320 protein-coding genes, 4 tRNA genes, 3 rRNA genes, 2 pseudogenes, 1 CRISPR repeat array, 6 riboswitches and 1 other annotated feature (2 of these 337 only partly in view) are annotated in these 447,244 nt (G+C 52.3%); of the genes and pseudogenes, 135 read left to right on the forward strand and 194 right to left on the reverse strand.

All coding sequences use genetic code 11. From position 1 onward, the window contains the following. From dnaB to ACFWUL_RS09770, 17 genes are all read right to left on the reverse strand, one after another. On the reverse strand, window positions 1-270 hold the 5' end (the start) of the coding sequence (gene dnaB / locus ACFWUL_RS09690; protein ID WP_297023759.1) for a replicative DNA helicase. The gene continues 1,173 nt to the left of window position 1, outside the view; 270 of the gene's 1,443 nt are visible here — the first part of the coding sequence; it begins with the start codon at window positions 268-270; its stop codon lies off the left edge, out of view. A gap of 281 nt (window positions 271-551) precedes the next feature. Beyond that, window positions 552-3,173, reverse strand: coding sequence for an AAA family ATPase (locus ACFWUL_RS09695; protein WP_416177129.1), 2,622 nt, complete (start codon window positions 3,171-3,173; stop codon window positions 552-554). Then, complete coding sequence (locus ACFWUL_RS09700) at window positions 3,170-4,342, reverse strand: exonuclease SbcCD subunit D (protein WP_416177130.1); 1,173 nt, start codon at window positions 4,340-4,342, stop codon at window positions 3,170-3,172. Before ACFWUL_RS09700 ends, ACFWUL_RS09695 begins: the two co-directional genes overlap by 4 nt. 2,668 nt (window positions 4,343-7,010) lie before the next feature. Beyond that, window positions 7,011-7,847 (reverse strand): deoxyribonuclease IV, encoded by an 837-nt coding sequence (locus tag ACFWUL_RS09705; RefSeq protein ID WP_416177131.1) that lies wholly within the window; start codon window positions 7,845-7,847, stop codon window positions 7,011-7,013. A gap of 985 nt (window positions 7,848-8,832) precedes the next feature. Further along, a complete protein-coding gene (locus tag ACFWUL_RS09710; protein WP_297041640.1) occupies window positions 8,833-9,000 on the reverse strand; it encodes a hypothetical protein in 168 nt (55 codons plus the stop codon). A 465-nt stretch (window positions 9,001-9,465) separates the two neighbouring features. Continuing rightward, window positions 9,466-10,722, reverse strand: a complete 1,257-nt coding sequence (locus tag ACFWUL_RS09715) for a Glu/Leu/Phe/Val family dehydrogenase (protein ID WP_297022896.1) — start codon at window positions 10,720-10,722, stop codon at window positions 9,466-9,468. A 902-nt stretch (window positions 10,723-11,624) separates the two neighbouring features. Next, on the reverse strand, window positions 11,625-12,980 hold the full coding sequence (locus tag ACFWUL_RS09720; RefSeq protein ID WP_297022899.1) for a sodium-dependent transporter: 1,356 nt from the start codon (window positions 12,978-12,980) through the stop codon (window positions 11,625-11,627). A gap of 335 nt (window positions 12,981-13,315) precedes the next feature. Beyond that, window positions 13,316-14,740: an MFS transporter gene (locus tag ACFWUL_RS09725; RefSeq protein WP_416177132.1), complete on the reverse strand. Its 1,425-nt coding sequence runs from the start codon at window positions 14,738-14,740 to the stop codon at window positions 13,316-13,318. Window positions 14,741-14,954: 214 nt separating this feature from the next. Next, window positions 14,955-15,413 (reverse strand): MarR family winged helix-turn-helix transcriptional regulator, encoded by a 459-nt coding sequence (locus tag ACFWUL_RS09730; RefSeq protein WP_416177133.1) that lies wholly within the window; start codon window positions 15,411-15,413, stop codon window positions 14,955-14,957. Between the two features lie 187 nt (window positions 15,414-15,600). Continuing rightward, window positions 15,601-16,194, reverse strand: coding sequence for a DJ-1/PfpI family protein (locus ACFWUL_RS09735; RefSeq protein WP_416177134.1), 594 nt, complete (start codon window positions 16,192-16,194; stop codon window positions 15,601-15,603). A 19-nt stretch (window positions 16,195-16,213) separates the two neighbouring features. Beyond that, on the reverse strand, window positions 16,214-16,981 hold the full coding sequence (locus ACFWUL_RS09740) for a DpnI domain-containing protein (protein WP_297022911.1): 768 nt from the start codon (window positions 16,979-16,981) through the stop codon (window positions 16,214-16,216). 45 nt (window positions 16,982-17,026) lie between these two features. Continuing rightward, window positions 17,027-17,221, reverse strand: coding sequence for a DpnD/PcfM family protein (locus tag ACFWUL_RS09745; RefSeq protein ID WP_416177135.1), 195 nt, complete (start codon window positions 17,219-17,221; stop codon window positions 17,027-17,029). A 50-nt stretch (window positions 17,222-17,271) separates the two neighbouring features. Then, a complete protein-coding gene (locus ACFWUL_RS09750) occupies window positions 17,272-17,886 on the reverse strand; it encodes a hypothetical protein (RefSeq protein ID WP_297041462.1) in 615 nt (204 codons plus the stop codon). Between the two features lie 463 nt (window positions 17,887-18,349). Beyond that, window positions 18,350-19,486: an ADP-ribosylglycohydrolase family protein gene (locus tag ACFWUL_RS09755; RefSeq protein ID WP_416177136.1), complete on the reverse strand. Its 1,137-nt coding sequence runs from the start codon at window positions 19,484-19,486 to the stop codon at window positions 18,350-18,352. 214 nt (window positions 19,487-19,700) lie between these two features. Next, window positions 19,701-19,967, reverse strand: a complete 267-nt coding sequence (locus ACFWUL_RS09760; RefSeq protein WP_416177137.1) for a DUF1294 domain-containing protein — start codon at window positions 19,965-19,967, stop codon at window positions 19,701-19,703. A gap of 1 nt (window position 19,968) precedes the next feature. Further along, window positions 19,969-20,289 (reverse strand): hypothetical protein, encoded by a 321-nt coding sequence (locus ACFWUL_RS09765; protein WP_297022921.1) that lies wholly within the window; start codon window positions 20,287-20,289, stop codon window positions 19,969-19,971. Between the two features lie 371 nt (window positions 20,290-20,660). Next, window positions 20,661-21,344, reverse strand: a complete 684-nt coding sequence (locus tag ACFWUL_RS09770; RefSeq protein ID WP_416177138.1) for a hypothetical protein — start codon at window positions 21,342-21,344, stop codon at window positions 20,661-20,663. A 2,059-nt stretch (window positions 21,345-23,403) separates the two neighbouring features. On the opposite strand from ACFWUL_RS09770, the gene nrdD reads away from it, so the two are divergent. Together nrdD and nrdG are read left to right on the forward strand one after the other, a co-directional pair. Next, complete coding sequence (gene nrdD / locus ACFWUL_RS09775; RefSeq protein WP_297022927.1) at window positions 23,404-25,614, forward strand: anaerobic ribonucleoside-triphosphate reductase; 2,211 nt, start codon at window positions 23,404-23,406, stop codon at window positions 25,612-25,614. A 341-nt stretch (window positions 25,615-25,955) separates the two neighbouring features. Next, the gene (gene nrdG / locus ACFWUL_RS09780; protein ID WP_416177139.1) at window positions 25,956-26,510 is read left to right on the forward strand and encodes an anaerobic ribonucleoside-triphosphate reductase activating protein; all 555 of its coding nucleotides are present in this window, start codon (window positions 25,956-25,958) and stop codon (window positions 26,508-26,510) included. Window positions 26,511-26,753: 243 nt separating this feature from the next. On the opposite strand, the gene ACFWUL_RS09785 is transcribed toward nrdG, so the two are convergent. The 18 genes from ACFWUL_RS09785 to ACFWUL_RS09870 form a co-directional block, all read right to left on the reverse strand. Continuing rightward, window positions 26,754-28,514 (reverse strand): carbon starvation protein A, encoded by a 1,761-nt coding sequence (locus tag ACFWUL_RS09785; RefSeq protein WP_297022933.1) that lies wholly within the window; start codon window positions 28,512-28,514, stop codon window positions 26,754-26,756. Window positions 28,515-28,621: 107 nt separating this feature from the next. Continuing rightward, window positions 28,622-29,209, reverse strand: coding sequence for a hypothetical protein (locus ACFWUL_RS09790; protein ID WP_416177140.1), 588 nt, complete (start codon window positions 29,207-29,209; stop codon window positions 28,622-28,624). 1,616 nt (window positions 29,210-30,825) lie between these two features. Continuing rightward, window positions 30,826-31,149: a thioredoxin gene (gene trxA / locus ACFWUL_RS09795; RefSeq protein ID WP_416177141.1), complete on the reverse strand. Its 324-nt coding sequence runs from the start codon at window positions 31,147-31,149 to the stop codon at window positions 30,826-30,828. Between the two features lie 331 nt (window positions 31,150-31,480). Further along, window positions 31,481-31,999, reverse strand: coding sequence for a nitroreductase family protein (locus ACFWUL_RS09800; protein ID WP_416177142.1), 519 nt, complete (start codon window positions 31,997-31,999; stop codon window positions 31,481-31,483). Between the two features lie 180 nt (window positions 32,000-32,179). Next, a tRNA-Ala gene (locus ACFWUL_RS09805) sits at window positions 32,180-32,255 on the reverse strand. 354 nt (window positions 32,256-32,609) lie between these two features. Next, the gene (locus ACFWUL_RS09810; RefSeq protein WP_416177143.1) at window positions 32,610-33,299 is read right to left on the reverse strand and encodes a hypothetical protein; all 690 of its coding nucleotides are present in this window, start codon (window positions 33,297-33,299) and stop codon (window positions 32,610-32,612) included. A 93-nt stretch (window positions 33,300-33,392) separates the two neighbouring features. Continuing rightward, a complete protein-coding gene (locus ACFWUL_RS09815; protein WP_416177144.1) occupies window positions 33,393-33,812 on the reverse strand; it encodes a F0F1 ATP synthase subunit epsilon in 420 nt (139 codons plus the stop codon). A gap of 3 nt (window positions 33,813-33,815) precedes the next feature. After that, window positions 33,816-35,249 carry a F0F1 ATP synthase subunit beta gene (gene atpD / locus ACFWUL_RS09820; RefSeq protein ID WP_296098117.1) on the reverse strand — a complete coding sequence of 478 codons (1,434 nt, stop codon included), beginning with the start codon at window positions 35,247-35,249 and terminating at the stop codon, window positions 33,816-33,818. Window positions 35,250-35,284: 35 nt separating this feature from the next. Next, complete coding sequence (gene atpG / locus ACFWUL_RS09825) at window positions 35,285-36,163, reverse strand: ATP synthase F1 subunit gamma (protein WP_416177145.1); 879 nt, start codon at window positions 36,161-36,163, stop codon at window positions 35,285-35,287. A 5-nt stretch (window positions 36,164-36,168) separates the two neighbouring features. After that, complete coding sequence (gene atpA, locus ACFWUL_RS09830) at window positions 36,169-37,713, reverse strand: F0F1 ATP synthase subunit alpha (protein ID WP_416177146.1); 1,545 nt, start codon at window positions 37,711-37,713, stop codon at window positions 36,169-36,171. A gap of 19 nt (window positions 37,714-37,732) precedes the next feature. Beyond that, window positions 37,733-38,272, reverse strand: a complete 540-nt coding sequence (locus ACFWUL_RS09835) for a F0F1 ATP synthase subunit delta (protein ID WP_416177147.1) — start codon at window positions 38,270-38,272, stop codon at window positions 37,733-37,735. Window positions 38,273-38,274: 2 nt separating this feature from the next. Further along, on the reverse strand, window positions 38,275-38,769 hold the full coding sequence (atpF, locus tag ACFWUL_RS09840; RefSeq protein ID WP_416177148.1) for a F0F1 ATP synthase subunit B: 495 nt from the start codon (window positions 38,767-38,769) through the stop codon (window positions 38,275-38,277). A 36-nt stretch (window positions 38,770-38,805) separates the two neighbouring features. Beyond that, on the reverse strand, window positions 38,806-39,057 hold the full coding sequence (gene atpE, locus ACFWUL_RS09845; protein ID WP_416177149.1) for a F0F1 ATP synthase subunit C: 252 nt from the start codon (window positions 39,055-39,057) through the stop codon (window positions 38,806-38,808). Between the two features lie 125 nt (window positions 39,058-39,182). Continuing rightward, a complete protein-coding gene (gene atpB, locus ACFWUL_RS09850) occupies window positions 39,183-39,845 on the reverse strand; it encodes a F0F1 ATP synthase subunit A (protein ID WP_297021947.1) in 663 nt (220 codons plus the stop codon). A 42-nt stretch (window positions 39,846-39,887) separates the two neighbouring features. Next, window positions 39,888-40,268 carry a hypothetical protein gene (locus ACFWUL_RS09855; RefSeq protein ID WP_416177150.1) on the reverse strand — a complete coding sequence of 127 codons (381 nt, stop codon included), beginning with the start codon at window positions 40,266-40,268 and terminating at the stop codon, window positions 39,888-39,890. 1 nt (window position 40,269) lies between these two features. Beyond that, window positions 40,270-40,509: an AtpZ/AtpI family protein gene (locus ACFWUL_RS09860; protein WP_297021953.1), complete on the reverse strand. Its 240-nt coding sequence runs from the start codon at window positions 40,507-40,509 to the stop codon at window positions 40,270-40,272. Between the two features lie 87 nt (window positions 40,510-40,596). Next, complete coding sequence (gene wecB, locus ACFWUL_RS09865) at window positions 40,597-41,739, reverse strand: non-hydrolyzing UDP-N-acetylglucosamine 2-epimerase (RefSeq protein WP_416177151.1); 1,143 nt, start codon at window positions 41,737-41,739, stop codon at window positions 40,597-40,599. A 262-nt stretch (window positions 41,740-42,001) separates the two neighbouring features. Next, on the reverse strand, window positions 42,002-43,075 hold the full coding sequence (locus tag ACFWUL_RS09870; RefSeq protein WP_416177152.1) for a glycosyltransferase family 4 protein: 1,074 nt from the start codon (window positions 43,073-43,075) through the stop codon (window positions 42,002-42,004). Window positions 43,076-43,566: 491 nt separating this feature from the next. Between ACFWUL_RS09870 and ACFWUL_RS09875 the strand changes: the two genes are divergently transcribed. Then, complete coding sequence (locus ACFWUL_RS09875) at window positions 43,567-44,292, forward strand: gamma-glutamyl-gamma-aminobutyrate hydrolase family protein (RefSeq protein WP_416177153.1); 726 nt, start codon at window positions 43,567-43,569, stop codon at window positions 44,290-44,292. 1,081 nt (window positions 44,293-45,373) lie between these two features. On the opposite strand, the gene ACFWUL_RS09880 is transcribed toward ACFWUL_RS09875, so the two are convergent. The 14 genes from ACFWUL_RS09880 to ACFWUL_RS09945 all read right to left on the reverse strand — a co-directional run bounded on the left by ACFWUL_RS09880 (window position 45,374) and on the right by ACFWUL_RS09945 (window position 67,063). Beyond that, window positions 45,374-45,844: a MarR family winged helix-turn-helix transcriptional regulator gene (locus ACFWUL_RS09880; RefSeq protein ID WP_297021679.1), complete on the reverse strand. Its 471-nt coding sequence runs from the start codon at window positions 45,842-45,844 to the stop codon at window positions 45,374-45,376. A 273-nt stretch (window positions 45,845-46,117) separates the two neighbouring features. After that, window positions 46,118-46,627, reverse strand: coding sequence for a hypothetical protein (locus ACFWUL_RS09885; protein WP_416177154.1), 510 nt, complete (start codon window positions 46,625-46,627; stop codon window positions 46,118-46,120). A 173-nt stretch (window positions 46,628-46,800) separates the two neighbouring features. Continuing rightward, window positions 46,801-47,289, reverse strand: a complete 489-nt coding sequence (locus ACFWUL_RS09890; protein WP_416177155.1) for a GNAT family N-acetyltransferase — start codon at window positions 47,287-47,289, stop codon at window positions 46,801-46,803. Window positions 47,290-48,092: 803 nt separating this feature from the next. Continuing rightward, window positions 48,093-49,541: a serine hydrolase gene (locus tag ACFWUL_RS09895; protein WP_416177156.1), complete on the reverse strand. Its 1,449-nt coding sequence runs from the start codon at window positions 49,539-49,541 to the stop codon at window positions 48,093-48,095. 408 nt (window positions 49,542-49,949) lie between these two features. Beyond that, window positions 49,950-50,768: an ABC transporter ATP-binding protein gene (locus ACFWUL_RS09900; protein WP_416177157.1), complete on the reverse strand. Its 819-nt coding sequence runs from the start codon at window positions 50,766-50,768 to the stop codon at window positions 49,950-49,952. A 1-nt stretch (window position 50,769) separates the two neighbouring features. Beyond that, on the reverse strand, window positions 50,770-51,747 hold the full coding sequence (locus ACFWUL_RS09905) for an ABC transporter ATP-binding protein (RefSeq protein WP_416177158.1): 978 nt from the start codon (window positions 51,745-51,747) through the stop codon (window positions 50,770-50,772). A 4-nt stretch (window positions 51,748-51,751) separates the two neighbouring features. Beyond that, entirely contained in the window at window positions 51,752-52,630 is an 879-nt protein-coding gene (locus tag ACFWUL_RS09910; protein ID WP_416177159.1) for an ABC transporter permease, read from the reverse strand. Next, window positions 52,627-53,649: an ABC transporter permease gene (locus ACFWUL_RS09915; RefSeq protein WP_416177160.1), complete on the reverse strand. Its 1,023-nt coding sequence runs from the start codon at window positions 53,647-53,649 to the stop codon at window positions 52,627-52,629. The genes ACFWUL_RS09910 and ACFWUL_RS09915 overlap by 4 nt, the downstream gene beginning before the upstream one ends. A 440-nt stretch (window positions 53,650-54,089) precedes the next feature. Further along, window positions 54,090-55,679, reverse strand: a complete 1,590-nt coding sequence (locus ACFWUL_RS09920; RefSeq protein WP_416177161.1) for an ABC transporter substrate-binding protein — start codon at window positions 55,677-55,679, stop codon at window positions 54,090-54,092. A gap of 512 nt (window positions 55,680-56,191) precedes the next feature. After that, window positions 56,192-57,130 (reverse strand): dipeptidase, encoded by a 939-nt coding sequence (locus ACFWUL_RS09925; RefSeq protein WP_416177162.1) that lies wholly within the window; start codon window positions 57,128-57,130, stop codon window positions 56,192-56,194. Window positions 57,131-57,643: 513 nt separating this feature from the next. Then, window positions 57,644-60,481, reverse strand: coding sequence for an isoleucine--tRNA ligase (gene ileS / locus ACFWUL_RS09930; RefSeq protein WP_416177163.1), 2,838 nt, complete (start codon window positions 60,479-60,481; stop codon window positions 57,644-57,646). Between the two features lie 1,016 nt (window positions 60,482-61,497). Continuing rightward, complete coding sequence (locus ACFWUL_RS09935) at window positions 61,498-62,889, reverse strand: PTS ascorbate transporter subunit IIC (RefSeq protein ID WP_416177164.1); 1,392 nt, start codon at window positions 62,887-62,889, stop codon at window positions 61,498-61,500. Window positions 62,890-64,049: 1,160 nt separating this feature from the next. Beyond that, window positions 64,050-66,740 (reverse strand): YadA-like family protein, encoded by a 2,691-nt coding sequence (locus ACFWUL_RS09940; RefSeq protein ID WP_416177165.1) that lies wholly within the window; start codon window positions 66,738-66,740, stop codon window positions 64,050-64,052. 5 nt (window positions 66,741-66,745) lie between these two features. Beyond that, window positions 66,746-67,063, reverse strand: coding sequence for an ESPR domain-containing protein (locus ACFWUL_RS09945; protein ID WP_416177166.1), 318 nt, complete (start codon window positions 67,061-67,063; stop codon window positions 66,746-66,748). Between the two features lie 1,372 nt (window positions 67,064-68,435). Between ACFWUL_RS09945 and ACFWUL_RS09950 the strand changes: the two genes are divergently transcribed. The 4 genes from ACFWUL_RS09950 to ACFWUL_RS09965 all read left to right on the forward strand — a co-directional run bounded on the left by ACFWUL_RS09950 (window position 68,436) and on the right by ACFWUL_RS09965 (window position 72,877). Then, complete coding sequence (locus ACFWUL_RS09950; RefSeq protein ID WP_302684845.1) at window positions 68,436-69,773, forward strand: MATE family efflux transporter; 1,338 nt, start codon at window positions 68,436-68,438, stop codon at window positions 69,771-69,773. Window positions 69,774-70,238: 465 nt separating this feature from the next. Further along, entirely contained in the window at window positions 70,239-71,423 is a 1,185-nt protein-coding gene (locus ACFWUL_RS09955) for an MFS transporter (protein WP_416177167.1), read from the forward strand. Window positions 71,424-71,843: 420 nt separating this feature from the next. After that, a complete protein-coding gene (locus ACFWUL_RS09960) occupies window positions 71,844-72,227 on the forward strand; it encodes an endonuclease domain-containing protein (protein ID WP_008859636.1) in 384 nt (127 codons plus the stop codon). Window positions 72,228-72,493: 266 nt separating this feature from the next. Next, entirely contained in the window at window positions 72,494-72,877 is a 384-nt protein-coding gene (locus tag ACFWUL_RS09965; RefSeq protein WP_416177168.1) for an endonuclease domain-containing protein, read from the forward strand. Window positions 72,878-73,827: 950 nt separating this feature from the next. Here ACFWUL_RS09965 and ACFWUL_RS09970 read toward each other — a convergent pair. The 9 genes from ACFWUL_RS09970 to ACFWUL_RS10010 all read right to left on the reverse strand — a co-directional run bounded on the left by ACFWUL_RS09970 (window position 73,828) and on the right by ACFWUL_RS10010 (window position 84,244). Next, on the reverse strand, window positions 73,828-75,168 hold the full coding sequence (locus ACFWUL_RS09970; protein ID WP_416177169.1) for an anaerobic C4-dicarboxylate transporter: 1,341 nt from the start codon (window positions 75,166-75,168) through the stop codon (window positions 73,828-73,830). A gap of 1,308 nt (window positions 75,169-76,476) precedes the next feature. Further along, window positions 76,477-77,043 carry an IS630 family transposase gene (locus tag ACFWUL_RS09975; RefSeq protein ID WP_416178110.1) on the reverse strand — a complete coding sequence of 189 codons (567 nt, stop codon included), beginning with the start codon at window positions 77,041-77,043 and terminating at the stop codon, window positions 76,477-76,479. Next, window positions 77,031-77,540 (reverse strand): helix-turn-helix domain-containing protein, encoded by a 510-nt coding sequence (locus ACFWUL_RS09980; protein WP_416177170.1) that lies wholly within the window; start codon window positions 77,538-77,540, stop codon window positions 77,031-77,033. Before ACFWUL_RS09980 ends, ACFWUL_RS09975 begins: the two co-directional genes overlap by 13 nt. Before the next feature lie 93 nt (window positions 77,541-77,633). Further along, window positions 77,634-78,329, reverse strand: a complete 696-nt coding sequence (locus tag ACFWUL_RS09985) for an alpha/beta hydrolase (protein ID WP_416177171.1) — start codon at window positions 78,327-78,329, stop codon at window positions 77,634-77,636. A 273-nt stretch (window positions 78,330-78,602) separates the two neighbouring features. Next, window positions 78,603-79,400 carry an enoyl-CoA hydratase/isomerase family protein gene (locus tag ACFWUL_RS09990; protein ID WP_416177172.1) on the reverse strand — a complete coding sequence of 266 codons (798 nt, stop codon included), beginning with the start codon at window positions 79,398-79,400 and terminating at the stop codon, window positions 78,603-78,605. A gap of 63 nt (window positions 79,401-79,463) precedes the next feature. Next, on the reverse strand, window positions 79,464-79,847 hold the full coding sequence (locus ACFWUL_RS09995) for a fluoride efflux transporter FluC (RefSeq protein ID WP_297002531.1): 384 nt from the start codon (window positions 79,845-79,847) through the stop codon (window positions 79,464-79,466). A 65-nt stretch (window positions 79,848-79,912) separates the two neighbouring features. Further along, a riboswitch (Fluoride riboswitch) is annotated at window positions 79,913-79,982 on the reverse strand. 997 nt (window positions 79,983-80,979) lie between these two features. Beyond that, a complete protein-coding gene (locus tag ACFWUL_RS10000) occupies window positions 80,980-82,257 on the reverse strand; it encodes a TRAP transporter large permease (protein WP_416177173.1) in 1,278 nt (425 codons plus the stop codon). After that, window positions 82,258-82,767 (reverse strand): TRAP transporter small permease subunit, encoded by a 510-nt coding sequence (locus ACFWUL_RS10005; RefSeq protein WP_297022487.1) that lies wholly within the window; start codon window positions 82,765-82,767, stop codon window positions 82,258-82,260. A 412-nt stretch (window positions 82,768-83,179) separates the two neighbouring features. Beyond that, entirely contained in the window at window positions 83,180-84,244 is a 1,065-nt protein-coding gene (locus ACFWUL_RS10010; RefSeq protein WP_297022484.1) for a DctP family TRAP transporter solute-binding subunit, read from the reverse strand. Between the two features lie 1,026 nt (window positions 84,245-85,270). On the opposite strand from ACFWUL_RS10010, the gene ACFWUL_RS10015 reads away from it, so the two are divergent. The 4 genes and pseudogenes from ACFWUL_RS10015 (at window position 85,271) to ACFWUL_RS10030 (ending at window position 92,477) form a co-directional block, all read left to right on the forward strand. Next, entirely contained in the window at window positions 85,271-86,992 is a 1,722-nt protein-coding gene (locus ACFWUL_RS10015) for an ABC transporter ATP-binding protein (RefSeq protein WP_416177174.1), read from the forward strand. A gap of 927 nt (window positions 86,993-87,919) precedes the next feature. Further along, window positions 87,920-89,572, forward strand: coding sequence for an ABC transporter ATP-binding protein (locus ACFWUL_RS10020; RefSeq protein WP_416177175.1), 1,653 nt, complete (start codon window positions 87,920-87,922; stop codon window positions 89,570-89,572). A gap of 502 nt (window positions 89,573-90,074) precedes the next feature. Beyond that, a pseudogene (gene dcuC / locus ACFWUL_RS10025) lies at window positions 90,075-91,442 on the forward strand (C4-dicarboxylate transporter DcuC). Window positions 91,443-91,454: 12 nt separating this feature from the next. After that, complete coding sequence (locus ACFWUL_RS10030; protein ID WP_416177176.1) at window positions 91,455-92,477, forward strand: nucleoside hydrolase; 1,023 nt, start codon at window positions 91,455-91,457, stop codon at window positions 92,475-92,477. Window positions 92,478-93,643: 1,166 nt separating this feature from the next. Here the strand turns inward: ACFWUL_RS10030 and ACFWUL_RS10035 are convergent. The 7 genes from ACFWUL_RS10035 to ACFWUL_RS10065 form a co-directional block, all read right to left on the reverse strand. Next, the gene (locus ACFWUL_RS10035; RefSeq protein WP_416177177.1) at window positions 93,644-95,722 is read right to left on the reverse strand and encodes a transglycosylase domain-containing protein; all 2,079 of its coding nucleotides are present in this window, start codon (window positions 95,720-95,722) and stop codon (window positions 93,644-93,646) included. Window positions 95,723-96,488: 766 nt separating this feature from the next. Further along, window positions 96,489-97,055 carry a GTP cyclohydrolase I FolE gene (gene folE / locus ACFWUL_RS10040; RefSeq protein WP_297023327.1) on the reverse strand — a complete coding sequence of 189 codons (567 nt, stop codon included), beginning with the start codon at window positions 97,053-97,055 and terminating at the stop codon, window positions 96,489-96,491. 2 nt (window positions 97,056-97,057) lie between these two features. Beyond that, window positions 97,058-97,741: a putative 7-carboxy-7-deazaguanine synthase QueE gene (queE, locus tag ACFWUL_RS10045; protein ID WP_416177178.1), complete on the reverse strand. Its 684-nt coding sequence runs from the start codon at window positions 97,739-97,741 to the stop codon at window positions 97,058-97,060. Beyond that, the gene (gene queD, locus ACFWUL_RS10050) at window positions 97,731-98,060 is read right to left on the reverse strand and encodes a 6-carboxytetrahydropterin synthase QueD (protein WP_297023332.1); all 330 of its coding nucleotides are present in this window, start codon (window positions 98,058-98,060) and stop codon (window positions 97,731-97,733) included. The genes queE and queD overlap by 11 nt, the downstream gene beginning before the upstream one ends. A gap of 463 nt (window positions 98,061-98,523) precedes the next feature. Next, on the reverse strand, window positions 98,524-99,222 hold the full coding sequence (locus tag ACFWUL_RS10055) for a 7-cyano-7-deazaguanine synthase (protein WP_416177179.1): 699 nt from the start codon (window positions 99,220-99,222) through the stop codon (window positions 98,524-98,526). An 892-nt stretch (window positions 99,223-100,114) separates the two neighbouring features. Beyond that, window positions 100,115-101,239 (reverse strand): glycerate kinase, encoded by a 1,125-nt coding sequence (locus ACFWUL_RS10060; protein WP_416177180.1) that lies wholly within the window; start codon window positions 101,237-101,239, stop codon window positions 100,115-100,117. Between the two features lie 383 nt (window positions 101,240-101,622). Continuing rightward, window positions 101,623-102,066, reverse strand: a complete 444-nt coding sequence (locus tag ACFWUL_RS10065) for an Lrp/AsnC family transcriptional regulator (RefSeq protein ID WP_416177181.1) — start codon at window positions 102,064-102,066, stop codon at window positions 101,623-101,625. Window positions 102,067-102,495: 429 nt separating this feature from the next. Between ACFWUL_RS10065 and ACFWUL_RS10070 the strand changes: the two genes are divergently transcribed. Further along, a complete protein-coding gene (locus tag ACFWUL_RS10070) occupies window positions 102,496-102,876 on the forward strand; it encodes a type II toxin-antitoxin system HicB family antitoxin (RefSeq protein ID WP_416177182.1) in 381 nt (126 codons plus the stop codon). Window positions 102,877-103,218: 342 nt separating this feature from the next. On the opposite strand, the gene mnmA is transcribed toward ACFWUL_RS10070, so the two are convergent. Both mnmA and ACFWUL_RS10080 read right to left on the reverse strand, forming a co-directional pair. Beyond that, on the reverse strand, window positions 103,219-104,277 hold the full coding sequence (gene mnmA / locus ACFWUL_RS10075; protein WP_416177183.1) for a tRNA 2-thiouridine(34) synthase MnmA: 1,059 nt from the start codon (window positions 104,275-104,277) through the stop codon (window positions 103,219-103,221). A 1,687-nt stretch (window positions 104,278-105,964) separates the two neighbouring features. After that, on the reverse strand, window positions 105,965-106,255 hold the full coding sequence (locus tag ACFWUL_RS10080; RefSeq protein WP_416177184.1) for a hypothetical protein: 291 nt from the start codon (window positions 106,253-106,255) through the stop codon (window positions 105,965-105,967). A 464-nt stretch (window positions 106,256-106,719) separates the two neighbouring features. On the opposite strand from ACFWUL_RS10080, the gene ACFWUL_RS10085 reads away from it, so the two are divergent. From ACFWUL_RS10085 to ACFWUL_RS10095, 3 genes are all read left to right on the forward strand, one after another. Then, on the forward strand, window positions 106,720-107,481 hold the full coding sequence (locus ACFWUL_RS10085; RefSeq protein WP_416177185.1) for a sulfite exporter TauE/SafE family protein: 762 nt from the start codon (window positions 106,720-106,722) through the stop codon (window positions 107,479-107,481). Between the two features lie 730 nt (window positions 107,482-108,211). Then, window positions 108,212-109,570, forward strand: a complete 1,359-nt coding sequence (locus ACFWUL_RS10090; RefSeq protein ID WP_416177186.1) for a Na+/H+ antiporter NhaC family protein — start codon at window positions 108,212-108,214, stop codon at window positions 109,568-109,570. 334 nt (window positions 109,571-109,904) lie between these two features. After that, window positions 109,905-110,480 carry a nitroreductase family protein gene (locus ACFWUL_RS10095; RefSeq protein WP_416177187.1) on the forward strand — a complete coding sequence of 192 codons (576 nt, stop codon included), beginning with the start codon at window positions 109,905-109,907 and terminating at the stop codon, window positions 110,478-110,480. 432 nt (window positions 110,481-110,912) lie between these two features. Here ACFWUL_RS10095 and ACFWUL_RS10100 read toward each other — a convergent pair whose 3' ends face one another. From ACFWUL_RS10100 to ACFWUL_RS10115, 4 genes are all read right to left on the reverse strand, one after another. After that, window positions 110,913-111,623, reverse strand: coding sequence for an SIMPL domain-containing protein (locus ACFWUL_RS10100; RefSeq protein WP_416177188.1), 711 nt, complete (start codon window positions 111,621-111,623; stop codon window positions 110,913-110,915). Between the two features lie 338 nt (window positions 111,624-111,961). Next, window positions 111,962-112,621, reverse strand: coding sequence for an RsiV family protein (locus ACFWUL_RS10105; protein WP_416177189.1), 660 nt, complete (start codon window positions 112,619-112,621; stop codon window positions 111,962-111,964). A gap of 173 nt (window positions 112,622-112,794) precedes the next feature. Next, on the reverse strand, window positions 112,795-113,475 hold the full coding sequence (locus tag ACFWUL_RS10110) for a hypothetical protein (protein ID WP_416177190.1): 681 nt from the start codon (window positions 113,473-113,475) through the stop codon (window positions 112,795-112,797). Between the two features lie 162 nt (window positions 113,476-113,637). After that, window positions 113,638-115,149, reverse strand: coding sequence for a dihydrolipoyl dehydrogenase family protein (locus ACFWUL_RS10115; RefSeq protein ID WP_416177191.1), 1,512 nt, complete (start codon window positions 115,147-115,149; stop codon window positions 113,638-113,640). A 778-nt stretch (window positions 115,150-115,927) separates the two neighbouring features. On the opposite strand from ACFWUL_RS10115, the gene ACFWUL_RS10120 reads away from it, so the two are divergent. The 4 genes from ACFWUL_RS10120 (at window position 115,928) to ACFWUL_RS10135 (ending at window position 121,274) form a co-directional block, all read left to right on the forward strand. Next, window positions 115,928-116,818 carry a DUF2156 domain-containing protein gene (locus ACFWUL_RS10120; protein WP_297019560.1) on the forward strand — a complete coding sequence of 297 codons (891 nt, stop codon included), beginning with the start codon at window positions 115,928-115,930 and terminating at the stop codon, window positions 116,816-116,818. A 2,296-nt stretch (window positions 116,819-119,114) separates the two neighbouring features. Next, on the forward strand, window positions 119,115-120,377 hold the full coding sequence (gene eis / locus ACFWUL_RS10125; protein ID WP_416177192.1) for an enhanced intracellular survival protein Eis: 1,263 nt from the start codon (window positions 119,115-119,117) through the stop codon (window positions 120,375-120,377). Beyond that, a complete protein-coding gene (locus ACFWUL_RS10130; RefSeq protein ID WP_416177193.1) occupies window positions 120,364-120,654 on the forward strand; it encodes a GIY-YIG nuclease family protein in 291 nt (96 codons plus the stop codon). The genes eis and ACFWUL_RS10130 overlap by 14 nt, the downstream gene beginning before the upstream one ends. Further along, complete coding sequence (locus tag ACFWUL_RS10135) at window positions 120,651-121,274, forward strand: DUF2232 domain-containing protein (RefSeq protein WP_296099105.1); 624 nt, start codon at window positions 120,651-120,653, stop codon at window positions 121,272-121,274. The genes ACFWUL_RS10130 and ACFWUL_RS10135 overlap by 4 nt, the downstream gene beginning before the upstream one ends. A gap of 994 nt (window positions 121,275-122,268) precedes the next feature. Here the strand turns inward: ACFWUL_RS10135 and ACFWUL_RS10140 are convergent. The 10 genes from ACFWUL_RS10140 to ACFWUL_RS10185 all read right to left on the reverse strand — a co-directional run bounded on the left by ACFWUL_RS10140 (window position 122,269) and on the right by ACFWUL_RS10185 (window position 132,877). Further along, window positions 122,269-123,426 carry an ABC transporter substrate-binding protein gene (locus ACFWUL_RS10140; RefSeq protein ID WP_297023165.1) on the reverse strand — a complete coding sequence of 386 codons (1,158 nt, stop codon included), beginning with the start codon at window positions 123,424-123,426 and terminating at the stop codon, window positions 122,269-122,271. A 220-nt stretch (window positions 123,427-123,646) separates the two neighbouring features. Next, window positions 123,647-123,847: a binding site (T-box leader), on the reverse strand. Between the two features lie 1,174 nt (window positions 123,848-125,021). Beyond that, window positions 125,022-126,194 (reverse strand): ABC transporter permease, encoded by a 1,173-nt coding sequence (locus tag ACFWUL_RS10145; protein WP_416177194.1) that lies wholly within the window; start codon window positions 126,192-126,194, stop codon window positions 125,022-125,024. Then, on the reverse strand, window positions 126,188-126,853 hold the full coding sequence (locus ACFWUL_RS10150) for an ABC transporter ATP-binding protein (RefSeq protein ID WP_416177195.1): 666 nt from the start codon (window positions 126,851-126,853) through the stop codon (window positions 126,188-126,190). The genes ACFWUL_RS10145 and ACFWUL_RS10150 overlap by 7 nt, the downstream gene beginning before the upstream one ends. A gap of 476 nt (window positions 126,854-127,329) precedes the next feature. Continuing rightward, window positions 127,330-127,764, reverse strand: a complete 435-nt coding sequence (locus tag ACFWUL_RS10155) for a hypothetical protein (protein WP_416177196.1) — start codon at window positions 127,762-127,764, stop codon at window positions 127,330-127,332. Window positions 127,765-127,980: 216 nt separating this feature from the next. Beyond that, the gene (locus ACFWUL_RS10160) at window positions 127,981-129,825 is read right to left on the reverse strand and encodes an alkaline phosphatase (RefSeq protein WP_416177197.1); all 1,845 of its coding nucleotides are present in this window, start codon (window positions 129,823-129,825) and stop codon (window positions 127,981-127,983) included. Window positions 129,826-130,937: 1,112 nt separating this feature from the next. Further along, on the reverse strand, window positions 130,938-131,105 hold the full coding sequence (locus ACFWUL_RS10165) for a hypothetical protein (RefSeq protein WP_297041640.1): 168 nt from the start codon (window positions 131,103-131,105) through the stop codon (window positions 130,938-130,940). Window positions 131,106-131,596: 491 nt separating this feature from the next. Beyond that, the gene (locus ACFWUL_RS10170; protein ID WP_416177198.1) at window positions 131,597-131,764 is read right to left on the reverse strand and encodes a hypothetical protein; all 168 of its coding nucleotides are present in this window, start codon (window positions 131,762-131,764) and stop codon (window positions 131,597-131,599) included. 462 nt (window positions 131,765-132,226) lie between these two features. Continuing rightward, entirely contained in the window at window positions 132,227-132,451 is a 225-nt protein-coding gene (locus ACFWUL_RS10175) for a DUF1659 domain-containing protein (protein WP_273187952.1), read from the reverse strand. 31 nt (window positions 132,452-132,482) lie between these two features. Then, window positions 132,483-132,644: a DUF2922 family protein gene (locus ACFWUL_RS10180; protein WP_416177199.1), complete on the reverse strand. Its 162-nt coding sequence runs from the start codon at window positions 132,642-132,644 to the stop codon at window positions 132,483-132,485. Beyond that, window positions 132,641-132,877: a hypothetical protein gene (locus tag ACFWUL_RS10185; RefSeq protein WP_416177200.1), complete on the reverse strand. Its 237-nt coding sequence runs from the start codon at window positions 132,875-132,877 to the stop codon at window positions 132,641-132,643. Before ACFWUL_RS10185 ends, ACFWUL_RS10180 begins: the two co-directional genes overlap by 4 nt. 107 nt (window positions 132,878-132,984) lie before the next feature. Here ACFWUL_RS10185 and ACFWUL_RS10190 point away from each other — a divergent pair, with 107 nt between their 5' ends. The 4 genes from ACFWUL_RS10190 (at window position 132,985) to ACFWUL_RS10205 (ending at window position 135,872) form a co-directional block, all read left to right on the forward strand. Continuing rightward, complete coding sequence (locus tag ACFWUL_RS10190) at window positions 132,985-133,866, forward strand: DMT family transporter (RefSeq protein WP_273314958.1); 882 nt, start codon at window positions 132,985-132,987, stop codon at window positions 133,864-133,866. A gap of 264 nt (window positions 133,867-134,130) precedes the next feature. After that, window positions 134,131-134,433, forward strand: a complete 303-nt coding sequence (locus ACFWUL_RS10195) for an ArsR/SmtB family transcription factor (protein ID WP_416177201.1) — start codon at window positions 134,131-134,133, stop codon at window positions 134,431-134,433. Beyond that, on the forward strand, window positions 134,420-135,475 hold the full coding sequence (gene arsB, locus ACFWUL_RS10200; RefSeq protein ID WP_416177202.1) for an ACR3 family arsenite efflux transporter: 1,056 nt from the start codon (window positions 134,420-134,422) through the stop codon (window positions 135,473-135,475). The genes ACFWUL_RS10195 and arsB overlap by 14 nt, the downstream gene beginning before the upstream one ends. Then, entirely contained in the window at window positions 135,465-135,872 is a 408-nt protein-coding gene (locus ACFWUL_RS10205) for an arsenate reductase ArsC (RefSeq protein WP_416177203.1), read from the forward strand. Before arsB ends, ACFWUL_RS10205 begins: the two co-directional genes overlap by 11 nt. Window positions 135,873-136,222: 350 nt before the next feature. Here ACFWUL_RS10205 and ACFWUL_RS10210 read toward each other — a convergent pair. After that, window positions 136,223-136,299 (reverse strand) — tRNA-Arg (locus ACFWUL_RS10210). 198 nt (window positions 136,300-136,497) lie between these two features. Here ACFWUL_RS10210 and ACFWUL_RS10215 point away from each other — a divergent pair. Then, window positions 136,498-137,727, forward strand: coding sequence for an IS30 family transposase (locus ACFWUL_RS10215; RefSeq protein WP_416177204.1), 1,230 nt, complete (start codon window positions 136,498-136,500; stop codon window positions 137,725-137,727). 543 nt (window positions 137,728-138,270) lie between these two features. On the opposite strand, the gene ACFWUL_RS10220 is transcribed toward ACFWUL_RS10215, so the two are convergent. After that, complete coding sequence (locus ACFWUL_RS10220; protein ID WP_416177205.1) at window positions 138,271-139,431, reverse strand: hypothetical protein; 1,161 nt, start codon at window positions 139,429-139,431, stop codon at window positions 138,271-138,273. Window positions 139,432-140,019: 588 nt separating this feature from the next. Between ACFWUL_RS10220 and ACFWUL_RS10225 the strand changes: the two genes are divergently transcribed. Next, window positions 140,020-141,093 carry a 3-dehydroquinate synthase family protein gene (locus ACFWUL_RS10225; protein ID WP_416177206.1) on the forward strand — a complete coding sequence of 358 codons (1,074 nt, stop codon included), beginning with the start codon at window positions 140,020-140,022 and terminating at the stop codon, window positions 141,091-141,093. 675 nt (window positions 141,094-141,768) lie between these two features. On the opposite strand, the gene gltB is transcribed toward ACFWUL_RS10225, so the two are convergent. Next, window positions 141,769-146,319 carry a glutamate synthase large subunit gene (gltB, locus tag ACFWUL_RS10230; protein WP_416177207.1) on the reverse strand — a complete coding sequence of 1,517 codons (4,551 nt, stop codon included), beginning with the start codon at window positions 146,317-146,319 and terminating at the stop codon, window positions 141,769-141,771. 2,216 nt (window positions 146,320-148,535) lie between these two features. Here gltB and ACFWUL_RS10235 point away from each other — a divergent pair. Further along, window positions 148,536-149,369 carry a hypothetical protein gene (locus ACFWUL_RS10235; protein ID WP_416177208.1) on the forward strand — a complete coding sequence of 278 codons (834 nt, stop codon included), beginning with the start codon at window positions 148,536-148,538 and terminating at the stop codon, window positions 149,367-149,369. An 11-nt stretch (window positions 149,370-149,380) separates the two neighbouring features. Continuing rightward, window positions 149,381-150,352 carry a hypothetical protein gene (locus ACFWUL_RS10240; protein WP_416177209.1) on the forward strand — a complete coding sequence of 324 codons (972 nt, stop codon included), beginning with the start codon at window positions 149,381-149,383 and terminating at the stop codon, window positions 150,350-150,352. Window positions 150,353-150,852: 500 nt separating this feature from the next. Here ACFWUL_RS10240 and ispE read toward each other — a convergent pair whose 3' ends face one another. Beyond that, entirely contained in the window at window positions 150,853-151,713 is an 861-nt protein-coding gene (gene ispE, locus ACFWUL_RS10245; protein WP_416177210.1) for a 4-(cytidine 5'-diphospho)-2-C-methyl-D-erythritol kinase, read from the reverse strand. A gap of 1,916 nt (window positions 151,714-153,629) precedes the next feature. Here ispE and ACFWUL_RS10250 point away from each other — a divergent pair. Then, entirely contained in the window at window positions 153,630-154,541 is a 912-nt protein-coding gene (locus ACFWUL_RS10250) for a radical SAM protein (RefSeq protein ID WP_416177211.1), read from the forward strand. Window positions 154,542-155,345: 804 nt separating this feature from the next. On the opposite strand, the gene ACFWUL_RS10255 is transcribed toward ACFWUL_RS10250, so the two are convergent. Continuing rightward, window positions 155,346-155,422: transfer RNA gene (locus ACFWUL_RS10255), tRNA-Arg, on the reverse strand. 4 nt (window positions 155,423-155,426) lie between these two features. Continuing rightward, window positions 155,427-155,502: transfer RNA gene (locus ACFWUL_RS10260), tRNA-Trp, on the reverse strand. A 1,172-nt stretch (window positions 155,503-156,674) separates the two neighbouring features. On the opposite strand from ACFWUL_RS10260, the gene lpxC reads away from it, so the two are divergent. The 5 genes from lpxC (at window position 156,675) to brnQ (ACFWUL_RS10285) (ending at window position 163,661) form a co-directional block, all read left to right on the forward strand. After that, window positions 156,675-157,514 carry a UDP-3-O-acyl-N-acetylglucosamine deacetylase gene (lpxC, locus tag ACFWUL_RS10265; RefSeq protein WP_416177212.1) on the forward strand — a complete coding sequence of 280 codons (840 nt, stop codon included), beginning with the start codon at window positions 156,675-156,677 and terminating at the stop codon, window positions 157,512-157,514. Window positions 157,515-157,570: 56 nt separating this feature from the next. Further along, window positions 157,571-158,059 (forward strand): 3-hydroxyacyl-ACP dehydratase FabZ, encoded by a 489-nt coding sequence (fabZ, locus tag ACFWUL_RS10270; protein WP_296097804.1) that lies wholly within the window; start codon window positions 157,571-157,573, stop codon window positions 158,057-158,059. A 205-nt stretch (window positions 158,060-158,264) separates the two neighbouring features. Then, window positions 158,265-159,077: an acyl-ACP--UDP-N-acetylglucosamine O-acyltransferase gene (lpxA, locus tag ACFWUL_RS10275; RefSeq protein WP_297023624.1), complete on the forward strand. Its 813-nt coding sequence runs from the start codon at window positions 158,265-158,267 to the stop codon at window positions 159,075-159,077. Window positions 159,078-160,449: 1,372 nt separating this feature from the next. Beyond that, window positions 160,450-161,943 (forward strand): ISLre2 family transposase, encoded by a 1,494-nt coding sequence (locus tag ACFWUL_RS10280; RefSeq protein WP_416176797.1) that lies wholly within the window; start codon window positions 160,450-160,452, stop codon window positions 161,941-161,943. Window positions 161,944-162,335: 392 nt separating this feature from the next. Further along, entirely contained in the window at window positions 162,336-163,661 is a 1,326-nt protein-coding gene (brnQ, locus tag ACFWUL_RS10285; RefSeq protein WP_416177213.1) for a branched-chain amino acid transport system II carrier protein, read from the forward strand. Between the two features lie 417 nt (window positions 163,662-164,078). Here brnQ (ACFWUL_RS10285) and ACFWUL_RS10290 read toward each other — a convergent pair whose 3' ends face one another. Together ACFWUL_RS10290 and ACFWUL_RS10295 are read right to left on the reverse strand one after the other, a co-directional pair. Beyond that, entirely contained in the window at window positions 164,079-165,011 is a 933-nt protein-coding gene (locus tag ACFWUL_RS10290) for an ROK family protein (RefSeq protein ID WP_416177214.1), read from the reverse strand. A 355-nt stretch (window positions 165,012-165,366) separates the two neighbouring features. Beyond that, complete coding sequence (locus ACFWUL_RS10295) at window positions 165,367-165,831, reverse strand: hypothetical protein (RefSeq protein ID WP_416177215.1); 465 nt, start codon at window positions 165,829-165,831, stop codon at window positions 165,367-165,369. Between the two features lie 678 nt (window positions 165,832-166,509). Here ACFWUL_RS10295 and ACFWUL_RS10300 point away from each other — a divergent pair. After that, the gene (locus ACFWUL_RS10300; RefSeq protein ID WP_416177216.1) at window positions 166,510-166,716 is read left to right on the forward strand and encodes a hypothetical protein; all 207 of its coding nucleotides are present in this window, start codon (window positions 166,510-166,512) and stop codon (window positions 166,714-166,716) included. A 1,288-nt stretch (window positions 166,717-168,004) separates the two neighbouring features. Here the strand turns inward: ACFWUL_RS10300 and ACFWUL_RS10305 are convergent. The 10 genes from ACFWUL_RS10305 to cas5 all read right to left on the reverse strand — a co-directional run bounded on the left by ACFWUL_RS10305 (window position 168,005) and on the right by cas5 (window position 185,964). Continuing rightward, complete coding sequence (locus tag ACFWUL_RS10305; RefSeq protein WP_416177217.1) at window positions 168,005-168,265, reverse strand: type II toxin-antitoxin system prevent-host-death family antitoxin; 261 nt, start codon at window positions 168,263-168,265, stop codon at window positions 168,005-168,007. A gap of 625 nt (window positions 168,266-168,890) precedes the next feature. After that, on the reverse strand, window positions 168,891-169,955 hold the full coding sequence (gene mcrC / locus ACFWUL_RS10310) for a 5-methylcytosine-specific restriction endonuclease system specificity protein McrC (RefSeq protein ID WP_416177218.1): 1,065 nt from the start codon (window positions 169,953-169,955) through the stop codon (window positions 168,891-168,893). Further along, a complete protein-coding gene (locus tag ACFWUL_RS10315) occupies window positions 169,952-171,580 on the reverse strand; it encodes an AAA family ATPase (RefSeq protein ID WP_416177219.1) in 1,629 nt (542 codons plus the stop codon). Before ACFWUL_RS10315 ends, mcrC begins: the two co-directional genes overlap by 4 nt. Window positions 171,581-172,536: 956 nt before the next feature. After that, a CRISPR array of direct repeats spans window positions 172,537-177,922; the repeat unit is 32 nt; unit sequence ATTTCAATCCACGCTCCCGCGAAGGGAGCGAC. Between the two features lie 123 nt (window positions 177,923-178,045). After that, window positions 178,046-178,369, reverse strand: coding sequence for a CRISPR-associated endonuclease Cas2 (cas2, locus tag ACFWUL_RS10320; protein ID WP_416177220.1), 324 nt, complete (start codon window positions 178,367-178,369; stop codon window positions 178,046-178,048). Then, the gene (gene cas1c / locus ACFWUL_RS10325) at window positions 178,341-179,372 is read right to left on the reverse strand and encodes a type I-C CRISPR-associated endonuclease Cas1c (protein ID WP_416177221.1); all 1,032 of its coding nucleotides are present in this window, start codon (window positions 179,370-179,372) and stop codon (window positions 178,341-178,343) included. Before cas1c ends, cas2 begins: the two co-directional genes overlap by 29 nt. Next, entirely contained in the window at window positions 179,369-180,037 is a 669-nt protein-coding gene (gene cas4, locus ACFWUL_RS10330; RefSeq protein WP_416177222.1) for a CRISPR-associated protein Cas4, read from the reverse strand. Before cas4 ends, cas1c begins: the two co-directional genes overlap by 4 nt. A 24-nt stretch (window positions 180,038-180,061) precedes the next feature. Further along, window positions 180,062-182,287, reverse strand: coding sequence for a CRISPR-associated helicase/endonuclease Cas3 (locus ACFWUL_RS10335; protein WP_416177223.1), 2,226 nt, complete (start codon window positions 182,285-182,287; stop codon window positions 180,062-180,064). Between the two features lie 2 nt (window positions 182,288-182,289). Next, window positions 182,290-183,171: a type I CRISPR-associated protein Cas7 gene (locus ACFWUL_RS10340; RefSeq protein WP_416177224.1), complete on the reverse strand. Its 882-nt coding sequence runs from the start codon at window positions 183,169-183,171 to the stop codon at window positions 182,290-182,292. Further along, window positions 183,161-185,251 carry a hypothetical protein gene (locus ACFWUL_RS10345; protein ID WP_416177225.1) on the reverse strand — a complete coding sequence of 697 codons (2,091 nt, stop codon included), beginning with the start codon at window positions 185,249-185,251 and terminating at the stop codon, window positions 183,161-183,163. The genes ACFWUL_RS10340 and ACFWUL_RS10345 overlap by 11 nt, the downstream gene beginning before the upstream one ends. Continuing rightward, window positions 185,248-185,964, reverse strand: a complete 717-nt coding sequence (gene cas5, locus ACFWUL_RS10350) for a CRISPR-associated protein Cas5 (protein ID WP_416177226.1) — start codon at window positions 185,962-185,964, stop codon at window positions 185,248-185,250. Before cas5 ends, ACFWUL_RS10345 begins: the two co-directional genes overlap by 4 nt. Before the next feature lie 2,736 nt (window positions 185,965-188,700). Here cas5 and ACFWUL_RS10355 point away from each other — a divergent pair. After that, window positions 188,701-189,918, forward strand: a complete 1,218-nt coding sequence (locus ACFWUL_RS10355) for an ATP-binding protein (RefSeq protein WP_416177227.1) — start codon at window positions 188,701-188,703, stop codon at window positions 189,916-189,918. A 376-nt stretch (window positions 189,919-190,294) separates the two neighbouring features. Here the strand turns inward: ACFWUL_RS10355 and ACFWUL_RS10360 are convergent, their stop codons facing one another. The 7 genes from ACFWUL_RS10360 to ACFWUL_RS10390 form a co-directional block, all read right to left on the reverse strand. Next, window positions 190,295-190,462 (reverse strand): hypothetical protein, encoded by a 168-nt coding sequence (locus ACFWUL_RS10360; protein ID WP_273317580.1) that lies wholly within the window; start codon window positions 190,460-190,462, stop codon window positions 190,295-190,297. Between the two features lie 1,254 nt (window positions 190,463-191,716). Then, window positions 191,717-194,701, reverse strand: a complete 2,985-nt coding sequence (locus ACFWUL_RS10365; RefSeq protein ID WP_416177228.1) for a type III restriction-modification system endonuclease — start codon at window positions 194,699-194,701, stop codon at window positions 191,717-191,719. A 10-nt stretch (window positions 194,702-194,711) separates the two neighbouring features. Then, on the reverse strand, window positions 194,712-195,866 hold the full coding sequence (locus ACFWUL_RS10370) for a DNA methyltransferase (RefSeq protein ID WP_416177230.1): 1,155 nt from the start codon (window positions 195,864-195,866) through the stop codon (window positions 194,712-194,714). 172 nt (window positions 195,867-196,038) lie between these two features. Beyond that, window positions 196,039-196,815: an ATP-binding protein gene (locus tag ACFWUL_RS10375; RefSeq protein WP_322350056.1), complete on the reverse strand. Its 777-nt coding sequence runs from the start codon at window positions 196,813-196,815 to the stop codon at window positions 196,039-196,041. Then, complete coding sequence (istA, locus tag ACFWUL_RS10380) at window positions 196,805-198,376, reverse strand: IS21 family transposase (RefSeq protein WP_416176889.1); 1,572 nt, start codon at window positions 198,374-198,376, stop codon at window positions 196,805-196,807. The genes ACFWUL_RS10375 and istA (ACFWUL_RS10380) overlap by 11 nt, the downstream gene beginning before the upstream one ends. Before the next feature lie 168 nt (window positions 198,377-198,544). Continuing rightward, entirely contained in the window at window positions 198,545-199,318 is a 774-nt protein-coding gene (locus ACFWUL_RS10385; RefSeq protein ID WP_416177231.1) for a site-specific DNA-methyltransferase, read from the reverse strand. A 160-nt stretch (window positions 199,319-199,478) separates the two neighbouring features. Continuing rightward, window positions 199,479-201,275 carry a GmrSD restriction endonuclease domain-containing protein gene (locus tag ACFWUL_RS10390; RefSeq protein WP_416177232.1) on the reverse strand — a complete coding sequence of 599 codons (1,797 nt, stop codon included), beginning with the start codon at window positions 201,273-201,275 and terminating at the stop codon, window positions 199,479-199,481. 242 nt (window positions 201,276-201,517) lie between these two features. Between ACFWUL_RS10390 and ACFWUL_RS10395 the strand changes: the two genes are divergently transcribed. Both ACFWUL_RS10395 and ACFWUL_RS10400 read left to right on the forward strand, forming a co-directional pair. After that, window positions 201,518-202,402, forward strand: coding sequence for a hypothetical protein (locus tag ACFWUL_RS10395; RefSeq protein ID WP_416177233.1), 885 nt, complete (start codon window positions 201,518-201,520; stop codon window positions 202,400-202,402). Window positions 202,403-204,494: 2,092 nt separating this feature from the next. Next, the gene (locus ACFWUL_RS10400) at window positions 204,495-205,712 is read left to right on the forward strand and encodes an ATP-binding protein (RefSeq protein ID WP_416177234.1); all 1,218 of its coding nucleotides are present in this window, start codon (window positions 204,495-204,497) and stop codon (window positions 205,710-205,712) included. Window positions 205,713-207,349: 1,637 nt separating this feature from the next. Here the strand turns inward: ACFWUL_RS10400 and ACFWUL_RS10405 are convergent. The 17 genes from ACFWUL_RS10405 to ACFWUL_RS10485 form a co-directional block, all read right to left on the reverse strand. Then, window positions 207,350-207,778, reverse strand: coding sequence for a Dps family protein (locus ACFWUL_RS10405; RefSeq protein ID WP_297041608.1), 429 nt, complete (start codon window positions 207,776-207,778; stop codon window positions 207,350-207,352). Window positions 207,779-208,138: 360 nt separating this feature from the next. After that, window positions 208,139-209,563 carry an ATP-binding protein gene (locus ACFWUL_RS10410; protein ID WP_416177235.1) on the reverse strand — a complete coding sequence of 475 codons (1,425 nt, stop codon included), beginning with the start codon at window positions 209,561-209,563 and terminating at the stop codon, window positions 208,139-208,141. Window positions 209,564-209,603: 40 nt separating this feature from the next. Beyond that, the gene (locus tag ACFWUL_RS10415; protein ID WP_273185728.1) at window positions 209,604-210,359 is read right to left on the reverse strand and encodes an ATP-binding protein; all 756 of its coding nucleotides are present in this window, start codon (window positions 210,357-210,359) and stop codon (window positions 209,604-209,606) included. Next, entirely contained in the window at window positions 210,356-211,933 is a 1,578-nt protein-coding gene (istA, locus tag ACFWUL_RS10420) for an IS21 family transposase (RefSeq protein WP_416177236.1), read from the reverse strand. The genes ACFWUL_RS10415 and istA (ACFWUL_RS10420) overlap by 4 nt, the downstream gene beginning before the upstream one ends. Window positions 211,934-212,585: 652 nt before the next feature. Next, entirely contained in the window at window positions 212,586-213,269 is a 684-nt protein-coding gene (locus tag ACFWUL_RS10425; protein WP_416177237.1) for an MmcQ/YjbR family DNA-binding protein, read from the reverse strand. Window positions 213,270-213,595: 326 nt separating this feature from the next. Further along, a complete protein-coding gene (locus ACFWUL_RS10430; RefSeq protein WP_416177238.1) occupies window positions 213,596-214,798 on the reverse strand; it encodes an ATP-binding protein in 1,203 nt (400 codons plus the stop codon). Between the two features lie 720 nt (window positions 214,799-215,518). After that, entirely contained in the window at window positions 215,519-215,824 is a 306-nt protein-coding gene (locus ACFWUL_RS10435) for a hypothetical protein (protein ID WP_297021176.1), read from the reverse strand. A gap of 301 nt (window positions 215,825-216,125) precedes the next feature. Next, window positions 216,126-217,124, reverse strand: coding sequence for an ATP-dependent 6-phosphofructokinase (locus ACFWUL_RS10440; protein WP_416177239.1), 999 nt, complete (start codon window positions 217,122-217,124; stop codon window positions 216,126-216,128). Between the two features lie 162 nt (window positions 217,125-217,286). Continuing rightward, window positions 217,287-217,850 carry a shikimate kinase gene (locus ACFWUL_RS10445; RefSeq protein WP_416177240.1) on the reverse strand — a complete coding sequence of 188 codons (564 nt, stop codon included), beginning with the start codon at window positions 217,848-217,850 and terminating at the stop codon, window positions 217,287-217,289. Beyond that, complete coding sequence (locus ACFWUL_RS10450) at window positions 217,777-218,334, reverse strand: hypothetical protein (RefSeq protein ID WP_416177241.1); 558 nt, start codon at window positions 218,332-218,334, stop codon at window positions 217,777-217,779. Before ACFWUL_RS10450 ends, ACFWUL_RS10445 begins: the two co-directional genes overlap by 74 nt. Further along, window positions 218,309-219,718: a hypothetical protein gene (locus tag ACFWUL_RS10455; RefSeq protein WP_416177242.1), complete on the reverse strand. Its 1,410-nt coding sequence runs from the start codon at window positions 219,716-219,718 to the stop codon at window positions 218,309-218,311. The genes ACFWUL_RS10450 and ACFWUL_RS10455 overlap by 26 nt, the downstream gene beginning before the upstream one ends. After that, a complete protein-coding gene (locus tag ACFWUL_RS10460; protein WP_416177243.1) occupies window positions 219,705-220,118 on the reverse strand; it encodes a hypothetical protein in 414 nt (137 codons plus the stop codon). Before ACFWUL_RS10460 ends, ACFWUL_RS10455 begins: the two co-directional genes overlap by 14 nt. Beyond that, window positions 220,099-220,647 carry a hypothetical protein gene (locus ACFWUL_RS10465; RefSeq protein WP_416177244.1) on the reverse strand — a complete coding sequence of 183 codons (549 nt, stop codon included), beginning with the start codon at window positions 220,645-220,647 and terminating at the stop codon, window positions 220,099-220,101. The genes ACFWUL_RS10460 and ACFWUL_RS10465 overlap by 20 nt, the downstream gene beginning before the upstream one ends. After that, on the reverse strand, window positions 220,644-221,018 hold the full coding sequence (locus ACFWUL_RS10470; protein WP_416177245.1) for a type II secretion system protein: 375 nt from the start codon (window positions 221,016-221,018) through the stop codon (window positions 220,644-220,646). The genes ACFWUL_RS10465 and ACFWUL_RS10470 overlap by 4 nt, the downstream gene beginning before the upstream one ends. Window positions 221,019-222,211: 1,193 nt before the next feature. Continuing rightward, window positions 222,212-222,688 carry a pilus assembly FimT family protein gene (locus tag ACFWUL_RS10475; protein WP_416177246.1) on the reverse strand — a complete coding sequence of 159 codons (477 nt, stop codon included), beginning with the start codon at window positions 222,686-222,688 and terminating at the stop codon, window positions 222,212-222,214. Continuing rightward, window positions 222,630-223,214 (reverse strand): prepilin peptidase, encoded by a 585-nt coding sequence (locus ACFWUL_RS10480; protein ID WP_416177247.1) that lies wholly within the window; start codon window positions 223,212-223,214, stop codon window positions 222,630-222,632. The genes ACFWUL_RS10475 and ACFWUL_RS10480 overlap by 59 nt, the downstream gene beginning before the upstream one ends. A 71-nt stretch (window positions 223,215-223,285) precedes the next feature. Further along, on the reverse strand, window positions 223,286-223,669 hold the full coding sequence (locus ACFWUL_RS10485; RefSeq protein ID WP_297021149.1) for a type II secretion system protein: 384 nt from the start codon (window positions 223,667-223,669) through the stop codon (window positions 223,286-223,288). A 478-nt stretch (window positions 223,670-224,147) separates the two neighbouring features. Between ACFWUL_RS10485 and larA (ACFWUL_RS10490) the strand changes: the two genes are divergently transcribed. The 3 genes from larA (ACFWUL_RS10490) (at window position 224,148) to ACFWUL_RS10500 (ending at window position 229,135) form a co-directional block, all read left to right on the forward strand. Further along, entirely contained in the window at window positions 224,148-225,449 is a 1,302-nt protein-coding gene (gene larA / locus ACFWUL_RS10490) for a nickel-dependent lactate racemase (protein WP_416177248.1), read from the forward strand. 351 nt (window positions 225,450-225,800) lie between these two features. Further along, window positions 225,801-227,594, forward strand: a complete 1,794-nt coding sequence (locus tag ACFWUL_RS10495; protein WP_297021143.1) for a phosphoethanolamine transferase — start codon at window positions 225,801-225,803, stop codon at window positions 227,592-227,594. 590 nt (window positions 227,595-228,184) lie between these two features. Then, window positions 228,185-229,135 carry a magnesium transporter CorA family protein gene (locus tag ACFWUL_RS10500; RefSeq protein WP_416177249.1) on the forward strand — a complete coding sequence of 317 codons (951 nt, stop codon included), beginning with the start codon at window positions 228,185-228,187 and terminating at the stop codon, window positions 229,133-229,135. A gap of 232 nt (window positions 229,136-229,367) precedes the next feature. Here ACFWUL_RS10500 and ACFWUL_RS10505 read toward each other — a convergent pair whose 3' ends face one another. The 6 genes from ACFWUL_RS10505 to ACFWUL_RS10530 all read right to left on the reverse strand — a co-directional run bounded on the left by ACFWUL_RS10505 (window position 229,368) and on the right by ACFWUL_RS10530 (window position 237,917). Continuing rightward, a complete protein-coding gene (locus ACFWUL_RS10505) occupies window positions 229,368-230,708 on the reverse strand; it encodes an IS110 family transposase (RefSeq protein WP_416177053.1) in 1,341 nt (446 codons plus the stop codon). A gap of 767 nt (window positions 230,709-231,475) precedes the next feature. Then, window positions 231,476-231,592 (reverse strand): 5S ribosomal RNA (gene rrf, locus ACFWUL_RS10510). Window positions 231,593-231,669: 77 nt separating this feature from the next. Further along, window positions 231,670-234,596, reverse strand: a 23S ribosomal RNA gene (locus ACFWUL_RS10515). Window positions 234,597-234,609: 13 nt separating this feature from the next. Next, window positions 234,610-234,777, reverse strand: coding sequence for a hypothetical protein (locus tag ACFWUL_RS10520; protein ID WP_416177250.1), 168 nt, complete (start codon window positions 234,775-234,777; stop codon window positions 234,610-234,612). A gap of 74 nt (window positions 234,778-234,851) precedes the next feature. Continuing rightward, a 16S ribosomal RNA gene (locus tag ACFWUL_RS10525) occupies window positions 234,852-236,420 on the reverse strand. The 16S, 23S and 5S rRNA genes sit together here, the layout of an rRNA operon. A gap of 864 nt (window positions 236,421-237,284) precedes the next feature. Next, entirely contained in the window at window positions 237,285-237,917 is a 633-nt protein-coding gene (locus ACFWUL_RS10530; RefSeq protein WP_416177251.1) for an NAD(P)-dependent oxidoreductase, read from the reverse strand. A gap of 324 nt (window positions 237,918-238,241) precedes the next feature. Between ACFWUL_RS10530 and ACFWUL_RS10535 the strand changes: the two genes are divergently transcribed. Beyond that, the gene (locus tag ACFWUL_RS10535) at window positions 238,242-238,682 is read left to right on the forward strand and encodes a hypothetical protein (RefSeq protein WP_297021665.1); all 441 of its coding nucleotides are present in this window, start codon (window positions 238,242-238,244) and stop codon (window positions 238,680-238,682) included. A 252-nt stretch (window positions 238,683-238,934) separates the two neighbouring features. Here the strand turns inward: ACFWUL_RS10535 and ACFWUL_RS10540 are convergent, their stop codons facing one another. Further along, window positions 238,935-240,374 carry a class I adenylate-forming enzyme family protein gene (locus ACFWUL_RS10540; protein ID WP_416177252.1) on the reverse strand — a complete coding sequence of 480 codons (1,440 nt, stop codon included), beginning with the start codon at window positions 240,372-240,374 and terminating at the stop codon, window positions 238,935-238,937. 639 nt (window positions 240,375-241,013) lie between these two features. Here ACFWUL_RS10540 and ACFWUL_RS10545 point away from each other — a divergent pair. The 6 genes from ACFWUL_RS10545 to ACFWUL_RS10570 all read left to right on the forward strand — a co-directional run bounded on the left by ACFWUL_RS10545 (window position 241,014) and on the right by ACFWUL_RS10570 (window position 246,198). Continuing rightward, window positions 241,014-241,787 (forward strand): 6-carboxyhexanoate--CoA ligase, encoded by a 774-nt coding sequence (locus ACFWUL_RS10545; protein WP_416177253.1) that lies wholly within the window; start codon window positions 241,014-241,016, stop codon window positions 241,785-241,787. Beyond that, window positions 241,777-242,940, forward strand: coding sequence for an aminotransferase class I/II-fold pyridoxal phosphate-dependent enzyme (locus ACFWUL_RS10550; RefSeq protein ID WP_416177254.1), 1,164 nt, complete (start codon window positions 241,777-241,779; stop codon window positions 242,938-242,940). Before ACFWUL_RS10545 ends, ACFWUL_RS10550 begins: the two co-directional genes overlap by 11 nt. A 561-nt stretch (window positions 242,941-243,501) precedes the next feature. Continuing rightward, on the forward strand, window positions 243,502-243,999 hold the full coding sequence (locus tag ACFWUL_RS10555) for a hypothetical protein (protein WP_297021674.1): 498 nt from the start codon (window positions 243,502-243,504) through the stop codon (window positions 243,997-243,999). Window positions 244,000-244,165: 166 nt separating this feature from the next. Next, complete coding sequence (locus ACFWUL_RS10560) at window positions 244,166-244,609, forward strand: MerR family transcriptional regulator (RefSeq protein WP_416177255.1); 444 nt, start codon at window positions 244,166-244,168, stop codon at window positions 244,607-244,609. Window positions 244,610-244,753: 144 nt separating this feature from the next. Then, on the forward strand, window positions 244,754-245,542 hold the full coding sequence (locus ACFWUL_RS10565; RefSeq protein ID WP_416177256.1) for a RibD family protein: 789 nt from the start codon (window positions 244,754-244,756) through the stop codon (window positions 245,540-245,542). 521 nt (window positions 245,543-246,063) lie between these two features. Further along, complete coding sequence (locus ACFWUL_RS10570; protein WP_416177257.1) at window positions 246,064-246,198, forward strand: hypothetical protein; 135 nt, start codon at window positions 246,064-246,066, stop codon at window positions 246,196-246,198. A 278-nt stretch (window positions 246,199-246,476) separates the two neighbouring features. Here the strand turns inward: ACFWUL_RS10570 and ACFWUL_RS10575 are convergent, their stop codons facing one another. After that, window positions 246,477-247,721 carry an aminopeptidase gene (locus ACFWUL_RS10575; protein ID WP_416177258.1) on the reverse strand — a complete coding sequence of 415 codons (1,245 nt, stop codon included), beginning with the start codon at window positions 247,719-247,721 and terminating at the stop codon, window positions 246,477-246,479. Between the two features lie 360 nt (window positions 247,722-248,081). Here ACFWUL_RS10575 and ACFWUL_RS10580 point away from each other — a divergent pair, with 360 nt between their 5' ends. Together ACFWUL_RS10580 and ACFWUL_RS10585 are read left to right on the forward strand one after the other, a co-directional pair. After that, entirely contained in the window at window positions 248,082-248,717 is a 636-nt protein-coding gene (locus ACFWUL_RS10580) for an NAD(P)H-binding protein (RefSeq protein WP_416177259.1), read from the forward strand. Between the two features lie 347 nt (window positions 248,718-249,064). Further along, a complete protein-coding gene (locus tag ACFWUL_RS10585; RefSeq protein ID WP_416177260.1) occupies window positions 249,065-249,952 on the forward strand; it encodes a 3-hydroxyacyl-CoA dehydrogenase family protein in 888 nt (295 codons plus the stop codon). Window positions 249,953-250,215: 263 nt separating this feature from the next. Here ACFWUL_RS10585 and ACFWUL_RS10590 read toward each other — a convergent pair whose 3' ends face one another. The 12 genes from ACFWUL_RS10590 to ACFWUL_RS10645 all read right to left on the reverse strand — a co-directional run bounded on the left by ACFWUL_RS10590 (window position 250,216) and on the right by ACFWUL_RS10645 (window position 263,590). Beyond that, window positions 250,216-250,737: a hypothetical protein gene (locus ACFWUL_RS10590; protein ID WP_416177261.1), complete on the reverse strand. Its 522-nt coding sequence runs from the start codon at window positions 250,735-250,737 to the stop codon at window positions 250,216-250,218. A gap of 433 nt (window positions 250,738-251,170) precedes the next feature. Beyond that, complete coding sequence (locus ACFWUL_RS10595) at window positions 251,171-252,271, reverse strand: MBL fold metallo-hydrolase (RefSeq protein ID WP_416177262.1); 1,101 nt, start codon at window positions 252,269-252,271, stop codon at window positions 251,171-251,173. Between the two features lie 766 nt (window positions 252,272-253,037). After that, the gene (purB, locus tag ACFWUL_RS10600) at window positions 253,038-254,330 is read right to left on the reverse strand and encodes an adenylosuccinate lyase (protein WP_416177263.1); all 1,293 of its coding nucleotides are present in this window, start codon (window positions 254,328-254,330) and stop codon (window positions 253,038-253,040) included. Window positions 254,331-254,333: 3 nt separating this feature from the next. Continuing rightward, a complete protein-coding gene (locus tag ACFWUL_RS10605) occupies window positions 254,334-255,731 on the reverse strand; it encodes an NAD(P)/FAD-dependent oxidoreductase (protein ID WP_416177264.1) in 1,398 nt (465 codons plus the stop codon). A gap of 552 nt (window positions 255,732-256,283) precedes the next feature. Further along, window positions 256,284-256,766, reverse strand: coding sequence for a peptide-methionine (S)-S-oxide reductase (locus tag ACFWUL_RS10610; RefSeq protein ID WP_416177265.1), 483 nt, complete (start codon window positions 256,764-256,766; stop codon window positions 256,284-256,286). Window positions 256,767-257,105: 339 nt separating this feature from the next. Beyond that, window positions 257,106-257,405: a hypothetical protein gene (locus ACFWUL_RS10615; RefSeq protein WP_416177266.1), complete on the reverse strand. Its 300-nt coding sequence runs from the start codon at window positions 257,403-257,405 to the stop codon at window positions 257,106-257,108. Window positions 257,406-257,528: 123 nt separating this feature from the next. After that, window positions 257,529-258,653 carry a 5-methyltetrahydropteroyltriglutamate--homocysteine S-methyltransferase gene (locus tag ACFWUL_RS10620; protein WP_416177267.1) on the reverse strand — a complete coding sequence of 375 codons (1,125 nt, stop codon included), beginning with the start codon at window positions 258,651-258,653 and terminating at the stop codon, window positions 257,529-257,531. A gap of 354 nt (window positions 258,654-259,007) precedes the next feature. Beyond that, window positions 259,008-259,943, reverse strand: a complete 936-nt coding sequence (locus ACFWUL_RS10625; protein WP_416177268.1) for a LysR family transcriptional regulator — start codon at window positions 259,941-259,943, stop codon at window positions 259,008-259,010. A 232-nt stretch (window positions 259,944-260,175) separates the two neighbouring features. After that, window positions 260,176-260,826, reverse strand: a complete 651-nt coding sequence (locus tag ACFWUL_RS10630) for a metal-dependent transcriptional regulator (protein ID WP_416177269.1) — start codon at window positions 260,824-260,826, stop codon at window positions 260,176-260,178. Window positions 260,827-261,113: 287 nt separating this feature from the next. Then, window positions 261,114-261,893 carry a ribonuclease H family protein gene (locus ACFWUL_RS10635; protein ID WP_416177270.1) on the reverse strand — a complete coding sequence of 260 codons (780 nt, stop codon included), beginning with the start codon at window positions 261,891-261,893 and terminating at the stop codon, window positions 261,114-261,116. A gap of 617 nt (window positions 261,894-262,510) precedes the next feature. After that, window positions 262,511-263,056, reverse strand: coding sequence for an exonuclease domain-containing protein (locus tag ACFWUL_RS10640; protein WP_416177271.1), 546 nt, complete (start codon window positions 263,054-263,056; stop codon window positions 262,511-262,513). A 288-nt stretch (window positions 263,057-263,344) separates the two neighbouring features. Continuing rightward, a complete protein-coding gene (locus tag ACFWUL_RS10645) occupies window positions 263,345-263,590 on the reverse strand; it encodes a hypothetical protein (RefSeq protein ID WP_416177272.1) in 246 nt (81 codons plus the stop codon). Window positions 263,591-264,054: 464 nt separating this feature from the next. On the opposite strand from ACFWUL_RS10645, the gene dnaA reads away from it, so the two are divergent. The 4 genes from dnaA to recF all read left to right on the forward strand — a co-directional run bounded on the left by dnaA (window position 264,055) and on the right by recF (window position 268,309). Next, the gene (dnaA, locus tag ACFWUL_RS10650) at window positions 264,055-265,641 is read left to right on the forward strand and encodes a chromosomal replication initiator protein DnaA (protein WP_297023380.1); all 1,587 of its coding nucleotides are present in this window, start codon (window positions 264,055-264,057) and stop codon (window positions 265,639-265,641) included. Window positions 265,642-265,888: 247 nt separating this feature from the next. Continuing rightward, window positions 265,889-267,004, forward strand: coding sequence for a DNA polymerase III subunit beta (gene dnaN, locus ACFWUL_RS10655; protein ID WP_416177273.1), 1,116 nt, complete (start codon window positions 265,889-265,891; stop codon window positions 267,002-267,004). Continuing rightward, window positions 267,004-267,216 carry an RNA-binding S4 domain-containing protein gene (locus tag ACFWUL_RS10660; protein WP_416177274.1) on the forward strand — a complete coding sequence of 71 codons (213 nt, stop codon included), beginning with the start codon at window positions 267,004-267,006 and terminating at the stop codon, window positions 267,214-267,216. Before dnaN ends, ACFWUL_RS10660 begins: the two co-directional genes overlap by 1 nt. 1 nt (window position 267,217) lies before the next feature. After that, on the forward strand, window positions 267,218-268,309 hold the full coding sequence (recF, locus tag ACFWUL_RS10665) for a DNA replication/repair protein RecF (RefSeq protein ID WP_416177275.1): 1,092 nt from the start codon (window positions 267,218-267,220) through the stop codon (window positions 268,307-268,309). Window positions 268,310-269,150: 841 nt separating this feature from the next. Here recF and ACFWUL_RS10670 read toward each other — a convergent pair. Then, the gene (locus ACFWUL_RS10670; RefSeq protein WP_297023369.1) at window positions 269,151-270,053 is read right to left on the reverse strand and encodes a DciA family protein; all 903 of its coding nucleotides are present in this window, start codon (window positions 270,051-270,053) and stop codon (window positions 269,151-269,153) included. 277 nt (window positions 270,054-270,330) lie between these two features. Between ACFWUL_RS10670 and ACFWUL_RS10675 the strand changes: the two genes are divergently transcribed. Next, a complete protein-coding gene (locus tag ACFWUL_RS10675) occupies window positions 270,331-271,824 on the forward strand; it encodes an ISLre2 family transposase (RefSeq protein WP_416177276.1) in 1,494 nt (497 codons plus the stop codon). Between the two features lie 159 nt (window positions 271,825-271,983). Beyond that, window positions 271,984-272,913 carry a PPK2 family polyphosphate kinase gene (locus ACFWUL_RS10680; protein WP_416177277.1) on the forward strand — a complete coding sequence of 310 codons (930 nt, stop codon included), beginning with the start codon at window positions 271,984-271,986 and terminating at the stop codon, window positions 272,911-272,913. 321 nt (window positions 272,914-273,234) lie between these two features. On the opposite strand, the gene ACFWUL_RS10685 is transcribed toward ACFWUL_RS10680, so the two are convergent. Beyond that, on the reverse strand, window positions 273,235-274,854 hold the full coding sequence (locus ACFWUL_RS10685) for a transposase (RefSeq protein ID WP_416177278.1): 1,620 nt from the start codon (window positions 274,852-274,854) through the stop codon (window positions 273,235-273,237). A 304-nt stretch (window positions 274,855-275,158) separates the two neighbouring features. On the opposite strand from ACFWUL_RS10685, the gene ACFWUL_RS10690 reads away from it, so the two are divergent. From ACFWUL_RS10690 to ACFWUL_RS10735, 10 genes are all read left to right on the forward strand, one after another. After that, the gene (locus ACFWUL_RS10690) at window positions 275,159-276,130 is read left to right on the forward strand and encodes a polyphosphate kinase 2 family protein (RefSeq protein ID WP_416177279.1); all 972 of its coding nucleotides are present in this window, start codon (window positions 275,159-275,161) and stop codon (window positions 276,128-276,130) included. A gap of 359 nt (window positions 276,131-276,489) precedes the next feature. Then, on the forward strand, window positions 276,490-277,557 hold the full coding sequence (locus ACFWUL_RS10695; protein WP_297019889.1) for an OmpA family protein: 1,068 nt from the start codon (window positions 276,490-276,492) through the stop codon (window positions 277,555-277,557). 427 nt (window positions 277,558-277,984) lie between these two features. Next, the gene (locus tag ACFWUL_RS10700; protein WP_416177280.1) at window positions 277,985-279,385 is read left to right on the forward strand and encodes a sodium:solute symporter family protein; all 1,401 of its coding nucleotides are present in this window, start codon (window positions 277,985-277,987) and stop codon (window positions 279,383-279,385) included. Window positions 279,386-279,760: 375 nt separating this feature from the next. Next, complete coding sequence (locus tag ACFWUL_RS10705) at window positions 279,761-280,525, forward strand: HAD family hydrolase (RefSeq protein ID WP_416177281.1); 765 nt, start codon at window positions 279,761-279,763, stop codon at window positions 280,523-280,525. Window positions 280,526-280,894: 369 nt separating this feature from the next. Beyond that, a complete protein-coding gene (locus tag ACFWUL_RS10710; RefSeq protein WP_297020935.1) occupies window positions 280,895-281,257 on the forward strand; it encodes an ArsR/SmtB family transcription factor in 363 nt (120 codons plus the stop codon). A gap of 466 nt (window positions 281,258-281,723) precedes the next feature. Continuing rightward, the gene (locus ACFWUL_RS10715) at window positions 281,724-282,038 is read left to right on the forward strand and encodes a glycyl-tRNA synthetase (protein WP_297017727.1); all 315 of its coding nucleotides are present in this window, start codon (window positions 281,724-281,726) and stop codon (window positions 282,036-282,038) included. 351 nt (window positions 282,039-282,389) lie between these two features. Further along, a complete protein-coding gene (locus ACFWUL_RS10720; protein ID WP_297020942.1) occupies window positions 282,390-283,148 on the forward strand; it encodes a ParA family protein in 759 nt (252 codons plus the stop codon). Then, complete coding sequence (locus ACFWUL_RS10725; protein ID WP_416177282.1) at window positions 283,141-283,995, forward strand: ParB/RepB/Spo0J family partition protein; 855 nt, start codon at window positions 283,141-283,143, stop codon at window positions 283,993-283,995. Before ACFWUL_RS10720 ends, ACFWUL_RS10725 begins: the two co-directional genes overlap by 8 nt. A gap of 25 nt (window positions 283,996-284,020) precedes the next feature. Then, a complete protein-coding gene (locus ACFWUL_RS10730; RefSeq protein ID WP_297020947.1) occupies window positions 284,021-284,593 on the forward strand; it encodes a DUF4446 family protein in 573 nt (190 codons plus the stop codon). Between the two features lie 111 nt (window positions 284,594-284,704). After that, window positions 284,705-285,655, forward strand: a complete 951-nt coding sequence (locus ACFWUL_RS10735; protein WP_297020949.1) for a M23 family metallopeptidase — start codon at window positions 284,705-284,707, stop codon at window positions 285,653-285,655. A gap of 275 nt (window positions 285,656-285,930) precedes the next feature. On the opposite strand, the gene ACFWUL_RS10740 is transcribed toward ACFWUL_RS10735, so the two are convergent. After that, complete coding sequence (locus ACFWUL_RS10740) at window positions 285,931-286,827, reverse strand: LysR family transcriptional regulator (protein WP_416177283.1); 897 nt, start codon at window positions 286,825-286,827, stop codon at window positions 285,931-285,933. Between the two features lie 95 nt (window positions 286,828-286,922). On the opposite strand from ACFWUL_RS10740, the gene ACFWUL_RS10745 reads away from it, so the two are divergent. Beyond that, window positions 286,923-287,828, forward strand: a complete 906-nt coding sequence (locus tag ACFWUL_RS10745; RefSeq protein WP_416177284.1) for a DMT family transporter — start codon at window positions 286,923-286,925, stop codon at window positions 287,826-287,828. A gap of 641 nt (window positions 287,829-288,469) precedes the next feature. Here ACFWUL_RS10745 and ACFWUL_RS10750 read toward each other — a convergent pair. Beyond that, on the reverse strand, window positions 288,470-289,492 hold the full coding sequence (locus tag ACFWUL_RS10750; protein WP_416176805.1) for an IS3 family transposase: 1,023 nt from the start codon (window positions 289,490-289,492) through the stop codon (window positions 288,470-288,472). A gap of 11 nt (window positions 289,493-289,503) precedes the next feature. Further along, entirely contained in the window at window positions 289,504-289,908 is a 405-nt protein-coding gene (locus tag ACFWUL_RS10755) for an HTH domain-containing protein (RefSeq protein WP_416176806.1), read from the reverse strand. Window positions 289,909-290,271: 363 nt separating this feature from the next. Here ACFWUL_RS10755 and ACFWUL_RS10760 point away from each other — a divergent pair, with 363 nt between their 5' ends. Both ACFWUL_RS10760 and ACFWUL_RS10765 read left to right on the forward strand, forming a co-directional pair. After that, complete coding sequence (locus ACFWUL_RS10760) at window positions 290,272-291,615, forward strand: SEL1-like repeat protein (RefSeq protein WP_297020957.1); 1,344 nt, start codon at window positions 290,272-290,274, stop codon at window positions 291,613-291,615. A gap of 279 nt (window positions 291,616-291,894) precedes the next feature. Further along, on the forward strand, window positions 291,895-292,986 hold the full coding sequence (locus tag ACFWUL_RS10765) for a tetratricopeptide repeat protein (RefSeq protein WP_416177285.1): 1,092 nt from the start codon (window positions 291,895-291,897) through the stop codon (window positions 292,984-292,986). A gap of 420 nt (window positions 292,987-293,406) precedes the next feature. Here the strand turns inward: ACFWUL_RS10765 and ACFWUL_RS10770 are convergent, their stop codons facing one another. Continuing rightward, window positions 293,407-294,345 carry a LysR family transcriptional regulator gene (locus tag ACFWUL_RS10770; protein ID WP_416177286.1) on the reverse strand — a complete coding sequence of 313 codons (939 nt, stop codon included), beginning with the start codon at window positions 294,343-294,345 and terminating at the stop codon, window positions 293,407-293,409. A 337-nt stretch (window positions 294,346-294,682) separates the two neighbouring features. Between ACFWUL_RS10770 and ACFWUL_RS10775 the strand changes: the two genes are divergently transcribed. From ACFWUL_RS10775 to ACFWUL_RS10800, 6 genes are all read left to right on the forward strand, one after another. After that, entirely contained in the window at window positions 294,683-295,825 is a 1,143-nt protein-coding gene (locus ACFWUL_RS10775) for a tetratricopeptide repeat protein (protein WP_416177287.1), read from the forward strand. A 55-nt stretch (window positions 295,826-295,880) separates the two neighbouring features. Beyond that, the gene (locus ACFWUL_RS10780) at window positions 295,881-297,221 is read left to right on the forward strand and encodes an SGNH/GDSL hydrolase family protein (protein ID WP_416177288.1); all 1,341 of its coding nucleotides are present in this window, start codon (window positions 295,881-295,883) and stop codon (window positions 297,219-297,221) included. Between the two features lie 586 nt (window positions 297,222-297,807). Further along, the gene (locus tag ACFWUL_RS10785) at window positions 297,808-299,022 is read left to right on the forward strand and encodes an SGNH/GDSL hydrolase family protein (RefSeq protein WP_416177289.1); all 1,215 of its coding nucleotides are present in this window, start codon (window positions 297,808-297,810) and stop codon (window positions 299,020-299,022) included. 1,342 nt (window positions 299,023-300,364) lie between these two features. After that, window positions 300,365-301,060, forward strand: coding sequence for a ZIP family metal transporter (locus ACFWUL_RS10790; RefSeq protein ID WP_416177290.1), 696 nt, complete (start codon window positions 300,365-300,367; stop codon window positions 301,058-301,060). 481 nt (window positions 301,061-301,541) lie between these two features. Next, a riboswitch (glycine riboswitch) is annotated at window positions 301,542-301,634 on the forward strand. A 110-nt stretch (window positions 301,635-301,744) separates the two neighbouring features. Then, window positions 301,745-303,169, forward strand: coding sequence for an alanine/glycine:cation symporter family protein (locus ACFWUL_RS10795; RefSeq protein ID WP_416177291.1), 1,425 nt, complete (start codon window positions 301,745-301,747; stop codon window positions 303,167-303,169). A gap of 432 nt (window positions 303,170-303,601) precedes the next feature. Beyond that, window positions 303,602-303,703, forward strand: a riboswitch (glycine riboswitch). A gap of 138 nt (window positions 303,704-303,841) precedes the next feature. Then, window positions 303,842-305,293: an alanine/glycine:cation symporter family protein gene (locus ACFWUL_RS10800; protein WP_416177292.1), complete on the forward strand. Its 1,452-nt coding sequence runs from the start codon at window positions 303,842-303,844 to the stop codon at window positions 305,291-305,293. A gap of 688 nt (window positions 305,294-305,981) precedes the next feature. On the opposite strand, the gene ACFWUL_RS10805 is transcribed toward ACFWUL_RS10800, so the two are convergent. The 4 genes from ACFWUL_RS10805 to ACFWUL_RS10820 form a co-directional block, all read right to left on the reverse strand. Further along, window positions 305,982-307,343, reverse strand: a complete 1,362-nt coding sequence (locus ACFWUL_RS10805) for a threonine/serine ThrE exporter family protein (RefSeq protein WP_416177293.1) — start codon at window positions 307,341-307,343, stop codon at window positions 305,982-305,984. 294 nt (window positions 307,344-307,637) lie between these two features. Continuing rightward, a complete protein-coding gene (locus tag ACFWUL_RS10810; protein WP_416177294.1) occupies window positions 307,638-308,513 on the reverse strand; it encodes a hypothetical protein in 876 nt (291 codons plus the stop codon). 477 nt (window positions 308,514-308,990) lie between these two features. After that, window positions 308,991-309,704 carry a hypothetical protein gene (locus tag ACFWUL_RS10815; protein ID WP_416177295.1) on the reverse strand — a complete coding sequence of 238 codons (714 nt, stop codon included), beginning with the start codon at window positions 309,702-309,704 and terminating at the stop codon, window positions 308,991-308,993. 116 nt (window positions 309,705-309,820) lie between these two features. Next, complete coding sequence (locus ACFWUL_RS10820; RefSeq protein WP_416176758.1) at window positions 309,821-311,041, reverse strand: ISAzo13 family transposase; 1,221 nt, start codon at window positions 311,039-311,041, stop codon at window positions 309,821-309,823. Window positions 311,042-312,369: 1,328 nt separating this feature from the next. Further along, window positions 312,370-312,473, forward strand: a riboswitch (glycine riboswitch). A gap of 115 nt (window positions 312,474-312,588) precedes the next feature. Between ACFWUL_RS10820 and ACFWUL_RS10825 the strand changes: the two genes are divergently transcribed. The 9 genes from ACFWUL_RS10825 (at window position 312,589) to ACFWUL_RS10865 (ending at window position 326,929) form a co-directional block, all read left to right on the forward strand. Continuing rightward, window positions 312,589-314,040, forward strand: a complete 1,452-nt coding sequence (locus ACFWUL_RS10825; protein ID WP_416177296.1) for an alanine/glycine:cation symporter family protein — start codon at window positions 312,589-312,591, stop codon at window positions 314,038-314,040. A gap of 984 nt (window positions 314,041-315,024) precedes the next feature. Continuing rightward, a complete protein-coding gene (locus tag ACFWUL_RS10830; RefSeq protein WP_416177297.1) occupies window positions 315,025-316,221 on the forward strand; it encodes a dicarboxylate/amino acid:cation symporter in 1,197 nt (398 codons plus the stop codon). A 176-nt stretch (window positions 316,222-316,397) separates the two neighbouring features. Then, window positions 316,398-316,502, forward strand: a riboswitch (glycine riboswitch). A gap of 397 nt (window positions 316,503-316,899) precedes the next feature. Further along, window positions 316,900-318,291, forward strand: a complete 1,392-nt coding sequence (locus tag ACFWUL_RS10835) for an alanine/glycine:cation symporter family protein (protein ID WP_416177298.1) — start codon at window positions 316,900-316,902, stop codon at window positions 318,289-318,291. A 468-nt stretch (window positions 318,292-318,759) separates the two neighbouring features. Further along, entirely contained in the window at window positions 318,760-319,212 is a 453-nt protein-coding gene (locus ACFWUL_RS10840) for a DUF1934 domain-containing protein (RefSeq protein WP_416177299.1), read from the forward strand. Next, window positions 319,191-320,858, forward strand: a complete 1,668-nt coding sequence (argS, locus tag ACFWUL_RS10845) for an arginine--tRNA ligase (protein ID WP_297023535.1) — start codon at window positions 319,191-319,193, stop codon at window positions 320,856-320,858. The genes ACFWUL_RS10840 and argS overlap by 22 nt, the downstream gene beginning before the upstream one ends. A 304-nt stretch (window positions 320,859-321,162) precedes the next feature. Then, complete coding sequence (locus tag ACFWUL_RS10850; protein WP_297016716.1) at window positions 321,163-322,779, forward strand: CTP synthase; 1,617 nt, start codon at window positions 321,163-321,165, stop codon at window positions 322,777-322,779. Between the two features lie 1,027 nt (window positions 322,780-323,806). After that, window positions 323,807-325,081, forward strand: a complete 1,275-nt coding sequence (locus ACFWUL_RS10855; protein ID WP_416177300.1) for a hypothetical protein — start codon at window positions 323,807-323,809, stop codon at window positions 325,079-325,081. Window positions 325,082-325,348: 267 nt separating this feature from the next. Beyond that, window positions 325,349-326,287, forward strand: coding sequence for a metallophosphoesterase family protein (locus ACFWUL_RS10860; protein ID WP_416177301.1), 939 nt, complete (start codon window positions 325,349-325,351; stop codon window positions 326,285-326,287). Between the two features lie 288 nt (window positions 326,288-326,575). Beyond that, window positions 326,576-326,929: a hypothetical protein gene (locus tag ACFWUL_RS10865; RefSeq protein ID WP_416177302.1), complete on the forward strand. Its 354-nt coding sequence runs from the start codon at window positions 326,576-326,578 to the stop codon at window positions 326,927-326,929. A gap of 580 nt (window positions 326,930-327,509) precedes the next feature. On the opposite strand, the gene ACFWUL_RS10870 is transcribed toward ACFWUL_RS10865, so the two are convergent. From ACFWUL_RS10870 to ACFWUL_RS10895, 6 genes are all read right to left on the reverse strand, one after another. Beyond that, entirely contained in the window at window positions 327,510-327,839 is a 330-nt protein-coding gene (locus ACFWUL_RS10870; RefSeq protein WP_416177303.1) for a hypothetical protein, read from the reverse strand. Window positions 327,840-327,964: 125 nt separating this feature from the next. Then, window positions 327,965-329,041 (reverse strand): S66 peptidase family protein, encoded by a 1,077-nt coding sequence (locus ACFWUL_RS10875; protein ID WP_416177305.1) that lies wholly within the window; start codon window positions 329,039-329,041, stop codon window positions 327,965-327,967. A 375-nt stretch (window positions 329,042-329,416) separates the two neighbouring features. Beyond that, complete coding sequence (locus ACFWUL_RS10880) at window positions 329,417-330,073, reverse strand: HAD family hydrolase (RefSeq protein ID WP_416177306.1); 657 nt, start codon at window positions 330,071-330,073, stop codon at window positions 329,417-329,419. A gap of 491 nt (window positions 330,074-330,564) precedes the next feature. After that, window positions 330,565-331,761, reverse strand: a complete 1,197-nt coding sequence (locus ACFWUL_RS10885) for a type II secretion system F family protein (RefSeq protein WP_416177307.1) — start codon at window positions 331,759-331,761, stop codon at window positions 330,565-330,567. A gap of 663 nt (window positions 331,762-332,424) precedes the next feature. Beyond that, entirely contained in the window at window positions 332,425-333,426 is a 1,002-nt protein-coding gene (locus ACFWUL_RS10890; protein ID WP_297020104.1) for a type IV pilus twitching motility protein PilT, read from the reverse strand. A gap of 4 nt (window positions 333,427-333,430) precedes the next feature. Beyond that, window positions 333,431-334,606: a GspE/PulE family protein gene (locus tag ACFWUL_RS10895; RefSeq protein ID WP_416177308.1), complete on the reverse strand. Its 1,176-nt coding sequence runs from the start codon at window positions 334,604-334,606 to the stop codon at window positions 333,431-333,433. Window positions 334,607-335,055: 449 nt separating this feature from the next. On the opposite strand from ACFWUL_RS10895, the gene ACFWUL_RS10900 reads away from it, so the two are divergent. Beyond that, on the forward strand, window positions 335,056-336,345 hold the full coding sequence (locus tag ACFWUL_RS10900) for an ATP-binding protein (RefSeq protein ID WP_297020110.1): 1,290 nt from the start codon (window positions 335,056-335,058) through the stop codon (window positions 336,343-336,345). Between the two features lie 443 nt (window positions 336,346-336,788). On the opposite strand, the gene ACFWUL_RS10905 is transcribed toward ACFWUL_RS10900, so the two are convergent. The 4 genes from ACFWUL_RS10905 to ACFWUL_RS10920 form a co-directional block, all read right to left on the reverse strand. Beyond that, entirely contained in the window at window positions 336,789-337,166 is a 378-nt protein-coding gene (locus tag ACFWUL_RS10905) for a type II toxin-antitoxin system death-on-curing family toxin (RefSeq protein ID WP_416177309.1), read from the reverse strand. Beyond that, window positions 337,163-337,411, reverse strand: coding sequence for a type II toxin-antitoxin system Phd/YefM family antitoxin (locus ACFWUL_RS10910; RefSeq protein WP_297041456.1), 249 nt, complete (start codon window positions 337,409-337,411; stop codon window positions 337,163-337,165). Before ACFWUL_RS10910 ends, ACFWUL_RS10905 begins: the two co-directional genes overlap by 4 nt. A 1,000-nt stretch (window positions 337,412-338,411) precedes the next feature. Continuing rightward, window positions 338,412-339,605, reverse strand: a complete 1,194-nt coding sequence (locus ACFWUL_RS10915) for a glycosyltransferase (RefSeq protein WP_416177310.1) — start codon at window positions 339,603-339,605, stop codon at window positions 338,412-338,414. Window positions 339,606-339,999: 394 nt separating this feature from the next. Continuing rightward, the gene (locus tag ACFWUL_RS10920; protein ID WP_416177311.1) at window positions 340,000-341,076 is read right to left on the reverse strand and encodes a glycosyltransferase family 9 protein; all 1,077 of its coding nucleotides are present in this window, start codon (window positions 341,074-341,076) and stop codon (window positions 340,000-340,002) included. A gap of 116 nt (window positions 341,077-341,192) precedes the next feature. Here ACFWUL_RS10920 and ACFWUL_RS10925 point away from each other — a divergent pair, with 116 nt between their 5' ends. The 4 genes and pseudogenes from ACFWUL_RS10925 to ACFWUL_RS10940 all read left to right on the forward strand — a co-directional run bounded on the left by ACFWUL_RS10925 (window position 341,193) and on the right by ACFWUL_RS10940 (window position 345,287). Continuing rightward, window positions 341,193-342,176, forward strand: coding sequence for a glycosyltransferase family 8 protein (locus ACFWUL_RS10925; protein ID WP_416177312.1), 984 nt, complete (start codon window positions 341,193-341,195; stop codon window positions 342,174-342,176). Window positions 342,177-342,326: 150 nt separating this feature from the next. Beyond that, complete coding sequence (locus ACFWUL_RS10930; RefSeq protein WP_416177313.1) at window positions 342,327-342,884, forward strand: transposase; 558 nt, start codon at window positions 342,327-342,329, stop codon at window positions 342,882-342,884. 866 nt (window positions 342,885-343,750) lie between these two features. After that, window positions 343,751-344,122 (forward strand): annotated as a pseudogene (locus ACFWUL_RS10935) (four helix bundle protein). Between the two features lie 82 nt (window positions 344,123-344,204). Further along, window positions 344,205-345,287, forward strand: coding sequence for an NAD-dependent epimerase/dehydratase family protein (locus ACFWUL_RS10940; RefSeq protein ID WP_416177314.1), 1,083 nt, complete (start codon window positions 344,205-344,207; stop codon window positions 345,285-345,287). Window positions 345,288-346,715: 1,428 nt separating this feature from the next. Here ACFWUL_RS10940 and ACFWUL_RS10945 read toward each other — a convergent pair. Beyond that, window positions 346,716-348,293: an IS1182 family transposase gene (locus tag ACFWUL_RS10945; protein WP_297020808.1), complete on the reverse strand. Its 1,578-nt coding sequence runs from the start codon at window positions 348,291-348,293 to the stop codon at window positions 346,716-346,718. 529 nt (window positions 348,294-348,822) lie between these two features. Here ACFWUL_RS10945 and ACFWUL_RS10950 point away from each other — a divergent pair. From ACFWUL_RS10950 to ACFWUL_RS10960, 3 genes are all read left to right on the forward strand, one after another. Further along, window positions 348,823-349,563, forward strand: a complete 741-nt coding sequence (locus tag ACFWUL_RS10950; protein WP_416177315.1) for a hypothetical protein — start codon at window positions 348,823-348,825, stop codon at window positions 349,561-349,563. Then, entirely contained in the window at window positions 349,560-350,345 is a 786-nt protein-coding gene (locus ACFWUL_RS10955) for a hypothetical protein (RefSeq protein ID WP_416177316.1), read from the forward strand. The genes ACFWUL_RS10950 and ACFWUL_RS10955 overlap by 4 nt, the downstream gene beginning before the upstream one ends. Window positions 350,346-352,547: 2,202 nt before the next feature. Beyond that, entirely contained in the window at window positions 352,548-353,900 is a 1,353-nt protein-coding gene (locus ACFWUL_RS10960) for an ATP-binding protein (RefSeq protein ID WP_416177317.1), read from the forward strand. 1,123 nt (window positions 353,901-355,023) lie between these two features. Here the strand turns inward: ACFWUL_RS10960 and ACFWUL_RS10965 are convergent. Next, window positions 355,024-356,844 (reverse strand): hypothetical protein, encoded by a 1,821-nt coding sequence (locus tag ACFWUL_RS10965; RefSeq protein ID WP_416177318.1) that lies wholly within the window; start codon window positions 356,842-356,844, stop codon window positions 355,024-355,026. Window positions 356,845-357,220: 376 nt separating this feature from the next. On the opposite strand from ACFWUL_RS10965, the gene ACFWUL_RS10970 reads away from it, so the two are divergent. From ACFWUL_RS10970 to ACFWUL_RS10995, 6 genes are all read left to right on the forward strand, one after another. Beyond that, window positions 357,221-359,020: a sulfatase-like hydrolase/transferase gene (locus tag ACFWUL_RS10970; protein ID WP_416177319.1), complete on the forward strand. Its 1,800-nt coding sequence runs from the start codon at window positions 357,221-357,223 to the stop codon at window positions 359,018-359,020. 28 nt (window positions 359,021-359,048) lie between these two features. Continuing rightward, the gene (locus tag ACFWUL_RS10975; RefSeq protein WP_416177321.1) at window positions 359,049-360,248 is read left to right on the forward strand and encodes an O-antigen ligase family protein; all 1,200 of its coding nucleotides are present in this window, start codon (window positions 359,049-359,051) and stop codon (window positions 360,246-360,248) included. 29 nt (window positions 360,249-360,277) lie between these two features. Next, window positions 360,278-362,014, forward strand: coding sequence for a phosphoethanolamine transferase (locus ACFWUL_RS10980; RefSeq protein WP_416177322.1), 1,737 nt, complete (start codon window positions 360,278-360,280; stop codon window positions 362,012-362,014). 10 nt (window positions 362,015-362,024) lie between these two features. Continuing rightward, the gene (locus ACFWUL_RS10985) at window positions 362,025-362,987 is read left to right on the forward strand and encodes a glycosyltransferase family 2 protein (protein WP_416177323.1); all 963 of its coding nucleotides are present in this window, start codon (window positions 362,025-362,027) and stop codon (window positions 362,985-362,987) included. Window positions 362,988-363,060: 73 nt separating this feature from the next. Beyond that, window positions 363,061-363,231 carry a hypothetical protein gene (locus ACFWUL_RS10990; protein ID WP_416177324.1) on the forward strand — a complete coding sequence of 57 codons (171 nt, stop codon included), beginning with the start codon at window positions 363,061-363,063 and terminating at the stop codon, window positions 363,229-363,231. 600 nt (window positions 363,232-363,831) lie between these two features. Beyond that, complete coding sequence (locus ACFWUL_RS10995) at window positions 363,832-364,236, forward strand: glycosyltransferase (RefSeq protein ID WP_416177325.1); 405 nt, start codon at window positions 363,832-363,834, stop codon at window positions 364,234-364,236. A 137-nt stretch (window positions 364,237-364,373) separates the two neighbouring features. Here ACFWUL_RS10995 and ACFWUL_RS11000 read toward each other — a convergent pair whose 3' ends face one another. The 6 genes from ACFWUL_RS11000 to ACFWUL_RS11025 form a co-directional block, all read right to left on the reverse strand. Next, the gene (locus ACFWUL_RS11000; protein ID WP_273185728.1) at window positions 364,374-365,129 is read right to left on the reverse strand and encodes an ATP-binding protein; all 756 of its coding nucleotides are present in this window, start codon (window positions 365,127-365,129) and stop codon (window positions 364,374-364,376) included. A 173-nt stretch (window positions 365,130-365,302) separates the two neighbouring features. Then, window positions 365,303-366,079: an ATP-binding protein gene (locus tag ACFWUL_RS11005; protein ID WP_322350056.1), complete on the reverse strand. Its 777-nt coding sequence runs from the start codon at window positions 366,077-366,079 to the stop codon at window positions 365,303-365,305. After that, complete coding sequence (gene istA, locus ACFWUL_RS11010; RefSeq protein WP_416176889.1) at window positions 366,069-367,640, reverse strand: IS21 family transposase; 1,572 nt, start codon at window positions 367,638-367,640, stop codon at window positions 366,069-366,071. Before istA (ACFWUL_RS11010) ends, ACFWUL_RS11005 begins: the two co-directional genes overlap by 11 nt. A 164-nt stretch (window positions 367,641-367,804) precedes the next feature. After that, window positions 367,805-369,358, reverse strand: a complete 1,554-nt coding sequence (istA, locus tag ACFWUL_RS11015) for an IS21 family transposase (protein ID WP_416177326.1) — start codon at window positions 369,356-369,358, stop codon at window positions 367,805-367,807. A gap of 267 nt (window positions 369,359-369,625) precedes the next feature. Further along, a complete protein-coding gene (pssA, locus tag ACFWUL_RS11020) occupies window positions 369,626-370,306 on the reverse strand; it encodes a CDP-diacylglycerol--serine O-phosphatidyltransferase (protein ID WP_296955496.1) in 681 nt (226 codons plus the stop codon). After that, entirely contained in the window at window positions 370,307-370,954 is a 648-nt protein-coding gene (locus tag ACFWUL_RS11025) for a phosphatidylserine decarboxylase (protein WP_416177327.1), read from the reverse strand. A gap of 172 nt (window positions 370,955-371,126) precedes the next feature. Here ACFWUL_RS11025 and ACFWUL_RS11030 point away from each other — a divergent pair, with 172 nt between their 5' ends. Then, entirely contained in the window at window positions 371,127-372,359 is a 1,233-nt protein-coding gene (locus tag ACFWUL_RS11030; protein WP_416177328.1) for a nucleotide sugar dehydrogenase, read from the forward strand. 1,800 nt (window positions 372,360-374,159) lie between these two features. On the opposite strand, the gene amrS is transcribed toward ACFWUL_RS11030, so the two are convergent. Together amrS and amrA are read right to left on the reverse strand one after the other, a co-directional pair. Continuing rightward, a complete protein-coding gene (amrS, locus tag ACFWUL_RS11035) occupies window positions 374,160-375,050 on the reverse strand; it encodes an AmmeMemoRadiSam system radical SAM enzyme (RefSeq protein WP_416177329.1) in 891 nt (296 codons plus the stop codon). 789 nt (window positions 375,051-375,839) lie between these two features. Continuing rightward, window positions 375,840-377,189, reverse strand: a complete 1,350-nt coding sequence (gene amrA / locus ACFWUL_RS11040; protein WP_416177330.1) for an AmmeMemoRadiSam system protein A — start codon at window positions 377,187-377,189, stop codon at window positions 375,840-375,842. 1,361 nt (window positions 377,190-378,550) lie between these two features. Here amrA and thiW point away from each other — a divergent pair. From thiW to ACFWUL_RS11065, 5 genes are all read left to right on the forward strand, one after another. Continuing rightward, a complete protein-coding gene (gene thiW / locus ACFWUL_RS11045) occupies window positions 378,551-379,063 on the forward strand; it encodes an energy coupling factor transporter S component ThiW (RefSeq protein ID WP_416177331.1) in 513 nt (170 codons plus the stop codon). A gap of 297 nt (window positions 379,064-379,360) precedes the next feature. Next, window positions 379,361-381,223: an S-layer homology domain-containing protein gene (locus ACFWUL_RS11050; RefSeq protein WP_416177332.1), complete on the forward strand. Its 1,863-nt coding sequence runs from the start codon at window positions 379,361-379,363 to the stop codon at window positions 381,221-381,223. A gap of 869 nt (window positions 381,224-382,092) precedes the next feature. Next, window positions 382,093-382,806 carry an AzlC family ABC transporter permease gene (locus ACFWUL_RS11055; RefSeq protein ID WP_416177333.1) on the forward strand — a complete coding sequence of 238 codons (714 nt, stop codon included), beginning with the start codon at window positions 382,093-382,095 and terminating at the stop codon, window positions 382,804-382,806. Continuing rightward, window positions 382,803-383,144: a branched-chain amino acid transporter permease gene (locus ACFWUL_RS11060; protein WP_416177334.1), complete on the forward strand. Its 342-nt coding sequence runs from the start codon at window positions 382,803-382,805 to the stop codon at window positions 383,142-383,144. The genes ACFWUL_RS11055 and ACFWUL_RS11060 overlap by 4 nt, the downstream gene beginning before the upstream one ends. Before the next feature lie 730 nt (window positions 383,145-383,874). Further along, entirely contained in the window at window positions 383,875-385,167 is a 1,293-nt protein-coding gene (locus ACFWUL_RS11065) for an ATP-binding protein (RefSeq protein ID WP_416177335.1), read from the forward strand. A 555-nt stretch (window positions 385,168-385,722) separates the two neighbouring features. On the opposite strand, the gene brnQ (ACFWUL_RS11070) is transcribed toward ACFWUL_RS11065, so the two are convergent. From brnQ (ACFWUL_RS11070) to ACFWUL_RS11080, 3 genes are all read right to left on the reverse strand, one after another. Then, the gene (gene brnQ / locus ACFWUL_RS11070) at window positions 385,723-387,054 is read right to left on the reverse strand and encodes a branched-chain amino acid transport system II carrier protein (protein WP_416177336.1); all 1,332 of its coding nucleotides are present in this window, start codon (window positions 387,052-387,054) and stop codon (window positions 385,723-385,725) included. A gap of 233 nt (window positions 387,055-387,287) precedes the next feature. Further along, complete coding sequence (gene larA, locus ACFWUL_RS11075; protein WP_297020562.1) at window positions 387,288-388,595, reverse strand: nickel-dependent lactate racemase; 1,308 nt, start codon at window positions 388,593-388,595, stop codon at window positions 387,288-387,290. Between the two features lie 170 nt (window positions 388,596-388,765). Then, window positions 388,766-389,314: a helix-turn-helix domain-containing protein gene (locus tag ACFWUL_RS11080; protein ID WP_416177337.1), complete on the reverse strand. Its 549-nt coding sequence runs from the start codon at window positions 389,312-389,314 to the stop codon at window positions 388,766-388,768. Window positions 389,315-389,585: 271 nt separating this feature from the next. Here ACFWUL_RS11080 and ACFWUL_RS11085 point away from each other — a divergent pair, with 271 nt between their 5' ends. The 4 genes from ACFWUL_RS11085 to ACFWUL_RS11100 all read left to right on the forward strand — a co-directional run bounded on the left by ACFWUL_RS11085 (window position 389,586) and on the right by ACFWUL_RS11100 (window position 392,107). Continuing rightward, window positions 389,586-390,077, forward strand: coding sequence for a phage holin family protein (locus ACFWUL_RS11085; protein ID WP_297020558.1), 492 nt, complete (start codon window positions 389,586-389,588; stop codon window positions 390,075-390,077). After that, the gene (locus tag ACFWUL_RS11090; protein ID WP_416177338.1) at window positions 390,074-390,664 is read left to right on the forward strand and encodes a GH25 family lysozyme; all 591 of its coding nucleotides are present in this window, start codon (window positions 390,074-390,076) and stop codon (window positions 390,662-390,664) included. Before ACFWUL_RS11085 ends, ACFWUL_RS11090 begins: the two co-directional genes overlap by 4 nt. Window positions 390,665-391,630: 966 nt before the next feature. Beyond that, the gene (locus ACFWUL_RS11095) at window positions 391,631-391,837 is read left to right on the forward strand and encodes a DUF2922 domain-containing protein (protein WP_297020549.1); all 207 of its coding nucleotides are present in this window, start codon (window positions 391,631-391,633) and stop codon (window positions 391,835-391,837) included. A 36-nt stretch (window positions 391,838-391,873) separates the two neighbouring features. Beyond that, a complete protein-coding gene (locus ACFWUL_RS11100) occupies window positions 391,874-392,107 on the forward strand; it encodes a DUF1659 domain-containing protein (RefSeq protein ID WP_297020546.1) in 234 nt (77 codons plus the stop codon). 258 nt (window positions 392,108-392,365) lie between these two features. Here ACFWUL_RS11100 and ACFWUL_RS11105 read toward each other — a convergent pair whose 3' ends face one another. After that, a complete protein-coding gene (locus ACFWUL_RS11105) occupies window positions 392,366-393,088 on the reverse strand; it encodes a cupin domain-containing protein (protein WP_416177339.1) in 723 nt (240 codons plus the stop codon). Window positions 393,089-393,534: 446 nt separating this feature from the next. Between ACFWUL_RS11105 and ACFWUL_RS11110 the strand changes: the two genes are divergently transcribed. The 3 genes from ACFWUL_RS11110 (at window position 393,535) to ACFWUL_RS11120 (ending at window position 397,323) form a co-directional block, all read left to right on the forward strand. Continuing rightward, window positions 393,535-394,545: a YitT family protein gene (locus ACFWUL_RS11110; RefSeq protein ID WP_297020536.1), complete on the forward strand. Its 1,011-nt coding sequence runs from the start codon at window positions 393,535-393,537 to the stop codon at window positions 394,543-394,545. 933 nt (window positions 394,546-395,478) lie between these two features. After that, window positions 395,479-396,375: an isocitrate lyase/PEP mutase family protein gene (locus ACFWUL_RS11115; protein WP_297020534.1), complete on the forward strand. Its 897-nt coding sequence runs from the start codon at window positions 395,479-395,481 to the stop codon at window positions 396,373-396,375. 267 nt (window positions 396,376-396,642) lie between these two features. After that, window positions 396,643-397,323, forward strand: coding sequence for a DivIVA domain-containing protein (locus ACFWUL_RS11120; RefSeq protein ID WP_416177340.1), 681 nt, complete (start codon window positions 396,643-396,645; stop codon window positions 397,321-397,323). A gap of 828 nt (window positions 397,324-398,151) precedes the next feature. Here the strand turns inward: ACFWUL_RS11120 and aroD are convergent. Together aroD and ACFWUL_RS11130 are read right to left on the reverse strand one after the other, a co-directional pair. Next, window positions 398,152-398,913, reverse strand: coding sequence for a type I 3-dehydroquinate dehydratase (gene aroD / locus ACFWUL_RS11125; RefSeq protein WP_416177341.1), 762 nt, complete (start codon window positions 398,911-398,913; stop codon window positions 398,152-398,154). 12 nt (window positions 398,914-398,925) lie between these two features. Further along, on the reverse strand, window positions 398,926-400,038 hold the full coding sequence (locus tag ACFWUL_RS11130; protein ID WP_416177342.1) for a M24 family metallopeptidase: 1,113 nt from the start codon (window positions 400,036-400,038) through the stop codon (window positions 398,926-398,928). 394 nt (window positions 400,039-400,432) lie between these two features. On the opposite strand from ACFWUL_RS11130, the gene ACFWUL_RS11135 reads away from it, so the two are divergent. Beyond that, complete coding sequence (locus ACFWUL_RS11135; RefSeq protein ID WP_416177343.1) at window positions 400,433-401,872, forward strand: class I adenylate-forming enzyme family protein; 1,440 nt, start codon at window positions 400,433-400,435, stop codon at window positions 401,870-401,872. A 175-nt stretch (window positions 401,873-402,047) separates the two neighbouring features. On the opposite strand, the gene ACFWUL_RS11140 is transcribed toward ACFWUL_RS11135, so the two are convergent. Together ACFWUL_RS11140 and ACFWUL_RS11145 are read right to left on the reverse strand one after the other, a co-directional pair. After that, complete coding sequence (locus tag ACFWUL_RS11140; RefSeq protein WP_416177344.1) at window positions 402,048-402,707, reverse strand: Maf family protein; 660 nt, start codon at window positions 402,705-402,707, stop codon at window positions 402,048-402,050. A gap of 825 nt (window positions 402,708-403,532) precedes the next feature. Beyond that, window positions 403,533-404,714, reverse strand: a complete 1,182-nt coding sequence (locus ACFWUL_RS11145; RefSeq protein ID WP_416177345.1) for an iron-containing alcohol dehydrogenase — start codon at window positions 404,712-404,714, stop codon at window positions 403,533-403,535. 184 nt (window positions 404,715-404,898) lie between these two features. On the opposite strand from ACFWUL_RS11145, the gene ACFWUL_RS11150 reads away from it, so the two are divergent. The 8 genes from ACFWUL_RS11150 (at window position 404,899) to deoC (ending at window position 414,467) form a co-directional block, all read left to right on the forward strand. Further along, window positions 404,899-405,945: an ABC transporter substrate-binding protein gene (locus tag ACFWUL_RS11150; RefSeq protein WP_416177346.1), complete on the forward strand. Its 1,047-nt coding sequence runs from the start codon at window positions 404,899-404,901 to the stop codon at window positions 405,943-405,945. A gap of 368 nt (window positions 405,946-406,313) precedes the next feature. Continuing rightward, window positions 406,314-407,102, forward strand: a complete 789-nt coding sequence (locus ACFWUL_RS11155) for an ABC transporter ATP-binding protein (RefSeq protein ID WP_416177347.1) — start codon at window positions 406,314-406,316, stop codon at window positions 407,100-407,102. After that, complete coding sequence (locus ACFWUL_RS11160; RefSeq protein ID WP_416177348.1) at window positions 407,095-407,889, forward strand: ABC transporter permease; 795 nt, start codon at window positions 407,095-407,097, stop codon at window positions 407,887-407,889. Before ACFWUL_RS11155 ends, ACFWUL_RS11160 begins: the two co-directional genes overlap by 8 nt. Window positions 407,890-408,131: 242 nt before the next feature. Then, a complete protein-coding gene (locus ACFWUL_RS11165) occupies window positions 408,132-409,190 on the forward strand; it encodes an extracellular solute-binding protein (protein ID WP_416177349.1) in 1,059 nt (352 codons plus the stop codon). Window positions 409,191-409,433: 243 nt separating this feature from the next. Further along, window positions 409,434-410,507 (forward strand): IS630 family transposase, encoded by a 1,074-nt coding sequence (locus ACFWUL_RS11170; RefSeq protein ID WP_416176725.1) that lies wholly within the window; start codon window positions 409,434-409,436, stop codon window positions 410,505-410,507. Window positions 410,508-410,737: 230 nt separating this feature from the next. Next, complete coding sequence (locus tag ACFWUL_RS11175) at window positions 410,738-411,841, forward strand: ABC transporter ATP-binding protein (RefSeq protein WP_416177350.1); 1,104 nt, start codon at window positions 410,738-410,740, stop codon at window positions 411,839-411,841. Then, complete coding sequence (locus ACFWUL_RS11180; RefSeq protein ID WP_416177351.1) at window positions 411,834-413,486, forward strand: ABC transporter permease; 1,653 nt, start codon at window positions 411,834-411,836, stop codon at window positions 413,484-413,486. The genes ACFWUL_RS11175 and ACFWUL_RS11180 overlap by 8 nt, the downstream gene beginning before the upstream one ends. A gap of 336 nt (window positions 413,487-413,822) precedes the next feature. Continuing rightward, window positions 413,823-414,467, forward strand: a complete 645-nt coding sequence (deoC, locus tag ACFWUL_RS11185; protein ID WP_416177352.1) for a deoxyribose-phosphate aldolase — start codon at window positions 413,823-413,825, stop codon at window positions 414,465-414,467. 156 nt (window positions 414,468-414,623) lie between these two features. On the opposite strand, the gene ACFWUL_RS11190 is transcribed toward deoC, so the two are convergent. After that, window positions 414,624-415,601 (reverse strand): ABC transporter substrate-binding protein, encoded by a 978-nt coding sequence (locus ACFWUL_RS11190; RefSeq protein ID WP_416177353.1) that lies wholly within the window; start codon window positions 415,599-415,601, stop codon window positions 414,624-414,626. Between the two features lie 118 nt (window positions 415,602-415,719). Beyond that, window positions 415,720-415,908: riboswitch (cobalamin riboswitch) on the forward strand. Window positions 415,909-415,999: 91 nt separating this feature from the next. Between ACFWUL_RS11190 and ACFWUL_RS11195 the strand changes: the two genes are divergently transcribed. Beyond that, entirely contained in the window at window positions 416,000-417,931 is a 1,932-nt protein-coding gene (locus tag ACFWUL_RS11195; protein ID WP_416177354.1) for a TonB-dependent receptor plug domain-containing protein, read from the forward strand. Between the two features lie 382 nt (window positions 417,932-418,313). Next, window positions 418,314-419,582: a uracil permease gene (gene uraA / locus ACFWUL_RS11200; RefSeq protein WP_297022760.1), complete on the forward strand. Its 1,269-nt coding sequence runs from the start codon at window positions 418,314-418,316 to the stop codon at window positions 419,580-419,582. A gap of 486 nt (window positions 419,583-420,068) precedes the next feature. Here uraA and ACFWUL_RS11205 read toward each other — a convergent pair whose 3' ends face one another. After that, the gene (locus ACFWUL_RS11205; RefSeq protein ID WP_416177355.1) at window positions 420,069-420,425 is read right to left on the reverse strand and encodes a TM2 domain-containing protein; all 357 of its coding nucleotides are present in this window, start codon (window positions 420,423-420,425) and stop codon (window positions 420,069-420,071) included. Window positions 420,426-420,540: 115 nt separating this feature from the next. Next, window positions 420,541-420,726, reverse strand: a complete 186-nt coding sequence (locus tag ACFWUL_RS11210; RefSeq protein ID WP_296098192.1) for a hypothetical protein — start codon at window positions 420,724-420,726, stop codon at window positions 420,541-420,543. Between the two features lie 462 nt (window positions 420,727-421,188). Between ACFWUL_RS11210 and ACFWUL_RS11215 the strand changes: the two genes are divergently transcribed. The 3 genes from ACFWUL_RS11215 (at window position 421,189) to ACFWUL_RS11225 (ending at window position 424,808) form a co-directional block, all read left to right on the forward strand. Then, window positions 421,189-421,617 (forward strand): Dps family protein, encoded by a 429-nt coding sequence (locus ACFWUL_RS11215; protein WP_297041608.1) that lies wholly within the window; start codon window positions 421,189-421,191, stop codon window positions 421,615-421,617. 1,214 nt (window positions 421,618-422,831) lie between these two features. Then, window positions 422,832-423,986 carry an ABC transporter substrate-binding protein gene (locus tag ACFWUL_RS11220; protein ID WP_374042409.1) on the forward strand — a complete coding sequence of 385 codons (1,155 nt, stop codon included), beginning with the start codon at window positions 422,832-422,834 and terminating at the stop codon, window positions 423,984-423,986. Window positions 423,987-424,100: 114 nt separating this feature from the next. After that, complete coding sequence (locus tag ACFWUL_RS11225) at window positions 424,101-424,808, forward strand: Bax inhibitor-1/YccA family protein (RefSeq protein WP_297019156.1); 708 nt, start codon at window positions 424,101-424,103, stop codon at window positions 424,806-424,808. 355 nt (window positions 424,809-425,163) lie between these two features. On the opposite strand, the gene ACFWUL_RS11230 is transcribed toward ACFWUL_RS11225, so the two are convergent. The 3 genes from ACFWUL_RS11230 to ACFWUL_RS11240 form a co-directional block, all read right to left on the reverse strand. Next, complete coding sequence (locus tag ACFWUL_RS11230) at window positions 425,164-426,510, reverse strand: TrkH family potassium uptake protein (protein ID WP_416177356.1); 1,347 nt, start codon at window positions 426,508-426,510, stop codon at window positions 425,164-425,166. Window positions 426,511-426,617: 107 nt separating this feature from the next. Then, a complete protein-coding gene (locus tag ACFWUL_RS11235; RefSeq protein WP_416177357.1) occupies window positions 426,618-427,355 on the reverse strand; it encodes an NAD-binding protein in 738 nt (245 codons plus the stop codon). Beyond that, on the reverse strand, window positions 427,356-427,964 hold the full coding sequence (locus ACFWUL_RS11240) for an NAD-binding protein (RefSeq protein WP_416177358.1): 609 nt from the start codon (window positions 427,962-427,964) through the stop codon (window positions 427,356-427,358). It abuts the gene before it with no gap. 648 nt (window positions 427,965-428,612) lie between these two features. Between ACFWUL_RS11240 and ACFWUL_RS11245 the strand changes: the two genes are divergently transcribed. Next, a complete protein-coding gene (locus tag ACFWUL_RS11245) occupies window positions 428,613-428,780 on the forward strand; it encodes a hypothetical protein (RefSeq protein WP_297041640.1) in 168 nt (55 codons plus the stop codon). 491 nt (window positions 428,781-429,271) lie between these two features. After that, window positions 429,272-429,439: a hypothetical protein gene (locus tag ACFWUL_RS11250; protein ID WP_297041640.1), complete on the forward strand. Its 168-nt coding sequence runs from the start codon at window positions 429,272-429,274 to the stop codon at window positions 429,437-429,439. 82 nt (window positions 429,440-429,521) lie between these two features. Here ACFWUL_RS11250 and ACFWUL_RS11255 read toward each other — a convergent pair whose 3' ends face one another. The 3 genes from ACFWUL_RS11255 to ACFWUL_RS11265 form a co-directional block, all read right to left on the reverse strand. After that, window positions 429,522-430,091: a flavin reductase family protein gene (locus ACFWUL_RS11255; RefSeq protein WP_416177359.1), complete on the reverse strand. Its 570-nt coding sequence runs from the start codon at window positions 430,089-430,091 to the stop codon at window positions 429,522-429,524. Window positions 430,092-430,547: 456 nt separating this feature from the next. Further along, on the reverse strand, window positions 430,548-431,267 hold the full coding sequence (locus ACFWUL_RS11260) for an NAD(P)H-dependent oxidoreductase (protein ID WP_416177360.1): 720 nt from the start codon (window positions 431,265-431,267) through the stop codon (window positions 430,548-430,550). A gap of 588 nt (window positions 431,268-431,855) precedes the next feature. Next, entirely contained in the window at window positions 431,856-432,794 is a 939-nt protein-coding gene (locus ACFWUL_RS11265; RefSeq protein WP_297019272.1) for an AEC family transporter, read from the reverse strand. 332 nt (window positions 432,795-433,126) lie between these two features. Between ACFWUL_RS11265 and ACFWUL_RS11270 the strand changes: the two genes are divergently transcribed. The 6 genes from ACFWUL_RS11270 to ACFWUL_RS11295 all read left to right on the forward strand — a co-directional run bounded on the left by ACFWUL_RS11270 (window position 433,127) and on the right by ACFWUL_RS11295 (window position 439,971). Continuing rightward, the gene (locus ACFWUL_RS11270; protein WP_416177361.1) at window positions 433,127-433,996 is read left to right on the forward strand and encodes a LysR family transcriptional regulator; all 870 of its coding nucleotides are present in this window, start codon (window positions 433,127-433,129) and stop codon (window positions 433,994-433,996) included. A gap of 442 nt (window positions 433,997-434,438) precedes the next feature. Next, a complete protein-coding gene (locus ACFWUL_RS11275; RefSeq protein ID WP_416177362.1) occupies window positions 434,439-436,145 on the forward strand; it encodes an ABC transporter ATP-binding protein/permease in 1,707 nt (568 codons plus the stop codon). A gap of 203 nt (window positions 436,146-436,348) precedes the next feature. Beyond that, window positions 436,349-436,588: a hypothetical protein gene (locus ACFWUL_RS11280; RefSeq protein ID WP_416177363.1), complete on the forward strand. Its 240-nt coding sequence runs from the start codon at window positions 436,349-436,351 to the stop codon at window positions 436,586-436,588. 528 nt (window positions 436,589-437,116) lie between these two features. Next, window positions 437,117-437,767 carry a nitroreductase family protein gene (locus ACFWUL_RS11285; protein ID WP_416177364.1) on the forward strand — a complete coding sequence of 217 codons (651 nt, stop codon included), beginning with the start codon at window positions 437,117-437,119 and terminating at the stop codon, window positions 437,765-437,767. Window positions 437,768-438,756: 989 nt separating this feature from the next. Further along, window positions 438,757-439,347, forward strand: coding sequence for a nitroreductase family protein (locus ACFWUL_RS11290; protein WP_416177365.1), 591 nt, complete (start codon window positions 438,757-438,759; stop codon window positions 439,345-439,347). A 456-nt stretch (window positions 439,348-439,803) separates the two neighbouring features. After that, window positions 439,804-439,971, forward strand: a complete 168-nt coding sequence (locus ACFWUL_RS11295; protein ID WP_416177047.1) for a hypothetical protein — start codon at window positions 439,804-439,806, stop codon at window positions 439,969-439,971. A 166-nt stretch (window positions 439,972-440,137) separates the two neighbouring features. Here ACFWUL_RS11295 and ACFWUL_RS11300 read toward each other — a convergent pair whose 3' ends face one another. From ACFWUL_RS11300 to ACFWUL_RS11315, 4 genes are all read right to left on the reverse strand, one after another. After that, window positions 440,138-440,617 (reverse strand): MlaD family protein, encoded by a 480-nt coding sequence (locus tag ACFWUL_RS11300; protein WP_297020452.1) that lies wholly within the window; start codon window positions 440,615-440,617, stop codon window positions 440,138-440,140. Window positions 440,618-440,668: 51 nt separating this feature from the next. Next, window positions 440,669-441,328, reverse strand: a complete 660-nt coding sequence (locus ACFWUL_RS11305; RefSeq protein WP_297020453.1) for a hypothetical protein — start codon at window positions 441,326-441,328, stop codon at window positions 440,669-440,671. A 215-nt stretch (window positions 441,329-441,543) separates the two neighbouring features. Next, window positions 441,544-441,987: a universal stress protein gene (locus ACFWUL_RS11310; RefSeq protein WP_416177366.1), complete on the reverse strand. Its 444-nt coding sequence runs from the start codon at window positions 441,985-441,987 to the stop codon at window positions 441,544-441,546. Between the two features lie 78 nt (window positions 441,988-442,065). Further along, window positions 442,066-442,494 carry a universal stress protein gene (locus ACFWUL_RS11315; RefSeq protein ID WP_297020469.1) on the reverse strand — a complete coding sequence of 143 codons (429 nt, stop codon included), beginning with the start codon at window positions 442,492-442,494 and terminating at the stop codon, window positions 442,066-442,068. Window positions 442,495-442,760: 266 nt separating this feature from the next. Here ACFWUL_RS11315 and ACFWUL_RS11320 point away from each other — a divergent pair, with 266 nt between their 5' ends. From ACFWUL_RS11320 to ACFWUL_RS11330, 3 genes are all read left to right on the forward strand, one after another. After that, a complete protein-coding gene (locus ACFWUL_RS11320; protein ID WP_416177367.1) occupies window positions 442,761-444,254 on the forward strand; it encodes an ISLre2 family transposase in 1,494 nt (497 codons plus the stop codon). 338 nt (window positions 444,255-444,592) lie between these two features. Beyond that, window positions 444,593-446,725: an McrB family protein gene (locus tag ACFWUL_RS11325; protein ID WP_416177368.1), complete on the forward strand. Its 2,133-nt coding sequence runs from the start codon at window positions 444,593-444,595 to the stop codon at window positions 446,723-446,725. After that, window positions 446,709-447,244 carry the start of a nuclease domain-containing protein gene (locus ACFWUL_RS11330; protein WP_416177370.1) on the forward strand. It continues 1,216 nt past the right edge of the window, so 536 of the gene's 1,752 nt are visible here — the first part of the coding sequence; the start codon lies at window positions 446,709-446,711; the stop codon falls past the right edge of the window. Before ACFWUL_RS11325 ends, ACFWUL_RS11330 begins: the two co-directional genes overlap by 17 nt.

Below are 447,244 nucleotides of genomic sequence, written 5' to 3' on the forward strand. Positions count from 1 at the left end.
CGTCAGGATGTCCGCCGGTTCTCCCCGGTGGGACAGGTTCAGGATGGCCTGGAAAATGATGGCATTCGCTTCCCGGTAGAAATCAGCCGCCGTCAGGATATCCTCCGCCGTCAGGATGGCGTCCTTGTCCAGCAGCATGGCTCCCAGTACCGATTTCTCCGCTTCAATATTCTGCGGAGGCACCCGGGATACGATCATGGTGTCGGTATCAGATTTTTTCTTCCAATCCTTCTTTGGCTGGAAGTTTTTGTCTTGAAATGAATCAGCCAAATGAATGCCTCCTTTGTATGTATTATCTCTTCTATTCTACCATATGGATAGAGGGAGAGACGGAATATTTCGGCCAACGGTTCAGCATGCTGATGGATAGAGTCACAAGCGGCGGGGCTGCTAGCTGCTAGCTGTTAGCTGTTAGGAAAGCTGATTTGCCTGCGGCGCATCCTATTCGTTGTTTCCATCAGTCTTCCATGCCGTAGGCTGACCAGATTTCCTAGGAGCTAACAGCTAAAAGCTAGAAGCCCTGCCCCCAGTGACTCTATCCGTAAGCACCCTCAATCCGCAATTTCAAATGCCGCGGTGCTGCCGTTCTTCGACGACGTCACCTTCAGCCGGGCGTCGATGCGCTCTTCCAGTTCCGGCACGTGGGAAATGATACCCACCAGGCGGCCCGTGTCCTGGAGGTCGATGAGAGTATTCATGGCGCTGTTCAGGGCCTCCGGGTCCAGGGTGCCGAAGCCTTCATCGATGAACATGGTATCCAGCCGTACGCCTCCCTGCTTTGCCTGTACCACGTCCGCCAGGCCCAAAGCCAGGGAGAGGGACGCCAGGAATGTCTCCCCGCCGGAAAGGGTATTGGCAGGCCGGGACCGGCCAGTGAAGCTGTCGGACACCTCCAGCGTCAGGCCCCCCTTCCCTTCCGTCGTATCTCCTGCCATGCGGCGGAGGGTGTAGCGGTGGTGGCTCATTTCATAGAGCCGTTCATTGGCCATTTTCGCCACCTCATCCAGAAGGGCCCCCAGCACGTACCGCTCCAGGGAAATCCGTGATTTCTCCCCTTTGGTGAGATTATAGAGCCCCGAAACCAGGGACAGATCCTTTTCCGTCTTTTCATGGCGGAGGGAAATTTCCTTCACCCTTGCCGCTGCGTCTTCCAGCTGCTTTTTGCGGTTTTCCCCATCTGCCAGCTGGGTGAGGAGGTTCTGGATATCCAACCGGCGGCGCCGTTCTTCTTCTCCCAGGGCTGCCATATCGGGCCTGTCTTTACCTGCCAGAAATGCCTTCTCTTCAGACAGCACCTTTTCCGTGCCCTGCCGCTTTTCTTCATAAGCGCCGATGGCAGAGGCCACTTTCTCCTCATCCCCTGCCCTTTCGTACCATTTCCGGCAGTCCGCCAGGTCCTGGAATCCCTCAGCCAGTGCCTTTTCTTCCAGGTCCTTTCTCCCTTTATTGTAATCCTTTACAAGCCTTTCTCTCTGCTCGTCGGCCGCCTTGTACCGGGCATCCCAGGCCCCATGGAGGGAGGCTGCCTTTTCCCGCTGCTCCCGGACCTGGGCCTGTTCCTTTTCCCAGTCCTCGATGGATCCATGGAGTTTCCTGATTTCCTTCTGGAGCACCAGGGGATCCCGGAATTCCGCCGGCACATCTTCCAGTGTCTGCAGCTTCATCTGTGCATTTCCCAGGGCCGTTACTGCGGACACATAGGCGGTGACCTGGTAATCCCGGGCCATGCGGTTCTTCTCTTCATAGTCCGCCGATGCCCTGTCCGCCTGCTTCTGGATGCGCTTCACCTCCGCCTCCGTAGGAAGCTTCTTGTCTGAAATAGCGGGCTTTGGATGGTGCACCGCCCCGCACACCGGACAGGGCTCTCCCTCCTTCAGCTGGCTGGCCAGGATAGCGGCCTGGCCGAAAATGTAGTCCCGCCGGATGGCTTCCGCCTTTTCCACTGCCCCGTCTCTGATAGCCTTTGCCTTTTCCGCCTCCGCCGTGAGCCTTTCGACTTCCTTCGAAGCTTCCTCAGCACCGGCAGAGAGCCGGTCTACTTCCCGCTTTGCGGCGCCATAGGATTTCGCCTTCGGCAGCCACTGCATCATGACCGCAATTTGCTGCTGCCGCCTGTCCATTTCTTCCTTCTGGCCATCCAGTGCTTTTCCCTGGGCCGTCAGGGAGTCCAGCTCTTTGGCCAGGCCGTCTCTTTCTTTTTCTGCCTTATCTCTCCAGGCACTGACTTTTTTCCCGTCAGCCGTGATTTTCTCCAGGTTTTCAAAGTACGCCGCCAGGGCCTTGGCGCTTCGGATGCGCTTCAGGTCTTCCTTTGCCTTTTCCACCTCTTCCTTTTGGGCAGAAAGCTTCTCCATTTGGGCCTCTGCTTTTGCCAGCATCCCGAAATGGTTTGCCGTCACCGCCGCGTCCTGGTAGACGTTCCGAAACGTCCGATACTCCTCGTCCAGCCGTTTCTTTTCCTTTCCCCTTTCCTCCAGAAAACGGGCGGTGTCCTCTATATTCTTTGCGAGTTCCTTTTCATCGGCCGCATGGACCATGGAAAAAGTGGTGTCCAGTTCCGTCTTTTCTGCGGCATTGGTCTTTGCCAGTTCATTCATGGACACACGCAGTTCATTCTGGAAATCGGAGAACCGCTGGGTCTTGAAGAGCTGCTTCAGGATGGCCTCCCGGTCCTCCGCCTTCGCCACCAGGAGCTTCCGGAAATCCCCCTGGGGCAGCAGGATGACCTGGCAGAACTGCTGGGCATTGAGGCCGATGAGCTTTCCCGCCGCCTCTTCGATGCCGGTACGGAGGGTCCTCACTTCTTTCCCATCCTCCAGTTCCGACAGGGAGGCCTGCATGGCGGCCTTCGTCTGGCCCTTGCCCCGCTTTTTATCGATCAACTGCTCCGGGCTCCTGGTGGCCCGATAGGTTTTCCCGCCGATCATGAAATCAAAAATGACTTCCGTCTTCTGGGAGGTGGAAGCGTAGTCACTCCGCATGTGGCTGCCGGTCCGGTCACCGCTTGTCTTTCCGTAGAGGGCATAGCACATGGCGTCCAGGATGGTGGTCTTCCCGGCTCCCGTGGGGCCGCAGATGAGGAAAAGGTGGCGTCCTTCCAGTTTCTCGAAATCAATCACCGTCTCCCCCGCATAGGGACCGAAGGCCCGCATGGTCAGCTTCAAAGGCTTCATTGTGCATTCTCCTTCCTGTACACCCTGTCCCACACTGCCAGAGACAGCTTCTCCTCTTCCTCCGTCAGGTCCCGGTCCCGGAAATGGTGGACAAAGTCCCTGAGGATTTCTTCGTCGCTCATCTTTTCCAGATGGACCCGGCGGTCCCCGCTGTCTTCCTTATAGCCCATGTCCTGCTCTACCCCCAGGGCATTGGGAAACTTCGTCCGAAGCTTTGGCATGGCATCGATGACCGGCTTCTCGTCGGACAGCACAATCTGCAGGTAATCTTCCGAAGGCTCTACGCCCTCTCCCATGAGGTCATCAAAGAGGCCTTCCAGGATCCGCACATCATGGAGGGGCTTGAGTTCATGGAATACCGTATGCACCTTCCCTTCCCCATCCATGTCCCCCACAATGACTCCCTTCTTCTGGTTCACTTCATCGAAGGAATACCGCATGAGGCTGCCGCTGTACTGAATCTTTTCGGAGTCCGCCTTCGTTTTCTGGGGCCTGTGGAGATGGCCCAGGGCCGTATAGTCATAGGACGCAAAAATGTCATCACTGATGCGGTCGTAGCCGCCGATGGAAAGGGGCCGCTCCGATTCCGAAGGGCTGCCGCCCGCTGCGAAAGCATGGGCCAGAGCGATTTTCCGCATACCCTTCCCTCCATCCGGCAGGAGGGAAATCACATGGTCCACCAGCACCTTTTCTGCTGCTTCAAAGGAATGGACCTCCTCGGCCCCCGGGATGTCCAGCGCATTCATCATGACCCGCACCCGGGCCGGTTCTGCATAGGGCAGCGGCAGGAAAGCCACCTGACCATACTTGTCTTCCAGGACCACCGGCTTCACCAGGGTAAGGGGCCCGAAGATATAGAGCCCCTGCCGCGAAAGGAGCCGGCTTGCCACCGCCAGCCGTTCCGCACTGTCGTGGTTGCCGCTGATAATGATAAAGGGAATCTTCCTCTTCCCCACGATTTCCTCGGTCATCCGGTCAAAGAGCTCCACCGCCTCCTCCGGCGGATAGGACCGGTCGTACACGTCGCCGGAAAGAAGAATCACATCCGGCTTCTCCTCATCCACCAGGGGAAGGAACCGGTTCTCCAGAAGCCAGGCCTGGTCCTCCGTCATACTATGCTCCTTCAGGAGCTTCCCCAGATGCCAGTCTGCGGTATGAATAAATTTCATAATAGTCTCCTCGTAAAAAATAAAAGATTCCTGCTTTTCCATTATTATAGCAGGAATCTTTTATGGGGATACGGATGAATGGATGCGCATTGAGTGCGCATGAAAACGGGTAGAGCTTTGAGCCATGAGTCGGTCAGGCTACGGCGCTTTTGTGACTGAGCGGCGTGCGAACGTGCGGGAGCTTTTAGCTGCTAGCAGCTAGCTTTTAGAAAAGATGGTCCGCCTGCGGCGCTTCCATTGCTTTCCATCAGGTAACCTCACCCTGGCGGGTGGAAAGCGAACTGGGTTCGCAGGGAGCCACAGGCGACGGAGAGCCCAGTGAGGCGCTTACCACCGCTCGAGATGACGATGTAACGGCACAGTCACTCTCTCCGTAACGTTCTTCCTCTGATTATCTCTACCCATTCCCCGTCATTTCGACTGGTGGTACACATGACTGACGACTCTGTCACTTTAAGTTTCTAAAGCTTATAAGAGTGGAGAAATCTTTCTTGCATTTGGGAATACAGTGCTTTTGCACCAGTTTCACGTTGTAAGACGGTCAGAGCCATTTTTCTGAGAGATCTCTCGACTCATCGTAGCTGTAGCGATTCTTGTCTGTTGCGTCATTACGGTGCATACCACCGCTCGAGATGACGAGTGAGTGTAGAGTCAGTGGAGAAAGTGGTGAAGCGGTAATCAATCTTCATAATGCGGCGCTATATGAATTGTGCGCCGCCACTTCCCCCTCAGTCACCTCAGCCACTTAAGTCACTTCAGCCCCCCCGCCGCAAGCTTCTTCCCCTCTCCCATCTATCGTCTATCCTCTATCGTCTCCGCAGCAAAGCTGCTGAACTGTAAAATATCCTTTATTCCACCACAAAAACTCCTGATTCATCCCAATGCCGATGCACGGTGGGGCCTGTACCATCTTCTTCCATGATTCGGCCAGGGGTAACCGCAAAGCGGGATGTCTGTGTCGTCAGGGAAGAGCGAGGTGGTCAAACGGCTGCTCATGATGTCTGACAGGTCTTTCCTCAGGAGTTTCTGTGTGATTGTGTTGTTGTGCAGGGACTAACGGCAGAGCTGCTTCCGGTCTAGATCTAGGTCTAGGTCTAGGTCTAGGCCTTTAGCCGCTTTGCGGCCGATTCCTTTTCAGCGCGCTGGAGGGGCAGAATCATATGAAGACGTCCTTTCTCCCTTTTCCGGTCCCATGGGCTGAGTACCCCCGGCAGGGGAGAAATTCCATCCGGCCTTTCCGCCTCTCACCTGTATAGTCCAAAAGGAAGTAAAATTGTCTCATCTGATCTGGGGACAATAATAGCATGCACTGCTTCGAGTCTTTAGCCTTGAACAGTGAGCTGATCAGGTCCTGCGGGCCTTTTCCATCAGCTAACCTCAGCCCCGTGGGCAGCGTCAATTGATAAAAGGAAGGCGCTTTAATGTGCAGTAGAAGCGCCAACTTACAATTGACTCGGAGGTTCTCTGCAGAACCTCCGCCTTCCAAGGAAGGAGCCTACTGCTGTGTCATTTCCACATTATTTGTGTAGAGACATTAGGATTCCAGTTGCGGCTTTGCCGCGAATCTTCAGCCTCCTTCCTTGGGAAGGCGAGAGTCCTGCAGAGGACTCTCGAGCCGGGCTTATTTGCGAGTATAGCCTGCACATTAAGCGAGCACCTTAGAGCCCGGCCGTCGGTGGCGCCGTAGGCGACGGAGGTTAGCTATTGGAAGCGCCGCAGGCTTTCCCTCTCCCATCTATCGTCTATCTTCTATCGTCTCCGCAGCAAAGCTGCCGACTCACTCGATCTCGACCTCGATCTCGATCTGTCCTCTAGCCTCAAGCATCGAAATGGCGCAAAGCAAAAAACACCAACAAGACCCGGTGTCCGTAAGATGCAGGAATTTGTCCAGTGAATCAGGCGCCGGCGTAAGGTCAGAAACCGAAGTTTCTCCAAATTCCGGACTAGTCGTCAAAATGGCAAAAGCATGAGCTATCAGAAAGTCCTTGGGTCTTATGTGGTTGTATGAGTAGTGCAAACATTGTGACATATCCGGATCGTGTCAAGGTAGCTAGTGGCTAGATCTAGTAGCTAGTCGATTCGCCGCTTTCGCGGCTATTCACCTGAATCTAGACCTAGACCTGGATCTTCATTCCCGTTCGGCCGAATGGGCGAGGGACGATTCAGGCGGTACCGATGTCCGTTGGATTCCCGGGGTTCTTTCCACAGCGCGCATTCAGGAAAACTGGGAATCCACTTTTCAACCCGCGGGCCTTTTTCATCCCTCTACTATATACATACCGCGAACTTCGATTTTGTGAACATGGAAAGTGAAATTTTTTCAAAAAATGGAAAAGTAAGTGTCCCCATGCCGGTGATAGACCGAGATTAAGACCGAGGCCGAGGGTTCAGCCTGCAGCGATTGTGTGACTAAGCTTGCGTGCGAATGGGCGGGGGCTTCCAGCTGCTAGCGGCTAGCTGTCAGGAAAACTGAGCGGCCTGCGGCGCTCAACCATTCAGATTACACTCCATCATGCCGTAGGCGGACCAGCTTTCCCAGGAGCTAGCGGCTAGAAGCTAGAAGCCCCCGTCTGTTCAGACGCATACCCATCCATACAGTACCCAGCCCGCAGGGCCTATCCAGCTCAATGCTCAAGGCTGAAGGCCCCACCTGTTCACAGGCAGCCCTTTATTCCTTTCTCAACCCTTTCAGCAAACTGATTTCTTCCTTATACCCCGGCAGCTCATTGGGCGTTTCCAGGTAGAAGGGGAGATCCTTCAGAAGGGGATGGTTGATGATGCGGCCGATGGCTTCAAGGCCCAGGGTGCCCTTTCCGATTTTTTCGTGCCGGTCCTTGTGGCTGCCTAATGGGTTCTTATCATCGTTCAGGTGGATGGCGTGGAGCCTGGAGAGGCCGATGGTCTCATCGAAGTGGTGGAGCACACCATCCAGGTCGTTCACAATGTCGTAGCCCCCGTCATAAACGTGGCAGGTGTCGAGGCACACCCCCATCCGGTCTTTCCGCTCCACCTTTTCGATAATGGCTGCCAGCTCCTCGAAGGTCCGGCCCACTTCGGTGCCCTTACCCGCCATGGTTTCCAGAAGTACGTATTTCGGCAGTTCTTCCTGGTCCATGGCGTAGTTCAGCATGTCCGAAATAAGGACCACCGCCTGGTCCACGCCCTGTTTCAGATGGGCGCCGGGGTGGAAATTGTACATGCAGTGGGGCAGGTGGGCCGTCTTTGCCAGGTCCTCCCGAATGGCGGTCCTTGCAAATTCCCGGACATTGTCCTTCGTGGAAGCGCCGTTCATGGTATAAGCTCCGTGGCAGAGAATGGGGCCGAAGTGATGGTCCTCCATCCACTGCCGGAGTCCTTCCACGTCCTCTTCTACGAGAGGTTTCGCCTGTCCGCCCCGGGGATTCCGGGGGAAGAACTGGAATGTATTGCCCCCAAGTTCCGTAGCCGTCTTCCCCATGGCCAGGAATCCTTTGGAAACTGATAAATGACATCCGATGATGAACATGATGATCTCCTTATAGTTGAAATGAGAATGTACACCAAGCCGGTGAATGGGGCTAAGGGTTGTGGGTGAACATCGCTACGCTCGTCCACCGGGTTGTGGGCGCTGCGCGCCGGGGGCATAAGGTGGATCAGCGGCTTCGCCGCCATAGGGCGATGAGCCGCCGAAGGCGGCGTTATATAAGGTTCCCTTCCTTTTAAGCGAAGCGCCCCACCCGGTTGGCAAGCGCCAGCGATGCCAACCCACCACCCGCTTCCTCGAGCGCAGCGATGTGGAAGCCACAGCCCCATGAAATTAGAATGTACGCCTAACCGGTGAATGGGGCTAAGGGTTGTGGGTGTACATCGCTACGCTCGTTCACCGGGTTGTGGGCGCTGCGCGCCGGGGGCATAAGGTGGATCAGCGGCTTCGCCGCCATAGGGCGATGAGCCGCCGAAGGCGGCGTTATATAAGGTTCCCTTCCTTTTAAGCGAAGCGCCCCACCCGGTTGGCAAGCGCCAGCGATGCCAACCCACCACCTGCTTCCTCAAGCGCAGGCGATGTGGAAGCCACAGCCCCATGAAATTAGAATGTACGCCCAACCGGTGAATGGGGCTAAGGGTTGTGGGCGAACATCGCTACGCTCGTTCACCGGGTTGTGGGCGCTGCGCGCCGGGGGCATAAGGTGGATCAGCGGCTTCGCCGCCATAGGGCGATGAGCCGCCGAAGGCGGCGTTATATAAGGTTCCCTTCCTTTTAAGCGAAGCGCCCCACCCGGTTGGCAAGCGCCAGCGATGCCAACCCACCACCTGCTTCCCCGAGCGCAGCGATGTGGAAGCCACAACCCTTATGAACCATCCACACGTTTGGGACGCCAGCCAATCTTCTAGACAACTTACTGCACACGAGCCGCCATGACTTATTCCAATTATACCATCGAGTAGGAGGCGGGCTTCGGCCCGCCGACCTCTCACACCACCGTACGTACCGTTCGGTATACGGCGGTTCTTTAGTTTTCGCATTCCTGCTTATGCAAGTCTGCGATGATGTTGTTGTTTTCAGCAATCCTCACATGGATGGGCACTCCGGCATATCCTTGCTGTTCTGCAGCTGCTTTCTGCCAGTAGTCTTCTTTCTGAAGTTGTCTGCCTTTAAGCCCATGGTTGGTTACTTTCATTGACTAACATCTCCTAAAGTTCGGCCCTTCCCAGATGCCTATGAGCCATCTGGTACTATGGCCTCTGCTGACTTCTCACGGCAAATCTTATTTCAACCACAGCACAGCCCAGTAAATACAGCCTTATTCTGCTGTGTCCGTGAGACCTCCCCAGGTAAGAACGCACTCTTTCTCTCCATATATCCGCCACATGTACTCTGCAGGATTCCGTACAGCTATGGGACTTCAGTTTGTCATGCAACCTTATCCATCCTGCCGTAGCCTTATGTGGTTCTTGTACATCGGACCGGAGATTTGCCTGCACCTTCCTTCAGATTCCACCTCACGATGGACACCCTTGGTGTTCGGCTATGACCTTCCCGCTGTCGGGCGGTCTAGGGACTTTCACCCTTAAGAGTGCGCCCATGCTGGGCGCACATGGACGAAAAAAGCACCGGAAACCGGTGCTTTTTTCGTTCTGTTCAATTATCCCAGGAACCCTCTGGTCTTCTGGGCTTCCACCACCCGGGACAGGGCCAACATGTAGGCCGCCAGCCGGTAGGTGACATGGTATTTCTCTTTCAGTGCATACACATCTTCATAGGCTTCCCGCATCTTCTTCTGGAGGCGGGTATTGTATTCTTCCTCCGTCCAATAGTAGCCGGTACGGTTCTGTACCCATTCAAAGTAGGAGCCCACCACGCCGCCTACGTTACTCATGACGTCCGGCAGCACTTCGATGCCCTTCTTTTCAAAGTAAGCATCTGCCTCTTCTGTGGTGGGGCCATTGGCACCTTCCAGGATGAGGGGCGCCTGTACCTTTTCCATGGTGCCTGCGTTCAGCTGGTTTTCCATGGCTGCCACGAAAATGACATCCGCCTTCTGGGCGAAGAGGTCTTCGTCCGGAATCATTTCCGCCCCCTCTTCGGTATATCCCTTCAGGGACCGGCCGTGGCTGTTGGCGTAGGTGTACATCTTCTCGATATCCAGACCCGATTCCTTGTGCCAGGTGCCGTTGATATCGCCGATGGTGGTAATCTTCACGCCCTTCCGGTGCATGAGGAGGGAACCTACGGAACCTACGTTACCGAAGCCCTGCACAATCATGGTGAGGTCCTTCATGTCCTTATGGTTCTTTTCGCACCAGGTTTCCAGTGTGAAGAGGAGTCCCCGGCCGGTGGCTTCATTCCGTCCCAGGGAGCCGCCTACGGACAGGGGCTTTCCTGTCACCACGCCGGGCTGCCAGGTACCGGAAAGAGCCGCATATTCATCGGCAATCCACGCCATGATCTGTCCATTGGTATTCACATCCGGTGCCGGTACATCCTTATCCGGCCCGATGATGGGGTAAATCTTCCGTACATAGCCCCGGGTCAGCCGTTCCAGTTCCCTCTGGGAAAGCTTGTGGGGATCCACCCGGATGCCGCCCTTGGCGCCGCCATAGGGAATATTGCCGATGGCGTTCTTAATGGTCATCCAGGCTGCCAGCGCCTTCACTTCGTTCTCATCGGACTGGGGATGGAAACGGATGCCACCCTTTGCTGCGCCCCGGGCAGTGGAATGCTGCACCCGGTAACCGGAAAAGACTTCTACATGGCCGTCATCCATCCGAACCGGGATGCTGACAGTGAGCTCCCGTTCCGGATACCTTACAAATTCATAGTCCTCCTTCTTGTAACCCAGCTTTTCTGCTGCTTTGTCCAGTACGTGAAGCATGTTTTCATAAGGATTGTAGTTTGCCATTTTCTGCCTCCTGAATAGAAATAGTATGCATGGCCTCCGGGCTGTCCCCAAAGACCCACTACTGCTACTATAACACCTCCAGCGCTCTTTGAATACTTGTAATCATGCATGCATAACCATTCAGCATAGGTTTTCGATTTTCTATGCGTTTGAAAGAAGGGAAGAAGGGAAAAAGTGAGGAGTGAGGAGTGAGGAGTGAGGAGTGAGGAGTGGTTGTGGCGGCGCGCAATGTTCAGAAGCGCCGCCTTATGAAGTCTGACCGCGGCTGCGCCGCTGATCCTGTCTGATATCTGACTGTCTGACGTCTGATGTCTTCTCTCCCCTCAGCATGCAGCCGCAGAATGGATTGATGGGATTCTGCACCCGGATGTAAGGACTCAAACTCTCTTCACTCCATTCTCAATTCTGCCTTTGCCCCCTGCTTCGCAGTCCCGCCTCTCCGAGGCGGATCCATCCCCCGCCCTTTGGGCCGCCCCCGTTTGGCCTGAAAGGAAGGCGCTTTGATGGGCAGGCTAAGCGCCTTTTGTATTCAGGCCAAACTTGGAAGTCCTATGTGGGCATCCTGCCGAGGATGCCCAAGCCGGGCTCATTTGCGAGCATAGCCTGCACATTAAGCGAGCACCTTAGAGCCCGGCCGAAGCACTTCCATCTCTAAGGGGGCACGGGCTTGCCAACTTCCTCAATATGTATGATAACCTATCGCATGCCGCTTTTCGCGGCGAAGCCGCTGGATCTCAATTCTCTTCACTCAATTCTCAATTCTTTCCCAATCATGCAGGCCCTTGGAGAAGGCCCCACCAAAGGCGCAGGATGGATGCGGCGCAGCCGCGGGGCCTCAATTCTCTTGCCTCAAATCTCAATTCTAAAAAAACGCTGTGTAAAACGCAGCGTTTTTTCACCAGTCACATCAATCCCCGGACCAGAATGACCAGGATCAGGAGGGGGAGCACATATTTGAAATAGGGCTTCACCCACCGGGGCATTTTCATGCCCACCCCTGTATTCACTTCTTTCAGGTAGTTTTCAAATCCCCAACCGTACTTCCAGGTGCAGAAGAGGGCAAACACGATGGAGCCGAAGGGGAGAATCAGGGAGCTCACGATGAAATCTTCGCTGTCCAGGATGCCCCTTGCCCCGATGATATGCACGTCCTGCCACAGGTTGAATCCCAGCACGCAGGGAAGGCTGCCCAGGAATACGAGGGGCAGGAAAATGGCCACCGTTTTTCTCCGGCTCCAGCCGAAGTCGTCCATGGCGTTGCCGATGATGCCTTCAAAGACGGCGGTGACCGTGGAGAAGGAGGCGAATGTCATGAAAATGAAGAACAGGGTGCCCCAGAGACGGCCCATGGGCATATTGATGAAAATGTTGGGCAGTGCCACGAAGATGAGGGAGGGTCCTTCTTCCGGTGCCACACCGTAGGCGAAGCAGGCAGGGAAAATGATGAGGCCCGCCATGATGGCCACGAAGGTATCGAGAGCCGTAATCCGCACGGCTTCTCCCGTCAGGGCATGGTCTTTCCCCATGTAGCTGGCAAAGATTTCCATGGACCCCTGGCCCACGGAAAGGGTGAAGAAGGCCTGGTTCATGGCTGCCGTGGCCACATTGCCGAGACCCGCATCGACGGCCCGATTCCAGTCAGGAAGGAGGAAGAATTTCAGTCCCTCCCCGCCGCCGGGCAAAAGGACGCTGTTCACTGCCAGGATGACGATGAGCCCCAGAAGCCCCAGCATCATGACCTTTGTCACCTTTTCCAGGCTCTTTGCCACGCCGCCGGCGCAGACGATGAAGCCCACCAGCACGTTGAGCCCCATGAAGAGGGTCAGTTCCCAGGGATCCGATACCATGCCGGTAAAGACCTTTCCCACCTCCGACGGTGCCATGCCATCAAAGGAGCCGGTAATAAAGCGCCAGCAGTAATCCACCATCCACCCAGAAATAGAGGTGTAGTAAATCATGAGTACATAGGGTCCCAGAAGGCAGAGCCACCCGTGGAGGTGCCAATAGGTTCCCTTCGGCTCCAGGGACTTCAGTCCCTCCAGTACCCCCTTATGGCTCGCCCGGCCCACGGCCAGTTCCATGGTGACCACAGGGATTCCCATGAGCACCAGGAACAGGAGATAAAACAGCACAAAAACAGCGCCCCCGTATTCACCGGTGATGTAAGGAAATTTCCATACATTGCCGATACCGATGGCGCATCCTGCACTGACCAGGATAAATCCCAGCCGGGATTTGAAACTGTCCCTTGCTTCCATTCTTCTTTCCTCCCATTTTTCGATTGCTTCTTTTCTTCCTTCATGAACTGCAGGACATGAAAAAATCTCTTATCCGGAAGCCGCCGGGATAAAAGATTCATAATCACTGAAGTTCAAAGCTCTGTCTATTATACACGTTTTGGAAGATGAATGAAAGAGGGGCCCCTGCTGGCGGATAGAGTCAACGGTGTGAGGTCTTCATGATTTGCCTCCGGTAAAAAGGCAGCCTGCCATTGCGTGAAAATGGGAGATTCTACGATCTGGCCGCTGACAGCCCAGTCATGGGCAGCCGGAAACTTCCTGCCGATGGCCCGATTTCCCTGCAGCTCCTGCACTTACTTCGCCTTTTGTCCTACCAGATATTCCTTTCTTTTTCGAAAAGAAAGGAACATGGACAGGAACTGCAGGACACCCATGGCCAGAACCATGAGAAATGCCAGGGCCGTACCGGAGGCCGTAGCCCCGGCGAAATCCCAGGGCCTTGCCATCTGTTCCATGGCCACGATTACTGCCGCTGCCGCCGTGCCGATGGCGCCGGACAGCTGCTGCACCGTATTGCAAACCGCATTGCCATCAGCCTTCATTCCCTTTGGAAGCACCGACAGGCTGTAGGTCAGGATATTGCCCACCGACAGTCCCTGGCCTGCGGCAAAGAAGACGTAGCACACCGTCAGCACCGCTGTGGAAGCCATTGCCAGGGTACTATTAAAGGAAATAAGGGAAATAATGACAAAGATACTGCCCAGAAGTATGGGCCGCTTAGCGCCAAACCGGTCATAAATTCGTCCGGAGAGAGGCGCAAAAGCGGCGCCCAGAATGCAGCCGGGCAGAAGAATGCATCCTGCGGTGAAAGCATTTTCCCCAGTCACGATCTGGGAGAAATTCGGAATCAGGAATCCCAGGGCCAGACAGATGAACTGGAGCAGTGCCAGCCCCAGTGCCCCCAGGACGAAGGGTTTATTATGAAAAACAGCCAGATTCAAAAGAGGCCTTCTGCCATTCTCCATCCGCTGCTTCTCCTGCCGGGAGAAGAGGACCAGGGCCAGAAGGAATCCGGCGAAAAGAACGGCTCCCATGGCTGTGATTTTCCCATGGCCCAGCTCCGTGCAGCCCAGGAGAAGGCAGGTAAAGCTCACCGCCAGGTACAGGAGGCCCATGAAATCAAAACTTTCCTTACGGATTTCCGAGGACTGCCGCACCGACAGGCCGCCGACGATAAAGGAAATCACCAGGAGCGGAAGTACCGCCCAGAAAATCATGCGCCAGCCGAAGAGGCTCACGATATACCCGCCGATGGATGGCCCCACCGCCGGTGCCAGGGCACAGACCAGCATACCGCTGCCCACCATGACACCGAGGCAGTCCAGAGGTGCCTGGTCCATGATGATATTAAACATCAATGGCAGTGCAATGCCAGTGCCGGCACCCTGGAGAAGGCGCCCCAGAAGAAGTATGGAAAAGTCAGGCGACCAGGCCCCCAGCAGGGTGCCGATAATAAATATGCCCGCCGCTGCAAGGAACAGCCGCTTCATGGGGAACCGTTCCTTCAGATATCCGGAAGTCGGAATCACCACCGCCAGCACCAGAAGGTATCCCGTGGTAATCCACTGGACCAGGGACGTGGAAATAGAAAACTCCTTCATGAGGGAAGGAAAGGTCACGTTCATGGCGGTCTCAATGACCACGCCGGTAAAGGAAAGAATCCCCGCCGCCACGATAGAAAGTAAAAGTCCGGCATCCAGCCGCCTTTCAAACTGCATGTATTAATTACCTCCTTAAGGTAAATATTTAATGGACACTGGGGCTCATTTCAGCTATCAGCTATCGGTTTTCCGCTATCAGCATACAGCTATCACAGCTATCAGCTCCGTACAGAGCCCCGGTCAGCGAATAGCGGATAGCTGTAGTCTGTCAGCTGTAAGCTGTAAGCTGTAAGCTGTAAGCTGTAAACCACCAGCCCCAGGCCGCAGGCTATCACTTCAGTGGTCCGAAATCCTCCCGGCCCTGCTGCAGTATGGCTTTCACTTTGGCAATGGTCCTTACCGTCGCTTTCACATCCTCATCAGGGATGGACTGCATCTCTTCTGTCAGCCAGTTATGGAAATGATCGACATAGAGGGTATAGTACCTCCGCCCTTTGGCTGTGAGTTTCAGTGTGTATACCCGTCTATCATTATTGCTCTGCTTTTTAATCAGGACTTTCATTTCACAAAGCTCATTCACCAGTTTCGTGATAGAGGGCATGGTCCCTTTCATGGCAGCCGCCACGTCGCTGATCCGAACTCCCTCTTTTCCCTCACACCGGTCGTGGACTACCTGGATAATCCTGATGTGCCTCGGCTTCAAGCGAGGCGGAAGCGTAGGCTGCAGCTCACAGATCCGGCGGGCCTCATGGCAGGAATCCAGAAACTCCCTTGTAAGTTCAATATCCATATTTCTCTCCAGTTCAATTTACCTAAGATAACTAAGCTTTTATCCAAGAGCATTATAACACACTTTTTAACTAAAGGTAAGTATTGAATTCCCCTGTTTCCCATATAAAAATCCTGCAGGCCAATACAAAAGACCTGCAATGGCTTCATTGCAGGTCCTGTCAAAGTCCCCCAATTTCCCTTCTGTCCTATTTTTTACGGAAACACCATCCCTCTTCCGAATTGTCATTCCACCGGTATTCCATGGCCTCCGCAATGGACAGTGCCTTCTCCCGCCCCAGCCGGTCTGCGGCAAATCCCAGGGCCATGTCTATCCCCGCCGCCACGCCGCCGGAAGTATAGTACTTCCCATCTTTCGTCCACCGGGCATCCCGGTCCCAGAGCACTTTCGGCCCCATGGAAGAGGCCCAGGCAAAGGCAATTTTATTACTGGTGGCCTTCCTGCCGTCCAGCAGTCCCGCTGCCGCCGCCAGGGCGGAGCCTGTACATACGGTGAGTACATAGTCTGCCCTGCCGGCGGCCCTCCTGATTTCATCCAAAAGGGCCGGTTCCTTCACCGCATTCCGGCTCCCGAATCCTCCGGGAATAAGAAGGATGTGAAGTTCTTCCATTTCTGAAAGAGGTTCCGTCATCACAGTAAGCCCTGCCGTATTGGACACCGGGCCGCCGGAAAGGGAGGTATAATGAACCTCCCCATCCGGAAGCCGCCCCAACACCTCCAGGGGTCCAATGAAATCGAGGGCCGTGAAATCGGGATACAAAAGGATTGCGATTTTTCCCATAGAATCATCTTCCTATCAATTACCGTTTTCTGTATACCCCGGAAGAAATAAACTCCAAAAATCCCCGGTCCCGAAGGAGCTGCAGCTGCTGCCGGATTTTGGCACGGATTGTATGATTTTGGGGATGGAGAATCTGCAGTTTTCTCTCAAACCGATACATATCCTGCAGGGTAAATGTCTCTTTTTCCATGCTCTCTATACACCGGAAAACATCGAGCAGCCAGCCCCGGGAAGACAGGCTCATACCCGCCAGGAAATCGGTTTTCCTGTACCGCTCGCAGACTTCCTTCTTATCCGCAATCTGAAGGCCATGGATAATCTCGATTTTCCCATAGGACGGCACTTCATCCAGAAGAATACTGCATCCCGTCCAGCCCGCCCTTTTGGCACCAGGTCCTAGGGGCTTTCTCTTTTCTATAAGAGAATCCACGAAAAAGTGCTTCGGTACAATCAGGAAGCCAAGGACCCGCTCTGCTGCCAGGTCATAGGACATGAAAAGGAAGTCAGGGTTATCGGACTCATGGATTCGGCGGATCATGGTATCATAAGCGCCGTCGGCAATCTTCTTGCCCAGAGGTCCCTGCTTGGCCTTGGACTCAAAAATTTCCCCGCAATGGGGACAGGCAAAATCAGCCACCGGCCGGTTGGCACTCAGGTGGGTAAGATGGCTTGCGCCACAGCGGGGACAATACATATTTTCCGCCACCCACCCCTCTGTCACTACCCGGGCGATCTGGGAGCGGCTGGTATAGGAAGCAGCAAGGGAAAGGTCGAGATGAGTATCCATAGGAAATCCTCCTTTTCTCTCATTATAAAAGGAGGATCCCTCCTGTCAATCCGATTCTGGGGGCTCCCGATTTGCCGCCGGAGAAACCAGAAATCGGACCTCTTCCAGATTACCCGGATCCAGCACAAATTCACCACTCCTATACAATGTTCTCGCCGTTGTTTCTGCCTCCTCAATACTCCCTGCATTCACCGTAAATTCTTCGGATACCGTTTCTTCAATAATGACTGTATATTGCATAGTCCTCCCCCATAACCGGATCATCCATGTTTCTGTATTTCATCAGGACTTTAACCGAAAAGATAATCCAAAGCGTCCCAGGGCGAAGGGAACTCCTCCACCCAGCAGTCCCCATGGCTGTTGTCCATGGCTCCCCAGGTTCCATTCTCTTTATTTCTGTACAGCAGCCGGGTCTTCACCGGCTCCTGCCCGGTTGGGCATTTCCAGATGCGTTTTTCCTCCCATGCAAGCCAGGCCTCCAGAAACTGATGGGCCCTCCTTCGGCTGACCACATGAATGAGACTATCCTCCTTTGGATACGGTCCTTGTTCTCCATAGATTGCATCGAGTCCATGAACCGTATCGTATAGAAGATGGGTCATTCTCCATGCTGCCCGCTTAAGATCTTCCCTGGCCTGGTCCATGTCTTCCAAAAGGGCCCGTACATCCGTGATAATCTCTGTTTCCCGTACTTTCCTTATTACATAGTCATTAAAATTATAATTTTCAATCCATTGTACCAGATTTTGTGCCATTTTCTTCATGAAAATCCCCATTCCCCTGTTCTTCGCAGAGACCTCCAGGGTAATGGGAATCAGATTTCCACCATCTGTCATATAATGGATAGAAATGCCGATGTCCCCTTCTCCAATCTCCTGAAAAGATACAGCTCCCCGTCCGTCCATGGCCCACTCAATCAACTGCCTGACCATTTCCCTGTTTATAGTGCCCGCCTCCCTGCCATTGACTTCACTACCTCCATATAAAAGGTGATCCGATCATAGATCGATTAAATGCAAATAGCAAGGGGGGTAGGAAAAATACCATGTATAGCCATCAAGCATACAAAATGGATTTTTTAACAGTTTATGTCATAAATACAAGGCCACTGACCGCTGTCAGGAAAGTCAATCAACAGCACTCTTACTGTTACCCATGCCGTAGGCTGACCAGCTTTCCTAGCTGCTAGCAGCTAGAAGCTAGAGGCCCCCATCCGTTCAGACGTCCACCCAGCCACAAAACCGCCGCAGGCTGATCCGCTCAAGGCTCAAGGCTAAAAGCTCAAGGCCCCATCCGTTCGCATGCGCTTAGCCATACAGCGCCAAACCAATCAAAAACCCCGAAGAGATTACTCTCTCGGGGTTCTTCTTATTTCACAACTTTCTGGGGATGGTACTTATTGTACACATAGAACAGCTTATCCGCCATGAAGGAAACCACTTCATTTCCTTCCAGTATATCCGCCCAGTATTCCGGCAGGAAGCCCGTACCGAAACGAACACCTTCCATGGCGCCGGTGACTACGGCGGTGGTACTGCTCTTTCCGCTGTGGTTGGCAGATACGATGAGGGCATCCAAAGGATCATCCACGGCCAGTGTGCAGTACACCGCAATGGCCAGGGCCTCTTCCGCATTGCAGCCGCTGCCCAGGGAGGAAATGCTGTCAATATGGTCCCAGGTCCCTGTCTTTCCGGCGGGATGGTTATTGGCCTGTTCTTCCGCCGCTCCCAGCAGGGAGAGGATGGGATCGGTCTTATGCATTTTTCCCAACAGGGTCTCCGCCCGCTCCAGTGCCTTCGGCAGGGTAAGACCAAAGGCGAGGCAGGCAATGATGGCTGCCAGGCCGCCGGCGGCGTAGTAAGCCACCGGGTTCGAATGGGAAAGGGCTGCCGTCTTCACCGCTTCATCGAAGGCTGCCTTGCTGTCCCCTGCAAAGAGGAGACCAATAGGGATCGCCCTTGCCAGGGCGGCGCTTCCCTTGCTGTCATTGACTTTGACCTTTGTGGATCCCCGGCTGTCTTTGGAAAAGGCGCCCAAAAGTCCCTCTTCCGGATTTCTCCGGGCATGCATGAATTTTTCCCGTAAAAGGCAGAATTCCCTCTCGTGGGGCTGCCGTCTCATCCAGGTCCTCTGTCCCCGCCGGGGCTCTTCCCCGGTCTGGCTGTAGTACCAGCGCATGTAGCCCCGATAAATGCCATCCACCAGATCCAGTTTCTTTGCATCCGCCCACAGGATCCCATCGATCGTAGCCAGTATCATCTGTGTGTCATCAGAAATGGGTGCTTTCCTTCCATTTTTGGAATCCCGTACCAGCGTCCTGAGTCCAAAAGGTCCAAATCTGTGCTGAATACGACCTACGGAGAAACTCTGCAGCGGATACCCCAATGCATCCCCGCAGGCACTGCCGTACAGGGCGCCACGAAATTTTTCTATGTCCGCCATGCTCTCCTCCTTTTCTTCAGTACCAGGTCCTTCCTGCTTGCCGGCGGGTGATGTCCTTCCCATTTGTCCCTCTCCCGCTGGAAAAGAAAAGTTTCTGCAAATCCAAATACTTCACAGAAACTTTTACTCACTCAGTCAGGATGACCTACTCCTGAATCTTATCCTTTTGTCATTATTATAGCATATTTCTATAGTTTTATTAAACAATCAAGTGGAAAAAGTATGCAAGGTAACCATTGTCGTATATGCATTATGGAGAGCCCCATCAGCAACGATTTCACCCTGCCAGGATGGCGAAAAGGGACGCCGCAATTTCCAGAGTCCCTATGGCCGGCACACCGTAGACAAATTTCTTGTGCCGCGTCTTGTGGTGGAAATAATGCATACCCAGGAAGGCCCCCAGGAAACCGCCGGAAAGTGCGGAAAGGAGCAGGGTCTTCTCGGAAATCCGCCACCGTCCATGGATGGCCTTCCACTTGTCCAGCCCGAAAAGGCAAAAGGCCAAAAGATTCACAGCCAGGAAATAAAGGAAACAGTCCCCCATACTACTCTCCGCAGGTCATAAGGTAGTCGGACACCGCTTTATCCAGGTCGTCCAGGAAATTCTTATCCGGCGGCATGCTGGCAATCATGGAGAGAGTGTCATTGTTCGTCCGGTATACCAGGCTTTTCACAATGCTGCACCAGACTCCATGGATCTGCAGGAGCACTTCCCTGTTTCCCGGCGATGTCTCCGCAAGGCGCCGGATGCTTTCGCAGAGATTCCGGAAGGCAAAGGCATTGAACTCTTCCCGGTCCTCCAGGTACCAGGTAAAGCTGCCATTTGCTTTTTTGTAATTGTCATACAATACCAGTTTCGATTCCATAGGAAAACCTCCTGAATGATAGTGAAATAGTGGAACAGTGGGTTAGTGGGACAGGGAGACAGTATGAAAAAGCTCTAATTCCAAAAGTTAGGAGTGAGAAGTGAGAAGTGAGGAGTGAGGAGTGAGGAGTGAGGAGTGAGGAGTGAGGAGTGAGGAGTGGTGGTGTGCCGCATCAAATTATATGGCGGCACGAGATTTTATAAAACATCAAAACTCTGCCCAAGTATTGAGATTGGGATGATAAGATAAACGATTTCCAAAACCTTGGACAGGAATATAATACAGCGGCGCTATATGAATTGTGCGCCGCACCTTCACTCCTGACTCCTAACTCCTCACTAACTGCCAATTCATATTTTACCGATTTGAAACTACTTTCCCTCCCCCAAAGAGAACCATTTCACGGTTTCTTTCTTTTTATTTTCTCCGCAGAAATAAGCGGTGCCTTTCATTTTTCTGAAAGTCTTATCGCCGGTATCCACGATGTCCCCATTTGCTACGGGAGGATAGAGTCCATCCACCGGGACCAGTTTCTTTACGATGGTCTGCCCCGTTCCATCATCTGCGGCAAAGTAGATCGGGAGAAGTCCCTTCGGCCCCTTCTTTCCCCTTTCCGGCAGGAAAAAGGTGCCCGGGAATCCCATGATTTCCTGGCCCACCGTCCATCCTTCCTCCGAAGGACTGAGAACCAGGAGCATGGGACTCCCCTCTTTATCGGTATAAGGGCTTGAAAGGAGAACCAGGGCCTCTTCCTTTCCATCCCCATCGAGGTCCGTGAGGCAGGCGGTGTAAGTCATATCACTCCTGTCCATGGTGGAATCGGAGAAGTAAGAAACGAGGGCCTCCCGGATATCCGGATGCTCTTCCTGCAGGGAACACTGCCGCTTCACCTTCTTCGGCAGCCACCCCTCCCCCGCCGTTGGAGCGGCAAGGGCCAAAGTCTCCACCACTTTCCCGTCTTTTTCCACAGACACCGTGGAAATGTCCTCTGCCCCTATGGAAAGGGGCACAAGCAGCAGCAGTCCTGCCGCCAGGATTTTACATATATGGGTCATTCATTCCCTCCGAAAAGATAGTTCTTTTCTTTATTATACCCCATGGAGGAGGGATAGGGAGCAGGGGAACGGCCAAAGGCAGGGGGACAGCAAAGACTTCAGAAGCCAGACAGTCCGATGGCAGACATGACCGGCAGCTTTTCGAGTTGTAACACCTTCACTGGCATTCACCGGAAAGATTTCGTGGCTCCTCGAAGCTGTAGCGATTTTTATCAGTAGAACCATATGGCATGTCCACACCCCTCGAAATGACGGGGCCAGTAATCAAAAAAAGCGGCGCTATCCAATTTGTGCGCCGCCACAACCACCTCGGCCAAAGGCCGTTCCCCTTGAGCCACCTTGCCCGAAGGGCATTACCCCTCAGCCACCTTTCCATTCCCATCAATCCATCCTGCGGCTTTGCCGCGCCCCTTCTCTAAGGGGCTGCATGCTGCCGGTTATCTCACCTGTTAAGAAAACCGGTAAGCAATTTCCCCCTTGCTGCAGCTCTCTTCAAGAGCCTGCATGCTGGGGATAGTGGAGACTTCAGGCGCCAGGCAAGCAGACTTCAGACAGAATCAGCGGCGGAGCTGCAGTCAAGTCTCATAAGGCGACGCTATATGAATTGCGCGCCGCCACAACCACCCTGGCCGAAGGCCACAGCCTTGCCGACAGGCAGAGCCTTGTCCACAGGACAGAGCCCCGGCCCTTCTCCAGAGGCCAGCATGCTTACGGGTATCCTCACCTATTGAGAATACCGGTAAGCGAGTGCCCCCTTAGAGAAGGGGGCAGCCCAAAGGGCAGGGGATGGATCCGCCTCGCAGAGGCGGGACCTGCGAAGCAGGAGGCAAAAGCAGAATTGAGTAAAGAGAGGTGAGGCTCCGCGGCGTTGCCGCATCCATCCTGCGGCTTTGACGCGGGCCGTTTGGCCTAATAGGAAGGCGCTTTTATGGGCAGGCTAAGCGCCTTTTGTATTTCAGGCCAAACTTGGAAGTCCTATGCAGGACTTCCATCTCTAAGGGGCTGCATGCTAGCGGGTATAGAAAAATAGCGGCGCTATATAATTTCTGCGCCGCCCCCTTCCCCTCAGCCACTTTAGTCACCTCAGCCACCTTTCCATTCCTATCAATCCATCCTGCGGCTTTGCCGCGACCCTTCTCTAAGGGCCTGCATGCTTGGGGATAGTGGAGACTTCAGACGTCAGACAAGCAGACAAAACTGGCAGCCTTTCGAGTGGTAACACCGTCACAGGCATTTATCCGGGAGATTTCTCGACTCTCTCTCACATACGATTCTTACATGTACCTTCATTCCGGCGCTTACCACCGCTCGAAATGACGTTAGGGGGAAGTATTATCACCGGATGGAATACGGCATTTCTGAAAAATGATGGATCCCGTAATCAAAAGCCGGCGCTATATTATTTCTGCGCCGCATCCTCCCCCTCAGCCACTTTAGTCACCTCAGCCACCTTAGTCACCTTTCCATTCCCATCAATCCATCCTGCGGCTTTGCCGCGCCCCTTCTCTAAGGGGCTGCTTGCTGAGGATAGTGGAAACTTCAGAAGCCAGACAATAAGACATCAGACAGAATCAGCGGCAGAGCCGCAGTCAGGCCTCCTAAAGCGGCGCTATTCAATTTGTGCGCCGCCACCACCACTCCTCACTCCTCCCTCCTCACTTTCCAGCCACCTCAGTCACCTCAGCTACTTTTCCCTTTCAGCCATTTTCCTCCCATCCACTATCCCCATGAAAAAGCAATTACAATTTCCTTATAGATACATATAGAAAAATTTCATAGTGGGTAGTCCAAACAGGTTGAAAATAATCTTTTCTTCATTTTTCAGCCAATATCAGTCTTTTTCGAGATAGTTCAATAGCAAACATAAGGTTAGTGGCCTATGGTGACAGTTTCTGTCTATTCCCTTTTCTCTCCAATTGGTGTATGATAATCACCGGCACAAGATATTGTGTAGTTGCTACTGGCAAACACACAATATTTTGTATAGTTCGCATAATATCGAAAAATCAACGCCAATTGCGCAGAAATCATAGAAGTGCCTTACAGGGGAGTGTTTAGTATGGAAAACAGGGACCAGATGAGTGAAATTCACGTCAAAACGAATGTAATCAAGAGAAACGGCCAGGAAGTGTCTTTTGATATTACCAAGATCATCAACGCCATCGGCAAGGCGAATAAGGAAGTGGAATCCATCCACCAGATGAATGAATTCCAGATTCGCGCTGTGGCAGATATGATTGCCAAGAAAATTGCTTCTTTCCCCCATGCAGTAAACGTGGAAGATATCCAGGACATGGTGGAAAAGGGCATCATGGAAATGCGGGGTTACGAAGTAGCCCAGAAATATGTGCGCTACCGGTATAAGAGAGAAATCTCCCGCAAGAGCAACACCACCGATGACGGCATCCTGTCCCTCATCGACCTTTCCAATGAAGAAGTGAAGCAGGAAAATTCCAATAAGAACCCGGTCATCAATTCCACCCAGCGTGACTACATGGCCGGCGAAGTATCCAAGGACCTCACAAAGCGTCTCCTGCTGCCGGAAGATATCGTGAAAGCCCATGAAGAGGGGATCATCCATTTCCACGATGCCGATTACTTTGCCCAGAGGGAACACAACTGCGACCTCATCAACCTGGAAGACATGCTGCAGAACGGCACCGTCATCAGCCAGACCCTGATTGAGAAGCCCCATTCCTTCTTCACCGCCTGCAACGTAACCACCCAGATTGTGGCACAGGTAGCATCGAACCAGTATGGCGGCCAGTCCTTTACCCTGGCCCACCTGGCTCCCTTCGTGGACGTGAGCCGCAAGAAGATTACAAAGGAAGTCATGGAAGAACGGAAAGAAACCGGCGAATCCATGGATCCCGCTATCATTGAAAAAATCGTGGAACGTCGGCTGAAGGAAGAAATCAAATCCGGCATCCAGACCATCCAGTACCAGCTCATCACCCTCATGACCTGCAACGGACAGGCTCCATTTGTCACCATGTTTATGTACCTGGACGAAGTACCGGACGGACAGACCCGGAAGGACCTGGCCATGATTATCGAAGAAGTGCTCCGCCAGCGCATGCAGGGCGTGAAGAATGAAAAGGGCGTATGGATTACCCCTGCCTTCCCGAAGCTCATTTACGTGCTGGATGAAGACAATATCCACGATGATTCCCCCTACTACTACCTCACGAAGCTGGCTGCGGAATGCACAGCCAAGAGAATGGTGCCGGACTACATTTCCGCCAAGATCATGAAGCAGATGAAGAACGGCGATGTGTATCCCTGCATGGGCTGCCGCTCCTTCCTCACCCCGGACACCGAAGGTCTGGGACCCAAGGGCCAGCATAAGTACTACGGCCGGTTCAACCAGGGCGTGGTCACCATTAACCTGGTAGACGTTGCCTGCTCCTCCGGTGGCGACATGGATAAGTTCTGGAAAATCCTGGAAGACCGCCTCGAACTTTGCCACCGGGCTCTTCGCTGCCGCCATGAACGGCTGCTGGGCACCGTATCCGATGTGGCACCGATTCTCTGGCAGTACGGCGCACTGGCCCGCCTGAAGAAGGGTGAAACCATCGATAAGCTCCTCTTCAACAACTACAGCACCATTTCCCTGGGCTATGCCGGACTCTATGAAATGTGTGTCCGCATGCTGGGTGTATCCCACACCACAGAAGAGGGCCGCAAGTTTGCCATGAAGGTCATGCAGAAGCTGAACGATAAATGCGCGGAATGGAGAAAGAAAGAAAATATTTCCTACTCCGTCTATGGCACCCCCATGGAATCCACCACCTACAAGTTTGCTAAGTGCCTGCAGAAGCGGTTCGGCATTATCCCCGGTGTGACAGACAAGAACTACATCACCAACAGCTACCACGTCCATGTGGCAGAAAAGATTGATGCCTTCCACAAGCTGAAATTCGAATCGGAATTCCAGAAACTTTCCCCCGGCGGCGCTATTTCCTACATCGAAGTGCCGAACATGCAGACCAATATCCCCGCTGTCCTCACGGTGATGAAGTACATCTATGAAAACATCATGTATGCAGAATTGAACACGAAGAGCGACTACTGCATGGTCTGCGGCTACGACGGCGAAATCAAGATCGTGGAAGATGAAAACGGCAAGCTCGTCTGGGAATGCCCGAACTGCGGCAACCGGGACCAGCACAAGATGAGCGTAGCCAGAAGAACCTGCGGCTACATCGGCACCCAGTTCTGGAACCAGGGCCGCACCCAGGAAATCAAGGACAGAGTACTGCACCTGTAAGACCAGAAAGCTTTCATCCCAAATTCCTGATACTTACTCCGGCCATCAGTTAGGAGTGAGAAGTTAGGAGTTAGGAGTTAGGAGTGAAGGTGCGGCGCACAATTCATAAAGCGCCGCAAATTATAAATACATAACCAGCCCCCACTGGCAACTGCTGATGGGGGCTCCCTATTGGCACCGGAGCAGGTCCGCTTTGCGGCAATGGAATTCTTCATGCGGCGCATCTTTTTATCCGCGCCGCATCCAACACTCCTCACTCCTCACTCCTCACTCCTCACTTTTATCTCTGACCTTACTTTAGAGCCAATGTCCCCTTCCCTATAACTACAAAAGGAGTTTCCATGAAATACGCTAACTTTAAACAATACGACATCGCCAACGGACCGGGTATCCGGTTCTCCCTCTTCGTTTCCGGCTGCACCCACCACTGCAAGGGCTGCTTCAACCCGGAAACCTGGGATTTCAACTATGGCAAGCCCTTCACGAAGGACGTGGAAGATTTCATCCTGAAGGAAGTGGGCCATGAATTCTACGAAGGCATGACCCTCCTGGGCGGGGAACCGATGGAACCTGTGAACCAGAAGGGACTTCTCCCCCTGGTAAAGCGGTTCAAGGAAATGTATCCCCAGAAGACCCTCTGGTGCTTTACAGGCTACCTCTACGACCGGGACCTTCTGGGCCACTTCGCCAAGGTCATGCCGGAAACCATGGAGCTCCTGAAGCGCATCGACGTCCTGGTGGACGGGGAATTCATGCTGGACAAGAAGGATGTGACCCTTCTGTTCAAAGGTTCTTCCAACCAGCGCACCATCGACGTGCCCAAAAGCCTGAAGGCAGGAAAAATCATTACCTGGGATCCCGGAGATACCAGCATGTCCCCAAATTCGAAGATTTGAGCATAAAAAAGCACCCCGCAGGGGTGCTTTTTTAGCATGCTAACGTTGAGAGTCACTGGAGCGGGGGCTTCTAGCTCCCAGCTGCTAGCTTTCAGGAAAGCTCTACAGCCTACGTCATGAATTCTGTCCGGTTCTACCCGATTGGAAAGCGCCGCAGGCGAACCAGCTTTCCTGGTTGCTAGAAGCTAATAGCTAGAAGCTCCACCCCATTGACTCTGCCCGTCAGCGCTCAATCCCAACAACTCAGTCTTCTAAGTCATCCAGGACGGGGATTTCTTCTTCCTTTTCCACACGGGCCATCTTCCGCTGGCGGAAAATGGTGCGGCAGCCTTCCGCTGCCAGCTCCAGGGCCAGGCAGATGAGGAGGATGCCGATACCCGCCTGGGCATAGGGGCCCCAGTCAGTGGCGCCATTCATGATCATGAGCACCTGGTTCCGTACGATAATGGCCAGGGAACTGATGGTAACCACCATCATGAAGGCCATGGGGAACAGGAACATTTTGTTATTCTTCCCCGCATTGCCCAGCCAGGTCGCCACGGCCAGGAGGCCGATGCCCGCCAGCAGCTGGTTTGCCGCGCCGAAGAGGCCCCAGATCTTCATGAAACCTCCCATGCCCAGCATGATGCCGAAGAATACGGTAATAATGGTGGCGAAATAGGGATTCACCATGATTTTCTTAAAGGTGCCGTCAATATCCTTCGGGGTCTGTCCCGGTTCCAGCCAGAATTCCTGGAACATGAATCTGGCCAGCCTCGTTGCCGTATCGAGGGATGTGAGGCAGAAAGCTGAATAGGTCAGCACCAGCAGGGTGTACATGCTCGTTTCCAGGGAAGCCATGCCGGGGATGGCGCCGATCATGGCAGCAATGCCGCCGGCAAAGATATCGGTGGCTCCTTTGATATGTCCTGTCTCCCGGGCATAGGCAATGGCGCAGAGGGTAATAATGGCCAGCACGCATTCCAGCAGCATGCCGCCGTAGGCGATGGGCTTGGCATCGGACTCTTTATCCAGCTGCTTCGATGTGGTGCCGGAGGAAACGAGGGAATGGAAACCGGAAATGGCGCCGCAGGCTACGGTGGTAAAGAGGATGGGGAACAGGTACTGGACGCCGTTGCCGTTATCCACGGAGAATCCGGTGTACGCCGGGAACAGGTCCGGGTTAATATCCGGATGGGCCCCCACAATGCCCACCACCGCCACAATGAGCATGGCGTAGAGAAGGAACGAGGACAGGTAGTCCCGGGGCTGCAGGAGAATCCACACCGGCGTTACGGAGGCGATGGTGATATAGAGACCGATGAGCCACATCCAGGTGGTGGTGGAGAAATAAAAGGGATGGAAATTCATACCGATGGCCATGCAGATGACGATGGCCGCTACCCCAAGGATAGTGGACGCCGCCATGCCCGTATGCCGGCGGTAGACGGCAAAGCCGAAAACAATGGCTACCGCTATAAAGAGCATGGATACCATGGCCACAGAGGCCTGGGTGGCGCTCTTCGCTTCATTCACTACCCCATTTTCATAGACCGCACCGAAGGTGGAGGCCACGATGGCTGCAAAGGCCGCCACCACCAGAATCAGGGTGAGATAGGAAAAGATAATGAAAAGCTGTTTTGCCCGTTTGGACATGTTGGCAGAAATGATTTCACCGATGGACTGGCCATTGTGGCGGACCGAGGCAAAGAGGGCGCCGAAATCATGGACGCCGCCGAAGAAAATACCTCCCACCAGCACCCACAGGGTCACCGGCAGCCATCCGAACATGGCCGCCCCGATGGGCCCCGTAATCGGTCCTGCACCGGCGATGGACGAGAAATGGTGGCCCATGAGCACCGGCGCTTTAGCCGGTACATAGTCCACCCCATCTTCCATGGTGTGGGCCGGGGTGGGGATGTCTCCTTTTCCGACGCCCCATTGCTTCACCAGCCACCGGCCATAAAAAATGTAACCACATAACAGAATCACTAAGCAGATAGAAAGCAGTACCAGGGTATTCATACATGGTCCCCCCTTGAACAAATAGAGAGTGAGTAACTGAAATGGCTAATATGAAACAGGCATTGACTGCCAATCGTTATGCAGGTAAATATCCAGAGCGGTGGGGATCACGCTTCTTTCTCCAGGAGACTGGTCTTGGCAAAGACCTGGCGCAGCCCCTTTTCCATACATTTTCCGGCCCGGTTGAACCGGAATCGGCCGGTAGCAAGGTCCAGGGCTCCTGCATGGATTTCCATCCACCCGTGGAAGGAATAGAGGAAGGTCCTGTAAAAACGACAGGCCTCCAGTTCCTTTGCCGCCTCTTCGTCCATGGAATCGCAGATAAAGATGGGGGACACATAGGTATACATGTGGCCGGAACCGATATGGGCCATATCCATCCCCGCGTCCCGGGCATAGTCCCAAAGCTCCCGGAACAGGGGCACCGTCAGATGGGGCACCGTAAATACAAAGAGGAACTCCTCCTGCGCCGTACTCCAGAGGGTGGACGAATGAAAAAGGAAATACTTTTCCGCCCTTTCATAGTATTCACAAACCGCAGCGAGCCGGGCCTTCCCGGAAAAGAAGGGCCTCTCCATATGGACAGCCTCCCGGAATCCCGTTTCCTCCTCCTTTCCTCCATCAAATCGGGTAATCGTGTAATAACGGCGGTATCCGGCCAGGAGCCGTTCCACCGCCTCCTCCCTTTCTCCCATAGTGCCTCCTTTCATGTAAAAATGTAATCCGTAAAAAACATTATGTAATGGTGTTTGTTTAAATATACTCTATTTGTAGAATTTTCTCCAATAGAAGAAACTCATAGAGATTGCAAAGGATAATGAGATGCACTTATAGGAGATGCAATAGATCAGTGAGGAGTGAGGAGTGGTGGTGTGCGGCGCATCAAATGGTAGAGCGCCGCGAAATATAGATGCCTATTCCGCGGCAAAACCGCATCCATCCTGCGGCTTTGCCGCGCCCCTTCTCTAAGGGGCTGCATGACAGGAAAAGAGTTGAGAGTTGAGAATTGATGTTCAGCAGCGAAGCCTCAAAAAGCTGCATGCTATTGGTCATCTCACATGTTGAGAAAATTGGTAAGCAAGTTCCCCCTTGGAGATGGACATCCTGCATAGGATGTCCAAGTTTGGCCTGAATACAAAAGGCGCTTAGCCTGCCCATCAAAGCGCCTTCCTTTTAGGCCAAACGGCGGACGGCCAAAGGCCGGGGGATGGATCCGCCTCGCAGAGGCGGGACCTGCAATAGATAATTCAAACCAATTTCATGTCTGTCCATTCTCCCCCCTTGGTGCATGCAACCCTCTTCAAGAGCCTGCATGCTGGGGATGGTGGAAACTTCAGAAGCCAGACAATCAGACAGAATCAGCGGCTTCGCCGCAGTCAGTCTTCATAAGGCGGCGCTATTCAATTTGTGCGCCGCCTCCTCCCTCTCAGCCACTTTAGCCACCTCAGTCACCCCAGCCACTTTCCTCCCATCCATCCTGCGGCTTTGACGCAGCCTTTCGCGTGGTAACACCGTCACAGGCATTTACTAGAAAGATTTCTCGACTCCTCGAAGCTGTAGCGATTTTTAGCAGTAGAGCCATATAGCATGCCCACACCGCTCGAAATGACGGGGGCGGTAATCAAAAAAGGCGGTGCTATTCAATTTGTGCGCCGCCACAACCACCTCGGCCGAAGGCCGTTCCCCTTGAGTCACCTTGCCCGAAGAGCATTACCCCTCAGCCACTTTTCATACGAAAAAAACGATTTCAATTCTACGATTTGTGTCTCCGTCATCTGTGCGCCGCCGCCACCACTCCTAACTCCTCCCTCCTCACTCCTCACTTTTTCCCCTCAGTCACTTTTTCCCTTTCAGCCACTTCATTCCTTCCGGTCAATTTCTTCTTTTCTCCAGTACGATTTTAGTCATTCCTATTATCATTTAGTACTCTTCCAACGCAAAAAAACTCCTGCCAGTGGGGAAACTGACAGGAATTTATGGAGAGAGGGTAAATTATTATCAAGAAAATCCAATATCAAAAAGATAAGAAAGAGCACACCTCCTTTATCTACCACATCACCGATATTTCCTGTCTTCACGGGGAATTGAATCCAGGAAAACGATGAATGTTTTCAGTTGACCGCCGGTCAACTTATGTTCATATTATAGCACCTTTTTCCCAAAGTGCAAGTACTTTAAAATAAATTTATTTTGTTTATTTTTATTAAACGTTCAATGAAATATCGTTATATATTCCATGGTTTAGTTACCGAAGGTAAAATAAAAAGGGACCGCCCTTTAGCGGTCCCTTTGACTATGGATCTGCGAAAATTTACTGCATCATAGATTCCAGCTGGTTAATGAATTCTTCCTGGGGAATGGCGCCAATCATGCGGTTCACTTCCTGGCCATCCTTGAAGAGAATGATGGTAGGAATGGACATGATGTCGAACTGTCCTGCCAGTTCCTGCATTTCATCGACGTCTACTTTGCAGAAGTGTACCTTATCTCCCAGTACCTTTTCCGCATTTTCCATGACCGGAGCCATCATACGGCAGGGGCCGCACCAGGTGGCCCAGAAGTCGATGAGGCTGTAACCTTTATGGTTCGTAATTTCATTGGCAAACTGTTCATTGCTGTGGATTTCAGTAATCATAAATATCGCTCCTTATCTGTATCATCAGATTTAACTCTTTCGATGTATTTATTATATCATAAACCGTCTATCGCGCAAGGAGTAAATTGATGGACTTGAATATTTCAATTGAGAGGATAGATTTGAGATTTGAGAGTTGAGAGTTGAGGTCCCGCGGCTGTGCCGCAAAGGTCCAGCCTGCGGCGCTTCTAATGGCTCAGTTCCGCTGCGGGACCTCAATTCTCTTTCCTCAAATCTCAAATCTTTCCGTGAAGCCAGCAGCCCAACGCAGTTGCCTCCAACCGGCAGTACCTGAAAAGCAGCCGGACAAGTCCGACCGCTTTTTCTTTTCTTATTTCTTATGTTTCCCGTAAAGGTCGTAGGAAACGGCCTGTTCATCGTAGTGGTTCATGCGCACTGGCTGCCGTGCTGCATAGCCCACGGCGATGATGCAGAACGGATCCAGTTCATCCGGGATATCCAGGATATGGCAGAGATGGACTTTCCTGTCCTGGTAGGGGTACACCTGCATCCAAAGGGTGGACAGGCCCAGATGCTCCGCTTCGACGAGAATATTCTGGGCTGCTGCGGCGCAGTCGAAGGACCATTCCTCCGGGAAGGAGATGCCCTCTTTCTTGCCTACAATGACAATGGCTGCCGATGCCTTCCGGGCAGGGCCGGCGATGATGCTGTTATGGGAAATGGCCTTCACCAGGTCTTCCCGGGTAACGATGATGAAATCCCGGGATTTCTGGTTGCCCACAGCCCTTGCCTGCATGCCTGCTTTCACCAGTGTCAGCAGCTGGTCATCGGGAACCGGGGTAAGTTCCTTGAAATAGCGGCAGGTACCTCTTCTGAAAATTTCGTCCATGGTTCTTCCTCCTTCATAGGTTTGTAATGTTATTATAGGATATCTGTGTAATATGTTACGCTCCCCATTCAAAGAAGGGGGCTTCTCTATTTATATTTATTATATCATAGTGCCATGGGAGAACTTATAGGAACTACAAAAAAGGATACCCATGACCTGTCATGGATATCCTGCCACTTCTGGTGGAGCATAGGGGGATCGAACCCCTGACCTCAAGATTGCGAACCTTGCGCTCTCCCAGCTGAGCTAATGCCCCGTTACGTTTATATATTGTACCCCTTTGGGCAGGGAGTTGCAATAGTTTGAGAACTTGGGAATTGAGTCTAATTGAGAACTGTAGTTCCGCCCCTTCGGGGCGAATCCATCCCCTGCCCTTCTGGCCGCCCCCTTCTCTAAGGGAGCACTTGCTTAACGGTATCCTCAATAAGTGAGATTATCCATCAGCATGCAGGCCCTTGGAGAAGGGCCGCGCCAAAGGCGCAGGATGGATGCGGCTTTGCCGCGAGATAGGCATATATACTTAGCGGCGCTCTACAATCTGATGCGCCGCACCACCATTCCTCATTCCTAAGTCCTAATTCCTCATTTTATTGCGCCGCACATTCACTCCTCAATTCTCCAAGGTTTTCTTTGCGTTCTTGCAGAACCGGTCCACGATACGGTCGTAGACGGCAGTGGGATTGCTCTCGGAGCCCCGAACCCGGCTGTCTTCGCTGGTGGCTACCAGTTTTCCTGTCTTCACGTCGTACCATTCAAAGGTCACTGCCACGGAAGCACAGGGAACGTAGTAGGATGGTACGTATTCCGGGAAGGTTTCTGTGCGGTAGAATTCATGCCAGTGGCCATCCCTGTCTCTCCAGGCATCCCGTACCTCCACGTCCCGCCATTCCGTATGGGCGGGAACCAGGTAGGAATCCACCTGCCACAGGGTAAGTTTCGGATAGATATAGATGTCTGCTCCTTCCGCCTCTTTGGGCACAATGGACGATGGCTGGTCTTTGACTTCCGTAGAAACTGCTTCCGCTGCCAATGTTTTTATGGATTCCGGTGCCGGCTGGGCGGCGAGGACCCTGGGGCCCTTGATTTTTGATACCCTTTTATAGAAATCCTCTTTCAGCTTCATGTCCCGGGCTTCACTGGTAATCCCGGACTCCGATGTATCCATGGCATCGATGTAGATGGTCTTCACACCTTTGAAGTCATAGGTACTGTCTTCCCAAGAAGTATAGTCTGCAAGGACCGTGGGCAGTGAGAAGAACAGAAAGATGGCAGCTATGAAGGCTATGATTGTCTTTTTCATAAGGTCTCCTTTCTCTCTCCTTCCCCTATTGTACCATGGTCTATGGAATAAAAAAATCCGCACCCATAGGGTACGGATTTTTTATGGACCTTATCAAAGGCTGTTTGTCGCTTTCAGCCGGGTAATGGCACGGAGAAGGGCGAGTCTTGCCCGTTCCACGTCGAGGTCTTCTTCGTGGCGGGCCAGTCGTTCTTCAGCGCGCTTTTTAGCGGCCTGGGCACGGGCTACGTCAATGTTTTCCGCCAGTTCAGCCAGCGGGGCAATGACATTGACCTTGCTGTTTTTGGTTTCAAGGAATCCGCCAAAAACCGCAATCCGTTCCTCTTTGTCTGCCTTTTTCACGCGGACTACGCACATTTCAAGGGCAGCAGCCAGGGGAAGGTGCCGTTTCATGACAGCGAATTCGCCGTCTTCTGCACGGGCAACCACCATCTCTACGCCGTCATCTTTGTAGATGGCGCCGTCCGGACTGATGACTTCCACATGCATGGGATTCGTAAGGGTATCAGCCATGGCTTATTCCCCTTTCTTCATCTTTTCAGCCTTTTCGATTGCTTCATCAATGGTTCCCACCATGTAGAATGCACCTTCCGGAAGGTCATCATGCTCGCCTGCAAGGATCTCCTTGAAGCCGCGGATGGTTTCTTTCAGTGGTACATATCTTCCCGGGGAGCCTGTGAACTGTTCAGCTACGAAGAACGGCTGAGACAGGAATCTCTGAATCTTTCTGGCACGAGCAACGATCAGCTTATCATCGTCGGAAAGTTCTTCCATACCGAGAATGGCGATGATATCCTGCAGTTCTTTGTAACGCTGCAGAATAGCCTGTACGCCGCGGGCCACTTCATAGTGTTCCTTACCGAGGACGTTGGGGTCCAGGATACGGGAGGTGGAGTCCAGCGGATCTACGGCCGGATAAATACCGAGTTCTGCAATGGAACGGTTCAATACGGTGGTAGCATCCAGGTGGGTGAATACGCCTGCCGGAGCCGGGTCGGTGAGGTCATCGGCCGGTACGTAGACAGCCTGTACAGAGGTAATGGAGCCTTCCTTGGTGGAAGTGATTCGTTCCTGCAGTTCGCCGATATCGGTAGCCAGGGTTGGCTGGTAACCTACGGCGGATGGCATACGGCCGAGCAGTGCGGATACTTCGGAGCCTGCCTGTACGAAACGGAAAATGTTATCTACGAAGAGAAGCACGTCCTGGTGTTCTTTATCACGGAAGTATTCAGCCATGGTCAGACCGGTGAGGGCAACTCTCATACGAGCTCCCGGCGGTTCGTTCATCTGGCCGTATACCAGGGCAACCTTGTTGAGGACGCCGGAGTCTTTCATTTCGCCCCAAAGGTCGTTGCCTTCACGGGTTCTTTCGCCTACGCCGCAGAATACGGAGCAGCCGTTATGTTCAGATGCCACGTTGTGGATCAGTTCCTGAATAAGGACGGTCTTGCCTACGCCTGCACCGCCGAACAGACCGACCTTACCACCTTTTGCGTATGGGCAGATGAGGTCGACGACTTTGATGCCGGTTTCGAAAATTTCAGCTGCCGGGGACTGGTCTTTGAAGGCCGGTGCCTGGCGGTGAATCGGCCAGAAGTCATCGGATTTAACCGGTGTGGGGTCCTTATCTACGGTCTGGCCTAATACGTTGAAAATACGTCCAAGGACGCCGTCGCCTACCGGGGTAGCAATTGCACGGCCGGTGTCGACAGCTTTCATTCCACGTACCATGCCATCTGTGGAGCTCATGGCTACGGTGCGGACAACGCCGTCACCCAAGTGCTGCATGGTTTCACAGATAACATCTACAGGAACGCTGCCTTTTTCGTCTTTTACATGGATTGCATTATAGATGGCAGGAAGTTCTTTATCATCGTCAAAAGCGATATCGACAACGGCGCCGATGACCTGGACGACTTTACCTACCTGCATCTCCTGTTCATTTGCCATGAAGAAGCATTCCTCCTTGATTAGATTATGCGGGTTTATTCAAGCGCAGCTGCGCCGCCGACAATTTCGGAAATTTCGTTGGTAACCTGGGCCTGCCGTGCTTTGTTGTACGAAAGGTTGAGGTCTGCGATTCTTTCGGTTGCGTTGTCGGTTGCAGCGGACATGGCAGCCATACGGCTTCCCAGTTCGGAAGCAGCAGACTGGAGCATGGCGTTGTATACCTGCACCTGTACATATTCAGGAAGCAGTTTGGAGAGGACCTTGTTTGCGTCAGGGAGGAACATGTATTCATCGCTGGCAGAAGATTCTTCCGCTGCTCCTTCTGCCTCTGCGGCATCAGGAGTTTCAATCGGCAGAAGCCGGTCGCACCGTACCTGCTGGCGGAGGGCAGTGATAAATTTCGTGTAAATAAGATAAACTTCATCCACGTCTTCATCAACAAAGTGTTTCACCATTTCTTTGGCGATGTCGATGGAGTCCTGGGCCGATGGTTTATCAGAAAAGCCGAAATGGTAGGATGCCAGTTCATAGCCACGGAATTTCAGGAAATTTCTTCCCTGTTTCCCACACATATAAATGCTGTAGCTGGCCGGATCCTTACCGGAGATTTCCTGTATGGTCCGCTTCATAACGTTGGAGTTATAAGCGCCGGCAAGGCCTTTATCAGAGCTGATAATGAGATAGCCGACCTTCTTCACCGGTCTCGTTTCGAGAAGGGGACTGGTGAAGCCTGGGGTTACGGAAGAAGCCCGGCGCAGAAGTTCTCCGATTTTTTCAGCATAGGGACGGGAGCCGTTTGCCTTTTCCTCTGCTTTGCGCAGGCGGGCAGCGGCTACCATCTTCATTGCTTTTGTGATCTGCTGGATGTTGGTGACAGACTTAATGCGCCCTTTTATATCACGCGTACTTTCCAATCAGATCACCCCTCTTTCTTTTCCGGCTTTTCTTCAGATTCAGCTGCTTTGTAGCGGTCTTTGAATTCAGCGATGGCATCTTTCAGTCTGGCTTCGTTTTCGTCGGTCAGTTTCTTTGCCTTCTTGATGTCTTCGCCAACTTCCGGATGGCTGCTGTGCATGAAATCAATGAACTTGTGTTCAAAGTCCACGACCTGGCTGACTTCGATGTCGTCCAGGGCACCTTTAACAGCGATGTAGATAGCCAGTACCTGGTCTTCGACGGGGTACGGGGTGTACTGCGGCTGTTTCAGGATTTCCGTGGTTCTCTGGCCGCGGTCGATCTGTGCCTTTGTGGCAGGATCCAGGTCAGAACCGAACTGGGCGAATGCTGCCAGTTCGCGGTACTGGGCAAGGTCCAGACGGAGGGTGCCGGCAACCTGCTTCATGGCTTTAATCTGGGCTGCGCCGCCTACACGGGATACGGAGAGGCCGACGTTGATAGCCGGACGTACGCCGGAATAGAACAGGCCGGTTTCCAGATAAATCTGGCCATCGGTAATGGAAATAACGTTGGTAGGAATGTATGCACCTACATCGCCTGCCAGGGTTTCAATGATCGGCAGTGCGGTGATGGAGCCGCCGCCCAGGTCATCGGAGAGACGGGCTGCGCGTTCCAGCAGTCTGGAGTGCAGGTAGAATACATCGCCCGGATATGCTTCACGTCCCGGTGGACGACGGAGCAGCAGGGACATGGCACGGTATGCCACGGCGTGCTTGGAGAGGTCATCATAAATGATGAGGACATCTTTGCCCTGGTGCATGAAGTATTCTGCAATGGATACGCCGGAATAAGGAGCCAGGTACTGCATTGGGGAGCCTTCGGATGCGCCTGCATGGACGATGATGGAATAATCCATGGCACCGGCAGATTTCAGTCTGTCGTATACACGAACTACGTTGGAGTTCTTCTGGCCGATGGATACATAAATACAAATTACGTTCTGACCCTTCTGGTTCAGAATGGTATCGATACCGATAGCTGTTTTACCGGTACCACGGTCGCCGATGATCAGTTCGCGCTGGCCGCGTCCGATCGGAACCATGGAGTCGATAGATTTCAGACCTGTCTGCAGGGGGACATTAACCGGCTGTCTGTCGGCAATTCCCGGTGCCTTGATTTCAATGTCGCGGAATTCTTTGGTCTTGATATCGCCTTTACCATCAATTGGCTGGCCCAGTGCATTGACAACGCGTCCGATGACTGCGTCGCCTACCGGTACCTGCATCAGGCGGCCCGTTCTCTTGACAGTATCGCCTTCCTTAATGGTTTCGGAATGACCCAGGAGTACGGCACCTACGTTGCTTTCTTCCAGGTTCAGGGCCATGCCGTAAACGCCGTGCGGCAGTTCAAGCAGTTCGCCGGCCATGCAGTTCTGCAGGCCATAGATATGGGCAATGCCGTCGCCGACTTCAAGAACCGTACCAACTTCATCGACATTGAGGTCTACTTTGTAGTTTTCAATCTGTTTTTTAATGACAGATGTAATTTCATCTGAACTGATTTTCATTTCCTATAAGTCACCTCAATTATTGCATCATTTTCGCTTTCAGTGTATCCAGCTGCCGGGCAACGGAGCCATCGATGAGACGGTCCCCCACCTGGACGGTAAAGCCGCCAATGAGCGCTGTATCCACCTTCTGCTTCAGGATAATCTTCTTTCCGGTAATTTCGGAAATCTTATCCTTCAGCGCTTCAGCCTGGGATTTGCTGAGCGGAAGAGCAGATGTAACAACTGCTTCTTCTACACCCATGCCTTCATGAGCCATGGCCACGTAGTAGTCGACCATCATCGGGAAAACTTCGAAACGGTCTTTGTCCATAACTACATAGCAGAATTGCAGGACAACCGGCTGCACCTTGTCTGCAAATAATTTCTTTAACGTATCTTTCTTGACATCCCTGTGAAGCAGAGGATGATTCAGAAAATCCTTGAGGTTCTGATTCTTGCGGATGGCATCCGCGATCAGCACCAGGTCTTCTTCTGTCTGTTTCAGGCTGTTCTGTTCGGCAGCGATTTCATAGATAGCACGTCCGTACTTTTTTGCAAGGATTACGTTCTTATCCATGATTACTTACCTGCTTTGCGGGCACCCAGCTTGGCGATGCTTTCCGCAATGAGCCGGTCATTGGTTTCCGGCGTCATGTTTTTGCTGATGATCTTAGCTGCAATATCGCAGGAAAGGGCAGCAACCTGAGATTTCAAATCATCAAGAGCATCCTTGCGTTCTCTTTCAATCTGTTTGGCTGCGTTGTCTTTTTCCTTTTCAATCGCATCATGGGCTTCTTTAATCTGGGCATCTGCCTGGACCTTGGCTTCCTTCACTGCCTTGTCGACAATTTCCTGGGCCTTGGCCTGTGCGTCGCGGAGCTGCGCTTCATAGGATTCTTTCAGCTTTTCAGCGTCTGCCTTGGATGCGGCAGCAGAATCCAGGTCATTCTTAATGCGGTTCTTACGTTCATCGAGAACTTTCAGTACCGGCTTGTAGCAGAAGTGACCGAGAATTGCACACAGAATAACGAAGTTGATGATCTGAATCAGCAGTGTACCATTTAATTCTACCAATTCGATCCCTCCTTAAGGTAATATTATTGGCTAATATTATTTAAGGAATGGGTTAGCGAATACGAGAACCAGTGCGATAACGATAGCAATAATCGGGATAGATTCGATAAGGCCGATAGCAACGAGCATGTTGGTGAACAGCTTGCCTGCCATTTCCGGCTGACGGGTCATGCCTTCGAGAGCATGGGAAGCAGCTTTGGTATCGGAGAATGCTGCTGCAATGGAAGCAAGGCCAGCAATGAATGCTGCTGCGATAAGGGAATACTGTGCGACGATTGTCTGATCCATAATAATAATTCCTCCTGAGAATCAATTAAAATTTTGCCGGATGCGGACGGTGCCGATTTTGACCAGCCGTTTGGACGGGCGGTGCCGTGCCGTTTAATAAAGAGCGGCGCTCTGCTCCACCGGAATCAAAGACTTTCCTTCATGTACACGGAAGCAAGGGTGGTGAAAATGTATGCCTGGACCGCACCGACAAACAAGCTGAAGGCAATCCAGATCATAGGTACGAACCACGGGCAGAGGAAATACAGAATTTCCAGCAGGATTTCACCGGCCAGGATATTGCCGAATAGACGCATAGCCAGCGTAACCGGCCTTGCAATCTCTTCGATCAGGTTCATCAGAACGAATACCGGGAACGGTTCAAAGAAGTGCTTCAGCCAATGTCCTACACCCTTATTCTTGATGAAATAGAAGTGAAGGAGCAGGGAGCTGGCGATAGCCAGGCCCAGCGTGGTATTCACATCATTGGTTGGAGATGCTGTCAGGTGTTCTGTAGGCAGAAGGCCGATCTGGTTCGCAGTAAAGATGAACAGGAAAAATGTCAGAAGAATATTGACGATCTGACGGTATTTCGGTCCCAGGTTGCTGCTGAACTGGTTGCACAGACCTTCGATGAGCCATTCAATCATGTTCTGCCAGCCGCCGGGAATCAGTTTCCTGCCCCTGGTAGCAGCAAAGACACAGATGAAAACGATAAGGGCTGTAAGCCATGTAGTGAAAATCGTGTCCATGTTGACAGACATGCCGAAGAGCTGCTCTACAACGTGTGTACCTGTGTGCAGATGCATAATCTCACCCCCTCTCTCTTACAAGGATGTCAAGAAAAGATTCTATTCCTTAATTAAACCGACCATGCGCTCCACAAGGCTCGCAATGGGCAGTGTAAGTAAGCCACCTAAAAAGGCAAGTATATCCAGCGGGCTGAAAATAACCGCAAGGGCAGCGAGTATTTCCAGAATGAACCGCATGGTAGTGAAGATAAATAGATGCTGTCCGATAAATTCCGGCTCCCTTTCAGCTTTGACCCACTGGTTAAACTTGACCAGAAGAAATTTATAGAAAAGTATATGAAAAAGGCTCCCCAAAGCCCAGGCAAGGCCATAGGTCCATCCTTTCCACACGAAGAGGATCACTGTCCCCAGTACACAAAAAACCAGCAGATATTTTGTAATACGAACTGCATAATTTGGAAATGTAAGATCAAATTTCATGCTATTTCTTTCCCAAAATCTGTTTGATTACAGAATACATACCGGAAGCGGCACCAATGATGGAAAACGCAATGACACCAAGAGGAGAAGTACCAAAGAATTCATCGCACTTCACGCCCAGCCAGATGCCGATGCCTATGGAAACGAGGATGGTAAGACCTGCCCCTGATGCCACCGCGATACTATGCAGCGGATTAAAATCATCGGCCGGCGCTTTCTTCCTGTCCTTCCCCTTTTCCATGTCCCCTCTCCATCATTTGCATTTACAAAAATGGGCACGTTAAATACAAAATTGCATTTATACTGCTACAGTATACCATAACGATTGTCACTTGGCTATAAATTTAGACGGTTTTTTGTCACTAATTCCTTCAATCCACAAAAGGGCATCCACGATGCGTTCGGCGGACTTGCCATCGCCATAGGGGTTCACCGCTTCTGCCATGGACTTGTATTCTTTCTCATCGGTGAGGAGCTTGTACGCCGTTTCAAAGACTTTTTCCTCATCGGTACCTACAAGGCGGACCGTACCGGCGTCCACCGCTTCCGGCCGCTCCGTGGTATCCCGGAGCACCAGCACCGGCTTGCCGAGGCTCGGCGCTTCTTCCTGGATTCCGCCGGAATCGGTGAGGACGATGGCGCTTCGGGCCATGAGGTTCGTGAACGGTTCATATTCCATAGGTTCCACGAGGTGGATTCCCGGCACCCCTTCCAGTTCTTCCGAAACCGCTTCCCGGACGAGAGGATTCCGGTGCACCGGAAATACCACTTCCGTATCCGGCACCGCTTCCACCAGCCGGCGGAGAGCCCGGTACACGTGGTGCATGGGGTCCCCCAGGTTTTCACGGCGATGGGTGGTAACGAGGATAACCCGCTTATGTTCCTCAATGGATTCGATTTCCGGATCCTCAAAATGGTAGTCCTTCTTCACCGTATGGAGAAGGGCATCGATGACCGTATTGCCTACGACGAAAATGGAGCTGTCCTTCTTGTTTTCCCGAAGGAGGTTCTGCCGCGCCGTTTCCGTGGGGGCGAAGTTCACATTGGCCAGGACCCCTGTGAGCTGGCGGTTCGCTTCTTCCGGAAAGGGGGAAAGGAGATTTCCCGTCCGGAGTCCCGCTTCCACGTGGCCCACTTTGATCTGCTGGTAAAAAGCAGCCAGGGCTGCGGTAAAGGTGGTGGTGGTATCGCCATGGACCAGTACGTAGTCCGGCTTTTCCCGCTTCAGCACCTCTTCCAGGCCCCGGAGCACCCAGGCGGTGATATCGTAGAGGGTCTGTCCGCTCTTCATGATATCCAGGTCATAGTCCACGGGAAGCTTGAAAAGGTCCACCACCTGGTCCAGCATTTCCCGATGCTGGGCAGTGAGGCACACCTTTGTCTCGATTTCCTTGTGCTTCAGCAGTTCCTTCACCACCGGCGCCATCTTGATGGCCTCCGGCCGGGTACCAAAAATCGTCATTACTTTCATGATGTATTCCTCTCTTACTATATAGATATTGGGAATGAGTGGTTAAAAGATCAGTGAAAAGAGAAAAGTTAGGAGTTAGGAGTTAGGAGTGGCGGTGTGCCGCATCAAAATTATAGAGCGGCACAGATATATATATCCAGCGGCGAAGCCGCAATCATATAAATCCGCGGCGCTTTCATATTTTGATGCGCCGCACCTGCACTCCTCACTCCTCACTCCTCCCTCCTAACTTTCTCCGCATCCATGTCTCACACTTTTAGTCTCATTTCTTCTCTTTCCCATCCTTATCCTTCTGGTGTTCCATCTGGTAGGGGGAAGGAACGATTTCCTTCATGACTCCCAGCTTTCTTGCCCAAAGGATGAAAAGGATGAGCGCTGCCGCCACGATGATAATACCCACCAGAGTCCTCAGATGGATGACTACGAGGGCCACGCAGGAGAAAAAGGCGGTGAGTGCGTACATGATGAGCACCACCTGCTTCTGGGTCAGCCCCTTGGCCAGGAGCCGATGGTGGAGATGGTTCTTATCCGGCGAAAAAATAGGCACCCCGCTGGACTTCCTGCGGATAATGGCAAGGAACGTATCCGTAATGGGCACAGCCAGCGCCACCAGGGGCACAATGAGTACGGCCGCAGCGGCGGTCTTCATGGACCCCATCACCGATACGGAAGCGATGATATAGCCAAGGAACATGGACCCCGTATCGCCCATGAAAATCTTGGCAGGATTGAAATTATACTGGAGAAATGCCAGACAGGCACCGGTCATGGCCACCATGGCCGCTGCCGCTGTCCACTGGCCCATCTGGAAAGCCAAAAGGGCAATGGCGATGGAAGCAATGGTCGCAATGCCTGCCGCCAGGCCATCCAGGCCATCGATGAGGTTCACCGTATTAATGAAACCGATGATCCAGAAAATGGTGAGGGGCAGGGAAATGATTTCCGGAAGATAGACAATGCCCAGCCGGGGAATGTGAATCCAGTCAATGTTGATGTTGAAAATCACCACCGGAATGGCCGCTGCAATGATCTGGCCCAGGAGCTTCACCTTCGGTGGAAGGGAAACCACATCATCCGCAATCCCTACAATAATAAGGAACGTGGCTCCCGCCATGATGCCCACCATGTCATAGGTAAAACCGATGGTAGCAATGACAGATACCATGAACCCCGCATAAATGGCAAGTCCTCCCAGCCGGGGAATGAGTCCATGATGGACCTTCCGTGCATCCGGTTTATCCACGGCACCGATGCGGATGGCCAGGTTCTTCACCACCGGTGTCAGTACGAATGTAACCACCAGGGCAGTGAGAAACGTGAACGCGTAGGCGAACAACGTAACACCTCCTAAAAAAGACAACACTTTTAAGCTATTTTATCACATCAGGCAATGAGGGAAAAGTAGAGAGGTATGGTTGGCATGTATATGCAGTAGACCAATCTGCCCCAACTTCTGGGGCTATTCATCAGTTAGGAGTTAGGAGTTAGGAATTAGGAGTGGTAGTGCGGCGCATCAAAATATCAGAGCGCCGCAATTATATATACCTGCTCTTCGGCAAAGCCGCCGAACTACGGGGTACCCAGAGATCCGACATGATCCGCGGCTCTACTGCCATCGATAGCATCTATTGCTGAAGGCCGCGTCATATAAGGAAGGCCCCTCCTTTCATGCGAAGCGCCGCAGGCTGACCAGCTTTCCTAGTCGCTAACAGCTAGAAGCTAAAAGCCCCGCCTCAGGTGGCTCTATCCATCAGCACCGTATCCGCCATCACCCATTTTATGCTATGATGGAATTGATATGACACATCGCACAAGGAGGAAACCGATTTGAGTAAACCAATCGCTGCCGTTACCGCCGATACACTGCTGGCGGATATGAAACCCATCAACCAGAAAATGGCGGACTACGCCCCCCGTCCGCTTCTCAATGCCCTGGGCCGGGCCGGGATCCTGCCCATAGTCATCGCCTACGATGACTACGCAGACCCCGAAGAATTTGTGGACACCTTCGACGCCCTGGTCCTCCCCGGCGGACCGAACCCTTCTCCCCGGTTCTATGGGGAAGAACCGTTGTGGTGCATCGGACCTACCTATGAAAAGAGGGACATTTTTGAAATCGCCCTCATACAGACCTGCCTGAAACGGGGCAAGCCCATTCTCGGCATCTGCCGGGGCATGCAGATCCTGAACGCAGCCCTGGGTGGCACCCTGTGGCAGGACATGTCCGCCCAGAACCCGAAGGCCTTCATCCAGCACATGCAGAAAGCGCCGGGCAATATCGCCACCCACTATGTGGACATAGAAAAAGAGAGCCGCCTCCACAGTATCCTGGGAGATGGACTCTATGTGAATTCCCGGCACCGGGAGGGCATCAAGAAACTGGCCCCCTCCCTCACCGCCGCCGCCCATTCCCGGGACGGCGTTATCGAAGCGGTAGAAAGCAGGGACAATGACCTCGTCGCCGCCGTCCAGTGGCACCCGGAAAACATGGACCCCGCCCTCATGGACCCCCTGTTCCACGCCTTTGCAGACAGGATTATACGGTATAAATGAATGAGGAATTAGGAGTGAGGAGTGAGGAGTGAGGAGTGGTTGTGCGGCGCATCAAATGATATAGCGCCGTGGATTATATATGCCTATTTCGCGGCAAAGCCGCATCCATCCTGCGCCTTTGGCGCGCCCCTTCTCTAAGGGGCTGCATGACAGGGAAAGAGTTGAGGTCTAGCAGCTTCACCGCAGTCAGTCTTCATAAGGCGTCTCTCTATAATTAGTGCGCCGCCTCCATCCCCTCAGCCACTTCAGTCACCTCAGTCACCTCAGTCACCTCAGTCACTTTAGCCACCTTTCCATTCCCATCAATCCATCCTGCGCCTTTGGCGCGCCCCTTCTCCAAGGGGCTGCATGACAGGGAAAGAGTTGAGAGTTGAGGTCTAGCAGCTTCACCGCAGTCAGTCTTCATAAGGCGTCTCTCTATAATTAGTGCGCCGCCTCCATCCCCTCAGCCACTTCAGTCACCTCAGTCACTTTAGCCACCTTTCCATTCCCATCAATCCATCCTCCGCCTTTGGCGCGCCCCTTCTCTAAGGGGCTGCATGACAGGGAAAGAGTTGAGAGTTGTGGTCTAGCAGCTTCACCGCAGTCAGTCTTCATAAGGCGTCTCTCTATAATTAGTGCGCCGCCTCCATCCCCTCAGTCACCTCAGTCACCTCAGTCACTTTAGCCACCTTTCCATTCCCGTCAATCCATCCTGCGCCTTTGGCGCGCCCCTTCTCCAAGGGGCTGCATGCTTATGGGAATATAAAATTGGCGGCGCTTTCCAATTTGTGCGCCGCCACCTTCACTCCTCACTTCTCCCTCCTCACTCCTAACTAAAAGTAATACCGTCATAAGGGATCATGGACCGTTTATCCTTCATCCCACAAGAAAAAGCGGCCTTCCGGCCGCTTTTTCTGTGAGAGTGTAAAACAAAAGGAGATAAAGGAGTGTTTCCTGCCCATTGGCAGGAATCTGTTGTGAAGGCAGTGTCTGTGTCACTGTCTTCAACTGTATTATACCATAATTTTTATATTTTGAAAATATCTCTCAATTAGAAAGGAGTAAGAAAAAAACGCCATCTTCCGATGACATTTTTATTTTATGCCATGTCAATATTCTTCATGATGCGGCGGAGCACGCCTTTGAAGACCTGCATATCGTTTTCAGAAATTCCTTCATAGAACGATTCGTCCAGGTCCCGGGAAGCTTCCTGGCTGGCCTGTTCTACCTGTTTTGCCTTGTCCGTCAGGAAGAGACGGTATTTGCGGGCATCATCGGGTACCCGTTCCTTGCGGATCAGGCCTTTTTCGATCATAGATTTCACCATCACCGTGATGGTGGGGTTTGTGAGGTGCAGATGTTCTTCCAGTGTCTTCTGGGTGACCACGTCTTTCTTATGGGTGGACAGATAAGCAATGATCAGGGACTGCCGGGCAGTGAGGCCAAATTTCTTCATAATGCCGGACTGCTTGAGCAGCATTTTCTTGTGGGCCTGCCCCAGGTTGTAAGTCAGTCCCAGCTTGTCGCTTTCTTTCAAATCCTCCGGTTTTAAGTGGATTTGTCTCTTCATGATTCTCACCTTGCTATGCGCGAATAAAACTAAAAGATTCCATTCCTTTTCGAGGAGTAAGAGATTCCGGTCGATTGTTACAGGCAGGCCTCTCACCACCTGCCGGGAAGGAGCTTTTGCTTTCCGTTAACAAAAGGATGTTTCCCCCATTGACCCCTTGCGCTTTCATCTCTTAAACCTTACCAAGCTATAAAGCCTAAATATATATTTCTTTTATTATACTACAAGTATCAGGAGATTCGCAAAACAAACCTTGTAAAAATTTCAGGTTCTTCACTTTCTCACTGCCGCCCCAGGACGGCTCACGGCGCTGCTTCCTGCGGTACCGGAAACCTGGAAATCTTCCGGTTCCCCTTTGTCTTCCGTAATTTCCCACTTGTCATCCCCCGTGATTTCACCGCGGTAGTGATGCTCACCCATGGTGATAAGGAAATAAATATGGCCCATGCTTTCCCGGCGTACCACGGAGAAAGCATCGTTATCCACGTGGCAGCTGCCCTTCCAGACGACTCCCATATTCTGGCGGATGGTCAGCGTCATCACATGGTTCTCCGATTTCATTTCAAATTCCGTGAGTCGGCCGAAGCCATCATTGAAATAGAGGGACGACTGGGATTCATGGTTCATCCCGTCCGTGGAAAAAGCAGAGGAATAGACAGTGGTATAGTGGACGCTGCTGTTTTCCTCATTCGGTAAATCATCGGAAGTCCCACTCACAGCTCCGGCCGCTGCCGGCAGCAGGCAGAGCGTCAGGGCGATGGCTCCCATGAAGCGGCAATTCATAGATATAACCCCCTGTTTTATATATGAATCCATTGATACATATGTATTATAATTCAAATTCCTGCAGAAATAAAGGACAGGAAAAGCCCCTGCTGCCGGCCTCTCCTGCCCTGTCATGTCTTTCTGTTTACGCTTTTTCTATAGTATGGTATAAACAATTTCTATAGGGAAAATCAGAAAGTGAGCCGCATCTGGTACCATACCACATCGCCATGGGTGGATTCCGATACCCCCTCATTCACAAAGCCAAACTTCGCATAATAATGAACCAGCCGGTCCTTGCAGGTAAGGACAATGCCCTTCTTCCCCTCTTTCTTCGCCTGGGCCTTGAAGGCTTCGATGAGCCGGCCGGCGCATCCTTCCCGGCGGCAGGAGGGAATCGTATTCAGCCCGAAAATCATCTGCCATGCACCGTCTTCTTTATGGAGGGAGGCCTTCTCGTACATTTCATCGGTCAGGTCTTTCTCATCGGTGGTCATGCCGTCGATGAAGCCTACCAGCTTGCCATCTCTGTACAGAAGAAGGAAATGGTTCGGGTACACCGAGAGACGCTCCCGGATTTCTTCCGCCGTAGCCGCTTCTGCCTTGGGAAAGCACTCCGCCTCCACCGCTGCCAGTGCTTTGGCATCGTCTAAAGTGCCCTGTCTGATTGTATATTCCATAGTCTGCCTCCTGTTTGCTGTCATTTTGCTGTAACGTATACCACGTATTATAGCATAAGAGGTCGGCATACTGGCGGATAGAACCATTTGCATGGCCAGCGATAAAAGAGAAAGAGTTGAGAGTTGAGTGAAGAATTGAGGTCCAGCGGCTTCGCCGCAGAAGTTGACCCTCCCTTGCTTGCAAGGGAGGGGGGACCGCGTTAGCGGTGCGCAGCGAACTGCATTCGTAAGGAGCCGCAGGCGACTGAGAATGCAGTGAGTCGCTTTCCCTTTGGGTGGGTGGGTTGCCGCACAGCGGCTAGAATTGGACTCTATTCTTTTAAGCCAAACAGCGACGGCCAAAGGCAGGGGGATGGATCCGCCTCGAAGAGGCGGAATCTGCAAAGCAGAGGATTCGTACAACACCCGCCAATCCATCCTGCGCCTTCGGCGCGCCCCTTCTCCAAGGGGCTGCATGTTTGGGGATAGAGTCACATTGAGCGGTGAAGTGCCGGGACGGAGCTTCCGTTAATTACCATAAGACAGCGCTTTATAATTTGTGCGCTGCCACAGTCACTTCTCACTCCTGACTCCTGATTTTTCAGCCATTTTAGCCACTTCAGCCACTTCCCTTCAATCCATCCTGCGGCTTTGCCGCGGCCCTTCTCCAAGGGGCTGCATGCTTACGGAGTGTGGAGACATCAGACGTCGGACGGTCAGATATCAGACAAAATCAGCGGCAGAGCCGCAGTCAGGCCTCATAAGGCGGCGCTATTTGATTTGTGCGCTGCCACATTCACTCCTCACTTCTCACTCCTCACTCCTCACTTTTTCACTTTCCTGAAGTCAATGGACTCCACCTTCGGTTCCATGAGGAGGTGGAAGCCCGCTATATTTCCTGCATCGTCAGCGTAGAAGGTGAGGGGTATGGTGTAGAGGTCCGTATCTTCCTTCACCCCATCCACCTTGAACGTATCGTAGTAGAGGTGGGTCATGGGAAGACCCTTTACGGCCCGTTCGTCCAGGTAAAAGCTGCCATCCTTCCAGGTGACATGGAAACGGCCGTAGCCGGGGTTTTCATAGTTTCCTTCGTAGGCAGAAGGTTCATGGGACAGGAGGCCCTTCGCATGGCTCTCCGGGAGGCAGTGAAATTCCAGGTGGTGGTACATATCCTCCGGCGCATGGTCCCTGCCGGGCTCCGTGTACAGGCCATACCAGTCTTCCTCTTTCCTTCCCAGGAAGGCATCCAGGAGGAATCCCTGCACCGCAAAAATGAGTGGATTGTCCGGGGCATGAAGATTCTGCAGGTACACGGCGCCGGCAGACAGGGAGGGGATGTAGAACTGGAAAGCGCTGTACCCTTCGATTTTTCCTGTATGCTGCTGGACAATGGCACCATAGTACTCCATGATCCGCCATCCGAATCCATAGCCCAGGCTCCTTCCCCCTTTCACGTGAGGATAATCCATGAGCATCTGGGGGGTATGCATTTCCAGAAAATCCGTGGGGGAAAGGAGGTACTCATCCCCCACCCTTCCGCCATTCATGTGGAAGGTGAGCCATTTCACCATGTCCTCCGCACTGCTCATGACGGAGCCGCAGGGGCCGGCCTGGTCGATGTTCCAACGGGGAATCTCATGAAGCCCATGATCCCAGCGGAAGGGCATGGCGCAATTATCCTGTCTTGCGGCATCATCCATGAGGCAGAAGCTCCGGTCCATATGAAGGGGACGAAAGATTTCCTCTTCCACCAGGGTCTCCCACTTCTTTCCCGTCACCGCCTCCAGGATACCGCCGATGGCGGCGTACATGACATTGCTGTACTGGGCCTCTGTGCGGAAAGGACGGTTCGGCTTGAGGTACTCCAGCCGGGAAAGATACTGCACCCGGGAAATGGAATTATCCGGCCAGGCCCCATCGTGGCCGCCGACGCCGGTGCGGTGGCACATCATGTCCCGAAGGGTTACCTGGGACGCTGCCTTTTCATCCCACAGGGCAAAGCCCGGGATATATTCCGCCACCGGCCGGTCTATATCCAGCAATCCTTTCTCCGCCAGTTTCATGACCACAAAGGAGGTCATGGACTTGGAGCAGGAGCCGATACCGCTGATGGTATCTACGGTAAAAGGGTCCCCTTTACTATTCCGCACCCCAAAGGCCATGGTTTTTACCTGTCCCTTGTCCACGATGCCCATGGCCATGCCGGGGATGGAATAGTAGGCCATCATCTTCTCGATGAGATGGCGGAGATCTTCGTATTGGATAGATGTCATGTATGCCTCCCGGATTAGAATTGAGAATTGAGTGAAGAGAGTTGAGGCCTCGCGGCTTCGCCGCCAAAGCATCCCAACCCTCCCTCTTTAGAGGGAGGGGGGACCGCTTGCGGTGGGTGGGTGCCGATGGTATGGAGAGGATCCGGTTAGACCGACATCAGGGAACCCCCTCCGTCGCCTTCGGCGCCACCTCCCCCATAGATGGGGGAGGTCATCGAAAATAGCGGCTGCGCCGCAGGCTGGACATCTTTCCTGGTGGCCAGCCGCCAGCAAATAAAAGCCTCCGCTTGTTCGTATTCTGCTTAACCACACGTTACCCGGCCCACAGGGCCTATAGAGCTCAAAGCTAAAGGCTAAAAGCTCACAGCCCTCCCCCATTTGCACGCCACTTTGCCACACACGACTTTCCTACCCTAAGTCTGCAATCCGATGCGGCGGGATGAAGGGCTTCCCTATCATGGGGACTGCGGCGATGAGATCCTTTGTATAGGGATCCGCCGGATGGGTGAGGATGTCGTCGGATGTGCCGATTTCTACGATTTTTCCCTTTTCCATCACCGCCGTGCGGTCAGAAATGTAGCGCACCACCGCCAGGTTATGGGATATGAAAAGGTACGTGAGCTGCAGCTGGTCCCGAAGGTCCATAAGGAGGTTCAGCACCTGGGCCTGTACGGACACGTCCAGGGCCGATGTAGGTTCATCGAGAATCAGGACTTCCGGCCTCGTCATGAGGGCCCGGGCAATGGAAATGCGCTGCCGCTGGCCGCCGGAAAATTCGTGGGGATACCGGTCCATGGCGCTCTTCCGAAGGCCCACCAGTTCCAGCAGTTCTGCCGCCCGCTGGCGGCGGTGGGTTTCGGAAAACTCCCCCATCACCCGGGCGGGCTCCATGAGGATGTCCCCGATTTTCATGCGGGGAGACAGGGAGGAATAGGGATCCTGGAAGACGATCTGTATTTTCTTCCGGATTTCCCGGACCTCCTTTTCCTTTGCATGGGAAATATCCCGGCCGTAGAGAAGAATTTCCCCGCTCGTAGGTTCCGCCAGGTGGATGATGAGGCTGGCCAGGGTGGACTTCCCGCAGCCCGACTCCCCCACGATGCCCAGGGATTCCCCTTTGGAAAGGGTAAGACTCACGCCGTCCAGGGCACGGATTTCTTTTGCCTTCCCCCAGAAACTCCGGGTGTGGAAGACCTTTGTCACATTTCGAATTTCCAAGAGTTCCATGTTATCCCTCCTCCGGATGGCAGCAGTACACACAGTGATGATTCCCCTTTTCCAGACAGGGAGGCAGCCCTTCCCGGCAGTCCGCAGCGGCCCGGCTGCAGCGGGGAGCAAACCGGCATCCTCTCATTTTTTCTGACGGGTCCGGCACCATGCCGGGAATGGCGGAGAGCCTCTCATGGACACCCTCCCCCGTGAATTTCGGCAGGGCCCCGATGAGGGCCTTCGTGTAGGGATGGAGAGGGTGAGACAGTACATCCTTTGCCTCCCCGGACTCCACGATGTGGCCGGAATACATGACCGCAATGTGGTCGCAGATTTCCGAAATCACGCCGAGGTCATGGGAAATAAAGAGCACCGCCGTTCCCAGGTCCCGGCAGGCCTCTTTGATGAGGTACAGAATCTGAGCCTGCACCGTCACATCCAGGGCCGTGGTGGGTTCGTCGGCAATGAGGAGCTTCGGCTTGCAGGACAGGGCGATGGCGATCATCACCCGCTGCCGCATGCCGCCGGATAATTCATAGGGATAGGAATGGAGCACATCTTCCGCATTGCGGATATGCACTTCCTCCAGCAGGGACAATGCCTTTTTTGCGGCTGCCTCCTTCCCCAGTTTTTCGTGGGTCCGGATGACATCGATCATCTGGGTGCCGATGGTGAAAACCGGATTCAGGCAGGTCATGGGTTCCTGGAAAATCATGGATACGTCCCGGCCCCGTACTTCTTCCATACTCTTTTCACTGATTCCTAAAAGCTGGCGGCCCATGAGGCAGATGGAGCCTCCCAGTTCCGCCCTGCCGCCACCGGGAAGGAGCCGGGTCACTGCGAAGGCGGTCATGGATTTCCCACTCCCCGATTCGCCTACAAGGCCCAGGATTTTCCCCTCCTCCACCGTGAGATTCACATCGTGGAGGATGGGCACCAGTCCCTTTTTCGATGGCAGGGACAGGGAAAGATGTTCGATTTTCAATACGTCAGCCATGGTCTCACTCTCCACTTCTGGGGTCCAGAATATCCCGAAGGCCGTCACCCAAAAGGTTGAACCCCATAACGGTGACGAGGATGAAAATACCGGGGAATGCCGCATACCACCACTGGTCAATGGCATAGACCCGGGCGGTGGAAATCATGGCACCCCACTCCGGCATAGGAGGCTGGGCACCGAGGCCGATGAAGCTCATGGAGGAAGCGATGAGGATGGCATCACCGATACCGAGAGTCATCTGCACCATGAGGGGAGACAGGCAGTTCGGCAGGATGTGGTGCACCACGATCCAGAAGGGCGAGGCGCCGAATGTTTTCGCCGCCTTCACATAGGGCTCCTCCTTCAGGGACAGCACCTGCCCCCGCATGAGACGCACATAGAGAGGTATCCGGACGATGCACACCGCCAGCATGGTATTGAACAGGCCCACCCCCAGGGCCGCCGTAAGAGCCAGGGCCAGCACCATGGACGGGAAGGACAGCACCATGTCCGTCACCGCCATGATGGCCCGGTCCACCCGGCCGCCGCAGTATCCGGAGACGCTGCCGATGGCCACACCGATAACCGCCGCGATGATAACGATGGAAAGGCCCACGGCTATGGAAATCCGGGCGCCGTAAAGGATGCGGCTGAATATATCCCGCCCCATTTCATCGGTACCGAAGAGGTGGTGCAGCGACGGTGCTGCCAGCCGGCCGGACACGTTCATGAGATTCGGGTCCCAGGGACTGATGAGGGGCGCCAGGAGCCCCAGGAGGATAATGACCGCCACGATCACCATACCCGCCAGGGTGAGCTTGTTTTTGAGGAGAATATCCAGAGATTTCTTCAGGAACGTTTCCCGTTCCTCCCGGAGTCCTCCTTCCTTCACTTCCGTCATTTTCCATCACCTCCACTGATCTGGGGGTTCAGGATGTTGTAAATCACATCGACCACCATATTGATCACCACGTATCCCACGGACACCACCAAAGTGAACCCCATGATGGCGGGGAAATCAAGGTACGCAATGGAGTCCATCACATATTTCCCCATTCCCGGCCATCCGAATATGGTCTCCGTAATCACCGCGCCCCCAAGGAGCTCGCCGATGGTAAGACCCGTAATGGTGACCGTAGGTATAAGGGCATTCTTCAGGGCATAGCGGTAAATGATGCGGTGCTTCGGGATGCCGCAGGCCCGGGCCGTACGGATATAGTCCTGTTCCAGCACATCCACCATGCCGCTCCGCACCTGCCGGGCAATGATAGCCAGCTGGGCGTAGGCCAGGCACAGCGCCGGCAGCAGGAGATGGTGGATGGCGGAAATGACTACATCCATATTTCCTGCAATGAGACCGTCAATGACATAGAGCCCCGTCACCGGCGGCGGAGGAGTAATGAAGGGATCCAGCCTGCCGGAAGCCGGGAAAATGGGGATGACCTTGTAAAACAGGATGAGGCACACCACGCCGGACCAGAAGAGGGGGATAGATACACCCACCATGGAAATGACCCGGCAGATGTGGTCCACCCAGCTGTCCCGGTGCACCGCGGAAAGGACGCCAAGGAATATGCCAAAAGCCACGGCAATCACCATGGCCGCCAGGGTCAGCTCCAGGGTAGCCGGGAAATACCGGGCCAGCTCCCCGGACACCGGCATCTGGGTACGGATGGAGACCCCCATGTTCCCATGGAAAAGGCCCTCCATATAAATGGCATACTGTGTAAGGATAGGCTTATCCAGACCCAGGGACTGGCGGGCAGCCTCCAGGGTCTCCGGAGACGCATGGGGCCCCACCAGCATCCGGGCCGGGTCCCCGGGAATCACATGGGAAATGCAGAATGTCACAATGGAAACGCCGATAAAGACAAGGATGAGATGAAGGATTCTTTGGATTACAAAACGCCATGAAATCATAAAGCCCTCCCTGGGAACACACCCCTGAAAACAGATTGAGATCGAGGTCGAGGTCGAGATCGAGATTGAGGGAAACCGGGCAAAGGCTCCGGTTGTCCAGATACAGATCCAGGCCTTTAGCGACTCCGCCGCATGATTGCGCCAATCCATCCGGATGGCTCTGCAAGCATAACGCGTGCCCCCTTGGAGAAGGGGGCAGCCCGAAGGGCAGGGGATGGATTCGCCTCGTAGAGGCGAGACCTGCACAGCAGGGGATTTCAGGAAATGCAGATTTGGGAATGGAGTGAAGAGAAATGAGGTCCAGCGGCTTCGCCGCATATCCCATCAATCCATCCTGCGCCTTTGGCGCGCCCCTTCTCCAAGGGGCTGCCTGCCCAGGATTACCTGAGAGCCAGCAACTAACAGCCAGCAGCCCCGCCCGGTTGACTCCAACCGTCCCTTTACTCTTTCGTCAGATGTTCGAAGTCAAACATGCTGTCCAGCATGGGGTTGTAGGCGAAGCCTTTGATATTGGCTCTCATAGGAGTAAGCACCTTGGTCTGGAAGAGGAAGAGGTACGGCGCATCGTCGAAAGCGATCTTCTGGACCTTCTTGTAGATTTCCGTGCGGCCATCCTTGTCGGTCATCACTTCCGCCTGCCGGAGGAGGCTGTCCGCCTCGTCATTCTTATAGAAGGACCGGTTCCCCGGGAGTCCCCAGTAGGAAGAGTCCATCCAGTAGGACAGGAAGAACTGGGGATCACTGTAGTCCGGGCTCCAGGTGCCCAGGGCCATCTGGAAGTCCCCCTTGTCCGCCCGCTGCCGGAACGTAGCCCAGGCTACCTTTTCCAGGTTCACCTTGATGCCCAGCTGCTGCAGGTTATTCTGGATGATCAGGGCCTCTGCCTCATCGAAGGCGGCGTGGCCGGAATAGAGGAGGTTGATTTCCGTCACATTTTCTCCGGAGGCAGCCAGGAGTTCCTTCGCCTTATCCGGATTGTAGGTGTATCCAGGAAGGGACTCATCCTTGCCCCACATGCCTTTCGGCAGGGCATTCGTGAGCTGTTCACCCCGGCCTTTCACGGCGCCGTCGATGATGGCATTGTAGTCGATGGCATAGGACAGGGCCTGCCGGAATTTCTTATTGCTGGTGGGGAGCTTCTGGTTATTCAAGTAGACAATGGAGCAGAGGAGGGACGGGTCTTCATAGATGTGGATGGCCTTATTGTCTTTCAGCTGGTCAATCTGGTCCATGGGAATACCTTCGGCAATGTCGATATCCCCCTTCTCCAGCTGCAGCCGCTGGGCGGAGGGATCCTTGATACTGTTGAAAATGACATGCTTGATGGACGGCGCTTTGCCGGCATAATTTTTCTGCAGGTCCAGCTTAATGGACTGGGAGGGTGTGTAGGATGTGATTTCATAGGCGCCGGACCCCATGGTGTGGGTGGCCAGGTAGGAGGAACCCATATCGTTGTCCTTGGCCTGGTCCATGACCTTCGGATTCACGATGGAGGAGCCATTCACCGCCAGGGTGTAAAGGAATGGCGCAAAGGGCTTGGACAGCTTGAATACCACCGTCTTGTCATCAGGGGTCTCTATGGAATCCACCACCTTGAAATAGTCGGAAGGCCCTTTCTTCATCTGTTTTACCCGGTCAATAGAGAATTTCACCGCCTTCGCATCCACCGGGGACCCATCGGCAAACTTATGGCCATCTTCGAGAGTAAATGTCCAAGTCAAGCCATCGTCGCTGACGGTCCAGGACTTGGCCAGGGACGGTTCCACATCGGTGGAGGCCTTGCCGTTTTCTACTTTGTACTTCACCAGCCGTTCATAGGCGGGATAGGTGATCTGCCAGCCCTTGTTATCCATGGTGACTGCAGGGTCCAGGGTTTCCGGATCCACCGGCATCCCCACTACGATGGTATCCTTCGGCACAGAACCGCCGCCGGAAGCACTTCCGGATGAACTTCCGCCGCATCCCGCAAAACCGATGGCAGCCAGTCCAACCATGGAACCAAGAATCATAGCCTTCAGAAGTTTTTTCATAGTCTTTACCCCCTTACCAAAAGGAGCCGCACTCCATCTCGGAATGCGGCTCCATCGCCTTTAGAGACCACAAAGCCCTTCTCCTTCTTACCGGCGCCGGCCGATAAAAAGGGCTTCTTTGTCTCTTTATGAAATATGTATACAGTATACGGCGAAATGAAAAAAATGTAAATAGTGAATCGGAGCGGAGGATAGCAGGTGGCTGGAAATGGTGAGAAGTGAGGAGTGAGGAGTGAGGAGTGGTGGTGCGGCGCATCAATTCATATAGCGCCGCGAAGTATATATGCCTATTTAGCGGCTCCGCCGCATCCATCCTGCGGCTTTGCCGCGGCCCTTCTCCAAGGGCCTGCATGCTAATGGGTAGTGGAGACTTCAGACGTCAGACAGGGCCAGCAGCGAAGCTGCTATCAGGCGTTGTAAGGCGGCGCTATATAATTTGTGCGCCGCCACCTTCACTCCTCACTCCTCACTCCTAACTCCTAACTCCTAACTCCTAACTTCTCCCTCCTCACTTACCCCAATATATCCCCCAGGTACCGTTCCCCGTTCTGCCAGAAAATCTTTTCCACTTCTTCCTCGTGGAAGCCGCTCTTCAGAAGGGCATGGGCGAGGCGGTCCGTTTCGGAGGCGTCTTTCAGTTCCAGTTTCGGTTCGATACCGTCGAAGTCACTACCCAGGGCCAGGGTCTCTATGCCGGCGAGGTTCAGGATATGCCGGGCGTGGCGGACGATGTTTTCCAGCTTCGTCACTTCCGAGGTGCCGGTGAAGTGGTTCGCAAAATTCAGTCCTATGAGGCCCCCTTTCTCCCCGAAGAGGCGGATCAGGTGATCCGGCAGGTTCCGCTGGTGGGCCGTCACCGCCCGGGCATCGGAGTGGGACGCCATGGGCGGCCTCCGGCAGCGCAGGAGAATTTCTCTCGTTCCCTCATCATTCAGGTGGCTCGTGTCCACCACCATGTGGAGGGATTCCATGGCCTCTATGATTTCCCAGCCCCTATCAGTGATGCCTTTATCTTTTCCTTCCATGCCATTGGGCCAGCCGATTTCATTGGGATAATTCCAGGTGAGTGTCATAAGGCGGACTCCGTCTTTATAGACCTGCCGGAGTTTCTCTATAGAACCTCCCACCACTTCGCCCCCTTCGATGGAAAGGAGGGTGCCGATTTTCCCGTCTTCCTCGGCCTCCCGGATATCTCCCCGGCTGTGGATGGGCTGCAGCCGGTCTTTATGGAGGGCGGACTCCTTTTTCCATATGGCAAGGAGGGCTTCATACCGGCCCCACACATCGGTTGTCTTCTCCCGGTCCACCCAGAGGGCAAAGTCCTGGATGAAGCAGCCGCCCCTTTTGAGCTTTTTTAAATCAATATAGAGGGAATTTTCCAGAAGATTCCCCTTTTCCGGATGGTCATGGATTTCAGTAATCGTATCACAGTGGAAATCTATATACTTCATGGCAGCCCTCCTGAACGCAAAAAGAGGCATATACCCCAAAGGATACATACCTCTTCGTATTTTTATGAACGTACTACTATCATACCACAGAGAATGGGTTCTGTCAGTGAGAAAGTGGGATAGTGTGTTTGCATGCATACAGCCAGCGTCACCGGGGCGAAGCCTTGGGCCTTTAGCCTTGGGCATTGAGCGCATCAGTCTGCGGCAAAGCCGCAGTCTCTCAATGTTTCACTCAATTTTCAAATCTTTTTTACACCCTCTGCTTCGCAGATTCCGCCTCTTCGAGGCGGATCCATCCCCCGGCCTCTGGCCGTCCCCCTTCTCCAAGGGGGAACGCTTTATGTGGAGAGAGTCACCTGCGTTGAGCTGTTTGTTATTAGCGACGAATCTGCGAAGCTCCAACTCTTTCTTTTCCTGCCCAAGGCTCATGACTCCAGCCGTAAGCACGCAAAAGGGTCCGGGAAAATGGATTTCCATTTCCCCGGACCCTTTACTGCGATTCAGTCGCTCAAATTATTCTTCGTCCAGTACGTGGGCGCAGCGAGCGCAGACATGGGGATGGTTCGGATCGCTGCCTACGTCAGGGGTCCGTTTCCAGCAGCGTTCGCACTTTTCGAGATGGCATACAGCTACGCTGCACTTGACGGTGCCCTCTTCGTTGGAAGCGGCGCCTTCCGGTGCATCCTTTGTGCCTTCCATGATCTTTGCCTGGGACACAATGCAGAAGTCAGCCAGTTCCTTTTCCATGTCCTTCACCACGGAGAAGGCTTCGCCGTCAGCGTACACCGTGATTTCCGCATCCAGCGGATGGCCGATGGTCTTTGCCTGCCGTGCTTCTTCCAGGGCCTTCATGACTACCGTTCTCACAGCCAGCCGTTTCTGCCATTTTTCGTCCAGTGCCTTGTCCAGGTACTTTTCATTGGGTTTCGGCATATCGGCCATGTGGACGGACCATTCCCGTTCTTCCTTGTTCGGGAGGGCCTGCCATACTTCTTCTGCGGTGAAGCAGAGAACCGGTGCCACCAGGCGGACCAGGGTGGTGAGGATTTCATACATGGCGGTCTGGGCGCTTCTTCTGAGCTTGCCGTCTGCCTTTTCGGTGTAGAGGCGGTCCTTCAGGATGTCCAGGTAAATAGCGGAGAGGTCCACGGTGCAGAAGTTGTGGACTGCATGGTACATGACGTGGAATTCATAGTCATCGTAGGCTTTGAGCACCGTTTCTTTCACCTGTTCCATGCGGAGCAGGGCCCAGCGGTCCAGTTCTTCCATATCTTCATAGGCCACGGCGTCCTTCTTCGGGTCGAAGTCGTAGAGGTTGCCCAGGAGGTAACGGAAGGTATTGCGGATCTTGCGGTACACGTCGCTCATGGACTTGATGATCTTGTCGGAGAGGCGCACATCGCCCTGGTAGTCCACGGAGGAAATCCAGAGACGCATCACGTCGGCGCCGTACTTGTTGATGACATCCTGCGGAGCCACCACGTTGCCCACGGACTTACTCATCTTGCGGCCTTCGCCGTCCATGGTGAACCCATGGGTGAGGACAGCCTTGTAAGGCGCATAGCCATTCACTGCTACAGAGCAGAGGAGGGAGGAGTGGAACCAGCCGCGGTGCTGGTCAGAACCTTCCAGGTACAGGTCGCAGGGATACTTGACCCCTTCCCATTCCTTGTGGGGATAGCGGAGGACGCCGTTCCAGGTGGAACCGGAGTCAAACCATACGTCCATGATATCCTTTTCCTTGTGGAAATGGGTGCCGCCGCAGTGGGGGCATTTGAATCCTTCCGGCAGCAGTTCTTCAGCCGTATGGGCCCACCAGGCATCGGTGCCTTCTTTTTCTACGATGTCTTCCACCTTCTTCATGGTTTCCGGAGTGATGACCCACTTGCCGCAGTCATCGCAGTAGAAAGCAGGAATCGGCACGCCCCAGGAACGCTGGCGGGAAATGCACCAGTCCTGGCGGTCACGGATCATATTGTACAGGCGGTCATGGCCCCAGGAGGGGATGAACCGGGTGTCGTCCACAGCCTTCAGTGCCTTGTCCCGGAAATCATTGATGGAGGCGAACCACTGGTCCGTTGCTCTGTAGATGATGGGGTTCTTGCACCGCCAGCAGTGGGCGTACTGATGGTGAATGGATTTCTTGCCAAGCAGCATGCCTGCATGGGCAAGGGCGGAAATGACAGGTCCCTCTGCTTCCCAGATGGACTTTCCCACAAGGCCCAGTCCTGCTTCTTCGGTCATCCGGCCCTTTTCATCGACCGGGCAGATAATGGGCAGATCCAGCTTGCCCTTATTCCGGTAATCCTGGCAGATTTCAAAGTCGTCCACGCCGTGGCCAGGAGCAGTATGCACGCAGCCGGTGCCGGCATCCAGGGTGACATGGTTGCCCTCGAGGACATAAGACAGGCGGTCCAGCAGGGGATGGTGGAAGGTAGCCAGTTCCCATTCAGCACCGGTCATTTCACGGCCCACAAATTCGTAGTCCGTGACTTTGCATTCTTCCAGTGCCTTCGGTGCCAGTTCCTTGTTCATCAGGTAGTATTCATCGGCTGCCTTGTTATGAACCCATACATAGGTAAATTTCGGATTCACGCAGATAGCTTCGTTAGCCGGGATGGTCCAGGGGGTGGTGGTCCAAATGACGGCAAAGAGTTTTTCCTTCGGTACGCCTTCCGGAGCGAGGCCCTTCACATCCACCGCCGGGAACTTCACGTAAATGGAAGGAGACTTGCGGTCCTTGTATTCGATTTCTGCTTCCGCCAGGGCGGTCTCGCAGTTCGGGCACCAGTATACGGCTTTCTTACCCTTGTAGATGTAGCCCTTGTTGGCCATGGCGCCGAAAACTTCCAGCTCCTTTGCTTCCAGATGGGGATCAAAGGTTACATAGGGATGGTCGAAATCGCCGACCACGCCCATGCGGATGAAGTCAGCCTTCTGGATGGCGATCCATTTCTTTGCATAGGCCAGGCACTTCTTCCGGAGTTCCAGGGGTGTCATGTTCGCCCGGTCTTCGCCGGAATCCTTCAGTACCGCATATTCGATGGGCAGTCCGTGGGTATCCCAGCCGGGGATATAGTTGGCTTCATAGCCGGCCATATGCTTGTAGCGGACGATGATATCCTTCAGAGTCTTGTTCAGGGCATGGCCGATATGAATCTTGCCGTTAGCGTAAGGGGGCCCATCGTGGAGAACGAAGGTGGGAGCCCCATCCTTTCTTCTCTTTTCGATTCTCTGGTGATAAAGGTCGTGTTCCTTCCAGAAATCCACAAAGCCCGGTTCCTTCTTCGGCAGGTTGCCCCGCATGGGGAAGTCGGTCTCCGGCAGATGTAAAGTCTTGCTGTAATCCATTTCCATTCCTCCTAAGGAAATCATTGATTTCCAAAATAAAAATTCCCGCCCCGGTAAGGGGCGAGAATCCAATTCCCGTGGTACCACCCTCATGACCTTGCGGCCACTTGGTACAGATAACGGTGTCCCGTCAGGGCTTTTCTTCCCTGAAGCTCCGAAGTGATCCTCCCGCAGGCCGTACGCTTCCTTTCACCGGCTGGAAGCTCTCTGTGGAACGGCAGATGCAGGACGTCTCCATCAACGCCTGTCAGTATTTATTTATTTTACTTATATCCGAGAGCTAAGTCAAGAGGGAAATAGGCCTTGGTAAATGGCTTTCGGCTCAATCCGGTGCTAATGTTTGGGGTTAATAGTTAGGAATTAGGAGTGAGGAGTGAGGAATGGTAGTGCGGCGCATTAAATTTATAGAGCGCCGCTTTTGATATCTACTTCGCGGCACCGCCGCAGCCGGATTCCTGATGACTCTAACCCCTAAACGTGAAAATGGCTATGCACGAGGCTCCCTTTCTCAAAGGCATAGGTGCTTCGGCCGGGCTCTGAGGTGCTCGCTTAGTGTGCAGTAAATGCTCGCAGATGAGCCCGGCTTGGGCATCCTCTGCAGGATGCCCACATAGGACCTATGAGCCGGGCCCAAGTTGATCGGCCAGTCGACAAAAGGAATGCGTCTTATTGTGCAGTAAAGACGCCAATTTGCGACTGGCTTGCAGGTCCTATGCAGGACCTGCACACTTTTTCTGCACATAAAAGCGCCTTCCTTTCAGGGCTCGGCCGGAATGCTCCCGGTGGGAAGCGTCTCACGGGGTTCTCAGTCGCCTGCGGCTCCCTGCGAACCCCGTTCGCTTGCCACCCCACCGGGGTGAGGGATTCTGATGGGCGCCGCAGGGCCTGTCCAGCTTTCCTAACAGCCAGGAGCTGAAAGCCCCCGCCCATTCACACGAAATCCCAGCCACATAAGCGCCGCAGGCGAACCTCCCAGCTACCAGCTACTAGCTACTAGCCACCAGCTGCCAATCCCCTCAGTCCTCAGCTTCTTCCTTTTCCTCTTCCATCTCTTCCACCTGGTTAATGACCCGATTCTTCATGTGCATGAAATTCGGTGCCACCAGCACGGCCAGGACGAGGGCAATGACTGCATAAATGCCGTAGGTACCAAGGAAGCGGTACGCCATGGACAGCACCATGCCCACCACGTTGAAGTCGAAGTCGCCGAAGGTGGTATTCTTGAAGCCCAGCCCTTCAAAGACCGGTACCAGCAGAGAAGCGGCGAAGGTAATGAGGAGGCCATTTGTGAAAGCCCCTGCCGCAGCGCCCCTCCGTCCGCCGGTGGCATTGCCGAAGATACCGGCTGCGGCACCGCAGAAGAAGTGGGCCACCAGCCCCGGCACGATGAGCACGCCTCCCGCAAAGCCCAGGACCACCATGCCCAGGACGCCGCCGATGAAGGAGGACACGAAGCCCAGCACCACCGCCGTGGGGGCATAGTTGAAGAACGCCACGCAGTCCACCGCCGGCACGGCACTAGGGATGACCTTTTCCGATACCCCCTTGAAGGCGGGGATGAGGTCCCCCAGCATCATATTGATACCGGCGCTCACCACGGCTACCCCCACTGCAAATTCAAGGCCCGACATGATGGCGAAGATGACCGGGGACATGCCCTTGGAAATGGTGGATACGTAGTCAGACCCCGACGCAAAGGCAGCAAGCAGGAAGAACACCACCATGGTCATGGCAGTGGAAACGGTGGTATCCTTCAGGAACGCCCATTTCTCCGGAATTTCCATATCCTCGATGTTATCGTCCGCCCGGCCCACCTTGGACCCCACCCAGGCGGAAATGTAGTAGGCAAGACTGCCGAAATGGCCCAGGGCAATGTGGTCTCCGTGGGTGACGCGGTTCGTATATTTCTGACCGATGGCAGGGGAAATGGAAGACCAGGCCCCCAGAAGGAAACCGCCGCAGAGCACGAGCTCAATGCCCGAAAGGCCGATGGTCCCCAGCACCGCCGACAGGAGGCAGGCCATGAAGAAACTGTGGTGCACCGTGAGGAACACGTACTTGAACCGGGTGAACCGGGCAATGAGGAGATTCATCATGAGCCCCGCCACCAGGATAAACATGGTCTCCGTCCCCAGCAGCCGGGAAGCCGATGCCACGATGGCCTCGTTACTGGGCACCACGCCGGTGATGTGGAACCCCTCATGGATCATATCCCCCAGAGGTTCCAGGTTCGCCACGATAATATTGGCCCCCGCCATCATCATGATGTACCCCAGCACCGGCCGGAGTGTCCCGGTGAGCACCTTGTGGAAAGGCTTCCGGAGCGCCATGAGACCGATAAAAGAAAAAATACCAACAATCAGCGCCGGCTGCTTCACCACATCCAGCAGAATCGCAAGAACGTCCATACCCTGCCTCTTCTTCTCCTTATATAAAACAAAAAGCACAAATTGGATTTATCTTACGCTTTTAGAAAAGGAACGTCAAGGGAAAAGAGAGAGTTGAGATTTGAGAGTTGAGGTCCAGCGGCTGAGCCGCTGGGATTCGATGCTGATGATTTGAGTCATTACCACGGGGCTTTGAGCCTTGAGCACATCAGCCTGGGGCGCTTCCATCTCTACCCAACCACGGCTGGTACCGCGATAAGAATTACCATGATGGTCAGCAATGCAATGTAAGATAATCCGTAAAAATGCAGGCCCTTGGAGAAGGGCCGCGCCAAAGGCGCAGGATGGATTGACGGAATTTGTACGAATCCCCTGCTTCGCAGCTCCCGCCTCTTCGAGGCGGATCCATCCCCCGGCCTTTGGCCTGCCCCCTTCTCTAAGGGGGCACGTACTTACCGATTTCCTCAACATGTTTGATAACCAATAGCATGCAGCCTTTCGCGGCTTTGCCGCTGGACCTCAATTCTCTTCACTCAATTCTCAATTCTTTCCCAATCATGCAGACCCTTGGAGAAGGGCCGCGCCAAAGGCGCAGGATGGATTGATGGGTCTTGAGATGATGACAGACCGAAAGAGCCACATCGGTGAAGACAGTATACCTGATGTACGAGACCATCCCGCTCCCCGTCATTTCGAGCGGTGGTATCATGCCGCTTGAGGATACTGCCAAAGCCGCTACAGCTTCGATGAGTCGAGAAATCTTTCTTGGGCGCGGGAATACAGGGCTTTTCAACGCCTTCCATCTCAGCCGCTTCGCGGCAAATGCACCCCCTCAGCCTTCGGCAGCTCCCCCGATGGGGGAGCCAAGTTTTAACGGCGCAGTCTGGACCTTAATTTTCTTCACTCAAATCTCAATTCTTTCTTTTTACACCGGCACCCCTCCACCGCAAGCGGTCCCCCTCCCCTCTAAAGAGGGGAGGTTGGGTGCCTTCTGCGGCGAAGCCGCTGGACCTCAACTCTCAATGTTACTCTCAACTCTTTCCCTATCATGCAGCCTTAGAGAAGGGGTGCGGCAAAGGCGCAGGTGCATGCGGCGCAGCCGCCGCCCGGCCACCAATAGAAAACCCGCACTCCGGTTTCCCGAAGTGCGGGTTTTCTGCAGGTTTTAAGGAAAAATCTCCTTATTTCTTTTCTGCCAGTTTCTCGATCATTTCGCCCTGTTTCTTCAGCATTTCTTCCAGTTTCGCGATCTTCTTGTCCTGCTGGTCTACTGTGCTTTCGAGTCGGTCGATCTTGGTGGCCTGGCCGCTGATGGTTTCTGCCATCTGGGCTTTACTCATGTCGTTGTATGCGGATCCCCTGCCCAGCTTGATGGAAAAGCCTCCGTTTACCATGTTCCGGTTATCCCCCATGGTCCATCCAAGGTTGAACATGGATCTTGCATTGGGCCGATAGAAGAGGCCCACGGCCGCAGCGGTTTCGTTCCGGTAGTTGCCTACGCCCGCAGCGAAATCCCATTTGTCGCTGGGGTCGAAGTCCAGCGGATGGAGAGCTGCCAGGGCAGCGGCACCGGCACCGACCTTGTTGATCCGGCTTCCCAGTTCACCGACACGGCTATTGATATTCGTGATGGCCTGCGTGTTATTATCCACCTTAGACTCTACGCCCTTCAGCTGGCCATAGTTCACAGCGTCTGTAGTTTCTGTGCCTGCTGCCACATGGGTGATCTTCTTACCCGCTGCATCGATGCCGTCCTTCGTCATGGATGGACCATTCTGGATGCCGATGGAATCTGTCGCTGTGACAGATGACGCCTTGACGGTCTTGACATCAATATCCTCTTTCAGGTTAACGGAAATGGCCTGACCATCGGCTTTTGTCTGAATATTTTTCTGGTCGCCCTTGATAGAAAGAGTTTGTGACGGTTTCACTTCCACTGCAGTGCCTTCATCGTCAGCAAACTTCGTCGGATTGGTATCCGTTGTCACGACGAGCTGTTTTCCATTGCCCGAGGTATCCGTATTCCCCTTGTCTGTACTGCCGGAATCGTCGGAAGTACCGGCGGTCTTACCATCCACTTTTGTCGTATCCGTATCGGTCTTGCCGCCTGTGATATTGGCACTGATGGTATAGGTCCCATCTTTTCCTTCAATCTTGATGCCATCACCGGCAACGAGGCTGATCTTTGACCCCGCATTATCCATGGCTGCTTTCAGCTGGGCTACGTTGACTGCATCGGTGTCATTGTAGCCAGCCGCCACATTGGTAATCTGACGGGTGAACTTATTAGCTGCATCGCCTACGGAAACAGCTGCCCAACTGGATTTCCAAACGCTAGAATCTGTTGTGCTGGCTTTCTTTGTTTCGGGATCCCACCCGAAGACGCCCGCATCAATAGACGCCACAGAGCCACTGCCTACAGCCACGCCGCCGTTGACGCTGACGTCCGTATTATAGCCCAGCATGACCGCATTTTCGATGTTGGACGTATTGGCCTTGACCGGCACCTGTTCTTTGACGGTGTATTCAGTAACTTCATCAATGGAATCATCACCAGAATACTTTGCTTTTCTAGTCACTTCTTTTTCTTCTGTAGCCATGGAGCCAAGGATGACATTATGCTTGCCCCCTTCCAACTGATGATAATCGCCAATGACCACATTATCTTCTCCATTATTCAGGGTATTGCCAGTGCCGACAATGGCGGTCCGTTTCACGTTGGTACCGCTGTTGGCAAAACCGCTGATTGTATTATTAGCACTGATATCTTTTTCTTCGCCAGTCAAACTGTTGCCAGTGCCCAGAATCTGAGAACGAATAGCATAGTCTGCCGTATTGCCGTTACCAAAGATAGACACAGCGCCGCTGCTGTACTTCATATAATTCTGCATGGTGTTCTGTGCCATATCATAATAGGTGGACGCCGGAAAATCCGTAGCCCCATTGTCATAATAACCTGCTGCCATTTCAGCATACATGGCCCACTTCAGCCCCAGCGGTGTATCTTCACCACCAACAGAGGCAATAAGATTGTTTTGTGAATTTGATACGGTATTTCCCTGGCCCATGACCATAGTACCGGTAGCATTGGAGGTAGTATTCAAGTTACCGCTTATATTATTACCAAACCCATCTATTTTAGCGGTTTGTATGTCATCTTCGCCATACTCAAACAAGCTTTTGGCAGTATTATGTATCTTGTTTAAATTTCCATAACTGGAAGCAAATACACCATTAATGCTGCCAGGACCGTTTGATCCTTCTGCTACAGAATCATGACCTACCATAGTCTGGAAGAAATTATTGGCTTGTGAGTGATTACCAATGACCACGCTAGCTCCAGTAGGATTAGAAGTATGATAGCCCAGAATAATGCTGTTTTCACCTACCAGATACTTTTCGCCTGTATCGCCCTGGTTATTGACAACGGTTTCTTCTCTTTCTGCCGGAGAGAGTGAGCCAATAACAATAGATTCTCTGATCTGATCAATATTCTGGTTATCGCCAATGACAATGCCGGCAGCCGGTCCACCAGCAGATTCTGTAGAATAATCTGCCCGATTATGATTGCCGATAACGGTCAGAGAATCCCATTCATTGCGATATGTATCATCACCACGAATAAAATTGTCACGTCCGATGGTTAAATCAGAAGCATAACTTTCACGACCGTCGGGATGCGAATAGTCTGTGACAGTACCATCATCCCTGCCAATGATAGTATTATTGTCGCCAATAACATGCTGATTGCGGCTGCCCGAAATAGAGTTATTTGAGCCAACAACACGAACATTATTACTGGGGACCCTGCCATTAACGGTTTTTCCATCATCATTATAATAGATGTCGGTAACGGTATTCTTATCACCCACAATTTCTACATCTTTACTGTTCGTAACATTATTATCCTTGCCTGTGTAATATTGGCATTGAGATCCTTTGCCGTAGATTTGCTCTTATCTGTGCTCGTGACCGTATTATTTTCAGGAATAGTCAATGTGTCTGGACCAGCTGCCCACACATTACCGGCCACACCGCCGGTGGTGAGCATCACCGCCGCCAGAGCTCCCAGCACCGTCGTCTTCAGAGCGCCCTTCGTCCTGCCGCTGCCCTTCTGGTGTCCCTTTGCAATTTCAGACACCGCCATGTAGCAGTTTCTGACTTTACTCCATACCACCTTATAAATATGATTCATTGCAATTCCCCTTTACTATGAACGAACATATAAAACAGGAATGCGGCCCCTTCATACCTCCTTACCAGAAAAAGTATGCCATTGCCGCCGGATAAAGAGATGGCATACCTGTATATAAAATTAAATCAATAATTGAATTACTAAGGTATTTTTATTATACCCCTCGTTCTAAAATAGTGCCAATGCATTAATGTAAACGTTAAAGGAATCTGTATGAGAAAATGTCATAGCATGTGATTGTTACAGTCTTTTGGCAGTAACAGGAACCTCGCCGCCACTTCATAAGACGGCCTTCGCACTCCTGTAGAAAGCAGGAAAGAGTGACCGCCGGGGCAGGATATACTATTTCTATAGCACCGTACCTGTGATTTGATTACACGCATAGTTCCCTTTGGCAAATAAATATAATAGGGTACAGAAAAATCGAGAGTTGAATTGAGACCATCCCGCCCCCGTCATTTCGAGCGGTGGTATCATGCTGCATGAGGATACTGCCAAAATCACTACAGCTTCGAGGAGTCGAGAAATCTTTCTTGTGGTCGGGAATACAGATTTCCCCTCCTCAGCTGCTTCGCAGCTCCCGCCTCTGCGAGGCGGATCCATCCCCTGCCCTTCGGGCTACCGCCGTTTGGCCTAAAAGAATAGAGTCAAACTTTAGCCGCTGCGCGGCAACCCACCCACCCGAAGGGAAAGGGATCACTGCATTCTCAGTCGCCTGCGGCTCCTTACGAATGCAGTTCGCTGCGCACCGCTAACGCGGTCCCCCCTCCCTTGCAAGCAAGGGAGGGCTAACTTTTGCGGCGAAGCCGCTGGACCTCAATGTTTCACTCAAATCTCAATTCTATCCCAATCATGCAGGCCCTTGGAGAAGGGCCGCGCCAAAGGCGCAGGATGGATTGACGGGATAACACCAGAATCCTCTGCTGTGCGGCAACCCACCCACCCGAAGGGAAAGCGACTCACTGCATTCTCAGTCGCCTGCGGCTCCTTACAGCACGGCTATCAGCGACTCACAACAATTTGAGCGTTGCTTCGCTCCTCCAAATTGTGTTCGCTGCTGTGACTGCAGTTCGCTGCGCACCGCTAACGCGTTCCCCCAATCGCCTGCGCGATGAAAGTGTCTCACTGGATTTTCGCTCGCCTTCGGCTCCCTACAGCACGGCTATCAGCGACTCACGACAATTTGTGCGTCGCTGGCGCTCCTTCAAATTGTGTTCGCTGCTGTAACTCCAGTTCGCTTACTTTTCCCTTGCAAGCAAGGGAGGGTCAACTTCTGCGGCAAAGCCGCTGGACCTCAATTCTCTTCACTCAATTCTCAATTCTCTTCTTTCTGCTATAATGACAATATATTGACTGAAAGAAAGGAACTTCCATGGCCCTGTCCCATAACTTTACGTCCGGTCCCATTGCGGGGCCCCTTTTCCGGTTTGCCCTGCCTGTCATGGGGGCCCTGCTGCTGCAGTCCCTCTACGGGGCGGTGGATCTTTTCATCGTGGGCCATTTTGCCAGTTCCGCCGATGTGTCCGCCGTGTCCACGGGGTCCCAGATTCTCCAGACCTTTACCATGCTCACCGCCAGCTTCTCCATGGGCATCACCATCCTCCTGGGCCAGTACATAGGGGCGGGCCGGGGAAAGGAGGGAGGCACCATTGCGGGAAGCGGCATCTGCCTCTGCCTGCTGCTGGGCCTGTTCTTCACATTCTGCCTCACCGTCTTCGCCCCCACCTTTGCGGGATGGATGAATGCGCCTGCCGAGGCTTTTGAAAAGACGGTGTCCTATATCCGCATCTGCGGCGGCGGCATGGTGGTCATCATCTGCTACAACCTCATCGGCAGCCTGTTCCGGGGCATTGGGGACTCGAAGACCCCCCTCATGACCGTGGCCATCGCTTCGGTTTTCAATACCTTCGGCGATCTCCTGCTGGTGGCTTTCTTCCACCAGGGCGCCGCCGGGGCCGCCCTCGCCACCGTGGCTGCCCAAACCCTGTCGGTGGTGATTTCCTATGTCATTATTAAAAAGAGGGGCCTTCCCTTCCCCTTCTCCCTGTCCATGGTCCGCCTCCATGGGGCCACGGCCCTCCGTATCGTGAAACTGGGTCTCCCCATCGCCCTGCAGGACCTGCTGGTGGGGCTGTCATTCCTCCTCATCATGTCCATCGTAAACCGCATCGGCCTCACGGCGTCTGCCTCCATCGGGGTGTCGGAAAAAATCTGCGGCTTCATCATGCTCATTCCCGGCTCCTTCATGCAGTCCATGAGCGCCTTCGTCGCCCAGAACGTGGGAGCCCGGCGGTTCGACCGGGCGGAGAAAGCCCTTTTCTCCGGCATCGCCATGGGCCTGGCCGCGGGGGTATGCATGTTCACCATTTCCTTCTTCTACGGCACCCACCTCACCGCCCTCTTCACCTCCGACGAGGCGGTGGTACTGGGAGCGGCGGATTATCTCAAGGCCTACGCCATCGACTGCCTCCTCACGTCGGTTCTCTTCTCATCCATCGGTTTCTTCAATGGCCTCGGCATGACGAGGTTCGTCATGGTCCAGGGCATCGTGGGAGCCTTCTGCGTACGGGTACCGGTGTCCTACCTCATGAGCCTGGAAGTACCGCCCCGGCTCTTCCATATCGGTCTCGCCACGCCGGCATCTTCGGCAGTACAGATCCTGCTCTGTGTGATCGCTTTTCTGTATGTGAAGGAGAAAAACAAGAATTGAGATTTGAGTGAAGAGAATTGAGGTACCGCGGCTGCGCCGCAGGCTGACGTCTTATCTCCCGAGGTGCATTGGCAGCAAAACTGCTTCCTGTCTGATATCTGATTATCGGAGCCGTCTGACATCCCAGCCGCGGAGTGGCTGGATTTCAACTCTTTCGGAGAAAACGTTATAGTCATCTACCAGAAAGATCCCTCGACTCATCGAAGCTGTAGCGATTTTTAATTTTGCAATCATTCAGCCTGCAGCCACCCAAGGGGAAGCGTGTCACTGGATTCTCAGTCGCCTGACGGCTCCTTATGAATCCAGTTCCCTTGCCACCGCTCGAGATGACGGGGAATGGTCGGTGTCATCCCAGAAGGCGGCGAAGCCGCGGGACCTCAACTCTCTAATCTCAACTCTCAACTCTATTTCTTTCCCCAAAAGCAGTATAATAAGGTTACCTTACATCAGAAAGGAGGGGAGGCTATGAAAAATTGGAAGTCCATCGTGTACCTGGTCTGCGCCATCCAGGTGGGCGCCGGCATATCCATGGTGGGAGTCATGTCATTCCTCCCCCTTTTCCTGTCGGAGCTGGGACTGACGGACCCCGGGGAAGCGGCATTCTGGGCGGGCCTCATTACCGGGGTGACTCCCTTCATGATTGCCCTGTCCGCTCCTTTCTGGTCCATCCAGGCGGACCGGCGGGGGCCAAAAGTGGTGATGACTATCGTCCTCTCTGCGGTGACGCTGTCCTCCCTGGCCTCCGGCTTTTCCACCGCCCCCTGGCAGATTCTCATTTTCCGCACCCTCCAGGGCCTGGTGGGAGGCTTTGTCCCCATCGGTCTTTCTATCGTAGCCACGGTGACACCGGAGCATAAAACCTCCTGGGCCATGGGCTATTTCCAGGCCGCCATGGTGATGGGCATCATGTTTGGCCCTCTCCTGGGTGGGTCCATTGCCGATACCTTCGGCTATCGGACGCCTTTCTTCTTCTTTGCCTTTCTCGCTTTCCTCTGTCTCCTTTCGGTGCAGTTCTTCCTGCCTCCCATCCATCGGAAAGGGGCCAGTAAAGACCGGTCTTCCACCTTCAGCCAGATCCTGTACTTCATGAAGATTCCCCGGGTCCGGATCATGACGTTCATGCAGTTCCTCTGCAACTTCGGCATCACCGGCATCGGACCCATTCTTCCGTTGTATCTGAAGCAGATGGCCGGCACCAGCTCGGACCTAGTAGCCACTATCGTGGGATTCATCATCTTTATTTCCGGAGGCTGCAGCGCCTTCATGTCCCTGAACGTGGGCCGCCTCACAGAGCGGATCCGTCCCCACCGCCTCCTCATCGGCGCCACGATTTTTGTGGGATTTACTTTCTTCATGCAGTACCATATGCATGCCGTAGAAAGCCTCGGCTTCTGGCGGGCCATTACCGGCATGGGCATGGGACTCATTGCCCCCTGCACGAATACCATCATCGCCAAGTCCGTACCGCCGGAAAAGCGGTCCATCGTCTTCGGCGTGGTGTCCAGCATATTCCTCATGGGCAACGTGGCGGGTCCGGTGTGCTCCGGCGCCCTGGCCCGGTGGCTGGGCTACCCCTCGGTCTTCTGGTCCACAGCCATAGCCTTCTGGCTCGCCGCCTGCGTGATTGTGTGGAATTTCAGGAAGGAATGATCGAGGCCCTGTGGCCAGGCAGCGTGTAAACAGGCGAGGGCTCCTAGCTGCTAGCGGCTAGCTTTCAGGAAAGATGGTCCGCCTGCGGCGCAGATCCCGCCTCTTCGAGGCGGATCCATCCCCTGCCCTTCGGGCTGCCGCCGTTTGGCCTAAAAGGAAGGCGCTTTGATGGGCAGGCTAAGCGCCTTTTGTATTTCAGGCCAAACTTGGAGGTCCTATGCAGGACCTCCATCTCTAAGGGGGCACGGGTAGACGGTTTCTTTCACAAAAGTAAGAGTCTCCATGTTAGACAGTCCCCAGCATGCAGCCCCTTAGAGAAGGGGCGCGCCAAAGGCGCAGGATGGATGCGGCGCAGCCGCGGAATCTTGACTCTCAATTTTCCCAATAGCTTTTATTACAACTATAGAGGGAGGGTAAATCATGCGTATCTGTAAGAACACCGATTTAAAAAAGCGGGCCAGGGAATTGCGTAACCATATGACGCCCCAGGAAACGCTCCTGTGGAATGCCTGCCTCAAACGGCTTCCCGTACAGATTTACAGACAATACATCATAGAGAACTACATCGTCGATTTCTTCTGCCGAAAGGCGAAACTCGTCATCGAAGTCGACGGACTGCAGCACTACTCTATGGAAGGCATGAAGTATGATGAACGTCGCAGCAGCCGGATAGAGAAATATGGCATCCTTGTCCTTCGTTTTTCAAACCTGGATATCGACCATAACCTGAAGAATGTGGGGCAGTATATCGATAATATCATTCGGGAACGCATGGAGCGTCTGGATGATGAATCGGATGAATAATCAAGAAATTCCCCTTCTTCGCAGGTCCCGCCTCTTCGAGGCAGATCCATCCCCTGCCCTTCGGGCTGCCCCCTTCTCTAAGGGGGCGCGCTTTTAACAGTTGCCTCGATAGAAGGGTTAACGTTCCATGTGAGACAATCCGTACCCATGCAGGCCCTTGGAGAAGGGCCGCGGCAAAGCCGCAGGATGGATGCGGCGCAGCCGCGGAATCTCGACTCCCTATTTCCCCAATAGCTTTTATTACAACTATAGAGGTAGGACAAATCATGCGTATCTGTAAGAACACCAACTTAAAAGAGCGGGCCCGGGAATTACGCAATCATATGACGCCCCAGGAAACGCTCCTGTGGAATGCCTGCCTCAAACGGCTTCCCGTACAGATTTACAGACAATACATCATAGAGAACTACATCGTCGATTTCTTCTGCCGAAAGGCGAAACTCGTCATCGAAGTCGACGGACTGCAGCACTACTCTATGGAAGGCATGAAGTATGATGAACGTCGCAGCAGCCGGATAGAGAAATATGGCATCCTTGTTCTTCGTTTCTCAAACCTGGATATCGACCATAACCTGAAAAATGTAGGGCAGTACATCGAGAATATCATTTGGGAACGCATGGAGCACCTGGATGATGAATCGGATGAATAATCAAGAAATTCCCCTGCTTCGCAGGTACCGCCTCTTCGAGGCGGATCCATCCCCCGCCCTTTGGGCTGCCGCCGTTTGGCCTAAAAGGAAGGCGCTTTGATGGGCAGGCTAAGCGCCTTTTGTATTTCAGGCCAAACTTGGAGGTCCTATGCAGGACCTCCATCTCCAAGGGGGCACGTGCTTACCGGTATCCTCAATAGTTGGGGTGATCCACCAGAATGCAGGCCCTTGGAGAAGGGCCGCGGCAAAGGCGCAGGATGGATTGATGGGATTTGTACGAATCCCCTGCTTCGCAGGTCTCGCCTCTGCGAGGCGAATCCATCCCCCGCCCTTTGGGCTGCCCCCTTCTCTAAGGGGGCACGCTTTTAACGGTTGCCTCGATAGAAGGGCTAACGTTCCATGTGAGACAATCCGTACCCATGCAGGCCCTTGGAGAAGGGCCGCGGCAAAGCCGCAGGATGGATTGATGGGATTTGTATGAATCCCCTGCTTCGCAGGTCCTGCCTCTACGAGGCAGATCCATCCCCTGCCCTTTGGGCTGCCCCCTTCTCTAAGGGGGCGCGCTTTTAACGGTTGCCTCGATAGAAGGGTTAACGTTCCATGTGAGATAATCCGTACCCATGCAGGCCCTTGGAGAAGGGCCGCGGCAAAGGCGCAGAATGGATTGATGGGATTTGTACGAATCCCCTGCTTCGCAGGTACCGCCGCTACGCGGCAACCCACCCACCCGAAGGGAAAGCGACTCACTGCATTCTCAGTCGCCTGCGGCTCCTTACGAATGCAGTTCGCTGCGCACCGCTGACGCGGTCCCCCCTCCCTTGCGAGCAAGGGAGGGTTAACTTCTGCGGCGAAGCCGCCGGACCTCAACTCTCAACTCTCAACTCTTTCTTTTTCAATTCAAAAAAGCCGTGAAAAAGTTTTCTTACTTTTTCACGGCTTTTCCTATATGCTCAGTACAGGATATGGGCGATGACGAATCCTGCCACGCAGGCGGTGAAGACGCCGGTAAGACCGGGGAGCATGAAGGAGTGGTTCAGTACGAATTTCCCGATTCTCGTGGTACCGCTCCGGTCAAATCCGATGCACGCCAGGTCCGACGGATAGGTGGGCAGGAAGAAGTAGCCGTAGCAGGCGGGAATGAAGGACAGGACCATCACCGGGTCCATGCCCAGTTTCAGCGCCATCGGCATGACGATAGCCACGGCGGCGCCCTGGGAGTTCACCAGTTTCGACGTGAAGAAAAGGACCAGCGCATAGGCCCAGGGATAGTTGGTCACCACGGTGCCCAGGAAGCCCTTCAGCACATTCATCTGGCTGGCGAAGTAGGTATCCGCCATCCAGGCTACGCCGTATACGGAGACCAGAGCCACGATGCCGGCACGGAAGACCTGGCTGTTTCCCACTTCCTTCGCCTTCGTGTGGCAGGCAAAGAGGATGATGGAGGAAACGAAGAGCATTACCATCTGGATAACGGTGGTCATGGAAATAGCCTTCATCTTGCCCTTGGCGTCGGCGAAGTGGGGCAGGAGGTCCGGGAAGTTGCCGAGGATAGCAATGCATACGATACCCAGGAGGAAAATGATGGTGGCCCGGTAATAGGAGGCGGGCAGCTTTTTCCCCTGCAGGGATTCCTGTTCCCCGTATACGTAGTCCCGCTGTTCCGGGTCCTGGATCATTTTCTGGAAATTTTCATCATCCGCCAGGTCCTTGCCCCGGTGGTAGCTGATGAGGGCCGCGCAGAGGACGCCGATGAGGGTAGCCGGCACGGAAACCGCCAGGATCTGGAGCAGGGAATACTGGTATCCCGCTGCCGCCATGAATCCCACGATGGACACTACAGCCACCGATACGGGAGACGCGGAAATGCCCATCTGGGAAGCGATGGAAGAAACCGCCATGGGCCGTTCGGGACGGATATTTTCTTTGATGGAAATATCATAAATAATGGGGAACATGGTGTATACCACATGGCCCGTGCCGCAGAGCACCGTAAGGAACCAGGTAGTCACCGGTGCCAGTATGGTAATATGCTTCGGATTGTTCCGCAGGAACCGTTCCGCCGCCTTCAGCATCACCGTGAGACCACCGGAGGTCTGCAGGAAGCCGGCACAGGTCACCACGGCGAGAATGGTCAGCATGACGCCGATAGGCGGAGAACCGGGCTTGAAGTGAAAAATAAAAGTGTACACCATGAGGCCGATGCCGGAAATCACAGCCAGCCCGATGCCTCCGTGCTTGATGCCCATAAACAGGCAGGCAAGCAGCACAATAAACCCCAGAATCAATTCCATTCGAATCCCTCCAATATACTTTTATCCCCATCAGATGAGATTAAGTATACTATATTATGGAATTTTATCAAATATCTATTACGCATAGCAAACCTATTATCGTATGCTATATAATCATGCATGGAAAAAGAAGAACAGAGGAGCAAGAGGGAAGAGAATGGTCTGGCAGGGCCGCCGGGCCTCAATGTTTCACTCAATTCTTTCCCAATCATGCAGCCCCTTAGAGAAGGGGCGCACCAAAGGTGCAGGATGGATTGATGGGATTTGTACGAATCCTCCGCTTCGCAGGTACCGCTTCTTCGAGGCAGATTCATTCCCCCGCCTTTGGCCGCCGTTTGGCTTAAAAGAACAGCGTCAAACTTTAGCCGCTACGCGGCAACCCACCCACCCGAAGGGAAAGCGACTCACTGCATTCTCAGTCGCCTGCGGCTCCTTACGAATGCAGTTCGCTGCGCACCGCTAACGCGGTCCCCCCTCCCTTGCAAGCAAGGGAGGGTTATCTTCTGCGGCTCCGCCGCTGGACCTCAACTCTCAATGTTACTCTCAAATCTTTCCCTATCATGCAGCCCCTTAGAGAAGGGGCGCACCAAAGGTGCAGGATGGATTGATGGGATTTGTACGAATCCCCTGCTTCGCAGGTACCGCTTCTTCGAGGCAGATTCATTCCCCCGCCTTTGGCCGCCGTTTGGCTTAAAAGAACAGCGTCAAACTTTAGCCGCTACGCGGCAACCCACCCACCCGAAGGGAAAGCGACTCACTGCATTCTCAGTCGCCTGCGGCTCCTTACGAATGCAGTTCGCTGCGCACCGCTAACGCGGTCCCCCCTCCCTTGCAAGCAAGGGAGGGTTATCTTCTGCGGCTCCGCCGCTGGACCTCAACTCTCAATGTTACTCTCAAATCTTTCCCTATCATGCAGCCCCTTAGAGAAGGGGCGCACCAAAGGTGCAGGATGGATTGATGGGATTTGTACGAATCCTCCGCTTCGCAGGTACCGCTTCTTCGAGGCAGATTCATTCCCCCGCCTTTGGCCGCCGTTTGGCTTAAAAGAACAGCGTCAAACTTTAGCCGCTGCGCGGCAACCCACCCACCGCTGACGCGGTCCCCCCTCCCTTGCAAGCAAGGGAGGGTTAATTTTTGCGGCGAAGCTGCGGGGCCTCAACTCTCAAATCTCAATGTTACTCTTCTACGTCCCATGGAGCCACCGGCTTTGTCATATGCATAAAAAATAAGAGTGCCGCACCCATTGGATGCAGCACTCTTATACGCGGCGAAGCCGCTGTAGATCTATAGTGAACGACAAAAATAACTTTATTTAAAGCTGCACAGGGTTCGAAGCTGATTATTTGGCTTTTTCCAAGCCTCGAATGCTTTTTCAACTGTTTCCATAAGTTCCATTAAGGTTGCAAAGAAACGATTGTGTGTATATTCTCTGCGGGTTTTTCTCCAAACCTGTTCGATTGGATTCAGATCAGGTGAATAGGGAGGAAGCATCAAAATTGTAATTTTATCTGATATATCCGCATATTCTGGCCGCTTTTCTACAGCAATTAGTCGATAGGCCTTTTTGTGCCAAGGGGCATTGTCCATTACCAGAACATAATGCTTGCCTTCCGGCAACGGTTTTGCAGCCAAGAACTCACGAATAGAGGCTATTGTGGTCTCATAGTTGAATTTCTCCGGCTTTGTCGTAAATAACTCTCCGGTTTCTGGGATAACAAACCCACTATAAGGAGACTTGAAACGTGCCGGGAATGATTTCACCTTAGGTGCACTGCCTTTTTCATACCATCCACGTGTAATTGTAGTCTGAATTTGGAAATGCACTTCGTCCTGAAATGTCAGAATTGCGGTACTGTCTGCTTTTACTTCGTCGATTTTTTTTTAAAGGCAATTCGTTCATCCGTATCTTCGTATCCCTTGGATGGATATAGTTGGGGGCGGATAAGGGAAAAGCCCAGACTGTGAAATAGACGTTGGCATTGTCTAACGCTTAGCGTAGTGTTGTACTTACTACTGATATAGTCAGACAAGCTCGGCCCATCCCAGACATTGTAGCCGTATTGTTTTGGCTCGGAAGTAAGGGCCTGCTTGATTTCTTTTAGCTGCCCGTTGGTAAGCTTTGAGGGCCGGCCTTTGTGCCCTTTTAATTTAAGTGCGTCAAAGCCCTTTTCATCAGCAATTTTTACCCAGGATGAAATTGTCATCTTGCTTACACCAGCTAATTTACTGATTTGGGAAGCAGACAAACCGGATAGAACCATGTTTACGGAGAATACTCTGAAATGGAACCTGGCGTCATCAGTAGACGACATAATCTCCTTACCTTGTCTCAAAAGTTCTTCCGGATCAGTGTGATACTTTCGATTGTTCATATGTACTGTACCTCCAATTGAAGTATAGCACATAGATACATCAATTTAAAGTAAAGTAATTAATGTCGTTTACTATAGACCTAGACCTAGACCCTATACACTATGCGGACCCTTCCATACTTTCCCGGTCATGAGATACCGTACCGCTTCTTCCAGCCGTTCGGCGCCGTGGACGAAGTGGTTGCCCCGGTTGGCCTGGTAGAGGACTTCCTTACCTTCTTTTGCGATGATATCCCGCACCGCCAGGGTATCTTCTTCTACCTTCGCCATTCGGGGGTTGCGGACTCTTTTTTCTTTGTCCCCCAAGGACAGGTAGATTTTCTTTATGCCGGAAGAAAGGGGATGGGCTTTCAGGTAATCCACAAACCCATCGAACCAGAGGGAGCCGGAAATGGAGGCGATGGCCTCAAGGCTGTCCTTTTTCGTACCCATGTAGAGGGCAAAGAGGCCGGACATGGAAATGCCTGCCATCATGCGATGGAGGGGCCTGCCGGAAAAGGTGCTCTCCTTCAGAAATACTTCCTGCTCCAGGAAATCGGCAAACCGGTCTGCGCCGCCGGAAAAGTCTTCTTCTCCCTTGAATACCTTCGGCGCCGGCCAGGGAGAAAGGTCCCCGTTCCAGTCCATGCCGTCGATAGAGGCAAGGAGCACCGGGAATTCATCGGTGAGGAAGGACACCTTCTCTGTCACCGGTTCCGGCTGGGGAATATAAATGATGGACTCCGCCTCCTTCTTTCCATACACCCCGATGGAAAGGGGGCCGGCGGTAAAGGATGTGAGATGGTTCATGATAGACTCCTGAATGGGATAGAATTGAGATTTGAGATTTGAGAATTGAGGTCCAGCGGCTTCGCCGCGGTTTGGCATGCTTGTGGGCAGAGTCACTGGCACAGGGCTTCCAGCTTCTAGCGTCTAGCAGCCAGGAAAGCTGATTCGCCTATGGCGCCAGGCCTGCTGGTTCGATGGCTTCTCATGCCGTAGGCTGTCCAGTTTTTCCTAACAGCTAGAAGCTAGCAGCTAGCTGCCCCGTGCTGATGACTCTGCCCATCAGCATGCTCCCCATTACTTTCCCTTAAACTCAGCCTTCCTCTTTTCCAGGAATGCCGTGATGCCTTCTTTGAAGTCTTCGCTGCCGGAGCACTGGGCGAGGTACACTGCTTCGTCCTTCATATAGTCCTCAAATCCCTTGTAGAGGCTGGCGAACATGAGCTTTTTCATATTTCCATAGGCCAGGAGAGGCCCTTCCGTCAGTTTTTCCGCAAAGGCCATGACAGTGGGCATGAGGTCTTCCTTCGTGGTCACTTCTTTCACCAGGCCGATTTCGAGGGCTTCCTTGGCGGAGACCGGGCGGCCGGTGACGAACATGTCGAAGGCCCGGTGGCTTCCCACCATGCGGGGCAGGAAGTACACGCCGCCGGTGTCGGGGCAGAGGCCGATGCCTACGAAGGCCTGCAGGAATTTCGCATTGTCCGCGGCAAAGATGAAATCGCAGGCGAAGGCCAGGTTGGCCGCACCGCCGGCAGCAGCGCCTGATACGGCGCAGATAATAATTTTGCTCATTTTCTTCATGTACAGCACGATTTCCGACAGTTTCCCCGCCAGAGGCGCCATGGATTTCTTTGAAAAATCCGGTTCGTCGCAGTGATCCTTCATGTACCGGATATCACCGCCGGCAGAGAAAGCCCGCCCTGCGCCGGTAAGCACCAGCACCAGCACCTCCGGATTTCCTTCCGCTTCCTTCAAAGCCTCTTCCAGTTCTCCTGCCATTACCAGGTCCAGCGCATTCAGGGTAGGCGCATAATCCAGGGTAATAGTCTCAATCCCCCCTGCAAGGGATGTGTGAATTCTCTGATAAGCCATGACTGCCTCCTTTGAAAAAAATGAAAATATCTTCTTATATTATATCATTAAAAAAGGCGCCCCTTATAGAAATATCTTCTCCGCCAGAAAAGCCCCCAGTGCCACCAGAAGAATGCCGCAGGCCAGCTGGGCGAAAATGTAGCCCAGCCCCTCCATCCACCGCCCGGCGGCCCAGAACTGCAGGGTCTCATTCATGAAGGAAGAAAAGGTGGTGAGCCCGCCCAGAAATCCGGTGATGAGAAAAGCCGCCGCTCCGGGGAGCGGATACACCCGGGAAAGAAGGACGCCCAGCAGGCCTATCAGAAAGGAACCGGCACCGTTCACCGCCAGGGTGCCATAGGGAAAAGCCGTCCCCGCCCATCCCGCCAGTGCAAGGGTAGTCATGTACCGGCACAGGGCTCCCAGCGCCCCGCCGGCGGCCACCAGTAAAGGATACACATAATTCATGATGATACCTCCATAAAAAAATCTCCTGTCCCCTGATGAAATGGATCCATAAAAGAACCATATTCCAGGAGGCAGGAGTCATCATCTCAAAGAGCATTCGGCCTTCGCCCGGCGAACTCCATCGCCGTCTGCGGGTTTTATTGTACCACAGGAGAGAGGGGATGGAAAGGGGCGGAGGAGGAAGGTGGACGGGCCTCACGGCCCGAGGGTTGTGGTGGCGGCTGACGCCGCAGTTTTATAAAAAAGGGGCGCGGCTGACGCCGCGGATTGTGTAGAAGGGTTGCACCCCACAGGGGAAACGACTCACTATGATTTGTGCGTCGCTGGCGCTCCTTCAAATCATGTTCGCTGTGCATCGCTTCGCTCAAGGGGCAACAGCGCCTGCGGCGCTGAGGATTGGGGATTGCCGCAGAGCGGCAATGCTTATAAAATCAGCGTTACGGATTCACCTATCTGCATCATACGTCATGAAAAGCATTACGTCGATCAGCCACCTCCGGTGGCTTTCCCCCCTTTGGTGCCTTACGGCACCGCCTTCCCGCCCCGCTGGGAAGCGTGTCACTTGATTCTCAGTCGTCTACGACTCCCTGCGAATCAAGTTCCCTTGCCACCGCTGAGCGGTGGGACAATAAAGATCCGCAAGGCAGTCCTTTCATAAGCAGCTCACAGCATAACGGAGCTTTATAGTGCCCCCGCTTGCGGGGGAAAGGTGGTGGCGCCAGCCACCAAAGGGGGAATGTATTTCCACGCCCGCCAGGGCGGTTGGCCTGTTTTCCCTCGCCCGCAGGGCGGTTGTATGGTTTTCGCCGCCTAAGGCGGTATAAAAAATGGCGCCGAAGGCGCCGTACCTCGCCAGCGCAGCGATACTATATACCTCCCGAGGGCGGAAGCCCGGAGCCCGTCCGGGAGGCGTCAGCCGGTCCCGGACAGAACCCTTGGCGCCCAGGGCCGAAAGGCCCGGCGGCGCCATCAACCCTCACGCCCGTAAGGGCGTGTCAACCTTCGAGAATACTGGAAAGCACCGCCCCGATCCCGATCCCGACCGCGCCACAGGCGCCTGAACCCTCAAGCCTCCAATCTATCCATGCAATCAAAAAAACCGGCACCACTGTGTCGGTTTTTTTGATTGTCCTTATTTCAGAACGGAAGGCAGCCAGGTGGCGATGCCGGGGAAGACGCAGAGCAGCGCGATTTCAAGAACCATAATCACCGCAAAGGGAGCGGCGCCGGAGATGATGTCCTGGATGGAGCTGTCTTCGCTGATGCCTTTGATGACGAAGAGGTTCATGCCTACGGGAGGCGTGATGAGGGCCAGTTCCATATTAATGAGGAGCACTACGTTGAACCAGATGGGGTCAAAGCCCAGGGCTTTGATAACCGGGTAGAGCATAGGCAGGGTAATAAGGATGATGGAAACGGTTTCCAGCACGCAGCCCAGGATGAGGAGGACGATATTGATGCCGATGAGGACGATCCATTTATTGAAGTGGCCTTCGGTGACAAGGGCCATGAGGGCCTGGGGTACCTGGAGCACGGTGAGGATGTAGCCGAAGAGCATGGCGCCTACCATGATGGCAAAAATCATGCAGGATGTCTTGATGGTGGCGCGGAGGATGGCGGGCATGTCCTCAATGGTAATGCTGCGGTAAATGAAGAAGGTAATGATGAGGGCATACACCGTGCCTACAGCTGCCGCTTCGGTAGGGGTGAAGATGCCGGTGTAGATACCGCCGATGATGATGACCGGAAGGAGAAGGCCCCAGATATTTTCGCGGAGGGCTTTCATCTTTTCTGCATGGGTGGCTCTTGCTTCCCGGGGCTTATTCCAGGAGGCAAAGACGATATAGGCCACGAAGGCCAGGGTCAGGAGGGCCCCCGGTACTACGCCGGACATGAAGAGCTTGCCCACGGACTCATCGGTGATGGTGCCGTAAAGAATCATGGGGATGGATGGCGGAATGAGGATGCCCAGGGTGCCGCCGGCAGCTACGGAGCCCACCACCAGTTTCCGGTCGTAGCCCCGTTTCAGCATTTCCGGAATGGCCATGGCGCCGATGGTGACGGCGGTGGCCACGGAGGAGCCGGAAATGGCGGCGAAAATGGCGCAGGCAAAGATGGTGGCAATGCCCAGGCCCCCGGGGAGGTGGCCCATCCACTTGCTGCCTAAATCGAAGAGTCCGCTGCCCACCCGGCCGGTGAGCATGATCTGGCTCATGAGGATATAGAGGGGCACTGATGTCAGTACATAGGAGTCCAGTGTCTTGAACGCAATCACCGGTACCTGGGACAGGGTGGACATGTCCACGAACTGGATGATACCCAGGATGCCCGCCAGGGACAGGGTGAAGGCCACCGGCATGCCGATGATGAGGAGGACAATGATAAACAGTGCAAATCCGAGCAGTACCATTTATTTTTCCTCCTTTCCGTCAGCGAAGAAATCACCGAGGAGATGGTTGATGATTTCCAGGAAAAGCAGCACAAAGCCGATGACCATGAAGGTCTGGGGAATCCACAGGGGTACCCGGAGCAGGGACGGGGAGACCACTCCCATGGCCTTGCTCATGAGCATGTAATTGGTGGACTCCGTCATGCAGACGTACATGACGAAGAGGGAAAGGATGGATGTAATGATGTCCAGTCCCTTCTGCACTTTCCTCGGGAACCTTCCATAGAGAAAATCCACGCAGATATGGCCGTTTTTCCGCATGGTGTAAGCCATGCCGAAGAACCCGGCCAGCACGAGGCAGTAGGTGGAAATCTCCATCACCCACACCGTGGGATGGTGGAAAATACTGCGGGCAATGATTTCGTAGCAGATCATGAAGGCTGTCAATAAAATGGCAAGCCCCGCAATGGCAGCGGCGGCATTGGTAATGACGCCGAGAATCCGATCATATAAATGGTAAATAGAACGCACAGGACAGCCCTCCTTTGTATGTGACATTGGTTGAATTAATCAGGAATGCGGAATGAGAAATTAGGAGTGAGGAGTGAGGAGTGGTGGTGCGCCGCATCAGAATACAGAGCGGCGCAGCTTTTGAATTCCACCACAGATCAGCGGGCTTACGGATAGCGCCATCAGGAGCAGGGCAGCTAGCTGCTAGCTATTAGCTTTTAGGAAAGCTCGATGGCCTACGGCGTTAGAAACTGTCGGAAGCAATGTACAGGATGCGCCGCAGGCCGGCCAGCTTTCCTGGCAGCTAACAGCTAGAAGCTAGAAGCCCCCACCCGTTCGCACGTACGCCTAGCCATACAAGCGCCGCAGGCTGACCGCCTAGATGCTAACAGCTAGAAGCCCCCGCACAGATGACTCGACCACCAGCCCCCGCTCAGTCCTTCGCAGCGGCGCTGGCTTTCAGGCAGTCATCCACCAGTTTCTTGCCGAAGTCACCCTGTTCCTGTTCGAATTTCGCAACTACAGGAGCGGTGGCTTCCTGCCACAGATGGATTTCATCCTTCGGAATCACGTACACATCCATGCCTTTGGCTTCCAGTTCCTTCAGGCACCGTTCATCTTCTGCCTTTGTTTCCTTACGGATTTCATCCTGGATTTCCTTGGCCGTATCGGTGATGATCTTCTGCTGTTCCGGTGTCAGTTTCTTCCAGGAGTTGTCGTTCATGGCTACCAGGAATTCCACGTAGGAGTTGTTGGTGACCGTGAGATACTTGGCCACTTCGTAGATCTTACGGGACAGGATGGCGGTCTGGCCAGAGGACTGGCCGTCGATGGTGCCGTTCTTGATGGCCATGTACACTTCGGAGGAGCTCATGGTCGTCGGCGATGCGCCCAGGGCCTGGATAATGTCGGCGGAGGTTTCCGAGTAGGAGCGGATCTTCATGCCCTGGAAATCTTCCGGTTTCTCGATTTTCTTCACGTTGTTGCAGAACTGTACGTAGCCGTAGTCCGCCCAGATCAGCGGATGGACGCCCTTCTTTTCCATTTCCTGGTCCAGGGATTTGCCCAGGTCTCCGTCCAGTGCATTATCTACGGCGGAGTAGGAAGTGAGGACGAATGGCATGTCCAGTACCTTCAGTGCCGGTACCACCATGGACCACCGGGCGGTGGAGTTCATGCCGATATCCAGGCCGCCGCTCATGAGGGCGTCATTCATGTTCTGGTCGTTATAGAGCTGGCCGGCGGGGTACATCTTGATTTCGATCTGGCCCTTGGACCGTTCCTGCACTTCCTTGGCGAATTTTTCTACGCTCTTGGACAGATGGTGTTCCGCCGGGAGCTGGTAGGCCATCTTCAGTTCGACTTTCTGGCCATTACCGGAAGCGGCAGCGGGCTTCTTATCGCCGCCGGACATGCCGCAGCCTGTCATGATGCCCATGACCGCAAGGGCAGCTAAACCTGCTAAAACTACTTTGTGACTTCTTTTGAACATACCCATAATAAGTTCCCCCTTTGGAATAATCATTGTTTCCCTGAACCGCTTCATGCACCGAGGGGTACGTTCCTTCCATACTGCAAAAAACGCCCTGATTGATAAAAATCAACCAGGGCGTAACACCTACGCGGTACCACCTCGCACTATACTCTAAGGCCCCTAACGATGCCACTCGCCATATCCTACTCTGTTCAGATATGGAACTCCCGGACGACTCTGTGAGGACCTCCTGCTGCCTTTCACCATACGGCAGCTCTCTGCAAGGAAACCGATTCACTCGCTTCCGTTCTTCGTCTTTTCTGTGCTGTGAAGCTGTATTCAATATTTGAAGTTGGAAATAGTATACATGCCTTGGGGCCGTTTGTAAAGGGGAAAGAGAAAATTTTAGTATGATAGAGAAATTGCATGCTAACGGATAGCGTCACGAGCCTTGAGCTTTGAGCCTTGTGCCTTGAGCTGTACAGCCGCTTCGCGGCGCGTGTCCTATGGCTAAGTGTCGTGCGTCCCTGTGGGGGCTTCCAGCTTCTAGCGGCTAGCTTTTAGGAAAGCTCTACAGCCTACAGCATGAATAGCTGACGGCAATATCAGCCAGGAAACGCCGCAGGCGTTACCCCTCAGCCACTTGAATGCTTACAGCTGTCAGCTTACCGCTCACAGAGAATCAGCCGCTTCGCGGCATCCATCCTGCGGCTTTGCCGCGGCCCTTCTCTAAGGGCCTGCATGGGTACGGATTGTCCCACATGGAATGTTAGCCCTTCTATCGAGACAACCGTTAAAAGCGTGCCCCCTTGGAGAAGGGGGCGGCCCGAAGGGCAGGGGATGGATCCGCCTCAAAGAGGCGGAATCTGCAGCGCAGATGATTTGTCTAATGTCCTCCCCAATCCATACTGCGGCGAAGCCGCTGGACCTCAACTCTCAACTCTCAATTCTCAAATCTTTCCCTTTCCCACAATTTATCATTTCTTTACGACACGCCTACTGTATGCCGTTTTATAATGAAAGCAAATTCCCCCTTAAGGAAGTGAACCTATGAATCAAAAGAATGGCCCCGACCGGGTGGCCTACTATTTCCTGAAAGAAAAGAAAATCCTTGCCGTCACCACGGTGAGCGGCCTCCTGTACAACGTGGGCCTCGTGCTGGCGCCCTGGTTTGAAGGGCAGCTGGCCCAGTATATCGCCGATATTCTTGGCGGCAGCCGGATGGCAAAGGACCTCATCCTCCTATCTCTCGCCTACGTGCTTTCCATATTCTTCGTACAGGCCATGCGGTACGTGAAGCGGCTCTACGTGCGGCGCTTTGCCAACGAGACGAGCCTCCTCATGAAGCAGGTCATTTACCGCCACCTCATCCGGCTCCCCCGGAAAAAGCTTCTGGAGAAAGGCACCGGCAGCCTCATGACCCGGGTCATTTCCGACGTAGATGCCTGCGTAGAGGGCATGCGAAAATTCACCACGGAAATCTTCGACACCGGCGTGGTCATGGTGGCCTATGTGGCCATGCTGCTTTACTACGACTGGCGCCTTACGGTGCTGGTGCTCCTCTTCCCCCCTGCCGCCTACATCCTGGCAGGGAAGCTGAAGAAGGTCATCACCACCGCCGGCAGGCTGTCCAAGGAATCCGCCGGCCGCCTGTCCTCCGCCACGGTGGACCGCATCCGGAATGCCCTGACCTACCGCATCTTTGGGGAAGAAAAGGCCCAGAACCACCGGTACGAAGACCACCTGGTGGACTATGAAAAGAAAATGATCCGCTCCAACCTTTGGGAAAATACCATGGAGCCCTTGTACCAGGTCATCGCCATGACCGGTGCCATTTTCATTCTCTGGCTCGGCGGCAAAAATGTGATGGGCATCGGCTGGACAGACTGGAATATTGCTGCCTTTGCCACCTTCCTGTCCTGCTTCACCCACCTGGCCGTGAAATCCTCCCATGCCGCCCACCTGTTCAACGCGGTACAGAAGGCAGAAGTTTCCTGGGCCCGGATCCATGGGTACCTGTCAGACATTCCCGGAGAAGACCTGAAAGCCGCCACACCGGATATGCTATCTGTAAAGAACGTTTCCTTCACCTATCCCGGCGGTGAAAAGCCGGTCATCCGCGATTTCTCTCTCACCGCAAAGCCCGGAGAAATCATCGGGGTCACCGGGAAAATTGCCTCCGGGAAATCCACCCTGGGCCGCCTGTTCCTTGCCGAATCCCCCTTCGCCGGTTCCATCACCTGGGGCGGCAGGGAACTGGGAAAAGAAATGGACCCGGCAGGCCTTGTTTCCTACATGGGCCACGACCCGGAACTCCTTTCCGCCACCATCGAAGACAATATCCGCCTCGGCAGGCCGGGGAACCTGGAAGAAGCCCTCCACGGGGCGGACCTGGAAAAGGATATCGCCTCCTTCCCGGAGGGTATCCATACGGCCATCGGCGAAGGGGGCATCCGCCTCTCCGGAGGCCAGCAGGCCCGCATCGCCCTGGCCAAGGCCCTCTACCACCGCCGGCCCCTGGTGATCCTGGACGATCCCTTCGCCGCCGTGGACTACGCCACCGAAGACCATATCCTTGCCCGCATCCGCCCTCTCCTGAAAGATTCCATTGTCCTCCTCATCTCCCACCGCCTCCGCTTCTTCCCCTCCCTCTCCCAGGTCCTCTGGGTGGGACCGGAAGGAAAAGTGGACACCTCCACCCATGAGAAACTCATGGAGACCAATGGGGAGTATCGGAAGATGTATACATTACAGAATAGAGTTGAGAATTGAGTGAAGAGAATTGAGGTCCCGCGGCTTCGCCGCAGTCTGGCATGCTGTTGGATAGAGTCACCGGCATGGGGTTGCTAGCTTCTAGCTGTTAGCGTCCAGGAAAGCTGGTCCGCCTGCGGCGCTTCCCATCCGATATTTTCGCCAGCCATTCGCGCCGTAGGCTGTAAATCTTTCCTAGTGATGCGTCTCAATCACATTTGGGATAATGATTAACGCTGACTTGAGTGCATTATTACATTTTCTTTCCGTCATTAAATACATTTGACTCTATCCCTAACTCGTCATCTCGAGCGGTGGCAAGGGAACTGGATTCGCAGGGAGCCGCAGGCGACTGAGAATCCAGTGACACGCTTCCTCCGGTGGTAAGCACCGTAATGAAGTGAAACGTAAGAATAGAATGTGAGAAAGAGTCGAGAGATCTCTCAGAAAAATGCCTCTGACGGTCTTACAATGCCGACAACGGTTGCAAAGCCCTGTATTCCCGTACGCAAGAAAGATTTCTCGACTCATCGTAGCTGTAGCGATTTTTACCTGCACAATCACTTTGCATGCTACCACCGCTCGAAATGACGTTATTTGGGGGAGAGTTTCCACTTGCAAATCTATCACTAAGTTATCATACAATTAAGCAATCATTAGCACAAATGTGATTGAGACAAGACACTAGAAGCTAGGAGCTAGCAGCTAGAAGCCCTCATGCGTTTGACTCTGCCCAACAGCATGCCAAACCGCCGCGCAGCGGCTATACAGCTCAAGGCTCAAGGCTGAATGCTCAAGGCTCGTGACTCTATACGTAACCATGCCAAACCGAAAAAAATATAAAAATTTGCGGCGCTATATGAATTGTGCGCCGCACCACCATTCCTCATTCCTAATTTTCCACTAACTCACTAACTCACTATCCCACTATTTCCCAAAGGAGTCATCATGAAACCATCCGGTCATACCTTAAAAGGCATCATCCTCTCCGCCGCTGCCATGGAGCCCCGGCTCACGGCCTGCCTGCTGGCGGTGATCCTGGTGTCCCTGGTGCTGGGGGTCCTGCCGCCCCTCATTCTCCAGCGGGCCATCGACAGCCTCACTGCAGGGAGCGCCACCGCAAAGGGCCTGCTGCTCCTGGGGCTCCTGTACTTCGGCCTCACCGCCCTGTCGGGACTGGCAGATTCCGCCAAGGAATCCTACATCACCGTATTCGGCCAGAAAGTGACCCACCACATCCGCACGGTGATGGCGCAAAAACTTTCCCGCCTGCCCGCATCCTACTACACCACCCACGAAGGCGGCGCCGTGGCGTCCCTCTTCGTCAATGACGTGGATACCATTGAGGACCTCTTCGACTCCGGCATCATCAGCATGGCCGCCGATGCATTGAAAATCATTTCCATCCTCATCACCGTATTCTTCCTGAGCCCCGGGCTTTTCCTGCTCCTCCTCATGGCCCTGCCCCTCCTTTTCCTCCTCACCAGGGCATTCCAGAAGCGCATGCTGGCCGCCCAGGTGGAAAACCGGAAAGCCGTGGCAGGAACCAATGAAATCATTCCGGAAACCATGCACACCATCCGCACCATCCGCCTCACGGGAAGCGAAGAATTCATGGAACGCCGCTACGGCGCCTCCATCCGCCGGAGCTTTTCCGCCATGGAAAAGACAAATTTCTACGACTCCATCTATTCCCCCATCATCCTCACCACCAGTGCCTTCCTCATCGCCCTCATGTGCATTCTCTCCGTCAGCGGCACCGATTTCACCGCCCTCTTCGGCATGACCGCCGGCACCGCCGCCGCCCTCATCGCCTATGTGGACAAGGTTTTCTCCCCCCTCCAGAGCATGGGCATGGAAATCGAAAACATCCAGTCCGCCATGGCCGGGGCCCATCGGATCCGGGAATTTCTGGGGGAAAAAGAAATGGACATTCCTGAAGAGTCCCCGAAAGAGACAGCCTCCCTGCCCCTTTCCATTTCCCACATGACCTTTGCCTATGACGGGGACCATCCCCTGTTCCATGATTTCTCCCTCACCGCCAGGGCCGGAGAAAAAATCACCATCGCCGGCCGCACGGGCAGCGGCAAAACCACCCTTTTCAAGCTCATCTGCGGCCTCTACGAGCCAACGGAAGGCACCATCACCGTCTTCGGCCAGCGCCCTTCCACCATCCCGCCGGAGGACCGCCGGAAGACCTTCGGCATCGTGAGCCAGTCCTACCCCATGGTCCAGGGCACCGTACGGGACCAGATCACCCTCGGCGACTCCCGGATAACGGGAGAGGACATAGAGCGGGCTCTCCGCCTGGCCGGGCTCTATGACAGCTGCATGAACCTGCCGGAAAAGCTGGATACCCCCTGCACAGAGGGCCTCTTCTCCCAGGGCGAATTCCAGCTCCTCGCCATCGCCCGGGCCCTGGTCTTCAATCCGCCCCTCCTCCTCTTAGACGAAATGACTGCCAGTCTGGACTCTCTCACTGAAAAGAGGGTCATGGCAGCCCTGGACCGGGCCTCCTCGAAACGTACGGTCCTTTCCATCTCCCACCGCCTCTACGAACAGCAGGGCGGACGGATTGTGTGGATTGGGAAAGAGGAATAGAGTGGGGTAGTGAGATTGGGATAGAGTGAGACAGTGAGATAGTGGGTTAGTGGGTTAGTAGGTTAGTGGGTTAGCAGGTTAGCGGGGCAGGGTTGCGGCCTTCGGCCAGGGGTGGTACAGCGCACCAATTGTATTGCGCCGCTGTTTTGTATATAGCCGGTTGCGTGCTTGCGGATAGGGTCGTTTGCGGGGGAGCTGACGGGTGGCTGGGCGCCCTGTGAACGTGCAGGGGCTTTTAGCTTCTAGCGGCTAGCTTTCAGGAAAGCTGATTCGCCTGCGGCTAATGAGTAGCTAGTGGTTGATATCTGGTAGCTCGGGCACCAGCTGCTTCGCAGCAACCCACCCACCGCAAGGCGGTCCCCCCTCCCTTGCAAGCAAGGGAGGGTTAACTCTTTTCGGCGAAGCCGCGGGACCTCAACTCTCAACTCTCAAATCTTGCCGCGAAGCGGCATATCTCCCCATTGACGGCAATTGACCGTCTTTTTTTATGGAGGAGGTTCCCATGTTTGACTGGTTTCTCATCGGTCTCACCATTCTTTTCGCCGTGATGGTGGCCCGGCTTATACTGAAGAAGTATAATGCCATTTTCGTGTTCTTTGCTTCGGGCATCGTGATTCTCATGGCTGCCAGCCTTCTGACAGGTACCCCCATCCTGCCCAAGGGGTCCCTGGGCAATGTATTCCTTGATACCTTTGGCTTTCTCACGGCCACCTTCAAGAAGAACATCGCCGGCATCGGCACCCTGATCATGGTGGTCACCGGCTATGCCACCTACATGAAGCACATCGGTGCTTCCACGAAGCTGGCCTTCACCGCCAGCCATCTCCTCGGCGGTATCCGGAACAAGTACCTTCTCCTGTCCGCCTTCTACCTCGTAGGCATGTGCCTGAAACTGGTGCTCACGAGCCAGGCAAGCCTGGCGGTACTCATGCTGGCCACCGTATTTCCCGTATTCATTGCCCTGGGCATCCGGCCCATCACCGCTGCCTCGGTACTGGCCCTGCTCTGCCTGGACTACGGCCCCAATGATGGCAGCACCCTCTTCATGTCCACCGTGGCCTAGATGAACGTGGTGGAAATGTTCCTGGACTACCAGTCCAAGGCGGCCCTGGCCATCATTCTTGTCACTGCCGTCCTCATCCCTTTCTATTACCGGTACATGGATAGAAAAGACAGCCTCCACCCCGAAGAAGAGGGCGAAGTATCGGAGTCCCGGGAAATCGAAAATCCCGATGTGCCTTTCTTCTACATTTTCCTTCCCCTCATTCCCCTGGTCATCGTCTTTGCGGACTACTTCATTCCCGGCACGAAAATCGACGTGATTACCGCCAATTTCATGGGCTTTGCCTTCACCTTCCTCTGCGAATTCATCCGCCGGAAAGACCGGAGTGCCATTCCCTCCGACATGGTGGTCATCCTGAAGGGCATGGCAAACGTCTTCGTTTCTGTGGTGTCCATCATCATCTCCGCCTCCGTCTTCGCGGAGGGCATTAAAATCCTGGGCGGCATCACCATATTCACCAATATGATTTCCGACATGCAGGGAGCTGCGGTGATTATCATGATTCTTCTCACCGGCATTACCTACCTCTTCGCTATCATCATGGGCAGCGGCGCCGCCCCCTTCTTTGCCTTCGGGCCCCTGACGCCGGCAGTAGCCGCCAAGCTCTGTGTGCCTACCCTCACCCTGCTGCTCCCGATGGAACTGGCCACGTCCATCGGCCGGGCTTCGTCGCCGGTGTGCGGCGCCCTCATCGCCATTGCCGGCACCGCCGGTATCACCCCCATCCGTCTGGCGAAGCGGACAGCGCCCCTTCTCTTCATTATGCTGCTGGTCGACATGACCGCGTCCTATATTTTTACGATTTAAGGAGAAATGAAATTGGTAAAAAAAGTAATCCTCGACTGTGACCCCGGTTCCGATGACGCCATCGCCATCATGCTGGCCATGAAAGATCCTTCCATCGACCTTCTGGCCATTACCACGGTGAACGGAAACCGCATCGTTCCCAAGACCACGGAAAACGCCCTGCGGGTGGTACAGTTCATGAAATCCAAGGTCCCCGTGTACCGGGGCTGCGAAAACCCTATTTTTTGCAATGAAATCCCCGGAAGGAAGCCTGGCCTTCCCCGGGTCACCCTGAACGACTGCCACGGTGATTTCCTGCCCCTTCCGGAAGCCCGCATTACCGCCGAGAAGGAGCACGCCGTCTTCTTTCTGGTGAAGAAGCTCATGGAGTCGGACGGTGATATTTCCCTGGCCTCTGTAGGACCCCTTACTAACATTGCCATGGCCCCCCGCATCGAACCGGGGATTGCCGGGAAAATCAAAGAAATGGTCATCATGGGCGGCGGCCATACCGGCGCCAACGCCAGCGCCGCTGCGGAATTCAACTTCTACGCCGACCCGGAAGCCGCCAAAATCGTAATGGACTCACCCATTCCCAAGGTCATCCTTCCCCTGGATGCCACCTGGCGGGCCTGCATCACGGAAGAACAGAATAAGGAACTCAAGGCACTGGGTACACCGGAAGCCCTCTTCGCCTCCACCATGGTACAGAAGCGGATCGACAACCTCAAAGTAAACGATGTGTCGGACCATAACTACCAGCTCCGCCACACCCCGGGCACCGTGGCCTCCACCCTCCTCTACCGCTACGACAACGACCGGGCTCCCATCCACGACGCCCTGGCCATTGCCTACCTCATCGATCCCACGGTAATCACGGAACTGGCGGACGCCAACGTGGACATCGATACCTATGGCGGTCCCTGCGACGGCCGCATGGTGGCGGACTTCCACAACACGAAGAAATTCCGGGACCCCATCACTGCGAAGGTGGCCCTGAACGCGGATGCGGAAAAATTCGTGGATATGCTCTTCCGGAATCTGGGAAAGAAATAAAAAACAAAATAAAACCATGGGATTTCCTGTCATTGGAAATCCCATGGTTTTATTTTATGCTTGATTGGGCAATGGCCGTGGGAACGGGCGGAGGCTTGAGCCTTGAGCCTTGGGCCTTGAGCCGGTCAGGCCCTTTGGGCCGATGACGAATGGGCGAATGAGCGGCTGAATATATGGGGGCTTCCAGCTGTTAGCGGCTAGCTTTCAGGAAAGATGATCCGCCTGCGGCGCTTCCATTAATCCATCCTGCGGCTTTGCCGCGCCCCTTCTCCAAGGGGCTGCATGATTGGGATTATCTCCAATTTAGCTTATTACCTTTGCTGCGAAGCCGCTGGCCCGTCTGACTTCTGAATGTCTGACTGTCTGATGTCTCCGCCGCGAAGCGGCCAAGCCTCAATCCTCTTCACTCAATTCTCAATTCTTTCTTTTTACACCGTCATAGTCATTTACCGGAAAGATTTCTCGACTCATCGGAGCTGTAGCGATTTTTATGGATAGAGCTATTTGGCATGTCCACACCGCTCGAAATGACGTTATGGGGTAGTTTTCACTTGCAAATCTATTACTAAGTTATCATATAATTAAACTATCATTAGCATAAATGTGATTGAGACAAGACACTTGTGTCCAGGCAGCAAGTTGCTTCGCAACAAATGCACCCTGATTCAGATCGAGGCCCAGATGGCCAGCCTGCGGCGCCTCCGGTCATTTTCCATCAGCTAACCCCAGCCCGGTGGGCAGCCCCTTCCCAGGGAAGGAGCCTCGTGTAGAGTCATTTTCACGGCTTTGGGGATTAGAGCCATCAGGATTCCAACGGCGGCGAAGCCGCGGGATCTCAATTCTCTTTACTCAATTCTCAATCCTTTCCCAATCATGCAGGCCCTTGGAGAAGGGCCGCGCCAAAGGCGCAGGATGGATTGACGGGATTTGTACGAATCCCCTGCTTCGCAGAACCCGCCTCTTCGAGGCGGATCCATCCCCTGCCCTTTGGGCTGCCCCCTTCTCCAAGGGGGCACTCGCTTACCGGTGTTCTCAACAGGTGAGGATACCCGTCAGCATGCAGCTTTTTGCGGCTCTGCCGCTGGACCTCAATTCTCTTTCCTCAAATCTCAATTCTTCAAAAAAAGAGCAGCCCCATTTGGGGACTGCTCTTTTTCAGCTATGCATCAGTTCGTCTTCGTGCTGTCTGCTTCAGACGGCTTAGCCGTGTCCTTGCCGGTGATACGGTCCAGGAGTTTGTTTCCTGCGGCCTTATTGGCTGTGGCGGCTTTATCGTCCTTTTTCTTTGTGTCTTCCTGTTTCTTGGCTTTTGCCGCCTGGGCTGCCTGCGCGGCCTGGGCTCTGGCATTTTCTTCTCTTACCGCCTGGGGAATATCGAAGCTCTTTGTCTTATAGGCGGAGAGGGCCTGTTCCATGAAGTCCCTCCAGATAGCTGCCGGGATGGTGCCGCCGGTGTAGCCGGCATTGGTGGATGTATCGTCGCCGATCCAGACGGCGGTCACCAGTTCAGGGGTGTAGCCCACGAACCATGCGTCGTGTTCGTCATCGGTGGTACCGGTCTTGCCGGCTGCGGTGCGGCCGATGTAGGCGTTGCCGCCGGTGCCCCGGGAAATGACTTCTTCCAGGATGCTGGTGAGGCGGTATACCGCGTTTTCACTGACCACCTGCTTGCCTTCCTGCTTGCCGGAGTGATCTTCCAGGACGTTGCCGTTCCGGTCCACCACTTTCATGATGGCCGTCGGTTCGATAAGCTTGCCGCCGTTGGCGAAGACGCTGTAGGCCTTGGCCATGTCATACACGGAGACGCCATTGGTAAGACCGCCGATGGAGGCTGCCAGGTTATCATCGTTCTTCTTGCCCGTCTTTACGAGGGTGGAAATGCCGCAGGCTTCTGCGGTGTCCAGGATTTTCTTCATACCCACTTTATTGGCCAGGTCAATGGTGGGGATATTCATGGAGTGGACGAGGGCTTCTTCCAGTGTCACCTGTCCGCCGGAAGTGCCGCCGTAGTTCTTCGGGGTCCATCCGCCGCCGTAGGTTTTCTTTTCGTTGCTGATGGTGTCGTAGGGGCTGAATTTGTTTTCAAAGGCCGTAAGGTATACGAAGGGTTTGAAAGAGGAGCCCGGCTGGCGGACCATCTGGGTGGCGCGGTTGAAGTGGTCTTCTCCCCGGCCGCCGACCATGGCTTTGATATGGCCGGTGCCTACTTCGATGGTCATAAGGGCGCCCTGGGGCTGGGTCAGTCCCTTGGAGTCCTTCGTTCCCTTCGGCAGGTCCGCTTTCAGTGTCTTTTCTGCTTCCTTCTGCATATCCAGGTCCAGGGTAGTGTATACCTGGAGACCCTCTTTGTAGATGGCATCGGAATCATACTTGTCGCTGATGGTCTGGATTACGTAGCTGATGAAATAGGAGGCTGTGCTGTCGGTGCCCTTATTGGTCTGGGGCTTTGCCAGGTGGAGGTCCGCCTTCTTGGCTGCTTCCGCATCGGCCTGGGAAATATAGCCGTACTTAGCCATCTGGTCCAGTACGATGCCCTGGCGGTATTTTGCCGCTTCCAGGCTCCGGAAGGGGGAGTAGTAGTTCGGGCTGTTTGGGAGCCCTGCCAGCATGGCACACTGGGGCAGGGTGAGGTCTTTCACGTCTTTGCCGAAATATACCTTGGATGCTGTCTGGATGCCATAGCAGCCCTGGCCGAAATAAATCTGGTTCATGTACATTTCCAGGATCTGCTTCTTGGTGTACTTGTTTTCAATCTGCAGCGCCAGAACCACTTCCAGGAGTTTTCTCTTCAGTGTCTGTTCCTGGGTGAGGAAGGCGTTTCTCGCCAGCTGCTGGGTAATGGTGGACCCGCCCTGGCCGGTGGCGTTATGGGTGATCACATTGGACCATACGGCACGGAGGATACCCCGGGGGTCTATGCCGTGGTGTTCATAGAAACGGACATCTTCCGCTGCCACGAAGGCATTCTGCAGGTTCTGGGGAACCTGGGTAATGGGCACGGGGATACGGTTTTCTTCTGCGTGCACCGTGGTAATAAGCCGTCCCTTATCATCGTAGATGCGGGAGGAAGCATTCGGCTGGATGTTGGCCGTCACGTCCGGCAGGTGCCGGGATACGGACACGAAGAACCCCGCCGCTGCGCCGGCTCCGGCAATCATCACGATGACCAGCAGGAACACAAGGACCCTCTTGAAAAAGGAGGATTTCTTCTGCGGCCGTTCGCGACGGATATCAGAATTTTTCATATATAACACTCCTGTAGTAAAATCTGTCCTTTTTGACGGCCATTCTCCCACGGCCGCCGCAAATTGGGCATATAATCACATTTATTATACCACAAGAGGGAAAGGAAAGAGGGATAGTGAGGCAGATCGAGACCGAGGTCGAGATCGAAGGTTAGCAGGTTGGCATGCTTACGGTTAGAGATACAGCCTTTAGCTTTGAGCCTTGAGCCTTGAGCTGGACAGCCGCTGCGCGGCGGGATTGCCTGCTGATGGATAGAGGCATTCGCATGGAGCTTCTAGCCTCTAGCTCCTAGCTGTTAGGAAAGCTGATTTGCCTGCGGCGCTTCCTATCCGGTATTTCCGTCAGTCTTTCATGCCGTAGGCTGGGCCAGCTTTCCCAGCTGCCAGAAGCTAGCTGTTAGCAATCAGGAAAGCTGAACAGGCCCTACGGGCCAAATCCATCACCATCTCTCAGTCCGGTGGACAGCTCTCTTCTGGGAAGAGAGCCTCCTGCTGAGTCAATGGCACGTTATTTGTGCAGAGTCATTAGGATTCCAATGGCGGCGAAGCCGCGGAACCTCAACTCTCAATTCTTTTTTCGCCGTAGGCTATCCAGCTTTCCTGGCAGCTGGATGCTAGCAGCTGGAAGCCCCCCACACAAATGACTCTCCCCTCCAGTATGCTGCTCCGGAATCTGAAAAAGTGCCGTCCTCTCGGTACGGCACTTTCGGTTTCGGCGGCGAAGCCGCTGATTGCCTCGATCTCGATGTCGACCTCGATCTCAGCTTCACTTCCCCGCCAGTTCCATGAATTCTTTTCTCAGGGCGCTATCTTTCTTGAAGGCGCCGGAGGAAGCGATGGTTCTTGTCTTTGTACCGGGTTTCCTGATGCCCCGGGCGGTCATGCAGGAGTGTTCTCCTTCGATGTAGACGATGACATCGTCGGACTTCGTCACCAGTTTCATCACATCCCGGATGTCCGTGCCAATCCGTTCCTGGATCTGGAACCGTTTGGATACGGCATCGGCGATGCGGGCAATTTTCGACAGCCCGATGACCCGGCCATGGGGGATGTAGCCCACGGCGGCCTTCATGTTGTACATGAGGGCAATGTGGTGTTCACAGTGGGAAAAGATGGGGATATCCTTCACCACCACCATATCATTTTCCGGGGTGGCAAAGGTCTTTTCAAATTCCCGGGCAATGTCTTCATTGGACACGCCGGTATAGGCGAACTGTTCCGCCATCATGTCCGCAAACCGTTTCGGTGTCTCCCGGAGGCCTTCCCTGTCGGGATCATCGCCTACGGCTTCGATGATGAGCCGGGCCGCCTGTTCCAGTTTTTCCATATCCATAATTAAACGCCTCTCCTGTCAGGGTCCCAGATGATCTTATGCAGCTGCACCTGGACCCGTACTTCCTGCAGCCTGTTATTTCTTACAAAATACACCAGTTCCGATGGTTCAATGCGCCCCCACACGGGACTCACAAAGAACTGGGGATGGGTATTTCTTTGGAAATCTTTTTCCACGATTTCCTTCATTTCCTCCATGTCTTCCACGGAGCTCACCACGAATTTCAGCACATCCTCCGGGCCCAGGAGTTTGAAATTGTCCCGGTTCATGAAGGATTTCATGCCGCTTCCGGTGCATTTGAAATCCATGGTATAGAAGACTCCCTCCGGCCGCTGCCGCCACAGGGGGACGGCGCCGTTGGTTTCTATATTGATGTCATACCCTTCTTCCCCCAGACTTTCGCAGAGATGGTGCAGGGGATGGAGCATGGGCTCCCCGCCGGTCAGGGTAATCCGCTTCCATGGATATTGGCGGATTCTTTCCACCAGCTCCTCTTCCGTGAGCGCCTCCTCCGTATCCGCAAGGGACAGGGAATAGGCAGTGTCGCAGTAATTGCAGCGGAGGTTGCAGCCTGCCAGCCGGACAAAGGTGGCCATGAAGCCGGTCCTCTTCCCTTCCCCGTCGATGCTGTCAAAAATCTCGGTGATGTGGAAGAGTCCGTCATCGTAGGCGTACTTACTTCTCATAGGTTGCCACGTTTCCTTCCGTTTCCTGGACGGATACCCGGATGCAGCAGGGAATATGGTCGCAGATCCACTTGGCCATGTTCTCAGCGGTGGGATTCAGGTCTCCCAGCACGTCATTGATGAGGTGGTGGTCGAACTGATTCACGGTTTCCTTGATTTTGCTGAAATCCACCACCATGCCGTTCTTGTCCAGGGTCTCGCTCTGTACGGTGACGGTGATGATCCAGTTGTGCCCATGGAGGTTGGAGCACTTGCTTTCATAGTCCAGGTGCAGGAAATGGGCACCGGAAATTTCCATTCGTTTTGTTACGGTGTACATGGGATAGTCCTTTCATATATGTGAGTTAGTGAGTTAGTGAGTTAGTGGGTTGGTGAGTCAGGAGGGAGAAGTTAGGAGTTAGGAGTTAGGAGTTAGGAGTGAGGAGTGAGGAGTGAGGAGTGGATGTGCGGCGCATCAGAATAATAGGGCGCCGCAATTTTTGTATTTCGATTATGCCGCTCCACCGCGGAATCTGTCTGTCCTCTGATTGGCTGACTGTCTGAAGTCTCCACTATCCCCAGCATGCAGGCCCTTAGAGAAGGGCCGCGGCAAAGCCGCAGGATGGATGCGGCGAAGCCGCGGGCCGACCAGCTCAAGGCTCAAGGCTAAATGCTCAAGGCACGTCCGTTCGCACACACGCCCAGCCACACAAGCGCCGCAGGCAGATCAGCTTTCCCAGGAGCTAGCAGCTAGCAGCCCCGCCCCTGATGACTCTGTCCATCAGAATGCAAGCCGCCAGGCCTCAATTCTTTTCCAGCGCCGGATCCTTCACTCCGTTGGCGGCGAAGGCGGCGGCCCGGTCGATGCAGGTGCCGCAGGTGCCGCAGGGTTTGTCTCCCCCTTCGTAGCAGCTCCAGGTGAGCTCATAGGGGGTCTTCAGCTTGAGGCCCGTAGCCACCACGCCGGCTTTGTTCATTTTGGCAAAGGGGAATACGAGGTGCACCTTGCCGTAGGTACCGATGCGGATGGCATCGCCCATGGCCTTCAGGAATGGTTCACTGCAGTCGGCATAGGCATCGCCGGCGGCATCGTCGGCATGGGCGCCAATGTAAATGTCCACGTCCTCATCTTCGAAGAGGGATGCCGCCAGGGATGCAGCGGTGGACAGCATGAGGCCGTTCCGGAAAGGCACATAGGTGGACACCTTTCCTTCCCCGTTTTCTGCTATCTGCTGGGCATAGCTCTCATGGACGATTTCCTGTGTAGAGTTTGCCAGGAGAGAACAGTTGGAATACCGGAAAATCTGGGACAGGTCGAATTCATAGTGCTTCAGGTGGTAGTACTCCGCCACTTTCCGGGCCGCCAGGATTTCCTTCTTGTGTTTCTGGCCATAAAAAATAGAAGCAGTCACAACGTTTTCTGCTCCCAGTCGGTCCACAGCCAGGGATACGCAGGTGGTAGAATCCACGCCCCCGCTGGATAGTATAATCGCTTTTTTCATCGTTCCTCCTGTTTTTTAGAGTTGGTTAACAGATGACAACTGAGATATATTGCGTTTATCCATTATAGCACTGAAAGGGGGAAGGGGCAAATGGCGGATTTGTGTGATGATGTGACTTCCCATTCCGTTGTAAAAGACTCCGTCCATCAGTTAGGAGTGAGGAATTAGGAGTGAGGAGTGGCGGTGCGGCGCATCAGATTAGGTAGCGCCGCGAATTTTTTATTTTCCTATTTGCGGCTTGGCATGGTTACGATCAGAGTCGCGGGCCTTGAGTCTTTAGCCTTGTGCCTTGAGCCTTGTGCCTTGAGCCGGACAGGCCCTTTGGGCCAGATATCATGTGGCTGGGCGTGCGTCCAAAAGGGCGGGGCTTCTAGCTTCTAGCTGTTAGCTTTTAGGAAAGCTGACCAGCCTTCGGCATGAGAATCTATCGGAAATATCTGATGGAACGCCGCAGGCTGCTGAGCTTTCCTGGCCACTAGCAGCTAGTGTGTCATTTCAAGCATATTTGGGTTAATTCCACATAGTAATTTTTGAATAAATCCTATATTAGCCCTCACCAATATCGTCATTTCGAGCGGTGGCAGCATGCTAAGTGACGATGCAGCTAAGAATCGCTACAGCTACGATGAGTCGAGAAATCTTTCTTGCGTTTGAGGATACAGGATTTTGCAACCATTGTCGGCGTTGTAAGATCGTCAGCGGTATTTTTCTGCGAGATCTCTCGACTCTCTCTCACATTCTATTTTTATGTTTTGTGTCATTACGATGCTTCCACCGCTCGAGATGACGGTGTACCGGTAGCGCCGCCAATTGAAATGGTGACAGAGCCGCTGTTGGCCCAGCCACCAGATATCAGTCACTAGCCACTTTCCTGCCGCCAAGCCGCTGGGCCTCAACTCTCAAATCTTTCCTTTAAGAACCGCTCTGCCGCATTCCGGTACCAGGCTTTCGGCTCCTTCATGGATTTCTGGATATCCTCCCCTTCCGCTGCCGGAAGGACCGCCGCAGCCCCCAGGGAAAGGAGGCTCTCCCATCCTTCTCCCAAAGATCCGGAGAGGACGACACAGGGAACCCCCTTCTTTTTGCAGTGGGCCGCAATACGGCCCGTAATCTTTCCTTCTCCGCTCTGGCCATCGGTCCTCCCTTCCCCGGTGATGACCAGGTCCGCCGTTTCCAGACGCCGGTCGAAACGGGCAAGTTCCAGTACCTTTTCTGCCCCGGAAGCCATGGTGCCATGGAGGAAAAGGAGCAGCGCCGCTCCCAGGCCACCCGCCGCACCGCCGCCGGAAAGGCACTCCAGGTCCCTGCCAAATGTCCTCTCCAGTACCCCTCTGTAGTGGACCATGCCTGCTTCCAATGCCTCCACCATGGCCGGGTCTGCCCCTTTCTGGGGTCCAAAGACCCGGGCAGCGCCCCGGTTTCCGCAGAGGGGATTCGTCACGTCCCCCAGGATGGTGAGGTCCAAATTTTTCACGCCTTCATGGATACCGGACAGGTCTATGGTCTCTACCTTTCCCAGGGACGATCCCCGGCCCGGGAGTGGGTTTCCATCCCTATCCGGAAACCGGACGCCAAGGGCTTCCATGGCTCCCATGCCGCCATCGCAGGTAGCACTGCCGCCGATGCCCATGTAAATGTGCCGGTCTCCCCGGTCTAAAGCGCGGGCCATCATTTCGCCGGTACCGAAGGTGGAGGTAAGCCAGGGATTTCTCTTCTCCTCCGGCACCAGGAGAAGACCCGAAGCCTCCGCCATCTCCATCACCGCCCTGCCGCCGGGAAGGCGAAGGGACCTGGCCAGGACGGGATTTCCCAAAGGGCCAGTCACCCGGTCCACCACCGGTTCTCCACCCGCTGCCGCCGCCAGGGCATCCACGGTCCCTTCGCCCCCATCAGCCATGGGAACCACTTCTGTCTCCCACTGGGGATAGAGAGAAAGCACCGCTTCCTCCAGGATATGTCCTGCTTCCAGGGAGGAAAGGGTGCCTTTAAAAGAATCAGGGGCTAAGAGAATACGCATAGGATCACCTGGGTTGAAATAGGGGGATAGTGGGTTAGTGGGTTAGTGGGTTAGTGGGTTAGTGAATTAGTGGATTGGTGGATTGAAAGGATTAGTATGGTTACGGGTAGAGGCACGAGCCTTGAGCCTTCAGCATTGTGCCTTGAGCTGGACAGCCGCTTCGCGGCGGATTTGTATGCTGACGGGTAGAGCCATTTATGCGGGAGCTTCTAGCTTCTAGCTTCTAGCGGCCAGGAAAGCTGGTCCGCCTGCGGCGCTTTCCGCCAGATATCTCCGTCGGTCATTCGTGCCGTAGGCTGTAGAGGTTTCCTGGTAGCTGGCAGCTAGAAGCTAGCAGCCCCATGCTGGTGACTCTACCCGTAAGCACCGCCTCAAACCTTTCTTTATTCATCTACCGGATGGATACCATGAATTTCCCGGAGCACCGGATACATACGGCAGCTGCCGAAAGAGGCGAGCTCCTTTTGGAAAGAATCCCGGGATTCTTCGCTGTTGAAATGGGCATCGATGAAGACCGCCGCTTCCGTCTCGTAGCAGTGGAGGATATGGTACTCCGTGGTATGGACGAAGCGATAGAAATCGTCCTCTTTATCCTTTTCCAGATGCAGCAGGAAGACCCCATGTACCGTGTAGCCAAAGACCGGGCAGTTCACGTTTACCGTGTACCGTTCCACCACCCCCAGGTCCTGGAGCCGTTCAATCCGGTTCTTCGCCGCCTGTCCTGTGAGGAAAACCTTCTTTCCCAGTTCCGTCATGGAAATGCGGCTGTTCTTCTTCAGTTCATTAATGATCTTCTTGTTTGTTTCATCCAGGGTCTTCGTATTCATGGGGCTCCTCCTTTGGCATACGGTAGTTTTATTTATTATACCATTAAAGGAAGAGTTGAGATTTGAGAGTTGAGATTTAAGGTCCAGCAGCAAAGCTGCGGTTTATCATGCTGATGGATGGAGAGCTATTCGTGCGGGGGCTTTTAGCTTCTAGCTGCTGGCAGCCAGGAAAGCCGGTCCGCCTGCGGCGATTTCCAATTCACCTTTCCATCAGTCATTCATGCCGTAGGCTATAGAGCTTTCCTAAAAGCTGGCAGCTAGAAGCTAGCAGCCCCCGCACGAATGATGCTGCCCGGCAGCCGCATCCCAAAATGTCAAATTTCCTTCAATTTCCTGTAAATTTATCTTGGCAGGAGAGGGTAAAATGGTATAGAATAAAAATGACCAAGTTTTTATGAGAAATCAAGTGCAGTGGAAAGGGGGGAAACGATGAAATATTTCTATCCCGCCGTATTTTCGCATGACGCTGAAAAAGGAACCTTTTCCGCTGTATTCCCGGACATCCCCGGATGCCAGGCCTTTGGCCGCTCCATGGATGAAACCGCTACCAGGGCCCGCGCAGCCATGGCTGCTTCCCTTCGAGAAATGGAAGAAAAGGAAATCCCCTTTCCCATGGCCTCCGACGAGAGACTGCTCCAGCGCCGCTGCCGGAATGAAAAGGTCTGTGTCATCCTTGTAGACATGGACAGTTACCGCGCCTTCTGCGCCTATAAAGTAAAGCATGCCGATGCCAAATCCGCCGAATGGGCTGCTTCTGCCAGAAAAGGCAGGAAAGCAGGAATCCTGGCCAGGGTATTTGGGCTGAGATAAATAGATAAAAAAGAGAGCTATGCAAGATTGCATAGCTCTTTTTGTGTGGCTTATGTCCATCTGACGGCCCATCGGATGTATAGGGCCAAAGGTGGTAAATCAGGAATCAGGAATGGTGGTGCGGCGCACAAATCAAACAGCACCGCGGATTATATAATTTCTTCCTTGAGCCCAAGCAGCAGCCTTTGCCTTGGCGTCAGGCCATAGCCATGTCCGCAGGACACAGCCCCCGCCGAAGGCGGATCCGGTCTGACGTCTGACTGCCTGAGCGTCTGATATCTCATCGGCGGCAAAGCCGCGGGACCTCAAATCTCAACTCTTTCTCGCCGAATGCCGATTTCCTTACAGCGCCCTCAGGATGGTGCCTCCGCCGATAAGGCGGTCGTCATCGTAGAATACCACGGACTGGCCGGTGGTGATGGCCCGCTGGGGCTCGTCGAATTTCACTACCGCCCGGCCATTCTTTCCCAGGGTCACCGTGCAGTCGTGGACCCGGATACCGTAGCGGATCTTTGCCTGGCACCGGAATTCTTCTGCCGGTGCCACGTCGTCTGTGAAGTGAAGTTCGTCTGCCAGGAGCCGGGTGCGGAAGAGGTCCTCATTTTCTCCCACCACCACCTGGTTCTTGTCAGGCCGCAGGGCCGTCACGTAGAGAGGGGTCCCGGCCGCAATGCCCAAGCCCTTCCGCTGGCCGATGGTGTAGTAGGGAATGCCCCGGTGATGGCCCAGGACCCGTCCCTTCTTATCCACAATATCACCGGGCTTGAATGCCTCAGGCGCATGGTTCTGCAGGAATTCCACGTAGGATTTCTCGCTGGTCAGGAAGCAGATATCCTGGGATTCCGCCTTATTATAGGTAGGAAGCCCCTTTTCCCTGGAAATCCGGCGGGTATCTTTCTTGAAGGTCCGGCCCAGGGGAAAAATGATATGGGCCAGCTGGTCCTGGGTGAGGTGGTACATCATGTAGGACTGGTCCTTCCCCAGGTCGATGCCCTTGTGGACTTCGAATTTCTGGCGTTCCGGATTATAGACAATCCTTGCATAATGGCCGGTGGAGAAATAGGGAGCGTCGAAGGCCTTCCGCACTTCATCATAGAAGAGGCCGAATTTCACCTTGAAATCGCACATCATGCAGGGATTCGGGGTCATACCCTTCGTATAGGCGTCGATGAAATAGGAGAGCACGAATTTCTGGTACGCCTCCCGCACGTCGATGACCTTGAAGGGAATGCCGATGAACTCCGCCATGGCCCGGGCCCCTTCGATTTCCTCGTCCTGCCCGTCGAACTGGTACATGGTGGCTCCATAGACGTCGTAGCCCTGGTCCAGGAGCAGCCGCGCCGTAAGGGTGCTGTCCACGCCGCCGGACATGGCGACCACCACTTTTTTCTTTTCTGTCATACACTATCCTTTCTGCGGAAAATCCGCATAAACCATCATTCCGGGAAATCCGAAAAAGCCGAAATTCCCGACATCGGAGTGAAAGTCCGAAGGATGCTTATACATTATATCATTACGGCGCAATAGATAGAATGATTTTGATGTAAATCGCGCTGGTGGATAGCATCAATCGCAGAGGGGATGTCAGTGAGGAGGGCGGAGTGAGGAGTGAGGAGTGAGGAGTGAGGAGTGAGGAGTGAGGAGTGGCGGTGCGGCGCATCAAAATTATAGAGCGCCGCAGAGTATATATTTTCCCTTCTTGATCCGGTCAGACTCCTGCGGGGAAAAAGAAAGATTTGAGAATTGAGTGAAGAGAATTAAGGTCCCGCGGCTATGCCGCAGGAATACCGCCTGCGGCGCTATGTGGCTGAGTATGCGTAGAACGTATGGGAGCCTTTAGCCGGTCAGCGGCTTCGCCGCCAATGTACCCCTCATGGCTGGATTGCAAAAGGAAGGCGCCTCATGCGGGGGCAATTGCACGCTTTACGGTTAGAGACTTCAGGATTCCAACTGCCGCAAAGACGCGGGGTCCCAGCTTTCTTCACTCCATGTTACTCTGTCCCTGATCATGCAGGCCCTTGGAGAAGGGCCGCGGCAAAGCCGCAGGATGGATGCGGCACAGCCGCTGGACCTAAATTTTCTTCATTCAATTCTCGATTCTGCTTTTACCCCCTCTGCTTTGCAGATTCTGCCTCTTCGAGGCAGATCCATCCCCTGCCCTTCGGGCTGCCACCGGTTGGCCTAAAAGGAAGGCGCTTTAATGGGCAGGCTAAGCGCCTTTTGTATTCAGGCCAAACTTGGACATCCTATGCAGGATGTCCATCTCCAAGGAGGCACGGGTGGACGGTTACCCTCACAATGGTAAAAACTCCAGACGAGACTATCCCCCACCATGCAGGCCCTTGGAGAAGGGCCGCGGCAAAGCCGCAGGATGGATGCGGCAAAGCCGCTGGTCCGGTCCGACGTCTGCCGTCTGATTGTCTGACGTCTTACCTGCGATAAAGCCGCTGGATTCTATCTCTTTATGCGATGCGGTGCGTTTTCTCTGCTTCGCAGATTCTGCCTCTTCGAGGCAGATCCATCCCCTGCCCTTCGGGCTGCCACCGGTTGGCCTAAAAGGAAGGCGCTTTAATGGGCAGGCTAAGCGCCTTTTGTATTCAGGCCAAACTTGGACATCCTATGTGGGCATCCTGCATAGGATGCCCAAGCCGGGCTCATTTGCGAGCATAGTCTGCACATTAAGCGAGCACCTTAGAGCCCGGCCGAAGGCCCTCCATCTCCAAGGGGGCACGGGTGGACGGTTACCCTCACAATGGTAAAAACTCCAGACGAGACTATCCCCCACCATGCAGGCCCTTGGAGAAGGGCCGCGGCAAAGCCGCAGGATGGATCCGCCTCGCAGAGGCGGGTTCTGCGAAGCAGATGAGCCAGCCTGGGCCATGAGCTGGCCAGGCCCTGCGGGCGAATGAGATTGAGATTGAGATCGAGATCGAGGAGAACAGCCTGCGGCGCTTCCAGCAATTCCCATCATCTATCCTCACCCCACCAAGGTGAAAAATGGTGATGGAATCGGCCCGCAGAGCCTACGCAGCTCATGGCTCAAGGCCTCGCCGCTGATGACTCCACTCGCCAGCCCCCTATCCCATCCTCAGTCGTCGGACTGCTTTTTATCCCAAAGATACTGATTATACTTCTGCTGGTAAAACTCTGCTTCCTTCTTTTCCCGCCAGTGGTCCCGGTCGTCGCAGATGGCCAGCATTTCGTCGGCGATTTCTTCCGGCCGCTGCGGGTCGGCGTGGGACAGGTAACGGATCATGCGGCCCATGGCGTACTCCGTGCCCAATGTGGCCGCCACCAGGGCCCCCAGCTCTCCGGGAAATCCCTTTGCCTCCACCATGCGGATAATGGTGTCCCTGTACTCCTCCAGTTTCGTCTCCATAGGTTCTCCTTTCAGAAATATATATACATTAGTATATAATAGGGAAACTCCATTTGGATAGGAAAGATTGAGGCCGAGATTGAGATCGAGGAATTCAGCCTGCGGCGGTTTAGTATGCTGGCGGGTAGAGTCATCAGTGCGGGGGCTGCTAGCTGTTAGCTTTTAGCTTTTAGGAAAGCTGAACAGCCTGCGGCGCTTTCTATCGGATGATTCGACCAAATATCCATGCCGTAGGCTATGGAGTTTTCCTAACAGCTAGAAGCTAGTAGCTAGCAGCTCCGGACGAATGACTCTACCCGCCAGCATGCCCATCTGCGGCGAAGCCGCTAAAGACCTAAACCTGGACCTGGATCTAGACCCGCAGGGCCTTCGGCCCTATTCCCCTCGACCTCTATCTTCTTTACCAATCTTCTTCCCCGTGCTATGATGAAGAAATACTAAACCTTACATTTAGAGGAGTTTACATGGACGTCTTTCTTCAATACCTCATCATCTGCCCCCTGGTCATGATTGCGGGGTTCGTAGATGCCATTGCCGGCGGCGGCGGACTCATTTCCCTGCCGGCCTACCTCATCAGCGGCCTTCCGGTGCATAATGCCATCGCCACCAATAAGATGAGCTCCACCATGGGTACGGTTCTTGCCACTTTCAAGTTTGCCAGGAGCGGTTTCATTCCCTGGAAGCTCTCTGCCACCTGCGTGGTCTTCGCCTTTGCCGGTTCCTCCGTCGGTGCCCGGCTGGCGCTCCTTATGGATGCCCATATTTTCATGCTCTTCATGGTGGTGGTGCTCCCGCTCACCGCTATTTACGTGACGAAGGGGAAAGCCCTCATTTCCGAAAAGGCCCCCTTTACCTGGAAGAAGACAGCCATCCTGAGTGTACTCATGGCCCTCATCATCGGCGTATACGATGGGTTCTACGGTCCCGGCACCGGCACATTCCTGCTGCTCCTCCTCACCGGCGTGGCCCACCTGCCCCTGAAAGAGGCCAACGGCGTCACGAAGGTCATCAATTCCACCACCAACATCACCGCCCTCTGCGTATTCCTGCTGAACGGCAAGGTGCTCTTCCCCCTGGGCATCATCGCCGGCCTCTTTGGCATGGCCGGCAACTACCTGGGCGCCCAGTACTTCGCCAAGGGCGGTGCGAAAAACGTGAAGCCCGTCATCATCACAGTGCTCACGATTTTCTTCATCAAAGTGGTATATGAGCTGGTAATAAAATAAAAAATAGAATTGAGAATTGAGTGAAGAGAGTTGAGGTCAAGCGGCTTCGCCGCGGTTCAGCATATATGCAGATATAGGCACCAGCCTTGAGCAGTGAGCCTTGAGCCTTGAGCGGGACAGCCGCTGCGCGGCGGGTTTGCATGCTGATGGATAGAGTCAGATGCGTAAGAGCTTCTAGCTTCTAGCTGTTAGCAGTCAGGAAAACTGATCTGCCTGTGGCGCTTCCATCAGCTAATTCCGACAGATTCCCATACCGCAGGCGGACCAGCTTTTCTCGCTGCTAAAAGCTGGCAGCGAGCAGCCCCCGCACGTTTGCACGCCCACTCACCCATCCGTCACCCGGCCCACAGGGCCTGACCAGCTCAAGGCACAAGGCTGAAGGCTCAAGGCCCGCGGCGAAGCCTCTGTATTCCCGAAGCAGGAAAGATTCCTTCACTCATCGCAGCTGTAGCGATTCTTAACTACAGAGTCACCTGCCATGCTGACACCCGTGGGGAAGCGTGTCACTGGATTCTCAGTCGCCTGCGGCTCCCTGCAGCACGGCTATCAGCGACTCACGATGATTTGCGCGTCGCTACGCTCCTTCAAATCATGTTCGCTGCTGTGACTCCAGTTCCCTTGCCACCGGTTGAAATAACGCGGACCAATTATCAAAAATCAGCGGCGCCATATAATTTGTGCGCCGCACCACCACTCCTAACTCCTAACTCCAAACTTTCACGAGGTTTCCATGAACTACAAATCCCCAAACCGGGCAAATCCCTTTGCCCTTCTTCCCTTTATCATATTCATCGCCATTTACCTGGGCGCCGGCATTTACTTCCAGCTCCAGGGAACGGCCATGGCCTTTTACCAGTTTCCTTCGGTCACCGCCATGTTCATTGCCGTGATTTCCGCTTTCTGCCTCAGCCGGGATCCCATTATGTACAAGTTCGGCATCTTCGCCAGGGGCGCCGGCAATGACAATATCATGACCATGCTCATGATCTACATCCTGGCCGGCGCTTTCTCCGCCGTGGCCGCTGCCATGGGCGGAAGGGATGCCACGGTGAACCTGGGCATCAGCCTCATTCCGCCCCAGTTCCTCACGGCCGGCATTTTCCTCATATCCGCCTTCATGGGCACCGCCACGGGAACCTCCATGGGCACCGTAGCCGCCATCATCCCCATTGCCGCGGGCATTGCGGAAAAAAGCGGCATCCCTGCGCCCCTGCTCCTGGGCGCCTGCGTAGGCGGCGCCATGTTCGGCGATAACCTGTCCATGATTTCCGACACCACCATTGCCGCCACCAGGACCCAGGGCTGCGAACTGAAGGATAAATTCCGGGTGAACTTCCTCATCGCCCTTCCTGCCGCCCTCTGCACGGTGGCCCTGTTCATGGTCCTTGGAAATCCGGGTACCGCCGTTCCCGCTGCCGGGGACTATACATTCCTGAAGGTTCTTCCCTATATGGCGGTGCTCCTGCTGGCCCTGGCAGGGCTGAATGTATTCCTCGTCCTGGTGACAGGCATCTTCCTGGCCGGCATCATCGGCATCGGCGAAGGAACCCTCACCATCATCACCATGGCCCAGCAGATCTGGACCGGCTTCACCAGCATGAACGAAGCCTTCTTCCTCGCCCTCTTCTGCGGCGGCATTTCCGAAATGATTTCCTACTACGGCGGCATTGCCTGGCTCATCGAGAAGCTGCAGAAGAGCATCCGGAATACGAAATCCGCCCAGGTGGGCATTGCGGTCCTCGTATCCCTCGTAGACTGCGCCACCGCCAATAATACCGTGGCCATCATCGTGTCCGGGGACGTGGCAAAGAAAATCAGCACAAAGTACCGGGTGGACCCGAGGAAATCGGCGTCCCTCCTGGATATTTTTTCCTGCGTTTTCCAGGGGATCCTCCCCTACGGCGCCCAGCTTTTGACCGCCGCGGCCCTGGCCTCCCAGAGCGGCCTCACCATCAATACATTGGACATCGTACCCCACATGTGGTACTGCTTCTTCCTCGCCATCTTCGGCCTCATCTCCATCTTCATTCCCTATTCCGACCGGGTCATAAGGAAACACCCATGGAAATGGGAGGATAATCAGAAGTGAGAAGTGAGGAGTGAGGAGTGAGGAGTGAGGAGTGAGGAGTGGTTGTGGCGGCGCACAATTCATAGAGCGCCGCTATGCTTGATAACCGGTCCACGTCATTTCGACCAGTGACACGCTTCCCCTCGGGTGTCAGCATGGCAAGTGAATCTGTAGTTAAGAATTGCTACAGCTGCGATGAGCGGAGAAATCTTTCTTGCTTTGGGACACACAGGGACTTCGCACAACCTTCAGCCGCTTTGTGGCAGCTGCGCTCCTCAATCACCTGCGGCGAAGCCGCTGGACCTCAATTCTCGACTCTCAATTCTCAAATCTATTACTCAAGGAGGATTAAACTATGGATTTCAAAGAACTTTCCGTCAAATGCCGTACTTACCGCCGTTTCCAGCAGAAGCCCATTGCTCCTGAAATTCTGGAGGAGCTCATGGAGAACGTGCGCATCGTTTCCAGTGCCATGAACGGCCAGGTTCTCCGGTATGTGCTTGTAAAGGATCCGGAATTGGTAAAGGCCCTGCAGCCCGCCATCCACTGGGCCGCTGCCCTGCCGAAGGAACTGGGCACCCCGAAGGAAGGGGAGCAGCCGGTCTCCTTTATCCTGGTCTGCAAGGAAGCCCATGCCAACCCCTGGTCCGATATCGATGTGGGTATTGCGGTACGGAATATTGCCCTCAACGCCTGCTCCTACGGCATCGGCTCCGCCATCCTGGGAGCCGTAGAATGGAATAAGGTCACCTCTATCCTGGACGTACCGGAAGACTGGAAGCCAAGGCTCCTCGTGGCCCTGGGCTACCCGTCCTGCGAAAGCCACATCGTGGAAGTCCCCGCTAACGGCAGCATCAAGTACTACCTGGATGAAAACAAGAACTACTGCGTTCCCAAACGGGCACTGAAGGATATCTGCATTGTGAAATAGGGATAACAGAAAAAGAGCCTTAGAAAATGGAATCATTTTCTGGGGCTCTTTTCTGTTATCCCAGATTGAGATAGAGTTTGAGATCGAGGAATTTAGCCTGTGGCGCTTGTATGGCTAAGTCTGCGTGCGACCAAGCGGGGGCTTCTAGCTGCTAGCTTTTAGCTTTTAGCTTTTAGCTTTTAGGAAAGCTCCATAGCCTGCGGCGCCTCCCAACAACTAACCTCTGACTGCTTCTCAGCCACCACTGGGGTAAGGATTCTGGTAGGCCCGGCCCACAAGGCCTGAAAGCCCAAGGCTAAAGGCTCAATGTCCGCACCCGTTTGCACGCCCACCTGGCCCCCCAGCGCACCAAGCGAACCAGCTTTCCTAGCAGCTAGAAGCTAAAAGCTAACAGCCCCATGCCAGTGACTCTATCCGTGAGCACGCCTCCCATCAGTCGATCTCAAAGACCACAGTCACCCGGCCCTGCATCTTCGATTCACCGGGATCAATGGGCGTAGTGCTGTCCTCTACCCGGGCAGCCGCCAGCTTTACATTCATCATCCGATAGGGGACCACATTCACATTGTCATCACTGGCAGAAATGACATTCACCACACTCCGTCCCAGGGCGGACGCGATGATTTTTGCCTTCCGGTACGCATCTTCCGTCGCCTTCTTCAGGGCCTCATCTTTGTACACCTCCGGATAGGCCACGGAGAAATCCACGGAATCAATGCGATTGGCCCCGGCTTCCACAGCGGCGTCCATGACATTACCGGTCCTGGACAGCTGGTCCACCACCACCTTCATGGAATTGGTGCAGCGGTATTCCTTCACCTTTGCATTGCCCTTGCTGTCATAGGTCTGCTGGGGATAAATATTGTAATTCTGGGTCTCGATTTTTGAAGCGTCTGCCCCGGCCGCAATGACCGCATTTCGTACGGCGGTCATGGTATTTGCATTTTCCCGGGCCGCCGCTTTCACATTGGGAGAAGATGTCTCCACGGACACGTTGATGGTGGCCATATCGCTCTTCGCCGTGACCTCGCTGGTACCGGTAACCGTGATACTCCGCCGTGCCGGCTCTTCCGCCTGAACAGCTGCGCAGGAAACAGCGAGGAGTCCTGCTGTCATGAGAACAATCCATTTTTTATTCATCATAAAGCCTCCTAAAATTGACCATTGGTCATATTATATATGCTTCCTTCTTACCTGTCAAATGGCCCTGTATCTCTGGAGATTCATACCAATGGCGGCCTGTTGGTGATGGATTTGGGAGTCGAGTGAAACATGGAGATCCGGTATCTGTGCCATTTCTCCATCAATCCATCCTGCGCCTTTGGCGCGGCCCTTCTCCAAGGACCTGCATTTTTACTGATTATCTTACATTGAGATATTTACCGTCCGTGATATTTTCTGCTACATAGCGTTTGAAGCCCTCGATCCTGACGGCAGCCTCGATTTATCACCTTTTGCCGCCAGGAAACCGGACCTCAACTCTATATTTTCCCCATATCTATGGCAATGAAGCCGCTGGAATAGGGGGCGATTTCATACTGCTGGAAAACCAGGTACAGGTGGCCGTCCTTTCCGATATAGAACGTATCCGGCAGTTTCCGGATGGTATGGTATTTTTCAAAAATCGGAATCTGCCTCTCCCGGCACTGGATTTCAATCTGCCGGTTCACTTCTTCCACCGTGAGCGTGGGCATCTGTTTCTCCAAATCCCGTATGGTCACCCGATGGCCGAGGCGATCAAAGGTCATGGTATGGGCATAGCTGGTGGGATGGGCCGCCCGATCAGGGTAGGTGGACGTGACCAGGAGGAAACTGGTGTAGGGGCTGTCCTTTCCCGCCATCCCTTCCTGCCAGGAAATCCAGCCCTCCGTCTTCCAGGTGCTGTTTCTCTTTGCCAGGGATTCCTCAAAGGAACGGGCCTTCCCTTCGATGGCCCCATTAATCCGTGCCCGGGTGAGGAGATTGTCCCCATGGTACACCGGAAGCTTCACATGGAGCCTATCCCGGTCCAGGACCTCCGTAGTGAAGACGTTGTCCATCTCTCCCACAGAAAGAGAGGGCCCCAACACCCACTCCGCCGAAGCTCCTCCGACCGGTGCCAGGAGAATGGCAGCGGCAAGGGCTATGTATTTCAGTTTCATGATTACGCCTCCTTACGGAAAAGGATTGAATGAAGAGAATGGAAGCCTGGCGGCTGTCTAGCCCAAGGCTCAAGGCCAAAGGCCCCGTCCCAAATGACACCAACCACATGCCGTCCATCTGCCGCGAAGCGGCTGGACCTCAATTCTCAATGTTAATCTCAATTCTTTCCCTTTCACACTTTCCCAATAGCCACAGAAAATACGCCCTCATCAAAGGGTGTCAGGTCATCCTGCTGGTAAATGGCATAGACCACCCGGTTCTTTCCTACGTAGAAATTCGTGGGGAGCTCGGTGACTGTGTGGTTCTCCAGCAGGGTGATGCCCTTTTTCTTTGCCGTGGTCTCTATACAGTGGTTCACATCGTCCACCGTGAGATTCGGGAGAACCGCAGAGAGATCCATGAGATTTCCGGTGCCGTCAAAGTTGAGGCCCTTGGCGAATGTCACGCCGTGTTCCGCGCCGGCAGACAGTTTCTGCTCGATAAGGACGATGCTGGTGATGCCCTCATTGTTGCTGATGAAATTGCCCACCAGCCCCTCATGCCAGCTCATCCACCCATCGGTGGTGACTGTCTCGTTATCTTTTTTCAGTTCCTCCAGGAACCGGGTTTTCTCACGGGCAATGGCGGCATTCACGTTGCCCGCATAGGTATCATTATTCAGGTGGGCCACCAGGTACGGGCTCCGGAGCAGTGTATTTCCCAGATGGTAATCGTCGGTCCGGAAGGCGCCGGACTTCTCGGACACCTTCACCCCCAGTCCCGGCCACAGGGAGGCTTCGGAAACCGGCATACCTCCCAGCAAAAGGGCCCCTCCCAGGAGCAGCAGGAGTCCCCCTCTTTTCCAATTCATCATATGCTTCCTTTCTTATATGAAATCTGGGAAAAAGTAGAGAGTTCCGTTAAGATCCAGCGTCAAAGCCGCGACAGTCCCAACCGCCAGCTGCCGGACTCCCCATCCTGCCGCAAAGCGTCCGGAACTCAATTCTCTTTCCCCCAACTCTCAATTCATTCCCATTTACTTCTTCTCATAATAATATCTCGTCCACATGACCACTTCCGACAGGGAAGGGTGGGGCGTCATGGTTTCGCTGAAGGTATATACGGAACGGGGCGGAAGGGTCCTTGTCAGGGGCAGGGCCCGGAGTTTTTTCGCCGTTTCCGAGGCAATGTCTTCATGGATGGGACAGATGGTATGGGTGCCTGCCATGAGGGCATCCACGAAGGGCTGGATGAGGATAGACGCTTCAGGGCCCACGATATGAGCGCCCAGGATGTCCTTCGTTTTCCCGTCAATCACCAGCTTCACAAAGCCGTCATCCGGATCTCCCGGTTCATAGCCCAGGGCATACCCCTTGGCGGAGGTGGAATAATGGTTCACCGCCGTTTCCACGATATGCCCCTTTTTCTTTGCCTCTTCCTCCGTCATTCCCACATGGGCCGCTTCGGGATAGGTATAGGTCACAGCAGGGACGGCGCTGTAGTCCGCCCACCGCCACTGTTCCGGAGCGTTTCCAGAGAAGAGGTTATGCGCCAGGATTTCGGCCTCGTAGTTTGCCTTGTGCCGGAAAGGAGCCTTCCCGTTCACATCCCCCAGGGCCCAGATGCCTTCTGCCGTGGTTTCCAGGAATTCGTTGGTTTCGATATATCCCCGCCGGTCCAGCCGGACATCCGTATTTTCCAGATGCAGCAGTTCCGTCATGGGGCGAATTCCCGGAGCCACCAGGATTTCTTCGGCCTCCGCCGTCCCTTCTTCCCCGGTAGTCCTGTCCCGGAAGGAAAGGACCTTCTTCCCGTTCTTGACCGTGACTCCCAGGGTTTCTTTATTGAGTTCCACCGCTATGCCGAGCCTGCGGAATTCGGCCAGCAGGAAATCGGACACCACCGGTTCCTCCTTCGGCAGGATCCGCACATTATGCTGCACAATGGTCACCTTCGTACCGGCCGTACTGAAAACATGGGCAAACTCGCATCCAATGGGACCGCCGCCGATGATGAGGAGACTCTCATAGGGCTTCTTCGGGAAATCGGGACCGAAGAATTTTTCCGAATCCACGTACCCCGCCTCTTCGAGCCCCGGAATATCAGGGATATTCGTCCGCCCGCCGGTGGCGATGAAAATCTTTTCCCCCTTCATGGTGAGGGTTTCCCCTCCATCCAGGGACACCAAGAGAGTATGGTTATCCAGGAAAGACGCGGTTCCGCTGTAGGTGTCTACATTGGGAAACTGCTCATAGTATGTACGGATAGCCGGGCTTTCTTCGATTTTTTTCCACACCCGCTTCGACACCACATCCCAGTCCATCCGGACATGGTCCGCATAGACGCCGATGCGGCTTCCTTCCCGGGCCTCCCTGACCCGGTTCGCCGCCGTCACCATGACCTTGGTAGGAATGCAGCCCCTGTTCAGGCAGGTCCCGCCGAAACGGCTCCGCTCGATGACCGCCACGGACAGCCCCTTTGCCAGGGCGGCGTCGGTGACAATATTGCCGGCTCCCGTGCCGATAACAATGACATCGTAGTTTTTCATAGAAATCCTCCTTATTTCCTGTTTGGAAAAGTGCAGAAATTTCTTACCATATTTATAAGAGTCTATATCTATAGTATGATGGAAAAGGCCCCATTTGGCAAGGGTACCCTGGTGATGCATCTCAATCACATTTGGGATAATGATTAATGTTGACGAAAGAGGAAGCACTACTGTTGCATACCGATTTCAAATACTGCAGACTCTAAATCTAACTCGTCATCTCGAGCGGTGGTAAGCGCCGTAATGACATAATACGCAAAAATAGAATGTGAGATAGAGTCGAGAGATCTCCCAGATATATGCCTCTGACGGTCTTACAACGCTAAACACGGTTAGAAAAACTGTATTCCCAAAAGCAAGAAAGATTTTGGGGCTCATCGTAGCTATAGCGACTTTTACCTGTACAATTATTTTGCATGCTGCCACCCGAGGGGAAGCGTGTCACTGGATTCTCAGTCACCTGCGGCTCTCTGCGAATCCAGTTCCTTTGCCACCGCTCAAAATGGCGTTATGGGGGTAGTTCCCACTTGCGAATCTATTACTAAGTTATCATATAATTAAGTTATCATTAGCACAAATATGATTGAGTCAAGGCGCTAGTTTCTTTCGGCCTCAAGCTTTATCGTGAAAGAGGAAAACGGCGGCATGGCCTCCATGGGACCGTTGAAATGGCAGTAAAGTCTCTCTTTTTTGCTCATTTGCCCTGTTGTGGTACAATGGTATAATAAGTATTCAAAAAATTAAATGTTTCACAGGCATACCTGTACCATACAAGGAGATGGACATCATAGAATTCAAATCGTTTCGCATTGAAGACAAGCCCCTGATCGACGGCTTTTTCAAAGTTCACCATTATGAGCAGATTGACTGCACATTCAACACCCTCTTCCTCTGGCAGGAAGCCCACGACACGAAGTGGGCCGTGGAGGATAACATCCTTTTCATCCGGGCCGGCCAGGGAAAGGATATGTTCTTCCTTCCGCCCTTTGCAGAAAAGGAAGAAGACTTCGTCCACGGACTGGACCTGATTCACCGGGAACTGGACAAGGCGGGCATGGAATTCCGCCTGAAATCCGCCTCCCGGTGGGTGACAGAGCAGATCGAACGGCTCTGCCCCGGGAAATATGATTTCATTGAAGACCGGGACAATGAGGAATACGTGTACCGCACGGCGGACATGATTTCCCTGCCGGGGAAGAAACTCCGGATGAAGAAGAACCACCTGAATTCCTTCCTCCGCCAGTATTCGGACTACCAGTATGAACCCATTACGAAGGACAACATGGAAGACGCCAAGGCCGGCATCCATGAATGGTTTGAGCGGCATGGGGACATCGAAGAAGAAGAGGAAGCCATGAAGCTCTGCTTCGACAACTGGGATGCTCTGGGCGTAAAAGGCGCCATCATCCGCATCTACGGCAAAGTAGAAGCCTTCACGAACGGGGACCTGGTAAACGAAAAGATGGCCCACATTATCTTCGAAAAGGCAAACCCCAATATCCGGGGCCTCTACCAGGCCATTAACCGGGATTTCCTGCTCCACGAATTCGCGGACACCGAATTCGTGAACCGGGAAGAAGACCTGGGCGTCCCGGGCCTCCGGGAAGCCAAGATGGGCTACAACCCGGACCACCTGACAGAAAAATTTGATGTGGTGCTCAAGAAATAGATTTGAGAATTGAGTGAAGAGAATTGAGGTTCTGCGGCTCCGCCGCAGGATGGATTGATGGAAGCGCCGCCGGCAGGGCCTGTCTGACATCTGCAGTCTGACCGTCTGATGTCCCCGCCCCAAATGACACCATCCACACTCCGCCCGCAGGCCTGACTGACGCTAAACGATTGCCGTCATTTCGAGCGGTGGCAAGGGAACTGGATTCGCAAGGAGCCGTAGGCGACTGAGAATCCAGTGACACGCTTCCCCACGGGTGTGAGCATGCCATATGACTCTAAAGGCAAGAATCGCTACAGCTTCGATGAGTCGAGAAATCTTTCTCGCAGTCGGGAATACAGGTCTTTTCAACCCCTCTCCGCCCTTCGGGCACCTCCCCCCTGGCGCACTTCGTGCTTGGGGGGAGGCTTGGGCAGCGTCGTTTCCACGTTTTGGGGATAGAGTCATCAGGAATCCAACGGCGGCGAAGCCGCGATAGCCCCAGCCACCAGATACCAGCCACCAGCTACTGACCTGCCGCAGGCTGGCCAGCTTTCCTGACAGCTAACAGCTAGCAGCTAGAAGCCCCCGCACGGTCGTACGCGAACCCACCCATCCGCCTCCCGGCCCGTGGCTCCGCCGCAGGATGGATTGATGGAAGCGCCGCCGGCAGGGCCTGTCTGACATTTGCAGTCTGACCATCTGATGTCTCCGCCCCAAATGACACCATCCACACTCCGCCCGCAGGCCTGACTGACGCTAAACGATTGCCGTCATTTCGAGCGGTGGCAAGGGAACTGGATTCGCAAGGAGCCGTAGGCGACTGAGAATCCAGTGACACGCTTCCCCACGGGTGTGAGCATGCCATATGACTCTAAAGGCAAGAATCGCTACAGCTTCGATGAGTCGAGAAATCTTTCTCGCAGTCGGGAATACAGGTCTTTTCAACCCCTCTCCGCCCTTCGGGCACCTCCCCCCTGGCGCACTTCGTGCTTGGGGGGAGGCTTGGGCAGCGTCGTTTCCACGTTTTGGGGATAGAGTCATCAGGAATCCAACGGCGGCGAAGCCGCGATAGCCCCAGCCACCAGATACCAGCCACCAGCTACTGACCTGCCGCAGGCTGGCCAGCTTTCCTGACAGCTAACAGCTAGCAGCTAGAAGCCCCCGCACGGTCGTACGCGAACCCACCCATCCGCCTCCCGGCCCGTGGCTCCGCCGCAGGATGGATTGATGGAAGCGCCGCCGGCAGGGCCTGTCTGACATTTGCAGCCTGACCATCTGATGTCTCCGCCCCAAATGACACCATCCACACTCCGCCCGCAGGCCTGACTGACGCTAAACGATTGCCGTCATTTCGAGCGGTGTGAGCATGCCATATAACTCTAAAGGCAAGAATCGCTACAGCTTCGATGAGTCGAGAAATCTTTCTCGCAGTCGGGAATACAGGTCTTTTCAACCCCTCTCCGCCCTTCGGGCACCTCCCCCCTGGCGCACTTCGTGCTTGGGGGGAGGCTTGGGCAGCGTCATTTCCACGTTTTGGGGATAGAGTCATCAGGAATCCAACGGCGGCGAAGCCGCGATAGCCCCAGCCACCAGATACCAGCCACCGGCTACTGACCTGCCGCAGGCTGGCCAGCTTTCCTGACAGCTAACAGCTAGCAGCTAGAAGCCCCCGCACGGTCGTATGCAAGCCCATCCATCCGCCTCCCGGCCCGTGGCTCCGCCGCAGGATGGATTGATGGAAGCGCCGCCGGCAGGGCCTGTCTGACATCTGCAGCCTGACCATCTGATGTCTCCGCCCCAAATGACACCATCCACACTCCGCCCGCAGGCCTGACTGACGCTAAACGATTGCCGTCATTTCGAGCGGTGTGAGCATGCCATATGACTCTAAAGGCAAGAATCGCTACAGCTTCGATGAGTCGAGAAATCTTTCTCGCAGTCGGGAATACAGGTCTTTTCAACCCCTCTCCGCCCTTCGGGCACCTCCCCCCTGGCGCACTTCGTGCTTGGGGGGAGGCTTGGGCAGCGTCATTTCCACGTTTTGGGGATAGAGTCATCAGGAATCCAACGGCGGCGAAGCCGCGATAGCCCCAGCCACCAGATTCCAGCCACCAGCTACTGACCTGCCGCAGGCTGGCCAGCTTTCCTGACAGCTAACAGCTAGCAGCTAGAAGCCCCCGCACGGTCGTACGCGAGCCCATCCATTCTTCACCCGGCCCGAAGGGCCTGTCCCACTCAAGGCCCGCGGCTCCGCCGCTGGACCTCAACTCTCAACTCTCAATGTTACTCTTTCTTTCCCCACCAGGAGGACATTATGCAAATACGAAAAGCTTCCGAGAAGGATACGGAAGAAATCAAAGCCCTCTGGGCTTACTGCTTCGAAAAGCCATCGGACCCCTTCTTCCAATGGTATTTTACAGACCTCTACACCCCATCCACGGTGCTGGTGGGCGAAGAGAAGGGGCAGCTGGCCTGCTCCCTCCACCGCCGGCCCTATACGGTCCGGGTGCGGGGCCGGGATTTCCCTACGGACTACATTGTAGGAGTATCCACCCACCCCGCCGCCCGGGGCCGGGGCTTTGCCTCATCCCTTCTCCGGGGGGCTTTCCATATGGCTGCCAAAGAGGATAAACCCTTCGTGATTCTCATGCCCTCCGCAGCGTCCTACTACCTGCCCCTGGGCTTTGGTTTCTACGTGCACCAGTGGCAGCGGGAAGCATCGCCGGAGGAATTGGCGAAGATTGCAGAGCGCCCCGCAGCCGCCCGTACCCTGGATAATGACTCGGACTGGAAAGAGCTTGCCGCCATCTACGATGATTTCGCAAAGAAACGGAACGGCTATACCCTTCGGGATGAGGCCTCCTGGAAATCCCATATCAAGGGACAGCTGCTGGAAGGATACATCGCCCTGGTGTATGATGAAAAAGGCCCTTCCGGGTACCTGTTTTACACCATGGACGACAGGAAACTCATTGCCACGGAAATGGCCTATGCCCGGGAAACGGGACGCCGGGGACTCTACGCCTTTATGGCCGGCCACCGGGGCTCCGTGGACCGCTGCCTGTGGCAGGAACCGCTGGATGACCGGTCCTTCCGCTACTGGAATGACGGCGCCGAACATACCTATATCCGGAACCGGACCTTCCCCTACATGATGGCCCGGATCACCGACCCCGTCACCGCCTTCGACGGCCTCCCCTGCCCGGAAGAACTGGAAGGAGAAGAGCTGGCATTCCAGCTGGTGGATTCCTTCCTCCCCGATAACAACGGCATCTACGTGCTCCGGGCGGAAAACGGGAAAATCAGTGCCCTGAAAGAAGACGTCTTCTACAGCCTGAAGTGCCACATCGAAGACATTTCCGGCCTCACCCTGGGAGAGGGGATCCCGGAACCGGCCTTCTGCATTAACGCAGGAAGCCTTGCGGAACTCTTCATGGGCGCTGCCAGCCTGGAAGAGCTGGCGGACCTCTCCAAAATCCAATGGCTCCAGGCGGATGAAATGGAAAAAGAACGGGTCCTGTCCCTGGCAGGAACCATGCTCCCGGCAAAGAAGAACTGGATCAATGAGTGGTTCTGATAAAGGGAGAACCTATTTCACCTACATGGTTCGCTGCGCCGACGGTTCCCTCTACACCGGCTTCACGGTAGATGACCTGCAGAAACGGATCGACACCCACAACGCCGGCAAAGGTTCCCGGTACACCAGGAGCCGGCTCCCGGTGAAGCTGGCCTGGTACGCCGCCTTTACCACGGAACACGAAGCCCGGTCAATGGAATGGCACATGAAACAGAAAACGAAAAAAGAGAAGGAAGCCCTGGCCGCTTCCTTTGGAAAGGACAGAAAAGAACAGTGAATTCATCGGTACAGAAAACCAGGTACCTCACAGAAGCAGCGGCAGCTGCTGCCATTGCGGCGCTGCTGGTGCTCCTGAAACTCCTGGCTCCCTTCTTTGTATTTATTACCATGCTCACCTCGGCGGTGCCCATCGCCATGATCTGCAGCCTCCACGGCATGAAATGGGGACTGGGAACCAGCCTGGCGGAAATCTTCCTCGTCAACATCATCGGCGGCCCGGAAATCGGATTCACCACCGCCTTCTATGCGGCGGCACTGGGACTGGCCATGGGATACGGATTTCGGCACAACCTGTCCTTTGCAAAGACCCTCCACCTGACGGCATTGGCCTACATCGTGGAAATGTCCTATAAAATCGCCGTATCCATCTATATTCTCGGCATAGCCGACGCCCTCACCAGCGCCATCGACCGCTTCGTCTCCATGATCCAGTGGATCTGGAAACCCCTGTCCACGGTCTTCGGCTTCGACCCGGACCCGGGAAAGGCAGTCTTCACCACCTCCGGCATGGTCATGCTGGGCCTCGTCTTCATCCTGAACGCCTACTGCTACGCCTACCTGAACCAGGAAATCGGCCGGGAAATCCTGAAGCGCCTGAAAGCGGGGAGAAGGATATAGTGAGACAGTGGGACAGTGGGATAGTGAGTTAGTGAGTTAGTGGGTCTGCGGCTTCGCCGCAGACCTTTTATATTGGGACTGTAGACGAGATAGATTTGAGATTTGAGAGTTGCGAGTTGAGGTTCAGCGGCAGAGCCGCAAAAGGCTGCATACTAATGGATTTCTCACCTTTTGAGAATATCAATAGCATGCAGGCCCTTGGAGAAGGGGGGCAGGCCAAAGGCCAGGGGATGGATCCACCTCGCAGAGGCGGGTTCTGCGAAGCAGACGGAGGTCAGCTCATAGAGGCGCCGCAGGCTGAACCTGTCTGACATCTGCAGTCTGGCCGTCCGATGTCTCCGCTGATGACACCATCCACACCCCACCCGCTGGCCTGACTGACGCTAAGCGATTGCCGTCATTTCGAGCGGTGGCAAGGGAACTGGATTCGCAAGGAGCCGTAGGCGACTGAGAATCCAGTGACACGCTTCCCCACGGGTGTGAACATGCCATATGACTCTAAAGGCAAGAATCGCTACAGCTTCGATCAGTCGAGAAATCTTTCTCGTGGTCGGGAATACAGATCTTTTCAACCCCTCTCCTTCCCTTCGCAGCAAATGCACCCCCTTGTTGAGATCGAGATCGAGGTCGAGATTGAGGCCGAGGGAGCCAGCCTGCGGCGCTTCCATCACCATCTCTCAGCCCCGTGGGCAGCTCTCTTCGGAGAAGAGAGCCTCCTGCAGAGTCATTTCCACGTTTTGGGGATAGAGTCATCAGGACTCCAACAGCGGCGGAGCCGCGGGACCTCAACTCTCAACTCTCAAATCTCAAATCTTTCTTTTTACCGCAGGCTGACCATCTTTCCTGAAAGCCAGCAGCCAGCAGCTGGAAGCTCCATACGGTCGTACACCAGCCCATGTACCAACAAAAAAAGCAGCGGGACTGCACGATCCAACAGCCCCGCTGCTCTTCGGTTTTCACCGGAAATGGTTATTCTTTTATCAAAGTCTATCTATTAAGCGAAAGGAACCCACTTTCCATCTTTCACCTGGAGAACGTCCAGGTCCATCTTCGGATCCCTGTGGTCATCGAACTGGAACTTGCCGGTAGCCCCTTCGAAGTCCTTGATCTGGGCCAGGGCATCACGGAATTTCTTGCGGTCCGTGGTGCTGCCGGATTTTTCTACGGCTTCATGCATAACGTAAATGGCATCGTAAGCCTGGGCAGAGAACTGGTCCGGTTCGTGGCCATATTTTTCCTTGAATGCTTTCCGGAAGTTCTGTGCCTTTTCGGTCTTCCGTTCCGCGTTCCACGGAGTAGCTACGAGGGTGCCTTCTGCAGCGGCGCCGGCCTGTTCAATGTATGCCGGGCTGTTGAAGCCGTTGTTGCCGATGATGGGCTGGTTCATGCCCATTTCACGGGCCTTCTTTACGATGAGGGCCCCTTCCTGGTACAGGCCGGCGATGCAGATGACATCGGGGTTAGCAGCCTGGATCTTTGTGAGCTGTGCAGAGAAATCCGTATCCTTGTCGGCGAAGGTTTCGGTATCGATGATGTCGATACCCATCTTCTTGAACAGTTCTTCGTAGATACCATGTTCACCGACCATCTGGTCATTGTTGTTGGAGTACATGATAGCTACCTTCTGGAAGCCCAGCTTGTCATGGGCCTTCTTTACGGTAATCGGAATGGCCATCTTACCGGGGATAGCGTTCCGGAAGATATAGTCGCCGATGTCCGTGATGCCAGGAGCGGTGGTGCCGGTACCAAAGGCAACCATCTTGGACTGCTGGGCAATGGGGCCTGCGGCAAACATGGAGCCCGAAAGGGTCGGTCCTTCCACGGCGAGGACCTTATCCTGCTCGATGGCCTTCTTCATGGCGTTGATGGCTTCTGCCTTGTTGCCCTTGGTATCGTAGGTCTTGAGGTCGATCTTGATCTTGGTGTTCGGATTCTTATTGATTTCTTCTACCGCCAGTTCCGTGCCATCCTTCATGGCCTGGCCATAGGCAGCGGCCGGGCCGGTGTAAGCGCCGAGGAAACCGAATTTGACGGTCTGTGCACCGCTGGTGTCACCGCCTGCCTTCTTGCTGCCGCCGCATCCTGCGAATGCGCCGCAGATTGCTGCTGCTGCCATAATTGCTGCCATACCTTTTAACCATTTCTTCTGCATAGTGAAAACCCCTTTCGTAAAATGCTGTTCCTACCTTATTCCTTTTTGACCAACTTCTGATGACACAGGGATGAAGAAAACAAAAACGCCCCTGTCGGCAGTCTGATGCTGCCGACAGGGGCGGATGTTCCGCGGTACCACTCTGGTTTATCTCTCTCGCCGCCGTATATATAGAATGCCCCTGTAAAACAGAACGCCCCTACCTCCAGCCTGCGCCGGAGATAGGGGCGAATTGATTCGCGGTACCACCCTACATTATACTTGCGGTTCCATATTCGTAACGTGAATGGACGTTCCTGCTTACTATATTCGGCTGGAAAGCTCTCGAGTGACTAACAGTAAACCCTCGTCTGCCGGTTTTCATCACCCACCGGCTCTCTGCAAGATCAAAGGCAACCTTTTTCTCGTTCATCGCTTGTATGTATTTCGCTTTCAGAAGCTTGTAGACATAATACATCCTGCCTTTTCATCTGTCAAGACAGGAAATGAAGTTTTTCAGAAAATTTTCCCAAGTACAGTTAGAGCCCTATATGCAGGGGCTTTGAGCTTTGAGCCTTGAGCCTTGAGCTGGACAGGCCCTGCGGGGAAAAGAAAGAGTTGAGATTTGAGAGTTGAGATTTGAGGTCCAGCCTGCGGCGCTTCCATCAATCCCCGTCACCATCTCTCAGTCCCGTGGACAGCTCTCTTCTGGGAAGAGAGCCTCCTGCAGAGTCATTTTCACCTTATACGGTTACAGTCATCAGGATTCCAACAGCGGCGGAGCCGCGATAGTAAGCCTTCCCCTCGAGGGGAAGGTTTGGTTAGGGTGGTTGACTATGCACGTTAATATGCCAGGTGAGAATACAGGAAATTACATTCCCACCAATAGGACCCTTTCGGATGCCCCTCTCCGCCCTTCGGGCACCTCCCCCCTGGCGCACTTCGTGCTTGGGAGGGGAGGCTCGGGTAGAGTCATTTTCACGTTTTGGAGTTACAGTCATTAGGATTCCAACAGCGGCGAAGCCGCAAAAGAAAGCCTTCCCCTTGAGGGGAAGGTTTGGTTAGGGTGGTTGACTATATACGCCAGCATGCTTTGTGAGATAAACGGAATCTCACTTTACCTGTCGATTCACTCCAAGCGCCCCTCTCCGCCCTTCGGGCACCTCCCCCCTGGCGCACTTCGTGCTTGGGGGGAGGCTTGGGTAGAGTCATCTCCACGTTACAGGGTTAGAGTCTTTAGGATTCCAACGGCGGCGGAGCCGCTGGTCGTTATCATAATGCGGCGCCATATGAATTGTGCGCCGCCACCTTTGCGGCAGAGCCGCTGACCGATCCGCTCAAGGCCCCGCACCAAATGACGCCAACCATCTTCTATCATCTGCCGCAAAGCGGCTGGACCTCAACTCTCAAATCTCAATGTTACTCTTTCTTTTAGGCTCAAGGCCCGGCCCTTAGTGACTCCAACCGTCCCCTGCCCAGCACCGCAAGCGGACCAGCTTTCTTGACTGCCAGCAACTAGAAGCTAGAAGCCCCGTGCCGATGACTCTATCCATCAGTATGCAAATCAGCAGCTCCGCCGCGGGACCTCAATTCTCTTTCCTCAAATCTCAATTCTTCTACAGATACTGCGACACATCTTTCCTTCCCAGAAGCGCCGCCGGGATGAGGCCTGCCACCATGCCGCAGATGGTGATGACCGGGATAATGAGGAGTCCCCGCCAGTCCGGGGCGGTGACCATGGTAATGGCCGCCGTATTGGCGATGGCCCTCGCCGTGAGGAGGCTGCCGCCGTAGGCAGCGCACCAGCCTGCGAGGCTCCCCAGGAAGAGGAGCATCCCCTCCTCCAGGAGGAGCAGGGACCGGATCTTCCCCTTTCCTGCCCCCAGGGCCTCCAGGAGTGCCAGCTCCGGCAGCCGGGACAGGCCGCTCCAGTACATGACGAGAAGCGTAATGATGAGGGACATGGCCAGGAGGGAAATAACGAGGGCCTGCCAGAAGCCCCTGGTCTGGCCCACCATGGCGTAGAGGGAAATGATGGACTGGGATGGGAAGACCATCTGGACCTCCTTATTCTTCTGGTACGACGCCAGAAGTTCCATGGCTTCCTTGTAGCCCTTCGGCACCACGAGAAGTGCCGTCACTTCCCGTTTCGCCTCTTCCTTTTCCCCGTGGGCTTCCCACACGTCCTTCATGTCGATGAAAATGGCCGTATCATAGGGGCCGCCAACAGGGGAAAGGATACCTGCCACTTTGAAGGGGTGCTCATGGGCATGGCCCTTGGCGGAGGTGCCATGGACGGACTTGAAGGTATCCCCCACCTTGAGGCCCGTGAGCCGGGCGGTCTCACTGCCGATGACTGCTTCCCCGTCGTTTTGGAAAACCCGGCCTTCGCCCATGGCCAGCCAGGGGCCTTTATTTTTCTTTGGCCGGTAATCAAAGAGGGCTGCATCGGTACCGGCGATACGGAAGCCCCGGTAGTTATCGCCGAATCCCAGGGTGTACACGGCCTGGGTCTTGCCGCCGTCTTCCAGTTTCTTCATTTCTTCATAGGAAATATTGCCCACCGGCCGGTCCCGAAGGAACACCGTATTCAGCACCAGCTGGTACGCAGAGCCCCGGGCTCCTGCCAGGATAGGAAATGGTTCCACCGCCCGGTTAATGCCTGCATAGAGGCCGCCGGTGACCTGGAGAATGTACACCGGCACCGCCGCGGTCACCAGGATCAGGAGGAACAGGAGCAGCTGCCTCAAAGGCCGCCGGAAAAGGGACAGGAATGCCAGTTTCAGCATGGGAGGAATCCTCCTTTCTGCACATCGTAACGCTTCGGGAAACGGTCCATCACCCGTTTGTCGTGGGTGGCGCAGAGAAGGGTGGCTCCGGACTTCTGCTGGTAATCCAGGAGGATATCCATGAGCTTCCTGCCGTTTTCCTCATCCAGGGATGCCGTAGGTTCATCGGCCAGGAGGAGCGATGGACGGCGCACCACCGCCCGGAGGAAGGACACCCGCTGCTGCTGGCCGCCGGAAAGGTGGGCAGCCCGCCTGTTTCCCATGCCCGAAAGGCCGACGTCAGAAAGGAGGTCCTCGATTTCACTGTCCTCCACGGTGCGGCCCGCCAGCTTCGCGGAGAGCCGGATATTCTCCTTCACCGTGAGCCAGGAAAGAAGGAGGGGCTTCTGGAATACGTAGCCCACCTTCTCCGCCCGGAACCGGCACCGCTCTTCCATGGAAAGGCTCGTGAGCTGCACATCATCGATGACAATATCCCCATAGGAAGGGGTGAGCATGCCTGACAGGCAGTGAAGAAACGTGGTCTTCCCGGTGCCCGAGGGTCCGGTAATCACTGCCAGGCCTCCGTCGTCCAGGGAAACGTCCGGCACCGAAAGGGCCCGGAGTTTCTTCCCCTCCCCGTCAGGGAATTCACAGATCAGATTTTGTACCAGAATCATAGGAACTCCTTTGTTGAATAGTGGGTCAGCAGCTTCGCCGCAAAAGAAAGAGTAACATTGAGAATTGAGAGTTGAGGTTCAGCGGCAGAGCCGCGAAAGACTGCATGCTTATTGGTTATCTCATAATTGAAAAATAACCTTAAGCGAGTGCCCCCTTGGAGAAGGGGGCGGCCCGAAGGGCGGGGGATGGATTCGCCTCGCAGAGGCGAGACCTGCGTAGCAGGTGGTTTTCTCCAAATTCCCGACCATCCATCCTACGCCTTTGGCGCGGCCCTTCTCCAAGGGCCTGCATTTTTCGGGTCATCTTACACTGAGCTGCTTACCATTACGGTATCTCACGGTCCCGCCGCGAAGCGGCTGGAACTCAACTCTCAACTCTCTTTCCTCAAATCTCTCCCTTTCCCACAGAAAAAGGCCGTGAATGGTGGAACCATTTCACAGCCCTAATCAGTCAAACGATGGGCCGGCAGGAGAAATCAGCTGTCGATGGAATCTGCATGGATTCTCAGCTGGCTCACAAATCCGGTTTCTTCGTCGGTCTCACTGCCTATCTCCAGAGTGCCTGTAACGGTGATGGGGGTATCGTAAGGGAGTGCGGTAATGGGGTCGTCTACTTTGACAACGATGATGTTATCAGGCCAGTCTGCGTCACTGGAACAGAAGGGGCAGACAGACATAGGGACTTCAGTGAGCACGAAGAAATGTATGGTCGGCGTCAGTGGCGGGGCCATGTAGCCCGAGATGGTCACTGTGCCGCCTTCAAGACTCTGCACCTTGTCCGAGAAAGTGAGACCGTCGGAGGAGTAGGAGGAATAAATTTCGTCAAAAGATAACTCTTCCGCCTCTGCCGCCGGAGCCGCCACCATGAACAGGGATAGAATCATAAAGGAAATCAAAAGTAATCGTTTCATCAATCATATGTCCTTGGAAGTGTGGAAATTGGGGGAGTAACCTCCCCCATCTATGGGGGAGGTGCCCGAAGGGCGGAGGGGGCTCTCCGGATTGGCTCTATTGCCAATCCTGCCAATAGGATTGATTCATCCTGCCATCGACCCCCACCACCGCTGACGCGGTCCCCCTCCCCCATAGATGGGGGAGGTTAACTGCTCAGGGATTTTCCCTCTTTCTTACTTCTTATTCTTTGTTGCGTCGATGCCGAGGGCTCTCATCATGCCGAAGAAGACTTCCGTATTATCCATGGTGCCATGGAAGTATTCGGAGCCAGGGCCGCCGGCATTGAGGAGAATATCATCGGCGGAATGGCATTCCTGGGGATCGTCCTTCGGGGTGTTGGCCGGCATCAGTTCAGCCGGGTCGCCCGGATGGATACGAGCCGGGTTTGCCTTGGAGGAAGCATGGGATACCTGGTGGTATTCTACGTTGTCCCCGTTCTTTACCGCTTCTTCCTTCGTTTCCGTTACAGCCAGGGCCGGCGGAGTCGGGGTCTTCATGAAGTGGTAGTTTTCATAGTATTCCGGATGGTTAGCGTACTGGACAGCCAGGGTCACATCGGGATCCGGGTTATCCGGGAAGCCATCGTGGTCGGCATCCTTGAATGTGGGGAAAATGGAGTTTGCATAGACCCGAACGGCTTCGGTACCCTTCTTGCCATCCCGTTCATGGTAGGTGCCGCTGATGGAAATGCCGTGTGCATGGTCGGCGAGGACGATGATCAGGGTGTTGTCGCCGTGTTCCTTCGCCCACTGTTCAGCGTATTCGATGGACTTATCGAATTCGATGGTATCGTAGGCTGCCCGCTGCCAGTCCATGACATGGAGCTGTTTATCGATGGAAGCCCCTTCAATCATGGCGAAGAAGCCGTTCGGGTTCCTGGAGAGGATGTCCAGGGATTTCTTTGTCATGTTCATGAGGTTCGGCTGGTCGTCGAAGCCCTTCAGGACCTTCGGATTCTTCAGCATTTCCCGGTCGATGTATACGTTCATGGTGCCCGTATGGAAGAGGCCCAGCAGCGGCTTGTTGTCCGGAGCTGCCATCATTTCTTTGGAAGTGGAAGCGAAGGTGTATCCCAGGTCCTTGAAATCCTGGATAATATTGTCGTTATCCTTTCTCTTGGATCCGGGAACGGATTTCGGCAGGTAACGGGCAGAGCCGCCGCCCATGATGACGTCCGGGCGATGGTAAGCATCGAGGTAGCTCTTAGCCAGGAAATCCTGGTTGGCTCTCCGGCGGGTATGGCCGATCATGGCAGCCGGTGTAGCATCGGTGGATTCCGCCTGGGTGATGATACCGATGGACATGCCTCTAGTTCTCTTGAGGATTTCAGAAATATTTTCTACCTTCGGATCATCGAAGGGATCCTTTGTGGAATCTTCATAGACACCCATGGCATTGACCACGGACTTATGGCCTGTAGCATAGGCGGATGCGGAGTTCGCACTGTCGGTAACCAGGGAATCGTAGCCGGAAGTGGTGATCACTGCGTTGTGTTCCAGTTTTTCCATAGCCAGCAGGTCATTGTACTTGCCGTTGGTCATGCCCTTGGAAAGGATGCGGGCAATTTCACGGGCCTGGGGAGACATGCCGTCACCCACGAAGAGGATCACGTTCTTTGCCTTCTTCACAGCCGCTTCATGGACCACATTGTAGCCGGCGGTGGCTTTGGAAACACCAAGGCTGTCCTTTGCATTGACAGTCACTTCTACCTTGCCGGTCTTAGCAAAGTCCACATCATCGATGCGGTAAGAAGTCACACCGTTTCCGAGATCCTTTGTGACTGCTTTCTTACCGAAGAACTTCTCTGCCGGAACACCGTTCACCTGTACGTCCACGGACTGCAGGTTCTTGGCGTTGGATACTTCCACATCGAAATCAAAGCGAGCGCCTGCCCAGAACTTGGCGGTGTCTACCGGAAGAATCCGGATAGCCGATGCCTGAGAAGGAAATGCGCCCCCAAGAAGGGCACCTCCTGCCAGTACTGCGCAAACAGCTGCTTTCATCCATGCTTTTTTCATACCTCTGCTCCTTCCCTTGGAAAGCACCAACCTTTGACCGTGCTCTCCCGATGAATAGTATTCATCACTTCTTTTATTGTTGTTCTGAGTTCCATGATACGGAAAAAATGCAACGGTTTCGGCAGGAATTTGTATGGAGATAGAAAAAAGAAAATTAGAAATAAAATAAAAGTCCAACATTTTTGACGGAATGTGGACTTTTGTAAATAGATTGAAAAAAGCAGAATTGAGACTTGAGAGTTGAGATTTGAGGTCCAGCCTGCGGCGCTTCCATCAGAATCCCTCACCCCGGTGGGGAGCTCCCTTTGAAAAAGGGAGCCTACTGCTGAGTCATCTCCACGTTTTGGGGGCAGAGTCTTTAGGATTCCAACGGCGGCGAAGCCGCTGGTCGTCAACACGTAATGTTACTCTATCCTTAATCATGCAGGCCCTTGGAGAAGGGCCGCGCCAAAGGCACAGGATGAATCCGCCTCGCAGAGGCGGGTTCTGCGAAACAGAGGACCAGAGTGGTTAGAGTCGATTACAGGAATAACGATACCGGTAAAATGACTCTGCCGTAAAACGTCATTTCGAGCGGTGTATAGCGCCGTAGTGACTGTATCTGTAAGAATAGTATGTGAGAAAGAGTCGAGAAATCTTTCTGGTAAATGACTATGACGGTGTTACAAAAAGAGAGTTGAGGTCCAGCGGCTACGCCGCCAACAGAAAACAGTTTGTCACAGATGACTTTATCCGCATAAAGCGTCCCCCCTTAGAGAAGGGGTGCGGCCAAAGGCCGGGGGATGGATCCGCCTCGCAGAGGCGGGTTCTGCGAAGCAGACGAAGGTTAGCTGATAGACGCGCCGCCGGCTGGACTGTCTGACATCTGATTGCCTGACCGCCTGATGTCTCACTTGCGAAAATTCCACCACCATCTCTCAGCCCCGTGGGCAGCTCTCTTCTGAGAAGAGAGCCTGCTGCAGAGTCAATTTCACGTTTTTGGGATAGAGTCATCAGGATTCCAACGGCAGCACAGCCGCTGATAGATAGCCTCCTTCCATCGAGTAGGAGGCGGGCTTCGGCCCGCCGACCTCTCACACCACCGTACGTACCGTTCGGTATACGGCGGTTCTTTAGTTTTCGCATTCCTGCTTATGCAAGTCTGCGATGATGTTGTTGTTTTCAGCAATCCTCACATGGATGGGCACTCCGGCATATCCTTGCTGTTCCGCAGCTGCTTTCTGCCAGTAGTCTTCTTTCTGAAGTTGTCTGCCTTTAAGCCCATGGTTGGTTACTTTCATTGACTAACATCTCCTAAAGTTCGGCCCTTCCCAGATGCCTATGAGCCATCTGGTACTATGGCCTCTGCTGACTTCTCACGGCAAATCTTATTTCAACCACAGCACAGCCCAGTAAATACAGCCTTATTCTGCTGTGTCCGTGAGACCTCCCCAGGTAAGAACGCACTCTTTCTCTCCATATATCCGCCACATGTACTCTGCAGGATTCCGTACAGCTATGGGATTTCAGTTTGTCGAGCAACCTTATCCATCCTGCCGTAGCCTTATGTGGTTCTTGTACATCGGACCGGAGATTTGCCTGCACCTTCCTTCAGATTCCACCTCACGATGGACACCCTTGGTGTTCGGCTATGACCTTCCCGCTGTCGGGCGGTCTAGGGACTTTCACCCTTAAGAGTGCGCCCATGCTGGGCACACATCGAGTAGGAGGCGGGCTTCGGCCCGCCGACCTCTCACACCACCGTACGTACCGTTCGGTATACGGCGGTTCTTTAGTTTTCGCATTCCTGCTTATGCAAGTCTGCGATGATGTTGTTGTTTTCAGCAATCCTCACATGGATGGGCACTCCGGCATATCCCTGCTGTTCCGCAGCTGCTTTCTGCCAGTAGTCTTCTTTCTGAAGTTGTCTGCCTTTAAGCCCACGGTTGGTTACTTTCATTGACTAACATCTCCTAAAGTTCGGCCCTTCCCAGATGCCTATGAGCCATCTGGTACTATGGCCTCTGCTGACTTCTCACGGCAAATCTTATTTCAACCACAGCACAGCCCAGTAAATACAGCCTTATTCTGCTGTGTCCGTGAGACCTCCCCAGGTAAGAACGCACTCTTTCTCTCCATATATCCGCCACATGTACTCTACAGGATTCCGTACAGCTATGGGATTTCAGTTTGTCGAGCAACCTTATCCATCCTGCCGTAGCCTTATGTGGTTCTTGTACATCGGACCGGAGATTTGCCTGCACCTTCCTTCAGATTCCACCTCACGATGGACACCCTTGGTGTTCGGCTATGACCTTCCCGCTGTCGGGCGGTCTAGGGACTTTCACCCTTAAGAGTGCGCCCATGCTGGGCGCACACGCAAAAGGCCGCGGATTTCTCCGCGGCCTTTGCCGTTTATACCTCAGCCTTCCACGAGGTCACCGGTATCGATTCTCCGAATCCCTGCCAGAGGCATGGAGGAGAGACCTGCCAGGGCGGTCCCTGCATCCAGGAGCTCCTGGTCTGTAGCGCCCAGTTTGATCTGTCCCAGAGACATGGTCTTCACGGCGGTTTTGCCGTAGCTGTCAGTACCATTCTCGAAACGAATCTGAACCTTTACGTCGTATGCTTCCTTTTTCACTGCCATAGTATGACTTCCTTTCTACCTTTACAACAAGTCAGGCCAGCTCTTCTTCAGAGGTGGTGATTACAGTGGCTTTTTCCAGGTCCGTCACATCTGCCCCTGCGCTGGTGACGAGGACGGGAATCATTTTCGCTGCTGCCGCTTTGACTTCGTCCAGAGTCACATTATCCCTGGGATTGGCCAGGGTAATGGTCATGGTGGATTTACTGTTGGTTTTGAATACGAGTGCCAGATTTTTCTTGGGTATCCTTCCTTTCTAAATGAAATCTCCAGGAGAACCGTAGAAAGCCTGCCGCCCGGGCCGGCTCCGCTCTCTCCGTTTCTCTGTGTACATAGTCCGGTCGAGGAATGCCCAGTCTCAAGAAAGGGAAATAAAAAACTTTCCCCTGCTTTTCCATCTCCCCTGCGCCGCCAGGAAACATCTGTCATTCCCTCCGCCCCTCCTGCCGGACCTTTCAGGAAAGAGCGCCCTTCCTTGCGGCCCTTATTTCCATTTGTTATGATATGCTCGTAAAACAGGCTGAAAGGATGATTCGATGACTGCTGATAGGAAAAAAGGGCTCCTCTCTGCCTCTGCCGGCTCCGTCTTCTGGGGCAGCAGCGGCATTGCAGGCCAGTTTCTTCTAATTAATGAACATATAGCCCCTGCATGGCTTACCTTTTTCCGGCTCCTGACCGCCGGATTTCTTTTACTTCTTCTGACCCATTTCTTCAAAGGAAATATATCCGCCCTGTGGAAAGACCGGAAGGATCGCCGGGACCTCCTCATTTTCAGTGCCTTCGGCATGCTGGGCACCCAGTACGGCTACTTTGCCTCTATCCAATACAGCAATGCTCCTACCGCTACCATTCTGGAATACCTCATGCCTATCCTAATCATTTTCTGGTACTGCCTGTCAGAAAAGAGGCGGCCCCGGATGAGGGAGCTTTTCTGCGCCTTCTTCGCCATCGCCGGCACGGCCCTCATTGCCACGGGCGGTGACTTCAAAAGTCTGGCCATTTCTGAAAAAGCCCTTTTCTGGGGCCTTCTCTCAGCCCTGGCCTGTGCCCTCTATACGGTGGAACCGGTGCGTATCATTAAGAAATACGGAGCGCCCCTGGTGGTAGGCTGGGGGATGTTCACCGCCTCCTTCTTCCTCCTGCCGGTGACAGCCCTCACGCCTTTCACCGGCACCGTGGATACATCCGTACTCCTTGCCTTCGCTTATGTGGTCATTTTCGGCACGGTCTGCTCCTTTGTTCTCTACCTCAGCAGCGTGGCCTATATCCTCCCTACGGAAGCCAGCATTATTTCCGCCATCGAACCGCTGTCCTCCATTCTTTTTTCCTTTCTCATCTTCCGCCTCACCTTCGGTTTCTGGGAGCTCCTCGGCATGGCCCTCATCATCCTGGCCGTGGCAGCGGTGGCAAGGAAATAAGGGACCCATTCGCTGGAAAACCCCTGCCTGCCGTCATCCATGCGCTTTGCAGATTTGCGGGGAAACCGTATTTCCACAGGCAGTAAGGCTCAGACGCCTTTGGCGCCCGGATGCAAGCCGCCATGGGGCTCCGCCCCTGGATGGCCCCATAGCTCCAACCCTCCCTCTCCACCCCTTTCTGCTTCACATATTGACGCAGGTCAATCTATGTGCTATGCTCTTCAATATATTGATGTCGGTAAATACGAGGAGGTCCCTAAACCTATGCCAAAAGAACAAATCATCATGCTGAAGGCCATCACCGATGAAAGCCGCCTTCGCATTATCAAACTGCTTGAGCAGGGCGAACGATGCGCCTGCGTGCTTCTAGAAAATCTCCATTTCTCCCAGCCCACCCTGTCCCACCACATGAAGGTACTCTGTGAGGCCGGTCTGGTTAACAGCCGAAAAGAAGGCAGATGGGTGTATTACTCCCTGAACCAGGCCAATGGCCGGGAGCTCGCCCGTTTCATTCAGGATCTGTTTCAGGTAACAAACACAGGAGATGACCATCATGCATGCTGCTGATACAGGAAGAAATATGAGTTTCTTCCAGCGCTATCTCACCCTGTGGGTGCTGATGTGCATGGCACTGGGCGTGGCCCTGGGCCATTTCCTTCCCGCCCTGCCCCGCTTTCTGGGGCGTCTGCAGATAGATGGCATTTCTCTTCCCATGGCAGTGCTCATCTGGATCATGATTTACCCCATGATGATTAAAGTCGATTTCCAGAGTATCAAACAGGCTGGAAGAAATGAAAAGGGCCTTCTGGTGACCTGGGTAACGAACTGGCTCATTAAGCCCTTCACCATGTACGGCATTGCCGCCTTTTTCTTCTTCCACCTGTTTGGCGCCTTCATGGATCCGGAGCTGGCCAGACAGTACCTGGCCGGCGCCGTCCTTCTGGGCGCTGCCCCCTGCACGGCCATGGTCTTTGTGTGGAGCACTCTCACCCATGGAAATCCGGCGTACACAGTGGTTCAGGTGGCCACCAACGACCTGATCATCCTGGTGGCCTTCGTGCCGATTGTGAAATTCCTTCTGGGCGTTTCCCAGGTTTCCGTTCCCTATGACATTCTCTTTGTCAGCGTCTTCCTTTTTGTAGTCATTCCTCTATCCGGCGGCGTACTGACCCGCCGCCTGGTGGTGAAGGACCGCGGCGAAGCCTATCTGGATAAGGTTTTCGTCCACAAATTCGACCATGTAACCACGACAGGCCTTCTTCTCACATTGGTCATCATCTTCAGCTCCCAGGCGGACATGATCCTTTCCAATCCCCTGCACATCCTTCTCATCGCAGTACCCTTAACCATTCAGACCTTCCTTATCTTCTTCCTGGCCTATGGCGCTGCCCATATGCTGAAGCTTCCCTTCTCCATCGCTGCTCCTGCCGGCATGATTGGCGCCTCCAATTTCTTTGAACTTTCTGTAGCGGTGGCTGTAGCCCTCTTCGGTGCCTCCAGCCCCGCCGCCCTGGCCACCACCGTAGGCGTCCTCACGGAAGTGCCGGTCATGCTCACCCTGGTCAGAATCGCCAACCATACGAAAGGATGGTTTTCCCATGAATCATAAACCGGTGATTGCCTTCCTCTGCACCCACAACGCCTGCCGCAGCCAGATAGCAGAAGCCCTGGCCAGGAAATATGATTCCTCCTTTACCTTCTGCTCCGCCGGCACCACGCCGGAAAGCCGCATCGACCCCACTGCCCGGAGGCTCCTGAAAACCCTCTACCATATAGATATGGAAAAGATGCAGACTCCCAAGCCCCTGTCCGCCATTCCCCGTCCAGACGTCCTTATCTCCATGGGCTGCCTCACCGGCTGCCCCCATATGGGCCGTCCCTTCGACGAAGACTGGCATCTGGAAGACACTGCCGGCAAGGACGAAAAGGTTTACCTTGAAGTCATCCGGGAAATCGATGACCGCGTAAAAAAACTGATTCGCCAGCTTCATAGGGAATGCCCCTGACGCTATACATAAAGCACCTCTGTCAAAACGCAGAGGTGCTTTTTAAATGGAACTGCCACTTGAATACATATAACAATAGGATTGATAATGCCTATCCCAGGGATAGGCAGGACATGCCGGAATTTCTGAAGTGCGGCTCCACTTACTTGACTCAGCCGGCAAGAGATAGAACATAGAATGGATTCCCTCTTTAAAACAGGCAGGAAGCGGAAATGCAGTCACCGTAAATGAGCTGCGCTGTGTGATAATCGGCTGGAAAACAGCTGATACCAAAGAATGAAATTGAAATGAATTGGCACCATGTAATAAAAAAGCACCTTTGGAATTTTCCAAAGGTGCTGATTTTTTCGTGGTGCGCTTGGGGAGATTCGAACTCCCGACACACGGTTTAGGAAACCGCTGCTCTATCCAGCTGAGCTACAAACGCATTAATGTTATTTTACATAATATGGGGGAATTTGTAAAGGGAAGCATGGTTTTGTCCCCAATGCGTTCCAAAACGAGAAATTGACAAGCAATTTCGCAAAGTAAGTTCCAGCTCTGAAGGTCATTCTGGAATTTACTTTGAGAACTGACATTTGGTAGAATTTAACTTGAGAAATACTCGTGGAATATGAGGTTAACTATGAGCAACATTGTCAATTCTACAAGGAAGAACAAACATCTCACCTTTGATGACCGACTCACCATCGAAGCGATGCTCAAATCCCAATCTACTTTCTCCGAAATTGCACGTACTATTGGAAAGGATGCCAGCACAATATCTAAGGAAGTACGTAAACATCGGGAATTGGCTGCAAACAACTGGACTCGCCGCGATGACAGTGGCCGTGTCTTAAACGACGAATGTCCCAAACTCACCCATTCGCCTTATGTCTGCAATGGCTGTAAGCAAAAGCCATACTGTCATCTTAAACGTCTGGTCTATAGAGCCAAATCTGCCCAAAAAGATTATGAGGCCCTCAGGTCAGAATCCAGAACCGGTATTGCACTTAATAAAGCCAGTTTCTGGGATACTGACAGGAAGCTCCGGGAAGGGATAAAGAAAGGGCAGCATATTTACCACATTATGCAGACCGAGGAAATTCAGGCGTCGCAGGCTACTGTTTACCGCTATATCAAGAAAGGATACTGCTCTTTCAGCCCGATCGAACTTCCCCGTATGGTCAAATTCAGATCCCGCAAGCCCCGTCAGCTTGAATATGTGCCGTATGGAGCAAAGAAAGGCCGCGCATATGAAGATTTCCAGCAGCATATCGCTGCAAATCATATTACGCACTGGGTTGAGATGGACACTGTAATTGGACGTGTCGGAGGCAAGGTACTGCTTACAATGCTCTTTACCAACAGCAATTTCATGTTTGGCCGGCTGCTGCCCAACAAGACGGCCCAAGCTGTAACGGAGCAGTTTCAAACCCTCCGTCAGAAATTCACCGATGCCGGCATTCCCTTTGCCAGTTGTTTCTCTCTTATCCTTACAGATAACGGGGGAGAATTCGCCAATATAGATGGCATCGAGATGAATGCGGCCGGAACGAGGGAAACACGCCTCTTTTATTGCGATCCTATGCGCTCCAGCCAAAAGCCCCGCGTGGAGAAGAATCACACACTCCTCCGTGACATCCTGCCGAAAGGAGCCAACTTCGACAATCTGAAGCAGGAAAAAGTAGATATAATCTTTTCCCACATAAATTCAACCAAAAGGGCAGTCTTTAATGGCAAAACCGCCTACGAAATGTTTACCCACATCTATGGTACGGAGGCTGCCCACATTTTAGGAATCTGCAAAGTTCCTGCTGAAAACGTTGTGCAGACGACAAAGCTGCTCCAGATACTTGGAGTTGTAGCATTCTAATCCATTTCCGGACTGGCCAGCTGACCGCCTGTTCTCCAATGCTTGTCAAGACATGTCTTTCGTCTTGACAAGCATTGGAGAACAGGCGAAAATCAGCAGCCCCGGAATGGATATTGTCAACTGCTTGCTTTTACCAGCAACAAATTCAACAGCATCTTCTTGTTTTAGAGCCAGGAGTATTTCTCAAAGCAACTTCATGTCAACCGGAATTTACTTTGAAAAATAACAATTCAAAGTTTCTTTTAGCATGCGCTGAAACAGTCTTATTGCTCTAAAATTCACAATTAACAACGAAAATTAAGGCGATTTTTACAATTTCCCAAACTAACTTCCAGCAAATTTCTCGAACTTATCGCCAGTTTCAGGCGACCGGAAGTTACTTTGAGAATTTACGCGAGAAATTGACAGAGGACGGGGCAGATGAGTGGCTGGTGGCTGGTGGCTGGGCGTTCAGCCGCTCCGCGGCAAATGCAATCCGAAATGCACCCCCTCAGGCGCCTTCGGCGCCAGCTCCCCCGATGGGGGAGCCGAGGAATTATTCCCTCAGAAGAGGTCTTTCAGTTTCGAGAAGAGGCCCTTCTTTTCCTGTTTTACCGGCTTCGGGGACACCGGCTTTTCCGGTTCCGGCTTTGGTACGGTGTGGTGGGGATAGGCCCCTTCGCTGGGGCGGAAGGGGGGCGGAGCGGTGAAGGTGGGCATCCGGAGTACCGGGGGCGCCATGATTTTCGGCTTCACCACCGGCGTCCTGTGAATCGGTGCATGGGCTTCGCTCCTGCCGTAGGGTACATAGTGGTAGGCCTTGGAGGAAGGGTCCGGCACGTTCCGGTCTGCAATGTACCGGGTGCCGTTAAAGTCCTGTCCCCGGAGCCGCTCCAGGAGCATGGACGCCATCATCTGGACGGAGAAGTAGGAGAAGGGAAGCCTCGGCGCCAGTCTGGCAATGGAGGAGAGGAAGGAGGTCTTCACGTCGTCCATGGTCATTTTCAGTTCCTTCCGGATCTCGTCCATGAGGAGGATCATGCCCTTCTGGGTGGGGAAGAGGTTTTCGTAGGGCACCAGGTTATTTTTGTTGCCCATGCCCGACATGTCCATGAAGAAGACCAGGTACAGGTAGGACAGGGCGCTGCTGTTGTCCCGGGCCCGGAGGTAGAAGTTTGCCACGGTGTAGTAGGTATTCCGGAGCTTCGACCATTCGCCGGCCATGGTGTAAAGGTTGATTTTCTGCTGGAACGCACGGCTCAGGATGTCCCGGGCCGTAAAGGGCTCTCCCCGCTGGGACAGGGCATTCTGGGATTCCCCGATTTCCCCTTCCGTGAGGCCGTAGTTTTCCCGGACGTTCAGCACGTAGGCCATGTGGTGGCCGATTTCCGCTTTTCCTTCCTTCGTGAGGACGTAAATCTTCGGCACCCCATGGGCATAGTCTTTCTCGGGAATCTTAGAAATCACCCGGCCCGTGAGTTCCGCATGGGTGCCTTCGCCGGAAAGGTCATAGCGTTTCAGGAAATCGGAAAGCACCTTGTCCGGCAGCATGTTCACCGTCTCCTGGGGACGGCTCGCCCGGATCCAGCCATCCGCCAGGAGTTCGTCGATCCGGTCATTGGCGTCCTGGCCGTAGATATTCAGTTTATAGGGCGGCATGCGATGGTGCACCGGTTTGCCGTCGAAGTAGTCCAGGATCAGGATATCCCTCACCGATAACCCCATGGGCCGCCTCCTTTCATTTTCGTTTGACTGCTGATATTCCAGTATTAATTATATGCAGAACAGGGCCTTTTGAAAAGAGGGATTGTAACGAGATCGCGGTCGAGGTCGAGATCGAGGAGGATGGGTCGAAGGGTGGCTGGTAGCTGGTAGCTAGTGGCTGGCCTCAATCCTCTTTCCTCAACTCTCCATCCTGCTTTTGAATCCCGTCATAGTCATACACCAGAGAGATTTCTCGACTCATCGGAGCTTTAGTGATTCTTATATGGAGTGTCATCACGGCGCTAGCCACCGCTCGAAATGACGAGGGGGGGGTAGAGTCAGTTGGGATGGCGGCGGAGCCGCAGGACCTCAATTCTCTTCACTCAATTCTCAATTCTGCTTTTTTCCGGCGAAGCCGCTGGAACTCAACTCTCAAATCTCAAATCTTTCTTTTGCACTGCAGGCTGTCGAGCTTTCCTAGAGGCTAACAGCCAGCAGCTAGAAGCCCCTGCTCCAACTGAAACCAACCATAGCCTCACCCTTTCTCCCCTGTACACTATGGTTTATAATAAAGGTAGATTAAGATTATTTAGAAGAGGTGATTCGGATATGGATAAGATTCATATTAATCTTGGCAGCGATTCTTACGACATCCTCATCGATAACGGACTGGTAGGCCGGGCGGGGCCGGCCATCCGGGACCTGACGGGAGCTTCGAAGGCCGCCATCATCACGGAAGACGGTATCGACAGGCTCTATGGCACGGGGCTCGTGAAGTCCCTGGAGGACGCAGGCATTCGGACCCAGATGATCGTGGTACCGTCCAGTGAAAAATCCCGGAATCTCCATCTCATCAGTAAAGTCTACGGCGCCCTGGCGGACTTTGGCCTTGGCTCCAGCGATGTTCTCATCGCCCTCGGCGGCCGCGTGGTAGGCGATATCACCGGCTTCACCGCCGCCACCTGGCACAGGGGCATTTCCTACATCCAGTTCCCCACGTCCGTGCTGTCCCAGATCGGCAGTTCCATCGGCGGGAAAATCACTCTGGACCTGGACCAGGGAGCCGGCAAGAATGCCGTAGGCACCTTCTACCAGCCGAAGGGTGTTTTCGTGGACCCGGGCATGGCGAAGACCCTGCCCCGCCGGTATTTCCACAACGGCCTCGGGGAAGCGGTGAAACTGGGCTGCGTGGCGGACAAGAACCTCTTCGAACTTTTCGAAAAGGTGTCTTCGGACGCGGAAATCTACCGGGTGCTCCCGGAAATCATCCGCCGCTGCGTCACCATCAAGGCCCACTATGTGGAAATCGACCCCCTGTCCAAGGGAGAGCGGCGGATCCTTGACTTCGGCCACACCATCGGCGGCGCCATCGAACGGTGCTATCGGTACAATGATGCCCGCATCACCCATGGCGAAGCCACGGCCATCGGCATGTACCTCATCACCCGCAGATCCGAGCTGGAGGGCCTCACCAAGAGAGGCACCACCTCCCGCCTGGAGTACGTGCTGAAGTCCCTGTCCCTGCCCATCAGCACTTCCATCCCCGATGACATTCTCTTCGAATCCATGAAGCACGATAAAAAGATCAAGGGCGACGTGATCCAGATCACCCTGATCAAGGAAATCGGAGAAGGCTTCCTCTACACCATCCCCGTGAAAGAACTGGGAAAATTCATCAGGTAATAAGCGTTTGTATCGCGTAAAAGCCCCCGCAGGACTGCATCGGCAGTCCCGCGGGGGCTTTTTGTGTCTGAGAGTACGTGCGAACGGGCGGGGCTTTGAGCTTTCAGCCTTGAGCCTTGCGCTGAATAGGCCCTGCGGGCCAGGTGACGGATGGATAAGTGGGCGGCCGAACGTACAGGGGCTTTTAGCTTCTAGCTGCTAGCAGCCAGGAAAGCTGGTTCGCCTGCGGCGCATCCATCACCATCTCTCAGTCCGGTGGACAGCTCTCCTCTGGGAAGAGAGCCTCCTGCAGAGTCAATTGCACGTTTTGGGGATAGAGTCTTTAGGATTCCAACGGCGGCGGAGCCGCTGTACAGCTCAAGGCACAAGGCTAAAGGCTCAAGGCCCGGCCCCAGTAACTCCAGCCGCCTCCTGACCAGTGCCGCAGGCTGGCCAGCTTTCCTAACAGCTAGCCGCTAGAAGCTAAAAGCCCCCGTATGTTCACACGCACGCCCAGCCACACATTCACAGCGGAGCGACCGATCCGCTCAAGGCTCAAGGCCCGGCCCCAGTAACTCCAGCCGTTAACACCCCACCACCGCTAACGCGGTCCCCCTCCCCTCTAAAGAGGGGAGGTTTGGTGTGTTTTTGCGGCGAAGCCGCGGGGCCTCAACTCTCAACTTTCAAATCTCAACTCTATTTTTTAAACTTCTCCTCAAACGCCTCTTTCTCCGCCTCTTCCCGGGTTGTTCCTTTCTTCATGAGTTCGTGGATCCTTGCTTCCATGGCTTCGTAGTCCCTGGGGATGACTTTGGTGATCCTGGGGAGGAACCGGTTCCACTGGGCCAGGATTTCTTCTGCCCTTTCGCTTCTTGTGCAGATGTAGTGCTCTTCGATGAGCTGCTTCACCTCTTCCGTTTCCTTCGGATCTTCCAAAGGCAGGGCATGGACCATTTCCTTATTGAGGAGCCCTTCGTCCAGGTCCATCACGTAGGCAGTGCCGCCGGACATGCCGGCTGCCAGGTTTTTACCGGTCTTCCCAAGGATCACCACTTTGCCGCCGGTCATGTATTCCAGGCCGTGGTTGCCGACCCCTTCCACCACCACCGTGGCGCCGCTGTTCCGTACGCAGAACCGTTCTCCCGCCCTGCCGGATACGAAGGCTTTGCCTCCGGTGGCGCCGAAGAAGGCCACGTTGCCGATGATTACGTTATCCTCTGCCGCAAAGGAGGCTTCCTTCGGCGGGTAGATGATGATCTTGCCGCCGGAAAGGCCTTTCCCTGTGTAGTCGTTGGCGTCCCCTTCCAGGGTCAGGGTGAGGCCTTTGGGGATGAAGGCGCCGAAGCTCTGGCCGGCAGAGCCCACGAAGGAGAGGCGGATGGTATCTTCCGGCAGTCCCTCTTCCCCGTAACGTCTTGAAATCTCGCTGCCCACGACGGTGCCGGTGACGCGGTTCGTATTTTTGATGAAGAGCTTTGCCCGGACCGGTTTCTTTTCTTCCAGCGCCGGCTTGCACATGCGCACCAGCTTTGCCATGTCCAGGGTCTTTTCGATGTCATGGTCCTGGGGCACCAGGAAATGGTGGCCCACGGTGCTGTCGGTGTAGGGCCGGTAGAGGAGGGCGTCCAAGCTCAGGGTATCGGCCTTCGGATTGCCGGTGAGTCCCTTCTGCTTCAGCCGGTCGCTCCGTCCCACCATGTCTTCCAGGGTATGGAAGCCCAGGTGGGCCATGATTTCCCGGAGGTCCTCCGCCACGAACCGCATGAAGTTCACCACGTACTCCGGCTTCCCGGTGAACCGCTTCCGGAGTTTCTCGTCCTGGGTGCAGATGCCGAAGGGGCAGGTATTCTTATTGCACACCCGGAACATCTGGCAGCCGATGGCGATGAGGGGTCCCGTGCAGAAGCTGAACTGCTCCGCCCCAAGGAGGGCCGCGATTGCCACGTCCCGGCCGGTGAGGAGTTTCCCGTCCACCTCCAGGTGCACCCGGTCCCGGAGCCGGTTCATGAGGAGCACCTGCTGTACTTCGGAGAGCCCCACTTCCCAGGGGAGCCCGGCATGGCGCATGCTGGTCCGAGGCGATGCCCCGGTGCCACCGTCGTAGCCGCTGATTGTGATGCCGTTGGCCTTCGCCTTCACCACGCCGGCGGCAATGGTGCCGATGCCGCTGCCGGCGGTGAGTTTCACGTTGATTTCCGCCTTCCGGTTGGCGTTCTTCAGGTCAAAGACCAGTTCCGCCAGGTCTTCGATGGAGTACACGTCGTGATGGGGCGGCGGGGAAATGAGGGATACCCCCGGCGTGGACCGGCGGGTACGGGCAATGGCGGGATCCACCTTGCTTCCCGGCAGGTGGCCCCCTTCGCCGGGCTTCGCCCCCTGGGCGCACTTGATCTGGATTTCCTTTGCATGGACCAGGTAATTGCCGGTGACCCCGAAACGGGCGGTGGAGACCTGCTTGATTTCGTCGTTCACGCTGCTGCCGTCGGGGCGGGGTGCGAACCGCTCATCGTCTTCCCCGCCTTCTCCCGTGTTGCTGCGGCTGCCAAGGGAGTTCATGGCCTCGGCAATGCACTCGTGGGCTTCCTTGCTCAAGGCACCGTAGCTCATGGCGCCGGTGCGGAAGTGGTGGATAATGGAGTCCACACTTTCCACTTCCTCGATGGGGATACTGGGGCCGGCGGGGCTGGTGAAATCAAGGAGGTCCCGGAGCCGGATGAGGGGCTCATTCACCTTCTTCGCATACACCTTGTAGAGCTCGTAGCTCCCGGTGCGGCAGGCCTGCTGCAGGAGCCTGATGGCCTCGGCGGTGAGGATATGGGGCTCGTCCCCATTTCTCCGGTACTTGAACACGTCCCCGGAGAAGAGGCCCTTCTTCGGGCCGTAGGCCTCCTCATGGCGCCGGCGGTTCTCCTCTTCTATTTCCGGAAGTCCGATGCCGCCTACGGGGGAGGTGGTGTGGCCGAAATAAGTATCCGCCACTTCTTTGCCGATGCCGATGGCCTCAAAAATCTGGGCGCCATGGTAGCTCTTCACCGTGGAAATCCCCATTTTCGACATGACCGAGAGAATGCCGTTCACCGCGGCGGTGAGGTAGCTTTCCCGGGCTTCTTCGGCGTTCTTCTTGCCGAGCCGCCCCTTTTCTGCCAGGTCCGACACCGTATCCAGTGCCAGGTAGGGATTAATGGCGGTGACGCCGTAGCCGATGAGGGTGCAGAAATGGTGTACCTCCCGGGGTTCCCCGGATTCCAGGATAATGCCCACATCGGGCCGCACTTTTTCCCGGATCAGGAAATTGTGGAGCCCTGCGGAGGCGAGAAGTGCCGGGATCGCTTCATGGTCCCGGTCCACGCCCCTATCGGAGAGGATGAGGATGTTGTGTCCTTCCTTCACTGCCTTCAGGGCTTCATCAAAGAGATGGTCCAGGGCTTTCTCCATTTCTCCCTTTCCCTCGGCGGGATAGAGGAGGGACAGCACCACCGGACGGATGCGGGGATCTGCAAGATGCTTCACCGCCGCCATTTCTTCATTCGTCAGAAGGGGCCGGTCCATGGAGAGAGCGGCGGTACCCTTCTCGTCGGGGTCCATGATATTTGCCATGTTCCCCACGTACACCGTGGCGGAGGTAACGATTTTTTCCCGGATGGCATCGATGGGAGGGTTCGTGACCTGGGCGAAGTTCTGCTGGAAATAGTCATAGAGGAGACGGGGCCGCTCGGAGAGCACGGGGAGCGGCGAATCCATGCCCATGGCTCCCACCGGGTCCTTTCCCGTGTCCGCCATGGGAATCATGATATCCCGCATGTCTTCCTGGGTATAGCCGAAGGCCTTCTGCTCTTCCAGGAGCTTTTCCGGTGTCTTTTCTTCTCCCTTTTCCTTCGGCAGGTCCGAAAGGTCCACCATGTGCTCTTTGCACCACTGGCCGTAGGGATGGGCGGAGGCCATGGCGTGCTTGATTTCTTCGTCCGGCACAATGCGCTGCTGGGACGTGTCGATGAGGAAAATCTTTCCCGGTTCCAGGCGGCCCTTGGAGAGGATCTCCTTCTGGTCCACGGGGACTGCCCCCACTTCGGAGGACAGGATGACCCTGTCGTCCTTCATCACGTAGTACCGGGCGGGGCGGAGGCCATTCCGGTCCAGCATGCCGCCGATGTGGATGCCGTCGCAGAAGCAGATGGCCGCCGGACCGTCCCAGGGTTCCATCATGAAATTGTGGTACCGGTAGAAATCCTTTTTCTCCTGGCTCATGGAATCGTCCTTTTCCCAGGGTTCCGGAATCATGACCATCATGGCGTGGGCCAGGGAATGGCCTGCCATGTGGAGGTACTCAAGACAGTTGTCGAACATGGCGGAGTCGCTGCCGGCGTCATCCACCACCGGGAATACCTTCGACAGTTCCGGGTAATCCGAGGGCCGGGACTTGCTCTCCCGGGCGTTCAGCCAGTTGATATTGCCCCGGATGGTGTTGATTTCCCCGTTATGCACGATGTACCGGTTCGGATGGGCCCTGGCCCAGCTGGGGAAGGTATTCGTGCTGAACCGGGAATGGACGAGGGCCATGGCGGTCTTATAGTCCAGGTCCGACAGGTCCAGGTAGAAATGGCGCATCTGGTCGCTGGTGAGCATGCCCTTGTACACGATGGTCCGGGAGGACAGGCTGGCGATGTAGAAGTCCGTGCCCATGCCGGCGGAGAGGGGGATGATCTTCTTTTCCGCCAGCCGCCGGATGATGTAGAGCTTCCGCTCAAAATCCATGGGGTCCCTGATGGCGGGGTCCTTCCCGATGAAGACCTGCAGGAAATGGGGGCGGATCCGCTTCGCCTCTTCCCCGATGAGGCTTTCGTCGATGGGGACCTCCCGCCAGCCGAGGACCGTCTGCCCCTCTTCCTTCACGATTTCCTCGAAAATCCGCTTCTGCTCTTCCCGGAAATTCTCGTAGCGGTGGGCAAAGATCATGCCCACCCCATACTCCCCTTCCGGAGGCAGGTGAAATCCCAGGACTTCGCACTCCCGCTGGAAGAATTCGTGGGGAATCTGGGTGAGGATGCCGGCGCCGTCGCCGCTCTTCCGGTCCGCTCCCTCGCCGCCCCGGTGCTTCAGGTTCTCCAGGATTTTCAGGGCATCGTCCACAATGCCGTAGGACCGGCGCCCTTTGATATTCGCCACGAATCCGATGCCGCAGGCATCATGCTCATTTCTCGGGTCATAAAGACCCTGTGCTTCCGGTAAATCTCTCCATACTTTTCCCATACTCCAACGCCTCCCGAAAGAAAAAGCCGGACAGGCAGTCAAAAAAAGACTGTCTGTCCGGCATCGGACTTTCTGTAGTTGTGAGATTTATTATAGCACTGCAGTGAGGAAAAGGATAGATGGATTTTGGGAGGAATTGGGAAAGTGGAGGGATCGAGGTCGAGGCCGAGATCGAGGGGGATAGGGCCGAAGGCCCGGATGTTATGTGACGGAGCTCCCGTGCGAACGGATGGGGGATTCCAGTGGCTAACTTCTATCGGCCAGGAAAGCTCGTCAGCCGCTATGCGGCAACCCACCCACCGCAAGCGGTCCCCCCTCCCTTGCGAGCAAGGGAGGGCTAACTTTTGCGGCAAAGCCGCGGGACCTCAATTCTCAACTCTCAAATCTCAATTCTTTCTTTTTGCCTTATGCGAATCAGCAGCTGGTATCTAGTGGCTAGTGGCTGGGTGGACAGCCGCTTCGCGGCCAATGCACCCATTCAGTCGCCTGACGGCGCCACCTCACCCTACGGGAAAGCGACTCACGATGATTTGAGCGTCGCTTCGCCGCTACAGCTGTCACCGACTCACGACAATTCTCAACTCTCAAATCTCAACTCTTTCTTTTAAGCCTTTAGCGGGACAGGCCCTTTGGGCCGAGCGACGAGTGAATGGGCTCCCGTGTGGACGGGCGGGGGCTTCCAGCTTTTAGCTTCCAGCGGCCAGGAAAACCGGCCCGCCGCTTTGCGGCACCCCACCCACCGCAAGCGGTCCCCCCTCCCTTGCGAGCAAGGGAGGGTTAACGTTTGCGGCAAAGCCGCGGGACCTCAATTCTCTTCACTCAAATCTCAATTCTGCCTTTTAAGCCTTGAGCGGATCAGGCCCTTCGGGTCCGGTGATGGATGAGTAAGTAAGCGGCTGAATGTACGAGGCTTCCAGCTGCCAGCTGTTAGCCGTCAGGAAAGCTCGTCCGCCTGCGGCGTTTCCGTCACCATCTCTCAGTCCCGTGGACAGCTCTCTTCTGGGAAGAGAGCCTCCTGCAGCGTCATTTCCACGTTTTGGGGATAGAGTCATCAGGAATCCAACGGTGGCAAAGCCGCGGGACCTCAACTCTCAATGTTACTCTTAACTCTTTCTTTTAGCCGCAGGCTGAACCGGTCTGACGTCTGATTGTCTGACCGTCTGATGTCTCCGCCCCAAATGACACCATCCACACTCCACCAACAGGCCTGACTGACGCTAAACGATTGCCGTCATTTCGAGCGGTGTGAACATGCCATATGACTCTAAAGGCAAGAATCGCTACAGCTTCGATGAGTCGAGAAATCTTTCTCGTGGTCGGGAATACAAGTCTTTTCAACACCACTCCTCCCCTTCGCACCAAACGCACCCCCTTGTTGAGATCGAGGTCGAGACTGAGGCCGAGGGAGCCAGCCTGCGGCGCTCCCATCAGCTAACCCCGCCCCGTTGGGGTGGCAAGCGAACTGGGTTCGTAGGGAGCCGTCAGGCGACTGAGAACCCAGTGAACCCTTCCCACCGGGAGCCCCTTCCCGAGGAGGGGCCTCGTGCAGCGTCATTTCTACGTTTTGGGGATAGAGTCATCAGGAATCCAACGGCGGCAAAGCCGCGGGATGGATGCGGCGGAGCCGCTGATGGATAGTCCCCCTTTTTCAAAGGGGGATGTCACGGAGTGACAGAGGGATTCTGATGGGTCTGCGGCGGGACCGCTTGGTCTTTAACTCTCAACACTTTCTTTGAAAACCCCGTCATAGTCATTTACCAGGGAGATTTCTCGACTCCTCGAAGCTGTAGCGTTTTTTACATGGAGGACATCATCACGGCGCTTACCTCCCGAGGGGAAGCGTGTCACTGGATTCTCAGTCGCCTTCGGCTCCCTGCGAATCCAGTTCCCTTGCCACCGCTCGAAATGACGAGTTGAAGGAACGTGTTCATGAGTCGGCGAAGACATTGACGGGCAGCCTCCTTCCTTTTGTGGCCGAGTGCCGTGCGAACGGACGGGACTTCTAGCCGATAGCAGTTGGAAGTCCCCACACGGTTGGCCGCTCACGCACCCATCCGTCATCTGGCCCAAAGGGCCTGACCGCCCAGCCACTAGATACCAGCTACTAGCCACTTCGCTTCCGCTGGACCTCAACTCTCAAATCTCAACTCTTTTTTGATATAATGGGTAAAAGAACAGCATCCCAATCATACTTACCCAAAGAAAGGACGGATTCCATGAATAATACCGAAATTGACAGCATGCTGGACGCCCTATCGTTCCATCATGAAGAAGGTTTATATTTCCTGCAGCAGTCCCTGCTCGAATCAAAGGTAATCCAATCGGAAGATTTCGACAATTTCTGCGATGAATGTGAAGATTATACAGAAGGTATACTGACCGGCGGCTTTGTAGATGTGCCAGCCATGCTCAATGAGTGGAAGCCAGCCCTGGGAAAGCTGCCCCTTTTCCAGGCCATGGAAGCTTATGCCAAAAATGAGGATCCCCTGAAGCGGATTGCCAAGCTGGTTTCTATTTCCAAAAAAGCGGAATCGGCACTGAAGAAGAAAAAGCTCTCCCCAGGCAGCCCTGAAATCATTGATTTCCACAATCTCCTTCTCCTGATTGCCCTGGATGCGGCAAATGCGGGGCTCCTCCTCAAATCCCGGGATGCCGTATGGCGTATCCTGGCAGGAAACCCCAAAGATCTCCGAGCTTTGAACTGGGCTGCTCTCCTTGCCGCTCTCCTGGAAAATGAAGAGGATATGAAAAAACTTCTGGCTTTCGGATCCCAGAGTCCTTTACTTTCTCTCTTTGCCTCCCTCCTGTATTTTAAGAAAGGAAAAATGGACGAAGCCGCAGGCCAACTGGACTCCCTGAAGGATGACCCCGACTTTGCCAATATATTTGAGGATTTGGGAAAGGGACTGCCACCGGAGACATATGATGAAGTGTCTGACTTCCTATCGCCGGACGCCCTGTATAACACCTATTATCCCTATCTTGTCAATGAAAAGGAATTCTTCAAATGGGCTGCCAGGACAGTCCGGAAAGGAGCAAAGAAATCATGAGAATGCCGTCCATGCCTTTTCAGATAGTTCATCCCAATAAATACCTGCTCCCCGATGCCTTTGAACTTGCGCGGGACGCCTCTACCCGGCTCATGCAGGAAAAGGTCCAGAAGCAGCTGGATGCAGGGATTTCCATGGATGAAATCAATGCTTCCATCATGGGCAAAACCATGATGCCGGTCAATCCGGATGATATAACCCCGGAAACTGCAGAAAGTGCCCTGGATTTCCTTATCCTGTCTGCCAAGTCAGAAAAACAGAGGGAAAGACTGGACTACGCAAAGAAAGCCCTTGCCCTGGATCCGGAAAGCCTGGATGCCGCCCTCGCCGTCATCCTTCTGGGTACCCGGGACCTCATTTCCATGAAAAAAAAGCTGGAAACCCTCATGGAAAAGGGAAAAGCCCAGATGGAGCAGCAGGGGCTCATGGATGCCAAAGGGCAATTCTGGCAGCAGTTTGAGACCCGTCCCTTCATCCGTGTCCTCCGTGCCCACTTCACCGTACTCCAGCTTCTGGGACAGTATCGGAATGCCCTGGCCGCAGGTTGGGAAATCATCTCTTACAATAAAGGGGATAACCTCGGCGTCCGCTATGACATGATGGCCATGGCTGCCTGGCTTCTGGACCAGGATACAGCCCTTACTCTCATGGCCCGCTACCAGGAAGAAGATGCCATGATGCTCCTGCCCCTGGCACTTCTCTATTTCCGTTTGGGAAAAGGAAAGGACTCCCTTCGCATTCTCCATACGCTATACGCTTCCAATCCCAGCCTTTTCAATGTCCTGGATGACCTGTTAGATGGAGGTGCCATGGAGGAAGCCTGCCGCCAGGACCGGCTGCCCCTTAACGCCTATCATTACACCGCCTTCGAAGATTCGGAAGTCTTCTTTGCCGTACACGATAACCTTTTCCTCTACCTCGTCTCCGGCACCTTCTTCCAATGGGCTTTGGATAATGCTAAAAAAATCATCCGCGGGGCATAGAAAGCTGCGGATGGGTGGTTGGGCGTGCGTGTGAACGTATGGGGCATTGAGCCTTGAGCCTTGAGCTGGACAGCCGCTTTGCGGCGGGTGTCCTGTGGCTGAGCGCCGTGCGAACGGGCAGGGGCTTCTAGCTGTTAGCTGTTAGCTTTTAGGAAAGATGGTTCGCCTGCGGCGCTTCCATCACCATCTCTCAGCCCCGTGGGCAGCTCTCTTCGGAGAAGAGAGCCTACTGCAGTGTCACTTTCACGTTATTTGTGCAGAGGCTTTAGGATTCCAACTGCGGCGGAGCCGCTTTTAACAGTCTCCCTTTACAAAGGGAGATGTCTGCGACAGCAGACAGAGGGATTCTGATGGAGGCGCCGCAGGCTGAACCTGTCTGACGTCTGCAGTCTGACAGTCTGATATCTCCCTTGCGATGAAGCCGCGATAGTCCCAGCTACAAGCCACTAGCTACCCTCCTGCGGCAAAGCCGCGGGACCTCAACTCTCAAAACTCAATTCTCAACTCTTTCTTTTCCCCACTGTCTCCCCGGTTTCTACGAACCAGGAGGGGTGGGATTTTTTAAGTTCTCCTGCCAGCTTCTTTCCTTCCTCCCCATCCTTCGGGAAGAGGAAGAAGGCGGAGCCGGAGCCGGTCATGAGGGCTGGACGGTCCAGGGAATGGAGGATGGATGAGGTCTCCGCCAGCATCGCATTTTTCGGAAACAGGGCGTCTTCGAAATCATTGGACAGGGAAGCATAAAGTTCCTGCCGGTCCCTGTCTTCCAGGGCCTTCATGCAGTCTTCGGTCCGGTCCCTGGGCCGCAGGTTCCGGCCGTCCAGGAGGCGGTAGGCTTCTCCCGTGGACACGGAGGTCTCCGGACGGACGATGACGAGGGGCAGCCCCGGCCAGGGGGTAAGGGGTGTCAGCACTTCCCCGATGCCTTCGCACCGGCATGCGCCGCCCAGGACGCAGAAGGGGATGTCCGCTCCGAGGGACGCTCCCATGGCCGCCAAAGTTTCCAGGGAATCCCCGGTGCCATAGAGCCTTGCCAAGCCCCGGAGCACCGCCGCGGCGTCGGAGGAACCGCCGCCCATGCCGGCCTCCGCGGGAATATGCTTGGAGAGGGTCAGATGGACACCGCCGGAAATACCCTTTTCCCTGAAGAACAGCTCCGCCACCCGGACCATGAGGTTGTCCTTTCCCGCCGGTGCCGTCCCTTCCACGATGGATAGGGAAATATCCTCCCCCCTTTCCAGGGTAATGGAGTCGGAGAGGGAAATGGAGTGCATCACGGAATCAATGGTATGGTATCCGTCGCGTCTCTTCTCCCCCACGGAAAGGGTAAGATTGATTTTCGCCTGCGCTGTCTCTGTAATCATGGCCGCCATCCTTTCGTCTTTTGGGGATATTATAGCATGAGAGAGAGTTGAGAGTTGAGTGAAGAGAGTTGAGTTTTCGCGGCTTCGCCGCAAATTGGCATGCTGGTGGGTAGAGTCACTTGCATGGGAGCTTCTAGTGATGCGTCTCAATCACATTTGGGATAATGATTAACGCTGACTTGAGTGCATTATTACAGTTTCTTTCCGTCATTAAATACACTTGACTCTATCCATAACTCGTCATCTCGAGCGGTGGTAAGCACCGTAATGACGCAAAATGTAAAAATCGAATGTGAGAGAGAGTCGAGAGATCTCTCAGAAAATTGCCTCTGACGGTCTTACAACGCCGACAACGGTTGAAAGGCCCTGTATTCCCAAAAGCAAGAAAGATTTCTCGACTCATCGTAGCTGTAGCGATTCTAAGCTTCATTGTCTCTTAGCATGCTGCCACCCGTGGGGAAGCGTGTCACTGGATTCTCAGTCGCCTACGGCTTCTTGCGAATCCAGTTCCCTTGCCACCGCTCGAAATGACGGCTGAGGTCAGCTATTCTTATTATTTCTGCAAATTGCTATAGCGGCTAGCTATCAGGAAAACTGGATTGCCTGCGGCGCTTCCCACCGAATATTCCCCACCGGTTCCCCATGCCGTAGGCTGGTCAGCCTTCCTGGCTGCCAGCAGCTAGAAGCTAGAAGCTAGAAGCCCCCGCACGGTCGCACGCTCACTCCCCATACACCACAGGCCCGCAGGGCCCGTCCCGCTCAAGGCTTAAAAGAAAGAGTTGAAATTTAAGAGTTGAGAGTTGAGAGTTGAGTTCCAGCGGCTTCGCCGCATCCATCCTCCGCCTTTGGCGCGCCCCTTCTCCAAGGGGCTGCATGATTGGGAAAGAATTGAGATTTGAGATTTGAGAGTTGAGGTCCCGCCTGCGGCGTTTGCATCAGCTAACCTCCGTCGCCTTCGGCGCCACCGACGGCCGGGCTCTAAGGTGCTCGCTTAATGTGCAGGAACGGCTCGCATATGAGCCCGGCTCGAGAGTCCTATGCAGGACTCTCGCCTTCCAAGGAAGGAGGCTAACGACCTGCGGCTTCGCCGCTATTGGAATCCTAAAGACTCTACCACTGAAACGTGCAATTGACTCTGCACGAGGCCCCTTCCTCGGGAGAGGCCACTGAGAAAGTCAAAAGTGCTGAATAATTATGCCCTACCATACATTTCAGCTTCGCATAAAAGCTGATCAGGTGGCTCCGCCACCCAATGCACCCCCTTGCCCGCTTCGCGGGACTTCCCCCGGAGGGGGAAGCAAGTTTCTTGGCTCCCCCTCCGGGGGAGCTGTCGCCGCAGGCGACTGAGGGGGTGCATTTCCAAATGCATGTATTTGTATGGTTATACGACTATAAAGGGCTTTTTCAGTAGCCTCTCCTCGGGAAGGGGCTGCCCACCGGGCTGGGGTTAGCTGATGAGACCGGCCCACAGGGCCTGACCGCCTAGCTACTAGATCTAGCCACTAGCTACTGATGTGCCGCAGGCGAGTCAGCTTTCCTAACAGCTAGCCGCTAGCAGCTAGAAGCTCCCGCCCGTTTGCCCACACTCCTTGCCATACGACCGCCGCAGGCTGTCCAGCTCAAGGCTCAAGGCTGAAGGCTCAAGGCTAAAGCTCAAGGCCCCATCCGTTCACACGGAACTCAGCCACCCCAGCGCCGCAGGCGGATGAGCTTTCCTAGAAGCTAGCAGCTAAAAGCTAGAAGCCCCCGCACGAGTGGCCCCCATTCCCCCCAGCTCTACACATTAATATATTTAAATTTTTAATTGCATTTTCTATGTATTTATTATATAATAACCTTCGTAATTTAACTTTATCGCATAGATTTCAAACCACTGAAGGCGCAGGCCTTCTTTCCTTCTGAAAGGACTTGATTCAATGGCAGGTTTATTTTTTGATGATTACGATACCCCCGTTTTCCGTCCACCCAGTGAAGCGGACAGCTTCATCCTCCGGGTGACAAGGGGCTGCGCCCACAACAGCTGCACCTACTGCAACATGTACCGGGGCGTGAAATTTGAAAAACTCTCTGATGAACAGATCATGCGGCAGATCGCCATCGCCTACTCCGTAGACCGGGATGGCGTGCGGAAGGTCTTCCTGGCCGATGGGGATGCCCTTGTGCTTCCTACGGAACGGCTGCTGAAGATTCTCAATACCCTGAAGAAATATTTCCCGAACCTGGAAAAAGTTTCCTCCTACGCCGCACCGGGAGACATCCTTCGGAAGTCGGTGGATGAACTGAAGCAGCTCCGGGCAGCGGGCCTGCAGCTCCTGTACTACGGCATGGAAAGCGGCGACTCCCAGACCCTGAAGGACATCCGGAAGGGCGTAAACGGGGAACAGTCCATCGAAGTGGGCAAGCGTGTCCGGGCAGCGGGCATGGACCTGTCCATCATGATCATCCTCGGCATCGCCGGCGTACCGGGCAGCGAACGCCATGCCCTGGCCACCGCCCATGCCATCAATGAAATCAAACCGAACTACCTCTCCGCCCTGTCCCTCATGCTGTACCGGGGCAGTGAACTGAAGGACCAGTTCGAACGGGGCGAATTCACGCCGCTCCCGCCTTACGGCCTCATGGAAGAGCTGAAGGTCATCGTGGAACACCTGGACCTGCCGGAAACGGAGCACATGGTCTTCCGGAGCAACCACGTATCCAACTATATCCGCCTGGCAGCCACCCTCCCCCGGGATAAGGACCTGCTGCTGAAGGATATCGACCGCAGCATCGAATACCTGAAATCGAAGAAAAACTACGACGTCTATAACCACGACTGGTCGAAATAAAAAAAGCAGGCGAAAGCCTGCTTTTTTATTGGAATTGAGTGAAGAGAATTGAGGTCCCGCGGCTTCGCCGCCAATGCGCCCCTCTAACTCCCCTCTTTAGAGGGGAGGGGTACCGCACTAGCGGTGGAGGGGTGCCGATGGGCAGAGTCACCAGCACAGGGCTTCTAGTGTGTCGTCTCAATCACATTTGGGATAATGGTTAATGTTGGAGAAAGAAGAATCACTACTGTTGCATACCGATCTTAAATACTGCAGACTCTGAATCTAACTCGTCATCTCGAGCGGTGGTAAGCGCCGTAATGATGTAATATATAAAAATAGAATGTGAGATAGAGTCGAGAGATCTCCCAGATAGATGCCTCTGGCGGTCTTATAACGCTAAGCACGGTTAAAAAGCCCTGTATTCCCGAAAGCAAGAAAGATTTCTCGACTCATCGTAGCTGTAGCGATTTTTACCTGTACAATCATATTGCATGCTTCCACCGCTCGAAATGACGTTATGGGGGGAGTTCCCACTTGCGGATCTATTACTAAGTTATCATATAATTAAGTTATCATTAGCACCAATGTGATTGAGACAAGACACCAGCTGTTAGCAGCCAGGACGGCGCATCCGCCTGCGGCGCTTCCCATCCGATGTTTCTGTCATGCCGTAGGCTGTCCAGCTTTCCTAATAGCTAGCCGCCAACAGCTGGAAGCCCCCGCATGTTCACATGGCGTTCAGCCACAGGACACCCGCTCCCGGTAACTCAAACCATAAGCACAATAAAAAATCCGCTAAACTCATGTTTAGCGGATTTCCTTTGGTGACCCAAGAGGGATTCGAACCCCCGACACCTTGATTCGTAGTCAAGTGCTCTATCCAGCTGAGCTATTGGGCCAAATTGGCAGGGGCAGAGGGACTCAAACCCCCAACCTACGGTTTTGGAGACCGTTGCTCTATCAATTGCGCTATGCCCCTATCATCGCTGAATGATTCCTCATCGCTTGCGACTATATTATCATAACAGATAGTTCTTGAAATTGCAAGGGGGAAAATAAAAGATTTGAGAATTGAGTGAAGAGAGTTGAGGTCCAGCGGCTTCGCCGCCAAAGCACCCACAACCCTCCCTCTTTAGAGGGAGGGGGGACCGCTTGCGGTGGGTGGGTGCCGATGGGAAAGAATCCGGTTTGAGTGACTTCAGCGAGAGCCCCCTCCGTCGCCTTCGGCGCCACCTCCCCCATAGATGGGGGAGGTCATCAGAAACAGCGGCTGCGCCGCCCAGGCACCCAACCCTCCCTCTTTAGAGGGAAAAGTAAGCGAACTGGAGTTACAGCAGCGAACACAATTTGAAGGGAGCGCCAGCGACGCACAAATTGTCGTGAGTCGCTGATAGCCGTGCTGTAGGGAGCCGAAGGCGAGCGAAAATCCAGTGATTCCTTTCCCCTCGGGTGGGTGGGTGCCGATGGGAAAGGCCCCGGTTTGAGCGACTTCAGCGAGAGCCCCCTCCGTCGCCTTCGGCGCCACCCCCGACTTCGCTGGGAAAGCGTCTCACGGTGTTCTCAGTCGCCTTGCGGCTCCCTGCGAACACCGTTCGCTTGCTTTTCCCCCATAGATGGGGGAGGTCATCAGAAACAGCGGCTCCGCTGCAGATAGAATCCCAATGCCTCTATCCCTGAAACGCGCAATTGCCCCTGCAGGAGGCTCTCTTCCCGGAAGAGCGCTGCCCACAGGGCTGGGGTTAGCTGATGAAAACTGATGGGACCGGCCCGCAGGGCCTAACCACCTAGTCACTAGATCTAGCCACTAGCTACTGATTCGCCGAAGGCGAATCCGCCCGCAGGGCTGTTCCCGTCTATCTTCTATCGTCTACCATCTATCGTCTACCTAACCGCTAACAGCTAAAAGCCCCCCGTCCGTTCGCTCCCGCCCCCAGCCACAGGCTGAAGATCCAATACTCGCAGCGCTATCTGATTTGTGCGCCGCACCTCCACTCCTCACTCCTCACTCCTAACTCCTAACTGACAATCCATATATCCGCGCCTGCACGGAGCGTGCATTTCGTCCACTCCCCCATTCCCTTGTGTAATATGTAAAAAAACGGTATAATAAATTGATTATAAAAATAATTCATCAATGAAAGGTGTCTCATTGTGAAAAGAAGACAGCATACCATTAAAAAGCCCGTTTCCTACAAGGGAAACGGCCTCCACTCCGGCATGCCGGTCACCATGACCATGGCGCCTGCCCCTGCAGGCACCGGCATCCTCTTCCGCCGCACGGACCTTGACGGCCAGCCGGAAGTGCCGGCAGACAGCCGCTACATCACCAACACCCTGCGGGCCACTACCCTGGAAAAGGGACCGGCCAAGGTGTTCACAGTGGAGCATCTCCTGTCCGCCCTCTATGCCCTGAAGATCGATAACTGCATCATCGACATGGACTCTCCGGAGCCTCCGGTGGGCGACGGCAGCGCCAAGACCTTCGTGGACATGGTGGAAGAAGCAGGCATAGAGGAGCAGGAGGAAGAAATCCCGATCCTCACCCTGGACCGGAGCGTAGCGGTGTACGAGGGAGAAAAGTTCATCACCGCCCTCCCCTACGACGGCCTCCGCATTACCTTTACCTCCATCAATCCCCATCCCATGCTGGGCACCCAGATGCGGGACATTGTGATTGACCACGACTCCTACATCAAAGAAATCGCTTCCGCCCGGACCATCGGATTCACCTGGGAACTGGAAGCCATGAGAAAGATGGGCCTCGGCAAAGGGGGCACCCTGGAAAACGCGGTGATTTACTCGAAGGACGGATGCCTCTCGGTACCCCGTTTCCCGGACGAACTGGTACGCCACAAGATTCTGGACATTCTGGGAGATATTTCCCTGGTGGGACCGCTCCATGCCCACATCATCGCCGTACTGGGCAGCCACAAGCTGAATGCGGAACTTTCTGAAAAACTGCAGGCCCTGAAAAAGCAGGGCAATTGCTGATACTATAAAAAATTCACGCCGGTCCCTTTGGGCGCGGCTGTTAAGGAGGAACTGTTATGGAACTGAATGTTGAAGAAATTATGGAAATCCTGCCTCACCGCTATCCGATGCTGCTGGTAGACAAGATCATTGAAATGGTGCCCATGAAGTACGCCGTAGGCATTAAATGCGTCACCATGAACGAACCCTTCTTCCAGGGCCATTTCCCGGGACATCCTGTCATGCCGGGCGCCCTCATCTGTGAAGCCATGGCCCAGGTAGGCGGCGTAGCCCTCCAGTATCCGGAGGAGAACCGGGGCCTCATCCCCATGTTCACCGGCATGGACCACGTACGGTTCCGTTCCCCCGTCCTTCCGGGAGACCAGCTGGTAACGAAGGCTGTCATCCAGAAGATCATCGGCCGCATGGGCAAGGTACACTGCGAATGCCACGTGGGAGACGTACACAAGGCTGAGGCTGATTTCCTCTTCTACCTCATGGATCCCAACGATTCACCGGAAAAGAAGGAAAAGGCAAAGGAAAAAGAAGCGGCTGCGAAGAAATAATTTCCTTCCATCACAAATCCGGTCACTTAGAGAAGAAATAACGAGATAATAAATAAAAAATGAAGGATTCCCCTTATAAACAGCCGTAAATCACCGTTTCAAATGGAGAGAAAAACAGGGATTTATGTATAAAGAGAATCATAAAAGTCTAAAACCGGCCGACAGTCAAAAATCGGCTGCATCATACTAAAGGGGAATGGGACATATGGAATTAAAAGTTATCAAATCGGCAGAACCGAATATCCATCCAACCGCCATCATCGACCCGACCGCCATCATTCATAAGAATGTGGTCATCGGACCCTATGCGGTGATCGGCGAAAACTGTGAAATCGGCGAAGGCTCCGTCATCGGCGCCCACGCCATTATTGCAAAAAACGTACGCATGGGCAAGGAAAACCACATTTACCCCCATGCAGTCATCGGTGAAGATCCCCAGGATCTGAAATTCCACGATGAATACAGCACCGTGGTCATCGGCGACCATAACCTGATCCGCGAATACGTGACCATCCACCGGGCTACCGGCGAGAACTGCGAAACCCGGGTAGGCTCCTACAACATGCTGCAGGCCTACACCCACGTGGCCCACAACTGCAACTTCGGCGACCACATCGTCATGTCCAGCTTCTCCGGCGTGGCAGGCCATGTAACCGTAGAAGACCATGCAGTCATCGGCGGCATGAGCGGCATCCACCAGTTCGTAAAGATCGGTGCCTGCGCCATGGTAGGCGGCATGTCCAAGATCGTACAGGACGTATGCCCCTTCGTCATCGTAGACGGCAACCCCTCCCGGGTGGTGGGCCTGAACAGCGTGGGCCTGGCCCGGAACAACATCAGCCCCGAAGTGAAGAGCTACCTGAAAAAGGCATACCGCCTCATTTTCCGATCCGGCCTGAAGCTGAACGATGCTATCCTGGAAATGGAACAGGAACTCCCGTCCACTCCGGAAATCGAACATCTCCTCCGGTTCCTCCGGAACTGCGACCGCGGCCTCTGCCGTACAAGAGACAGATAATCAAATTCCCCTTTACTATGGACTCCCCGGTAAGGGGAGTTTTTTATTGCAAGAATTGAGATTTGAGTAAAGAGAATGGAGGTCCAGCCGCTTCGCGGCCAATGAGCCTTGAAGGGGGCAGTAAGTTTCCTGCGGCGAAGCCGCTAATGGATAGTCCCCCTTTTCCAAAGGGGGATGTCACGAAGTGACAGAGGGATTCTGATGGGTCTGCGGCGGAGCCGCGGGGCCTCAACTCTCAACTCTCAACTCTCAACTCTTTCCCAATCATGCAGGCCCTTAGAGAAGGGCGCGGCAAAGCCGCAGGATGGATGCGGCGAAGCCGCTAATGGGCAGTCCCCTTTTCCAAAGGCGAGGGTCCTGCATAGGACCCTCGAGCCGGGCCCAAGTTGGTGCCTTTACTGCACACTAAGGCACCTTCCTCTTGTGGCCCGGCCGGAATGATGTCACGGAGTGACAGAGGGATTCTGATGGGCCTGGGGCGGGACCGCTGGGCTTTCACTCCCAACGATTTCTTCGAAAACCCCGTCATAGTCATTTACCAGGGAGATTTCTCGACTCCTCGAAGCTGTAGCGATTCTTACATGGAGAGCGTCATCACGGCGCTTACCTCCGCTCGAAATGACGAGGGGGGTAGAGTCAGTTGGGATGGCGGCGGAGCCGCAGGGCCTCAATTCTCTTCACTCAATTCTCAATTCTGCTTTTGAATCCCGTCATAGTCATACACCAGAGAGATTTCTCGACTCGTCGAAGCTTTAGCGATTCTTATATGGAGTGTCATCACGGCGCTAGCCACCGCTCGAAATGACGAGGGGGGTAGAGTCAGTTGGAATGGCGGCGAAGCCGCGGGACCTCAATTCTCTTCACTCAATTCTCAATTCTGCTTTTGAATCCCGTCATAGTCATTTACCAGGGAGATTTCTCGACTCCTCGAAGCTGTAGCGATTCTTACATGGAGAGCCTCATCACGGCGCTTACCTCCGCTCGAAATGACGAGTTGAAGGGAAGTGTTCATGAATCAGCGAAGATATTGACGGGAAGCCTCCTCCCTTTTGTGGCCGAGTGCCGCGCGAACGGACGGGGCTTCCAGCCGCCAGCAGCTGGAAGCCTCCACACGGTTGACCGCTCACGCACCCATCCATCATCTGGCCCAAAGGGCCTGACCGCCCAGCCACTAGATACCAGCTACTAGCTACTATCCATTTCGCTTCCGCTGGACCTCAACTCTCAACTCTCAAATCTCAATTCTCTTTCTTAGTGTAAAATGTTTCTCGGTAGAGGATTTCTCCCCTGCTGGATAGAAAAGGGAAGAGTCCCCTTTGATGGAAATGTTATAATTTCCTTGCGACAAAATCAAAAGAAAGGACTCTTCCCAATGAGCATTTTATCAGAGAATATCGAACTTTTCAAACCTTTTATTCAGGAGGAAATTCTCAAGAGTATCAAGGATTCCAAGGATTCACTGGCCATGGAGCAGGTTCTCTGGCACCTCTTCACGGAACTCTTTGGCCTTCTTGTGGCGACGGCCTTCGAAATGATCGATGGCGAGCTGTACGATAGGGTCTACAAGCCTCAGGGGTGGCGGATTTCCCGGCGGGATTCCAGAACCATATACTGCCTGTTTGGTCCTGTCACCTACAAGCGGAGGCGGCTGGAGATGGCCGGAAAGCAGGGATTTTACCCGTTAGATAAGAAATTTGGATTTCTGCCTTCCCGTCACTATAGCATGGGAGTGATTCTGCGCATTGCGCAGGCTACCCAGGTTACCCAGTTCCGTAATGTGAGCCATATCGTGAAAATTCTGACCCAGACGGATATTTCACATCAGACAGTTTCAAATCTCAGCCGCGCTGCCGCCCAAATGGTCAGAAAATACGAAGCAGCAGATGCAGCTATGGAGCAGGCCGAGAAGAGAGTACCGGAGAACGGGCTGCTGGCTATTGAGGGCGATGGGATTGTAATGAAGCAGCAGGCGGACCCCGTCACCGATACCAAAGGCGGCCAGAACATAGAACTTCACCGAATCCAGGTCTATGAGGGCGTCGAGAAGAATGGGAAACGTTCGAGACTGACAGGGTACCACTGCTTCTCTGGAACGGATAGGAAAAGGCTGGTTGAACTCGTCAAGGTGTGGGTGCATGGCCGGTACAATCTGAGCGAGATTACAGTACTTTCCAACGGGGATGGCGGAGCAGGATATAATTTCGGTGACTTCGACGATATAGTCGAGGGATGCAAGACACATTACCATTTCCGGGACAGATACCATGTGAATGAGAAAGTGCGGACCCGCCTCAGCTTCTGCCCACGTGGATTCATCGATAAATTCGTGCTTGAACTGAATAAGAGCAGAAATGTCATCACAGATATGAAGCCATATCTGGATACGGCTGCCAGCTACGCAGAAACAGAAGAACAGGCCGAGCAGGTACGGAGACTGGCAGACTATCTGAGTCGCAACGCCGACTATATCCCGGGCATCCGGGAGCGCGGAATCCGAACCGATATCCACCTGGGGGCAGCTGAAAGCAACCACCGACGCTATAGCTACCGTCTGAAAAAGCAGGGGCGCAGCTGGTGCAGGATAGGTATGGATTCAATAGGCACGCTGATTACTGCTACCCAGAATGACACTTTGGAAAAAGCCCTGATTTACTGTGCTGCAGGCAAAGCCTACAAGAAGATGGACCGGCAGATGCATAAGGCGGTCGTAGCAGCCGTAAAAACGAACCGCAAAGCCGCCAGGGACGCTAAATGGCACAGGAACGCACGGAATTACCGTCCCGGGTGCCTGGAAGGCCGTATAGGCGTATATGGAGCGACTTCAACTCCGATGGGCCAGCTTGCTAAAGCGATACAGATTTATTGAGAAAGCAGAGGCTGGGAAACCTGATAACGTCGACTGTCAAATAAAGTACCGAGAAAACCTTGACACATACATTCTCTTTCTTTTCCCTTGACTTACTAAATTTATCATGCTAGAATACATTCAAGTCATACAAACTAACGAGGATCGGAATCAGGCTTTGGAGTCTTCCCAGAGAGGCAGTGGATGGTGCGAACTGCTGGAGCGAAGGAGCCACGTCAACCGGGAGTTCCTGTTCTGAGCCCTGGGCCAGGAGCAGGCGGCAGTACCGTTATCGCTGAATCAAGTATGTGGACAAGGTGGTACCTCACAGATTCTGTGCCCTGTCGGATTTTTCCGGCAGGGCTTTTCTTTTACCCCGCCGGCAGTCGTGTTCTGAAAAGGAGCTGTATGTTATGAAGAAATCAACCAATTCCCTCATCCCCATCGGGCTCATGCTTTTCGCCCTGTTCTTTGGGGCCGGAAACCTCATATTCCCTGTATTCATGGGACAGAATTCCGGCGTCAATACCATTCCTGCCACCATCGGCTTCATTTTGACCGGCGTAGGTCTCCCCATTTTGGGAGTAGCGGCCATCGGCTATTCCGGTGGGGACCTGCAGACACTGGCCACCCGGATCCATCCGAAGTACGCCATTTTCTTCACCGTGGCCCTGTACCTCACCATCGGACCGGCCTTCGCCATTCCCCGTACCGCCACCACGTCCTTTGAAATCGCTATTGCCCCCTTCTTCGGCAGTGCCATGAAGCAGATGGCCCTCTACGTATTCTGCTTTATTTTCTTCGCCATTTCCTGGTGGCTTTCCGTCACCCCCACAAAGCTGGTGGACCGCATCGGCAAGGTCATTACGCCGGTGCTCCTCCTCTTCCTGGCGCTCCTCTTCATCGTATCCACCATCCATCCCATGGGGCCCTGGCAGCCCGCTGCTGATGGCTACCGGGATACACTGAAAGCCCTTACCCAGGGATTCCTCGATGGCTACGGCACCATGGATGCCCTGGCGGCCTTCGTATTCGGTATCATCGTGGTCAATTCTGTCCGCCAGTACGGGGCAAAGACCAATGAGGAAGTGGCCCTGTCTACCCTGAAGAGCGGCCTCATCGCCGGTGCCTGCCTCGGCATCATTTACATTTTCCTCTGTTTCCTGGGGGCCTCTTCCGTCACGGAACTGGGGATGCAGGAAAACGGGGCCGGCGTCCTCGTAGGCACTGCCCGGTACTACTTCGGCTCCTACGGCCGCATGGTGATGGGAGTCATCGTGCTCCTGGCCTGCCTCACCACCAGCGTAGGCCTTATCACTGCCTGCGCCGAGTATTTCTCCCGCCTCATTCCGGCCCTGTCCTACTCCATGTGGGTGTCCGCCTTCTCCATTGCCTCCTTCTTCGTGGCCCTCTTCGGCCTCACCACCATCATCAAAGCAGCCATTCCGGTGCTCATGTTCCTCTATCCATTGACCATTTCCCTAGTACTCCTCACCTTCACCCACGCCCTTTTCGGCGGCTACCGCAGCGTGTACCGCATGGCCACCCTCTTCACCTTCCTGCCATCCCTCTATGACGGCATCCACACCGCCGGCCTCTCCATGGGCACCCTGGACGGCTTCATGGCCTCCCTGCCCCTGGCGGGCTACGGCCTGGGCTGGGTTTCCTTCTGCATCGCCGGCCTCATCATCGGCATCATCGCCTCCCGTTTCGCCCCGACCAAAGCGGTGCAGGAATAGTCGCGAAGCGGCTGAGATCGAGACCGCGGTCGAGATCGAGGGGGATAGGGCCGGAGGCCTTGGGGACCTAGATCTAGATCTAGGTCTAGGCCTTCAGCGGCTTTGCCGCTGGCCCTCAACTCTTTCTTTTTAGCCGCAGGCGAACCATCTTTCCCAGGCGCTAAATGCCAGCAGCTGGAAGCCCTCGCACGTTCAGCCACTCACTCATCCATCCGTCACCCGGCCCGCAGGGCCTGACCGCCTAGCCACCAGATACTAGCCACTAGCTACTGATGTGCCGCAGGCTGACCAGCTTTCCTAAAAGCTAACAGCTAATAGCTAGAAGCCCCCATCCGTTCGAATGGCACTCGACCACAGGACACCCGAATAAAAAAGCCACCGGCCCATGGCCGATGGCTTTTTTATCTCTCAATTCTCTCAATCCCCGTTCGCATTTTCCCAGGCCCGTTTGCCCAGTTCGATGGCTCCCGTGAGGCCGGCGTGGTCTCCCAGGGCCGGCGGTACGATGTATTCTTCCAGACGGCTGTCCACCATATCCGAGTGGATGTAGCCGGCCAGGTTCTTCTTCACTTCCGCCCGCACCATCTCGAAGAGACCTTCCTGGTGCATGACGCCGCCGCCGATGATAATCCGGTCCGGCGAATAGAGGAGTACCAGGTTCGATACCCCCTGGCCCAGGTAGTAGGCTTCCATTTCCCATACTTCCTTCCGGTTGTGGAGAGTCTCTCCCGGAGCGCCCCAGCGCTTCTGGATAGCCGGTCCGCAGGCATAGCCTTCCAGGCACCCGCCGGGGAGGAAGGAATCCTTATGGAAGGGGCAGCTTCCCTCGTAGGTGTCCTTTGGATGACGCTGGACGAGCATGTGCCCCGCTTCCGGATGGACGAGGCCATGGAGCAGCTTTCCATCGCAGTACAGGCCCACGCCGATACCGGTGCCTACGGTCATGTAGGACACCACCGGGCATCCCATGCCGGCGCCGTATACCGCTTCCCCCAGGGCCGCCCCGTTCACGTCGGTATCAAATTCGATGGGTACCGAAAGGGCCCTGGCAAAGGGACCTACGAAATCCACGTCCTGCCAGCCCTTCTTCGGGGTAGCTTTGATATACCCGTAGGTAGGGGAATCTTTCTTCAGGTCCAAAGGCCCGAAACTTGCAATGCCCAGGGATTCGATGGAATACTGTTTGAACCAGTTAATAATTTCCGGGAGCACCTGGGCCGCCGTGGTGGTGGGGAACCGCATTTCCGAAAGGATCCGGATTTTCCCATCCCTCACTTCACCTACGCCGCAAATAATTTTGGTACCGCCTGCTTCTATGCCGCCGATTAAAATTTTGACACGCCTCCTCAAACGAAAAATACACTCGTATCAGTGTATAATATACGCCATGTTTTTTCAATGGAAAAAGCAGAATTGAGATTTGAGTGAAGAGAATTGAGGGGTTCCGGCCCTCCGGGCCGGGTGATGGCTGGGTGAGCTTGCGTGTGAACGGGCGGGGGCTTCTAGCTCCTAGCGGCTAGCTTTCAGGAAAACTGATCCGCCTGCGGCACTTTCTGTCCGTTATTTCTACCTCTCGTCATGCCGTAGGCTGTCCAGCCTTCCTAGCTGCTAAAAGCCAGCAGCTAGCAGCCCCGTGCCAGTGACTCCATCCGTCAGCATGCAAATCCGCGGCGAAGCCTGGGCCTCAACTCTCAAATCTCAACTCTCAACTCTTTTTATTGAAGTGCACCCGGTCCATCACCTTTTCCGCTGCCTCCGGTGGCAGGTGGGTGGCGCCGTAGGCCCAGGTCTTATCTCCTACGGGGAACAGGTAGTAATCCACCATGCCCTCGGGGCCGGCGGCGCTGAAGAAAATATAGGAATCCTCATCCCTGTGGATTTCCGAAGGCACCTTGCTGGCGCTCTTCTTCTGGGCTATAGCCATGTCCTTCGTAATGAAGGCGAACCGCATCATGACCTTCTTCTTCTGGTACACCATGAGTACCCCATTCACATAGTCCATATTAAAATCATCGCCGCCGTCCAGGGTCACGTCGATTTTCTCCCCCGTATCCGGCGTAATGGCGATGGTCTTCTTCTCGCTGCCGCAGGCAGAGAGTCCCAGGACCATCACAAAGAGTGAAAGCAGGATCAGCCCCCGCTTCCACCATTTCTGTATATACGAAATCATGCTGTCACCTTCCTGTCCTGTCTCCATGTGGGTATTGTAGCATAAGGACAGCAGCTTCGCCGAAAAAAATAGAATTGAGAGTTGAGTGAAGAGAATTGAGGTCCAGCGGCAGAGCCGCGAATAGCTGCATGCAATTGGTTATCTTTATATTGAGAATATCGGTAAGCAAGTGCCCCCTTGGAGATGGACATCCTGCATAGGATGTCCAAGTTTGGCATACAAAAGGCGCTTAGCCTGCCCATCAAAGCGCCTTCCTTTTAGGCCAAACGGCGGCAGCCCAAAGGGCGGGGGATGGATCCGCCTCGGAGAGGCGGGACCTGCGAAGCAGGAGATAGGGGCGGTTGGCTATGCACATAAACATGCAGTGTGAGGCTATAGGAGAGAAAAGAGAGAGTTGAGAGTTGCGTTCCCGCGGCTCCGCCGAAGGTAAATATCTTGGCTCCCCCATTGGGGGAGCTGGCGCCGTCAGGCGCCTGAAGGGGTGCATTGGCCGCGAAGCGGCTGTCCACCCAGCCACCAGCCACTAGATACCAGCCACTGATTTGCGCAAGGCAAAAAGAAAGAGTTGAGAGTTGAGGCCCCGCGGCAAAGCCGCCGCTTTTCTCGATCTCGATCTTTCTCCCCCACTGCCATTTCCTGTCACTACCCGGAGTACAATGAAAGCAAGAGGTGATTCCCATGGCAAAAATCATTCCATTCAAAAGCATGGACCAGCTGATAGGAGAAAAAATCCTGGCCGCCGACAAAATCAGCCACGACTACCTGTTCAGCCTCACAGAAGCAGACCTCCGCCACCTCTCCATGATCGGAAGGGCCGCGTACGAGAGAGAACTGAAAGAGCGGGAGGAGGAGAGACGAGATCGAGAGCGAGATCGAGGAGAGTAGTGGGTTAGTGAGTTAGTGAGACAGGGGGACAGTGGGGCAGGGCTGACAGCTGTCAGCTTACAGCTTACCGATATCCTTCACCGGAGGGAGATATCAGACAGTCAGATGTCAGACAATCAGACGTCAGGCTGGATCCGCGGCTCCGCCGCAAAAGCAGAGTTGAGATTTGAGAGTTGAGAGTTGAGGTCCAGCGGCTTCGCCGCTAATGCACCCACAACCCTCCCTCTTTAGAGGGAGGGGGGGACCGCTTGCGGTGGGTGGGTGCCGATGGAAACTGACGGAAATGCCGCTGAGACGATAGAAAATAGACGATAGAAGATAGAAGCCCACAGGCCTGCGGTCGGAACTCCGGCCGCCAGGTCTGTGGGCATTTTCAGCTATCGCCTCCTTAGAGAATGCACTCTGCCCCCACTGCGGTGGGCCAGACCCCAAAAGGAAGGCGCCTTATCGCAGATTATTCTTCCTTCCATTTTATTTAGATTTTATGATATAATACACAAAGAAAGAGACAGCCGATACAATTCCGTGTGGTAGACGGAACGGCTCCCTCGCAAATTTATAGTTTGAAGAAAGCCTTCCGAAAGCCATTTTGGATGGCTTTTTTTATGTGGAAATGAAAGATTTGAGATTTGAGGTAAGAGAATTGAGGCCCCGTGGTTTTTCCGCAAAAGTTAACCCTCCCTTGCTCGCAAGGGAGGGGGAACCGCGTTAGCGGTGGGTGGGTTGCCGCGTAGCGGCCAAAATTTGACTCTAGCCCCGAAACGCACAATTGCCTCCGCACGAGGCCTCTTCCTCGGGGAAGCAAGCGAACTGGAGTTACAGCAGCGAACACAAGTTGCACCAGCGAACATGATTTGAAGGAGCGTTAGTGACGCACAAATCATCGTGAGTCGGTGACAGCCGTAGCGAAGGAGCGCCAGCGACGCACAAATTGTCGTGAGTCGGTGACAGCCGTAGCGAAGGAGCGCCAGCGACGCACAAATTGTCGTGAGTCGCTGATAGCCGTGCTGTAGTGAGCGTCAGCGAGCGAAAATCCAGTGAACCCTTTCCCAGCGAAGTCGGGCAGGAGCTGCCCACGGGGCTGAGGTTAGCTGATGGAAACTGACAGGCCCCGGCCCGCAGGGCCTGTATTCATCTATCTTCTATCATCTATCTTCTATCGTCTTCAGCCGGATCCCCAGCCACAGGGTCGCACAAAACTCACCCATCAGAAATCCTCAATTAAAAAAACAAGGCCCATCCAAAAGCATGGATTGCCTTGTTTTTTTACGCTCAAATTCCTGAAATTTCATTTGTCCTGATGGCGGCTCCGGAGCTTATCGAAGACCTCCTTATGATTCATCCGGCGATCATCGGTCCGAGCCGCCAGATCCGCTTCATCCAGTGCCCTTTCCGCGGGGTCTGTCAACCGGGAATAGGATTCTATACTCATCACCACCATAGCCCCATATCCATTCTTCGTCAGGTACACCGGCTGCCCACTCTGCACCTGCTTTTCTATTTCTGAAAACTTATACCGTAAATCCGAAACCGGCCGAATCTCGATCATAACCATCACCATCCCATCATAATATAGTCAATATTCTGATAAAATTATATACAAAAATGGTTTGTGAATCAATGGGAGGGTAAGATGGAAGAGAGATGGAGAGTTAGCGGGACAAGGCTGACAGCTTACGGCTCACAGATTTCTTTCACCGGTTGGATCGGTTGAATAAGTTGGGATGCTTGCATACGATTGGCTTGCTGTCCGGCCATGAGACATCAGACGGTCAGACGGCAGACATCAGACAGCACCAGCGGCTCCGCCGCTATTGGAGTCCTAAAGACTCTGTCCCTAAAACGCACAATTGCCTCCGCACGAGGCCCCTTCCTCGGGAAGGGGCTCCCCAACGGGGTGGGGTTAGCTGATGAAAACTGATGGGACCAGCGCGCAGGGCCTGACCGCCCAGCCACTAGCTACTAGCTACTTATAAAATCGAGAGTTGAGAGTTGCGGTCCAGCGGCTCCGCCGCCGTTGGAGTCCTAAAGACTCTGTCCCCAAAACGTGCAATTGCCTCCACCGGAGGCTCTCTTCTCAGAAGAGAGCTGCCCACCGGGCTGAGAGATGGTGACGGGGACTGATGGGATACCACCCAAAGAGTCAGTTTACCTGGCTGCCAGATACCAGCCACTCATCCGATTCCAAAATACTCTTCTGCGATGCCATTCAGGGTCCTTCGGATCTCGCTAAAGTCCCGGTTCAGGTCCAGTGATTTCACGGAGATCCGATTCCCGCTCATCCGGTACTCCGCGTCCGGCAGGACTTCCTCATCGGTCCTGGCATAGAGCAGCATACCGGCCACAGTCTTTTCTCCTTCATTGGCCGCCTCATTTTTCACATAGGCAAAGATCTGGTACATATTGTGAGAATGCTGGGATTGGTTATCATGGTGTTCCTGCAGTGTATGCTGATAAAACTTGGCATCCAGAATCAGGATCTTATCCCCCATGGACAGCGTGACATCCGTATTCATAGAGGGAAGAAGATCCCGGTTTCCATCATCCAGATCCCAGTTAATCGTCCGAGCCCCTGCAGTAAAGCCCGGATACTTCCTTTCATATTCTTGCTTGTAGTAATTCAGCAGGAACTTTTCATAAATCCGGCTCAGTTCGTCTTCAAAATCAAAAGTTGGCAAGTGCCGAGCCCCTTCCCCCGTAGTAAGGATGGACCCCTCCACCAGAAGGCGGCAGATGGCCATGAGCAGTTCATAGTTCCTGTTATTTCTGTGGAAATGAAATCCATCCCACCGCACCTGCCGAAGGTCTATCAGACTGATGGAGGCAAAGAAGGGAAGCTCCTTTTTCAGCCTGGCCCTGCGTTCTTTATCTACCCGTCTGTCCCTCACCAGCTCCGCCAGCACCGTTTTGAGGACCCGGTTCATAGGGCCATCTACCGTCAGCTCATCGTAGTCGCAGGTCACCAGCCGCCGGCAGCGCATCCGGTTCCCCATGGTCCCGGGCATGTAAATCCGCCCGCGAACAGCAGCCATATCCTCCCTTTTCTCTTCATACTCCCGATAAAGTCCCTGCTTCAGCTGGTAGGAAACCCCTTTCTCCAGTATCCCCGCAAAGAGTGAATATATGTTATCAAAGGGTTCTTTCTCCAGATCCAGGTACACCGAACGCCGAAGGTCCGGAAGTACATAGGACAGCATGTAGTAAATATTTTTAATCAGGATATTCCCATACCTTGTCATGAAACCACCTGTTTCAGTTTACCCTTCCATTCCTCCAACATGCTTTCGTTATCAAACCAGTACTCCGACAGAAGAGGGATGATTTCATATTCCACCACCGACTTCATCCAGGCATTGGTACAGTTTTCTTTTTCCCAACGGTCCACACAGAGATAGCTGTGACCAATTTCAAATCCCTCACCCAGTGTCTTATCTCCCTTAATTTTCTCATTTAATTCCTCAACGGATTTAACCAGTTTGTCAAAAGTTACATTGCCCATATCTTGCCGCCTCTTGTCAAAGCCACGAGAATCAAATCCCGGCTTCATGGTAAAGAAGCTGAAACGCCGGCGCAGGGCATAATCGATAAGCGCCAGACTCCGATCTGCCGTATTCATCATGCCAATGATATAGACATTTTCCGGCACTGAGAAATAGAGGGGACTCCCATCTTCATCAGCATAGGCCAGCCGCACTTTCTGCCCTCTATATCCGTTCTCTATGGTAGATAAAAGTTCTCCGAAAACCTTACCCAGTTTTCCCCGGTTGATTTCATCGATGAGGAAAAAGTACTTCTTGTCCGGATGATTCTCCGCCCTTTTACAGAACCGGTAAAACACCCCCGGCTGCAGGCGGAATCCATCTTTTGCCGGTTTGTACCCAATCACAAAGTCTTCGTAGGAATAGCTCTCATGGAACTGCACCTGCTCCACCTGGTCCTCCACCTTTTCTCCCAGCAGGGAATAGGCAAGCCGTTTCGCCGCAAAGGTCTTCCCCACCCCCGGCGGCCCCTGGAGGATGATATTTTTCTTCCGTTCCAGCAGGTTCACAAGGCTGTCGTAATCTTCCTCTTTCATAAATACTTCCTTCAGAAAGTCCTCTTTGCTGTAGGAAATGTGATCTCCTTCAGTTCCATCCCCTGATTCATCTGTAACAGGGGCCTTCTTTCCCGGTTTTAAGGAGGAGCGAATATAATAGAAAAAGTCAGAAGTCAGTGTTTTCAGGCCCCTGTCCGGATCACAGTCATCGGTGAGCTGCCCGTCCAGTAAGGTACGAATTTCTTTATCTTTCTGAAGCTCTCCGCAGATTTCATCAGAAAACGCATAGAAATTGTGTAAGTTATCCTCGTACTCTCCATCTTTAAAGGAATACTGACCCCCTAAAGCCTTAGCAGCTGCCTTAAGCACAGAAATTTTATAAATATAATATTTTTCCGGATACCGCAGCCAGAGATAAACGGAAATGGCATGCTCGTCCTGGTAATGGTTCTTTGCATGGTTAGGGTCCTTTTTCAGAAGTTCCTTGCATTGTTCCTTGAAAGCCTCGATACGTTCTACTACATCCCTGCTTTCATCAAAAAGGTCTCTGAACATTTCCCGCACCTTTTCCGGGTGGAGATTGGCAAAGCCACAAATCATCCCTCTAGCAAAATTATTCTGAGAAGCGAGAAGGTTATCCGTCTTTGCAAGGGATTCCTTCAGCATACCAGCAAAATCAGCAGCCTCTATATCCCAATGGTCCTGGAACCACTTCACCGCCTGCCACTTGTATTTTTCCCCGCTATTTTTCCCCTGGCCCTTGAACCATTCTGCAAAATTGTCTTTGTAGCTCTTGAGCTCCTGCTGAAATCTAATCTCATCAATCATAGTATCCCTGCCTTCTCCCACAACAATAGCCTAAAATATCAAAACGGCTGACTTCCTTAATTACTATTCTAAGCGTTTTCTTAGAAAACTGCCACAAACCCATGACTACGTCCAACGTTAAAAATAAAAAAATGCCCACAGGCCTGCGGCCGGAACTCAATAGCAGCAAGCCTGTGGGCATTTTCTTATCCTCTTTTCCACCAAAAGACACTTCCCTCATCCCGGTCAGCCGGGCCCCAAGAGGAGCCCTGAAATCTCCCAGGCCAATAACTATGACAGTCTTACACCACCAGCAGCGAAGCCATAGAAATGATAACCGTAACCTCTAAATATTTTGCTTCCCTTATCCCGTCATTTCGAGCGATGTACCGCGCCGTGATGACGCTGTATTCAAAAATCGCTACAGCTTTGAGGAGTCGAGAAATCTCCCAAATCAATGACTATGACGGTCTTACACCGCCTGCGGCAGAAAAGAAAGATTTGAGAGTTGAGAGTTGAGAGTTGAGGTCCAGCGGCTTCGCCGCGATGAGACATCAGACGGTCAGACAATCAGACGTCAGACTAAGTCCGCCCGCGGCGTACCCATCAGCTAACCTCCGTCTGCTTCGCAGCCACCGCCGGGCCCTAAAAGGAAAGCTCCTTATTGTGCAGTAAAGGCGCCAACTTGGGCCCGGCTCGAGGGTCCTCTGCAGGACCCTCGCCTTCCGAGAAAGGAGGCTACTTTCCCGCGGCTCCGCCGCTGTTGGGATCCTAATGACTCTGTCCCCAAAAACGTGCAATTGCCTCTGCAGGAGGCTCTCTTCCCAGAAGAGAGCTGCCCACCGGGCTGAGAGATGGTGATGGGGACTGATGGGATACGGCCTAAAGGGCCTGTTTACCTGGCTGCCAGATACCAGCCACTCATCCGATTCCAAAATACTCTTCTGCGATGCTATCCAGAGTCTTTCTGATTTTACCTTTTAATCCACGCTCCCGCACGGGGAGCGACCTGGGCCTCCGCTACCAGGTCCACATGGAGCTTATAATTTCAATCCACGCTCCCGCATGGGGAGCGACCAACGGCCAACAATTTCGGCAGGCCGGCAACAAATTTCAATCCACGCTCCCACATGGGGAGCGACACCTCTAATGGTGTTGGGAGCGGTGTTGTATGCATTTCAATCCACGCTCCCGCATGGGGAGCGACAGGGTTAACAGGTTCCAGGGGGCGAGCATGAAGAAATTTCAATCCACGCTCCCGCATGGGGAGCGACCGGGCTGGCTGACATCTTAATAGATGGTCATGTATTTCAATCCACGCTCCCGCATGGGGAGCGACCGTACAGGAATACATCGATCCTGGCAAAACAGGATTTCAATCCACGCTCCCGCGAAGGGAGCGACATTATTTGCGGTTAGGCAGCCGGCTACTTCAGGATTTCAATCCACGCTCCCGCGAAGGGAGCGACATAGTCCCGCTAAACGCCACCACGGTACCGCTTGATTTCAATCCACGCTCCCGCGAAGGGAGCGACTCCGATATTTCCCATAGCTTTGGCATGGAGAACTTATTTCAATCCACGCTCCCGCGAAGGGAGCGACCAATCTTCGGATAGGTGATTGACCGCTTTTTCAATTTCAATCCACGCTCCCGCGAAGGGAGCGACCACATTCTCCCGGATCCGTGCCTGGCTATTTATGATTTCAATCCACGCTCCCGCGAAGGGAGCGACGGTGGGTCCCCCGTCGCGGTAGGAAAGATTTGTATTTCAATCCACGCTCCCGCGAAGGGAGCGACCCAGGCATCAATCTCACTTGGAGATGTGCCAGTATTTCAATCCACGCTCCCGCGAAGGGAGCGACTTATTTGTCATTTGTGCATTGGCAACCGCCCCGCAATTTCAATCCACGCTCCCGCGAAGGGAGCGACCAGCGGTGTTAAATACTATGACGTATTGCCGCCTATTTCAATCCACGCTCCCGCGAAGGGAGCGACTTACGATTTCCTTTTCATAGCCATTGGACCGGTTCAATTTCAATCCACGCTCCCGCGAAGGGAGCGACGACGTGGCCATCTCCTACATATACGTCGCCATGAATTTCAATCCACGCTCCCGCGAAGGGAGCGACCCTGGCAGACCACGCGCCCAATGTTCCCATGGGATTTCAATCCACGCTCCCGCGAAGGGAGCGACAAAGGAATACAGGTAAATAAAAAGGGATTCGATATTTCAATCCACGCTCCCGCGAAGGGAGCGACGCCACCATCCCCCACGGGTGCAAAATTGTGGAATGCATTTCAATCCACGCTCCCGCGAAGGGAGCGACAACAGCCGGCAGAAAGAGAAGACCCATCCCACAGAATTTCAATCCACGCTCCCGCGAAGGGAGCGACGCGCTCGGTTATGAAATAAAGTGGATAAAGAAAAATTTCAATCCACGCTCCCGCGAAGGGAGCGACCAGCAGTAATGGTCATCTGCTTGGCATCAGCAATTTCAATCCACGCTCCCGCGAAGGGAGCGACATCAGTCATGGACCGGCCCATAACGGCCTTGACATTTCAATCCACGCTCCCGCGAAGGGAGCGACACACCGCCTCTCTTGCAAGCATCACGGATTTCATATTTCAATCCACGCTCCCGCGAAGGGAGCGACCCTGCAATGTTGTATGGATCTGCGGCAATCGTAACATTTCAATCCACGCTCCCGCGAAGGGAGCGACCAGTACAGGGACGTTCTGCGGGCTGCATCTACAATTTCAATCCACGCTCCCGCGAAGGGAGCGACGTAGGATCCAGTGCCCTCTCCGGCGCTTCCGTATATGATTTCAATCCACGCTCCCGCGAAGGGAGCGACAAACATAGACGCATACAGGCGGATATTTTATGAAATTTCAATCCACGCTCCCGCGAAGGGAGCGACCGGCAAGGAAAAAGAGTTTATGAACTTGCTCGAAATTTCAATCCACGCTCCCGCGAAGGGAGCGACATAAAATCATATCTATAGAATCATCGGCGATAGATGATTTCAATCCACGCTCCCGCGAAGGGAGCGACCCCTATCCGTGGCGGCCATCTGTGATTTGCTGTATATTTCAATCCACGCTCCCGCGAAGGGAGCGACAGATACGACAGCGCTTGAGACGGTTACCCTTACAATTTCAATCCACGCTCCCGCGAAGGGAGCGACATGTAAGTAGACGGCAGCGCCCGGAAATTGCATAGCGATTTCAATCCACGCTCCCGCGAAGGGAGCGACCATGACGGCCCTTTGCACCGGCATGCGGTACGATTTCAATCCACGCTCCCGCGAAGGGAGCGACATCGAGGATACCGTTGTGTGGGATTACTATACATTTCAATCCACGCTCCCGCGAAGGGAGCGACAAAGGGGGAAATGGCGGGGTGGCCTCCCTCTTCGAATTTCAATCCACGCTCCCGCGAAGGGAGCGACCGACATGAAGCGTGGTGAAGCCCGTGAAATTGATATTTCAATCCACGCTCCCGCGAAGGGAGCGACGCAACGACACCGCCGCGTGTTGGGGACGGATGAGCATTTCAATCCACGCTCCCGCGAAGGGAGCGACCCCTGTTTACCTTAACCACCTTGTCTGTAACAATATTTCAATCCACGCTCCCGCGAAGGGAGCGACTGAATATGGTTTTTAGGTATCTGAATGATAAGATTTCAATCCACGCTCCCGCGAAGGGAGCGACAAGGACGCCATGGTCGAAGAGTTTGACAGTGATATTTCAATCCACGCTCCCGCGAAGGGAGCGACCGCTGACCCGGCTGACTGCCTTCACTGGCAGCGTATTTCAATCCACGCTCCCGCGAAGGGAGCGACGATGATGCAGTAAATGGCACGGAAGACAAGCAAGAATTTCAATCCACGCTCCCGCGAAGGGAGCGACGTCCCGTGCTTCCTGCTTACTTTTGGCTTCCAACATTTCAATCCACGCTCCCGCGAAGGGAGCGACCGAACAATACCATTCTGCCATTGCCCGCCGGAATATTTCAATCCACGCTCCCGCGAAGGGAGCGACTCACCGTCTCCGCCGCCGTCCACACGGTCTTTGATTTCAATCCACGCTCCCGCGAAGGGAGCGACTTAAGCACAGCTGGAAGAAAAGCTATGATAGAAAAAATTTCAATCCACGCTCCCGCGAAGGGAGCGACTGATAGCATCCAGTGGAATGCGCCGCCATGAATAATTTCAATCCACGCTCCCGCGAAGGGAGCGACAAAAATGGTGGCGGTTATGGTGGTATTCCCCTTATATTTCAATCCACGCTCCCGCGAAGGGAGCGACCCCGGTAAGATACACTTTACCGGCGTGCGCCAGGATTTCAATCCACGCTCCCGCGAAGGGAGCGACGATGACCTGAAAGATTGGATTATCAGGACGAAGGAAATTTCAATCCACGCTCCCGCGAAGGGAGCGACTACTATAATGAGTATAGGACAATGTGTCTACATAATTTCAATCCACGCTCCCGCGAAGGGAGCGACCCAGTGGAATGCGCCGCCAATAGAATTCTTCAAGATTTCAATCCACGCTCCCGCGAAGGGAGCGACTAAACAGCGGAGGAGACTAAAATGAGGCATGAAAAATTTCAATCCACGCTCCCGCGAAGGGAGCGACACCTGTCAAGGACTTTTTTTTCAGTCCAGTTTGTATTTCAATCCACGCTCCCGCGAAGGGAGCGACACGCTACTGTATGGTCACATGATGCCCCTACTGGTATTTCAATCCACGCTCCCGCGAAGGGAGCGACCGGTTCTCACCGGCGGGATTATGATCACCGACGGATTTCAATCCACGCTCCCGCGAAGGGAGCGACGCCGGAGGCACATTGGACTGGCGGGCGGTAATATTTCAATCCACGCTCCCGCGAAGGGAGCGACACAAATGCACGATTGCTACGGCAAGGACACGATGATTTCAATCCACGCTCCCGCGAAGGGAGCGACACCACAGGAATTACCGAAGTCGGTTTCAATAGGCTATTTCAATCCACGCTCCCGCGAAGGGAGCGACCAAAGACCTCACTGAAACCTCTCAGCTCGAAGAAATTTCAATCCACGCTCCCGCGAAGGGAGCGACGTACAGCCCGTTAGAAAATGCCTTTTCCACAGTATTTCAATCCACGCTCCCGCGAAGGGAGCGACTCCAACGAAAGGGAGCAGATAAGGGCCATTGTTATTTCAATCCACGCTCCCGCGAAGGGAGCGACCCGTGGCCGCCGAGGTTGTCCGTCGGATGGGATGATTTCAATCCACGCTCCCGCGAAGGGAGCGACCGCCTAAAAAGTGCCTTTTAATGAGTTTTTGGGAATTTCAATCCACGCTCCCGCGAAGGGAGCGACACGCCCTGATCTGGGCGTCTTACCGGAATGTTGAATTTCAATCCACGCTCCCGCGAAGGGAGCGACCCACGGTCCGCCGGCAGGTGGGCTGGGCAGTTATTTCAATCCACGCTCCCGCGAAGGGAGCGACCTTCCCACGTCAACTACACGCCTTTCCAGTTTCTTATTTCAATCCACGCTCCCGCGAAGGGAGCGACAATCCGGATGGGAAAGCGATAAAGACGATGGTCTTATTTCAATCCACGCTCCCGCGAAGGGAGCGACAGTGGTGCTGGACGCTCTGAACGGCCTGGCTTATATTTCAATCCACGCTCCCGCGAAGGGAGCGACCCATTGCCGCACCGGCAGTACCACAGGCTCCGCAGGATTTCAATCCACGCTCCCGCGAAGGGAGCGACTAAACAAGAAAGGATGTAAGCTATCATGGCTAAAATTTCAATCCACGCTCCCGCGAAGGGAGCGACTGAAATCGTCCTCAGTCATTGGCTTTGATTGAATTTCAATCCACGCTCCCGCGAAGGGAGCGACCACCGTGGCGGGGACGAAAGCCACCTGCGAAGCATTTCAATCCACGCTCCCGCGAAGGGAGCGACCTCCTCCAGCTATGAGAGCCCCCAGGGGAAAAATTTCAATCCACGCTCCCGCGAAGGGAGCGACGCCATGGACGCCATGAACAACACATACCGGGAGGAAAATTTCAATCCACGCTCCCGCGAAGGGAGCGACGATGGAAGTCCGATTTGTCTTCCATGTTTGGAGATTTCAATCCACGCTCCCGCGAAGGGAGCGACTAAGGGGGACAAGGGAGATAAGGGGGATAGAGGAATTTCAATCCACGCTCCCGCGAAGGGAGCGACCGGCGAAAACATCCGAAGCCAATGCGAAGGCAAGTATTTCAATCCACGCTCCCGCGAAGGGAGCGACGAGGAAACGCACACACTCACCACGAGTGAATTGCCGGATTTCAATCCACGCTCCCGCGAAGGGAGCGACTGTGCGATGAAAATGATTCCATTTCACCGCATTTGGGAGGTGCTATTCCGCGAACCCCGTTTTACCAGCTGCTGCCATCGAACAGATTCACGAATTTCCTCCCTGGGCGCTTATGGTTCGCGCCTACAAAATCATAGTCCCACCGGGGTCATAGCCTTTCTTGGCCCCTATATGGACTATTTTACTTTGGTAATGATTACCAAGGTTGTAAAACCGCAGGCTGTCGCTTTTCTCATCGATCAGCTCCTTCAGCTGGCCTTTGAGAATCGTTGCCTGGGCTTCGTCTACGCTGCATTCAAAGACGGAGTTCTGGACCCGCTGGCCATGGGCCGTGCAGCATTTTGCCACCTTTCGAAGCCGCTTCCTGCCGGCAGCGGTGGTGGTGTTTACATCGTAGGTAATAAGCAGGAGCATAGCATCACTTCCAGATAAAGGGCGGATAGCCATCCAGGTCTCCCCGGATATACCGGGCAAGAAGGAGAGCCTGTACGTAAGGGATGAGACCCCAGGGGATTTTCTCCTGGAGGAAGGGATGGGTGATGATTTCCTTTTTCCGTTCCTGCCAGTGGGTCAGAAGAATCTTCCTACCCTCTCCATTCAGCCAGACAGCGCCATCCTCTTTCTTCTCGAAATTCTTTGCAGAAATAATCCGGTTATTCACCAGGGTCAGGACGAAACGATCCGCATAGATACTCCTGAATTCCTCCATCAAATCCAGTGCCAGGGACTGCCTGCCAGGCCTGTCCCGATGGAGGAAACCGGCATAAGAATCCAGTCCCGCCGCTTCCAGGGCAGAGGCGCAGTCATGGGCCAGTATGGTATAGGTGAAGGAAAGAAGCGCATTTACAGGATCAAGGGGTGGCCGCTTATTCCGTCCCTTGAAGTAAAAGTGCCGTTTGTCATTCAGTATCAGGAAATCCAGAAGGCTGAAATAGGACTGGGCAGCATTCCCCTCGATACCTCGAAGTTCATCGAGGCCGGAAGCATCCGCCGCACAGCGGGCTGCCTGGAGGAGATCCTGTATGTGACTCCGGAAAAGTTTTTCATCCAGTGACAGGGGATGGTCCCGGAGCGCCCGCATCAGAACGCTTCGGGCATTCAGGATCTTCCCGGCAATCATAGCTTTAGCAACGGGCAGGCTTTTGTCTTCCTCATCGGAAATACGGTACTGCTCTTTATGAAGAAAGATATTTCCTACCGTCAGGCCACTGGCCCGAGCCAGAAATCTTCCATGGGGCGTGAGGAAACAGAATCCAATGCGCCGTTTCACGCATTCCCCCAGAAGTGCCGGACTGGCGCCCTTATATCCGAAGTAAAAGATGTTTTCCAGATTAATCAGGGGAATCTGGGCCACCTTTTCCTTTCCCTGCCAGGCTTCGATATTTCCATTTTCGAGGGACAGGTACAGGTCCTCCGATGTGACAAAGAGGGTATTCAGAAGTTTTCTCACCGGTCATCCCCTCCTTTCAGCATGTTTTCCAGATAGTCCTTTGCGGAAATAGTCCGACATAGTTTAGGAAGGCATACTTCCCGAAGGGAGCAGGAACGGCATTTAGGAGATGTTTTCACCTTTGGTGTAACGCCCCGCCGGAAGTAATCATGCATTTCTGCGGTCACTTTTCGGATAGTTTCGCGAAGAGCGCCGGTCAGTTCCACCTTCCGGCGCCGGCGGATTTCATTGTAGAAAAGATAGCCATAGGGAATCTCACATGCCAGCATTTCTTCCAGACACATGGCCTCACAGCAGAGTTGGCAGATATCCGATTCATCCTGTTTATCTTTTCCCCGCTTATACTCCACGGGAACCACGTCCCAATATCCCCGGTGTCCATGGATCACAGCGCCGGATTCGGCTGACCGGAATTCCACCACGTCACACTGGCCTGTCATGCCCAGGGTGGCAGAAGAGACCCGAAGTCCCCGTGTTACAAGGATTCCTGGCCTTTTCTCTACGAAACTGTCTTTATGGGCATTCCGGTGCATCACTTCCCCTTCCGCCGTCAGCCTGTTATCTGCCCATTGCTGTTCCACATGAATGAGCGCCCACTGCCGGCGGCAGAAGATAAAGTGCTGTATACCGGAAATCATGAGGTATTCCTCTTCCGGGTAAGCCATATAATGCACCTCTTCCACAATATACTATAAAAATACCGGTGCGTCCTTTTTCTTTTCCCATAGTAAAACTCCCTGCATATAACCTAAGAATCCATTATATATTTCATCAGATGCAGGAAATCCAAGGTCCCAGAAATACAGTTCTTCTTTAATTAGAGGCAAATTGAATTTGTCATTGACTTTATGATAATGAATCTGGACTGAATTTCGTTGGATTTCTTTCCAGTCAGCTTTTCCATGGTTTATTTTATCTACTATTTGCGGATCTATCAGCACAGTTGCACTATTATTATCAATGACATGGTATTTTTCACATACCGTTTTGAAATCCCTGTTTTCTTCTTCTCTCATCAATTTAGTGGCAAGATACTCCCCCTTATCACCCTGAACTGATAATTCTTCACGCATAGCCTCATTACATAATGAAGGATCCGGAGTTATTCCCTTCTCCAGGAATGACCGCAAAACCATCGCACCATATTTCAAGCCCGGATTTTTTGTCAGCATTTCCCCATCCTTCATACAAAAAGTCCACATTTCTGAATCGTGATATTTACCATTTCTATTAACACGTCCAGATGCCTGTAACAGAGAAACCAAAGTCCCCAGTTCTCGGAACCCTGATCTGAATGAGAAATCCACTCCAGCCTCAACACAAGAAGTTGCTACCAAAACCCAGTTATCATCATTATGTAACAGCCGACTCTTTACTTTAGCAATTGTCTTTTCTCTGTCAGCAGGAGTTAAGGATGTAGAGATATGTTCGACTCTTTCCCGTCCATACTGTTGGCAAATTCTTTGAGCAACCACAGCAGCGCTTTGAACTGTGTTCATTATCACTAATCTAGGTCCCGGCTTACTCATTACTAGTTTAATTAACTCTTCAATACTTTTGGGAAGTAAATCAGACTTATATGTAACTCGATGCTGCTCATAACCAGAAAGCTTATCCCTTAACCCACTGTCAACGATTTCCGGCACATCGGTTTTATAATCCCCTGATATTTCATCTATATCCCAAAACCTGGTCTGAGAACCCGATGCAAGTACCCAGTAGCAGGACCATTCTTTTGATAAAACTGACATCCACTTCCATGCCAGCGGCCAAAGGTGAACAGGAAGAGCTGCATGCGATTCGTCCAAAAATACCGCACTTCCCGGCAGTTCGTGCAATCGTCTGAGTGCAGATGGTTTATTGGATGCTAACGTTTCGAAAAATGCAACTGCTGTTGTAACAACAATAGGAGCTCTCCATAACGCAGTCAGGTAGCGGAGGTCTTCATTCTCAAAATCCACATTATGGTGCAACTCAGCGACAACCGTACTGGGATCTTCACCTGGCAGTACCAGTGCCTTACGATAGGTCTCCACTGACTGAGTAATAATGTTAGTGAACGGAAGAACAACAAAAATACGACGTAAATGCCTTTTCTGTGCCTGTCTCAACAAGTGTGCCATTACAGCAGTTGTTTTCCCTGATCCTACGGGACTGTCGCAAGATGCAAACCCACCATTAATTTCAGACATTCGGCAGGAAGTGTACATACTCTGTCGCAATAAATTTCTTTTATCACCGTTACCTGTACCTAACGAAGAAACATACTGATCGAGTTTAAGAAGTCTTTTCTCCGGATTCAGTTCCGGATCCGCACTCCGATAACATCCCGGATTATAATTTTGCGCTGTATCTGTATGATCTCCATCAGCCAGGCAGGAGAGTATCATCCTCATAAGGACTTGAAAATTAATATTATTCAGGTGAGCTGTAAACTTAAAAAAAGCCGGCAAGTTGCAACATTGATTATGGATGTTTTCCAAATGGCGCAAATGATCGTCAGTAAATTGACGAACCTTCCCATTTTTATCTCTAAATGGATACCCTGAAGCCAACTCGTCCTGAAAATCAGGAAGGCCCGCATGATGTGAAAATATGGAGATAGCTGCAAGTAAGTCCCCATATTGCCTACATAGCTGCGTTCCCGCATCAAAATGTGAAAAAGGCAGTCTTTTATTGGCAACAGGGTGATGTAGAAATGCCTGAATAGCAGGATGCAGTTTTCCTAAATCATGAAAATTTGCAGCATTATGAACTGAAGCCAAAAGCTGATTCCTGGATTGTTCTGATAAATATGGAGCCATTTCAGCTCCATATTTATCAGCCAGTTTCAGCACATTAGCTGCATGAGTTTCATATAGTTGGGCAGGAATGAACGAATCATCGATTTTTCTTGCGCTATGTGCCAGATACATATTTACTTCACCAAATCTGTAATACTGTAAACCTTATTTTTCAGACTTTCCGGGAGTGAATCTCTGTCTTCATAGTCATCCCAAGATGTAGATGGTTCTTCTTTATTTCCCTTTCTTACCGGAGTAAGTGCCTCAAACAATTTATAGTCCGGGCAACTCCCGAGAATATTCTTATGTTCAATATACCAGGCATGACGAATACGAACGTCCGGACGAATGGCAGATCTGGTCAGGTCATATGCCTGTGGAATCAGAAGTTTCAACAATTCAATATCATCTTCAGTGCAGCCAGTCTTAGAAGCGTAGTTAGGGTTTACAAAGAAGGGCATGCAATACACCCCGTGTGCTACCACTCTAAATGCCAATGGGGCCATCCCACTATCTTTTCCCTCCTGGACAGGTGCCTTACGAGTATTACTTTCGCGAATAATATCAACCGGACTGATAGACAGACCTACACCAAACTGAACAACGCCCGTTTTAATAAAGCCTTTATCTGCGCCCTTTTCCAAGAAAGTATTCCCAAAGACACGAGCATCCCAATATTTTTGCACAAATGGGCTTTTTAAGAAGTCATCTTCATTAAACTTAGATTTATTCGTTCCCATTTCACTCTGTACAGCCTTCAAGTCTCTAGTTCTATTTTCCAAAATCTGATACTGTTCCATATGATCTGAAAATTTTTCCGGCAGTGCTTTGACAAAATCACTGGTACTATCTTCCAAAAGATCTCTCAATTTTCTCTTGAATGAAACTGGGGAAATTTCTCCTCTTCCATCGGGTCTCTGCCGCGGATCACTTTCTCTATCCGGATCCCCATTAGGATTCGAATTAACCACTTCAATTACTAAAAGCCCTGTAGCCCTTCTAATTTCATTTTCCATTCTGAGATACCTCCTCGTTCGAATCTACTTTCTTAGGATATGCTGCCATATAACCAATAAAAAGTTCAGCTTTATCATAGTCATTAAATGTAGTAGTCTCACTCAGCTTATCTGCCAACTGACCCGAAATTTGTTCATACATTTTCACATACCATCCAGCCAGCCCATGCTCAGAACTCATGTTATCTTTTTTATACCTAAAAGATTTGGCCCAGGTAATATATGGAAGCATTCTCACACTGAGTTGTGCCAACGCCTTTACAGGAGTCTCTGATGCCGACACATATAAGGAAGCTCCAGCAAGGCGTGGAGGTACATCCCCATTCCTCACAATTTTGCAGTAAAAAGCATGCAGGTCATCTGAGATTTTCAGCAATTGACCCAGTTGGTAAGGTAATCCTTTCATATAGTTCTCCTTTCTTTCGCCACATCGATATAACAACAACGCAATAGAACTAATAATACCAGATAAATCACTGAGCAATGAGTCAGGTGGCCGCTTGACAAGTACTGGTGCATGAAGCACATTTCCAGCATATGCAGTAAACGTAGATATATGATCCAAAACAGTATGCAGAAGATACCGGCTTTCTTCATTGTTATTCTTGTTCTCGAAGAAGAAGCTAACGCCTTCATATCTTTTCATGATAGTCATTTTAGACTTATCTGCATCTATATTCCCCTGATTTTTCCATACAGTATTGAGAATATCCGGAAGCTGCATTGGATATATTTCAGTTATATTTAGTTGAGAAAACCGTGGTAAATTCTGACATCCGGAAATCCAATCACTTATTGAATTTTCAACCTGTTTAAACGAATAACGATCTGAGACTAATACTTTGGTCCTGGCCTTATCAATCTTGCTAATTACAAATACATTAATAAAGCTAAGTTTTTCATCGACATGAAGTGTCCTCAATTGCTGAATCAGCATTTTAGCACGATTCAGAAACCGTTCTTCATTGATTTTTATCTCAGTAGTGAAAATACCTAATAAATCCAGTGGTATTTGTGGCATTTTTGAAGGATAGCAAAGCAGTACCTGTTTCGGCCCAATTTTCATCCATGTCCTATCCTTATTATCAGGTTTCCCAATCCACTCAGCCGCTTTTTTAATTCTTATTCTATTTTCTTCGGATAATGGATAGGATACGGCAGGACTATGATCAAAATTCCCATAACGATTCTGACAAGGCTGGCCTTTAAACATTGTATAAATAGACATATCAAAGCCTGGCATTTTTACCTGAGGCATTGGATCATCTGATGGCACATAACCCTCTTCAAAAGCATCGGTAGCCACAATCTCTTTTTTTACATCTTTTTTCTGTGCTCCAACTACAAGCAGTTTATTCAGTTCATGTGTAAATTTCGCGTTTGCAATGACCGGCAAATGTGCAGGATTTCCATTATACAAATCAAAAACAATAATATTTTTTCCCCTATCTCGATCTATATTTTCGTCTTTCTCTTTACTCCCCTCATGGAATAGTAGACTCAGAGATTCCGATACTAGAATATTTTCCTCCAAATTATGTAATGCGGAGTCCCTTAACTGATTATGCAATTTATAAAAGTCGTCCTCAGAATTAATTTCCCCTAATGCTTCTATTAATTCTTTTAAAAGGTTTTTAGCACTACTATCCTGATTTCCTATTATTTTTAACATATCTTCAGGTGTTGAATTAATGGATAACTTTAACTTCCGATATAGTTTTGCATCCCAATTGCAATGTGCCTTAGTACACCACCCTTGAATTTCCTCTATATTTAACACTTGAGGATTTTTCTTTATTTCCTCTATTTTCTTTTTGATAACTTCATCAGTAATCCGATACAGTGGACAGGTATTCACTGCAGGAAATGTTGCCTGGTTATTACCAAACTTTCGAATATTAGTGGCTTCTTCCGGTGTAAGTCCAAAAATTCTACATACCTTTGCATGGTCAACCATAACACAGTAACATGGATTTACCGCTGTAACCTTTGGTAAGTTCAAGTATTTCCTATGCCAAACTTCTTGATCTATATCCACATTTTCCAGTGTCGATGCCAGTTGATAAAGTTCATTAATCATTTGCGATTGTTCCTTTCCGGATAAACTAATACCCCTTTATGAATAATCACATTAGTATCGTATGTATATTCAACTGATGAACGATAACCATTAGGAAAAACTTCACGTAGCATGGATGGGATTAAAATATCCGGTATATCATCCTGTACTTGGGTCTCATTACGAAATGGTCCAAAATAGGAAGGTGTAAACTCTTTTAATCCAAGACAGGGTATAGAATAACATTGACCTCGTTTTAGCCGTCTCTCAAAGATTGCCTGATACGCATGCCCAGGAGATGTGGTTTTCTTATCCCATGCTAATGCCTTGTGCGGCAAACAACTTTTATTCCAATAAGGAATCACCTCTGCAAACAATCGATAGCACACATCTACCAAGATGGTCTGAGCCGACTGGTAATTGCCTCCTTTTCTTTTTATTTTTGGCTGTCTTAGAACGCCAGTGTAATTAAACATATATGAATGAAATACAATAGGCTTACAGATTTCTACCTTCCGTGGAATAATCTGAATATCCTCGCCCCATAGTACAGACTCAAATATAGCCTTAACCGCTGAATAGGTAGGTGCCGGATAACTAGACGGAGAATCCCCCGTATCTGGCCTAGTCCACATCGCAGAATTACCGGCTATTTCCATTTGAATCGGATAAGAATAATGAATCATATCAGTCACCGCCCATTCCTGAAACAAAGCATCTCTCCAAATATCCACTTTTAAAATACCTTACTTTTTATATTATACTATATCTATACTCTATCTATATTCTAGCAAACTAATATGACAGTATCTGTCTTTATAAAATTACTCATAAAAACTTTCAACTGCCTGGATAATTTTTATTACTTAAGTCTTCAATTGGTGGAATCGTAAAAACTCCGAGAAAATATCCCGGAGCTTTGCGTTTTATATATAAGTATTGAACCCCGTCATAGTCATTTTCCAGAAAGATTTCAGGGCTCATCGCAGCTGTAGTGATTCTTATGGGCAGAGATATTACGCATACTGCCAACCGAATGGAAGCGTGTCACGGGATTTTCGGTCGCTATCGCTCCCTACAAATCCCGTTCCCTTGCCACCGCTCGAAATAACGAATAGTAGATAGAGTCAGGAGCCACAGAATTTCGGTCAACGGATAGCTGTCAGCGTAAGCCCATCTGCCACAGGCTATCCCGCTCCCATCCCATCGTCTCCGCGGTAAACGCACCCTGATTCAGATCAAGATCGAGGGGAGATAGGCCCTCCGGGCTGTATCCATCACCATCTCTCAGCCCCGTGGGCAGCTCTCTTCTGGGAAGAGAGCCTGCTGAAGAGGCAATTTCGTGTTTTAGGGTCAGAGTCTTTAGGATTCCATCTGCGGCGTAGCCGCTGTAGACCTGGCTACTAGATCCAGCCACTAGCTACCTTGACTCTAGCCATATTAAATACCAAATGTAAAATACACACACCAACAGGGCCCGGTGTCCGTCAAGATGCAAGAATCTGTCCAGTGAATACGGCGCCGGCGTAAGGACAGAAACCGAAGTTTCTCCAAATTCCGGACTAGTCGTCAAAGTGGCAAAAGCATGAGCTATCCAAAAGTCCTGGGTCCTATGGTGTTGTGAATCATTTTCCGCTATCCGGATTGCGTAACATTGTGTGCGGATCGAGGCCGAGGTCGAGATCGAGGGGATTCGCGGCAAAGCCGCTATTGATCTCGGTCTCGATCTCGCTACTCGGTCTCATACTCCCTTTCGGCCGAATGGGCGAGGAACGGTTCAGGCGGTACCTATGTCCATTGGATTCCCGGGGTTCTTTCCACAGCGCGCACTCAGGAAAACGGGGAATCCATTTTTCATACCGCGGGCCTTTTTCATCCCTCTACTATATACATAACGGGAAACCGTTGGATGTGCAAAAATTTCCAAAAATTTTTTTGAAAATTTTTGACATCCATGGTTTAGAGGGGCTTACGTTGGCAGATTTTCCATTTTCCCATCAAAGCTTCCCACTGCCGGCTGGCGGAAAAGCAGGATAAGAGCCTGTCTAATCACCGGAACTTTTTTATCCCTCTACTATATACATTGTAAAAAGTGTGATTTTGTGAACATGGAGAGAGGAATTTTTTCAAAAAGTGTGTTGGAGTGATTGGCCAGATGCGGGTAATAGACCGAGATTGAGGTCGAGGTCGAGGAAATCCGCCTGCGGCGCTTGTATGGCTAAGCATCACGCATACGTGCAGGGGCTTCTAGCTGCTAGCGGCTAGCTGTCAGGATAGATGGTCAGCCTGCGGCAGGGAAGCTGGCTGGGTGGCGTATGAACGGATGGAGCCTTGAGCCTTCAGCCTTGAGCCTTGAGCTGGTCAGGCCCTGCGGGCCGGGTGACGGGTGAATGAGTGAGCGGCTGAACATACGGGGGCTTTTAGCTGCCAGCGGCTAGCTGTCAGGAAAGATGGTCGGCCTGCGGCGCTTCCATCAGAATCCCTCACCCCGTTGGGGAGCATTCCGGCCGAGCCCTGAAAGGAAGGCGCTTTAATGTGCAGAAAAAGCACCAACTTGGGCCCGGCTCAGAGGTCCTATGTGGGCATCCTGCAGAGGATGCCCAAGCCGGGCTCATCTGCGAGCATTTACTGCACACTAAGCGAGCACCTCAGAGCCCGGCCGAAGCACCTCTGCCCTTGGAAAAGGGAGCCTACTGTAGAGGCACTTTCACGTTATTTGTGTGGAGTCGTTAGGATTCCAACGGCGGCGAAGCCGCTGACGTCAGCGCCGCAGGCTGTAGAGCCTTCCTAGCCGCTAGAAGCTAGAAGCTAAAAGCCCCCGCATGTATGCACGCCATATAACCACAAAAGCGCCGCAGGCTGATTCTCTCCCATCTATCGTCTATCTTCTATCGTCTTATGGCTGGATAGCTTTGTAAAAAACTCTGTATTCCCGCTCGCAAGAAAGATTTCTCGACTCATCGAAGCTGTAGCGATTTTTAAGAATAGCGTCATTTGGCATGCTCACACCGCTCGAAATGACGAGATAAATTTAGATGTCAATTATGCAGTGAAACTGCTGATCGTTAGCCTCCTTCCTTGGGAAGGAGGTGGCGCCGTCAGGCGATGGAGGTTAGCTGATGGATGCGCCGCAGGCTGATTCGGTCTGATAGTCTGACTGTCTGATGTCTCTGCCGCGGAGCGGCTGGACCTCAACTCTCAACTCTTTCTTTTCCGCCGCAGAAAGCCTCGCCCATTTGCACAGTCAGCCAGACTCTCTATTCCCAAAACTTTTAAATATATAAAGTTTTGGGAATAGGATAAATATCTTATCTTTCCTTATAATATCGTATATTTTCATTTCTCAATGATATACTCTCTCCAATACTTTTAAAAATATATTGGCTCTATTCCCAAAACTTTTGAAAATAAAAAGTTTTGGGAATATAATAAAAGCAGGACGTTTATCAACCATGAAACAGGAGGTACCTATGATTATTCCACGGCCACGCTACGTAACCCGGCTTTTACATGTAAAAGATAAGAGTATCATCAAAATCATTACCGGCCTTCGACGCTGCGGCAAGTCCACCCTGCTCTTTGATCTCTACTATAAAGAGCTGCTCCGACTTGGGGTGGCGGCAGACCATATTATCGGGGTTTCTTTGGAGGGAATCAGGAACTGGCAGCTTCGCGATCCCATGGAGCTTTATCATTATATTGAGGCCCGAATTCACGATAATCGGAAGGTATACATCTTCCTTGATGAAATCCAGATGGTCCCCCATTTTGAAGATGTGGTGAATGGGTTGCAGCATGATTTTAACTGTGACATTTACATTACAGGTTCTAACTCGGAATTTCTTTCTTCCGATGTAAATACCCGTTTTCGTGGAAGAGGAATCGAAATCAAAGTACTTCCCCTGCTCTTTTCTGAATATTATGGGTATTATGGCGGCGATAAGCGGGAATGTTTCCGACAGTACATGATGTATGGTGGCATGCCTTACCTCCTGCAGGAAGAAAATCCTGTAGATAAGGCGGCCTATCTCACCATGATTGCTGACACGGCGTCCCTGAAAGACATGGAAGAAAGATACCATATCAGAAACACCGATGCATTCCGGGGCATCGTGAGGCTTTTGGCATCCTCTATCGGATCCTATGTTTCTCCAAATAAAATAGCAAGGACTCTATCCGGTGGTGAAAAAGAAAAAATTACTTCTAAAACTGTCAGCACCTATCTGGATTATCTATGTAATGCCTTCCTGTTTTACAGGGCTCGGCGATATGATATCAAGGGGAAGGAATACCTGAAAACTCTGCAGAAGTATTACATAGCTGATATTGGACTCCGGAATGCCATACTGGGATTCCGGCAGCTGGAGCCCACTCACAGTCTGGAAAATATGGTATATCTGGAATTGGTTGGGCGGAATTATCTGGTGGATATTGGGAAAAATGAAAATAAAGAAATTGATTTTCTCGTACGCAGTCCTGAGGACACCTACTACATACAGGTCTCCTATCATATAACTGATTCCCGTACCAGAGAACGGGAACTGTCTTCTTTCCATAAGCTGGATGACGGGTACAAGAAAATTATCATTACCATGGACGATGATCCCTACGAACAGATGGAAAGGGGATATAAAAAAATAAACGTACTCGATTTTCTCATGAATGAGCGGGCGTTGGAGGAAATATAAAATAGCACCGTTGTGCAGCCAACGGGCGTGCGAAGGGATGGGAGCTCTGGGCTTTCAGCCTTGAGCTGTTCAGGCCCTGCGGGCAGATTCGCCTGCGGCGAATCTGTAGCTAGTGACTAGATCTAGTGACTAGGTGGTCAGGCCCTGCGGGCCGGTCCCATCAGTTTTCATCAGCTAACCCCAGCCCGGTGGGCAGCCCTTTCCCCGGGGAAGGGACCTCGTGCATCGTCATCCTCGCGCTTCTTGTGCAGAGTCATCAGGGTTCCAACGGCGGCGCAGCCGCTAAGAGTTAGCCTCCTTCCATCGAGTAGGAGGCGGGCTTCGGCCCGCCGACCTCTCACACCACCGTACGTACCGTTCGGTATACGGCGGTTCTTTAGTTTTCGCATTCCTGCTTATGCAAGTCTGCGATGATGTTGTTGTGTTCAGCAATCCTCACATGGATGGGCACTCCGGCATATCCTTGCTGTTCCGCAGCTGCTTTCTGCCAGTAGTCTTCTTTCTGAAGTTGTCTGCCTTTAAGCCCATGGTTGGTTACTTTCATTGACTAACATCTCCTAAAGTTCGGCCCTTCCCAGATGCCTATGAGCCATCTGGTACTATGGCCTCTGCTGACTTCTCACGGCAAATCTTATTTCAACCACAGCACAGCCCAGTAAATACAGCCTTATTCTGCTGTGTCCGTGAGACCTCCCCAGGTAAGAACGCACTCTTTCTCTCCATATATCCGCCACATGTACTCTGCAGAATTCCGTACAGCTATGGGATATCAGTTTGTCAAGCAACCTTATCCATCCTGCCGTAGCCTTATGTGGTTCTTGTACATCGGACCGGAGATTTGCCTGCACCTTCCTTCAGATTCCACCTCACGATGGACACCCTTGGTGTTCGGCTATGACCTTCCCGCTGTCGGGTAGTCTTGGGACTTTCACCCTTGAGAATACGCCCATGCTGGGCGCACCAAAAAAAGCACACGTCGTTATAACGTATGCTTGTGTAAAACGCTTAACTGAATAGCATTGCCCCTCCGGGGGAAGTCCCACGAAGCGGGCAAGGGGGTGCATTGGGTGGAGGAGCCACCTGATCAGCTTTTATGCGAAGCTGAAATGTATGGTAGGGCATAATTATTCAGTACTTTTGAGTTTTTCAGCGGCCTCTCCTTGGGAAGGGGCCCCCGCCAGGGTGGGGTTAGCTGATGGAAACTGACAGGCCCCGGCCCACGGGGCCGGACCGCCGGCCACCCATCCAACCAGTCCCACCAACCCGCTAACTCACTATTAAGCTTTCATGAGAAATCCAACTTCCAGTTGTGAAATAGGGGGTCTCCCGCAATTTTAATATATGGAGGGGCAAATCAGGAGCCCTCTTAAGAGCAGGCCATTTTCATAAAAGTACGGCCCTTTTCCCAAATCCCGGGTAAGGAAAAGGACCAGAAAAGAAAACATCCTGTTTGCGCAAGGGCTTCTCCTTTCCCCACCCCCTCCCGTCCGGAAGGGAGCGGTAAGCAGGATCCTGCACAGCAAGACAAAGATTCATCCACACGAAAACACGGAATTTCGCCACACATCTCACGGAATGGCAGGCTTTGACGACCAATCCTAGAGCAGCCTTCGGCAGAGAGGGAAAGCCTCGCTTATCCCGCCAATCTTCCGATACGCTAATGCGCTGATGCCTGATTCATGGCGGCCTTCGATGCATGAGAAATTTCGGCTTACGGTTCCGTGTTTTTGTGGTGATTAAACTCAAAAAAACAGTCATATAGAAAAGCCCCTGCCGGTTTTCAGCAGGAGGCTTTCTGTTATCCATGGAGTAGGACATCATCAATAATGGCTTTCATTTTATCTGATTTCATCTGTCGATGGAAAAATACTTTGTATCCTTCCCGCGATAGATTCTCGAAGAAAATTTCAGCGCAGCGAATTTTTACCTTTTCATCATCTGTAAGGTCACTTTCTTTTTTATCCTTAGTTTCTACAATCAGATGAAGTTCCTTCTTTCCATCCTTCTTCTTTACGATATACATGAAATCAGGGCTGTAAGTACCGCCGGAAATAGTGGGAATAGCTATACTTCTCCGCGGGATTTTGCCGTATACCACGATTTCTTCGATGTCGCCGGATTTGATATTGGAAAGTTCCAGCGGCGAATCATAGGCCATGACATCGTAGAGATATTTCTCAGACGGAGTCCCCTCTTCCAGATAGGTTCCAATGCGGCCCTGGGCTATGGTTTCCAGTGGATTTCCAGCCGCATCGGTTAAAGCGGTCTGTTTCGACTGGCTTTGGGCGGAGACATAACGGAAATGTCCGGAAAGATGATTCATTTTCCACATATTCCAGGCATCACGGAATTTTTCGATGGTTGCTACATTGAAATAGGTCTTATCCACCTGCGGATGTTTCTTTACATATTTTTGGAAGGACCGGTGCAGTGTGGGTACGGGGAGATTAGTCAGTCTTGAAATATGGACGAGAAATTCTCCGTATGGGACTTCCCTGGACAGGGTATACTGCACGCCGGTTTCATTTGTAGTCTTGAGAGGTGTGCCTTCATCACCTGTAATCCGCCCGCCTACCAAAGTACGGTCACTGGTCAGGGTGACATGGGCAAAGATAGGATTATTCGAATCTTCGAGGATATCATACACCCTGTCTTCCAAACCCCGGTCGAGATCTTTGTCATAGAGAAGGAGGTAATTCTTATTCACCTTTTCCCAAAGGTCCTTGAGCTCCCCGTATACGTTCTTACGGATTTTTACCGGCGGATTCTTTACTTTATTGCGGTCTTTGATCTTATCCAGCTTCACACCCACATTGAATTCCGGATATTCCATAAAAAAGGCTTCCCGGTTATCTCCGACAATTTCATATTTACGGGTAATATACTTTTTCATAAGTAAATCGAGGAAGAGGTCATCCGGATCCATGTGTCTGGCTTCAGCAGCTGCCCGTACCATTTCGTCACTAATGACTGAGGTAAAAGATACATCGGCATTGATCTGGTCCACCAATTTCTGGGCAAAGTCTCTTTCCGTAAAGTCCACGATGTAATTCAGATAGAAGGTTTCATTAGAAATACGACTGCCGTATTCATCTACCGGCAGGCGCAGACCACGGCCCACTTCCTGGAGTTTACTGATTTCACTGCCACTGGAACGGAGCTTACAGATTGTGAAAACATTCGGATTGTCCCAGCCTTCTTTCAGTGTCCATTTGGAAAAGAGAAAACGAAGTGTATTCCATCTCCCATCTTCTGTCTTGAAGGAAATAAGCTGCTTTTTTTGATGGAGGATGACATCGACTTCCTGGGCAATAGCTTCATCACTGCTGCTGTTATCTATAGCGAAATAACCGGCATGGCAGGCGGAAAGATCGGCAAGGCTGGCATCCAAATAGTCTCTGTATTCCCTTTCATCCGGTCCCAGTTTGCTTTTCATGGAAAGCATAGCCTCTTTCAAAAGGCGCTCGAAAGATTCCAGCAGATAAGGCTTCTTTCCGTCTTTTCCAGCTCTGTAAGACGTCACATCATCAATAAAGAAAAGGGCCAGCGTCTTGATTTTGTTTTTTCGTCTGGTGAAATTATCCCGTTCTATCTCGAAATGACGCTGCAGAGCCAGCTTCATCATCTGGTCCTGGTAAGATGGCATCATAGCGGAAACTTCCATTTCTTCGCCAGTACTTTTTTCGACACCATTGGAAAATACCACGGTACTACGGCTGATGGCCGTAATGGTAATTCCTTCCAGGTCATCGCTGATGACGGAAAGAGCATCTCCTTTTTTCAAAGCAAAAAACTTTGATTCTTCTTTGTCTTTCGTATATTTGAAATGGACTGTTTCCTTATTTTCAATCGATGTGATCTTAAGCTTTTCTTCCCTCTTATTGATTGGTTCGAAATGTTCCTTTGCTACGCCTTTGATCAGGCCCATATTAAATGATTTGCAGGCATTCAGATCGTAGACAAGGTTTTCATAGTCTTTAAAAGTCTGCTTTTTCTTTCCCCGTCCTTCTGTCTTTTCCGGGAACGTGGCCCCGAAGCGGATAATGCACTGTGGTTTGATTTCATCCGTAATGATCTGATAGGATTTCTGGTCCCTGGCAAAGCGGTGGGCTTCATCAATGATAACAACAGGCTTCGTGGCTGCTATCCCATCAAATGGCCGGTAGAATCCCATGGCGCCATATCCATAATCGTCCCGGGCCAGCATCCCCTTGGCCGAATTAGAAAGAAGGTGCATATTCATGACAAGGGTATAAATTTTCTTCCTGTTCTGCGCCGATCCTTTGATAAAATCGGATACGACAGATGGGAAATAGGATTTCCCCTTCTTTTTCTTCTGCGCAGAAAGGATAAGGGCATCGAGATCCGTATCATAACCACAGTCTTCTTTGAAATGGCGGCGCGCATAAGGATCCTGCAGAAACTGGCTGGTTCCGGCTTTGATAGCCAGTGTCGGCACAATGATGATAAATTTATTAAACCCATAGAGCCGATGCAGCTCATACATAAGTTTCGTATATACATAGGTCTTGCCTGTACCGGTTTCCATCTTCACATCAATGGTCAGGCAGTCTCCGATGGGATGGTTCCGCCTGTCCTCCGGCCGGATATTGACGGCTTCGATATCATGGATATTCCGCACCAGTGTCGCATCGGTCAGGTCAACCACCGGATTCCTGTAAGAAGCAGAAGGCTTCTTGATATAGACATCTTTGAAAACATCGCATACCGCTTTTACCGCCTTCTCCTGGTGCGGCAGGCCCTGTTCGAGAATAAGATCCATAGCCGCCTCCTTAATACCGGATGTCCAGGGAGATGCGGAGATTATCTTCCGTATCCCTGAAATGGGTAAGATTATTCTTCAGGTTTTCCAGTTCCGTCCAGGTGAAATTGTATCCAAATACCACCACATGGGTCGGACGGAAATGAGAATCCGTCCCATACCGGTCCATCAGTGCCATGACCGCCTCCTCCGGCATCTGCGGTTCAATGAGGTACAGGTGCTTTCCGATGAAATAGCCTGTATATCCATGAAGATCCACTTTTTCCACTTCCGAAGCTTTGGCAAAATGGTAGCCGTCTCTTATGAGCCAGGTGGCAAGAATCGTATCCTTCCCAAATTTCTTATAGATATTGTTATCCGTGAAAAGGTCCGCATCGGACTCAATCGTGAAATTCTCGATGAGATCTACCACTTCCGGATCCGGTTCCTGCAGGGTGTAATGACGGAAACCGAGATCTGCTTTTGTATCGGGATTTGCTTCTTTGATTTTCTTGGCGGCGCGACGGATACGTTCCATGCCAATTTGGTCGAGAAATGGTGGCTTATTAATAGATTGTAAAAACTCTTTTGCTTGTTTCTGTGACTGAATACTATCATCTAATTGATCAGGTAATTGTACAAGTATATATTTATAATGTTTGTTTCTTTGAACGTTTGCATTCATCACAGCATGTCCTGTTGTTGCAGAGCCAGAAAAGAAGTCCAATACTATATCACCATCGGTAATATTAGGTGTTATAAATAAAATTCGATCAATGAGATCTACTGGTTTTACATAGTCGAAAACCTTTTTACCATCAAAAATTTCACGTACTTCACGAGTCGCCTTTTTATTACCATCCACATCAGTCCACAAAGGCGATGGACGTTTTGTTCTGCCCTCCAAATAATACTTAACGTACGGCCACCAAATTAAACCACCATCACGCTTTGTCTTTTTCCATAAAATCAGACCTTCATCAACCAGCCTATCATATGTTTTCTTTTCAACACGCCAACGACCTTCATACCCAGCAGCTGCAATTGGGAAAACATCATTACCATCTGGATCTTTGATTGCGTAAAACATATTAGGCCTGTCTTCCCTGCGATCATTGCTTCCGGTTTTTCGCAATTGATCATACGCATATTTTCCTTTATTATCTTCATTTTCAAAACGCTTCAAATCATGTTCATTTAAAGGTAATCCATTAATATTGAATATTACGCCGTTTGAGAGCCACCCAATACGCGGTTGAGAGCCACCTTGGTGGCCTTGGTAAAAAAAGCAAATACGCAGATGAGAGCCGTCCGCAGTCGGTGGACAGTGGACGGCTCTCCTGCATTATCTATATTTGTTAGTCAGCGGCAACTTTTACTTTTGAACCCTTCATTTCTTCTTCAGCAAGCCGTTGGCGCATGGAAACTTGCCCTTGAATCTCGAGTTTATAGGAGCCTGGGATAATCCGGTCAAGAATGGCATCTGCCACGGCTCCGCCACCAAGCTGCTGATGCCATCCGGAATAGGACAACTGGGAGCAGAAAATCGTAGATACCTTTCCAAGTCTGTATTCCAGAAGTTCCAGAAGGCTGTCGCTTCCGTTCGCTTTAACGGGAAATAGCAAGAAATCATCAAGAATAAGGAGCCGAACATTCTGAAGCTTCTTCAGATAGTCTTTCTGCTTATTCTTGGATTCTGCCAAAGAATAATCCATGAAGAAATCCGGCAGCCGAAGATACAGAACTTTGTATCCGGCACGGCAGGCATTGAGGCCCAATGCATTGGCGATGAACGTCTTTCCGCAACCGGTGGCACCGCAAAGGATTACATTACGCTGTTTGTCGATATAGGCATTGGTTTTCAGATAGTTGATGAGATTCCGATCCAGGTGACGGTCAGGAAGATACTGAATCCCGGAAAGATCAGCCTGGCTGTCGGAAAAATGGGCATTCTTGATGAGCCGCTTCAGCTTATTGTTGAGGCGTGCATCGGATTCTTTGTCGACAATGAGTGTAAGGCGCTCATCAAAAGTCATGTCAGCATATTGTTCGGGGTTCTCAATCTGATCCATATAGGCTTTGGCCATGACGGACAATTTCATTTCCTGCAATTTACGAATAGTGTCATTCTTCATGGTGATCACCTCCATAGTAAGCGGCACCTCTTACGAAAGCATGGGAATTGTCGTCAGCATTACTTTGCGGGGCCGTCTGGCATTCGGATTCTTCCGGTGTAAGTCCAATATCCAGTTTTTCATCTAAAATGCCTTTGACCAGCTTGTAGCGGGGAACCGGCATTTTCTCCAATGCAAGGCGGCAAGCCTTATCCAAACGGTCGGTTCCGTATTTTTCACTGAGCTTCAAAAGCCCAATGCATCCTTTGTAAGCCTGTTCTTCTACACGGTAGCTGCTTAAGAGTCTGTTTACCACTATTTCTGCAGATGGACCGCATTTCTTAGCCCAACGGCGGAAACGGTTTCCATCCCACTGGCTGTACAGCTGATGATTGGGAGGCATGTGCTCTGTAATCGTATCATACTGTCCCCAGCGACCGGTAAGACGTCTGTGGCTGGCAATCCGGGTCCCTTCATAGTAAATTTCTACTACTTTGCTGGTGAGCCGGACATCGACTCTTTTGTGAACATAGCGGAAAGATACGGAATAATTCTGGTGATCTACGGTTATATGGTAATTAAGCTGCACCGTGGCTTTCCGCCATTCTGCATACTCATAAGGGAAACGGGGCAGCGGCTGGAGAAAAGGAAGCTCTTCGGTAAGAAATACGGAATACCGGCTTCCATCCTTCTTTTGGAAAGGCGCTTTGTTGAATTTCTTAAGCAGCCCGTCCACAGCTGAATTAATCTCATACAGGCTGAAAAAATGATGGTTGCGTAGCTTTCCGATGATGTGAGTGGTGAGCTGACCAACACTTCCTTCAACGGCAGCTTTATCCTTTGGCGTTAACACACGGGCTGGCAGAATCGTCATGCCATAGTGATCTGCCAATTCCTGGTATGCCTTGTTGACCACAGGGTCTTCGTATTTCCTGTTAGAAACGATTCCGGTCTTAAGATTATCCGGTACAAGAAGCCGCGTGGAGCCACCGAAAAATGCCAATGCGTGGATATGTGCCTGAATCCATGATTCCTCTTTCATATCCGGAAATACTTCGGCATAGCAGTACATACTGAAAGGCAGTGTACATACAAACATATATGTCTTAGATATCGCTCCTGTAACAGGGTTGTACAAAGGAATTGTAGTACCGGCCCAATCCACCATCAGTCTCTCACCAGGTTTGTGGTGGATATGCATGGTCAGGCGGTTGGAACTCACGTAATCCCGGTACTTCTTACAGAACTGTGTATAGCGGAAATAAAGCTTTCCCGTTTCACGACAATCCATCACATACTCTTCCCAAAGCTGTTTGAGCGTAACACCGTCTTTCAAAAGTTCTTTATGCACAAAGGCATAATCCGGAGGTGTTTGGAGAGATGCAGCTACATCATCCGGGAATAACTTCTGGTGAAGCACATCGTCAGGCAGCTCCGGCAATTTGCCAGGATCCAACCCCTGTACCTGGTATGCCGTAACAACTTTGGAAACTGTATTGCGGGATACTTGGAGCGTTCTGGAAATGGAGCGCTGGCTTTCACCGTGGAGAAAGTGAACTAAAATCTCTTTTTCATTAGCCATTGAAACCACATCCTTTCGTAGAACAAGTGGGAATATCTCCACAAGTCCATTGTACAAGGACAATTGGTGGCTCTCTAGCGCGTATTCAAACAAAAAAGCAGGTGGCTCTCACCTGCGTATTGGGTGGCTCTGAGGAGCGTATTGGGTGGCTCACTTGGTGCGTATTATTCAAATATCAAGATCAGGGTTTTTGCCATAAACATATATGTAATCAAATGATGAACCCAAACCACCACTATCTTGTCCTGTTGTTTGACCAGTCGCGCGGCAAATGCATCCAAGACATCTTTCTTCGCCAAAAATTTCATCGCAAATTAACTTTAAATTTGCAGCCTCATTATCATCTACAGAAATAAATATTGCTCCATTCTCGGTAAGTAAATCACGAGCTAACTGCAGCCGCGGATACATGAATGTAAGCCATGCGGAATGGGATGCCGACTTTCTTTTCGTAAATTTCATAAGCCTTTCAGCATCTACGGCATCGATGGACAGTTTCTCCATCAGATCTTCTTCTGAGAAATTGAATTTATCGTTATATACGAAGCCATCAGAGCCGGTGTTATAGGGAGGATCGATATAGATGCACTTGATCTGGCCCTCATAGGATTTCAGGAGATGTTTCAGCGCATCGATATTATCGCCGCTGATATAGATATTGTCACTGTCCTTATTTTCCGGCAGTTTGTTGTTTTCTTCATCAGGGACAACGACCGTCGTGGTATCCAGGGACGCTAAAAGGCGGGCATAGTTTTTTCCAAGGAAATTCAGCTCATACCCTTCATTATCTATCGTTACTTTTCCAGTCAGGATCCGCTTCATTTCGTCAAAATCAAAGCTGCCGTCCCTATGAAAACAACCGGGGAATAAATCTTTCAGTTTCTTTAATCTTTCATCTTCCGGTTTTACCGTCTCATTGGATTCCAAAATATCCTTGATCATCTGGCTCCTCCTGCTTTTACATAGCCCTCGCAAATTTGTTCTATACGGTTATTATAACATGGACTCAGGGTTTCTCCTAACCATTTATACCCTTATGAATGTATCGCCCAAACACAATTCACCTAGGAAAAAAGCCTCATAGCGAGGCTTTCTTCCAAAGTTATAATGCTTCATAATACTTATGGATTTTCTGGGCCATGAGCTTCCGGCGTTCCAGTAAGAATTTCTCGTAGTTATTGATATCCATATTTTCGAATCCATCAGGAACACAGTTCTGCCGTAGGTTCTCTTTCAATACATCCTTATCAACAATACCGCCATAAACAGGCTTCTTTGTATGGCACTGGTTCATAACTTTTCTCATATATACGCACGGCGGATCATCGCTGATTTTGATATTGATTTCCTGCTGGATAAAAACGTAATTAGCAATCTGGTTATACATACCTCTGGTCAGATGATTCTTCGTCAGATACTTCTTCGGAAATAAGTGATGAATATCTCCCCTGTTTTCCAGCATGCTTTCCACTTCGATATGATCTGATAAAAAGCCTTTATCATGTTCTTTTGCCTGGGCAGCAAGGAACACGTTGAAATAGGGACTGCTCGCCACGGAAGTATCAAATCTTTGCGGCAAAGTAACCTCCCAAAATGCATCCGACAAATCACCTGCTTCTGTTACTCTCAGATACTCTTCCGGGTCATTATAGGAGAAAAAGCGCTTAATATCATAATCAAAGGCCGATTCTGGCGATCCTGAATAACGTCCTGTCAAAATGGATAATACAACCCAGCGACGGACTATTTTTTCTATCTTGTTTGCATCAATCTTACGTTCTTTCAAAGCCAGATAAAGAGCATAATCAAAGTTTAAAACGTTTTGGGAACGGACCATAGACGGTCTGACTAAGCCGGCAGATTCTACAATCATAAGAAATCTTTCATAGTTAGTCCTATTGACAGCATTTAAGACGGCTTCATGAAGTTTTTTAAACGATTCTTCTTCAATCTCTATTTTAAATTCTCTGGTCTCAAAATCACGTCCGGAAAGCAAACTTACCAGATCAGACAGTCTGCCTCTTTTGAATTTATAGGTAAATGCTACGCGCAAGATATCAGAATACTTTGCTTTATATATAGGGTTGATTTTTCCAGCGGCCCACTTAATGGCATCGAATTCCGGCTTAGAGCAAAAATCAGAATCACTATCCTGAATAGCTTTCAGATCTCCTGGTTCTTCTAATAAGTGACAGAAATAATCGATTGTTTTCCTGGTCACGTTTCCGCCATACACTTCATTGGATGAAATTTTTGACATAGCAAAATCAGCCTGGGACAGGACAACACCTTTTGAGTTGATCCGGATAAAAATTTCCGTGACACTGTCAATATCCAGACTTTCATTCAAGCTGATAACGCCAAGCCGGTTATCCAGGATTTTCCGCAATTTGGTAATAACCGAGCTAATTTGGGATCGCTGATCGTTAATCTGATTCTTTTCGCAGTAATCCATAACAAAATCGAAGGGTTTAAATGAGGCATCAAAGACTTTAGAAATATCATGGATCCATTTACTGCTTTTCTCGTTCGCCGAGTTTGAGACCTCGAAAACTTCTTCTATTGGGTTAAAAGCTATGACTATACGACTCCATTTATAATGACTATTTCGTACTTCCTGACCAACAATAGCCGCAGAAAGAGCTGTGATACGCTGCTGACCGTCAATCAGGATCTTCTTTCCATTTGCGGTACTACCATCCTTTAATTTTACTTTTGGATTCTGCCACAAAACGATATACCCAACCGGAAATCCTTTGTATAATGAATCCATCAAATCCCTTACTTTGGTAGAATCCCATACGAAAGGTCGCTGCATTTCAGGTATGGCCATCTCTCCGGTTTTTATATTTGTCAGTAAAGTTTCCACTGCATAATTGTTCACTTCATAGCAAGCCATCGGTACACCTCATCTCCGAAGAACAACTATCCGTTAAAATATGTCTTTAATAACAGTATATCATAGCGAATAAGCAACCGAGCACCACTTCATAAAAAGGGCAGACCATTAATACAGAATTCCTCTTCTGAACTTCTTCGATTCATTACATGCTCGTGCCTTTCAGCATGCTATACTAAAGAAAAATAAGGACGATCATATTTGCATTGGGATTCTATGTTTTTCGTGAGAGGTGAAAGGGTATGAGTCTAGGAGAGTATATTACACGGCGGGAAGAAGAAGATGGCATCAACGAATTGGATGCAAAGCGGCGGGATGAGAACCTGCGGCACTGCGTCAACTATGTATTTGAATACTTCAACAACTGTCTCGTCACTACGACGGAAGACCAGCTGACGCCTGTCCTGCAAAAGAAAGTGGATAAATACAAACTGACGCTGACCCGTTATTCGCCGGAGATTGAGGACTGGCTGGTCGCCCTGTTCATTGCCAACGGCAAGCAGCTCGATAAACCATTAAGAAATACCATTGACCGTCATCCCTATTTTATTCTCTACGATTCAGAAGCAGAACTGCGGGAACTTTCGTACGACGTCTATTCGGAATTGAAAAAGAGGTTTCCTTTCCTCGATGGCCAGGCGGAGATGCTCTTCCAGTTCATCAAAGACTACCACCGTGCCCAGAATGTCATAGAAGAAGATGACAAGGACATCTATATCAACGAAAAGGTGTCAAACTGGGTCCAAAATACCCACAAAAACTACGGAGTAAATGTCATCAGTTTCTGTGCTAACTGGCTGAGATATTATATGAACAATCCTCGTCTTTGGCCTTCCCAGTACAAAAGTATACACGATAAAGAGATGTATGAATGGGAGAAAAAGAATAACAGCAGTTTCAGGCCCTATGATCCCTTTCATTGGGACTATAAATACCGGAGTAACAGCAATCTTTTCAATATTCGACAGCTCTACTATGATATGCCAAAGAAGCCATTCACTAATAGAAAGAAAAAATATTTTGAGGCAATTATGCTGTATATTTATTTGAATATATGGGGCTTTGATGATGATACCAATCCCTATTGGCCTGAATATCTAAAAATGACCTTCCCTGAAGACTGCTAAAAAGTGTCGGACACTGGCAGGCTTATGTGTTATCGAATTATTCGTAAATAAAAGAAGCTCCGAAACAATATCTCGGAGCTTCTTTTTATTGGGGGCCCGGCCATTGATGGCACAGGTATCGAAGATTGTCTTATGGGAACTTCGTAAGCTGATCAGATCTACTCGCCAGGCCCTGCGGGCCATTTTCATCAGTTCTCATCAGAATCCCTCACCCCGGTGGAGAGCTCCCTTTGGGAAAGGGAGCGTCGTGCTGAGGCATCTTCACTTTATGGGGTCAGAGTCTTCAGGATTCCATCTGCGGCGCAGCCGCTGACATCAGCGCCGCCGGCTGATCCTGTCTGACGTCTGACTGTCTGACCATCTGAAGTCTCATTTGCGGCGGAGCCGCTGGCCGACTCGATCTCGGTCTCAGGGGCCTTCGGCCCCTGCCCACCACAAAAGCTCCTGAATCTTCCCTGCCGCTGCATGGTTGGGCTTGGAACACCGTCTTCCGGGGATGGGCCGGGAGGATCCCGTGAGGGGTTCCCATGCTTCCGGGGAGGTCCGGTGAGCTGCTGCCGCTCATGATTTCTGGCAGGTTTTCTTCAGGAGCTGTTGGTGATGAAAGAAGTGAAGAGTGAAGAGGTATGAGAGAAGAAAAAAAAGGCATGCATAAGAACCGGCTGTCCGACCAGTAGACGTCAGACGGTCAGACTGCAGACATCAGACAAGTCTGGCGGCTGCACCGCAGGCCCTCTCTTCCCTCTTCTCTCTTCACTCTTCACTATATTTGTTTCTCGACGCGTCGGAGTGACAGAATCATATGAAGAAGTCCTTCCTCCCTCTCCCGGTTCCATGGATGTGCGCTTCCGGTATGGGAGAAATTTCTTCCGGCCTTTCTGCCTCTCATCTATATAGTGGAGGAAAGGGGAAAACCGTTTCAGTAGGGTGGCTGGGCTCGCGTACAAACGGACGGGCCTTGAGCCTTGAGCGGATCAGGCCCTGCGGGCGGATTCGCCTGCGGCGAATCAGTAGCTAGTGGCTAGATCTAGCAGCTAGGCGGTTAGGCCCTGTGGGCCGGTCCTATCGGCTAACCTCAGCCCCGTGAGCAGCGTCGGGCTACTAAAAGGAAGGCGCCTTAGTGTGCAGTAAAGGTGTGCAGGTCCTGCATGGGACCTGCAAGCCAGCCGCAAGTTGGCGCTTTTACTGCACATCAAAGCGCTTTCCTTTTGGCGGCTGGCCGATCAACTTAAGCCCGACTCGGAGGTCCTCTGCAGGACCTCCGCCTTTCCCGGGAAGGGGCCTCGTGCATCGTCATCCTCGCGCTTTTTGTGCAGAGTCATCAGGATTCCAACGGCGGCGAAGCCGCTGACGTCAGCGCCGCAGGCTGTAGAGCCTTCCTAGCCGCTAGAAGCTAGAAGCTAAAAGCCCCCGCATGTATGCACGCCATATAACCACAAAAGCGCCGCAGGCTGATTCTCTCCCATCTATCGTCTATCTTCTATCGTCTTATGGCTGGATAGCTTTGTAAAAAACTCTGTATTCCCGCTCGCAAGAAAGATTTCTCGACTCATCGAAGCTGTAGCGATTTTTAAGAATAGCGTCATTTGGCATGCTCACACCGCTCGAAATGACGAGATAAATTTAGATGTCAATTATGCAGTGAAACTGCTGATCGTTAGCCTCCTTCCTTGGGAAGGAGGTGGCGCCGTCAGGCGACGGAGGTTAGCTGATGGATGCGCCGCAGGCTGATTCGGTCTGATAGTCTGATATCTCTGCCGCGGAGCGGCTGGACCTCAACTCTCAACTCTTTCTCTTTCGCCGCAGGCGGACCAGCTTTCCTGGCCGCCAGCAGCCAGAAGCTAAAAGTCCCGCCCATTTGCACAGTCAGCCATACGCTCTATTCCCAAAACTTTTAAAAATAGAAAGTTTTGGGAATAGTATGAATATCTTATTTTGCCTTATAATATCGTATATTCTCATTTCTCAATGATATACTCTCTCCAATACTTTTAAAAGTATATTGGCTCTATTCCCAAAACTTTTGAAAATAAAAAGTTTTGGGAATATAATAAAAGCAGGACGTTTATCAACCATGAAACAGGAGGTACCTATGATTATTCCACGGCCACGCTACGTAAACCGGCTTTTACATGTAAAAGATAAGAGTATCATCAAAATCATTACCGGCCTTCGACGCTGCGGCAAGTCCACCCTGCTCTTTGATCTCTACTATAAAGAGCTGCTCCGACTTGGGGTGGCGGCAGACCATATTATCGGGGTTTCTTTGGAGGGAATCAGGAACTGGCAGCTTCGCGATCCCATGGAGCTTTATCATTATATTGAGGCCCGAATTCACGATAATCGGAAGGTATACATCTTCCTTGATGAAATCCAGATGGTCCCCCATTTTGAGGACGTGGTGAATGGGTTGCAGCATGATTTTAACTGTGACATTTACATTACAGGTTCTAACTCGGAATTTCTTTCTTCCGATGTAAATACCCGTTTTCGTGGAAGAGGAATCGAAATCAAAGTACTTCCCCTGCTCTTTTCTGAATATTATGGGTATTATGGCGGCGATAAGCGGGAATGTTTCCGACAGTACATGATGTATGGTGGCATGCCTTACCTCCTGCAGGAAGAAAATCCTGTAGATAAGGCGGCCTATCTCACCATGATTGCTGACACGGTGTCCCTGAAAGACATGGAAGAAAGATACCATATCAGAAACACCGATGCATTCCGGGGCATCGTGAGGCTTTTGGCATCCTCTATCGGATCCTATGTTTCTCCAAATAAAATAGCAAGGACTCTATCCGGTGGTGAAAAAGAAAAAATTACTTCTAAAACTGTCAGCACCTATCTGGATTATCTATGTAATGCCTTCCTGTTTTACAGGGCTCGGCGATATGATATCAAGGGGAAGGAATACTTGAAAACTCTGCAGAAGTATTACATAGCTGATATTGGACTCCGGAATGCCATACTGGGATTCCGGCAGCTGGAGCCCACTCACAGTCTGGAAAATCTGGTATATCTGGAATTGGTTGGGCGGAATTATCTGGTGGATATTGGGAAAAATGAAAATAAAGAAATTGATTTTCTCGTACGCAGTCCTGAGGACACCTACTACATACAGGTCTCCTATCATATAACTGATTCCCGTACCAGAGAACGGGAACTGTCTTCTTTCCATAAGCTGGATGACGGGTACAAGAAAATTATCATTACCATGGACGATGATCCCTACGAACAGATGGAAAGGGGATATAAAAAAATAAACGTACTCGATTTTCTCATGAATGAGCGGGCGTTGGAGGAAATATAAAATAGCACCGTTGTGCAGCCAACGGGCGTGCGAAGGGATGAGAACTCTGAGCTTTCAGCCTTGAGCTGTTCAGGCCCTGCGGGCAGATTCGCCTGCGGCGAATCTGTAGCTAGTGACTAGATCTAGTGACTAGGTGGTCAGGCCCTGCGGGCCGGTCCCATCAGTTTTCATCAGCTAACCCCAGCCCGGTGGGCAGCCCTTTCCCCGGGGAAGGGACCTCGTGCATCGTCATCCTCGCGCTTCTTGTGCAGAGTCATCAGGGTTCCAACGGCGGCGCAGCCGCTAAGAGTTAGCCTCCTTCCTTGGGAAGGAGGTGGCTGCGAAGCAGACGGAGGTTAGCTGATGGATGCGCCGCAGGCTGATTCGGTCTGACCGTCTGATTTCGCCGCCGCGAAGCAGCTGGACCTCAACTCTCAAATCTCAACTCTGTTTTTGAAAACCCCGTCATAGTCATTTACCAGAAAGATTTCTCGACTCATCGGAGCTGTAGCGATTTTTAAGGATAGTGTCAATTAGCATGCTCACACCGCTCGAAATGACGAGTTAAATTTAGATGTCAATTACGCAGAGAAACCACTGATCGTTAGCCTCCTTCCTTGGGAAGGCGAGGGTCCTGCAGAGGACCCTCGAGCCGGGCCCAAGTTGATCGGCCAGCCACCAAAAGGAAAGCGCTTTGATGTGCAGTAAAAGCGCCAACTTGCGGCTGGCTTGCAGGTCCCATGCAGGACCTGCACACCTTTACTGCACACTGAGGCGCCTTCCTTTTGTGGCCCGGCGGTGGCGCCGTCAGGCGACGGAGGTTAGCTGTTGGATGCGCTGCAGGCTGATTCGGTCTGATGTCTGATAGTCTGACCCTCTGATGTCTCCACCGCGAAGCGGCTGGGCCTCAACTCTCTTCACTCAGATCTCAATTCTATTGTTGTAACCCCGTCATAGTTATTTGCCAGGGAGATTTCTCGACTCATCGGAGCTGTAGCGATTTTTGAGGATAGCGTCATTTGGCATGCTCACACCGCTCGAAATGACGCTTAAGGGATAGGACAGATTAACGGGAATACGACAAAACAGATGCCAACAGGCCCGGGGCCGGAATTCCGGCGCCAGTACCTGTGGGCATCTGTCGTTTAACGTCTCTGCGGCGAAGCCGTGCTCCCGTCAGACGGTCTGACCGTCTGATGTCTTAAATCAGGAAGATTTCGGGGCTCCTCGAAGCTGCAGCTCAATGAAATATTTGAGAGTTGAGTAAAACATTGAGATTCAGCAGCTTCGCCGCATCCATCCTGCGCCTTTGGTGGGGCCTTCTCCAAGGGCCTGCTTGCTGATGGATATCCTCATCTGTCAAGAATACCGATAAGCATGTGGTCCCTTCTCCAAGGCTGCCTGCTTGCGGGACATTTCACACTCGGCAGATTACCATTGCCGTTCCACCTGACAGGCCCCTGCAAGTCCGGTTTCCTTGCCACCGCTCGAAATGACGCTTAAGGGATAGGGCAGATTAACGGGAATACGACAAAACAGATGCCCACAGGTCCCACACCGGAATCCCGGTGCCAGTGACTGTGGGCATCTGCTATTGTCTATCGTCTCTGCGGCAAAGCCGCGGGGCCTCAACTCTCAACTCTCAAATCTCAACTCTCTTATTTCAGTACCTGTCCCAGCATCCAGATTTCTTTGTAGAAGCTTTCGATGTAGTCGTCCATGAGGGCGGATGTGAGGTAGTCTCCTTCTTCGTCGGCTGCTTTCTTTACGGCCAGTACATCATCCCGGAGTACTTTGAAGTCTGCCAGGACGGAAGCGAAGGCTTCGGCGGAGGTGACTTCTTCATTTTCCGCTTCTTTGATGGCGCTGATGGCGAGGAACCCTTTCAGTGTGGATTCCGGTTTCAGGGACAGCTTCAGCATGTCTTCCGCCACGCCGTCCACCATGCCTGCCACCATGTCGTAGTAGCTTTCCAGTTTCGGATGGTCATCGAAGAAGTGGTAGCCTTTCAGGTACCAGTGATAGCTCTGGAGTTTGTGGTATTCCACCACCAGGTCAGCCAGCAGTTTGTTCAGTAATTTTTCCATGATTATTTCCTCCTTGTGTAACGATTTTATTTTTGTACTTTCAGAAATCATATTGATTTATCTCGATTTCTGATATCATTATATCGTCAGATGAGGAGGAATAATAGCAATATATTCTTTATTTTTATAATAATATTGTTTATTAGTAGAATTGAGATTTGAGTGAAGAGAATTAAGGGGATTCGCTGCTGAATCCATCTGACTTCTGATTGTCTGATTGTCTGACGTCTATTGGCCGGATAGTCAGCGGAGATGCATTCAACCTCTCCAACCAATAAGGGAAATCAGTAAGCTGTAAGCCCTCCTTCAACCTGCCCCCCCTGTCCCACTAACCCACTAACCCACCAACTCACTAACACACTATTTCCCTGTCTCCCACTCTCCCTGCAGTTCTTTCCAAATAGCCCGGTAAATGACCGGATGAATATGACCCAGCGTTTTCGCTTTTTCCTGCACCGCCTTTGTAAAGCCGGTTTTGGCAAACAGATAGAGCTCTGTCTGTGGATAGTGAAAGAGGTGGCTCCGTGCTTCCAATGTTTCCAGTACGGGCAGGCCCACGTCTTCATTTCTCCATTTACATTCCCCAAAGAGCGCTTTTTCTTTGCTTTCTTCACCCATGATATCAATTTCTGTCTGTTTCTTTCTGACCGGATCATTCCCCCACCAGCGCCCCAGGCTGTTGAACAGGACCGGACTCTGATTCCTGAGGAGTAAAGTCCACAAATATTCCTGACAGATGGATTCGAAAATGGTTCCCATGTATTCTGCCAAATGGGGAGCAATCCTCAGCCATGCCAGATCCTGGGCCCCCCTTTCGATGAGGGATGCATTGTCCGGCACAAATCGGTACCAGAATCGGAACATATTATCAGCAATACGATAAATTGTCCTGCGGCCCGGCTTTTCCCCGTAGGGTGTTTCTTTTTCAAGAACTCCCAGTTCCATAAGGCTGCGGATATAGCTGCTCACAACAGATGTGGATTCCCCTGTTCTGGAAGAAATTTCTGAAATTCTTGTGGCTCCCTGGGCCACGGCGGAAATGATGGCATTGTAGAGAGCCGGTTCCCTGACTTCCTGTTTTAGAAGATTTTCCGGTTCTTCGTAAAGGAAAGAGGATGGATCCAGGAATGTGCGCTTCACATTTTCTTCCACAGAGAGCCCTGTATCCATCTGAAGTACGTAGGGTGGTGTACCACCGGTCAATCCATAGAGCAGGGCCTCACTTTCCGGTTCCATACCCCGCCATACAGAAAGACACTCTGCAAAAGAAAAAGGCCGGATTTTGAACTGTGCCGTCCGCCTTCCATAGAGAGGCGATTTATAGGCCAGTACTTCATCTTCCATATAGGACATGGAAGAGCCGCAGAGAATCAGGAAAAGGTGGGAGGAATCCCTGTATGTATCGATCAGCCGCTGCAGAACAGATGCCAATGATGGAGAAGACCTGGCTACATAGGGATATTCATCAATCACAAGGATAATCCGCTCTTTTTCAGCCCTTATAAAAACAGATTCCAGGGCTGTCTGGAAATCCTGAAAAATCGGGATCCCTTCCTTGTTGCGCCCATTTTCCAGGATAACCTGGCTGAAATTGTGGAGATTCTGCTTTTCATTCGATTCAATTCCCATAAAATACAGGGCTTTTTTATTCCTTATGAACTCACGGATAAGAGCTGTCTTCCCCACACGGCGTCTTCCATAAACTGAATATTCCGCAACAGGTGTACCGCCTATCCGAAAAAGCGGTACCGCCTTTCCGCGGAAAGTGTACCGCTTATCCGCCAAGGTGTACCGCTTATTCTTTAGGTTATGATGTTAAAATAATTTAGTCATTTTTCGCATCGGTGCTATTCAAATATTCTCTCATATTCATTGATCCGCAATTGATGTGGTAGGCATTGTGAATGATCCTGTCCATAATCGCATCGGCCAGAACCCCATCACCGAGGCGCGGATACCATTCTGAGCTTTTGTACTGGGAACAGAAAATAGTAGAATGGGCATCGTACCTGTTTTCCAAGATTTCAAGAAGATACTGCTGCTCCACTTCCGTCGGCATCTCGAGAAGCCATTCGTCGATGATGAGGAGATCGTAGCCGGAGAACTTCTTTACAATGCTGGCCACGCTCCGTCCGACTTCGGTTCCATAATTGAACTGTTCCATAAGCTCCGGCATGCGGAAATATTTGACCCTGTACAGATGGCGGCAAGCCTCTTTCCCCAAAGCACAGGCGAGGTGGGTCTTTCCTACTCCGGTAAATCCGTTGATGATCAGGTTCTTATGGCGCTCAATGTAACCGCAGCTGGCATAGCCAAGGATTTCTTCACGGCTGAATCCTCTTCCCTGCAGGATAAGGGTGTGAACATCGGCATCAGGATAGCGGAACTTAGCAATATGCGTAAGCCTCCGGATGCGATCATCCAATTTTACTGAATAGCATTCATCGATGGCCAGTGTCAGCCTCGAATCGAAGTCCAAAGGGGCATAAGATTCCAGATCACTCTGCTGGTTCTGCAGGGCTTCTACCAGAGGTTCCATTTTCATGTTGCGGAGTTTCCGCTGTGTTTCTTCATTGATCATTTTGTCTTTCCTCCATAATAGTCTGCGCCGCGGATGTAAGCGCCTTTTTCGGAAATACTGTGTTTTCCGGTATTTTCATAACGGGCGGAATGTACGCCGTCCAGGATTTTGTCTTGATTGTTCCCTAATACAGCTTTAAGATAGTTGTAGCGGGGCGATGTTGTGTGGGCTAAAGCATACTGGCAGGCATTCTCGAAGCGGTCCTTCGGATATTTCTGACTGAGATGCAGAACGGCCAATGCAGCATTATAGCCCTGCTCTTTTATGGTTACACTGTCAAAAATCCTCCTGATGACTTCCGACGTACAAGGTCCGATCTTCTCTGCCCAGGCACAGATGCGGCCCTTGTCCATTTCCGGCTGGTTGAATGCATCCGGCATATCTCCCGGGCGTGTGGAATAGTGGTTGGTCATGTAGTCAGGAAATCTGATATGGGAGGCAATACGCCGGTTTCCGCAGTAGATTTCCACAAGTTTGTCGGTGTAACGGATGTCCACGGACTGCCCGCGGTATACGTAGGGAACGGAGTACCAGTTTTTCTTAAAAGAAACGTGGAAATTGGGATATACTTTCCTTCCCAGAATAACCTCGGCGATTTCATAAGGAGCTCGTGGAAGAGCCCGGAGATATTTCTTCTCGTCCAGCCATACTTCATAGCGGCTTCCCTGCCTTTTCTGGAAGGGCTGCCGGTTGTACTTATCTGTAGCAGTTACTACATCCTTCTGCAGCTCGCCAAGAGTGAAGTAAACCTTGTTGCGAAGACGGGCGATGATAGCGGTGGCAATATTTCCAACCGTATTCTCCACGGATGCTTTCTGCTTGGGCTTCCGCACACCGGCAGGCATAATAGCAGTTGAATAATGAAGCCCAAGTGCCTCATAGGCATCGGTGAGAACCACTTCACCCTCTTTGGGATGCTTCACAACGCCGGTTTTGAGATTGTCACAGACTGTCCGCACAGGAACGCCGCCAAATGCCTCGTACATGTGAACATGGCACCGGAGCCATGTATCCATCTTCATATCCAGCGTGGCCTCCACGTAGGCATACCTGCTGTATGTGAGGCAGGAAACAAAGAGATGCACGGAAATGGTCGCGCCGGTGTCACGGTCGATGATCTGCATGGTCGGCCCGCTCCAATCGACCTCGCACTGGGCTCCGGGCTTATGCTCCAGATGATTGGTCAGGTCATGGGTTGTGCAGTACCGGCCGTAATCCTCACAGAACTTGGTATGCCCTACAGCAATGTTTCCATTCTGGTGACACCTGTCACGATACTCCGTCCAGAGCAATGAAAGAGTCACACCCGGCTTCTTGAGCTCTTTATGGATGGATTCGTAATCCGGCAGCTCGTACATGTCTGAACCTTCCGGTCGGTCAGGGAAGAAGAGCTTTTGTAGTGCTGCATCATCCAGCTTGCGGATGCCCGCATAAGTGATGCCCTTCTTCCGCGCTGTTCGCAGTACGGTAGTAATCGTACTCCTCGACATGTGACGGGAGCGGGAAATCTCATCTTGAGACATTCCGCGGTCATGGAGCTCCAGGATGAGCCGGATCCTAGCAAAATTGGCCATATTAAAAGGCCTCCTTTCATAGAACAAAGGGAAATACTACGTCCCTGTTTTCATTCTATGGCAGGAAGCCATATATTAATATATTTATTAAAAGAATTTAGGAGTATTTCAGCTGGCATGTACACCAATAGTTCAAGAAGTTACCTAAAAATGGCAAGCGGTACACCTCGGCGGACAAACGGTACACCTTGGCGGACAGGCGGTACACCTACTGCGGAATACTCACATAAACAACGGCAAATTCAAACTTTTCAGAATGATACAATCTGTCCAATGCCGCTATTTCCTGTTTCCGTCCTATAAACATAAATCTTCACCTCTTTCTTCGTGATTTGGCTTCATTGTAGGTTCAAAAGAAAAATTAGTCAAGTACAGTTTAGTAAATCGTACTTGACTAATTTTGATTCCGGATAGATTCCCTGACGCCTTGCAGTTTTTCTGTAAAAGGAAAGACTTGAATTGAGTGAAAAGAGTTGCGGTCAAGCGGCGGCGCAGCCGCTTGACCGTCTGAAGTCTGATTGTCTGAGTATCTGATGCCTGACAGCCGGATCGCTGGCAGAGACCATTACACCGTTCCAACCAATAAAGAAAATCGGTAAGCTGCAAGCCGATAGCTATAAGCCCCAACCTGTCCCACCAACCCACCTGTCCACTATCCCTTCCCCGTGAGTTCAAAGCTTTCTTCCACCAGTGCCATCACCATGTCATTGGGGACCGTGCCGTCCAGGACTACGGTGATCCAGGTTTTGTGGTTCATGTGGTAGGCGGGGTAAATGCCGGGAATCCTGCGGAGCTTTTCTCCCTTTGCCGGGTCGATTTTCAGGTTTACCACCTCCACGGGGCGGTCTTCGGCCCTTTTATCCAGCTTCCGGATGGAAAGGGGCATGAGGAGGGCAAACCATTTCCGGCTGTCTTTATGGCGAAAGACGGCATTCGGGTCATAGCGTCCATCTTTCCAGGGGTAATCGGGCTTTACCTGCCAGCGGCGGAAAATTTCATCAGCCATCCGCCGGGCCTGGGGAGAGGCGAAGAGGTATTCTTCGAAGCAGGCGGAGCCGATTTCTTCCAACAGTGCCTTATAGGACTCCCGGACCGAGGACACGTAGCTTCCCTGCATGGATTCCATGCGGAGGGGTGCGTAGGGTTCGCCGTCCATGGCGTCCATGACGGTGCCCTCCACGGTGCCGTCTTCATGGACCAGGAGGCGGACATGGAAATCGCCACCCATAAAGTCTTTTTCCAGTACCCAGTCCCTGCCATTTTTTAGAAATCCCAGGGCCTCTGCCTTCTCCGGGACCAGGTGCTTCCGGTAAAACAGTTTGTCTTCTATGGTCATCACGGGCTCCTGATAATTAAAGAATTGAGAATTGAGTGAAGAGAGTTGAGGCTCCGCCGCTTCGCGGCAAATGCACCCCCTCAGCCTTCGGCAGCTCATCCTACGGAAAAGCGACTCACTACAATTTGAGCGTCGCTTCGCTCCTCCAAATTGTGTTCGCTGCCACCCCGGAGGGGGAGCCAAGTAATGGATCTGCGGCATCGCCGCTGATGCTGTCTGACTTCTGATTGTCTGAGTGTCTGACGTCTATTGGCCGGATAGCTGTGAGCCTGTCCAACCCGTCCCACGTTCTCTCCAACGCACTGCGATAAACGGAGCCTATGCCATCATTCCCGGTCCTGCAGCAGCCAATCGGCAATATCATACACGCCAATGCCTTCATAACTGTATGGGGGATGACCGGTCCGTGCAATGATCATTTTCGGATAGGCATCCCGGATCTGGAGTAGCGGTGCACATTCTCTCTTAAAAGTCTCTTCTCCGGAGATATTATCACTGACCTGGATATAAATTTTACTGCTGCCCCTCATGGCAATAAAGTCGACTTCTTTCTGATAGAGTTTTCCTACATATACATCATACCCACGTCGGAGCAGCTCAATACACACCATGTTTTCATAAGCCCGACCATAATCCATATTCCGATATCCTAACAGGGCATAGCGTATGCCTGTATCACAGAGATAGAATTTCTCTGAACTTTTCAGATATTGCTTCCCGCGAATGTCATACCGTTTTACATCATAAAAGACAAATGCATTGCAAAGATATTTGATATATTTTCCAACGGTCACATGATTTGTAGCGACATGTCCAGCTGTCAGCTGGTCACTGATCTTATTGGGTGAAGTAAGGTTACTGATATTATCCATCAGAAATTCGCTTAAATGCTGGAGAACTGTCGTATCCGACAGCCCATACTTTTGTACCAGATCCCGGGTCACGATGGTCTCATAAACTTCTTTGATATAGTTGGTCCTGTCTTTTTCCGTTCGATAGACGTATGATCCGGCCAAACCGCCCTGAAGGGTATAGTCATCAAACAGGCGGTTCCGGTCAGAGTTCTCCCCAAAATACTGGCAGTATTCCTGAAAGCTGAAAGGAAAGACGGAAATCTCAATATATCGCCCGGTAAACAGAGTCGCCAGATCTGCACTCAGCAGAAAGGCATTGGATCCGGTCAGATAAATATCATATTTGGATTTAGCATAGAGGCTGTTAACAGCCAGTTCAAACTGCGGACACATCTGGACTTCGTCAATGAAAAGATAGTTTATCTTTCCCGCCTTATAGTGCTCTTCAACATAGGCATGGAGAGCATGATATTCTTTCAGTTTTTCATAAGCCAGATCCATAAAGTCTATATAGATGATATGGCTGTCAGGAAAGTGTTCTTTCAGATAGGCCATATAGGCCTGCATCAGCTTGGACTTACCGCATCGGCGTATACCGGTGATAATTTTAATATCCGGAGTACCATTCAATTGAATCAGACGGTCAAGATATTTCTTTCTGGTAATCAGTTTCATCGCCTATCACGCTTTCGAAAGTACAAAAAAATTCAAGTTTTGAAATCCTATATTCGGCTTTATTATAACGGAAACAATAATCTCCTACAAGGATGGAGTTTCGAAACTGTAATTTTTTATCATTTCTGAAAGTATAAAATGCAGCCCCTTAGAGAAGCATGATTGGGATAGATTTGAGTGAAGAGAGCTGAGGTCAGGCAGCTGCGCTGCGGGCGCCCTGTGGTGGTGTGTCATGCGAACGGGCGGTGCCTTGAACCTTTATCCTTGAGCTGGCCAGCCGCTTCGCGGCCAATGCACCCCCTCCGTCAGCTTCGCAGATTCTGCGCCTTTGGCGCGGCCCGTTTGGCCTAAGAGGAAGGCGCTTTAATGGGCAGGCTAAGCGCCTTTTGTATTTCAGGCCAAACCTGGCAGTCCTCTGCAGGACCACCATCTCCAAGGGCCTGCATACTTACGGAATGTTTTTCATTTCCCTGTTTACCGTTCTGATAAATCTATTATGCCGCTTTATTACTGGTGCTGTCTGACTTCTGATTGTCTGACGTCTATTGGCCGGATAGTCAGCGGGGCATTCAACCTTTCCAACCAATAAAGGAATCGGTAAGCTGTAAGCGGATAGCGGTCAGCCCTGTCTCACTGCCCCACTAATACACTTACCCACTATTTTCCTCTCTCCACGGCGCAGCCGCCGGCCCTCAACTCTCAACTCTCAACTCTCATACCTCAACTCTCTTCATAAGGATACAGCTTCAGTTCCGCCTCTACGCCGGGATGGGAAAGGGCGCGGACCCGGATGGTTACCGGTTTCTGCAGGAGCGCCGCCACGCCGTTTACCTCTTCCTCCCCTGCCTTTGTCCCGTCGATGAACCACTGCACTTTGCCTTCCACATGGGAGGTTTTGAGGGTAATATGGGGAGATTCTTCCTGTTTCATGTGGTATTCTTTTGTTTTCTTCCCGTTCACCAGGATTTCCACCTTCGGCGAGCGGCCTGTAATCTTCTGGAGGAAGGTCACTTTTTTCTTACCCATGGGATGCGCCTCCTTGGTTTAAAGATAGATTTGAGAATTGAGTGAAATTGAGGTTCCGCCGCTAATGTAGTCTGGGTTCTAATTGTCTGACTGTCTGGTGATCTATTGCCCAATGGCAAGAATCGTCTAACCTCCCTAAAATAAAAGAGTTGAGAGTTGGGGGGAGAGAATGGGGGTCCAGCCGCTTTGCGGCAATGCACCCCCTCTGTCAGCTTCGCTGACACCTCCCCCAAAGGGGAGGCAAGTCCTGCGGCGGAGCCGCTGGGCCTCAACTCTCTTTACTCAACTCTCAACTCTGCTTTTATTCCAGTCCCGTTTCCCGGATGTCTCCGTCTTTCTGGGCAGCGCCGAGCATGACAGAGAGGTCATAGAGGTCTTTCCGGAAAGGTTCTTTTACTTTCTTTGCTTCTTCGTAGGAAAGAACCTGCACCCTTCCCCGATGCATGCCTACGAGGGCCCCCGTTTCTCCCCGGAGGAGTACCTGTACCGCCTCCGCTCCCAGGAGGGAACCCAGCATGCCGTCCCGGGCGGTGGGCTGTCCGCCCCGCTGGATAAAGCCAAGGATGGTGGTGCAGATGTCGATACTCGTCCGCTCTTTCAGCCAGTCACCCAGGGCCCTGCCGTCATCGGCTCCTTCGGCGCAGATAATGATGCTGTTCGTCCGGCCTGCTTCCATCTGTTTTTTCAGGCTCCGGGCCAGTTTCTCCCGGCTGAAGGGAACTTCCGGCACCAGGATGTATTCCGCGCCGCAGGCGATGCCGGCGTCCAGGGCAATATTTCCGGCAAACCGGCCCATGACCTCCACGATAGCCGCCCGGTTGTGGGCAGACGCCGTATCCCGGATGCGGCTCACCGCCGATACCACCGCGTTCACTGCCGTGTCGTGGCCTATGGTTTCATCGGTGCCGTGCATATCGTTATCAATGGTGCCGGGAAGGGTGACCGTGGGCATGCCCAGGGCCGAAAGTTTTTCTGCTCCCTGGATGGACCCCTCGCCGCCGATGACGATGAGCCCCTCGATGCCCCGTTTCCGAAGGATGTCCACTGCCTTTTTCTGGTTTTCTTCTTCGAAGAATTCCTTGCACCGGGCCGTTTTCAGGATGGTGCCGCCCCGGAGGATGATGCCGCTCACAGAGGATGACTTCATGGGTACCATGTCATCGTCCAGGAGGCCGGAGTAGCCCCGGTATATGCCATAGATTTCCTTTCCCTCATGCAGCGCCGTCCGCACGACACTCCTCAATGCCGCATTCATTCCCGGCGCATCGCCGCCGCTTGTCAGTACTGCCAGTCTATCCATAGATATCCCTCCTTAATGATAGATTTGAGAATTGAGTGAAGAGAGTTGAGGTTCCGCCGCTTCGCGGCAAATGCCCCCCTCTGTCAGCTTCGCTGACATCTCCCCCGGAGGGAGAGACAAGGTTCCTCTGCAAAACCGCTGGCCGCCTCGATCTTTCTTCCCTTACCTTCTTTCTTCCCTTCCCGGCACTCTCCGTTCCGCAAAGGTAATGTGATGCTGGTCGATGTACCGGGCGATGAGAAGGGCCGTCTGTTCCGGATGGCAGTTGGTGGTATTGATGACCAGGTCCACCCGGTCCCTCCATTTCGCCCATTTCCGGAGCATCTGCCGCACGTAGCCGTCGACGTCGGAGTAGTCCATGGTGGGCCGTTTCCCGATGCGCCGCCGCACCCGTTCCGCCAGGCGGAAGGGCCGGGCGTAGAGAAGAATCATGAGACCGTATTCCGAAAGGAGATGGAATTTCTCCTCGGTCATAGGATAATTGCCGCCCATGGCAATGACTGCCTCATGGTAGTACCGCACATGGTTAATGACCTGCATTTCCCGTTCCGCAAAGGCTTCAGGGCCATCTTCCTTATAGATGTCGGCGATCTTTTTCCCTGTTTCCCTTTCCATCATCCGATCCGTGTCCGCCAGCTGCCACTCCAGGCCATCAGAGAGGATCTTGGCGGCTCGGCTTTTGCCCGTTCCCATGGGACCGATGAGGACTATATTTCTCTTTTTCATAGGTACCTCGGATTTGGAATGTCCGAATCTCCACTTCATAGGCCAGCCCTTCCGGCGAGCGTTTCAATTTCTTCAGATTCACGGCATTCCATCTTTCTTTGCCTTTTATTATATCAAAGGTCTGCACGATTTGTGCATAGGTGCCGGTTCCGGAAATATGAAAAATATGAAAGTCTCCGCGGTCCCCCTCTTTCCGTTCCTCCCACACTCCGTTCACCTTGAGGCCCCCTTCTTCCATGGCAGCGGCCAGGGAATCGGAATCGGTTCCCTGGAAAAGGCTTTCCAGAAATGGCAGGGACGAAGGGCGGCGGGGGCTTACGGCAAATTGGCGGATCCGGTCTGCCTCTGCCGAGAGTATCCGGGCTTCCTCTTCCTTCCGGGATGCCATATGGTACAGAAAAAAAGATCCTGCAAAGAAGAGGAGGGAAAGGAGGGCAAAGGTCCTCGTATATTTCCGGTCATTCACTATGGTTCTTAGTTTCACTGCCCTTTCCCCCTTCCCCTTTCATGGAAATATGGAAATCAATGAGCCCGGTGGCCAGGTTTTTCTGCTTTTTTCCTCCCTGCCAGACTCCCTTCTGCCCCTGGGCCAGGGTTTCCTGGAAGCGGCGCAGGGCGTCGTAGGATTGGGCAGTGCCCCGGATCCCCATGGCTCCCTCTTTCCCTTCGATTTCTGAAATCACAATGCCCGGTGGCAGGGACTCCGACAGGGACACCAGGCGCCGTTCCCATTTCCCGTCCTGCCGGTCCAGTTCCTTCAGCAGGTCCTGGAGGGCCCTTTCTTCCTTCCTCCCCCGTTCCATCCGCACCATTTCTTCCTTCTGTGGCGAGAGGCGCCGGTTCTCCTCCCTGAGACTGCCCAAGTCTGCGGTCCGGGAAAGGAGCTGCCCGCCGGAGGCCAGGAGGCATAGAAGGCCCAGGATGCAGGCCCCCTCCGCCAGCCGGAGATTCCTTGTTTCCTCCGACAGGAAGGGCTGTTTCTTTTCTGTAAGGGACAGGTGCAACACCGTTTTGTCCAAAGCCGGCCAAAGGGGTGCCAGGTCCTGCCAGAGGGAAGGGCCCTCCTGAAATGGGGCATCCACAAACTCCGGAAATTTCATGTCTCCCGCTTCCTCCAGGTCCCTCTGCAGCCAGGCTTTCCAGAAATTTCTTTCTTCTTCCCCGCAGTCCGCCAGAGGAAGGAAGAAGATTTTACCTCCCTCTGCGCCGTAGGTTTCTTTCACGTGGGCCAGGAACAGGGCTGCCTTCCCCTCGTCTTCCTTTCGGAGAATCCGGCTTTCCAGGACCTTTCCCTTCCGGAAGGTAAGGATAGCAGACCGCCGGCGGCCGTAGAGTGAAAAGCACCCGTCTTCCAGGGGCACTGCGGTCACCGGGATGGCGGAAGATATCTCTTTTCCCGCCTTCCGGGCGGCCCTTTCGAAAAGGGCCAGTGTCTCCTTCGGCACCGCTTCCACGTGGATGTCCCAGCCTTCGGGGCCGCTGTCCATGATTTCGTATCCCAGGGACAGGGGCTCTGCCGTCCGGAACAGCCGGTCTTCCTCCCAGTACATGGTCTCTTCCAGTTCTTCCTTCGTCATGGCGGGGTACTTCCGCCGGAGCAGCCGGAGGGTCGGGAAATTCACGAGAAGCACCACGTCCTTCCGGGTAAGGCCCTCTTTCTCCAGCTGCCGGAAGGCGGTGGCCAATGCCTCTTCTGTCATGTCCGGCAGGTCCGCAGAACCTTGCCGGAGGAACCGCCCCTCCTGCAGTTCCACGCCATAGAGGCGGCCTGCAAGAACTACGCAGGCCATGGCAGGATGGCGCCACTTCTTCCAGGCCTGCCACAGGGGGTTGCCTTCCAGTTTCCCTGTCCAATCAGAAATGTCCATCGCTGATAATATCCTCCACTTTTATTTTCCCGCCTTCCGATGACGGAAGGGCATAACGGATCCGCACCGTCCGAAGGGGACGGCCATTTCCATCCATGTCGTCGGACCGGATTTCCCTGTGTCCATCTACCTCTTTAATAATGACTTTCACATGGTGCCCATGGGGGTAGAAATCTTTCTCCCAATCGTCCTTCGGCCTCCGCGCTGCCCTCGCCAGGCCCGCATTGGCCCCGCTTTCTGCGGCGTACACCGACTGAAGTCCCTTCTCATAAACCGCCAGGGATTCCCTGCCCTTTTCCATGTAAAGCAGGAGACCGCAGGACAGGGTGAGAAGTCCGCTGAGGAACAGGAGGAATACCAGGGCAGTGTTGCCCTTCCGCTTAGGGATTTCTGGTTTCATAGAGTTCTCCTTTCCCGTAAAAATCGGCGTAGGGGATAACGGCGGTTTCAAAATCCACGAATTCCCGGCCAATGGGGCGGGCCAGGGTAAAGGAAATGGTCACCGGACCTCTGTCGGACTGTTCGAAAAGGTGGCCGCCCTCGGGGTGGCGGAAGACGTATTCCTCCACACTGCCGCCCCGATCCCCGGTAATGGGCTGCACCACATCGTTGTAGAGCTGGATTTTCAGCTTCTCCTGGTCCTCAAAGAGCCGATAGGTCCCCATAGTACCCTGTGCCGTGGGAGCAAGGTAATCGTACCGATTGCCATGGAATCCGCCTTTGGCCATAGTCCGCCGGTTGTTCCTGATTTTTTCTACCATGAAATCCATGGCAAAGAGTCCCTGGTTTCCCAGCTTCCCCCGGACGGAAGAAAGGATTTCCGCCTTTGCCACCTGTCCGGCCAGGGGGAACAGGGCCGCCGCCAGAGATGCCAGGATCAGGAGGGCAATGAGCGCCTCCAGCAGGAATAGTCCCTTTCTTCTTTTCATGGTCCCTCCTCCACCCAGGTCACCAGGGTCACCCCGTCATCGCCGCCGCAGGTAACAGAGCAGGTGATCTCCTTCATGGAAATCTCTCCGGTCCCATCGGAAACCGGGATATCCGCCGACTTTACGGAAATATCATAGGTTCTTCCATTCCGTTCCTCCCTGACTCCGGGCCATGTTCCTTTGTGAAAACGGATGCAATACTTGGCCTGCTCCATGGCTGTCTGGGCGATGAAGACTTCATCCAGCTCCCGCTGCCAGGCCGCCTCCCAGGAAAGGGCCTGGTGGAGCACCAGGAACAGTGCGGAAAGGAGGATCCCTGTGGCCGAGAGGGCACAGAGAGTCCACACCATGACAAATCCTTTCCGTTTCATAGGGCCTCCTTTCCTGGGTAATGGGAGCTTTACGTACGAACGAGTAGGGTTTTGAGCCTTCCACCTTGAACATTGAGTACTGGGCCGGGTGACAAATGATAAGTGACCGGCCTCGGCTCCCTGCGAAATCAGTTCGCTTCTCCCCCAAAGGGACAGCCGGTTTCTCGTCTCCCCCTTCGGGGTGGCAGCGAACGCATTTTGCACCAGCGAACATGATTTGAAGGAGCGTTAGCGACGCACAAATCATCGTGAGTCGGTGACAGCCGTAGCGAAGGAGCAAAGCGACGCACAAAATGCAGTGAGTCGCTTTCCTGCAAAGGTGAGATGCCGAAGATGAGCACTCTGCATAGAGTGCTCAAGGCTGGATAAGTTGGTGCTTAGCCTGCCCATAAAAGCACCTTCCTTTTGTATCCAGCCATGAAGGGGTGCATTTGCCGCAAAGCGGCTGATTCCGTCTGACATTTCCCCTGCGGCGCAGCCGCGGGACCTCAATTCTCTTTCCTCAAATCTCAATTCTTTCTTTATGAGCCCGTCACAGTCATTGATCCGGAAGATTTCTCGACTCCTTCTCACATACTATTTTTATAAATACCATCATCTCGTCGCTAAACACCGCTCGAAATGACGGGGTAGAGAGGAGAGTCATCAGAGCCCTGACGGTAAGGAAACCACCATTGGGCCAGCGGAGCAGCTGACTCCGTCTGACATCTGACTGTCTGATCCTCTGACGTCTCTCCTGCGGCTTTGCCGCGGGATGGATTGGCAGGTACTTGCTGCGCGGATTCCGCCTCTCCGAGGCGGATCCATCCCCTGCCCTTCGGGCTGCCCCCTTCTCTAAGGGGGCACGGGTTTAACAACCGGGTTCAGATGACACACCAGATCCAGGGAAGCGCTGATTTGCCGCTTCGCGGCGGGACCTCAACTCTTTCACTGTAATCCCGTCACAGTCATTGATCCGGAAGATTTCTCGACTCCTTCTCACATACTATTTTTATAAATACCATCATCTCGTCGCTAAACACCGCTCGAAATGACGGGGTAGAGAGGAGAGTCATCAGAGCCCTGACGGTAAGGAAACCACCATTGGGCCAGCGGAGCAGCTGACTTCGTCTGACATCTGACTGTCTGATCCTCTGACGTCTCTCCTGCGGCTTTGCCGCGGGACCTCAATTCTCTTTCCTCAAATCTCAATTCTATGATCTATATACCACCCGGACCCGGCCGGTGTACATGGCCACGGTCACCTGCCGGCGGAACCGGGAATCCTTTGTGAGGAGGTAGGCGGAGTAGGTCTCCCCCTTGCCGGCATAGGTCTTTTTGAAGGCCAGCTCCAGTTTCCCCGAGAGCCGGATGGATGAAGGGAGCCGGCCGCTGGGCTTCACCCGGGTGGTGCCACGGCGGGTGTAGTAGTAGACGGTACCGTCACTGTCAGAAAGGCAGTAGAAAAAGCAGTCCCGGTCCCCATCGTTTTTCGCAAGGATTTCCGCCTCCCGTACGGCGGCGGCCAGTGTTTCCGCGGCTATATCCAGTTCCCGCTCCTCCTGCCACCGGAAGAGGGAAGGCGCCGCCATGGCTGCCCCCATGGACAGGATGAGAAGCACCACCAACGCTTCAGCCAGCAAGAAGCCAGGCCGCGAGGACAGGGATAAGCCCCATCTTTTCCAGTCCATAGGCTGCCACTCCTCCCAGTGCAATGAAAGGCCCGAACCGCACTTCCCTGTGAAGTCCCTGCCCACCGGCCAACAGGGCCATACCCAGGACCAGGGCCGCCAGGGCCGCTGAAAGCCATATAAAAAGGAGGCAGGAAACCGGGGCCAGCCAGAAGGCGGCGCCGGTGGATAAAAGGATATCCCCTGTCCCCAAAGATTTTCTTGAAACCACATATAAAAGGGCGTAAACCAAAAAGCAGAGACCTGCCGAAAGCAGGCTATCCGCCACACGGTGCCCGGCCCATGCCGAAAGAAGGCCCGTCACCACCAGAAGCAGGCTCCAGCCATCGGAAATGTACCCGGTATCCCAGTCTTCCAATGCCCCAAAGCCAAGAAACAGCAGGAAGGGGACAGGGGAAAGAAAGGCCAGTCCCGCCCAAAGGAAAAGGCCGTACACCACCACTGCCGCGGCCCACAGGGAAAGGCACTTCTTTCCCTGCCACAGGCGGTCCCAATTTCTTCCTCCTGCCCCCTCTGCTGTATCCATGGTGTTCTACTCCTGAGAAAAGAGTCTCTCTAACTAAAGAAAAATTGAGTTTCTTCGCTTTTCATAATCCCTTAAGGATTCTTAGTAGTTGTTCCGTCCTTTTTGCCAAAGGAAGAATAGGTCACATCCTTGAATGTCGCCGTCACTTCCCCACTGGTTTTATTTATGGTATACGTCACCTTATCCGGAGGCTGGGGTTCTGATTTCAACAGGTTTTCTGACACAAGGACCGCCGTCGATTCCGGATAGGTTCCCTTCTTCGTATAGTACACTTCCGCTGCCGTACCTATGGCTGACAAATCCGACTGGATCCTTGCTACCTTGGCTTCATCGGTGAATCCCACGAGGTTGGGCATGGCCACCGCCGCCAGTATTCCAATGATTGCAACAACTATGATGAGTTCTAAAAGCATAAATCCTTTTCTTTTTCTTTTCTTGCCATCTTCTTTCATCATTATATTCTCCCTTACTCTGACAATGGGTTGTATGGTGAATCTATAAAATGAATGCAAAGAAATGTCCGAAAGGACGAAGCGACTCGGCATAACCAGCTCCTCTTCCTGTCCTCCTTCCCCGGGAGGGGCCGAATCCTGTTACAATATCCCATGGTTAAGATATGGTGAGTGTATTACGATTTTTCTTCCTGCCATGGCCCCCGGGAAAAGGCTTTTCCGTCCTGCAGGGAGAACATTTCCTTAATTATCTAATAAAATGAGATTTGAGTCCAATATAGATAAATCATTCAGTCACCGGTTAAGTTGCAGTTTAGTTATCATGCAATCGTCTCATGACATTTTGATCAAGCTATGCCTTTTTGGAAATATTAGAATTCCCCCGGAACGTGCTATAATGAAAGATACCAAACTTATAGAAAAGAGACTCATGATTTTCCCGGAGTCCCAGCGGGGACCCGGTGGATAAGGGGGAATTACTATGGCACTCAAGGAATTCGAATTCGGCTTCGGCCATACCACGCAGAAAGTAAAGCTGCCGGAAGAGCACATCCTGGATGTGCTGGAAGGGAATCCTACGCCCGCCTGTGACGTGAAGGAAGCCACCATCCAGTGCATGCGGCATCCCATTGGCAGTAAGCCCCTGCAGGAAGTGGTTTCCAAAGGAGACAAAGTCTGCATCGTCTGCGCCGACGTCACCCGTACCTGGAACCATTCGGACCAGTTCGTAATCCACGTGGTGAACGAACTGAACCTGGCCGGCATTCCGGACGATGATATCTGCATCCTCTTCGCCCAGGGCACCCACCGGGAACAGACCCACGAAGAAGATATCGCCGTAGTAGGGGAAGAACTGACAAAACGGGTGAAGCTCTACCAGCACCACTGCCTCAATAAGGATGAGCTGGTCCACGTAGGCGACACCTCCCGGGGTACGCCGGTATGGCTGAATAAGCACGCCGTGGAAGCGGACAAGGTCATCATCATCGACGGCATCACCACTCACCTCTTTGCAGGCTACGGCGGCGGCCGGAAACTGATCCTCCCCGGCGTCGCCGGCGACGACACCATCCAGATCAACCACTGCCATGCACTGGGTGAAAAATTCGGAAGCGGCATCAACCCCCTGACCCGGTCCACCCTTCTGGAAAATAACCCCGTATCCGATGACATGCAGGAAGCCTGCGACATGATTAAGCCCTGCTTCCTGGTCCACTCCATCGTGAATTCCGAAGGCAAGATCTGCAACATGGTAGGCGGCGACCCCTACAAGGCCTGGCTGGAAGGGACGAAAATCGTCTACCGTATCCAGAAGGTCCCCTTCAAAGCCAAATGCGACGTGGCCTTTGCCTGCGCCGGCGGCTACCCGAAGGACGTATCCCTGTACCAGGGCTGCAAATGCTATGATCCTTCCGACGTGGTCACCAAAGAAGGAGGCATCATCATCGCCATTATGGAAGCCAGCGATATCAATGAACCGCCGGCCTACCTGGGAAGCTTCAAGTACGACACAGAAGCGGACATGGAAAAGGCCCTGCGCCAGCATTTCACCATCCCCTTCTTCGTGGCCTTCAACCTGTTCTGCATGACCCACCGGTACCACATTATCCTCGTCACGAAGCCGGAAAACTTCGAGGCCATCAAGAAGACAAACCAGACCCCCGTGGCTACGGTGGAAGAAGCCTGGCAGTTGGCCCAGAAGATCCTGGCTGACGAAGGGAAGAAAGACTACACCATCACCGTCATGCCTCACTGCGCCGCTATCGTGCCCTATCAGAAATAAGGAAATTTCAAAAAACGCATCTCCTTCGGGAGGTGCGTTTTTTTATGGGATGCTGGCGGATGGAGCCACCGGAGCGGGGGCTTTTAGCTTCCAGCTGCCAGTGGCTGGCTTTTAGGAAAGCCTGACCGCCTGCGGCGCTTATCATCAATCCATTCTTAGCGCTGCTGGTTAACAGGAAATAGTCAAAGCCAACAGTATGGGGAATTCCTCCTCCATGATTTCCAAATCATTCTCGACTTGTCTTTACGAATTCTTTACATTTTACTTGTTTCTTACATCCATAAGTTGTATTATACAATGGATTATTAAATTACTTAATGCAATTATTAAATAATACACCAATGGAGAATCATGATTTTAAACTATATAAGAAACAAGCACCTTCATCGTTTCATACTTTCAGCCCTTATTTTTTTATGTCTGGAATTTGTTTTTTCCTGGCTATTGACCGGTACCATTTCATTCCGATATGAAAGAAAATCCCTCCTATTATCAGCAGTTGTATCCGCATTGATTGTAAACTTCTACCCCCCCCGAAATTATAAAATAAGTCTTTGGCTTCCACTTGTTATTGCTGTCTCTTCTCTGTCAATCCGTCCTTTATCCGGTGAATCAGTATCTCCTGCTGAATGTTACCAGTATATTGGGTTATTTACTGGCATTTATGGGTTTCTATTTTTAATTTATTTATTTCTTCCACAGAGCTCTATTCGAAAATTCTACCTCGTTTTTACTCTTTTCCTCTTCTTATTACCGGCTGGTCTGCTCTGGTTTTATTATATCCTTTCCGGAAGCTGGCCCCATGCGGATACCGTGATGGCTGTGCTGCAGACAAATCCAGCTGAGGCATGGAGTTATATGAAAGACCATTTTCATTGGATTGGAATTCTCTGCACCTTAGTCATCCTTGGGGCATTTTATTTTTTCTGCCGCCATTTACTGACTGGCGGGTTACCTATTATATACGACAGGCATACCCGTTATTTTGCTGTTGCCAGTATACTCCTGTTCCTGTCCTCTGCAATTCTTGTACTACATGCCGCAAAACACAGTCCCCTGCAGCAGCTAGCCAGTGAAACGCAGGTTTATGTAAAGAAATACAATGGCTTTGCTGAAAATAAGAAAAAGCGGGAGTCTGCGATTAACCAGAATATCCAGCCACGCAATACAGAGGAAAAGGGCATCTACGTTCTTGTCATTGGGGAATCCCAAAATCGCCTTCATATGGGTGCCTACGGTTATGACCGCGATACTACGCCCTGGCTTTCCGACCAATTAAATAATAATCCGGACTTTATCCGTTTCACCCAAGCCTATTCCTGTCATACCCATACAGTGCCTGTTCTGACATATGCCTTGACTGCCAAGAACCAGTACAATACCCTTTCTTTAGAAAATGCAGTTTCTATTCTGGAAGTTGCCAAAGCTGCCGGTTACCATACAGCCTGGATTTCTAACCAGGTACAATACAGTGCCTGGGATACTCCAATTACCGTCATTGCATCAGAAGCAGAGCAGCAAAAATGGTTTAACAAGAATGTAGGAGAAACAACCAAAACCAACTTTTATGATGAAAAAGTCATTAATGGCATTAACAGCATAAAGAAATACGACAAGATGCTCATCATTGTCCACCTCATGGGAAATCATGGAAGCTATGAAGACCGCTACCCCCATAATTTCCAGAAATTTAATGGACGAGGAAAAGTAATAGATGCCTATGATAACAGTATCCTGTACAACGATTACGTGGTATCGAAGATTTATGACGCCGTAAAGGGCCTTCCCAATTTTCAGGGTATGGTATATTTTTCTGACCATACCGACGCCGTAGACCAGGGATTAGCCCATGATGCCAGCAGCTTTGTCTATCCCATGACCTATATTCCCTTGTACATGTTCTTTTCTCCCAATTATATACATCAATATGGTAAAACCTTCCAAACCTTAAAATCTCACAGTGACAGCTGCTTTACAAATGATCTGATCTTCAATACCATGCTTGGTATCATGCATATTCAAACAGATTCCATTGATGAGCCCAATAATGACTTGACGGCAGATACGTACGATGCTACGCCTTCTCGTTTCCGCACCCTCTATGGAAAAAAGGAAATCCAACCAATAAAGGATCCCCAAAACTAACTTTTCATGGATTCAGTATCGCTATGACGCTATAATCTGTGCTCTGCCATCAGGTCCTGTCAGAAATAAGGAAGTCTGAAAAACGCATCTCCTTCGGGAGGTGCGTTTTCTTATGGAATGCTGGCGGATAGAGCCACCGGAGCGGGGTCTTTTAGCTGCCAGCTTTCAGGAAAGCTGGTCCGCCTGCGGCAAAAAGAAAGATTTGAGATTTGAGAGTTGAGAGTTGAGGTCCAGCCTGCGGCGCTTACCATCAATCCATCCTGCGGCTTTGCCGCGGCCCTTCTCCAAGGGCCTGCATGATTGGGATAGATTTGAGAATTGAGTGAAGAGAATTGAGGTCCCGCGGCTTCGCCGCAAAGTCTATAATAATTTGCGGCGCTATATAATTTGTGCGCCGCGCCTCCATTCCTCATTCCTCATTCCTAATTAACAGCCAGAGACATCTTTGCCCACATGAAACGGTAATCCCATTACCCTTTCCCCCTTTACAAACTTTACGGTCCGCCCATTCCCATTTCCTCCCCTTTTCATTGACAGAATCTCCCTTTCTGACTATAGTAAAATGTGAAGAAAAGAAAGGGGGCGGCCGTATGCTTCGCGCTTATAAACATAACGAAAACCATGTACTCTGTGAGGTGCCCTTAGGGCAGCTGGAAAAGGGCTCATGGATCAACTGTGCCGCCCCGGATGCGGAGGAACTGAACCAGCTGAACCAGCTCACAGGGATCCCGGTGGACTCCCTGCAGACCGCACTGGACCGGGAAGAACGGTCCCACGTGGAACTGGAAGATGACTACATTTTTGTCGTTGTCAATACGCCGGTGGTCCTGGAAACCGATGCCTACGACGCCCTGCCGCTGGGCATCTTCATCACCCGACAGTACTTCATCACGGTGTGCCTGGAATCGAATGCGGTGATCCAGAAATTCCTCAGCAATTCCTTCGCCTCCTTCCAGACTTATAAGAAGACAAGGTTCCTGTTCCAGATCCTGTCCCAGGCCTCTTCGTCCTTCCTGTTTTTCCTGCAGCAGATTTACAAACAGACCGACGTCATCGAAAACCAGGTCCGGAAATCTTTGCAGAATAAGGAACTCTTCCGGATGCTGGAACTGCAGAAATCCCTAACCTACTTCAACTTCGCCCTCCACGCCAATGAAAACGTGATGGAACGGCTCATGCGTCTCCTGAACAGTCCCCTCCACTCCCTCCTGAAGATGTACGAGGAAGACGAGGATCTCCTGGAAGACGTGATCATTGAAAATAAGCAGGCATTGGAAATGGCGGAAATCTATACAAACATTCTGATGTCCATGATGGATTCCTTCTCCTCCATTATTTCCAACCGCCTGTCCCAGATTATGAAATTCCTGACTTCCGTCACCATTATCCTGGCCATCCCCACACTGATCTTCAGCCTTTGGGGTATCAATGTGCCGGTGCCCTGGGGAGATGCGCCCCTGGGTTTTGTGGAAGTCATCCTCATCGGTATCCTGGTGACCATGGTGGCCACCTTCATCCTGTGGAAAAAGGATATGCTGTAAAGGAAAAAAGACCCCGATTTCGGGGTCTTTTTTCGTGCTTACGATTAAAAAGAAAGAATTGAGATTTGAGGTGAAGCTTGAAACATAAGCTCCCGACAACAAGCCTGCTTTAAGGGTAACTTTATAAAGCCCCTGGAAAATCTAATTTTTTTCGGGGTTATTCCCTCCTAAAGCTGTTGTATAATAACTTTAGGTTCTTTATGAACCGGACGTGGTTAACGGATTGCTGCTGTCAATCAACAACAGTTATCCCCTGCGAAGCAAGGTATTCAGCGAGTTGAGTCCTCGTCATTACCCTTTTAGCCTTTTTAGGCTTCTTCGCAGTCATGTAGCCGTCAGTTTTGTAAGGCTCGTCCTTACTTAAGATGTGCCAGATGGCAGTCAGGAACATCTTACAGATTGCGATGATGGCTTTCATGTAACCACGTCTGCTTTTTATACGGTTAAAGCGACTTGTAATTTCCGGGTGGTCTTTTGAACGTACAACTGATCTGGCAATATTAACCAGCAGCGGTTTCAAATATTTCCCTGCCCGGGATATTTTTCTGCCTTTTACCTTGTGGGCACTTGAATCGTGGCTCGGACATACACCTGCCCATGAACAAAGATGTCTGGCCGAAGGAAATACACTCATGTCCGGACCAATTTCTGCCAGCACCCGCATAGCGGTAAATGGGTCCCTGTCAAATCCTGGGACCGTCCTGATCAGCTCCAGCTGATGAGCATAGGGTTTCATTCTCTCTGCAACGTCCTGCTTGAGCACTGCTTCATCTTTCACAGTTCTGTCTAACCTGCTGAAGGCCACTTTGAGTTTGGACAAAGAAGATATATCTACAGATGATGCCTTTGCTACTGCCTCTTGGATAACAGGGATTGGCGTCTTGCATCGTTTTCCAATGAATGGGGCCACATTAAATTTCTCACCAGGATGATTAAGCATATAGTCAATGATTGATCTTGATGTCTTCCCAAATACATCTGAAAAAACAACATCAAGCTTGATGCCTTCCCCGGTTAAGCAATTCAGTATGCGGTTTTTCTCTCCAGTCATTGCATTATGAATTTTCTGGCAGTACCGGATTGTTGACCTCATGATTCTGAATTCTTTTGATGGAATAAAACTTGCAACCACACGTCCACTGGCATAGGATTTTGCAATCCATTTTGCATCAGCGGGATCACTCTTTTTACCTTTTAATGGTTTGGTGTACTTGGGATGAGACACAAGGGGATGTAATCCGGCTTCTTCCGCTGCATCATATATTGGATGCCAGTATTGTCCGGTAGACTCCATACATACATCATGACAGTTTTTGGAAATGATCCAATCAGTCATTTTCTTCAGGTCTTTGGGATACGTAGTAAACTGGGCGGTATAATATTTAACCGGACTGTCACTATTGTCATAGATAAAGACGGCTGCAAATACTGATTTCTTATGGACATCGAGCCCACAGCATATGGGATGAATATATTCATTTCTGTCACCAATTTCCATGCGTTCATGCATTGCATCTTTCCTCCTTTCTACAATAAGGATAAATAAAGAAGTAAAGGTGAATGTAGCGGACATTGACTGATCATTCTGAATCAATCGAGACGATTGTACAAAGATATAAGCTTACGGGCTCTATTGCCGGGCCAAAACCCGGCGGCACCAATTTTCAATTCCAAAGAATGATCTCCATATTTAATTGAACGGGGTAGTCGCTGCCACAGCTCCACCACTCAGCTCCACGGGTTTATGTAGTATATCCGCCCATCCACCATAAGTATGTACCCAAATAGGGGATAAAACCAATAGAAAGTGATGTTAGACAACTCCCGTTTCTTTGATATTCAGTGGCGCACCGCGCCCAATCTCTAATTGAGTGAAACATTGAGGGCCCGCGGCAGAGCCGCGAAAGGCTGCATGCTATTCGTTTTCTTACCTATTGAAAATACCGGTAAGCAAGTGCCCCCTTGGAGAAGGGGGCTGCCCAAAGGGCAGGGGATGGATCTGCCTCGCAGAGGCAGGATCTGCGAAGCAGGAGACTTCCGAAAAAGCAGATATGAGAATTCAGTGAAGCAAACTGAGCACCACACTCCTCACTCCTAACTCCTCACTTTCACACATATGAAAAAAGCCCCAATCCTACGATTGGAGCTTTCGTCTTAATCAGCAGCTTGTTCCTCCCAGCCATTCCGGCCAAAATCACAAGAATGATCATAAAATAAAAAGCCCAACCTTACGGTTGAGCTTTTCTCTTAATCAGCAGCTTGTTCCTCCCAGCCATTCCGGCCAATAGCATCGGAATGAGGATAAAGTAAAAAGCCCAACCTTTCGGTTGAGCTTTCATTAATCAGCAGCTTCCTATCCTCCCAGGCCGCTTCCAGCCAAGTACTTTCGGCGTTTGTGAGCTTAACTACCGTGTTCGGCATGGGTACGGGTGTATCCTCACAGCTGTCGCCACTGAATCTCTGAGGGCCTGTTCCCTCAAAACTGCACAGAAGAAACTCCGAAGGCTTTCGCCACGGTCGCGTTTCGTGAAATCTAAGTCAAGACCTCGACCTATTAGTACTGCGTCGCTCCATGCCTTGCGGCACTTCCACTCACAGCCTATCAACCTCATCGTCTTTAAGGGGTCTTACTCATTGCTGATGAGAAGTCTCATCTCGGGACGGGCTTCACGCTTAGATGCTTTCAGCGTTTATCCTTTCCGGATGCGGCTTTCCAGCCGTGCCACTGGCGTGACAACTGGTACACCGTTGATCCGTCCACTCCGGTCCTCTCGTACTAGGAGCAGCCTCCCTCAAACTTCTTGCGCCCGCGATGGATATGAACCAAACTGTCTCACGACGTTTTGAACCCAGCTCGCGTACCACTTTAATGGGCGAACAGCCCAACCCTTGGAACCTACTCCAGCTCCAGGATGTGATGAGCCGACATCGAGGTGCCAAACCTCCCCGTCGATATGAACTCTTGGGAGAGATTAGCCTGTTATCCCCAGGGTAGCTTTTATCCGTTGAGCGATGGCCTTTCCACTCAGAACCACCGGATCACTAAGCCCGACTTTCGTCTCTGCTCGACTTGTGGGTCTCGCAGTCAAGCTCCCTTCTGCCTTTGCACTCTTCGGCCGGTTTCTGTCCGGCCTGAGGGAACCTTTGGGCGCCTCCGTTACACTTTAGGAGGCGACCGCCCCAGTCAAACCGCCTGCCTGAGATGGTCCGCGAGGTCGTTACTCTCCGCGTTAGAATCTCAGCAACACAAGGGTGGTATCCCAACAACGGCTCGACAACATCCGAAGACATTGTTTCAAAGCCTCCCACCTATCCTGTGCATGTATCACCGGGATTCAATCTCAAGCTGCAGTGAAGCTCCATGGGGTCTTTCTGTCCAGTCGCGGGTAACCTGCATCTTCACAGGTATTTCAATTTCACCGGGCCCCTCGTTGAGACAGTGCCCAAATCATTACGCCTTTCATGCGGGTCGGAACTTACCCGACAAGGAATTTCGCTACCTTAGGACCGTTATAGTTACGGCCGCCGTTCACTGGGGCTTCAGTTCGAAGCTTCGCTTGCGCTGACCTCTCTCCTTAACCTTCCAGCACCGGGCAGGCGTCAGCACCTATACTTCAGCTTTCGCTTTCGCAGGCACCTGTGTTTTTGGTAAACAGTTGCTTGGGCCTCTTTTCTGCCACCCTTTTCTGTTCCGGGGGTTTCTCCCTTTCGCCTACTCAGGGTCATCCTTCTCCCGAAGTTACGGATGCAATTTGCCGAGTTCCTTAACGAGGGTTTTCCCGCGCACCTTAGGATTCTCTCCCCGCCTACCTGTGTCGGTTTACGGTACGGGCGGATAATCGCTCGCCAGGAGTTTTTCTTGGCAGTGTGGGATCCATGAGTTCGTCAAAGTCGCCTTTAACTCCCCATCATGTCTCTGCTTCTGTAAAGGGGGATTTGCCTCCCTCCACGCATACGCACTTGGACGCGCTCTTCCAGCCGCGCGATCATGTGCCCTCCTGCGTCGCTCCTTCACTCAAACGCTCTTATCCGGTACAGGAATTTCAACCTGTTGTCCATCGCCTACGCGTCTCCGCCTCGGCTTAGGTCCCGACTTACCCTGAGTCGACGATCGTTGCTCAGGAACCCTCGGGCTTTCGGTGGAAAGGATTCTCACCTTTCTTTTCGATACTCATACCGGCATTCTCACTTCTTACATGTCCACATCTCCTTACGGTAATGCTTCTTCCCTGTAAGAACGCTCCCCTACCCATTGACTTTCGTCAATGCCATAGCTTCGGTTCCGTGCTTGAGCCCCGGACATTTTCGGCGCAGCGTCTCTCGACCAGTGAGCTATTACGCACTCTTTGAATGGTGGCTGCTTCTGAGCCAACATCCTGGTTGTTTATGAAACGCCACATCCTTCGCCACTTAGCACGGCATTTGGGACCTTAGCTGATGGTCTGGGCTGTTTCCCTTTTGACGACGGCCCTTATAAGTCGTAGTCTGACTCCCGAGTATAATTGCAGCCATTCGCAGTTTGACTGGGTTTGGTAACCGGGTAGGTCCCTCTCCTGATCAGTGCTCTACCGCCTGCAATCTCTACCTCGAGGCTAGCCCTAAAGCTATTTCGGGGAGAACCAGCTATCTCCACGTTCGATTGGAATTTCACCCCTACCCACACCTCATCCTAACCCTTTTCAACGGATATAGGTTCGGCCCTCCGCACATTTTTACCTGTGTTTCAGCCTGGACATGGGTAGATCACTGTGGTTTCGGGTCTATGCAGTCCAACTTTTTGCCCTCTTAAGACTCGCTTTCGCTTCGGCTCCGCATTTCCTGCTTAACCTTGCTGGACCTCATAACTCGCCGGTTCATTCTTCAATAGGCACGCCGTCGACCTTATTATTAAGCGGTCTCCGACTGCTTGTAAACATACGGTTTCAGGTTCTCTTTCATTCCCCTCCCGGGGTGCTTTTCACCTTTCCCTCATGGTACTATGCGCTATCGGTCGATATCTGTGTTTTGCCTTGGAGGGTGGTCCCCCCGGCTTCCCACGGGGTTTCTCGTGTCCCGCGGTACTCTGGTGCCGTCTGTCCTTATCCGCCTTTCGCCTACAGGGCTTTCACCTCCTGCGGCTCTCCTTCCCAGGAGATTCGGCTAGGCTTCCTTATCGTATGACGGTCCTCAACCCCTGCGGAGTTTCCTCCTCAGGTTTGGGCTTATGCCCCGTTCGCTCGCCGCTACTTGGGGTATCTCGTTTGATTACTTCTCCTCGGGCTACTTAGATGTTTCAGTTCGCCCGGTTCCCTCCCATACTCAAAGGCATGGGTGACAGGGGATAAACCCTGCCGGATTGCTCCATTCGGATATCTGCGGGTCAATGGTCATTTGCACCTCTCCGCAGCTTTTCGCAGCTTGTCGCGTCCTTCATCGGCAGATATCGCCAAGGCATCCGCCGTATGCTCTTACTATCTTGACTTACTGTAGTAAGTTCACACCTTGACCTTCTTGGCTTTCTCTATTTGAGATTTTCCTTCGGTACGTCGGAAAAACATTTCTTGTGAAATATCTTTCTTTCGTTTCGTTTCTTCTATGCAGTTTTCAAAGAACAGGTTGTTCCATGCTGTATGGAACTTTGTTGAGAGAAATGGTTCTCTCAAAACTGAACAGTACTTCGAACAGCCGATGTCCGACCTACACTGTCTTACTGTTTCCAGCAAGCGTGTCTCCTTAGAAAGGAGGTGATCCAGCCGCACCTTCCGATACGGCTACCTTGTTACGACTTCACTCCAATCATCAGCTCCACCTTCGACGGCTGGCTCCTTACGGTTACCTCACCGGCTTCGGGTGTTTCTGACTCTCATAGTGTGACGGGCGGTGTGTACAAGGCCCGGGAACGTATTCACCGCGGTATGCTGACCCGCGATTACTAGCGATTCCTACTTCATGCAGGCGGGTTGCAGCCTGCAATCTGAACTGGGGGTGTGTTTTTGAGGTTCGCTCCACCTCGCGGTTTCGCTTCTCTTTGTTGACACCCATTGTAGTACGTGTGTAGCCCAGGTCATAAGGGGCATGATGACTTGACGTCATCCCCACCTTCCTCCGCGTTGTCCGCGGCGGTCTCTCATGAGTCCCCACCATTGCGTGCTGGTAACATAAGATAGGGGTTGCGCTCGTTGTGGGACTTAACCCAACATCTCACGACACGAGCTGACGACAGCCGTGCACCACCTGTTTTCTCGTCTTCCGAAGAAGAACTCCGCATTTCTGCAGATAGCGATCAATGTCAAGACCTGGTAAGGTTCTTCGCGTTGCGTCGAATTAAACCACATACTCCACCGCTTGTGCGGGCCCCCGTCAATTCCTTTGAGTTTTAATCTTGCGATCGTACTTCCCAGGCGGAATACTTATTGTGTTAGCTCCGGCACAGAAGGGGTCGATACCTCCTACACCTAGTATTCATCGTTTACGGCGTGGACTACCAGGGTATCTAATCCTGTTTGCTCCCCACGCTTTCGCGCCTCAGCGTCAGTTGTCGTCCAGAAAGTCGCCTTCGCCACCGGTGTTCTTCCTAATCTCTACGCATTTCACCGCTACACTAGGAATTCCACTTTCCTCTCCGATACTCCAGCTCCCCAGTTTCCATCCCATCACGGGGTTAAGCCCCGCACTTTTAAGATGGACTTAGGAAGCCGCCTGCGCGCGCTTTACGCCCAATAATTCCGGACAACGCTTGCCACCTACGTATTACCGCGGCTGCTGGCACGTAGTTAGCCGTGGCTTGCTATTCGGGTACCGTCACTTCCATGGGGTATTGTCCCACGAACCGTTCGTCCCCGATCACAGAGCTTTACAACCCGAAGGCCGTCATCACTCACGCGGCGTTGCTCCGTCAGGCTTTCGCCCATTGCGGAAGATTCCCCACTGCTGCCTCCCGTAGGAGTCTGGACCGTGTCTCAGTTCCAGTGTGGCCGTTCATCCTCTCAGACCGGCTACTGATCGTAGGTTTGGTGGGCCGTTACCTCACCAACTGCCTAATCAGACGCAAACCCCTCTTCAGGCGATAGCTTACAGGTAGAGGCCACCCTTTCCTCAGAAAACCATGCGGCTCCCTGAGCGTATTCGGTATTAGCAGTCGTTTCCGTCTGTTGTCCCCATCCTGAAGGCAGGTTGTTTACGTGTTACTCACCCGTTTGCCACTCGATTTGAAAAGAAGCAAGCTTCTCTTCTCCTCTCGTTCGACTTGCATGTGTTAAGCACGCCGCCAGCGTTCGTCCTGAGCCAGGATCAAACTCTCCATGATAGATTGTTCGTTTGGCTCTTGTTTATTGCCTTACTTACTCATTAAAATTGCTCGGCATTTCTGCCTCGCACATCGGCTTATTCGTTCGCTGTACTGTTCAGTTTTCAAAGAATCATCGCTCTTCAAGCGACTTGATTATCTTACCACGAACCGGTTTCTTTTGTCAAGCACTTTTTTGAAGTTCTTTTCGGAAGGAACCGCTCGGGGCCGCCGCTCTCGCGGCGACAGGTATGATGATATCATGGATCCCGTTTTGTGTCAACAGGAAATTTTTACTTTTTTTCTCAAAAGTGAGGAGTTAGGAGTGAGAAGTGAGGAGTGGTGGTGCGGCGCATCAGTTCATATGGCGCCGCGAGTTTTATACTTTATTTGTGCCCAATCGTATGGATAGGACTAAAGTCGGCTGGAGCAATCCTTCTGTTTCAAATCTTTCAAGCTTGTGACGCTTCCCTTAACTCGTCATCTCGAGCGGTGGCAGCATGCTTAAAGACTCTATCCGTGAAAATCGTTACAGCTTCGATGAGTCGAGAGATCTCCCGGATAGCTGACTATGACAGGCTTTTCCAGGTTAGTGTTGAAGAAAGAGTGTTGAGGTCCTTCCGCTTTGCGGCGAATCCTCTCTTCACTCTTCACTCTTCCCTCTTTTCCCTCTGAAGGCTCTGTATTCCCGAATGGCGCAGCCGACAGGGTAATCAAAAAGGCGGCGCTTTCCAATTCGTGCGCCGCCACATCCACTCCTAACTCCTCACTCCTAACTCCTCACTAAAATAGCCTGCAGGTATCTATCGTCTATCTTCTATGGCCTTCAGCCAAATTGCTAATATGCTGATGTTCTCTACCCCAATCTCAGTCTCGGTCCCGATCTTATTTTCTCACTACGCTGATGCGCTGGCCCAGGTGGTCTCCTTTTTCGATTTCATCCACCATGGCAATGGCGTAATCGGCGTAGGAGATGATGGATTCCCCCTTACCGTTGGGCGCATATTCTTCTCCGTGGATTTCATAGGATCCGGTCCGTTCGCCGCCTTCCTGAAAATCGGCGGCGGGGCTGATGTAGGTCCATTTCACGTTCTTTCTCTTCCGGAGTTCCGCAAGGGACCGGCCCATGGCTTCCGCCAGGGGTTTGAAGGCTTCTGGGAATTCCGGGATCTGGGAAAGGGTCATGGTGTGCTCCGGGTTCACATACAGGGAGCCGGCACCGCCTACAACGAGAAGCCGGGTGTCACTGCCAGAGAGAATGTCCGTCAGGTGAAGGAGTGTGGTGGTATGGAGAGGGAGGGTCTCCGGTGTCCAGGCACCAAAGCCGTCTACCAGGGCGTCAAACCCTTTGAGGTCCTCCTTTGTGAGATCCATAATATCTTTCTTTATATAATGGGAAGCGCCGGTGTCGTTCTGTTCATGACGGCCGAAGGCCACCACTTCATGGCCTCTCTTCAGGGCTTCTGCAATAATCTTTTTGGATGCTTTACCATTGGCTGCTGCTACTGCAATTTTCATAGGGATTCCTTCTTTCCGGGCCTTTGCCCAAGTCTATACATGTTGATGTAATCTATTATGTTTCATCGATGATCGTATTGTAACATTGCCTCTTACATGTTGTCAAGTATTTTGTTACATCAATTGGCAAAAATATTTCTGTACTATATCTGCCCCCTCCGGGCATAAAAAATCTGTCCCAGTCCCTCTTGAAGACAAAAACATGTTCGTGTATAATGAGTAAAGAACTTATGTTCTTATTATGCAACGATGCAGCATAATAGAGGAAGAACTCCTCATGACCGGGTAAAGGAAACGGAACTGTTACATGCAGGGAGCGTACACATGAAATCTCTATCAATGATTGCGATTATCCCCCAATGGGAAGGTCCGGCACCGGGATGCCAGGTGCTCTATGAAGATGGACGCCGGTGCCACCGATACTGCAGTGTGGAAAAATATATGAATACCCTGGCCGCCCTGCTGGGGAATGATAATAAAGCCTGCCGGAAGCTGTTCTGCGGGAAACGGGGCACCGGCATCCGGCTCAATGACGGCAGTGTGTTTGTGCAGATCAAGCTGTCCCAACGGGCACCGACCCTGGGATACGTACGGCTGGATGCCCTCGACCGGTGGAAAGGCGGGGACCACGGGAAATGCGTCCTCCACCTGACCAATGGGGAGACTCTTCCCACGTTCTGGAACCTGGAAACCGTGGACCGCCATATCCGGATGGTCAGGGACCGGCTGGAGTCCATGGATGCCGGAGAGATGGAAGGGATTTGAGAAATCAGCCTGCTGATGGCCAGAGTCACCAGCATGGAGCTGCTAGCTTCTAGCTCTTAGCAATTAGGAAAGCTGGTCCGCCTGCGGCGCTTCCCATTCATTGATGCCGTCAGCTATCCATGCCGCAGGCCGTCGAGCTTTCCTGGCTGCTAGCCGCTAGAAGCTAAAAGCCCCGGTGCCAGTGACTCTGTCCATTAGCATGCTAAAAAGCCGTGAAAAGCAATTTCGCTTTTCATGGCTTTTCGTATGGGATTAATTATCCCGGAGCGCCCGTTTCAGGATCTTTCCTGTCGCGTTTTTCGGCAGGGCATCCATGGGGATGAAACGGCGGGGGATCTTGTAGCTGGCAATGTTCTTTGCCATGTACTTCCTGATTTTGTTCTCGTCGAATTCATAGCCGTTCTTCATGACGATGTACGCCCACACCGCCTGGCCCCGGAGGGGGTCCGGATGGCCGACGACGGCGCATTCTGCGATACCTTCCACTTCGTAAATGCAGTCTTCCACTTCGCCGGGGTAAATGTTTTCCCCGTTCACGATGATGAGGTCTTTAATGCGGTCTACGATGTAGATATACTTGTCATCATCCATGTAGGCCAGGTCCCCGGTACGGAGCCAGCCATCCTCGGAGAGCACTTTCTTCGTTTCTTCCGGCTTATTCCAGTAGCCTTTCATGACGTTGGAGCCACGGACCACCAGTTCACCTACGGTGCCTGCCACATAGGGGCCGCCGCTTTCAGTCTTGATATACGCTTCCACGCCGGGAAGCACGGGGCCGCTGGTGAGGTACTTCGGCTTGGCACTGGGAAGAACGCAGACCACCGGAGATGCCTCGGTGAGGCCGTACCCTTCCTGCACGGGATGGTGGAAACGGAAGTAGAAGGCCTGGGATACGGGCTGGGGAATGGAAGCGCCGCCGGAAATAAAGGTATGCACTGTCTTCATGACCGACGGTTCTCCCCGGCGGGCCAGGAGGTTGTACATAGGGGGTACCATGATGGCGATGGTCACAGAATGTTCCACGATGGTATTGATGATTTCCGTGGGGCTCTTGGACCGGAGAATGACGATGGTGGAATGGGCATAGAGGCCTGCATTCACCACGGTGGTGAGCCCATAGCAGTGGAACATAGGCAGCACGCAGAGCACCTTATCTTCCGGTTTGAAAACGATGCGGGAAATAAACTGTTCCACATTGCCCACCAGGTTCCGATGGGTCAGCATGGCTCCCTTCGGACTGCCGGTGGTGCCGGAGGTGTAGACCAGGGCGCACACATCGTCTTCCGTAAGGTCTTCCGGAAAGGCCGGCGCTTCCTCCGCCTTTCCTTCCTGGGCTTTGTAGTCCAGGTCATGGATGTCGACGGAAGGGCAGGACACGTCCAGGGCTGTATCGGTGATGAGGAGGGAGGCTCCAGCATCCTTCAGGATGTAGTCCACTTCCCGGTCCACCAGGGAATTATTGACAGGGATAATAATGGCGCCGAGGCTCACGGTGGACAGATAGGCATAGACAAATTCCGCCCGGTTGGCAGAGTACAGGGCCACCCGGTCCCCTTTGCGGATCCCCATCTGATACAGTTCGTTCCTGTAGAGACGGACCGCTTCCGCCAGTTCTCCATAGGTCACCTGTGCTTCTCCTTCAAAGGCCAAATGGGAAGGGTCCGCACCTTTTATCATTTCATGTAAAAACATTTTGCACCTCACTCATATATAACGGTACCATTTTAGCAAAAATAAACGATTATAGCAAATTGATGACGTAATGGTCGGAAAAAAGAGAGTACTCTGTGGATTCTGCGGATTGGCATGCCTGCAGGTAGAGCCACGAGCCTTGAGCATTTAGCCTTGAGCCTTGAGCTGTTTCGCCGCTTTGCGGCAGTTGTCCCGCGGTTGAATTTACGTGCAAACGGGTGGAGCTGCTAGCTGTTAGCGGCTAGCTTTTAGGAAAGCTGGTCCGCCTGCGGCGCTTTCCATCCTATGACATGCGTAGGCTGTAGATCTTTCCTAGCTGCTAGAAGCTAACGGCTAGCAGCCCCGGCACCAATGACTCTATCCAACAGCGCACCAAACCGCCGCGAAGCGGCTATACAGCTCAAGGCTCAAGGCTGAAGGCTCAAAGCTATGACTCTATCCGTCAGCCTGCCTTTCGACATATAGTATTCATTCTATTTATCTATCCCAGTTAGTCTATATTGTAAACTTTATATAATTGTAATCTTGACAAACGGCAGTTAACAGCTTTAGACTGGAAACAACGGCCGAAGTACGATAGCTTCGGATTATTTTATACTTCTTTAGTTGACAATAAGAATAAGAGAAGTTTACAAAGGAGTGGGAAAATTGCTGTACAGTGTAAAAATGCGTTCCAGTCTTGGTGGTTATCATGGAGAAGGAGGCCGCCATATTTCCGGTGCCGAACGGATTGTGCCGGAGGACCAGGTGGAAGCAGACGTGATTGCCATGCTTCGGAGAGCCCGGACCCATGAACGGGGCGCAGCGGACTTTATCCAGGTGAAGGTGGAAGAGGTGAAACCCCAGACCATTGAATACTGCCCTATGATTCCCATTTACCAGATGAATACATCCACGAAGGAAGAGGGACGGCAGGTAGCGCGGAAAGAGCTCCTTCGCATCGGCGTATCCCCGGCTGCCGTGAAGAGCGCCTTCTTCGAACTGGAATCCCTCACCGACAGCATGCGGGGGGCCATCGTCATGGACGCGGAGACCGGGGAGCGCCTCGATAACCGTGAGGAGCGGGGTGTCCGCTGCAGCAATATGGACTGCGAAGACACGAAGGCCTATGACGAAATCATGGGGAACCGGGGCCTCGGCGGCGACCATCCCCGGGAAGCCCTGGTACTGGCATCCAAGGTGGCCTATGCCCCCGGTACGGTGGCGGAACTCTGCTGGTCCGATGATCCGGACTATGTCACCGGCTATGTGGGCTCCCGGAAATTCGGCTACGGCCGGATTACGGTGATGAAGGACATGGGAGATCCCGTGGGAGGACGGGTTTTCTTTGTGAAACATGGCACGGATGTCAAGAAATATGATGATTACATGCAGAACCAGACGGTCCTGGTGAGGCTGCCCCATGAAGATTAAAGACATTCCCCAGAAGCTGGCGGATATCCGGAAGGCTGACCGGTTCCGGGCAGTCCATGACCTCCGCATGATCACCGCCTCCCGGGGCATCGACCGGTCAGGAAAAGAATATATCGTCTTTAATTCCAACGATTATCTGGGCATGACCCATGAAAAAGAAGTGGAAGAAGCCGCCAGGAATGCAGTCATCTATGGCACCGGTTCCGGAGGCGCCCGGCTTACCAGCGGCGCGGTCTTCGAGCTTTCGGACCTGGAAAAGGAAATCGCCCGCTTCAAGCACAAGGAGGATGCGGTAATTTTCAATACGGGATACATGACCAACCTCGGCGTTCTTTATGCATTGGCGGGGCCGGGGGACGTGATCTTTTCCGATGAGCTGAACCACGCCAGCATCGTAGACGGCTGCCGGATTTCCCGGGCCGCCGTCAAAGTGTATCCCCATTCCCACATGGAGGCTCTGGAAAAGCTGCTGGAAGAAACTCCCTGCGAAGGGCAGCGTTTCATCGTCACCGACGGCGTCTTCAGCATGGACGGGGACGTGGCCAACCTGCCGGAACTGGTAAGGCTGAAAGGGAAATACGATGCCTGCCTCATTGTGGACGACGCCCATGCCACCGGGGTTATCGGAGACACCGGCCGGGGCACCGCTGAATACTACCACATGGAAGGCATCGACGTGCAGGTGGGAACCCTGTCCAAGTCCCTGGGGGCCGAAGGGGGCTTTGCAGCCGCCGACAGGACGATTACGGACTACCTCCGGAACTGCTCCCGGCCCTTCATCTTCTCCACCTCCATTTCCGCCGTCACCGGCGCCACGGCCCTGGCAGCGCTCAGGCTGCTGGAAAGAAATCCGGAAAAATACATGGGCTCCCTCCGCCGGAATACGGAATACATGAAAGAGGGTCTCCGGAAAGCGGGGATTTCCTTCCTCCCCGGGGACACATCCATTATCCCCATCGTCATGGGAAGGGAAGAGGCGGCCATGGAGTACGCCGCCCGCTGTAAGGAACGGGGCATCCTCCTCTCCGCCATCCGACCGCCGTCGGTGCCAAAGGGCACCAGCCGCATCCGCCTCACCGTCACCGCCGCCCATATCCGGGAAGAACTGGATCAGGCGCTGGAAGTCATGGTGTCGGAGATGAAGAGCACCTAACAACCGGGCTGAATCCCCGAAAAAGTGAGGAGTGGGGAGTGAGGAGTGAGGAGTGAGGAGTGAAGGTGCGCCGCGACAGAATAATAAGCGGCGCAGAGTATATATGCTTATCCCGCAGCTTCGCCGCTTACTTGCACCCCGCGCAGACGATGATCCTGCATATGACTACTGAGGCTGGGCCATACTGACGTATTCTCTACACAGTGAGCGTTTTCCTTTTAGCGACTGGCCGGAGAGTACCACGCAGTGGCACGAGGATTACTATTCCCTATCGCATACTGATGACAATACACGCAAGATACGTTCCTCTTAGAGAGGGGGGGCGGCCAAAGACCGGGGATAGATTCGCCTCGCAGATGCGAGTCCTGCAAATCAGGTGATCTCCCAAAGTCTCCTCAATCCATCTTGCGACTCTGCCACAAAATACAAACTATGCGCCGCTTTATCATTTTGTCGCGGCGCACCACCACTCCTCATTCCTCACTCCTAACTCCTAACTATTCCCCCTTTTTCATTCTGTCATTTCATCACTCTCTTGTTTTTCCCCAAAAGGAGTTTTCCATGGAAAAAACGACCGCCATTTCGCCGGAGAAGACTTTGGTCCGGGACTGTGTGGAGACCGCCCTTCTGGCCGTGCTCATCGCCGTTTCCGGCACATTCCGCATTCCCGGCATCGTGCCGGGCACGGAATTCCAGCTGTCCGCCCCCATTGCCGTAGCCATCTGCGGGGTCTTCGGATTCAAGAAATATATCATCGCCGGTGTGCTGGCTTCCCTCATGGGCCTGTCCCTGGGCACCTGCACCATCCTGAACGTGGCCATTCAGATGTCCTTCCGCCTGGGGGTCGGCGCCTTCTGGCTCCTTTCGGGATCCAACAGGCTTTTCTATATTTTCTCCGGCCCAGTGGGTACCGCCCTGGCCCGGGTGGTGATGTACTTCCTCCTGGGCAAGGGGCTCACCCTCATGCTCATCGCTGCCGCCCCGGGCATGGCTTTCACCGCCGCCACGGCCTGGGCTTTCGGAAAAATCTTCACCCGCTGCCGGGAAGCTGTAAGGTAGGGGCATCGGCCCCAAAGGGTGCATCCACAGGATGCGCCTTTTTTCGTGGGAAGAAAGCATGCCAGTGACTCTATCCGCAAGCATCCCCTTGACTTAAAGTGAACTTTACCTATTATAGTGGATACAGAACGATTCACCGGTACGGTTATATAAAGGAGGATTTCCCATGTCTTACACCATTTCCGAAGCGGCCCGCCGGATGGGCGTGGCCCCTTCCACCCTGCGATACTATGACAAAGAAGGACTGCTGCCGAACCTGAAGCGAAAAAACGGGCAGCGGGTTTTCGATGAGAACGACCTGCGCATGCTGACTCTCCTGTCATGTCTCAAGAATACGGGGATGCCCCTGAAGCAGATCCGTAAATACGTGGACATGGTGCAAAAGGGGGATAAGACCATCCCGGAGCGGTACGAACTGATTAAGGAGCAGCGCCAGTTCATCCTGGACCAGATGGAACAGCTGAAGTACTACCTGTCGGAGCTGGATTTCAAGGACTGGTTCTACCGTACGGCCATAAAAAATGGAACCACCGAAGGCATATCTCTGGAGGACTACGAAAGGGAAACGGGAAATCGGACACCGGAGATGGATGTATTAGAGAAGGATTAAACCTGATGTCAGCAAGGGTCCCAAATAGTTGGACGGGACTAAAGGTGGCCGGTCGGACCAGCGAAGCGATGCCCCACCGGCCACCCCCAGCGCCATCCATCGACATACCCATACCGGTACAATTTATCATAAAGGAGAATACCTATGAATAGACCAAAAATTATCTGCCACATGGAAACGAGCCTGGATGGGAAGATCATGGGGAAATACCTGTGGCTTCCGGGAAAAGAGGGGGCAGAAGACTCCTTCTACACAGCCCTTGGGCACTATAAATACCAGGCCCAGCTCCTGGGACGTACCACCATTGACGACAACTACACGCTTTACCGGAAACCGGAGGTCAATGAAAAAGCCCCTCCGGTGCCGGAGGGGGATTTCCTTGCGGAAGGAGCGAAGCTGGGACAGTACCTCATCGCCATGGACAGCCATGGCCGGCTGGCCTGGGAAGATAACGTGTCCGACGGGGAAGGGAAAAAGGCCCATGTAGTGGAAATCCTTACGGAATCCACATCAAACAGCTATAAAGATTTCCTCCGCCGGAAAGGCATCAGCTACCTCCTCTGCGGAAAGGACCGGGTAGACCTGGCCCTGGCCTGTGAGAAAATCAGAGATCTCCTTCATGTGGATACCCTGATCCTGGGCGGCGGCGCCGTGCTGAACTGGAGTTTCCTCCAGGCCGGTCTCGTGGATGAAGTGAGCCAGGTCATTGCCCCTGCCGCCGACGGCAGCAAAGAAACCCAGACCCTCTTCATGGCAAAGAAGGGCCTCTCCGACGACCAGCCCATGCTCTTCACACCGCTGTCCGTGGAAATCATGGCGGACGATGCCGTATGGATCCGGTGGAAGGTGGATGGAAAATCGGATATCCACTTCGAAGAAGATCCGGAATTCAGGGCGGTCCAGGAAATGGTGAAGGAACATAGGGGAGAATAGTGGCTAGTGGCTAGATTTAGGGAAGCGCTGATTAATTCGCAGAGTCAGATTTCATAAGGATTTTTATGCACTGCTTCGTCATAACTCTCCTTAAATAGCTCGCTATTCGCGTCGAGTTATTCCTCGCATTGCATAAAAATCCAAGAATGAAATCTGACAACGATTTAATCAGTGCTTCCCTAGTGGCCAGACCAATAGCCGCTTCGCGGCGGATTTGCTCGCTGACAGTCGGAGTCACTTGGGGTGGAGCTTCCAGCCGTTAGCTTTTAGCAGCCAGGAAAGCTCCACAGCCTACGGCATGAAAGCCTGCTGGGGCCATCAATTAGAAGTGCCGCAGGCTGGCCAGCTATCCTATAGCGATTTACGAAATTGTTACCTCTATCCACTTCTCGTCATCTCGAGCGGTGGTAAGCGCAGTAATGATGTAAAACATAAAAATCGAATGTGAGAGAGAGCCGAGAGATCTCTCAAAAAAATGCCTCTGACGGTCTTGCAACACCGACGACGGTTGAAAAACTCTGTTGTCTGTGGAAATCATGGCGGACGATGCCGTATGGATCCGGTGGAAGGTGGATGGAAAATCGGATATCCACTTTGATGGAAATCCGGAATTCAGGGCGGTTCAGGAAATGGTGAGGGAACATAGGGGAATGTGAGATCGAGACCGAGACCGAGATCGAGGGAAAAGCCCGGAACCGTGAATGGTGGTGCAGTGCAGGAAAATAAATCAGGAATTGCAATCATTCGTCTTACCGTGTCAGGATATCCGCCTGCGGTGTTTCCTACAGAATCCCTCACCCCGGTGGGGAGCTCCCTTTAAAAAGGGAGCCTGCTGCGGAGTCAACTCACATTTTGTGGATAGAGTCATCAAGTTCCCATCAGCGGCTTCGCCGCGGAACCTCAACTCTCTTCACTCAAATCTCAATTCTTTCTTTTACTCCGCCCAATCCCCGTTGACGAAGACCGGGATCCGTGTGCCGTCTTTCTTGACTCCCCTGATGGAGAGGTCCGGGCTGCCTACCATGAAATCCACGTGGATCATGGAATCGTTGAGTCCTGCTTTCTTTAACTCTTCCTCCTTCATTTCCGGTCCTCCCTCCAGACAGGTGGAGTAGGAATCGCCCAGGGCCAGGTGGCACGCCGCATTTTCGTCGAACAGTGTCTCATAGAAGATGCGGTTTGTCAGTGAAATGGGGGAATGGTAGGGAACCAGCGCCACCTCGCCCAGACGGCAGGCCCCTTCATCCATGCGGAGCAGGTCTTTCAGGATTTCCTCTCCCTTTTCTGCCTGTACATCCACCACCTTCCCCTTTTCGAAGGTGAAGCGGAAATTTTCTATGAGGTTCCCGTTGTATACGAGGGGTCTCGTACTCCAGACCACCCCGTCCACCCGATCCGCCTGGGGAGCAGAGTACACTTCTTCCGTGGGAATATTGGCGTTAAAGAGGAAACCCCGGGTGCAGCTTTCCGCGCCGCCCTGCCAGATGTGGCGTTCCGGCAGGCCCACGGTGAGTTTTGTCCCCTTCTGGCTGGTATATTCCAGGGCGGTAAACTGCTGGGCCGTCATCCACTCTCTTCGTTCTTTCAGACGGGCCAGGTGGTGGTCCCAATCTGCCAGGGGATCTTCGCCCAGGCACCGGGAAACGGAGAGGATATCCATCCAGAGCTTATCCATCCCTTCCTCCTCCGAGACCGTCGGATAGAGCAGTTTTGCCCACACCGCACCGGGCACGGCAGCCACCAGCCAGTTGGTGCGGGAGGCCATCATACCGTCGGAATATTCCTTCACCGCCTGGTGGAAAGCCCTCTGCCAGGCAAAGATTTTCTTCCGGTCTATTCCCTCCATGGTGTAGGGGTCAGCGGAAATGAGACTCAGGAAGGCAGCCCCCTTCCGGTAGTAATACAGGTTGAAATCGCTGCGCCAGGCCGGCACGGTTTCGAAGTTCTCCTGGGGTTCATACTGATAGCGGAGGCGGATGGTGTCATTGCAATACCAGTTGAATACCACCTGCCCCGCGCCGCCTTTATAGGCTTCTTCCGCCAGAAGCGCCCCAAACCGGCTGGCCTCCACCGGCGCACTGATCACCAGGATCTGCCCCTTCTGCAGGTTGATGCCCTTCTTGAGCAGCACCCGGGCATAAAGGGGCAGCTGGCGGGCCAATGTTTCGCGTATATCCATGAAAATCACTCCTTTTGTACATTTATTTCATTATATCAGATACAATTGGCCAGTTTGACTACTGGCGGATAGAGTCACCAGCATGGAGCTTTTAGCTTTTAGCGGCTAGCCGTTAGGAAAACTGACCAGCCTGCGGCGCTTTTGGCTTGCGGGCGTATGAACGTATGGGGGCATTGAGCATTGAGCATTGAGCATTGAGCTGGACAGGTCCTGCGGGCCGGGAAAGCATGGATGAGCAAGCAGCAGAATTGTGGCTGGTATCTGATTTTCTGACTGTCTGCCGTCTCTCCTGCGGCAAAGCCGCGGAACCTCAATTCTCTTACCTCAAATCTCAATTCTTCAACAAAAAGGAGTCCGTCTATGAAAGCAATCGTTATCGGTGCCACCGGCGCCGTGGGGAAGGAACTGGTGAAGGTCCTCCTTTCCCGCCCCGATTATGAAACCGTCATCACCTTCACCCGCCGTCCGCTGGATATAGACAGCCCGAAGCTGGAATCCCATGTCATCGACTTTGACCGGCCGGACACCTGGGAAGGACTGGTGAAGGGGGACGTCCTCTTCTCCGCCCTGGGTACCTCCCTGAAACAGGCGGGGTCCAAGGAGGCCCAGTATAAAATCGACCATGACTACCAGCTCTCCTTTGCCCGGGCGGCCCGGGCAAAGGGGGTGCCCCATTTCGTCATCGTATCCTCGGTGGGCGCAGACCCGGCCTCCCGATTTTTCTACCTGAAACTGAAGGGCATCATAGAAAAGGATGCGGAGGCCCTGGCATTTCCGGGGCTTTCCATTCTCCGGCCGCCGTCCCTCATCCGGCCCCACGCCAAGCGGCCTACGGAGACTATTTCCGTAAAGCTGCTGGAAGCGCTGAACATCTTCGGCCTCTTCCGGTCCATGGCTCCGGTGCCGGTGCTGTCGGTGGCCAGGAAAATGGCGGACCTCGGCAGCCGCCCCTTTGCCGGAGAGGAAATCCTGAACGGCCAGGACGTGAGAGGATAGGAGCGGACTGCGATACTTCAGTTTGCCAAGCTGTTGGGGTTGGCGGTTAGTATGCTGCGTGTAGAGTCACTCACACGGGGCTGCTAGCTTCTAGCGGCTAGCTGTTAGGAAGGCTGATCCGCCTGCGGCGCTTCCCCTCCGGTATTTCCGCCAGTCATTCGTGCCGTAGGCTGTAGAGCTTTCCTAGTTGCTAGCCGCTAGCAGCTAGAAGCCCCCGCGCGAATGACTCTATCCATCATCCCCCTCAACAGCTCTACAAACTACAATTTGACATTTCCTAAACAATTTCCGCCCCCTTTTCGTGGTACAATAAAGATGAGAAAAACATTTGAAAAGGAGGAATTACTATGGAAATTAAAAAGATTACCATTGCCGGTGCCGGTACCATGGGCTATTCCATGGCGGAGATTTTTGCCAGAAACGGGTACGACGTGATTCTCTGGAACCACAAAGCCCCCACCCTGAAGCGGGCGAAGACGAAAATCGCCCCTGACATGGTGGATAAAATCACCTACACCACGGACCCCTCTGCCTTCAAAGGGCGGGACCTCATCGTAGAGACCATTGTGGAAAACCTGGATACGAAGCTCGATTTCTACCGCACCTATTCCCCTTTAGCTGGGGATAGCACCATCATCGCCACCAATACCTCCGGCCTTTCTATTAACGCCCTGTCCAAGGCCGTGGTGAAACCGGAACGGTTCCTGGGCATGCACTGGTTTAACCCACCCACCCTGATTCCCCTGATTGAAATCATCAAAAATGACCACACCGCGGACGATGTGGCAAAGACCATTTACGACCTGGCCCTGGCTATCCACAAGAAACCGGCCATCGTAGAAAAGGACGCCCCCGGCTTTGCGGCCAACCGTATCCAGCTGGCGGTAATCCGGGAAGCCCTGTCCATGGTACAGAAGGGCATCATCAGCAAGGAAGGCATCGATTCCGTCATGAAGTACGGCCTGGGCTTCCGCTGGGCCTGCCTGGGGCCCCTGGAAACCGTTGATTTCGGCGGTCTCGATGTATTTGCCCATATCAGTGACTACCTCATGCCGGATCTGGAAGACAGCCATGAAGTGCCGCCGCTCCTGGCAGAAAAGGTAAAAGAAGGACACCTGGGCGTGAAGACGGGCGAAGGATTCTACAAGTACGACGGCGATAAAGCGGCAAAGGCCACAAAGGAAAGGGATCGGAAACTTCAGGCCGTGTATGATGCTTTATATAAAGAGAGTTGAGAGTTGAGGTCCCGCGGCTCCGCCGCCGGTTGGCATGATAATGGATAGAGCCACCAGCATGGGGCTGCTAGCTCCTAGCTGTTAGCTTTTAGGAAAACTGATCTGCCTGCGGCGCTTTCCATTCGATGGTGCCATCAGTAACTCATGCCGTAGGCTGTAGAGTTTTCCTAACTGCTAACAGCTAGAAGCTAAAAGCCCTCACGCGATTGACTCTAACCGTAAGCAAAAAGAACCCCCTGCGTATTTGCGCAGGGAGCGTTTTTTTATTTCTTCACCGGCAGGGCGGGATTTCTTGTTTCCGCAATCCATTTCGTGAAATCCTCGGGATTCACGTGGAGCACCCGCTCCGCATAGGGTTTCCACCGTTCACTTTTCTTTCGCTCGTGAATGATATCTTCTGTCTTTTTTCCGGTGTGCTGCTCCAGGAGGTAGGCCAGGCGGATCCAGTGGTTCGGATAGCCTTCGGAAAGAAGGGAAAGGGCCCGCTTCGTGTCGATGCCGTAGAACCGGTGGAGCCGGTCCGCCCGGTGGAGGAGGTAAGCCTCTTCATACACCGCCGCCGTAAGGCCCAGTTTCTTTTTGATGACGCCCCAGGGATCCTCTTTCCGCATAGCCAGGATATCTTCTACGGACTTGTCCGTGAGGCAGGAAAGGAGGGCGGCCTGGTCGATTTCCCCAAACCGGATGCCCTTATCGATGAGGGATTTTGCCTCTTCTTCCGGAATTTCATATTTATAGTGGAGACTCCGGACCTGGTCCTCCGGAGAAAGTGTCCCTTTTTTCATATAGGTGTCCTTTCTGTGAATAAAATAGAATTGAGATTTGAGATTTGAGAATTGAGGTTCCACGGCTGCGCCGCATCCATCCTGCGGCTTTGCCGCGCCCCTTCTCTAAGGGGCTGCATGTTTAGGGATAGAGCTAAGAGTTGTGATTCAGGACCGGAGCCGCTGAATATAATGCTCTACGCCGCTTCATCATCGATGCGGTGCACCTTCACTCCTCATTTCTAACTAACGGCCACTCAGCCTCTTCGCCGAAATGGGATATTCGGTTTAATAGAGTCTAGGGCCAGCGGCTTCGCCGCTGAATATAATACTCCGCGCCGCTTCATCATCTGATGCGGCGCACCTTCACTCCTCACTCCTCACTCCTAACTCCTAACTTCTAACTAACAGCCCTACAGTCTCTTCGTCAAAAACAGGATATGCTGTTTACACCCTATTCCATTTCTTCCCACCAGTGGTGGAGATTGGGATCAGGCTTTCCTATATCCACCTTTTCCCCGATTTCCGGGGTGAGGAGGGTGTAGGGCTTTCCTTCCGCCGCGGCGGTTATCCGCTCGTAGGGTTCCTTCCAGCTGTGGTCGGAGAGGGGATATTTTCCATTATGGCAGGGAATCACCGCCGTTGCATGGAGATCTTCCCCGGCTTTGGCGCTTTCTTCCGGCATCATGTGTACCGTGGGCCAGCTTTTGTTATACTGGCCGTCTTCAATGAGGGCCAGGTCGAAACCGCCGAATTTTTCTCCGATTTTTTCAAACCGGTCATCGTAGCCGCCATCGCCGGTGTAGTAGACCTTCCTGCCCGGTGTAATGAAGGCAAAGCTGCCGTAGAGGGTCTGGTTCCGATGGAGCATACGGCCGGAGAAGTGGCGGGACGGGAGGAACCATACCGTCAGGCCCTCATCGATTTTCACCGGGGTCCACCAGTCCTCTTCATGGATTTTAGAAAGGGGATAACCCCATTTCTCGTAGTATCCTCCATTCCCAAGGCCCGTCACCACGTGATGAACCTTCGGTTCTATAGCCCGGACAAAATCATAGTCCAAATGGTCCCAATGGTCATGGGAAAGCACCATGACATCAATGTCATCGGGAATATCTTCGGGGCCATATACATTACTGCCATCCATGGCTTTATCCACAAAGGGCACCGGCGAGGCATACTTTGCCGCCACAGGGTCGATGAGGATTTTCTTTCCATGGAGCTGCATGTAGAAGGAGGAATGGCCCATCCACACCACCACATCCTCATCGGGAGGAAGGGATTTGAGGTCCGTCTTTTCATGAATCATCGTATCCTTCGGTATAGTCTTTCCGGGAGTGGGAAAGAGAAATTCCTTCCAAAACCCCATACCCACTTTGATTTCCCCATGGGGATGTTCCGGAACAAACTGCCCATTCACGTAGTGGGGAGAGGCTTCGATTTTTTTCTTTCTGGCCTCGGTCATGAGGGGATCCATCTGGGGCTGGGATACAAACCAGTATCCCCCGCATCCCAGAAGGGCCAGGAAAAGAAGCAGGTATTTCAGGATATGCATGGTATGGCCTTTCTTATAGTCGACGGTTCACTCTCTTTTAATCATATCAGATGTGTCCATATAAAAATAGATTTGAGAATTGAGTGAAGAGAATTGAGGCTCCGCGGCTGCGCCGCATCCATCCTCCGCCTTTGGCGCGCCCCTTCTCTAAAGGCCTGCATGCCAGGGATAATTTCACATCAGGGATTTTTACCGTTGTGAGAATAACCGTTAACATGTGCCCCCTTGGAGAAGGGGGCAGCCCGAATGGCAGGGGATGGATCCGCCTCGAAGAGGCGGGATCTCCCAGCAAGAGAAAGATTTGAGAATTGAGTGAAGAGAATTGGGGCTCCGCGGTTTCACCGCATCCATCCTGCGCCTTTGGCGCGCCCCTTCTCTAAAGGCCTGCATGTTAGGGATAATTTCACATCAGGGATTTTTACCGTTGTGAGAATAACCGTTAACATGTGCCCCCTTGGAGAAGGGGGCAGCCCGAAGGGCAGGGGATGGATCCGCCTCGAAGAGGCGGGATCTCCCAGCAAGAGAAAGATTTGAGAATTGAGTGAAGAGAATTGGGGCTCCGCGGTTTCACCGCATCCATCCTGCGCCTTTGGCGCGCCCCTTCTCTAAGGGGCTGCATGACAGGGATAATTTCACATCAGGGATTTTTACCGTTGTGAGGATAACCGTTAACACGTGCCCCCTCGGGCGAATCCCGTTCCCCATCAGCCACTTTCCCACAAATACAAAAAATCCTCCCCCAACGGAGAGGATTTTTTATTTCCTGTTACAGGCCAAATCTTGCGAAGATTTCGTCCACGTGCTTCAGCATGGGCTTGTAGTCGAAGCAGGCTTTGATTTCTTCCGGGGTAAGGTACTTTCTTACGTCTTCGTCTTTGCAGAGGTTTTCGTAGAAGTCTTCTCCCTGGAGCCAGCGTTTCATGGCGTTTCTCTGTACCCAGCGGTAAGCGGTATCCCGGTAAGCGCCTTTGGCAACGAGGGCCAGGAGTACTCTCGGGCTGTAAATGAGGCCGCCGGTGAGGTTCATGTCAGCCATCATCTTGTCCGGATATACGAGGAGTTTGTCGATGAGGTTTGTGGTCTGGTCCAGGATGTAGTCCAGGGCAATGGTGGCGTCGGGGAGGATGACCCGTTCCACGGAGGAGTGGGAAATATCCCGTTCATGCCACAGGGGGATGTCTTCGAAAGCCGGGAGGCTGTAGCCCTGGATGAGGCGGGCCATGCCGCAGATTCTTTCGGACTTTACGGGGTTTCTCTTATGGGGCATAGCGGAGGAGCCCTTCTGTTTCGGGCTGAAGTATTCTTCTGCTTCCCGGACTTCCGTTCTCTGAAGGTGGCGGACTTCCAGGGCCATCTGGGAGAGGACGCCGGCGATGACGCCAAGGGTTGCTATGTATTCTGCATGGTGGTCACGCTGTACGACCTGGGTAGCCACGATTTCCGGTTTCAGGCCCAGTTTCTTGCATACATATTTTTCTACGAAGGGATCAATGTCTGCATAGGTGCCTACGGCGCCGGAGAGTTTGCCCACTGCCATTTCGTCGGCAGCCCGTTTCATGCGGTCAATGTTCCGGAGGGTTTCGGAATACCAGAGCAGGAGCTTCAGGCCGAAGGTGGTGGGTTCTGCATGGACACCGTGGGTCCGGCCGATGGTGGGGGTATGCTTGAATTCTACGGCCCTTCTCTTCAGCACGTCCGCCAGTTTCTGGAGGTCATCCAGGAGGACGGCGGAAGCCTGTTTCAGCTGTACGTTCAGACCCGTATCCTTCACGTCGGTGGAGGTGAGTCCCATGTGGATGTACTTGGCTTCATCTCCCACGTGTTCTCCTACGTTGGTGAGGAAGGCGATAATGTCATGGTTGATTTCTCTGTCGATTTCATGGATCCGGTCTACATCAAAGTCTGCCTTGGCCTTGATGACTTCCACCGCTTCCTTCGGAATGCGGCCCAGTTCCGCATTGGCTTCGCAGGCTGCGATTTCCACGTTCAGCATGGTCTGCCATTCATTCCGTTCATTCCAGATCTTTTCCATGACCGGTCTAGTGTACCTTGGTATCATTTGTCAGATTTCTCCCTTCGGTTTCCCTATGCGGGCGCAGATTTCCCGGCCCACAACAACACCGGCGGCGGAGGCCTGTGCCAGGCCCCTGGTGATGCCGGCTCCATCACCAATAGCGAAGAAGTTTGGAATCTTCGTTTCCAGCTGGTTCGAAAGTTCGATGCGGGAAGAATAGAACTTCACTTCCACCCCGTAGAGCAGGGTGTGGCGGGAGTTCGCTCCCGGAGCGACCTTATCCAGCGCTTCGAACATCTCCATAATATCCTTTAAGAAGCGATATGGCAAGACCAAAGATAAATCTCCGGGGGTGGCAGAGGGCATGGTGGGCTGCACCAGGCCCCGGCGGATCCGTTCTGCCGTGGACCGGCGGCCGTCCCGGAGGTCGCCGAGCCGCTGCACGATGGGGCCGCCGCCCAGCATGTTGGCCAGGGAAGCGATGTACTTACCGTATTCAATGGGTTCATGGAAGGGCTGGGTGAACTGCTTGGACACGAGAATGGCGAAATTCGTATTTCCGCTTCTCTTGTGGGCGTAAGAATGGCCATTCACCGTCATGAGGCCATTGTTGTTTTCGGTCACCACGAAGCCGTAGGGGTTCATGCAGAACGTGCGCACCCGGTCATCGAAGGACTTGGAGAAATAAACCAGCTTCGACTCGTAGCAGATGTTGGTGATGGGTTCATAGATTTCTGCCGGTGATTCCACCCGGACCCCGATATCCACGGCGTTGGAAGCCGTATGGAGGCCCAGCTTCTGTGCTTCCTTCGTGAACCATTCAGCCCCGTCCCGTCCCGGTGCGGCTACGAGGTACTTGCAGTGGTAGGTCTCGCCGCCGGCGATGACTCCTTCCACTTCACCATCCTTCACGAGGATGGTGTCCACCGGGCATTCCGCCTTCACCGTAACGTTGGATGGGAAACTGTCCCGCATGTGGGTGAGGATTTCCCCGTTCACATCGGTGCCCAGATGGCGGATGCGGGCAGGAATGAAAGCCAGGTCCGCCGCTGCGGCCCGGCGTTTCAGTTCATGGAGCTCTTCCTTGTGCTCCTCGCCATATACGGCCCGGCCGGCACCGCCAAATTTACAGTACACCGAGTCCACGTATTCGATAAGCCTTGCCAGCTCGCCCTTATTCATGTAATCGTCCAGGTTGCCACCGTACTCGGTGGTAAGGGTCAGCTTGCCATCGGAAAAGGCACCGGCCCCGCCCCAGCCGGACACAATATTTGCCCGCCGGCTGGCAGGGGGAGCAGTCCGGTTTTTATTCAGGGCAATCCGTTCCCGGATATCCAGGCCTTTCTCCAGAATCAGGATGGACAGCCCTGTATCCGCCAGTTCCAGCGCCGTGAAAATCCCCGCAGGACCGGCACCGATAATTACTACATCATAGGATTTAGCCATAAAAACACCCCATTTGAAAGAATTACGATGATAAAGAAGAAATCAATCGGATGAAACAGTGACGGTAAGATCGAGATAGAGATGGAGACCGAGTACCAGCCTGCGGCGCTTCCTGCAGCACCATGTGGCCCGGTTCCATCCATTGGCGGCACCGCCGCCATAGCCTTCAATCTTGACCTCCGTCTCGATCCCACCTCTGTCACATTTCCACAGAAATGAGCAGATCCTGATTTCTCCACATTGTTTTGGGCAACAAAAAAGCCCCAGTCGGGGCCGGATAACCTGAAAAGATTATCCCTTTTTTGATTTTACAGAAAATGGAAAGGAAAAGCAAGAGGGAAACAAGTGAGGAGTGAGAAATGAGAAGTGAGGAGTGGAGGTGCGGCGCACATAATTTTGAAGCGCCGCGGATTATATATTTTCTTCCCTGCGCCCAGGCGGCAGCCTTTGTCCTGGCCGTCAGGCCGCATCCTTGTCCGCAGGGCAGAGCCCTGACGCAGTCATAGCCCGGGCAAAGTCTATTTTATCCCAATTGAGCTGTAAGGTCACAGCCTACTCCTTCTTATACTTCTTTAAAAGACTCCAGGGAATGCTGCAGAGGTAGTGGTCTTCCGGATGCTTTTCCAGATGGTCCTGGTGCTCCGGGGCACTGGGAATATAGCTGGTCAGGGGAAGGACTTCTACTTTGATCCGGTCTGCATCCGGCCTTGCTGCAATAAACCGGCGGGCCTCTTCCAAGGGCTCTTTTTCCTCGCTGTACACGCCGGTGCGGTACTTTTTCCCGTAGTCCATGCCCTGGTGGTCTACGCTGTGGGGATCGATGATTTCAAAAAGGTAACCCATCAGGTCCGGCACCGACAGTTTTGTTTCATCGTAGGTCACCTTCACACACTCTGCATAACCATTGTAGGGTCCATCCAGGGTATCCGTGCTCCCGTTGGCCCTGCCTGCTTCTGTTTTTATGACACCGGGAATGGTATTCATGAAGTACTGTACACTCCAGAGGCATCCGCCGGCCAGGTAAATTGTTTTCATAGATCCTCCCTGGGAAAGAATTGAGATTTGAGGTAAGTGAATTGAGGTCCAGGGCCTGAGGCCCTAAGGATCTAGGTCCAGGTCTTTAGCGGCTTTGCCGCAAAGGAGACATCAGACAACAGACTTCAGACAAGATCAGCAGCTTTTCCACATCCATCCTCCGCCTTTGGCGCGCCCCTTCTCTAAGGGGCTGCATGTTCATGGTCATCCGGTAATGGGGCTTTTTACTGTAGTAAAGCGGCCCGCTCACCGGTGCCCCCTTAGAGAAGGGGGCAGCCCGAAGGGCAGGGGATGGATCCGCCTCGCAGAGGCGGGATCTGCACAGCAGAGCAATACCCGTCAATCCATCCTGCGGCTTTGCCGCGCCCCTTCTCTAAGGGGCTGCATGCCGGGGATTACTCTCACTTCGGAGCCTTTTACAAAGAATTGGACTTCAGCAGCATCCGCCGGAGAAAGGCAGAATTGAGATTTGAGGTATGAGGTATGAGAATTGAGGCCCTTCGGCTTCGCCGCCATTCCAGTTCCCTTCTCTTTTCTCCATTTTACCTTTTCCCATCCAAAAATCCCAGTTACCGCTACAGAATATGAAAGGTCTGCAACATATGCAGCGGTAACTGGGATATAAACGGCGTCTTCCATGACTGCCGTACTTTTGTTTATGATCAGGGCCGTTGATTCTCAGCAGGCGATAAGCTGACAGCTATGAGCCATTGTTGCTCATTGCGTCAAAGACGCTGGAACTCAAATCTCAACTCTCAAATCTTATTCTCCCCACACTTCGTCGGCCACTTTGCGGATGAGGCGGATTTTCGCCCACTGTTCCTCTTCGGTAAGGAGATTTCCTTCCTCCGTAGAAGCGAAGCCACACTGGGGAGAGAGGCAGAGCCGGTCCAGGGGTACGTACTTCGATGCTTCTTTGATGCGCTGTTTCAGGTCTTCCTCCTTTTCCAGCTGCGGGGTCTTGGAGGTCACCAGGCCCAGCACCACCTTCTGGCCTTTAATAAACCGGAGGGGCTCAAAACCGCCGGCCCGGTCACTGTCGTATTCCAGGAAGAATCCATCCACATGGCAGTTTCCGAAGAGCACTTCCGCCACCGGTTCATAGCCGCCGGAGGAGAACCAGGTGGACCGGAAATTGCCCCGGCAGATATGCATGGTTATGGTCATATCTTCCGGTTTCTCGGCCAGAATGGCGTTCAGCACGTCCACATATTTCCTTTTGATGTGCTCCAGGTCCACGCCCCGTGCCCGGTAGGCATCGGTCTTTTCCTTCGAGCAGAATTCGCCCCAGGACGTATCGTCGAACTGCAGGTACCGGCAGCCTTCGTCATAAAAAGCCTTGACCGCTTTCCGGTAGGTCCGGACGATGTCATCAAAGAGGGCGTCTTCATGGCCTTCATAGATATCCGGGAGCACCGGATGCTCTTCCCGGACGCAGGTCATGAGGTGCAGCATGGAAGGGGAGGGGATGGTCATCTTGGCTATATGGTCCCTATCTTCCAACTGTTTCAGGAACCGGAAATGGGAAAGGAAAGGATGGTCCTTTGGGAAATCCAGCTTTCCTACGATGCGGAATGTGGTGGCCTTCGGCTGCTTTCCTTCGAAATGGACAGACCAGGCTTTGGCGGAAACCTGCCGGCATCCCGTAAGGGCTGCCAGGAAATCCAGGTGCCAGAAGGCCCGCCGGAATTCACCGTCCGTAAAGTCATGGAGCCCGTTTTTCTTTTCCTTTTCCACCAGGTCCACAATGGCCTCATCTTCCAGAAATTTCAGTCCCTCCGCTGAAAGCTGTCCCTCTTCAAAGGCCTGTCTTCCTTCTTTCAGTGCTTTCGGCCGAAGAAAGCTGCCCACAATATCGTTTCTGAATGGTATATGTGTATTGCTCATAGTGATTCCTCCTGTGCTTGCGATGTGATGTTTGTATCCTATCACAGGAGAAGAGTTATGCGTTAATACAGATAAAATATGCGTAGGTATAGATTTAAGGTATATCTACAATTAGATGAATGGAGTTAAGGCACTGGGAACGGGCAGTGGCCTTCGGCCAGGGCTCTGTCCTGCGGACACGGCTATGCGCATCAGGGCAAAGGCTTTCGCCTGGGCTCAGGGAAGAAAATATATAAATTCGCGGCGCTTCTATTTTCTTGCGCCGCCACATCCACTCCTCACTCCTCATTCCTAACCCCTAACTAACAGCCATAGACTTGTACGTGAGAATGTGCACGAAAGTCATTCACCTGTTCATTCCTCCGGAAACAGCACTTCCACCCCTTCCAGATGGGAGATATAGGACTTCAGGTGGTCCATGTACCGCTTCGTCATGCCCAGGAGAGGCTGGCCCTTGGGGAATACGGCGCCCAGGGTCATTTCCTCATCACTTTCCAGGGGACGGGAAATAATCTCGCTGCCATTCAGGTCCCGGGACAGGATGCCGGAGCAGATGGTATAGCCATTGAGTCCGATGACCAGGTTAAACAGGGTAGCCCGGTCGGTGACCACAATATTCTTGGGACTGTACTCGCTGATCAAAGGTTCCTCGGAAAAATAGAGGGAATTATGGGTGCCCTGTTCATAGGTGAGCCGGGGATAGGGAAGGAGATCTTCCAGGGTTACCCTTTCTTTATCCGCCAAGGGATGGCGGCGGCTGATGAATACATGTACCGGCGCCTTGAAGAGGGGATAAAATTCCATGTTTTCCTCCCGAAGAATGTGGGTAAGCACATCCTTTCGGAAATGGTCCATGAAAAGGACCCCCAGTTCACTCCGGCCCAGCCGCAGGTCTTCAATGATATCCCAGGTTCTGGATTCCCGGAGAGTGAATTCATACTTTTCCTTTCCGTACTCCTTCACCAGGGCCACAAAGGCATTCACCACGAAGGCATAGTGCTGGGAAGAAACCGCAAAGACCCGCTTCACCGGTTCCCCGGTCTTATACCGATGCTCCAGGAGATCCGCCTGTTCCACCACCTGCCGGGCGTAGGACAGAAAGCGGGTGCCCTCTTCCGTCAGTACCGCTCCCCGGCTGGTCCTGGAAAAGAGGGTAATCCCCATTTCCTTTTCCAGTTCATTCATGGACTTGGAAAGGGATGGCTGGGAAATGAAAAGCTTCTGGGCTGCCATATTGAAAGATCCCCAGCGAACGATGGCAATCATATATCGAAGCTGCTGCAGTGTCATATGGTCTCCTTATATCCGGAAATGAAAATGGGGTGTAAAAAACATAATACCAATGAATTTGTATGGACGGTTTCGGTTTTTATGGGCAGAGTCAATGGCCTGGGACCGCCAGCTGTCAGCCCCGTGCAGATAAGTCTATCCATCAGCATACCAACTGCCCTATCAGCAAGGGGACTGTGATCATGGATACCACGATCACAGTCCCCTTGATCATACCGGATGCAGGGATCCCTTATTTATTTTCGTCCACATAAATCTGCTGGGCTGCCTTGTAGCTCAGGGAAATATCTCCCTTCTCCGTTTCGAGAAGAATGGGGCCCTCATAGGGTTCCTTATTCTTCACTGTCACTGCCATGTCGATGGAAATGTTCTTGCTCTGCAGGTAATCCATGAGGCTGTAATCTTCCACGATCCGACGGATATGGGTACTGTCTCCCACTTCAAGGTCCGCCAGGGTTTCATTCGTAATACCTACGCGGACGCCATCTTTTCTCGGAATCGGATCTCCATGGGGGCAGTGGTCCGGATGGCCCAGAAAATCATCGAGCCGTTCTGAAAGGACGTCGTTCGTCTGGTGCTCCAGACCTTCCGCAATTTCGTGGGCTTCACTCCAGGAGAAGTGGAGATCATTGACAAGGAATACTTCCCACAGTGCATGGTACCGGAGAAGCTTTCCCGCTTCCCTACGGCCCTTCCGGGTCATCTTGCTGCCCTTGTAGGCAGTATAGTCTACGTATCCCTGCTTCTGGAGTTTTGTAATCATCTCACTGACAGAAGGAGGTGAAACGTGAAGCATTTCAGAAAGCTCCTTATTCGTAACCACATCGTGGTTCTCACTGATGAGATAAATCGCTTTTAAATAGTCTTCCTTGCCAGATGTCATGATGATGCCCTCTTTCCTTTGGAAAATAAGAAATAAAGTTTTAAAAAAATTATTTCTCCTTTTGATTCAATTTTATTATAGGCTTAAATGACATCAAGTACAAGTATAAAATAAAGAAAATTGTAAAAAACAAAAAATCACTATTATTAATTAAAACACTCAAGGCTATAAGAATATACGGAAGTACCGATTAATTTGTAAATTATAACCATATAAAAATCTCTCCCATCCCGTTAAAGACAGGGATGGAAGAGACAGGACCTGAGCGTAAGAGAAGCACTTGCCTTTTATTTGTAGTTCATGGCCTCCTTCTTTGCCAGGCGGTCACACATTTCATTGTACTTTGTGCCCACATGGCCCTTGACCCACTGGAAATGGATCCGGTGCATGGTCATGAGGCTGTCAAGGGCCGTCCAGAGATCCCGGTTCAGCACGTCCGTCCCCTGTACCGTTTTCCAGCCATTTTTCTTCCATTTGGCCACCCAGCCTTTCGTAAAGGCCTGCTGCAGGTACCTGCTGTCGGTGCAGAAAGAAATGGTATGCACCGTACCGTCGCTTACGGTCTTCAGGGCTTCGTAGGCTGCCCGAAGCTCCATGCGGTTATTCGTAGACCGCGGTTCCCCGCCGGTGACAGAAAGGAGCTCCCGTCCATCTTCCGTAAGGAATACCGCCGCAAACCCGCCGGGGCCATCGGGATTCACAAGGCAGGAGCCATCGGTATAGATGGTCAGTGTTTCCGGAAGGGAAAGGGTCATATGGATGCCATCGCTGGAAAGGATGCTGTCATCCATGGGATGCTGATGGGGCGGGTAGAGGGCCTCCAGCTTATGGATATCCGGTTTTTCCAGGGGCTTTGTCGAAACCTTTGCAGGAGAAGCTGCCGGTGCCTCACCGATGGGCTTCCCGTACCAGGCCTCCGCTTCCTTTCTGGACACGAATCCCTTGAACACCGCATGGGGAAATCCCTGCACCTGCTTCTGGCAGTCCGGCCAGTTATAATACACCCCGGGCTTCTTGCCTTTCTTTACCACATAATATTTTTTCTTTGCTTTGGAAGTGTAATTCATAAGTAAATTCCTTTACTGTTAAGAGTCTTGATAAGCACACAGGTCTTAGTGAGGAGTGAGAAGTGAGGAGTGAGGAGTGAGGAGTGGTGGTGCGGCGCACAAGTTATATAGCGCCGCCTTATGAAACCTGACTGTGGCTCTGCCGCCAGGTCTCAACTCTCAATGTTACTCTATCCCTCTGTATCCAGCCCCTTGGAGAAGGGGCGCGCCAGAGGCGCAGGATGGATGGGCGAGTATTGGGAAGATCCCTGCTTCGCAGGTCTCGCCTCTGCGAGGCGGATCCATCCCCCGGCCTTTGGCCGTCCGCCGTTTGGCCTAAAAGGAAGGCGCTTTGATGGGCAGGCTAAGCGCCTTATTTATGCCAAACTTGAATGTCCTATACAGGACATTCATCTCTAAGGGGGAACTTGCTTACCAATATTCTCAATATACGAGATCATCGATAGCATGCAGGCCCCTGGAGATGGAAACCCTGCATAGGTTTTCCAAGTTTGGCCTGAATACAAACTCTGCGCCGCTCAATAATTCTGATGCGGCGCACATCCACTCCTAACTCCTAACTCCTAACTTCTCACTCCTGCAGGCCTGTTCAAAAACCGTCAGCCACTAATAAATTTCTATATCTTCACAGTCCCGTCTTCTACCATTTTCCAGAAACAGAAGAGAGTGGCCTTTGTGTCCGCCAGGCTGTCGTGCCAGCCGCCGCCGTCGTAACCGTAGTAGGCGGCACAGGTGATGAGTTTCTGGTATTTGTAGTGCCCATATTTATTGAGGGGAAGATCCTTTTCTTCTCCATATTTATCCGAAAAAGGCCCCATAATATCTATGGCACGGAGGTGGCTGCGGCCGGGGACGAATATCCCGTTCTGTCGAAGCATTTTCAGGTCAAAGAAAATATTATATCCCACCACTGCCTCCGCATGCCGGAGAAGATGGGAAATTTCTTCCTTCCTTTCGCCAATGGACGGCTTATCGGCCACCATGGCCAGAGTAATGTGGTTCACCGCCATGGCACCGGGCCAGGCGGAGGTGTGGTCAGGCCGGAAGTATTCATTCATCCGCACCGTTCCGTTTCCATCGAGAATGGAAACCTGGAGCACCTCCGCATCCGGAAGGAATCCGGTGGTTTCCGTATCGAGCACGAGTATTTTATCTTTTTCCATTTGTCTGTTCCTCTGTATAAAACCGGTGGTCTGCATGCTGGCGGATAAAATCATCAGGGCAGGGCTTACAGCTGCTGGCTTTTAGCTTTTAGCTTTTAGGAAAGCTGATTCGCCTACGGCGCTTCCCATTCGATGTTTCCGACAGTTATTCATGCCGTAGGCCGGCCAGTTTTCCTGGCAGCTGGAAGCCAGGAGCTCCACACTGATGACTCCAACCGCCAGCATGCAAAACCGTAAATCTCAAATTTTCTATAAAAAATGCGGCCCCATCCCGGGCCGCCTCATATACTATTTTTCTTCCCAGGAAGTTTCCCTGCGGTAAGCCGCTCCATCGGGAAGGTCTTTATTCTTCATGGAATGGCGGAGCTTCCGGTTCAGGACCGTCCGGATTTTCTTCTTTGTTCCCTTCCTGCTGGGCGCAATACGTTCCATGTCCTCATCTTCCATGATTTTTTCCATCTTCTCTTTACCATACATTTTCCGGGCATACTGATTCGGCCTGGTTTCCCGTGTCACTTTCTGCGGTCTTTTCATGGCGTGATTCCTTTCCTGCAATAGTCTATTTTATTGTATCACAATTGGGAAAGTGAGAAAAGTGAAACAGAGGAAAGTGGGACAGTGGGTTAGTGGGTTAGTGGGCTAGTGAGTTAGTAGGTGAGGAATAGTGATGGGACGCATCTATGTCTAATAGCGGCGCCATATAATTTGTGCGCCGCACCACCATTCCTGACTCCTCACTCCTAACTTCTAACTTACTTGTGAATTTCTTCATCTACTACCTATAGTAGTCCATGAAAGAACTGCACCATACATCTTGTGAATATACAGGAAGCTTCGAAGATGGTAAAATATAGTTATTCACAAGATTCTTCACTTATGAACAGACTTATTCAATTGGCGGGAAATCCCTTACTATCGGATTTCCCGTAAATTATCCCCTCTGTCCTATTCACAATTATTCACAGAAATTCACAGGTTATTCAATCGAAGGAGTCATTATGGATTTCTTTTTACTATGGGACAGGATACTGGAATATATCGACAAGAACGACCATCAGTATTACAAGATGTTTTCTTACGATGTATTTCCCATTTCCCTGTCAGACAGCACACTGGTCATCTCTCCCTCCCGGCCTTACCTGGTGCGGTGGATTGACAATGTGTACAAAAGCAAACTGGAACAGATCATCAGGACACTCACGGGAAAGGATATCCGTGTAGAAATCCGGCCGCCGGAGAGCGAGGGATCTTCCCCGGCCATGCCGGAACCATCAGCCCCCGCAAAACAGGCACCGACGCAGGCTGCCCCTTTCCCGGATACTCCCCATGTTTCTCCGGAAACCCCGGAACCGGCACCGCTTCCGGAAAATGAACCGGCGGAGGATCCATTTCCCCAGGAAGTGGCGCCTCCTGATTTTTCCAACCTGAAGCCAAAGACAGCAGACGAGGTAGTCCTTCCGGATATCCGGAACTACGAGGAGCTTCACGAACCATCGCTCTTCGATAGTGCGCCGAAGGGCGAGACGAAGAAAACATTCCAGCCGAATCCGGTGAATGAGGAATATACCTTCGAGACCTTCGTCCACGGCAACTGCAACGAAATCGCCTACCAGGCCGCCTACGCCGTAGCCCAGACCGCCACCCATCCGGACCAGGCGGACCAGAAGATGAATCCTCTCTTTATTTATGGACCCTCCGGATTGGGCAAGACCCATCTTCTTCATGCCATCTGCAATTATATACATAAATATAAGCCCAGCCTTTCGGTGCTTTTCGTATCCAGTGAGACATTCACCAACGAACTCATCGATGCCATCCAGAACCACACCATGCCGAAGTTCCGGGCCAAGTACAGGAACCTGGATTTCCTTCTCATCGATGATGTGCAGTTCTTCGGGTCCAGGGATTCCACGAAGATGGAAATCTTCAATACCTTCAATGAACTCTTCGACAAGAAGAAATACATCATCATGACCAGTGATCGCACGCCATCGGATATCGACAAACTGGAAGACCGTCTGCAGAGCCGTTTTTCCAGCGGCCTGGTGGCCCCCATTTCACCGCCGGACTATGAAATCTGCTGCATTATCCTGCAGAAGCGGGCAGAAAAAATGGGCATCACCCTGCCGAAGGACGTGGTGGACTACATTGCCAGCCACATCAATACCAATGTCCGTGAACTGGAAGGGGCTTTCAACAAACTGGTCACCTTCTCCCATATCAAGAAGGAGCCCATTACCCTTCCCTTTGCCAGGGAAGCGCTGAAGGACCAGATTCCCATTGACAGCGGGCAGGAACTGACGGTGGATTTCATCATCGACACGGTCTGCAAATACTATGGGGTAAAAAAAGAAAAGCTTCTCGGTAATGGACGGCCCAAGAAAATCGTCATCCCCCGGCAGATTGCCATGTACCTCTGCCGGAATGAGCTGCACGAATCCTATCCCACCCTTCGGGACTGCTTCAAGCGGAAGGATCACTCCACTGTCCTTTATGCCTGCGAACGGGTAGAAAACGACATAGAAAACGATCCCCAGACCAAGGCATCCATTGAAGCCATCAAAAAGATGCTCCATTCCCGGTAAAGGGTAAAACCCATGTGAATAAGAAAGGCTTTCCCTGTCCGATATCCTGTTTCCATCCTGTGAACAACAGGGGACCTGGGAAAAACTGTGAAATCTGTGAATAGAAAAAAAAGATATTCACCCCTTTCTGACAAATCACAGGATTCGAGAAAATCGAGCTTTTCACAAAGTTATTCACTTTTTCACAGTGTACTACTGCGACTACTACTATATTTTATTAATCATCGTCATTTTTAAAGGAGCTGCCATGAAAGTCATTTTCGAAAAATCCGAGCTCTGTGATGCACTGGACCGCGTACAGCGGGCAGCACAGGCAAAAGTTACATCCAACACCAATAATGGTTTCTTCATCTCCGCAGTGCAGGGGAAAATTCTCATCCAGGCCAATGACTACAGCATCGGTATCAAAACATCCTGTGCTGCAGACATAGAAGAAGACGGCATTGCTGTGATTGCAGCACCCCAGCTGCAGGGTACCATTCGTATGATGCCTGCAGGCCCCATTACCATGGAAAAAGGGGAACATGAAAATGTAGTCACCTTTACCGCAGGATCCTATATTTCCAAATTCCCCACAAGGGACCAGGTGGAATTTCCGGATGTCCAGGAAATGGACCATAAGAACCACTGCATCATCCGGTGCAGGGATTTCGTGGAAACCACAAACCTTGTCACCTTTGCCGCTGCTACAGATAAACAGAAGCCCCTTTTCTCCGGTATCCTTTTTGAAATTAAAGATTCCGTTTTCACCATGGCTGCCACCAATACCCACCGCCTGGCCTGCCGGGATATGACCCTGGCAGAACCTGCCACAGAAGCAGGACGGTTTATCGTTCCCTCCGGCATCCTGTCTGATGTGACAAGACTCCTGCCCCAGGACAAGGAAGAAGATACGGTAGAGATTTCCTGGTCCAACAACCATGTAGCCTTCACTTTTGGGGAAACCTACTTCATTGCCAGCCTCATCAATGGGCAGTACCCCGATTTCCATCGCATCATCCCAAATCGCTTCGATGCTACCGCCGTGGTGAACCGCAGTGATTTCGAAGAAGCGGTCCGGTTTGTCAGCCCCATTTCCAGGGACATGAGCTACCAGACCATCAATTTCCATTTCACAGAAGACACCCTGGAAATCTATGAAGAAGATCCGGATATCGGCCGTTCCGATACGTCTATCCCGGTGAAACTGGAAGGAAGCCCGGTGCGCCTCACATTCAACTGCAACTACATCGAAGATATCCTGAAGCATTCCAAAGGGGAGACCGTGATCCTGCACCTGCAGAAGGCAGGCCCCATGCTGGTGGAACAGGAAGAAGACAAGAGCTACCGCTACATTATGACACCTATGAGAGGAAGAGACTGATGAAGGAAATCGTAATTTACGGAGACTATATCCAGCTGGACCAGTTCCTGAAAAAACTGGACTATATTTCATCCGGCGGCGAAACAGGGGCCTTCCTTGCTTCCCACACCATCCTGCTGAACGGGACGAAGGTCCATGAAAAGCGGAAGAAAATCAGGAAAGGGGATACCCTCTCCATCGATGGCACCGAATTCCGCATGACCGGAGAATAGCATGAAATGCCTTTCTTTCCGTCTCATACAGATACGGAATTTTAAAGACTACACCGTGGAACCGTCACAGGCGCTCACCTTTTTCACCGGACCCAATGGCTCGGGAAAGACAAACCTCCTGGAAGCCCTGTATTACAGTTCTGTGGGGAAGTCCTTCCGCACGTCCAATGATGGGGAACTCATCAAGGTGGGAAAGGATGAGGGCACGATCCTGGTGAATTTTTCCGTTCACCAGGTGGAGCAGGCCATCAAAATCAAACTGACCCGGGGACAGGGGAAAAAGATTTTCCTGAATGATACCCCTATCCGCAGGAAAGAACTGATGGGTCTCTTTCGGACGGTCCTCTTTACGCCGGACGAGCTGCAGCTCATCAAAGGGGCTCCCCAGCTCAGACGCCGTTTCCTTGACATGGAAATTTCCCAGGTATCGCCCCGGTACTATGAGGAATTTCTCCGATACAGCCGGGCGGTGCAGCAGAGAAATGGGGCCCTCAAAAATGCCCTGGCCACCGGGAAAAAGCCGGATCTCGATATATGGGATATGCAGATTGCCTCCGGCGCTGCCTACATGGTGAAGAAGCGGATGGAAACCATAGCCCGCATGAATGAGACTGTCATGGACATGGAGCAGGCCCTTACCAATTGCCGGGAAAAGCTGGAAATCCGGTATAAACAGCAGGGCAGCGATACGCCCCGGTGGGATATGGAATGGTACATGGAAGAACTGTCGAAACGCCGGGAAGAGGATAGCCGGTTCTGCCACACATCCATCGGCCCCCACCGGGATGACCTCACCTTCCTTATGAATGGCATGGATATCTCCGCCTACGGGTCCCAGGGCCAGCAGCGGACGGCCATCCTTTCCATGAAGCTGTCTGAAATGGAATTCATCCGCCAGGAAACGGGGGAATACCCGGTACTGATCCTGGACGACATAGGCAGTGAACTGGACAGGGACCGCCGCAGGGCGCTGGTGACTTTCCTCATGGACAAGGAAATCCAGACCCTGGTCACCGGTACGGAAGTACCCTTTGATGTGGAAGGAAAAGTGGTGGACCTGGGGAAAGAGAAAGAATTGAGAGTTGAGAATTGAGGCCAAGCGGCTCTGCCGCAGAAATCCGTGCCTATGAGCATGGATGCGTTTGGGCCATAAGACATCAGACGGACAGACTGCAGAAGCCAGACAGAATCAGTGGCGGCGCACAAATCATATGGCGCCGCTTTTTTGATTTCCCAATTGCGTCATTTCGAACGATGGCGGCATGCAAGATGAATGTATAGATAAGAATCGCTAGAGCTTCGAGGAATGGAGAAATCTTTCTTGTATTCGGGAATGCAGAGCATCATAAAAGTGAAGAGAAAAGAGTGAAGAGAGGAATTGGCGGCGCAGCCGCTACGCCTCAATTCTCAAAACTCAATTCTCAATTCTGATTTTCCGGGACAATTTCCCTTTTTTCCGGACTATAGAGACAGAGGAACACAGCAGGGCCCGGAAAGATTTCCTGCTTCCCGCCAGCGCGCCAGGTCTTAAGGGGCGGGATACAGGAATATGCGATTTCCACTAGAGGCTGTGCTTCTCCGGTGCACCGAAATATCTACACAATAGAAACTCCCGCCAAAAACCGCCAGAAATCATGAGCGGCAGCCGTTCACCGGATTTCTACGGAGGCAGGAGACCCGCTCTGCGGCCATCTCCTGTTCTCCACGGAAAACGATGTCCCAAGTCCTACCATGCAGCGGCCGGGAAGCGGCGGGAATTTCTGCATGGAAAAAACGCAGGAAATGAATGATCATTTCCTGCGTTTTTTGTTTCACGTGAAACAACAGAGACATTTCCCTATAGAATGGGAACCTGCGATTGGCTGAACGCTTTTTACCTGCGGCGCAGCCGCTCCGCCTCAACTCTCAAATCTCAAATCTCAACTCTGCTTTTTTCAGTCCCATTTCTTCTGGGGCAGCTTTTTCAGCATTTCATTGGCCTCTTCCGTTGTGATGGAAGAGATGGGCCTGTGGAGCAGGAGGGCCAGCAGCTTCTTCTTTTCCTCATCGGCACTGTACTTATGGAAAATCTTTTCCTTTGCCCGATGGATGAGGGTGTCCCTGGCATCTTCATACATGCTGTAGTCGCAGGGGATAATGGACCGGACCTCCTGGTAGGTGTAGTGGGGATTTTCCTTCAGGATGAGGATGACCTTGTTTTTCCTTGCCTTTTCCAGCTTTCGCCGGCAGGCAGGGCAGATCCGGTTCTCCGGCGGGCAGAGGGCGCCGCAGATGGCACATTCATGGTAGCCTTCGGCCTTTTCTCCCTTTCGGATTTTCAGCACTTCCTCCATCATCTGGGTGAACTGGGGCCGGATTTTCTCACTTTCCACGTGGAGGGCCACCCAATTTTGGATCCACTGTTCCTCTTCCTGGGAAAGGGCCACAGAATACCGGTGGTGTTCTTTCTGTATGGTTTCATTGACCCGGTCCACCGTGGTAAAGGGATGGCTTTCTTTTCTGGGAGATCCCGCAAAGAAGCGGATGTCCGTGAAGTATTTCCCTATTTCATCTTTGGAGAGTTCCTTCAGGATGTCTGCCTTCATCATGTAGAGCTGCTGCAGGAAGGTGGAGTTCGTGACCTGCACATAGAGGACCGGTCCCTTGCATCCGGAAATATAGGATTCCCTGGCCATCAGGTCTCCTACCATGTTTTTCCACCGCTTCTGGAACAGGTAGAACTGGAAGCCCTTCTGTCCAAAAAGCTTCGTTTTGATATCGGAATGGGCAAATACGCCGGCAATGGAATCCATGGTGCGGTACCGTTTCCCCTGTGGCCTTTTGTCTTCTTCGTCCATGGTCACGCCTCCTTTCTTCGTTTACTTTCATTATACAATAACAGGGAATGGAATAGTTCCTATGTCAGGTATCATAGGGGGCAGATTCCGGAAATCAGATAGAACCAGCAGCATAGCCGCGGAGATTTCAACTTTTTCTTTTAACGCCTATAAAACTTAGTGTAAAATGTTTCTCGGTAGAGGATTTCTCCCCTGCTGGATAGAAAAGGGAAGAGTCCCCTTTGATGGAAATGTTATAATTTCCTTGCGACAAAATCAAAAGAAAGGACTCTTCCCAATGAGCATTTTATCAGAGAATATCGAACTTTTCAAACCTTTTATTCAGGAGGAAATTCTCAAGAGTATCAAGGATTCCAAGGATTCACTGGCCATGGAGCAGGTTCTCTGGCACCTCTTCACGGAACTCTTTGGCCTTCTTGTGGCGACGGCCTTCGAAATGATCGATGGCGAGCTGTACGATAGGGTCTACAAGCCTCAGGGGTGGCGGATTTCCCGGCGGGATTCCAGAACCATATACTGCCTGTTTGGTCCTGTCACCTACAAGCGGAGGCGGCTGGAGATGGCCGGAAAGCAGGGATTTTACCCGTTAGATAAGAAATTTGGATTTCTGCCTTCCCGTCACTATAGCATGGGAGTGATTCTGCGCATTGCGCAGGCTACCCAGGTTACCCAGTTCCGTAATGTGAGCCATATCGTGAAAATTCTGACCCAGACGGATATTTCACATCAGACAGTTTCAAATCTCAGCCGCGCTGCCGCCCAAATGGTCAGAAAATACGAAGCAGCAGATGCAGCTATGGAGCAGGCCGAGAAGAGAGTACCGGAGAACGGGCTGCTGGCTATTGAGGGCGATGGGATTGTAATGAAGCAGCAGGCGGACCCGGACACCGATACCAAAGGCGGCCAGAACATAGAACTTCACCGAATCCAGGTCTATGAGGGCGTCGAGAAGAATGGGAAACGTTCGAGACTGACAGGGTACCACTGCTTCTCTGGAACGGATAGGAAAAGGCTGGTTGAACTCGTCAAGGTGTGGGTGCATGGCCGGTACAATCTGAGCGAGATTACAGTACTTTCCAACGGGGATGGCGGAGCAGGATATAATTTCGGTGACTTCGACGATATAGTCGAGGGATGCAAGACACATTACCATTTCCGGGACAGATACCATGTGAATGAGAAAGTGCGGACCCGCCTCAGCTTCTGCCCACGTGGATTCATCGATAAATTCGTGCTTGAACTGAATAAGAGCAGAAATGTCATCACAGATATGAAGCCATATCTGGATACGGCTGCCAGCTACGCAGAAACAGAAGAACAGGCCGAGCAGGTACGGAGACTGGCAGACTATCTGAGTCGCAACGCCGACTATATCCCGGGCATCCGGGAGCGCGGAATCCGAACCGATATCCACCTGGGGGCAGCTGAAAGCAACCACCGACGCTATAGCTACCGTCTGAAAAAGCAGGGGCGCAGCTGGTGCAGGATAGGTATGGATTCAATAGGCACGCTGATTACTGCTACCCAGAATGACACTTTGGAAAAAGCCCTGATTTACTGTGCTGCAGGCAAAGCCTACAAGAAGATGGACCGGCAGATGCATAAGGCGGTCGTAGCAGCCGTAAAAACGAACCGCAAAGCCGCCAGGGACGCTAAATGGCACAGGAACGCACGGAATTACCGTCCCGGGTGCCTGGAAGGCCGTATAGGCGTATATGGAGCGACTTCAACTCCGATGGGCCAGCTTGCTAAAGCGATACAGATTTATTGAGAAAGCAGAGGCTGGGAAACCTGATAACGTCGACTGTCAAATAAAGTACCGAGAAAACCTTGACACATACCCTATAAAATTTCTTTGTCTTAACTTTATACAGCCTCTATTTTATAATAGAAAAAGGAGAGTGTGGTTTCCATGATTGGAGGTCTTTCTATGGATGAAATTAAAGATGGTAAAGTAGATATTGATCGGTATCGCGCCAAGGAGGGCGAAAAAATCAACCTGAAGAAATTCCCTACCAAGTGTGATGTGTCCATTGATAAAGCGAAGGTAAAGAGCCTTTATTTCCCGGAGGTCATTGAAAAGGTGAAGGACCTGCAGGAAAAGCTCTATGCCCAGAATACCTATGGCCTCATTATTGTGCTGCAGGCCATGGATGCTGCCGGCAAGGACGGCACCGTAAACCACGTATTTGCCAACCTGGACCCCGGCGGCGTAAAGGTGGTTTCTTTCAAGCAGCCTACCACAGAGGAAAAGGACCACGACTACATGTGGCGTATCAATAAAGCCCTGCCGGAACGGGGAGACATCGGTATTTTCAACCGTTCCCAGTATGAAGACGTCATCGTTACCAGAATTCACGACCTGATCCATAAGGGTCAGCTGCTCCAGGACCTGATTCACAAGGACATTTGGGAAGAACGGTATGAACAGATCAACAACTGGGAAAAATACCTGCACCAGAATGGCTTTGAAATGGTGAAGATTTTCCTCCATGTGTCGAAGACAGAGCAGCAGCGCCGCCTCATGGACCGCATTATCAACCAGCAGAAGAACTGGAAGTTCTCCATGTCCGATATCAATGAACGGCAGTACTGGGACCAGTACCAGAAGCTCTATGAGGAAATGATTTCCAAGACCTCCAAGGATATTTCGCCATGGTACATCGTGCCGGCGGATAACAAATGGTATACCCGGTACGTGGTGGCACTGATTACCCTGCATGCACTGAAGAAAATTAATCCCCAGTTCCCAAAGCTGTCGCCGGATGTGCAGGCCCAGCTGGAACAGTTCAAGAAACTGATTTCCGAAGTGGATATCAATTCCCTGAAGGAAATCCAGGAGACCATGGATAAGAAATAAAAAGATAGAACCAAAGATTTTTCGGGATTTTCCTTTTCCTTTCAGGGAAGAGGATATCCCTGCTAAGGGAAGCGCTGATTAATTCGCAGAGTCAGATTTCATAAGGATTTTTATGCACTGCTTCGTCATAACTCGGCCAAGGATAAAAGGAAGGCGCTTTGATGTGCAGAAAAGGCGCCAACTTGCCTTGGCTCAGCAGTCCTATGCAGGACTGCTGCTTTAAATAGCTCGCTATTCGCGTCGAGTTATTCCTTGCATTGCATAAAAATCCAAGAATGAAATCTGACAGCGATTTAACCTTAGATTTACACAAATGTAGAACTACACATCAATACCTAATATATCTTTTCTAAACTGGTCAACTTTCACATGGCCTGGAACCTCAACTCCGAGCAGTTTGTAATAATCTTTCACCTGTCGGGAAGGGGTTTCTATAGTAACCATCCCCGCATTATTACAGAAGCACATGAGCGATTGTGTCTTGCCGTATAGTTCTGAAGTAGATAGTCCGCTGTTGTCCATCTTCTTCCTTATCAATAAGAGTGCAATTGTATCTATGATGTCATGCAGGATCTTTCCCCGTACTGTTTCATCAGTCCATTTTGAAAGCGGAAGCATTTCCAGGTAGTCCTTGCTGGTTTTAAATACGGTCTCTATGTCGCAGCGGTTGAAATACAAAGTTAACAGCCGCTCTGGCGTGGTATCAATATTCGAAATCAGTACAAAATAGCCATATTTTACTTCCAACCAGTCCTTGTCCTTATCTTTCATGGATTCGAACCGGTCTTCGTGTTTCAACAGGAAGTCTCTGTACTTTTGCAATGCATTGTTCTTATCGACATACACATAGGCGTATTCATTATGACCAAATAGCTCAATATTCTTTCTATGCCCAAAATATACATGATGCTTACGTACAAAAGTATACTTGCCTTTAGTAAGAAGAGGTTTCACTTTATCATAAAGTTCTTTGAGTGGATATCCTTTTCTTACAGGCATGCGGCCAATCATTGTTTTCTCTGTGCCTATATGAAAAGCACCGATCAATTCCCGTGAAACGTAACCTGAATCGAGAACGAGTGAATCTATGACGATTCCAAGACTGTCTGCAACATCATTGACTACATTCATAATTGTGTTGATGTCCAGTACATTTCCGGGGATAATGTCATACCAGACCGGAAGTCCGGTCTTTTCATCCAATACCAGTATCAGACGTACCATAACATCAGAAGAACCGACGCCATGACAGGATAATGCATTGAAAGGATTATTTTCAATGTCATTCGGGAGTGGTGTTGAGTCAACATAGCACCCTTTCCCGAAATCCGGATTATCTTTCTGCATTGCTTTTACAAATGTACGGAAGAATGCCAGCCTGGTTGCATCACTTCCCATTTTTGCAAAGTAACGTGTATCGCAGCGGAGTGACTCCAGCGGTACATCAGACATCACATAGGAGGCGAATGATTTTATGATGAAATTGTCACAGGATATACGGGATCCGTCCCTCAGAACACCATGAAGGATATGACAGAGGACTCTTTCATAGTCAGATTTTTCTGAAAAAGCTGTGTGAAGGACCTTTATGAGACCTGTTTTTCGGAAAAATTCCAGAAGCAGGAAAACATCTCCGAATACAGTGTGGACCTGTGGCCGGGGGAAGACATTGGTGCCTTCCAGCCGTGGATCATCTTTATCCACCGGCGAAAATGTGTCATTTTTAGCACAATACTCAATCAGGCCACGGGTAGGAGACAGAAAAATGCCATCTTTTTTGTCAGCACTCAGCCAGATTACCTTGCCGAGACGTTCCCGAACGGTGTGCTTAGCGTGGTATGTGCCAAATTTTCCATATTCTGTGTCAATTATGGAAGCCGAGCCACTGATCACAACGCCATTGTCATCTAAAATAAGTCTTTGAGCTTTAATGAACGCCATTATGCTCCTCCCCAAGAACTTCAAGTTCTTGTTAGAACTACATATAATATAGTCCTAAATTTTAAGAGAAGCAATAGTTTATTGAATACATCGACGATTTCGGAATCAGTAGATATCAGTTAAGTGATGTAGTTCTACATTTTTGCTTATCTAAGGTTTAATCAGTGCTTCCCTAAGAGGAGTATTTCATTTTTCGAAAACTTTTTCCGCCGGTGGTGGCGGGAATTTGAAAAACGCGGATTCTCCGGCCGGAGGCCGCTGGTCCGCGCTTTTATTATGTTCGGGGGAATCGATTATGGAGAACATGGAAGAAAACAAAACGGTAAAGGTTGAGGAAAAGAAGTACACCGGCAATGTAAAAATCGATATTGACCGGTACCGGGCCAGGGAGGGAGAAACAATCAACCTGAAGAAATTTTCCACTGCCTGTGATACGGACGTGGATAAGGAATCGGTGAAAATGAGCGCCTTTCCGAAGGCCCTGGATGAGCTGAGTCTTCTCCAGGCAAAGCTCTATGCCCAGAGTACCTATGGACTGGTCATCGTATTGCAGGCCATGGACGCCGCCGGCAAGGACGGCACCATTAAGCATGTCTTTTCCCATCTCGATCCGAACGGTGTCCATGTGGTGTCCTTCAAGCAGCCTACCACGGAAGAAAAGGATCATGACTACATGTGGCGCATCAATAAGGCCCTGCCCCGGCGGGGAGATATCGGTATCTTCAACCGTTCCCACTACGAAGATGTCATCGTGACCCGGGTCCATGACCTCATTAAAAATGACAAACTGCCGAAAAAACTGGTGACCAAGGACATCTGGGAGACCCGGTACCGGCAGATCCGGGACTGGGAGCGGTATCTTTCGGAAAATGGATTCCATGTAATCAAGATTTTCCTCCATGTGTCGAAGAATGAGCAGCGGGACCGGCTGGCGGAACGAATCCTGAACAAGAAGAAAAACTGGAAATTTTCCATGGCTGACCTGAACGAGCGGCGGTACTGGGACCGGTACCAGGAACTCTATGGGGAAATGATTTCTGCCACTTCCACGGAACAGGCGCCCTGGTACATCGTGCCGGCAGACAACAAATGGTATACCCGCTACGTGGTGGCCCAGATCGTGATCCGGGCACTGAAGGACATTGCCCCCAGGTTCCCGGAAATGTCGAAAGAAATCAAGGACCAGCTCGAAGAATTCCGGAAGCTCATCGAAAGCGGCAATGTGGGTATGATCGAAGAAATGCAGGACGTCATGGGAGCGGAAGGGAAAAAATAGAATTGAGAGTTGAGGTCCAGCCGCTGCGCGGCGGTTTTGCATGTAAACAGTCAGTGTCATGGGCATGGAGCTTCTAGCTTCCAGCTTTTAGCAATTAGGAATGCTGGTCAGCCTACGGCATGGATAACTGCCGGAATGATGGGATGAAGAGCGCTGCAGGCAAATCAGTCTTTCTAGCAGCTAGCAGCTAGCAGCTAGCAGCTAGTAGCTAGCAGCTAGAAGCCCCACCCCAGTGACTCTATCCGTAGGAATGCCCAATTATTTGACCGGCAGTCTATCTTTCTGCGGAGCCCGGTTGTTTATGCTATAATATTTCTATAAGACTGTGTAAAGCTCTCTGTTTTCGTGAGGTGAATGATATGAAAAAAATATTACTGGCCCTGGCAGTGGCGGCTTCCGTGTCCGGCGTGGCCTTTGCCTCTCCCCAGACTTCCTTCAAGGAAGGACAGACGGAAATTAATGTGGGCATGTGGGATTCCTCGGCCCATTCTAATGGATATAAGTCCGACGGGGAATGGAATTTCCTGGGCGGTCTGACCTATGGCATCAGTGACCGCTGGGCAGCCCAGTATGAATATACGGGACTCCATACGGACCATACCAATGGCAATATGAATGAAATTAATGCGCTCTATTCCTTCCATCCCCAGGTAGCAGCCTTCGGCGGCTGGAACCGGATTTCCATGAAAGATTTTCCTGACCGTGCTTTCGGCTCTTCGGACCGGGTGAATAACATTGCCCAGCTCGGCGTCATTGCCCGGCAGCCCATTAACGATGTGGTGGATGTGTATGCCAAAGGGGCTGTAGGTACGGAATCCACATCCATGTGGGAAGCAGGGGTGAACCTGGCACTGGATAAGGATGTGGACCTCAACGCAGGCTACCATTACCTCAATACCCGGGGCGATTCGGACCATAACGTATCCTACAAGGGATTCATGGCCGGCGTATCCTACCGTTTCGGCGGCAGCGACAATACACTGGCTCCCACGGAAGAAGAGAAAAATTATGACTACGAAGGGGATAGCGAACCGTCCACGGTGACCGTGAAACCGGCCAATACCAATGCGGATGTTGTCAATGTACCTGCCGATACCCCGGTGAAGGCGCCGGAAAATGATTACTACTTCAACAGTATCCATTTCAAGAGTGATTCTGCCGCCATCGAAGACGGCCAGAAGGCAAACCTCGATGAATTCGTGAAGAAAGCCAAGGAAACGGGCCACGTATTCAAGCTCGTAGGCCGGGCAGACTCCACAGGCAGTGCGGATTACAATAAAGATCTTTCTTCCCGCCGCATTGACAGCGTGAAGAAGTATGCCGTGGACCACGGCGTGGACGCTTCGAAACTGGTGCCCATGGTGAAGGGATCGGAAGACGGCAGCGGCGCTGAAGGACGGCGTGTGGATATTTTTGAACACAAATAAGTAGTAGAGCTCACGAAAGCGCATGGTCAAAGGGTCATGCGCTTTTTTGTTTCCGGCGGTTTTGCATGCTATTGGTTAGTGTCATCGGCACCGGGCTGTTAGCTTCTAGCTGTTAGCAGTCAGGAAAGATCTACAGCCTACGGCACGAATGGCTGACGAAAATATCAGATGGGAAGCGCCGCAGGCTGGCCAGCTTTCCTAAAAGCTAGCCGCTAGCAGCTAGAAGCCCCATGCCGGTGACTCTAACCAACAGCATACAAAACCGACGCGCAGCGGCTATCCAGCTCAAGGCTAAAGGCTCAAGGCTCGTGCCTCTGACCATTAGCATCCAAATTGCCACCGAAAAATTCTTTCCTCTTTTTCCCGTTTAGGTATATAATGCTCTTAAAGCAAAAACGGGGAAATCTTAATTTAGGGGAGGAATAGTATGAATTTAACAACCATGCATGCCATCATCATCCTTGTGACGGTGGCACTGGTCATCGGCATCGGGATTTACCATGCCCGGTCCATCAAGTCTGCGGCGGGGTACAGCGTCGGCGGCAGGAGCGCCGGCGTGCCCCTGGTGGCAGGCAGTATTGCGGGCACCGTCGTAGGCGGCGGCGCCACCGTGGGGACTGCCCAGCTGGCCTACAGCTTCGGCCTGTCGGCCTGGTGGTTTACCCTGGGAAGCGGCATCGCTTTTATTATTATGGGCATTTTTTATGCCCGCCGCATGCGGGGCACCGGGCTGGAGACCATTCCCCAGTTCCTGTCGGTGCATTATGGGAAGAGGGCGGAAGAGCTGTCTTCTGTTATTTCTTCCATAGGCATCCTCTTTTCTGCCGTGGCCAGCTGCCTGCCGGGAATTGAAATCATTTCTTCCCTTTTTGGACTGGATCCCCTGGTTTCTTCGGTGGTTCTTATTGTCCTTGTCATCGGATATACTTTCTTTGGCGGCATGAAGAGCGCCGCCATTGGCGGTATCCTGAAAATGGGCATTATCTGGTTTGCCCTGTTCATTGCAGGATTCGAGGCCTTCCAGGCCATCTATGGCACGGCGGCCTGGAACAGCATGGCGCCATCGGAATTTTCTCTCTTCGGCCGGGGATTTGAACCGTCCATGGCCAATCTTTTCTCTGTCATTGTCGGTGTCCTTTGCACCCAGACCTATATCCAGTGTATTTTCTCTGCCAGCACGCCTGTTACGGCAGCTTTCGGCTGTTTTGCGGCTGCCCTTATCGTCATTCCCGTGGGCCTTCCCAATGTGGCCATCGGTATGTACATGCATATCATGGATCCCGATGTGATGCCCATTCTTGTACTGCCTACGTACCTCATTAACCATACGGGCACCTTCATCGGAAGCCTGGCCATGGGAGGGATTATCCTGTCCCTGGTCAGCGGTATCGGCGGCCTGTCCCTTGGCATCGGTACCATGATTGCCCGGGATATGCTGGCACCGATTTTTAAAATCCGGAATGACCATAGCCTGCTTGTCATCACAAAAATGACGGTGCTGGCGGTCATGATCCTGGCCTGCCTTATTTCCATTGCCAATAGGGGCTCTGAAGTGCTCGTATGGAATTACCTGTCCATGGCCCTTCGGGGTGGCGGTATCTTTATTCCCTTCAGCCTTGCCGTCTTCCTGCCGGGACACCTCACGAAGACCTGGGCCGTCATTTCCATGGCCGGCAGTACCCTGGCTGCCCTTCTGTCTGCTACGGTGATTCACCTGCCCATGGATCCCCTCTTCGTAGGACTCATAGCCAGCGCCATCCTCATCATCCCGGGCCTCAGGATCCACGGCAATCCCCCGGATGAAGGCATCGTGGAAGAGAAGGTGTGAAGAGCTTTTCCTGCTGGTGGAGCATGCTGATGGGTAGAGTCATTCGTACGGGGGCTTCTAGCTTCTAGCGGCTAGCTATTAGGAAAGCTGGTCAGCCTGCGGCGAAAAAGAAAGATTTGAGATTTGAGAGTTGAGAGTTGAGGTCCCGCGGCTTAGCCGCTGATGCTCCAGCCACTTTTCATTCTATAGTCTGTCCAGCTCAAGGCTTGTGCACCTATCCATCAGCATGGAATATATATAAATTCACGGCGCTATACATTTTGTGCGCCGCACCACCACTCCTAACTCCTCACTCCTAACTCCTCACTCCTAACTCCTCACTTTTCAAAGGATGTATACTTTAACTTTATCATAACTTCAGGAAGGACACTCCCCATGTACAAAGCTGTTATTTTTGATATGGACGGTACCATTCTCGATACCATCACCGATATTACGGATTCCGTAAATTATGCCCTGGCCCGGATGGGAGAACGCCATGATTTTACGGCGGATCGGGTGAAGCTGTGCTTCGGGAGCGGCATCCGGGCGGACATGGAAAAGACATTGGCCCTGTCCCGGGGATGCAGTGACAGGGATATCGAATTTGTGGGAAACAGCATTTCCGTTTCTTCCTTTGGCTTTACGGAAAAGGATGTGGACCGGCTGGAATCTATTTTTAATCCCTACTACACCGCCCATTCCCGGAACCATACAGGCCCCTATGAAGGTATAGAACCGCTTCTCCGGAAACTGAAGGAAAAACATGTCCTTACCGCCGTGGCTTCCAATAAGAATGATGGCGATGTGAAAAATCTTTCCGATGGCCTTTTCCCGGGGCTCTTTTCCCTTTCCATGGGAAACAGCCCCGCTATCCACAGGAAACCGGCACCCGATATGATTGACCGTATCCTGCAGGAACTGGGGGTGCCACGAATCGAAGCCCTGTATGTGGGAGATTCGGAAGTGGATATAGAAACGGCGAAAAACAGCAGGGTCCCTTGCATTTCCGTCGCCTGGGGCTTCCGAACCGTGGAATTCCTGAAAAACCACGGTGCCTCGGTCATCGTGAACAGGCCGGAAGAACTGGCGTCGTTGCTGCTGGATTCTGAGCAGCATGCCTGCGGTCAGAGTCATCGGCACGGAGCTTCTGGCTTCTAGCTGTCAGCTGCCAGGAAAGCTGGTCAGCCTACGGCATGGAGGACTGTCAGAAAATATCGGATGAGAAGTGGCACAGGCTGAAGGGGCATTGCGGCGAAGCCGCTGTTCAGCTTTTCTAGAGGCTAAAAGCTAGCCGCCAGAAGCCCCGTGCTGGTGACACTAACCGTTAACACCCACCCACCGCTTACGCGGTCCCCTTCCCTCTAAAGAGAGAGCTCAGGCGCCTGCGGCGAAGCCGCGGGACCTCAACTCTCAACTCTCAAAACTCAACTCTTTTTTATATCTTGACGCAGATTTGACAAATCGCTTCATGTCTGTTACTCTCTCTATAGAAATAATTCTATCTATTTGTTGGGAGTTTATATCACTATGGAAAAAATTTATATTGATACTGCAAAAATTTTAAAAGCCATTTCTGATCCCAAACGACTGAAGATTGTAGACATGCTTTCCTGTCATGAACAGTGCGCCTGCAAAATTCAGGAGGCCTTTGCCATTACCCAGCCCACCCTGTCCCATGATATGAAGGTTCTTGTGGAATCAGGACTTATCCTGGACCGGCGGGATGGAAAGAATATCTTTTATTCCCTGAATCCGGTGGTGCTGAAGGAAGTGTACTCCATTATGGGAGAAATCTTCCGGAATAAGCTGCACTGTGTGTGCGATGGGAAACACCATGGCCATCATCAGGAATCGGTTTCGGACTGTGAAAAAGAACTGACTTCCCTGTAAAAAGAAGCTGGGGAACTGTGGAAAACACGGTCCCCGGCTTTTTAAATTTCTCAGAGAGTATGCTTACGGTTGGAGCCATTGGGCACAGGGCTTTTAGCTTCTAGCTGTTAGCTTTTAGGAAAACTGACCAGCCTGCGGCGCTTCCCATCGGGTATGCAACAGTTCTTCATGCCGTAGGCTGCTGAGTTTTCCTGGCTGCTAATAGCTAGAAGCTAAAAGCCCCATGCAGGTAACTCTATCCATCAGCATGCAAACTTGCGGCGCAGCCGCGGGACCTCAATTCTCAACTCTCAATTCTTTCCTGCCAGCTCGAAGCTCCTGCAGAAATGACTCTTCCCGTAATCACGCAACCATATAAAAATAATATATTTTATCCATTATCTTCTGTTTACCATGAAAAAGTGGTAAACTATATACGGAAATAGCAATATGGGATTGTTATAAATTGGTCGTAGAGGTGATAAACATGGCAGAAGTAACAGAAAAAAGTGTTGTTGTCTGCGGCGTTGATAAATACGCTGTAGCAGATCTGAAGCGTGTTTACGGTGGCGTAAGCTATCAGGGAGAGGAATATGTATTCCTTCAGTTCCCGGTTGTTGGCGACACAGTAAGGGAATATCGTCCGGACAGCTATACCACGGCAATTCGTCTTGGCGATGAAATTTTCGACGGCAAGACCTTCCACTATCATGTAACCCTGACCTATGATGGCCACGTAAGAGAAGTGGCTTATCTGGGCCTCGATGATGCAGGCAGACCGGATACCGTTGATATCGAATAATCCCTGTCATCCAGTAAAAGAACCGGGCGTGTCCCGGTTTTTTTATTGGAAAAATGGATGGCATACTGAGGGGGAGGGTCACATAGGTGCGGGGGCTTCCAGCTTCTGGCTGCTAGCTGCCAGGAAAGCTGTACAGCCTACGGCATGTTGGTATTATTGGAAATCCTGGATGGGAAGCGCCGCAGGTGAATCAGCTTTCCTGGCCAGTGACTCTACACGCAAGCATACTAACCCACCAACCCACCAACCCACCAACCCCATCATCATGCGCCCCAAATAGCCTATTTTCCTCCCATTTTTCCCATGCAATTATGGTATAATAAAATGGATTATCTATGAAAGGAAGAGACCATGGGAACGATCATCAGCATCATCAACCAGAAGGGCGGCGTAGGCAAGACCACCACCGCCGTGAACCTGGCTGCCTGCCTGGCGGATAAGGGGCACAAGACACTCCTCATCGATGAAGATTCACAGGGCAATTCCACCAGCGGCCTCAGTAAATCCGTGGATTTCGAAAAGAGCCTGTACGATGTACTGCTGGATGATGAGCCCGTGGACCATGCCATCGTAAAGACGGCGGTCAAAAAGCTCCATCTCCTTCCGGCTTCCATCGACCTGGCGGGGGCGGAAATCGAGATTGCTCCCCTTCCGGAACGGGAGTCCCTGCTGAAGAAGAAAATAGAACCTCTCCGGGAGGAATATGAGTATATACTTATTGACTGTCCTCCGTCCCTGGGACTCATGACGCTGAATGCCCTGGTAGCCTCGGATTCCATTATCATTCCTATCCAGGCGGAATTTTATGCTCTGGAAGGACTGTCCCAGCTGGTGAAGACGGTGCAGGTGGTATCCCGCCGCATGAATCCCCGGCTCCATATCCTGGGCATCCTTCTCACCATGTTTGACGGACGGACGAACCTGTCCCTACAGGTGGCGGAAGAAGTGAAGAAGTACTTCGGTTCCAAAGTGTTCCGTACTGTGATACCCCGGACCGTCAAGCTGTCGGAAGCACCGAGCTTCGGGGAGCCCATTCTGACCTATGCCCCAAAATCAAAAGGGGCCGAGGCCTATAAGAAACTGTGTCGGGAGGTTTTGAAGCGTGAATAAGAAAAAATTGGGACGGGGGCTGGGAGAGCTCCTGGGCGATGACTACCAGGATACGGGAAAGGTCCTGGACCTTTCGGTGGACCGCATCGTTCCCAATCCCTGGCAGCCCCGTCAGGATTTCGATGAAGAATCACTGGCTTCCCTTTCGGCGTCCATCAAAAAGGATGGCCTCATCCAGCCGGTGGCGGTACGGGATAAAGGGCATTCTTCCTATGAACTCATCACCGGGGAGCGGCGCTGGCGGGCGGCTAAGATGGCGGGCCTTGCCACCATTCCCGCCATTGTCCTTGATTATGATGACCGGGGCATGGCAGAAATGGCGCTGGTGGAAAACCTGCAGCGGAAAGACCTGAATCCTGTGGAAGAAGGCATGGCTTACCGGAAGCTCATGGATACCTATGGCCTCACCCAGGAAGAGGTATCCGAAAAAGTGGGAAGGAGCCGTCCCTATATAGCCAACATGATTCGTCTCCTGGAACTGCCGGAGGAAGTACGAAATCTCCTGTCTGCCGGAAAGCTTACAGCCGGCCAGGCAAGGCCTCTCCTTTCCCTTGGCAGTGATGCGGAAAAGGTGAGTCTCGCCCGCCGTATCGTATCGGAAGGCCTTTCTGCCCGACGGGTGGAAGAGCTGGTGCGGGCCGGTAAGCCGAAGAAAGTAGAAAAGAAGGATCCCGTTTCCGAATATCTGAAGGCCATCGAGGAAAAGATGGGCCTTTCCGTGGGGACGAAGGTCCGTATCCGGGTGGGAAAAGGAAAGAATGCCCACAAAGGGACCATTTCCATTTCCTTTAAAAATGATGAAGAATTCCAGCGAATCGCAGAGCTGCTTGATTCGCAGGGGAAATAATACAGGTGGAGTGTAAAGTACGATTATGATCAATCCCAATACAGTCATTTATGCCGGCATCGGCATTGTTGTTATCCTTTTCCTTTTCATGGTTCTCCAGTACTTCCTGCTGAGGGCCAAGGTGAACCGGCTGTCCAAAAAATACAAGTACTTCATGAATGGGGAAGACGGCGGTTCCATCGAACTGAAGCTGTCCACGGAAGTCAGGGAACTTCGGGAAATGGTGGCTTCTTCGGAAAATATGCTCCACCAGCAGGAACTCCTGGCTACCATGCAGCTCCAGTCCTTCCAGAAGGTGGGGCTGGTGCGGTACGATGCCTTTGATGATACGGGAGACAAGCTATCCTTTTCCCTCACATTGCTGGATGGGAAAAATAACGGCTTCATCCTGTCTTCCCTGGCCGGCCATGATACGTCCCGGATCTATGCAAAACAGATTGTGAAGGGCCAGTGCAAAGAAGCCCTGTCTTCGGAAGAAGCAGAAAGCATCAATATGGCTTTGGATACACTGATGCCGGATATTGCCAATGAAGGAATGCCCCAGGGACAGGCCCAGGGCGTTCCGGCAGGCCAGAAAATCGACACCGCAAAGAAATAAAAGCCTTTGGGAGAGGGCAGGTTTTAAAGAATAGAATTTGATTAAGAATAGGGGGATATTTCAGGGACTTTCCATCCATGGAGAGCCCCATCGTATAGAAGCAGGTTCTGAATGAAGAAGACAACGAATGAAAAAACAGGAGAAGTGACATTCTCCTTTACCGATAAAGAAATCAGAAAACTGAAAATCGGCGCCATTGCAGGGGCCGTTGTATTTGTCCTGAGCCTTGGTACGGCCGTGTATTCCGCCGCTTCCATGAATACCCTCAGAAATGAAAATGAGCTTTATAAAAACCAGCTCAAAATGGCGGAAGAGAAGATGGATGCCCTGGCGGACAAGACGAAGACCATCGAGAAAATGTCCGGCCAGCTCCAGGATATGATCAAAGCCAATAATAACGGTGCGGGACAGAATATTTCCACCTCCGGTGAAGGCGGACAAGGCGGCGCATCCACGGTGCCGGACAAGGCCAGGGATGTGAAGGCTTCGGAGCACGAAAATGTCTCTTCCGATGACGGCGATATTTCCACGCCCGGACAGCTTTTGAGCCGCATGCGGAAACTGGACCAGCGGCTGGACAGCCAGATCAAGACCATGATTGTCCTCCGGGAAAAACTCCTGAACCAGACCTACGGCTCCGCAGCACCCCTGCTTCATACTTCATCCACCACCCCTGATATCTGGCCTGTGTCCGGAACTGTCTCCAGTTCCTACGGCTTCCGGAACAGCCCCGGTGGTATCGGTTCCACCTACCATGAAGGCATCGATATTGCCGTGGACTACGGCACTCCCGTGGAAGCCACCGCTTCCGGCGTGGTGACCCAGGCAGGCTGGGTAGCGGGCTACGGCAACCTGGTGGAAATCAAGCATGACGGCGGTATCACCACCCGGTACGGCCACAATTCTGCCCTCCTGGTGTCCGTGGGACAAGAGGTGGACCAGGGCACGGTAATTGCCCTGGCAGGAAGCACGGGAAACAGCACAGGCCCCCACTGCCACTATGAAGTGCGCATCAACGGGGACGCCGTGGATCCGGTCTACTTCCTCCCGGCAAACCAGTAACTGATAAAATCAAAAGCACGGAGAAAGGGAAAAATCCTTTTCTCCGTGCTTTTTTGTGCTGTCGGATAGAGTCATTCTGGCAGGGCTATTAGCTGCTAGCTCCTGGCTGTCAGGAAAGATGATTCGCCTGCGGCGCTTCTCATCCGATATTTCAGTCCAGTCATTCGCGCCGTCGGCTGATGAGCTTTCCTGGAAACTGGCAGCTAATAGCTGGAAGCCCCGCTCGAATGACTCTATCCGACAGTATGCGTTTCGCCGCAAAGCGGCTGGCCAGCTCAATGCCCCGCATGAAAGCCGCTCCCTGTCTTTATCCATGAACAGGCGAAAGATGCCAGGTCCTCCGCTTCCTTTGTGGGATGGAGGGGCAGCGCTATGCCCAGGGTCCGGTGGACCTCAGGAACCAGGGGAAGGCACAAGACCCCCTCCGGCAGACGGGAAAGGCTGAGACGGGGCATGGCGGTGGCGCCCAGGCCTGCTTTCACCATGGAAAGGAGGGTATAGTCATCGTCACAGGTGACGGATATGTCCTTTCGTGGAGGAATATCCAGATAATAGGTGAGGTCATTCATGGGAGCCATGAGGAGGGGATAGGCTATGAGCTCGTCCCTGGTGATTTCCTTCTGTCCGGTATGGAGGAAAGAGGGCGGAAGCACCGCCTCATACCGGTCTTTTTGCAGGGGAATGAAGGAAAATCCCCGGCACCTGCGGTCATCGCCAAAGGCAATATCGATTTTTCCTTCCGTCAGCCACTGGTGAATGATATCCGTACCGACACGGATATCGAAAAGAAGGGATTCATGGCGGCCTTTATATTCCTTCAGTATTGACGGAAGCCAGAGGTTGGCCATGCTGGAAAAGGCGCCGATACGAAGGGGCCTCTTTCGCCCTTCCCGGATGCGCCGGGTCTTTTCCTCCAAAAGGCTATAGCTCCCTTCCATGTCCAGAAGGAAAGGATAGAGCTCCTGTCCCTCCTTTGTGAGGCCAATGCCCCGGTGGGTTCGTTCCAGTATTTTAAATCCCAGTTCCTGCTCTACGCCGTTCATGAGCTGGGACAGGCCGGACTGGGTGCAATGCAGCTTTTCTGCTGCCCTGTTCAGACTTCCTGTTTCGATGGCGCAGAGGAGCGCTTTCAGTTTGTATTGGTCCATGGCAGTTCTTTCCAGTAAAGACATAGTACGATTTCTACTAACCCTATTATAGAGTCTCCTTATCTTTTTATCAAAAGATGAGAGATAATAACGATAAATCATGGATAAGGAGGAAAACCATGAATCAGTCAGACCGGCAGGGGATAGTAGAAGTACTCATAGGAAGTATGCTGTGGGGTTCCATCGGTGTCTTCGTTCTTTGGATGGACCGGCTGGGGTCTTCCTCTGCCCTCACCGCCTTTCTCCGCATGGCCTTTGCTTTTTTGATTCTTTTCGGTATGACCCTGTTCCATGGCGGATGGAGGGCCCTGCGGATTTCAAAGAAGGGGCTTCTCTGGTCTGCTCTTCTGGGGCTGGTGTGCCAGGGGCTGTACAATGTTTTCTATAATGAAGCCATTGTGGATATCGGTATGACCCTGAGTGCGGTCCTTCTGAATGTGGCTCCCCTCTGTACCATGACCCTGTCCCACCTGGTATTTAAAGAGCGATTTTCTTCCCGCAAATGGACGGCTCTCTGTTTATGTATGGTCGGCTGTTTCTTTACTGTCACCGGTGGCTGCCTTTCTTTTGGAAACCTTTCGGTCCCGGGCATTCTCTGCGGCCTTCTTTCCGGTATTTCCTACGGTATGACTTCCATATTCGGAAAGCTGGCAGGAGAAAAGGCCGATGTCTTTACTATGAGCCTTTACAGTTATTTCTTTGCGGCCCTGTTTCTTCTTCTCTTTTCCCATTCCTTCCTGTATGAACCCTGGAATGGGGCGGTGCTCCTGGCAGGCTTTCTCTATGCTTTGATACCTACGGCCATTGCCTATATCCTCTATTACCGGGGTCTGCAGAAAATCAGGGAAAACAGCCGGGTCCCGGTCATCGCTTCAGCGGAAACGGTGGTGGCTGCTATCCTGGGCCCTTTCCTTTTTCACGAATCCCTGTCCTTGGCCCAGGCCATGGGTATCCTGCTGGTCCTCTTTTCTATCGTTCTCATGAATGGCAAAATGTTTCACGTGAAACAAAAAGACTGGATTTGAAGTTTGGATTTTGAGGATGTATTGGGATATTTTAGTATATCAAGCTTTCCGGTGAGGTCGGTGTATGGCCCCAATGGGGTGAATGGTTCGTAATGGTTGTGGGTTGGCATCGCTGCGCTTGCCAACCGGGTTGTGGCTGCATGCCAAAGCTGACGCCTTGGCGCAGCGGGGGCGTAAGGTAGGACGGCCTGCGGCGCTCCCAACAGAATCCCTCACTCCGGTGGAGTGGTAAACAGACGGTGTTTGTAGTGAATCGGAGTTGACGGAGGTTGGCCGTTGGAAGTGCCACAGGCGAATCCACTTTATGCCCCCGGTGCGAAGCACTTACAACCCGGTGAACGAGCGAAGCAATGTTCACCCACAACCTTTAGCCCCATTCACCCCGTTTGGGGGTGCTCGCCAACCACAGACCCAAACACCTAGACAAACCTTAATATGACGGGCTGGTAGTAATCCATTAAAAAATAGCGGCGCCATTCAATTTGTGCGCCGCTCCTGAACTGGCCCCCTTGTCAAGGACACAATTAAAAGTGTAGTTTGAACCCCAAAGAGGGGCACCTGCTCACGTCCACCCTGACATTGCCACGCATTGGCGTCGTATAGGCTCCAGCACAAGTGCCTGTGCTGGTTTGCCTCATTTGCTACGGTATTTGCCCAAATAAGCTCCCAATAACGGCATCTACGGCCAGCTCGCAAGGATCCCTGGTAATTTCAGGAGGAGCGGGCACGTAGGGGACGTCCAAAGGGTATTTTCCGGTAGTTACGAAATTGTAGAATTCATTTGGGGAAAGCTTTGCCAGATTCCACTGGTAGCGACGGTTATTGTAATAGTCAATATAATCATCAATGATGGTTTTCACCTCCTCGAAGCTGGTAGCAACGGCCAACTTGTCTCTGATGCAGTCCTTCATGTGGCCAAAGAAACTTTCCTGTGGTGCATTGTCCCAGCAGTTTCCTCTTCTTGACATAGACCGGCGAAGGTTACTTTTTCGAAGAATATCGACAAAATCATAGCTTGTATAGTGGCTGCCCTGATCTGAATGGATAATGGTCATTGTATTCAATGCTATAGGGTGGTCCCGTAGTAGAGCTTTGACTGTATCTAGTACAAAGTCAACCTCCAGGGAATCGCTGACCACGTAGGCCAGAATCTGCTTGGTAAAGGCATCCAAAATAGTAGATAAGTAGGCAAAAATTCCATTGTATGGCAGGTAGGTAATGTCCGTCAGTAGAACCGTTCTGGGGCCAAATTCCTCAAACCGTCTCTTCAACAGGTTTGCAACCACATTTCCTGTCTGAAAATCCCGCAGAATCTTTCTTCGTGGGTTCAGCTTTCTGAGAGGGCATATGAGATTGTACTTGTTCATCAGCCGTAAAACTTTCTTCCGGTTCATAATGATCGGCGGGGTCATATGCAGCAGGGTCATATGGATTTCCCGGGCCCCCTTGGGATATCCATCCATGTTGTATGCACGCAGAATGAGGTCAAAGTCTCGACGGTCTCTTTCTTCACGGGCTGCACGGAGTGGTGCGGCGTTCAGCCATGCATAGTATCCGCTGCGGGAGACACCGGCTATATTGCAGAGATCTTTGATGTTGAGCCGATTCCCCGACGCCTGCGTAGTTTCGTAGATGATTTCAAATATACTGGAGGAGTCATTCATGAGCACTGCACCTATTTTCTCGAAATCCCTACAGATGTAATTTTTTTTAAAAACTCCACCTGTTGCTGCAGGTATTCCACCCTGCTTTCGAGACGGCTTAGAGGATCTTGCCCGCTGACAGCCGCCGGGCCTTTGGAGGGGCCCGGCGGCTTGCGCCCCTCGTGGAATTCGCCGTATTTGGCGTACTCATCCTTGATGTGCTGAGTAATACTCCAAATCCTTCTCTGCCCAATAACGTCGGCTGAAAAGCCATGGTGCTTCAGAATGTCCCTTGGCAATGCGCCCTTTTGGTACTCGGCATAGAATTTTTCTTTGAAACTCTTAGTCAGCATCAATGTTGACCTTGTAACGCTGAAAACGTTGGGGTTCAGGATTAAATCGGCTATCTGTTTGTCGGTAAATAGTTGTTTGCTCATGTGCATCCTCCTTGAAATGATGTAGATTGAGCATACCATAGGCACCGAGGTTGTGTCTAACAGGCCGGACCATGGTTGGCGCGCCATCCAGACCTGCGTCACGCCTAAAGGCGCCTGGAGTGGGGAGGAAAACTGTGAGGACGTGTCCAAAATATGGGGGCCTCACTTTCGGACGTGTCCACTCCTCGGGATCCAGTTTATCCTTCACTCCTAACTCCTCCCTCCTCACTCCTCACTCACAGGCACTCATTTCCAATGGATTGAGCAAGCAATTCCATACAGTTACATACCTTGACCTTCCTTCCCATGAATTATATCATTGAACCAAAGGTAAAGATCATAAGTTCACAAGCGAGGTTTTTTATGAAAGATACCATTGAAGAAGCACAGAAACTGTATAATGCCGGGAAATATCTGGAATGCCGGGCCATGTACCAGCGCATTGCAGAAGGTCCCTATGATGACAGGGAGAGAGGCATTGCCTCTTCCATGCTGGTCCATATCTATGGCCGGGGCATGGGAACCCCGGAGAACGATGCCCTGTCCGATGAGTGGCTTTCTAAAGGGACGGCCCTGAAGTGTCCGCTTTCCCTGTTTTTCCTGTACATGCAGGATACGGATATGGAGAGCCGGGAATTTGAAAATTTCATGAAGAAACTTCGAAACCTGGCAAAAGAGGGATCCACCCTGGCCATGCAGGAACTGGGGCTCATTTATGAAATGGGATTCCATCGGAAGAAGGATCTGGCGAAGGCCCTTTCCTGGTATGAAAAGGCGGGGGACCTGGGCGATGCGTCGTCCATGCTCCAGGCGGGATGGCTCCTGGTTGATGAATCTTCTCCCCTCTACGATGATCATAAAGCATACCTCTGGTTCCTGAAGGGGGCGGCCCTTGGTTTTTCAGGCACCGAGTACGAACTGGGAAACTGTTACTGGCTGGGCCGGGGCGTGGAACGGAATGAAGAAAGGGCGATTACTCTCTTTGAGCGGGCCGCAGACCATGGAAATATGGAAGCCTGCGGCACCCTGTGGCAGATTTATGCCCGGGAAGGCAGGACCGATGAGAAGGGCCAGGTCCACTATGACAAGGAAAAGGCTTTCCGCTATCTGAAAATGGGAGTAGACCGGGGCGACCGGGATGGCATCATCGTGCTGGCCATGTGTTACCTTATGGGAGAAGGAACGCCGAAAAATCCGGAAAAGGCCTTTTCCCTGTACCAGGCAGCCTGGGACCAGGGAGATGCCATGGCGGGAGCCATGATGGGGACCATGTATGTCAATGGTCTTCTGGGGGAAGAAAACCGGGAAAAGGGCATTGCCTACCTGAAGCAGTCCGCCAGTGAAGGATGCCTGGATGCGGTGCGGGAACTGGGCAGCTGCTACCTGGAAGGAAAGGGCATCCTGCCGGATGAGGAGGAAGGACTTTCTCTCCTTCGGGAAGCGGCGGAAGAGGGGGACGGCGAAAGCTATACCCGCATAGGATGCCATTACCTGGAGGAAAAGGATGCCCAAAGGGCCTATGATGCCTTTGTAAAGGCAGAGGGCCTGGGAAACGGGAATGGAGAGTTTTACCTTGCCTGTTTCTACCTCCATGGAACCGTGGTACCCAGAAACCTTCGGAGGGCGGAGGAACTGTTCCGCCGGTCCGCAGAAAAGGGCGTCCAGCCGGCGGTGGACATGTTGAAGGAACATTTTTATCGGGATTAGTGGAGAAAGTGGCTGAGGGGTAGAGTCAAACGCGTGAGGGCTTCCAGCTTTTAGCTGCCAGCTTTCAGGAGAGCCGGTCAGCCTACGGCATGAATGACTGGGCGGACATATCAGATGGGAAGCGCCGCAGGCAAATCAGTTTTCCTGATAGCTAATTGCTGGCAGCTGGAAGCCCCGTGCCAGTGACTCTTCCCACCAGCATGCCATACCGCGGCGGAGCCGCTGGACCTCAAATCACAACTCTCAACTCTTAATTCTATATTTATACAAGGAGAACCTATGACAGACGGAGAAAGACTGTTTTTACAGGGAAAAATCGATGATGCCTATAAAGTGCTGGAGACAGAAAAAAATGGCCGGTCCCTGTACCTTTTGGGCCTCATTGACCGGGAAGGTTATGGCCACCACCGGGCAGACGAAGAAAAAGGACAGAGCCGGTTCATGGAAGGAAAGAAAATGGGAGATCCCCTCTGCAGCCTTGCCCTGTTCCAGGGGGAAACGGGGAAGGCCATGTGGGATACGATGAATGAAGATTTCGCAAAGGTCCTCCGGCTGGCGGCCGGAGGGGACGTGCTGGCCATGGATGAGGCCGGCCTGTCGTACCTGGGAAACGGGGTCATCCTGAATTTCGAGGAAGGATTGAAATGGCTGGCTAAAGGAGCCTTCTACGAATACTGGAAAGCCCTCTATGACCTGGGCATGGCTTACCTGGATGGCTATGCCACAGCCCCTGACGAAGCAAAAGCGGAGGCCTGCTTCAAAAAGGCAGCGGAATTCAAGGACAGTGAAAGTGAATACCAGCTGGGGCTCCTGGCGTTGGACAGGGCGGAAGACAAAGAGGGGCTGGATAAAGCCATAGACTGGCTGGAAAAGGCCTATACCCATGGCAGCGACGAAGCGGCCCTTCTCCTTGGCAATATCTACGAAGGCACCGCATCGGAGGAAGTGGATGTGAAACCGGATCCCCAGGAAGCCATGGAATGGTACGAAAAAGCGGCGTCCCTGGGAAACGGGGACGCCATGGCGGAACTTTCTTTCTTTTACCAGAAGGGCATCGGTGTGCCGAAGGATATGAAACGGGCGGAAATCCTCCTGAAGGATGCCATTTCCAATGGCTGTGAAGACGGTTTCTTCTCCCTGGGACTTCTGTACCTGTCTGAAGAAAAGCCGGCAGAAGCACTGGCCTATATAGAAGCGGCAGGGGCCAAAGGGAATGCCCGGGCCCTCTATATGGCGGGCATGATGTACCTTTACGGTAAAGGTACGGAGCCGGACAGGGAAAAGGGCATCGACCACCTGAAAGCAGCTGCCGACGCCGGACTCCCTGAGGCGGAAGAAGAACTGCAGAAACAGGGAATATATGAGATATGAGGTGTTTTCAGATATTCTGAGCGAAAAAAGATTGGTATTATAGTTAGGAGTGAGGAGTTAGGAGTGAGGAGTTAGGAGTGAGGAGTGAAGGTGGCGGCGCGCAATTCGTAGAGCGCCGCCATTTTAAATTTGGCCTTTTGCGAGCTTACGGATAGAGTCACGAGCCTTTAGCCTTTAGCCTTGTGCCTTGAGCTGAACAGACTATATATAGCATGAAAAGTGGCTGGTAGCTAGTGGCTGGATCATCAGCGGCTAAGCCGCTGAACCTCAACTCTCAACTCTCAAATCTCAACTCTATCTTTTTCGCCGCAGGCTGGCCATCTTTCCTGACAGCTGGCTGCTAGAAGCTAGAAGCTCCCGCACAAATGACCTTGACCATCAGCATACCAAACCGTTACCTCAACTCTCTTTCCTCAACTCTCAACTCTTTCTTTTTCCCCATTCCTCTTTCGCCATTTCTATGAAGTCGTCCCGGATACTCCAGGGAGGGCTTTTTTCTTTATATCCGATGGAAATGGTATATTCCGTCTCCGGCAGGGGAATGGTATAGAGATCCTCCATCTCTTTGTCTGTGAGCACGGAGCGGGCCAGGTTTTCCGGCGTAAACAGGGCGCCCAGGCCCCGGTGGCAGAGGTGGAGGAGGGTCTCCATACTGTTGGAGATGAGGCGGACGAAGGGCTTCTTTTCCGCTTCTTCCAGATATCGGGATTCCACGTAGCCCGCAATGTTATTGCCGCTGGCGCTGAGGAAAGGACAGGTTTCCAGACGTTTCATGAGATGCTTCCTGTCAGCAAGAAGAGACTGGTAAATGTCCTCTTCTTTGCCGCCACTGCACTGGCGGAGCAGGTCCTTCTGCACCAGCAGGGCAATCCGCTCCCGATACACCGGTTCCACATGGATGCCGGCGGGCTTCATGCGGTAGTGGGCGATGGCAAGATCCAGTTCTCCTTCCATCAGTTTTTTCCGCATGTCCCGGTTTGACGTTTCATAGAGTCGGAATGTGACCTTTGGATACCGTTTCCGGAACCGGTCCACCAGTGGCGGCAGGAGGGTCTTGCCCCTGAGAAAGCCGATGCCGATCCGGAGCTCCCCGGCTTTTCCTTCTGTAATATCGGCAAGAGACCGCTTCATGGCCTCCTCTTCCTCCGCAAACCGGAGGGCGTACTGGTAGAAGGCTTTGCCGCTGCTGGTGAGCTCCAGGGGGCTGTGTCGAATGATGAGGACTGTCCCCAGTTCCCGCTCCAGGGCAGCCATATTGGCGGACAGGGTCTGCTGGGTGATATGCAGCTTCCCCGCGGCCCGGGTAAAGTTCCGCTCCCTGGCCAGCATGATAAAGTAATGGACGGACTGCAGGTTCATGATTGCCTCCTTGTGAAGAATATCGTTACCGTTATTATACGACAAGTGAGGAATCGACGGTTTAGTGTGCTGACAGATGGAGTCAAATGCGTGAGGGCTTCTAGCTGCTAGCTCCTGGCTTCCAGGAAAGCTGGTCAGCCGACGGCATGAATGGCTAATGGAAATGTCGGATAAGAAGCGCCGCAGGCAAATCAGCTTTCCTAGCTGCTAACAGCTAGGAGCTAGCAGCCCCATGCTGGTGACTCTGCCCATCATCATGCCAAACCGTCAGCTACTAGCCACCTCCACTTCTGCTATAATAGGAGCAGAGTCTGTTCTTTAGAAATGAGGGAATACTATGACCGATATGGAAAATGCGGAAACATTGTTTCAGGAATATAAAATGAAAGAGGCCTATCCTCTTTTTGAAAAGCTGGCATCCGAAGGAAATAGCCGGGCCATGTACTTTATGGCTCTCTTCCACCAGTACTACATGGGATGCGCTCCCTGGAGCCCGAAGAAGGCTATAGGGTGGGCTCTTAAGGGGGCCCGCCTGGGAGATGGCCTCTGCGGCCTGTTCTGCCTGCTCCATTTCAATGAACTCTCCCATGAGGAGTACCATGAGATTACGGACCGGAGGGAGGAATGGATTTCCCTGGCAGAGAAAGATGGCTCTCTCTATGCCATGGAAGCCCTTGGCTGCTATGAAATGGTGAATGCCCAGAGCGAAGAAGAAGTGGACCGGGCCTTCCACCTGCTGGAAGAGGCGGCACTGAAAAATTACTGGAAAGCCTGGAATGACCTGGGCCAGTTCCACGACAGCCATGTAAAGGATAATCCGCCCCTGGTACAGAAGAAAGCGGATAACCGGAAGGCCATTGACTGCTATCGTAAGGCATTGGAAGCAGGATACCCGGACGCCATGAACCGGCTGGCCTATTTCTACTACACCGGTGTCGGCGTGCCACAGGATAAGAAAGAGGCGGTTTCCCTGTTCCGTAAGGCCTTTGCCAAAGGCCACCTCCGGGCTGGCACGGCCCTGGGACTCCTCTATCTTTATGACGGCAGCGACAGGGATAAGAAAGAGGGATTCCGTATGACCAGGAAGGCGGCGGACGCTGGAGATCCGGTGGCCATGGGAAATGTGGGAAACTGCTATTACTACGGCAATGGTACAAAGAAGGATCGCCGCCTGGCCAAAGAGTATTATCAGAAGGCATCGGACCTGGGCATGGATTCTTCCACCACCCAGCTCGGCGCCATTTATCATGAGGAAGGGAATGATAAAAAGGCCTTTGCCCTCTTCCAAAAGGCGGCGGACCGGAATTTCCCGGAAGCCATGGGCTGGCTGGCGGCCTGCTACCAGTACGGATACGGTACGGAAAAGAGTACGGAGGCTGCCCTGAAATGGCTGGAAAAGGCAGCGGCCTTTGGCAGTGAAGATGCAAAGACGGCTCTCCGGTACCTGCAGGAAGAATTGAAGAAAGCGGAAAAGAAATAAGAGTCCGTTTATAGATTATAAAAAATCCTATAGAAAGAAGAATTGATAGAACTTTATGAAATCTGTGTATGCCGCAGCGCTGGCTGCCTTTTGTATCCTGCTGTCCATTCCTGCCGCCGGGCAGGCAGAAACAGCGTTTCCTGCTCCATCGTCCTATGAAAACAGTGCATTGGCAGCGGGGAAGGCCGATGGTCCCACCGATTCTCCCGGGGTCCGGGAAGAAAGTAAGGAAAAGCTGGTCCTTCTTACCTGGCAGGATGATCCGGAATCTGTGCGGTATGAAGTGGAGATTTTCCGGGGCCTTCCGTCGGACCTGGACCGAAACCAGCCCCTGGAAGACCATCTTTACGATAACCAGCGGATTTATTCCAACAAGGTGCTGGTGGACCTTTCCCAGTTTCCCGATGGCCCGGAGCCTTTATACTGGCGGGTGCGGCCCATCGATGCAAACTGGGAAGGCATGGGTCCCTTTTCTTCCCCCATGGAAGTGAGGAGCACCATGAAGCCCGTTTCCCGGAATGCGCCGTACCCCAATGTGTACCGGCCGGGTAATGGGTCCACCCTTCTCTATCCCGTTTATTCCTATGCAGGAAATCCGGGAGCTGCGAAGTATGAAGTGGAAGTGACAAGCGCCTATCCGGAAAATACGGAAGGTACGGCTCCCTCGAAATACCGGGTTTTCTCCAAAATCACCAGCCTTTCCAATGTGTACGACGACAACCCCCGTATCGGTACCTTTTACTGGCGGGTCCGGGGACTCGATGAAAACGGAAACGCCGTTGGCATCTGGAGCATGCCGGAAAAGGTGAGGACGAACCCGGAAGAGCATTTTGATGTAGGCATCTACGGAGACAGCATCACCCAGGGCGGCGGCCACCTGTACCACAGTCCTGCGGATATGGCCTACAGCTATGTGACCTATCTCGATTTTCCTGCCGTCAATATGGGGAGGAGCGGGGACACCACGGAAATGATGGAAGACCGCTTTGACCATGATGTGCTGCCGTTCCATGTGAAATATCTTCTCATCATGGGCGGTATCAATGATCTCCGCATGGGGGCCGATCCGAACAAGGTTATCGGCCACCTGGAGGCCATCCGGAAGAAATGCATAGAACACCACATTACCCCCATTCTTCTCACCATCGTTCCCATTAACCCGGAAAATATCCAGAAATACTACGGTGATGTCACCTACAGCGGCTGGCAGGAGTCCGTGAAAATCGTGAATGACTATATCAAAAGCCAGCCCCACATCGATACGGCGGCCCCCTTTGCGGACTATCCCGTCATGCCCAGTGAACTGGCCATGGACGGCATCCACGGCGACTGGAATGCGAAGCAGATGATTGCCGGAGAAATCAACCGGCACATTGGGGAGTTTATCAAAAAGTGACGCTGTCGGTAAGCATGTTGATAAACAGCGTCATTACCACGGAGGCTTCTAGCGGCTAGCTATCAGGAAAACTGACCAGCCTGCAGCGCTTTTCACCGAATATTTCCACCAGGTACCTACGCCGTAGGCTGCCGAGCTTTCCTGGGAGCTAATAGCTGGGGAAGCGCTGATTAATTCGCAGAGTCAGATTTCATAAGGATTTTTATGCACTGCTTCGTCATAACTCGGCCAAGGATAAAAGGAAGGCGCTTTTATGTGCAGAGAAAGCGCCAACTTACCTTGGCTCAGCAGTCCTATGCAGGACTGCTGCTTTAAATAGCTCGCTATTCGCGTCGAGTTATTCCTCGCATTGCATAAAGATCCAAGAATGGAATCTGACAACGATTTAATCAGTGCTTCCCTAGAAGCTGGAAGCCCCATGCCGGTGACTCTATCCGTAAGTAGGTAAATCTGCCGCGCAGCGGCTGTCCGGCGCAAGGCACAAGGCACAAGGCTCAAGGCTTGTGCCTCGACCCGTTAGCATCGCGTCCTATCCAAACTCGTTCCTGGTTATCCACAATGTTTCACGTGAAACAATGGAGGCTTTATGAATCATAAAATCCTTTTTCTGGCCGCTCTCTGTGCATGGGGGCTGTCTTTTCCATCCATGGCGGCAGATCTTCTCCACCTTTCCTGGCCCGCCGACTACGATGCGGTGAAGTATGAACTCCGGATTTCCCATGACCATAACGGACAAATGGAGAAAGTCCTGGATGAGACGGCCTATGCCGCCGATGTTCTCCTTCGCAGGGAGGGCCGGCTGTCGGACCCGGAAGGATTGTACTGGCAGGAAGAGCCCTGCGATTTTGACGGAAATCCCATAGGTCCCATGACAGCGCCAAAGCCCCTGGCCCCTGCAGCAGAGATTATTCACCGGGAAGCGCCCCTTCCCCGGCCGGACCGGAGTGGGGAAAGGGGAGGAGCCCTTCTGTATCCCGTGTATACCTATACTGCCCTTCCCGGCGCTGACACCTATGAAATCGAAGTACTCGCGGCATACCCGGAAAACACGGAAGGCACGGCTCCTTCGAAATACCATATCGGCGGCGGTGATTTCCGGTATACCGATTATTACGATGATGTCCCCAGATATGGAACCTGGTACTGGCGGGTCCGGGGAAAGGATGAGAAAGGAAATCCGGTGGGAGAATGGAGCCTGCCCCAGAAGCGTGAATTTTCAACCACCGGCTACACCATCGGACTCTACGGCGACAGCATTACCCATGGCGGGGGACGCATGTCCTATGGTCCCAATGACCTGGAATACAGTTATGGCCATTACCTCGATTTTAAAACTATTAACCTCGGGGACTCCGGCAATACGAGCCATGACATGGTGGAGCGGTTTGACAGGGATGTGCTCCCGTTCCATCTGAAATACCTGCTCATCATGGGAGGAAGCAACAGCCTCCGGGGCGGTGTGCCTGCGGAATCGGTGATTGAAGACCTGAAGACCATCCAGAAAAAGTGCCGGGACCATGGGATTGTGCCCATTCTCCTTACCCTGCCTCCTATCAACCCGTCCAGCATAGAAAAGGTTTTCCAGGAGCCCACGGCGGAAAACTGGGAGGATGAATTCCGGAAGGTGAATGATTTCATACGGACCCAGCCCCATATCGATACGGCCGCTGCTTTTCCCTATGAAAATGTGATGCCCCCGGATCTGGCCCTGGACGGCCTCCACGGGGACGTGGAAGCCAAAAAGCGGATCGCCGCGGTAATCAACGAACACATAGGGGAGTTTGACCCAGATTTAGAGTAAAAGAAAGAATGGAAGCGGGTCGTCTTCGCTGGAAAAAGTAGCTAGTGACTGGTGTCTGGTAGCTGGGTGAACAGCGGCTGCGCCGCATCCATCCTGCGCCTTTGGCGCGGCCCTTCTCCAAGGGCCTGCATTCTGGGGATTATTTTCATTTCGGAACCGTTTACTTTTATGAGGAAAATCTTAAGCTCGTGCCCCCTTGGAGATGGAAGTCCTGCATAGGACTTCCAAGTTTGGCATACATAAGGCGCCTGGCCTGCCCATTAAGGCGCCTTCCTTTTAAGCCAAACGGCGGCGGCCCAAAGGGCAGGGGATAGATCCGCCTCGAAGAGGCGGGATCTCCCGGTGGACGGAGAGTGTGTATTTGCGGCGAAGCCGCTCCACCTCAACTCTCAAATCTTTAATTTTTGCCGCAGGCTGTGCCCCTTGATCTCGACCTCGATCTCGATCTCAATCTCACCAGTGGTAGTCTGTGTAACTTTCATCACAATCATGGGCATAATAAGTTATGAACAGTTTGTGCAAAACTCTGTGAATAGTTGTGAATATTCACAGACTGTGAATGGAAAAGGGCCCATGGAATCGGAAAAGTTAATCACAAGGAATGTAACCATAGTTATTCACAGGGTGTGAGTAAAATAGTGAGTTAGTGAATTAGTGGGATAGTGGGTTAGTGAGTCAGCCGCTTCGCGGCGGATTGGCATGCTAGCGTGCAGAGTCACTGGCATGGGGCTGTTAGCTTCTAGCGGCTAGCTGCTAGAAGAGCTGATCTGCCCGCGGCGCCTTCCACCTGATATTTCCGTCAGTTATTCGGGCCGCAGGCTGTGAAGCTTTCCCGGAAGCCAGGAGCTGGCAGTTAGAAGCTCCGCGCGAATAACGCTATTCACCATCATACCAACCTGCGGCGTAGCCGCGTGACCTCAACTCTCAACTCTCAACTCTCAACTCTCAACTCTCAAATCTTTCCTGACAGCTGTCAGCTTACCGCTTACCGAAGAATCGGCCTGTTCAGGTTCGGGACATCAGATCAGGTCATCAGCTCTGCTGTGGAGTACAAACGGTGCGCCGCTTCCAAATTATGATGCGGCGCACCGCCACTCCTCACTCCTAACCCCTCACTCCTCACTGGCAGATGTAAAGATTTTCCAACGGTTGGGCTATCATTCTTCACAGCTTCATCTCCGTATTGACAAATCTTCTTGATTATCGTTTAATTAAGATAAAGCATATCGATAAATTTCGTACAAGGAGATTACTATGAATATGGATATTTTCTGGGGACTTTTTATCCCCTTCCTGGGCACCTCCCTGGGGGGCGGCCTGCGTATTTTTCATGAGGGGAGAGATGCACCGGGGCGTGCAGCGGGGGCTCACGGGATTTGCTTCCGGCGTCATGGTGGCCGCCTCCATTTGGAGTCTTCTGATTCCGGCGCTGGAGGAGTCCTCTTCTATGGGGCGTCTCGCCTTTATCCCTTCGGTCATCGGCTTCGGCTTTGGCATGGCCTTCCTGCTCCTTCTGGACCACGTGATTCCCCATCTCCATATGGGGGCCGATGAGGCCGAAGGGCCAAGGAGCCATCTGGCCAGGACCACCATGCTGGTACTGGCGGTGACCCTTCACAACATACCGGAAGGTATGGCGGTGGGGGTGGTGCTGGCAGGTTTCCTTTCCGGCCATGAAGGCATTACCTTTGCAGCGGCCATGGCCCTGTCCCTGGGCATTGCCATCCAGAATTTTCCGGAAGGCGCCATTATTTCCATGCCCCTTCGGGGAGCGGGCATGGGGAAAATGAAGGCCTTTGCCGGCGGTGTCCTGTCGGGAGCAGTGGAGCCGATTGGAGGTTTTATTACTATACTTCTGACTTCATTCATTGTGCCCCTCATGCCGTACCTCCTGTCCTTTGCGGCAGGAGCCATGATGTACGTGGTGGTGGAAGAACTGATCCCGGAAATGTCGGAAGGAGAGCATTCGGATATCGGTGTCATCTCCTTTGCCCTGGGGTTCATGGTCATGATGACCCTGGATGTAGCACTTGGATAAGTGAGAAGTGAGAAGTTAGGAGTGAGGAGTGGTAGTGCGGCGCACAAATTATGGAGCGCCGCCTTTTATTGGAAGAATTGAGAATTGAGGTTTGAGAATTGAGGTCAAGCGGCTTCGCCGCATCTATATTCTGGCGAAGCCGTGGATTCAATCCTTTATACAAATCTCAAGACTCTACTCTTAGCATGCAGGCCCTTGGAGAAGGGCCGCGCCAAAGGCGCAGGATGGATGCGGCGAAGCCGCGGAACCTCAATTCTCTTCACTCAATTCTCAAATCTTTCTCACCCAGTGATGCAGGACCACCATCGTTCGAATAATTAGAAAATAATTAAACATGCAATACCCCCCTTGCAAAATCAATTTCGTGGACCTATAATGCAAACATCAAATTCATACAGGCGGATGAAACATATGGGAGAAAGCCGAAAGGCTTACCGAAGGAGTAACACTCTCAGGTATCTCAAAAAGATAGTACCGTATGTGGACGCACTCTGGAGAGTCTCGATTAAAGAGCGCCGAAGGTGTAAGGATGGTAACATCCCAATCTCTCAGGCAAAAGGACAGAGAAAGCAACGTCACACTTATGTGTCCGTTTAAGGTAGACAATGCCGGCTTCCAGAGTTAATTATTTTGGATGCCGGCTTTTTTGTGACAAATACTTTATTACGGAGGGCGTTGTTAAAAATGGAATTTGATTACATGGCTTTGCTGAATTCACTGGATAGCTTTATCTGGGGACCACCGCTTCTGGTCCTTCTTGTAGGGACAGGCATTCTCCTCACGGTGCGGCTGAAGCTCCTGCAGGTATTCAAACTGCCGAAGGCGCTGAAGCTCATCTTCAAGGCACAGAATGCTGGCAGCGGTGATATCGATTCATTCAAAGCTCTTTGTACCGCACTTTCTGCTACCGTCGGCACCGGCAATATCGTCGGTGTGGCTACAGCCATTGCAGCCGGCGGCCCGGGCGCTATTTTCTGGATGTGGCTTGCCGCATTCTTCGGAATGGCTACTAAGTATGCAGAAGGTCTCCTGGCTGTCAAGTATCGTGAAGTGGACGACAAAGGCGAAATCGCCGGCGGCCCCATGTTCTACATCAAGAACGGCATGGGAGAAAAGTACAAATGGCTGGGTACCCTCTTCGCCATCTTCGGTGTCCTGGTTGCCTATTTCGGTATCGGTACCTTTGCCCAGGTGAACTCCATTGTGGATATCACAAAGATGACCATCGGGCTGGATCCCATTTGGACCGCCATTATCCTGACTGTTCTTGTAGCAGCCATTACCCTGGGCGGACTCCAGTCCATCGCCGCAGCCGCTTCGAAAATCGTTCCGGCCATGGCAGTGATTTACTTCGTTTCTACCGTTGGTGTCCTGATTTTCTTCGCAGACCAGATTCCTGCAGCTATTGAAACCATCATTTCCAATGCATTCACAGGCACCGCAGCAGCCGGCGGGTTCCTTGGTTCCACCATGATCCTGGCTATGAGAAGTGGTATCGCCAGAGGCGTATTCTCCAATGAGTCCGGCCTCGGTTCCGCTCCTATCGTAGCAGCTGCTGCCAAAACAAAATGGCCTGCTGAACAGGGTCTGATTTCCATGACCGGTACCTTCATCGATACCGTCATCATCTGCACACTGACGGGCCTCACCATCGTCGTTTCCGGCGAATGGCTCAATGGATTGAACGGTGCTGCTCTTACGAACGCAGCTTTCAAAGATGCATTCCCCGCTTTCGGTGGATACATGCTTATGATTGGCCTGGTACTCTTCGCATTCACCACCATCCTTGGATGGAACTACTACGGTGAACGGTGCATGACTTACCTGGTCGGCACAAAAGGAATTCTTCCTTACCGTTTGATTTTCATCGTTCTCGTCGCAAGTGGCGCATTCCTGAAACTCGAAGCCATCTGGGTTCTGGCGGATATCGTCAATGGACTCATGGCTATTCCAAACCTGATTGCCCTGCTGGCTCTGTCCGGTGTGGTGGTAAGAGAAACTGCCAAGTATTTCGACCACCTGAAGACAGGCAAGGACTACGAAGAATACGTAGACCAGGATCCCAGCAAGGCCGTGAAGACGGAAGTCTCCGCAGATGCGGAAGACTGATGGAGTCTCTGTCAGGTCAATATATTTACATATTATTTCCTGTCGGAAAGGTTTTCCCATTTTCCTTCCGCCGGGATTAATATGACACCCCATCCGGCAAAGGGCACTCCGGTGAGAAAGCCCTCCTAAACTATCTTATCGGAGAGTGCCGGGCTCCGGGGGCTGTCCCCAGAAAACAGCTCCCGGAGCGGAGGCCCTAATCTTCAAAAATGGATGTTCATAATAACATGTATGTATAGGATCAGGCGAAAGCCTGTGAATATATGCCGCATTGCACGGCAGGTCCCTGGAGGAGGAATTCAGATCTGTTTCCCGAAGGGAACCAAAAAAGCAAAATACGGTGGATGATGTACACTGAAAAATGGCAGCGAAAAGGCTGCCTGCCGAAGGAGTAATACTATCAGGCGTTCAGAAGAACACGAAACTGTGTACGGACACAACTCTGGAGAGTCCCATTCAATTGGGCGCCGAAGGTGTAAAGGGATTTCACCCGTAAATCCCGAATCTCTCAGGCAAAAGGACAGGGCTGGCAATAGGGTAACCCCCTCTGCATGCATGGATGCATACATACATACAACCGCCAGCCTCAGAACCTACTTCACCAAAGGGCCTGAGAACGGCGGTTGTTTTTATTCTCAGAAAATACGGGTCAAGAGTAAGGGGGATATTATTATGGACATGGCTGCAATCAACTCGCTAGTCAATACAATTGACGGCATAGTCTGGGGCCCGGTAATGCTGGTGCTCCTCGTCGGTACCGGTGTGTACCTTACCTGTTTATTGAAATTCCAGACCTGGCGGAACCTGCCTTATGCAATCCACAGTGTTCTTTCTAAAGAAGCCCGCACCACAAAGAGAGGCAAGGGCGATGTTTCTCCATTCTCCGCACTGATGACAGCCCTGGCTGCTACCATCGGTACCGGCAATATCGTCGGCGTAGCTACGGCTATGTTCTCCGGCGGCCCCGGCGCCCTGGTATGGATGTGGATTTCCGCATGCTTCGGTCTCACCACAAAATTCTCCGAATGCATGCTCTCTATTAAATACCGTGAAGTCAATGCAAAGGGTGAAATGAAGGGCGGCCCCATGTTCACCATGAAGAACGGCTTCAAGAATAAAACGGCCGGCCGTACACTGGGCTTCCTCTTCGCACTGTTCGCTGTCATCGCTTCCTTCGGTATCGGCAACATGACCCAGGCAAACTCCATTTCCGGAGCCGTACAGACAGTCTTCGGTGTACCCCTTGAAGTCTGCGGCGTCATTCTTACCATCCTGTCCCTGATCATCATCGTTGGTGGTATCAAGACAATTTCCAAAGTTTCCTCTGTTGTTGTTCCTGGCATGGCGGTATTCTATATCATTGCTGGTGTCATCTGCATTCTTCTCAATATCCAGAACGTACCCCATGGCCTGTACCTGATTTTCATGATGGCCTTCGATCCGCAGGCTGTTGGCGGCGGCGTACTTGGTACCATCACAGTTTCCGTCATGAACTCCATGCGTTACGGCGTTGCCCGTGGCTGCTTCTCCAATGAAGCAGGCCTTGGCTCTGCAGCTATCACCGCTGCCGCTGCTACCACCGATGATCCGGTCCGTCAGGGCTATATCAATATGACCGGTACCTTCTGGGATACCATCGTTGTCTGCACCATCACCGGTCTGACCATCGCTTCCTCCGGTGTCCTTGGCACCACAGATGCTGCCGGCACCCCTCTGAAAGGCATCGCCCTCACCATGGCTGCCTTCTCTTCCAACATCGGTGTCATCGGTACTTATATCGTAGCCATCGGTATCATCCTCTTCGCTTTCTCCACCATCCTCGGTTGGGAATATCACGGTGAAAAAGCATGGGAATACCTCTTCGGCACCCATAAGTACAATATGGTTTACAGAGTTGTATTCTCCCTGGTTGTTTATGTAGGCGCTACCCAGACCCTGGATCTGGTGTGGAACCTTTCCGATATTGCCAATGCACTCATGGCAATTCCAAACCTCGTTTCCCTGCTGGTGCTCTCTCCTGTCATCAAGGAAGAAGTCGTCCGTTTCCAGGGCGTCCTTGCTAAGGAAAAAGCTGAAAAGGCAGCTCTCGCTGCTAAAGAAGAAGGAGTCAAAGCTCATATCTGAAAACCCCTTCCCGGCTGGGACATGATGAACCTTGAAGGTTCACCTCCATATCGTTGTCCCCCCTCACTTCTTCGGAAGTGAGAAACAACCCCTATCCTGCTCCTCTGAATTCCGGCAGGATAGGGGATTTTTTTGCGTATGAAACGGATGAATCGAGAAAAAGGCTGAAAGATATAAAAGTTAGGAGTGAGAAGTGAGGAGTGAGGAGTGGTGGAGGCGGCGCACAATTCATATAGCGCCGCAATTTATATAATAATCCGACCTCCTCCATCTATGGGGGGGAGGTGGCACCGAAGGCGACGGAGGGTGTTCGTTAAAGTGGCACCACCGGTATGTATTGAAAGAAATTATGAAAGCTAAAGATTTCCTGCATGAAACATACCTATCTTTCCTCACAGGGCAGGTGTTGGCGGTTATTTTCATAAAGGTACAAACATGAGTGTCTGATAATACCCCAGCATGCAGGCCCTTGGAGAAGGGCCGCACCAAAGGTGCAGGATGGATTGTTGGGTGGATGCGGCAAAAGCCGCGGAACCTGTCTGAAGTCTGCCGTCTGGATGTCTGACGTCCTGGCTGCTAGAAGCTAAAAGCTGGCAGCTCCATGCCAGTGCTTCTATCCATCATCATGCCAACCTGCGGCTCTGCCGCGGAACCTCAATTCTCAAAACTCAAATCTCAATTCTATCATTTACCCCCTCGTGCTGGCCCGGTCCAGGTCCGCTGCGTCTTTGGCATCTGCCTTATCTTCGCCCCGCCGCTCCAGGAGGCGCTGGAGATTCTTTCTCCGGGACCGTTCGATATACTGGTGGGCGATGGCATCGGGGAGCGTGGCGCCCAGGGAAATACCCAGGAGGATGAGCATGGCCTCTACGCCGGTCTGAAAGGCCGTGAGGAGCTCATCCATACTGGCATGGCTGATATCGATGATGGCAAAGAGGAAGCGGTACAGCAGTACCCCGGGAATCAGGGGGATAATGGCAGGAATGGTGACCACGAAAACCGGGGCATGGAAGAAGCGGGAGGAGGAGAAATAGAAAATGGAGAGCACCGCTGCACCGAAGAAGGAAGCACTGGCCATGCCCATATTGAATTTCACCATGAGAATATCCCTGGTATCCACAGTCAGTATGGCGCCAAGGCAGGCGGCGATAATATACCGCTTCGGCACATTGAACATGACCGAAAATCCGAAAGCCGCCATGGCTGCCGCCAGGGCCTGGGCCATGTACAGGGATTCCGGGGCGATAGGGACGGCGGTGAAACTGGGAACGTCAGTGATGCCTACGGCTCCGGCGATGCCAAAGGTCATGGCCAGCATGATGAGGATGGTATGGGTGAGCCGGGTCATGCCGGAGGTGAGGTAGTTATTCAGGAAATCGTCCACACTGTTAATCAGGGGGACCCCCGGTATGAGAGTCAGGGCACAGGCCACGATGGGAAGGAAGGGGTTAATGGCCCCCGGCAGGTACATGGTGAGGTAAGCCATGAGGGTAGCGGAAAAAGCGGAGGCCGCAATAGTGATGTACCCGTTGATTTCCAGCTTTGTGCAGACAAATTTTACAAGTGCCCCCAATATGGCGGCCAGCAGGGTATAGAGGGCCTCCACGGCGTGGCCGCCGAAAATGAGGCAGAAAGAAGCGGAAGCGAGGCCGATGGCAAGGATTACCATCCACTCCGGATAAATGCGGTTTCCGAAATTGTGACGGATATAGTCCAGGTGCTGCCTGAATGTATCATAGGAATCATTCTTGTACAGTGCTTCCCAGCTGGCTTCGCTGGTCTGGAGGATGGTGGTCATATTCACGCCGTGGCGGTAGCACTTGCGGAACATGGTATGGGTCTTTTTCCCATCGTCCACGTTGATCATGATGGTGGAGTAGGTAATATGGATCTGCACGTCCTCCCAGTAAATGCCAAGGCACGCAGCAGCCCGGAGCATGTCCCGGACGATGCGCTTGCTGCCGGCACCGCTTTCCATCATAAGCTGGCCGGTGTCCAGGATGAGTTTCATCTTGTCCCGGATGGAAAGGGAAGAATTGGATATTGACATGGATAGGACCTTCTTATGGATAAATAAAGAATTGAGATTTGAGAATTGAGAGTTGAGAGTTGAGGTTCAGCGGCTTTGCCGCAGGGGGATGCTGACGGATAGAGGCGTTTGTGCGGGGGCTTCTAGCTCTTAGCTGTTAGCTGCCAGGAAAGATCAATAGCCTACGACATGGAAAACAGTTGGATATACCTGATGGATAAGCGCCGCAGGCTGGCCGGCACAAGGCCCCGGCTGTATGGCCAATTTCCCGTCCAATTCAAAAGGCGGGCAGCAGCCCGCCTTTTTCCCGGTTCCTTAAAATTTGGAATTCTGTATGAATTCGATATATTCCTTATAATGCCGGGCCATTTCATAATCATGGAGCGGGAAACATTCGGTGATCCAGCGGATGAGGAGCCAGAGACAGCCGAAAAATACGAGGAACTGGAGAATCCGGTGAACCAGGGAATAGGATTTTCCGGACACCCGGATCCATTTCGGATCCAGGTGGTAAGCACTGTTGTAAATCCATTTGGCATAGAGCACCACGAAAAGTACCTGGCCCGCCGCCATGGCAAGAAGCCGGGGGACACCGATGTGGTGGAGCAGGATCCGGTGAAACCATTTCATAGGATCCATGAGGGCGAAGAAGATTTCCCGGGCGCTCATCATGATGCCCAGAAATTCATAGTGCGTAATAAAGACAAAAGCGGTGAAGGAGAAGAAGCAGACCACACAAAGGCAGATGAGGGTGGCCAGTTTTCTTCCCACATAAACCCGGCAGATCACGTTCATAATAAAGAAGATGAGGAGCAGGGAATCGATGGAAGTGAGAAAATAGGGGCTCAGGTGATTGAAGGTGGGATCCTTCATACCGTTCAGCGCATGAATCAGGACATAAGGAAAGATGAGAATCCATGAAAAGAAAGGAATGTACCCAATCCGCCAGAAAGGGTGGAGCAGGCTTTTCCTTGTCATGAGCTGGGTAAAGAAAAGAAGGAGGAAACATTCTCCCATGTTCCGGCCGAAACGGTACCATTTAAAAAGCCCGGAGACCCCGAGAAAATCATACCAGCCGGTAACCAGTGCGAGCAGCACAAAGGCGCTGAGGAAATAGATGAAAATTTCCTTCAGTGAAATGTCCGCCCACCAGTCTGTGAGCTTTTCCTTTTCCTGCTCTAAGAACAGCATGGTATCCTCTCCTACATAATACTTCACTCTAAGTATAAAAGGATACCGGACTTCGGGCAAGAGGGGACTTTGGCAAGGCAAGATGCAGGGAAGTGAGGAGAGAGAAGAAAGTAGTGAGGAGTTAGGAGTGAGGAGGGAGGAGTGGTGGTAGCGGCGCATAATTCATATAGCGCCGCAAATTTTAGATATAGTTTATCACTTGTATTGCGTATTATAGTTTGCTGGAAAAGGGTAAAAATATATTCCTTACCTGTTTTACGAAAATTTCCTTCATAAAAGTGAAACCGGAAATAAGCCGGAATAAAAATACTTTCAGAAAGCGTCAGTAAAGTAAATTTAAAAATGGCGGCGCTTTTAAACTTTGTGCGCCGCCACCTTCACTCCTCACTCCTCACTCCTCACTCCTCACTCCTCACTCCTCACTCCTCACTCCTCACTCCTAACTCCTAACTAAAAAAGACTGCGAAAGCAGTCTTTTCAGGCAAAGTGGTCATACAGTTTTCTCACAGACTCGATATCCTTCATCCGAAAGGGGGAGAGGAAATGGGTCATGGAACCGATGATGCGGTGGCGGGAGAGGAACCGGCGGGCTTCTTCTATGGTTTCTTTGCCGCCATTCTCGAAGTATCCCCGTTCCAGGGCTTCGATGCGCCCCTTTTCCTCATCAAAATTTTCCCGGTAAATCCCCTGGAGGAGAAGCAGGAAATCTACGGCTCTCTGTTCTTCCGGTGACTTTACGTACAGCCGGTTTTCCCAGTCCAGAAATGTAAGTTTCCCGTCCCGGCAGGTGATATCCCGAAGCGCCGGGCGGCCGTGGATGATGCCGTCCCTGTGGAGGGCAGCCAGGGCAGCGCCGGTCTGCTCCAGGATATCCTCTTTTTCTTCTTCGCTCCGCCTGGAGGTGAGAATATTCTTCAACGTAGGGCCGCCATCCAGGGTGACCATGTAGGAAGGCTCCAGCAGCACGATCTTCGGCACCAGCTCCGGGTGTTTCTCACCGGCAATGGTAATCCGGGCGATTTCATAATAAAATTCCTTTTCCACCGAATATTTGACCAGCTGGTTCCGTCCGTTCCCCAGTTTTCGCTTGATCCAGTATTTCTCTCCGTCCATGGAAAAATCAAGGATCCGGCGGCTCGGATTTTCACGAATCACCGCTTCCGCCAGGCGCTGGGTTTTGTATTCATCCATATGTCTGACCTCATAGAAGATATATATAATAAAACCGTTTATCTTTTATTTAACCTATTGTAACAGAAACGTAAAAACTATGTAAGGGGGACGAATAGGATCTGTGCATTATTAAGCTATTCATATGATGGCCTGATGACATAATTCCAATCAGGATGAAATTCATTTCTTAGCAGATTAATGCCAGCAAATTCCTTGTCAGAAACTTTAGTGCCTTTAGGGTAGACTGCGGTATCCGCTTTACACCGAACCACAAGCCCATTATCGGTAGTTGTTGAAGCGATCAGATTAACGATAATTTCAAGCGTTTCCAAAGGACGGCCTCGCCAGTTCTTTGTAATTTGGCTGAATAGTCGATGCTCTATTTTATTCCATTTGGATGTTCCGGGCGGGAAGTGGCAGACTTCGATTTCAAGGCCACTTTCATCAGCAAATTTTTGCAGCTCAAATTTCCAAAGCCGGCTATGGCTTCCATTGCTTCCACCACCATCTGCCGTAATTAACAGACGGGTTGCTTCAGGATATCGTGGTTTACCCATCTCATCCCACCAGGAGCGGATCGAATTCACTGCGAACTGCGCAGTATCTGAGCCTACTCCCACATTCACAAACCCTTCATTGGCTGCAATATCGTAAACGCCGTAAGGAGCAGCTTTTCCCTTGTCAGGAAGAGGAAAGTCATGGTCAAGAACGTTTACCGGATTTCCTTTTTTGGCATATTCGGCTCCGCTATTTTTGAAATTTCCAATGTTTTCCTTTTTCTTACAGTCTATGGAAATAACAGGAAACCCGTTTTCCATGTATTCTTCAGCAGTTTCGTTGATGTGCCGGAACTGTGCGTCCCTGTCTGGGTGCTGACTTCCAACCTGGTTCATTTTTTGATTGATTTGGAGGCTGTAACCCATATCTTTCAAGAGGTATCCGATTTTACGATATTTAATCTTATAACCACGGGCATTCATTTCCGCTTCGAGGTTACGCAGGCTCTTTGTCGTCCAACGCAAAGGTCCTTGGGGATCTCCAAAAGTGGAATTTTCCATAAGGCTTTCAAGTGCTTCTATAATTCCCGGCTGAGTAACCTCTATGGGCTTACGACCGCCGCCTTCCCTTCGGATACGAGGGGAAGGTGCATCTTGAGATAAATAGGGATGTTCAGAATTCAGATCTTTTATGCCATTCGTTATGGTTACCCGGGATACGCCAGTGGCTTTGCTGATAGCAGTAATTCCACCGTGGCCGAGTGCTTCGGCTTCAGAGGCCAGATATACTCGTTTCTGCGCCTCGTTAAGCAGTGGAAGCATCTTATTGATTTTATCTACAGGGACTTCTTTAACCATGCTGATTTCCTCCTTGGCATCAGCATAGCATTTTTTACACTTTTAATCAATTAAAATGTAAATATTGTTTGTTCACAATTCCATAGTATAGGGAGTCCTATTTTGAACGCAAAAGTTTTGGGCTTTAGTTAGGAATGAGGAGTTAGGAATGAGGAGTGATGGTGCGGCGCACAAATTATATAGCGCCGCGAATTTTATATAAATTACAGTTTTTCTGGCGTATGGATAGAGTCACGAGCTTTGAGCATTTAGCCTTGGGCCTTGAGCTGGATAGCCTGCGGCAAAAAGGAAGAATTGAGATTTGAGGTAAGAGAATTGAGGTTCCGCCGCTTCGCGGCTATCCATCCCCCGGCCTTTGGCCGTCCCCCTTCTCCAAGGGGGAACGCTTTTTATGGATAGCATCACTCTGCTGGAAACGTCAGACGGTCAGACTTCAAATGTCAGACTCCTTAAGCCGCTTTGCGGCGGATTTGCATGCTGATGGATAAAGTCACCGGCATGGGGCTGTTAGCTTCTAGTGATGCATCTCAATCACATTTGGGATAATGGTTAATGTTGGAGAAAGAAGAATCAGTACTGTTGTATACCGATTTTAAATACTGCAGACTCTGAATCTAACTCGTCATCTCGAGCGGTGGTAAGCGCCGTGATGATATAATATATAAAAATAGAATGTGAGATAGAGTCGAGAGATCTCCCAGATAGATGCCTCTGACGGTCTTACAACGCTAAGCACGGTAAAAAAAGCCCTGTATTCCCGAAAGCAAGAAAGATTTCGGGGCTCATCGTAGCTGTAGCGATTTTTACCTGTACAATCATTTTGCATGCTACCACCGCTCGAAATGACGTTATGGGGGAGCTTCCACTTGCGAATCTATTACTAAGTTATCATATAATTAAGCTATCATTAGCACAAATGTGACTGAGACAAGGCACTAGTAGCTAAAAGCTAACAGCTCTGTGCTGATGACTCTACACACGAACAGGCAGATCTGCGGCGCAGCCGCGGGACCTCAAATCTCAAATCTCAACTCTCAAATCTTAGCCGCGAAGCGGCTGATTCCTCCCATCTATGCGTAAAATGGATAAAAAACGAGGAAACCCATGAAAAACAGATATAAATGGAAATATTGCATTTTTCTGACGACAGTGTATAATTTGATTAAATCACCTTTCCAAGGGAATTCAGACAAATCGGAAGTGATGGAGAAACGTATGGGAAACCATACCATACCGGTGGATGATGTATGCTGAAAAATGACAGTCAAAGGGCTGTCTGCCGAAGGAGTAACACTATCAGGCGTTCAGGAGAACACGAAACTGCATACGGACACAACTCTGGAGAGTCCCATTCAATTGGGAGCCGAAGGTGTAAAGGGATTTCACCCGTAGAAATCTCGAATCTCTCAGGCAAAAGGACAGGGCTGGCACATGGGTAACTCCCGTGTTTTCTGTTACAAGTAAACGCCAGCATCAGTCCTATTAAGGCTGAGTGCGGCGGTTTTTTGTTTATAAGAACAATTACGGGAAACAAGGGGGACATGATTATGGACATGGCGGCAATCAATCAACTTGTAGGTACCATTGACGGGTTCGTATGGGGACCTGTCATGCTTTGCCTTCTCGTAGGCACGGGCATTTATATGACCGTGAGCCTTCATTTTCTGACCTGGCGGAACCTGCCTTACGCACTGAAGAGCGTCTTCTGCCACGATTCCCGGACCACTTCCAAAGGAAGCGGCGACGTATCTCCGTTCTCGGCCCTCATGACGGCCCTGGCTGCTACCATCGGTACCGGTAATATCGTAGGCGTGGCTACGGCCATGTTTGCCGGCGGTCCCGGTGCCCTGGTATGGATGTGGCTGTCCGCCTGCTTCGGACTGTCCACGAAATTCTCCGAATGCATGCTGGGCTTCAAGTATCGTGAAGTAAACGCCAAGGGCGAAATGAAGGGCGGCCCCATGTTCACCATGAAGAACGGCTTCAAGAACCATAAAGCCGGCGTCGTCATGGGCACACTCTTCGCTTTCTTCGCTGTCATTGCCTCCTTCGGTATCGGCAATATGACCCAGGCGAACTCCATCAGCACCGCCATCAATACCACATTCGGCGTATCGAACACCGTGGTAGGCGCCGTACTCACCGTTATGACCCTGGCAGTCATCGTAGGCGGCATTACCTCTATTTCCAAAGTTTCTTCCGTTGTCGTTCCGGGCATGGCTGCTTTCTATATCCTCGCCGGCCTGGCCTGCATTGCGATTAACTACGAAAACATTCCTCACGGCCTGTACCTCATTATTATGATGGCTTTTGATCCCTCCGCTGTAGAAGGCGGCGTGGTAGGTACCATCACCGTTTCCGTTATGAATGCAGTCCGCTTCGGCGTAGCCCGCGGCTGCTTCTCCAACGAAGCAGGCCTCGGTTCTGCAGCCATTTCTGCAGCCGCTTCCACCACGGACCGTCCGGCCCGTCAGGGTTACATTTCCATGACCGGTACCTTCATCGATACCATCATCGTATGCTCCATCACCGGTCTCACTATTGCGTCTTCCGGCGTTCTCGGCACCATGGGCGCTGACGGCAAGCCTTTGACCGGCGTAGGTCTCACCATGGCAGCCTTCTCCACCCATCTGGGAGCCCTGGGCACCTACATCGTTTCCATCGGCATCATTCTCTTCGCCTATTCCACCATCCTCGGCTGGGAATACAACGGTGAAAAAGCCTGGGAATACCTCTGGGGCACCCATAAGTACAACATCATTTACCGGGTAGTCTTCTCCCTGGTGGTCTTCGTCGGCGCCACCCAGACTCTGGACCTGGTATGGAACCTCTCCGATATTGCAAACGCCCTCATGGCTATCCCGAACCTGATTTCCATCCTCGTTCTCTCCCCGGTTATTAAAGAAGAAGTCTTCTCCTTCCAGAAAGTGATCCAGAAGGAAAAAGCAGCAAAAAAAGCAGTGGCTGCAGAAACTGCTGACGATTCTGCAAGAATCTGATTCCCCTTACCTGAAACGGCATCCTCCGGGATGCCGTTTTTGAGTGGGGAAAATATAGTACCAATATGGGTGATAAGCTTGCGGCTATTAATGAGGAGTTAGGAGTGAGGAATGAGGAGTGGTGGTGCGGCGCACAGATTATAGGGCGCCGCATTTTAATATAAATTACAGTCTTGCATGCTTACGGATAAGTCATAAACATTGAGCCTTCAGCCTTGGGTCTTGAGGTGGTAATAATTGCAGGTAGGGCTTCCCCCATAACGTCATTTCGAGCGGTGGCAGCATGCAAAGTGATTGTGTAGTTAAAATCGCTACAGCTGCGATGAGCCCCGAAATCTTTCTTGCGTTCGGGAATAGAGGGGGGACCGCAGTCAGTGTCGTAAAACCGTCAGAGATACTTATCTGAGGGATCTCGGGGCTCTATCTCACATTCGATTTTTATGTTTTTCATCATTATGGTGCTTACCACCGGAGGAAGCGTGTCACTGGATTCTCAGTCGCCTGCGGCTCCCTGTGAATCCAGTTCCCTTGCCACCGCTCGAGATGACATGGTGAGATTAGAGTTTATTGTGTTTAATTCCGGTGGGTTGTCAAACTGGCACACTAATGTCCATGTCAGTCATTAACACAAATATGTTTGAGATAAGATACCGGTAGCTTTCAATTGACAGGCCCCATGGGAGTGACTCCAGCCGTAATCATCCCAAACCGCTATCCCCGGGCCTCAGGACCAGAACCTCAACTCTCTTCACTCAACTCTCAACTCTTTCTTTTTGCCGCGAAGCGGCAGCTTCATCTATTGATAACCAAAATAAACCATTTCCATGAATTATAATTCAGATGTTATGCATACCATAATTTATTGATTATTTGATTTTGATATATATAGAATTGCATGGATACTTTAACAAATCTATTGGTTATTTAATATGAATATACTATAATAAAATAAACACTCAGGTGTATTTCAAGGGAGGGCAAGATATGAATCTGTCTGTACAAATTTTTCTTTCCCTGGTTCTGTCCGTTGTTGTAGGACTGATCCTGGGAGACGGGGCGGCGGCTCCGGTAAAAATGTGGATCGCCCCTATCGGCTCCATCTTTATTAACCTCATCAAAATGATGATTGTCCCCGTCGTCTTCTGTTCCCTGGTGGTAGGCATGACCTCCATGGGGGATATGAAGAAACTGGGACGCATCGGGATTAAGACCCTGTGCCTCTACATGGTGACCACGGCCATTGCCATTATCATCGGCTTTGCGGTGGCCGGCTTCATCCATCCCGGTATCGGCATGGCCCTGCCCATGGATGCGGCGGCGCCGAAGGTCAAAGAAGCGCCCAGCATTATGCAGGTCTTTGTGAATATGGTTCCTTCGAATCCCATTGCTTCCATGGCGAAGGCGGACATCCTGCCGGTTATCATCTTTGCCCTGTTCTGGGGCGCCGGCATCATTGCGGTCGGCGGGAAGCGGGCGGAAATCCAGATTTCCTTCTTTGATTCCTGTGCCGAAGTCTGCTACAAGATCATCGGCATGGTCATGAAGACGGCCCCCATCGGCGTGTTCTGCCTCCTCCTTCCGGTGGTGGTCCAGAATGGTCCGAAGGTGCTCCTGCCCCTTCTTTCGGTCATCGTCTGCATGGCCATCGGCAGCGTAATCCATGCGGTCTGTGTCTATTCTTCCCTGGCCGGCGTATCCGCCCATATGAGCCCCATCACCTTCTTCCGGGGCATGTCGGAAGCCATGGCCATCGCTTTTACCACCTGCAGCTCCGCCGGTACCCTTCCGGTAAACATGCAGAACGTACAGTCCAAACTGGGAGTGAAGCGGGATATTGCTTCCTTCGTACTGCCCCTGGGCGCCACCATCAATATGGATGGCACCGCCCTGTACATGGGCATCTGCTCCCTGTTCATTGCTAATGTCTTCGGTATCGACCTCACGGCCCACCAGATGATGATGATCGTGCTCACCGGTACCCTGGCATCCATCGGCACCGCCGGCGTCCCCGGCGCAGGCCTCATCATGCTGGCCATGGTGCTCCAGTCCGTCGGTCTTCCCATGGAAGGGCTGGCCCTGGTAGCGGGCATCGACAGAGTGCTCGATATGTTCCGTACCTGCCTCAATATTACCGGCGATGCCGCTGTGGCAGTTACCGTGAATGCTACGGAAAAGGATTAATGAGTATACACTTTTTATCATAAACTAATCAAAAAGAGGGATTGTTTCTTTCAAAAGGTTAGTTTATAATAGCCTTAACTTCATAAGTGGATGATGCATGCGGAAAAAGGCCGGTAACATGGGCCTGCCGAAGGAGTAACACTATCAGGCGTTCGAAAGGACACGAAACTGCATGCGGACAGAACTCTGGAGAGCCCCGGGCCGTTCCCGGGCGCCGAAGGTGCACAGGCAGGGGATTTCCCCGGCTGTAATCTCTCAGGCAAAAGGACAGAGCCGAGCGGTGATTGAAATCAATGACCGCCGGCTCTGTTTTGTTTTCCTGAGCCGGCGGTTTTTTGGTGGGTAAAGGAAGGACGTCTTTCCTGTCCCGGTTCCAGGGAATGGCTGATGGCTGGAAATCTAGGGAAGCGCTGATTAATTCGCAGAGTCAGATTTCATAAGGAATTTTATGCACTGCTTCGTCATAACTCTCCTTAAATATCTCGCTATTCGCGTCGAGTTATTCCTCGCATTGCATAAAATTCCAAGAATGAAATCTGATAACGATTTAATCAGTGCTTCCCTGGCAGCTGCATCAGTGATTCCCTGGCAGCCAGGACCATGGCTGTCTTTCCGATACCACCTGGTAGAGGATCTTTTGGGGAGTAAAAAGATCCGGGTAAGATGGGAGGAATGTATATGTTAGTAGATGTATTGAACCAGATCGACAGTATCGTGTGGGGCCCATGGCTCCTGATCCTGCTGGTGGGGACCGGCGTATTCCTGTCCTGCCGGCTGGGATTCCTGCAGGTCATGAAGCTTCCACGGGCATTGAAGCTCATATTCTTCGCCCGGAATAAGGGGGACGGGGACATTGATTCCTTCAAAGCCCTCTGCACCGCCCTGGCGGCGACTGTAGGCACCGGCAACATCGTCGGCGTGGCCACGGCCATCAAGCTTGGCGGCCCGGGCGCCCTGTTCTGGATGTGGCTGGCCGCATTCTTCGGCATGGCCACCAAGTTTTCCGAAGGCTGCCTGGCCGTGAAATTCCGGCAGGTAGATGCCGACGGAAACATTGCCGGCGGCCCTATGTACTACATTGAAATGGGGCTCGGCAAGAAATGGAAACCCCTGGCCATTGCCTTTGCCCTCTTCGGCATTATGACCGCCATGCTGGGCAGCGGCACCACCACCCAGATGAACGCCATCACCGCTTCCATCAATGCGGGCTTTGGTGTATCCACCTACATTACCTGTGCCATCATCACCATCCTCGTGGCCATCATTACCTTCGGCGGACTCCAGTCCATTTCCAAGACCGCTTCCAAAATCGTGCCGGCCATGGCAGTGATCTACTTCGTGGTAACCGTCATTTTCCTGGGCATGAATGCATCGGAACTGCCCCATGCCATTTCTGAAGTCATCACCGGTGCTTTCAACGGCACCGCTGCAGCCGGCGGATTTGCAGGAGCCGGGCTCATGCTTACCATCCGGAGCGGTATCGCCCGGGGCCTCTATTCCAATGAATCCGGCCTGGGGTCTGCACCGATCGTGGCGGCCGCAGCAAAGACCAAGTGGCCTGCAGAACAGGGACTGATTTCCATGACCGGTACCTTCATCGATACCATCATCATCTGCACACTCACCGGTCTCACCATCATCGTATCCGGTGTATGGACGGGCACCACAAACGGTGCGGAAATGACACAGGCTGCCTTCGCCACCAGCTATGGAAGCCTGGCACCCTTCATTCTCACCATTTCCCTTACCCTCTTTGCTTTCACCACCATCATCGGCTGGAACTATTACGGTGAACGGTGCTGGGAATACCTCTTCGGGACAAAGACCATTCCCATTTACCGTATCGGCTATATTATTGTCCTGGCTTCTGCGGTTTTCCTCAAACTGGAAGCCATCTGGGCCCTGGCGGATATCGTGAACGGCCTCATGGCTATCCCGAACCTCATTGCCCTCCTGGGCCTGTCCGGCGTCATCGTGGCGGAGACGAAGAAGTACTTCAACCACCTCTCTATCCGGGATGCCAAGCTGAAAGCCTACAAAGCCCGGAGACTGGCATCGAAGGCCAAGTAAGTGCATACTGTATATATAGTAAAAATAAATAAAGAGAGCCATCTGAAAAAGGTGGCTCTTTTGTTTATGGAATTCAGCGGTTTGGGCGCTGACGGGTAGAGTCATTGGTGCGGGGGCTGCTAGCCGCCAGCTATTAGCTGTTAGGAAAGCTGGCCAGCCTACGGCATGGGATCATGTTGGAAATATCGAAAGTCGGGAGCTCCGTGCAAGTGGCTCTGACCGTCATCATGCAAAAGCGCCGCAGGCGGATCATCTTTCCTGGCAGCTAACAGCTAGCAGCTAGCTGCCCCATGCCGGTGACTCTATCCATCAGCATGCTGTCATCATACTATCCCACTATTTCCTTGCCCCTTCCTTCTTTTCCGTGCTATAATTAACAGTATTGTATTTTCATGGATTTCCTCAAAAGACTGGGGAATTTCTATGATATAATGAGAGAAGTAATTAAGAAAGCGGGGAGGCGATGGGTTGGAAAAACATGTCATTATCAATGTGACCTCGCTGCAGCGGGACGAGAACGGGAAGGACGAGAAAATCTCCCTGGAAACTCCGGGACTCTACGGAGAAGAGGGGGATATGAAGTACGTCACCTACCGGGAAACGAAGCTGGCCGGCATGGAAGGCACCACCACCACCCTTCGCATGTACGGAGACCATGTGAACCTGATCCGGGAAGGCAAATTCCTGCAGAACCAGGAATATCGGATGGGGGAGCGGTCCATATCGAACTATGAGACCCCCATGGGCACCCTGAAGGTCATTGTGATGACCAGGGAAATCGAGAATTCCATCACCGCCGGGAAGGGGCGCATGCGCCTGTCCTACGATGTGGAACTGGAAGGTCTCTTTACCCATTTGAATGAAATTATTGTAGATGTGCGGGAGGATCCGGAGTATTCATGGAAGTCAGAGAAGAACTGAAAGAAATCATTGAAAAAGCAAAGGACGCAGCCGTTGCAGCCGGCGAACTGCCGGAAGGCGACTACGCTCCTGTACAGCGGCTGGAAGTGCCGAAGGAAAAAGAATTCGGCGACTATTCCACCAATGCCGCCATGCAGTGGGCAAGGACGGCCCATAAAGCACCCCGGCAGATTGCAGCGGCCGTGGTGAAACATATCGATACCCCCCTGGTGACCCGCATGGATATTGCAGGCGCCGGATTTATCAATTTCTTCCTGGCCCGGGATACGGTGTACCAGGAACTGAAGAATATCCTGGCCGCCGGTCCTTCCTACGGAGACCTTCCGAAGGATAAGAAAGACCGGTTCCTGGTGGAATACGTATCCGCCAACCCCACGGGGCCCCTCCACATCGGCCACGCCCGGGGGGCAGCCTACGGTTCTGCCCTGGTGAACCTGCTCCGGGCAGCGGGATATGACGTTTATTCCGAATACTACGTGAACGATGCGGGCAACCAGATCGACCACCTGGCAGAATCCATCAATGCCCGGTATCTCCAGCTCAATGGTATCGATGCAGAAATTCCGGAAGACGGCTACCATGGCCAGGACATCATCGACACCGCCCGGCACATCCTGGAAAGGGACGGCAAGAAATACCTGGACATGGATGAAAAGGAACGGCTTTCCATTTTCAAGGAACTGGGACTCAAAGAAAAGCTGGCAGCCCTGAAGAAGGACCTCCACGACTTCAACGTGGATTTCGATAACTGGTTCTCTGAAAAATCCCTGTACCCCGACCAGGCAAAGGCAGCCCTTAAGGTGCTGAAGGACGAAGATAACCTGTACGAAAAGGATGGCGCCCTGTGGCTACGGACCACGAAGAACGGGGACGACAAGGACCGGGTAGTGATCCGGACCAACGGCGTGCCCACCTACTTCTGTTCCGATATTGCCTACGTGGGCAATAAGATCCGCCGAGGCTACAACAAGCTCATCGATATCTGGGGCGCCGACCACCACGGATACATTATCCGCCTGAAGACAGCCATGAAATTCCTGGGCTACAACCCCGATGACTTCGAAGTCATGCTTCTCCAGATGGTGACCCTCCTCCGGGACGGACAGCCGGTGAAGATGTCCAAGCGTACCGGCCAGGCCGTGACACTCCGGGAGCTCATGGACGAAGTAGGCACCGATGCAGCCCGTTACTTCTTCTGCGCCAGGACCCTGGATTCCCAGATGGACTTCGATATCGACCTGGCAAAGAAACATTCCAATGAAAATCCTGTATACTACATCCAGTATGCCAATGCCCGTATCCACAGCCTGTTCCGCCAGGCAAAGGAAGCCGGCGTAGCATGGGATGGAAAGTTTGAACATACCGATTTCACAGCCCTGAAAGAAGAATGCGAACTGGACCTCATCAAGAAGATGGAAAACTACCACCAGCTCGTAGCCGGAGCTGCTGCGGAAAGGGCACCCCAGCGCATTGCGAAATATGCCTATGAACTGGCAGCCCTGTTCCACCATTTCTACAGGGAATGCCGGATCCTCGGCGTGGGGGACAACCTCACCCAGGCGCGGCTGGGCCTCATTACGGCAGTACAGTACATCCTGGTCCATGCCCTCACCATCCTCGGTATCTCCGCACCGGAACACATGTGAAACCAGCTGCTCCGGCGGTATGGAAATATCACACAATCAATTAGTGGGGAGTTAGGAGGGAGGAGTTAGGAGTGGTGGTATGCCGCATCAATTCATATAGCGGCATGAATTTTGATAAATTCTTCTTTTTTGAAGAATTTAAAAGCTATTTAGGCAGTATTGGAGTGAGAATAGTATATTTGCGGCGCTATATGAATTGTGCGCCGCACCATCACTCCTCACTCCTCACTCCTGACTATCTTTACACCGTATATTAGAGAGTTTCTTCTGTCATCTTTCATCATCCATTTCATAAGGAGGTCCCATGACTAAATACATCTTCGTAACCGGCGGCGTTGTTTCTTCCCTGGGCAAGGGCATCACAGCCGCATCCCTCGGAAGACTTCTGAAGAACAGGGGATACAAAGTCACCATCCAGAAATTTGACCCGTACATTAATATCGACCCCGGCACCATGAGTCCTTACCAGCACGGTGAAGTTTTCGTCACCGACGACGGCGCGGAAACGGATCTGGACCTTGGCCATTATGAACGGTTCATCGATGAAAACCTGTCCAAGGCTTCCAACGTGACCACCGGCAAGATTTACCAGTCCGTCATCAATAAGGAAAGAAAGGGTGAATACCTGGGCTCCACCATCCAGGTCATTCCCCATATTACCAATGAAATCAAGGACCGGGTCCTCCGGGTAGGCCGCAACGACAATGCGGACATCGTGATCACCGAAATCGGCGGCACCGTAGGGGATATCGAATCCCTGCCCTTCCTGGAAGCCATCCGCCAGGTGAAGAAAGACGTACCGAACCGGAATGACGTACTCTATATCCACGTCACCCTGGTGCCCTACATCGAAGCAGCGGACGAACTGAAATCCAAGCCCACCCAGCACTCCGTCAAGGAACTCCGTTCCATTGGTATCCAACCGGACATCATCGTATGCCGTACGGTGAAAGCCCTGCCGGATGACATGAAGAGAAAAATCGCCCTCTTCTGCGATGTGGAACCGGAAGCAGTCATCAATAACCTCACCGCCAGAAGCATTTACGAAGTGCCCCTCCTCCTCCAGGAAGAAGGCCTCGACCGTATCGCCCTGGAAAAACTGGGCCTCGACGACAGCCCCTGCGACATGAAGGACTGGAAAGCCATGGTGAACCGTATCCTGTCTGCTGACAAGGAAGTGGACATCGCCCTGGTAGGCAAGTACGTGGAACTTCACGACGCTTACCTCTCCGTAGTAGAAGCCCTGTCCCATGCGGGCTACGCCTTTGGCACAAAGGTAAAAATCCACTGGATCAATTCGGAAGTCCTGGAAGAAGAAAAACCGGACCTCCGGGAAGTCTTCAAAGGCATCGACGGCATCGTCGTACCGGGAGGCTTCGGCTACCGGGGCGTGGAAGGCAAGATCGACACCATCCGCTACGCCCGGACCAACGGCATCCCCTTCCTGGGACTTTGCCTGGGCATGCAGTGCGCGGTCATCGAATTTGCCCGTGACGTATGCGGCATGAAAGACGCAAACTCCACAGAATTTGATGAAGAAACACCGTACCCCGTAATCGACCTCATGCCTGACCAGGAAGATGTCACCGAAAAAGGCGGCACCATGCGCCTTGGCATTTACCCCTGCAAACTGGCAGAAGGCTCCAAAGCCCGGGAGCTCTACGGCGGACAGGAAATCGTATACGAACGGCATCGCCATAGATACGAAGTATCCAACGCCCTCCGTCCGGAACTGGAAAAAGCAGGACTCTCCATCTGCGGCACCAGCCCCGATGGCCGCCTCGTAGAAACCATCGAACTGAAGGACCATCCCTACTTCGAAGCCACCCAGGCCCATCCGGAATTCAAGAGCCGCCCGAACCGCCCCCATCCCCTCTTCGTGGGACTGGTGAAAGCAGCCATTGAACACCATAAAGGATAAGAACAATAAAAAAAGCACCGCTCCGGCGGTGCTTTTTTGCTGGGAATTTGACGGATAGAGTCATTTTCGTCGGGGGCTGTTAGCTTCTAGCTTCTGGCAGCCAGGAAAGCTCTACCGCCTGCGGCATGAATGGCTGACAAAAATATGGCGGGAAGCGACGCAGGCTGGTCCTCTTTCCTGAAAGCTGGCTGCTAGAAACTAACAGCCCCATGCTAGTGACTCTATTCATCAAAAGCGTTCCCCCTTGGAGAAGGGGGACGGCCAAAGGCCGGGGGATGGATAGCCGCGAAGCGGCTTAAGAAGTCTGATATCAGAAGTCTGACCGTCTGGCGCCTCCAGCAGAGTGACACTATCCATCAAAAGCGTTCCCCCTTGGAGATGAATGTCCTGCATAGGACATTCAAGTTTGGCATAAATAAGGCGCTTAGCCTGCCCATTAAGGCGCCTTCCTTTTAAGCCAAACGGCGACGGCCAAAGGCCGGGGGATGGATAGCCGCGAAGCGGCATAAGGAGTCTGGCATCAGAAGTCTGACCGTCTGACGTCTCCAGCAAAGTGACGCTATCCATCAAAAGCGTTCCCCCTTGGAGATGAATGTCCTTCGGCCGGGCTTTAAGGTGCTCGCTTAGTGTGCATAAACATATTCATAGGAACATGGAATATTTCAGTATTGCGAGTTGTTGATGGTTAGAGTTCTTTTGGTTTAAATGCGGGTACGGTCAAAGTGGCTAAAGTGGCTGAAGTGACTAAAGGGGAACGGGCTTCGCCCGAGGGGGTGGCGCGGCGCACAAAATTTGGAAGCGCCGCAGATTATATATTTTGCGGCTTTGCCGCTGATTACAAAACTCGCGGCGCTATATAATTTGTGCGCCGCCACATCCACTCCTCACTCCTCACTCCTCACTCCTGGCTGCCGGCAGGAAATATTTTCTGTTCAACTGGTGAGCCTCTATCCAACCCACTGCCTCCCCTTTCTGGTGTATAATAAAAGAAATTTCCTTTCATTTTCCTCGAAGGAAGGTGACCTTCATGCATGATGAACAGATGGGAGAGCAGAAAGTACAGATTGCCCGGCTCCTGCTTGACCGCATGAGCCGCCGGTTCTATCCACTGGCCTGCCAGAGCTTTGCGGTCCATGGCAGCACCGTGGACGGGGCCCTGTTTGCCCTTTTCCGGAAGAAGGGACTTCCCTTTGCGGAAAACAGGAAGGTCCGGAACAGCATCGTCCGGAAGTACGTCCATTTCCGGCTGGAACTGGCATCGACGGTGGTGAAAGAAGACAGCCGGCAGTCCCCCTTCCTGGAAAGTACCATGAAGGATAACCTGGATTTTGATATTACCCGGTCCTTCAGCGAGGAATTCGACGGAGTGCGGAAGGCGCTCCTGCCCTTTAAACCACCTTTTACTATGACCGGAGCCGAAGTGATTCCTCTCCTTACCCTCCTTTCCGGGGAAACCGGCACGAACCTGTCTTCCCTGGCCGATGATTTCACGGAAGAAACGAAGGGGTACCTGGAAATGGTAAAAGACGAAAGCCTTCGGTTCATGGAAGCCCTTTCTTTCTGCGATTCCCGGTTCCATGACAGGACGAAGACAAAGATTCCTTTCCTCCTGGAACAGTGCATCTGCGAGAACCTGGGCATGGAGCAGGGAGGCCTCGTGACGGAAAGCGCCCAGATCCTTATGCCCCTTACGGAAGTCACTCCTTTCATTGCCAGAAAAGAGATGACCCCCGGCGGTGCCCGGTTCTTCTACCATTACCTCCTGTTTCGGGCCATCATGGTGTCCTTCTTTGCGTCCTACATGTGGCAGGACAGGAAACTGAAGGATGATGTATACCGGGGTATCATGCGGAGCCGGCCCATGGTGCGGCTCATCCGGGCGGGGAAGGCCATCCATTTCCTCCGGGAGGAGGATCTCCCCCTGTCCCAGCGGCTGTACCTGAAAATGCACATGTTCATGCGGCAGTGGGCCATATTCGATCCGAAAAATAAAAAGGCCTGGTACCGGTACTATCCGAATTTCACCAGCTACATCACAGACCGCATGGCGGAGGAAGGATTCGAAGACCGGATCAATGGTCTCCTCGATGAATTCTGCCACACCGATGGCTTCGTCCTGTCGGAACGGGACCGGAATTTCCTTATCCAGGAGACCGAGGCCTTCATCAATACGTCCTGCCGTACCATGTATTTCGCTTACGGCATAGGCTTCCGGAAGCCCGAAGACTTCATCGCTTCCCAGTGGAAGGACCATACAAAGAATCCCCTGCTGAAAGGAATGAAGAAGATTTTTGGGCTGTAAAGTGTTTGAGCCTATGGTCCAAACAGGTGAATGGGGCTAAAGGTGGTGGGTCGAGCGCCGCTTCGCTGGCTCGACCGGGTTGTGGGCGCTATCGCGCCGGGGGCATAATGTGAATCCGCCGCCAAAGGCGGCCATTGTACCTTATGCCCCCGCTTCAACAACCGAAGGGAGTTGAAGCCACCACCCGGTTGGCAAGTGTCAGCGATGCCAACCCACAACCCTTAGCCCCATATACCCGCTTGGGACGATTTCCAGAAAGGATCTGTCATGCTCCATAAATTTCTCTGCCTGTCCCTTGCCTTCTGCTGCCTGGCCATTGCCGGCTGCGGCAGCCGGACCGCCTCTTCCTCCCAGAAAGACTATGAACGGATCGTGGTGGTGTCGGACCTCCATTATCCCACGAAGGCGGTAAAGGAAGACAAGCGGCAGGCCATCCTGGACAACAAGGAAAAGGCCCGGCAGGACATTAACAGCTGGAAAGACGTGGACCTCACCGTGTTTACTGGAGACATGGTGGCCCAGTACGGCTCCATGGACCAGATGAAGGAAGCAAAAAATTTCATCGATGGTTTCTCCGGGGATAAAGCCTATATCGCCGGGAACCATGAGCTCTTTTATAAGGAAGAACTGAAAAACGGAAAGCCCGTCATGGCGGATCCTGCTCTCCGGGCGGCGCACGAAGAAAACTATCAGAAAGTCTTCGGTCCCCTCCACAGCACAAAGGAAATGGGACAGTACTTCCTCATTTTCCTGTCTCCGGAAGATACAAAGGGAAAATACCCGGTGGAAATGTCCAAAGAAGAACTGGACTGGCTCACGAAGACACTGAAAGAAAACCAGTCCAAGCCCACCATTATCTTCTACCACGCTCCCTTATCGGACACCCTCATTCCCTATAACGACAAAGTGGGCAGTCCCCGGAATTTCGCCCAGCCCGCAGGGGCCATCGACCTCCTGCTCCTGACCAATCCACAGGTGAAACTCTGGGTATCCGGCCACACCCATACGCCTCCCACAGAGCCCTCCTTCAATAACGAAGTGAACTACTACCACGGAAAAATCCTGGATGTCTACAACCCCACCTGGGACGGAAAACAGGTATGGACCAATTCTCTCTATCTCTATAAAGACAAAATCGTTATCAAGACCTGGGACCACAAAAAGGGAGAATGGATGGACAACATGACGAGAACCATTACGTTGTAGACGGGATGGGGACTATCGGTTTTCGGTACTCATGGGTAGAGTCACCGGCATGGGGCTGCTAGCTGTTAGCTTCTAGCAGCTAGGTAAGCTGGTCGGCCTACGGCACGAATGACTGACGATAATATTGAGTGGAAGCGCCGCAGGCGGGCCAGACTTCCTAAAAGCTAGCCGCTAGAAGCTAGAAGCCCCATGCCAGTGACTCTGCCCATGAGCATGCAAATCCAGCCGCAAAGCGGCTGATACCCTCGATCTCAGTCTCAATCTCGATCTTATTTAAAGGAGGTTCCCATGAGCGGAAACAAAGAAAAAAATATGGAACTTTACATCCGTTACTACAGCATTACTACGGTGCCCAAGGAATATACGCCCCACACGGCGCTGCCGGAAGAAAAGCCGGCGGACATGGGGGATTTCCTTTCCGCCCTGGCCAATGCGAAGTCCGAGATTTCCGGCCTCACACCCTACCTCTTCGTCCTCATTGAGACAGAAAATGGCGGTGCCTACTGGCAGTACATCGACCTGGCCGGGAGCCTCTCCCTTATCCGCTTCACCAGCCTGGAAAGTTATGTAGACGCCACCAAGGTAGTATTCCCCAACGGTGCCTACATGTACCGCATCAACCGGGTCTTCCTGCAGCGGTGAGGCTGAGAGTACGCATGCACGGGCGGGGGCTTCTAGCTATTAGCCTCTAGCAGCTAGTGAGTCGTCTCAATTATATTTGTGCTAATGATAATTTAATTATGTGATAACTTAGTAATAGATTCGCAAATTGGAACTACCTCCATAACGTCATTTCGAGCGGTGGTAGCATGCGAAATGATTGCACAGGTAAAAATCGCTACAGCTACGATGAGCCCCAAAATCTTTCTTGCATTCGGGAATACAGGGCTTTTTAACCGTACTTAGTGTTGTAAGACCGTCAGAGGCATCTACCTGAGAGATCTCGGGGCTCTATCTCACATTCTATTTTTATGTATTACGTCATTACGGCGCTTATCACCGGAGGGAGCGCGTCACTGGATTCTCAGTCGCCTGCGGTGCTTCCCGTCTGATGATTCCGATTGATGACATTTAATGGAAGGCGCCGCAGGCATGCAAAAAAGCTCCCCTCCCGGGGAGCCTGGAATTTCCCGCCTTGCGGCCAACGAAGTCTGACATCTGACTGTCTGAACTGTCTGATGTCTCTCTTGCGGTGAAGCTGCCGAGCCTCAACTCTCAAATCTCAAATCTCAACTCTCAAATCTGCATTTTCCAGCTTCACCACGTCCACCACCGGTTCTTCATAGGGGTGGGCTTTTTTGATGGCTGCAATCACCCCTGCCAGGTGTTCCTCGTCCACCCGGCACTGGAGGATGTACTCCGCCGCCTCCGTCCGTTCCCCCACTTTTCCGTTGTAGGGGTGGGCGCCGTCCATGGTGATCCAGGAAGACCGCACTTTCCACCAGGACATGCAGCCTTCATAATTTCCGATTTTACCGCCACCGGCTTTCTCGATGGCCTTCCTGACTTTCCGGAGCGCTTCCGGAGGGAGATAGACCTGGATTTTGTACATGATGGACTCCTTTCGTAGAAAGAGTATCTAGTAGCTAGGCGATCAGGCCCTGCGGGCCATAGCAACCGATTTTCATTTGCGGCAAAGCCGCTGGACCTCAAATCTCAAATCTCAAATCTCAAATCTCAACTCTTAGCCGCGGAGCGGCTCTTATAGTCCTCCTCAATCACCAGGGAAGCGCTGCCGTCTTCTCCGGCGTGGAGGGAGGCCTTTACCCACAGGGGGAGGAAGAGGTTATCCGGACCGTGGCCGATGGGAAGGCCTTCAATCACCGGTTTCCCCGAGAGCTTGGCATAGTGGGCGAGGACGTCGTGGATGGAAAATTCCCCGTTTTCCGGGGAGGCGCCGTAGAAATCGCCGTAGGCGATGGCGGAAACCCGGGAGAGGAGGCCATTCTGGTAAAGCTGCTGCATCATCCGGTCCACCCGGTAAGGATCTTCTCCCGTATCCTCCAGTACCAGGATGGCACCATCTCCCTTGAGACCGTAGGGGGTGCCGCAGAGGGAAGCCAGCACCGACAGGTTGCCCCCTTCCAGGATACCCTCCGCATCGCCGGGGGTGAGGGCCTTCAGTTTCCTTCCGGCGGGGAGCCGGATTTCTCCCTTCGGCAGGCTGCCGGACAGGCCGTTTTCGAAATTGTAGAGGGTGAAAGCGGTGTAATTGTAATCCTTGAAGCTGGACAGCATGGGACCATGGATGGTGACGATGCCGCTCTTCTGGCCGATGGCCGTGTGGAGGGCGGTAATATCGGAAAAGCCGATGAGCATTTTCGGATGTTTTGCAATCATCTTGTAGTCCAGCTTGTCCAGGAGCCGGGCGGAGCCGTAGCCGCCCCGAAGAGAGACGATGGCCTTGATGCTGTCATCCTGGAAGAAATCATTGATATCCTTCGCCCGTTCCTCGTCACTGCCGGCCAGGAAACCATAATCATCGGTTACCGAAGGGGCCAGTTTCACCTTGTATCCCAGGGACTCCAGAAGCTCGATGGACCGGTTGTAGTCCGTCATGCCCCCGTGGGCCGCCGGGGCCAGGACGCCGATGGTGTCCCCCTCATGGAGGGCCATCACCTTTTCCCGGGATGATTCTGCCTTCCCGCTGTCCCTGCCGAAGAGGAAATGAAAGGCTCCCACCACCAGCACCACCACCAGCACCGGCAGGATGTAGAGCTCATATTTTTTAAACCATTGATAGAATCTATACATGCCAAAGACTTCCTATGAATTAAAGTATAAAGTACGTTTAAGCGCCAATGACAAGTATAGCACGGAATGGGGAAGGGGTGTAGGGGTGCTTATGGGTAGAGTCACTTGGGGCGGGGCTGCTAGCTCCTAGTTGTTAGCAGTTAGGAGATCTCTACAGCCTACGGCATGAACTGTTAGCGCAAACAGCAGGATGAAAAGTGCCGCAGGCTGACCAGCTTTCCTAAAAGCTGGAAGCTAAAAGCTAGAAGCCCCCACCCGTTCACACGACGCCCAACCACACAGGCGCCGCAGGCTGATCGGCTTTCCTGGAAGCTAACAGCTAATAGCTAACAGCCCCATGCCAGCCGACTCTGCCCATCAGCATGCAAAACTACGTCATCCATTCTCATTTCTCTCAAAAAACTCTTTTGCCGCAAGAAGACTTTCAAAAATGGCAAAACACTTTTCCCTCATTTCCCCGGTTACGGGCATGAGATCCGGCACCATGATGGGCTTCATGCCGGCGGCAAAAGCGGCGCGGATCCCGTTGGGACTGTCCTCGAACACATAGCACCGGGAGGGAGAAAGGCCCATCTTCCTTGCGGCCAGGAGGAAAATGTCCGGCGCCGGCTTTCCATGCTCCACTTCCTCCCCGCTGGCCAGGGCATGGAAACAGGAAGAAAGGCCGGTGACTGTAAGGTTAGCCCGGATCTGCCTCATGGGACTGCTGCTTCCTATGGAAATGGTGTACCCCTTTTCCCGGAAGAAAGAGAGAATCTCCCGGCATCCCGGTTTCTCCGGCACCTTTGTCAGGAGCCGCCGGGACACCCGCTCCTTGCAGAAATACTGGATTTCCGTCCCGTCGGATACATGGTAGTACCTCTCGATGATGCGGTTCATGGGATCCCCGCTGGTACCGCAGATATCGTATGCAAAGGACTTCGGAAGGGACAGGCCCCGCTCCTGGGCTATCCGGTTCCATTCCTCCTGGAATACACTTTCCGTATCAAAGAGGGTACCGTCCATATCAAAAATAACACCTTGGGAATTCATGAATCACCTCGTGGGAAAAAACAGAATTGAGAATTGAGTGAAGAGAATTGAGGTCCGGGGCCAAAGGCCCGGAAGTGAAGAGTGAAGAGAAAAGAGAGAAGAGTGAATCCGCCACAAACCCTGTCTCCCCCTTCGGGGTGGCAGCGAACATGATTTGAAGGAGCGTTAACGACGCACAAATCATAGTGAGTCGCTTTCCCGCAGGGTGAGATGTCGCCGGATGCGACTGAAGGGGTGCATTTGCCGCGAAGCGGCCGATTTCCAGCCCCCACGGAAACCCGTCATTTCGACCGGTGGTAAGCGGAGAAATGACGCTGACAGTAAGAATCGCTAAAGCATAGAGGAGTGGAGAAATCTCCCAGAAGTACGGGAATAGAGTTCTTTTAAAAGAGAAGGAAGCTGGAATGGCGGCGAAGCCGCTTAAGATCCAGGTCTAGGCCTAGATCTTAAGGGCCTTCGGCCCTGAACCTCAGCTCTCCGCCGCAAAGCGGCTACCCTCCCATATGGCTTCCGGCGGCCTGGAATACCGGCAGCATGACGGAAAACACGAGAAACGCCGTGACGGCACCGGTGAAAATGAGGAGGGACGGCTCCAGGACAGCCCGGAACCGGTGCAGCTTCCGCTCCGTTTCCTGGGAAAGAATATCTCCTGCGTGCCGGAGGAATCGGGGCAGTTCCCCGCTTTCCATGCCCACCCGGCAGAGGTGGCACACCAGGGGAAAACCAAAGTTCCCTGCGCCCAGGGCCCTGTCAAAGGACTGCCCCTTTTCCAGTTCACCGATGACCTGGGACAGGGCCTTCGTGGCGGCTCGGTTATGGAGTACCTCCTTAACATCCCGGAGGGATTCCGAAAGGGTGCGGCCGCTCTCCAGAAGGGCGGAGAGGGTGGTGCAGAAGCGGATAAGCAGGATCCGGTGGTAGAACGCCCGATGGTACAGGAACCGGTCCAGCCTTTTTTTCCCTTCCTCCGTCAGGCAGAAAAGCGTCCCGCCCAGTACCAGGAGGAAAAGGATGGAAAAGAGGAGGACCCCATAGTCCCGAAGCCAGAGCCCCAGTGCCAGGGCGAAGGACGCCATCTTTGGCAGGGGAATGGACAGGGCTTCAAAGAGCAGGGCAAAGGAGGGGAGAATGAATGTAAGAATCACAAAGAAAAGGACCAGGGAGAAAAGAGTGGTAAAAAGGGGATAGGCCAATGCCCGCTCCAGCTGCCGGATGAAACGGTCCTCCTTCTCGTAGTATTTTGAAATCCGATGGAGCTCCTCCGGCAGGGTGCCCGACAGTTCCCCCACCTGGAGAAGGGATATGAAGAAAGGCGGGAAACAGCGGACCCGGCGGAAACTGTCCCCGATGCCGTGGCCGGTGGAAATGGTCTTCCCTATATCGGAAAGCACCTTTCGCTCCTTCCGCCCCAACTGCTCCTCCAGAAGGGAAAGGGAGTCCGTCATGGTGAGCCCCGCATCCAGGAGGGCTGCCCATTCCTCTGCCAGGAGAGACAGCTTCCGGCGGGAAGCAAAGGGCCGTCCCCAGGAGAAGAGGGACTTTTCCTCCTTCTTTTCCTCCAGATGGATGAGATGGAGATCCCGGGCAAAAACCTCCCGGGCCGCCTCCATCCGGGACTCCGCCAGCAGCCGGTCCTCCACGAGAACCCCGCTTTCATCGTAGGCCTTGTAAACGAATTCTTTCATCATCGGTACCTCGCTGGGGTAGAATTGAGAATTGAGTGAAGAGAATCGAGGTCCAGGGCCAAAGGCCCGGAAGTGAAGAGTGAAGAGAAAAGAGAGAAGAGTGGATCCGCCACTAAGCGGCTCAAGGAGTCTGATAGTCTGCCGTTTCCCGAGAAGTGACACTATCCGCAAAAACGCTCCCCCTTGGAGAAGGGGGACGGCCAAAGGCCGGGGGATGGATAGCCGCGAAGCGGCTTAAGAAGCCTGGCATCTGAAGTCTGACCGTCTGACGTCTCCAGCAGAGTGACGCTATCCATCAAAGCGTTCCCCCTTAGAGAAGGGGGACGGCTAAAGGCCGGGGGATGGATAGCCGCGAAGCGGCTTAAGGAGCCTGGCATCTGAAGTCTGACTGTCTGACGTCTCCAGCAACGTGACACTATCCATCAAAAGCGTTCCCCCTTAGAGATGAATGTGCTTCGGCCGGGCTCTAAGGTGCTCGCTTAGTGTGCAGGAACGGCTCGCAAATGAGCCCGGCTTGGGCATCCTCTGCAGGATGCCCACATAGGACATTCAAGTTTGGCATAAATAAGGCGCTTGGCCTGCCCATTAAGGCGCCTTCCTTTTAAGCCAAACGGGGGACAGCCAAAGGCCGGGGGATGGATAGCCGCGAAGCGGCTGTCCCTATCCTCACAATTCCAGATACTTCATCATCCTCTCCCGTTCCCGTTCCGATATATTCCGGAGGCCATACACCGCCTGCTTCAGGGTACGCATCTGGTTCAGTCCCATTTCCATGTACGAAGGGATCTGCTCTTCCTTTCCTTCCCGGATGAGGTGGGCAATGGCGGGGATGTTGGTGAGGATTTCCCGGATGAGCCAGGTGTCCTTCCCGTTCCGATAGAGCTGCTGGGCTGCCACGGACCGGAGATTTGCCGCCAGCAGGGCCCGGGCTTCCTCCTGCCGGTCCGCCGGGAAGGCGTGGATCATGCGGCCGATGGAGTCGGCGGCCCTGGTGTTGTGGAGGGTGCCCAGCACCAGGTGCCCCGTCTCTGCGGCGGTGAGGGCGGCGGATATGGTCTCTCCATCCCGCATTTCACCGAGAGCAATGACGTCAGGATCCTCCCGGAGGGCATCCCGGATGCCGGAGGCAAAGTCCGGCACGTCCATGCCCACTTCCCGCTGGTGTACCAGCGCTTTCCCCGAAGGAATCACATATTCCACCGGGTCTTCCAGTGTCACCACATGGCAGGGGCGGTGGCTGGCGATGAGGGTGAGGATCCGGGCCATGGTGGTGCTCTTGCCGCTGCCGGAAGGTCCCGTCACCAGCACCAGGCCATGCTCCAGAGACGCCATTTTTTCCATCCATTCCCTGTCCGGGTCCTGGGAAATGGAGGACAGGGTGGGGAGGATGCGGATGGCGGAGACCATCTTGCCCAGGGAGTGGTACATGTGGATACGGAGGCGGCAGGTGCCGGTGGAAGCGCCGCTGTCACAGGACCCCCGGGTATCCCATTCCTTTCTCTTTCCGTCATCCAGGAAATGGTCTGCCAATTCTTCGAAAAGGGCAGCGTCCGCCGTTTCCCGGAGCTTTTTCAGGCTGCCCTGGGTCCGTATCATGACAGCCTCTCCTTCCGTGACGTGAATATCGGTCATGGAGGGGTACTGGCCAATCAGTGCATTGATATCCATACAATCAATCCTCCCCTGCCAGAATCAGAGAACCCTCTTTGGGGGAAATCTGTCCATCCCTCACCAGGGCCAGTGCCGCTTCCCCCATGGAAGGCTGTCCCTGGCCCTTCATGCATTGCCGAAGGCCATCGGAGGTGAACCCGTGATGGATGAGGTCCCGTTCCCTCCGGCCTATGGAAATCATTTCGAAAACTCCCGTCCGTCCCCGGATCCCTTCGTGGCAGGAGGGACAGCTTCCCTCTTCCCAGACCGCACGGCCCGCCATATCCTTTGGGAAACCGAAAGAAGCGCATTCCTCTTCGGAAAGCTCCTTTTTCCGGCGGCACTTGGGACAGAGACAGCCCGCCAGCCTCTGGGCCATGACCAGGGACAGGGAGGCGGACAGGAGGTAAGGGGCCACGCCCATATCCATGAGCCGTAGCGGCGCATCGGAGGCATGGTTTGTGTGGAGCGTAGACAGCACCAGGTGCCCCGTAAGGGCCGCATGGACCGCGATTTCCGCAGTCTCCCGGTCCCGGATTTCGCCGATCATGATGATATCCGGGTCCTGCCGCACAATGGAACGGAGGCCGCTGCCGAAGGTGAGGCCCGCCTTCTCATTCACCTGGACCTGGGTGATACCCTCCAGCCGGTACTCCACCGGATCCTCCACCGAAATAATGCTGAGCCCCTCCCGGTTCACCAGCTTCAGGGCCGCATAAAGGGTGGATGTCTTCCCGCTGCCCGTGGGGCCGCAGGTGAGGATCATGCCGCTCTTTCGGGTAAGGCATTTCCGGAAAACCTCCTCCTGCACCGGCAGCATGCCGAGGCGGTTCTTCTCAATGAAATCCACATGGCTCGAAAGGAGGCGGATGACGATATTTTCCCCATACAGGGAAGGGAGGATGGAAATGCGGAAATCACAGGACTTCCCATCCCAGTCGGCGGCATAACTCCCATCCTGGGGACGCCGGCTTTCTCCCACATCCATGTGGCCGATGACCTTGGACCGCACCGACAGGCCGGACAGCATGGAAAGGGGCATCCGGAACCGCTCCCGGAGCCTGCCGTCCTCCCGGAACCGGACCCGAAGAAAGGAAGCCTGGGGCTCGATATGAATATCACTGGCCCCCTCGGACACAGCGCATGCCAGGATGCGCTCCAGTACCCGCTCTGCCGAACCTGCCCTGATTTCCTCCATAATGGCCTCCTTGAGAGTATAAAATGACCATTTTCCTTATTATATCAATTAAAACAGGGCGATGGCTATAGCCGATAGCTGCTCCGCAGCTAAGAGTTGAGAGTTGAGGAAAGAGAGTTGAGTTCCCGCGACTTCGCCGCTATTGGAATCCTAAAGACTCTACACAAATAACGTGAAAGAGCTTCTGCAGTAGGCTCCTTCCTTGGGAAGGGGCTGCCCACCGGGCTGGGGTTAGCTATAGGAAACTGATGGAAGCGCTGCAGGCTGGTTACCTTGATCCCAATCTTGACCTCAATCTGAATCAGAGTGCAATTGCCGCGAAGCAACTGGCCACTAACCGCATATTTTTATCCGGAGGTCATTGTCTTCATAAAAAATAACAGATACAATAGAGGAAATAGATTTTATTATCTTGCGGCATGCCGCACTTTTATAAAATGGAGTGGACCATGGAAATTGAAAGACCCTTTTATCTGAAGCAGCTGAAAAAGAAAAAGAATAATGGCCGAATAAAAATTATAACAGGAATGCGGCGTGCCGGAAAATCGTATCTCCTTTTCCAATTGTACCGGAAGGAACTTTTGACGGAAGGAGTTAAAGAAGATGCTATCCTTACCATATCGTTGGATGAATTGGCCCATGCCAGAGAAAGAAACCCCATAGAACTGGATGCCTGGGTCCGGAGCCGCATTAAAGATCCTCAAAAAACATACTATGTATTCATAGATGAAATCCAGTTTGTAGAACCTATGTCCAATCCCTATGTACCAGGGGCCGTCATTACCTTTGTGGACGTGGTCATGGGGCTCATGAAATTGCCAAACCTGGATCTCTATATTACAGGCAGTAATTCCCATATGCTTTCCTCTGATATTTTGACACAGTTCCGTGACAGGGGAGATGAAATACGGGTATATCCTCTTTCCTATAAAGAGTTTTTGGAGACCTGGACAGGGGACCCACGGATGGCCTTTAACGAATATTGTACCTATGGAGGAATGCCGGTGGTTCAGTCCCTTTCAGGGCATGAAGAGAAAAGCAGATATTTGAAAGACCTTTTCACCGGTACCTATATCAGGGATGTAGTAGAAAGGCAGCATATAGCAAAAGATGAGACCGTATTGGAAGAACTGCTGGATATTTTATCCTCTTCCATCGGATCTTTTACAAATCCGGCGAAATTATCACGTACCTTTGAATCGGTGGGGCATATCCGCCTGTCATCGCCGACCATTGCCAAATACATAGACTATTTTATCGATGCATTTCTGTTAGAAAAAGCGCAGAGATATGATATCAAAGGAAAACGATATATCTCTACTCCCTATAAGTACTATTTCACCGATGTGGGACTTAGGAATGCGAGGCTGAATTTCCGACAGCAGGAACCGACACATATCATGGAAAATGTCATATTTACAGACCTCTGCAGGAGGGGTCTGGATGTAGACGTGGGAATGGTAGAGTATAACTACCGTGATCCGGAAGGGAAGAAGCTCAGAAAAAATTTTGAAGTGGACTTCGTAGTCAACGGTGGAAACCGCAGATGGTATATCCAATCTGCCTTTCGAATGGACACAGAAGAAAAGAGAAGACAGGAAACAGAATCCCTTCGCCACATTGATGATTCGTTTCAGAAAATTGTTATCCTGCGGGATCCCATTATCCCCTGGCAGGATGAAAAAGGTATACTTTACATGGGTGTAGAACAGTTCCTTACCGGAGACGAAATGAAATAAATACGCGCCATTTTATAAGAGTGCGGCATGCCGCACTCTTATAAAATGGCGTTACTATTGCCACTATCTGTCACTCGATTGGCCGGGTCCCAAAAGGAAGGCGCTTTAATGTGCAGGATAAGTGTGCAAGTCCTGCATAGGACTTGCAAGTCAGCCGTAAGTTGGCGTCTTTGCTGCACAATAAGACGCCTTCCTTTTATCGGCTGGCCGATCAACTTGGACCAGACTTGAACATCCTATGCAGGATGTTCACCCTGCGGGCACCTCCCCCATAGATGGGGGAGGTCAATTATCAGCAGCTGCATCGCTATTGGAACCCTGATGACTCTATCCCTAAACCCAAAAATTGATACAAAAAAAGCCCCCCTTGGGGAGGGGCAGGGAGAGTACCTCAATTCTCTTCACTCAATTCTATTTTTTCGCTGCAGGCCGGTTATCTCGATTTATTTCTGGTGGTTCAATACCCAGGACAACAGTTCATTAAAAGTACATTGCCCAGCCGCTGTTTTCATAATTATATCAATCAGTTCTTCCTGCGTGTAATTCAACGCAATATGATTCAATTCCAAAAATACAAGCATTGCATGAGCGCCGATCCGTTTGTTCCCGTCTATGAATGGATGGTTCATTATGAGTCCATACCCCAGTCTTGCCCCTTTCTGTTGTATGGATGGATACATATCTATGTTGTCATAAGATTGGAAAGGAGCAGCTAACGCCGATTGCAGCAGCCCTTTGTCCCTCAGTCCATCGATACCTCCGGTTTCCTCTATCAGCTGTCTGTGAAGAAGAATAACCTGTCGTTCCGTAAGAATGATCATTTAGCCAGGACCTCATAGGCTTTCCTGTTTTTATCAATCAGTCTTTTGGATATGGTCAATATATCCTCGTCCGAGGCCTCCTGTACCTTTGTGGCTTTTCCGAATTCCACCAGAAGATAGCGAGGTGCATTATTCTTCAATATGACCACAGCGCCCTTTTCATCTGCCAATCTGGCCACCTTCGAGAAATTCTGGTTAGCCTCCGTCATGGAAACCATGGCATCCGTATTTACATTCATCATCATTTCCCCCTTTCTATCCTGATTATATGGACTTTCTAGGATAAATTCAACCTATAATAGGAAGAGTGGAGGAAAGAGCGTTAAGAGTTGAGACCTCGCGGCTTCGTCGCCCGGGGACTACGTAAGCGGTGGAGGGGTGCCGATGGGATTGAGAAAGAACGGCCAGGGCAGCTTCAGCGAGAGCCCCCTCCGTCTGGTCACAAAAGGAAGGCGCTTTAATGTGCAGGATAAGTGTGCAAGTCCTGCATAGGACTTGCAAGTCAGCCGTAAGTTGGCGTCTTTGCTGCACAATAAGACGCCTTCCTTTTATCGGCTGGCCGATCAACTTGGACCAGACTTGAACATCCTATGCAGGATGTTCACTCTGCGGGCACCTCCCCCATAGATGGGGGAGGTCAACAATCCGCGGCTCCGCCGCTGATGGGCTCCTGGTGCCTCTAACCCCAAACCAAAAATTGATACAAAAAAAGCCCCCCTTGGGAAGGGGCTGCCCACCGGGCTGGGGTTAGCTATAGGAAACTGACAGAAGCGCCGCAGGCGGGTGGTTTTTCCTGAAAGCTAAAAGCCAGCAGCTAGGGAAGCACTGATTAATTCGCAGAGTCAGATTTCATAAGGATTTTTATGCACTGCTTCGTCATAACTCTCCTTAAATAGCTCGCTATTCGCGTCGAGTTATTCCTTGCATTGCATAAAAATCCAAGAATGAAATCTGACAACGATTTAATCAGTGCTTCCCTAGGAGCCCCGCCCGTTCGCATGCATCTTCAGCCACAAGACCCGCGGCAAAGCCGCTATAGACCTGGACCTGGACCTGGATCTAGATCCCCCAGGACCTCGATCTCGACCTCGACCTCGATCTGATTCAGGGTGCATTTGCGGCAAAGCCGCGGAACCTCAATTGGACCTGGACCTGAATCTAAATCCCCCAGGACCTCGATCTCAACCTCGGCCTCGATCTGATTCAGGGTGCATTTGCGGCAAAGCCGCGGAACCTCAATTCTCTTCACTCAAATCTCAATTCTATCTTTTTTCCTACCTCTTGTATCAGCCGGTCCCACTCATCCCATACCACATGGGGGGCAAAGGGCTTCATGGATTCCTGGGCATTCTGTCCCATTTTCCGGCGGAGCGCAGGAGATTCCATGAGTTTCCTGAGGGCCTCGGCCAGGGGCCCTGCGCCGTCATCTACAAGGAAGCCATTCTCCCCGTCATGGATGAGCTCGTTCACGGCGGGGCAGCTCTTATAGCCTATGGCGGGGATACCGACGCCCATAGCTTCTGTCAGGGCCAGGGGGAAGCCTTCGTGGTGGCTGGGGAAAGCGAAGATATCGGTATGCTGCCACACGGGGGCCATGTCTTTTGTCGTACCCCGCAGGTGGACGCGGTCTTCAAGCCCGTTTTTACTGATGAGCCGTTTAATGGTGGCCACATAGGCCTTATCATAGGTATCACCCCAGAGTTCCACCTGCCAGTCCGGAAAGTCTTTGGCCAGGAGGCTGAAGGCTTCGACCAGGAGGTGCTGGCGCTTGGTGCGTCCGGTGATGCGGCCCACATTGGTGATGGTATAAGTCCTGCGGTCCTGTCCGGGGTCAGCGGTGAGGTCAGGAATATTTACAGCATTTGGAATATAGACCAGGTGATCATGGCGTAGGTATTTCTTTGCCTTACTGATGAAGGAAGGCATGAGGGCCTGGACGGCAGCGCTCTTTTCGAGCGCCCTTTTTTCATTGGCCGGGGAATGGGCAAAAATTTCATCGGGGTCATTGTGGAGCATGGAAATGACCGGGATGTCCGTGGACAGTCCCTCCAGCAGCAGGCGGCCCGTGGGCTCGCGGAAGGAAACGATGACATTCGGCTTTTCCCGTTCCAGGACCTTCTCCAGCTGCGGCGCGGCAGCAGCGAGCATTTTATAATTCCTGTCCCTTGCGCCTTCCTGGCTGAAGAGCCGGGTGACTTCCCGGAGCCCCTTGCCCAGGGCACTCATATGGACCGGCTTCATGCCTGCCATGTGAAAGAGATTGTAAAAATGGCAGCTGTCCGGGAAGGGATAAAAGGGTTCCCCCTCCTTCTCATCGGCCATGACTACGGAAACCGTAAAGCCCCGCTCCGCCATGGCAAAGGCCATGCGGGAAAGGACATGCTCGATGCCGCCGCTGTAGCCCACAAATTTATGAAGATCTGCCAGTAAAAGGTTCATGATGGCCTCCTGGGTCTAATAATGTGTGTAGAATCGTTTTTCCATCGAACGAGTAGGGAGAGTGAGGAGTGAGGAGTGAGGAGTTAGGAGTGGTGGAGCGGCGCACAATTCATATAGCGCCGCGATTTTTATATGAATGCACCAATTCCTGATGGTAATGCAAACCGAATAACGTCATTTCGACCGGTGGTAAGCAGAATAGTGATGAAGAACCTAAGAATCGCTACAGGGTGCGATGAGTGGAGAAATCTTTCTTGTGTACGGGAATACAGGGCTTTTCAGGAGTGAAGAGGGGGAGCAGCGGCGAAGCCGCGAATAAAAATATATAATCTGCGGCGCTCCCCAATTTATGCGCCGCCACTACCACTCCTGACTTCTCACTCCTCACTCCTAACTAACTTACTATTACATAATGTTTCCCATACTGCTTGCTGTCCTTCATTCCCAGCGCCCATTCTCCGGCGGCAATGACTTCTTTCACCGGGATATGGTCTATGGGGATGTACTTCTTATCCCGAATCGTATGGGCCACGTGGTCCTGGGCCATGGGCATGTCCGTAGAGGCGATGCCGCAGGATTTTTTGCCCAGGGGATGGTGAAGCTTCACGTTGGAAGGACCAAAGAGGGCGATGGTGGGCACCGAGCGGCTGTCGAAGACGTACATGGGGCCGCTGTCGTTGGTGAATCCGATGGAGCAGCGGGAAACGGCGGCCATGAACTGGCCCATGGATAATTGTCCCGCAGCGGTGATGGCTTCTTCCCTGTGCTTCATGGAGGACAGGGCCTTTTCGATGAGAGGCAGTTCGCCCTTCACGCCGAAGAAGACGGGACGGTATCCTTTTTCTGCAAAGAAATCAGCCACCTGGCCGAAATTTTCGGCTGGCCAGTTTTTTTCGGCCGTGGAGCTTCCTACGGAAAAGCCGGCCAGCTTTTCCTTTTCACCGATTCCCCGGGCTTTGAAGAAATCGGCGGCCCCTTTGTCCCATTCCGGGGAGGTATAAATTTTCATGCCTTCATGGTGGAGGTCCTGTACGCCCAGTTCCCCGAGAACCCGGATATACTTATCCACGGCATGGCAGTCCTTGTACTCCACCATGATTTCCTTTGTCATGAGGAAACGGTCAAACCCCGTCCCCGCTTCCCCGGTCCACACCTTCGGGTGCATGGCGGCGCCCATGAGGGTGGTCCTGGTGGTGCCGTGGAGGACGAGGAGCACATCGGGCCGCTCCTTTCCGATTTCCTTCCCCCGCTTCCAGGTTCCTGAAAGGCCCAATGCCTTCCGGTCCACCGGGATGATTTCATCGATGTTGGGGTTATAAGCTACGGACTCCCGGAACCGGGCATCGATGACCAGGCGGATTTTTGAACCCACCGCTGCCCTCCGGAGGACTTCCAGAAAGGGGGTAATGGAGACCATATCTCCAAAGTAGAGCATATAGATGATAACAATGTTTTTATTTCTCAGATCCATGATGGTTCTCCTGCGTTTCGACGATGGCGTCTCATTTCTTCCCATTATACCAAATCGGGAGTTCCCGGGTATGGTAAAATAAGATAATGCTATAGTTTCGAAGTAAGGAGAATTCTATGTCCAACGTATTATCCCATGCCATTACAGAGACCATCCATTTCGGGCGGAAGCCGGAGAAAGGGGATTTCCACATCGCCCTCACCGGCACCGCCGATTACATTCCCCACATGGGAGTGGTAGCCCTCACCGTCCATGCCCACAATGAGGACATGCCCATCTGCTACCATTTCTTTGTGAACCATCTGGAGGATGTGGAAAGAAAGCGGCTGGAAGAGGCGGCGGACATCATGGAGAGCCCCCTGGAAGTGCACATCATCGACGACAGCGCCTTCAAAACCCTTCTCCTTACCGACGGGGTGGCGGCTTTCTTCTACCGGTTCCTTGTGGCGCCGGCCATCGCCCCCGTGGCGGACCGGGTGCTCTACCTGGACGGGGACATGATGTGCCGGGGCTCCCTGAAGGTCCTGCGGGACCTGGACTTCCAGGGAAATGACGTGGCCGTGGTGTCGGACCGGAAAGAGGAGCTCCAGATGAAGCGGGTCCACACGAAGCGCTACTTCAATGCCGGCATGATGCTCATCAACGTGAAGCAGTGGATGGAGGAGAATCGGTTCGACGAGATCGTCCACCGGGCGGAGGAAAACGTGAAGCGCGTAGGAAATCGCCTCTCCCACCACGACCAGGATATCCACAACGAAATGCTGGATGGGAAATGCCTGTACCTGGAAAAGAAGTACAACTACCTCTACAACCTGGACCGGCAGTCCCTCTTCAAGAAACAGCCGGTGAACGAGGACTATAAAAAGCAGGTCATCATCCACTTCGCCGGCCACGCGAAACCCTGGCACAGCTGGGTCCAGGACTGGCCGGTGGTGAAAGAATACGCCGCCATCCAGAAAGCATCCCCCTGGAAAGACGTGCCCCTCGTACCGCCAAAGGGCCACAAAAACCTCCACCAGGCCGCCCGCACCGCCCGGATGAGAGGGAAGTACGGGGAGATGATTGGGTATTATGTCAAGTATTTGGGGGATAAGGTATAGGGCTGAAAAGTCACTAAACAGCGGATAACTGCTTTTGTGCACCAGATGGGATTCCATTATAACCAGGGAGCTACCTGGACCCAAAAACATATGAATTGGATTATGAGTCTCCCGCTGAGCGAATTGAATAAAGAAACATTGAGTGAGTATATGACAACTCTGCTTACCCTCCAGCAGAAGCTGGAAGATCTGGATGTCAGGATTAAGTCATTTGCAATGCAGAAAAAGTATGCAGCTAATGTCAATAAACTGCGCTGTTTCCTTGGAATAGAATATGGCTTTGCACTTCGTTTAATTGTAACTATTGGCGATTTCAAGCGCTTTCCTACAGCAGGCCATTTTGCGTCCTTTTTGGGACTTACCCCAACTGAACACTCCAGTAATGAAGATGGCAACTATGGCAGCATTTCAAAAGCCGGAAATATTGTTTTGAGGAAGAAGCTGATTGAAGCAGTCTGGTCCGGCTTTTCACGGGGGCGGCCCGGATACAAGAGCAGGGCTTTGAGAAAACGGCAGGAAGGATGCTGTGCATCAGATATTCATTATGCGGACAAAGCAAACAGAAGACTTCGCGTAAGGTTCAGAGACAAGATTATGAAAGGGAAAAACAGTAATGTTGCTGCTACTGCCGTTGCCCGGGAATTCAGTGGCTTTATTTGGGGAATGATGACTGGACACACTGCTGACGTTATTCGTAAGAAAGCTTGACATCGCACGCATAGTTCTCTGAGTTAGGCAGCAAGCATAAAAATACAGCCGAAGGGAGATGATTAAAAGGTGAATAGCGGTTTGGACAATATTAAGGGAGAGCTTTGAGTTAAGAGAGGCTGGGTTATCCTAGTGCTAGCTTTGCAGGACATGCATAGGCATGATTCCAAATAAAAGATTGAAGGAACCCGCGGCGAAATCATTGACCTGTTAATCCACGTATAAGAGACTGATCAAGCCCCGGAATAATCTGCAAAGCTCTTCCTCCATGTTGTCCAGGCAGCTATTGCCTGGAACCCGCATACCAATTTGAACTTGACATGGAGCCCCTGCTCATGTGATTTCCAAGCCAAGGGGCCGAAAAAATATGGCCATAGAGGAAGCAGGCTATCACATGAGCCGCTCCATGTAAAGTTCAAATTTTCCCAAACCGATTTAATTCCATTACATCTTGCAACTAGTCTTATTGGCAAGAATATTTGGCATGCTTGGGGTCTTGACAAAGGTCATTTCATAAGAGTTAGAAGAATTGAGAATTGAGTGAAGAGAATTGAGGTCCCGCGGCTGCGCCGCAAGAGAGACGTCAGACGATCAGATAGCAGCTTTTAGATAACTGCGCCATCCCGTCATTTCGAGCGGAGGCAGAATGCTGAATGACTATAAAGTTAAGAATCGCTACAGCTGCGATGAGCCGAGAAATCTCTCAGATAAATGACTGTGACGGGGTTCAGAATAATTCATTGAGACCTCGCGGCTGCACCGCAGATTTCTTTTTGAAGTTTCATATCAGTTCTCTGAATGATCAATCATGTATTTTTACACCTTCGAAATTATAAATTCCAATATTTACCTTGGAGGCGATTATCATGACTGATTACAAAGATTTAATTATCTGGCAGAAATCAAGACTTTTAGTTCGTACAGTCTATATACTGACCCGTAAATTACCTAAAGAAGAATTATTTGGCCTGACGAACCAGGTCCGTTGAGCTGTTGTCTCTATCCCCTCGAATATTGCCGAAGGATTTAATCGTGGATCAGACAAAGAGTTTATTCATTTTCTCAGGATTGCAAAGGGGTCAGCAGCAGAAGTGGAAACACAACTGATTCTTTGCGTAGACCTGGGATACTTGGATTCCGATGATATTGTAGAGGCCATAAAGTTGTATAATGAAATTCTTAGAATGTTAGGAACACTTATCGTTAGAATTGAACAGAGGGTAAATAAGAAAAAATGAGATCTGATAGTTGCGGCGAAGCCGCTGGACCTCAATTCTCAAAACTCAATTCTCAATTCTTTCTTTTCCATCAGGAGGCACCATGAAAACACCAATTTCTTTAGAAAATAAAACCATCTTCATCACCGGCTCTGCCGGATTTATCGGGGCGAACCTGGTGAAGCGGCTCCTGGCCGTACAGGGCGCCCGCATCATCGGCATCGACAATATGAACGACTACTACGACGTATCCCTGAAGGAATACCGTCTGCAGGAGCTGGAAAAAGAAAGCAAAGCCCATGGGGAAGCGGAGTACCATTTCATCAAAGGAAACATCGCAGACAGGGATACCATTACGGATATCTTCACCACCTGGCATCCGGACATCGTGGTGAATCTCGCCGCCCAGGCCGGCGTGCGGTATTCCATTACGAACCCCGACGTGTACATCGAGTCCAACCTCATCGGCTTCTACAACATCCTCGAAGCCTGCCGTCATTCCTATGACAATGGCGCCAAAGGCGTAGAGCACCTGGTCTACGCTTCCTCCTCCTCCGTGTACGGCGGAAATACGAAGGTCCCCTTCAGCACCGACGATAAAGTGGACCATCCGGTATCCCTCTACGCAGCCACCAAGAAATCCGACGAGCTCCTGGCCCACTGCTATGCGAAACTGTACAACATCCCCTCCACGGGACTCCGCTTCTTCACGGTCTACGGCCCCGCCGGCCGGCCGGACATGGCCTACTTCGGCTTCACCAATAAACTCCGGGAAGGTAAGACCATCCGGATTTTCAACTACGGCCACTGCGAACGGGACTTCACCTACGTAGACGACATCGTAGAAGGGGTGGTCCGGGTCATGCAGGGAGCACCGGAACGGAAGAATGGCGAAGACGGCCTCCCCATCCCGCCCTATGCGGTATACAACATCGGCGGCGGCCATCCGGAAAACCTTCTCGATTTCGTAGACATCCTGCAGCAGGAACTCCTTCGCGCCGGCGTGCTCCCGAAGGACTACGACTTCGAAGCCCACAAGAAACTGGTGCCCATGCAGCCCGGCGACGTCCCCGTCACCTACGCCGACACAAAGGCCCTGGAAAAAGACTACGGCTACCGCCCCGCCACTACGCTCCGGGAAGGACTCCGGAAATTCGCGGAATGGTATAAGGAGTACTATAAATAAAGAGTTGAGAGTTGAGAGTTGAGATTTGAGTTCCCGCGGCTCCGCCGCAGGTTGGCATGCTGATGGATAGAGTCACTGGCACAGAGCTTTCAGCTTCTAGCGGCTAGTGATGCGTCTCAATCACATTTGGGATAATGATTAACGCTGACTTGAGTGCATTATTACAGTTTCTTCCCGTCCTTAAATACACTTGACTCCATCCCTAACTCGTCATCTCGAGCGGTGGTAAGCACCGTAATGACGCAAAATATAAAAATCGAATGTGAGAGAGAGTCGAGAGATCTCTCAGGAAATTGCCTTTGACGGTCTTACAACGCCGACAACGGTTGAGAATCCCTGTATTCCCGAAAGCAAGAAAGATTTCTCGACTCATCGTAGCTGTAGCGATTCTAAACTGCATTGTCATCTAGCATGTTGCCACCGCTCGAAATGACGTTATTGGGGGAGTTTCCACTTGCAAATCTATCACTAAGTTATCATATAATTAAGCAATCATTAGCACAAATGTGATTGAGACAAGACACTAGCTGTCAGGAAAACTGGTCCGCCTGCGGCGCCTCCCACCGGATGTATACGCCGGTCGTTCGTGCCGTAGTCTATAGAGCTTTCCTAAAAGCTAAAAGCCAGCAGCTAGGGAAGCGCTGATTAATTCGCAGAGTCAGATTTCATAAGGATTTTTATGCACTGCTTCGTCATAACTCTCCTTAAATAGCTCGCTATTCGCGTCGAGTTATTCCTTGCATTGCATAAAAATCCAAGAATGAAATCCGACAACGACTTAATCAGTGCTTCCCTGGAAGCCCCACGGGAGTGACTCTATCCGCCAGCATATCAATCCGCTGCAAAGCGGCTTAGACATGAGCTCCAATGACAAACGGAAATAATCCAATCCCAAAACGCCATTTTACAGAAGCGGGGCATGCCGCACTTTTGTAAAATGGCGTTTTTATTGACTCTATTCCTCACTCAATCGGTGGTAAGCGAACGGTGTTCCGGGTGCCGCAGGTTGAAATCTGCGGCTCCGCCGCCAAAGCGACCCAACCTCCCCTCTTTAGAGGGGAAAAGTAAGCGAACTGGAGTTACAGCAGCGAACATGTTTTGAAGGAGCGCCAGCGACGCGCAAAACATTGTGAGTCGCTGATAGCCGTGCTGTAGGGAGCCGAAGGCGAGCGAAAATCCAGTGAGACACTTTCATCGCGCAGGCGATCGGGGGACCGCGTTAGCGGTGGAGGGGTGCCGATGGGATTGGGAAAGAACGGTCAGAGCGACTTTAGCGAGAGCCCCCTCCGCCCTGCGGGCGGGGCTGTGAAAAAATGAGAAATCATTTTTATTCACAGCCTCCTTTTTTGTATTCCAGTTAAATATCCATTTATTTTGCTGAAATTGAGTATACTTCCCCCTTTCCCCAGTCATCCCAATTATTTTATTTTATGCTGCTCTTCGCATTCTCATGCGTTTATGGTAATGTTTATTCAGATTTTGGCCTATCGCCATGAGGTAAATCTCTACTTTTACAGGATTCGTACCTCTTCTGACGATTCTCTTGTATCCGTGGTCGTTTTTTATGATTCCAAAAGTACCTTCCGACTGGATGGAACGGTTCATTCTGAGCAGGGCTCCCTGAATACTTTCCAGGTTGGCGATGACTTCTTTATGCATGGAAGTCAGTTCCTGATTAATCTGAACTGTCCGGTTTCTTGGTGTCCTTTTACATTTCTCGGCATAGGGGCATCCGCTACAGTCTTCACACTGGTAAATCTCTTCCTGGCGCCCGTAGTGGTTACCTGGAATCGACTTTCTGTATTGGAGCCTGAATGCCCTGCCGAAGGGGCAGCGCATGATTCCGTTGGCATCAATTGTAAAATTCTCCGCCCGGAATGGGTTATCCCTGTACTTGGCATCGCTTGTCTGTTTCTTAAACATGGGGAATTTCATGAATTTTTTCATGCCATGCTGTTCGCAGTAGATATAGTTGTTAAATGAGCCATATCCCGCATCTGCTACCGGGTATTTCGGATAAAAATGATAGGTCTTATGGAACTTTTCTATCAGGGGAATGAAGCAGTCCATATCTGACCGGCACTGGCTGACATCCAAAACGGCAATATATTCGTCGGCGATGCCAAACTGCACGTTGTATGCAGGAAGAAGCTGGTCATTACCTACATAATCCTTCTTTACCCGCATAAATGTAGCTGAAGGATCAGTTTTCGAGTAGCTGTTTCGATTAGGGCCGCAGATCCTTATCTTTTCTCCATATTCCCTGAGTTTATCCGTATATTGCTTTAGCTTTTCACACATACGCTGGTGTGGAGTCTTGCGATGTCCCGGACCATGGACAAATTCCTTTTCATCCAGATTCCAGAAGCGTTCAAGAGCTTCCAGCTTTTCCTCCAGATAATCCGGAACGTATTCGGTGCTCGTTTCTATTGTTGCTCCTTCTGTTGCCAGCTCGCAGTTAATTTCATTCAGCAGTGACGTAATCTTCTCATACAGGTGATACCGGGATTTTATAGTTGTTTTTTTCCACACCCAGCTGTATTTATTGGCGTTGGCCTCCATTTTGGTGCCATCGATATAAAGATGGTTGAGATCGACGTGGTCTTCCTTGAAGATTTCTGCATTAACCGCATTGAAAATGTCCTCAATACAATTGGCTAGAACTTTGTTGATAAAGTTTGCAAAAGTGCGGTAACTGGGAGCCTGACCGTCTGAGAGGTAAATAAATCGCAGATCTGTACGGCAGGCCTTCTCCAGGCTGCGTAAAGAACAATACCCCAGCATAAATCCGAAAAGCACGAGTTTAAGTAAAATGACCGGATTGTATCCGATGCGGCCTGCAGAGCAGTGGGACTGTACCGGAAGATATTTTCTTAATCCTATAGCCTCCATTAAATGGTCAAATTCAAAAACAGGGTCATCAATTGGCAGATAAGATGCAATAGACAGTGGCAAAAAGCCCTGCCGTGGGGTACAATGATAACTGGTATTTTTGCATTTCATCATAACACTATAATACCACTGAAAAAGGTGTCCGGCTCGCTTGAGTCAGACACCTTTTTTGGCGACTGTTTTAATTCAATTATTTCACAGCCCCTAATTATCAGCAGCTGCGCTGCTATTGGAACCCTGATGACTCTATCCCCAAACCCAAAAATTGACACAGCACGAGGCCCCTTCCTCGGGGAAGTAAGCGAACTGATTTCGCAGGGAGCCGCAGGCGACCGAGAGATCAGTGAGACACTTTCCCAGCGAAGTCTGGCAGGGGCTGCCCACCGGGCTGGGGTTAGCTGATGAAAACTGACAGAAGCGCCGCAGTCAATTGACTTGGCTCCCCCTCCGGGGGAGCTGTCGCCGCAGGCGACTGAGGGGGTGCATTTGCCGCAAAGCGGCTGACCAGCTCAAGGCTCCGCCCGTTCGCACGCAATCTTAGCCACATAAGCGTCCCCAGGCAAATCACCGTGACTTCAATTCTTATTGTCCTCTCTGTCTTTATCCTGTACAATAGCGGAAGGAAAGAGGAGGGAGAAGTACCATGAAAACGACAGTTACCCTGGAAGAAGCCTTTGAAAGGCTCGGATATATGAATTTCCTTATGGATAAACTCAATAGCCTGTGCGATACCGTCAGGAAACAGGAAAAGAAGCACGATATCTTCATCTGCCGGGAAGAGTTAAAACTGGGGAAAGAAATCATGGATAGAATCAGCCGCCTGTCCATGACCATTTCACGGACCGCAGACAATGCAGCACAAAAGGGAAAGGGCCTGCCACTCTTAATGGAGCAGGTCAATAAAATTATATCCCTGATCTATGAAGCCCAGAGACATATAGAAAATGCCATTGACTTTGACAGGAAAGACAGCGAATTCGGTCTCATGCTCGAGGTGAGATGCTATCCGGAAGGAGAGCAGGAAAAAGAAAAGCTGCTCACCGCCTACCATATACCGAGATATAGAATGGTTGACACTATCAGCGACATACTGGAGACAGAGGCGCCTATCCTGTTCCATATCCGCCTCCGCAGTCCCCACCGCCGCATGGGGCGCTCCGTCCTTCTCTGGACCAGTAACCCGTCCCTCCGCCCCAAGGAAAACATGGTCCCCTTTACTGTAGAAACTGCCAGCGGCGATATTATCCACGTCTATGGGAAATTCCTCTTCACCGGGGAAATGGAAACAGAAACCCTCATCAGGACACTCACCGTGCCGGATATCACGGTTTTCGAGGAAATGTGGAGAGCCCGGATGGATACTATAGAAAGGAACAAATCATGACAGAGAATACAAAAAATCTGTCACCCCAACTCACAGAAGCCATCGACTACCTGCGCTTCCTGATCATCCATACACAGCAGATAGAAGACACCATCCGCCACCTCAGTGCAGAATATGAACCCTATATCTGTATGGATGAATACGATAAATACGAAAGCTATACAAGAACCGCATCTGCCAATATCAGGCTGATCAGCCGCAAGCTGGCAGCCGGAGTCCGGAATGCCCCGGAAGAAGCGGCACTTCTCAGGAAAGTCAATAAAGCGATTGCCGATATTTCCCAGGCCCGGCGCTATCTGAAAAATGCCATCGACTTTGCTGTGGACGACAGTGAGATGGCCCTCGCCCTTGGTGCTGCTCCGGCGGGATATGGGGATCCTGCCGAAGAAATGGATATCAGCGTCTTCCACCTGCTGCGCCTGCACGTGAAGGAAGATATCAGCCATATCCTGGATACCCCCGAGCCCCGGTGCCTTGCCATCCGCCTCCGCCGCCCCGGCAAGACAGCTGCCCGCCAGGTCCTTCTCTGGATAGCGCCGGAAAGCCTTGAGATGAATAACAACATATACCCCCTGCTCTTTGACACCACAGGTAAAGATACCATCCGAGTAACCGGTCCCTTCATCATTACCGGTAAATGGGGACCCCATGACTTGGTCAGAAGCCTCGCCACAGCTGATATTACGGCCTTTGTAGAAATGTGGGATGCCCACGTGGACCGGCATAAAGCACAGGGAAACAAATACAACTGGAGTCGTTTCGATTTCAGAGAAAAAGAATAGGATGCCTTGGCAGTGGGCTTTGGCATGGAAATTGACGGAAGCGCTACAGGCGACTGAGGCGGTGCATTTGGCGGAGAAGTCTGGACCTCAATGCTATCCTTTTTCGCCGTAGGCGGCTCACCCTGATCTGGATCTCAATACTCTTCTCCTCCAATCTCATTCATGAAATGTGAAGATAGTGTGTAAAGTCTCTCATGAAATGTGAAAACAAATTGAAAAGTCGCTCATAAAATCGTATTGGAAATTATCGGTGTCCCCAATCAGCAATTGCCATTTTATAAAAATGCGGCATGCCGCACTTTTATAAAATGGCAATTGCTGATTTTCTCCACTTCGTCATCTCGAGCGGTGGCAAGGGAACTGGATTCGTAAGGAGCCGCAGGCGACTGAGAATCCAGTGACACGCTTCCCCACGGGTGGCAAGGGAACTGGATTCGTAAGGAGCCGCAGGCGACTGAGAATCCAGTGACACGCTTCCCCTCGGGTGTGAACATGCGATATGACTTTATCTATAAGAATCGCTACAGCTACGATGAGTCGAGAGATCTCTCTGGTGTATGACTATGACGAGCTTTTCACAGGATAGCGTTAAATTCCCACGGCTTCGCCGTTGTTGGTATCCTGATATCTCTATTCCCAAACCTCGAAATTGACACAGAAAAAGGCCCCTTCCTTGGGGAAGTAAGCGAACTGATTTCGTAGGGAGCCGCAGGCGACCGAGAAATCAGTGAGACACTTTCCCAACGAAGTCGGGCAGGGGCTGCCCACCGGGCTGAGGTTAGCTGAAGGGCACTGACAGAAGCGCCGCAGGCGGGTGGTTTTTCCTAAAAGCTAAAAGCCAGCAGCTAGAAGCCCCGCCTGTTCGCACGCATCTTCAGCCACAAGACCCGCGGCAAAGCCGCTAAAGACCTCGATCTCGACCTCGGTCTCAATCTGATTCAGCTGCATTTGCGGCAAAGCGGCTGTAGGTCAAGAAATCCCGCCTGCGGCGCATCCATCAGCTAACCTCCGTCAAATGAGGCCGAGATTGAGGCTTATAGCCGCTTCGCAGCGGAGGCGTCAGATAGAGTCAGCGGTTCCGTTATTGTGCCATCTGACATTTACCGTATAACGTCATCTCGAGCGGAGGCAGCATGCCAAGTGACTGTGCAGCTAAAAATCGCTACAGCTGCGATGAGTCGAGAGATCTCTCAGATATTTGACTATGACGGCACAAAGGCAGAAATGAGATTTGATGTAAACAATTGAAGTCCAGCCTGCGGCGCTTCCAATAGCTAACCTCCGTCGCCTACGGCGCCACCGACGGCCGGGCTCTAAGGTGCTCGCTTAATGTGCAGATTATGCTCGCATATGAGCCCGGCTCGAGGGTCCTCTGCAGGACCCTCGCCTTCCGAGGAAGGCGGCTAACGATCTGCGGCTCCGCCGCAAAAGCGACCCAACCTCCCCTCTTTAGAGGGGAAAAGTAAGCGAACTGGATTTGTAGGGAGCCGAAGGCGAGCGAAAATCCAGTGAGACACTTTCATCGCGCAGGCGATCGGGGGACCGCGTTAGCGGTGGAGGGGTGCCGATGGGATTGGGAAAGAACGGTCAGGGCAACTTCAGTGAGAGCCCCCTCCGTCTGGTCACAAAAGGAAGGCGCTTTAATGTGCAGGATAAGCGCCAACTTGGACCAGACGTGAACATCCTATGCAGGATGTTCACTCTGCGGGCACCTTCCCCATAGATGGGGGAGGTTAATTATCAGCAGCTGCGCTGCTATTGGAACCCTGATGACTCTATTCCCAAACCTCGAAATTGACACAGAAAAAGGCCCCTTCCTTGGGGAAGTAAGCGAACTGATTTCGTAGGGAGCCGCAGGCGACCGAGAAATCAGTGAGACACTTTCCCAACGAAGTCGGGCAGGGGCTGCCCACCGGGCTGGGGTTAGCTATAGGGAACTGACAGAAGCGCCGCAGGCTAATTATCTCGATTTCGATCTCGACCTCGATCTGATTCAGTGTGCATTTTGTGGCGAAGCCGCGGAACCTCAATGTTTCACCCAATTCTCATTTCTATCCTTTGAATAAGCAGGCAGCTGTTTTGAAACTAAATTCTTGAAAATATTTTCACAAATACGTAAAATAAATATATTAGTAAAAATATTTTCAAAAACTTCACGGACAGATGGAATTGTGACATAATGGAGTCAGCAAAGGAGTGAGAATGATGACAGGCGAAGAAGCGCAGAAATTGGAATCAGCACTGCTGATAGAGAGGAAGGACTATGTAAATCGAATCCTTTCTTTTCGTGACCAGGAACCGGTGAAAATTATTACAGGTATACGCCGATGCGGAAAATCCAGTGTTATGCGTCTTGTTATTCGCCGGATCCTCCATGATCATGTAAAGCCGGAGCAGATTATCTATATGCAGTTTGAGTCCATGTCTTTCAACGGGATGTCTCTGCAGGAGTTATATCAGTACGTGAAACAGCGGTGCCGGACAGGAGAAAAAATGTATATTTTTCTGGATGAACCGCAGCTGGTTGAGGGGTGGGAAAAAGCGGTCAATTCATTCCGCGTTGATTTTGACTGCGATATTTATGTTACCGGTTCCAATGCCTATCTGCTGTCATCGGAATATGCAACACTTCTTTCCGGGCGGTATGTGGAAATCAAAATGTACCCCCTGTCTTTCAGGGAATTCATTTCCTTTAACCATATGGCAGTCAGTAAAAGGAAAAACTTTCTTGGCCGTACAGAGACCATGATGATTGACCCGTCCGGAGCCGGAATAGAGGCAGGTCAAGTATTGGAAGCCTATATGCATTATGGAGGAATGCCGGGGGTTTCAGCAGTTGGGCTGTCCCAGGAAAAATCAATGATGCTTCTTGACGGGATCTATTCTACCGTAGTAGTCAGGGATATCCTGGAGAGGAACAGCCGGGAGAATGGTGGGAGAAAAGCGGACGCCCTGCTCCTCAGGAAAATCATTCTTTTTCTTGCAGATTCTATAGGCAGCAGTGTATCCCTTTCCTCTATCAGCCGGACCCTTATATCAGAAAGGCTGGTTGAAAACAAAACGAAACACGGAGCTCCGGCAGTCCAGACGGTTTCCCTCTACGTAGAAGCAATCAAAAAAGCCTACCTTTTCTATGAAATCAAAAGATTTGACCTTCGGGGAAAAGAAAAACTGAAAACCCTTGGGAAATATTATATTGTGGATCCGGGACTCAGAAATTATCTCCTTGGGTACAGATTAGGAGATACCGGGCATATGTTGGAGAATATCGTATATTTTGAACTCCTCCGTCGTGGATTTGAAGTGGCAGTGGGGAAACTGGGAGATAGGGAAATTGATTTTGTGGCAGAAAAACAGGGAAAAAGAATCTATGTCCAGGTGACCCAGAGCATGACAGACCCCAAAGTATGGAAACGAGAATTGGAGCCACTGCAAATGCTCAAGGATAACTATGATAAATATGTCCTGACACTATATAAAGGGATAGATGATAATGCAGAAGGAGTACATATAGTCTCTTTGATAGACTTTCTGCTGGAAGATAAAGTGATATAGAGATAACAGCAAAACGCCATTTTATAAAACTGCGGCATGCCGCAGTTTCGTAAAATGGCGTTTTTGGTTACTCGATTTGGCATCCACAGTTCCTCGAGGTCCAGCCTGCGGCGCAGGGCCCACCAGAATCCCTCTGTCACTGCGTGACATCATTCCGGCCGGGCCCCAAAAGGAAGGTGCTTTTATGTGCAGTATAAGCACCAACTTGGGCCCGGCTCGAAGGTCCTCTGCAGGGTCTTCGCCTTTGAGAAAGGGGGACTATCCAATGGCGGCGGCGCCGTATGACCCCGGCCTGCGGCGCTCCCATCCGCTAACCTCCGTCGCCTGACGGCGCCACCGCCGGGCCACGAAAGGAAGGCGTCTTATTGTGCAGTATAGATGTGCAGGTCCTGCATAGGACCTGCAAGCCAGCCGCAAGTTGGCACTTATACTGCACATTAAAGTGCTTTCCTTTTGGGCGGCTGGCCGATCAACGTGGGCCCGGCTCGAGGGTCCTCTGCAGGACCCTCGCCTTCCGAGGAAGGAGGCTGCCCACCAACAGATTCACTGTATTATTGGCCCTAAAATATCACTCGTCATCTCGAGCGGTGTGGACATGCTGTATGACGCTACAGTCAAGAATCGCTACAGCTGCGATGAGTCGAGAGATCTCTCAGATAGTTGACTGTGACGGAACAAAGGCAGAACTGAGATTTGATGTAAATAATTGTAAAGGAAGAGTGCCGATGGGATTGAGAAAGAACGGTCAGGGCGACTTCAGCGAGAGCCCCCTCCGCCATACGGGCACCTCCCCCATAGATGGGGGAGGTCAACGAATCGCGGTTTCGCCGCTGTTGATATCCTGATGTCTCCAACCCCAAAACCCCGAAATTGACACAGAAAAAGGCCCCTTCCTTGGGAAGGGGCTGCCCACCGGGCTGGGGTTAGCTGATGGGCACAGAAAGAAGCGCCGCAGGCCGAAGCCTCGCTGCCCCCTTTGGGGGAAGTCCCGCAAAGCGGGCAAGGGGGTGCATTTACGGCAAAGCCGCTACAGCCCTCGATCTCAACCTCGACCTCGATCTGACTCAAGGTGCATTTTGCGGCAAAGCCGCTGAAGGCCTCGATCTCGGTCTCGGTCTCGACCTCAATCTCCCTTCCCCCACGCCGGATCGTCGGCGATTCTCTTTTTCCTCTCGAAGGTGGTGGCGTTCTCCTTATTGATGGCGTAGTCCTTGGAGGAGAAGTCGTACTGGGAGTGGTAGAAGTTGGTCCTTGCCTGCCAGATGCCGGTGACCGTATCGAAGGCCATGTCGTTGGTGAAGACCGTCTGCTCGTGGGACTTCAGGGTGGGCATGAGGTCTGGATGGGCGGCCTGGTAGTCCGGCGACAGGTATACGAAGAAGGGGATGTGCACCATGTCGTAGTAGAAGGGGGAGGTGGTATGGTAGTGCTTCATATTTTCCCCGTGGTCCGAGAAGTAGATCATGGACTTCAGGTTCAGGTTTGCCTTGGCGTATTCGAAGATTTCCTTCATCACCCGGTCGTCGTAGGCGATGGTGAGGTCATAGTCGTGGTAAGGGTCCTCTTTGGAAATGCCCAGCTTGTCCCGGAGGTCCACCGGTACCCGGGCGATGTAGGTGTAGTGGCTGCCGTCGATGTTGATGAAGATGACCCGCTTCTTTGCCGGAGGCAGTTTCTTCAGTACTTCCAGGGTATAGCCGTCGTAATTCTTTTCCCAGTAGGAACCATCGCTGCGCTCAGCGATCATGGTGACGCCGGCACTGGACATGGAGCTCCGGTTATGGAAGGAAATCCAGTCCGTCCGATATCCCGCCACCTTCGCCACGTCCACCATGCTCACTACGTGCTCCAGGGACATGTCGCCGTACTGGTTGGCACTGGTCATGGCGTAGGACAGGGAGAAGAGGGTATTCGGGAAATTGGAGTACGCGTGGTAGCCCAGGGCAAAGTCCGGGGACTTCGCCATTTCGGAGAGCCAGGGCGTCGTATTCTCCGGGTAGTCCGGGGTGAAGGCCTTCATGTGGTCCCGGTTCGCGCTTTCCCCGATAATGACGATGTGGGTGCCCTCGTCGATGCCGTCACCGGGATCCGGCGGCACAAAGGCCATGGTCTTTACGTTCTTGTCCAGGTTATCGTTCAGCTTCTGGAGCAGCTGGTATTCGCTGCCCTTGGAATTCAGAGATTTGATGATGGACGCCGGGAAGACGTGGGTGATCTGGCGATAAAATCCGCCGAAGAAGAGGATGGAGATCACCGCCAGCCCTATGGTATAAGCCCGGCCGCTGCCCCGGAGGAAGGGACCCTCAAAGGACCGGGCCGCCTTCATCATGGACCGGGCGAGACCCACGGCACAGGAAATGACGATGCCCAGGGCAATCACCGCCATGACGAGATGCATGGGAGAACCCATGGTGCGGAAGAAATCCTTGATTTCCTTCACATGGGTGGAACGGACTGCCATCATGGCGAACATATCCATTTCTCCGCCGAAGAGCACGTAGTAGCCGATGTAGATGAAGGGGAGAAGCACCATGAAGAAGGTGTAAATTCCCGCAATCACCGTCCACAGGGAGCGGAATTTCTTCAACCTCGCCGTGAGGGCAGTGTACACATAGGGAAGTGCAAAGAGAAGAGCCCCCAGCACGTAGTAGTCACCGAGATGCTTCTTCTCCGGAAGGGACGCAAAGCCATAGGCCCAGGTAAAGGTCCCCGCCCACAGGATAGGCAAAATCACCGCCCAGGGGAGGAGCCGCTTCAGGTAGGCCCGGTTCATGGTGAGGGAAAGCCCGAAGGACACGATGAACATCACCAGGAGCGCCGCTCCCAGCCGGGGCTGCACGTAGCTGTGGATATCCGGAAAATCGCCGCCCAGGTGAAGAATCGCCATGATCACCACGGCGATACCCAGGGGCCAGAGCAAAGCATAAAAAATAGTCTTTTTCATAAAATGCCTCAATCTCAGATTTTTGTTTAAAACTTGTAAACAAAGTATAAATTTAACGTAAATTATTATATCACAAGTGACTGTCGGTCAGATAGTGGGACAGGGGTTCCTTCTATTTTTGATGGGCCGCTGGGGAGTAAAGTCAGGTTTTCGGCTTAGGTAAAGTAGAGAATGTATGACTTTTTAGCAGGGAATCTGTTTATTCCTATAGAGAATAGGTATTTTTACTTATATATCCATAAATTCCTTGCTTACTCTATAAATACAGTTATAATAAATAAGATATGCTGTATGGCTTTGAGATTCATTCTGCAGGTTGGGATAAAACGGATAACAGGACCTGTATAAAATTTACTGATAGGAACGGGAGTATTTTATGAAGAGTAAAGAAACAGGGAAATATGCTTTACTGGCTTTTGTCGCTATGGCATTGATTTATGGCTGGTTTGCCATGGTGGGAGTGACGGATCTGGGAAACTGGACCCATGGTCTCCGGAATATACTGGCAGGGTTTATTTTCGTTTTCATAGCGCAGCTGGTGACAGGAAGGAGCCTTCTCCATCCATCCTGGCGGCCGGGGCTCGTTATCTTTTATTTCTGGCTGGCAGCCTTCTCTTACATTGAAGTGAAGTCCGGCGGCACCTGGGGCATCCGGGTAGAAGCATTGAATAATGATGTGCTGACACTCATGCCAGTGCTGGTATTCACATTCCTGCTGGAATATTTCGGCTCCTTCAGCCGGAAAGTAAGACCAGTACTGGGATTATTTAACTTTCTGTTGATTGGATATCTGTCGCTCAGCACCTTTGTATATATCTCTTATTACAGAATTTTCGGCGCAGGTTTTACCTCTACGGATATGATTTCTGTATTGCTTACGAATAAAAAAGAAGCAATAGAGTTTCTGCAGTCTCATATGGGTTATGGTACGTTAGCTCTTGTGATTATTGCATTTATTTTGTACATGGCTTTTATAGCATTTCTTGTCTATAAGGGTATGAGAAAAGATGAAGTAGATGAAGATAGAGCCGTATCCATACTTCGTAAAGTGGTTTTGGGGATACTGGTTGTTGCATCTTTGGTAACTATAGCCCATTGGATTCCCAGAATTTACCCAGCATGGCCTTACCATGTGGCCCATAAATATCTGGTAAGAGCAAAAGCAGCCATGGCTAAACATAATGAAAATATGGAAAAGTTCCATTTTATTGGGAATACACCGGACAAAATGAAGGGAACAGTCATAGTTGTTATTGGCGAAAGTACAAATCGGGATCATATGAAAGCTTTTAATCCTTCCTATCCAGCAGAAACAACTCCGTGGCTTTCTTCTAAAAAAAATAATCCTGATTTTTACCTCCTTAAAAATACATACTCCTGTTATCCGCTGACAGAGAAAGCTCTTTCCATGGCGTTGACGAATCTTAACCAGTATAATGGAGTGGATCGGAATGATATGATAACGATCACGGATGTGGCTAATAAAGTTGGTTATAATAGTTACTTTATTAGCAATCAGGCTCCATCACCAGGAAATATGACATTAGCTCTTGTTTCTGGTTCATCGAAAAAGAGCTTCACTACCACTCATCCTGGCGGGGATGATATGAAGGTTATGGATTATCTTAAGACAGTTCCAACAACGGAGAGCAATTTCATTGTGATTCATCTGGAAGGAAGTCACGATCGGTATCGGGATCGGATACCACCTGATTTTGACAGAATTCATGTGGATGGGAATTCGAAAAAAGTCGATGATTATGATTCCAGCATTAAATATACAGATGAAGTGCTGAAGAATATATATCAGTATGCGAAAGATAATATGAATCTGCAGGCCATGGTATACTTTGGCGACCATGGAGAAGACATGGTTCGATTCCATGGGGATGGAAACTTCACATGGGATATGATACATTCCCCCTGTTTCGTTTATCTGTCATCGGAATATAAAAATAACCATTCCGCTGTGGCTAACAATCTAAGAGTAAATGAGAATCGTATATTTACCAATGATTTGGTCTATGACATGGTTTGTGGTATTATGAGAGCGATTAATAATGAATATGATACTGTATATGATATTTCCTCGCTCCATTATGGCCTGACTTGTGATAAGGCTGTTTCTAAAAATGGGGATGTGAAGATTCAAGAAGATCCAACAGCCTTAAAATAATTAAAGAAGTAAACAAAAGGGATTCGTTATGCAAATTGCTAAATTGAACGGCATTGCTGGGGTGGTAATAAGTCTGTTTCTTGTTATGTTATCGTGCCGTTTTACCGCTGCCTATTCCAGCTATGCATTTATAATTTTCGCTATATTTTTTATTGGTGATGCAGCTTTTTCTTATAAAAAGAGATGTCGTTTTTTACCAAAGGTTACGAAGCCATTCGTTTATATGGCTTTGGGGATCTTAGCTCTTTATTTTCTGTTTATCTTATCAGCAGTACTACATGAAGATTACCGGGATATATTAAAGGCTGTAGATCATTTTGCTTTGGTAATCCCCTTCTTCATGACTTGGTGGATTTCAGCAAAGTATCAAGTAGAAAAAGGAATCAGATGGGGGATTCTGGTTGGATTGGCGATTGCCTGTGCTATTGGTCTATACCAGTGGTATTTGCAACCAGGGATTCGAATTTTAAGTTCTTATGCTAATCCTAACCATTTTGGTACTATGATTAATCTTATGGCACCTTGTATTGTATATGCAGATATTAAAAATAAGGACAAATGGTATAGGATTCTATCTGTTATTGTTTTGGTATCTGCTATTGTCTGTCTTGTAATGACTCGTTCCAGGGGAGCACTTATTGCGCTTTCCGCATCGGTTATCATAGGCATAATAATAGCTGTATTTGAAACGAGAAATTTTATTTCACCTTTGGTAAAAAAAATAAGTATTATTGTGGTTGCTGCTACAATTATTTTTGCTGGTTTGGGTGCTTACTATATGCAAAGCGGTCGGCATGAAGTCAAACTGGGTGGAGAAAGAGGTCCGATGATTACAGCATCCATCCAGATGTGGGAAGAACACAAAATGATTGGTGTTGGTGCGGACCACTGGGAGGAAAACTATTACGGGAAATATCATCCTATAAATGTACATGAGCAGGGCCTTAGTATGCCCCATAACATGATGCTCTATTATATGTCTACCGGCGGAACTTTAGGCGGTTTTGGCTATTTAATCTACTTGGCAGCAACTATAGCAGGACTCTATGCAACTGTTAGAAAGCAACGCGATTATTATTGGTGCCTTTTAATTTCGATCATATTTTTATCGTTCTTTTTACAGGGAATGGTAGATACGACTATAATTAATAAAATTCCAAGTAGGATGTATTTCGCATTGATGGGGATTATAGCAGGTAGCATGCGATTAAAATCAAACTTAAAATAGAATAATTGAGTTTATATATGTGGGGTATCATGGTTGAGATTCTTCAAATAGTATTTGACCCTTTTATTATCAGTGCAATTATATATGGGTTTGCTATTATTGCAGGATGCACAAATCTATATAAATGGCGTGGGCTAAGAATAGGATTATTTGGTCTTATTTATATGGCTTTGTCATCTTGGGCTTCCGGCATTTCTTTTTTATCAGCAGATGGAGTGCTATTCGTCTTTCTTGTATTTTGTTGGACATTGCCTTTTGCATGGGTCAGGGGACATGCATTGTCACCGGAAGATAAGGATTTTTCTCGAATGAAGAGTGAGTATACATTCGGAATGGCATTTACTTCACTTGTTATGACTCTTCCTCGGTTTGGGAAATGGGGGCAGACTGCAGATTCAATCATAGTTCCGCTATTTATACTTTTTACCATTGTTTCTGTTGGGAGTTATTTATGGTATTTTTCAAAATATCATAATGTTTTCCAGAGTGGTGATATGATTCCTGTATTGCTTACAAATCCCAAAGAGGCAAGCGCATTCATCTTGGATGAAGTTGGGATCTTAAGGTTTTTTATGTGCTTGGCTACATGTATTTTATTGGTAGGAGGATTTTCTGCATATTATCTTGGGCTATCAATCAATTATTCAAAGGGTGGCTCTTTTTACGGGGCTTTTATTTTGAATCTGCTCTGTTTTGTGGTGTCATTAAAATATGTAATGTCCAGTTATCCTATAAAACACCTGAAAGAAGCTCGGAGAAGTATCTTAGCTATGAAGAAAATCAGCAAGGTTCATGGAGATAATATTAAAAAATTGGACGTTCACTTGGAGGATGGTCATCCGAGGACTACGGTCCTGATTATCGGTGAGAGTGCAAATAGGAATCACATGAGAGCCTTCAATGAGGGCTATTTTGCAGATACCACCCCCTGGGAAACAGAGATGAAAAAGGATTCACATTTTTATTTTCTGGATAAAGCTTATGCCTGTTTCTCGCAGACTGCACAGGTCCTATCCTATATGCTGACAGGGATGAATCAGTATAACCACCAAGGCCCTTCCTATATGGTATCACTGGTCGATGCAGCGAAAGCGGCAGGAATGGATACATGGTGGATAAGTAATCATGGGGCTAATGATACACTTACGGTTTCAATCGCTGAAGAAGCAAATCATCAGCTATGGACGGTTGCAAGGCAGGGGGATGATAGTCAGATTTTGGACCTGTTGAGCGCAATCCCGGATAAAGGGAACCATTTTATTGTTGTTCACCTCATGGGGAGCCATATTAGGTATAAGGATCGGGTGCCGAAAGAATATGTAAAAGAAATCGGCTCAAAGTTGGATAAGCCTCTTGATGATTATGATATGTCCATTATGTATACAGATTATATACTGCATGGGATATATGATTTTCTTATGAAGCGCATCCACCCGGATTCTATTATGTATGTTTCAGATCACGGGGAAGATATGAAATATACCCATGGAACAGGCCATTTCACATTTGACATGGTTCGTATACCATGTTGGATTTATGCTTCTTCAGAACTGAAAAAAAAGAGGCCAGAGCTGGATAAGCATCTGCGGGGAAACAGCCTTGGAGTATTTACCAATGACCTTGTATTTGACACGGTAAGTGGACTCATGGGAGTTAGGACATCTGCTTATTCCCCGCAATATGATTTATCTTCAGCTTCATATGACTTACCTGTTAAGGATTCTTGCACTATGCACGGAAAAGTAAAATTGGAATCGGATATGTAAAGGAGATAAAATGACTGAAGTTGCTGTATCCATTATTGTCCCAGTTTATAAAGCGGAGAAATATTTGAAGAAGTGCCTGGACACATTGGTCCATCAGACGGCGACTAATTATGAAGTGCTTTTAATTGATGATGGTTCCCCGGATAATTCAGGTAAGATTTGTGATTCGTATGCTGATAAGTACCCACGGGTTCGTGTATTTCATCAGGTTAATCAGGGAGTTGCAAAGGCTCGTGAATTGGGAATCAAAAAGGCTCAGGGGAAATATATTGTATGGGTTGATGCAGATGACTCAGCTGATTCAAGATTAGTAGAAGATGTATTAAAGGCTGTGAATAGAAGTCATGCTGATTTAGTTCTTTATGGTGTCCAATATCAATATCAGGGTGTTGTCACGAAGGAACAAATTCCGCAGGAAGAGGAAATCTCTGCTATGCGTCGCAAGTCCGTTACCGGTCAATACTCCACCCTTTGGAGGTTTGCTTCATTAAGAGATTTTTGGGTTGGAGAGCAGGTTCCGGAAGAAATGGAGCGTTCTGCAGAAGATGGGTATATGTCAATCCGCTTGTTTATAAAAGCTCGTCACGTTGAGACTATTCCCAAGGTACTTTACTATCACATCGGGGACAACCCTAATTCCATTCGGCATACTTGCGATGGGAAATATTATATGGGCAATTTTAGTATTTGGTATTATCGACTTCGTATTTGCGAGGAAAACTATAAAGATTTAATGAATCACTGTGCGAGCCGAGCATTATCAGGGGCTGTTAAGGCCTATTCAATATCTTTAGTGAATCATGACTTACCTGAAAACTTCATAGAGAAACTAGTTAAGGCTATTCGTGATCTGAGAAGATATCCCATTAAAGGGCGTTGGAGAGATAAATTCCTTGGCTGGTGTATATTGCATAATATGGATATTTTTTGTGTATTCTATGCTAGGCATAAAATTAGCAAGATGAAAAAATAATAATATAACATTGTTTATTAATAGAAGCTTGTAAATCAATAAGCCTGCAGTCATAGGATTTTAAAGGAGAATCATGAGGATTACAATAGCTCATTTTGGGACCCATTATGTGGATATGCCAGGAGGAGTAGAAAAGCTGACCTGCTACCTGTCCAGTGACCTTGTGAAAAATGGATATGATGTGACTGTACTGTATCGGGATGGTATAGAAGGGCAACCCCATTTCCCATTGATTCGAAGGTAAGGCAGCTCAATATTCTCTTTGAAAATGGACATAAAGTGGTCTTGGAAAAATTACCTTTTACCCTGCGGGTATATCGAGAATTGACTCGGCTTTTCAGTCAGAAAAAGGCGCAGGGCATCAATGCAGAATTTAAAGGAAGACAGTATGGTCCACGGATACGCCGATTCCTGAATGAATATCCGGCAGATGTCATTCTTTCCTGTTCTGCACCTTCTACGAAGTATGTAATTACTAATGCTGATTATCAGGGATCTGTAATTACCATGTTCCGTGGTGATCCGGCGGTGCAGATGCCCCTTCTTTCTGATGAGGAAAGGGAGGCAGTTGCTAAAAGTGCAGCTATCCAGGTTCTCTGGCCATCGAAGGTAGAAGTTGCGAAGAAATATTTTCCCGGCGTTCCGGTGGTGGCAATCGGAAATGCAGTCTTTCCAGCAGAGTACCAGGCTACTCCAGGGAAAGAAAAGGGAAAACACCTTATTTCCTGTGTAGGAAACGTATCTGGGAGGAAAAATCAGAAATTGCTGGTCCAGGCCTTTGCAACATTGGCAAATCGGTATCCGGACTGGAATGTAGAATTCTGGGGAGAGAAAAGTTCCCATTATGCCAAAAGTATGGAAGAGGAAATCAAAGCATCTGGGAGACCGAATTTTACTGAAAGGCAAAACAAACCACATCGAAGAGGTTTATTATCGGAGTGATATTTTTTGCATTCCCAGTACCAGTGAAGGATTTCCACAGGGACTGGCGGAAGCCATGTCGGCAGGGCTTCCTTGTATCGGGCTCAAGACCTGCGGTGGTACCAATGAGCTGATTCATGAAGGAGAAACTGGCTTTTTGGTGGATAATGAACAGATGTTATTATCCAAGGCCTTGTCTGCATTAATGGATGATGCAGATCTTAGAATCCGGATGGGCAAGACAGGTCGTGAACTAGTGCAGCAGTACAAGCCAGACTGTATGTGGACTATGTGGGAAGAGCTGATACACAAGGTCAGTAAGATTTGAATTGAAAAGCGGTATGTGAATATTCCGCAACAGGTGTACCGCCTATCCGAAAAAGCGGTACCGCCTTTCCGCGGAAAGTGTACCGCTTATCCGCCAAGGTGTACCGCTTATTCTTTAGGTTATGATGTTAAAATAATTTAGTCATTTTTCGCATCGGTGCTATTCAAATATTCTCTCATATTCATTGATCCGCAATTGATGTGGTAGGCATTGTGAATGATCCTGTCCATAATCGCATCGGCCAGAACCCCATCACCGAGGCGCGGATACCATTCTGAGCTTTTGTACTGGGAACAGAAAATAGTAGAATGGGCATCGTACCTGTTTTCCAAGATTTCAAGAAGATACTGCTGCTCCACTTCCGTCGGCATCTCGAGAAGCCATTCGTCGATGATGAGGAGATCGTAGCCGGAGAACTTCTTTACAATGCTGGCCACGCTCCGTCCGACTTCGGTTCCATAATTGAACTGTTCCATAAGCTCCGGCATGCGGAAATACTTGACCCTGTACAGATGGCGGCAGGCCTCTTTCCCTAAAGCACAGGCGAGGTGGGTCTTTCCTACTCCGGTAAATCCGTTGATGATCAGGTTCTTATGGCGCTCAATGTAACCGCAGCTGGCATAGCCAAGGATTTCTTCACGGCTGAATCCTCTTCCCTGCAGGATAAGGGTGTGAACATCGGCATCAGGATAGCGGAACTTAGCAATATGCGTAAGCCTCCGGATGCGATCATCCAATTTTACTGAATAGCATTCATCGATGGCCAGTGTCAGCCTCGAATCGAAGTCCAAAGGGGCATAAGATTCCAGATCACTCTGCTGGTTCTGCAGGGCTTCTACCAGAGGTTCCATTTTCATGTTGCGGAGTTTCCGCTGTGTTTCTTCATTGATCATTTTGTCTTTCCTCCATAATAGTCTGCGCCGCGGTGAATATTACGCCGTTTGAGAGCCACCCAATACGCGGTTGAGAGCCACCTTGGTGGCCTTGGTAAAAAAAGCAAATACGCAGATGAGAGCCGTCCGCAGTCGGTGGACAGTGGACGGCTCTCCTGCATTATCTATATTTGTTAGTCAGCGGCAACTTTTACTTTTGAACCCTTCATTTCTTCTTCAGCAAGCCGTTGGCGCATGGAAACTTGCCCTTGAATCTCGAGTTTATAGGAGCCTGGGATAATCCGGTCAAGAATGGCATCTGCCACGGCTCCGCCACCAAGCTGCTGATGCCATCCGGAATAGGACAACTGGGAGCAGAAAATCGTAGATACCTTTCCAAGTCTGTATTCCAGAAGTTCCAGAAGGCTGTCGCTTCCGTTCGCTTTAACGGGAAATAGCAAGAAATCATCAAGAATAAGGAGCCGAACATTCTGAAGCTTCTTCAGATAGTCTTTCTGCTTATTCTTGGATTCTGCCAAAGAATAATCCATGAAGAAATCCGGCAGCCGAAGATACAGAACTTTGTATCCGGCACGGCAGGCATTGAGGCCCAATGCATTGGCGATGAACGTCTTTCCGCAACCGGTGGCACCGCAAAGGATTACATTACGCTGTTTGTCGATATAGGCATTGGTTTTCAGATAGTTGATGAGATTCCGATCCAGGTGACGGTCAGGAAGATACTGAATCCCGGAAAGATCAGCCTGGCTGTCGGAAAAATGGGCATTCTTGATGAGCCGCTTCAGCTTATTGTTGAGGCGTGCATCGGATTCTTTGTCGACAATGAGTGTAAGGCGCTCATCAAAAGTCATGTCAGCATATTGTTCGGGGTTCTCAATCTGATCCATATAGGCTTTGGCCATGACGGACAATTTCATTTCCTGCAATTTACGAATAGTGTCATTCTTCATGGTGATCACCTCCATAGTAAGCGGCACCTCTTACGAAAGCATGGGAATTGTCGTCAGCATTACTTTGCGGGGCCGTCTGGCATTCGGATTCTTCCGGTGTAAGTCCAATATCCAGTTTTTCATCTAAAATGCCTTTGACCAGCTTGTAGCGGGGAACCGGCATTTTCTCCAATGCAAGGCGGCAAGCCTTATCCAAACGGTCGGTTCCGTATTTTTCACTGAGCTTCAAAAGCCCAATGCATCCTTTGTAAGCCTGTTCTTCTACACGGTAGCTGCTTAAGAGTCTGTTTACCACTATTTCTGCAGATGGACCGCATTTCTTAGCCCAACGGCGGAAACGGTTTCCATCCCACTGGCTGTACAGCTGATGATTGGGAGGCATGTGCTCTGTAATCGTATCATACTGTCCCCAGCGACCGGTAAGACGTCTGTGGCTGGCAATCCGGGTCCCTTCATAGTAAATTTCTACTACTTTGCTGGTGAGCCGGACATCGACTCTTTTGTGAACATAGCGGAAAGATACGGAATAATTCTGGTGATCTACGGTTATATGGTAATTAAGCTGCACCGTGGCTTTCCGCCATTCTGCATACTCATAAGGGAAACGGGGCAGCGGCTGGAGAAAAGGAAGCTCTTCGGTAAGAAATACGGAATACCGGCTTCCATCCTTCTTTTGGAAAGGCGCTTTGTTGAATTTCTTAAGCAGCCCGTCCACAGCTGAATTAATCTCATACAGGCTGAAAAAATGATGGTTGCGTAGCTTTCCGATGATGTGAGTGGTGAGCTGACCAACACTTCCTTCAACGGCAGCTTTATCCTTTGGCGTTAACACACGGGCTGGCAGAATCGTCATGCCATAGTGATCTGCCAATTCCTGGTATGCCTTGTTGACCACAGGGTCTTCGTATTTCCTGTTAGAAACGATTCCGGTCTTAAGATTATCCGGTACAAGAAGCCGCGTGGAGCCACCGAAAAATGCCAATGCGTGGATATGTGCCTGAATCCATGATTCCTCTTTCATATCCGGAAATACTTCGGCATAGCAGTACATACTGAAAGGCAGTGTACATACAAACATATATGTCTTAGATATCGCTCCTGTAACAGGGTTGTACAAAGGAATTGTAGTACCGGCCCAATCCACCATCAGTCTCTCACCAGGTTTGTGGTGGATATGCATGGTCAGGCGGTTGGAACTCACGTAATCCCGGTACTTCTTACAGAACTGTGTATAGCGGAAATAAAGCTTTCCCGTTTCACGACAATCCATCACATACTCTTCCCAAAGCTGTTTGAGCGTAACACCGTCTTTCAAAAGTTCTTTATGCACAAAGGCATAATCCGGAGGTGTTTGGAGAGATGCAGCTACATCATCCGGGAATAACTTCTGGTGAAGCACATCGTCAGGCAGCTCCGGCAATTTGCCAGGATCCAACCCCTGTACCTGGTATGCCGTAACAACTTTGGAAACTGTATTGCGGGATACTTGGAGCGTTCTGGAAATGGAGCGCTGGCTTTCACCGTGGAGAAAGTGAACTAAAATCTCTTTTTCATTAGCCATTGAAACCACATCCTTTCGTAGAACAAGTGGGAATATCTCCACAAGTCCATTGTACAAGGACAATTGGTGGCTCTCTAGCGCGTATTCAAACAAAAAAGCAGGTGGCTCTCACCTGCGTATTGGGTGGCTCTGAGGAGCGTATTGGGTGGCTCACTTGGTGCGTATTATTCACCGCGGATGTAAGCGCCTTTTTCGGAAATACTGTGTTTTCCGGTATTTTCATAACGGGCGGAATGTACGCCGTCCAGGATTTTGTCTTGATTGTTCCCTAATACAGCTTTAAGATAGTTGTAGCGGGGCGATGTTGTGTGGGCTAAAGCATACTGGCAGGCATTCTCGAAGCGGTCCTTCGGATATTTCTGACTGAGATGCAGAACGGCCAATGCAGCATTATAGCCCTGCTCTTTTATGGTTACACTGTCAAAAATCCTCCTGATGACTTCCGACGTACAAGGTCCGATCTTCTCTGCCCAGGCACAGATGCGGCCCTTGTCCATTTCCGGCTGGTTGAATGCATCCGGCATATCTCCCGGGCGTGTGGAATAGTGGTTGGTCATGTAGTCAGGAAATCTGATATGGGAGGCAATACGCCGGTTTCCGCAGTAGATTTCCACAAGTTTGTCGGTGTAACGGATGTCCACGGACTGCCCGCGGTATACGTAGGGAACGGAGTACCAGTTTTTCTTAAAGGAAACGTGGAAATTGGGATATACTTTCCTTCCCAGAATAACCGCGGCGATTTCATAAGGAGCTCGTGGAAGAGCCCGGAGATATTTCTTCTCGTCCAGCCATACTTCATAGCGGCTTCCCTGCCTTTTCTGGAAGGGCTGCCGGTTGTACTTATCTGTAGCAGTTACTACATCCTTCTGCAGCTCGCCAAGAGTGAAGTAAACCTTGTTGCGAAGACGGGCGATGATAGCGGTGGCAATATTTCCAACCGTATTCTCCACGGATGCTTTCTGCTTGGGCTTCCGCACACCGGCAGGCATAATAGCAGTTGAATAATGAAGCCCAAGTGCCTCATAGGCGTCGGTGAGAACCACTTCACCCTCTTTGGGATGCTTCACAACGCCGGTTTTGAGATTGTCACAGACTGTCCGCACAGGAACGCCGCCAAATGCCTCGTACATGTGAACATGGCACCGGAGCCATGTATCCATCTTCATATCCAGCGTGGCCTCCACGTAGGCATACCTGCTGTATGTGAGGCAGGAAACAAAGAGATGCACGGAAATGGTCGCGCCGGTGTCACGGTCGATGATCTGCATGGTCGGCCCGCTCCAATCGACCTCGCACTGGGCTCCGGGCTTATGCTCCAGATGATTGGTCAGGTCATGGGTTGTGCAGTACCGGCCGTAATCCTCACAGAACTTGGTATGCCCTACAGCAATGTTTCCATTCTGGTGACACCTGTCACGATACTCCGTCCAGAGCAATGAAAGAGTCACACCCGGCTTCTTGAGCTCTTCATGGATGGATTCGTAATCCGGCAGCTCGTACATGTCTGAACCTTCCGGCCGGTCAGGGAAGAAGAGCTTTTGCAGTGCTGCATCATCCAGCTTGCGGATGCCCGCATAAGTGATGCCCTTCTTCCGCGCCGTTCGCAGTACGGTAGTAATCGTACTCCTCGACATGTGACGGGAGCGGGCAATCTCATCTTGAGACATTCCGCGGTCATGGAGCTCCAGGATGAGCCGGATCCTGGCAAAATTGGCCATATTAAAAGGCCTCCTTTCATAGAACAAAGGGAAATACTATGTCCCTGTTTTCATTCTATGGCAGGAAGCCTAATATTAATATATTTATTAAAAGAATTTAGAAGTATTTTAGCTGGTATGTACACCAATAGTTCAAGAAGTTACCTAAAAATGGCAAGCGGTACACCTCGGCGGACAAACGGTACACCTTGGCGGACAGGCGGTACACCTACTGCGGAATACTCAGTATGAACAAATCAGTTCATACCGCTTTTGTTTTTCTGGTTTTCAGTTTTTCTTAAATTGCTTTCGATTTAGGAATGTATTCATCATGCCGAAGAGGATAAAGGCCGCAGATAAGGCTGCTGCCCAAATGGGCCAGTAAAAGAATGTGCAGATAATAAAAAATGCCAGACAAATAATGATGGCCGGCAAGTGCAGCTGGTCTGCACTTGCGCCCTTGTTATCGGGATAGTGGATTTCGCTGACCATAAGAAAGGCCAGGATGAGCACGCAGATTACGGCCAGCCAGTTCCAGATCTTAGCCCCCGAGAGGACATAGGATGCCACGATGATGCCGGTCATTGGGCAGGGGAGCCCTTCGAAATAACCGTGAACGCTGGTGACTTTTACATTGAACCGGGCTAGTCGAAAGGCACAGAATGTACCAAGCAGGGCGCAGGGGATGAATCCGAGGGGGCCCACTTCATGAAGCTGGTAGGCGTACATGAGGGCCCCAGCAGCGATGCCAAAGGAAATATCATCGGAAAGGGAATCCAGTTCTACTCCCATGGGACCAGCGGTATGCAAGGCCCGGGCCACACGGCCGTCCAGGGCGTCTGCCACCATGGCAATCAGAATGAACACAGCAGCGGTTTTAAAATTTCCGGATATGGACATCATGATAGACAGCCCGCCAAAAAATGCATTTGCCGCGGTCACTGTATTTGCTACCCATGATTTATTCACTTACTTCAGCCTCCCTACCACCGTGAGTCCGCCTTTCACCTTGTCTCCTTTTTTGACAAGGATGTCGCAGTCCCCGGGAATATAGAGCTCCGTGCAGGAGCCAAATTTAATCATACCGTAGAGTTCCCCTTTTGCCAGATGGTCTCCCAGATTCTTCCAGGATACCACCCGTCTCGCCAGGATACCGGCGATGAGAATGACCAGGATGGACCGTTTCTTGCCGGTAATACCGATGGCCCCCTGCTCATTGACAAAGCCTACTCCCTCTTTATAGGCAGGAAGGAATCGGCCCTGGGTATAGGACTGGTATTTAATATCTCCTTCCATAGGTGCCCGGTTGCAGTGGACATCGAAGATGGAAAGGAAAATAGTGATTTTGTGGCATTTTTCCCCAAGGAACATATCCTCTTCCACGTCATGGGATACATCCACCACCGTGCCGTCTGCCGGAGAGACGAGGACATCGTCGCCACCGGGAATTTTGTTATTTCTCGGTGGGCAGCGGAAGAAATAGGTGAAATAGTTGCACAGGATGAATGGAATCACGGCGATGTAGTACCATTTCACATAGCACAGAGCCAGTCCGAGAAGGAGCGTCGCAAAGATGAATGGATAACCCTCTGGGAGTATGATTGGTTTCTTTAGCATCGTTTATTCCTTCATAATTATGATATATAAATTTAAAAGACTAGTCCATATTATATCACATGACAGAGATGAAACGAATTGAACTGGAATTTTATTCAGCCATTATCCGGAATAGAATGATATAATGATATAAAATATACCATTTCTAATATAACCGACAGGGAGGAACAGTATGAATATAGCAGTAGCAGGTACGGGGTATGTGGGCCTTTCTCTGGCCACCCTTCTTTCCCAGCACAACCATGTGATGGCAGTGGATATCATTCCGGAAAAGGTGGACATGGTGAATCATCGGAAGTCGCCCATTCAGGATGAGTACATCGAAAAGTACCTGGCGGAGAAGGATCTGGACCTCACCGCCACCACCGACGGGGAGGCGGCCTATAAAGATGCGGAAATCGTCATCATCGCCACCCCCACCAATTATGATACCCAGCGGAATTTTTTCGACACCTCTTCCGTGGAGGCAGTCATCGACCTGGTAATGAAGGTGAATCCCCATGCCATCATGGTGATCAAGTCCACCATCCCCGTGGGATACACCGAAGAAATCCGGAAAAAAACGGGTTCGAAGAATATCCTCTTCAGCCCGGAATTCCTGCGGGAATCGAAGGCCCTCTACGATAACCTCTATCCCAGCCGTATCATCGTAGGCACGGATCTGGAGGATCCCCGGCTGGTGAAGGCAGCCCATACCTTTGCAAGGCTTCTCCAGGAAGGGGCCATTAAGGAAAATATCCCCACCCGGTTCATGGGATTTACGGAGGCGGAGGCGGTGAAGCTCTTCGCCAATACCTACCTGGCCATGCGGGTATCCTATTTCAATGAGCTCGATACCTATGCGGAAATGAAGGGCCTCGACACCCGGGAAATCATCGACGGCGTATGCCTGGATCCCCGGATCGGAGAATTCTACAACAACCCCTCCTTCGGCTACGGCGGTTACTGCCTCCCGAAGGATACGAAGCAGCTCCTGGCCAACTATAAGGATGTGCCGGAAGACCTCATCGAAGCCATCGTGAAGTCCAACAGCACCCGGAAAGACTTCATCGCCGACCGGGTCCTGGCGGCAGCAGGCTACTACCACGCCGGCAGCGAGTACGACGAGGCGAAAGAAAAGCCTGTCACCATCGGCGTGTACCGGCTCACCATGAAGTCCAACTCCGATAACTTCCGCCAGAGCTCCATCCAGGGCGTCATGAAGCGGATCAAAGCCAAAGGGGCGGACATCATCATCTATGAGCCCACCCTGGAAGACGGAAGCACCTTCTTCGGCAGCCGGATAGTCAATGACCTCGATGCCTTCAAGAAAGAAAGCCGCGCCATCATAGCCAACCGCTACGACCACGTGCTGGACGACGTGAAAAATAAAGTCTATACAAGGGACCTCTTCGAGAGGGACTAAAGAAAAAAGACGCTGCGAAATGCAGCGTTTTTTTTAGGTGCTGGTGGCTAGTGGCTGGTAGCTGGGCGATCAGCCGCTCCGTGGCAGGTGACGTATGGCTATGCAGCGTGGGGATGGGCAGGGGCTTCCAGCTGTATTTTAAGAATTGAGTGAAACATTGAGGCCTGGCGATTGCTCCGCCAATGCCACCCCTTAGCCTGCTTCGCAGGATCTGCCTCTGCGAGGCAGATCCATCCCCTGCCCTTTGGGCTGCCCCCTTCTCTAAGGGGGCACGTACTTATGGTTATTCTCTCTATGTGAGATAATCCCAAAGCATGCAGCCCCTTGGAGAAGGGGCGCGCCAAAGGCGGAGGATAGATGCGCCGGAGGCGCTGATGGAGACGCCGCAGGCCGGATTCATACGGCGCCAGCCGCCATGGGATAGTCCCCCTTTATCAAAGGGGGATGTCACGCAGTGACAGAGGGAATCTGGCGGGCTCTGCGGCAAAGTTGCTGGACCTCAACTCTCTTTCCTCAAATCTCAATTCTGCTTTTACCCCCCCGTCACGGTCAACTATCTGAGAGATCTCTCGACTCATCGAAGCTGTAGCGATTCTAATGGATAGAGTCTTTAGGCACATTAACCACCGCTCGAGATGACGAGTTAGGGGGAGAGGCAATTGTGCGCAGAGCCGCTGATAGGCAGCCTCCTTCCTCGGGAAGGAGGTGGCGCCGAAGGCGACGGAGGTTAGCGGATGGAGGCGCCGCAGGCGGGGTTCATACGGCGTCAGCCGCCATTGGATAGTCCCCCTTTCTCAAAGGGGGATGTCACGCAGTGACAGAGGGATTCTGGTGGGTTCTGCGCCGCAGGCGGGACCTCAATTCTCTTTCCTCAAATCTCAATTCTGCTTTTACCCCCCGTCACGGTCAACTATCTGAGAGATTTCTCGACTCATCGTAGCTGTAGCGGCTTTTATGGATAGAGTCTTTGGGCATACTTACCACCGCTCGAGATGACGTTATACGGTAAGTGTCAGATAGTACAATAATGGAATCGCTGGCTTTATCTGACGTCTGATTGTCTGATGTCTCCGCCGCGAAGCGGCTATACACCTTGATCTAGGTCTCGGTCTCATTTGACGGAGGTTAGCTGTTGGAAGCGCCGCAGGCTGGATTCACACGGCGCCAGCCGCTATTGGATAGTCCCCCTTTATCAAAGGGGGATGTCACGCAGTGACAGAGGGATTCTGGTGGGCCCTGCGCCGCAGGCTGGAACTCAACTCTGCTTTTACCCCCCGTCACAGTCAACTATCTGAGAGATCTCTCGACTCATCGTAGCTGTAGCGATTCTTAAGGGTGGAGGAATATGGGCATACTTACCACCGCTCGAGATGACGTTATACGGTAAGTGTCAGATAGTACAATAACGGAATTGCTGGCTTTATCTGACGTCTGATGGTCTGATGTCTCCGCCGCGAAGCGGCTGTACGCCTCGATCTCGGTTTCGATCTCGGCCTCATTTGACGGAGGTTAGCTGATGGAGGCGCCGTAGGCTGAATCTCAACTCTCAAATCTCAATTCTGCTTTGTCCCCGTCATAGTCATATCTCTGAGAGATCTCTCGACTCATCGTAGCTGTAGCGATTCTTGACTGTAGCGTCATACAGCATGTCCACACCGCTCGAGATGACGTTATACGGTAAGTGTCAGATAGTACAATAACGGAATCGCTGGCTTTATCTGACGTCTGATTGTCTGATGTCTCCGCCGCGAAGCGGCTATACGCCTCGACCTCGGTCTCGATCTGACCTGCTGCCGCAGGTCAATTCCTCCACCCATGCAGCAGCAGGTCTTCCCCGCTCAAGTTGCCTATGCGGACCCGGGTGAGGTGCTTCCGGGCAATCCGGCCGAGGGAGACCAGGGTGCTGATGGGGGTGGGGCCCCGGTCTACCATGCGGTACCGGGGGAAGAAGCGGGTCATGTGGAGGGGTATGTCCTTGTCCACCGACGCGATCCAGGATGCCATTTCCTCCATTTGTCGGGGGTCATCGTTTTCTCCGGGGATCACGAGGTTTGTCAGTTCCACGTGGCTCACTTCTGATGCCATCTTTATGGTGCGGAGGACGTCGTCCCTGCCTGCACCGCAGATGCTGCGGTAGAATGTGGGGTCCCAGGATTTCAGGTCTATGTTCCAGGCATCTATATAGGGGAGGAGGTCCGTGAGCGGCTCTTCGCTGATATAGCCGTTGGACACCATGACGTTCACCATGCCCGCCTTTTTGATGAGGGGCGCCGTGTCCCGGATGAATTCGAAGGACAGGGAGGGTTCGTTATAGGTCCAGGCCACGCCGATGTTCCCTTCCACCTGGAGGGAGGCCGCCAGGCGGAGCACCTGGTCCGGCGTCACTTTCCGGGACTCCGGCTCTTTCTGGGAGATTTCCCAGTTCTGGCAGAAGGCGCAGCACATGTTGCACCCCCAGCTGCCCAGGGAAAGGATGCGGCTTCCGGGGTGGAAGAAGGCGAGGGGCTTCTTCTCGATGGGGTCCAGGGCGGCGGAGGTCACCAGGCCGTAGGTGAGGACCTTCAGCTGGCCATGGTCGTTCCACCGGGTCCGGCACCATCCCTTCCCGGACGGCGGGATTCGGCAGTGATGGGGACAGAGCCCGCAGACCACGGTGCCCTTGTCTTCTTTCGTATAATAAGCACTTTCCATGGAAAACACCTCTAGATAATTAGGAATTAGGAATGAGGAATGAGGAATGGATGTGCGCCGCAGCAGAAAAATAGGCGGCGCGGAGTTTGTATTACGCCGATCCTTAATTCTTCAACAACTAATTTGTTGAATTGCACAAATGTTCGAAATAGAATATAATACATGTAAGGCAGCAGGTACGTGGCTTTTCCTCTTCACTATCCATGTGGGGAGGTGATACTATGAGCGATTACGAAATCTTGTCTTTGATGATATCTTTCGGCATGCTTGTAGCATTCATCATGTCTTCTAATAAGAAGTAACACATGAAAAAAGCCATCCCAAATGGCTTTCGGAAGGCTTTCTTCAAACACAATATAGTTGAGGGAGCCGTTCCGTCTAGCCCACGGAATTGTACCGGCTGTCTCTTTCTATTGGTATTATACCATGAAAAATGGGAAAAATAAAATGTAATCTGAGTCTGAAGGGCGGGGGACCGGTGAGCGTGCAGGGGCTTTTAGCTTCTAGCTGTTAGCAGCTAGGAAGTCTGATTCGCCTGCGGCGCTACCAACAGAATCCCTCACCCCGGTGGGGAGCTCCCTTCGGAGAAGGGAGCCTTGTGCAGAGTCAATTTCACGTTTTTGGGGCAGAGTCATCAGAATTCCAACGGCGGCGGAGCCGCTGTCCAGCTCAAGGCTCAAGGCTAAAGGCTCAAAGCCCCGCATGTATGGCTTTACGCTTATCCACGGTTACCGCCGCGCAGCGGCTGGACCTCAACTCTCAACTCTCAACTCTCAACTCTCAACTCTCTCAATAATACCTCTTCACCCGGAACCGATACAGCTGTACCGGTTCGTCCTCTCCGATGTCCGCTTTCCGCTTGGCAATGGCGATCTGTTTCTTCACCGTGTCCACCCCTTCCAGGTCAGGCAGGAGGAGGCCCCGGCGGGCGCCCCGTTCTACGAGGACTCCGTAGGTCTTCGGGTCCAGGTCCTTTTCTTCGCAGGGCTCCGGAGTGTCCAGTACGTCCACGGAGATGGAGAGGTCCGGCAGTTCCCGGGAAACGATGGGCGGGAACCGGGGGTCATTAATGGCGGCGGCTTTGGCGTTGTGGATGATTTCTTCCGCCACATTTTTATAGCAGGGAAGGAACGTACCGATGCAGCCCCGGAGGGCGCCGAATTCATGGATGGAGACGAAGGCACCGGCTTTGCCGGAAAGTTCCGGCGGCAGGCCACCGGGGACTTTCATGAGCTTCCCGGTCTCCAGGTAGTGCCGGATGCTTTCTTTGGCCAGCCGTACCCGGATGTCGCTTTCCGGCTTTTCCGGTTCTCCTCCTTCCGGCAGGTACAGGCATACCCCGTAGCCTACGCCGAAGGGACCTTCGTGGGAAATATAGGGCATTTCCGCCTTCTTCTTTCCCAGGATGCCGAAGAGGAAGTACACCGACGGCAGGCCGCACATGGCGATTTCTTCGATGAAATCGTCGGTCATGGATGTGAGGGGCCTCTTGTCCCGCCGCTTCAGGGCGTCCATGACCGCCCGGTCGAAGACGATGCCCTTGGGGGTGTAGCCGTTCGGAGAATTGGGGGCCATCTTGTGGGACAGGTCTCCTGAGGCGATGACGCCGATCTTTCTCCCCAGCCGGGCGGCGGAACGCTCCACGATGGTGCCCAGGATTTCATTGAGCTCGTAATTGGAGAAGCAGGGAGACAGCATCACTGCCCGGCCCTGGAATCCCGCCTTCAGCAGGTAGTACATGGGCACAAAGGTGCCCCAGTCCACGGTGAGGGATCTCCTGTAACGGGCCGCTTCCGCCGCATCCACCCGGTGGAGCGGGATCAGGGGCTCCGCTTCCTTCAGGATGGCTTCCGACAGCATGCGGTCAATGGAAAGTTCCATGGATACTTCCGGATGGCCAAAGGCCGAGAGACTGCCGGAAATGGCGTCAGCAATAAAGAGGGCCGGCCCGTCGTAGAAACAGAGATTGTGGGGGGAAATGACCACCACCGTCTCTATGCCGCTCTCCACCATACGTTTCATGGCTTTTTCTTCCGTCTCAATGGTGAGGGCCATCTTCGAAAGCTCCCGGCCCCCGATTTCGGGAACCATAATGGGAGGATGGGGAAACAGCCCCGCCCCTTTGCAGGTCGTATCCATAAGAACCGCTTCCTTTCTGTAAAATACAATCTTCCATTTATAAGTGTAGTAGCTTTGGAAGGGGAATGCAAAGGGGCGGTTGGGGAAGTGTGCGTGCGAACGGGCGGGGGCTTTTAGCTGTATTTTTAAGAATTGAGAATTGAGTGAAGAGAATTGAGGCTGCCCACCAGCCGCTTTGCGGTAAATGCACCCCCTTGCCCGCTTCGCGGGACTTCCCCCGGAGGGGGCAGCGAGACTCCGGCCTGCTGCGGAGGCACTTTCGCGTTATTTGTGTGGAGTCGTCAGGATTCCAATGGCGGCGAAGCCGCTGATGGATGCGCGGACAGTGGGAGCAACTTTAGCGAGAGCCCCCTCCGTCTCGCTTCGCTCGCCACCTCCCCCATAGATGGGGGAGGTCGGACATTGGCGGCAAAGCCGCTGTAAATTAGCCTCCTTCCCTGGAAGGCGAGGGTCCTGCAGAGGACCCTCGAGCCGGACCCACGTTGATCGGCCAGCCGCCCAAAAGGAAAGCACTTTAATGTGCAGTATAAGTGCCAACTTGCGGCTGGCTTGCAGGTCCTATGCAGGACCTGCACATCTATACTGCACAATAAGACGCCTTCCTTTCGTGGCCCGGCGGTGGCGCCGAAGGTGACGGAGGTTAGCGGATGGAGGCGCCGCAGGCTGGGCCTCAATGTTTACCTCAAATCTCAATCCTGCTTTTCCCGTCACAGTCATATATCAGTGAGATCTCTCGACTCATCGAAGCTGTAGCGATTCTTATGGGCATAGTCATATTGCATATTCACACCGCTCGAGATGACGTTATACGGTAGGTGTCAGATGGCACAATAACGGAACCGCTGACTCTATCTGACGTCTGATCGTCTGACCTTCTGACATCTCCGCCGCGGAGCGGCTGGACCTCAACTCTCAACTCTGCTTTTGCGGCGAAGCCGCTGATGGATGCGCGGACAGTGGGAGCGACTTTAGCGAGAGCCCCCTCCGTCTCGCTTCGCTCGCCACCTCCCCCATAGATGGGGGAGGTCGGACATCGGCGGCGCAGCCGCTGTAAATTAGCCTCCTTCCCTGGGAAGGAGGTGGCGCCGAAGGCGACGGAGGTTAGCTGATGGAAGCGCCGCAGGCAGGACCTCAACTCTCAACTCTCTTTCCTCAACTCTATCTTTTTCGCCGCAGGCGAACCAGATTTCCTAACAGCTAGCCGCTAGCAGCTAGAAGCCCCGCACTGGTGACTCTATCCGTCAGCATGCCAATCCGCCGCGAAACGGCTGGACCTTAACTCTCAACTCTCAACTCTTTTCTTTTTCCTCCATCGTGCTATGCTATAGGAAACATGACCTGTATATCACAAGGAGGTACTCATGAACCAAAGAGATGAAAAGTCGCTGGCCTTTCGGAAATGGATTTTTTCTGCCCTCATGGTGGGGGCGGCGGTGCTGCTGTCCCCTATGTTTTCCTTTCCCCTGGGAGTGACCCGGGCATTTCCGCTGCAGCATATGATCAATATTTTCCTGGCCGTCCTCTGTGGCACCCGGTACAGTACGTCCGCCGCCTTTTCTACGGCCCTCATCCGGAATCTCCTGGGCACCGGCAGTCTCCTGGCCTTTCCGGGGTCCATGGTGGGGGCTTTCCTTTCGGGATTCCTCTACAGCCACGTCCATAAGCTCTGGGCGGCGGTGCTGGGGGAGTTCGTAGGGACATCCGTCATCGGCGGCCTCCTGTCCTATCCTATTGCGGCTCTCTTCATGGGGTCCTCTAAAGGAGCTCTCTTCTATGTATCCCTGTTCTCCGTGTCCTGCGGAGCAGGATGCATTATCGCCTTTATCGTTTTAAAAGGAATCCATGTAATTCAAACGGAATTCACAAAAGAGTGATAAAATATCGATTTTTATTCTCATTTGTGCGGCTGTAAACTGCTAGTCAGGAAGGACTTCCCGGTGAAAACCGGGAGGCCCTTCTTTTTATTATGCCCATAACTATGAGAAAATCGGCGGTAGTATGCCATTTTAGCAACTGGTGCTAATTCCTATTGACAGTACAGCAGAAATGTAGCTATAATGTTTTAGTTTTATAAGGTAAAAATTACTCAAAACGATTTGGATGTTTTATAAGAGTTTGTTTATTTGAGAATTACACAGAGAAAGCTCGAAAAGAGCTTCGGGGAGAACAAGATGAGCCATTGCCTTCTGAAGACAACACTGGCGGCTGCCCTTTTTGCAGCCACCGCATTTACCGTTTCCGCGGCCAATCCGTTTGCCGATGTGGATGATTCCTCCTGGGCTTACCAGGCGGTTTCCCAGCTGTCCGACCAGGGGGTGGTGGACGGCTATCCGGATGGCACATTCCGGGGCGACAAGAACGTCAGCCGCTACGAAATGTCCCAGATCATTGCCCGCCTCATGGCTAAGGAAAATACGCTGAATGCGTCCCAGAAGGCTACGGTGGACAAGCTGGCCGGCGAATATGCCGATGAGCTGAAGAGCCTCGGCGTCCGGGTGACGGAGCTGGAAAAGAAGACCGGCCATATTAATACGATTACAGAACTCCGGGTACAGGACGTACCCCGGTATGACAATGTATTCAAGGACAGCAAGTCCAAGCACGATGAACTGAGCCTCCGTGTCCGTCTGAATACCATTGCCAACGTGAATGACCGTACCACGGTGTACAGCCAGCTGGAGACCTACATGTCCATGAACGGCAAGGATGTGTTCCAGCCCAATAGATATGGCTACGACTCCAACGGCAACCGGTATGAACGGAATGGCTACGGCGACGGGGATTTCCACATGAACCGCCTCTGGGCAACCTACCAGTTCGGACCGAAGCAGACAGACTTCACGAACCGCCCCTTCGGACCGTCCAAAAACCTCATCGGCATCGGCCAGTTCCCGGTGAAGATGGGTGTCACCGGCTACACCTATGATGGCCAGTTCAAAGGTATCGTAGCCCAGTTCGGCGACTACATAGATGGGGGCCACCTGACATTAGCCTATGGCCGTGCTACGGATATCAACTATGACTTCACAGGACCCATGGTCCGCGGCATGCACAACATGTCTGCGCTGACGAACAGTACAGTAAAAGCTCAGCTTCTTTCTACACTGAATAATAGTGAAAAAGTGAAAAGCTTGATTGCTCAAGTAGCAAAAACCAATCCTACAGCTGCAAAAGATATGATGGAAACTATGAATAAAGCTGCGACAGCAATTGGTAATACAACTGATAATAGGACGTTACAAGCTACTGTAACCAATATTGGTAAACAACTTAGCGCCTCTGCTAACCCGGCATTAGCTGCAATTGGCAGTGAAGTGCAGGGAATTGATATTGCCAAGCTGGTAACGAACGGTATTGGTTATTACAACCTTGATAACGATGTTTACTACCCCATGGGTCAGGATGTTACCGAAAACTGGGGTGATGATGAAGATGTGCCGGTGGCTTACGCTTCCTACATTTACCGGAAGCCCCAGCAGTGGGAATTCCACGCCTACGGCATGACCGCTGTCGGACCTATTGGTCATATCTGCCGGGCCTATGGTTTTGCTGGCGCTTACTACGTCACTCCCCAGTGGCATGTACAGGGGGAATTCGTAAAGAACGTAAGAAGACTTCCGCTGAACAATGAACGGCCTTACAGCTTCAACTACGGACTCCACTACGGCACGGCGGATGTGCTGAAAGCGGGCTCCTATGAACTGGGCCTGGACTACATCTACAGCCAGGCAGGTACCTACTTTGGCGGTTCCAGCAACGATATCGTGGATCAGTACATGGGCCATGTATATAAGGACTGGCATGGCATGAAGAATGTACCGGCATACATTGCCGATAAAATGGATGCCCAGATGAATGGCACCGATTCTCCAAACAGAAACTACGGCGGCGCCAAGTTCTTCCTGGCCAAGGCGTCCTTCGTCCCCATGCGGGGCCTCCAGATCGAAGCGGACTACGGCTTCAACGCCAAGGACATGGGCGGACGGAAGATGGACAACATGTTCATGATTCGGGCTACGGCGTATATTAAATAAATCGGACTTTACGCAAAAGGCTGCAGAAGGGATGACCTCTGCAGCTTTTTTTGATGGTCCATGGCAGGGAAAGTGTGTGAACGTGTGCTGGCATTGAGCCTTCAGCCTTGAGCCTTGAGCTGGTCAGGCCCTGCGGGCCGGGAGAAGGATGAATAAGTGAGCGGTCGAACGTGCGGGGCTGCTGGCAGTATTTTTAAGAATCGAGAATTGAGCGAGACATTGAGGTTCACGGCTTCGCCGCAAATGCGCCTCCTCAGTCTGCTTTGCAGATCCTGCCTCTGCGAGGCAGATCCATCCCCTGCCCTTCGGGCTGCCCCCTTCTCTAAGGGGGCACGTACTTATGGTTATTCTCAATAGGTGAGATAATCCCAAAGCATGCAGCCCCTTAGAGCCCAGCCGTTGGTGGCTGCGAAGCAGACGGGGTTAGCCGATGGGAGCGCCGCAGGCCGGATTCATACGGCGCCAGCCGCCATGGGATAGTCCCCCTTTCTCAAAGGGGGATGTCACGCAGTGACAGAGGGATTCTGGTAGGCTCTGCGGCGAAGTCGCTGGACCTCAACTCTCAAATCTCAACTCTCAACTCTGCTTTTACCCCCCGTCACAGTCAACTATCTGAGGGATCTCTCGACTCATCGAAGCTGTAGCGATTCTTATATGCAGGGTCATATTGCATGCTTACACCGCTCGAGATGACGATATACGGTAAGTATCAGATAGTACAATAACGGAATCGCTGACTTTATCGGACGTCTCTGCCGCGAATCGGCTATTGCCCTCGATCTCGACCTCGGCCTCAATCTTCCTCTCCCCTTGCACCCTGTGCCTATCCCTATTACAATAGAACTGTTCCGTTTCATTTAGGAGGTTCTATGAGTTCTAAATCTTCCCCGGCCCTGCGGGCACTGCATGAGGCTTTCCCCTATACGCTCCCCATATTTGCGGGGTTCTGGTTCCTGGCCTTTGCCTATGGCTTTTACATGCATACCCTGGGCTTTAATTTTCTCTACCCCACTCTCATGGCCATGGTTATCTTCGGCGGCTCCCTGGAGTTCGTCACGGTGTCCATGCTTATTTCCCCCTTTGCTCCCCTGCAGGCTTTCATCGTAGCCTTGACTGTGCAGGCACGGCATCTTTTCTATGGTCTGTCCATGCTGGAGAAATACCAGGGCAGCGGCTGGAAGAAGCCGTTCCTCATTTTCTGGATGTGTGATGAAACTTTTGCCCTGAATTACTCCGCCACCATTCCCTATGACATCGACCGGCACTGGTATATGTTCTGGGTGTCCTTCCTGAACTACAGCTACTGGGTGTCCGGTGCCCTCATGGGGGGCCTCCTGGGAAATGTGCTCCACTTCGATTCCAAGGGCCTTTCCTTCGTCATGACTACCATGTTCGTGGTCATTTTCCTGGAACAGTGGCTGAAGGAGGGGAAGCATTACACCGCCCTCATCGGTTTTGTTTTCTCCATCGGCAGCCTTCTGATTTTCGGCGCCGATAATTTCATCATCCCCGCCATGATCGGTATGCTGGCGGCTCTTACGGTACTTCGGAAACCCATTGAAAAGGCAGGTGGCTTCTTATGACGGACATGCCCTTCTGGCAGCAGGTGGCCACCATCCTCATCTGCGCCGCAGGCACCATGATCACAAGGTTCCTGCCCTTTCTCATCTTCAAGCCCGGCAGCCGGCTGCCGCCCTACGTGAAATACCTGGGCAAAGCCCTGCCTTCCGCAGTCTTTGCCCTCCTCGTGGTGTACTGCCTGAAGGATGTATCCCTCCTGAAGGGGTCCCACGGCATCCCCGAGGCCCTCGCTCTCGCCCTTACGGTGGCAGTGCACCTCTGGAAACGGCAGATGCTCCTCTCCATGGCCCTGGGCACCCTGTGCTACATGGGACTGGTGCAGTATGTGTTTGTGGGGTAAGGGATAGAGTTGAGAGTTGAGGTCCAGCGGCTTTTGCCGCAGGTAAGACATCAGACAATCAGACTGCAGACATCAGACCGGAACAGCGGCTGCGCCGCATCCATCCTGCGCCTTTGGCGCGGCCCTTCTCTAAGGGCCTGCTTGGATGGGGATAGAGTAACATTGAGTAAAGAAAATTGAGATCCAGCGGATAATGGGCAGCTGATAGTTGGGATAGCAGAGTCTTCGTCGCTAATAGCAAACATCTCAGCACAAATGACGCTATCCACATAAAGCGTGCCCCCCTTGGAGATGGAAGTCCTGCATAGGACTTCCAAGTTTGGCCTGAAATACAAAAGGCGCCTTGCCTGCCCATAAAAGCGCCTTCCTTTCAGGCCAAACGGCGGCAGCCCGAAGGGCGGGGGATGGATCTGCCTCACAGAGGCGGGATCTGCGCAGCAGACAGAGGGGGCATTTGCGGCGCAGCCGCCAGGCCTCAATTCTCTTTACTCAATTCTCAAATCTATCTTTTTCGCCGTAGGCGGCCCAGCTTTCCTGATAGCTGGCCGCTAGCAGCTAACAGCCCCGTGCCAGTGACTCTTTCCATCAGCATGCCAATCCGCCGCAAAAGGGCTGGAACCCAATTCTTTCACCATAGCTGCAAAAAATGTAATTATCCATTGCTTCATCCCTACAAAAAATGTAAAATACAGGCAGATATTCCCTGCAAAAAATGGAGAAGGAGGAGCCTATGGAAAGAGCATTGATGAAAAAGCTGGTGGAGTGGAAAGATTCTCCTGTCCGGAAACCGCTGGTCTTGAAAGGGGCCCGGCAGGTGGGGAAGACCTGGCTCATGAAGGAATTCGGGAAACAATATTTCAAGAAGGTTGCCTATGTAAATTTTGACCATAATCCTGTGATGCAGCATATCTTCGACCAGGATTTCGATATCCAACGGATTCTCATGGCTGTCAATATTGAGACCGGCGTTGTCGTGACACCGGGAGATACGCTTATTATTTTCGATGAGGTCCAGGAGGCACCGGCTGCCATTTCTTCCTTGAAATATTTCTGTGAAAACGGACCGGAATATCCGGTCATTGCGGCGGGGTCCATGCTGGGGGTGGCGCTGCATGAGGGGATTTCCTATCCTGTAGGTAAGGTGAACACCCTGTCCCTTTACCCCCTGTCGTTCTATGAATTCCTCATGGCCCAGGGGGAAGAAGGTCTTGCCCGCCTTTTGGACGCCAGGGACATGGAAATGATGAATGCTTTCCATGACAAATACGTGACGGCCCTGAAGAATTATTACTATACCGGCGGCATGCCGGAAATTGTCCGATTCTTTTCAGAGAATAAGGACTACGCAGCCGTCCGGAAAATGCAGGAAGAACTGCTGGAGATGTACGAGGCCGATTTCAGTAAACATATGGATCCCCGTGAATTGCCCCGGGTCCGTATGGTGTGGCACGCCATTCCGGCACAGCTGGCTAAAGAAAATAAGAAGTTTTTCTTTGGCCAGGTGAAAAAAGGAGCCAGAGCCAAAGACTTCGAAATGGCCGTGGAGTGGCTCATGGATTGCGGCCTTATTACCCGGGTGAACCGTGTCACAAAACCGGCAGTACCGTTGAAGGCTTATGCAGAAGAAAATGCCTATAAGTTGTACTTCCTGGATACCGGTCTCCTGGGGGCACTGAGCGGGCTCGATGCGAAATCCATTCTGGAGGGGAACCGGATTTTTACAGAATTCAAAGGAGCCCTGACGGAGCAGTATGTTTGCCAGCAGATGATTGCAGACAGGAATATGGATCTTTTTTATATGCTTTCGGAAAGTGGTCGATACGAGATTGATTTCCTGGTCCAGCATGAAGGAAATGTGGTACCCATTGAGGTGAAGGCAGGACAGACAGTTCATGCGAAAAGTCTTCGTTCCTATTGTGAAAAATATGAGCCTTCCCTGGCCATACGGCTTTCTATGAATCCCTGCGAGAGACAGGATCGCCTGCTCAATATGCCGCTCTACGGGGTGCACTGCCTCCTGTAGCGCTGTATGACTGGGAAAAATGAATTGGGTGAAACATTAAGGCTCCGCTGCTTTGCTGCAGTTAAGACATCAGATAATCAGACGACAGATATCAGACCGGATCAGCGGCTTTCGCCGCATCCATCCTGCGGCTTTGCCGCAGCCCATCTCCAAGGGCCTGAATGCTAAGCGTTTATCACACTCAATGAGAATAACGGTAAGCAAGTGCCCCCTTAGAGAAGGGGGCGGCCCAAAGGGCAGGGGATGGATCCGCCTCGAAGAGGCGGAATCTGCACAGAAGACAGAGAGGGCATTTGCGGCGCAGCCGCCAGGCCTCAATTCTCTTTACTCAATTCTCAAATCTATCTTTTTCGCCGCAGGCGGCCCGGCTTTCCTGACAGCTAGCCGCTAGAAGCTAAAAGCCCCCGCACAAATGACTCTACCCATCAGTATGCCAATCCGCCGCGAAGGGGCTGGACCTCAAATCTCTTACCTCAATTCTCAATTCTTTTATTTATTCCATACAAAAACCGCGTTGAAAAGATTGTTTTTCAACGCGGTTTTTCATTTTATCTTCTATTCTTCCGCTGTCCCATGGTCCAGGTTTTCCAGACGGTCCCAGATGATGCCGAGGATGAGGCCTGCGGCGAAGAAAAGGATCCAGGTCATGTTGGAGGAAGCCAGGGGCAGGGTTTCCATGAACTTTGCCAGGGCCGGGATGGCAAGGCCCGCTGCCTTGAGGCCGTCGTTCAGGGCAGGGACGAAGGTGAAGACCGTGGCCAGAACGTAGACCTTCCGGCTGCCGTGGAAGAAGTCGTTGAGGAAGGTGAGGAGAATGAGGCAGATCGCCAGGGGGTAGAGGAAGAGGAGCACCGGAATGGCCCCTTTGATGATGGAGGAAAGGCCGAAGAGGGCGACGCCAAAGGACAGGATGGTGAAGAAGGTGGCCCAGGCCTTGTGGGAGAACCGGGGCACCAGCAGGTTGAAGTAGGCGGCGCAGGAGGCGGTGAGGCCGATGGATGTGGTAAGGCATGCCAGGACCACGATGATACCCAGGATGATGCTGCCCAGATGGCCGAAGTAAAATGTAGAAGCGCCTACCAGTACGGGGGCTCCATTTTCCATGTGCCCCAGCACGGACACCGAGGAGGCGCCCAGGGTGCAGAGGGCGGCGTAAACCAGGGCCATGAAGAAGGTGGAAATGAGGCCGGACTTCAGGGCGGCGCCGGCGATTTCACGGCCCGACGTAAGGCCGTAGAGCTTGATGGACTCCACCACAATGACGCCGAAGACGAGGCCCGCCAGGCAGTCCATGGTGTTGTATCCTTCCAGCAGGGCGGAGGAGAAGGCCTTCACCGGCGTGTCATAGGCGGCGGTGGGTGCCATCCATTGGCCCATGGGGTGGAAGAAGGAAGCGGCAATGAGGAGGAAAAGGAAAATCAGGAGCAATGGGGTAATGCATTTTCCGATACGGGGTACCAGCTTTGAGGGGCTGATGGAAAGGTACCAGGACAGGAGGAAAAAGAGGAAGGCGAAGATATAGAGGCCCACATCCTTCATTTCCGGTGGCAGGAAGGGGGTAATGGCGATTTCATAGGACACCGTAGCCGTACGGGGGGTGGCGAAGAAGGGTCCGATGGTGAGGTACAGGGCGCAGCTGAAAAGGACGCCGTACACCGGATGCACCCGGCCCGCCAGTTCTTCCAGGTTCTTTCCGGAAAGGCAGATCGCCAGCACCGAGGCGAAGGGAATGCCTACGCCGGTGATGAGGAATCCCAGAGTGGCGTACCAGGTATTCCAACCGGAATTCTGTCCCATGAACGCAGGAAATATAAGGTTTCCAGCACCAAAAAAGAGGGCAAACAGCATGAGCCCTATAGCGATAAATTCATTCGATGATTTTTTCATAAGTTCCCATTTCTTTATTTAAATCTTTCAAAACATACCCTACTATTTTAACACAAATGGGGGAGAAATGCTAAGAAGATAGAAGCTAGCAGCCCCCGCCCGTTCGTACGTATACACATCTATCCGACACCCGGCCAATGCTCAATGCCCCACCTGTACGGCCTCATGCTGCGACACCGGTCAGGACAGAACGCAAAAAACCGCAGGGCCGAAGCCCTGCGGTTTTGATTTCCTTATTTCTTCAGGAACGGTACGATGGCGCTGCCGTGGGGGATGATGTTGATGGAGTAGTCCGTCTTCCCTTCCTTTGCCAGCTGCGCTTTGGCCAGTTCCCAGGCTTCTTCTACGGAAGCTACGGGAATCTGGTGGGTCTTTTCCCGGAGGATGTCGAAGTTTTCCGGCCGGGTGACGATGTATACCGTGTGGGTCATGGCGGTAATCAGGTTTTCAAAGGCCACGAAGAAGGGAATGGTGAAGCAGGCGCGGAGGCCCTTTTCCATTTCCGTGAGGTCCTTGTACTTGAAGCTGCCCAGATAAGCCGGGGGTTCCATGATGTCTTCCGCCTCAATCATGGTGATGATGATACCGCCTTTTTTCGTGGCAATTTCTGCGGTGGTGTAGCACTTGGTGCCCTGGTAGAGGTTCGTGTCCTTCGGATAGCCGCCGGCAGATACGATGGTCACGTCGGCCTGCTGTTTCATGGGGACCTTCTGCATGCGGTAGGTTTCCTTTGTCCCTTCCAGCCATGCCTTGTAGGGATCGCCGCCTACCATGGAGGAAATCTTTCCTTCCTCATTGATGATGGAGTGCACCAGGAAGCAGGGGTTCACCATGTCGCAGGCTTCCTGCATATCTTCGGACACCGGGTTTCCTTCGATTTTCAGGAGCTTCGCATCGGGGTTCAGGCCGCTGCCCAGGGTGGGTCCCAGGGCGTGGCAGTGGTTCTGCTGGACCGTTTCGAAACCGGCAACCCCCGGAAGGATGAGCTTCCGGCCGCCGCCAAATCCTGCCATATCGTGGGTGGATACGGCGTTGATGAGGATGACCTTGTCCGCTTTTGCTACTCGGGTGTCGATCCAGACGTCGGTGCCCAGTTTCGTGGTACCCATGTGGGTGAGCATGGATTTGTCTGTGGAAATATGCTGGTACATCCTGATGCGTTTGGCCACTTCTTCGCCTACGCAGGTCACGTTTTCTTCATCCGTGTGGGGACGGTGGGTGCCCTGGGCGAAGACGATGTAAATGTCCTCATCCGGCACGCCGGCCCGGTTCAGTTCATTCACCACGTGGATGGTGAATTCGGAAGCCCGGTTCCAGGCGCGGGTAATGTCCGCCACCACCAGGCATACTTTGTCCCCCTTGTGGACTACTTCCGTCAATGGCTTGGAGCCGATGGGGTGCCGCATGCACTCCAGGGTGGCTTCCTTCACGTCACAGGCCGGAGTGGGTACACCCTCCAGCACATCGGAAATATGTTCTTCCGGAAGCATGACAGACTGCGTTCCGCGGCCATAGGCCAGTTTGAATTCTTTGAGACCCATACGATATCCTCCCTGCTGCTATCCTTCTAGGAAACCGGATCATATCCGGTGATTGATTTCTTTCTATTATATTACAGCGCCGGTCTTTGTGGAAAGGGGGGAAGAAGGGATTGGGGCTTTACAGGCCCGGGTCCGGACAGTTAAAGCCCGGCCGTTGGCCTCTTTGCACCTCAGTCCCCGGTCCCCATTTCCCTGCGGAGCCGCTGGAGGAGATGGTCCCGGCTGCGGTAGTAGGAGGAACGGCTCATTCCCGTTTCCGCAAGGATCCGGCTTACTTTCTTCCCCTGGAGAAGGGCGTCCAGGATTTTTCTTTCGTCCGGTGAGAACTCCAGGGCGCCCAGGGCCCGATGGAGGGCTTCCAGGGGAGATTCCCGGCCACAGGGGTCTTCCATGGGCCTGTCCTCTTCTTCCTTGTGAATTTCGTGACTGCTCTTCTCCACGGCCTTCCGGATCATCCGGGTCTTCGCCCAGTACAGCCGCTGCCTGATATACCAGGCAAAGTAGATGCCCTTTTCCCGGTCAAAGTCCCGGAGGGCCTCCAGAAAGACCACCACCAGGTCCTGCCGTATGTCTTCCCACTCCATCCGGGTCTCTCCGGCCGCCAGACGGCGGAAGAGGGGCTCATAGCGGTGGATGAGGGCCATCACCGCCTCCTTACTGCCCTTCTGGGCAGCTTCCAGTAATTTCTTTTCTTCTTCATAGTTCTCCTGTCTTTTCATGATTGCCTGTTTCCGGCATGCCTTTTTTATTTCCGCGGATGATTTAAGCATAGGGAAACTATGGATAGAACGCAAGTTCGCTTACAGGGCGCAGAAGGCGTGATTCCAGCCCTTACAGGGTCTGTAAGCCCGGAAAAAGACCTTACAGGATCTGGCACACTCCCTTTTCCCGGTAAGGCGGCAGAGGTAAAAGAAATATTTCCTTTGGGACATCCTTTCCGGCAGGGGGACTATACAGACAGGAAATAGCTGCTGCGAAAGGAGAGTCATTATGAATCATTTACTGGAATCCGGGAAGGACCTGGCCAGCTGCTTTCCCCTGAAAGTGACGGGGTCCCTTCTCTTCCTGGTGGCTGCCCACCATGCCCTTATGTTTCTCTGTTTTTCCCTGCTGGTGCTGCTGGACCTTCTCACCCGGTGGTTGGCCATTGCGGCGTCCCTGCTCCGGGCGGAGGGGAAGAAGGAGCCCTCCCTTCTGGCCATGGCGGAGGCCATTCCCCGGGCCCGGAAGCTGGGCCTCATCCGGAGCCGGATCATGAAGGAACGGGGACTGTCGAAGCTGATCCTCTACAACATCTGTGTCCTGGCAGCGGGGTGTGCGGATTACCTGCTCCAGTCTTCCGGACAGCCTTCAGACATGGTATCCCTGGCCATCAGCTACCTGGCGGCGTCGGAGGCCCTGTCGGTGATTGAGAACCTGTCGGAGGCGGGCTTTACGTCCATGGCCCTTCTCCTCAAACGGCTGAAGGGGGTGGGAAAATGAAGTGGGGCATCGATGTATCAGAGCACAATGGGTCCATTCCCTGGAGGGCCCTGAAAAGGGGAGGCCTTTCCTTCGCCATCGTCCGCCTGGGCTGGGGACAGGTCCATATGGACGAATTATTCTATGAAAATATCAACGGCGCCCTGGCGGCGGACATAGAGGTGGGAATCTATTACTACAGCTATGCCCTGACGATGGAGGCGGCGGCCCGGGAAGCCCGGTTTGCATCCTTCGTGCTTCGGGACTGTGGCCTTTCTCCGGCGTACCTGCCCATGGGCTGCTGGCTGGATATGGAAGATGCAGACCGGTATAAGGAAAAGAATGGTCTCACCGATGGCCAGGTCATCACCGCCATTTCCGCTTCATTTCTGGAAGAAATGAAGAAGGAAGGATATTCCTGTGGTATCTATGGCAGCTGGGACTGGCTCACCCATAAGATCCACGTGCCCTCCCTGCCGCCGGGGACACCGGTGTGGTGTGCCCAGTGGGGCAGGGAATGCAGTTATCCCGGCGCCTCCCTGTGGCAGTTCACCAATGCCCTGCGGTTGGAAGGAATGGAACTGGACGGGGATATTTGTATGGATTAATGAAAAGGAACCGAGAAAGAGTGCTTTCACGGTTCCTTTTCACTTTGACGGCTGATGGAGATCGTGTAACTGAGTGTTATGCGAACAAGCGAGGGCTTCTGGCTTCTAGCTGTTAGCTTCCAGGAAAGCTGGTCAGCTTGCGGCGGGAAGACAGATTTGAGAATTGAGTAAAGAGAATTGAGGCCCAGCGGCTGCGCCACAAATGAACTCTTTTTTAGCTGGATAGGCCCTTCAGGCCAATTTCCATCAGTTCTCCGACGGCACCCCTCCACCGCTTACGCGGTCCCCCTCCCTCGATAGGGGGAGAGAAGAAACTTGCTGCCCCCTCTGGGGTGGCAAGGGAACTGGAGTCACAGCAGCGAACATGATTTGAAGGAGCGTAGCGACGCGCAAATCATCGTGAGTCGCTGATAGCCGTGCTGCAGGGAGCCGCAGGCGACTGAGAATCCAGTGACACGCTTCCTCCGGTGGTAAGCGCCGTAATGATGTAACATATAAAAATAGAATGTGAGATAGAGCCCCAAGATCTCCCAGATAGATGCCTCTGGCGGCCTTACAACGCTAAGTACGGTTAAAAGCCCTGTATTCCCGAAAGCAAGAAAGATTTCTCGACTCATCGTAGCTGTAGCGATTTTTACCTGTACAATCATTTTGCATGCTGCCACCGCTCGAAATGACGTTATGGGGTAGTTACCACCATTACTAAGTTAGCAAATTATCATTAGCACAAATATGATTGAGACAAGACACTAGCAGCCCCGTGCCGGTGACTCTGTCCATTAGCATGCCAATCCGCCGCGAAGCGGCTGGACCTCAACTTTCAACTCTCAACTCTATAAATTTCCCGGGACACTTTCTCCTCTCCCTGCACTATATAGACAGAGAAGCGAAGAGAAAGCCCGGCGCGCGGGGGCAGATCGGAAACTTCTCCCCTGATTCCACTGTTTATAAGAAAGGAAAAAACCTATGAAGAATCTTGCACTCGTATTCAAGACCAGCGGTAACTCCACCATGACCATCACCATTGCCAGCCCAAAGGAAAATGTGACCCTGGATGAGGCGAAGGCGGCAGCAGAGAAGCTGATTCCCATCCTCGTCACCAACGCCGGCGCCGATGTGGTAGCCCTGGACAGGGCCAGCGTCATCACCACTTCCTCCGAGGATCTGGCGTAAGAGACTGGTTAGTTGTAAAAAAGAAAGGAACCTATTATGGCAGCAGTAAAAGCGATTTCCGATGTGAAACTTCAGGTCCGTTTCAATAACGGCACCACCGCCTCCGGCAAGGCAGCCGTGAAAACGGTGACCCTCTCCCAGGTGAAGCTGGACGCTACGGACCAGCAGCTCCTGGATGCAGGTAATGCACTGGCCGGCCTCTCCTCCCTCACCCTGAACGGGGTCAGACGGGTGGATACCGGTGACCTCAGTGACGGTGCCGGCGCCTGAAGCATGACATAAGAAAAAGCACGGACCTTCGGGTTCGTGCTTTTTGCCGTGTAAAAACAGAGTTGAAATTTGGGGTTTAATTGAGGTCCAGCCGCTGCGCCGCAAAAGACGTCAGACTGCAGACATCAGACCAGCGGCTGCGCCGCAAATACCCCCCCTCAGGCTGCTTCGCAGACAGCTCCTCCCCAGTGGAGGAGCCAGGTTTCCCGCGGCGGAGACGCTAGAACTCAACTCTCAACTCTCAAATCTCAACTCTGTTTATTTGTCATAAATAATGAGACCCATGAAGATGAGGTCTTCATCGCCAATGTTTTCCAGGCCGTGGCGGTCACCGTTCTTGCAGAATGTGGCATCCCCGGGGACCACTTCGTAGGTGCTGTCGTTATCGGTGTAAAGGCCATGGCCAGAGAGGATGTAGTAGATTTCCCCATCCCCTTTGTGCTGGTGGACCCCCATGGAGCATCCTTTGGCCAGGGTGCATTTCACGTAGAGCCGGCATTTGTCCTTCAATACGTCCGGTCCGGCGATGGGTTGGAGAATGATGCGGCCTTTGCCGCCATTGGCATGTTCAATGATTTTGGGTGGCAGTTTTTCAAGCATAGGAGTTCCTTCTTTCTTTATAACCGGGACAGGATCTGTATCATAAATGACCAGGCCTATCATGACGAGGTCTGTATCCTCTGCGTTTACGATGCTGTGGCTGTCGCCATTTGGGCAGAACAGGGCATCTCCGGGGCCGGCGTCCCAGTGGCCGGCTTTATTGGTGTAGAGGCCATGCCCAGAGAGAATGTAGTAGATTTCTTCATCTCCCCGATGGGGATGGAACCCGATAGAGCAGCCTTTCTCCACGGTACGCTTCATATAGAGCCGGCATTTGTCTTTCAATATGTCCGGCCCCGCAATGGCCTGGAGAATCACGAGGCCGTTGCCGCCGTTGAAATGGTCCACTTTTTTGGGCGGCGGGTTTGTGAGTTTCGGCATAGGATGACCTTCTTTCTTTAACGCAGGGCATGTGAAGGTATGCTTACGGGTAGAGCCGCCAGCACGGAGCTGCTGGCAGCCAGGAAAGCACGAAAGCCTGCGGCATGGATGACTGACAGTCATAGGGAATAGAAAGCGCCGCAGGCCGATCCGTTTTCCTGAAAGCTAAGGGATGACCGCCAGAAGCTCTGTGCGAATGATTCCAGCCGTAAACATACAGAAGCCCCTGATCGTCCTTTTCACCATTTTCCCACAGTTGAAGCTGAAAGACAATGGGGAAATCATTGTATCGGGAATGACACAGGGAAGCGCCGCAGGCTATTCATCTCGGCCTCGATCTCGATTTTATTACTATACAGGATAATATTTTTTCCCGGGCCCTGTGGGAATGATATAATGAAATAGGAATTTTTCATCTTGTAAAGAAGGAAGGAAAGAAATCAATTATGGCAAACGTGTTAGGGGCCGATTTCCATACGCCCACATTCTGGCAGCGCCTTGCTTTTATCATTGCCATTACGGTGGTAGGGACGTTTGGCTATTCCATCGGGGTGAATGTGTTCCTTGTGCCCCATCAGTTCCTGTCCGGCGGTCTCACAGGTATTGCCATGATTCTCTACTACCTGACCGGTTTCCCCATCGGCATGGCGAACCTGCTCCTCAATATCCCGATTCTCCTTCTTTCCCTGAAATTCATGGGGAAGTTCTATACCCTGATTACGATCCTGGGCACCGTGCTGTGTTCTGTATTCATCGATCTCACCGCTTTCCTTTCCAGTTACAACGTGGTGAAGGATCCCCTGGTGGCAGCCATTTCCGGCGGCGTGGTGCTGGGGGTGTCCATGGGCATCCTGTACCGGTACAACAGCAACACCGGCGGTCTCGACGTGATCGGTGCCATCCTGAAGAAATACTATAACCTGGAAATCGGGTACGTGGTGTTTGCCCTGAATTTCATCATCGTCACGGCGGGGGCTTTCATATTTACCCTGGAGCCCGCCATCTGCACCCTCATCGCCATGTACATCAATGCGAACCTTTCCAGCCGTATCGTCATCGGCTTTGCCCAGAGGAAGGCGGCCTTCATCGTATCCGATAAGCCTCTGGAAATCTCCGATGCCATCCTTCGGAATATCCACCACGGCGCTACCCTCCTCTATGGCCAGGGCGCCTTTTCCGGAGTGGAAAAGAAGATCGTCTTTGCCATCGTGGACCTCACCCAGATCACCAGGGTCCGCCATCTTATCGAAGATATCGACCCTTCGGCTTTCCTCTTTATCATGAACACCACCGATGTCATCGGCCGGGGTTTCACGCGGCCCCTGTCCACGGCCCATAATATGCCCCACTCCGTCCGCTACACCTGTGACAAGGAAGGAAACCTGGTGCCCACCCACATGTGGTCCTATGAAATGGAGTCAGAAGCCCATCCGGAGGATGAGGGGAAAGGGAAATGATAGAGGAAAGGGCTGCGGTCCTCGGCCAGGGAGAAGGTGTGCCGCAACAAATTATATAGCGGCACGAATTTGTATTCTGCGGCCACGCCGCATCTATCCTGCAACTTTGACGCGGGCTATTTGTTCTTAATACTTACGTTTGGTGGAGACTCCATTCGTCAGATGCCAGACAGGATCAGCGACTTTTGTGTTAAATATAAAATCTGCGGCGCTATCCGATTTGTGCGCCGCACCACCACTCCTCACTCCTCACTCCTGACTTATAGCCGGAAACTTTTGCGCCGCCCTGGGCATCTGCACATACCCGCCGTTCCCACCCTCCTTGACAGATAGAACAATGCCTATTATAATAGCGGGTAATAAGAACTAAGCGAGGAACAGGAATAAGCCCTGTCGGAAATGACAGAGAGCCGGGAGGATGGAAACCGGTATGGAAGAGGGGCGTGTCGCCTGTGAGCTGGGGACTGAAAATCAGTAAGTCCACCGTCTGTCCGCGTTAAGGATATGGAGTATAATGCAGGGTGGTACCGCGCCATGAGCGCCCTTGTCCGATGGGACAGGGCTTTTTTTGTACCATTCTCCATGCTCCCTAAGGTATAAGTGAGAGTGGTACCGCGCCAATGCGCCTCTTTCTGTGGATTCCCCATGGAAAGAGGCTTTTTATGTGCACGGTACTGACGGGCAGAGCCACTCACACGGGAGTTGCTAGCTTCTAGCGGCTAGCTGTCAGGAAAACTGATTCGCCTGCGGCGCTTTCAATCGGGGTACCCGGAAATAAGCCATGCCGTAGGCGTTCAGCTTTCCTAACCGCTAAAAGCTAGTAGCTAGAAGCCTCCGCACCAACTGACTCTATCCATCAGCAGGCAAACCGGCGGCGAAGCCGCTGGACCTCAAATCTCAACTCTATTTCTATTTATAATAGGAGGAACTATTATGAAAACAGCTACTGAAAAACGTATTGACTTCCGTAATAACCTGAAATCCGGCAAGATCATGGTCACCCCGGGTGTGGGGGACGCCCTGGCAGCCCGGATTGCTGAACTCTCCGGCATGACCTGCATCACCATGGGCGGATACTCCGTATCCGCTTCCCGTCTGGGACAGCCGGACGTGGGCCTCCTTTCCTGCTCTGAAATGGCGCAGCAGCTCACGGGCATCTGCAACGCCGTAAACATTCCGGTCATCGCCGACGGCGATACGGGCTACGGCAATGCGCTGAACGTGATCCGCACGGAGCAGATGTTTGAACAGGCCGGGGCTGCCTGCATTTTCTTCGAAGACCAGGCATGGCCGAAACGCTGCGGCCACATGGATGGGAAACAGGTCATTTCCGCCGAAGAACATGCCCAGAAGATCCGGGCCGCTGTGGATGCCCGTTTCGACAAGGAAACCATGATCATGTCCCGCACCGACAGCCGGGCGGTATACGGCATCGATGACGCCATTGAACGGAGCAAACGGTATGCCGATGCGGGCGCAGAAATCTGCTTCGCCGATGGTATCGGAAGCCGGGAGGAACTGGAAAAATTTGCCCGGGGCATGGAAGGCAGCGGCGCCTATATCGTGGCCAACATGATCGAAGGAGGCAAGACACCTCTCATTCCGGCCAGGGAACTGGAAGAAATGGGATTCTCCGTGGTCTTCTGGGCCTGCAGTGCTGTGTACACCATTTCCAAAGCCCTCTACGACCTGTTTACGGGCCTTGAAAAGAACGGTACCACTGAGGCTACGGCAGACCGGATGATTGAGTTCGGCAAGTTCAACCACATCATCGGCCTGGATACCTATAAAGAACTGGAACGGAAATACAAGGTAGACCGGGACGACTGAGAAAGTGCTCACAAATCACGAATGAGGCGGTCCACGGTTCCCTATGACTGTATTCCTATGAGTTAGGAGTGAGGAGTGAATGTGGCGGCGCACAAATTATATAGCGCCGCCTTTTGATCACCAGCCCGAATGCGTCATTTCGACCGGTGGGAACCCTTGGACCTTTGGAACCTTTTATCCCTCTCCATTTCCAGGTTTTCTTCCCGATTTGCCAAAATGGATGGAAACAAGTAAAATAGGGAAGAGAACCGTTAAGGAGGACAACCTATGATTACACCAATGGACATCCATAACAAGACTTTCTCCAAGAGCCTTCGCGGCTACAGTGAAGAGGAGGTCAACGATTTTCTCCGGCAGATCGTGACGGACTATGAGCAGATCTACCGGGAACATCGGGAAATGGAAGAACAGATGGACCAGATGAAAACAAAGCTGGCCAACTATGAAAAAATTTCCGAAACCATGACCAATACCCTGCAGCTGGCCAAGGATACCGCAGAAAACGTGAAGAAGAACGCGAAACGGAATGCGGACATCCTCATCGCCAATGCCCACCAGGAAGGAAAACGGATCATCCGGGATGCGGAAGAATCCCGCCGCCGGCTCATGGAAAACATGATCCGCACCGAAGGCAATATGAAGACCTACGTCGGCAAGATCCGGAAAGACCTGGAACTTGCCCTGGCTGCCATCGATGCCATGGATAAGCTGGAAGTTCCGACTATGGCAGGATTCCCGGCGCCGGAAGAGAAGAAAGAAGAACCGGCCGCTGAAGAACCGGCTGTAGAAGAGGAAAAACCGGAAGAAGCGGCAGCTCCATCGGAGGAAGCTCCTGCAGAAGAAGCGGCTCCGACGGAAGAAGCACCGGAAACGGAAGCTCCGACAGAAGAACAGGGTGATACCGAAAAAAAACCGGAAGAACCAACGGATGAGAAACCGGAAGCCTGAATCCAATAAAAAACATCCCCACCTCGTGGCGGGGATGTTTTTTTTATTGGATTCGGCCTTTTAGCGGGAGGGTGCATCAGCCTGCGGCGGTTATGTGGCTGGGCGGCGTGCACCCGTGCGGGGGCTTTTAGCTTCTAGCTGCCAGCTGTCAGGAAAGATGACTAGCCTACGGCATAAAAAGCTGATAAGAACATTGATTGGAAGCGCCGCAGGCGAATCGGCTTTCCTGACAACTGGCGTCTTGTCTTAATCATATTTGTGCTAATGATAATTCAATTATGTGATAATTTAATAATAGGCTCGCAAGTGGAAACTACCCCCATAACGTCATTTCGAGCGGTGGCAGCATGCAAAATGATTATACAGGTAAAAATCGCTACAGCTACGATGAGTCGAGAACTCTTTCTTGCTTTCGGGAATACAGGGCTTTTTAACCGTGCTTAGCGTTGTAAGACCGTCAGAGGCATTTTTCTGAGAGATCTCTCGACTCTTTCTCACATTCTATTTTTACGTTTCACTTCATTACGGTGCTTACCACCGCTCGAGATGACGAGTTAGGGATAGGGTCAAATGTATTTAATGACGGAAAGAAAATGTAATAATGCACTCAAGTCAGCGTTAATCATTATCCCAAATGTGATTGAGACGCATCACTAGCAGCCCCGTGCCGGTGACTCTGCCCGTTAGCATGCCAATCCGCCGCGAAGCGGCTGTCCAGCTAAAAAAACCGCCCGTTCGCACGAATACCTGGTTCATATCAGCGCCGCAGGCTGTCCAGTTTTTCTAACAGCTAGAAGCTAGCAGCTGGAAGCCCCCGTGCCAGTGGCTCTACCCATTATATAGTACGTCCAGTACCTGCCGCATTTCTTTCGCCGTAAGCTGGCCGGGAGCGCTGGCCTCTTTTCCGGCGGCGAAGGTGATGGGGCCGCCCATATAGTTTCCCGCGGCCCGAGTGAGGACGCCCAGGGGGCCCATGGCGATGGTCATGACCGGAGTCTCCGGGAACCGGGTCATCCTTTTGGCGGCGGCGGAAAGGAGGGCCGCCACGTCGGCCGGGGTTTCCGGCATGACTGCGATCTTCAGGATATCCGGATGGAAGGAAGCCATGGCTTCCAGGGTATTTGTGATTTCCTCTTCCGTAAGGGCTCGATGGAAGCTGTGGAAACTCATGAGGAGGGGAATCTTCTTCTCCCTGGCCTTTGCCATGAGGATTTTCGTGTCCATGGAATCATGGCCGTATTCCACATCCAGCAGGTCTGCCCACCGGGAGGACAGGAGGAGGGAGAGGGTGGAGAAATAGGCAGCTTCCGCCATGTCGTGGACGCCGCCCTGTCCCTTCGTGCGGACCGTGGTGAGGAGAGGGGTATCCGGGAAGTGGCTCCGAATGATGCGGTAGGCCCGGTCCAGGTCTGCAGTGGCGCTGAATCCGTCCCGGTTCATGAGGTAATCCACCCGCCATTCCAGCATGTCCAAGGGTACACCTTCCAGGGAAGTACATTCCTTTTCCAGTTCTTCAAAGTCTCCGGATACCAGGGGGACGCAGATTTTCGGCTTTCCTTCACCGATGGCAGCATTTCTGATTTTCAGCATACTAGACTCCTTTCAGGGAATTTCCCAACCCCTGGGGGCATGGTTCAGCACTTCACAGCCCCCGTCAGTGACGAGGACCAGGTCCTCGATGCGGACGCCGAATTTTCCGGGGAGGTACACGCCGGGCTCTATGGAAAAGATCATGCCCGGCTCTGCGGTGAGGGGAGAAGAGGAAGATACTTCGCCTTCTTCGTGTTCTTTGATTCCGATGAAGTGGCCCAGACGATGGGTGAAAAAGGGACCATAGCCTCCTTTGGCGATATAATCCCGGGCTGCCCGGTCCAGGTCGGCGAGGGGAATGCCGGGACGGACGAGGGACTCCGCCAGTTCACCCGCTTCCCGGACCAGAGTGTGCACCTTCTTTTCTTCCTCCGATGGTGTGCCGGTGAGGAAGGTACGGGTCATGTCGGAGCAGTAATGGTCCTTCCGGCAGCCCATATCAAAGAGGGCCACATCCCCTTCGTGGAATACCGTATCATCCGGCATATGATGGGGGTCGGCGCCGTGGGGACCGAAGGAAACGATGGGCGGGAAGGAGAACCCTTCTGCCCCTTCTTCTTTATAAATGGCAAGGAGCCGGTCGGCACATTCCTTCTCCGTCACCCCTTCCCGGAGGAAGCGGGCAATCCGCTCCATGGCCCGGTCATTGAGGAAGGAGGCGAGCCGCATAGCATCGATTTCCGCGCCATCCTTGATAGCCCGGGTCCGGTCTACGGCAGGGGAGCCATTCCTGAAAGCCAGGTCTTTCCGCTTCTCCATGAGGGAAAGGAGGAAATGGGAGGGCCAGAATTTATCGATGCCCAGGGTCCCTTCCGGCAGGCGTCCGGCGAGAAGGGCAATGCCGTCTTCCCCGTCTTCAAAGGAAATATCTGCCGGCAGCCCTGCCTTCTCCGCTTCTTTTGGGGAAAGGCCCATGCCCCGGGTGAGGGGGAAGAGGCGGTTCCGGACCCAGAAGGCGCTGCCCCTGGCCGGGATTACCAGCACCGTGAGCCGTTCTCCGGGATGGATGGACTCCCCTGTCAGGTACCACAGGGCGGCGGGCTCGGACACCAGAAGGGAAGTAAGGCCCATTTCTTCCATCCGCCGGCGGACAGCGGCCAGACGGTTTGTATGCGTATCGTTCATGGTATCACTCCTTAAGGATAGATTAACCTTATTATATAACGAATGGAAAGAATTGAGAATTGAGGTTTGAGAATTGAGGCCCTGCCGCTTCGCGGCAAAAGCAGAGTTGAGATTTGAGGCCCTGCCTGCGGCGTCCCTGCTCCGAGCGGAGGGGAAGGAGGAGCCCTCCCTCCTGGCCATGGCGGAGGCCATTCCCCGGGACCACAGGGCCCTATACCCTCGGTCTCGATCTCATTTGTCTACAGAGCCTGTGCAGCTCGATGTTCAAAGCTAAAGGCCCGATGCCTCCACCGGTCCGTATAAAAGTCCGCCACCCAAGGACCGCCCAAATATTGTATAATATATGTAAATTAAGTCATGAAATCGTTAGTTTATGTCTTAGATGAGGTGTAATATGTTTGTTCATGAAATTATCAATGGGGCTGACCCTTCCCATATAGCCATTGAAGGGGACGGGGAGTTTACGTACGGAGAACTGGCGGAGCTGGTCCATCTGTACCGGAACAGCCTCTATGAAATGGGAATCCGTAAAGGAATGAAAGTGGGACTGTACTCCGCCAACCGGCCGGAGTTTATTTTTGCGTATCTGGCAGTTATCAGCCTTGGGGCGGTTATTATCCCGATCAACAACTCCCTGGTGGACCGGGAAGTGGACTATATCCTGAAGGACGGGGAAGCGTCCCTTCTGATTACGGATACGGACCTGGATGTATTCTGTCCTTCCGTAGATATCCATGACCTGGATTTCCGGGCAAGGGACAATCGTGCTGAAGAAGCACCGCCTTTCCCGGAGGACCTGACGGAAGACGACGTGTGTGCCCTGGTCTATACCTCCGGCACCACCGGCAGCCCCAAGGGAGCCATGCTGACCCATAAAAATCTCATGAACAATGTGCTGCAGTTTGGGAAGGCCGTAGATTATGGGCCGGAGGACAAGATTCTCTGCGTGCTGCCCCTTTTCCACTGCTATGGGATGACCGTGGCTCTTCATATGGGACTCTATGCCCATTCCACACTGGTGCTTCTCCGGACGAAGAGCCCCTCGGAAATCATCAATACCATTGTAAAATATTCCATCACCATCGCCATCATGGTGCCGCCTATGTACAACCTCCTGGCCCGCCGGGGGGATCCATCCCTTATGGAGACGGTACGGGACTTCATTTCCGGCGGTGCCCCCATTCCCCAGCCCGTGTCCCAGGCCTTCTTTGACCGGTTCCACCACCCTGTCCGGGAGGGCTATGGCCTCACCGAGGCGTCGCCGGTGGTAAGCGTCCTTCCGGCGGACCGGATCAAGTACCTCACCGTAGGGCCCGCCATCCCAGGAGTGGAGACGAAAATCGTCACCGGCGAGGATGGCCCTTATAAGCCCGGTACTGTGGGAGAACTCATGGTGCGGGGAGATAACGTGATGAAGGGATACTGGAAGAAGCCGGAAGAAACGGCGAAGGTCCTGGAGAGCGATGGATGGCTCCATACGGGAGACTTGGCCTACATGGACGAGGACCGGTTCATCTACATCGTGGACCGGCTGAAGGACCTCATCATCGTGAATGGGGAAAATATTTACCCCGGCGAAGTGGAAGACTGCATTTATGAGGTAGAGGGCGTCTCGGAATGCGCCGTCATCGGTCATCCGGATCCTCTCCGGGGCCAGGCGGTATGGGCCTATGTGGTCATGAAAGAGGGCTATCCCTTCGATGAGAATAAAATCCGGAAATACATGGCGAAGAATATTGCCAGCTACAAGATCCCCCGCCGCTTCATCCCCATGGATGCGCTGCCGAAAAACGCTTCCGGCAAGATCCTGAAGCGGGCGCTCTGGGATAAGTGAGAGCATAGTAAAACGCCGAGAAACAGGAAACTGTTTCCCGGCGTTTTTTCAGCTGCAGCACCTCTGCGGCTGAGTGCATGCGAACGGGTGTAAGCATTGAGCCTTTAGCCTTGAGCATTAGCCTTGAGCATTGAGCTGGCCAGCCGCGAAGCGGCGGGGCCTCAACTCTCAACTCTCAAATTTCAATTCTTCTCTCATTATATACGGTTCCATGTCCCTTATACTCCGCCAGCTCTTTCATCATCCCATACACCACCGTGAGCGGCAGGCCCACCACGTTGTCGTAGGAACCGTCTATGCTGTCCACCAGGAGGGTGCCCAGGCCCTGGATGCCGTAGGCTCCGGCTTTGTCCATGGGTTCACCGGTGGCGATGTAGTCCTTGATTTCCTGGTCCGTAAGCTTTCGGAACCGGACAGTGGTGGTGGTGACGGTAACGAGGGCCCGGCCCCTGTAGAGGAGGGCAGTTCCCGTCTTCACTTCATGGGAACGGCCGGAAAGGAAATGGAGCATCCGGGAGGCATGATCCCGGTCTTTCGGTTTCCCGAGGATCTTCCCACCGGCGGTGACGATGGTATCGGCGGCCAGGAGGGGGAGTCCTTCTCCATCCCCGCAGGCAGCACCTTCCGCCTTGCCCAGGGCGTTCAGGGCGCACACCAGGTCCGGCCCGGTGTAGGAAGAGAGGAGGGGATGGTTCATCGCCGCTTTCCGCCTTTCCGCCTCCTCCGGCGTTTTTACTTCCTGAAAGCTGCTTTTTACGATGCGGGGCTCCCAGTGAATCTGCAGGAGCAGGTCTCTCCGGCGGGGAGAAGAAGAAGCAAGAAGAATAACGGCCATGGCAGGTTTCCTTTCCGGTAAAATAGTAGCTAGTGAGGAGTTAGGAGTTAGGAGTGAGGAGTGGATGTGCGGCGCACAATGTATATAGCGCCGCAGATTTTATATGCAGCAGCGTAGCCGCTGGGGGAAGAGCCGCAGGCTGAGTTAGCCGAAACGGGAGACAATTCAATGTAAGACAATCTGTTATCCTGCAGGCCCTTAGAGAAGGGCCGCGGCAAAGCCGCAGGATGGATCCGCCTCGTAAAGACGGGTCATGCAAAACAGATAATTCGGCCAACCGGCATTGTATTCGCGGCGCAGCCGCAAATGGTTAGCCCCCTTCCTTGGGAAGGCGATAGTCCTGCAGAGGACTATCGAGCTGGGCTCATATGCGGATCGGCCAGTCGATAATAGGAAGGCGCTTTTATGGGCAGGCTAAGCGCCAACTTGCGACTGGTTTGCAAGTTCTATGCAGGATTTGCACATATTCTGCACACCAAGCGAGCACCTTAGAGGCCGGCCGTCAGTGGCGCCGAAGACGACGGAGGTTAGCTGATGGAAGCGCCACAGGCTGATTTTTTAACCTCCCCCATCCATGGGGGAGGTGCCAAAGGCGGAGGGGGCTCTTGCTAAAGTCGCACGGACGGTTCTCTCTCGATCCCATTGGCACCCCTCCACCGCAAGCGGTCCCCCCTCCCCTCTAAAGATGGGAGGTTTGGGTGCTTTTGTCGCTGATCCTGTCTGACATCTGCAGGCTGACCGTCTGACGTCTTACTGCGGCGAAGCCGCTAGACCTCAATTCTCTTCACTCAATTCTCAAATCTCAGCTGCTTCGCGGCTGCCCCCTTACAGCGCTTTCCGGTAGATGGCGAGGAGATCTTCTTTCGTAAGGGGGACGAAGCCCTGGATCACGCCGTCTTTTCCTTTCCAGGCAAGGTCGTTGTTCGCCATGTCTTCGAAGTGGCTGTCATCGATGGAGATAGCGGAAAGGGAGCCCGGAAGCTGGAGGGAGGTGGTGAGGAATTTTTTCAATTTTTTAATCCCCTTCTTTGCGGTCTTTTCGAGATTCTTTCCTCCTTTTACGCCCATCACGCTGACGGCGAAGCGGGCAAGCCGGGGTGCGGTCTCTTCAGAGAGCACGTGGCTCATGAAAGCGGGGGTGAGGATGGCCAGGCCCAGGCCGTGGGGGATGTCGTACCAGGCAGACAGTTCGTGCTCCAGGCCGTGGCAGCTCCAGGATACGCTGTGGCCCCGGTCGATGAGGTCATTGATGGCCCATTCCGAGTCCCAGAGAAGGTTGGCCCGGGCTTCCTCGCTGCTGCCCTCTGCCATGGCGATGGGGGCCCACCGGATGACGGAGCGCATCATGGATTCCATGAATCCGTCAATGCTGTCAAATCCTTCTTCCCTGTTCAGGTATACTTCCAGCAGGTGGGACAGGATATCCGCGCTGCCGCAGGCTGTCTGGAAGGGACTTACGGTGTACGTATTCCGGGGACAGAGGAAAGAAACCTTCGGCCGCAGGGGTTCTGTGGTCCATCCGTATTTTTCCATTGTCTGGGGGTTCGTGATGACGGCGCAGCTGTTCATCTCAGATCCCGTGGCAGCCATGGTGGGGATGGCGATGAGGGGAAGGGCCTGGGAAAGCTGGACCCGGTTCATCACCAGGTCCCAGGGGTCCCCTTCATAGGCAGCGCTGCCGGCGATGACTTTGGCGGTGTCGATGACACTGCCGCCGCCGGCGGCGATGATGAGGTCCGTCCCCGCTTCCCGGCAGAGCCGGGCACCCTGGGCGGCCAGGGCGATTTCCGGGTTCGGCTTCACCCCGGAGAGCTCATAGCCTGAAAGGCCGGCTTTTTCGATTTCATCGATAATGGTGTCGTAAATGCCGTTTTTCTTGATGGAACCGCCGCCGTAAACAAGAAGGACACGGCTGCCCCAGCGGGGCAGTTCTTCGTGGAGATGGGACAGAGCGTCGTTTCCGAAATATACTTTTGTAGGATTATGGTAGATAAAAGGGTCAACCATGGTGAAACCTCCTGAAAGAATCATTTTTCTTTTATTATACCCTATACGGGGATGAATGGATTTCCTTCGTCCCGGGCTTTCGGAAAAGACAGAAATCAGTGGAATTTTGGCGGTAAATAGAGTAAAATACAGGGAACAATCACAGGGCCCTCTATTTGGCCCCGTAGGAGAGGAGAATGGTAGAATGGATTTCAAGAAGATTTTTGGCATGTTCATGGCAGGAATCATGGCACTGGCGGTGTCCCTGTCTTTTGCGGGCTGCGGCGGAGGAGGCGGAAGTCCGTCATCCGGCGGGGGAGAGAAGAAACCGGTGAAGGTATCCCTGGCCATGCTGCGGCTTACGAGCAGTGCACCCCTTTTCATCGCCATGGACAAAGGCTATTTCAAGGATGAGGGCATCGACATCGATCCCCAGTGGTTTGATGCGGCCCAGCCCATTGCCGTGGCCACCGCTTCGTCCAAGGTGGACGTGGGAGCCACCGGCATCACCGCCGGCCTGTACAACATGGCTGCTAAGGGGCAGAAGCTCTACATCGTGGCGGATAAGGGACGGGAAGAAAAGGGATTTTCTTCTTCCGCTCTCCTGGCGTCCACTGCGGAATATGACAATGGCCTCACTTCCATTGAAGCACTGAAGGGGAAACGGGTGGGCATTACCCAGAAGGGATCCACCTTCCACTACATGCTGGGGCGGATGCTGGAAGCAAAGGGTCTTTCCCTGGATGATGTGACTGTGGTGCCCCTCGGAAAACTGTCAGCCGTCATGGCAGCCCTCCAGAGCGGCCAGATCGACGCCTGCATCCTGAATGAACCGAACATTACGAAGGTCAAGAACGAGGGGTACGGCAAGGAAATTACCCAGGTCAGCGCCATCATGCCTTACCAGACAAGCGGTATTTTCTATTCCCCGGAATTTGCAAAGAACAAGGACGCTGCCGTCCGTTTCATGAAAGCCTATAACCGGGCCTGCAATGAATACTACGACGCCGTGGTGGACAAGAAGGATCCCCAGAAGCTGGATGAAATCGTGAAGATTATTTCCAAGTACGTGAAGACACCGGAAGAGGACATCCGGCTCGGACTTCCTTACATCGATAAGAATGGGGTCCTCATGGCTGACGATATCAAGACCCAGATCGACTGGTATTCTTCCCATGCCATGATCGATGGGAAGCGGGATGCCAAAGACGTGGTGAATACGTCCTTCCTGGAAGAAGCCATGAAGAAATAAGGCTCGTTTCATAAGACTCCTTTCCCGTTGTGGAGGGGGTCTTATGTCGTATATGGGGGCGGAAGATCCCTATTTGATGAAATGGATGAAGACCATTTCAGGTGAATAGATTTGAATTGAGTGAAGAGGATGGAGGCCCCGCGGCGAAGCCGCTGGAGTCTAGATCTGGGTCTAGTTCTAAATCCTCAGAACCTTCGGTTCATCTCCTCGACCTCGACCTCGGTCTCGATCTTATCAGAGATGCATTTGCCGCAAAGCGGCTGGACCTCAACTCTCAACTCTCAACTCTCAACTCTCAACTCTCAACTCTCAATTCTCAATTCTCAATTCTCAATTCTCAACTCTTTTATTTATCTCAGGAGTATTTTATGGAAGTTGTCATTGAAAATGTAAGCAAATCCTTCCAAAACGGTAAGAAAACCCTGCCGGTGCTGGAAGATATCAATATAACCCTGAAAAAGGAAGAATTCGTGGCTCTCGTAGGCCCTTCGGGCTGCGGGAAGTCCACCCTTCTCAATATCTGTGCCGGCCTTCTTTCTCCGGATAAAGGCAGTGTCTATTTCACCGGGAAAGACCTGGAACGGGAACCCCGGGTATCCATCGTATTCCAGGAAACGGGACTCATGCCATGGCGGAATGTATATGATAATATCGCCTTTGGTCTCGATGCGGGCCATGTGCTTCCGAAAAAGGACTGGAAAGAACGGATCGACCATTATATTTCCCTCGTAGGCCTTTCGGGATTTGAAAAGTCCTATCCCCACCAGCTCTCCGGCGGCATGCGGCAGAGGGTGGGCATCGCCCGGGCCCTGGCCATTAACCCGGACCTCCTCCTCATGGATGAACCTTTCTCCGCCCTGGATGCCCAGACCCGGATCATCATGCAGCAGGAACTGGTGGACCTCTGGGAAAAGACAAGACTCACCACTCTCTATGTAACCCATAATATCCAGGAGGCCGTCATGCTGGCGGACCGGGTGGTACTGCTGTCCCGGCGGCCCGGCAAGGTACGGGATATCCTCACCATTTCCATTCCCCGGGAGGACAGGGAAAAGCCGGAACATGCAGAAGAAATCGACAGCCTCACCCGGACCATCTGGGAGCATATCAGCAAGGATGCCCTGGAGGCTATGACGGAGGTGCAGGAAGATGAATAAGTACATCGTAGAAAACAAGATGAAACGGTGGCAGAAGAGCTACACCCCGGTTGTGTCCCTGGTCTCGGTGGCGGTGGTCCTTATTATCTGGGAAGCCATCTGCCGGGCCGGCGTGGTGTCGTCCCTCTTCCTCCCGCCGCCTACCATGATCCTTTCTTCCCTGGTGGATATGATTAAAGATGGGGAAATCGGCGCCTCCCTGGCGGCCTCCCTGTACCGTATCCTCATGGGATTCTTCCTGGGCAGCGCTTTCGGTCTCCTCGTAGGCCTCGTCACCGGCACGTCCGCCCTGGCAGACCGGGTGGCAAATCCCATCGTAAATGCCCTGTACCCCATTCCGAAAATCGCACTGCTGCCGCTCTTCATCCTGTGGCTGGGTATCGGGGAAGTATCGAAGGTCACCATCATCGCCCTGGGAGTCTTTTTCCCGGTAGCCATGAATACCTACTCCGGCGTGAAGAACGTGGACACCCTCCTCATTAAAGTGGCGGTCAGCTTCCATGCCGGCTGGGGCTACACCATGAAGAATGTGGTCCTTCCCTATGCGCTGCCCATGATCTTCGCCGGCCTCCGCATCGCCGCCGGTACGGCGCTCCTCCTTCTGGTGGCAGCGGAAATGATTGCCGCCGAACAGGGCATCGGCGCCCTCATCCTCCACTACGGGGACCTCATGATTACGGAACGCCTCATGGCAGGAGTCATCGTCCTCTCGGTGCTGGGCCTCATCTTCAACCTGTTCCTCCAGTTCCTGGAAAGAAAACTGGTACCTTGGAACAGGAAGGAATAAAGAAAAAGAATCGGTATACAATTTCACGTATAATGCTAAAAGCGTCTACTCATAAGTGAGTGGGCGTTTTTAATTGAAACTATGATTTTACGCAAATATTACATATAGTAATAGGACTTTACATAAGCTATACAAAATGAGAATAATATGAGAATTTCTCATTAGTCAATGTTATAATGAGAATGAAATAATCGCTTTTTTACTTTGAAGGTGCGGATTTTTTATTAAAGGGAGGACCTGTTATGAAGAAAATGAAAAAAATAGCTGCAGCTTTAGCCTGTGCAGCTCTGGCCTGTGGAATCCTTGCCGGCTGTGGAGGAGACAAAAAGGCAGCCAGTACGGCAGCAGCAGGGGGAGATAAGGTACTTACTGTGTATACAGCCCGCAGTGAAAGCCTGAATAACCTGGTGATTCCGGAATTTGAAAAAGAAACGGGCATTAAGGTGAATATGATCGTGGCTGGTACAGGTCCTCTGGTGAAGCGGGTGGCTTCAGAAAAAGATAATCCCCAGGGCGATGTACTGTGGGCGGCAGACCAGACCATGCTGGAGTCCCAGAAAGACCTTTTTGAAAAATATGTATCTCCGGAAGATGCGAACATGATGGATAACGCCAAAAATAAGACCGGCTATTTCACACCGGCCTTTGCGGATCCCACTGTTTTCATCGTTAATACGAAGCTGGCAGGGGACATGAAGATTGAAGGCTTTGATGACCTGCTGAATCCGGAATTAAAGGGGAAAATTGCCTTTGGGGACCCTGCGAATTCTTCCTCTGCCTTCCAGAGCCTCATGGCTATGCTCTATGCCAAAGGGAAAGACGGGGACCCGCTGTCTCCGGAGGCCTGGGCCTATGTAGATAATTTCATTAAGAATGTGGATGGCAAGTTCCTGAACAGCTCCGGTGCGGTTCATAAGGGAGCAGCGGATGGAGAATATACGGTAGGTCTGACCTGGGAAGATCCGGCTGCTACTTATGTAAAGAATGGTGCTCCTGTAAAAGTGGTATTCCCGAAGGAAGGAGCTATTTTCCCGGGAGAATCGGTAGAAATCATTAAAGGTGCAAAGCACATGGATAATGCAAAGAAATTTGTGGATTTCATGCTTTCAAAGAAAATCCAGGAAGAAGCCGGCAAGACGTTGACTGTCCGCCCCCTGCGCAAAGGAGTACAGCTGGCAGACTATATGACCCCACAGGACCAAATCCATCTGTTTAAAAATTATGATGAAGGCTGGGTAGCACAGCACAAACAGGAAATTGTAAAGCTCTGGAACCAGCATCTGGAGAATTCCCGGCAATAACTGGCTGTTTGAAGAATGAAAGGGGGCCGTGGCTTTTCACGGTCCTCTTTTTTGGTAAGGCCATCTGGTGGGAATATTTCAGTTTGTCGAGCTAATGGGGCGACGCTGGTGGGTAGAGTCATTCGGGCGGGGGCTTCTAGCTGCTAGTGTCTAATTTCATAAATAATAGATTGTATTGCCGGACACAGCAAATAATGGTATACTTATTCCAGATAAATGCAAATTGCAGGGGGGGATAACGTTATGCCAAAAGTTGCTAAGCAAATACGCTGCTCCGAAAGCGAACGCATAGAACTGCATAAAATCGTAAACTCTCAAAAAACAGAGCATCGCATTGTAAGACGTGCAAAAATGGTTCTTCTATGTCTTGATGGAATGCAAATCAAGGATATCGCGGCTAAGTTGGGGGAACGCCCCAATACCGTTAGCCTTTGGCGGAATCGTTTCGCTGAACAGGGCATCCCTGGACTACAGGATAAGAAAAGGCGGGGCCGTACTGCTCAATATGGACCGGAATTCCGCGAAATGGTGTTAAATAAGCTGAAGGAAGCGCCTCCAGACGGGCTAGCACACTGGGATGGTCCTACACTGGCAAGAGTTCTGAATGTCTCAAAGGCTGCCATTTGGCGACTTATGAGAAAGGAAGGAATACAGCTGGCAAGGCAGCGTTCCTGGTGTGTCAGTACTGATCCGGAGTTTACTAAAAAGTCTGCTGATATCGTGGGACTTTACTTGAACCCGCCAGAGAATGCTGTCGTAATCAGCGTTGATGAGAAACCATCGATACAGGCCTTAAGTAGAGCCCAAGGATATGTACTTACTCATAACAAGAAAATTGTGCGCGGGTTGAAAAGCACATATCGGAGGAATGGAACAATAAATTTATTCGGTGCACTGGAGGTAGCTACCGGACAAATTTATGGAAAGACAACAAAGAGAAAAACCAGAGAGGACTTTGAAGAATTTTTAGATGACTTATTGAAAAGTGAGCCGGGTGGAGACAAAGTGCAATATCATATTATTGTCGATAATTACTGCACGCACAAGCGCTTAAACGACTGGCTGGAAAAGCATCCTAATGTCCATTTTCATTACACACCAACGTCAGCAAGCTGGCTGAATGAAGTGGAAATATGGTTTAACATTATGTCGCGAAAAGTGCTCCGAGGGGCAAGTTTTGACTCTGTTTCGGATCTTGTGTCAGCGATTAAAAAGTTTATTGCTGCCTACAATGAGCATGCAGAACCGTTCCGCTGGAAAAAACGTGAGGTCAAGGGTTCGCAACTTAGGGATACAATCGGAAACTTACGAAATTAGACACTAGCTCCTAGCTTCTAGGAAAGCTGGCCAGCCTACAGCACGAATGACTGACGGGAATACCGGGCGGAAGCGCCGCAGGCGGATCAGCCTTCCTAACAGCTAGCCGCTAGAAGCTAGAAGCTCCATGCGAGTGACTCTATCCGCAAGCATGCCAAACCGTTCGCTCCAACAACTCTACAAACCGCAATTGGCAGGTTCATCATTTTACTTACAAAGAAGGAGATTCTATGAGTGTTTCCATTGATATAGACCACGTCATTAAACGATATGGCAATAATACGGTCATTAACGGCCTTTCTTTATCGGTAAAGGCAGGCGAATTCTTCACTCTCCTCGGACCATCGGGATGCGGAAAAACCACATTGCTCCGTATGGTGATCGGATTCAATTCCATTGAGGGCGGTACTATTTCCATTGGAGGGAAAGTCATTAATGACGTATCACCGGACAAGAGGAATATGGGCATGGTCTTCCAAAATTATGCAATCTTCCCTCATATGTCAGTGAAAGACAACGTGGCCTTCGGGCTCCGTATGCGTAAGGTACCGGAAAAGGAAATCGAGGAACGGGTGGACCATATTCTGAAGGTTGTGAAAATTGACCATCTGAAAGACCGTATGCCAGTGGCTCTTTCCGGTGGACAGCAGCAGCGGGTGGCCCTGGCCCGGGCTATCGTTATCCGTCCGGAAGTGCTTCTCATGGATGAACCCTTATCGAATCTGGATGCGAAACTCCGTATCGAAATGCGGAGCGCCATCAAGCAGATCCAGAGGAAGGTAGATATTACTACCATGTATGTCACCCATGACCAGGAAGAGGCATTGGCGGTATCTGATCGGATTGCGGTCATGAATAATGGGGTTATCCAACAGATCGGCAAACCGGCGGATATCTACAAGCGGCCGGCCAATGTATTTGTTTCTACCTTTATCGGTCTGTCTAACCTTCTCCCTGCCATCCTTTCTGGCGGCGAAAAAAGAGTACTTTCTTTTAGTGGCAGCAGGTATAAAACAGGAATATCCGGACTGGCTTCGGAGGCCGGTGGTGGAGAGGAGGTCATTGTATCCGTACGACCGGAGGAATTTGAAATCCATACAGATGGAAGAGAGGGCATTCGCGGTATTGTATCTTCCTCCATATTCCTGGGGCTCACTACTCACTATTTTATTCATCTGGAAACAGGAAAGGACATCGAGGCTTTGGAAACCCGGGAAGACCACGATATCATTTCTGATGGTACCCATGTGACCCTTACGGTGAAACCGAATCTGATCAATGTATTCCGGAAAGATACGGAGAAATCAATGATAGAAGGTGTGGTTCATGAATAAAAAAATCACCATATGGAACCTTTTCAGTATTCTCATACTGGCGTTTTTTGCTCTTTTTATTCTGTACCCCCTTTTTCTCATTCTTTATAAAAGTGTCATCGCTGGAGATACCGGCGCTTTTTCACTCCAGTATTTTTCCCATTTTTTTGCCAAGCGATTTTATTGGGGGACCATGGTTAATTCCTTGAAGGTCACGGTAGTGTCTACATTCCTGGCAGCTGCTCTGGGGCTTCCTATGGCTTATCTTATGGGACGACTGAAAATCAGGGGCAGCAGCTTCCTGAATATTCTTATCGTTATTTCTTACTTATCGCCGCCCTTTATTGGGGCCTATGCATGGATTCAGTTACTTGGAAGAAACGGAGTTATTACCCATTTCCTGAATTCCACGTTCGGTTTCCATTTTGGCGGGGTCTACGGCTTTGCAGGTATTGTACTTGTATTTACTTTGCAGTCATTTCCCCTTGTCTTCATTTACGTATCCGGTGCCCTGAAGAGCCTTGATAATTCCCTGAACGAGGCGGCGGAAAGTCTGGGGTGTGGGCGAATGGGACGGATTTTCAAAATTATCATTCCCCTTGTCATGCCTACGCTTTTAGCCAGTTCCATGCTTGTCTTCATGCGGGTATTTGCCGATTTTGGTACTCCCATGCTGATTGGGGAAGGGTACAAGACACTGCCTGTACTTATTTATAACCAGTTTATGGGGGAAGTCGGCGGCGATGACGGTTTTGCGGCAGCCATCTGCTGTATTGTCATTGGCCTTACCATTGTTATGTTCTTCGTGCAGCGGTTCCTGGCCAATCGGAATACCTATGCCATGAATGCATTGAAGCCCATGGTAGCGGAACAGGCGAAGGGAATGAAAAATATCCTGGCCCACCTGTGGGTGTATGTAGTGGTGGGGCTGGCAGTCCTGCCGCAGGCTGTGGTTATTTATACCTCTTTTCTTGCTTCCAATGGCGGACAGGTCTTTACTGGCGGTTTTGCACTCCAGAGCTACGATGCTACGTTGTTTGCCAAGGACAATGATGTCATCTGGCATACCTATTTTCTGGGACTTTGCGCTATCTGCATTGTACTGGTGCTGGGGGTGCTCATCGCCTACCTTTCGGTACGCAAGAAGAATCCTCTGAACAGTGCCCTCGATGTGATTACCATGTTCCCTTTTATCATTCCTGGCTCGGTACTTGGTATTTCCTTCGTCTTTGCATTCAATAAATCGCCGCTGATTCTGACCGGTACGGCACTGATCATGATTATTTCTTTTGCTATCCGCCGCATGCCCTATACAGTCCGTTCTTCCACGGCGGTCCTGGGAAATATCAGCCCTTCCATCGAGGAGGCGGCCATATCCCTGGGAGCATCGGAAATGACTACATTCCGGAAAATTACCATTCCCATGATGGCGCCGGGAGTCCTTTCCGGGGCCATCATGAGTTGGGTTACCATCATCAGCGAACTGTCATCGTCCATTATCCTCTACACCAATTCCACCCAGACATTGACGGTTTTCATTTACACTGAAGTTATCCGGGGCAATTACGGGAATGCCTCTGCTTACGCTACTATTCTCACGGTGACCTCCATCATTTCCCTGCTCCTCTTCTATAAGCTCACCGGTAAGCGGGATGTGTCCCTGTAGCAGCTGACCTGTCGTGATATAATGAATGCACTAAGAGTATGGCAGGTTAAACTGCCAATTTCAGTTTGCCCCGCTGTTGGGTTTGGCGGTTAGTATGCTTGCGTGTAGAGTCACTCACACGGGGCTGCTAGCTTCTAGCGGCTAGCTGTTAGGAAGGCTGATCCGCCTGCGGCGCTTTCTTTTCGTCAGTCATTCGTGCCGTAGGCTGGCCAGCTTTCCTAGAAGCTAGAAGCTGGCAGCTAGAAGCTCCGTGCGAATGACGCTACCTATCAGCGCATGATACAACAGCTCGTCAAACCGCAATAGTTCAATCCATCATTTTCCAGGAGGCACATTATGACCAATGAATTTATTTTTTCCCACGTGGACCATACCCTGCTGAAGGCGGCTGCCACATGGGAGGAAATCCGGAAGCTCTGTGAAGAGGCGGAGAGGTACCATATGGCCTCCGTCTGCATTCCCTCTTCCTTTGTAAAAATGGTGAGGGAGGAATTCCAATCCCTTACAATCTGTACGGTGGTGGGCTTTCCCCTGGGCAACTGTTCTACCGAGGCCAAGGTACAGGAAGCCATGACCGCCATTTCTGACGGAGCCGATGAAATCGACATGGTCATCCATATCGGTGCCCTGAAAGCAGGAAACCTTACCTATGTGACCGGCGAAATTGCGGAAATGAAGGCAGCTGTTGAGGACCATATCCTGAAGGTCATCGTGGAGACCTGCTATCTGACGGAAAAAGAAAAAATCGATGCCTGCCGCTGCGTCACAGAAGGGGGCGCGGACTACATCAAGACTTCCACCGGTTTCGGCGGGAAAGGGGCTACATTGGAAGATGTGAAGCTTTTTCGGAAGTACGTGGGAAAGGATGTCAAAATCAAAGCGGCCGGCGGTATCCATACAAAGGAAGAAATGGAAGCGTACCTCGAAGCCGGCGCTTCCCGCATCGGTGCCAGCGGCGCCATAAAGGCACTCCTTGGATAAGTGATGAAGTGATAAGAAAAGCCCTTCCGGCGGATAACCGGAAGGGCTTTTCTTGATGGAAGCCGGGGGAGATAGGGCGTGGGCCCGGAAGGTCTGGACCTTTTGTGGCTTCGCCGCTGGACCTCAATCCTCTTCACTCAAATCTCAATTCTGCTTTTAATATCCCCGGATCTGTTTTTCATCGCTCATGTCAAATATGGGACCGTAGGCGGCGTTGGCCATGGCTTTGATGGCCCATACGCAGTTCTGGGAGGCGGAATAAATGTAGCGGTCCTCCAGGGGCACGATATGCTTTGCTGCCCGCATGGAGGCAATGGCGGGGTTTGCGAGGAAATCGTCCCGGTACTTTGCGGCGCCGGTGGTGTCGGAATCCCGATCTGTGGAGACGAAAAGCATGTCCGGGTCCGTCTTTACGATGAGTTCCGGCGATGTGGCCTGGCCGTTCACGCCGCCGGCCAGGGTGATGGCATTATCGATGCGGGCCCTGGTGAGGAGCTCGTCGAACATGGACCCCGGGCCGCCGTAGCGGGTCATCTGGGACACCAGGTACACCACCGGTTTCTTTCCCGTTTCCTCTCCCAGTCGGCTGTCGATTTCCGAGAGCTCACTGTCCATCTTTCTGATGACATTTTCGCCCCGCTCCTTTTCGTCCACCGCGGAGGCAATGATGCGGACGTCTTCCTTTACCTGCTTTATGGACTTCGGACCGTCAATGACCACCACCGGAATGCCCAGGTTCCGGTACATATTGAGGTCATTGCCACTGGTGTAGGTGGAGGCGATGATGAGGTCCGGCTTTGCTTCCGTGATGATTTCCATGGAAAGGCCTGTGAGGGGAATGGTGAGGGGGATATCCTTCGTATCGTCGGCAATGTAGGATATCACCGGGTCCCGATCCGCCTCCGTGGCGGCTACCAGCTTATCCGGCGTCACCACGGAAAGGAGCATGGTATCGATGGAAGCGGAATTCCCCAGGATCCGCTTCGGCTTGGCAGGAATGGTGACCGATGCGCCTGTGGCGTCTGTGACGGTGTAACTTTTTCCCTCTCCTACTGGTCCCATCTGCTTAAATCCGCATCCCCCAAGGGAGAGGAGGAGACAGAAAAGAGGAACCAGGGCTGCCCTGTATTTCATGGAAAGACCTCCTGTTGTTAATTATTTCCTTTAAATTATAACATGCAAATTGTAAATGATAAAATTATTAGCTTTATATTTACAAATTTTATCATTCATGTATAATAGAAGAGTAAGCTCATTATGAATTCATAATGGTTCGGGGAAGACCCGATGAAAAGAGAAGCGCGGTGAGGGAATCTCCCAAGTCCGCCACGGTCCCGCCGCTGTGAAGCAGAGAGGATGTCATGATGTCACTGGGAAACCGGGAAGACGGCACCCTTGAGGAAGCTGAGTCAGAAGAACTGCCTTATGAATAACAATGTCCGGATGGAAAGGAACGATACGATGTATATCTGCCCTTTGCAGACGGTCTTGTTTCTTACACCCCAAGTGAGGGAAATGAGGGAGGAATTCAAATGAAGAAGAAATTATTAGCAGCGTCACTGGCAGTGCTTTCACTTTCCGGCAGCGCTTTTTCAGTGGAAGCGGCCGAGGCGCCGGTATACTCTCTGGAGGGCATCGTAGTCACCGCCAGCCGGGTGCCGGAAAAGAAGATGGACTCCAACGCCGACGTGTCCGTGGTGACGTCAAAAGAAATCGCCGAAAAGCACTATGACGATGTAAGCGAAGCCATCCGCCATGTACCGGGGGTAAATATCGCATCCTATGGTATGAGCGGACAGACCAGCAATAGTGACCAAATTTATATTAACGGTTCGAAGAACGTGGTAGTTCTTGTAGATGGCATGCGGCAGAATTCAAATGGCAATACCCTGCAGAATGTGGACCTGTCCAGCCTTACAAACATGGATGCCATTGACCATATTGAAGTGCTGAAGGGTTCAGCCTCTACTCTTTACGGATCCGATGCCCAGGGCGGCGTCATCAATATCATCACCAAAACGCCAAAGGAAAATAAAGTCAGCACCACCCTCCGGGCTTCTGTGGGCAACTTCGGCAGGGAAAACTATACCTTTTATAACGAGGGCCGACAGGATAACTTCTTTTGGACCCTGGAAGCAGGCAAGGAGCTCATGGGAAAATATAAAGATGGCTGGGGCCGTCGTGTCGTTAACCATCTGAATGCGGATCATTACAATGTAAAACTGGGCTATGACCTGGGGAACGATTCGAATCTGGTCTTCCGGTATGAAAAGTATAAGTCCAATTACATTATGCCCAACACCGGCACGAATGATTCCACAGAATCCCATGGTAAGAAAGACAATGATTCCACTAGCTTCCAGTATAAGGCGAAAATCAATGACCGTCTGGACAACCTCTTCTCTGTATACCGGAATAACACCACCTTTGATGTACCAATGCAGTGGTTCAATATGAAAATGAGGACCAGCGGTATTTCCGACCAGCTAACCTATCGCATGGACCGGCAGACACTGACCGGCGGCATGGATTGGTACGAGGATGAAATCCGTGACTATCCGTCGGAACCGGAACTGACCGGCGCCAAGGTCCATAACCTGGCCTTCTACCTGCAGGATAAAATCGATATTACGGATAAATGGAATATTACTCCTGGCGTCCGCTACGATCATAATTCGCAGTTTGGAAGCCGTACCTCTCCCAGCCTTTCCATCGGCTATAAGCAGAGTGAAAATACCAATTACTACATCAACTACAAGACATTCTTCGTGGCGCCGAACCTGTATCAGCAGGATGTATACAGCGAGATGGATTATGGCAACACTAAATATTTGACGAAAGGAAATAAGGACCTTAAACCGGAAACCGGTTATACTGTTGAAATTGGCGCCAGTCACAAATTTGATGACACCATGGCAGGAACTGTCAACTTCTTCCATACCCATGCTAAAAATATGATTACAAATTCTTCTTTATGGGATGAATCGACAAATACGAGTATATATACATGGAATAATATGGATAAAGCATCTGTCAATGGCTTTAATTTGAGTTTGAATAAAGATTTCAGTAAGCACTGGAGTGCCGATATCGGATATTCTTACCTCCATATTAATGCAGCCAAAGGAGAGAACATCAACAACAATGGACGTCTTCCGGAAAGTGTGCTCAATGTGGGCGTCCATTACAGGGCAGACCGCTTCGATGCTTCCCTGGATGGCCGGGGTGTCATGAACCGGTATGGTATGAAAGCCCATCCCGAAATGAGAGATTACGGCAACTACTGGGTATGGGACCTGGCGGCCAACTACCACTTCACCAAAGGGGCTACCCTCTTTGCACGGCTCAATAACATCTTCGACCAGTTCTATACCGACGTAGGAAGCTCCTATGATCCCTATGGAAGCAATTGGTACTCTGCTCCAGGCCGGAACTTCGAAGTGGGCCTGCAGTATCAGTTCTGAGAAAAGGCAGAATTGAGAATTGAGTGAAGAGAATTGAGGTCCAGCAGCAAAGCCGCCGAAGCACCCCAACCTCCCCTCTTTAGAGGGGAGGTTGGGGTGCTGATGGAAGTGCCGCAGGCTGGCCACCCAGCTGCCAGATACTAGCCACCAGTTACTGATCTGCCGCAGGCTGGTTCCCTCAATCTCGATCTCGACCTCGATCTGTCTGTCCTTTGTTTCATAAGTATTTGCGGTAACAGTATACGCAATTCTCCCTTGCAATTCCCTGGGGAAGAGAATAAAATGGTAGGGATGAAAATTTTACAGTTGTGATTCATAGAAGGAGGGTCTTCAGCCATGCAGGGGCCTTCCTTTTTTATGAGTCCTGCGAGGGAGGAATGAAATGAGTAAACGAATTATCGAGGTGGAAGAACGGCTGCCCATCCTGCCGACCATCCCACTGAGCCTGCAGCATCTCTTTGCCATGTTCGGCTCCACGGTGCTGGTGCCCTTTCTGCTGAATGTGGATCCCGCTACCTGCCTTTTCATGAATGGTATCGGTACGCTCCTGTACCTCTTCATCTGCAAATGGAAACTGCCGGCTTACCTGGGGTCGTCCTTTGCCTTCATTTCGCCGGTACTGGCGGTGACGTCTACGGCGGGCATGTCCTACGCCGATGCCCAGGGCGGGTTCATCGCCTTCGGCCTCTGCTTCATTTTCCTGGCATTCCTTGTAAAGAAAGCGGGGGTTCACTGGATTGACGTCCTCTTCCCGCCCGCTGCCATGGGTGCTATTGTGGCTATTATCGGTTTGGAACTGGCGCCGCTGGCCATGACCATGTCCGGCTTCATTGGGGAAGCCCAGGGCATGTCCAACAGCACGGCCATCCTGATTTCCATGTTCACCCTGGTGGTCACCATCCTGGCCACTGTTCTGGGACGGGGATTCGTAGCCATCATTCCGATTCTTATCGGCGTCATTGCAGGCTACATCCTCTCTATCTTCCTTGGAGTCGTGAATTTCCAGCATGTGGAAGAAATGCCCTGGTTTGCATTCCCCACATTCTATGCACCGGAATTCAACCTGTCTGCTATCCTCATGATTCTCCCGGCTCTCTTCGTAGTCTTTGCGGAACACCTGGGCCATCTCTTTGTGACCAGTGATATTGTGGGAAGAAATCTGATTAAAGACCCGGGACTTCACCGTTCCCTCTTTGCTGATGGCCTGTCCAATATCATTTCCGGTTTCGTAGGTTCCACACCGAATACCACCTATGGTGAAAACATGGGCGTCATGGCCATGACCGGTGTCTACAGTACCTGGGTCATTGCCGGTGCTGCGGTATTCGCCATCCTCTTCTCCTTCATCGGAAAAATTGCTGCCCTTATCCATGCCATCCCCACCCCCGTCATGGGCGGTGTGTGCATCCTTCTCTTCGGTTTCATCGCCGCTTCCGGTATCCGGATGCTCATTGAGAAGAAAGTGGACTATACGAAATCCCGGAACCTCATTCTCACCGCAGTGACCATGATCTCCGGCCTCTCCGGCGCCACCATCGTCATCGGACCGGTGCAGCTGAAGGGCATGGGCCTTGCCACCGTGGTGGCCATGATCATTTCCATCTGCTTCCTTATTTTCGATAAAACCCATATGTCGAATAGTGAGGAGTGAGGGGTTAGGAGTGAAGGTGCGGCGCACAAATCATAGAGTGCCGCAGATTACCGGATACCCAACCTCCCCTCTTTAGAGGGGAGGGGGACCACGAAGTGGTGGAAGGGTGGCCGCAAAGCGGCTGAAGGTGGATAGAAAAACGGTGGTGGCAACCTTAGCGAGCCCCTCTCCGTTGCCTACGGTGCCCCGACTTTGATGGAAAAGCGTCTCACGGCGTTCTCAGTCGCCTGACGGCTCCCGGCGAACACCGTTCGCTTGTTTTTCCCTTATAGATGGGGAGGTCAGGCATTGGCGGCTCAGCCGCTGGACCACAATTCTCTTCACTCAATTCAAATCCACTACTACTGCTCCTTTTGGGGGAGACACAAAAAAGGCGCTTTTCATTACAGAAAAGTGCCTCTTTTATTGCCACTTGTGGTATACTTCATAGAGACATCGTGATTGACCGGAATTGGCCGCTCCTCTGGGGGCGGCTTTTTTCGTGGCTTAGAGACCATTGTAGAGATCATCTTTGGACGCCGGCTTTTCGGGGTAGAGGAGGGACGCTTCCTTCGTGCAGGCCAGGAGGATTTCCCGGTTTTTATCCTTCACCATGCCGGATATGCGGAACAGGTCCACCAGCCACCAGATCCATCCGATGAAACAGCACATGAGGAGCCAGAGCAGGATATTCCGTACCGGCCGACCCAGGTAGAAATAGTACACCGCAAAGACAATCCACAGGATGTAGGCGGTGGAAGTCTTTTTCTCCCTGGCAGCATAAGTGGTGAGCACATAGTTCTTCTGCCTGTCCGAGAGTCGGTTCAGCAGTTGGATATCGTCTGCATCAAATGATGGTTCCATAGGACCTCCTTAGGAAAAAGTCAGGAATTAAGATTTGAGTGAAGAAGATTGAGGTCCCGCAGCTTTGCCGCAGGCCGGCTCTCAACTCTCTTACCTCAACTCTCAACTCTGTTTTTTAAAATATCCGGCTCTTCAGCTTCATGGCCTTCCATTTCGCCAGGGCCTGTTTTGCTTCTTCCGGGGCGTCTTTCGTGAGGCGTACATCCCCTTTCATCCGTTCTTCCATGGTGACGGAGGGATCAATGTAGGGCTCGAAGGTTTTGTAAAAATTCATTTTTGAGATTTCTTCAGAAATATCCATGGCGGCCTCCTTGAAAACACAGTCTTTCTTTCCTCCCTATTTTACCATAGACTGGCATAGGGGCGGCAGGGGCAGTGGGATAGTGGGTTAGAGAGATCGTGAGTTGGTGAGTTGGTGAGTTAGTGGGACAGGTTGAAGAGGGGCTGACAGCTATCGGCTTACAGCTTACCGAGCCCGGCCAATAGACGTCAGACAATCAGACAGTCAGAAGTCAGATGGATTCAGCAGCGAAGCTGCTAAAGGTGTAGATCCAGGCCTGACCTACAGGGCCAAAGCCGAATCCCCTCAACTCTCTTCGCTCAAATCTCAATTCTACCAATAAACAATATTATTATAAAAATAAAGAATATATTGCTATTATTCCTCATAATCTAACGATATAATGATATCAGAAATCGAGAGAAATCAATATGATTCCTGGGAATCACAAAGAAAAAATCGTTTTATAAGGAGGAAATAATCATGGAAAAATTACTGAACAAACTGCTGGCGGACCTGGTGGTGGAATACCACAAACTCCAGAGCTATCATTGGTACCTGAAGGGCTACCACTTCTTCGATGACCATCCGAAACTGGAAAGCTACTACGACATGGTGGCAGGCATGGTGGACGGCGTGGCGGAAGACATGCTGAAACTGTCCCTGAAACCGGAATCCACACTGAAAGGATTCCTCGCCATCAGTGCCATCAAAGAAGCAGAAAATGAAGAAGTCACCTCCGCCGAAGCCTTCGCCTCCGTCCTGGCAGACTTCAAAGTACTCCGGGATGACGTACTGGCCGTAAAGAAAGCAGCCGACGAAGAAGGAGACTACCTCACATCCGCCCTCATGGACGACTACATCGAAAGCTTCTACAAAGAAATCTGGATGCTGGGACAGGTACTGAAATAAGAGAGTTGAGATTTGAGAGTTGAGAGTTGAGTTTCCGCGGCTTTGCCGCAGAGACGATAGGCAATAGCAGATGCCCACAGGCACTGGACGTCGGGATTCCGGCCGCCGGCCTGTGGGCATCTGTTTTGTCGTATTCCCGTTAATCTATCCTATCCCTTAAGCGTCATTTCGAGCGGTGTGGACATGCTAAATGACTCTATCCTCAAAAATCGCTACAGCTCCGATGAGTCGAGAAATCTTTCTGCTGAATGACTCTGACGGGGGTTTCAAAGACAGAGTTGAGAGTTGAGGTCTCGCGGCTTCGCTGCCAACGTTGACCCTCCCTTGCTCGCAAGGGAGAGGGCCGCGTAAGCGGTGCGCAGTGATCCCTTTCCCTTTGGGTGGGTGGGTGGGTTGCCGCGGAGCGGCTGAGATTTTCCCCTGTTTCATCCGGCTTCCCACTTCCCATCCATTGATTCCATACGAACCTGATAGAGCCTGATGCGATTCACTAAATCGTATCAGGCTTTTTTATTATTATTCGCCTCCAATAACGGCTGCCAGCCTTTCCTGGGGGACTGGCAGCTGGAAGTTTTTGTATATCCGGATGGCTGCCCATACATTTATAATCTGGTTCGCAGGACCGGTCCGGCGCAATGCTTAAAAGTAAAAGGTCCGAAGCTCTGACCGTTTACACGCCCCCTCAGCCCTGTATTGGCAGGCGAATCTACTGGGGCAGCTGTTATCTGTCCTGCTCATACATGGGTGCTGCTATACGGAATTCGAATAATAAGAAAAATGAATTGACAGAATGGGGAAAGACCCTGTATGATTACATTCAACTCAAGGGGAGCATGGATAGTGCTTCTCTCCAAATGTGAGGATCGGGACAAAGTCTCATGAGGGCCATGGCAGAGAGCCGGCGGATGGTGAAAGCCGGTATGGGGCATAGGACGAACTCTCCCGGGAGCACCGGATTGAAATCAAGTAGAGAAGGCGGCGGTCTCCGTTACAGACAGTAAGAAAGTATAATGCAGGGTGGTACCGCGAATTCGCCCCTGTCCCATGGTGGACAGGGGCTTTTTGATTTCCGGGAATCCCTGGGGCAGCCGGCAGGCGGGCCCTGTGCTTTCTATGAAGTGATAAATCAGGGTGGTACCGCGGTGAATCCGCCCCTGGTGGAATTGTGTCGTTCCATCAGGGGCTTTTCTGATGGAGAAAAAGGAGGAACCGAAATGAAGAACTTCAAGAAAGCAATGAAAATGACAGGAATCTGTGCTATGGCAGCAGTGATGATGGCATCCATGGCAGGATGCGGTGGCAAATCGGCCAATACCGTATCTTCCGGTGCAAAGAATGCGGCAAAGATCGGCTTTACGGCGGCCCTCACCGGCGGAGCAGCGGCTTACGGGAAGTCGGAAGAAGAGGGAGTCCGGCTGGCGGTGGAAGAAATCAACGGGAAAGGGGAATTTCCCATCGACCTCATGGTGGATGATACGAAGGCGGTGCCGGCGGAAGCCATGAATGCTACGAAGAAACAGATCCAGAACAAGGCGGCCATCCTCATCGGCCCCATGACGTCCAATGAAGCCAAGGCGGCAGGCCCCATTATCCAGAATGCGAAGGTGCCGTCCCTGGAAATCTCGGTGACCGCAGAAAATATTACGGATATGGGAGACTGCATCTTCCGGAATTCCGTGCCGGAGTCGAAGAATATTCCCCAGACCGTAAAAAAGACCTATAAAATCCTGGGCTATAAAACGGCGGCCATCATGTATGCCCAGGACAATGAACAGCATGTGACAGCCCAGAAATATTTCAAAAAGACCATGGAAGAAGAGGGAGTCCAGGTGGTGGACGTGGAAACCTTCGGCAGCAAGGACAGCGAATTCTCTGCCCAGCTCACCAATATCCAGACAAAGAACCCCGATGTCATCGTGGTATGCAGCTACTACCAGGAGGGGTCCCGGATCCTGAAGAAAATGCGGGAAATGGGAATGAACCAGCCCGTGCTGGGGGATAACGGATTCGTTTCTCCGGAACTGGGAAATATGGCCGGCGCTGCGGCGGATAATGTGTATGTATCCTCCATGTGGTCTCCGGATCGGAAAGACGAAAAGGTCCAGCACTTTGTGGAAGCCTATACCGCCAAATACGGCCACAGTCCGGACCAGTTTGCCGCCAGTGCCTATGACGGCGTGTACATGGCCCTGGACGCCATGAAACGGGCCGGCACCACCACGGACCGTGCCAAGATCCGGGAATCCCTGGCAAAGATGAAGGACTTTAAAGGGGTCTGCGGTACATTCAGCTTCGATGAGAAGCGGGACCCGGTGGTGGACCTGATCCTCATGAAAATGGAAGGAGGCAAGTACCGGATGGTGGACTGAAAATACCATGGGATGGCAGGAAGCCGCAGGCCTTACCCATGACTCTTTCCTTTCTGTGATACAATAGAAGTACCCAAAGTAATCATTGAATCTGTTTCAGAAAGGAGTCTTTCTATGTACAGCGATGAAATGACGGCGGAAAGGGAGAAAAGCCTTTCCATCAATATGCCGGGCCTCATGAAAGATGTGTATGCCTGGATGGCCATCGCCCTGGTGGTGACGGGCTTCTCGGCCTGGTTTGTATCGGACAGCCCCACTCTCTCCGGCCTTTTCCTGGGAAGCCGCATGGGCACCATCACCCTCATCATTGCTACCTTTGCCCTGGTGTGGAGGCTTTCTTCAGCCATGGGAAAAATGTCCCTGAAATCGGCGGCAGTCATGTTCCTGGTGTATTCCGTGCTGAATGGCATCACCTTCTCCGCCATTTTCCTGACCTATACCCTGTCTTCCATTGGCGGCGTATTCTTCATGACCGCCGGTACCTTCGGCATCATGTCAGCCTATGGCTACGTGACGAAGGCAGATCTCTCGAAGATGGGAAATATGTGTCTCATGGGCCTCGTGGGTGTTCTTCTGGCCACGGTGCTGGGATTCTTCTTTGACAGCACCTTCCTGCAGATGCTCATTTCCTATGCAGGCATCCTGGTCTTCACGGGCCTCACCATCTATGACACCCAGTCCATTAAACGGCTGGCCCTTACCTACCATTCCCGGGCCACCGATGAAGGACAGAAGGTAGCCATTCTCGGCGCCCTTACCCTGTACCTTGATTTCATTAATATCTTCATTTACCTCCTCCGCCTCTTCGGAGACAGGAAGTAATAACCAATAAAAAAGCCGGCTTTTGCCGGCTTTTTTATTGGCTGCGGCCGAGGACCGGAGCGGTGTCCTGCGGACAGGTCTGTGACTTCGTCAAGGCTGAGGCTTCGCCTGGGTTCAAGGAAGGATAATAGATTTCAGTTCAGAGGCGTGGCGTCCAAAAACGAACAACCCTCCCTCTTTAGAGGGAGGGGGGACCGCGTTAGCGGTGGGTGGGTGGCCGCGAGGCGGCAGAGGGCAGGGGGAATGTTGGGAGCAACTTTAGCGAGAGCCCCCTCCGGCCTGCGGCCACCTCCCCCATAGATGGGGGAGGTCAGGCATTGGCGGCGAAGCCGCTGAACCTCAACTCTTTTCATCATCACCATCCGCTCCGTCTCCAGAAGGACGGAATGAAGATGGACAGGAGGGTCACCGATTCCAGGCGGCCGGAGAGCATGGACAGGCAGGCGATGACCTTGCTGAAATCCGGCAGGGCGGCATAGGTACAGGTAGCGCCGAACTGGCCAAAGGCAGGGCCCGTCCCGCTCATGGTGGTGAAGGCCACGCCCAGGGCGTCCATAAAGGCCAGGCCGTCTGCCATGAAGCAGGCAGCCCAGAGGGCGGAAAGGGCCATGTAAATGAAGAAGAAAGCCAGCACCTGGAATACGGTGTTCTGGGAGAACCTTTCCCGGCCTACGGTGATGTGGAAGACCGCCTTCGGATGCATATGGAGCTTCAGGATGGCGGAGAAGGACCGGAAAAGGAGGATGAGCCGGATTACCTTGAGGCCCCCGGCGGTGGATCCGCCGCAGCCGCCGGCAATCATGATGAGGAGAATGATAAATTTAGCGAACGACGGCCACTGGTCGAAGTCCGCGGACACGAAGCCGGTGGTAGAAGAAATAGAAGCACACTGGAAGAGAGACTCCCGCAGGGACTCCAGCACCGGCATGTGGGATGTGAGGATAAGGGAAGAGGCAATGAGAATGGTACTTACGGCTACCATGGCCAGATACACTTTAAATTCCGTATCCTCCAGGATCACGTGAAATCCCCGCTTCCAGGTGTCCACGTACATGCCGAAGTTGGCGCTGGAGATGACCATGAAGAATACAAGGATGAGCTCCAGGGAGGCACTGTGGTAGTAGGCGATGCTTTCATTTCTCGTGGAGAACCCGCCGGTGGTGATGGTGGAGAAGGCATGGTCCAGGGCGTCCAGGAAATCCATGCCCCACAGCATGAGGGCTGCCGTGCAGGCGGCGGTGAAGACGAAGTACACGATGAAAAGGGACCGGGCGGTTTCCTTGATGCGGGGCAGGGTCTTCGAATTGGTGGGACCCGTGCTTTCGGCGTTCACCATTTTCGTGGTGCCCCGTCCGGCCTGGGGGAAGAGGGCCACAAAGATGACGATGATGCCCAGGCCTCCCAGCCAGTGGGTCATGGCCCGGAAGAAAAGGAGAGACGGCGGCAGGAGGGTAATGTCATTGATTACCGTGGCGCCGGTGCCGGTGAGGCCCGATACGCTTTCCACGATGCTGTCCAGGGGAGAAAGGACTCCGGAAAGGGCATAGGGCAGGGCGTAGAGGAGGGATACGGAGAGCCAGGTGATGGCGGTGATGGCGGTCCCTTCCCGGGGCGTGAGGCCGGCATAGGGGGAAATCCCCCGGACCTTGAGCAGGAAGAAAAGAACCACCGAAAGGGCCATGGGAATGAGAAAGGCCGTCACCGGCCCTTTATAGTAGAGGGAAAGAAAGAGAGGGAGGGAGAAGGAGCACCACGCCGTTTCCTAAAAGGATGCGGGAGAGCATGAACCGGATGATTTCTCTATTCATATCAGTCCCCGCCTTTGAAGTACGAAATGATTCCCTGGACCTTGTCTGCCTCGGCGATGAGAATGACCGTGTCCCCCGCTTCCAGCACAGAATGGCCGTCCGGGATGCGGGCTTCGCCGTTTCTAACATAGGCGCCTACAAGGCAGGACTTTGGGATGCCCGCTTTCATGAGGGGCTTTCCGGCGGCCCGGGACCCTTTGGGAAGGATGATTTCCAGGGCCTGTACTTTTGCCCCTTCCAGGAGGGATACGGAGACCACGCTGCCCCGGCGGACAAAGGCCAGCACTTCGCCGGCTGCCAGGAGACGGGTGGAAAGGACGATGTCGATACCCACCTGCTGCATAAGGGAAATGTATTCGGTCCGGGTCACCCGGACCACGGTCTGCCGGGCGCCCAGGTGCTTGGCGAGGAGGGCCATCATGAGGTTCAGCCGTTCATCCTTCGTGGTGCAGATGGCGGTATCCGCCTCCGACACCCCTTCCTGGGTGAGGAGGTCGATGTCCGTGCCGTCGCCGCAGAGGACGAGGCCCTTCTTCAGCTTTTCCGCGGTCTGGCGGCAGTGCTCTTCATTGTTATCGATGACCTTCACGGAAATGCCCTGCTTCTCCAGCATGGGGGCCAGGGTCTGGCCGGTCCGCCCGGCTCCGATGATGAGGGCCTTCTTCGTGCGGCGCTGGTACTTTGCATTGCCGTGGGCGGAAATCTCTTTCAGGGAATCCGGATTTCCCAGGAAATACACTTAATCCAGGGGGAGAATCCGGTCATTGCCGTGGGGAATGATCATGTGGTGGTCCCGGAGGATGAGGGCGGCCAGCACCTGGGGCGGCAGGGTGATATCCTTCAGTTCCTTATGGGCCAGGGGCGAGTGGGGACCGATTTTTGTTTCCAGAAGACGCACCTTCCCGCCGGCGAAATCTTCCACGTTGATGGCGGAGGGGGTCATGATGAGGCGGCTGATTTCACGGGCCGTAATGAGCTCCGGACTCAGTACCAGGTCGATATCGAAATTTTCCCGAATATAATCCACCGGCTCCGACAGGAACTTCGGGTCTCGGATCCGGGCAATGGTGTGGGGGATGCCGTTTTTCTTCGCCAGGATGCAGGCGATGATATTTACTTCGTCCATGGCAGTCACTGCCACCACCAGGTCACTGCCCTTCACATCGCTGCTCCGCATGAAAGAGGGACTCGTGCCGTCGGCGTGGATGGTGAGCACGTCCAGGCTCGTGCGGACGGACTCCAGCTTCTCCGCATCTGAATCCACCACGATCACGTCATATCCTTCATTGGACAGGAGCTCCGAAATGATATATCCCAGGTGCCCTGCCCCGATTACAACAATCCTCATGATTTTTCACCCCTTTAAAAGGAATCGTTCTCATATGTTATTGTATCACGGTGGGAAGAAAAAAGAGAATTGGGTAAAGAGAATTGAGCCGTCCTTGGAGGAAGGCGGCATATCTGATCTGCCATGCCTCTGATCATCAGGTGTTCCGGTAAGAGTCGGCTGTTCAGAAGATAGCCATTCTTTGGGATGCATAGAAAAAATTGGGGAAGCCATGGCTTCCCCAGTTTTCATGTGCGCCCAGCATGGGCGCACTCTTAAGGGTGAAAGTCCCTAGACCGCCCGACAGCGGGAAGGTCATAGCCGAACACCAAGGGTGTCCATCGTGAGGTGGAATCTGAAGGAAGGTGCAGGCAAATCTCCGGTCCGATGTACAAGAACCACATAAGGCTACGGCAGGATGGATAAGGTTGCATGACAAACTGAAGTCCCATAGCTGTACGGAATCCTGCAGAGTACATGTGGCGGATATATGGAGAGAAAGAGTGCGTTCTTACCTGGGGAGGTCTCACGGACACAGCAGAATAAGGCTGTATTTACTGGGCTGTGCTGTGGTTGAAATAAGATTTGCCGTGAGAAGTCAGCAGAGGCCATAGTACCAGATGGCTCATAGGCATCTGGGAAGGGCCGAACTTTAGGAGATGTTAGTCAATGAAAGTAACCAACCATGGGCTTAAAGGCAGACAACTTCAGAAAGAAGACTACTGGCAGAAAGCAGCTGCAGAACAGCAAGGATATGCCGGAGTGCCCATCCATGTGAGGATTGCTGAAAACAACAACATCATCGCAGACTTGCATAAGCAGGAATGCGAAAACTAAAGAACCGCCGTATACCGAACGGTACGTACGGTGGTGTGAGAGGTCGGCGGGCCGAAGCCCGCCTCCTACTCGATGTGCGCCCAGCATGGGCGCACTCTTAAGGGTGAAAGTCCCTAGACCGCCCGACAGCGGGAAGGTCATAGCCGAACACCAAGGGTGTCCATCGTGAGGTGGAATCTGAAGGAAGGTGCAGGCAAATCTCCGGTCCGATGTACAAGAACCACATAAGGCTACGGCAGGATGGATAAGGTTGCATGACAAACTGAAGTCCCATAGCTGTACGGAATCCTGCAGAGTACATGTGGCGGATATATGGAGAGAAAGAGTGCGTTCTTACCTGGGGAGGTCTCACGGACACAGCAGAATAAGGCTGTATTTACTGGGCTGTGCTGTGGTTGAAATAAGATTTGCCGTGAGAAGTCAGCAGAGGCCATAGTACCAGATGGCTCATAGGCATCTGGGAAGGGCCGAACTTTAGGAGATGTTAGTCAATGAAAGTAACCAACCATGGGCTTAAAGGCAGACAACTTCAGAAAGAAGACTACTGGCAGAAAGCAGCTGCAGAACAGCAAGGATATGCCGGAGTGCCCATCCATGTGAGGATTGCTGAAAACAACAACATCATCGCAGACTTGCATAAGCAGGAATGCGAAAACTAAAGAACCGCCGTATACCGAACGGTACGTACGGTGGTGTGAGAGGTCGGCGGGCCGAAGCCCGCCTCCTACTCGATGATTTCATTTATTTCTTTATGAATTTCCGCCCTTCCTTCCAGGCCTTGCCCACGGTCTTTGATACTTCCAGGTATGTACCATTCACACCGTCGAAGGCGAGAGGACGGAGCTTGGCGGGGTCCGGTTTCCCCCTGGTCAGGATCGATTCGTCTGCCAGGATGTGTTCAATGGTGCCTACTACGTGGAAATCTTCCCCTTCAGGAATCATTTTTTCCACTTTGCATTCGAAGGTGAAGGGGTATTCCTCAATGACCGGAGCATTCACATATTCGCTCTTTACAATGTGGAATCCGACGTTTCCGATTTTTTCTTCCACCCTGTTGGCGCTGACGGTGCCGAAGTAGTCAGATTCTGCCATGGTATCTACGGTGGCCATGCTGACGGTAAAAGCGCCGGTTTCCTTCAGGTTCTCCATGGTTTTGTGGGTATGGTCCAGCATGATGCCGATTTTATTGGTATCGTAAATACCGGCCCAGGCAGCCACCATGGCATCCGCCTTTCCTTCTTTATCAAATGTGGCAATAACAATAGCAGGCTGGGGATAAATCCAGGATGCCGGTTTAAATCCTTTTTTCATGACAGGTCTTCCTTTCCGGAAAAAATAAGGCCCTTCGGCCGGGCAGTGGCCCATGGCAAGGGGGTAAAGAACATGGCTCAAAGGGAATGCCTTTGGCAAAGTGACTCAAGAGAAACGAGCGTCCCTCGAGGTAATATTAGCGGTCCCTATTTTTCTCGAAATGCTCTTATCATTCCGGTGACTCAACCCTGACTCGCTATCTCGAGGGGTAGTAAATGGTAATGATTCTGTACAAAAGGATAGTATGTGCGAAAGAATCGAGAGATTTTCTTGCGTTCGTGAATAAGGACAGAGTCTTTATTATGGCTGTGCCAGTGGCAAGGTGTAGATGCAGGGAAGAAAATTTATAATTTGCGGCGCCATATTACTTTGACGCGCCGCACCACCACTCCTCACTCCTCACTCCTCACTCCTCACTCCTCACTCCTCATTCCTGATTCCTCATTCCTGATTATTTTACTTCACCCACTCCACCGATTCCGAGAGGGGCTTCCTGCTCTTATCCCGGTGCGGTGTCTCTGCCCGGTAGCCGAAGGCAGCCATGACGGCGATGCCGTAGTGGTCAGTGTCGAAGAGTTTCCTTTCTTCGCCGAGGATCCGTGTCATTTCGGCAGGGATGTATCCTTCCAGGGGGCAGGAATCGATGCCCATGTAGGCGGCCATGGTCATCATGTTGGCCATGACGATGTAGGCCTGCTTCGATGTCCAGTCGAGGGCGGACCGTTCGGAGTCCAGCACCTTCATATCCTCTCTTCCGAAGCGGCTGTAGACTTTGCTGTAGAAATCGTAGACCTCCGGTGGCACCTGGTGGATATCTTTCAGCATATGGTCCACGTAGGGGGAACCGAAGGTAATGTCCTGCCGCTTATTGGCCAGGTACACCACGAAGTGGCTGGCCCCTTCCAGACCGGCCCTGGCGCCCCAGCCATAGGGAATCATTTCCTTGCGGATTTCCGGGTTCTGGATGACCAGGATTTTCCAGGGCTCCATGCCGAAGGAAGTAGGAGACAGGCGGGCCGCTTCCAGGAGGGTCTCAAAATCTTCATCGGAAATCTTTTTGTTGGGGTCAAATTTCTTTGTGGCATAGCGGTACTTCATGGCTTCCAGCAGCACCTTTTTGTCATTGTGGGGCTGGGGAGTATCTTTTGTGGGGATGATAACGGATTCTGTATTCATAGGATCTCCTTTTACATTTACTTTTTTCAATTCATTTATAAACCAAATATAACATTTTTTCTATGTATTGTCAAAAAGAGAAACTGCCGGAAACGGGGAAAGAGCTTGAGGCGCATAGAGATCTTTCCCTGTCCCCCGCAGCTGGCTGTCATTGACAGTACGGGGATATCCGGTCATGGGCTGCCGGATATCTTTTTACATTATACTATTTCATTTCTTTCCCTTAAAGAACTGTAAAAAAAGGTACTATATGAAAATGTGACTGGGGTGGCTGAAGTGACTGAAGGGGAACAGGAAGAAGGCAGGTGCAGATGTGCAGCGTACAAATCATATAGTGCCGCAAATGATGTATTCTGCGGCGAAGCTGCTGCTGTGTCCGGTATCTGTCGTCTGACTGTCTGATGCCCGATCATGTAAAGTCGATTTATCCCGAAGAGCCTGTGGAATCGGTAAGCTGTAAGCGGACAGCCGTCAGCCCTGTGGCGAAATCCATATAAAAATGGCGGCGCTTCCCAATTGGATGCGCCGCACATTTATTTCTCATTTTTCCACGCTGCACCACCGATTCGCGCTCCCGGCTTTCCTATCCTATGCAAAGAGATACATATAGAAAGGAATGAAGAAGACTCCCAGTGCCAGGGAAACGCAGTTGATGGTGGTGGAGTAGTCAGAGTCTGCCCCTACGCTGGTGGCGAGGATGGTCATGTTCGTCATGGCCGGCATACCGGCCTGCAGGAGGAAGACTTTTGCCGACATGGGGCTCACGGGAATGAAAGGAAGCAGCAGGTACAGGCAGAGGGGGGACAGGATGAAACGGCCCGCCATGGCGCCGATGAGGTCCCGGTCCCAGTGGATAGAGGAGAGGGGGATATGGCTCATCTGGATGCCGATGACCATGAGGGCCATGGGAGTGGCCATATTCCCTACGTACCTGCAGGCAGTGAGGACAAAATGGGGGAGCGGGATATCCAGAAGCACCAGCACCACCCCGGTGAGGAATCCCATGAGCGGCGGAGTCCGCAGTTTCTTCAGCATTTCCAGGGGCGTGAATTTCCGGTCTCCTCCGGCGTCCTTTACGATGAGGTAGGCACCGAGACCCCAGAACATGGCGGTGTTGGCGATGTAGTACAACATGGCGGAGGGAACGCTCTTCTCCCCAAAGAGGGCTACATTCACCGGGAGACCGATAAAAATGGCATTGGCAATGCAGCAGGTGCAGGTGAATATACCCCGGCGCCCCTTGGATACATGAAGAATGGAAGCCCAGATCCGTCCGGCGATATAGGCCACAAAGATGGAAGCAAAGGGCAGGAGCAGGTCCGGCGCCGTGGCAATGAGCTGGTCATGGGTGAAATTGGATTTCAGGGAATACACCATGAGCGGTGGCAGGGCCACGGTCATGGTGAACCGGGTGAGGTCTTTTCCTGCATTATCCCAGAACCATCCTTTTTTTGACAGGTAAAATCCCAGTCCCGCAATGAGGACCACTTCGAATATACCGGCTAATCCCTGTAATATGGCATCCATAGAAATTCTCCCTGGGAATTAAATCGAGATTTGAGAATTAAGGATTGAGGCCCTGCAGCTTCACTGCCAATGGAGACGGCAGACGATCGGACTTCGAACTTCAGAACGGAGTGGCTGCTTTGCCGCAGGGGGTACTCTGATAAACGATAATCTCAAAAATGAAAATCTGATTCTGCGGCCAGTCCTGCCAGATGATTCCGGGGTGGCTGCTTCTTACTTATGCTATTTACAGTATATCTTCCTTTATCCTATAATAAAAATAAAGATAATTGATTTTACTTATTTTATATATGCATAAGTTATATACAGGATAACTATAAGAGGTGAGCGCCATGAATATGGAATTTTACAGGAACTTCATCGCCATGGTGGAGGCGGGAGGCATGAATAAGGCATCCCGGGATATCCATGTGGCCCAGCCGGCGCTGACAAGGCAGCTGAAGATCATGGAGAAGGAGTACGGAGCACCGCTGGTGAAACCCCGGAGAGGGCGGCACCGGCTGGAGCTCACCGAGGCGGGGTGGATTTTTTACCGCCAGGCGAAGCAGATCTGCGAAGTGGACGATACCACCCGCTCCGAAATCGAGACCCTCACCGAAGGCCTCAAAGGAACCCTCCGTATTTCCCTGTCTCCCTCCCTGTCGCCGCAGCTCATAGAAAACGTGATCCGTCCCTTCCACGAGGCCTATCCGGACCTCACCTTCCGGCTCCGGGAATCCTACCATATGCCCCTCATCGACGAAGTGCGCCGGGGCATTTCGGAAATCGGCATCGCCAATGCGCCCCTGCCGGACCCCAGCCTGTTCCATATCCTTTCCCAGCGGTCTGCGTCCCTGGCGGTTCTGGGACCGGCGGGGGATCCATTCCTGGGAGAGCAGGAAACGCTGAACCTTTCCGCCCTCGCCGGCCATCCCCTGGCGGTGAGCCGGAGTACCGAAGAAATCCTGAAACGCCTCTGCCGGGAGGCGGGAGTGAAGCCCACCATCCTGGCTTCTGTGGATGCCCGGTCCTCGGCCCTTCTCTTTGCCAAAGGCCACATGGCCTACGCCGTGGTCATGTGGAACGAAGGAGAACCGGTGCCGGAGGGCCTCCTCCTCCGATCCCTCTCCGTCCCCTCCCTGCACCCCGGTATTACCTGCTTCACCTTACGAGACCATAAGCTCTCCAGGGGAATGGAGCATTTTATGGAATACATGAAATAGATAGAAAGGTGAATGAGGTGGCGGCGTGAAAAAATGAGGAATGACGAATGGAAGTGGCGGCGCACAGGTTGGGAAGCGCCGCCTTTCTTATATATTTTCATTCAGGAGCCTGCTGCCGTTCGTCATTTCGAGCGGTGGTAAGCGTCGAAATGACGAATACGGTAAGAATTGCTGAAGTTAGAGGAGCCCGGAAATCTTTCTTGCGTTCAGGGATAAAGAGACAAGGCAGTATCCTTCGGCCAGGGCTGAAGAAAGGTGACTGAGGTGGCAGAGAGGATAACGCCTGCGGTGAAATCGCATGGGCGTACATACTTTGCGGCGCCATATAATGGATGCGCCGTACTAACCCACCAACTCACCAACTCACTTTCCTTTCCAACCGCAGGCACCGCTTTTCTCACCGTAGTATAATAAATACATCTTTACTGCAGGAGGAAAGGCTATGACATCGGGACATTGGGACAGGGAGACTGTGAAGGGGCTCTATGGGCTCACTTCGGAGTATTGGAAGAGCGGCGAGAGGAAGAGTGCTTTCCTCTATCTTTTCGGCATCATCATCCTCACCATTGCGGCAGTGTATATGACGCTCCTCCTGAATGACTGGTTCAATGAGTTTTACAGCGCCCTCCAGAATTACGATAAGGAAGCGGTGTACCACGGCCTCGTGCGGTTTACGGTACTGGCCTTCGGGCACATCGCTTTTTCCGTATACGCCTACTACCTCCAGCAGACCCTGGCCCTCCGGTGGCGGCGGTGGATGACGGAGGAATACCTCTCCCGGTGGACGTCCCATCAGATGTTTTACCGGATGGAAATGTTTTCCGGCGGCCGTTCCGATAACCCAGACCAGCGTATTTCCGAGGATATCAATCTTTTCACCACCCGTACCCTGTCCTTTATGTCCGGCCTTCTCCGGGCGGTGACCACCATATTCTGCTTCATCTTTGTTCTCTGGACCCTGTCGGAGCCCCTCACGTTTACTTTGGGCGGCAGCACATTCCACGTGTACGGGTACCTCGTATGGACGGCCCTGGCCTATTCCGTCATCGGGACCTGGATTACCCACAAAGTGGGCCACCGGCTGGTGGGGCTGAATTTCGTGCAGCAGAAACTGGAAGCCGATTTCCGTTATGCCATGGTACGACTCCGGGAAACGTCAGAAAGCGTGGCATTCTATCACGGCGCCCCGGAGGAACGGCGCATATTAGGCGGCCGCTTCCAAAAACTGGTAACCAATACGATCTACATCATCCGAAAGCAGAAACAGCTGTCCTGGCTCACCAATTCCTACGGCCAGATTGCCATTATTTTTCCCTTCGTCGTGGCGGCGCCAAGGTACCTGTCCAAAAGCATTTCCCTGGGCGGCCTCATGCAGGTGGCCAACTGCTTCGGCAAGGTGCAGGAGTCCATGTCCTACTTCGTGGATGTGTATTCGGACCTGGCGGAATGGATGTCCTGCGTGGAACGACTGCTCACCTTCGATGAACATATGAAGGAACTCCTGGAGGAAACGGAAAAAGAAGAAAGCCTTCTCCATCGGGAAAAGGGGAAGGAACTCACCCTGTCCCGAGTGGACGTGGGCCTTCCGGACGGGAAACGGCTCCTTTCTTCTATTTCCTGTACTATTCATGAGGGAGAAAAAGTCATCCTCAAAGGCCCCTCGGGGTCCGGGAAATCCACGTTTCTCCGGGTGCTGTCAGGGCTGTGGCCCTTTGCGGAGGGGACCCTTGTCCTGCCTGACCGGAAGGAAGTACTCTTCATTCCCCAGCGTCCCTACATGCCCATGGGGACCCTGGAAGAGGCGGCCCTCTATCCGGGAACGAAAGGAAATCGGGAAGAACTGGAGCACTGGATGGAGGAATGCGGCCTGTCCCAGTGGATTCCCCATCTTTCGGAAGAGGGGGACTGGGGCCATGTGCTGTCTTTGGGAGAACAGCAGAAACTGGCCTTTGTCCGCATCTTCATGACAAAGCCCCGGTGGGTCTTCCTGGATGAGGCCACCTCCGCCATGGACGAGGAAACGGAAAACAGACTGTACAGCTTCCTGGTCCATATGCCCGGCATCACCGTGGTCAGCGTGGGTCACCGGTCCACCCTGGACAAGTACCACACAAGGACCCTGCGGGTGAGAGAAGGAACGGTCCTGTGAGGCCGGCTGCCGAAAGGCAATACCCCTGACAGGCAGCCTGCTATCAGACTATCAGATGGAATCAGCGGCAAAGCCGCTAAGCCTCAATTTTCAAACCTTACATCTTAATTCTATTTTTTCTTCTTTCCAATGTCATGTTCTGTCATTGCTGTTCCTATAATAAAGACAGTTAAGGAATTGCAGTGAGCCGGGAGGTGGCAGTTATGAATTGCGAAGAGATCCGGGAAGCCCTTTGGAATGACAGGGATTGCCAGTTTTTCGAGTATCGGGGCCAGGAGTGCATCATCCATCCGCTACATAGGGGGTATGAGCTGTGGTACGGGAAGAAACGGTGCCGGGTGGAAAAGGCGGAAGAAGTTTTCCGGGCGCCCCTTTTTGATGGCAGGACCCTGGAGGATATTACCGGAGAAATCCGGTATTACGGCTCCGGCGACGGGGTATGAGAGGGATGGCAAAAGCGGGGAAAAGGGGATTTTCCCCGCTTTTGTCTATGTATCATGCATATAAGTCATAAGGAACATATAGAAACTTTCTTATTTGATATTTGACTCTTTCCATGGTTCTGCTATACTGAGGGCAGAGATAAGAAAGATTCTTATCTCCACCACCTTGCCAGGGGAATCCTGTCGTCGTCTGCATATAGACCCCATTTGTAGATTATTTTCACATCACCAACTCAATTGTTCATGTTTTCATAGTCAGATGAAATGTAGAACCGGATTTGAGCTCGTTAGTGATGGCGGCAGTGTAATGAATCCCCTCCTTCCCCTGGCAACCACCTTAATGACCGGAGCAGGCAGTATGGCTCCGGGAAGGCCTCCGTCCCCCCGCAAGGCGGAGGCCTTTTTCATGTCCCCCCCTGGGACTGCATATTGACCGGCAGTCTAAAAAAGCTTGCTTTCTCCTTCTGAATTGCATATAATTTCATTTATGTGACTGTAAAAACTCATAGGGAGAAAGGAACCATTACTGTGATTGAAGCCATTTATAAAAGAAGAAGTATCCGCCATTTCCTCCAGAAACCCATTCCCAAAGAGGATATGGACCAGATCCTGGAAGCCGGCATGTGGGCACCGTCTGAAAAGAATGCGCAGCCCTGGAAATTTATCGTAGTCCGGGGCAGCGAACGGAAGGCCATGGTGAAACGGCTGAAGGAAGGGATCATGAAAAATCGGAAAGGCGAGGAAGGAGCCATTTTCGGGAAAAAGTACGAGAAGTTCATTCCTTCCGCTATTTATACGGCCCGGGTTCTGGAACAGGCGCCGGTCATCGTATTCGTGCTGAATACGAAGGGCCTGGACCTTCATAAGGACTATCCGAAAGACCTGTACCTGATGGAACTGGCAGACGTGCAGTCCATCAGCGCCGCCATCCAGAATATGTGCCTGGAAGCAGCGGACCGGCATATCGGAAGCCTCTGGACCTGCAACGTCTTCTTTGCCTATGATGAGCTGAAAGAATGGCTCCATGAAGAGGGCGAAATGGTGGCAGCCATCGCTTTCGGCTACACCGATAAGGAAGTGCGTCCGATGCCGAGGAAGCCGCTGGAAGAAGTGGTGGAATACCGCGGCGACTATCCGGAAGAATGGAAAGAAATGTTGGCAGCAGAAAATAAAAAGTAATGGAAGGCCCCGGGAGAACCGGGGCTTTTACTGTGGGGGGAAGGGGCTGAAGGGTAACGGGCTTTGGTTCTTGAGCGGACTAGCCGCTTCGCGGCAATCCATCCTGCGCCTTTGGCGCGCCCCTTCTCTAAGGGGCTGCATGCTGGGGATTATGCTCATAGTGGGAATATTTGCTTTTGTAAGAAAACGATCATCTCGTGCCCCCTTGGAGAAGGGGGCAGCCCAAAGGGCGGGGGATGGATCCGCCTCGGAGAGGCGGAATCTCCCAGCAGAGGAATCGGACGAAAGCAGAACTGAGATTTGAAGAAGCGAGTTGAGGTTCCGCGGCTGTGCCGCATTCATCCTGCGCCTTTGGCGCGCCCCTTCTCTAAGAGGCTGCATGCTGGGGATTATGCTCATAGTGGGGATATTGGCTTTTGCAAGAAAACGATTACCGCGTGCCCCCCTTGGAGAAGGGGGCAGCCCAAAGGGCGGGGGATGGATCCGCCTCGAAGAGGCGGAATCTCCCAGCAGAGGAACCAGACGAAAGCAGAGTTGAGATTTGAAGAAGTGAGTTGAGGCTCCGCGGCTGCGCCGCATCCATTCTGCGCCTTTGGCGCGCTCCTTCTCTAAGGGGCTGCATGCTGGGGATTATGCTCATAGTGGGGATATTTGCTTTTGCAAGAAAACGATCACCGCGTGCCCCCTTGGAGAAGGGGGCAGCCCGAAGGGCAGGGGATGGATTGCCGCAAAGCGGCTGGCCAGCTCAAAGCTCAAAGTTCGTGATTCTATCCGTCAGCACCGAATTCTATAAATAAATTAGTGGCGCTTTGTAATTTTTGCGCCGCACCACCCCCTCGGGCGAAGCCCGTTCCCCTTGCGTCACATTGCCCACAGGGCGTTACCCTTCAGCCACCTTTCCTATCTCCTCAGCAGAGCAGCAAAAAACAGTGTATAATAAAAGAGATGTAAACAACAGGTGACGTAAACGCAGGAAAGGTGGAAATACTATGTATAATGTGATTTTCAAGAGAAGAAGTGTACGTTTCTTCAAGGATACCGACATTTCCAAGGTAGACATGCGGGAAATCCTCCGGGCCGGCATGTGGGCGCCGTCTGCCAAGAACCGGCAGCCCTGGAAATTCATCGTGGTCAAGGGAGACAGCAAGAAGGAAGCCCTGGACCTCATGGAAAAGGGAATCGAAAAATCCGAGAAGGGGGAAGGAGTCCTGGCAGGAGCTCCGGAACTCTACACCAATGCACGGTTCACCCTGCGCTGCATGGCGGAAGCACCGGTCCTTGTGTTCGTAGTGAATCCCAATGGCCGTCCGCTGACAGACAACTGGACAACCGCTGAAAAGATCCATGAACTTTCCGACGTGCAGGCCATCGGTGCCGCTGCGGAAAACATGGCACTCCAGGCAACCACCATGGGTATCGGAAGCCTTTGGATCGGCAATGTGTTCTTTGCCTATGAGGAACTCCATGAATGGCTGGGTGAGGGGGAAATGGTACTGGCCATGTCCTTTGGCTATCCGAACCACCATCCCTGCCCCCTGGCAAGAAAGAGCGAAGAAGAAGTCATCGAAGTCCGGGACTGACAATAAAAAAGACGCTGCGAAGGCAGCGCTTTTTTATTGGTGCGCCCAGCATGGGCGTATTCTCAAGGGTGAAAGTCCCAAGACTACCCGACAGCGGGAAGGTCATAGCTGAACACCAAGGGTGTCCATCGTGAGGTGGAATCTGAAGGAAGGTGCAGGCAAATCTCCGGTCCGATGTACAAGAACCACATAAGGCTAATACAGGGTGGATAAGGTTGCCAAACAAACTGAAGTCCCATAGCTGTACGGAATCCTGTAGAGTAGATGTGGCGGATAGATGGAGAGAAAGAATACGTTCTTACCTGGGGAGGTCTCACGGACACAGCAGAATAAGGCTGTATTTACTGGGCTGTGCTGTGGTTGAAATAAGATTTGCCGTGAGAAGTCAGCAGAGGCCATAGTACCAGATGGCTCATGGGCATCTGGGAAGGGCCGAACTTTAGGAGATGTTAGTCAATGAAAGTAACCAACCATGGGCTTAAAGGCAGACAACTTCAGAAAGAAGACTACTGGCAGAAAGTAGCTGCGGAACAGCAAGGATATGCCGGAGTGCCCATCCATGTGAGGATTGCTGAAAACAACAACATCATCGCAGACTTGCATAAGCAGGAATGCGAAAACTAAGGAACCGCCGTATACCGAACGGTACGTACGGTGGTGTGAGAGGTCGGCGGGCCGATGCCCGCCTCCTACTCGATCTGAAAGCCGGCAGGCCGGCCAATCTGCGGCAGCTGCCGATTTACGGGCAGAGCCATTGGGGCGGGAGCGGCTTTCCTGTCAGCCATTTTTCTCAGTCCTGCTTTTTTAATTCTTCCATACTCTGCTGCATGCTCTTTGCGGTATCCAGCAGGTGGCCCGCCTTGGTCATGAGCTTATCCATGCGGTCACTCCTGTATTCCTGCACCGTCATGCCATCGGAAAGGGGCGTGGACCCGGGACGGCCTCCGGAAATTTTCACGTACAGGTCTCCGACCACCCCATTCGTGTCAATGGTGAACCGGGCATCCTGGGGAATGACCGCGGTCTTTTTGATATCCATATCCAGGATAGCCTTACCCCCTTCTATCCGGATTTTCCGGACATTGCCCACATAGACGCCGGCATAGAGGACCTGCGCATTTTCACGAATTCCCTGGGCGTTGTCGAAGACAGCGTGAATCTCATAGGTGTGCCGGTGGAAAAGGCGGGAAGGGGATGCAAAGAGTCCCACAGCCCCTATCATAAGGGCCAGGAAAAATACGGCGATTCCTATTTTTGTTTCCCTGCTCATGGTCAGACTCCTTGCTGTAAAATTTGGTTACTCCCTTCCGGGGAGGGAAAATCAGATGTTCATCTGCTCTCCATAGTCATCGATAAAAGGAATTTCCCGGGCCCTGAGAAATTTCCGGAGGGTCAGATAGTCTTCCAGACGGAGCTCCATGCCTTCCAGAAGGTAATGGCCATCCTTTCCTTTGATGTAGAGGGAAGGGGTGTTGGTTGTGATGGCCCGGCCATGATGGAAATAAAATCCCCATTCCTCCCTGGGTGATCCGTCGCGGCGGCGGACAAGGGCGACTTCCCTGGCATCCTGCCAATCGGTGGTGACCTGCTCCCCGTCCATGGTATATACCAGGAGGCCATAGGGCTGGTGGATTTCAAAGGCCTGGTGCTCCTGTCGATGCAGGCGGTATGCCGAATACAGGAAGGGCGCTTCTATGAGGACCAGAATAAAAATCCCCAGACAAAGATACAGAAAGGAACGGAAGGACCGGGGCCAGAAGAGGACCAGGTAAATCAGGAAAAAATATAATATGATGATACACAGGGTATCCAGATATCCAATTCTCCGAGGGCGGACAGGCCAAATCCGGGGTGGGTCAGTGATGCGGGGAAGAAGGGCCTTCACCCTGTGTCGGATAAACCAGCGCACAGCACCGGTTGCTTCTGACAGGGGTATGGCGATGACAGGGACCATCATCAGGAATATAAACAGGTCTTCCATAGGCCACCTCCCCGGGCTGGACCAATTCTTAATTTATGTATATCATACCATGAACGGGAAAGGCTGGGGCAGCGGTTTGGCAGGCTGACCCGGCAAGAGCACGGGCACTTTGTCCGTGGGTGTACGATGCCGCCTCGGTCGGGACAGCTTTTCCGGCAGCCATGGGGACCATAAAAAAAGAGCAGCGTCGAATCACTGCTCTTTTTTCCTGTTTTTTATTTCACCAGCATCACCGGGCATTTTACGTGGTGAATGGTGTAGTAGCTCACACTGCCCATGAACATGGAGGACAGGGAGGTACGACCGCTGGTACCCATGATGATGAGGTCCGGTTTCTCATCTTCCGCAGTAAGGGCAATCATCACTTCCGGCACCCCCATGAGGAGGTCCTGCTTAATTTTCGTCCCTTCGGGAACGGTTTTCATGAGGCGGGCCAGTACGGCGGCGCCCTTTTCCTTCAGGGGACTGGTATCATCATTTGCTTCTTTCATGTGGATCGTGAAGTCCGGGGAACTCATACTTTCCGCATCGGCCACGTAAATGACATGGATTTCCGCATCAAAGAGGGCGGCTATCTGGAGCCCCTTTTCGAAGGCGTGGGTGGACATTTTCGAATCGTCCACAGGAATCAGAATCTTATGTATTTCTCTATGAATCATAAAAATCCCTTCTTTCTGCAGGAAAGAAACCTCTTTTCCCTGCACCTGCCGGCGTGCCGGCTTATGGACTCTATGGATTTACTTTACGATAAGGACCGGGCATTTGGCATGGTGCACGGTGTAATGGCTCACGCTGCCCATGACAAAGGAGGAAACGGAACCTTTGCCGCTGTTGCCCATGACGATGAGGTCCACCTCTTCCGCCTCTGCCGTGCGGATGATGGAGGATCCCGGAACGCCGATATTTACGATCTGGCGGACTTTCACATCCTCCGGTGCATCATTGGCGTAGAGGGCAAGGGTATCTTCCCCTCTCTTCTTGATGGAGGTGGTGTCCGATTCTGCCAGGCTTACCCGGTATACCGGATAAATGAGGGTATCCGCATCCACCACGTAGAGCAGGATCACTTCGGCCCCTGTCTTTTCCGCGAAGGCGCAGGCATAGGAAAAGGCCCTTTCTGACGGGTCAGAACCATCAACGGGAACAAGTATCTTTTTAATCTCCATAATAAGACCTCCTTCGGGTGATTTCTTCCCATAATCTTCTAACCTCATTATAACAGATTCCGGGACCGGCGGGGAGGAAAAGGACCCTGTTTTTCCCTTTCTTTTGGGATTTCCCGCCTCCCAGGCCCTGGGCAGGGGAGGCGGTCTTAGTGTAAAATGTTTCTCGGTAGAGGATTTCTCCCCTGCTGGATAGAAAAGGGAAGAGTCCCCTTTGATGGAAATGTTATAATTTCCTTGCAACAAATCAAAAGAAAGGACTCTTCCCAATGAGCATTTTATCAGAGAATATCGAACTTTTCAAACCTTTTATTCAGGAGGAAATTCTCAAGAGTATCAAGGACACCAAGGATTCACTGGCCATGGAGCAGGTTCTCTGGCACCTCTTCACGGAACTCTTTGGCCTTCTTGTGGCGACGGCCTTCGAAATGATCGATGGGGAGCTGTATGAGAGGGTCTACAAGCCTCAGGGGTGGCGGATTTCCCGGCGGGATTCCAGAACCATATACTGCCTGTTTGGTCCTGTCACCTACAAGCGGAGGCGGCTGGAGATGGCCGGAAAGCAGGGATTTTACCCATTAGATAAGAAATTTGGATTTCTGCCTTCCCGTCACTATAGCATGGGAGTGATTCTGCGCATTGCCCAGGCTGCCCAGGTTACCCAGTTCCGTAATGTGAGCCATATCGTGAAAACTCTGACCCAGACGGATATTTCACATCAGACAGTTTCAAATCTCAGCCGCACTGCCGCCCAAATGGTTAGAAAATACGAAGCAGCAGATGCAGCCATGGAGCAGGCCGAGAAGAGAGTACCGGAGGACGGGCTGCTGGCTATTGAGGGCGATGGGATTGTAATGAAGCAGCAGGCGGACCCCGTCACCGATACCAAAGGCGGCCAGAACATAGAACTTCACCGAATCCAGGTCTATGAGGGCGTCGAGAAGAATGGAAAACGTTCGAGACTGACAGGGTACCACTGCTTCTCTGGAACGGATAGGAAAAGGCTGTTTGAACTCGTCAAGGTGTGGGTGCATGGCCGGTACAATCTGAGCGAGATTACAGTACTTTCCAACGGGGATGGCGGAGCAGGATATAATTTCGATGACTTCGACAATATTGTCGAGGGATGCAAGACACATTACCATTTCCGGGACAGATACCATGTGAATGAGAAAGTGCGGACCCGCCTCAGCTTCTGCCCACGTGGATTCATCGATAAATTCGTGCTTGAACTGAATAAGAGCAGAAATGTCATCACAGATATGAAGCCATATCTGGATACGGCTGCCAGCTACGCAGAAACAGAAGAACAGGCCGAGCAGGTACGGAGACTGGCAGACTATCTGAGCCGCAACGCCGACTATATCCCGGGCATCCGGGAGCGCGGAATCCGAACCGATATCCACCTGGGGGCAGCTGAAAGCGACCACCGACGCTATAGCTACCGTCTGAAAAAGCAGGGGCGCAGCTGGTGCAGGATAGGTATGGATTCAATAGGCACGCTGATTACTGCTACCCAGAATGACACTTTGGAAAAAGCCCTGATTTACTGTGCTGCAGGCAAAGCCTACAAGAAGATGGACCGGCAGATGCATAAGGCGGTCGTAGCAGCCGTAAAAACGAACCGCAAAGCCGCCAGGGACGCTAAATGGCACAGGAACGCACGGAATTACCGTCCCGGGTGCCTGGAAGGCCGTATAGGCGTATACGGAGCGACTTCAACTCCGATGGGCCAGCTTGCTAAAGCGATACAGATTTATTGAGAAAGCAGAGGCTGGGAAACCTGATAACATCGACTGTCAAATAAAGTACCGAGAAAACCTTGACACATACGGAGGCGGTTTTCCTGCTTTTTTCTACCATTGCCGTATGATAAAATATAGAAAGTCCAAAGCCTTTTAATTTGGGCTTTTCCGAAAGGAAAATCTTTGGGAGGATCCTGATTCGAATGTTCCGCTGCTCTTTAAGGATTCATGATGGAATCGGGATTTCCTTTAAACCGTACAGCCGGTGCGAAACAGATTTCGCAAGCTGGTGGGAGAGTTTCTCTCCATTTGTTACGAAAGAGATTTCGTACATTTTTAGAAAGAAGGAATTTCATATGGGTAATTACAGCAATTCCGATAATTCCTACCGCCCCGCCGACGGTAAGGTGCTGGGGCGCGTCCGCCCGGAGGTCAAAGCATCTACACCGCAGGAGGGCATGAGGGATTATCGTTTTTTTGTGGATCCCCTGTCGCCGCTGCCCAAGGGATATGAAGATTCGGAGAAACACGGTTTTACCGGATTCCTGAGCAATATCGTAAGTGAAGACAGTGAATTCATGACTGCCAGCGGATACAACGGCCTCAGCAACGGGTACAATGCGTTCAGCAATGAGGAGGAAGCGGAGGCCTATCTGAAGGAGACCTGCGGAAATGCGTTTGTCACATTTACACCGGCCCTGAAAAAGAATAAGTTCTTTGTTGTCGATGACCTGCAGATTGAGGAACGGGTTCCCTTCGCCCTGGAAGGGGAGAGCCGGTATTATCCGGTACCTGCCTTCGGCACGGTGAGCCAACCGATATTCTCGGGAGATATTAATAAATTCTGCTACCATATCCTGTCCGGCAAGCCCCTGCCGGGACTGCCCAAGAAGTACTGGAATAATGATGTGCAGCCCCGGGTGCTCGTGGCCGCCACATCCCGGACCTTTGAAGACAAGCTGGGGCCCTGGGTGGTCTTTGCCCCCCTTTTTGATGAGACCTTTGACTCCTCGGTCATCGGGGAAGGAGGAGCCTATTTCCGGGTCAAGAATCAAGGCTCCCTGGGATATGGCACGGTGGACATGAAGAATTCGGAGCTCTTCTCCCGCCTTGTCCGCTGCAGCCATTCTCCCCTGTGGTTCGTGCCGGAAGAATTCCTGCCGGACCTTCGGAAGGGACTCCGCCCGGTGCCACCGGACGGGGATCTCCTCCGGGACAGCGGAATCCTGGTGAATCCCTTCGACCAGGAAACCATTTTTATTACGAAGAAGGGGATTTGCCGGAACTTTGACCTGCCGGAAACGGAAGATGTGGACAGCACGGCCCGGGATCTCACATCGGAAGAAAAACCATCGGCAGTGGAGGATACGGAAAAGGAAGTGGCTTCGGAAGAAAAGAAGGAGAAGCCAATGGGAGAGTCCGACTTCCTTCTCCGCCTGTCCGATGCAGCGGCCAATTCCGGCCTCCTCTATGAGAAGGAGGATCTCATCAATTTCCATGTGTCCATGAAGTCTTCCCGCCTCACCATCCTGGCCGGCATGAGCGGTACCGGGAAGTCCGGCCTCGTCCGCCTCTACGGACGGGCCCTGGGCCTTCCGGAGGAACAGGTGCGGTTTCTGGCGGTGCGGCCATCCTGGATGGACGATGGCGACATCCTTGGCTATGTGGATATGAAGAATATGGTGTACCGCAGCGCTGATACAGGGCTGGCGGAACTCCTCATCCAGGCGGCAGCCCATCCGGAGAAACTGTACCTCCTCTGCTTCGATGAGATGAACCTGGCCCGGGTGGAACACTACTTTGCCCAGTTCATTTCGGTACTGGAAAAGGAAGAAAATCCGGTAATCCGCCTGTACAACCCATCCCTGGCAGGAAAGCTGTACAACAGCAGCGCCTATCCGGCAGAAATCCCGGTGGGCCGGAATGTACTCTTCACGGGCACCGTGAATGTGGATGAATCCACCTATCACTTTTCTGATAAGATCCTGGACCGGGCCAATGTGATTACCCTGCACCAGGGGCGGTTCCACGACCTTCTGGACCTGGGAAAGGAAGAGCCTGTGGAGTACCCGGAAATTTCCGCTTCCCTCTATGATTCCTTCCGGAAAGACGGAGGACTGGGACTGACGGAAAAGGAACTGGACCTGCTGGACGCCCTGAATGATGCTTTCCACAAGAGCGGTATCCAGTGCGGCATCGGCTTCCGGGTGGCCCGGCAGATGGGCCGGTACCTTGCCAACATTCCGGAGGACCTTGATTTCAGCCATGCCGATGGATTGGATTCCCAGGTGGTCCAGCGGATCCTTACGAAACTCCGGGGATCTTCCCAGCAGCTCATGGGCCTTGTTTCCTTCAATGACAAGGGAGAACTGTCGGGCTCCCTCCTGCAGGTACTGAACCGGTTCAGCGGCCTCTCCGCCTTTGATAGGTCCCGGGCGGTGCTGGAAGAAAAAGCCGGGGAGCTGAAGCTCTATGACTACACCATCTAAGCTGCCATTCAGCCTGTCCTTCTCCGGCGGCACCGAAAGGGGACTGCGCCCTTTTACCAGGATGACAAGGAATCCCAGGGAATTGGGGAAAGCCCTGCGGCCGGGAATGCAGTTCACGGAAAACCAGGATATTTCCGTCCGCTTTGAAGCACCCCGGGGATTCCGGTTCACCATGGACGGCCTGGACGTGGTGACCATTCCGGGGGCAGAAGAGGAGGATGGGCAATCCTGGATCACCCCGGCCCGGCGCCAGCAGCCGCCGGTGCTCCTCTTCGAGGGCCAGGATTTTCCCCTGGTGCCGGGATACTATGTGCTTACGGTGGAAGGAAATGGCCATAGCTGGTACGGCGTTATGGAAATCACGCCGAAGTACCTGGGAAAGCAGGCCTGGCAGGACATGCGGGATGAACTGGCCGAAGAAATCCGGACCCTGTCCTTTGATTTCATGAAGAAAAATATCCACCTTCCCCGGACCCTGGAGGGGGACATGGGCATCGATTCATCCATGCTTCTCCGGTT

The sequence above is a fragment of the Dialister sp. genome, from assembly GCF_047832375.1.
Lineage (GTDB): Bacteria > Bacillota > Negativicutes > Veillonellales > Dialisteraceae > Dialister.

Excerpts from the sequence above, each read along its gene's own strand:
- ACFWUL_RS09695 (WP_416177129.1), bottom strand. The coding sequence starts at position 3,173 with ATGAAGCCTTTGAAGCTGACCATGCGGGCCTTCGGTCCCTATGCGGGG.
- ACFWUL_RS09700 (WP_416177130.1), bottom strand. The coding sequence starts at position 4,342 with ATGAAATTTATTCATACCGCAGACTGGCATCTGGGGAAGCTCCTGAAG.
- ACFWUL_RS09705 (WP_416177131.1), bottom strand. The coding sequence starts at position 7,847 with ATGTTCATCATCGGATGTCATTTATCAGTTTCCAAAGGATTCCTGGCC.
- ACFWUL_RS09710 (WP_297041640.1), bottom strand. The coding sequence starts at position 9,000 with ATGAAAGTAACCAACCATGGGCTTAAAGGCAGACAACTTCAGAAAGAA.
- ACFWUL_RS09715 (WP_297022896.1), bottom strand. The coding sequence starts at position 10,722 with ATGGCAAACTACAATCCTTATGAAAACATGCTTCACGTACTGGACAAA.
- ACFWUL_RS09720 (WP_297022899.1), bottom strand. The coding sequence starts at position 12,980 with ATGGAAGCAAGGGACAGTTTCAAATCCCGGCTGGGATTTATCCTGGTC.
- ACFWUL_RS09725 (WP_416177132.1), bottom strand. The coding sequence starts at position 14,740 with ATGCAGTTTGAAAGGCGGCTGGATGCCGGACTTTTACTTTCTATCGTG.
- ACFWUL_RS09730 (WP_416177133.1), bottom strand. The coding sequence starts at position 15,413 with ATGGATATTGAACTTACAAGGGAGTTTCTGGATTCCTGCCATGAGGCC.
- ACFWUL_RS09735 (WP_416177134.1), bottom strand. The coding sequence starts at position 16,194 with ATGGGAAAAATCGCAATCCTTTTGTATCCCGATTTCACGGCCCTCGAT.
- ACFWUL_RS09740 (WP_297022911.1), bottom strand. The coding sequence starts at position 16,981 with ATGGATACTCATCTCGACCTTTCCCTTGCTGCTTCCTATACCAGCCGC.
- ACFWUL_RS09745 (WP_416177135.1), bottom strand. The coding sequence starts at position 17,221 with ATGCAATATACAGTCATTATTGAAGAAACGGTATCCGAAGAATTTACG.
- ACFWUL_RS09750 (WP_297041462.1), bottom strand. The coding sequence starts at position 17,886 with ATGGACGGACGGGGAGCTGTATCTTTTCAGGAGATTGGAGAAGGGGAC.
- ACFWUL_RS09755 (WP_416177136.1), bottom strand. The coding sequence starts at position 19,486 with ATGGGAAGGACATCACCCGCCGGCAAGCAGGAAGGACCTGGTACTGAA.
- ACFWUL_RS09760 (WP_416177137.1), bottom strand. The coding sequence starts at position 19,967 with ATGGGGGACTGTTTCCTTTATTTCCTGGCTGTGAATCTTTTGGCCTTT.
- ACFWUL_RS09765 (WP_297022921.1), bottom strand. The coding sequence starts at position 20,289 with ATGGAATCGAAACTGGTATTGTATGACAATTACAAAAAAGCAAATGGC.
- ACFWUL_RS09770 (WP_416177138.1), bottom strand. The coding sequence starts at position 21,344 with ATGACCCATATATGTAAAATCCTGGCGGCAGGACTGCTGCTGCTTGTG.
- nrdD (WP_297022927.1), top strand. The coding sequence starts at position 23,404 with ATGGAAAACAGGGACCAGATGAGTGAAATTCACGTCAAAACGAATGTA.
- nrdG (WP_416177139.1), top strand. The coding sequence starts at position 25,956 with ATGAAATACGCTAACTTTAAACAATACGACATCGCCAACGGACCGGGT.
- ACFWUL_RS09785 (WP_297022933.1), bottom strand. The coding sequence starts at position 28,514 with ATGAATACCCTGGTACTGCTTTCTATCTGCTTAGTGATTCTGTTATGT.
- ACFWUL_RS09790 (WP_416177140.1), bottom strand. The coding sequence starts at position 29,209 with ATGGGAGAAAGGGAGGAGGCGGTGGAACGGCTCCTGGCCGGATACCGC.
- trxA (WP_416177141.1), bottom strand. The coding sequence starts at position 31,149 with ATGATTACTGAAATCCACAGCAATGAACAGTTTGCCAATGAAATTACG.
- ACFWUL_RS09800 (WP_416177142.1), bottom strand. The coding sequence starts at position 31,999 with ATGGACGAAATTTTCAGAAGAGGTACCTGCCGCTATTTCAAGGAACTT.
- ACFWUL_RS09810 (WP_416177143.1), bottom strand. The coding sequence starts at position 33,299 with ATGAAAAAGACAATCATAGCCTTCATAGCTGCCATCTTTCTGTTCTTC.
- ACFWUL_RS09815 (WP_416177144.1), bottom strand. The coding sequence starts at position 33,812 with ATGGCTGATACCCTTACGAATCCCATGCATGTGGAAGTCATCAGTCCG.
- atpD (WP_296098117.1), bottom strand. The coding sequence starts at position 35,249 with ATGGCAAATGAACAGGAGATGCAGGTAGGTAAAGTCGTCCAGGTCATC.
- atpA (WP_416177146.1), bottom strand. The coding sequence starts at position 37,713 with ATGAAAATCAGTTCAGATGAAATTACATCTGTCATTAAAAAACAGATT.
- ACFWUL_RS09835 (WP_416177147.1), bottom strand. The coding sequence starts at position 38,272 with ATGGATAAGAACGTAATCCTTGCAAAAAAGTACGGACGTGCTATCTAT.
- atpE (WP_416177149.1), bottom strand. The coding sequence starts at position 39,057 with ATGGATCAGACAATCGTCGCACAGTATTCCCTTATCGCAGCAGCATTC.
- atpB (WP_297021947.1), bottom strand. The coding sequence starts at position 39,845 with ATGCATCTGCACACAGGTACACACGTTGTAGAGCAGCTCTTCGGCATG.
- ACFWUL_RS09855 (WP_416177150.1), bottom strand. The coding sequence starts at position 40,268 with ATGAAATTTGATCTTACATTTCCAAATTATGCAGTTCGTATTACAAAA.
- ACFWUL_RS09860 (WP_297021953.1), bottom strand. The coding sequence starts at position 40,509 with ATGGAAAAGGGGAAGGACAGGAAGAAAGCGCCGGCCGATGATTTTAAT.
- wecB (WP_416177151.1), bottom strand. The coding sequence starts at position 41,739 with ATGAAAGTAATGACGATTTTTGGTACCCGGCCGGAGGCCATCAAGATG.
- ACFWUL_RS09880 (WP_297021679.1), bottom strand. The coding sequence starts at position 45,844 with ATGAAGAGACAAATCCACTTAAAACCGGAGGATTTGAAAGAAAGCGAC.
- ACFWUL_RS09885 (WP_416177154.1), bottom strand. The coding sequence starts at position 46,627 with ATGAATTGCCGCTTCATGGGAGCCATCGCCCTGACGCTCTGCCTGCTG.
- ACFWUL_RS09890 (WP_416177155.1), bottom strand. The coding sequence starts at position 47,289 with ATGGAATATACAATCAGACAGGGCACTTTAGACGATGCCAAAGCACTG.
- ACFWUL_RS09895 (WP_416177156.1), bottom strand. The coding sequence starts at position 49,541 with ATGACATCTATCCAATACGAAGATCTCCGCCATCTCATCGAGAAGATG.
- ACFWUL_RS09900 (WP_416177157.1), bottom strand. The coding sequence starts at position 50,768 with ATGGAACTCTTGGAAATTCGAAATGTGACAAAGGTCTTCCACACCCGG.
- ACFWUL_RS09905 (WP_416177158.1), bottom strand. The coding sequence starts at position 51,747 with ATGGCTGACGTATTGAAAATCGAACATCTTTCCCTGTCCCTGCCATCG.
- ACFWUL_RS09910 (WP_416177159.1), bottom strand. The coding sequence starts at position 52,630 with ATGACGGAAGTGAAGGAAGGAGGACTCCGGGAGGAACGGGAAACGTTC.
- ACFWUL_RS09915 (WP_416177160.1), bottom strand. The coding sequence starts at position 53,649 with ATGATTTCATGGCGTTTTGTAATCCAAAGAATCCTTCATCTCATCCTT.
- ACFWUL_RS09920 (WP_416177161.1), bottom strand. The coding sequence starts at position 55,679 with ATGAAAAAACTTCTGAAGGCTATGATTCTTGGTTCCATGGTTGGACTG.
- ACFWUL_RS09925 (WP_416177162.1), bottom strand. The coding sequence starts at position 57,130 with ATGAAGTATATAGATTTCCACTGTGATACGATTACTGAAATCCATGAC.
- ileS (WP_416177163.1), bottom strand. The coding sequence starts at position 60,481 with ATGGATTACAGCAAGACTTTACATCTGCCGGAGACCGACTTCCCCATG.
- ACFWUL_RS09935 (WP_416177164.1), bottom strand. The coding sequence starts at position 62,889 with ATGGACGTTCTTGCGATTCTGCTGGATGTGGTGAAGCAGCCGGCGCTG.
- ACFWUL_RS09945 (WP_416177166.1), bottom strand. The coding sequence starts at position 67,063 with ATGAATCATATTTATAAGGTGGTATGGAGTAAAGTCAGAAACTGCTAC.
- ACFWUL_RS09950 (WP_302684845.1), top strand. The coding sequence starts at position 68,436 with ATGGCCCTGTCCCATAACTTTACGTCCGGTCCCATTGCGGGGCCCCTT.
- ACFWUL_RS09955 (WP_416177167.1), top strand. The coding sequence starts at position 70,239 with ATGAAAAATTGGAAGTCCATCGTGTACCTGGTCTGCGCCATCCAGGTG.
- ACFWUL_RS09960 (WP_008859636.1), top strand. The coding sequence starts at position 71,844 with ATGCGTATCTGTAAGAACACCGATTTAAAAAAGCGGGCCAGGGAATTG.
- ACFWUL_RS09965 (WP_416177168.1), top strand. The coding sequence starts at position 72,494 with ATGCGTATCTGTAAGAACACCAACTTAAAAGAGCGGGCCCGGGAATTA.
- ACFWUL_RS09970 (WP_416177169.1), bottom strand. The coding sequence starts at position 75,168 with ATGGAATTGATTCTGGGGTTTATTGTGCTGCTTGCCTGCCTGTTTATG.
- ACFWUL_RS09980 (WP_416177170.1), bottom strand. The coding sequence starts at position 77,540 with ATGAACAATCGAAAGTATCACACTGATCCGGAAGAACTTTTGAGACAA.
- ACFWUL_RS09985 (WP_416177171.1), bottom strand. The coding sequence starts at position 78,329 with ATGAACCATCTCACATCCTTTACCGCCGGCCCCCTTTCCATCGGGGTG.
- ACFWUL_RS09990 (WP_416177172.1), bottom strand. The coding sequence starts at position 79,400 with ATGGCTTATCAGAGAATTCACACATCCCTTGCAGGGGGGATTGAGACT.
- ACFWUL_RS09995 (WP_297002531.1), bottom strand. The coding sequence starts at position 79,847 with ATGAATTATGTGTATCCTTTACTGGTGGCCGCCGGCGGGGCGCTGGGA.
- ACFWUL_RS10000 (WP_416177173.1), bottom strand. The coding sequence starts at position 82,257 with ATGGTACTGCTCGGATTTGCACTGTTTATCATTGTCCTCCTCATCATC.
- ACFWUL_RS10010 (WP_297022484.1), bottom strand. The coding sequence starts at position 84,244 with ATGGGTATGTTCAAAAGAAGTCACAAAGTAGTTTTAGCAGGTTTAGCT.
- ACFWUL_RS10015 (WP_416177174.1), top strand. The coding sequence starts at position 85,271 with ATGAATCAAAAGAATGGCCCCGACCGGGTGGCCTACTATTTCCTGAAA.
- ACFWUL_RS10020 (WP_416177175.1), top strand. The coding sequence starts at position 87,920 with ATGAAACCATCCGGTCATACCTTAAAAGGCATCATCCTCTCCGCCGCT.
- ACFWUL_RS10035 (WP_416177177.1), bottom strand. The coding sequence starts at position 95,722 with ATGAAAAATTCTGATATCCGTCGCGAACGGCCGCAGAAGAAATCCTCC.
- folE (WP_297023327.1), bottom strand. The coding sequence starts at position 97,055 with ATGGATATGGAAAAACTGGAACAGGCGGCCCGGCTCATCATCGAAGCC.
- queE (WP_416177178.1), bottom strand. The coding sequence starts at position 97,741 with ATGAGAAGTAAGTACGCCTACGATGACGGACTCTTCCACATCACCGAG.
- queD (WP_297023332.1), bottom strand. The coding sequence starts at position 98,060 with ATGTACACCGTAACAAAACGAATGGAAATTTCCGGTGCCCATTTCCTG.
- ACFWUL_RS10055 (WP_416177179.1), bottom strand. The coding sequence starts at position 99,222 with ATGAAAAAAGCGATTATACTATCCAGCGGGGGCGTGGATTCTACCACC.
- ACFWUL_RS10060 (WP_416177180.1), bottom strand. The coding sequence starts at position 101,239 with ATGCGTATTCTCTTAGCCCCTGATTCTTTTAAAGGCACCCTTTCCTCC.
- ACFWUL_RS10065 (WP_416177181.1), bottom strand. The coding sequence starts at position 102,066 with ATGAATACGAAGACCCTGGATGAAACAAACAAGAAGATCATTAATGAA.
- ACFWUL_RS10070 (WP_416177182.1), top strand. The coding sequence starts at position 102,496 with ATGAAATATTTCTATCCCGCCGTATTTTCGCATGACGCTGAAAAAGGA.
- mnmA (WP_416177183.1), bottom strand. The coding sequence starts at position 104,277 with ATGACAGAAAAGAAAAAAGTGGTGGTCGCCATGTCCGGCGGCGTGGAC.
- ACFWUL_RS10080 (WP_416177184.1), bottom strand. The coding sequence starts at position 106,255 with ATGGAGACGAAACTGGAGGAGTACAGGGACACCATTATCCGCATGGTG.
- ACFWUL_RS10085 (WP_416177185.1), top strand. The coding sequence starts at position 106,720 with ATGGACGTCTTTCTTCAATACCTCATCATCTGCCCCCTGGTCATGATT.
- ACFWUL_RS10090 (WP_416177186.1), top strand. The coding sequence starts at position 108,212 with ATGAACTACAAATCCCCAAACCGGGCAAATCCCTTTGCCCTTCTTCCC.
- ACFWUL_RS10095 (WP_416177187.1), top strand. The coding sequence starts at position 109,905 with ATGGATTTCAAAGAACTTTCCGTCAAATGCCGTACTTACCGCCGTTTC.
- ACFWUL_RS10100 (WP_416177188.1), bottom strand. The coding sequence starts at position 111,623 with ATGATGAATAAAAAATGGATTGTTCTCATGACAGCAGGACTCCTCGCT.
- ACFWUL_RS10105 (WP_416177189.1), bottom strand. The coding sequence starts at position 112,621 with ATGAAACTGAAATACATAGCCCTTGCCGCTGCCATTCTCCTGGCACCG.
- ACFWUL_RS10110 (WP_416177190.1), bottom strand. The coding sequence starts at position 113,475 with ATGATGAATTGGAAAAGAGGGGGACTCCTGCTGCTCCTGGGAGGGGCC.
- ACFWUL_RS10115 (WP_416177191.1), bottom strand. The coding sequence starts at position 115,149 with ATGAAAAACTACGATGTCATTGTTATCGGCACGGGAGCCGGCAATATT.
- ACFWUL_RS10120 (WP_297019560.1), top strand. The coding sequence starts at position 115,928 with ATGGACATCATAGAATTCAAATCGTTTCGCATTGAAGACAAGCCCCTG.
- eis (WP_416177192.1), top strand. The coding sequence starts at position 119,115 with ATGCAAATACGAAAAGCTTCCGAGAAGGATACGGAAGAAATCAAAGCC.
- ACFWUL_RS10130 (WP_416177193.1), top strand. The coding sequence starts at position 120,364 with ATGAGTGGTTCTGATAAAGGGAGAACCTATTTCACCTACATGGTTCGC.
- ACFWUL_RS10140 (WP_297023165.1), bottom strand. The coding sequence starts at position 123,426 with ATGCAGAAGAAATGGTTAAAAGGTATGGCAGCAATTATGGCAGCAGCA.
- ACFWUL_RS10145 (WP_416177194.1), bottom strand. The coding sequence starts at position 126,194 with ATGCTGAAACTGGCATTCCTGTCCCTTTTCCGGCGGCCTTTGAGGCAG.
- ACFWUL_RS10150 (WP_416177195.1), bottom strand. The coding sequence starts at position 126,853 with ATGATTCTGGTACAAAATCTGATCTGTGAATTCCCTGACGGGGAGGGG.
- ACFWUL_RS10155 (WP_416177196.1), bottom strand. The coding sequence starts at position 127,764 with ATGAAACGATTACTTTTGATTTCCTTTATGATTCTATCCCTGTTCATG.
- ACFWUL_RS10160 (WP_416177197.1), bottom strand. The coding sequence starts at position 129,825 with ATGAAAAAAGCATGGATGAAAGCAGCTGTTTGCGCAGTACTGGCAGGA.
- ACFWUL_RS10165 (WP_297041640.1), bottom strand. The coding sequence starts at position 131,105 with ATGAAAGTAACCAACCATGGGCTTAAAGGCAGACAACTTCAGAAAGAA.
- ACFWUL_RS10170 (WP_416177198.1), bottom strand. The coding sequence starts at position 131,764 with ATGAAAGTAACCAACCGTGGGCTTAAAGGCAGACAACTTCAGAAAGAA.
- ACFWUL_RS10175 (WP_273187952.1), bottom strand. The coding sequence starts at position 132,451 with ATGGCAGTGAAAAAGGAAGCATACGACGTAAAGGTTCAGATTCGTTTC.
- ACFWUL_RS10180 (WP_416177199.1), bottom strand. The coding sequence starts at position 132,644 with ATGACCATTACCCTGGCCAATCCCAGGGATAATGTGACTCTGGACGAA.
- ACFWUL_RS10185 (WP_416177200.1), bottom strand. The coding sequence starts at position 132,877 with ATGACAGATGTTTCCTGGCGGCGCAGGGGAGATGGAAAAGCAGGGGAA.
- ACFWUL_RS10190 (WP_273314958.1), top strand. The coding sequence starts at position 132,985 with ATGACTGCTGATAGGAAAAAAGGGCTCCTCTCTGCCTCTGCCGGCTCC.
- ACFWUL_RS10195 (WP_416177201.1), top strand. The coding sequence starts at position 134,131 with ATGCCAAAAGAACAAATCATCATGCTGAAGGCCATCACCGATGAAAGC.
- arsB (WP_416177202.1), top strand. The coding sequence starts at position 134,420 with ATGCATGCTGCTGATACAGGAAGAAATATGAGTTTCTTCCAGCGCTAT.
- ACFWUL_RS10205 (WP_416177203.1), top strand. The coding sequence starts at position 135,465 with ATGAATCATAAACCGGTGATTGCCTTCCTCTGCACCCACAACGCCTGC.
- ACFWUL_RS10215 (WP_416177204.1), top strand. The coding sequence starts at position 136,498 with ATGAGCAACATTGTCAATTCTACAAGGAAGAACAAACATCTCACCTTT.
- ACFWUL_RS10220 (WP_416177205.1), bottom strand. The coding sequence starts at position 139,431 with ATGGGGTTATCGGTGAGGGATATCCTGATCCTGGACTACTTCGACGGC.
- ACFWUL_RS10225 (WP_416177206.1), top strand. The coding sequence starts at position 140,020 with ATGGATAAGATTCATATTAATCTTGGCAGCGATTCTTACGACATCCTC.
- gltB (WP_416177207.1), bottom strand. The coding sequence starts at position 146,319 with ATGGGAAAAGTATGGAGAGATTTACCGGAAGCACAGGGTCTTTATGAC.
- ACFWUL_RS10235 (WP_416177208.1), top strand. The coding sequence starts at position 148,536 with ATGAATAATACCGAAATTGACAGCATGCTGGACGCCCTATCGTTCCAT.
- ACFWUL_RS10240 (WP_416177209.1), top strand. The coding sequence starts at position 149,381 with ATGCCTTTTCAGATAGTTCATCCCAATAAATACCTGCTCCCCGATGCC.
- ispE (WP_416177210.1), bottom strand. The coding sequence starts at position 151,713 with ATGATTACAGAGACAGCGCAGGCGAAAATCAATCTTACCCTTTCCGTG.
- ACFWUL_RS10250 (WP_416177211.1), top strand. The coding sequence starts at position 153,630 with ATGGCAGGTTTATTTTTTGATGATTACGATACCCCCGTTTTCCGTCCA.
- fabZ (WP_296097804.1), top strand. The coding sequence starts at position 157,571 with ATGGAACTGAATGTTGAAGAAATTATGGAAATCCTGCCTCACCGCTAT.
- lpxA (WP_297023624.1), top strand. The coding sequence starts at position 158,265 with ATGGAATTAAAAGTTATCAAATCGGCAGAACCGAATATCCATCCAACC.
- ACFWUL_RS10280 (WP_416176797.1), top strand. The coding sequence starts at position 160,450 with ATGAGCATTTTATCAGAGAATATCGAACTTTTCAAACCTTTTATTCAG.
- brnQ (WP_416177213.1), top strand. The coding sequence starts at position 162,336 with ATGAAGAAATCAACCAATTCCCTCATCCCCATCGGGCTCATGCTTTTC.
- ACFWUL_RS10295 (WP_416177215.1), bottom strand. The coding sequence starts at position 165,831 with ATGATTTCGTATATACAGAAATGGTGGAAGCGGGGGCTGATCCTGCTT.
- ACFWUL_RS10300 (WP_416177216.1), top strand. The coding sequence starts at position 166,510 with ATGGCAAAAATCATTCCATTCAAAAGCATGGACCAGCTGATAGGAGAA.
- ACFWUL_RS10305 (WP_416177217.1), bottom strand. The coding sequence starts at position 168,265 with ATGATCGAGATTCGGCCGGTTTCGGATTTACGGTATAAGTTTTCAGAA.
- mcrC (WP_416177218.1), bottom strand. The coding sequence starts at position 169,955 with ATGACAAGGTATGGGAATATCCTGATTAAAAATATTTACTACATGCTG.
- ACFWUL_RS10315 (WP_416177219.1), bottom strand. The coding sequence starts at position 171,580 with ATGATTGATGAGATTAGATTTCAGCAGGAGCTCAAGAGCTACAAAGAC.
- cas2 (WP_416177220.1), bottom strand. The coding sequence starts at position 178,369 with ATGGCTATCCGCCCTTTATCTGGAAGTGATGCTATGCTCCTGCTTATT.
- cas4 (WP_416177222.1), bottom strand. The coding sequence starts at position 180,037 with ATGGCTTACCCGGAAGAGGAATACCTCATGATTTCCGGTATACAGCAC.
- ACFWUL_RS10335 (WP_416177223.1), bottom strand. The coding sequence starts at position 182,287 with ATGTATCTGGCACATAGCGCAAGAAAAATCGATGATTCGTTCATTCCT.
- ACFWUL_RS10340 (WP_416177224.1), bottom strand. The coding sequence starts at position 183,171 with ATGGAAAATGAAATTAGAAGGGCTACAGGGCTTTTAGTAATTGAAGTG.
- ACFWUL_RS10345 (WP_416177225.1), bottom strand. The coding sequence starts at position 185,251 with ATGATTAATGAACTTTATCAACTGGCATCGACACTGGAAAATGTGGAT.
- ACFWUL_RS10355 (WP_416177227.1), top strand. The coding sequence starts at position 188,701 with ATGATTATTCCACGGCCACGCTACGTAACCCGGCTTTTACATGTAAAA.
- ACFWUL_RS10360 (WP_273317580.1), bottom strand. The coding sequence starts at position 190,462 with ATGAAAGTAACCAACCATGGGCTTAAAGGCAGACAACTTCAGAAAGAA.
- ACFWUL_RS10365 (WP_416177228.1), bottom strand. The coding sequence starts at position 194,701 with ATGGATCTTATTCTCGAACAGGGCCTGCCGCACCAGGAGAAGGCGGTA.
- ACFWUL_RS10375 (WP_322350056.1), bottom strand. The coding sequence starts at position 196,815 with ATGAAGAATGACACTATTCGTAAATTGCAGGAAATGAAATTGTCCGTC.
- istA (WP_416176889.1), bottom strand. The coding sequence starts at position 198,376 with ATGGCTAATGAAAAAGAGATTTTAGTTCACTTTCTCCACGGTGAAAGC.
- ACFWUL_RS10385 (WP_416177231.1), bottom strand. The coding sequence starts at position 199,318 with ATGATCAAGGATATTTTGGAATCCAATGAGACGGTAAAACCGGAAGAT.
- ACFWUL_RS10390 (WP_416177232.1), bottom strand. The coding sequence starts at position 201,275 with ATGGCTTGCTATGAAGTGAACAATTATGCAGTGGAAACTTTACTGACA.
- ACFWUL_RS10395 (WP_416177233.1), top strand. The coding sequence starts at position 201,518 with ATGAGTCTAGGAGAGTATATTACACGGCGGGAAGAAGAAGATGGCATC.
- ACFWUL_RS10400 (WP_416177234.1), top strand. The coding sequence starts at position 204,495 with ATGATTATTCCACGGCCACGCTACGTAAACCGGCTTTTACATGTAAAA.
- ACFWUL_RS10405 (WP_297041608.1), bottom strand. The coding sequence starts at position 207,778 with ATGGAAAAATTACTGAACAAACTGCTGGCTGACCTGGTGGTGGAATAC.
- ACFWUL_RS10415 (WP_273185728.1), bottom strand. The coding sequence starts at position 210,359 with ATGATCAATGAAGAAACACAGCGGAAACTCCGCAACATGAAAATGGAA.
- istA (WP_416177236.1), bottom strand. The coding sequence starts at position 211,933 with ATGGCCAATTTTGCTAGGATCCGGCTCATCCTGGAGCTCCATGACCGC.
- ACFWUL_RS10425 (WP_416177237.1), bottom strand. The coding sequence starts at position 213,269 with ATGACCATAGAAGACAAACTGTTTTACCGGAAGCACCTGGTCCCGGAG.
- ACFWUL_RS10430 (WP_416177238.1), bottom strand. The coding sequence starts at position 214,798 with ATGAAACTGATTACCAGAAAGAAATATCTTGACCGTCTGATTCAATTG.
- ACFWUL_RS10435 (WP_297021176.1), bottom strand. The coding sequence starts at position 215,824 with ATGGGTAAGAAAAAAGTGACCTTCCTCCAGAAGATTACAGGCCGCTCG.
- ACFWUL_RS10440 (WP_416177239.1), bottom strand. The coding sequence starts at position 217,124 with ATGGATAGACTGGCAGTACTGACAAGCGGCGGCGATGCGCCGGGAATG.
- ACFWUL_RS10445 (WP_416177240.1), bottom strand. The coding sequence starts at position 217,850 with ATGAAAAAGAGAAATATAGTCCTCATCGGTCCCATGGGAACGGGCAAA.
- ACFWUL_RS10455 (WP_416177242.1), bottom strand. The coding sequence starts at position 219,718 with ATGGACATTTCTGATTGGACAGGGAAACTGGAAGGCAACCCCCTGTGG.
- ACFWUL_RS10460 (WP_416177243.1), bottom strand. The coding sequence starts at position 220,118 with ATGAAACCAGAAATCCCTAAGCGGAAGGGCAACACTGCCCTGGTATTC.
- ACFWUL_RS10465 (WP_416177244.1), bottom strand. The coding sequence starts at position 220,647 with ATGAAAAGAAGAAAGGGACTATTCCTGCTGGAGGCGCTCATTGCCCTC.
- ACFWUL_RS10470 (WP_416177245.1), bottom strand. The coding sequence starts at position 221,018 with ATGAAACGGAAAGGATTTGTCATGGTGTGGACTCTCTGTGCCCTCTCG.
- ACFWUL_RS10475 (WP_416177246.1), bottom strand. The coding sequence starts at position 222,688 with ATGGACTGGAAAAGATGGGGCTTATCCCTGTCCTCGCGGCCTGGCTTC.
- ACFWUL_RS10480 (WP_416177247.1), bottom strand. The coding sequence starts at position 223,214 with ATGGATACAGCAGAGGGGGCAGGAGGAAGAAATTGGGACCGCCTGTGG.
- ACFWUL_RS10485 (WP_297021149.1), bottom strand. The coding sequence starts at position 223,669 with ATGATGAAAGAAGATGGCAAGAAAAGAAAAAGAAAAGGATTTATGCTT.
- larA (WP_416177248.1), top strand. The coding sequence starts at position 224,148 with ATGGCACTCAAGGAATTCGAATTCGGCTTCGGCCATACCACGCAGAAA.
- ACFWUL_RS10495 (WP_297021143.1), top strand. The coding sequence starts at position 225,801 with ATGATTTTAAACTATATAAGAAACAAGCACCTTCATCGTTTCATACTT.
- ACFWUL_RS10500 (WP_416177249.1), top strand. The coding sequence starts at position 228,185 with ATGCTTCGCGCTTATAAACATAACGAAAACCATGTACTCTGTGAGGTG.
- ACFWUL_RS10505 (WP_416177053.1), bottom strand. The coding sequence starts at position 230,708 with ATGTCCGCTACATTCACCTTTACTTCTTTATTTATCCTTATTGTAGAA.
- ACFWUL_RS10530 (WP_416177251.1), bottom strand. The coding sequence starts at position 237,917 with ATGAAAATTGCAGTAGCAGCAGCCAATGGTAAAGCATCCAAAAAGATT.
- ACFWUL_RS10535 (WP_297021665.1), top strand. The coding sequence starts at position 238,242 with ATGAAATCTCTATCAATGATTGCGATTATCCCCCAATGGGAAGGTCCG.
- ACFWUL_RS10540 (WP_416177252.1), bottom strand. The coding sequence starts at position 240,374 with ATGTTTTTACATGAAATGATAAAAGGTGCGGACCCTTCCCATTTGGCC.
- ACFWUL_RS10550 (WP_416177254.1), top strand. The coding sequence starts at position 241,777 with ATGAAGATTAAAGACATTCCCCAGAAGCTGGCGGATATCCGGAAGGCT.
- ACFWUL_RS10555 (WP_297021674.1), top strand. The coding sequence starts at position 243,502 with ATGGAAAAAACGACCGCCATTTCGCCGGAGAAGACTTTGGTCCGGGAC.
- ACFWUL_RS10560 (WP_416177255.1), top strand. The coding sequence starts at position 244,166 with ATGTCTTACACCATTTCCGAAGCGGCCCGCCGGATGGGCGTGGCCCCT.
- ACFWUL_RS10565 (WP_416177256.1), top strand. The coding sequence starts at position 244,754 with ATGAATAGACCAAAAATTATCTGCCACATGGAAACGAGCCTGGATGGG.
- ACFWUL_RS10575 (WP_416177258.1), bottom strand. The coding sequence starts at position 247,721 with ATGGATATACGCGAAACATTGGCCCGCCAGCTGCCCCTTTATGCCCGG.
- ACFWUL_RS10580 (WP_416177259.1), top strand. The coding sequence starts at position 248,082 with ATGAAAGCAATCGTTATCGGTGCCACCGGCGCCGTGGGGAAGGAACTG.
- ACFWUL_RS10585 (WP_416177260.1), top strand. The coding sequence starts at position 249,065 with ATGGAAATTAAAAAGATTACCATTGCCGGTGCCGGTACCATGGGCTAT.
- ACFWUL_RS10590 (WP_416177261.1), bottom strand. The coding sequence starts at position 250,737 with ATGAAAAAAGGGACACTTTCTCCGGAGGACCAGGTCCGGAGTCTCCAC.
- ACFWUL_RS10595 (WP_416177262.1), bottom strand. The coding sequence starts at position 252,271 with ATGCATATCCTGAAATACCTGCTTCTTTTCCTGGCCCTTCTGGGATGC.
- purB (WP_416177263.1), bottom strand. The coding sequence starts at position 254,330 with ATGATACCAAGGTACACTAGACCGGTCATGGAAAAGATCTGGAATGAA.
- ACFWUL_RS10605 (WP_416177264.1), bottom strand. The coding sequence starts at position 255,731 with ATGGCTAAATCCTATGATGTAGTAATTATCGGTGCCGGTCCTGCGGGG.
- ACFWUL_RS10610 (WP_416177265.1), bottom strand. The coding sequence starts at position 256,766 with ATGAAAACAATTTACCTGGCCGGCGGATGCCTCTGGAGTGTACAGTAC.
- ACFWUL_RS10615 (WP_416177266.1), bottom strand. The coding sequence starts at position 257,405 with ATGGAAGACGCCGTTTATATCCCAGTTACCGCTGCATATGTTGCAGAC.
- ACFWUL_RS10620 (WP_416177267.1), bottom strand. The coding sequence starts at position 258,653 with ATGAGCAATACACATATACCATTCAGAAACGATATTGTGGGCAGCTTT.
- ACFWUL_RS10625 (WP_416177268.1), bottom strand. The coding sequence starts at position 259,943 with ATGACACTGCAGCAGCTTCGATATATGATTGCCATCGTTCGCTGGGGA.
- ACFWUL_RS10630 (WP_416177269.1), bottom strand. The coding sequence starts at position 260,826 with ATGACATCTGGCAAGGAAGACTATTTAAAAGCGATTTATCTCATCAGT.
- ACFWUL_RS10635 (WP_416177270.1), bottom strand. The coding sequence starts at position 261,893 with ATGAATTACACTTCCAAAGCAAAGAAAAAATATTATGTGGTAAAGAAA.
- ACFWUL_RS10640 (WP_416177271.1), bottom strand. The coding sequence starts at position 263,056 with ATGGAAAAAGATAAAATACTCGTGCTCGATACGGAAACCACCGGATTC.
- ACFWUL_RS10645 (WP_416177272.1), bottom strand. The coding sequence starts at position 263,590 with ATGAAAAGACCGCAGAAAGTGACACGGGAAACCAGGCCGAATCAGTAT.
- dnaA (WP_297023380.1), top strand. The coding sequence starts at position 264,055 with ATGGATTTCTTTTTACTATGGGACAGGATACTGGAATATATCGACAAG.
- dnaN (WP_416177273.1), top strand. The coding sequence starts at position 265,889 with ATGAAAGTCATTTTCGAAAAATCCGAGCTCTGTGATGCACTGGACCGC.
- ACFWUL_RS10660 (WP_416177274.1), top strand. The coding sequence starts at position 267,004 with ATGAAGGAAATCGTAATTTACGGAGACTATATCCAGCTGGACCAGTTC.
- recF (WP_416177275.1), top strand. The coding sequence starts at position 267,218 with ATGAAATGCCTTTCTTTCCGTCTCATACAGATACGGAATTTTAAAGAC.
- ACFWUL_RS10670 (WP_297023369.1), bottom strand. The coding sequence starts at position 270,053 with ATGGACGAAGAAGACAAAAGGCCACAGGGGAAACGGTACCGCACCATG.
- ACFWUL_RS10675 (WP_416177276.1), top strand. The coding sequence starts at position 270,331 with ATGAGCATTTTATCAGAGAATATCGAACTTTTCAAACCTTTTATTCAG.
- ACFWUL_RS10680 (WP_416177277.1), top strand. The coding sequence starts at position 271,984 with ATGGATGAAATTAAAGATGGTAAAGTAGATATTGATCGGTATCGCGCC.
- ACFWUL_RS10685 (WP_416177278.1), bottom strand. The coding sequence starts at position 274,854 with ATGGCGTTCATTAAAGCTCAAAGACTTATTTTAGATGACAATGGCGTT.
- ACFWUL_RS10690 (WP_416177279.1), top strand. The coding sequence starts at position 275,159 with ATGGAAGAAAACAAAACGGTAAAGGTTGAGGAAAAGAAGTACACCGGC.
- ACFWUL_RS10695 (WP_297019889.1), top strand. The coding sequence starts at position 276,490 with ATGAAAAAAATATTACTGGCCCTGGCAGTGGCGGCTTCCGTGTCCGGC.
- ACFWUL_RS10700 (WP_416177280.1), top strand. The coding sequence starts at position 277,985 with ATGAATTTAACAACCATGCATGCCATCATCATCCTTGTGACGGTGGCA.
- ACFWUL_RS10705 (WP_416177281.1), top strand. The coding sequence starts at position 279,761 with ATGTACAAAGCTGTTATTTTTGATATGGACGGTACCATTCTCGATACC.
- ACFWUL_RS10710 (WP_297020935.1), top strand. The coding sequence starts at position 280,895 with ATGGAAAAAATTTATATTGATACTGCAAAAATTTTAAAAGCCATTTCT.
- ACFWUL_RS10715 (WP_297017727.1), top strand. The coding sequence starts at position 281,724 with ATGGCAGAAGTAACAGAAAAAAGTGTTGTTGTCTGCGGCGTTGATAAA.
- ACFWUL_RS10720 (WP_297020942.1), top strand. The coding sequence starts at position 282,390 with ATGGGAACGATCATCAGCATCATCAACCAGAAGGGCGGCGTAGGCAAG.
- ACFWUL_RS10730 (WP_297020947.1), top strand. The coding sequence starts at position 284,021 with ATGATCAATCCCAATACAGTCATTTATGCCGGCATCGGCATTGTTGTT.
- ACFWUL_RS10735 (WP_297020949.1), top strand. The coding sequence starts at position 284,705 with ATGAAGAAGACAACGAATGAAAAAACAGGAGAAGTGACATTCTCCTTT.
- ACFWUL_RS10740 (WP_416177283.1), bottom strand. The coding sequence starts at position 286,827 with ATGTCTTTACTGGAAAGAACTGCCATGGACCAATACAAACTGAAAGCG.
- ACFWUL_RS10745 (WP_416177284.1), top strand. The coding sequence starts at position 286,923 with ATGAATCAGTCAGACCGGCAGGGGATAGTAGAAGTACTCATAGGAAGT.
- ACFWUL_RS10750 (WP_416176805.1), bottom strand. The coding sequence starts at position 289,492 with ATGAATGACTCCTCCAGTATATTTGAAATCATCTACGAAACTACGCAG.
- ACFWUL_RS10755 (WP_416176806.1), bottom strand. The coding sequence starts at position 289,908 with ATGAGCAAACAACTATTTACCGACAAACAGATAGCCGATTTAATCCTG.
- ACFWUL_RS10760 (WP_297020957.1), top strand. The coding sequence starts at position 290,272 with ATGAAAGATACCATTGAAGAAGCACAGAAACTGTATAATGCCGGGAAA.
- ACFWUL_RS10765 (WP_416177285.1), top strand. The coding sequence starts at position 291,895 with ATGACAGACGGAGAAAGACTGTTTTTACAGGGAAAAATCGATGATGCC.
- ACFWUL_RS10770 (WP_416177286.1), bottom strand. The coding sequence starts at position 294,345 with ATGAACCTGCAGTCCGTCCATTACTTTATCATGCTGGCCAGGGAGCGG.
- ACFWUL_RS10775 (WP_416177287.1), top strand. The coding sequence starts at position 294,683 with ATGACCGATATGGAAAATGCGGAAACATTGTTTCAGGAATATAAAATG.
- ACFWUL_RS10780 (WP_416177288.1), top strand. The coding sequence starts at position 295,881 with ATGAAATCTGTGTATGCCGCAGCGCTGGCTGCCTTTTGTATCCTGCTG.
- ACFWUL_RS10785 (WP_416177289.1), top strand. The coding sequence starts at position 297,808 with ATGAATCATAAAATCCTTTTTCTGGCCGCTCTCTGTGCATGGGGGCTG.
- ACFWUL_RS10790 (WP_416177290.1), top strand. The coding sequence starts at position 300,365 with ATGCACCGGGGCGTGCAGCGGGGGCTCACGGGATTTGCTTCCGGCGTC.
- ACFWUL_RS10795 (WP_416177291.1), top strand. The coding sequence starts at position 301,745 with ATGGAATTTGATTACATGGCTTTGCTGAATTCACTGGATAGCTTTATC.
- ACFWUL_RS10800 (WP_416177292.1), top strand. The coding sequence starts at position 303,842 with ATGGACATGGCTGCAATCAACTCGCTAGTCAATACAATTGACGGCATA.
- ACFWUL_RS10805 (WP_416177293.1), bottom strand. The coding sequence starts at position 307,343 with ATGTCAATATCCAATTCTTCCCTTTCCATCCGGGACAAGATGAAACTC.
- ACFWUL_RS10810 (WP_416177294.1), bottom strand. The coding sequence starts at position 308,513 with ATGCTGTTCTTAGAGCAGGAAAAGGAAAAGCTCACAGACTGGTGGGCG.
- ACFWUL_RS10815 (WP_416177295.1), bottom strand. The coding sequence starts at position 309,704 with ATGGATGAATACAAAACCCAGCGCCTGGCGGAAGCGGTGATTCGTGAA.
- ACFWUL_RS10820 (WP_416176758.1), bottom strand. The coding sequence starts at position 311,041 with ATGGTTAAAGAAGTCCCTGTAGATAAAATCAATAAGATGCTTCCACTG.
- ACFWUL_RS10825 (WP_416177296.1), top strand. The coding sequence starts at position 312,589 with ATGGACATGGCGGCAATCAATCAACTTGTAGGTACCATTGACGGGTTC.
- ACFWUL_RS10830 (WP_416177297.1), top strand. The coding sequence starts at position 315,025 with ATGAATCTGTCTGTACAAATTTTTCTTTCCCTGGTTCTGTCCGTTGTT.
- ACFWUL_RS10835 (WP_416177298.1), top strand. The coding sequence starts at position 316,900 with ATGTTAGTAGATGTATTGAACCAGATCGACAGTATCGTGTGGGGCCCA.
- argS (WP_297023535.1), top strand. The coding sequence starts at position 319,191 with ATGGAAGTCAGAGAAGAACTGAAAGAAATCATTGAAAAAGCAAAGGAC.
- ACFWUL_RS10850 (WP_297016716.1), top strand. The coding sequence starts at position 321,163 with ATGACTAAATACATCTTCGTAACCGGCGGCGTTGTTTCTTCCCTGGGC.
- ACFWUL_RS10855 (WP_416177300.1), top strand. The coding sequence starts at position 323,807 with ATGCATGATGAACAGATGGGAGAGCAGAAAGTACAGATTGCCCGGCTC.
- ACFWUL_RS10860 (WP_416177301.1), top strand. The coding sequence starts at position 325,349 with ATGCTCCATAAATTTCTCTGCCTGTCCCTTGCCTTCTGCTGCCTGGCC.
- ACFWUL_RS10865 (WP_416177302.1), top strand. The coding sequence starts at position 326,576 with ATGAGCGGAAACAAAGAAAAAAATATGGAACTTTACATCCGTTACTAC.
- ACFWUL_RS10870 (WP_416177303.1), bottom strand. The coding sequence starts at position 327,839 with ATGTACAAAATCCAGGTCTATCTCCCTCCGGAAGCGCTCCGGAAAGTC.
- ACFWUL_RS10875 (WP_416177305.1), bottom strand. The coding sequence starts at position 329,041 with ATGTATAGATTCTATCAATGGTTTAAAAAATATGAGCTCTACATCCTG.
- ACFWUL_RS10880 (WP_416177306.1), bottom strand. The coding sequence starts at position 330,073 with ATGAATTCCCAAGGTGTTATTTTTGATATGGACGGTACCCTCTTTGAT.
- ACFWUL_RS10885 (WP_416177307.1), bottom strand. The coding sequence starts at position 331,761 with ATGATGAAAGAATTCGTTTACAAGGCCTACGATGAAAGCGGGGTTCTC.
- ACFWUL_RS10890 (WP_297020104.1), bottom strand. The coding sequence starts at position 333,426 with ATGGATATCAATGCACTGATTGGCCAGTACCCCTCCATGACCGATATT.
- ACFWUL_RS10895 (WP_416177308.1), bottom strand. The coding sequence starts at position 334,606 with ATGGAGGAAATCAGGGCAGGTTCGGCAGAGCGGGTACTGGAGCGCATC.
- ACFWUL_RS10900 (WP_297020110.1), top strand. The coding sequence starts at position 335,056 with ATGGAAATTGAAAGACCCTTTTATCTGAAGCAGCTGAAAAAGAAAAAG.
- ACFWUL_RS10905 (WP_416177309.1), bottom strand. The coding sequence starts at position 337,166 with ATGATCATTCTTACGGAACGACAGGTTATTCTTCTTCACAGACAGCTG.
- ACFWUL_RS10910 (WP_297041456.1), bottom strand. The coding sequence starts at position 337,411 with ATGATGATGAATGTAAATACGGATGCCATGGTTTCCATGACGGAGGCT.
- ACFWUL_RS10915 (WP_416177310.1), bottom strand. The coding sequence starts at position 339,605 with ATGAACCTTTTACTGGCAGATCTTCATAAATTTGTGGGCTACAGCGGC.
- ACFWUL_RS10920 (WP_416177311.1), bottom strand. The coding sequence starts at position 341,076 with ATGGATCTGAGAAATAAAAACATTGTTATCATCTATATGCTCTACTTT.
- ACFWUL_RS10925 (WP_416177312.1), top strand. The coding sequence starts at position 341,193 with ATGTCCAACGTATTATCCCATGCCATTACAGAGACCATCCATTTCGGG.
- ACFWUL_RS10930 (WP_416177313.1), top strand. The coding sequence starts at position 342,327 with ATGACAACTCTGCTTACCCTCCAGCAGAAGCTGGAAGATCTGGATGTC.
- ACFWUL_RS10940 (WP_416177314.1), top strand. The coding sequence starts at position 344,205 with ATGAAAACACCAATTTCTTTAGAAAATAAAACCATCTTCATCACCGGC.
- ACFWUL_RS10945 (WP_297020808.1), bottom strand. The coding sequence starts at position 348,293 with ATGATGAAATGCAAAAATACCAGTTATCATTGTACCCCACGGCAGGGC.
- ACFWUL_RS10950 (WP_416177315.1), top strand. The coding sequence starts at position 348,823 with ATGAAAACGACAGTTACCCTGGAAGAAGCCTTTGAAAGGCTCGGATAT.
- ACFWUL_RS10955 (WP_416177316.1), top strand. The coding sequence starts at position 349,560 with ATGACAGAGAATACAAAAAATCTGTCACCCCAACTCACAGAAGCCATC.
- ACFWUL_RS10960 (WP_416177317.1), top strand. The coding sequence starts at position 352,548 with ATGATGACAGGCGAAGAAGCGCAGAAATTGGAATCAGCACTGCTGATA.
- ACFWUL_RS10965 (WP_416177318.1), bottom strand. The coding sequence starts at position 356,844 with ATGAAAAAGACTATTTTTTATGCTTTGCTCTGGCCCCTGGGTATCGCC.
- ACFWUL_RS10970 (WP_416177319.1), top strand. The coding sequence starts at position 357,221 with ATGAAGAGTAAAGAAACAGGGAAATATGCTTTACTGGCTTTTGTCGCT.
- ACFWUL_RS10975 (WP_416177321.1), top strand. The coding sequence starts at position 359,049 with ATGCAAATTGCTAAATTGAACGGCATTGCTGGGGTGGTAATAAGTCTG.
- ACFWUL_RS10980 (WP_416177322.1), top strand. The coding sequence starts at position 360,278 with ATGGTTGAGATTCTTCAAATAGTATTTGACCCTTTTATTATCAGTGCA.
- ACFWUL_RS10985 (WP_416177323.1), top strand. The coding sequence starts at position 362,025 with ATGACTGAAGTTGCTGTATCCATTATTGTCCCAGTTTATAAAGCGGAG.
- ACFWUL_RS10990 (WP_416177324.1), top strand. The coding sequence starts at position 363,061 with ATGAGGATTACAATAGCTCATTTTGGGACCCATTATGTGGATATGCCA.
- ACFWUL_RS10995 (WP_416177325.1), top strand. The coding sequence starts at position 363,832 with ATGCCAAAAGTATGGAAGAGGAAATCAAAGCATCTGGGAGACCGAATT.
- ACFWUL_RS11000 (WP_273185728.1), bottom strand. The coding sequence starts at position 365,129 with ATGATCAATGAAGAAACACAGCGGAAACTCCGCAACATGAAAATGGAA.
- ACFWUL_RS11005 (WP_322350056.1), bottom strand. The coding sequence starts at position 366,079 with ATGAAGAATGACACTATTCGTAAATTGCAGGAAATGAAATTGTCCGTC.
- istA (WP_416176889.1), bottom strand. The coding sequence starts at position 367,640 with ATGGCTAATGAAAAAGAGATTTTAGTTCACTTTCTCCACGGTGAAAGC.
- istA (WP_416177326.1), bottom strand. The coding sequence starts at position 369,358 with ATGGCCAATTTTGCCAGGATCCGGCTCATCCTGGAGCTCCATGACCGC.
- ACFWUL_RS11025 (WP_416177327.1), bottom strand. The coding sequence starts at position 370,954 with ATGCTAAAGAAACCAATCATACTCCCAGAGGGTTATCCATTCATCTTT.
- ACFWUL_RS11030 (WP_416177328.1), top strand. The coding sequence starts at position 371,127 with ATGAATATAGCAGTAGCAGGTACGGGGTATGTGGGCCTTTCTCTGGCC.
- amrS (WP_416177329.1), bottom strand. The coding sequence starts at position 375,050 with ATGGAAAGTGCTTATTATACGAAAGAAGACAAGGGCACCGTGGTCTGC.
- amrA (WP_416177330.1), bottom strand. The coding sequence starts at position 377,189 with ATGGATACGACCTGCAAAGGGGCGGGGCTGTTTCCCCATCCTCCCATT.
- thiW (WP_416177331.1), top strand. The coding sequence starts at position 378,551 with ATGAACCAAAGAGATGAAAAGTCGCTGGCCTTTCGGAAATGGATTTTT.
- ACFWUL_RS11050 (WP_416177332.1), top strand. The coding sequence starts at position 379,361 with ATGAGCCATTGCCTTCTGAAGACAACACTGGCGGCTGCCCTTTTTGCA.
- ACFWUL_RS11055 (WP_416177333.1), top strand. The coding sequence starts at position 382,093 with ATGAGTTCTAAATCTTCCCCGGCCCTGCGGGCACTGCATGAGGCTTTC.
- ACFWUL_RS11060 (WP_416177334.1), top strand. The coding sequence starts at position 382,803 with ATGACGGACATGCCCTTCTGGCAGCAGGTGGCCACCATCCTCATCTGC.
- ACFWUL_RS11065 (WP_416177335.1), top strand. The coding sequence starts at position 383,875 with ATGGAAAGAGCATTGATGAAAAAGCTGGTGGAGTGGAAAGATTCTCCT.
- brnQ (WP_416177336.1), bottom strand. The coding sequence starts at position 387,054 with ATGAAAAAATCATCGAATGAATTTATCGCTATAGGGCTCATGCTGTTT.
- larA (WP_297020562.1), bottom strand. The coding sequence starts at position 388,595 with ATGGGTCTCAAAGAATTCAAACTGGCCTATGGCCGCGGAACGCAGTCT.
- ACFWUL_RS11080 (WP_416177337.1), bottom strand. The coding sequence starts at position 389,314 with ATGAAAAGACAGGAGAACTATGAAGAAGAAAAGAAATTACTGGAAGCT.
- ACFWUL_RS11085 (WP_297020558.1), top strand. The coding sequence starts at position 389,586 with ATGAATCATTTACTGGAATCCGGGAAGGACCTGGCCAGCTGCTTTCCC.
- ACFWUL_RS11090 (WP_416177338.1), top strand. The coding sequence starts at position 390,074 with ATGAAGTGGGGCATCGATGTATCAGAGCACAATGGGTCCATTCCCTGG.
- ACFWUL_RS11095 (WP_297020549.1), top strand. The coding sequence starts at position 391,631 with ATGAAGAATCTTGCACTCGTATTCAAGACCAGCGGTAACTCCACCATG.
- ACFWUL_RS11100 (WP_297020546.1), top strand. The coding sequence starts at position 391,874 with ATGGCAGCAGTAAAAGCGATTTCCGATGTGAAACTTCAGGTCCGTTTC.
- ACFWUL_RS11105 (WP_416177339.1), bottom strand. The coding sequence starts at position 393,088 with ATGCCGAAACTCACAAACCCGCCGCCCAAAAAAGTGGACCATTTCAAC.
- ACFWUL_RS11110 (WP_297020536.1), top strand. The coding sequence starts at position 393,535 with ATGGCAAACGTGTTAGGGGCCGATTTCCATACGCCCACATTCTGGCAG.
- ACFWUL_RS11115 (WP_297020534.1), top strand. The coding sequence starts at position 395,479 with ATGAAAACAGCTACTGAAAAACGTATTGACTTCCGTAATAACCTGAAA.
- ACFWUL_RS11120 (WP_416177340.1), top strand. The coding sequence starts at position 396,643 with ATGATTACACCAATGGACATCCATAACAAGACTTTCTCCAAGAGCCTT.
- aroD (WP_416177341.1), bottom strand. The coding sequence starts at position 398,913 with ATGCTGAAAATCAGAAATGCTGCCATCGGTGAAGGAAAGCCGAAAATC.
- ACFWUL_RS11130 (WP_416177342.1), bottom strand. The coding sequence starts at position 400,038 with ATGAACGATACGCATACAAACCGTCTGGCCGCTGTCCGCCGGCGGATG.
- ACFWUL_RS11135 (WP_416177343.1), top strand. The coding sequence starts at position 400,433 with ATGTTTGTTCATGAAATTATCAATGGGGCTGACCCTTCCCATATAGCC.
- ACFWUL_RS11140 (WP_416177344.1), bottom strand. The coding sequence starts at position 402,707 with ATGGCCGTTATTCTTCTTGCTTCTTCTTCTCCCCGCCGGAGAGACCTG.
- ACFWUL_RS11145 (WP_416177345.1), bottom strand. The coding sequence starts at position 404,714 with ATGGTTGACCCTTTTATCTACCATAATCCTACAAAAGTATATTTCGGA.
- ACFWUL_RS11150 (WP_416177346.1), top strand. The coding sequence starts at position 404,899 with ATGGATTTCAAGAAGATTTTTGGCATGTTCATGGCAGGAATCATGGCA.
- ACFWUL_RS11155 (WP_416177347.1), top strand. The coding sequence starts at position 406,314 with ATGGAAGTTGTCATTGAAAATGTAAGCAAATCCTTCCAAAACGGTAAG.
- ACFWUL_RS11160 (WP_416177348.1), top strand. The coding sequence starts at position 407,095 with ATGAATAAGTACATCGTAGAAAACAAGATGAAACGGTGGCAGAAGAGC.
- ACFWUL_RS11165 (WP_416177349.1), top strand. The coding sequence starts at position 408,132 with ATGAAGAAAATGAAAAAAATAGCTGCAGCTTTAGCCTGTGCAGCTCTG.
- ACFWUL_RS11170 (WP_416176725.1), top strand. The coding sequence starts at position 409,434 with ATGCCAAAAGTTGCTAAGCAAATACGCTGCTCCGAAAGCGAACGCATA.
- ACFWUL_RS11175 (WP_416177350.1), top strand. The coding sequence starts at position 410,738 with ATGAGTGTTTCCATTGATATAGACCACGTCATTAAACGATATGGCAAT.
- ACFWUL_RS11180 (WP_416177351.1), top strand. The coding sequence starts at position 411,834 with ATGAATAAAAAAATCACCATATGGAACCTTTTCAGTATTCTCATACTG.
- deoC (WP_416177352.1), top strand. The coding sequence starts at position 413,823 with ATGACCAATGAATTTATTTTTTCCCACGTGGACCATACCCTGCTGAAG.
- ACFWUL_RS11190 (WP_416177353.1), bottom strand. The coding sequence starts at position 415,601 with ATGAAATACAGGGCAGCCCTGGTTCCTCTTTTCTGTCTCCTCCTCTCC.
- ACFWUL_RS11195 (WP_416177354.1), top strand. The coding sequence starts at position 416,000 with ATGAAGAAGAAATTATTAGCAGCGTCACTGGCAGTGCTTTCACTTTCC.
- uraA (WP_297022760.1), top strand. The coding sequence starts at position 418,314 with ATGAGTAAACGAATTATCGAGGTGGAAGAACGGCTGCCCATCCTGCCG.
- ACFWUL_RS11205 (WP_416177355.1), bottom strand. The coding sequence starts at position 420,425 with ATGGAACCATCATTTGATGCAGACGATATCCAACTGCTGAACCGACTC.
- ACFWUL_RS11210 (WP_296098192.1), bottom strand. The coding sequence starts at position 420,726 with ATGGATATTTCTGAAGAAATCTCAAAAATGAATTTTTACAAAACCTTC.
- ACFWUL_RS11215 (WP_297041608.1), top strand. The coding sequence starts at position 421,189 with ATGGAAAAATTACTGAACAAACTGCTGGCGGACCTGGTGGTGGAATAC.
- ACFWUL_RS11220 (WP_374042409.1), top strand. The coding sequence starts at position 422,832 with ATGAAGAACTTCAAGAAAGCAATGAAAATGACAGGAATCTGTGCTATG.
- ACFWUL_RS11225 (WP_297019156.1), top strand. The coding sequence starts at position 424,101 with ATGTACAGCGATGAAATGACGGCGGAAAGGGAGAAAAGCCTTTCCATC.
- ACFWUL_RS11240 (WP_416177358.1), bottom strand. The coding sequence starts at position 427,964 with ATGAGGATTGTTGTAATCGGGGCAGGGCACCTGGGATATATCATTTCG.
- ACFWUL_RS11245 (WP_297041640.1), top strand. The coding sequence starts at position 428,613 with ATGAAAGTAACCAACCATGGGCTTAAAGGCAGACAACTTCAGAAAGAA.
- ACFWUL_RS11250 (WP_297041640.1), top strand. The coding sequence starts at position 429,272 with ATGAAAGTAACCAACCATGGGCTTAAAGGCAGACAACTTCAGAAAGAA.
- ACFWUL_RS11255 (WP_416177359.1), bottom strand. The coding sequence starts at position 430,091 with ATGAAAAAAGGATTTAAACCGGCATCCTGGATTTATCCCCAGCCTGCT.
- ACFWUL_RS11260 (WP_416177360.1), bottom strand. The coding sequence starts at position 431,267 with ATGAATACAGAATCCGTTATCATCCCCACAAAAGATACTCCCCAGCCC.
- ACFWUL_RS11265 (WP_297019272.1), bottom strand. The coding sequence starts at position 432,794 with ATGGATGCCATATTACAGGGATTAGCCGGTATATTCGAAGTGGTCCTC.
- ACFWUL_RS11270 (WP_416177361.1), top strand. The coding sequence starts at position 433,127 with ATGAATATGGAATTTTACAGGAACTTCATCGCCATGGTGGAGGCGGGA.
- ACFWUL_RS11275 (WP_416177362.1), top strand. The coding sequence starts at position 434,439 with ATGACATCGGGACATTGGGACAGGGAGACTGTGAAGGGGCTCTATGGG.
- ACFWUL_RS11280 (WP_416177363.1), top strand. The coding sequence starts at position 436,349 with ATGAATTGCGAAGAGATCCGGGAAGCCCTTTGGAATGACAGGGATTGC.
- ACFWUL_RS11290 (WP_416177365.1), top strand. The coding sequence starts at position 438,757 with ATGTATAATGTGATTTTCAAGAGAAGAAGTGTACGTTTCTTCAAGGAT.
- ACFWUL_RS11295 (WP_416177047.1), top strand. The coding sequence starts at position 439,804 with ATGAAAGTAACCAACCATGGGCTTAAAGGCAGACAACTTCAGAAAGAA.
- ACFWUL_RS11300 (WP_297020452.1), bottom strand. The coding sequence starts at position 440,617 with ATGAGCAGGGAAACAAAAATAGGAATCGCCGTATTTTTCCTGGCCCTT.
- ACFWUL_RS11305 (WP_297020453.1), bottom strand. The coding sequence starts at position 441,328 with ATGGAAGACCTGTTTATATTCCTGATGATGGTCCCTGTCATCGCCATA.
- ACFWUL_RS11310 (WP_416177366.1), bottom strand. The coding sequence starts at position 441,987 with ATGATTCATAGAGAAATACATAAGATTCTGATTCCTGTGGACGATTCG.
- ACFWUL_RS11315 (WP_297020469.1), bottom strand. The coding sequence starts at position 442,494 with ATGGAGATTAAAAAGATACTTGTTCCCGTTGATGGTTCTGACCCGTCA.
- ACFWUL_RS11320 (WP_416177367.1), top strand. The coding sequence starts at position 442,761 with ATGAGCATTTTATCAGAGAATATCGAACTTTTCAAACCTTTTATTCAG.
- ACFWUL_RS11325 (WP_416177368.1), top strand. The coding sequence starts at position 444,593 with ATGGGTAATTACAGCAATTCCGATAATTCCTACCGCCCCGCCGACGGT.